The organism is Mycobacterium sp. 663a-19 (assembly GCF_035616495.1).
In the GTDB taxonomy this organism is placed as follows: domain Bacteria; phylum Actinomycetota; class Actinomycetes; order Mycobacteriales; family Mycobacteriaceae; genus Mycobacterium.
Genome location: NZ_JAPJAV010000001.1, coordinates 55,895 through 512,893, shown reverse-complemented (window position 1 = coordinate 512,893; position 456,999 = coordinate 55,895). Strand labels below are relative to the sequence as shown.

Annotated in this window: 457 protein-coding genes, 7 tRNA genes, 9 pseudogenes and 1 riboswitch (2 of these 474 only partly in view); of the genes and pseudogenes, 204 read left to right on the top strand and 269 right to left on the bottom strand. The window is 66.2% G+C overall.

Annotated features, from left to right (window positions below; translation table 11 throughout):
* The 10 genes from OQ968_RS02640 to OQ968_RS02595 all read right to left on the bottom strand — a co-directional run.
* Positions 1-4,884 carry the 5' portion of a helicase-related protein gene (locus tag OQ968_RS02640; protein ID WP_324674355.1) on the bottom strand. Its footprint begins 465 nt before the window's first position, so the window shows 4,884 of its 5,349 coding nt (coding positions 1-4,884); it begins with the start codon at positions 4,882-4,884; the stop codon falls past the left edge of the window.
* A gap of 146 nt (positions 4,885-5,030) precedes the next feature.
* Positions 5,031-5,825 (bottom strand): hypothetical protein, encoded by a 795-nt coding sequence (locus OQ968_RS02635; protein WP_324674353.1) that lies wholly within the window; start codon positions 5,823-5,825, stop codon positions 5,031-5,033.
* Positions 5,822-6,307: a hypothetical protein gene (locus tag OQ968_RS02630; protein WP_324674351.1), complete on the bottom strand. Its 486-nt coding sequence runs from the start codon at positions 6,305-6,307 to the stop codon at positions 5,822-5,824. The genes OQ968_RS02635 and OQ968_RS02630 overlap by 4 nt, the downstream gene beginning before the upstream one ends.
* A gap of 25 nt (positions 6,308-6,332) precedes the next feature.
* Positions 6,333-7,478, bottom strand: a complete 1,146-nt coding sequence (locus OQ968_RS02625; RefSeq protein WP_324675031.1) for a DUF1173 family protein — start codon at positions 7,476-7,478, stop codon at positions 6,333-6,335.
* A gap of 80 nt (positions 7,479-7,558) precedes the next feature.
* The gene (locus OQ968_RS02620; protein ID WP_324674349.1) at positions 7,559-8,035 is read right to left on the bottom strand and encodes a hypothetical protein; all 477 of its coding nucleotides are present in this window, start codon (positions 8,033-8,035) and stop codon (positions 7,559-7,561) included.
* Positions 8,036-8,068: 33 nt separating this feature from the next.
* Positions 8,069-9,079: an alpha/beta hydrolase gene (locus OQ968_RS02615; protein ID WP_324674347.1), complete on the bottom strand. Its 1,011-nt coding sequence runs from the start codon at positions 9,077-9,079 to the stop codon at positions 8,069-8,071.
* 117 nt (positions 9,080-9,196) lie between these two features.
* On the bottom strand, positions 9,197-9,667 hold the full coding sequence (locus OQ968_RS02610; protein ID WP_324674345.1) for a nucleic acid-binding protein: 471 nt from the start codon (positions 9,665-9,667) through the stop codon (positions 9,197-9,199).
* Positions 9,664-10,176: a hypothetical protein gene (locus OQ968_RS02605; protein WP_324674343.1), complete on the bottom strand. Its 513-nt coding sequence runs from the start codon at positions 10,174-10,176 to the stop codon at positions 9,664-9,666. The genes OQ968_RS02610 and OQ968_RS02605 overlap by 4 nt, the downstream gene beginning before the upstream one ends.
* The gene (locus OQ968_RS02600; RefSeq protein ID WP_324674341.1) at positions 10,173-10,523 is read right to left on the bottom strand and encodes a hypothetical protein; all 351 of its coding nucleotides are present in this window, start codon (positions 10,521-10,523) and stop codon (positions 10,173-10,175) included. The genes OQ968_RS02605 and OQ968_RS02600 overlap by 4 nt, the downstream gene beginning before the upstream one ends.
* Entirely contained in the window at positions 10,516-10,935 is a 420-nt protein-coding gene (locus OQ968_RS02595; protein WP_324674339.1) for a WhiB family transcriptional regulator, read from the bottom strand. The genes OQ968_RS02600 and OQ968_RS02595 overlap by 8 nt, the downstream gene beginning before the upstream one ends.
* A gap of 309 nt (positions 10,936-11,244) precedes the next feature.
* Between OQ968_RS02595 and OQ968_RS02590 the strand changes: the two genes are divergently transcribed.
* The gene (locus OQ968_RS02590) at positions 11,245-11,922 is read left to right on the top strand and encodes a helix-turn-helix transcriptional regulator (protein ID WP_324674337.1); all 678 of its coding nucleotides are present in this window, start codon (positions 11,245-11,247) and stop codon (positions 11,920-11,922) included.
* Here the strand turns inward: OQ968_RS02590 and OQ968_RS02585 are convergent.
* The 4 genes from OQ968_RS02585 to OQ968_RS02570 form a co-directional block, all read right to left on the bottom strand.
* Complete coding sequence (locus OQ968_RS02585; RefSeq protein WP_324674334.1) at positions 11,870-12,895, bottom strand: C40 family peptidase; 1,026 nt, start codon at positions 12,893-12,895, stop codon at positions 11,870-11,872. The genes OQ968_RS02590 and OQ968_RS02585 overlap by 53 nt on opposite strands.
* A gap of 58 nt (positions 12,896-12,953) precedes the next feature.
* Complete coding sequence (locus OQ968_RS02580; RefSeq protein ID WP_324674332.1) at positions 12,954-14,015, bottom strand: lytic transglycosylase; 1,062 nt, start codon at positions 14,013-14,015, stop codon at positions 12,954-12,956.
* 200 nt (positions 14,016-14,215) lie between these two features.
* Complete coding sequence (locus OQ968_RS02575; protein WP_324674330.1) at positions 14,216-14,650, bottom strand: type II toxin-antitoxin system VapC family toxin; 435 nt, start codon at positions 14,648-14,650, stop codon at positions 14,216-14,218.
* Positions 14,647-14,934, bottom strand: a complete 288-nt coding sequence (locus OQ968_RS02570; RefSeq protein ID WP_324675029.1) for a FitA-like ribbon-helix-helix domain-containing protein — start codon at positions 14,932-14,934, stop codon at positions 14,647-14,649. The genes OQ968_RS02575 and OQ968_RS02570 overlap by 4 nt, the downstream gene beginning before the upstream one ends.
* Before the next feature lie 359 nt (positions 14,935-15,293).
* On the opposite strand from OQ968_RS02570, the gene OQ968_RS02565 reads away from it, so the two are divergent.
* Entirely contained in the window at positions 15,294-15,704 is a 411-nt protein-coding gene (locus OQ968_RS02565; protein ID WP_324674328.1) for a hypothetical protein, read from the top strand.
* An 846-nt stretch (positions 15,705-16,550) separates the two neighbouring features.
* On the opposite strand, the gene OQ968_RS02560 is transcribed toward OQ968_RS02565, so the two are convergent.
* The 6 genes from OQ968_RS02560 to OQ968_RS02535 all read right to left on the bottom strand — a co-directional run bounded on the left by OQ968_RS02560 (position 16,551) and on the right by OQ968_RS02535 (position 22,958).
* On the bottom strand, positions 16,551-17,450 hold the full coding sequence (locus OQ968_RS02560; protein WP_324674326.1) for a class I SAM-dependent methyltransferase: 900 nt from the start codon (positions 17,448-17,450) through the stop codon (positions 16,551-16,553).
* Between the two features lie 247 nt (positions 17,451-17,697).
* Positions 17,698-18,882 (bottom strand): cytochrome P450, encoded by a 1,185-nt coding sequence (locus OQ968_RS02555; RefSeq protein ID WP_324674324.1) that lies wholly within the window; start codon positions 18,880-18,882, stop codon positions 17,698-17,700.
* Positions 18,883-19,008: 126 nt separating this feature from the next.
* The gene (locus OQ968_RS02550) at positions 19,009-19,299 is read right to left on the bottom strand and encodes a ferredoxin (RefSeq protein WP_324674322.1); all 291 of its coding nucleotides are present in this window, start codon (positions 19,297-19,299) and stop codon (positions 19,009-19,011) included.
* A 263-nt stretch (positions 19,300-19,562) separates the two neighbouring features.
* Complete coding sequence (locus OQ968_RS02545; RefSeq protein WP_324674320.1) at positions 19,563-20,381, bottom strand: fumarylacetoacetate hydrolase family protein; 819 nt, start codon at positions 20,379-20,381, stop codon at positions 19,563-19,565.
* A 3-nt stretch (positions 20,382-20,384) separates the two neighbouring features.
* A complete protein-coding gene (locus tag OQ968_RS02540) occupies positions 20,385-21,248 on the bottom strand; it encodes a VOC family protein (RefSeq protein ID WP_324675027.1) in 864 nt (287 codons plus the stop codon).
* Positions 21,249-21,332: 84 nt separating this feature from the next.
* Entirely contained in the window at positions 21,333-22,958 is a 1,626-nt protein-coding gene (locus OQ968_RS02535; RefSeq protein ID WP_324674318.1) for a bifunctional 3-(3-hydroxy-phenyl)propionate/3-hydroxycinnamic acid hydroxylase, read from the bottom strand.
* Between the two features lie 234 nt (positions 22,959-23,192).
* On the opposite strand from OQ968_RS02535, the gene OQ968_RS02530 reads away from it, so the two are divergent.
* Both OQ968_RS02530 and OQ968_RS02525 read left to right on the top strand, forming a co-directional pair.
* The gene (locus tag OQ968_RS02530) at positions 23,193-23,984 is read left to right on the top strand and encodes an IclR family transcriptional regulator (protein WP_324674316.1); all 792 of its coding nucleotides are present in this window, start codon (positions 23,193-23,195) and stop codon (positions 23,982-23,984) included.
* Positions 23,985-23,989: 5 nt separating this feature from the next.
* Positions 23,990-24,688, top strand: coding sequence for a class II aldolase/adducin family protein (locus OQ968_RS02525; protein ID WP_324674314.1), 699 nt, complete (start codon positions 23,990-23,992; stop codon positions 24,686-24,688).
* Between the two features lie 68 nt (positions 24,689-24,756).
* Here OQ968_RS02525 and OQ968_RS02520 read toward each other — a convergent pair whose 3' ends face one another.
* The 13 genes from OQ968_RS02520 to OQ968_RS02460 all read right to left on the bottom strand — a co-directional run bounded on the left by OQ968_RS02520 (position 24,757) and on the right by OQ968_RS02460 (position 38,226).
* Positions 24,757-26,133, bottom strand: coding sequence for an NADP-dependent succinic semialdehyde dehydrogenase (locus OQ968_RS02520; protein WP_324674312.1), 1,377 nt, complete (start codon positions 26,131-26,133; stop codon positions 24,757-24,759).
* Between the two features lie 61 nt (positions 26,134-26,194).
* Positions 26,195-26,677 (bottom strand): DUF732 domain-containing protein, encoded by a 483-nt coding sequence (locus OQ968_RS02515; RefSeq protein WP_324674310.1) that lies wholly within the window; start codon positions 26,675-26,677, stop codon positions 26,195-26,197.
* Positions 26,678-26,732: 55 nt separating this feature from the next.
* Positions 26,733-27,395, bottom strand: coding sequence for a CAP domain-containing protein (locus OQ968_RS02510; protein WP_324674308.1), 663 nt, complete (start codon positions 27,393-27,395; stop codon positions 26,733-26,735).
* Between the two features lie 295 nt (positions 27,396-27,690).
* Positions 27,691-28,119 carry a hypothetical protein gene (locus tag OQ968_RS24875; protein ID WP_420715821.1) on the bottom strand — a complete coding sequence of 143 codons (429 nt, stop codon included), beginning with the start codon at positions 28,117-28,119 and terminating at the stop codon, positions 27,691-27,693.
* Between the two features lie 239 nt (positions 28,120-28,358).
* Positions 28,359-28,985 carry a mammalian cell entry protein gene (locus tag OQ968_RS02500; RefSeq protein WP_324674304.1) on the bottom strand — a complete coding sequence of 209 codons (627 nt, stop codon included), beginning with the start codon at positions 28,983-28,985 and terminating at the stop codon, positions 28,359-28,361.
* Positions 28,949-30,412, bottom strand: coding sequence for an MlaD family protein (locus tag OQ968_RS02495; protein WP_324674302.1), 1,464 nt, complete (start codon positions 30,410-30,412; stop codon positions 28,949-28,951). Before OQ968_RS02495 ends, OQ968_RS02500 begins: the two co-directional genes overlap by 37 nt.
* A 1-nt stretch (position 30,413) precedes the next feature.
* Positions 30,414-31,547 (bottom strand): MCE family protein, encoded by a 1,134-nt coding sequence (locus OQ968_RS02490; protein ID WP_324674300.1) that lies wholly within the window; start codon positions 31,545-31,547, stop codon positions 30,414-30,416.
* A complete protein-coding gene (locus tag OQ968_RS02485) occupies positions 31,547-32,833 on the bottom strand; it encodes an MCE family protein (RefSeq protein WP_420715820.1) in 1,287 nt (428 codons plus the stop codon). The genes OQ968_RS02490 and OQ968_RS02485 overlap by 1 nt, the downstream gene beginning before the upstream one ends.
* Positions 32,834-32,874: 41 nt before the next feature.
* The gene (locus OQ968_RS02480; RefSeq protein ID WP_324674296.1) at positions 32,875-34,224 is read right to left on the bottom strand and encodes an MCE family protein; all 1,350 of its coding nucleotides are present in this window, start codon (positions 34,222-34,224) and stop codon (positions 32,875-32,877) included.
* Entirely contained in the window at positions 34,221-35,249 is a 1,029-nt protein-coding gene (locus OQ968_RS02475) for a virulence factor Mce family protein (protein WP_324674294.1), read from the bottom strand. The genes OQ968_RS02480 and OQ968_RS02475 overlap by 4 nt, the downstream gene beginning before the upstream one ends.
* 24 nt (positions 35,250-35,273) lie before the next feature.
* Positions 35,274-36,611 (bottom strand): MCE family protein, encoded by a 1,338-nt coding sequence (locus OQ968_RS02470; RefSeq protein WP_324674292.1) that lies wholly within the window; start codon positions 36,609-36,611, stop codon positions 35,274-35,276.
* Between the two features lie 2 nt (positions 36,612-36,613).
* Positions 36,614-37,462: an ABC transporter permease gene (locus tag OQ968_RS02465; protein ID WP_324674290.1), complete on the bottom strand. Its 849-nt coding sequence runs from the start codon at positions 37,460-37,462 to the stop codon at positions 36,614-36,616.
* Positions 37,459-38,226 (bottom strand): ABC transporter permease, encoded by a 768-nt coding sequence (locus OQ968_RS02460; protein WP_324674288.1) that lies wholly within the window; start codon positions 38,224-38,226, stop codon positions 37,459-37,461. Before OQ968_RS02460 ends, OQ968_RS02465 begins: the two co-directional genes overlap by 4 nt.
* Before the next feature lie 273 nt (positions 38,227-38,499).
* Here OQ968_RS02460 and OQ968_RS02455 point away from each other — a divergent pair, with 273 nt between their 5' ends.
* The 4 genes from OQ968_RS02455 (at position 38,500) to OQ968_RS02440 (ending at position 41,427) form a co-directional block, all read left to right on the top strand.
* Positions 38,500-39,270: a FadR/GntR family transcriptional regulator gene (locus OQ968_RS02455; RefSeq protein WP_324674286.1), complete on the top strand. Its 771-nt coding sequence runs from the start codon at positions 38,500-38,502 to the stop codon at positions 39,268-39,270.
* A 357-nt stretch (positions 39,271-39,627) separates the two neighbouring features.
* On the top strand, positions 39,628-39,999 hold the full coding sequence (locus OQ968_RS02450; RefSeq protein WP_324674284.1) for a nuclear transport factor 2 family protein: 372 nt from the start codon (positions 39,628-39,630) through the stop codon (positions 39,997-39,999).
* A gap of 526 nt (positions 40,000-40,525) precedes the next feature.
* A complete protein-coding gene (locus tag OQ968_RS02445) occupies positions 40,526-41,242 on the top strand; it encodes a cytochrome P450 (protein ID WP_324674282.1) in 717 nt (238 codons plus the stop codon).
* Positions 41,164-41,427: a ferredoxin gene (locus OQ968_RS02440; RefSeq protein ID WP_324674280.1), complete on the top strand. Its 264-nt coding sequence runs from the start codon at positions 41,164-41,166 to the stop codon at positions 41,425-41,427. The genes OQ968_RS02445 and OQ968_RS02440 overlap by 79 nt, the downstream gene beginning before the upstream one ends.
* 22 nt (positions 41,428-41,449) lie before the next feature.
* Here the strand turns inward: OQ968_RS02440 and OQ968_RS02435 are convergent, their stop codons facing one another.
* The 23 genes and pseudogenes from OQ968_RS02435 to OQ968_RS02325 all read right to left on the bottom strand — a co-directional run bounded on the left by OQ968_RS02435 (position 41,450) and on the right by OQ968_RS02325 (position 60,456).
* On the bottom strand, positions 41,450-42,370 hold the full coding sequence (locus tag OQ968_RS02435) for a VOC family protein (protein ID WP_324674278.1): 921 nt from the start codon (positions 42,368-42,370) through the stop codon (positions 41,450-41,452).
* A gap of 24 nt (positions 42,371-42,394) precedes the next feature.
* Positions 42,395-43,228: a fumarylacetoacetate hydrolase family protein gene (locus OQ968_RS02430; RefSeq protein ID WP_324674277.1), complete on the bottom strand. Its 834-nt coding sequence runs from the start codon at positions 43,226-43,228 to the stop codon at positions 42,395-42,397.
* 68 nt (positions 43,229-43,296) lie between these two features.
* Positions 43,297-44,511 (bottom strand): acyl-CoA dehydrogenase family protein, encoded by a 1,215-nt coding sequence (locus tag OQ968_RS02425; RefSeq protein ID WP_324674275.1) that lies wholly within the window; start codon positions 44,509-44,511, stop codon positions 43,297-43,299.
* A gap of 37 nt (positions 44,512-44,548) precedes the next feature.
* Positions 44,549-45,166: a flavin reductase family protein gene (locus OQ968_RS02420; RefSeq protein ID WP_324674273.1), complete on the bottom strand. Its 618-nt coding sequence runs from the start codon at positions 45,164-45,166 to the stop codon at positions 44,549-44,551.
* 190 nt (positions 45,167-45,356) lie between these two features.
* Complete coding sequence (locus OQ968_RS02415) at positions 45,357-45,773, bottom strand: MarR family winged helix-turn-helix transcriptional regulator (RefSeq protein WP_324674271.1); 417 nt, start codon at positions 45,771-45,773, stop codon at positions 45,357-45,359.
* 54 nt (positions 45,774-45,827) lie between these two features.
* Positions 45,828-46,292, bottom strand: coding sequence for a nuclear transport factor 2 family protein (locus OQ968_RS02410; RefSeq protein ID WP_324674269.1), 465 nt, complete (start codon positions 46,290-46,292; stop codon positions 45,828-45,830).
* A gap of 437 nt (positions 46,293-46,729) precedes the next feature.
* Positions 46,730-47,206 (bottom strand): hypothetical protein, encoded by a 477-nt coding sequence (locus tag OQ968_RS02405; RefSeq protein ID WP_324674267.1) that lies wholly within the window; start codon positions 47,204-47,206, stop codon positions 46,730-46,732.
* 113 nt (positions 47,207-47,319) lie between these two features.
* Positions 47,320-47,727: a hypothetical protein gene (locus OQ968_RS02400; protein WP_324674264.1), complete on the bottom strand. Its 408-nt coding sequence runs from the start codon at positions 47,725-47,727 to the stop codon at positions 47,320-47,322.
* An 18-nt stretch (positions 47,728-47,745) separates the two neighbouring features.
* Positions 47,746-48,180 (bottom strand): hypothetical protein, encoded by a 435-nt coding sequence (locus OQ968_RS02395; protein ID WP_324674263.1) that lies wholly within the window; start codon positions 48,178-48,180, stop codon positions 47,746-47,748.
* A 128-nt stretch (positions 48,181-48,308) separates the two neighbouring features.
* Positions 48,309-48,905, bottom strand: a complete 597-nt coding sequence (locus OQ968_RS02390; protein WP_420715807.1) for a hypothetical protein — start codon at positions 48,903-48,905, stop codon at positions 48,309-48,311.
* A gap of 117 nt (positions 48,906-49,022) precedes the next feature.
* Positions 49,023-49,655 carry a hypothetical protein gene (locus OQ968_RS02385; RefSeq protein WP_420715819.1) on the bottom strand — a complete coding sequence of 211 codons (633 nt, stop codon included), beginning with the start codon at positions 49,653-49,655 and terminating at the stop codon, positions 49,023-49,025.
* A gap of 329 nt (positions 49,656-49,984) precedes the next feature.
* Positions 49,985-50,932: pseudogene (locus OQ968_RS02380) on the bottom strand (MlaD family protein); the annotation flags it as partial.
* Positions 50,929-51,918: an MlaD family protein gene (locus OQ968_RS02375; protein WP_324675022.1), complete on the bottom strand. Its 990-nt coding sequence runs from the start codon at positions 51,916-51,918 to the stop codon at positions 50,929-50,931. The pseudogene OQ968_RS02380 and the gene OQ968_RS02375, both read right to left, overlap by 4 nt.
* Complete coding sequence (locus OQ968_RS02370) at positions 51,918-53,042, bottom strand: MlaD family protein (protein ID WP_324674257.1); 1,125 nt, start codon at positions 53,040-53,042, stop codon at positions 51,918-51,920. The genes OQ968_RS02375 and OQ968_RS02370 overlap by 1 nt, the downstream gene beginning before the upstream one ends.
* A complete protein-coding gene (locus tag OQ968_RS02365; RefSeq protein ID WP_324674255.1) occupies positions 53,012-53,971 on the bottom strand; it encodes an MlaD family protein in 960 nt (319 codons plus the stop codon). Before OQ968_RS02365 ends, OQ968_RS02370 begins: the two co-directional genes overlap by 31 nt.
* A complete protein-coding gene (locus OQ968_RS02360) occupies positions 53,968-54,969 on the bottom strand; it encodes an MlaD family protein (RefSeq protein WP_324674253.1) in 1,002 nt (333 codons plus the stop codon). Before OQ968_RS02360 ends, OQ968_RS02365 begins: the two co-directional genes overlap by 4 nt.
* The gene (locus tag OQ968_RS02355) at positions 54,966-55,946 is read right to left on the bottom strand and encodes a Mammalian cell entry related domain protein (RefSeq protein WP_324674251.1); all 981 of its coding nucleotides are present in this window, start codon (positions 55,944-55,946) and stop codon (positions 54,966-54,968) included. Before OQ968_RS02355 ends, OQ968_RS02360 begins: the two co-directional genes overlap by 4 nt.
* A 49-nt stretch (positions 55,947-55,995) precedes the next feature.
* Complete coding sequence (locus OQ968_RS02350) at positions 55,996-56,802, bottom strand: ABC transporter permease (protein ID WP_324675020.1); 807 nt, start codon at positions 56,800-56,802, stop codon at positions 55,996-55,998.
* A gap of 41 nt (positions 56,803-56,843) precedes the next feature.
* Complete coding sequence (locus OQ968_RS02345) at positions 56,844-57,761, bottom strand: ABC transporter permease (RefSeq protein WP_324674249.1); 918 nt, start codon at positions 57,759-57,761, stop codon at positions 56,844-56,846.
* Between the two features lie 179 nt (positions 57,762-57,940).
* Positions 57,941-58,390, bottom strand: a complete 450-nt coding sequence (locus OQ968_RS02340) for an anthrone oxygenase family protein (protein WP_324674247.1) — start codon at positions 58,388-58,390, stop codon at positions 57,941-57,943.
* Entirely contained in the window at positions 58,387-58,974 is a 588-nt protein-coding gene (locus OQ968_RS02335) for a pyridoxamine 5'-phosphate oxidase family protein (RefSeq protein ID WP_324674245.1), read from the bottom strand. Before OQ968_RS02335 ends, OQ968_RS02340 begins: the two co-directional genes overlap by 4 nt.
* Positions 58,961-59,590, bottom strand: a complete 630-nt coding sequence (locus OQ968_RS02330; protein WP_324674243.1) for a TetR/AcrR family transcriptional regulator — start codon at positions 59,588-59,590, stop codon at positions 58,961-58,963. Before OQ968_RS02330 ends, OQ968_RS02335 begins: the two co-directional genes overlap by 14 nt.
* A 107-nt stretch (positions 59,591-59,697) precedes the next feature.
* Positions 59,698-60,456: a FadR/GntR family transcriptional regulator gene (locus OQ968_RS02325; RefSeq protein WP_324674241.1), complete on the bottom strand. Its 759-nt coding sequence runs from the start codon at positions 60,454-60,456 to the stop codon at positions 59,698-59,700.
* Positions 60,457-60,537: 81 nt separating this feature from the next.
* Between OQ968_RS02325 and OQ968_RS02320 the strand changes: the two genes are divergently transcribed.
* The 13 genes from OQ968_RS02320 (at position 60,538) to OQ968_RS02260 (ending at position 70,514) form a co-directional block, all read left to right on the top strand.
* Positions 60,538-61,581, top strand: coding sequence for a hypothetical protein (locus OQ968_RS02320; protein WP_324674239.1), 1,044 nt, complete (start codon positions 60,538-60,540; stop codon positions 61,579-61,581).
* The gene (locus OQ968_RS02315) at positions 61,581-62,666 is read left to right on the top strand and encodes a cupin domain-containing protein (RefSeq protein WP_324674237.1); all 1,086 of its coding nucleotides are present in this window, start codon (positions 61,581-61,583) and stop codon (positions 62,664-62,666) included. The genes OQ968_RS02320 and OQ968_RS02315 overlap by 1 nt, the downstream gene beginning before the upstream one ends.
* Positions 62,663-63,562, top strand: coding sequence for a 4-hydroxy-tetrahydrodipicolinate synthase (dapA, locus tag OQ968_RS02310; protein ID WP_324674235.1), 900 nt, complete (start codon positions 62,663-62,665; stop codon positions 63,560-63,562). The genes OQ968_RS02315 and dapA overlap by 4 nt, the downstream gene beginning before the upstream one ends.
* Positions 63,563-63,592: 30 nt before the next feature.
* Entirely contained in the window at positions 63,593-64,345 is a 753-nt protein-coding gene (locus OQ968_RS02305; RefSeq protein WP_324674234.1) for a hypothetical protein, read from the top strand.
* A 17-nt stretch (positions 64,346-64,362) separates the two neighbouring features.
* Complete coding sequence (locus OQ968_RS02300; protein ID WP_324674232.1) at positions 64,363-64,911, top strand: hypothetical protein; 549 nt, start codon at positions 64,363-64,365, stop codon at positions 64,909-64,911.
* A 28-nt stretch (positions 64,912-64,939) separates the two neighbouring features.
* Complete coding sequence (locus OQ968_RS02295) at positions 64,940-65,221, top strand: hypothetical protein (RefSeq protein ID WP_324674230.1); 282 nt, start codon at positions 64,940-64,942, stop codon at positions 65,219-65,221.
* Complete coding sequence (locus OQ968_RS02290) at positions 65,218-66,237, top strand: hypothetical protein (RefSeq protein WP_324674228.1); 1,020 nt, start codon at positions 65,218-65,220, stop codon at positions 66,235-66,237. The genes OQ968_RS02295 and OQ968_RS02290 overlap by 4 nt, the downstream gene beginning before the upstream one ends.
* A 42-nt stretch (positions 66,238-66,279) precedes the next feature.
* Positions 66,280-67,029 carry a dienelactone hydrolase family protein gene (locus OQ968_RS02285; RefSeq protein ID WP_324674226.1) on the top strand — a complete coding sequence of 250 codons (750 nt, stop codon included), beginning with the start codon at positions 66,280-66,282 and terminating at the stop codon, positions 67,027-67,029.
* Positions 67,026-68,066 carry an NAD(P)/FAD-dependent oxidoreductase gene (locus OQ968_RS02280; protein ID WP_324674223.1) on the top strand — a complete coding sequence of 347 codons (1,041 nt, stop codon included), beginning with the start codon at positions 67,026-67,028 and terminating at the stop codon, positions 68,064-68,066. The genes OQ968_RS02285 and OQ968_RS02280 overlap by 4 nt, the downstream gene beginning before the upstream one ends.
* A gap of 4 nt (positions 68,067-68,070) precedes the next feature.
* Entirely contained in the window at positions 68,071-68,427 is a 357-nt protein-coding gene (locus OQ968_RS02275; RefSeq protein WP_324674221.1) for a ferredoxin family protein, read from the top strand.
* A complete protein-coding gene (locus OQ968_RS02270; RefSeq protein ID WP_324674219.1) occupies positions 68,424-69,032 on the top strand; it encodes a carboxymuconolactone decarboxylase family protein in 609 nt (202 codons plus the stop codon). Before OQ968_RS02275 ends, OQ968_RS02270 begins: the two co-directional genes overlap by 4 nt.
* Positions 69,033-69,126: 94 nt before the next feature.
* On the top strand, positions 69,127-69,873 hold the full coding sequence (locus OQ968_RS02265) for a CoA transferase subunit A (RefSeq protein ID WP_324674217.1): 747 nt from the start codon (positions 69,127-69,129) through the stop codon (positions 69,871-69,873).
* Positions 69,870-70,514: a CoA transferase subunit B gene (locus OQ968_RS02260; protein ID WP_324674215.1), complete on the top strand. Its 645-nt coding sequence runs from the start codon at positions 69,870-69,872 to the stop codon at positions 70,512-70,514. The genes OQ968_RS02265 and OQ968_RS02260 overlap by 4 nt, the downstream gene beginning before the upstream one ends.
* A gap of 80 nt (positions 70,515-70,594) precedes the next feature.
* On the opposite strand, the gene OQ968_RS02255 is transcribed toward OQ968_RS02260, so the two are convergent.
* The 8 genes from OQ968_RS02255 to OQ968_RS02220 all read right to left on the bottom strand — a co-directional run bounded on the left by OQ968_RS02255 (position 70,595) and on the right by OQ968_RS02220 (position 77,905).
* Positions 70,595-71,482 carry an SAM-dependent methyltransferase gene (locus tag OQ968_RS02255; RefSeq protein WP_324674213.1) on the bottom strand — a complete coding sequence of 296 codons (888 nt, stop codon included), beginning with the start codon at positions 71,480-71,482 and terminating at the stop codon, positions 70,595-70,597.
* A gap of 77 nt (positions 71,483-71,559) precedes the next feature.
* Positions 71,560-72,258 carry a maleylpyruvate isomerase family mycothiol-dependent enzyme gene (locus OQ968_RS02250; RefSeq protein WP_324674211.1) on the bottom strand — a complete coding sequence of 233 codons (699 nt, stop codon included), beginning with the start codon at positions 72,256-72,258 and terminating at the stop codon, positions 71,560-71,562.
* On the bottom strand, positions 72,248-73,087 hold the full coding sequence (locus OQ968_RS02245) for a fumarylacetoacetate hydrolase family protein (protein WP_324674209.1): 840 nt from the start codon (positions 73,085-73,087) through the stop codon (positions 72,248-72,250). The genes OQ968_RS02250 and OQ968_RS02245 overlap by 11 nt, the downstream gene beginning before the upstream one ends.
* Positions 73,084-74,142 carry a cupin domain-containing protein gene (locus OQ968_RS02240; RefSeq protein WP_324674207.1) on the bottom strand — a complete coding sequence of 353 codons (1,059 nt, stop codon included), beginning with the start codon at positions 74,140-74,142 and terminating at the stop codon, positions 73,084-73,086. The genes OQ968_RS02245 and OQ968_RS02240 overlap by 4 nt, the downstream gene beginning before the upstream one ends.
* Positions 74,139-74,831: a class II aldolase/adducin family protein gene (locus OQ968_RS02235; RefSeq protein ID WP_324674205.1), complete on the bottom strand. Its 693-nt coding sequence runs from the start codon at positions 74,829-74,831 to the stop codon at positions 74,139-74,141. Before OQ968_RS02235 ends, OQ968_RS02240 begins: the two co-directional genes overlap by 4 nt.
* Positions 74,832-74,838: 7 nt before the next feature.
* Entirely contained in the window at positions 74,839-76,017 is a 1,179-nt protein-coding gene (locus OQ968_RS02230) for an FAD-dependent monooxygenase (RefSeq protein ID WP_324674203.1), read from the bottom strand.
* Between the two features lie 2 nt (positions 76,018-76,019).
* On the bottom strand, positions 76,020-76,868 hold the full coding sequence (locus OQ968_RS02225; protein ID WP_324674201.1) for a fumarylacetoacetate hydrolase family protein: 849 nt from the start codon (positions 76,866-76,868) through the stop codon (positions 76,020-76,022).
* A gap of 14 nt (positions 76,869-76,882) precedes the next feature.
* Positions 76,883-77,905, bottom strand: coding sequence for a TAXI family TRAP transporter solute-binding subunit (locus tag OQ968_RS02220; protein WP_324674199.1), 1,023 nt, complete (start codon positions 77,903-77,905; stop codon positions 76,883-76,885).
* A gap of 166 nt (positions 77,906-78,071) precedes the next feature.
* Here OQ968_RS02220 and OQ968_RS02215 point away from each other — a divergent pair, with 166 nt between their 5' ends.
* From OQ968_RS02215 to OQ968_RS02195, 5 genes and pseudogenes are all read left to right on the top strand, one after another.
* Positions 78,072-78,848 (top strand): IclR family transcriptional regulator, encoded by a 777-nt coding sequence (locus OQ968_RS02215; RefSeq protein ID WP_324674197.1) that lies wholly within the window; start codon positions 78,072-78,074, stop codon positions 78,846-78,848.
* A 258-nt stretch (positions 78,849-79,106) separates the two neighbouring features.
* The gene (locus OQ968_RS02210) at positions 79,107-79,745 is read left to right on the top strand and encodes a hypothetical protein (protein WP_324674195.1); all 639 of its coding nucleotides are present in this window, start codon (positions 79,107-79,109) and stop codon (positions 79,743-79,745) included.
* A gap of 115 nt (positions 79,746-79,860) precedes the next feature.
* A pseudogene (locus OQ968_RS02205) lies at positions 79,861-80,079 on the top strand (MBL fold metallo-hydrolase); the annotation flags it as partial.
* Positions 80,080-80,092: 13 nt separating this feature from the next.
* Complete coding sequence (locus OQ968_RS02200) at positions 80,093-80,725, top strand: TetR/AcrR family transcriptional regulator (RefSeq protein WP_324674193.1); 633 nt, start codon at positions 80,093-80,095, stop codon at positions 80,723-80,725.
* A gap of 805 nt (positions 80,726-81,530) precedes the next feature.
* Positions 81,531-82,214: a class I SAM-dependent methyltransferase gene (locus OQ968_RS02195; protein ID WP_324674191.1), complete on the top strand. Its 684-nt coding sequence runs from the start codon at positions 81,531-81,533 to the stop codon at positions 82,212-82,214.
* Positions 82,215-82,350: 136 nt separating this feature from the next.
* Here OQ968_RS02195 and OQ968_RS02190 read toward each other — a convergent pair whose 3' ends face one another.
* The 3 genes from OQ968_RS02190 to OQ968_RS02180 form a co-directional block, all read right to left on the bottom strand.
* Positions 82,351-82,716 carry an antibiotic biosynthesis monooxygenase family protein gene (locus tag OQ968_RS02190; protein ID WP_324674189.1) on the bottom strand — a complete coding sequence of 122 codons (366 nt, stop codon included), beginning with the start codon at positions 82,714-82,716 and terminating at the stop codon, positions 82,351-82,353.
* 272 nt (positions 82,717-82,988) lie between these two features.
* Positions 82,989-83,417: an SRPBCC family protein gene (locus tag OQ968_RS02185; RefSeq protein ID WP_324674187.1), complete on the bottom strand. Its 429-nt coding sequence runs from the start codon at positions 83,415-83,417 to the stop codon at positions 82,989-82,991.
* Positions 83,418-83,856: 439 nt separating this feature from the next.
* Positions 83,857-84,741, bottom strand: coding sequence for a TetR family transcriptional regulator (locus tag OQ968_RS02180; protein ID WP_324674185.1), 885 nt, complete (start codon positions 84,739-84,741; stop codon positions 83,857-83,859).
* 663 nt (positions 84,742-85,404) lie between these two features.
* Here OQ968_RS02180 and OQ968_RS02175 point away from each other — a divergent pair.
* Both OQ968_RS02175 and OQ968_RS02170 read left to right on the top strand, forming a co-directional pair.
* On the top strand, positions 85,405-86,220 hold the full coding sequence (locus tag OQ968_RS02175; protein WP_324675018.1) for a hypothetical protein: 816 nt from the start codon (positions 85,405-85,407) through the stop codon (positions 86,218-86,220).
* Entirely contained in the window at positions 86,217-86,834 is a 618-nt protein-coding gene (locus OQ968_RS02170; RefSeq protein WP_324674183.1) for a twin-arginine translocation pathway signal, read from the top strand. The genes OQ968_RS02175 and OQ968_RS02170 overlap by 4 nt, the downstream gene beginning before the upstream one ends.
* A gap of 37 nt (positions 86,835-86,871) precedes the next feature.
* Here the strand turns inward: OQ968_RS02170 and OQ968_RS02165 are convergent, their stop codons facing one another.
* The 13 genes and pseudogenes from OQ968_RS02165 to OQ968_RS02105 all read right to left on the bottom strand — a co-directional run bounded on the left by OQ968_RS02165 (position 86,872) and on the right by OQ968_RS02105 (position 98,282).
* Positions 86,872-87,054 carry an AMP-binding enzyme gene (locus tag OQ968_RS02165; RefSeq protein ID WP_324675016.1) on the bottom strand — a complete coding sequence of 61 codons (183 nt, stop codon included), beginning with the start codon at positions 87,052-87,054 and terminating at the stop codon, positions 86,872-86,874.
* Between the two features lie 34 nt (positions 87,055-87,088).
* On the bottom strand, positions 87,089-87,550 hold the full coding sequence (locus tag OQ968_RS02160) for a hypothetical protein (protein WP_324674181.1): 462 nt from the start codon (positions 87,548-87,550) through the stop codon (positions 87,089-87,091).
* Positions 87,551-87,611: 61 nt separating this feature from the next.
* Positions 87,612-89,285, bottom strand: coding sequence for an MlaD family protein (locus tag OQ968_RS02155; protein ID WP_324674179.1), 1,674 nt, complete (start codon positions 89,283-89,285; stop codon positions 87,612-87,614).
* Complete coding sequence (locus OQ968_RS02150) at positions 89,285-90,682, bottom strand: MCE family protein (RefSeq protein ID WP_324674177.1); 1,398 nt, start codon at positions 90,680-90,682, stop codon at positions 89,285-89,287. Before OQ968_RS02150 ends, OQ968_RS02155 begins: the two co-directional genes overlap by 1 nt.
* Positions 90,679-92,115, bottom strand: coding sequence for an MCE family protein (locus tag OQ968_RS02145; protein ID WP_324674175.1), 1,437 nt, complete (start codon positions 92,113-92,115; stop codon positions 90,679-90,681). Before OQ968_RS02145 ends, OQ968_RS02150 begins: the two co-directional genes overlap by 4 nt.
* Complete coding sequence (locus OQ968_RS02140) at positions 92,112-93,227, bottom strand: MCE family protein (protein ID WP_324674173.1); 1,116 nt, start codon at positions 93,225-93,227, stop codon at positions 92,112-92,114. Before OQ968_RS02140 ends, OQ968_RS02145 begins: the two co-directional genes overlap by 4 nt.
* The gene (locus tag OQ968_RS02135; RefSeq protein WP_324674171.1) at positions 93,227-94,255 is read right to left on the bottom strand and encodes an MCE family protein; all 1,029 of its coding nucleotides are present in this window, start codon (positions 94,253-94,255) and stop codon (positions 93,227-93,229) included. Before OQ968_RS02135 ends, OQ968_RS02140 begins: the two co-directional genes overlap by 1 nt.
* Positions 94,252-95,448 carry an MCE family protein gene (locus OQ968_RS02130; RefSeq protein ID WP_324675014.1) on the bottom strand — a complete coding sequence of 399 codons (1,197 nt, stop codon included), beginning with the start codon at positions 95,446-95,448 and terminating at the stop codon, positions 94,252-94,254. Before OQ968_RS02130 ends, OQ968_RS02135 begins: the two co-directional genes overlap by 4 nt.
* Positions 95,449-95,542: 94 nt before the next feature.
* Positions 95,543-95,786: pseudogene (locus OQ968_RS02125) on the bottom strand (ABC transporter permease); the annotation flags it as partial.
* 14 nt (positions 95,787-95,800) lie between these two features.
* Complete coding sequence (locus OQ968_RS02120) at positions 95,801-96,568, bottom strand: MlaE family ABC transporter permease (protein ID WP_420715806.1); 768 nt, start codon at positions 96,566-96,568, stop codon at positions 95,801-95,803.
* Between the two features lie 34 nt (positions 96,569-96,602).
* Positions 96,603-97,148: pseudogene (locus OQ968_RS02115) on the bottom strand (thiolase C-terminal domain-containing protein); the annotation flags it as partial.
* 22 nt (positions 97,149-97,170) lie between these two features.
* Positions 97,171-97,513: pseudogene (locus OQ968_RS02110) on the bottom strand (CoA transferase); the annotation flags it as partial.
* A gap of 256 nt (positions 97,514-97,769) precedes the next feature.
* Positions 97,770-98,282, bottom strand: a complete 513-nt coding sequence (locus tag OQ968_RS02105; RefSeq protein WP_324674167.1) for a DoxX family protein — start codon at positions 98,280-98,282, stop codon at positions 97,770-97,772.
* A 404-nt stretch (positions 98,283-98,686) separates the two neighbouring features.
* On the opposite strand from OQ968_RS02105, the gene OQ968_RS02100 reads away from it, so the two are divergent.
* Positions 98,687-99,805 carry a M24 family metallopeptidase gene (locus OQ968_RS02100; RefSeq protein WP_324674165.1) on the top strand — a complete coding sequence of 373 codons (1,119 nt, stop codon included), beginning with the start codon at positions 98,687-98,689 and terminating at the stop codon, positions 99,803-99,805.
* Between the two features lie 75 nt (positions 99,806-99,880).
* Positions 99,881-100,552 carry a hypothetical protein gene (locus OQ968_RS02095; RefSeq protein ID WP_324674164.1) on the top strand — a complete coding sequence of 224 codons (672 nt, stop codon included), beginning with the start codon at positions 99,881-99,883 and terminating at the stop codon, positions 100,550-100,552.
* A 226-nt stretch (positions 100,553-100,778) separates the two neighbouring features.
* Here the strand turns inward: OQ968_RS02095 and OQ968_RS02090 are convergent, their stop codons facing one another.
* The 5 genes from OQ968_RS02090 to OQ968_RS02070 form a co-directional block, all read right to left on the bottom strand.
* Positions 100,779-101,516 (bottom strand): class I SAM-dependent methyltransferase, encoded by a 738-nt coding sequence (locus OQ968_RS02090; protein WP_324674162.1) that lies wholly within the window; start codon positions 101,514-101,516, stop codon positions 100,779-100,781.
* 116 nt (positions 101,517-101,632) lie between these two features.
* Complete coding sequence (locus OQ968_RS02085; RefSeq protein ID WP_324674160.1) at positions 101,633-102,271, bottom strand: JmjC domain-containing protein; 639 nt, start codon at positions 102,269-102,271, stop codon at positions 101,633-101,635.
* A gap of 34 nt (positions 102,272-102,305) precedes the next feature.
* The gene (locus OQ968_RS02080) at positions 102,306-103,364 is read right to left on the bottom strand and encodes an amidohydrolase family protein (protein ID WP_324674158.1); all 1,059 of its coding nucleotides are present in this window, start codon (positions 103,362-103,364) and stop codon (positions 102,306-102,308) included.
* A 15-nt stretch (positions 103,365-103,379) separates the two neighbouring features.
* Positions 103,380-104,471, bottom strand: coding sequence for a M24 family metallopeptidase (locus OQ968_RS02075; protein WP_324674155.1), 1,092 nt, complete (start codon positions 104,469-104,471; stop codon positions 103,380-103,382).
* Positions 104,472-104,523: 52 nt separating this feature from the next.
* Complete coding sequence (locus OQ968_RS02070; RefSeq protein ID WP_324674153.1) at positions 104,524-105,765, bottom strand: hypothetical protein; 1,242 nt, start codon at positions 105,763-105,765, stop codon at positions 104,524-104,526.
* Between the two features lie 1,048 nt (positions 105,766-106,813).
* Here OQ968_RS02070 and OQ968_RS02065 point away from each other — a divergent pair.
* Positions 106,814-106,881, top strand: a tRNA-Arg gene (locus OQ968_RS02065).
* Between the two features lie 95 nt (positions 106,882-106,976).
* Here OQ968_RS02065 and OQ968_RS02060 read toward each other — a convergent pair.
* Entirely contained in the window at positions 106,977-108,191 is a 1,215-nt protein-coding gene (locus tag OQ968_RS02060; RefSeq protein WP_324674151.1) for a cytochrome P450, read from the bottom strand.
* Between the two features lie 184 nt (positions 108,192-108,375).
* Between OQ968_RS02060 and OQ968_RS02055 the strand changes: the two genes are divergently transcribed.
* Positions 108,376-108,930 (top strand): helix-turn-helix domain-containing protein, encoded by a 555-nt coding sequence (locus OQ968_RS02055; RefSeq protein ID WP_324674149.1) that lies wholly within the window; start codon positions 108,376-108,378, stop codon positions 108,928-108,930.
* A gap of 28 nt (positions 108,931-108,958) precedes the next feature.
* Here OQ968_RS02055 and OQ968_RS24870 read toward each other — a convergent pair whose 3' ends face one another.
* The 3 genes from OQ968_RS24870 to fdxA form a co-directional block, all read right to left on the bottom strand.
* Positions 108,959-109,210, bottom strand: a complete 252-nt coding sequence (locus tag OQ968_RS24870) for a thiolase C-terminal domain-containing protein (protein ID WP_420715805.1) — start codon at positions 109,208-109,210, stop codon at positions 108,959-108,961.
* Between the two features lie 748 nt (positions 109,211-109,958).
* On the bottom strand, positions 109,959-110,633 hold the full coding sequence (locus OQ968_RS02045) for a helix-turn-helix transcriptional regulator (protein WP_324674147.1): 675 nt from the start codon (positions 110,631-110,633) through the stop codon (positions 109,959-109,961).
* On the bottom strand, positions 110,630-110,983 hold the full coding sequence (gene fdxA, locus OQ968_RS02040; protein WP_324674145.1) for a ferredoxin: 354 nt from the start codon (positions 110,981-110,983) through the stop codon (positions 110,630-110,632). The genes OQ968_RS02045 and fdxA overlap by 4 nt, the downstream gene beginning before the upstream one ends.
* A gap of 52 nt (positions 110,984-111,035) precedes the next feature.
* Here fdxA and OQ968_RS02035 point away from each other — a divergent pair, with 52 nt between their 5' ends.
* The 4 genes from OQ968_RS02035 (at position 111,036) to OQ968_RS02020 (ending at position 116,009) form a co-directional block, all read left to right on the top strand.
* The gene (locus tag OQ968_RS02035; protein WP_324674143.1) at positions 111,036-112,880 is read left to right on the top strand and encodes a molybdopterin-dependent oxidoreductase; all 1,845 of its coding nucleotides are present in this window, start codon (positions 111,036-111,038) and stop codon (positions 112,878-112,880) included.
* 125 nt (positions 112,881-113,005) lie between these two features.
* A complete protein-coding gene (locus tag OQ968_RS02030; RefSeq protein ID WP_324674142.1) occupies positions 113,006-113,374 on the top strand; it encodes a hypothetical protein in 369 nt (122 codons plus the stop codon).
* 108 nt (positions 113,375-113,482) lie between these two features.
* The gene (gene ctaD, locus OQ968_RS02025; protein WP_324674140.1) at positions 113,483-115,186 is read left to right on the top strand and encodes a cytochrome c oxidase subunit I; all 1,704 of its coding nucleotides are present in this window, start codon (positions 113,483-113,485) and stop codon (positions 115,184-115,186) included.
* 73 nt (positions 115,187-115,259) lie between these two features.
* Entirely contained in the window at positions 115,260-116,009 is a 750-nt protein-coding gene (locus OQ968_RS02020; protein ID WP_324674138.1) for a succinate dehydrogenase/fumarate reductase iron-sulfur subunit, read from the top strand.
* 30 nt (positions 116,010-116,039) lie between these two features.
* Here OQ968_RS02020 and OQ968_RS02015 read toward each other — a convergent pair whose 3' ends face one another.
* On the bottom strand, positions 116,040-116,780 hold the full coding sequence (locus OQ968_RS02015) for a helix-turn-helix transcriptional regulator (RefSeq protein WP_324674136.1): 741 nt from the start codon (positions 116,778-116,780) through the stop codon (positions 116,040-116,042).
* 156 nt (positions 116,781-116,936) lie between these two features.
* Here OQ968_RS02015 and OQ968_RS02010 point away from each other — a divergent pair, with 156 nt between their 5' ends.
* The 5 genes from OQ968_RS02010 to OQ968_RS01990 all read left to right on the top strand — a co-directional run bounded on the left by OQ968_RS02010 (position 116,937) and on the right by OQ968_RS01990 (position 124,056).
* Positions 116,937-117,917 carry an Acg family FMN-binding oxidoreductase gene (locus OQ968_RS02010; protein ID WP_324674134.1) on the top strand — a complete coding sequence of 327 codons (981 nt, stop codon included), beginning with the start codon at positions 116,937-116,939 and terminating at the stop codon, positions 117,915-117,917.
* Positions 117,918-118,029: 112 nt separating this feature from the next.
* Positions 118,030-120,837 (top strand): aconitate hydratase AcnA, encoded by a 2,808-nt coding sequence (acnA, locus tag OQ968_RS02005; protein ID WP_324674132.1) that lies wholly within the window; start codon positions 118,030-118,032, stop codon positions 120,835-120,837.
* 29 nt (positions 120,838-120,866) lie between these two features.
* Positions 120,867-121,193, top strand: a complete 327-nt coding sequence (locus tag OQ968_RS02000; protein WP_324674130.1) for a carboxymuconolactone decarboxylase family protein — start codon at positions 120,867-120,869, stop codon at positions 121,191-121,193.
* Positions 121,194-121,201: 8 nt separating this feature from the next.
* Positions 121,202-121,642: a VOC family protein gene (locus OQ968_RS01995; RefSeq protein WP_324674128.1), complete on the top strand. Its 441-nt coding sequence runs from the start codon at positions 121,202-121,204 to the stop codon at positions 121,640-121,642.
* A 35-nt stretch (positions 121,643-121,677) separates the two neighbouring features.
* On the top strand, positions 121,678-124,056 hold the full coding sequence (locus OQ968_RS01990; protein WP_324674127.1) for a glycoside hydrolase family 65 protein: 2,379 nt from the start codon (positions 121,678-121,680) through the stop codon (positions 124,054-124,056).
* Positions 124,057-124,091: 35 nt separating this feature from the next.
* On the opposite strand, the gene OQ968_RS01985 is transcribed toward OQ968_RS01990, so the two are convergent.
* Positions 124,092-125,072, bottom strand: a complete 981-nt coding sequence (locus tag OQ968_RS01985; RefSeq protein ID WP_324674125.1) for an Acg family FMN-binding oxidoreductase — start codon at positions 125,070-125,072, stop codon at positions 124,092-124,094.
* Positions 125,073-125,395: 323 nt separating this feature from the next.
* Between OQ968_RS01985 and OQ968_RS24865 the strand changes: the two are divergent.
* Positions 125,396-125,579: pseudogene (locus OQ968_RS24865) on the top strand (transaldolase family protein); the annotation flags it as partial.
* A gap of 106 nt (positions 125,580-125,685) precedes the next feature.
* On the opposite strand, the gene OQ968_RS01980 reads toward OQ968_RS24865, so the two are convergent.
* The 4 genes from OQ968_RS01980 to OQ968_RS01965 are packed head-to-tail and all read right to left on the bottom strand — an operon-like array spanning position 125,686 to position 129,586.
* Positions 125,686-126,924: a dihydrolipoamide acetyltransferase family protein gene (locus OQ968_RS01980; protein ID WP_324674123.1), complete on the bottom strand. Its 1,239-nt coding sequence runs from the start codon at positions 126,922-126,924 to the stop codon at positions 125,686-125,688.
* A gap of 11 nt (positions 126,925-126,935) precedes the next feature.
* Entirely contained in the window at positions 126,936-127,919 is a 984-nt protein-coding gene (locus tag OQ968_RS01975) for an alpha-ketoacid dehydrogenase subunit beta (RefSeq protein ID WP_324675012.1), read from the bottom strand.
* 5 nt (positions 127,920-127,924) lie between these two features.
* Positions 127,925-129,028 (bottom strand): pyruvate dehydrogenase (acetyl-transferring) E1 component subunit alpha, encoded by a 1,104-nt coding sequence (gene pdhA, locus OQ968_RS01970; protein WP_324674121.1) that lies wholly within the window; start codon positions 129,026-129,028, stop codon positions 127,925-127,927.
* Between the two features lie 51 nt (positions 129,029-129,079).
* Positions 129,080-129,586, bottom strand: coding sequence for a CBS domain-containing protein (locus tag OQ968_RS01965; RefSeq protein WP_324674119.1), 507 nt, complete (start codon positions 129,584-129,586; stop codon positions 129,080-129,082).
* A 218-nt stretch (positions 129,587-129,804) separates the two neighbouring features.
* Here OQ968_RS01965 and OQ968_RS01960 point away from each other — a divergent pair, with 218 nt between their 5' ends.
* Positions 129,805-130,272, top strand: a complete 468-nt coding sequence (locus tag OQ968_RS01960) for an OsmC family peroxiredoxin (RefSeq protein ID WP_324674117.1) — start codon at positions 129,805-129,807, stop codon at positions 130,270-130,272.
* A gap of 15 nt (positions 130,273-130,287) precedes the next feature.
* On the top strand, positions 130,288-130,761 hold the full coding sequence (locus OQ968_RS01955) for a hemerythrin domain-containing protein (RefSeq protein WP_324674115.1): 474 nt from the start codon (positions 130,288-130,290) through the stop codon (positions 130,759-130,761).
* A gap of 51 nt (positions 130,762-130,812) precedes the next feature.
* Here the strand turns inward: OQ968_RS01955 and OQ968_RS01950 are convergent, their stop codons facing one another.
* Positions 130,813-131,580, bottom strand: a complete 768-nt coding sequence (locus OQ968_RS01950; protein WP_324674113.1) for a DUF2249 domain-containing protein — start codon at positions 131,578-131,580, stop codon at positions 130,813-130,815.
* An 87-nt stretch (positions 131,581-131,667) separates the two neighbouring features.
* On the opposite strand from OQ968_RS01950, the gene OQ968_RS01945 reads away from it, so the two are divergent.
* Genes OQ968_RS01945 through OQ968_RS01935 form a run of 3 tightly spaced genes read left to right on the top strand, consistent with a single transcriptional unit; the run spans position 131,668 to position 136,020 of the window.
* Positions 131,668-132,372: a transcriptional regulator gene (locus OQ968_RS01945; protein ID WP_324674111.1), complete on the top strand. Its 705-nt coding sequence runs from the start codon at positions 131,668-131,670 to the stop codon at positions 132,370-132,372.
* A complete protein-coding gene (locus tag OQ968_RS01940) occupies positions 132,362-133,462 on the top strand; it encodes a hypothetical protein (protein ID WP_324674109.1) in 1,101 nt (366 codons plus the stop codon). Before OQ968_RS01945 ends, OQ968_RS01940 begins: the two co-directional genes overlap by 11 nt.
* Entirely contained in the window at positions 133,459-136,020 is a 2,562-nt protein-coding gene (locus OQ968_RS01935; protein ID WP_324674107.1) for a multicopper oxidase domain-containing protein, read from the top strand. Before OQ968_RS01940 ends, OQ968_RS01935 begins: the two co-directional genes overlap by 4 nt.
* Positions 136,021-136,087: 67 nt before the next feature.
* On the opposite strand, the gene OQ968_RS01930 is transcribed toward OQ968_RS01935, so the two are convergent.
* Positions 136,088-136,435 carry a cupin domain-containing protein gene (locus tag OQ968_RS01930; protein ID WP_324674104.1) on the bottom strand — a complete coding sequence of 116 codons (348 nt, stop codon included), beginning with the start codon at positions 136,433-136,435 and terminating at the stop codon, positions 136,088-136,090.
* A 381-nt stretch (positions 136,436-136,816) separates the two neighbouring features.
* On the opposite strand from OQ968_RS01930, the gene OQ968_RS01925 reads away from it, so the two are divergent.
* Entirely contained in the window at positions 136,817-137,806 is a 990-nt protein-coding gene (locus OQ968_RS01925; protein WP_324674102.1) for an Acg family FMN-binding oxidoreductase, read from the top strand.
* A 14-nt stretch (positions 137,807-137,820) separates the two neighbouring features.
* Positions 137,821-138,012 carry a ferredoxin gene (locus OQ968_RS01920; protein ID WP_324674100.1) on the top strand — a complete coding sequence of 64 codons (192 nt, stop codon included), beginning with the start codon at positions 137,821-137,823 and terminating at the stop codon, positions 138,010-138,012.
* A gap of 55 nt (positions 138,013-138,067) precedes the next feature.
* Here the strand turns inward: OQ968_RS01920 and OQ968_RS01915 are convergent, their stop codons facing one another.
* The 4 genes from OQ968_RS01915 to OQ968_RS01900 form a co-directional block, all read right to left on the bottom strand.
* A complete protein-coding gene (locus OQ968_RS01915) occupies positions 138,068-138,436 on the bottom strand; it encodes a VOC family protein (protein ID WP_324674098.1) in 369 nt (122 codons plus the stop codon).
* A 152-nt stretch (positions 138,437-138,588) separates the two neighbouring features.
* On the bottom strand, positions 138,589-139,017 hold the full coding sequence (locus OQ968_RS01910) for a DUF6188 family protein (RefSeq protein ID WP_324674096.1): 429 nt from the start codon (positions 139,015-139,017) through the stop codon (positions 138,589-138,591).
* A gap of 61 nt (positions 139,018-139,078) precedes the next feature.
* Positions 139,079-139,675 (bottom strand): DinB family protein, encoded by a 597-nt coding sequence (locus tag OQ968_RS01905; protein ID WP_324674094.1) that lies wholly within the window; start codon positions 139,673-139,675, stop codon positions 139,079-139,081.
* Positions 139,676-139,708: 33 nt separating this feature from the next.
* Positions 139,709-140,662 carry a dipeptidase gene (locus tag OQ968_RS01900; protein ID WP_324674092.1) on the bottom strand — a complete coding sequence of 318 codons (954 nt, stop codon included), beginning with the start codon at positions 140,660-140,662 and terminating at the stop codon, positions 139,709-139,711.
* 342 nt (positions 140,663-141,004) lie between these two features.
* On the opposite strand from OQ968_RS01900, the gene OQ968_RS01895 reads away from it, so the two are divergent.
* Genes OQ968_RS01895 through OQ968_RS01885 form a run of 3 tightly spaced genes read left to right on the top strand, consistent with a single transcriptional unit; the run spans position 141,005 to position 144,229 of the window.
* On the top strand, positions 141,005-142,231 hold the full coding sequence (locus OQ968_RS01895; RefSeq protein WP_324674090.1) for an acetyl-CoA acetyltransferase: 1,227 nt from the start codon (positions 141,005-141,007) through the stop codon (positions 142,229-142,231).
* 1 nt (position 142,232) lies between these two features.
* Positions 142,233-143,747, top strand: coding sequence for a carotenoid oxygenase family protein (locus tag OQ968_RS01890; RefSeq protein WP_324674087.1), 1,515 nt, complete (start codon positions 142,233-142,235; stop codon positions 143,745-143,747).
* A gap of 2 nt (positions 143,748-143,749) precedes the next feature.
* Positions 143,750-144,229: a VOC family protein gene (locus OQ968_RS01885; protein ID WP_324674085.1), complete on the top strand. Its 480-nt coding sequence runs from the start codon at positions 143,750-143,752 to the stop codon at positions 144,227-144,229.
* 4 nt (positions 144,230-144,233) lie between these two features.
* On the opposite strand, the gene OQ968_RS01880 is transcribed toward OQ968_RS01885, so the two are convergent.
* The 8 genes from OQ968_RS01880 to OQ968_RS01845 all read right to left on the bottom strand — a co-directional run bounded on the left by OQ968_RS01880 (position 144,234) and on the right by OQ968_RS01845 (position 152,133).
* Positions 144,234-144,668, bottom strand: coding sequence for a hypothetical protein (locus OQ968_RS01880; RefSeq protein WP_324674083.1), 435 nt, complete (start codon positions 144,666-144,668; stop codon positions 144,234-144,236).
* A 57-nt stretch (positions 144,669-144,725) separates the two neighbouring features.
* Positions 144,726-145,499, bottom strand: a complete 774-nt coding sequence (locus OQ968_RS01875) for a VOC family protein (RefSeq protein ID WP_324674081.1) — start codon at positions 145,497-145,499, stop codon at positions 144,726-144,728.
* A 76-nt stretch (positions 145,500-145,575) separates the two neighbouring features.
* Positions 145,576-146,022, bottom strand: a complete 447-nt coding sequence (locus tag OQ968_RS01870) for an SRPBCC family protein (RefSeq protein ID WP_324674079.1) — start codon at positions 146,020-146,022, stop codon at positions 145,576-145,578.
* A 4-nt stretch (positions 146,023-146,026) separates the two neighbouring features.
* A complete protein-coding gene (locus tag OQ968_RS01865) occupies positions 146,027-146,215 on the bottom strand; it encodes an antitoxin (RefSeq protein ID WP_324674077.1) in 189 nt (62 codons plus the stop codon).
* A 41-nt stretch (positions 146,216-146,256) separates the two neighbouring features.
* A complete protein-coding gene (locus OQ968_RS01860; protein WP_324674075.1) occupies positions 146,257-148,668 on the bottom strand; it encodes a cation-translocating P-type ATPase in 2,412 nt (803 codons plus the stop codon).
* Positions 148,665-150,248, bottom strand: coding sequence for a serine hydrolase (locus OQ968_RS01855; protein ID WP_324674073.1), 1,584 nt, complete (start codon positions 150,246-150,248; stop codon positions 148,665-148,667). The genes OQ968_RS01860 and OQ968_RS01855 overlap by 4 nt, the downstream gene beginning before the upstream one ends.
* A 32-nt stretch (positions 150,249-150,280) precedes the next feature.
* A complete protein-coding gene (locus tag OQ968_RS01850) occupies positions 150,281-151,396 on the bottom strand; it encodes an MBL fold metallo-hydrolase (protein WP_324674071.1) in 1,116 nt (371 codons plus the stop codon).
* Positions 151,397-151,401: 5 nt separating this feature from the next.
* The gene (locus tag OQ968_RS01845; RefSeq protein ID WP_324674069.1) at positions 151,402-152,133 is read right to left on the bottom strand and encodes an enoyl-CoA hydratase; all 732 of its coding nucleotides are present in this window, start codon (positions 152,131-152,133) and stop codon (positions 151,402-151,404) included.
* Between the two features lie 42 nt (positions 152,134-152,175).
* On the opposite strand from OQ968_RS01845, the gene OQ968_RS01840 reads away from it, so the two are divergent.
* From OQ968_RS01840 to OQ968_RS01820, 5 genes are all read left to right on the top strand, one after another.
* Positions 152,176-153,648 carry a carboxyl transferase domain-containing protein gene (locus tag OQ968_RS01840; protein ID WP_324674067.1) on the top strand — a complete coding sequence of 491 codons (1,473 nt, stop codon included), beginning with the start codon at positions 152,176-152,178 and terminating at the stop codon, positions 153,646-153,648.
* A gap of 186 nt (positions 153,649-153,834) precedes the next feature.
* Complete coding sequence (gene prrA / locus OQ968_RS01835; protein WP_139329770.1) at positions 153,835-154,545, top strand: two-component system response regulator PrrA; 711 nt, start codon at positions 153,835-153,837, stop codon at positions 154,543-154,545.
* Positions 154,546-154,563: 18 nt separating this feature from the next.
* Positions 154,564-155,904, top strand: a complete 1,341-nt coding sequence (locus OQ968_RS01830; RefSeq protein WP_324674063.1) for a HAMP domain-containing sensor histidine kinase — start codon at positions 154,564-154,566, stop codon at positions 155,902-155,904.
* A gap of 23 nt (positions 155,905-155,927) precedes the next feature.
* Positions 155,928-156,185, top strand: coding sequence for a DUF2630 family protein (locus tag OQ968_RS01825; RefSeq protein WP_324674061.1), 258 nt, complete (start codon positions 155,928-155,930; stop codon positions 156,183-156,185).
* Positions 156,186-156,199: 14 nt separating this feature from the next.
* Entirely contained in the window at positions 156,200-157,771 is a 1,572-nt protein-coding gene (locus OQ968_RS01820) for an NAD(P)/FAD-dependent oxidoreductase (protein ID WP_324674059.1), read from the top strand.
* On the opposite strand, the gene OQ968_RS01815 is transcribed toward OQ968_RS01820, so the two are convergent.
* Positions 157,772-159,067 (bottom strand): citrate synthase, encoded by a 1,296-nt coding sequence (locus OQ968_RS01815; RefSeq protein ID WP_324674057.1) that lies wholly within the window; start codon positions 159,065-159,067, stop codon positions 157,772-157,774.
* Between the two features lie 215 nt (positions 159,068-159,282).
* Positions 159,283-159,942, bottom strand: a complete 660-nt coding sequence (gene pdxH / locus OQ968_RS01810; RefSeq protein WP_324674055.1) for a pyridoxamine 5'-phosphate oxidase — start codon at positions 159,940-159,942, stop codon at positions 159,283-159,285.
* A 72-nt stretch (positions 159,943-160,014) separates the two neighbouring features.
* On the opposite strand from pdxH, the gene OQ968_RS01805 reads away from it, so the two are divergent.
* Positions 160,015-161,136: a citrate synthase 2 gene (locus OQ968_RS01805; RefSeq protein ID WP_324674053.1), complete on the top strand. Its 1,122-nt coding sequence runs from the start codon at positions 160,015-160,017 to the stop codon at positions 161,134-161,136.
* A 131-nt stretch (positions 161,137-161,267) separates the two neighbouring features.
* Entirely contained in the window at positions 161,268-161,726 is a 459-nt protein-coding gene (locus OQ968_RS01800; protein ID WP_324674052.1) for a VOC family protein, read from the top strand.
* On the opposite strand, the gene OQ968_RS01795 is transcribed toward OQ968_RS01800, so the two are convergent.
* Together OQ968_RS01795 and OQ968_RS01790 are read right to left on the bottom strand one after the other, a co-directional pair.
* Positions 161,723-163,414: an FAD-dependent oxidoreductase gene (locus OQ968_RS01795; RefSeq protein ID WP_324674050.1), complete on the bottom strand. Its 1,692-nt coding sequence runs from the start codon at positions 163,412-163,414 to the stop codon at positions 161,723-161,725. The two genes, OQ968_RS01800 and OQ968_RS01795, sit on opposite strands and share 4 nt — an antisense overlap.
* A gap of 16 nt (positions 163,415-163,430) precedes the next feature.
* Positions 163,431-164,456, bottom strand: coding sequence for a diiron oxygenase (locus OQ968_RS01790; RefSeq protein ID WP_324674048.1), 1,026 nt, complete (start codon positions 164,454-164,456; stop codon positions 163,431-163,433).
* A 200-nt stretch (positions 164,457-164,656) separates the two neighbouring features.
* On the opposite strand from OQ968_RS01790, the gene serC reads away from it, so the two are divergent.
* Positions 164,657-165,775, top strand: a complete 1,119-nt coding sequence (serC, locus tag OQ968_RS01785; protein ID WP_324674046.1) for a phosphoserine transaminase — start codon at positions 164,657-164,659, stop codon at positions 165,773-165,775.
* 135 nt (positions 165,776-165,910) lie between these two features.
* A complete protein-coding gene (gene sepH, locus OQ968_RS01780; protein WP_324674045.1) occupies positions 165,911-166,690 on the top strand; it encodes a septation protein SepH in 780 nt (259 codons plus the stop codon).
* Here sepH and OQ968_RS01775 read toward each other — a convergent pair whose 3' ends face one another.
* From OQ968_RS01775 to OQ968_RS01765, 3 genes are read right to left on the bottom strand one after another with little or no spacing between them, the layout of a single operon-like run.
* Positions 166,691-166,978, bottom strand: a complete 288-nt coding sequence (locus tag OQ968_RS01775; protein WP_324674043.1) for a DUF2537 domain-containing protein — start codon at positions 166,976-166,978, stop codon at positions 166,691-166,693.
* On the bottom strand, positions 166,975-167,793 hold the full coding sequence (locus tag OQ968_RS01770) for an RNA methyltransferase (RefSeq protein ID WP_324674041.1): 819 nt from the start codon (positions 167,791-167,793) through the stop codon (positions 166,975-166,977). Before OQ968_RS01770 ends, OQ968_RS01775 begins: the two co-directional genes overlap by 4 nt.
* Positions 167,790-168,221, bottom strand: coding sequence for a MarR family transcriptional regulator (locus OQ968_RS01765; protein ID WP_324674039.1), 432 nt, complete (start codon positions 168,219-168,221; stop codon positions 167,790-167,792). Before OQ968_RS01765 ends, OQ968_RS01770 begins: the two co-directional genes overlap by 4 nt.
* 101 nt (positions 168,222-168,322) lie before the next feature.
* Between OQ968_RS01765 and OQ968_RS01760 the strand changes: the two genes are divergently transcribed.
* Positions 168,323-168,643, top strand: coding sequence for a DUF2530 domain-containing protein (locus tag OQ968_RS01760; RefSeq protein ID WP_324674037.1), 321 nt, complete (start codon positions 168,323-168,325; stop codon positions 168,641-168,643).
* A 24-nt stretch (positions 168,644-168,667) separates the two neighbouring features.
* Complete coding sequence (locus OQ968_RS01755; RefSeq protein ID WP_324674035.1) at positions 168,668-169,123, top strand: SRPBCC family protein; 456 nt, start codon at positions 168,668-168,670, stop codon at positions 169,121-169,123.
* Here OQ968_RS01755 and OQ968_RS01750 read toward each other — a convergent pair.
* A complete protein-coding gene (locus tag OQ968_RS01750; RefSeq protein WP_324674033.1) occupies positions 169,120-169,977 on the bottom strand; it encodes a DUF3027 domain-containing protein in 858 nt (285 codons plus the stop codon). The genes OQ968_RS01755 and OQ968_RS01750 overlap by 4 nt on opposite strands.
* Positions 169,978-170,094: 117 nt before the next feature.
* Here OQ968_RS01750 and OQ968_RS01745 point away from each other — a divergent pair, with 117 nt between their 5' ends.
* Both OQ968_RS01745 and OQ968_RS01740 read left to right on the top strand, forming a co-directional pair.
* Positions 170,095-171,753, top strand: coding sequence for an MFS transporter (locus OQ968_RS01745; protein WP_324674031.1), 1,659 nt, complete (start codon positions 170,095-170,097; stop codon positions 171,751-171,753).
* Positions 171,750-172,238 (top strand): DUF2771 domain-containing protein, encoded by a 489-nt coding sequence (locus tag OQ968_RS01740; RefSeq protein ID WP_324674030.1) that lies wholly within the window; start codon positions 171,750-171,752, stop codon positions 172,236-172,238. The genes OQ968_RS01745 and OQ968_RS01740 overlap by 4 nt, the downstream gene beginning before the upstream one ends.
* Positions 172,239-172,252: 14 nt before the next feature.
* Here OQ968_RS01740 and OQ968_RS01735 read toward each other — a convergent pair whose 3' ends face one another.
* From OQ968_RS01735 to OQ968_RS01725, 3 genes are all read right to left on the bottom strand, one after another.
* Complete coding sequence (locus OQ968_RS01735; protein ID WP_324674028.1) at positions 172,253-173,257, bottom strand: glutathione S-transferase family protein; 1,005 nt, start codon at positions 173,255-173,257, stop codon at positions 172,253-172,255.
* 10 nt (positions 173,258-173,267) lie between these two features.
* Positions 173,268-175,220 (bottom strand): acyl-CoA dehydrogenase family protein, encoded by a 1,953-nt coding sequence (locus OQ968_RS01730; RefSeq protein ID WP_324674026.1) that lies wholly within the window; start codon positions 175,218-175,220, stop codon positions 173,268-173,270.
* Positions 175,221-175,353: 133 nt separating this feature from the next.
* On the bottom strand, positions 175,354-175,761 hold the full coding sequence (locus OQ968_RS01725) for a cold-shock protein (protein WP_324674024.1): 408 nt from the start codon (positions 175,759-175,761) through the stop codon (positions 175,354-175,356).
* Positions 175,762-175,927: 166 nt separating this feature from the next.
* Here OQ968_RS01725 and OQ968_RS01720 point away from each other — a divergent pair, with 166 nt between their 5' ends.
* The 4 genes from OQ968_RS01720 (at position 175,928) to OQ968_RS01705 (ending at position 178,936) form a co-directional block, all read left to right on the top strand.
* Positions 175,928-176,332, top strand: a complete 405-nt coding sequence (locus tag OQ968_RS01720; protein ID WP_324674023.1) for a YccF domain-containing protein — start codon at positions 175,928-175,930, stop codon at positions 176,330-176,332.
* Positions 176,329-177,411: a GTP 3',8-cyclase MoaA gene (gene moaA / locus OQ968_RS01715; RefSeq protein ID WP_324674021.1), complete on the top strand. Its 1,083-nt coding sequence runs from the start codon at positions 176,329-176,331 to the stop codon at positions 177,409-177,411. Before OQ968_RS01720 ends, moaA begins: the two co-directional genes overlap by 4 nt.
* A 1-nt stretch (position 177,412) precedes the next feature.
* Positions 177,413-177,700, top strand: coding sequence for a MoaD/ThiS family protein (locus OQ968_RS01710; RefSeq protein WP_324675010.1), 288 nt, complete (start codon positions 177,413-177,415; stop codon positions 177,698-177,700).
* A 205-nt stretch (positions 177,701-177,905) separates the two neighbouring features.
* Positions 177,906-178,116: riboswitch (cyclic di-AMP (ydaO/yuaA leader) on the top strand.
* Positions 178,117-178,126: 10 nt separating this feature from the next.
* Positions 178,127-178,936: a transglycosylase family protein gene (locus OQ968_RS01705; protein WP_324674019.1), complete on the top strand. Its 810-nt coding sequence runs from the start codon at positions 178,127-178,129 to the stop codon at positions 178,934-178,936.
* A 10-nt stretch (positions 178,937-178,946) separates the two neighbouring features.
* Here the strand turns inward: OQ968_RS01705 and OQ968_RS01700 are convergent, their stop codons facing one another.
* From OQ968_RS01700 to OQ968_RS01685, 4 genes are read right to left on the bottom strand one after another with little or no spacing between them, the layout of a single operon-like run.
* A complete protein-coding gene (locus OQ968_RS01700; protein WP_324674017.1) occupies positions 178,947-179,372 on the bottom strand; it encodes a molybdenum cofactor biosynthesis protein MoaE in 426 nt (141 codons plus the stop codon).
* Positions 179,369-179,851 carry a MogA/MoaB family molybdenum cofactor biosynthesis protein gene (locus tag OQ968_RS01695; RefSeq protein WP_324674015.1) on the bottom strand — a complete coding sequence of 161 codons (483 nt, stop codon included), beginning with the start codon at positions 179,849-179,851 and terminating at the stop codon, positions 179,369-179,371. The genes OQ968_RS01700 and OQ968_RS01695 overlap by 4 nt, the downstream gene beginning before the upstream one ends.
* Positions 179,851-180,363, bottom strand: coding sequence for a cyclic pyranopterin monophosphate synthase MoaC (moaC, locus tag OQ968_RS01690; RefSeq protein WP_324674013.1), 513 nt, complete (start codon positions 180,361-180,363; stop codon positions 179,851-179,853). The genes OQ968_RS01695 and moaC overlap by 1 nt, the downstream gene beginning before the upstream one ends.
* 8 nt (positions 180,364-180,371) lie before the next feature.
* Positions 180,372-180,572 (bottom strand): hypothetical protein, encoded by a 201-nt coding sequence (locus OQ968_RS01685; protein WP_324674011.1) that lies wholly within the window; start codon positions 180,570-180,572, stop codon positions 180,372-180,374.
* 105 nt (positions 180,573-180,677) lie between these two features.
* Here OQ968_RS01685 and OQ968_RS01680 point away from each other — a divergent pair, with 105 nt between their 5' ends.
* The gene (locus tag OQ968_RS01680; RefSeq protein WP_324674009.1) at positions 180,678-182,921 is read left to right on the top strand and encodes a helicase-associated domain-containing protein; all 2,244 of its coding nucleotides are present in this window, start codon (positions 180,678-180,680) and stop codon (positions 182,919-182,921) included.
* Between the two features lie 8 nt (positions 182,922-182,929).
* Positions 182,930-184,579, top strand: coding sequence for a DNA repair helicase XPB (locus OQ968_RS01675; protein WP_324674007.1), 1,650 nt, complete (start codon positions 182,930-182,932; stop codon positions 184,577-184,579).
* Here the strand turns inward: OQ968_RS01675 and OQ968_RS01670 are convergent.
* From OQ968_RS01670 to OQ968_RS01660, 3 genes are all read right to left on the bottom strand, one after another.
* A complete protein-coding gene (locus OQ968_RS01670; RefSeq protein WP_324674005.1) occupies positions 184,534-185,508 on the bottom strand; it encodes a type IV toxin-antitoxin system AbiEi family antitoxin domain-containing protein in 975 nt (324 codons plus the stop codon). The two genes, OQ968_RS01675 and OQ968_RS01670, sit on opposite strands and share 46 nt — an antisense overlap.
* A gap of 148 nt (positions 185,509-185,656) precedes the next feature.
* Complete coding sequence (locus tag OQ968_RS01665) at positions 185,657-186,802, bottom strand: thiolase family protein (RefSeq protein WP_324674003.1); 1,146 nt, start codon at positions 186,800-186,802, stop codon at positions 185,657-185,659.
* Between the two features lie 13 nt (positions 186,803-186,815).
* On the bottom strand, positions 186,816-187,229 hold the full coding sequence (locus tag OQ968_RS01660; protein ID WP_324674002.1) for a Zn-ribbon domain-containing OB-fold protein: 414 nt from the start codon (positions 187,227-187,229) through the stop codon (positions 186,816-186,818).
* Between the two features lie 301 nt (positions 187,230-187,530).
* Here OQ968_RS01660 and OQ968_RS01655 point away from each other — a divergent pair, with 301 nt between their 5' ends.
* On the top strand, positions 187,531-187,812 hold the full coding sequence (locus tag OQ968_RS01655; RefSeq protein WP_324674000.1) for a DUF1778 domain-containing protein: 282 nt from the start codon (positions 187,531-187,533) through the stop codon (positions 187,810-187,812).
* A gap of 104 nt (positions 187,813-187,916) precedes the next feature.
* On the opposite strand, the gene OQ968_RS01650 is transcribed toward OQ968_RS01655, so the two are convergent.
* Positions 187,917-188,360, bottom strand: coding sequence for a hypothetical protein (locus OQ968_RS01650; protein ID WP_324673998.1), 444 nt, complete (start codon positions 188,358-188,360; stop codon positions 187,917-187,919).
* A 98-nt stretch (positions 188,361-188,458) separates the two neighbouring features.
* Between OQ968_RS01650 and OQ968_RS01645 the strand changes: the two genes are divergently transcribed.
* Complete coding sequence (locus OQ968_RS01645; protein ID WP_324673996.1) at positions 188,459-188,647, top strand: hypothetical protein; 189 nt, start codon at positions 188,459-188,461, stop codon at positions 188,645-188,647.
* Between the two features lie 25 nt (positions 188,648-188,672).
* Positions 188,673-188,966 carry a putative quinol monooxygenase gene (locus tag OQ968_RS01640; protein WP_324673994.1) on the top strand — a complete coding sequence of 98 codons (294 nt, stop codon included), beginning with the start codon at positions 188,673-188,675 and terminating at the stop codon, positions 188,964-188,966.
* Here the strand turns inward: OQ968_RS01640 and OQ968_RS01635 are convergent.
* Positions 188,963-189,953 (bottom strand): annotated as a pseudogene (locus OQ968_RS01635) (LLM class F420-dependent oxidoreductase). The gene OQ968_RS01640 and the pseudogene OQ968_RS01635 sit on opposite strands and share 4 nt — an antisense overlap.
* A gap of 80 nt (positions 189,954-190,033) precedes the next feature.
* On the opposite strand from OQ968_RS01635, the gene OQ968_RS01630 reads away from it, so the two are divergent.
* The 3 genes from OQ968_RS01630 to OQ968_RS01620 are packed head-to-tail and all read left to right on the top strand — an operon-like array spanning position 190,034 to position 192,740.
* Positions 190,034-191,251: an FAD-dependent monooxygenase gene (locus OQ968_RS01630; RefSeq protein WP_324673992.1), complete on the top strand. Its 1,218-nt coding sequence runs from the start codon at positions 190,034-190,036 to the stop codon at positions 191,249-191,251.
* A gap of 3 nt (positions 191,252-191,254) precedes the next feature.
* Entirely contained in the window at positions 191,255-192,112 is an 858-nt protein-coding gene (locus OQ968_RS01625; protein WP_324673990.1) for an LLM class F420-dependent oxidoreductase, read from the top strand.
* Between the two features lie 25 nt (positions 192,113-192,137).
* A complete protein-coding gene (locus OQ968_RS01620; protein WP_324673988.1) occupies positions 192,138-192,740 on the top strand; it encodes a class I SAM-dependent methyltransferase in 603 nt (200 codons plus the stop codon).
* Positions 192,741-192,807: 67 nt separating this feature from the next.
* On the opposite strand, the gene OQ968_RS01615 is transcribed toward OQ968_RS01620, so the two are convergent.
* On the bottom strand, positions 192,808-194,952 hold the full coding sequence (locus tag OQ968_RS01615; RefSeq protein ID WP_324673986.1) for a 3-hydroxyacyl-CoA dehydrogenase NAD-binding domain-containing protein: 2,145 nt from the start codon (positions 194,950-194,952) through the stop codon (positions 192,808-192,810).
* A 4-nt stretch (positions 194,953-194,956) separates the two neighbouring features.
* Entirely contained in the window at positions 194,957-196,168 is a 1,212-nt protein-coding gene (locus OQ968_RS01610; protein WP_324673984.1) for an acetyl-CoA C-acetyltransferase, read from the bottom strand.
* Positions 196,169-196,378: 210 nt separating this feature from the next.
* On the opposite strand from OQ968_RS01610, the gene OQ968_RS01605 reads away from it, so the two are divergent.
* The gene (locus tag OQ968_RS01605) at positions 196,379-197,551 is read left to right on the top strand and encodes a pyridoxal phosphate-dependent aminotransferase (RefSeq protein WP_324673982.1); all 1,173 of its coding nucleotides are present in this window, start codon (positions 196,379-196,381) and stop codon (positions 197,549-197,551) included.
* Here the strand turns inward: OQ968_RS01605 and OQ968_RS01600 are convergent.
* From OQ968_RS01600 to OQ968_RS01585, 4 genes are read right to left on the bottom strand one after another with little or no spacing between them, the layout of a single operon-like run.
* Positions 197,520-197,972, bottom strand: a complete 453-nt coding sequence (locus tag OQ968_RS01600; protein WP_324673980.1) for an SRPBCC family protein — start codon at positions 197,970-197,972, stop codon at positions 197,520-197,522. The two genes, OQ968_RS01605 and OQ968_RS01600, sit on opposite strands and share 32 nt — an antisense overlap.
* Before the next feature lie 5 nt (positions 197,973-197,977).
* The gene (locus OQ968_RS01595; protein ID WP_324673978.1) at positions 197,978-198,433 is read right to left on the bottom strand and encodes an SRPBCC family protein; all 456 of its coding nucleotides are present in this window, start codon (positions 198,431-198,433) and stop codon (positions 197,978-197,980) included.
* 58 nt (positions 198,434-198,491) lie between these two features.
* Entirely contained in the window at positions 198,492-199,571 is a 1,080-nt protein-coding gene (locus OQ968_RS01590) for a CaiB/BaiF CoA-transferase family protein (protein ID WP_324673976.1), read from the bottom strand.
* Positions 199,568-200,014, bottom strand: a complete 447-nt coding sequence (locus OQ968_RS01585) for an SRPBCC family protein (RefSeq protein ID WP_324673974.1) — start codon at positions 200,012-200,014, stop codon at positions 199,568-199,570. The genes OQ968_RS01590 and OQ968_RS01585 overlap by 4 nt, the downstream gene beginning before the upstream one ends.
* A 35-nt stretch (positions 200,015-200,049) precedes the next feature.
* On the opposite strand from OQ968_RS01585, the gene OQ968_RS01580 reads away from it, so the two are divergent.
* Positions 200,050-201,747 carry an alpha-keto acid decarboxylase family protein gene (locus OQ968_RS01580; protein ID WP_420715804.1) on the top strand — a complete coding sequence of 566 codons (1,698 nt, stop codon included), beginning with the start codon at positions 200,050-200,052 and terminating at the stop codon, positions 201,745-201,747.
* A 6-nt stretch (positions 201,748-201,753) separates the two neighbouring features.
* On the opposite strand, the gene OQ968_RS01575 is transcribed toward OQ968_RS01580, so the two are convergent.
* The 5 genes from OQ968_RS01575 to OQ968_RS01555 form a co-directional block, all read right to left on the bottom strand.
* Positions 201,754-201,939 (bottom strand): (2Fe-2S)-binding protein, encoded by a 186-nt coding sequence (locus OQ968_RS01575; protein WP_324673970.1) that lies wholly within the window; start codon positions 201,937-201,939, stop codon positions 201,754-201,756.
* Positions 201,940-201,948: 9 nt separating this feature from the next.
* Positions 201,949-202,575 carry a fatty-acid--CoA ligase gene (locus tag OQ968_RS01570; protein WP_324673968.1) on the bottom strand — a complete coding sequence of 209 codons (627 nt, stop codon included), beginning with the start codon at positions 202,573-202,575 and terminating at the stop codon, positions 201,949-201,951.
* The gene (locus OQ968_RS01565; protein ID WP_324675008.1) at positions 202,572-203,975 is read right to left on the bottom strand and encodes a FadD3 family acyl-CoA ligase; all 1,404 of its coding nucleotides are present in this window, start codon (positions 203,973-203,975) and stop codon (positions 202,572-202,574) included. The genes OQ968_RS01570 and OQ968_RS01565 overlap by 4 nt, the downstream gene beginning before the upstream one ends.
* A 23-nt stretch (positions 203,976-203,998) precedes the next feature.
* Positions 203,999-205,189, bottom strand: coding sequence for an amidohydrolase family protein (locus OQ968_RS01560; protein WP_324673966.1), 1,191 nt, complete (start codon positions 205,187-205,189; stop codon positions 203,999-204,001).
* Between the two features lie 80 nt (positions 205,190-205,269).
* Positions 205,270-205,689: a lipoprotein LpqH gene (locus OQ968_RS01555; RefSeq protein WP_420715818.1), complete on the bottom strand. Its 420-nt coding sequence runs from the start codon at positions 205,687-205,689 to the stop codon at positions 205,270-205,272.
* 106 nt (positions 205,690-205,795) lie between these two features.
* Between OQ968_RS01555 and OQ968_RS01550 the strand changes: the two genes are divergently transcribed.
* Positions 205,796-206,542 (top strand): enoyl-CoA hydratase/isomerase family protein, encoded by a 747-nt coding sequence (locus tag OQ968_RS01550; RefSeq protein WP_324673962.1) that lies wholly within the window; start codon positions 205,796-205,798, stop codon positions 206,540-206,542.
* 35 nt (positions 206,543-206,577) lie between these two features.
* Positions 206,578-206,964: a hypothetical protein gene (locus OQ968_RS01545; protein WP_324675007.1), complete on the top strand. Its 387-nt coding sequence runs from the start codon at positions 206,578-206,580 to the stop codon at positions 206,962-206,964.
* Here OQ968_RS01545 and OQ968_RS01540 read toward each other — a convergent pair.
* A complete protein-coding gene (locus tag OQ968_RS01540; protein WP_324673960.1) occupies positions 206,880-207,581 on the bottom strand; it encodes a helix-turn-helix domain-containing protein in 702 nt (233 codons plus the stop codon). The two genes, OQ968_RS01545 and OQ968_RS01540, sit on opposite strands and share 85 nt — an antisense overlap.
* Positions 207,582-207,763: 182 nt before the next feature.
* Here OQ968_RS01540 and OQ968_RS01535 point away from each other — a divergent pair, with 182 nt between their 5' ends.
* Positions 207,764-209,059, top strand: coding sequence for a cytochrome P450 (locus tag OQ968_RS01535; protein WP_324673958.1), 1,296 nt, complete (start codon positions 207,764-207,766; stop codon positions 209,057-209,059).
* 114 nt (positions 209,060-209,173) lie between these two features.
* Here OQ968_RS01535 and OQ968_RS01530 read toward each other — a convergent pair whose 3' ends face one another.
* From OQ968_RS01530 to OQ968_RS01515, 4 genes are read right to left on the bottom strand one after another with little or no spacing between them, the layout of a single operon-like run.
* On the bottom strand, positions 209,174-209,455 hold the full coding sequence (locus OQ968_RS01530) for a cytochrome C oxidase subunit IV family protein (protein WP_324673956.1): 282 nt from the start codon (positions 209,453-209,455) through the stop codon (positions 209,174-209,176).
* 3 nt (positions 209,456-209,458) lie between these two features.
* Complete coding sequence (locus OQ968_RS01525) at positions 209,459-210,037, bottom strand: cytochrome c oxidase subunit 3 family protein (RefSeq protein WP_324673954.1); 579 nt, start codon at positions 210,035-210,037, stop codon at positions 209,459-209,461.
* Positions 210,034-210,810 (bottom strand): hypothetical protein, encoded by a 777-nt coding sequence (locus tag OQ968_RS01520; RefSeq protein ID WP_324673952.1) that lies wholly within the window; start codon positions 210,808-210,810, stop codon positions 210,034-210,036. The genes OQ968_RS01525 and OQ968_RS01520 overlap by 4 nt, the downstream gene beginning before the upstream one ends.
* Positions 210,807-211,583: a hypothetical protein gene (locus OQ968_RS01515; RefSeq protein ID WP_324673950.1), complete on the bottom strand. Its 777-nt coding sequence runs from the start codon at positions 211,581-211,583 to the stop codon at positions 210,807-210,809. Before OQ968_RS01515 ends, OQ968_RS01520 begins: the two co-directional genes overlap by 4 nt.
* Positions 211,584-211,682: 99 nt before the next feature.
* Between OQ968_RS01515 and OQ968_RS01510 the strand changes: the two genes are divergently transcribed.
* Positions 211,683-212,285 carry a helix-turn-helix domain-containing protein gene (locus OQ968_RS01510; RefSeq protein WP_324673948.1) on the top strand — a complete coding sequence of 201 codons (603 nt, stop codon included), beginning with the start codon at positions 211,683-211,685 and terminating at the stop codon, positions 212,283-212,285.
* 33 nt (positions 212,286-212,318) lie between these two features.
* Here OQ968_RS01510 and OQ968_RS01505 read toward each other — a convergent pair whose 3' ends face one another.
* The gene (locus OQ968_RS01505) at positions 212,319-212,738 is read right to left on the bottom strand and encodes a hypothetical protein (protein WP_324673946.1); all 420 of its coding nucleotides are present in this window, start codon (positions 212,736-212,738) and stop codon (positions 212,319-212,321) included.
* Positions 212,739-212,931: 193 nt separating this feature from the next.
* On the opposite strand from OQ968_RS01505, the gene OQ968_RS01500 reads away from it, so the two are divergent.
* From OQ968_RS01500 to OQ968_RS01490, 3 genes are all read left to right on the top strand, one after another.
* A complete protein-coding gene (locus OQ968_RS01500) occupies positions 212,932-213,654 on the top strand; it encodes a hypothetical protein (RefSeq protein ID WP_324673945.1) in 723 nt (240 codons plus the stop codon).
* Positions 213,651-214,265, top strand: coding sequence for a hypothetical protein (locus OQ968_RS01495; RefSeq protein ID WP_324673944.1), 615 nt, complete (start codon positions 213,651-213,653; stop codon positions 214,263-214,265). Before OQ968_RS01500 ends, OQ968_RS01495 begins: the two co-directional genes overlap by 4 nt.
* A gap of 134 nt (positions 214,266-214,399) precedes the next feature.
* Positions 214,400-214,921, top strand: a complete 522-nt coding sequence (locus OQ968_RS01490) for a hypothetical protein (protein WP_324675005.1) — start codon at positions 214,400-214,402, stop codon at positions 214,919-214,921.
* A 7-nt stretch (positions 214,922-214,928) separates the two neighbouring features.
* Here the strand turns inward: OQ968_RS01490 and OQ968_RS01485 are convergent, their stop codons facing one another.
* From OQ968_RS01485 to OQ968_RS01445, 9 genes are all read right to left on the bottom strand, one after another.
* The gene (locus OQ968_RS01485; RefSeq protein ID WP_324673942.1) at positions 214,929-216,674 is read right to left on the bottom strand and encodes an MlaD family protein; all 1,746 of its coding nucleotides are present in this window, start codon (positions 216,672-216,674) and stop codon (positions 214,929-214,931) included.
* Positions 216,675-217,904 (bottom strand): MCE family protein, encoded by a 1,230-nt coding sequence (locus OQ968_RS01480; RefSeq protein ID WP_324673940.1) that lies wholly within the window; start codon positions 217,902-217,904, stop codon positions 216,675-216,677.
* Positions 217,901-219,322 carry an MCE family protein gene (locus OQ968_RS01475; RefSeq protein ID WP_324673938.1) on the bottom strand — a complete coding sequence of 474 codons (1,422 nt, stop codon included), beginning with the start codon at positions 219,320-219,322 and terminating at the stop codon, positions 217,901-217,903. The genes OQ968_RS01480 and OQ968_RS01475 overlap by 4 nt, the downstream gene beginning before the upstream one ends.
* Positions 219,319-220,437 (bottom strand): MCE family protein, encoded by a 1,119-nt coding sequence (locus tag OQ968_RS01470; protein WP_324673936.1) that lies wholly within the window; start codon positions 220,435-220,437, stop codon positions 219,319-219,321. The genes OQ968_RS01475 and OQ968_RS01470 overlap by 4 nt, the downstream gene beginning before the upstream one ends.
* A complete protein-coding gene (locus OQ968_RS01465; protein ID WP_324673934.1) occupies positions 220,437-221,459 on the bottom strand; it encodes an MCE family protein in 1,023 nt (340 codons plus the stop codon). Before OQ968_RS01465 ends, OQ968_RS01470 begins: the two co-directional genes overlap by 1 nt.
* The gene (locus OQ968_RS01460; RefSeq protein WP_324675003.1) at positions 221,456-222,670 is read right to left on the bottom strand and encodes an MCE family protein; all 1,215 of its coding nucleotides are present in this window, start codon (positions 222,668-222,670) and stop codon (positions 221,456-221,458) included. Before OQ968_RS01460 ends, OQ968_RS01465 begins: the two co-directional genes overlap by 4 nt.
* Positions 222,671-222,753: 83 nt before the next feature.
* Positions 222,754-223,599 carry an ABC transporter permease gene (locus OQ968_RS01455; RefSeq protein WP_324673932.1) on the bottom strand — a complete coding sequence of 282 codons (846 nt, stop codon included), beginning with the start codon at positions 223,597-223,599 and terminating at the stop codon, positions 222,754-222,756.
* Positions 223,600-223,608: 9 nt separating this feature from the next.
* Entirely contained in the window at positions 223,609-224,427 is an 819-nt protein-coding gene (locus tag OQ968_RS01450; protein WP_324673930.1) for an ABC transporter permease, read from the bottom strand.
* Between the two features lie 386 nt (positions 224,428-224,813).
* Complete coding sequence (locus OQ968_RS01445) at positions 224,814-226,019, bottom strand: CoA transferase (protein ID WP_324673928.1); 1,206 nt, start codon at positions 226,017-226,019, stop codon at positions 224,814-224,816.
* Between the two features lie 317 nt (positions 226,020-226,336).
* Here OQ968_RS01445 and OQ968_RS01440 point away from each other — a divergent pair, with 317 nt between their 5' ends.
* The 4 genes from OQ968_RS01440 to OQ968_RS01425 are packed head-to-tail and all read left to right on the top strand — an operon-like array spanning position 226,337 to position 229,142.
* The gene (locus tag OQ968_RS01440) at positions 226,337-227,038 is read left to right on the top strand and encodes an SDR family NAD(P)-dependent oxidoreductase (RefSeq protein ID WP_324673926.1); all 702 of its coding nucleotides are present in this window, start codon (positions 226,337-226,339) and stop codon (positions 227,036-227,038) included.
* A gap of 27 nt (positions 227,039-227,065) precedes the next feature.
* Positions 227,066-227,263 carry a ferredoxin gene (locus OQ968_RS01435; RefSeq protein ID WP_324673924.1) on the top strand — a complete coding sequence of 66 codons (198 nt, stop codon included), beginning with the start codon at positions 227,066-227,068 and terminating at the stop codon, positions 227,261-227,263.
* Positions 227,264-227,276: 13 nt separating this feature from the next.
* Complete coding sequence (locus OQ968_RS01430; protein WP_324675001.1) at positions 227,277-228,641, top strand: cytochrome P450; 1,365 nt, start codon at positions 227,277-227,279, stop codon at positions 228,639-228,641.
* Between the two features lie 57 nt (positions 228,642-228,698).
* The gene (locus tag OQ968_RS01425; RefSeq protein ID WP_324673922.1) at positions 228,699-229,142 is read left to right on the top strand and encodes a hypothetical protein; all 444 of its coding nucleotides are present in this window, start codon (positions 228,699-228,701) and stop codon (positions 229,140-229,142) included.
* A 15-nt stretch (positions 229,143-229,157) separates the two neighbouring features.
* On the opposite strand, the gene OQ968_RS01420 is transcribed toward OQ968_RS01425, so the two are convergent.
* From OQ968_RS01420 to OQ968_RS01375, 10 genes are all read right to left on the bottom strand, one after another.
* A complete protein-coding gene (locus OQ968_RS01420; RefSeq protein WP_324673920.1) occupies positions 229,158-230,333 on the bottom strand; it encodes an acyl-CoA dehydrogenase family protein in 1,176 nt (391 codons plus the stop codon).
* Positions 230,317-231,315, bottom strand: a complete 999-nt coding sequence (locus OQ968_RS01415) for an acyl-CoA dehydrogenase family protein (protein WP_324674999.1) — start codon at positions 231,313-231,315, stop codon at positions 230,317-230,319. The genes OQ968_RS01420 and OQ968_RS01415 overlap by 17 nt, the downstream gene beginning before the upstream one ends.
* A gap of 178 nt (positions 231,316-231,493) precedes the next feature.
* Positions 231,494-232,144 carry a nitroreductase family protein gene (locus OQ968_RS01410; protein ID WP_324673918.1) on the bottom strand — a complete coding sequence of 217 codons (651 nt, stop codon included), beginning with the start codon at positions 232,142-232,144 and terminating at the stop codon, positions 231,494-231,496.
* A 10-nt stretch (positions 232,145-232,154) separates the two neighbouring features.
* Complete coding sequence (locus tag OQ968_RS01405) at positions 232,155-233,537, bottom strand: acyl-CoA reductase (RefSeq protein ID WP_324673916.1); 1,383 nt, start codon at positions 233,535-233,537, stop codon at positions 232,155-232,157.
* Complete coding sequence (locus OQ968_RS01400) at positions 233,534-234,880, bottom strand: hypothetical protein (protein WP_324673914.1); 1,347 nt, start codon at positions 234,878-234,880, stop codon at positions 233,534-233,536. Before OQ968_RS01400 ends, OQ968_RS01405 begins: the two co-directional genes overlap by 4 nt.
* Before the next feature lie 46 nt (positions 234,881-234,926).
* Complete coding sequence (locus OQ968_RS01395; RefSeq protein WP_324673912.1) at positions 234,927-235,367, bottom strand: hypothetical protein; 441 nt, start codon at positions 235,365-235,367, stop codon at positions 234,927-234,929.
* 10 nt (positions 235,368-235,377) lie between these two features.
* On the bottom strand, positions 235,378-236,076 hold the full coding sequence (locus tag OQ968_RS01390; RefSeq protein WP_324673910.1) for a hypothetical protein: 699 nt from the start codon (positions 236,074-236,076) through the stop codon (positions 235,378-235,380).
* Positions 236,077-236,356: 280 nt separating this feature from the next.
* Complete coding sequence (locus OQ968_RS01385) at positions 236,357-236,971, bottom strand: TetR/AcrR family transcriptional regulator (protein WP_324673908.1); 615 nt, start codon at positions 236,969-236,971, stop codon at positions 236,357-236,359.
* A gap of 47 nt (positions 236,972-237,018) precedes the next feature.
* On the bottom strand, positions 237,019-237,780 hold the full coding sequence (locus OQ968_RS01380) for an alpha/beta hydrolase (protein ID WP_324673907.1): 762 nt from the start codon (positions 237,778-237,780) through the stop codon (positions 237,019-237,021).
* Between the two features lie 21 nt (positions 237,781-237,801).
* Positions 237,802-238,428 carry a TetR/AcrR family transcriptional regulator gene (locus tag OQ968_RS01375; RefSeq protein WP_324673905.1) on the bottom strand — a complete coding sequence of 209 codons (627 nt, stop codon included), beginning with the start codon at positions 238,426-238,428 and terminating at the stop codon, positions 237,802-237,804.
* A 65-nt stretch (positions 238,429-238,493) separates the two neighbouring features.
* Between OQ968_RS01375 and OQ968_RS01370 the strand changes: the two genes are divergently transcribed.
* The 7 genes from OQ968_RS01370 (at position 238,494) to OQ968_RS01340 (ending at position 244,986) form a co-directional block, all read left to right on the top strand.
* A complete protein-coding gene (locus OQ968_RS01370; RefSeq protein ID WP_324673903.1) occupies positions 238,494-239,918 on the top strand; it encodes an aldehyde dehydrogenase family protein in 1,425 nt (474 codons plus the stop codon).
* A 20-nt stretch (positions 239,919-239,938) separates the two neighbouring features.
* Positions 239,939-240,319 (top strand): carboxymuconolactone decarboxylase family protein, encoded by a 381-nt coding sequence (locus OQ968_RS01365; RefSeq protein WP_324673901.1) that lies wholly within the window; start codon positions 239,939-239,941, stop codon positions 240,317-240,319.
* A gap of 8 nt (positions 240,320-240,327) precedes the next feature.
* Positions 240,328-241,230, top strand: a complete 903-nt coding sequence (locus OQ968_RS01360; protein WP_324673899.1) for an NAD(P)-dependent oxidoreductase — start codon at positions 240,328-240,330, stop codon at positions 241,228-241,230.
* A 199-nt stretch (positions 241,231-241,429) separates the two neighbouring features.
* Positions 241,430-242,521, top strand: a complete 1,092-nt coding sequence (locus OQ968_RS01355) for an amidohydrolase family protein (protein ID WP_324673898.1) — start codon at positions 241,430-241,432, stop codon at positions 242,519-242,521.
* A gap of 37 nt (positions 242,522-242,558) precedes the next feature.
* The gene (locus OQ968_RS01350; protein WP_324673896.1) at positions 242,559-243,704 is read left to right on the top strand and encodes an amidohydrolase family protein; all 1,146 of its coding nucleotides are present in this window, start codon (positions 242,559-242,561) and stop codon (positions 243,702-243,704) included.
* A gap of 1 nt (position 243,705) precedes the next feature.
* The gene (locus OQ968_RS01345; RefSeq protein ID WP_324673894.1) at positions 243,706-244,104 is read left to right on the top strand and encodes a Rieske (2Fe-2S) protein; all 399 of its coding nucleotides are present in this window, start codon (positions 243,706-243,708) and stop codon (positions 244,102-244,104) included.
* A gap of 15 nt (positions 244,105-244,119) precedes the next feature.
* Entirely contained in the window at positions 244,120-244,986 is an 867-nt protein-coding gene (locus OQ968_RS01340; RefSeq protein ID WP_324673892.1) for an alpha/beta hydrolase, read from the top strand.
* Between the two features lie 4 nt (positions 244,987-244,990).
* On the opposite strand, the gene OQ968_RS01335 is transcribed toward OQ968_RS01340, so the two are convergent.
* Positions 244,991-245,464, bottom strand: coding sequence for a hypothetical protein (locus OQ968_RS01335; RefSeq protein ID WP_324673890.1), 474 nt, complete (start codon positions 245,462-245,464; stop codon positions 244,991-244,993).
* 36 nt (positions 245,465-245,500) lie between these two features.
* On the opposite strand from OQ968_RS01335, the gene OQ968_RS01330 reads away from it, so the two are divergent.
* The 10 genes from OQ968_RS01330 to OQ968_RS01285 all read left to right on the top strand — a co-directional run bounded on the left by OQ968_RS01330 (position 245,501) and on the right by OQ968_RS01285 (position 267,312).
* The gene (locus tag OQ968_RS01330; protein ID WP_324673888.1) at positions 245,501-246,799 is read left to right on the top strand and encodes an NADH-ubiquinone oxidoreductase-F iron-sulfur binding region domain-containing protein; all 1,299 of its coding nucleotides are present in this window, start codon (positions 245,501-245,503) and stop codon (positions 246,797-246,799) included.
* The gene (locus OQ968_RS01325) at positions 246,796-247,095 is read left to right on the top strand and encodes a ferredoxin (RefSeq protein WP_324673887.1); all 300 of its coding nucleotides are present in this window, start codon (positions 246,796-246,798) and stop codon (positions 247,093-247,095) included. The genes OQ968_RS01330 and OQ968_RS01325 overlap by 4 nt, the downstream gene beginning before the upstream one ends.
* Before the next feature lie 67 nt (positions 247,096-247,162).
* A complete protein-coding gene (locus OQ968_RS01320) occupies positions 247,163-247,477 on the top strand; it encodes a hypothetical protein (protein WP_324673885.1) in 315 nt (104 codons plus the stop codon).
* A gap of 93 nt (positions 247,478-247,570) precedes the next feature.
* Positions 247,571-261,574, top strand: coding sequence for a BTAD domain-containing putative transcriptional regulator (locus OQ968_RS01315; RefSeq protein WP_324673883.1), 14,004 nt, complete (start codon positions 247,571-247,573; stop codon positions 261,572-261,574).
* A gap of 94 nt (positions 261,575-261,668) precedes the next feature.
* Positions 261,669-263,324 carry a thiolase C-terminal domain-containing protein gene (locus tag OQ968_RS01310; RefSeq protein ID WP_324673881.1) on the top strand — a complete coding sequence of 552 codons (1,656 nt, stop codon included), beginning with the start codon at positions 261,669-261,671 and terminating at the stop codon, positions 263,322-263,324.
* Positions 263,321-264,214 carry an alpha/beta hydrolase gene (locus tag OQ968_RS01305; RefSeq protein ID WP_324673879.1) on the top strand — a complete coding sequence of 298 codons (894 nt, stop codon included), beginning with the start codon at positions 263,321-263,323 and terminating at the stop codon, positions 264,212-264,214. Before OQ968_RS01310 ends, OQ968_RS01305 begins: the two co-directional genes overlap by 4 nt.
* Positions 264,211-265,023 carry an NAD(P)-dependent oxidoreductase gene (locus OQ968_RS01300; RefSeq protein WP_324673877.1) on the top strand — a complete coding sequence of 271 codons (813 nt, stop codon included), beginning with the start codon at positions 264,211-264,213 and terminating at the stop codon, positions 265,021-265,023. The genes OQ968_RS01305 and OQ968_RS01300 overlap by 4 nt, the downstream gene beginning before the upstream one ends.
* Entirely contained in the window at positions 265,020-265,781 is a 762-nt protein-coding gene (locus OQ968_RS01295) for an NAD(P)-dependent oxidoreductase (RefSeq protein ID WP_324673875.1), read from the top strand. The genes OQ968_RS01300 and OQ968_RS01295 overlap by 4 nt, the downstream gene beginning before the upstream one ends.
* A gap of 114 nt (positions 265,782-265,895) precedes the next feature.
* Positions 265,896-267,101, top strand: coding sequence for a cytochrome P450 (locus tag OQ968_RS01290; protein ID WP_324673873.1), 1,206 nt, complete (start codon positions 265,896-265,898; stop codon positions 267,099-267,101).
* Positions 267,102-267,111: 10 nt separating this feature from the next.
* The gene (locus OQ968_RS01285) at positions 267,112-267,312 is read left to right on the top strand and encodes a ferredoxin (RefSeq protein WP_324673871.1); all 201 of its coding nucleotides are present in this window, start codon (positions 267,112-267,114) and stop codon (positions 267,310-267,312) included.
* A gap of 109 nt (positions 267,313-267,421) precedes the next feature.
* Here the strand turns inward: OQ968_RS01285 and OQ968_RS01280 are convergent, their stop codons facing one another.
* From OQ968_RS01280 to OQ968_RS01240, 9 genes are all read right to left on the bottom strand, one after another.
* Positions 267,422-267,721: a DUF1330 domain-containing protein gene (locus OQ968_RS01280; protein WP_324673869.1), complete on the bottom strand. Its 300-nt coding sequence runs from the start codon at positions 267,719-267,721 to the stop codon at positions 267,422-267,424.
* A 23-nt stretch (positions 267,722-267,744) separates the two neighbouring features.
* The gene (locus OQ968_RS01275; RefSeq protein WP_324673867.1) at positions 267,745-267,936 is read right to left on the bottom strand and encodes a ferredoxin; all 192 of its coding nucleotides are present in this window, start codon (positions 267,934-267,936) and stop codon (positions 267,745-267,747) included.
* On the bottom strand, positions 267,933-269,186 hold the full coding sequence (locus OQ968_RS01270; protein ID WP_324674997.1) for a cytochrome P450: 1,254 nt from the start codon (positions 269,184-269,186) through the stop codon (positions 267,933-267,935). Before OQ968_RS01270 ends, OQ968_RS01275 begins: the two co-directional genes overlap by 4 nt.
* A 125-nt stretch (positions 269,187-269,311) precedes the next feature.
* Entirely contained in the window at positions 269,312-269,836 is a 525-nt protein-coding gene (locus OQ968_RS01265) for a hypothetical protein (protein WP_324673865.1), read from the bottom strand.
* Complete coding sequence (locus OQ968_RS01260; RefSeq protein WP_324673863.1) at positions 269,833-270,450, bottom strand: helix-turn-helix domain-containing protein; 618 nt, start codon at positions 270,448-270,450, stop codon at positions 269,833-269,835. Before OQ968_RS01260 ends, OQ968_RS01265 begins: the two co-directional genes overlap by 4 nt.
* A gap of 190 nt (positions 270,451-270,640) precedes the next feature.
* Positions 270,641-271,789 carry a thiolase family protein gene (locus OQ968_RS01255; RefSeq protein ID WP_324673861.1) on the bottom strand — a complete coding sequence of 383 codons (1,149 nt, stop codon included), beginning with the start codon at positions 271,787-271,789 and terminating at the stop codon, positions 270,641-270,643.
* On the bottom strand, positions 271,782-272,603 hold the full coding sequence (locus OQ968_RS01250; protein ID WP_324673859.1) for an enoyl-CoA hydratase/isomerase family protein: 822 nt from the start codon (positions 272,601-272,603) through the stop codon (positions 271,782-271,784). Before OQ968_RS01250 ends, OQ968_RS01255 begins: the two co-directional genes overlap by 8 nt.
* A 16-nt stretch (positions 272,604-272,619) precedes the next feature.
* A complete protein-coding gene (locus OQ968_RS01245) occupies positions 272,620-273,786 on the bottom strand; it encodes an acyl-CoA dehydrogenase family protein (protein WP_324673857.1) in 1,167 nt (388 codons plus the stop codon).
* 109 nt (positions 273,787-273,895) lie between these two features.
* Entirely contained in the window at positions 273,896-275,194 is a 1,299-nt protein-coding gene (locus tag OQ968_RS01240) for an amidohydrolase family protein (RefSeq protein WP_324673855.1), read from the bottom strand.
* Positions 275,195-275,556: 362 nt separating this feature from the next.
* Here OQ968_RS01240 and OQ968_RS01235 point away from each other — a divergent pair, with 362 nt between their 5' ends.
* From OQ968_RS01235 to OQ968_RS01200, 8 genes are read left to right on the top strand one after another with little or no spacing between them, the layout of a single operon-like run.
* Complete coding sequence (locus OQ968_RS01235; RefSeq protein ID WP_324674996.1) at positions 275,557-276,087, top strand: carboxymuconolactone decarboxylase family protein; 531 nt, start codon at positions 275,557-275,559, stop codon at positions 276,085-276,087.
* A 13-nt stretch (positions 276,088-276,100) separates the two neighbouring features.
* On the top strand, positions 276,101-277,378 hold the full coding sequence (locus OQ968_RS01230) for an aromatic ring-hydroxylating dioxygenase subunit alpha (protein WP_324673853.1): 1,278 nt from the start codon (positions 276,101-276,103) through the stop codon (positions 277,376-277,378).
* The gene (locus tag OQ968_RS01225; RefSeq protein WP_324673851.1) at positions 277,362-277,685 is read left to right on the top strand and encodes a hypothetical protein; all 324 of its coding nucleotides are present in this window, start codon (positions 277,362-277,364) and stop codon (positions 277,683-277,685) included. Before OQ968_RS01230 ends, OQ968_RS01225 begins: the two co-directional genes overlap by 17 nt.
* Positions 277,686-277,688: 3 nt before the next feature.
* Positions 277,689-278,909 carry an amidohydrolase family protein gene (locus tag OQ968_RS01220; RefSeq protein WP_324673849.1) on the top strand — a complete coding sequence of 407 codons (1,221 nt, stop codon included), beginning with the start codon at positions 277,689-277,691 and terminating at the stop codon, positions 278,907-278,909.
* Entirely contained in the window at positions 278,893-279,312 is a 420-nt protein-coding gene (locus tag OQ968_RS01215) for a nuclear transport factor 2 family protein (protein WP_324673847.1), read from the top strand. The genes OQ968_RS01220 and OQ968_RS01215 overlap by 17 nt, the downstream gene beginning before the upstream one ends.
* A complete protein-coding gene (locus OQ968_RS01210; RefSeq protein ID WP_324673845.1) occupies positions 279,309-280,400 on the top strand; it encodes an acyl-CoA dehydrogenase family protein in 1,092 nt (363 codons plus the stop codon). The genes OQ968_RS01215 and OQ968_RS01210 overlap by 4 nt, the downstream gene beginning before the upstream one ends.
* A gap of 24 nt (positions 280,401-280,424) precedes the next feature.
* Positions 280,425-281,180: an acyl-CoA dehydrogenase family protein gene (locus OQ968_RS01205; RefSeq protein WP_324674994.1), complete on the top strand. Its 756-nt coding sequence runs from the start codon at positions 280,425-280,427 to the stop codon at positions 281,178-281,180.
* Between the two features lie 46 nt (positions 281,181-281,226).
* Entirely contained in the window at positions 281,227-281,502 is a 276-nt protein-coding gene (locus OQ968_RS01200) for a DUF4190 domain-containing protein (RefSeq protein WP_324673843.1), read from the top strand.
* Positions 281,503-281,520: 18 nt separating this feature from the next.
* Here the strand turns inward: OQ968_RS01200 and OQ968_RS01195 are convergent, their stop codons facing one another.
* The gene (locus tag OQ968_RS01195) at positions 281,521-282,696 is read right to left on the bottom strand and encodes an acyl-CoA dehydrogenase family protein (RefSeq protein WP_324673841.1); all 1,176 of its coding nucleotides are present in this window, start codon (positions 282,694-282,696) and stop codon (positions 281,521-281,523) included.
* A gap of 221 nt (positions 282,697-282,917) precedes the next feature.
* Between OQ968_RS01195 and OQ968_RS01190 the strand changes: the two genes are divergently transcribed.
* From OQ968_RS01190 to OQ968_RS01175, 4 genes are all read left to right on the top strand, one after another.
* Positions 282,918-283,568, top strand: coding sequence for a TetR/AcrR family transcriptional regulator (locus tag OQ968_RS01190; protein WP_324673839.1), 651 nt, complete (start codon positions 282,918-282,920; stop codon positions 283,566-283,568).
* A 194-nt stretch (positions 283,569-283,762) separates the two neighbouring features.
* Positions 283,763-284,986 (top strand): cytochrome P450, encoded by a 1,224-nt coding sequence (locus OQ968_RS01185; RefSeq protein WP_324673837.1) that lies wholly within the window; start codon positions 283,763-283,765, stop codon positions 284,984-284,986.
* Positions 284,987-284,988: 2 nt separating this feature from the next.
* Positions 284,989-285,828, top strand: coding sequence for a mycofactocin-coupled SDR family oxidoreductase (locus tag OQ968_RS01180; protein ID WP_324673835.1), 840 nt, complete (start codon positions 284,989-284,991; stop codon positions 285,826-285,828).
* A 10-nt stretch (positions 285,829-285,838) separates the two neighbouring features.
* Positions 285,839-286,675: an SDR family NAD(P)-dependent oxidoreductase gene (locus OQ968_RS01175; RefSeq protein WP_324673832.1), complete on the top strand. Its 837-nt coding sequence runs from the start codon at positions 285,839-285,841 to the stop codon at positions 286,673-286,675.
* A 6-nt stretch (positions 286,676-286,681) separates the two neighbouring features.
* On the opposite strand, the gene OQ968_RS01170 is transcribed toward OQ968_RS01175, so the two are convergent.
* The 7 genes from OQ968_RS01170 to OQ968_RS01140 form a co-directional block, all read right to left on the bottom strand.
* A complete protein-coding gene (locus OQ968_RS01170) occupies positions 286,682-289,111 on the bottom strand; it encodes a CoA transferase (RefSeq protein ID WP_324673830.1) in 2,430 nt (809 codons plus the stop codon).
* A complete protein-coding gene (locus OQ968_RS01165; RefSeq protein ID WP_324673828.1) occupies positions 289,112-290,230 on the bottom strand; it encodes a M24 family metallopeptidase in 1,119 nt (372 codons plus the stop codon).
* On the bottom strand, positions 290,220-291,464 hold the full coding sequence (locus OQ968_RS01160; RefSeq protein ID WP_324673826.1) for a M24 family metallopeptidase: 1,245 nt from the start codon (positions 291,462-291,464) through the stop codon (positions 290,220-290,222). Before OQ968_RS01160 ends, OQ968_RS01165 begins: the two co-directional genes overlap by 11 nt.
* Entirely contained in the window at positions 291,464-292,525 is a 1,062-nt protein-coding gene (locus OQ968_RS01155) for an amidohydrolase family protein (RefSeq protein WP_324674992.1), read from the bottom strand. Before OQ968_RS01155 ends, OQ968_RS01160 begins: the two co-directional genes overlap by 1 nt.
* 139 nt (positions 292,526-292,664) lie before the next feature.
* On the bottom strand, positions 292,665-293,909 hold the full coding sequence (locus OQ968_RS01150) for a cytochrome P450 (RefSeq protein WP_324673824.1): 1,245 nt from the start codon (positions 293,907-293,909) through the stop codon (positions 292,665-292,667).
* Between the two features lies 1 nt (position 293,910).
* Complete coding sequence (locus tag OQ968_RS01145; RefSeq protein ID WP_324673822.1) at positions 293,911-294,105, bottom strand: ferredoxin; 195 nt, start codon at positions 294,103-294,105, stop codon at positions 293,911-293,913.
* A gap of 11 nt (positions 294,106-294,116) precedes the next feature.
* A complete protein-coding gene (locus OQ968_RS01140; protein ID WP_324673820.1) occupies positions 294,117-294,782 on the bottom strand; it encodes a helix-turn-helix domain-containing protein in 666 nt (221 codons plus the stop codon).
* 104 nt (positions 294,783-294,886) lie between these two features.
* Here OQ968_RS01140 and OQ968_RS01135 point away from each other — a divergent pair, with 104 nt between their 5' ends.
* A complete protein-coding gene (locus OQ968_RS01135) occupies positions 294,887-295,132 on the top strand; it encodes a hypothetical protein (protein WP_324673818.1) in 246 nt (81 codons plus the stop codon).
* 53 nt (positions 295,133-295,185) lie between these two features.
* On the opposite strand, the gene OQ968_RS01130 is transcribed toward OQ968_RS01135, so the two are convergent.
* Entirely contained in the window at positions 295,186-296,007 is an 822-nt protein-coding gene (locus OQ968_RS01130; protein ID WP_324673816.1) for an SDR family oxidoreductase, read from the bottom strand.
* Between the two features lie 141 nt (positions 296,008-296,148).
* Here OQ968_RS01130 and OQ968_RS01125 point away from each other — a divergent pair, with 141 nt between their 5' ends.
* The 4 genes from OQ968_RS01125 to OQ968_RS01110 all read left to right on the top strand — a co-directional run bounded on the left by OQ968_RS01125 (position 296,149) and on the right by OQ968_RS01110 (position 300,257).
* Positions 296,149-296,916: an SDR family oxidoreductase gene (locus tag OQ968_RS01125; RefSeq protein ID WP_324673814.1), complete on the top strand. Its 768-nt coding sequence runs from the start codon at positions 296,149-296,151 to the stop codon at positions 296,914-296,916.
* A 47-nt stretch (positions 296,917-296,963) separates the two neighbouring features.
* Positions 296,964-297,692 (top strand): SDR family NAD(P)-dependent oxidoreductase, encoded by a 729-nt coding sequence (locus tag OQ968_RS01120; RefSeq protein WP_324673812.1) that lies wholly within the window; start codon positions 296,964-296,966, stop codon positions 297,690-297,692.
* A gap of 7 nt (positions 297,693-297,699) precedes the next feature.
* Positions 297,700-298,566 carry an ABC transporter substrate-binding protein gene (locus OQ968_RS01115; protein ID WP_324673810.1) on the top strand — a complete coding sequence of 289 codons (867 nt, stop codon included), beginning with the start codon at positions 297,700-297,702 and terminating at the stop codon, positions 298,564-298,566.
* A gap of 89 nt (positions 298,567-298,655) precedes the next feature.
* Positions 298,656-300,257, top strand: coding sequence for a multicopper oxidase family protein (locus OQ968_RS01110; protein WP_324673808.1), 1,602 nt, complete (start codon positions 298,656-298,658; stop codon positions 300,255-300,257).
* Here the strand turns inward: OQ968_RS01110 and OQ968_RS01105 are convergent.
* The 8 genes from OQ968_RS01105 to OQ968_RS01070 are packed head-to-tail and all read right to left on the bottom strand — an operon-like array spanning position 300,245 to position 309,359.
* Complete coding sequence (locus OQ968_RS01105; RefSeq protein ID WP_324673806.1) at positions 300,245-301,072, bottom strand: alpha/beta fold hydrolase; 828 nt, start codon at positions 301,070-301,072, stop codon at positions 300,245-300,247. The genes OQ968_RS01110 and OQ968_RS01105 overlap by 13 nt on opposite strands.
* The gene (locus tag OQ968_RS01100) at positions 301,072-302,061 is read right to left on the bottom strand and encodes a cyclase family protein (protein WP_324673804.1); all 990 of its coding nucleotides are present in this window, start codon (positions 302,059-302,061) and stop codon (positions 301,072-301,074) included. Before OQ968_RS01100 ends, OQ968_RS01105 begins: the two co-directional genes overlap by 1 nt.
* Positions 302,049-302,879 carry a coniferyl-alcohol dehydrogenase gene (locus tag OQ968_RS01095; protein WP_324674990.1) on the bottom strand — a complete coding sequence of 277 codons (831 nt, stop codon included), beginning with the start codon at positions 302,877-302,879 and terminating at the stop codon, positions 302,049-302,051. Before OQ968_RS01095 ends, OQ968_RS01100 begins: the two co-directional genes overlap by 13 nt.
* Positions 302,880-302,899: 20 nt before the next feature.
* A complete protein-coding gene (locus OQ968_RS01090) occupies positions 302,900-304,207 on the bottom strand; it encodes an LLM class flavin-dependent oxidoreductase (protein WP_324673802.1) in 1,308 nt (435 codons plus the stop codon).
* Between the two features lie 2 nt (positions 304,208-304,209).
* A complete protein-coding gene (locus OQ968_RS01085; RefSeq protein WP_324673800.1) occupies positions 304,210-305,943 on the bottom strand; it encodes an FAD-binding protein in 1,734 nt (577 codons plus the stop codon).
* Positions 305,940-306,857, bottom strand: a complete 918-nt coding sequence (locus OQ968_RS01080) for a 3-carboxyethylcatechol 2,3-dioxygenase (RefSeq protein WP_324673798.1) — start codon at positions 306,855-306,857, stop codon at positions 305,940-305,942. The genes OQ968_RS01085 and OQ968_RS01080 overlap by 4 nt, the downstream gene beginning before the upstream one ends.
* A complete protein-coding gene (locus OQ968_RS01075) occupies positions 306,805-308,487 on the bottom strand; it encodes a bifunctional 3-(3-hydroxy-phenyl)propionate/3-hydroxycinnamic acid hydroxylase (protein ID WP_324673796.1) in 1,683 nt (560 codons plus the stop codon). The genes OQ968_RS01080 and OQ968_RS01075 overlap by 53 nt, the downstream gene beginning before the upstream one ends.
* Positions 308,487-309,359 (bottom strand): alpha/beta hydrolase, encoded by an 873-nt coding sequence (locus OQ968_RS01070; protein WP_324673794.1) that lies wholly within the window; start codon positions 309,357-309,359, stop codon positions 308,487-308,489. Before OQ968_RS01070 ends, OQ968_RS01075 begins: the two co-directional genes overlap by 1 nt.
* Positions 309,360-309,457: 98 nt before the next feature.
* Between OQ968_RS01070 and OQ968_RS01065 the strand changes: the two genes are divergently transcribed.
* Entirely contained in the window at positions 309,458-310,135 is a 678-nt protein-coding gene (locus OQ968_RS01065) for an IclR family transcriptional regulator (RefSeq protein ID WP_324673792.1), read from the top strand.
* 14 nt (positions 310,136-310,149) lie between these two features.
* On the top strand, positions 310,150-311,766 hold the full coding sequence (locus tag OQ968_RS01060; RefSeq protein WP_324673790.1) for an FAD-dependent oxidoreductase: 1,617 nt from the start codon (positions 310,150-310,152) through the stop codon (positions 311,764-311,766).
* Positions 311,767-311,859: 93 nt separating this feature from the next.
* On the opposite strand, the gene OQ968_RS01055 is transcribed toward OQ968_RS01060, so the two are convergent.
* The 4 genes from OQ968_RS01055 to OQ968_RS01040 form a co-directional block, all read right to left on the bottom strand.
* Positions 311,860-312,213: a nuclear transport factor 2 family protein gene (locus tag OQ968_RS01055; protein WP_324673788.1), complete on the bottom strand. Its 354-nt coding sequence runs from the start codon at positions 312,211-312,213 to the stop codon at positions 311,860-311,862.
* A gap of 140 nt (positions 312,214-312,353) precedes the next feature.
* Positions 312,354-312,827, bottom strand: coding sequence for a hypothetical protein (locus tag OQ968_RS01050; protein ID WP_324673786.1), 474 nt, complete (start codon positions 312,825-312,827; stop codon positions 312,354-312,356).
* A 19-nt stretch (positions 312,828-312,846) separates the two neighbouring features.
* Entirely contained in the window at positions 312,847-313,731 is an 885-nt protein-coding gene (gene meaB / locus OQ968_RS01045) for a methylmalonyl Co-A mutase-associated GTPase MeaB (protein ID WP_324673784.1), read from the bottom strand.
* A gap of 7 nt (positions 313,732-313,738) precedes the next feature.
* Positions 313,739-314,878, bottom strand: a complete 1,140-nt coding sequence (locus OQ968_RS01040; RefSeq protein WP_324673782.1) for a thiolase family protein — start codon at positions 314,876-314,878, stop codon at positions 313,739-313,741.
* A gap of 143 nt (positions 314,879-315,021) precedes the next feature.
* Between OQ968_RS01040 and OQ968_RS01035 the strand changes: the two genes are divergently transcribed.
* A complete protein-coding gene (locus tag OQ968_RS01035) occupies positions 315,022-315,882 on the top strand; it encodes a proline iminopeptidase-family hydrolase (protein WP_324673780.1) in 861 nt (286 codons plus the stop codon).
* Here the strand turns inward: OQ968_RS01035 and OQ968_RS01030 are convergent, their stop codons facing one another.
* From OQ968_RS01030 to OQ968_RS01015, 4 genes are read right to left on the bottom strand one after another with little or no spacing between them, the layout of a single operon-like run.
* Positions 315,883-316,650: an enoyl-CoA hydratase/isomerase family protein gene (locus OQ968_RS01030; protein ID WP_324673778.1), complete on the bottom strand. Its 768-nt coding sequence runs from the start codon at positions 316,648-316,650 to the stop codon at positions 315,883-315,885.
* Positions 316,651-317,739 carry an acyl-CoA dehydrogenase family protein gene (locus tag OQ968_RS01025; RefSeq protein WP_324673777.1) on the bottom strand — a complete coding sequence of 363 codons (1,089 nt, stop codon included), beginning with the start codon at positions 317,737-317,739 and terminating at the stop codon, positions 316,651-316,653. It lies immediately after the preceding gene.
* A complete protein-coding gene (locus OQ968_RS01020) occupies positions 317,726-318,631 on the bottom strand; it encodes an acyl-CoA dehydrogenase family protein (RefSeq protein WP_324673775.1) in 906 nt (301 codons plus the stop codon). Before OQ968_RS01020 ends, OQ968_RS01025 begins: the two co-directional genes overlap by 14 nt.
* Positions 318,609-320,012, bottom strand: coding sequence for a class I adenylate-forming enzyme family protein (locus tag OQ968_RS01015; protein ID WP_324673773.1), 1,404 nt, complete (start codon positions 320,010-320,012; stop codon positions 318,609-318,611). Before OQ968_RS01015 ends, OQ968_RS01020 begins: the two co-directional genes overlap by 23 nt.
* A 100-nt stretch (positions 320,013-320,112) precedes the next feature.
* Here OQ968_RS01015 and OQ968_RS01010 point away from each other — a divergent pair, with 100 nt between their 5' ends.
* The gene (locus OQ968_RS01010) at positions 320,113-320,448 is read left to right on the top strand and encodes a 2Fe-2S iron-sulfur cluster-binding protein (protein WP_324674988.1); all 336 of its coding nucleotides are present in this window, start codon (positions 320,113-320,115) and stop codon (positions 320,446-320,448) included.
* Between the two features lie 20 nt (positions 320,449-320,468).
* Positions 320,469-320,783, top strand: a complete 315-nt coding sequence (locus OQ968_RS01005; RefSeq protein WP_324673772.1) for a hypothetical protein — start codon at positions 320,469-320,471, stop codon at positions 320,781-320,783.
* A gap of 120 nt (positions 320,784-320,903) precedes the next feature.
* On the opposite strand, the gene OQ968_RS01000 is transcribed toward OQ968_RS01005, so the two are convergent.
* From OQ968_RS01000 to OQ968_RS00985, 4 genes are read right to left on the bottom strand one after another with little or no spacing between them, the layout of a single operon-like run.
* A complete protein-coding gene (locus tag OQ968_RS01000; RefSeq protein ID WP_420715803.1) occupies positions 320,904-321,938 on the bottom strand; it encodes a CaiB/BaiF CoA transferase family protein in 1,035 nt (344 codons plus the stop codon).
* The gene (locus OQ968_RS00995; RefSeq protein ID WP_324673770.1) at positions 321,935-322,891 is read right to left on the bottom strand and encodes an LLM class F420-dependent oxidoreductase; all 957 of its coding nucleotides are present in this window, start codon (positions 322,889-322,891) and stop codon (positions 321,935-321,937) included. Before OQ968_RS00995 ends, OQ968_RS01000 begins: the two co-directional genes overlap by 4 nt.
* The gene (locus OQ968_RS00990) at positions 322,876-323,307 is read right to left on the bottom strand and encodes a cobalamin-dependent protein (protein WP_324673768.1); all 432 of its coding nucleotides are present in this window, start codon (positions 323,305-323,307) and stop codon (positions 322,876-322,878) included. Before OQ968_RS00990 ends, OQ968_RS00995 begins: the two co-directional genes overlap by 16 nt.
* Entirely contained in the window at positions 323,308-324,885 is a 1,578-nt protein-coding gene (locus tag OQ968_RS00985; RefSeq protein ID WP_324673767.1) for a methylmalonyl-CoA mutase family protein, read from the bottom strand.
* Between the two features lie 150 nt (positions 324,886-325,035).
* Here OQ968_RS00985 and OQ968_RS00980 point away from each other — a divergent pair, with 150 nt between their 5' ends.
* A complete protein-coding gene (locus OQ968_RS00980) occupies positions 325,036-326,574 on the top strand; it encodes an amidase (protein ID WP_324673765.1) in 1,539 nt (512 codons plus the stop codon).
* 2 nt (positions 326,575-326,576) lie between these two features.
* Here OQ968_RS00980 and OQ968_RS00975 read toward each other — a convergent pair whose 3' ends face one another.
* The 5 genes from OQ968_RS00975 to OQ968_RS00955 all read right to left on the bottom strand — a co-directional run bounded on the left by OQ968_RS00975 (position 326,577) and on the right by OQ968_RS00955 (position 329,368).
* Entirely contained in the window at positions 326,577-327,389 is an 813-nt protein-coding gene (locus OQ968_RS00975) for a class I SAM-dependent methyltransferase (protein WP_324673763.1), read from the bottom strand.
* Between the two features lie 27 nt (positions 327,390-327,416).
* Complete coding sequence (locus OQ968_RS00970) at positions 327,417-328,088, bottom strand: M15 family metallopeptidase (RefSeq protein WP_420715817.1); 672 nt, start codon at positions 328,086-328,088, stop codon at positions 327,417-327,419.
* A 279-nt stretch (positions 328,089-328,367) separates the two neighbouring features.
* Positions 328,368-328,799: a type II toxin-antitoxin system VapC family toxin gene (locus OQ968_RS00965; RefSeq protein WP_324673760.1), complete on the bottom strand. Its 432-nt coding sequence runs from the start codon at positions 328,797-328,799 to the stop codon at positions 328,368-328,370.
* Positions 328,786-329,043 carry a ribbon-helix-helix domain-containing protein gene (locus OQ968_RS00960; RefSeq protein ID WP_324673759.1) on the bottom strand — a complete coding sequence of 86 codons (258 nt, stop codon included), beginning with the start codon at positions 329,041-329,043 and terminating at the stop codon, positions 328,786-328,788. The genes OQ968_RS00965 and OQ968_RS00960 overlap by 14 nt, the downstream gene beginning before the upstream one ends.
* A gap of 257 nt (positions 329,044-329,300) precedes the next feature.
* Positions 329,301-329,368: transfer RNA gene (locus OQ968_RS00955), tRNA-Phe, on the bottom strand.
* 302 nt (positions 329,369-329,670) lie between these two features.
* Between OQ968_RS00955 and OQ968_RS00950 the strand changes: the two genes are divergently transcribed.
* The gene (locus OQ968_RS00950; protein ID WP_224097131.1) at positions 329,671-331,044 is read left to right on the top strand and encodes a rolling circle replication-associated protein; all 1,374 of its coding nucleotides are present in this window, start codon (positions 329,671-329,673) and stop codon (positions 331,042-331,044) included.
* Between the two features lie 59 nt (positions 331,045-331,103).
* Positions 331,104-331,415: a hypothetical protein gene (locus tag OQ968_RS00945; RefSeq protein ID WP_131806047.1), complete on the top strand. Its 312-nt coding sequence runs from the start codon at positions 331,104-331,106 to the stop codon at positions 331,413-331,415.
* A 57-nt stretch (positions 331,416-331,472) separates the two neighbouring features.
* Here the strand turns inward: OQ968_RS00945 and OQ968_RS00940 are convergent, their stop codons facing one another.
* Entirely contained in the window at positions 331,473-332,054 is a 582-nt protein-coding gene (locus OQ968_RS00940; protein WP_014710943.1) for a TetR/AcrR family transcriptional regulator, read from the bottom strand.
* A gap of 83 nt (positions 332,055-332,137) precedes the next feature.
* On the opposite strand from OQ968_RS00940, the gene OQ968_RS00935 reads away from it, so the two are divergent.
* Positions 332,138-333,331, top strand: a complete 1,194-nt coding sequence (locus tag OQ968_RS00935; protein ID WP_014710942.1) for a cytochrome P450 — start codon at positions 332,138-332,140, stop codon at positions 333,329-333,331.
* Positions 333,332-333,389: 58 nt separating this feature from the next.
* On the opposite strand, the gene OQ968_RS00930 is transcribed toward OQ968_RS00935, so the two are convergent.
* Complete coding sequence (locus OQ968_RS00930) at positions 333,390-334,025, bottom strand: TetR/AcrR family transcriptional regulator (protein ID WP_014710941.1); 636 nt, start codon at positions 334,023-334,025, stop codon at positions 333,390-333,392.
* 796 nt (positions 334,026-334,821) lie between these two features.
* On the opposite strand from OQ968_RS00930, the gene OQ968_RS00925 reads away from it, so the two are divergent.
* The gene (locus tag OQ968_RS00925) at positions 334,822-337,908 is read left to right on the top strand and encodes an RND family transporter (protein WP_024636820.1); all 3,087 of its coding nucleotides are present in this window, start codon (positions 334,822-334,824) and stop codon (positions 337,906-337,908) included.
* The gene (locus OQ968_RS00920) at positions 337,905-338,801 is read left to right on the top strand and encodes an alpha/beta fold hydrolase (protein ID WP_014710939.1); all 897 of its coding nucleotides are present in this window, start codon (positions 337,905-337,907) and stop codon (positions 338,799-338,801) included. Before OQ968_RS00925 ends, OQ968_RS00920 begins: the two co-directional genes overlap by 4 nt.
* Before the next feature lie 28 nt (positions 338,802-338,829).
* Here OQ968_RS00920 and OQ968_RS00915 read toward each other — a convergent pair whose 3' ends face one another.
* Entirely contained in the window at positions 338,830-339,276 is a 447-nt protein-coding gene (locus OQ968_RS00915) for a DUF6188 family protein (protein WP_014710938.1), read from the bottom strand.
* A gap of 264 nt (positions 339,277-339,540) precedes the next feature.
* Between OQ968_RS00915 and OQ968_RS00910 the strand changes: the two genes are divergently transcribed.
* Positions 339,541-341,109, top strand: a complete 1,569-nt coding sequence (locus OQ968_RS00910) for a hypothetical protein (protein ID WP_224097130.1) — start codon at positions 339,541-339,543, stop codon at positions 341,107-341,109.
* A gap of 7 nt (positions 341,110-341,116) precedes the next feature.
* Here the strand turns inward: OQ968_RS00910 and OQ968_RS00905 are convergent, their stop codons facing one another.
* Positions 341,117-341,548 (bottom strand): NUDIX hydrolase, encoded by a 432-nt coding sequence (locus OQ968_RS00905; RefSeq protein ID WP_008263949.1) that lies wholly within the window; start codon positions 341,546-341,548, stop codon positions 341,117-341,119.
* A gap of 79 nt (positions 341,549-341,627) precedes the next feature.
* On the opposite strand from OQ968_RS00905, the gene OQ968_RS00900 reads away from it, so the two are divergent.
* From OQ968_RS00900 to OQ968_RS00880, 5 genes are all read left to right on the top strand, one after another.
* Entirely contained in the window at positions 341,628-342,422 is a 795-nt protein-coding gene (locus OQ968_RS00900; protein ID WP_020821582.1) for a GntR family transcriptional regulator, read from the top strand.
* Between the two features lie 99 nt (positions 342,423-342,521).
* A complete protein-coding gene (locus OQ968_RS00895; RefSeq protein ID WP_008263947.1) occupies positions 342,522-342,944 on the top strand; it encodes a hypothetical protein in 423 nt (140 codons plus the stop codon).
* On the top strand, positions 342,941-344,287 hold the full coding sequence (locus OQ968_RS00890; RefSeq protein ID WP_020821580.1) for a hypothetical protein: 1,347 nt from the start codon (positions 342,941-342,943) through the stop codon (positions 344,285-344,287). The genes OQ968_RS00895 and OQ968_RS00890 overlap by 4 nt, the downstream gene beginning before the upstream one ends.
* A gap of 10 nt (positions 344,288-344,297) precedes the next feature.
* Complete coding sequence (locus OQ968_RS00885) at positions 344,298-344,531, top strand: helix-turn-helix transcriptional regulator (protein ID WP_008263943.1); 234 nt, start codon at positions 344,298-344,300, stop codon at positions 344,529-344,531.
* Entirely contained in the window at positions 344,532-345,689 is a 1,158-nt protein-coding gene (locus OQ968_RS00880; RefSeq protein ID WP_008263933.1) for a tyrosine-type recombinase/integrase, read from the top strand.
* 32 nt (positions 345,690-345,721) lie between these two features.
* Here OQ968_RS00880 and OQ968_RS00875 read toward each other — a convergent pair.
* The 3 genes from OQ968_RS00875 to OQ968_RS00865 all read right to left on the bottom strand — a co-directional run bounded on the left by OQ968_RS00875 (position 345,722) and on the right by OQ968_RS00865 (position 346,006).
* Positions 345,722-345,798: transfer RNA gene (locus OQ968_RS00875), tRNA-Phe, on the bottom strand.
* 26 nt (positions 345,799-345,824) lie between these two features.
* A tRNA-Asp gene (locus tag OQ968_RS00870) sits at positions 345,825-345,901 on the bottom strand.
* A 31-nt stretch (positions 345,902-345,932) separates the two neighbouring features.
* Positions 345,933-346,006, bottom strand: a tRNA-Glu gene (locus OQ968_RS00865).
* Positions 346,007-346,153: 147 nt separating this feature from the next.
* Between OQ968_RS00865 and OQ968_RS00860 the strand changes: the two genes are divergently transcribed.
* A tRNA-Lys gene (locus OQ968_RS00860) sits at positions 346,154-346,226 on the top strand.
* Positions 346,227-346,327: 101 nt separating this feature from the next.
* A complete protein-coding gene (locus OQ968_RS00855; RefSeq protein ID WP_420715802.1) occupies positions 346,328-347,137 on the top strand; it encodes a TIGR04255 family protein in 810 nt (269 codons plus the stop codon).
* Here the strand turns inward: OQ968_RS00855 and OQ968_RS00850 are convergent.
* A complete protein-coding gene (locus OQ968_RS00850; protein ID WP_324673734.1) occupies positions 347,134-348,033 on the bottom strand; it encodes a class I SAM-dependent methyltransferase in 900 nt (299 codons plus the stop codon). The two genes, OQ968_RS00855 and OQ968_RS00850, sit on opposite strands and share 4 nt — an antisense overlap.
* Positions 348,034-348,118: 85 nt before the next feature.
* Here OQ968_RS00850 and OQ968_RS00845 point away from each other — a divergent pair, with 85 nt between their 5' ends.
* Together OQ968_RS00845 and OQ968_RS00840 are read left to right on the top strand one after the other, a co-directional pair.
* Positions 348,119-348,619 carry a nucleoside deaminase gene (locus tag OQ968_RS00845; RefSeq protein ID WP_324673732.1) on the top strand — a complete coding sequence of 167 codons (501 nt, stop codon included), beginning with the start codon at positions 348,119-348,121 and terminating at the stop codon, positions 348,617-348,619.
* Positions 348,620-348,684: 65 nt separating this feature from the next.
* Positions 348,685-349,062: a metalloregulator ArsR/SmtB family transcription factor gene (locus OQ968_RS00840; RefSeq protein WP_324673729.1), complete on the top strand. Its 378-nt coding sequence runs from the start codon at positions 348,685-348,687 to the stop codon at positions 349,060-349,062.
* Between the two features lie 43 nt (positions 349,063-349,105).
* Here the strand turns inward: OQ968_RS00840 and OQ968_RS00835 are convergent, their stop codons facing one another.
* Positions 349,106-350,140, bottom strand: a complete 1,035-nt coding sequence (locus tag OQ968_RS00835) for an oxygenase MpaB family protein (RefSeq protein WP_420715816.1) — start codon at positions 350,138-350,140, stop codon at positions 349,106-349,108.
* 67 nt (positions 350,141-350,207) lie between these two features.
* Here OQ968_RS00835 and OQ968_RS00830 point away from each other — a divergent pair, with 67 nt between their 5' ends.
* The 5 genes from OQ968_RS00830 (at position 350,208) to phoU (ending at position 356,031) form a co-directional block, all read left to right on the top strand.
* On the top strand, positions 350,208-350,822 hold the full coding sequence (locus OQ968_RS00830; RefSeq protein ID WP_324673727.1) for a TetR/AcrR family transcriptional regulator: 615 nt from the start codon (positions 350,208-350,210) through the stop codon (positions 350,820-350,822).
* A gap of 115 nt (positions 350,823-350,937) precedes the next feature.
* Complete coding sequence (locus tag OQ968_RS00825) at positions 350,938-351,960, top strand: acyl-ACP desaturase (protein WP_324673725.1); 1,023 nt, start codon at positions 350,938-350,940, stop codon at positions 351,958-351,960.
* A gap of 7 nt (positions 351,961-351,967) precedes the next feature.
* Positions 351,968-353,101 (top strand): tRNA dihydrouridine synthase DusB, encoded by a 1,134-nt coding sequence (gene dusB / locus OQ968_RS00820; protein WP_324673723.1) that lies wholly within the window; start codon positions 351,968-351,970, stop codon positions 353,099-353,101.
* Between the two features lie 169 nt (positions 353,102-353,270).
* Positions 353,271-355,283, top strand: a complete 2,013-nt coding sequence (locus tag OQ968_RS00815; protein ID WP_324673721.1) for an LCP family protein — start codon at positions 353,271-353,273, stop codon at positions 355,281-355,283.
* 58 nt (positions 355,284-355,341) lie between these two features.
* A complete protein-coding gene (gene phoU, locus OQ968_RS00810) occupies positions 355,342-356,031 on the top strand; it encodes a phosphate signaling complex protein PhoU (protein ID WP_324673719.1) in 690 nt (229 codons plus the stop codon).
* Here phoU and pstB read toward each other — a convergent pair.
* The 6 genes from pstB to OQ968_RS00780 form a co-directional block, all read right to left on the bottom strand.
* Positions 356,007-356,783, bottom strand: coding sequence for a phosphate ABC transporter ATP-binding protein PstB (gene pstB, locus OQ968_RS00805; protein WP_324673717.1), 777 nt, complete (start codon positions 356,781-356,783; stop codon positions 356,007-356,009). The genes phoU and pstB overlap by 25 nt on opposite strands.
* 13 nt (positions 356,784-356,796) lie before the next feature.
* Positions 356,797-357,711, bottom strand: coding sequence for a phosphate ABC transporter permease PstA (pstA, locus tag OQ968_RS00800; RefSeq protein WP_324673715.1), 915 nt, complete (start codon positions 357,709-357,711; stop codon positions 356,797-356,799).
* Entirely contained in the window at positions 357,708-358,745 is a 1,038-nt protein-coding gene (gene pstC / locus OQ968_RS00795; protein ID WP_420715801.1) for a phosphate ABC transporter permease subunit PstC, read from the bottom strand. Before pstC ends, pstA begins: the two co-directional genes overlap by 4 nt.
* Before the next feature lie 43 nt (positions 358,746-358,788).
* Positions 358,789-359,910, bottom strand: coding sequence for a phosphate ABC transporter substrate-binding protein PstS (gene pstS, locus OQ968_RS00790; protein WP_420715800.1), 1,122 nt, complete (start codon positions 359,908-359,910; stop codon positions 358,789-358,791).
* A gap of 107 nt (positions 359,911-360,017) precedes the next feature.
* Entirely contained in the window at positions 360,018-360,962 is a 945-nt protein-coding gene (gene mshD, locus OQ968_RS00785; protein WP_324673710.1) for a mycothiol synthase, read from the bottom strand.
* Complete coding sequence (locus tag OQ968_RS00780) at positions 360,959-361,744, bottom strand: response regulator transcription factor (protein WP_324674977.1); 786 nt, start codon at positions 361,742-361,744, stop codon at positions 360,959-360,961. The genes mshD and OQ968_RS00780 overlap by 4 nt, the downstream gene beginning before the upstream one ends.
* A gap of 196 nt (positions 361,745-361,940) precedes the next feature.
* Here OQ968_RS00780 and lmeA point away from each other — a divergent pair, with 196 nt between their 5' ends.
* The 9 genes from lmeA to OQ968_RS00735 all read left to right on the top strand — a co-directional run bounded on the left by lmeA (position 361,941) and on the right by OQ968_RS00735 (position 369,999).
* Positions 361,941-362,750 (top strand): mannan chain length control protein LmeA, encoded by an 810-nt coding sequence (gene lmeA, locus OQ968_RS00775; RefSeq protein ID WP_324674975.1) that lies wholly within the window; start codon positions 361,941-361,943, stop codon positions 362,748-362,750.
* 73 nt (positions 362,751-362,823) lie between these two features.
* Positions 362,824-363,246, top strand: a complete 423-nt coding sequence (locus tag OQ968_RS00765; protein WP_324673706.1) for a thioredoxin family protein — start codon at positions 362,824-362,826, stop codon at positions 363,244-363,246.
* 5 nt (positions 363,247-363,251) lie between these two features.
* Complete coding sequence (locus OQ968_RS24860; RefSeq protein ID WP_369805001.1) at positions 363,252-363,365, top strand: Ms5788A family Cys-rich leader peptide; 114 nt, start codon at positions 363,252-363,254, stop codon at positions 363,363-363,365.
* Positions 363,366-363,464: 99 nt separating this feature from the next.
* A complete protein-coding gene (locus OQ968_RS00760; RefSeq protein ID WP_324673704.1) occupies positions 363,465-363,944 on the top strand; it encodes a DUF4395 domain-containing protein in 480 nt (159 codons plus the stop codon).
* A gap of 31 nt (positions 363,945-363,975) precedes the next feature.
* Entirely contained in the window at positions 363,976-364,809 is an 834-nt protein-coding gene (locus OQ968_RS00755; protein WP_324673702.1) for a sulfurtransferase, read from the top strand.
* Position 364,810: 1 nt separating this feature from the next.
* Positions 364,811-365,113, top strand: a complete 303-nt coding sequence (locus tag OQ968_RS00750; RefSeq protein ID WP_324673700.1) for a DUF1416 domain-containing protein — start codon at positions 364,811-364,813, stop codon at positions 365,111-365,113.
* Between the two features lie 151 nt (positions 365,114-365,264).
* Entirely contained in the window at positions 365,265-365,936 is a 672-nt protein-coding gene (locus tag OQ968_RS00745; RefSeq protein WP_324673697.1) for an FABP family protein, read from the top strand.
* A 73-nt stretch (positions 365,937-366,009) separates the two neighbouring features.
* Entirely contained in the window at positions 366,010-368,370 is a 2,361-nt protein-coding gene (locus tag OQ968_RS00740; protein ID WP_324673695.1) for a hypothetical protein, read from the top strand.
* 111 nt (positions 368,371-368,481) lie between these two features.
* Positions 368,482-369,999, top strand: a complete 1,518-nt coding sequence (locus tag OQ968_RS00735; protein ID WP_324673694.1) for a sensor domain-containing protein — start codon at positions 368,482-368,484, stop codon at positions 369,997-369,999.
* A 447-nt stretch (positions 370,000-370,446) separates the two neighbouring features.
* On the opposite strand, the gene OQ968_RS00730 is transcribed toward OQ968_RS00735, so the two are convergent.
* Positions 370,447-371,310, bottom strand: coding sequence for an aminodeoxychorismate lyase (locus tag OQ968_RS00730; protein ID WP_324674973.1), 864 nt, complete (start codon positions 371,308-371,310; stop codon positions 370,447-370,449).
* A gap of 77 nt (positions 371,311-371,387) precedes the next feature.
* On the opposite strand from OQ968_RS00730, the gene OQ968_RS00725 reads away from it, so the two are divergent.
* Positions 371,388-372,485: a folate-binding protein YgfZ gene (locus OQ968_RS00725; protein WP_324673691.1), complete on the top strand. Its 1,098-nt coding sequence runs from the start codon at positions 371,388-371,390 to the stop codon at positions 372,483-372,485.
* A gap of 148 nt (positions 372,486-372,633) precedes the next feature.
* Entirely contained in the window at positions 372,634-372,828 is a 195-nt protein-coding gene (locus OQ968_RS00720) for a DUF3073 domain-containing protein (RefSeq protein WP_324673690.1), read from the top strand.
* Between the two features lie 20 nt (positions 372,829-372,848).
* On the opposite strand, the gene purM is transcribed toward OQ968_RS00720, so the two are convergent.
* From purM to OQ968_RS00685, 7 genes are all read right to left on the bottom strand, one after another.
* Positions 372,849-373,943, bottom strand: a complete 1,095-nt coding sequence (gene purM, locus OQ968_RS00715; protein WP_324673689.1) for a phosphoribosylformylglycinamidine cyclo-ligase — start codon at positions 373,941-373,943, stop codon at positions 372,849-372,851.
* Between the two features lie 48 nt (positions 373,944-373,991).
* The gene (gene purF / locus OQ968_RS00710; protein WP_324673687.1) at positions 373,992-375,527 is read right to left on the bottom strand and encodes an amidophosphoribosyltransferase; all 1,536 of its coding nucleotides are present in this window, start codon (positions 375,525-375,527) and stop codon (positions 373,992-373,994) included.
* A 138-nt stretch (positions 375,528-375,665) separates the two neighbouring features.
* Entirely contained in the window at positions 375,666-376,055 is a 390-nt protein-coding gene (locus tag OQ968_RS00705) for a sterol carrier family protein (protein WP_324673685.1), read from the bottom strand.
* A 31-nt stretch (positions 376,056-376,086) separates the two neighbouring features.
* Positions 376,087-376,710, bottom strand: a complete 624-nt coding sequence (locus OQ968_RS00700; RefSeq protein ID WP_324673683.1) for a type II CAAX endopeptidase family protein — start codon at positions 376,708-376,710, stop codon at positions 376,087-376,089.
* 39 nt (positions 376,711-376,749) lie between these two features.
* Entirely contained in the window at positions 376,750-379,062 is a 2,313-nt protein-coding gene (gene purL / locus OQ968_RS00695) for a phosphoribosylformylglycinamidine synthase subunit PurL (RefSeq protein ID WP_324673681.1), read from the bottom strand.
* A 70-nt stretch (positions 379,063-379,132) separates the two neighbouring features.
* Positions 379,133-379,480 (bottom strand): VOC family protein, encoded by a 348-nt coding sequence (locus tag OQ968_RS00690; protein WP_324673679.1) that lies wholly within the window; start codon positions 379,478-379,480, stop codon positions 379,133-379,135.
* A gap of 11 nt (positions 379,481-379,491) precedes the next feature.
* Complete coding sequence (locus tag OQ968_RS00685) at positions 379,492-380,748, bottom strand: M18 family aminopeptidase (protein WP_324673677.1); 1,257 nt, start codon at positions 380,746-380,748, stop codon at positions 379,492-379,494.
* A 10-nt stretch (positions 380,749-380,758) separates the two neighbouring features.
* Between OQ968_RS00685 and OQ968_RS00680 the strand changes: the two genes are divergently transcribed.
* Together OQ968_RS00680 and OQ968_RS00675 are read left to right on the top strand one after the other, a co-directional pair.
* Positions 380,759-381,826 carry a Dyp-type peroxidase gene (locus OQ968_RS00680; RefSeq protein WP_324673675.1) on the top strand — a complete coding sequence of 356 codons (1,068 nt, stop codon included), beginning with the start codon at positions 380,759-380,761 and terminating at the stop codon, positions 381,824-381,826.
* The gene (locus OQ968_RS00675; protein WP_324674971.1) at positions 381,826-382,623 is read left to right on the top strand and encodes a family 1 encapsulin nanocompartment shell protein; all 798 of its coding nucleotides are present in this window, start codon (positions 381,826-381,828) and stop codon (positions 382,621-382,623) included. The genes OQ968_RS00680 and OQ968_RS00675 overlap by 1 nt, the downstream gene beginning before the upstream one ends.
* Before the next feature lie 17 nt (positions 382,624-382,640).
* Here OQ968_RS00675 and OQ968_RS00670 read toward each other — a convergent pair whose 3' ends face one another.
* Positions 382,641-384,353, bottom strand: a complete 1,713-nt coding sequence (locus OQ968_RS00670) for an MOSC and FAD-binding oxidoreductase domain-containing protein (RefSeq protein WP_324674969.1) — start codon at positions 384,351-384,353, stop codon at positions 382,641-382,643.
* 221 nt (positions 384,354-384,574) lie between these two features.
* On the opposite strand from OQ968_RS00670, the gene OQ968_RS00665 reads away from it, so the two are divergent.
* Both OQ968_RS00665 and OQ968_RS00660 read left to right on the top strand, forming a co-directional pair.
* Positions 384,575-385,447 carry an alpha/beta fold hydrolase gene (locus OQ968_RS00665; RefSeq protein ID WP_324673672.1) on the top strand — a complete coding sequence of 291 codons (873 nt, stop codon included), beginning with the start codon at positions 384,575-384,577 and terminating at the stop codon, positions 385,445-385,447.
* Between the two features lie 76 nt (positions 385,448-385,523).
* On the top strand, positions 385,524-386,906 hold the full coding sequence (locus tag OQ968_RS00660) for a TetR/AcrR family transcriptional regulator (RefSeq protein ID WP_324673670.1): 1,383 nt from the start codon (positions 385,524-385,526) through the stop codon (positions 386,904-386,906).
* Positions 386,907-386,934: 28 nt separating this feature from the next.
* On the opposite strand, the gene OQ968_RS00655 is transcribed toward OQ968_RS00660, so the two are convergent.
* Positions 386,935-387,555: a TMEM175 family protein gene (locus tag OQ968_RS00655; protein ID WP_324673668.1), complete on the bottom strand. Its 621-nt coding sequence runs from the start codon at positions 387,553-387,555 to the stop codon at positions 386,935-386,937.
* Between the two features lie 168 nt (positions 387,556-387,723).
* On the opposite strand from OQ968_RS00655, the gene OQ968_RS00650 reads away from it, so the two are divergent.
* The 7 genes from OQ968_RS00650 to OQ968_RS00620 all read left to right on the top strand — a co-directional run bounded on the left by OQ968_RS00650 (position 387,724) and on the right by OQ968_RS00620 (position 392,808).
* A complete protein-coding gene (locus OQ968_RS00650) occupies positions 387,724-388,791 on the top strand; it encodes a zinc-binding dehydrogenase (RefSeq protein ID WP_324673666.1) in 1,068 nt (355 codons plus the stop codon).
* 47 nt (positions 388,792-388,838) lie between these two features.
* Positions 388,839-389,720, top strand: a complete 882-nt coding sequence (locus OQ968_RS00645) for a DUF427 domain-containing protein (RefSeq protein ID WP_324673664.1) — start codon at positions 388,839-388,841, stop codon at positions 389,718-389,720.
* Complete coding sequence (locus OQ968_RS00640; protein WP_324673662.1) at positions 389,717-390,148, top strand: VOC family protein; 432 nt, start codon at positions 389,717-389,719, stop codon at positions 390,146-390,148. The genes OQ968_RS00645 and OQ968_RS00640 overlap by 4 nt, the downstream gene beginning before the upstream one ends.
* A gap of 26 nt (positions 390,149-390,174) precedes the next feature.
* The gene (locus OQ968_RS00635; RefSeq protein ID WP_324673660.1) at positions 390,175-390,840 is read left to right on the top strand and encodes a haloacid dehalogenase type II; all 666 of its coding nucleotides are present in this window, start codon (positions 390,175-390,177) and stop codon (positions 390,838-390,840) included.
* A gap of 38 nt (positions 390,841-390,878) precedes the next feature.
* Complete coding sequence (locus OQ968_RS00630; RefSeq protein ID WP_324673658.1) at positions 390,879-391,346, top strand: cupin domain-containing protein; 468 nt, start codon at positions 390,879-390,881, stop codon at positions 391,344-391,346.
* A 68-nt stretch (positions 391,347-391,414) separates the two neighbouring features.
* Positions 391,415-392,239: a GntR family transcriptional regulator gene (locus tag OQ968_RS00625; protein ID WP_324673656.1), complete on the top strand. Its 825-nt coding sequence runs from the start codon at positions 391,415-391,417 to the stop codon at positions 392,237-392,239.
* Positions 392,240-392,343: 104 nt separating this feature from the next.
* Positions 392,344-392,808, top strand: a complete 465-nt coding sequence (locus tag OQ968_RS00620; protein WP_324673654.1) for a hypothetical protein — start codon at positions 392,344-392,346, stop codon at positions 392,806-392,808.
* Positions 392,809-392,839: 31 nt separating this feature from the next.
* Here the strand turns inward: OQ968_RS00620 and purQ are convergent, their stop codons facing one another.
* The 3 genes and pseudogenes from purQ to OQ968_RS00605 all read right to left on the bottom strand — a co-directional run bounded on the left by purQ (position 392,840) and on the right by OQ968_RS00605 (position 394,524).
* A complete protein-coding gene (gene purQ / locus OQ968_RS00615; RefSeq protein WP_324673652.1) occupies positions 392,840-393,514 on the bottom strand; it encodes a phosphoribosylformylglycinamidine synthase subunit PurQ in 675 nt (224 codons plus the stop codon).
* Positions 393,511-393,750 (bottom strand): phosphoribosylformylglycinamidine synthase subunit PurS, encoded by a 240-nt coding sequence (purS, locus tag OQ968_RS00610; RefSeq protein WP_324673650.1) that lies wholly within the window; start codon positions 393,748-393,750, stop codon positions 393,511-393,513. Before purS ends, purQ begins: the two co-directional genes overlap by 4 nt.
* A gap of 47 nt (positions 393,751-393,797) precedes the next feature.
* Positions 393,798-394,524, bottom strand: a pseudogene (locus OQ968_RS00605) (ATPase).
* Between OQ968_RS00605 and OQ968_RS00600 the strand changes: the two are divergent.
* Positions 394,501-395,139 carry an MBL fold metallo-hydrolase gene (locus tag OQ968_RS00600; protein WP_324673648.1) on the top strand — a complete coding sequence of 213 codons (639 nt, stop codon included), beginning with the start codon at positions 394,501-394,503 and terminating at the stop codon, positions 395,137-395,139. The pseudogene OQ968_RS00605 and the gene OQ968_RS00600 sit on opposite strands and share 24 nt — an antisense overlap.
* A gap of 70 nt (positions 395,140-395,209) precedes the next feature.
* On the opposite strand, the gene OQ968_RS00595 is transcribed toward OQ968_RS00600, so the two are convergent.
* Both OQ968_RS00595 and OQ968_RS00590 read right to left on the bottom strand, forming a co-directional pair.
* Positions 395,210-396,877 carry an FAD-binding dehydrogenase gene (locus OQ968_RS00595; protein ID WP_324673646.1) on the bottom strand — a complete coding sequence of 556 codons (1,668 nt, stop codon included), beginning with the start codon at positions 396,875-396,877 and terminating at the stop codon, positions 395,210-395,212.
* 50 nt (positions 396,878-396,927) lie between these two features.
* Positions 396,928-397,632 carry a DUF2334 domain-containing protein gene (locus tag OQ968_RS00590; protein WP_324673643.1) on the bottom strand — a complete coding sequence of 235 codons (705 nt, stop codon included), beginning with the start codon at positions 397,630-397,632 and terminating at the stop codon, positions 396,928-396,930.
* Positions 397,633-397,746: 114 nt separating this feature from the next.
* Here OQ968_RS00590 and OQ968_RS00585 point away from each other — a divergent pair, with 114 nt between their 5' ends.
* Positions 397,747-399,369 (top strand): DHA2 family efflux MFS transporter permease subunit, encoded by a 1,623-nt coding sequence (locus tag OQ968_RS00585; RefSeq protein WP_324673640.1) that lies wholly within the window; start codon positions 397,747-397,749, stop codon positions 399,367-399,369.
* A gap of 14 nt (positions 399,370-399,383) precedes the next feature.
* Positions 399,384-399,830 carry a DoxX family protein gene (locus tag OQ968_RS00580; RefSeq protein ID WP_324673637.1) on the top strand — a complete coding sequence of 149 codons (447 nt, stop codon included), beginning with the start codon at positions 399,384-399,386 and terminating at the stop codon, positions 399,828-399,830.
* Here OQ968_RS00580 and OQ968_RS00575 read toward each other — a convergent pair.
* Entirely contained in the window at positions 399,759-401,921 is a 2,163-nt protein-coding gene (locus OQ968_RS00575; protein WP_324673635.1) for a S9 family peptidase, read from the bottom strand. The genes OQ968_RS00580 and OQ968_RS00575 overlap by 72 nt on opposite strands.
* On the bottom strand, positions 401,918-402,823 hold the full coding sequence (locus OQ968_RS00570) for a phosphoribosylaminoimidazolesuccinocarboxamide synthase (protein WP_324673633.1): 906 nt from the start codon (positions 402,821-402,823) through the stop codon (positions 401,918-401,920). The genes OQ968_RS00575 and OQ968_RS00570 overlap by 4 nt, the downstream gene beginning before the upstream one ends.
* Before the next feature lie 63 nt (positions 402,824-402,886).
* Here OQ968_RS00570 and OQ968_RS00565 point away from each other — a divergent pair, with 63 nt between their 5' ends.
* Positions 402,887-403,507, top strand: a complete 621-nt coding sequence (locus OQ968_RS00565) for a hypothetical protein (protein ID WP_324673631.1) — start codon at positions 402,887-402,889, stop codon at positions 403,505-403,507.
* Here the strand turns inward: OQ968_RS00565 and OQ968_RS00560 are convergent.
* From OQ968_RS00560 to purB, 3 genes are read right to left on the bottom strand one after another with little or no spacing between them, the layout of a single operon-like run.
* Positions 403,504-404,478: a tellurite resistance/C4-dicarboxylate transporter family protein gene (locus OQ968_RS00560; protein ID WP_324673629.1), complete on the bottom strand. Its 975-nt coding sequence runs from the start codon at positions 404,476-404,478 to the stop codon at positions 403,504-403,506. The two genes, OQ968_RS00565 and OQ968_RS00560, sit on opposite strands and share 4 nt — an antisense overlap.
* A complete protein-coding gene (locus tag OQ968_RS00555; RefSeq protein ID WP_324673627.1) occupies positions 404,475-405,710 on the bottom strand; it encodes a cytochrome P450 in 1,236 nt (411 codons plus the stop codon). Before OQ968_RS00555 ends, OQ968_RS00560 begins: the two co-directional genes overlap by 4 nt.
* The gene (purB, locus tag OQ968_RS00550; protein ID WP_324673625.1) at positions 405,707-407,125 is read right to left on the bottom strand and encodes an adenylosuccinate lyase; all 1,419 of its coding nucleotides are present in this window, start codon (positions 407,123-407,125) and stop codon (positions 405,707-405,709) included. The genes OQ968_RS00555 and purB overlap by 4 nt, the downstream gene beginning before the upstream one ends.
* A gap of 103 nt (positions 407,126-407,228) precedes the next feature.
* Here purB and OQ968_RS00545 point away from each other — a divergent pair, with 103 nt between their 5' ends.
* Entirely contained in the window at positions 407,229-407,957 is a 729-nt protein-coding gene (locus OQ968_RS00545) for a DUF429 domain-containing protein (protein ID WP_324673622.1), read from the top strand.
* A 1-nt stretch (position 407,958) separates the two neighbouring features.
* Here the strand turns inward: OQ968_RS00545 and OQ968_RS00540 are convergent, their stop codons facing one another.
* Complete coding sequence (locus tag OQ968_RS00540) at positions 407,959-408,579, bottom strand: TetR/AcrR family transcriptional regulator (protein ID WP_324673620.1); 621 nt, start codon at positions 408,577-408,579, stop codon at positions 407,959-407,961.
* Between the two features lie 72 nt (positions 408,580-408,651).
* Between OQ968_RS00540 and OQ968_RS00535 the strand changes: the two genes are divergently transcribed.
* Positions 408,652-409,557: an alpha/beta hydrolase-fold protein gene (locus OQ968_RS00535; protein WP_324673618.1), complete on the top strand. Its 906-nt coding sequence runs from the start codon at positions 408,652-408,654 to the stop codon at positions 409,555-409,557.
* Between the two features lie 10 nt (positions 409,558-409,567).
* Positions 409,568-411,151 (top strand): gamma-glutamyltransferase family protein, encoded by a 1,584-nt coding sequence (locus OQ968_RS00530; RefSeq protein WP_324673616.1) that lies wholly within the window; start codon positions 409,568-409,570, stop codon positions 411,149-411,151.
* 6 nt (positions 411,152-411,157) lie between these two features.
* Here the strand turns inward: OQ968_RS00530 and purD are convergent, their stop codons facing one another.
* The 5 genes from purD to OQ968_RS00505 all read right to left on the bottom strand — a co-directional run bounded on the left by purD (position 411,158) and on the right by OQ968_RS00505 (position 416,118).
* Complete coding sequence (purD, locus tag OQ968_RS00525; RefSeq protein WP_324673614.1) at positions 411,158-412,426, bottom strand: phosphoribosylamine--glycine ligase; 1,269 nt, start codon at positions 412,424-412,426, stop codon at positions 411,158-411,160.
* Between the two features lie 167 nt (positions 412,427-412,593).
* Positions 412,594-413,031, bottom strand: a complete 438-nt coding sequence (locus OQ968_RS00520) for a carboxymuconolactone decarboxylase family protein (protein WP_324673612.1) — start codon at positions 413,029-413,031, stop codon at positions 412,594-412,596.
* Positions 413,031-413,888, bottom strand: a complete 858-nt coding sequence (locus OQ968_RS00515) for an NAD(P)-dependent oxidoreductase (protein ID WP_324673610.1) — start codon at positions 413,886-413,888, stop codon at positions 413,031-413,033. Before OQ968_RS00515 ends, OQ968_RS00520 begins: the two co-directional genes overlap by 1 nt.
* Positions 413,885-414,634, bottom strand: coding sequence for an SDR family oxidoreductase (locus OQ968_RS00510; RefSeq protein ID WP_324673608.1), 750 nt, complete (start codon positions 414,632-414,634; stop codon positions 413,885-413,887). The genes OQ968_RS00515 and OQ968_RS00510 overlap by 4 nt, the downstream gene beginning before the upstream one ends.
* A gap of 14 nt (positions 414,635-414,648) precedes the next feature.
* Positions 414,649-416,118: an aldehyde dehydrogenase gene (locus OQ968_RS00505; RefSeq protein WP_324673607.1), complete on the bottom strand. Its 1,470-nt coding sequence runs from the start codon at positions 416,116-416,118 to the stop codon at positions 414,649-414,651.
* Between the two features lie 208 nt (positions 416,119-416,326).
* Between OQ968_RS00505 and OQ968_RS00500 the strand changes: the two genes are divergently transcribed.
* From OQ968_RS00500 to OQ968_RS00455, 10 genes are all read left to right on the top strand, one after another.
* Positions 416,327-416,965 (top strand): TetR family transcriptional regulator, encoded by a 639-nt coding sequence (locus tag OQ968_RS00500; protein ID WP_420715799.1) that lies wholly within the window; start codon positions 416,327-416,329, stop codon positions 416,963-416,965.
* Positions 416,962-418,179 (top strand): cytochrome P450, encoded by a 1,218-nt coding sequence (locus OQ968_RS00495; RefSeq protein WP_324673605.1) that lies wholly within the window; start codon positions 416,962-416,964, stop codon positions 418,177-418,179. The genes OQ968_RS00500 and OQ968_RS00495 overlap by 4 nt, the downstream gene beginning before the upstream one ends.
* Positions 418,180-419,016, top strand: a complete 837-nt coding sequence (locus tag OQ968_RS00490; RefSeq protein WP_324673603.1) for an SDR family oxidoreductase — start codon at positions 418,180-418,182, stop codon at positions 419,014-419,016. It abuts the gene before it with no gap.
* A complete protein-coding gene (locus OQ968_RS00485) occupies positions 419,013-420,368 on the top strand; it encodes a cytochrome P450 (protein WP_324673601.1) in 1,356 nt (451 codons plus the stop codon). Before OQ968_RS00490 ends, OQ968_RS00485 begins: the two co-directional genes overlap by 4 nt.
* Before the next feature lie 2 nt (positions 420,369-420,370).
* Entirely contained in the window at positions 420,371-420,577 is a 207-nt protein-coding gene (locus OQ968_RS00480; protein ID WP_324673599.1) for a ferredoxin, read from the top strand.
* Positions 420,578-420,580: 3 nt separating this feature from the next.
* Positions 420,581-421,126 (top strand): nuclear transport factor 2 family protein, encoded by a 546-nt coding sequence (locus tag OQ968_RS00475; protein ID WP_324673597.1) that lies wholly within the window; start codon positions 420,581-420,583, stop codon positions 421,124-421,126.
* A gap of 139 nt (positions 421,127-421,265) precedes the next feature.
* Complete coding sequence (locus tag OQ968_RS00470; protein ID WP_324673595.1) at positions 421,266-422,393, top strand: NDMA-dependent alcohol dehydrogenase; 1,128 nt, start codon at positions 421,266-421,268, stop codon at positions 422,391-422,393.
* 17 nt (positions 422,394-422,410) lie between these two features.
* Entirely contained in the window at positions 422,411-424,411 is a 2,001-nt protein-coding gene (locus OQ968_RS00465) for an FAD-dependent oxidoreductase (RefSeq protein WP_324673593.1), read from the top strand.
* 17 nt (positions 424,412-424,428) lie between these two features.
* Positions 424,429-424,851, top strand: coding sequence for a ketosteroid isomerase family protein (locus OQ968_RS00460; protein WP_324673591.1), 423 nt, complete (start codon positions 424,429-424,431; stop codon positions 424,849-424,851).
* A gap of 49 nt (positions 424,852-424,900) precedes the next feature.
* Positions 424,901-425,305, top strand: coding sequence for an HIT family protein (locus tag OQ968_RS00455; protein WP_324673588.1), 405 nt, complete (start codon positions 424,901-424,903; stop codon positions 425,303-425,305).
* Between the two features lie 15 nt (positions 425,306-425,320).
* Here OQ968_RS00455 and OQ968_RS00450 read toward each other — a convergent pair whose 3' ends face one another.
* Both OQ968_RS00450 and phoP read right to left on the bottom strand, forming a co-directional pair.
* A complete protein-coding gene (locus OQ968_RS00450; protein WP_324673586.1) occupies positions 425,321-426,748 on the bottom strand; it encodes a HAMP domain-containing sensor histidine kinase in 1,428 nt (475 codons plus the stop codon).
* A 41-nt stretch (positions 426,749-426,789) separates the two neighbouring features.
* Positions 426,790-427,509: a two-component system response regulator PhoP gene (phoP, locus tag OQ968_RS00445; protein WP_324673584.1), complete on the bottom strand. Its 720-nt coding sequence runs from the start codon at positions 427,507-427,509 to the stop codon at positions 426,790-426,792.
* 159 nt (positions 427,510-427,668) lie between these two features.
* Here phoP and OQ968_RS00440 point away from each other — a divergent pair, with 159 nt between their 5' ends.
* Positions 427,669-428,391 carry a hypothetical protein gene (locus OQ968_RS00440; protein ID WP_324673582.1) on the top strand — a complete coding sequence of 241 codons (723 nt, stop codon included), beginning with the start codon at positions 427,669-427,671 and terminating at the stop codon, positions 428,389-428,391.
* 351 nt (positions 428,392-428,742) lie between these two features.
* Here OQ968_RS00440 and OQ968_RS00435 read toward each other — a convergent pair.
* Positions 428,743-428,818, bottom strand: a tRNA-Thr gene (locus OQ968_RS00435).
* 421 nt (positions 428,819-429,239) lie between these two features.
* Between OQ968_RS00435 and OQ968_RS00430 the strand changes: the two genes are divergently transcribed.
* The 6 genes from OQ968_RS00430 (at position 429,240) to OQ968_RS00405 (ending at position 434,760) form a co-directional block, all read left to right on the top strand.
* Complete coding sequence (locus OQ968_RS00430; RefSeq protein ID WP_324673580.1) at positions 429,240-429,809, top strand: DUF5994 family protein; 570 nt, start codon at positions 429,240-429,242, stop codon at positions 429,807-429,809.
* Between the two features lie 245 nt (positions 429,810-430,054).
* Positions 430,055-431,578, top strand: a complete 1,524-nt coding sequence (locus tag OQ968_RS00425) for a PucR family transcriptional regulator (protein ID WP_324674965.1) — start codon at positions 430,055-430,057, stop codon at positions 431,576-431,578.
* A gap of 144 nt (positions 431,579-431,722) precedes the next feature.
* The gene (locus OQ968_RS00420; RefSeq protein ID WP_324673578.1) at positions 431,723-432,352 is read left to right on the top strand and encodes a hypothetical protein; all 630 of its coding nucleotides are present in this window, start codon (positions 431,723-431,725) and stop codon (positions 432,350-432,352) included.
* Positions 432,353-432,559: 207 nt separating this feature from the next.
* A complete protein-coding gene (locus OQ968_RS00415; RefSeq protein ID WP_324673576.1) occupies positions 432,560-433,780 on the top strand; it encodes an FAD-dependent oxidoreductase in 1,221 nt (406 codons plus the stop codon).
* A gap of 105 nt (positions 433,781-433,885) precedes the next feature.
* Positions 433,886-434,296 (top strand): GreA/GreB family elongation factor, encoded by a 411-nt coding sequence (locus OQ968_RS00410; protein WP_324673575.1) that lies wholly within the window; start codon positions 433,886-433,888, stop codon positions 434,294-434,296.
* Complete coding sequence (locus OQ968_RS00405; RefSeq protein ID WP_324673573.1) at positions 434,293-434,760, top strand: GreA/GreB family elongation factor; 468 nt, start codon at positions 434,293-434,295, stop codon at positions 434,758-434,760. The genes OQ968_RS00410 and OQ968_RS00405 overlap by 4 nt, the downstream gene beginning before the upstream one ends.
* Positions 434,761-434,771: 11 nt before the next feature.
* Here OQ968_RS00405 and OQ968_RS00400 read toward each other — a convergent pair whose 3' ends face one another.
* The gene (locus OQ968_RS00400) at positions 434,772-435,545 is read right to left on the bottom strand and encodes a DUF732 domain-containing protein (RefSeq protein WP_324673571.1); all 774 of its coding nucleotides are present in this window, start codon (positions 435,543-435,545) and stop codon (positions 434,772-434,774) included.
* Positions 435,546-435,736: 191 nt separating this feature from the next.
* Between OQ968_RS00400 and OQ968_RS00395 the strand changes: the two genes are divergently transcribed.
* Both OQ968_RS00395 and OQ968_RS00390 read left to right on the top strand, forming a co-directional pair.
* Positions 435,737-437,236 carry an NAD(P)/FAD-dependent oxidoreductase gene (locus OQ968_RS00395; protein ID WP_324673569.1) on the top strand — a complete coding sequence of 500 codons (1,500 nt, stop codon included), beginning with the start codon at positions 435,737-435,739 and terminating at the stop codon, positions 437,234-437,236.
* 5 nt (positions 437,237-437,241) lie between these two features.
* Positions 437,242-437,508 (top strand): YdeI/OmpD-associated family protein, encoded by a 267-nt coding sequence (locus OQ968_RS00390; protein WP_324673567.1) that lies wholly within the window; start codon positions 437,242-437,244, stop codon positions 437,506-437,508.
* Between the two features lie 14 nt (positions 437,509-437,522).
* Here the strand turns inward: OQ968_RS00390 and OQ968_RS00385 are convergent, their stop codons facing one another.
* The 3 genes from OQ968_RS00385 to OQ968_RS00375 form a co-directional block, all read right to left on the bottom strand.
* Positions 437,523-438,302, bottom strand: coding sequence for an enoyl-CoA hydratase (locus OQ968_RS00385; RefSeq protein ID WP_324673565.1), 780 nt, complete (start codon positions 438,300-438,302; stop codon positions 437,523-437,525).
* A gap of 26 nt (positions 438,303-438,328) precedes the next feature.
* The gene (locus tag OQ968_RS00380; RefSeq protein ID WP_324673562.1) at positions 438,329-438,976 is read right to left on the bottom strand and encodes a S1 family peptidase; all 648 of its coding nucleotides are present in this window, start codon (positions 438,974-438,976) and stop codon (positions 438,329-438,331) included.
* A 72-nt stretch (positions 438,977-439,048) separates the two neighbouring features.
* Positions 439,049-439,708 (bottom strand): S1 family peptidase, encoded by a 660-nt coding sequence (locus OQ968_RS00375; protein WP_324673560.1) that lies wholly within the window; start codon positions 439,706-439,708, stop codon positions 439,049-439,051.
* 203 nt (positions 439,709-439,911) lie between these two features.
* Here OQ968_RS00375 and OQ968_RS00370 point away from each other — a divergent pair.
* A pseudogene (locus OQ968_RS00370) lies at positions 439,912-440,424 on the top strand (MFS transporter); the annotation flags it as partial.
* A gap of 72 nt (positions 440,425-440,496) precedes the next feature.
* Here the strand turns inward: OQ968_RS00370 and OQ968_RS00365 are convergent.
* The 3 genes from OQ968_RS00365 to OQ968_RS00355 are packed head-to-tail and all read right to left on the bottom strand — an operon-like array spanning position 440,497 to position 442,886.
* Positions 440,497-441,375 (bottom strand): alpha/beta hydrolase, encoded by an 879-nt coding sequence (locus OQ968_RS00365; protein ID WP_324673558.1) that lies wholly within the window; start codon positions 441,373-441,375, stop codon positions 440,497-440,499.
* Positions 441,376-441,432: 57 nt separating this feature from the next.
* Entirely contained in the window at positions 441,433-442,257 is an 825-nt protein-coding gene (locus OQ968_RS00360) for a hypothetical protein (protein ID WP_324673556.1), read from the bottom strand.
* Entirely contained in the window at positions 442,254-442,886 is a 633-nt protein-coding gene (locus OQ968_RS00355; protein WP_324673554.1) for a TetR/AcrR family transcriptional regulator, read from the bottom strand. The genes OQ968_RS00360 and OQ968_RS00355 overlap by 4 nt, the downstream gene beginning before the upstream one ends.
* A 103-nt stretch (positions 442,887-442,989) precedes the next feature.
* On the opposite strand from OQ968_RS00355, the gene OQ968_RS00350 reads away from it, so the two are divergent.
* Positions 442,990-443,259: a hypothetical protein gene (locus tag OQ968_RS00350; protein ID WP_324673552.1), complete on the top strand. Its 270-nt coding sequence runs from the start codon at positions 442,990-442,992 to the stop codon at positions 443,257-443,259.
* A gap of 296 nt (positions 443,260-443,555) precedes the next feature.
* On the top strand, positions 443,556-445,124 hold the full coding sequence (locus tag OQ968_RS00345) for an LCP family protein (RefSeq protein WP_324673550.1): 1,569 nt from the start codon (positions 443,556-443,558) through the stop codon (positions 445,122-445,124).
* Between the two features lie 113 nt (positions 445,125-445,237).
* Here the strand turns inward: OQ968_RS00345 and OQ968_RS00340 are convergent, their stop codons facing one another.
* Positions 445,238-446,029 (bottom strand): SDR family oxidoreductase, encoded by a 792-nt coding sequence (locus tag OQ968_RS00340; protein WP_324673549.1) that lies wholly within the window; start codon positions 446,027-446,029, stop codon positions 445,238-445,240.
* A 19-nt stretch (positions 446,030-446,048) separates the two neighbouring features.
* Here OQ968_RS00340 and OQ968_RS00335 point away from each other — a divergent pair, with 19 nt between their 5' ends.
* A complete protein-coding gene (locus tag OQ968_RS00335) occupies positions 446,049-446,927 on the top strand; it encodes an NAD(P)-dependent oxidoreductase (RefSeq protein WP_324673547.1) in 879 nt (292 codons plus the stop codon).
* Between the two features lie 6 nt (positions 446,928-446,933).
* On the opposite strand, the gene OQ968_RS00330 is transcribed toward OQ968_RS00335, so the two are convergent.
* From OQ968_RS00330 to OQ968_RS00305, 6 genes are read right to left on the bottom strand one after another with little or no spacing between them, the layout of a single operon-like run.
* The gene (locus OQ968_RS00330) at positions 446,934-447,743 is read right to left on the bottom strand and encodes an SDR family oxidoreductase (protein WP_324674963.1); all 810 of its coding nucleotides are present in this window, start codon (positions 447,741-447,743) and stop codon (positions 446,934-446,936) included.
* Positions 447,744-447,745: 2 nt separating this feature from the next.
* Positions 447,746-448,525: a glucose 1-dehydrogenase gene (locus OQ968_RS00325; protein ID WP_324673545.1), complete on the bottom strand. Its 780-nt coding sequence runs from the start codon at positions 448,523-448,525 to the stop codon at positions 447,746-447,748.
* 29 nt (positions 448,526-448,554) lie between these two features.
* On the bottom strand, positions 448,555-449,334 hold the full coding sequence (locus OQ968_RS00320; RefSeq protein WP_324673543.1) for a glucose 1-dehydrogenase: 780 nt from the start codon (positions 449,332-449,334) through the stop codon (positions 448,555-448,557).
* Between the two features lie 2 nt (positions 449,335-449,336).
* A complete protein-coding gene (locus OQ968_RS00315; RefSeq protein ID WP_324673541.1) occupies positions 449,337-450,137 on the bottom strand; it encodes an SDR family oxidoreductase in 801 nt (266 codons plus the stop codon).
* The gene (locus OQ968_RS00310; protein ID WP_324673539.1) at positions 450,134-451,114 is read right to left on the bottom strand and encodes an alpha/beta hydrolase; all 981 of its coding nucleotides are present in this window, start codon (positions 451,112-451,114) and stop codon (positions 450,134-450,136) included. Before OQ968_RS00310 ends, OQ968_RS00315 begins: the two co-directional genes overlap by 4 nt.
* Entirely contained in the window at positions 451,107-452,735 is a 1,629-nt protein-coding gene (locus OQ968_RS00305) for an acyl-CoA synthetase (RefSeq protein ID WP_324674961.1), read from the bottom strand. The genes OQ968_RS00310 and OQ968_RS00305 overlap by 8 nt, the downstream gene beginning before the upstream one ends.
* Before the next feature lie 145 nt (positions 452,736-452,880).
* On the opposite strand from OQ968_RS00305, the gene OQ968_RS00300 reads away from it, so the two are divergent.
* Positions 452,881-454,335 (top strand): wax ester/triacylglycerol synthase family O-acyltransferase, encoded by a 1,455-nt coding sequence (locus OQ968_RS00300; RefSeq protein ID WP_324673537.1) that lies wholly within the window; start codon positions 452,881-452,883, stop codon positions 454,333-454,335.
* Here the strand turns inward: OQ968_RS00300 and OQ968_RS00295 are convergent.
* A complete protein-coding gene (locus OQ968_RS00295; RefSeq protein WP_324673535.1) occupies positions 454,265-455,089 on the bottom strand; it encodes a hypothetical protein in 825 nt (274 codons plus the stop codon). The two genes, OQ968_RS00300 and OQ968_RS00295, sit on opposite strands and share 71 nt — an antisense overlap.
* A gap of 25 nt (positions 455,090-455,114) precedes the next feature.
* Positions 455,115-455,594 carry a WSD1 family O-acyltransferase gene (locus OQ968_RS00290; RefSeq protein WP_324674959.1) on the bottom strand — a complete coding sequence of 160 codons (480 nt, stop codon included), beginning with the start codon at positions 455,592-455,594 and terminating at the stop codon, positions 455,115-455,117.
* Between the two features lie 129 nt (positions 455,595-455,723).
* Here OQ968_RS00290 and OQ968_RS00285 point away from each other — a divergent pair, with 129 nt between their 5' ends.
* A protein-coding gene (locus tag OQ968_RS00285; protein ID WP_324673533.1) for an NAD(P)/FAD-dependent oxidoreductase crosses the window boundary here: on the top strand, positions 455,724-456,999 show its 5' portion. It continues 365 nt past the right edge of the window; 1,276 of the gene's 1,641 nt are visible here — the first part of the coding sequence; the start codon lies at positions 455,724-455,726; its stop codon lies beyond the right edge, outside the window.

Here is a 456,999-nt window from a genome sequence, read left to right as displayed (position 1 = left end):
TCCGGTGGACAGCAGTTCGAGGCCGTCGATGTCGGCGGTGCGCGACGGTACGGCCAGTCGTAGCAGGAGTTGGTCGTGGGTGAGGTCGCGTGCGGCGATGATCGCGACGTCGTGGATGGTGGCGCCGATGGGTTCGAATCGGCTTGCGCCGCGGTCTTTTCCTGCGGCGTAGGCGCGCCGGCAGGCTTCGGCGAGGGCTTGGGCGGCGGGGACTCGTTGAGTGTGGGTGGTGTCACCGATCGTCAGCCGCGGGGGGTTGTCGCTGGCGGCGTGGGTGGCGGCGGTCGCGGCGATGGGCGCGAGTTCGTCGATGTCGCGTTGCTTGTTGGGGATGGCGCGTTCGAGCACGCGGACCTGCCAGTCGCGGTTGCGCACCGATTGGGTGTGGGCGCGGTCGAGGGCGCTGAGGCGTTTGACGGTGTCGTCGAGTTCGACTTGGCGCAGGTAGCGGGGGTCGCCGGTGGCGATGGCCTTGGTTTCGGCGGCGGCGGCGCCGATGTCGCCGCCGGAAAGGTCTTCGATTTCGGTGTCGACGATTTCGTTGCGGTGCATCTGCTCGATGAACAGTGCTTTGGCTTGGACTTTTTGCCACATGACGGTGTCGTAGGAGCCCTCGGTGACGTAGTTGAAGATGTGGATGCCGTCGAGGTTTTGGTTGCCTTGGCGCAGGATGCGTCCTTCGCGTTGCTCGAGGTCGCAGGGTCGCCAGGGCACGTCGACGTGGTGGAGCGCGGCGGCGCGGGCCTGCACGTTGACGCCGGTGCCCATTTTCTCGGTGCTGCCCATCAGCACCGAGACTTCGCCCCTATTGCATTGGGCGAACAGCGATTTGAGTTCGTGAAGGTTTTTGGCGTCGTGGATGAACCGGATCGCGGTTTCAGGCATTCCGCGTTGGGTGAGTTCGTCTTTGACGGCTTGGTAGATGCTGAACTGGCCGGGGTTTTTCGACGGGGTGCCGCGGTCGCAGAACACGATTTGCAGGGCACCGGTGCCGGCGGGCTCTCGGGTGTCGGGGTGGATGTAGGCACGGTCGGTGTACTGGTGGTGTACGCGCATGATCTGTTCGGCGACGGCGGCAACGCGGCTGTGCGGGGGTGCGCTCAGGTGGGCAAGGCGCGGGTCGAGGGAGCTGTTGCGGCCATCGGTGCTGATTTTGAGCTGGTTGTCGCGCTGGGGTTGGCGGGCGTCGAGGTGGTCGAGGCGCCAGCCGAGGTCGGTGATGAAGTCGACGACCTCGATGTCGGGTTGCAAGCTGATGATTTGTCGTTGGCCGGTGTGCAGGGTGGGCAGCGCGACCGGGACCTGGTCGCGGGTGACGACGTCGGTGTAGATCGAGGATAGGGCGAGCAGTTCGGGCAGGTTGGTGAATTTTCCGACCCGGGTGACGGGGCGCAGTTTGGTTCCGGTGGCGTTGACTTCGATGGTCGTGGTGGTGGCGGTGAAGGCGGCGCCCCAGTCGCCGAGGTCGGCGACGCCGGCTTGGGCGAGCAGGTCGGGGCGCAGGTAGGTTTGCATGACCCACAGTTCGCCTAGGGAGTTGGCGATCGGTGTGCCGGTGGCGAAGGTGGCGACGCGTTCGACCACGCGGTGGGCGGGGATGCCTTTGGCGAGGGCTTCGTCGCGGCGGCGTTGGCGCAGCACGGTGAGTTTGAGGGCGAGGTCTTCGGCTCGTTGGGCGGCGTTGGGGCAGGACAGTTCTTCGATGTTGCAGGTGCGGCCGAGGTTTTTGTAGCTGTGGGCTTCATCGATCATCAGGTAGTCGCAGCCTGATTCTTCGAACCGCAGGCCGGTGTCTTTGGTGTTGGCGGCCAGCAGTTTTTCCAGTCGCGCTTGGGCGGTTTTGATCGCTAGCTCGATGCGTTTTTTGCTGCGGTCGGCTTCGGCGGTTCCGAGTTGTTGGCGCAGGGTGTCGAGTTGTTCTTCGATGTAGTCGACGCGGATGTCGGTGGAGACGTTGATCGCGGTGAACGCTGATTGCGGGATGACGACCAGATCCCAGTCGCTGGAGGCGGTTTGGGCGATGAAGCGGCGCCGTCCGTCTGCGGTTGTGGCCGCCGAGCCTAGGAGCACTTTGGCGGCGGGGTACCACTGTTTGGCTTCGCGGCCGACTTGTTCGGTGATCGAGTTGGGGACCACCAGCCAGGGTTGGCGCACCAGGCCCAGGCGGCGAAGTTCCATGGCTCCGGCGACTAGGCTGCCGGTTTTGCCGGCGCCGACGACGTGGTCGAGCAGCACGGTGGGTTCGGCGATGATTCGGGCGACGGCGTTGCGCTGGTAAAAATGCGGCGTGAAGTGGTCAGACATGCCGGGAAAGCGCATGTGGGTGCCGTCGTAGGCGGGGGCGCGCAGCGAGTTGAAGCGCCGGTTGTATTCGGCGACAAGGCTGTCGCGGCGGGTGTCGTCGGTCCAGAGCCAGCGGCTGAATTCCTCGCTGATCTTGGTCATTTTGGCTTGCGCGGCGAAGGTGGCTTGGGGGTTGAGGTTGCCGTCCTCGTCGTTGACCAGGGCGGCTTTGGAGTTGCAGGCGGCTTCGAGCAGGGAGATGGCGTCGCAGCCGCGCCGGTCGATCCCCCACTCGTCGCTCATGAGGCGGCTGTGGCGTTTGTAGTTGGGGATGTCGACGACCCAGCGTCCGGCGACGTGTTCGGCGGTGACTCCGGTTGCGCCGAAGGTGGTTTCGGCGAAGGCGGCGATGACTGTTGCCGGGATCCAGGGTGCGCCGGGGCGGACTTTGATGTCTTCGGCTTCTCGCTGGTCGGGCAGGACCTGTTGCAGGGCGTGGGCGTAGTCGCTGTAGATGGGGTTGGTGGCGGCGGCTTCGAGGGCGCGGGTGAGTTTGGCGCGCACGTTGCCCGACAGTGCGGTGACGGCGGGGAGCAGTTCGTCGGGGTCATCCAGGCTGGGATAGACCAGCCCGGCGATGAGCTCGCGGGCATCGGAGGCCGGAACTTCCAGCAGGGCTGCGATCAGGTCGATGTCGATGCGCTGGGCGCGGTCCAGGCACATCGCCAGGGCTTCTTCGGGGGTGTCGGCGGTGGTGCGGTCGGGTCGCGCGCTGAGCAGGTCGGTGGAGAAGATGGGCGCTTTGCGGGCCTGGCCGGTGTCGTCGTCGAAGATTTCCAGGGCGGCGACCAGCGCCCAGCCGGGATCGTGGCGCATGCCGCCGTCGAGGTGGCGGCGTTTCTTGTACGGTGCGGGCGCTTCCCAGGCGTCGGTGTCCCATTGGGCGGCCAGCTCGTCAGGAACTGGGCCGGTGTAGGGGCGGCCGGGGTTGCCTTCGCTTGCGCGCCAGGCGGTTTCGGCGGCGGCCAGGCGTTGATCGTGGCGTTCTTGGGTGACGTTGGGGTAGATCCAGGTGAAGCGGTTCAGCGGGCCGTAGCGGCTCACGTAGTTGTCGTAGAGGGTGTTGAGGTGTCCGCGTAGCTGGTCGCGTTCGGCGGGTGGGCGGCCGTCGCGTTGGGAGGTGATGAGGCTTTCGGCGACGTCGCGCAGGCCGATGAGTTCGCGGGTTTCGGCCAGCAGTGTTTTCGGGGTTTTGTGGGGTTGCCAGTCGTGGCCGGCCCAGTATTCGATGCCGCGGCTGGTCGGGTTGTAGCGCAGGGTGTAGAGCGGGGTGTCGTGGCCGCGGTCGGCGGCGGTGATCAGGCCGGGGTCGAACAGGTCGGCGGAGACGTCGGTGAGGTCGGTGGGTGTGGCGGTCAGGCCCAGTCCGCGCTGGATCGCCGAGTCGATCATCGGCGCGAGCCGGGCCGCGATCTGGGCGGCCAGCTCCGGTCCAGTGGCGCCGGCGATCAATAGTTGCTGGGAGCCGTGCAGGCCGCGGCCGAGCTGCGGTGCTCCGAGCACATTGTGCGGGTTGGCGGCGAAGTAGGAGTTGATGGTGAGCGCGGCCGCGTCGCCGGTGTCGGGGTCGAGGAGTTCAACCGGCTCGGTGTTGACCCAGTCGGGTAGTTCGTCGAGGGCCGGGGTGTGAGGGTCGCGGCGGCGCAGCACGAGCAGATCGGTGACAACCTCGGTTCCGGCGACGCGGGCAAAAGCTTTGGAGGGCAGACGGATGGCGCCGATGAGGTTAGCCTTCGTGGCAATATCACGTCGCGCGGACTGTTTGACCGAGTCCATGGTGTAGCGGCTGGTCAGCACGGCCACGTAGCCGCCCGGCGCGGTCAGGGCGAGGGCTTTGATGATGAAGTGGTTGTGGATGGAGTGCCGCGACCGGTTGTGGGCGGGGTCGGTCACCGCGTAGCGGCCGAAAGGGACGTTGCCAATCGCGGCGGTGAAGCTGTTCTCCGGGACGCGGGTGGTTTCGAAACCTTCGTGGCGGATCTGCGCTGAGGGGTAGAGCAGGGCGGCGATCGCGGCGGTAGTGGCGTCAGCCTCGACGCCGACCATGACGGCCTGCTCGGGTGCGTGGGAGATGAATGTTCCTGAGCCGCAGCCAGGTTCGAGCACGCGGCCTCCGCAAAATCCGGCCCGACCTAGTGCATCCCACACTGCTTCGGCGATCGCGGGGTCGGTGTAGTGGGCGTTGAGGATGGAGGCTTCGGCCTCACGGAATTGGTCTCGGCCCAAGATGGCGGCCAGCTTGGCGCGCTGGTCGGCGAAATCGATGTTGCGGGTGTCGAACACCTGGGGCACCGCGCCCCACCCGGACCAGGCGGCCAGGACTCGCTGCTCGGCGTGGGTGGCGGGGCGCTGCGAGTCGCGCAGTGTGTCCAGCAGCTCGAGTGCGGCGATGTTGGCGCGCACACGGGCTTTGGCGCCGGAGGGGACCAGGGTGTCGCGGCTGGCGGGGAAATCGGTAGGCGTGGCGAATTCTTCTGCAACGGTGGGTTTGCCGGGGGTGATTGCTGCGACGGCCGCGTGGTCGGCCGCGGGTGCGCGCACCGCGGGACGCTCGGGGGCCACGTGCGCGGTCGGTGGTGGGCTGGTCGGTGCTGGCGGCGCGACCGGGGGTAGTGGCGCCCCGCCAGGGTCGATGTTGCCGGGGTCGGTGGGTTGATCGAGTTGGTCGAACAGCGAGGGCTGGGCGGTTACCGTTCGGGTAGGCCGTCGCTGCGCAGGTCGGCGTAGATCATCTCCGCCAGCTCTGCGGTGAGCGGGTCGGCTTGGTCGCTCGGCGCCGGCAGGCCGTCCTCGGCCCGGGCCGACAGTAGATATCCGGCTTTGATCCGAAACACCGCCGAGAACGCCGGTTTCGGCCACAACATCGCGATCAGGTCCTCGGTGTCCTGGCTGGGGTCGTTGCGATACGCCGGATTCGTCCACCGCTGATCCCAGGGCACCTGGCTGCGATCGGGTGTCGGCTGATCCTCGCCCCACAGGCTGCTGGGCGGGTCCTCCTCGTCGGGGATCTGCTCGTAGAGGTCCTCGCTGAGCACGATCTCCATCGCCTGGCTGCGGGCGGTGTTCACCAGGCCCACCTTGGTCAAGTAATCGGGGTGTTGGCCGTGGCTGCGGGTCCACTCCCCCACCGCCTGGGCTTCCAACTCCGCGGCCAGCTCGGCTACCCGGTAACTGATCTTGTCCGCCTCGGCCTGGATGAACGCGTGCCGCTGCGCCGGGCTCCACTGGCTCGGCAGACCCAACTGCTGCTCGTACGTCTGTGTCACGATCTGCAGAATTTCTGGGCTCGTCACTACCACCGTCCCCGCCGACGACGTCGAACAGACCCGGTTGCTGCGGATCTGGCCGTTTGTTCCGTGCCATATTGTGCGCTCCGATCGGATGGTGGCGGGGTCTGGGTAGCCGTGGTTGGCCATGAAGGTGCGCAGCCGTAGCACGGCGAGTCGGTGGATCGCGGCGGCGCGGGCTTGGCGGCGCGTCACGGCGCGGCCTCGTGGTGTACGTGCGCATTGGAATTGACGATGTCGGCTCCCCCGCGACTCCAGTGCTCGCTCCACTGTCGAGCCCAGTGCGCCGGCGCGGTCGCTGGCGGCGTGTCGGGCGGGCTGAACTGCCAATACATCCGATACTCGGGCAGATCGGGTGGCGGTAATTGTGCGGCGACCCACGCCGCCAGCGACGCAGCAGACGTGGGCTCAGGAACGGTGACACCGAAGTTGTAAAGCCAGCCGTGCGGCGCGGCCGGGGCGGCGGCGACCAGACGGGCGGGGCGGTCGATGATCTCCCAGCGCCCATCGGGGTAACGCCACGCCTCGGTGCACACGAGGTGGATCGCCACGCCGAACTCGGGTGGATCGCCGTCCCCGCCCGGCGCGCTGTAGCCGCGCGCGGCGTACCCCAGGGCGCGAAGGGTCGCCGCGACGATGCCGGCATCCAGGCGCGGGTCATAACGGGTGGTGGGCATAGCGTCTTCGTGTAGGTGTGGTGTCTTAGGACATTGGTGACGGCAAATCCGGCATGACCTCGTCGGTACGCCAGTTCCATACCGGCAGTTCGGCTATCGAGGTATCGCCATCGGCTTCACCGGCAGGACGGTCGATGAAAGCGGCTATCGCCGGAGTGGTGTCGGTGAAAATCAGGGAGGCCATCGCTGTCGCGCTGCCGTTATACGACAACACTTTCCGGAATGAGCGCTCCTCGTCGATGGCGGTGCTCAGCAGGGTGCGGTCGGCGTCGCCGGTGAACGGTAGCCAGTTGCGATCGGTTGTCATCAGCGACAGTTGTTCGACGTTCGCATATCCGGCCCGCGAAACCGAGAAGGTGCAGATCGCTAGCAGCCGCACCTCGCCAGCGTCGGCCATCTGCCAGAGTTCGAATTCGGTGGCGAACCGCTTCGTGAGCTTACGGTACAGGTCTTGATCGAGGAACCAGGGGTGCCCCGGCTGGTGCCGCACTTGCATTTTGAATCCATGACTGGCTGGCTCGATCGCCTTGATCTCGCCAACCCCGATCATTAATTTCGTGGTCTTTCCTGGCTGACGTCGCGCCGCAGCCCATGCCTTAATCCGGCGCTGCTCGATGTCGGTCTTGCGGTCGGCCGAGAACGGTTCGGGCACAAATAAAGATGTGGCGAGTGGGTTCTTGCGAACGAGTTTGCCGTCCACGGCTGCCCGCAGATGCTGGTAGACGACCGCCCAGGGGCGGTGCCCGGCGAGACCCGCATGCCAACTAGTCAGTTCCGCCTCGTCCCACAGGTAGTGCAGCACAGCGCGAAGCGACAGTTTGTTGCCGTCAGTCTGAACGGTGTTTGACGGCGAATCGGACGGTTCAGGGGCAGCCCGATTTCCGGTCTTCGACAGTGAGAATCCCAGCCGCAGGGCCGTTGTGCCGTCGGCAGGGTTGTCGACGATTGACCGCTCAGCAACAGCTCCGTAACCCGAAAGCTCGCAGGGAGGTAGCCAGGAGCGACACCGATGGTCATGCGCGGCCGCGGTTCCGGGCATCCGTTTGACGATGAGGTCGTGTCCGGCGGCGGCGATGTACATCTCCACCCCTGGTGGCTGGCACAAGCACAGCGGCCGCAGCCGCGCAGCTTTCGCGCGACTAAGTACCTGTTGGGCCGCCGGGGCGTGCACATCGTCAACGAGGCTGCCGGCGACATCAAACGCGGTCGGTATCGCCGCGGATTCGGCGCGCGTCGAGGATGGTCGCCCGGTCACGGCCGCGCTCCGAGCGGCGCGCCCAGCGTCGCGCCGAAGCCTGCCGGCGGTGCTGTCCAGTGCTGCGGGTGCTGGATGTACTCCGGGCTGTCGACCGCGGCGAAGATCGGCTTCGCGAGAGCGTAGATGGTGACGGCACATAGGATTTCGACCAGGGCTGCTATCGCGAGAAGCCCGACCACGGACAGGATTTTGTCGGCCATGATGCGGCTGCCGGTGTTTGCGCGATCGGCAGCGAGGGCCGCTTTGCCGGCGGCGATTTCGGCGAGCCGCAGCGCGTTGAGCGCGGTCGCCGCACTTGCTGCCGATCTGTCGGCGCTTCCACGGGATCGGTCGGCCATCATGTCCGCGATGTCGGCGCTGTGGCGGGCATTGGCGGCAGGATCGTCGGTATAGCTGCCGATAGGGACGTGGCGGCTGGGCTGATCGCTATTGGTGGGGCGAGTTCGGGGGGTGTCGGTGGCGGTAGTCATGGTGTAGGGGGTCCTTTCTGGACGGGGTTGGGATCAGTTGGCCGCTGGGTGCGCGGCGGTCGGGACGGCAACCTGGTTGTGCGGCAACGGCAGTCGTCGACCGGTCACGGTTGGGCCGGGCTTGCTGGCGGCGATGACGTCGGTGATTGCTCGCAGGATGACGTCGGGAGCTTGTTGAGGCAGCATGTGGCCAGCGCCGGCGACGGTGATATGTCGCGCACCGGGTATCGCGGCAGCTAGGTCGCGGCTGTGCTCTGCGGGGGTGAGGGGATCGACGTCTCCGCTGAGGATCACTGTTAGTGCGCTGATGTTGGGAAGGTTCGGATAGAGGTCGTAGGTGCGCAGCGTGGGCAGAAATCCCAGGGCGGTGCGCGGCGGCGTGGTGGTCAGCGCAGTCAGGGCGACCGAGGCCAAGGTGGTGGAGGCGACGTGGTCTCCGAGGTGGGACAGCAGGGTGCAGATCGGCCTGGCGAGGGTGCACAGCAGCGTGCCGGGAGCGTGGGCGGCCCGGTGCACCAGGGTTGCGGTGCCGGGGCCGGCCAGTAGTCGGCCCAGACCGCGTTGGGTGAGTTTGCCTGCGGCGGTGGCGATCAGGACCAATCCGGTGGGCTCCACGGGGCGCTGGTTGCAGGGCTGGTCGAGGTAGGCCAGAGCGGTCATTCCGCCCATCGAATGGCCGACCAAGGTGAGCGGGCCGCGGACACGCAGGGCGCGCAGCACATCGGACAGGTCGGCGGCCAGGCGGGCGATGGTGTAACTGGGCGTGGGGGCGCAGGCTGAGCTGCCGTGGCCGCGGTGATCGTAGGTGATGATCCGTACCGCGGGTCCGTAGCGGTCGGTGAGCTGGTTGATGTGGTGTGTCCAGCTCGTGGAGTTCAGACACAGGCCGTGCAGGAACACGACGGTGTGTGGTGCGACGGGATCGCCGTGGTCGGTGCAGGCCAGTCGGGTGCCATCGCAGGCGAGCACGGTGAGATGTCGGTGCTCGCGGCGGATGGTGGTGTCGCGGCCAGTCAGTTCGCCGGCGAGGGTGACGGTGGTCATCGGCGCTCGCCCCGTGGCGCGGTGTGCGGGAGCGGTGCGGTGCTGATGTGGCGGTGTGTCCTCGGATTCGCCATGGTCAGCCTCCTTGGTGACGGCAGCGAGTGGTTTAGTGAGCGGTCACGCGCTGAGGGCTGGCCGTGTCTGGAGTTGGCGCGGGTAGGCGTTGGCCTCCAGCTGGATGTGCCAGTGCGTCAGTTCGCCGGCCAGCCGCAGGTTGTGGCCGTATTTGCCCAGTGCGCGCGGGTAGTCGCCAGCATCGACGTAGACCTGCATTACGGCCTGGCTGGGATCGGTGATGTGCGCGGTGGCTGATGGCACGGCGATCGCACTGGTGACGTAGGTGGCGGGATCGGGGTCGTAGGCCACGATGCTGACCCGTTCGCCGTGAAGGCGTTTTTCGACGTCGGAGATGCGCAGACCGCCCCATCCGATGCAGGCGCCGACCGGGTTGACTCCGGGGATGCGGGCTCGCACAGCGACTTTGGCGCGTCGGCCGGGATCGCGTGCAACGGCGACGATTTCGATGAGGTCGTCGGCGAGTTCGGGGACGCGGGCGTGTAGGGCCGCGCGAACAGGACAGGTCATCATGGCCGGTCCTTAAGTTCGGCGTGCTGATGGAGTCGCCGACGTGGCGGGGGTGGGGAGCCGTAGAGCTGCCAGGGCACAAAGCGGCGGGTGCCCACGGCGGTGGGGCACCAGAATCCCCATTGGCGGCGGCGCGCTCCGGTGATGACCAGGCTCCAGCAGCGTTGCGGGGTGCCGTGTCCGTCGGTGAAGAGGCGGATGCGGTGGCGGTGCTCGGCGCGTCGCATCGCGAGGCTGCCGGGCGTGCGCACTGTGGCTGCGGTGTCGGTGACTTCGAGGTAGCGCCCGGCGAGCAGGATGGAGACGAAGTCCCAGGGGTGGTCGTGCAGTGCGCCGGGGTCATCGGAGCGGCAGAAGTGGTGCAGGTAGATGTTGAGGTGCCGGTTGGGCGGGATCAGATGCCAGCGCTTGAGATAAGGGGCGTCGAGGTCGCCGATGACTTCGTGGGGCTGACCGCTCACCAGCGCAGGCAGCCACCGCGTGTGTAGGCGGGTACTGATGGTGGCGCTCATGGCCGACTCGTTTCGGCGGGTGCAGCCGCGCGGCTGCCGATAGGGCTGGGGGCGTGGAAAGCCGCTTCGAGCGCGGCGATTTCGCGGTCCGCGGGTGTCGGTGATGCTGTCCAGTTCAGCGAGCGGCCTTCGGCCCCGACTCGGGTGACCAGTCCCCCACGCTCCAAAGCGCACAGCGCGCGGTAGATCTGTTCGCGCAGCGGCGCCAAACGTTGCCGGGCGCCGCGCACGGGCACGTCGGGGGCTTGCGCGAGCAGCTGCGCGGTGCTCAGCGGGCCAGAGGCGCTGCGAAGTTGGGCGAGTAGGTCGTCGCGCAGGATGCTGGAGGCACGGGCGGGGTTAGGCACTGACCTTCTCCGTCGCTGATCGCTGCTGGGACGGGATGGTGTACTCGGCATCTGGCGTGCGGGCCCGCCGTTCGCGTTGGGTGGCCGCGAAATGCACTGCCTGGCGGATCCGTAGCGATCGCCGCCGCAGTTCGGCCGGTTGGTGCTGGTACCGCTTGATCACGTCGCGCAGGCGGTCATGGGCCGCCTCTAGGGCGGTGGGGTCAGCGCTACCCGGCAGATGGACACTGGCCCAGATGCCGTTCGTGGCGTCGAGGTCCAGAGCGCGCTGTGCGCAACTGGCGATGATCGGACAGTTGGTGCAAATCGCTTTGGATTCCCGCTGGATGCGCGGTGACTTGCTGAACCAGTTGTCGAAGTCCTCGTATTGGCATAGGCCCGTGTTGGCTCGTATCGGTCGAACGGTGTTCACTCCCGGTCCCTCAATCCTGTCTAAACCTGTGTAGCAACCGGTGGATGTTGTCTACTAAAGGTGTTTATAGCTGTTTATTTCGTGGGAAGCAACACGGTTGCGAACAAAAGTTTGGCAATGAGCTATCTCCGCAGCTAGATCACTCCTTGGAGATGACAGTCGGGGCGGTATGTCACGGCGGCGCGAACACTTAAGCGGTTATTCCTGCCTACTCCTGTGCCCTACTTTGTCTGGCCTGCCGATTGGGATTACGTGCCTGGCAGTGCATCGGTGTGGTCAACTTCTATAGTTGGACGTGCAGGTATTGACGTGTCGTCGGGCGACGACCGGGCACAGGCAAAGGACGCGGTGAGCACCCAAACTCCGAATCACGACAGCCCGTTGGAGCGGGTGGGCAGGGCTGTGGCGGACCGGCGCGTCGAACTTGGATTGGAGACCCAGCGTGACCTGGCCGACGCTGCGGGGGTGTCGCTCAACACGGCAGCGCTGCTAGAGCGCGGGAAGTCGTTTCCACACCGCACCAACCGCATCAAGTTTGAAGACGCGCTGCAATGGCCGCGGGGAACCCTTGACGCGGTGCGACGCGGCGGTAATGTGCCGGAGGCGGCCGCGCCCCCGCCGTCGCCACGGGCCGTCAACTCGGCGCCAGCCGCCGGCGCGACGCGCACGGACCTGATGGCGTTGACCATCGCCACAGCGGTGGCGGCGATCGCGGCGACGTGTACCGAGGTGTTGGTACGCGAGCGCAGTGAGCAGGCTCGCGAGACGTTGCGTCAGCTCGACGATCAACTCCTGCAACTGGAGTCGCTGATCACGGCGATCTTGCCGCACATGGTGGGAACCTCGTGGAACGAGACCATGTCCGCGGCTGTCCAGCTTCACGAGTACCGCGAGGTGATCCGCGAGGCTGCCCAGCAGGCGGACACCAGCGCGGCTAGGCGGTCGGTCGGCGGGCCTGGTACGAAGATGGCATCGGCGAAATCTTAACGGGTACACCGGATTGCTGGGCTTCGATGACTTGTGTCGGGCTGATCGCCAGCATGACGTGGCCTGCCTCGGGGAAGATCAAGTCCCCGGCTTCGACGTGACTGTGCGGTACCGCTGGCCCGTTGTGGATCTGGGTGTAGGTGTCGGGCCCCAGCGTGATTCCAGCCTGGGCGTAAGCCCAGTGCGTCAGCCCTGAGCAGTCGAACTGGTTGGGGCCCTTAGCTCCCCACACGTAAGGTTTGCCAAGCTTGGTGAGCGCGGCCTTAACGGCGATCTGGGCCAGGGGGCTGCCGCCGGTAATGCCGGCATCGTGGGCGTCGAGCATCTGGTTGGCGTGGTGGTGGTTGCCGGTGAGGCCGGTGAGGCTGTCGAGGCCGGGGATGGAAAACCCCGAGCCCAGTCCCCCACCCCCGCCGCCGAGGCCCATCGGCATACCGCCACCCATGACCCCGCCCATCGGATTGGCGGCAGCCGCCGGGTTGTAGCCCGCCGAACCGCGCTCGATCAGCGCGGCCAGCTCCATGTTGCGCTGCTCAGAGACCTTGAGCAGGTCTCTGGCGCGGTCAAGTTGGCCCTGCAAATGACGCACCAGCTCCTGCTTGCCCGCCGGCGTCCCGGTCGCCGGGGCGATCGCGGCGACACCCGACCGGGCATCACCGATCACGCCGTCCATGGCCCCTCCCCCGTCGGCGGCGGCCTGACCACTGCCGGTCACCGGCGGACCCGTGCCGTTATCGGCGCCGATCGTGGAATCTAGCGCCCACCGCTGACCACCAGCGGCGATCCCGTACCCTTCAGCGGCATTGCCCGACCAACTGGCCCCCGCTGCCCTGGCCGCCTGGCCCACCGCCTCACGACTCGTCGACAACGCCTGGGTCGACGACCATCTGCCATCAGCCGGTGCACGGCCAAACAGGCGACGAGCACCACCGAGCGCACGACCAGCCTCAGCCATCAGCTCATCGAGCGACATACCGCGCAGTATCACCGACCCCACCCCACCACCGCTATCACCACCGGCAACTACGCGTCTAATACGGAGCGGCCGGACGGGTGGGGTCGGCTTGCTGAATGTTGGCTGCGAGGTTCGATGCGTCGGCAGCCACGTGGTAGCGGCCGCGGGCGTAGTTGATGAATGCGCACGCCGCGGCCACATTGTCTTTGCGGTCATCGGCGGTTCCCGGCTCGTGGTAGGAGCGGAAGGTGGCCAGTTTGAACTGGTAGCTGCCCACGGCGGGATCGCCGTCGCTGTCGTTCTCCGCGCCGCTGTTGTAGGTGGATTCCCGCTTGGTCACCAGCATCATTCCCGCTTCCCAGCGGGCACGTGCGGCCGGATCGTGGATGCCTTTGATGTCCAGCGCGCGGTCAATCGCCGCGCGTTCACGCTCAGGCCCGGGTCCGCTCGGCTCGTTGGCGGCCAGGGTCAGGCCCTCGTCGTCGGCTCGTGGGTTGGCGTGGTGGTGGTTGCCGGTGAGGCCGGTGAGGCTGTCGAGGCCGGGGATGGAAAACCCCGAGCCCAGTCCCCCACCCCCGCCGCCGAGGCCCATCGGCATACCGCCACCCATGACCCCGCCCATCGGATTGGCGGCAGCCGCCGGGTTGTAGCCCGCCGAACCGCGCTCGATCAGCGCGGCCAGCTCCATGTTGCGCTGCTCAGAGACCTTGAGCAGGTCTCTGGCGCGGTCAAGTTGGCCCTGCAAATGACGCACCAGCTCCTGCTTGCCCGCCGGCGTCCCGGTCGCCGGGGCGATCGCGGCGACACCCGACCGGGCATCACCGATCACGCCGTCCATGGCCCCTCCCCCGTCGGCGGCGGCCTGACCACTGCCGGTCACCGGCGGACCCGTGCCGTTATCGGCGCCGATCGTGGAATCTAGCGCCCACCGCTGACCACCAGCGGCGATCCCGTACCCTTCAGCGGCATTGCCCGACCAACTGGCCCCCGCTGCCCTGGCCGCCTGGCCCACCGCCTCACGACTCGTCGACAACGCCTGGGTCGACGACCATCTGCCATCAGCCGGTGCACGGCCAAACAGGCGACGAGCACCACCGAGCGCACGACCAGCCTCAGCCATCAGCTCATCGAGCGACATACCGCGCAGTATCACCGACCCCACCCCACCACCGCTATCACCACCGGCAACTGGACGCGTTGAAAACTCTTTACGACCTGCTCTCCCGCTGTGCGACCTACCGGCCCAGAACGCGATGCCGCCGATTTGGGAACGCGCCGAGTGTCCAAGTGGGCCAATTGATGGTCAAGAATTCGCATGGTCTCAGCGTGCATTGCCAATCAAATCGCGACGAACCCAAGTTCTTCGGCGACCTTGCGTTGCGCTTCGTCGCGCGACGCGAAAGCCTGCGGCTCGCCGGGTTCGAGCAGTGGCGGAACAACCAGTGCGGCCACCGCCAGATGCCAGGCATCCATCGCGCGCAGTGCATGTCGGCGAACAAGTTCCAGAGAATGCTGCTCAACCTCGTCTTGGGGCGCTCCCAGTACGATCACCGGACCCGCGAGGTCTGCATCAAGCAGCGCGAGCAACCCCTTCTCATCGCCGCGGCCCGCGCGCGCGGCCCGGACAAGCGCGCCCGAGACTTCGATTCGTGTCCACGTTCCAGTGACGGTTGCAATGTCTGGGTCAGCCAGCAGCGCGGTGGCCTGTTGATGCCCGTCCTCGTCGACAAGGTAAGCCCGGGCGACAACAGAGGAGTCCAGGTACGCGATCACGTCCTGTCGCGCTCTTGCGCCAGCAAACGATCGAGTTGGTGTCCCAGGCCGCGGGTCGACTCGGTGATCCGCCGCCGCCGTGCGGGACTGACCGGGCGCACGTTCACGGTGCGCAGGGTGCCTGCGGCCGCCGCCGCGGCACGCAACTGCACACGCCGATCACCGCTGTCGGCATCGACCGCCGCGTCGAGGATTTCGGTAGCGACCGCGTTGAGGCTGCGCCCCTCGCGCGCGGCACGAGCGGACAGCCGGCGGTGGATCTCCTCGGGCACCCGGAGCAACATTTGCTTCACACAGCGATGCTATCATCGTATGCGCCGTGATAGCATGCGTGTCCGGCTCTTGCGCCCTCGCTTGGGAACTGACTGATGTGCGACGGTAATCAAGTACTTCCAGCCCTATGAATCATCTAACCGCATGGCCTTGGCTCGTTACCAAGCCCATAATGGAGCGGCCATCTGTGGTCGGTGCTTGGTCGGTGAATCTGCGACACGCCGTGGTTTCGGTTGGTGACGGATGGCGTTAAATTGCCAGCTCATAACGGCTTTCGGGGCCGCGACCGGGAGAGCTTGCAGGCTCTCCTAAAGCCGGTGTCGCAGGTTCGAATCCTGCCGGGGGCACTCACTGTTGATGCAGGTCAGCGGTGATTTTTGAGTGCCTGCCGATCGGCCCTGGCTTGTTCTGGTCGGTGCTGTGGTCGGTGATTCTTTGGCATCAGATGACGCACCGTGGCCGGCGATGGTCAATCGTGGGCCGCGGTGTCGAGTCGGGAAGCGATGCCGGACTGGTCTGTCGGGAACGAGCCGCGCAGTGGTTCAGCGTTGCCGCCGCTAATTCGCTCAATTTGACCGCCATTCGCGTTAAGCATTTGCTCGCGGCTGAATGCGGGCTGAAGTGGTCATCCGACGTGGGCGCCGGTCACAGCCAATGGATTTCATTGCGAACCCTTGGACAGCGCAGACGCGCGCAGAGTATGGGCATGCACGACGACTCGCTCGAGATCAAGACGTACTCGCTTTCCGAGGTCGCGAAGATGGTCTCCCTCCGGAGATGACGGATGGTGTGCGCTGGCTATCCCGTCGCTTGAACCGCGGCGAATTGTCCGGGTACCGCATCGGTCGCACCTGGCGCATGACGCACGAGGATGTTGAAGACTTGATCGAGCGGCACCGGAAGCATCCTTTGCCGCGGATTCCGCAGGAGCCGCGGACTGATGCCGTTTCTGGCTTGACGCCCACTTCTCGCCTACGGCTGACGCGAAGCGATAGTTGATCGATGGTCATAGCGTCGGCTGCGAGCCCGCTGGGTTATTGCTCCCGTTGAGTCGCCCCAGTGTCGTTGACGCCTGAGACGCCGACGTTGACCGCATGTTGATGTCTGCCGGGCAGGTAAAGACAAAACGCTTGCTTAGGGGGCCGTTTTCCCGTGGAGCTGCCGGGAATCGAACCCGCCACAAAATGGCTGCGACCTGGGAAGACGTGGAATATGACTACGCTAAACCACGCCAAATGACGCGAAATGACCTGCGGATACGCGGAAAGTGTTGATGGCATCAACAGCACGCCTCAATCGTCGTCGGTGCCGAAGACCATGCTCTCCTGCGACGCTCCGTACCTCATGCAGGGGACTAAACGGTGCGAGACAGAACGCAAGGCGATCGTTTAGGCACACGGAAAACAGCGGAGCTAAGGGGATTCGAACCCCAGCCTCGACCAGGCAAAATACCGGTTGACCTGCGGGTTCGCTCCGCCTCGTTCCGATTCAGTCCCGCTCGTTACCTGCGGTTATGTTTTCGGGTCTTGACGGCGTCAAGAGTCAACACCAACCGGTTCCGCCTATTTCACCCCGCGCGCTATCCATTGGTAGATCAGGTGCTCCGGATCGCTCGTTCGCCTCAGCATCAATCCAGCATCGCGATGCAATAGTGGTTCTCGGTGTAGGCATCATTGCGCGGCGGCACTGGCAATCCGTTGTCGGCCAACAACTGACTGGCCGATGTTCGAACTGTGCGCCAGCCACGCGTGTCCAAATAAGTCGCGACATCGTTGCGCTTGGTCTCGTAGCCCAGGTTGTCGATCTCGACGTCGAGACCGTGCTCGTACCATTTTTGCGTCGCATCCTGCAAGGTCTGCATGGTTTGCATGTTGCTCATGAAGATTTCGGCCACCAGGCGGCTGCCATCGGCGCTGAGCGCGGTGATGTTGTCAAGTAGGCGATCCTGGGCGTCTGGTGGCAAGAATGCTAGTAAGCCCTCGGCGATCCAAGCGGTGGGCCGGTCGGTGTCGAACCCGGCCTGCCGCAAGGCCGTTGGCCAATCACGTCGCAGATCAATCGACACCACCCGCAGGTTGGTTGTCGCAGTGGCGCCCAGCGCGTCCAACGTGACGCCCTTGAATTCGAGAACATGCGGTTGATCAATCTCGAACAGCGTCATGCCAACCGGCCAAGCCAGTCGGTATGCACGTGCATCGAGACCAGAGGCCAAGATCACCGCCTGGCGGACGCCCGCCGACACCGCGTCCGAGATGAACTTGTCGATGTGGCGGGTGCGCGCCGCCATCAGGTTGGTCATCCGCTGCATGCCCCAGGGATGTTCCGGGATGTCGACCTCAGCGGAGTGCAGTTCGCCGGCCGCCCAGCGGGTGAAGAACTCGATGCCAACCGCTCGCACCAACGGTTCGGCGAATCTGTCGTCGATAAGCTCAGCTTTGGTGGCGCGAGCCCTGCCCGCCGCCACCATGGTGGCGGTGGCCCCTACGCTGGTTGCCAGGTCCCAGGTGTCATTCTCGGTTCGTGCCATGCCTACCTTTCATTGCGGCGCCGATTCGCATGCGCCTGGCGGTGATTCGCCGCGGCTGACCGGCAGTCTGCGTCCCTGCGGTTTGGCATCGTCATGCCCGGATTTCGTCGCTGGTGAAGTCATTCTTTTCGACAAAATTCCGTACGCCGGCGCGCCACGCAATACGCCACGTGCAAATTTGTCTGGCGATGGTGACAGCGAGGCGCCAACGAATGAGGCGCCGGCACATCGACGAAAGGCATCGGGCTTATTGGGCCTTGATGACTTTGACGGGAAGGGACTCGAGGCCGCGCAGGACATTGTTGTAGTGGCGCACCGCGTCGCCGGCCTCGATGTCGCTCACGGTGTTGATAAGCGCACGAAGAATCGCTTCTCCCTCGATTCTTGCGAGCGCCTGCCCGGCGCATGCGTGCAGTCCATAGCCGAAGGCCAGCTGGTCGATGTTGTTGCGCCGGACGTCGAATCGGTCGGCCTGTTCCCACTTGCGCTCATCGCGGTTGGCGCACCCGAATAGCACAGCCAGTCGCGAGCCGGCGGGCACAGTGACATCGCCGACGGTCCACTCGTTGGTTGCCGTCCGACCGAACAGCTGGACCGGTGATTCGTAGCGCAAGACCTCCCGGAAAGCGCCGGGGATGAGCGCGGGCTCGGCACGCAGTTCCTCCCACTGGTCGCGGTGCTGCGCGAACAGCCAGATCATATGGCCGACTGCATGCACTGTCGTGTCGATACCTGCAGTCACATATGTCATGACGAGCCACGGCGCAGCATCGGCGGGTACCCACCCGGCGTCGACTGCCTCATAGACAGCTGCACCCATACTGTTCTCGGCCAGTGTCTCCTTGGTGGCATTGGCCATTACGTACTGGGCCAATTCGGCCAGCTTCGGGCCTGATTCGCGGGTACGGTCGTTGTCGGGTCCGAAACAGTTGAAGTTCGCGTCGACAAGCTCAAGCAGCCGTTCCCGACCCTGGCGTGGCAGTCCGATGAGGTCTGCCACCACCTCAAGCGGAAACGGCCTGGCGAGGTCACTTACCGCATCAAACGAACCCCGTTCGACCAGCGCGGCGACGACATCGGTTGCACGCGCGTCGATTTCGGGCTGAATTTCGCGCACTGCGCGCGGAGAAAGCCGCGATGCGAGCACGTCGCGCTGCTGGTCGTGCAGGGGCGGGTTAGACCGAATGATGCCGTCGCCGACGTAAGAGTTGAACTGCTCATTCAGAGCGATGTCGGCCGACGAGAACGACTGCCAATCAGCAAGGACGTGACGCGCCTCTGCGTAGCGCGTTACAGCCCATACATCGAATCGGTCCAGATACACCACCGGACCCGCGTCACGCAGCTGGCGATACAACGGATATGGATCGGCCATTACCTCTGCGCTGAACAGGTCAACGTCGGATCGCGGGATCGTGTCGGTTTGAGTCATCAGAGGGTCCTTCGGTCCGCCGTGGCTTCCACGGGTGGTGACGGTTGAATCAGGTTTCGAGCTGCAGTTTCCTGTGCAGGAGATCCAGCGCGGTACGCGGCTGACACGGGGTCGCATTGCCCGACATCATTTGTGCAGGAGAGGCGCGCGGTTTGGCATTTCAGGTGGCTCGTGCAGATCTTGGGAGCGGTGTGCCTCAGTCTCGCCGATCGTGTAGACAGACAATGCAGCGACCGGACAGCACTGCACCGCCGCATCGGCCAACGGCCTGTCCGCTGGCGGAATGTCGCCAAGGTCAAACACCGGCTCGGCGTCCTCGTTGAGCTGAATCAGTTTTGGGGCGACCTGCTCACACATACCGTGCCCCTCGCATTTCGACCTGTCGACACTCAACCTAAGTGGCCCTTGGTCATCCATTTGTCTCCTTGTTGAGGTCCAAACTCGGTTTCGGGGCCTTTGATCCGCTCACACGGGATGGCGTCAACCTAAAAATTAGTGATCTGTATGTCAAGAGCGATGTCCTGTAATACAGGACATCTACCGAATCGGCGTGTCACGTGTCCGTCGGGTCCGCCTCGCGACTCGACGAATCGGCAGCACTTTGCCATCAGCGCAATTGCCGCGATCGGCGGCGGGGGCAGGGTTAGCTTCTGCCGCACGCGATCCGCGCCGGGCCCGGCTCATCGTCGTACCGTGTTTGAGACTGCGCCAATCCCGTCGATCTCAACGGAGATCCGGTCGCCGTCATTGAGGAATACCTGAGGGTCGCGCCGATATCCCACTCCGCCGGGTGTCCCGGTAAGAATCAGGTCCCCCTCCTGCAAGGAGCTGAATGTGGAGATCGTGGCAATGAGCTCAGCCACATTGAAAATGAGTTGCGACAGATCCGATTCCTGCAGCTTCTCGCCGTTGAGGATGGTGCGGATGCCCGCTTGCTCGATGTCAATCTCGTCGGGCGTAAGCAAGTAGGGGCCGACGGGGGTGCAGGCATCCCAAACCTTTCCTTGCATCCACTGATGGGTCTTGTATTGAAAGTCGCGCATGGTGACGTCGTTTGCGACGGTATAACCCAGGACGTGGGCGAGCGCATCGGATCGCTGGATACGCCTGCCGGCGTGCCCTATCACGACCGCCATCTCGCCTTCGTAGTCAACCTGAGTCGATTCCTCCGGCAGGACGATGTCGTCGTGGGCGCCGATGAGGCTCGACGCGTATTTCGGAAATAGCACCGGGTAGCTTGGCAGTTCCCGTTTGGTTTCCAGAACGTGGTCGCGGTAGTTCAGCCCGACACAGAACACTTTGGTGGGGTTAGGAACCACGGGACGCAGCACGACGTCACTGACTGCCACAGTCGCCGATTCCTCACGGGCCGCATCGGCTAGAACCTCTCGTGTAGTCGTTGCTCCTATTTCGGTTATGCCGGTCAGCGGTACCAGTTGCGTGCCGCGAACCTCGCCAACCCGGCTTTGGCCATCGTGTATGTATGTCGCGTAAGCCATGACTCACCTCTCTTGACTAGTTTTTCGCCACTTGGGCAGTTGGCCACCCCATAGATTCACCGAGTGGGGTATTGGCTTCCATTGCCGCGCAACATAGGTGACGCGGTCGTCGTGGAACTTCTCCATCTCCGCCGATAGTTCCACGTGGGTGCCGGCAGGATCGTCGAAGAAAATAAAGAGATTGTTGCCGGGCCCGTGCCGGCCGGGCCCCCAGGTGACATCGACACCCTCATCGGTCAAGCGGTCGCACCAAGCCTTGAAGTCCTCCCACTCGGCGAGGTCATAGGAGTAATGATCGAGCACTCCGGCCCGGCCGACATTGACCACGGCCAGCGTGTGGTGGTCACGATTGCTGCGCAGCCAAGCGAATCGGCCGTCTTCGAGTTGGTCAGAGATCCGGAATCCGACTGTGTCGACAAAGAAGGCCACCATGGCGCCAACATCGGCAGTACCGAGAGTGATGTGCTGGTATTTAATGGGTCGTCGCCCCGTGTCGGCGCCGTGCTCGCCCTGACGTTCGACCGCATTGTGAAAGTGCACAGGTGTGCCCTCAGGGTCGGCCACCACGACGCCGATGGGGGATCTCAGCGCACTGTCGATATAGGCCGGCGGCAGGTCCTTGACGAGATGGCCTGCGGCGGTGAGCCTCTTGGCGATTCCCTCTACCCCATGGTCGTCTCGGACCTCGAACCCATAGTGGGTTAGCGCGGGTTCACCGGCAACTAGTTCAATGACGTGGTGACCGCTGCCCCAGCCCAGGCGTAGCCCACCACCCGGCAGATCCTTGTGCACCTCAAGCCCAAGGATCCGGCCATAGAATTCGGCCGTGGTCGCCACGTCAGGCACGGCGAATCCTATGTGGGACACCGCGGTACGGCGTAACAGCCCTCCAGCATCGTGTTCCTGTAGAACGACCCGGTCTGGCTTGTCCATGAGAAGCCCTTCTTGTTGCTAGATCGCGGCGGGAGCCGCGATCCTGTGAGCGCTCCAGCGCAAAAGCTGGGCGCTGATTTCCGGTGAGGCGGACGGCAGCCATGCGGCTGCGACGAATCTGTCGGGTCGCAAGAGGACGAACCTCCCGCTATAGCGGCCAAGTTCACGATGCAGCGCGCCGTCGACGTCGATTAGTACGCGATGAGCGGTGTGCGGCAGGGTATCTCGGGTGCTGACGACTGCGGTTGTGGCGTCGTATGCACTGACGATTGGTTCCAATTCAGTCCAATCGTCCCCAGAGATGTCGACGCCAAGAATCGCCCAGCCATTGCCCAGCGTGTCGTCTAGGCGGCCGAGCCGGTGCGCGGCGGAGTCGAAGGCCACCGGCTGGCCAATGGGTACGCCGACCAGTCCAGGCTGGTCACCGCTAATCACGAGTCCTTCCGTGTAGTGCTGTGGCGGCCGGTAGCGCATGTGTTCCAAATACTCACGGCCCTCGGAAGTACGCATGGCCATTCTGACGAGCGAGTCGCGGCGCCTCGCGAGACCTGTTGAAGTCGTCATCACAATCCGCCCAAGCTGTTCGGATAGCCGAACCGTGGCGGCGGCGTGGGGGCGCCGTTCCCGTTCGTAGCTATCGAGGACTGCTGGATCTAACCGGCCGTCGATCACGCCGGCAATTTTCCAGGCGAGGTTGGCAGCATCGCGGATACCGGAGTTCAGCCCCTGGCCTGCGAACGGCGGCATCATGTGCGCGGCGTCACCCAGCAGAAATGAGCGACCGATCATCCACTGATCGGCGACCAGAGCATTGAACCGGTAGTTGACCGCGCGCTCGACATGCTCGGGCTCAAGGGACCGGTACCTTGAGACCAAGCGGCGGATGAGATCGAACGACGGGACGGCCCCTGCCTCACCCTCCCCGTCGAAAAGCCGAAATTCGTAGCGACATCGACCATTCAGTCCCGGAACGATGACGTGCGGTCGATGGGGATCACCGTGGTGCATGGCGTAGCGCTCCGTGTGCGTGTCTCCGACGGTGTCGACAACTAGCCAAACCTCACTGTGAGAGCGCCCACTCATCGTCACGCCGTGCATCTGACGGATCGCTGATCTGCCTCCGTCACAGCCGAGTGCGTAGCTGGCATCAACATGCATGTCTCGAGCGTTGTGGGAGGCGTGCACCCGTACCCGATCCCCGGTTTGCTCGACGTCGGTAACTTCGGTGGCGAACCGCACGACGACCCTGGGCAAAGACCGCAAAGTCCCTACAAGAACTTTTTCAAGATCCGGCTGAGCGAACGGGTTTTTGAACGGATACCCGTATCGGAATGGCCAGGCGCCGCGGGCATGGAATAGCGGCACACCATTGCTGTCGTAATAGCGAGTGCCCGTGCCGGGCACCACGACGTCCAGGACGGATTCGACAATCCCAGCCTGTTGGAACACGAGCAGCGCCTCATCATCGATGCTGATGGCCTTTGGCTCGTCGCTGGTTGACTCGTTCTTCTCAAACACCGCAACGGCTAGCCCGCGCCGCGCCAGCAAAGCTGCGGCGGTCAGGCCAACCGGCCCGGCACCGCACACCGCGACGTCGACGGAATTGGCGGCGGGCGGCGCTCCGTCTCCTTCCGCTTCTGGCACTCAGGCAGCCTAACGCAGATCCTGTTACTCCGACACTTAGTCCTGTATATCAGGACAACATAAATCGCACTGGTGGGTGCCAGGGTTAGTTCAGCCGTATCTATCACCCTGTTAATTCCCGGTCGATTGGAAGTTCCCCGTGATGCGTCCGGGCGTGCGATGGGGTTGCCGCGTGCCGCATCGACCCTCAAGCGCGCGTGTTGTCCATGCTCTTTTTCAGGTACCCTGTCCTGCATGCCAGGATCCCCCGCCCGGGCCACTTCCGGTTATCGCGATCGAAACTCCACCGCCGATCGTGCACTGGATATCTTGCTTTTGTTCAATGACAAGAAGCTTGTATGGAGCGGGGCAGAGATTGCCGACCGGATCGGGGTTGCGCGCTCGACGGGATACCGATACATGCAAAGTCTTATCAACGCGGGTTTTGTCGAGAAGTCTGCAGGCGGCTTTCGGTTGGGTCCGCGCATTTTCGAGCTCGCCCGGCTGGCCCGGGCCGGAACAAGTCTGGGTGATATTGCAGTACCGGCAATGCGGTCACTCGTCTCCACCGTCGGCGAAACGGCATTGCTCACACGGCGTTCGGGTCGCTTCGTCGTGTGTTTAGAACTCGTCGAAGCCCCTCGCCCGGTGCGGCTGTCCTACGAACGCGGTCACGTCCTGCCGATCAACGCTGGCGCCGCCGCCGAGGTCCTCCTCGCATGGGCGCCCCCCGACGAGGTAGCAAGCGTGCTTAATGCTGCTCCCCTAGAACGATTTACTGCCAAAACCCTCACCGACCCCGGGCAGTTACAAGCACGTCTCGCACAGATTCGCAAAGACGGGGTGGCCATCTCTCAAGGCGAGCTGGACGAGGAGATCCTCGGCGTCGCCGCACCTGTACACAGCGCCCGAGGTGGCGTTGTCGCGGCTGTGAGTGTGGCCGCGCTAGCCTCCCGCGTACCGCGCAACGGACTAAAACCGGTCAAGCTGGCGGTGAAGTCAACTGCGGCAGCCATATCGGAACAACTATCCGTCGCCGACATCTGAGCCACATGAACGATCCTATTGAGATAGTGGTAGCCGCAAGTGCGGCCTTGGCGACCGCTGGGCTGAGCGACTTGGTGTGGGGGCACGCTTCGATTCGCGACCCCGAGGGCCGTGGTGTCTGGATGAAGGCTTCCGGCTGGGCATTCGAGGAAATCGACGCCCCGAAGGTCGTTCTCGTCGATTCCTCTGGCGGTGTGGTGACCGGGCAAGGCCGGCGACACCTTGAGTTTCCGATCCACACCGAGATCATGGCTGCCCGCGGCGACGTGGGCTGCGTCGTACATACCCATTCCGCTGCGGTAAATGCCTTTGCATCGCTCGGACGCGATCTACACCCGATATCGCATGACGGGGTGCCGTTCGCGTACCCCCAGATTCCTCGGTTCACCGAAACAGGCGCGCTGATCGCCACCCCAGAATTGGGGCGCTCGCTCGCCACAGCCCTAGGCGATGCCAGCGCCATTTTGATACCAAATCATGGCTCGGTCACCGTGGGTCCTGACGCCGCGACAGCGGTGATGTTGTCCGTTCTGTTGGAAAGCGCATGCCGCACCGAGCTATTGGCAGCGGCAGCCGGTGGGCCACGGCACTGGTCCGACGAAAGAGAAACACAATTCAAACGCGACCAGGCGTGGAACCACACTCAATTCGACGCAGGGTGGCAATATCTCGTCCGCCGGTCGAGCCGGACACGGCAACATTAGTTGCGCGGCGAATCTTCGGACTCGCCACGGTAATTGGCGGGCGATGCGGGAGCGTCGTCCAGGGCCGCTCACCCGACCCAGACGGTCTTGGCGTTGCAGAATTCGCGGATGCCGAGGCCGGCGAGTTCGCGGCCGTAGCCGGAGCGCTTGACGCCGCCGAACGGCAGCTCCGGGTAGGACACCGTCATGCCGTTGATGAAGACCTGGCCCGCCTCGATGCCGTCGATGAAGCGCTGTTGCTCGGCCTCGTCGTCGGTCCAGGCGTTGGACCCCAGCCCGAAGGTCGTGGCGTTGGCGATCTCGATGGCTTCCTCGACGCTTTCGACGCGGTAGATCGAGGCGACCGGGCCGAACACCTCCTCGGTGTAGAGCGCCATGTCCTTGGTGATGTCGGTGACCACCGTCGGCGGGTAGTACCAGCCCGGCTTGTCGAGACGCTCTCCGCCGCAACGGATCACCGCGCCGGCGGCGGCGGCATCGTCGACCTGCTTGGCGACCTCGTCGCGGCCCGACTCGGTGGCCAGCGGACCCACGTCGGTGCCCGGGTCGGTCGGGTCGCCGACCCGCAACGCGGCCATCCGCTCGACGAACTTGTCGACGAACGCGTCGTAGATGTCGGCGTGGGCAATGAACCGCTTGGCGGCGATGCATGACTGCCCGTTGTTCTGCACTCGGGCGGTGACCGCGGTCTTGACCGCCTCGTCCAGGTCGGCCGAGGGCATCACGATGAACGGGTCGCTGCCGCCGAGTTCGAGAACGGTGGGTTTGATCTCGTCGCCGGCGATGGCGCCGACGGACTGGCCGGCCGGTTCGCTGCCCGTGAGGGTGGCCGCCGCGACGCGGGGATCGCGCAGGATGGTCTCCACGGCGCTGGAGGGGACCAGCAGCGTCTGGAAGCAGCCCTCCGGGAAGCCGCCGCGCGCGATGACGTCGGCGAGATACAGCGCGCACTGCGGGACGTTCGAGGCGTGCTTGAGGATGCCGACGTTGCCGGCCATCAACGCCGGCGCGGCGAAGCGAACGGCCTGCCAGAGCGGGAAGTTCCACGGCATGATGGCCAGCACCACGCCGATCGGCTGGTAGCGGGTGTAGGCCTTTTTGGCGCGGACCTTCGACGCGTCTGCCGGCTCGTCGGCCAGCAGCCTCTCGGCGTTCTCGGCGTAGTAGCGAAAACCCTTGGCGCACTTGACCGCCTCGGCTTTCGCTGCGGCCAGCGTCTTGCCCATTTCCAGGGTCATCATCTCGGCGGTCTGATCGGCCTCCGCCTCCAGCAGGTCGGCGGTGGCATTGGCCCACTGCGCGCGCTGGGCGAAGGTGGTGGAGTGCCGGTAGTCGAGGAAACGCTCGTGGGCGCGCGCTATCGCGGCCTGGACTTCGTCGTCGGTCGCCGGGGTGAAACTCTGGACCGTCTCGCCGGTGGCCGGGTTGATCGTGGCGATGGGCACGTTGGCATCCTTCGGTTGCGATGGTTTGGGAAACGTCCGGTCAAGGGTCAGGAGAACGAAGCTACTCCGCCGGCGGTTGATAGTGCGCCGCCGAATTCCGCAATTGCCAGATCTCACCGGGACACAGCAGATTAACTGCATAGGAAACCAAGTAATTAGCTGCGAACTCGTCGTTAGGAGTCACGTCGCTCTTTACATCACTCATCACTTGCGCGTAGCTTTCACCCTGACCGACCTTGTCGCAGATTCTGTGGCCGTAGCCGAGCGCATCATTGTCTGGGAAGTTGTAATGCCGCCGCACGGCCACGTCATACAGGTACTCCACTTCCGGAGCGGGAGCAGCGTACGCGCGCGGTGCCGGCGTCTCCGCAGTTCCACCGAAGACGACAGCAGCGACGAGGAAGACGGCAAACGAGCCGCGACACTTTGACCGTTGACAACCCGTCGGCCCGTACAGGCGAATTGGTAACCGGCCTCGCGCGTGAGACCGCCCCAGGCCATGCCACAGCGGTTGGTCGCGCGCCGAGCAAATATTCAAGCTCATGTGATTCCCCTGGTGCGAATACGGTTGAGGGACTTGCCGAGCCGGCCGCGCTTGACTAGTTGGGCGGATACCCTGGCGGGGGGTATACGCCGCGGAGGATCCAGGCAAACCAATTGGTGCCGAACTGGAGTTCGTCACTGGCGTCGTAGTCGGGGCTGGGATCGGGCGGTATATCGGGCAACCCGGTAGGTGGGGCGGCGAGAACCGTGGTGTTTGGTGACTGCGTGGCAGCTCTTGGCGCCTGTTGGGGCTGGCCATACAGCGCTACGAGCACGGTGCGGTCAAGGCTGTTTTCGGACCAGACGCCCATTTGAGTGTTGGCGCAATTGGCCATGATGGCCTTGTAGGCCGGGTTGTAGTACCACTGGTTGATCACCTCCATGCCGCTGATGGCCAGAGCCGGATTGATGGCCACCGTTTCTGCCACCTGCCCCCGGAATCCTGCTGCTTCAGCTCGGTTTTCGGGCGTGGAGCCGTCTGAACCGATGTCACCGTCGAGGCTTCGGTTATTCATCAAGTCGTGGGCATGACGCTGCGCGGCGAGCTGAAGTTGAGGATTGATAGTGACATCGTTCGTGCAACCCGCTTGGTGCTGCACGGTATAGACATTGGCGACGACGCCGTCGTTGAGTCGCTTATTGTTCGGTATCAGCGTGTTGTTATCACCATCCGCATATGCGGTGGGCGCGCCCAGCAGGGCAGCGGTGACGGCAATCATTGCGAGCAGCTTGTAGGGCCCAATGCACAAGGGGTTCAACATGTTGGGAGTTCTCCTTCGCGATCAGGGCTCCGTTGGAGGGTCGTTAGTCCGCACGTTGCTCCACTGCACGTGGTACCGCGATCGGCCATAGCTGGGGCTTGGCCTAAAAAGCCATCGGTGCTGGCGAACACGCCGGTGGCACCGGCGAATTCGCAGCCTCGCCGACCGTCGACATTGCGCCGATGCACCTCAACATGTCCGAGGCCAACAACATTCGTATGAATGAATGTCGTTGGACAACAGTCGATGCCGATCAGATCGGGTCGAATGACGAGATCAACCATCGGCTGTTCACCTTGTCGAGTGTTACTCGCACCCGGGAGGCGGTGTTAGTGGGGGGTTCGTTGCCAACGGTGATGGTCTGGTTGATAAACATCAGCACGATCGCATGGTTTGGTGAAGCTGAGACCGATGCGGCCGCCGGCACACTGGCAGCTGCAGAGATCATCTTCTGCTTGCTGCCAGGTATTACCACGTCATGCGTCAGCGAACTGTAGGAGTCTTTGAGCGCTCCGGTCAATCGGTCTCGCGCCGCACCCAGGTCTTTGTCGACGCTGTCGGGTCGGTACGACAGCATCGCAACCGCACCGTCGCTTGCCGCCCGCACCGATTCGCCAGCAGCAAGACGGGCGTCGCGGGCCGACGAGTCATACCACTTCAAGTAGCCCGCACCCATTGCCATGATCAGTGCCAAACTTGGCAGGATTCCGTACGCAAATATCCGCCGCCATTGGATGCGTCTGCCGCGATCATGTTGATGCCCAGGCCCGTCAGCATTTTCTTCCGGCGCGCAGGCAGATTCCACGTCGGTAGTGCCTGATTGGCGGCTTTCGTCGCTGCGCACGGTTGCTTCTGTTTCGACGCGTGCGGCGTCCTCGATCTCTTCGTCTCGCCGTATCCGTCGGCGTAGTGCGGCGGGCGTCATGGCACGAACTCCACGTTTGAGATCTTGGCGCCGTCGTCGACTTTCTGTACAACGATTCTCATCCGCCAAGCCCGCGGTTGTGGCTCGGCGACTCCCCCGACTGAGGTGTTGACGGTTACCGCCACGAGGACCTGCGCAGTATTGCCCGCTTCGGATTCCACCGCAGCTTCTGTGATTACGCCTTGCGATTTGGACTGCGCCTGTTTGACGACGTCGATGAACGGCTGGGATCTTTTCGTGAAGTCATCGCGGAATGCCCCGGTCGCCGAATCGACGATACGCTGCACGTCGGCTTCGGCCTCGGTGTAGTTTATCGTGGTCAGATTCAGCGCCCCCTGGCGAGCAATCTGCAGAAAAAGGTTGCGCTGCAACTGGTCTTGATGTACCTGATAGGCGCGATAGCCTAACCAGCCAATCAGTCCGGCGAACATCACGACTATCGCCAGGGACACTCGCAGAGCACTCCCAGCAATCCGCGGCGGTGTGCCGATGTCATCCTCTGCGCGCCTGCCTAGTGGCTCATGACCATCGGATCCGTCCGTCTCATCGGGTGGATTGTCGCTCGTTGGTTCTGCTTCGGGTTCTTCTAGTTCCTGCTCGGCGGAATCAGCATCGACTGCCATGTTCGCTCCTTCGGTGCAGTTTGGGATAAATCGGACTGCGTGTAGACGCGCCCGTCCGGTCCTATATAGGTGCCCGTGGCGGGGTCATACTCGGCCGCCGCGATCGGCGGGACGGGGTTGACGGGCTGCGGCGGTCGTAGGGCGGGAGGTGTTCCAGGCGGCAGTTGGGGAACGTCTTGGCCGGACAGCGTAGCGTTCGGATCGCCCTTCCAGTAGTAGCCATCGTTGAGCGGCACATAGTGCTCGTCGCTCTCACACATTTTTACTGTGGGAGCCCGTTTGCCCGGAACGGTAAGGCATGGATAGTTGCGGGCGCCCCGCACATTGAACGGCGAGTCTTGCGGCACTCGGCAGTACAGGTCTCCCGGGGCTCGGTTCGGGTGATCCTCGAAGGTCGGCACCCGCTGCTGCTGAGGTGGCAGGAAACCGGTGTTGCACACCGGCGGAATGTTGAGGTTCAACTTGAAATCCAAGAACAGGCCCTTGTAATCCTGTTTGGTGTTTCGGTTGGCGACCATCATGCCCTGGACGTTGGCGACCGCTTGCGGGAAGAGCACTAGCAATTGTTCGAGCGCGGGTTGATAGGTGACGGCAACCTCTCCTAGGGAGACCAGATTCGCCAGCAACAGCGGCAGTGTGGGCTGCAGCCGCTGGAATAGCTGGCGTGCTTGGTCGGCGGCCGGTCCGCCGTTACGGAGCACCCCGGCGAAAGCGAGATTGCTGGAACGGAGCTGATCGGTAATGGTCGCCAAGTGTGCGGCCCACCCGTGAATTGCGTCTGCCGTATCGGATTGGGAATCCAACACCGGCGCGGACTGGTCGATGAGGCTCGTCAAGGGGTCAAGGTTCTTGTCGGCGTCGATGGCCAGCTGGGTAGAGCCAGTGACCAACCGTGTGAGTTCCGGCCCCAATCCGCCTATGGCGGTGTAACTTTCGTCGATCGCAGTCTTGAGGTTGTCTCGAGGTATCGCCGCCAGCCCGCGGTTGGTCGCGTCCAACAACGAATCGATATCCGGGGGTACGGAAGCCGCGCTTGCCGGTATCACATCGCCGTCCCTGAGCGGTGGGCCGTCGCCGTCGCGAGGTAGCAAGCTGACATACTGCTCACCCAGGGCACTCTGGCTGTGCACTTCGGCTCGAAGCCTCGAGGGGACCTTGATATCTGATCTGAGCGAAAGCACCGCCTTGACGCCGTTGTCGGTTAACTCCACGCTCTCGACATGACCGACCTCGGTGCCGCGATATGACACATTTGCGCTGGGGTATAGACCGGCCGCGCGGGGAAGATCCAGAGTGACCGTGTAGCGGCCGACACCGAAAAGCATTGCCGGGGCGTTGATGTAACGAAAGATCATCACCGCGCCCGCAGCAACTGCGATCACCGTGAAGAGGGCGATTTGGATCTTGATGCGTCGGTCCAGGTTCACATCACGGTCCTTGGTCTCGGTGATAGGGAACCACTAGCGGATTGCCGGCTGTCACTGGACTGGGTAGTTGACCGATGGTGCGGCCCCATTGCATTTCGAGTTCGGTGAGGTTGCCTTCCCACCGGGTGCCAGTGAAAATTGCTGTGTCGAGCCGGCTCAACGTTAGGTCGATGATCATGGTGATGTTGGCCGCATCGCCACGGAACACCTTGCTGATGTCCTCTTTTGGCCACGGGAAAGTAGGCAGCAGGCTCAGCGACCTGGTCAGCGCCGGCCCTGCGTTAGCCAACGACTCCAGCACCGGCGCGAGATCACGCAACTCCTGGACGAAGGCGGCTTTGGTTTTGATTGCCGAATCGGCGGCCAGTGCGCTGAACTTGCCGAGCCGGTCGAATGCCTCAAAAAGATTGTTTCTTTGATCCTTCAGTACTGCCAATGCATCTGGGATAGTCTGCAATCCCTTGTCGATGACGGGCTCTTGGTCGGCGAATTGGCTCGCCAGGTTGTTGATCCGGTCGGTGGCCGTGAGAATGTCATCCTTCTGTCGATTCAATTGGCCGACGAACTCATCGACTCGCCGAATCAGCGTGCGCAGGTCGTCTTCGCGACCGCCGAACGCAGTGCTGAACGCTTTCGTAATGTCTTGGACTTGGCCTAGCCCTCCCCCATTGAGGAACATCGAGGCCACCGACAAGGTTTGTTCGGTCGTTGGGTAGGCACCCGCGCGCGACAACGGGATCACTGAACCGTTCTGCAATTTTCCTTGCGGCCGCACATCCGTGGGTGGGGCTAGTTCAACGTGAACAGTGCCGAGAACACTGGTCTGACCCAATTTCACGGTGGCATTGGCTGGTAGATTGACATCACCATCGATCCTCATGGTGATCAACGCGTGCCAGCCCTGCCGCTCGATTTTGGTGACTGTGCCCACCGTGACATCGCCGACTCGGACCCGTGAATTAGGCTGAATGTTGGCAACATTCGGCATCTGGGCCTGCACTTGATACGAACCGGGTCCGTGGCCTTGCGTTCCCGGCAGTGGTATGGAGTTCACACCACGCCATCCGCACCCTGCCGTAGCGGCGGTCGCGAGGACCAGAAGCAATGTTGCGCCTGCACGGACGAGACCGTTCATCATTGGTTGCCTCCCGGAGGAACCATCAGGCCGGGTAAACCGTCAGCAGGATTCGTGGGCGCCGGTGTTCCAGCAGTCGGCGGTGTGCCATTGACAGCCTGCGGTGAATCGGTCGCCGGCTGAACCGCTGGCCCCGGCCCAGGCGAATCTGGCGGTTGGGTCGGTCGGTGGTCCGGCCGCAACCAGTCTTCGCTGTAGGTGATTTCGTTGGGCCTGGCTTGGGTAGAGACGAAGGGGTTGATTCCCAACGGCAGGAAGTTGTATTGCCGGTTCTTGATAATCGGCGCGAGGTATTGCACGCAGAGCTTGGCAGACTGCTCGTTGTTGAGCCGCGACGCCGCCTGAATTGCACCGCACAGGAACGAGATCGGGTTGGCGAAGTTGTTGATCGCAAGGATACCGGTGATCGATCCCTGCGCCGGGTCGTAGATGTTGACGAAGTTGCTCACTACGTTGGGAAGGGCGTGCAACGTCTGCTTGACATCATCGAGGCTGTCGGTGAGGGCTTTTGAGATGCTGGCCAGTTTGTCCGATGTGGTCCCGAGCGCTTCACGATTGTCGGCTACGAACCCTGTGACGTCATCGACGGCGGTGTTGAGGTCCGTGACCGCCTTGGCGACCTCGTCGGGATCGTTGGCCAGAAGGGAGGTCACCGCCGCCAAATTTGTATTGAGTTGGCGCATCAGGTCGGCGCTGTCGTGTAGAGCCGAGACGAGTGTCGAAAGATTCCTTACTGTTGTGAAGGTGTCGTTGCTGTGGTCACCGAACGCCGACACCGCTTGTGACAGTTTGACAATGGTGTCCCGGATTCGGGCGCCCTGGCCGCGCAGGTTGTCAGCTGTCGTGTTGATGAAGGCGCCCAGCGGGCTAACGCCGCCGGGTTGTGTCGGCTGTAGGCTTTCGGTCAGTTTCTCAAGCTGTTGACGTAGGTCATCGAATTCCACCGGAACCGCTGTACGGCTTTCGGGTATGACCGCACCGTCAGCGAGCCGAGGGCCCCCGGTGTAGGCGGGCGTGAGTTGGATCGCGCGGGAGGTGATCAGCTTCGGAGACAGGATTACTGCGTTGGCGTTGGCAGGGACCTCATATTTGCTATCTAGCCAGAAGCTGATCTTGGCACGCTGCGGTTGCGGCTCGATCTTGTCAATCTGACCAACCTTGACACCGAGGATGACCACATCGTCCCCAGCGAAGACACCGTTGCTGTTGTCGAAGTAAGCGACAACATGTGTTCGCCTGATCACGGGAAGCGACCACACGACGACGATTCCCCCCAGAAGAGCCATCGTAAGGGTAAGGGCCAGCACGATTCTCGTTGTACGGGAACTCACGGTTGCCCCTTGGGCGGCGGAGCCTCGTTGGGCGCTGGCACGTATACGGGCGACGGCGTGGGTTCGGGGGTAGATGCCAGTCCCGGCGGCGCGGGTGCCGGCGGACCGGGCGGCGGACCCCCGGGTGGAGGCGCGGGAGGTGGCTCCCGATACGGATAGCAGCCTGGGCCCGGTAACGGCACGCCGGCCGGGCCGCACGAGTGGTCGCCCGGGTTACCGGTAATGGCCTCCGGCAACGTCCGACGGGGTTCCCCGCCTTGGCCGGTGCGGGGGTACGGGACAGGTAACGGCGGCGTGCCCGGCTGCCCGGTCTGCGGATCGGTCCGCTGCGATGGCAACAAGACGTTCGGATCCAAGCCCAAATCAGAAAAGGCGGCGTCGACAAAGGGCTGCACGAATTGGCCGGGCAGCAAGTTGACGACGTAGGCCTTGAAGAACGGGCCTGAAGACACCGTTTCGCCCAGCGACAGCGAGTACGCGTTGAGCAATTTCAGGGACTTCTGGAGCCGCTCCTTGCGGTTGTCGACGATCGTGAGCACGCCGTTGAGCTTGTCCAGGGCCGAGCGCAGCTGCGAACGATTGTCGTTGACAAATCCCGACAGCTGCCTCGAAAGGGCCGAAATATTCCCCGAAATTTGGTCCAGCGCAGCACTTTGCGTCCGTAACTGTGCCAGTAGCGCGTTGGTATTGGCGATCAGCTGGACTACTTGATCGCTGCGTTTGGCCAACACCCCCGTGGCCTTGTTGGCGTTGGCAAGCAGGTTGCGTAGTTGAGAGTCACGCTCATCGAGCGTCTGGGCAAACCGGGTCACACCGTCGAGCGCGGCTTTTAGATCGGGCGGCGTGTCCTTGAACGTTTTCGCCAGGGTGCTCAGCGACTCGTCGAGCCGGTCGGTGTCTAGTCCTCGGACGGTCTGTGTCAGATCGCCGAGGGCGTCTGGTAGCTGGTAGGCGGGCGTGGTGCGGTTCATCGGAATGGGACCCGACAGGTGACCGTCGCCGCGTGGGGTGATTTCGAGCACTTTCGCGCCCAACAAACTCTTGGCCTTGATGGCCGCCTCCGTACGATCGCCAAGGCGGACATCCTTGTCCACATTGAACTTGACCAGCACACGTGGTCCGTCCAGCTCGACGCCGGTGACGGCGCCGACCTGAAATCCAGAGACCCATACGTGTGCACCTGGGCTGATCCCGCTTGATTCCGCGAAATAGGCTGAGTAGTCATCCTTTTGCGCGGTAAAGATCGGCAATTTGTCATATTCGAGCGCGCCCAGCACGATGGCGGCTGTCACAGCGATACCGACCACGCCGATGACGGTCCGGTTGCGCTCGGAAAATGACTTCATTTGGGCGTGCACCGCCCGGACGGCTGATTAGCTAGTCTGACATATACTGGTTGTCCGCCTTTGCCGTTGACTTTCAGGACCGCTTCGCAGAGATAGAAAGTGAAGAAGTCGCCGTACATTCCCTGTCTCGCCAGTGCCTGATACGCGTCTGGCAATGTGTTCAGCAGGTCGTCGAAGTAGTCGTGATCGGCCAGCACGATGTCGTTGGCCCGCTCTGATTGTGTGACAACGCTTTTGAACGGAGGACGGGCCTGAGAAAGCAGATCGGCGATCGAACCGGCCGCAGCGTTGCTATAAGCCAACGAGTTGGCGAGGTCGGTCTTGCCGGCGGCGAGCCGCTTGACGAGTTCAGCCAACGAAGTGAGCGCTTTGTCGAACTGCTGGCTTTGATTACCGAGCGATCCCAGGACGGTGTTGAGGTTGACGATGACTTGCCCGATCAGTTCGTCTCGGTTCGCCAATGTGCTTGTCAAGGCGGCTGTTTGGGCAAGGAAGGAGCCGATAGCTTCGCCCTGACCCTGGAACGCCTGAATCAGCTGCCCTGTCAGCGCATTGACTTGAAGCGGATCGAGTGCCCGAAACAGCGGACGAAAGCCACCGATTAGGGCATCCAAGTCCAGTGCCGGTTCGGTCTGACCTGTCGGGATAGTCTGGCCACGACTCAGCCGTTTGACTCCGCCGGCACCTTCTTGTAGTTCCATGTAGCGGTTGCCGATGACGTTGTCGTAGCGGATGACCGCCCTGGTTCCCTCGGTGAGCGTCACGGTGTTGTCTGCGGAGAACTCCACTGCGACGACGGTGTCAGGCCGTATCGAAATGTGTTTCACCTTGCCGACCTCTACGCCGGCGATCCGTACGAGGTCCCCTTGCTTGAGGCCACTCACATTGGTGAATTCGGCGTTGTAGGTGACCTCTGATTGAAACCGCAACTGCGCAAATATCATGAACAAGCCGAACGTGGCGAGCCCGCACACGATGACGAAGATGGCGAACCGCCATGTCGCCGCGCCCAGGTTATCTCTCACAGATCGGTTCCTTACTTTGTTGCATCACGGTGACGGCACAGGCTGCCCGGGTGGTGGTGGGTTGAGCGGCGCGTCGCTCGGCCCGGCAACTGGGGCCCCGTACGGAGGTGCGCCGGGGTATGGCACCGGCCCCGGTGCGGGGGGCCCGAAATACCGGATGCTTGGCGGTTCGGGTGTACCGCGTGTGACCGGAAAGAAGTTGGCCCATCCCGGGAAGCCGATACCGGGGTTGGGTCGCAGGTCTAGGCCGGTTCCCCAACCGGTGTTGGTAACCAGCTGCCGGACAGGGTAATTCGCTGCGACATCAGGTAGTGAACCGCATCCTGGTTTGCCACCAGGACCGCCCTTGGCCGCCACGATCGGCAAGTTGTCTGGGTACCGGTATGGGTCACCACCTAGAAGGAAAGCGTCATCGAGCAGGATGCTGCGGCCGTTCTGAGCTCCGGCCACGTTGTAGCCGCCGTTGTCGAGCCACCCCTTCGCACCCACAAGCAGACAGGTGTACTCGGGGTTGTATTTGAACAACAAATCCGTCGTCGGCTGCAGCACATTGACCGCCCGCACGAGATTGTCCCTATTGGGCGCGAGCAGGTCGATTCCTGCTTGCGACACGCCAATGACATTGAGCAGCAATATATCTAGGTCAGAGGCGTGGGCGGTGATCGTAGCGCTGGTGGTGGTGAAAGCCCTGACAATTTCTAATAGGTTTTGCGCCGCGCCCCCGTACGCGCGGCTGGCCTCCCCCAATGATTGCCAGTCGTGTTGCAACGTCGCCATCCGCGGATTGATCTCGCCTAGTACATGATTGCTGGCGGTGATGCTGTCGCCAATGCGTTCGCCGCGGCCCCGCACCGCGTCGGCGAATGCGGTTAGAACTGCATTTAGCTTTGGGGGGTCGATCTGATGGAGAACATTGACAAGATTCTCGAAGACGGTGTTGACCTCGGTAGTCACATTGCGCGACCGCAAGACAGCGCCGGCGGAAATATGTTGTCTGCTAGGGCTTTCGGGATAGACCAAGTCGACATATTTGGCGCCGAACAGTGTCGTGGCTCGGATTTGGGCATCGATGTTGGCGGGGATGTGCTTGATCTGATCCGGGAAGAGGTCGAGCTTGAGGCGGACGGGGTTTCCGCCTTCGATACCAGCGACTCGACCCACTTGCACGCCGCGCAGCTTGACTTTGGCGCCGGACTCCATAACCAGACCAGCGCGGTCCGACGTCAGTGTCACTGGTACGTACGTGTTCAGTGTGCCGGCGAATAGCGCCGAGCACAGCCACACAAAAGCCAGTACGACCGCGAAAAGGGCGGCTGTCCAGAACGCCGGGTGGACGCGAAAACGTTTAGCCTTGCCTGCCATCGCTACCCCGACAGGTTGAATCCGCCGGACTGCCCGTATATGGCCAGCGAGATGAAGACCGTCAAGACTCCCGATGCCACCAGCGATGTTCGGACCGCGCGGCCAACTGCTTCACCCACACCCGCCGGTCCACCCGAGGCGGTAAATCCGTAGTAGGTGTGCACGAGCATGATGACGACTGCCATCGATACGGCGAGCAGAAAAGACCACACCAAACTCATCGGGTAGAGGAACGTATTGAAGTAGTGGTCGTAGACGCCCGTGGATTGACCATAGATCATGGTGGTGCTGATTTTTGCCGACGCAAATGCCGCCAACACGGCCACGCAATACAGAGGGATCACCACGATTACTCCGGCTACCAATCGCGAGGAGGCCAGATACGCAATCGAGCGGATACCCATGACCTCCAATGCGTCGATCTCTTCGTTGATCCGCATCGCACCGAGTTGGGCCGTCGCGCCGGCGCCTATCGTCGCCGCGAGGGCGATACCCGAGGTCAACGGTGCGGCCAACCTGACATTGAAGTAGGCGGACGCGAATCCGGTCAACGCCTCCACTCCGATATCAGAGAATTGGTTGTAGCCGATCACCGAAGCCAGCGCCCCGGTCGTGATTGTTAGGAAGGCGACGATCACGGTGGTACCACCGACCACTGCTAATGCTCCGGTGCCAAGGCCCATCTGCGCGATCAGCCGCACCAGCTCGGGCCTGTAGCGCCCGAACACATCGCCAACAGAGCCGATGGTTCTCGCGTAGAACTGGGTCTGGATGCCGATTCTGGTCCATCCGGACGACCATCTGCGCACTGTCCGTGAGAGGTAGGGGAATGGCATCTGTGACACGGTCATAACGTGACCTTCACGCCGATGGCAGTGGTGATGATGTTGATCGCAAACAGGGCCATGAACGCGTACACCACAGTTTCGTTAACCGCGTTACCCACCCCGGCAGGCCCGCCGCCGACGGAAATGCCCTTGTAGCATGCGATTAATCCGGCCGCCATCCCGAACAGTCCAGCCTTGATCAACGCCAACACGACATCGGGAAATCTGGTGAGCACGGTCATCCCAGCCGCATAGGCGCCCGGTGTGACGTGCTGAATAAACACTGAAAAGAAGAACCCGCCCACCAAACCGACGGTGATCACTACCGATGACAACAGCACCGCGACGAGCGTTGCTGCCAGCACTCGGGGCACCACTAGTTTTTGTACCGGGTTGATCCCCATTACCCGCAATGCGTCCAGTTCTTCGCGGATGGTTCGCGCACCGAGATCGGCGCACATTGCCGTCGCGCCCGCACCCGCCACGACCAGCACTGTCACAATCGGTCCCACTTGGGTCACGGTCGCGAAAGCAGCGGTGGTGCCACAGAAGTCCGCGGCCCCGAATTCCAACAGCAAGATATTGAAGGTGAACACCACCAAGACGGTGTACGGAATGGCTAGCATCAGCGTCGGCAGCAACGACACTCGTGCTACGAACCAGGACTGCAGCAGGAACTCGCGCCATGCCAACGGTCTGCGCGGTATCAGCATCAGGGTGTCGAGCGCCATGGCAAAGAAGCCCCCGACGGCTGAGGCTGGCCTCGCTGCCGTTCCCCACGAGATCATCCCTGGCGGCCTCGTGAGCCGGCACCCGAGACGGCCGAATCCGGCCGGGAGGCGCGGCGCGCCCCTAGCTCAGCAGTCCGATTACTGCTGCTAGCCGGCATCAGCTGAACCACCCGCGACCCACCCTTCGAATTCACCATGCTCAATTCATCTGGTCAGAGTCTGAGGGTGACGTCAGTCACTTGTCAATAGATTCGGCCTAATCCAATATGCTGAATGCTGGGACCGCGCCCTACCATGTCAACCCGGCTTCAAGTGGAAAGATGAGCGGTGATGACAGTCGATCCACCGGCCTTACGCCGCGCCGATTGGGAACGGCGGCCAACCCGAGGTCAGACGAGACCAGAACAGGCCGCCGAGCGGCTGGCGGGACTGGCCATGTCGGCCCAACCAGGCGAACGACTGGGCACGAAAGATGAGTTGCGCGCCTCGTGTGGCGTGTCCGTGGGCACGTTCAACGAGGCCTTGCGAATGGTTCAGGCCCGCGAGCTCGTCACCGTCCGGTCAGGCCCGGGCGGCGGCCTGTTCGCCAGCCGCCAGTCGCCATTGGTGCGTCTGGGTAACGCAATGCTGTCCCTCGATGATGACGCCGCATCCGTCGCGGACGCGTTTCGGTTGCGACACGCACTCGATCCGCTGCTGGTCCAGGATGCGTTGGAGCATTCGTCGGCTCACGACGTCGCCGCACTGCGCGCAAAGTTGGACCAGATGAAGGTCGCTGCCGCTAGCGACGACACCACCGCATTCATTCGCGCCAACTGGGAGCTCCACATCAGGCTCGCCGAGATTAGCCCGAGCGCGTTGCTGCGCTCGTTTTATCTCCATCTGCTAGAAATCACCGACTCGCACTTGCTGGCTGCAGAGCACCTCGAAGACGAGTCGCTGTCCGACTACATCCATGACCGTTACGACCTGCACGTCGCCCTGGTCGATGCCATCGCCGAACACGATCCTCGCGCACTGGAATTGATCCAAGAGCACAACGCCAGTGGACCTTGGATTGGCGAAGGTTCTAGGACGACTGCCGTCACGATCGACCAGTGAGAGGCATCTCCGACGGGTCGCCTGCGCCGGCGCGCCGGACCTAAAATTCCTCCGCAAGCCGTTCTCAGCTCGACATGGATTGCCGTGGTTGCGGCGGTTTGGTAAGCGAGCAAAGTGGCCGATGCAGTGTGCGGTGTAATTCCGCAGAGGCTTGCACTGCTCCCGCCCACCTTGCTAGTCTCGGCCCGTGATCCGGGTCACTGTTCCGTATAATGCAACGCCCGGTGGTGGATGCCTGTGGTATGCCAGTGGACTAGACGGGCGGTTTGAACTCCTGGGCAGGGGGCGTGAATCCGTCAATAACGAACTGACGCTTTCTATTTCGGCATCCAGACCGATGGCGAGGAGAAGCTCCCGGTGACGACCACCGACCATCCGACCGAATTCAGCGCGGAACTGTTCGGGTACGCGGACTCATTCGACGTCGATGGATATCTCAGCATGATGTCCGATGACGTTCACCTCCGCTTCGGCAACGGCCCCGTGGCGAGCGGCAAAGACGCCGTCAGGGAGCAGCTCAGCCATTTGATGGGGGTACTCACCGGCATGCGACATCGTGTCATCAACGAATGGCGGATAGACGACACTGTCATTCACCAGCTCGAGGTGACTTATGTAAGACGGGACGGCAACGCAGTCACAATCCCGGCGGTCACGATCTACCGCTTGATCGGGAGGCTGATTAGCGAGTTTCACAATTACGCCGATCTCGCCCCACTATCGGCGTAGGTGTCCGCACGCCTCGAGGAATTGAGAAGGGAGACCGATGTGACGACCTCCACAGAGGATCAATTCTTCAACCCACTGAACCCGGGGCACCTTGTTCAGCCCGACGGATTGATGCACGCATCCCGCATCGGCTGTCCCGTAGGGAAAGTCTCTGACATCTTGTATACCGTCAATACAGACCTAGGCGTCCGCCAGGTGTTCGACGACACGCGAAACTTCTCGAACAGAGGCAACTTTTCCGTTGGCGCCGAGGACGTTCAGTGGCCGTTCATTGTGGCCACCCAGGCGGACCCCCCCCGCACACACGGCCTTGCGCGCGCGGCTACTGAAAGATTTCGCGCCCGCGCGACTCCGCAAGCTCACTCCGCAAGTCGAGTCAATCGTCGCGAATTGTATTAGCGCGCTTCCGGACTCGGGCTGCGTCGACCTGTACGCGGACTACGCGCACTTCATACCGGCACGAATCCTGTACGCCCTGATCGGCATACCAGAGCGATCATGGGACGACGTCCAACGGTGGTCTGACGTGCTCGTGGCAACGGTTCCTGAACCCACCCACGAACTGCCCGAATTCGCTTATCTCACAGAATATTTGGGCCAGCTGGTCGAAGATCGGCGCACGAGGCCCCATAGCCGTCAAGAAGACGTACTGGACAATCTGTGTTTCGCCAACCCAGGCGAGACCGATATGTCCATACCAGAGGTCATGACGCACATCCTTCAACTCGTGGTCGCCGCGACCGATACGACACGTGCACTTATCGCGAATTGCCTGTATCGGTTGCTCGAATGTAGGGAGCACTGGACGGCTGTAGTGTCCGACCGCGCACTGCTGTCGACCGCGATCGAAGAATCACTGAGAATGGACTCGCCGGCTCAATTCATGGTGCGCTCGGTCATCGAGGATGTGACGATCGATCGCTGCCCCGTCCCAGCTGGTAACAAGGTCTATCTCAACATCCAATCGGCGAACCACGACGAAAAGCGATGGGGCGAAGATTCACGCAGCTATCGTCTCGATCGGCCAAACGCGGCGAGTCATTTAGCGTTCGGGCGCGGCATCCACACGTGTATCGGTGCGCCGCTAGCGCGTATAGAGGCCCGGGTGGCCATCGGGGCATTGCTGGACCGCTATCCGGGCATGACCCTCGCCCCGCACGCTAAGTGGGTGAGATCCCCTGGGGCGTTGACAAGAAAAGTCCAGTCCGTTCCAGTTCTGCTGACCGCAGAGGAGACGGTGTGAGAATCGAAGTCGATCGAAATCGTTGCGAAGGCCATGGGATGTGCGAGGTCGTGGCGCCGGAGTACTTCGCGCTTGACGACGACGGAAACCTCACCGTTCTAGCGGAGGAAGTGTCAGGCTGCGACGAGGCTCACGTCCAGGATGCCGTCATAGTCTGTCCTGTGGCCGCGCTCCGACTCGCCTGAAACGTAACGCGTCAGCGGCCCTTCACGGCGCATGCGCGCCGATCATCAGCTCGCCCAGGTCTTCGGGAGCCAAGAACGACGCCGGTGGCGGGGGCCCCCAATTGAACAGGCCTCGCGCGCCCTCGAAGGTCTCCGGCGTCCACAGCTGGTCATCAACGATGCAGTCCAGGTCCGAGTAGTACTCACTGAAGTTGCCGGCCGGATCTTTGAGATACCAGAAGAAGTTCGAACCTGCGTGGTGTCGGCCGAGTCCCCACACATGGCGCGCCGGATCGGCCTGCAACATCGCAGTTGCGCCCCGGCCCACCTCGTCGATGTCATCAACCTGCCACGATGTGTGGTGCAAAAAACTAACCGGCGCTTGCAGAATCAGGACGTTGTGATGGTCGGTAGAGCAGCGGAGGAACGCCCCAACATCCTTGATTCGATCGCTGACCTTGAACCCAAGGCCGTCAACGAAGAAGCGCCGCGTCGCCTCCAAGTCGGTGGTTCCCAGTACGGCGTGGCCAAGCTTTCGCGGACGCACCGGCCCGTCGCGTAAGACACCCGGCGCTCGTCGGCCAAGGCGTCCGGCTCGCCCAGGGGCGTTTGGTACGGGCACCGGAGCCGGTAGTTGAACGATTCGGCCAGTGACACTCACGGTGACGCGGACGCCATTCACTGAGTCAACGGCGGTGAGCTGGCGAGGTTGTCGGTCGGCATGCACGCCGATTTTGTGCAGGTCGCCCACGATGCGCTCTATATCGTCCTCATCCTCTGCGCCAAGTTCCATTTCGATCAATCTGCGTGTCGGCGCATGGACGACTCGTAGCTGCCGACCGCCATCACGCGTGGTAAACCAACCATCCGCGAAGGGCTCAAGACCGAACTCGGCATAGTAGGCCCGGGTTTCGGCCACGTTGGGCACCCCAATCGTGACGGCGGTAAGCCGATGTAGGGCCATAGTGTTCTCCTGTTGGCGTGAGGGCTAGTGTGGCCGAACGGGGTCGGCAGCGACGAAATTCTGTCGCAGCTCGCCGATTCCGCTGACATAGCTGATCAATTCGTCGCCAGATGCCAGGTAGCGCGGCGGCGTCCGGCCGAGTCCTACCCCGGCGGGCGTGCCGGTGAACAGTACGTCTCCAGGCAGCAGCGGCAGCTTCTGTGACAATCTCGAGATCAAGGTCGGCACCGAAAACACGAGGTCGCTGGTGCGGCCTTTCTGCATCTGTTCGCCGTTGATGGCGCAACCCAGCTCAAGGTCATCCGGGTTGTCGAATTCATCAGGCGTCACCAGCCATGGCCCCGTCGGGCCGAATCCAGGCAGGGATTTACCCAAACTGAATTGAGGTGAGGGACCACTTGTTTGAGTAATGCGTTCCGAAAGATCTTGTCCAACAGTCACCCCCGCAACATGCTCCCACGCCTCATCAGCGGTGATGCGATGGGCCAAGCGGCCCATCACGACAACCAATTCGACCTCCCAGTCGGTATGACCGTCAGCGGGAAGTCCGACGGTGGTCACTGGGCCAGTAAGGCACGACGGCCACTTGGTAAACATCACCGTCGGTTCGTCCGGTACGTCAAAGTGCGATTCGGCAGCATGCGCTCGATAGTTCAAACCAATCGCGAAGACTTGCTTGGGAGCGGGCGCCGGCGCCCCCAGCTCACTTGTAGAGAACGGCTCTCCGCTGCCAGGGTCAGCCTCGCGAGCCCACGACAGGAAGTCGCCCCACTCGTCGTAGATTTGCTGCGGCGAGGTGTCAAAGCGACCATCGCTAGCTTGATGAACATCGAGCGCCCGCGTCCCGTCGGTGCTCACCAACGAGAGTCGGCCACGTAGATTTGCCACGCGCACGTGGAGTCCTTTCGATTATCAGATTGCTCGGTTCAAACCAACGGGGTGATAGTGTCCTCGACACCTAGCAGGGCCTTGCCGTATATCTCGTAGGACACCACGGGCGACACCACCGCGTGCCGCGCGGCGGTTGCCGAGTCACGCCATATCCGTTGCAACGGATTGACCTCTGCGAACGATCCGGCACCGTGTGCAGACAACAGGATTTCGATGGCACGAGTGATCGATTCTGCGACATAGCCGGTGTCGGAACGGACTCGAGCGCGCGTCAAGAAGTCCGGGTATTCACCCCGCGCGGCGGCCTCGTCGATGTCGCTGGCGGCGCGATAAGCATGCAGCTGGGCCGTGTCGATCAGCCGTGCCGCCTCAGCGATCTGCAATTGGAATGCGACCGAGTCCTGTTGGGCCTCATAGAAGGTGTAGGAGATGGGCTTCTTGGCAGCTTTGCTGGTCACATACTGCAGCGCCGCTCTGCCCATGCCCAACTGCGGACCCACGAGCACCAAGGCGATTACGGGGACGAAGGCGGACCGGTACAGCGCTTCGCTAGCGGTGTGTTCTGACGCGTATTCGCCACGAATGGCGTTGGGAACGCGAAGGATACGATGCTCGGGCACCATCACGTTCTCGGCGATTACGGCATTGCTGCCCGTGGACTTCATGCCCGCGACGTACCACATGTCCTCGAGCTGCAGTTCTGAGCGCGGGATCAACGCGAGCCCCTGGTCAATAACCTCACCCGATTCGTCGTTGATCGGAATGCCCAGTACCGACCAATCCGAATGCCATGATCCCGAGTTGTAGTACCACTTTCCGCTGACCATCCACCCGCCGTCAGTCTTGTGCGACTCCGCTGTAGGAGCTAATACTCCGGAGACCTTCGCATCGGGATTAGCACCAAACACTTCGTCCTGTGCCTGGGCACAAAATAGGCTCGTCATCCAGTTGCATACATTGATCAACGTGACGATCCATGCGGTTCCGCCATCGGCTTCGGCGACCGCGGCGGAAACGTCGAGAATCGTACGCATCGACGTCTGATATCCGCCATAGCGTTTCGGTATCGTCAGCCGGAAGAGGCCGGCCTCAGCTAGTGCGTCAATGCTCTCTTCGGCGACCCGACGGTCCTGCTCGCCGATCACGGCATTCTTCGACAAAAGGGGATGAAGTTCCTTGACTCGCGCAACCAGTTCGGCGGCGTCAGGCGTTGCGGTACCGCCACCAAGCGAAGACTGAACGGTTGTCATCTCGATTACTCCTCGTTGCAAGGCATCCATGCCGAATTCAGCGGGAACATGCGGCGATTTGATCGGTGATGGGTTTGCGAGGCCGCTGGTGGAACTGAGAATGGGTACCAAAGATGCGGTGCCCATAGATCAACGGCGGTTGCGTTGACGATGCAGCGTTGCGCACCAGCCCGATGAGCAGCACATGGTCACCTGCTTCCAGAGCCTGGTGAACATCACATGCAGCCCAGCCGACGGCGCCATCTAACCGAGGCAATCCATCTACCATCGACCAGTGCACCTTATGGAATCGGTCCACTCCCCTCCTGGCAAACACGACCGCGAGATCGTCTTGCGTGCGGCCGAGCACATTGACACCGAAGCGACGGCTATCGAGAATTCGTGCCAGCAGGGCGGAGCTGCGATCCAGCGCAATCGACACCAGCGGTGGTCTCAGTGACACCGATGCCAGCGAACTCACGGTCGCACCGTGCGGCCCGTCGTCGTCCGAGGTCGTCACGATGGCGACCGGCGCACACACTCCCGCCATCAAGTCGCGAAAGTGCTGATCCAGTACCACCGAGACCTTCCCACCCAATTCGCCATGCTGAATTGCTCCCTTGCAGTTTGCGAGCATGCCTAGCCTCGTGTCAATAGATTGACCGTTATTCATCATGCTGGATTTGCGACGCCGCGCCCGCGACCGTCAAAGGGGCACGTTGTCTGCTCGTCACGACCACTACCCTGCATCCAAGCCACCGGGGGACGCCGTTGACAATCATCGCCTCGCCGTCTGCCGCCTGTTCGGCCGGATGGTGAGTTCGGATCGCCCACTCTTGGCGGTGAGCCGTAACGGCCGCGACTGCTTACGAAGCCATCGCCCGGAGTAGCCGCTTGAATTCCCTGCGCTGGGCGGGAGCTAGTGGCGCCAGTAGTCGCTCGTCCGCGGCGCGCATGGCAACTTCGGCGCGCTTGAGCAGCGCCTTGCCTTTGCCAGTAAGGCGAGTCGGCATCGCTCGGCCCGACGGCACCGCGGCCGGCCGCGTCACGGCACCCATATCTTGCAGTCCATGTAGCACCAGGTTCATCGACTGGGGCGTCACATTGGTGATGCGCGCAAGCTCTGCGCTTGATTGCCCGGGTGATGCGGAGAGAATCCGCAGGCACACGATTTGTGGCAACCGTAGCCCGAGCGGGGCCAATTCAGCCGTCACCTGGGTTCGCAGCACCGACATCAGGCGATAGAGCAGGTAGCCCAACGCTTGATCATCATGCTTGCCCATATCAGGCATCTTGACACATATCAATCGGGTGTCGATGAAGCACTTGCGCGAGGTCTATGGAGTGAGGCCATGCAGGCCAAGCGGTATGGCGCCGCTGCGCCACACCACCGTCAGCGTGAGGTTCGTGAACCGCCATCCGTCATCAGTGCGGGCAGCGTGGATGTCAAGGATTCCGCCAACGATGAAATGCGCCTCCAAGGAAGCAGCGTCGCGGTTGCGGTCGCTAAACACATGCATGGCCGTAACGTTCGCCCGCAGCCATGCAGTGTCGCCATCAAAATCGACGATTGCGTCCGTCGTCACGTGGTGGGTTGCCTTGAAGTAATCGATGATCGTGCGGTGGGCCTCCAGGATCGCTTTTCGCCCGTGAGCCGTGCCCGTCGGATATTCCAGACGGGCATTGTCAGCGAATACCGATTCCACCCACACCTGGTCTGCGGTGCGATCGTCAACCCCCCGAAAGCACCGACTCAGCAGCTCCACGATCTCAGTGCGGTCGGCGATTATGTTGCGTGTCATGTACCCGGCTCCTCTGCCTGAACGGACGCCGTACCATACCGCGATCGTCTTTCAGGCCACGCAAACTCCCGGCACGGCGATCTTTGTGGGGCGCTGATGGTATCGGGATAGCGTGGCGAGAAGCTTTGGGCTCCATGGGATCTAAATGCTCGGACGAATGTCTGCGCATTCTCCCCACTGGGCGACATTGACGAAACGTGCGCCGCCTGGCCTTCCGTATACAACTGCTCGGACAGGCAAGCATCGGCCAAAATGAACGCAGCGTCATCCAGCCAGAGGTTCAAGAATTCTGCTTCGACGTTAGGCGGAACCGAGAACCGTTGATCAATACAACAGGGGATCGTGTCTGCAGCGTCAAGCTGCTCCAGGAACGTCATCGCCGGTCCAGCTCCACCAGTTTCACTAGCCCACTCCTCACAACGGTTGGCCCGCAACGATCAACCATTGAGGTAAGTGCCGTTGGGAGTGATGAGAAAACGAAACATTCCGCGGTAGCAGTAGGTGCTGCTGTCGGCCATTGTCGCGCAGGTCGTTTCGTTCCAGTTCAGATAGCTGCGGAACGGCAGAACCCGCTGGGCTTGCGCGTTGGGGAATCCGATCGCGATCGCTGAGTCGTGATGGACCCTGGTATCCCCGTTGAACCAGCCGATGTGGTCAGTTCCTGGCGGCGTGCCGGGAAGAGGACCGGCGCAGCCAAAGCTGCCCCGCAGCCAGATCCCACAGTTAAGACCACTGGGCGTCAGAAAATACACCCCGTAAAGACCGGGCAGGAAGTACTGGGCTGGGTCAAGACGGGTATAGGCCGTCAGGACGAGACTGTCCTTCGGATAGGGATTGGGTGCGATCGTCGCGTCAGTTGGATCTGCACGTGTATGGGGCGAGCAAGTCAGCGCCAGTGCGATCGTTGACATCATGGTGGCCAACCACCGATAGACCGAACGCCGCCTGGACACGCGGGGGCCCTCCCGCGTGGTCTCAAGAGCAGTTCCGCGGTGTTCATCACGAGCCGAATCTGACTTAGGCACAGTCACTCCCCGCCGGTCTGGGGGAAGTTTCGATGCGGTGTGCTGCCGTAGCATGTCGCATCACCAACATCGAGCGTGCTTTCGCACAGCAGCTTGCCTCGGAGGTAGATGCGTACCGTTACGTACTTATATGGCCAGCGGTAGGGCCGCCAGTCGGCGCGGATTTCAGCGCCATCTTTAGTCGGACTGACCGCGTTTGGCACATCAGCGGTGACTCGCCACGGCAGCGAAACCTGTTGTGACGCTTTGCGCTGAGACCTGTCGTTGTACTCGACGTTTGCCGCCGGCACGTTGAGCTGATCGGAAACAACCTCGTAAGTCACGCTGTCCTCGGCGTGCGCTGCCGGGGCGGACAGCACCGCGGCGATCCCACCGATCAGGGCCACCCCCACCACGTAGCTGCGTTTCATGTGCCTTGCGAGTCGCATCTAGGGCCCCGCCAAGACCACTGCGGACAAGAACCAACCGGCGATATTGCTATTCGGCAATGTGCTCGCCCCATACCACGTGTAGGAGCAGTCCGGGAGCTCCTTGTAGCCCGTGATCAAGATTGCCTTGATCGCGTCGGCCTCGGTTTGGCCGGCGCCTTGCAGCAACTTTGCCTTGCCGGCGTTGAGGCCGAGGTCTTTCAATATTGGAAGCGGGTCCGACACCGGAATGACGCGCGCGTTGTGATCGAGATAGGTGTCTGTCGATCGGGCGGCGATCGCAGCTGTCTGGTCGGCAAGCGGGTCGGGTCGTAGCGCTCCGCACGACGAACCCTGACGTGCCTGCACCACCGCATCCCTGAGATTGGCTGCGAAGTCCGCAGCCGCCGGAGAAGGCCGAAATACGCTTGCAGCGCTTAACACCGCGACAGCCATCGCCCTTGCGATGCAGTGTCGACGCCGATGTTTATCCCGTCGTCGCAGATCCTGCGCTTGGCATGCAGACGACAGTGAAGGCGTTTCGTGATGACGATTTGGGGGGTCTACACGCATCGCGGCAATCCTCAATCGCAGACGTGCGAACGGTGGATCTCGCTGGCCAACCTCTTCACCCGCAGGTAGGACGGGCCGGTAAACCAGTCGGGCTGATGGGCTTTGATGCCGTTGCTCACATTCGACAGCTCCTGCCACAAGCCGTAGAAGGCCTCCCCCTGATACAGGGGAAAATAGTTGTCGCCGGCGAAGTCTTGGCGTTGGGTGAGCGCTTGCGCACGGGGTCCGAGAAAGTTCACCGACTGATCTATGTTGCCGGTAACGATGTCAACCTGTTGCTGAATACCGTTCACGCTGTAGTCCCAGTCCGTCCCGTTGGGGCTGATCCGATTGAATTGAACGCGCTCAATCTGGTCATTAATGGTCTGATACTGAGCGGCGAACCACTGGCACATTTCGGCTTCTGCCCGGATGTCCGCAGGGGTGACCTGATTCCTGGTCTGGTCGTAAGGGAAGGGGAACTTCGGCGTCCAAGTTGTCGAGCGCACGACGATCGGGGGCAGCGGCCGGATAAGTTGATCATTACTGGGCGGGTCTGATGGCTCAGCGCGCAATTTCGGAGCGCTCGTCGCGATGCCCACGAGCGAAGCGGTCAGTGCGGCGGCCAAAACGGCTCCACGCCAGCACAACTGCCATGCCGCGTGCGCTCTACCAATGCCAACCCTTGACGTCCCAGCGACACTCCTGCCACGCATCCTGCACCTCATTCTCGGGACATTGCCGAACTATCGTTGACCGGTCAGCGCGCCAATTCCGCCGACGTCAGTGATCTGCCAGTTCTTATTGCTGTCAAGAGTGAGACTGTATGTGGCCGTGGACATTAAGGGATCTGGGGCCTGCATCGTCTTGGTTTGAACACTGACAAAGCAGTCGACGACATAGATGCCAGCCGTGTTCGAACGAACCTTGGCGATAAGTGGTCGCGCGCTGGAAGTCCACTGCAGCGGGATCAGGATCTGTTGCATCGATTCGGCCGCTTTACTCAGCTTGTCATTCAGCTCCGGGCTGGTGCCGGCCACGAGCTTGGTCTTCCATCCGTTGAGATCCTGGTAATTCATCGTCGCAGCGTTGACCGCGTAGTCGAGTGCCACCTTTTCGGCGTGCGCATAGTTGTCGGATCTGCGAGCCTGTGCATCGAGTTCGCGCCGGGCATCGACATACAACCAAACAAACGTGGCGAGCGCGCCCACCACAACCACAATCAGGCCGGTGTATACCAGGCTGCGAGCGCTGACTGAGATTGAGAAACGCCGTTGCGCGCCAATGCGTTTCGAGGCTTTCGGCTTCGTGGCGGCCGGCTCATCGGTGGCATCGCCGATGGCATCGGCGGCCTCATCCAGAGAAGAATCGGCGTCGATATTCTCCGGATCGTGCTCATGGTCAGCATCCGGCTTGGCCGCTTCAGGATCCGCTGATCCGCTGGTGGCCGACTTCAGTTCCACACCGTTGTTGTTATTGCTCACGCGTTGACCCTTTCTTGTTCGTCCACCGCCGCCCACACACGCGTCGCGCCTCGCTGCCATCAGCGGGCACCCTGAGTCGCCGGCCCGGGGGCCACCGCGGTTGGGGGTACATCGCCTGTCGGAGGCGCAGCAGACGGCAGCGGTGGATTGATTGCTGGCGTCGTGGGTCCGGGAGCGGCCGGAGTGGCGGGCACGCCCGCCGGCGGATTTTCAGCTGCGCGGGCATCGGGAATGGTGACGTGGAGGGTAACAGCGCCCTCTTCGGGGACAGAGGCCAACATATTGCGAAAGATCTGGGCGGTATCGAAGTTCATCAAGGCTCCGGATATGTCGTTCAGGTAAGGCAGCATCGACTGCATCAGGACCTTGATATCTCCACCGGAATGGTCGAGGAAATGCTCAAGCCGGCCGACCAAGTGCGAGAGGTTGTGCAGAGTCTGCGGTGCCCCGCGGTCATGCAGGACCACCGCCGCATCGTTCAGTGCTGCGAAATCGTTGCCCATCTTGGTGAGCCAAGGTGTGTTGAAGGCTAGTACTGGGCCGACCCATTGTGCGTTGCGCAACAGCACCTGGAAGTTGTCGAGAAGGTCGCGCCCCTTCCCATGCATGGTCGCTGCGGTGCTCCTCAGGAGCGTGGCTGCGCGCGACAAATTGGGCAGCACCGCGGTAGGACTCGGCAAGGCCGCATCGGCTTCACCGATAATGCGTTTCAGCGCCGCGGGGTCAAACTGGTTGAGTACCCGTACCACCGTTGTCGCCAAATCGGAGATCGATGGCGGCTGCGTTATCGCCTCGGCAGCAAACCGCTGGCCATCCTGAAGGATCGGCCCGCTTTCACTGCGCGGCAGGAATTCGATGTAAGCCTCACCAAGCGCAGATAAATTTTCCACCCGAACATCGCTGTCCACGGGGATTCTAAACCGGCTGTCTACATAGAAATTGACGGTCGCGGCCGAAAGTGAGGTGGAGATACTGGTGACTTCGCCAATCGGAACGCCCCGCAATTGCACACTCGATCCGACAACCAAGCCACTGATGTCGTGTACCTCCATGGACATGCGGGCGCGCTCTGATGGAGGCATCAAACTGACACCCATTGATGTGAAATACCCGACAGCGAACACAATCATGATCACAAATGCAGTAAACGATAATGCACCTTTGGCTATCATGGCATCGCACCCAAGATCCGCAACACGTCGTGCACGTTGCCTGATAATTCTCGACCATCGGGCGCGACGATGGATGTGATATTGATGGCCGGATATTTATCCTGGGGGAGATAGTAATCCGTAAATAGCTTTCGCCATTCGTGAATCTCACTTTCGAATGCCCATTTCGACCTTTGGACGGCTCCTGCGGCGTCTGCCATCGAATTCAGCAGCGGAACAATCCAAAATCCGCCCGAGTAGATGGTGCCGACGCTCGGGTAAGCCGTGCCGGTGTACTGGTACAGGTCATATGCGTGCTTCCAACCGTGCATGCCTTGCGTGGTGAACCACGTCTGCAAGTTGGGTATCCGGTTGTGCAGGGCTTGGGCCGTCTGAGCGGCGCCGTTCAGCAGAAGGTCGACGTTGTCGATGTTGTTGGACAGGTCGGAGATGTCGGTGGAAAACTGCGACGCAATTTTTCGGACGTCGGCTGGGGGTGGCGTTATCCGGTTGATGCCGATGATCGTGTTCTGGATTCTTTCCAGGGATCCGCTGCCGGCGAAATCGGCCAGGTGACTGATGGTGTCTTCAAGCTGCGGCGGCGACGTGGTTTGTGCCACGGGGAGCCGTGAGCCCGGTGGTAGCGGGGGCGCGGGCGTGCTCTCGGGTGGGCGGCTCAACGCAACGTAGATGTCGCCCAGCACGGTGGCCTGCTGCAGGCTGGCATGAATGGTGGAGGGAACAGACACGGCGGGGTCGATACGTGTCGTGACGTCCACGTGATTAGCTGCAATGGCCACGCCAGTTACGATTCCGACGGTGATCCCGTCCAGCGTCACTTTCGCGCGGGCCGGCAGATTGAGGACGTTGTCGAACTCCATCACCAGGGTGTAGCCACCTTGAAACGAATTGCCCGGCGCCGGAAGGGCGTTCACGTCGATCGACGCACATGACGAGACACCAACGACTGCTGCGATCGTGATCGCCAAGGATGTGACGCGGCGCATCATCGCTGGGCCGCCTGACTCAGCACGTACTGCAATAGCGCCACGTCCACCGCATACGGTTTTCCGCCCACGTCCGTGCAACTCCCGGGGCTCGCGGCGTTCAGCCTTGCGCAGGTGATCAGCCCGTCGACGGGGGTCGCGATGCGATACAACGGCGGCCGGTATCGGATCGTGAAGAACTGCTTGTCGTTGGCATGCCGTTCCAACCAGTTGATCAAAACGGGGAACGGCTTCATCAGACTCGCGAACAACGTGGAGTGTGCACCGAATTTCCGAAGCGCCCATTCCGCATCGTTCAGCACCGTCTGGATCTCGTCGCCGAGCTCAACTTCGATGTCAGAGGCCGCGCCCACCAGTGGGATCACGCCTTGAAAGACGGGAGTGGCCAGGGCCTTTTCAACGTCTTCGGTGGTTTTGTAGGTCGTGAGCATGCTGTACTTGAGCGGCCCGCTGATTTCCCTGAGCGTTGCCGTCAAGGTGGCTAGGTTAGTGATGATGGAACGTATATCGCTGACCGCACGATCGGGAGCATCGAGCACTGCTGACGATGTGGTCAGAAGCTGATTTAAGCCCGGCCCGTTACTGTGAAGCGCCCGGTCGAGGCCGGCGACAACGTCGCCAATATTCGTCGAGCCTTCAGGGTTGATCGCGTTCAGGAAGCTGGTCGCCGAACCGATGATGTCCGACAGACTCTTCGGAGTCGATGACCTCGAGAGTGGAATGCAGCCCTTGGTGAGCAGTTGCGGACCGGAGGTGTAGTTCCCGACGAGTTCCAACGCTCGATCGGCCAGTAGCGACGGCGATCTGGTTACCGCTCTGACGTCGGCCGGCAGCGGGCGGCTTTTGTCGACTTTGAAATCAATCCGGACGTCACGTAAAGCTGGGGTGATAGCGCTGACTTCGCCGATCTTGTAACCCATCTGGGTGACCGGATTGCCGACGTAGAGTCCAACGCTGTCGGGCATGATGGCGCAATAGGCGAGGTATTGCTCTTGCCGAAATGGCGTCCACGAGCCGCACATCAGCGCCGCCGCGGCAGCGCAGAGAAGTACTGCGCCCGCTCGGCGCACGCGATACGCTCGCGATGTCCTCGCTAGCATGCCGATCCCGGCATCGGTATGCACAGGTCGGTGGCTAACAGTTCCGGGCGGTCCTGTTGCACGTCAAGGATCCGCTCGAAGTGGTGCTGCAGGTCCCGCAAGCCCCGCACGACCACTCCGTTGTGGTCAATCCACAGCCGACCCTTCGCCAAAAAATTGCGCACCTTCTCGAGGAACTGCGCTCGATGCTTGTCATAAAAAAGACCTATTGGTTTGAGCGCGTCGATCGCGACCCCTATGCCCCAGAGGGCGCCGCCGAACCCTTTGCTGTAGAGTTCCAAGATCGACTGAATGATAGCGACCTTTTCGACGAGCGTTTTAAATTCGGTGCGAAATTCTGCCAATCGTTGAATATATTCATCGCTAAGATTCAAGATTGACGTGATTTGACCGCGTTGCCGGTCAATTGTCGACATAATGGCGTTGCCCGCATCAATTATCGCGGTTAAGGTATCGACATTATTGCCTTGCAGGCCGGTTTGTAATTGGTTGAGTGACTCGTTGAGGGGTCTCGCGCTAAGGTTGTCGGTAACCTTTGTCACATCATTGAGCGTGCGGACCAGGCTGTAAGGCATTGTCACCCGTTCCAGCGGAATAGTGCCGGCGCCCAATGGGGCCTCACCCAAGGAAATCAGGTTGACGTAGTAGCCGCCCACGACGGTAAGCATCCGGACCTCGATGGCGGATTTGTTCCCCACGAAGGCGCTGTTATCGACGCGTGCCCGCACCCGAACCCGATCGGCCTCGAGCGACACATCCTTGACCTTGCCCACCGGGATGCCCGCGATCCGCACCTGATCTCCCGGCACGACCGAAGCCGCATCGTCGGTGTAGAAGGTAACGGTCTTCTGACCGGGGGGGCTGACATAGAGCACGGCCGCCCCGATGGCCACCACGGTAGCGAGCGCCAGCGAGCCAGCGCCCCACGACGCCGGGTTGCGCAGAAGTTTCATCGGTTGCATAGCACCACCCGTTGCCCGTTCAGCAGGACGTCCATTGTCGTGGGCAGCTGTGCGCGACCTCGAGCGCAAGGCTGCGGTTCCCCCGCGGCGGCGGGCGGGGGGATGTTTTCCCACATGACCGGGATAAGTTTGAACGCGTCCAGGGTTCTGTCCAGGTTATTGAGTGCCGTATCTAGAGCCCTATCGATGTCGTCATCCGGCTTTAATCCCACGTTGGTTAGCAGGCGTAGAAGCGGCTCGACGAAATCAGGTCCGTAGAGTTGAGATTTGCGGAACTCGTCCAACACCGTTAGCGCGCTGTCGATGGGCGTGTTCAGTCCGTCGATGATCTGAGTCAGGTCGTGGGCATGGCCTGACATGACCTCGGCGACGTCGGCGAGATTGCGCATCAGGGTGGCCACGACCTGCTGGCGATCCGCCAGAAACTGGGTGAGCTTATGGATGCTTTCCAGCACTGGCGCAAAGCCGCTTCCATCACCGGACAAGAAGTTGGCGGCATTGGCGGCAAAGGCGTTGAGTTGCTCCGGGTTTAACGTGGCGAGCACGGGTTGCAGACCGTTGAATAGTCGCGTGACGTCAAAGGACGGTTGCGTCATCGCCGTTGGTACCGACGTCACCAGACTGGCCGGCACATATTCCTCTGCGGGGTTCAGCACATCGAGGTAGCGTGCGCCGGTAAGGGTTTGGTACTTGACCGCGATCCTGGTGTTGGACACTACCCCGTATTTCTTGTCGAGCGTGAAGTCCACGGACGCAACGCTTTGTCCTTGCTGTCGCTGCAGCGCCGTAGCAAGCACCCGTCCAGCCAGGACTCCGCGAACACGCACGTCGGCTCCATCATGAAGGCCGGATATGTCGGTGAATTTTGCAGTGTACGTGCGGGTTTGAACCTTGACGGGCTGTGAGATGCCGCTTAAGAGCAGAACTAGGAGGACGCCGGCGACTGCTGCGCTGATGGCCAGTCGCCACAGTGCTGCTTTGGCGCTCATTGCGGGCCTCCCATCGCGGCCAGTGGAGCGGCCACTCCGGGCAAGTTGTCCAGGACAATCTTTACCTGGAGGGCGCGTTGTTCACCGTTTCCGGCGAACAACTTCTGCAACCGGGTACGTAGCTGCACAAGGGTATTCGCGAAGTCGTCCGGCCTGAATAAGGCGGGTACGGGATCGGTCAGGGCCTTAACGCCGTCGATCGCAGGCAGCAAGTCATCAACGTAGTTGGACTCAAGTCGTCCGAAACCGCCGAAGAGCTCGGTCGAGCCGACGCGGTATGCCTCCTGAACGCCGGTGCGCCACTGTTCGTCGGTGTATCGGCGGGGTACGGCGGTGAAATCCTCCCCTGCACCGAGCAGCGCGTCGGTAAACGTCGGAAAGGCCACCGCGACCCCGGTCGTGTTGGTCAACAGGCGCGCGGTAGAGACGTTCTGGACGTCGGCGACCGCGTGCGTGGCGATGAGTACTGTCTCGATGAGCGGGTTGAGCGCATCGGTGTATCGCACGGCACGATCGATGACCGATATCAGCTGGGGGGTCAAGGCGCTGACCGACACCTCACCGAGGCGGGATAAGACGGCCTGAAGGGTCGCATTGGGCTGCGGCACTGTATTGATCCGAATGCCGTCGCGAAGTTGTCGTCCGCCCGATGCAGCGGCGACGGTGATGCCGGTGACGCCGAAATAATTGATGGGCCGGAACTCAATTTTCATGGTGTCGGTAAGTTCGGCGGTTGGGCCCTTCTGTAGGTCGCTGAGCACCCGCACACCGCCGCCGGGCAAGCTGCTGATGGATTTGACGACTCCCACTTGGACGCCATGCATGACGATGGCGGTCCCCTCACGCACGCCTTGGCCAACGTAAGGGGTGTCGATCGCGACCGAGATCCGATCGGTTTTTTGGGACGCCGAGGGATGCCACATGATGACGAAAGCAGCTGCGATAGCCGACAATACGACCACGGCGCCGGCGATCATCAACTTTCGTTCCTGCGACTCCTGCGAGCCCCTGAGCAACATGATCGCCCTACCCCCGGAACACGAACTGCGGCTGAAGACCCCAAAGGGCGACGGTGAGCGTGAAATCCAGCACCATGACGGTGACCAGGCTTGCGCGTACGGCGCGGCCCGAGGCCTTACCGACGCCGACCGGTCCGCCCGAGGTGAAATATCCGTAATAGCAATGGATTAACGTCACTGCGATGCAGAAGACCGTGGCCTTGATCACCGAGTAGGCAAGATCGGTCGGCGTGAGGAACATGGCCAGATAGTGGCCGTACGTCCCGCCCGGCTGCTTATACAGCGTCGTGATGAACACGTTCTGCACGAAAAATGCGGCGACCAGGGTGAGCAAATATCCCGGAATCACCACCAATAGCCCGCCGACAAGGCGTGTCCCGACTACGAATGGGATCGGCCGAAGTCCAAGTGCTTCAACGGCGTCGATCTCCTCAGAGATACGCATCGCCCCGATCTCGGCGGTCATTCGACAACCGGCCTGGGACGTGTAGGCGATACCGGCGACCAGCGGACCGATCTCGCGAACGGTGCCAACGCCACCGATGATGCCTGAGAGCGCGCCAAATCCGATGAGGTTCAAGATTGCGAAACCCTCGATCGCCACCGAGGCGCCCACGGCAATACCGAGCAGGATCAATACGCTGATCGTGCCGCCGTCCACGATTATCGAGCCTCGCCCCCAGGCCAGACTATTCATGGCCTGCAATGTTTGGCGGTAGTACCGGCGTAGGGTCAGTGGCAGGTACCACAACGTCTGGCCAATGAAGACGACCCACCGCCCGGCTTCCATCAGGGGTTGCCGGACTGGCCGCATTGACAGCAATCGCGTCGGGAACAACGCCGATGGAGTGGCCATTAGGCGACCACCGTCGGAAAGAACATCACTTCAAGCTGAGTTATCGCCAGGTTCGCGATCACGATGCAGATGACGTTGAGCACGACTGAGGAGCTCACCGCATCGGCGACACCGCGCGGGCCGCGCGTCGCTTCCATGCCCCGAAGCGAGGAAACGATCGCGACGATTGCGGCGAACACAACAGTCTTGGCCATGGCAAACCAGACATCTGTTTTTTGCGCGAATAGACCAAATGACTGCCAGAAGCTTCCGGGCGTCACGTCGCTGAGCGTCACCGCGAGAATGTACGAGGCCGTTGTGCCGGATACCAGGATGACGACAATCAGGATCGGCGCGATCGCCACCAACGCCAAGAATCGCGGGACCACGAGTCTGCGGACCGGGTTGATACCCATCACGCGGAGCGCGTCGAGCTCCTCGCGAATCGCCCGCGCACCGAAGTCGGAGGCGATAGCAGACGCCGCGGCTCCACCCATCAGCAATCCCGCGGTGATCGGCGCGCCCTGGCGCACAACGCCTGCGCCACTTGCTGCACCGAGAAGTGAGCTTGCGCCCACCTGATTGACCAGGCCCGAGGACACGACCGACACCATCGCACCGAACGGGATGGCCATCAGGACCGCCGGGATCGCCGTTACCGTGAGCAACAACCACGCTTGCACCAACAACTCGCCAACCGGCAGCCTCAACGTGAGGGTGTCAAGAACGGAATAGCGCAGCACGGCCACGGCCAGCGCCGCACCACGACCCACTGTGGCGAGCGATCGGGCCGGAATCGAACGGACCCGCGATGTCGCGGTGCCTACCCTGCCGAAGCGCCTGGCGGTTGGTCTGCGCGCACGCCCTGCTGTCACCGCGTCCAGGACGTCAGCGGCCGACTCCTCCTGCGAGGGCGTGTCGCTGAGACTGGTCGCCATCATGGGCCAGCTACGCAGGATCGACGACAAGCATGGATCTCGCCGATAGTCGAGCATCCCTCGACCCGACGCGGCCACCCACGGGAGACACCGAAATCATTTGCCGCAAGCGAGGTCTCGCCTCGCCTTTCGGCAAATGCGCTGGCGACGTTGCCATCCCGGGTGAACGCTTGCATGGTCTAGGCGATGGCAGCCGCAAGGCAGGCGAGGGCGGCGAGTGCCACGGCGGTGCGTGCCCAGTGGAAGTGGCGCCAACTCACCCGCAACTGGTCGACACCCTCGGGAGCTTGACCTTCGGACAGGCGACGGAATTTCGAATTCATTGGCTCGGCGACGGCAATCGAAGCGACCATGATGACACCTATGAGCGATACACCGATCCACGCCAGTGTCGACGCACGGCCCCCGGTGTTAAACGCAAACACCACTGCGCTGAGCGCTGCGATGGTTCCCAGGATGGGCATCAACGGATCGAGCCGATACAACGACCGACGAAAGTCGACGACATATTGGTCGACCGGCATTCGTCGCCACAGATTGAGTCGTTCCACGGCGACGAAGAAGATGCCGCCACTGAACAGCCCCGCGAACGAGACCATCAGCCAAGCACTTGCATGGGTGAGTGTCATGAGGTCGGGCTCCCGTCTCCATCGGCGGGCACGGCGGCTCGCAGTTTGGTTTCATAGGGCGAGAGCGACGCAACGTGTCTGCCGTCCGGCGTGAAGTTGACGATCTTGCGCCACAACAACCGCACCCGGTTGTCGTTCCACAGGGCCTCCACCGGATCGATCCTGATGAACGTCTGGTGATGGGCGGTTCCTTTGTCGAATGTGTCGTACAGCGATAAATCCTTCATCCACTCGAATTGCTCGCGGCTGACCTCGACCGCGCGCTGGATCTCCGCAGGATCGGTGACGAATGTGGCGAGACCCTCAACCTGAATCGCGCGCAGCTGTCCTCGGCCGTAAAAGCCGTCGGGTGGGATGGCCGCGATCGTGTAGCTGACTCTGCCGTCACGAGCGATGGCCTCGTGTTTGCGCGAGTAGGTGAACGTGTGCAGGTAGACGACGAGGCCGTCAGATGCGAAGTGCATCATCGAAACTGCCGGCGCACCAGTCGGGCCAACCACTGCAAGCGAGCCGATCTCTTCTGTGCGCAGCAGTTCGGCGATGTCATCTTCGACCTGCTCGAGATCGGGTTCAGTGATCGGCATTGCGGCGAGCCTCCATGTCGTGTGCTTTTAGTGCAGGGATCAGGGTGTTGTCGACGAAGTCGATCTGCCGGGCATCATCGAAGCCATCGGATTGAAGCAAGAAGCGCACCATCATCTGCCCGATCGCGGTTTCGAATAGGACGGTGGCCAACCCCGGATCACTCAGTTCCCCGCGACCGATGGCGCGCTGGATCACGTCACGGCAGTTACGCCTGCGTGGTTCGACCGCGGTAGCGCGTACCGCCGTCGCGATGGCCGGATCTTTCTGCGCCGCGGCGAGCAGACTGGCAAAGGCGCCCGGGTCCTCGACCGTAGCCACCTTGGCCAAGAGCGCAATTAGTGCTAACAGATCTTCTCTCAAGCTGGTTGCGCCTGACGGCAATTCGGGGTGACGTTCAGACGCCGAGATCAGGGCGGCACACACAAGCGAGGACTTATCCGTCCAGCGTCGGTAGATCGTTGCCTTGCTCGACCGGGCGCGTGCAGCAACCGCATCAATGCTCAGCTGGTCGTATCCCACCTCGCCGAGCAATTGCAACGTTGCGTCCAGTATCGCGGCCGCGCGGCTGGCGCCTCGACTTTGTGCAGCGGCCGCCGGGACTGTGTCTGACGTCATAGCGTACGATAGCGTATCGATAATGTTTCAAGACCACAACGCTTTTACGTAAAGTTATGGCGCAAAAGAGTACGTACTCGTATCGAGGTGGTGCCTATGGCCTGGCGTCAGTCGATGGTGGCGTTGTGTTGAGCAAGTGCATCCAGAGCCCCTGCCGGGTCTTGCACGACGATCGCGTCGACCAACCGGGCGTGCAGGTGGTAACGCTGCAAGAGCGACTCGGGCAATGGCTCTCCGGCGGCAGGCACGACCGCGAGCGTGTGGGCTTCGATAACGTCGAGCAGACCGACATAAATCGAGCTCAACATCGCATTCGGGCTCACCGCGGCGATCTGGGCGTGCAGGGCGCAATTGGCATGCAGGAAAGCGATGCCGTCGCCGGTTTCGGCGGCCGCAGCCATGTCAGCGAGTCGTGCCTTCAGCACGCCGATGTCGGCGGCATTCGCGTGCCATATGGCGTCCTCGATCAGCAACGCGTCGAGTGCCCGGCGGATGCGCACCGCGTCGGTGACCGACGTCCGGCGGGAGTCCAGTGCCAGCATGACGTTGCCGAGCCGCACCATTGGAGGGGGATCGCACGCGAACAACCCGCCCCCCGGGCCTGGCCGAACGGTAACGAGGCCGCGGGCTTGGAGCAGCCGAATCGCTTCGTTGAGCGTTCCGACGGACACACCACATTGAAGTCGCAGCTCTTCCTTGGTTCCGAGCCTTCCGCCAGGTCCGACCCGTTTGATGCTCGCCGCGATTGCTTGAGCAGCCAGTTCGGAGCGGGTGGTGGCCGGCCGCTTGCTGATCGCGGCGTCCCACTCGCTACGGCGCAGCGCGGGCGCTTCTACCTGGCCATACTCGCGTTCCTCTGCGCCCATCTGAACACCTCCGAAATTCAGCATGACGATTATGCCGAATCGGCTTGACATCATGTGTGACCGCCAGCACACTAATTCATCATGGTGAATAGCGGACCCGTATTGAGCCACGCCGGCACGGGGGGTGCCGCGCGGCTGCAGGAGCAGTCCGATGGCGGACCGCCACGTTGGATTGGCGAAGATGACGTCGCCACGTTGGTCTCATTGCCTGAGGCCATCAGCGCGACTCGCGACGCCTATCTGCGTGCCGCAGCAGGAGACATCGTGCCGATGCCCAAGACGTTCGCTTCCTGGGCTGGCGGCAGCATGCACGCCATTGGAGCGATGGCAATGTCGACGGGGCTCGCAGTATCAAAGACCTGGGCGCACACCGGGGGCGGAGCCACTCCCCTGTTGGCTGCGTGGGACGTGGACACCGGAAAGTTGGTTGCAATCATCCAGGCCTTCGCACTGGGCCAATTGCGGACCAGCGCTATCACGGGGACGGCCACATCGATCTTGGCTGCCGACCACGGTCACCGGCTGGCCGTGATTGGCTCAGGCAAGCAGGCCGAAGGTCAGATCGCAGCGGTGGCGGCGGTGCGCGAAATCCAGGACATCGCCATCTACAGCCCCACGGCCGAACACCGCACAACCTTCGCGCAGAAAATCTCCGAGCGCTCCGGGATCGCGGCGCGCGCAGCCAGTTCAGTCGCCGAGGCGGTGGATCAGGCCGACGTCATCGTTACGGTGACGCGGGCAACCGAACCATTCATCAACACATCGATGCTTGCCGATCGGGTCCACATCAACGCCGTTGGTGCGATCACCCCCGAACGCGCGGAACTCGAGCCCGCAGTCGTGGCGCAGGCCCGTCGCGTCGTTGCCGATGACGTGGCCGCCGCACGTCGGCTCTCACCTCGTGAGTTGTCGGCAACCACCGCCCCCCACGTGTTGTCGCTCGGCTTGGTACTCGCATCGAACGAGCGGCTAGAGGGCGACGGTCTGACGATCTTTAAAGCGTTAGGTACCGGCATATCTGACCTTGCAGTGGCCGAAGTGGTGTTCGAACGGGCCATCGCCGCCAATGTGGGCCGCAAGCTATCAGTTTCACCCCGGCACCAACCCAGATTATGGAGCAATTGATGTCTTTATTTGTCGACGTCAGCGACCGTCCCGCCCCCGCCAGCCTGGACTTCTGGGAACCAGTGCTAATCACAAAAGCGGAAATCGATGCCGAAGTCACCCGGCTGAGCAAGCAACCACGCCCCAGCAACGGCCGACGCGAGTCTCTAATCGTTCACCCGAAGGCCACTGCGCCTGGCAATGGTCTCGCGCCGGGCATCCGAGTCACGCTGGCCGTGCTGCTCCCCGGGGAAAGCACGGCGCCAATCCGTCACAACGCAACCCAGGTCTCGTTCTGCATCTCCGGTGAAGGAACGGCTGTGGTTGGTGACAAAAAATTCAGCTTCGGAGAGTTCGATGTGTGGAATCACCCCTCGTGGACCACATTTCGTCACATGAACGACACTGATAAACCGCAAGTGCGGCTAACCTACTCCAACGCCGCTCTCCTCGACCAACTTGGCGTGTACCTGGTGGAAGAGAATCCTCCGGAAGAAATCCCCCGCCCCTCCGACGAGCCAGCGCAGTCTGATGAGGGTAAAGAGAGTCCGTTTGGCGTCTTTCAGCTGACCGACGAGGGCGCATGGCTGATGCCCTACGAAAAGCTCATCAGTCCGCCAAACATCGAAAGCCCGGCGCTGCATTGGCCGTGGCAGCGGGTCAAGGACAACCTTGGCAAACTCTCAGCTTTGGGATCGGACTATCGGGGTCGGCGGCTGTATCTGCTCTACAACCCTGCGACTGGACGCACGAACGGCACCACCCCAAATTTCTTTGCCACCATCACGATACGTCCGCCCAAAATTGTTGACCGTCCGCACCGTCACGTATCCGCGGCGATCAACTATTACTTCCACGGCCGCGGTCATAGCCTGGTCAATGGCAAACGATACGACTGGGAGGCTGGCGACCTGATGCTATCGGCGCCGGGCTGGGCCGTGCATCACCACGCCAGCGGGCCCGACGAGCATGTCCACGAATTAACCATCCAAGACCAGCCATTCCACATCGCGCTGGAATCACTGCTGTGGCAGGAGGATTTGAAGCGGCAGGCGAGGCTGCTAGGCGTGCAGTCGGGTTTCGCGACGAACCGGTCCGCAGAATGATCACTCTCGCGCCCGAGGAGTTACGTGGGTCCTATCCACCGATTGTGACCCCGTTTAGCGATGGGCGCATCGACTTAGGGACCTACGAGAAACTGGTGGACTTCCAAATCCAGTCAGGCAGCCACGGGATCGTGGTGGCAGGCACCAGCGGCGAGCCGGCCCTTCTCACAGTTGCCGAGCGAAAGGAGTTGGCTGCCACGGCAATCGGGGCTGCCGACGGACGCTTGCCAGTTATGGTCGCAACGGGAGCCCCTTCTCTGGCGGAGACCATCGAACTGACCCGGCACGCCGAAGACATCGGTGCCGCTGCCGTTTTGGTAGTGACGCCGGCCTTCACACGCCCGCCACAGCGAGGACTCGTTGAGTTCTACGAAGTAGTGTGCCGTAACACCAGCAAGCCGGTACTGCTCTACCACATCCCCGTGCGTTCGGCCGTGTCTGTGACCGCGGACAGCATCGAGGCGATTGCTGAGCGCTGTGACAACTTCGTGGGTGCTAAACACGCGTCCACCGATTTGGCGTGGGTCACCGATGTGCTGCTGCGTTTGGGTCCCCAGTTTCGCATCTTCGTAGGACTCGAGGAAGTATCGCTGCCGATGCTGGCCGTCGGCGCCGCGGGGATGGTAAACGCGGTCGCCAACGTATTCCCCACCCCGGTCGCTGCGCTCTACCAAGCAGTCCACGACGACAAGCTCACAGAGGCGCGCCGACTGCATCAGTTGCTGTGGGAGCTCAATCGATCGGTGTTCTTCGATACCAACCCCATTCCAGTGAAGTACATGATGTGGCAGCGCGGACTTCTACCCACCAATGAAGAGCGACTGCCGATGTCGCCCGCCACACCCGAAGTCGAAAGGCGCTGCGACGCGGTCTTGGCCGCCGCGGCCGACCTCTAGCACGGAAACGATCACAGAAAGGAGATCGACATGACGCAGACCGTGACAGGAGCGGCATCGGCACCCGAAAGGACAAGGAGAATCCCTCCGCCGGCCGGCGGGCGGGAACCTTTGAAGGTCAATGTCTTCGACCTCATGACCGGAGCGGCATGCCAGCTGCTTCCCTTGTTCCCTTATCACGATGCCGGTGCCATTGTGCCCTGCGGCGCAATCATGACCGGGGACCCCGCCGACAGCGCATTCGGTCACTTCTTCCACTACAACACTGTCGAAGAAGTCGCGGTCACGTTTGGCGCCAACCAAGCCATGCTGCAGAGCGGCCAAATCTTTGTGACCCAGCAACTCCATGGCGTCAATTCGTTTCTGCGCAATTCTGCCGACCCCGAGGCATTCATCTTGATGACCATCACCCAGCACCAGGCCGAGGACGGCGATCAAGGTGAGGCGATCCTGTTTCGGTGTCAGAAGTGCTCCGAGCAGCTGGTGCGCTTCGACTACAACGCAACTCCCAAAGGTGTTGAGGGACATGACCCCAACCAGTGGGGCGGCAGTATCGATGACGAGGTGCAGATGTTTCCGACCATCTGGGGCAGCGATCGTGCGGCCGTCGCCTACGACGAGGAATCGGCACGTACCTGTCCCAAATGCGGGAACGTCAACCCGCCCCATCCACACCACAAGTGGGGTTGGAATCGCTACGTTGCGCAGGTCCGCACATCAGAATCGGCAAAACGCGCTTTGCGTGCCGTGGCAGCCGCTTCGCGCGAACCTGAGGCGGTGTGACCATGGACCGTCGTCGGATGCTGCACACATTCAAAACGGCCCAGGACATCGGCAACTACGAAGAAGTCCCGGTGCTGCCGGAGAAGGTGGACCCACAGCTGTATATGTCGCGAAATACGGTCCCCCAGCCGTTCTACCTCATCTGCGGCAAGGACACCGTAGTCGCACAGATGGCCGGCACCGCTGAAATATATTTGAAGGACTCCTCTGTCAATCGGTTTTCGATGTCCGTCGGAGACCACGTTTATGTACCGGCTGGCACACCACACCGCATCGTGCCATCAGAGGAGAGTGTTCAGCTGCGCTACAAGGCGCGCTCGGCCGGCCTAGAGGGTATTGCCTGGTATTGCCCTGGCTGCGACCGCGAACTGCACCGCTGCGAATGGGACACCGCCGAAACGATCTCGCAGGGAGTCTATTACGACGAATGCGTGGCATTCAATCAGGACGAGGCATTGCGGCACTGCAGCGGCTGCGGTGCCCAACACCCTCGTATCGACATGGAACCCTTCACGGCGTGGAAACCGCTCGCTGAGCAGTTGCGCGCAGAACTGCAAACCCAATAACTCTGACCATCTACCGAAGGACACAACCATGCCGCTCTATCTGACCACCCACCTGTCCCCCGGCCTCTCCGCCGACGAAATCGCCAACAACGCACCAGATGTCGCTGAGTCGAAATACGCTACCTTCCAAAATCTGTACGTCGACATGTACAGCGGTTTCCTTGTGTCGGTGTACCAAGCCGAAAAGCGCGAGGACCTCGAACGCGAATTCGAGCGAGTGGGCTTCCCATTCGAGGAGATCCACGAAATCCAGTTCGCGCTCGACGCCGCTGGCCTACAGGCAATGGTCGGAGGTATCCCGACTTCATGACGCAGGTTCAATCGGATAGCCAGCGCCATGGCGGGCCCGTGCTCGACCGCCGAATCACCTTGACGCTGCAGGGTGATTGGGGCCAGGCCAACCTGCATCGCATCTGCGGCTGGCTTGCTCAGGAAGTCGGTGATCGATGCGAGCCGGGTTCGGAGTTCCTGATCCGTTCTGGACGTGGCGGCGCCGATGCGATCCACGCTGTGCTCTCCGGGCAAGCGGATGTGGCACTCTTGACGCCTACGGTGGCTATGGGAATGGTCCCCGGTGCTGGACCACTGGCTGTTGACCGCTCGGACCGGTTGCGAGCATTAGGCACGTTGCCGCAGCGCGACCGCCTCGTCACCTGTGTGGACGCCGAGTTGGGCGTACGGTCGATGCAAGAGCTGGCCGGACGAATGTCCCAGCTACGCATCGCAACTAGCCCCGATGACGGGGTCAATCTGGTCGGTCTGGCCGCGCACCGCCAATTGCAGGCGATAGGAATCGAGGCTGCCGCCTTGGACGCCGCTGGCGGTTCCTGGCTGTATGACGAGCGACCATTTCCCGCGATCGCGGCCTTCCGCGACGGAGCCGCCAATGTGCTAGTTCACGAGGCGATTATGATGCCGGCCTGGCAGCGCATCACCGACCACCGACCGGTCGTATATCTCGACACACCCGCTGTTGTCCTCGACACCTTCAACGCGTGGCATTGGCCGTCGGCGGTTGTCCCACAAGGCTACTTGCCGAGCCTCGAACACGACCTGACCGCGCTCGAGTTCTCGGATTTTCTGCTGCTGTGCACCGATGCGCTGCCCGACGACATCGCCGCCTTGATCGCCTGGTGCATGGTCGCGACCCGCGAAGCGCTCGAAGTGCAATATCGCCACATTCCACCGGATCGCAGCCCGCTGAGCTACCCGCTCGACCCGCAGGCCATCGCGACAACGCCGATTGCGCTGCATCCCGCCGCAGCCAAGGCCTATGCCGCATTCACCGAGGACCAACGCCCCAACCAAGCCCTCATATGGGACTAAACCCAATCCATTACCGAGATTCAGGAAGGAACGCTTCGCCTCATGACTGCCGCTGCCGGCGAATTGACTGCCGACTGGTTGACGCTGACCACCGCCGACGGCCCTATGCGGCTCTACCGGGCCCGGCCCCGCGACGACGAAGCCGTAAAACCTTCGGCGGCAGTCGTCGTGTTACAGGAGGCCTTCGGGGTCAATGACCACATTCAGGACGTCACCCGGCGGCTCGCTGCTGAAGGATATCTCGCAGTGGCACCTGACCTTTTCCATCGCTCGGGAACCGAGACTGTGGACTACACCGACCGCGATACAGCAATGCGGCTCATCGGGGAACTGGGGGCTGCACCGCTCATCACCGACATCGACGCTGTACTAACGCATCTCGCGGATGTCGAAGGGATCGCCGCCGACAGGACGGCGGTCATCGGATTTTGCTTCGGCGGCCGGGCCGCGTTCACCGCTGCGACGAAGCTGCCGGTGGCGGCAACAGTAGTGTTCTACGGACCGGGCATCGCCAGCGGTCCTCACGCCCTGCTCGACCACACAGGCGGTATCAGCGGGCCGGTGCTGATGTTTGCAGGAGACGCTGACCCCACGATACCTCCGGAGGACCTCGCAGCTATCCAGGCGGCTGCCCAGCGCTATGCCGTTGACCTACGCCTGGTTGTTTTCACCGGCGCCGGACATGCCTTCCACTGTGATGCGCGGCCGGCCCAGTATGTGGCTGACGCCGCCCGAAAGGCCTGGCTCAACACCACCGAATTCCTGGCCGAGACCCTTCCAGCAAAGCCGTGAACAATCCCGGCCCACCCCCTGTTGACACCGACGTCCTCATCATCGGCGCTGGCCCTAGCGGCCTGTTCGCCTCGTACTATGCCGGGCTGCGGGGGCTTAGCGTGGCGTTGTTGGATTCACTGGCCCAACCCGGCGGCCAGCTCATGGCGCTGTACCCGGACAAACCAATCTATGACGTCGCCGGCCTCCCCGAGGTGATGGGCTCCGCGTTAGTAGCATCCTTGACTACGCAAGCCGAGCTTTCACGGCCCGCATGGCTCCTCGGCGAACAGTCCGTGGAAATGTTTGCAGTAGAGCATGATTCCAGCGAGCCAGAGGGTCGTCGGCGTCGGTTCAGGGTTGTCACGGACAACGGACGTCAGATCAGCGCCAGCGGCATAATCATCGCAGCCGGTATCGGTAGCTTCCAGAACCGCAAACTGAACTGCGCTGATGACTACCTGGAGCGTGGCGTCCACTACACACTGCGCAATGTCCCCTGCTATGTCGACGTCGATGTCGTAATCGTCGGTGGCGGTGACAGCGCGGTCGACTGGGCCAACATGCTTTGCCCGGTAGCCAGGTCTGTGACATTGATCCACCGCAGGCGCAATCTTACTGCACATCCGATGTCCGTGAAGCAACTTCAACAGAGCAGCGCCCGGGTGATTTTGGACAGCGAAGTGGTTGCCGCTCATGGTGATCAGTGGCTTGAAGCGATCACTGTACGTGCAGGCAGCTCGAGCGAAACGATCAAGACGCAAGCGTTGATTCCCGCCCTGGGTCACATCGCCAACCTAGGGCCGCTGCTGAAGTGGGGGCTGAAAATCGAAAGTCGACAAATTGTTGTCGATTCCACAATGGCCACCAACATCCGGGGAGTGTTCGCTGTCGGCGATGTCACCACATATCCCGGTAAGGTCCGCATCATGGCCGTTGGCTTCGGCGAGGCAGCGACCGCTGTGAACAACCTTGCAGCCCAACTTGATCCAGGACAACCAATCTTCCCCGGCCATTCGACCGAGTTGATGCGTCCGGCAGCGGCGAGAGAGGGGTGATCCTATGCCATACGTCATCGGTCCCGCCTGCATCGAAGAACTCAACGGATCATGCGTGGATTCCTGCCCAGTGGACTGCATCTATGAAGGTGACCGCCGACGGTACATCCACCCGCAGGAGTGCATTGAATGCGGCGCCTGCCTTCCGGTCTGTCCGGTGGATGCGATCACCAACGGTCCAGACGCCGCACCCGAGTGGATGGAAGACAACGCGCACTTCTTCGACGCGCCCCTTCCAGGCCGATCTGCGCCGCTCGGCTCACCGGGGGGTGCGTCTTCCGTCGGCAAAGTCGGCGCTGACACCGAACTGACCTCAACCACACCAGCACCAGCTAGCCCTGCCCAAGGAGGAAATGCATGACAAACACCAATTCTGCGTCGAAAACATCAGACGTCGATAGTGAAGAGCGGGATCTTGCCGGCGTCCCACTAATTGGAATAGATGAGTTGGATCCCGAAGTTAGGCAGCGACTTCAATCCAAGATTGATCGCCTCGGCTACCTTGGCACGTTCTTCCAGGTCACCGCCCATCAGCCGGAAGCGTTGGCCGCGTTCATCGACTACACCGATGCCACCAAACGTGCGCTTCCCGATGACCTCGCTGAGATCGTCGCTCTTACTGTCGCCACCGCAACCGGTAACGACTACGAGCGCCACCAGCACGAGCGGCTATCGGTGAAACTCGGCCTCGGTAAGGAGTGGGTCGCCGCTGTTGAGCTGCTCGATCCCGAACGTGCAGATCTCACACCACAGCAGCGGGCGGCCCAAAAGTGGGTGCTGGCAGTACTCAAAGACCATGGGCGCGGAACAAGCGCTGAATTGGACGGCCTTGTGCGAGGGCTAGGACCGAAAGGTGCTATCGCCATCGCGTTGATGTGCGGTCGCTATGTCGCTCACGCCACCATCGCCAATAGCTTCGGCATTCAAGCGCCAGTTCCATCGATTTTCGAAACCAGTCAGAGCTAAGACGCTCATTCGCGACCAACGGCAGGTGGGCCGGTATCGCGTCTCCGTCTAAGCGGCGCGGTCAGTGCTGGCGCGGCGAGGAGGCTTTGCGGCAATGGACAAGGTGGTCGCGAGTGCTGCCGAGGCAGTGGCGGACATCGCCGACGGGTCGTCGTTGGCGGTGGGGGGATTCGGGGTCTGCGGCATCCCTGAGGCGCTGATCGCCGCGCTGGTCGATAGCGGTGTCACCGATCTCGAGACGGTGTCGAACAATTGTGGCATCGACGGCGCTGGGCTGGGGTTGCTGTTGCAGCACAAGCGGATTCGCCGGACCACCGGGTCCTATGTGGGCGAAAACAAGGAGTTCGCCCGCCAATTCCTCTCCGGCGAGCTCGAAGTGGAACTCAACCCCCAGGGCACGCTCGCCGAGCGGCTGCGCGCCGGCGGCATGGGTATTCCGGCGTTCTACACACCGGCCGGGGTCGGCACTCAAATCGCCGACGGTGGGTTGCCCTGGCGCTACGACGCCTCCGGGGAGGTGGCGGTGGTGTCGCCGGCCAAGGAGACCCGCGAGTTCGACGGCGTCACCTACGTTCTCGAGCGCTCGATCCGCACCGATTTCGCCCTGGTGCACGCCTGGAAGGGGGATCGCCACGGCAACCTGGTCTACCGCGAGGCGGCGGCCAACTTCAACGCCGACTGCGCGGCGGCCGGACGGATCACCATCGCCCAGGTCGAAGACCTCGTCGAGCCAGGAGAAATCGACCCCGCCACGGTCCATACCCCGGGGGTGTTCGTGCAGCGGGTGGTGCACGTGCCCAATCCAACCAAGCTGATCGAGAAAGAGACGGTGCGGCCATGACGTGGAGCAGGGACGACATGGCCGCGCGCATCGCCGCGGAGTTTGAAGACGGCCAATACGTCAACCTGGGCATCGGGATGCCCACCTTGATCCCCAACCACATCCCCGAGGGTGTGCACGTGATCCTGCACTCGGAGAACGGGATTCTGGGTGTCGGCCCGTATCCCCGGCGCGAGCAGCTCGACCCCGACCTGATCAATGCGGGCAAGGAAACGGTCACCACACTTCCCGGGGCGGCATTCTTCTGCTCCTCAACGTCATTCGGGATCATCCGCGGCGGGCACCTCGACGTCGCGGTGCTGGGCGCCATGCAGGTCTCGGCCACCGGCGACCTGGCCAACTGGACGATCCCGGGAAAGATGATCAAGGGCATGGGTGGGGCGATGGACCTGGTGCACGGCGCCCGCAAGGTGATCGTGATGATGGAGCACGCCGCCAAGGACGGCAGCCCCAAGATCCTGGAGCGGTGCACGCTGCCGTTGACCGGGGTCGCCTGCGTGAATCGCATCGTCACCGAGCTTGCGGTCATCGACATCTGCGACGACGGACTGCACCTGATCGAGACCGCGCCCGACGTCTCGGTCGAGGAAGTCATCGCCAAGACCCAACCGCCCCTTACGATTCGAGCGTCCGCACAGTGACCTCCCTGACGGCTGCGCCGTCTTTCGCCGATGAGCACCGCAGGCTGGTCGCGGACTGCTGCGACCGTCGACTGCCCTGTTCAGCGAACGCGGATGGCGGTAAAGAATTTGGAGCGCATGAATCGGGCAAAGATCGACGGTAACCCCTGAAACGGTCGGCCGTAAGCACCGGCTTTATCCACAAGATCGACGTCTCTCACGTTCCAATCACGTTCAGCGAGCCACCGTTTGGTGTCCAGTCGCGGGTCGTCGTACCAGAGATCATAGACTGGACGCTGCGCCTTCAACTCGCTGATCGTCGCGATGCTTTGTGCGAATTCCCCCACCTCCCCAGGGTCTGGACCTAGTTCTGCGGCAATCCGGCTGCCATCTGACGAAAGCTTGTGCAGCCTCTCGAAAAGCGCATCCTGGGCGGCGCCAGGCAGATATGGGAGCAACCCTTCGAGTGCCCACGCGGTCGGTTGGTCGGGCTCGAAACCCGCCTTCGTAAGCGCACTGGGCCAGTCCTCTCTCAGGTCCGTTGCGACTGTGAGGCGCTGTGCTGTTGGAACCGCGCGTATTTGGTCAAGCACCTGCTGCTTGAACTCCAGCACTCGTGGCTGATCGACTTCGAACACCCTGGTGCCCGCCGCCCACGCCAATCGGTACCCGCGACTATCCAAGCCGGCTGCCAGGATCACCACCTGCCGTATCCCAGCCTCGATGGCCTCGACGAAGAACTCGTCGAAGAAGCGTGTACGCACGCCCACCCATTGGGCATTGAAGGCGGTAGCGCTTGTCATATCGGCGTTGTGAATTGCGGCGGCGAGGTTCGGCTCACCGGCGGCAGCCACAAAGTGAGCAGCATAGTCATCCTTGGCTAACGGGGGCTGCAGCTCGGAATCGAGAGCACGCGCTGCGCACACAGCCAACGCCGTGAACCCTACGCTGGTCACGATGTCCCAGGTGTCACCAGCGGAACGGGGCACCGCGGCCTCCTGTCTGACGATTGAATCGAGAGGCGAACCGTGCTCAGTAACTTGCTAGCTGCGGGATTGCATCGTGATCACAGCCAGGTCGGTAACGGGGGGAGGCCGCCGGGGCCGACTCGGAGGTCGCTGCCCTTCGACCGACCGGTGAGCCAGCCCAACAACTGCGTCGATGTCCCCTCGACGACAGGACCGCTGGCTGCAACAGCGAACGCGGAGTCCGTGGCCTCCAACGCGATCGACGGCCACTGAGGTTTTGCTTGCAGCATCGCTGCCACCTCGTTGAGGAGCTCGCCGACAAGGTCGCCAGGGATGGCGTCGAAGTCCGCACCGAGATCAACGTGGTGCACCACTACTTCGCGCAGGCGAAGCCACGAAATCTCCGACGCCGGAATCGATCTGCCTTGAGCGGTCCTCACTCCCTGCCGCCGATCATCCTGCGTCATAGATCGCAGTGCCGCATCGAATTTTCGCGCCGTCGAGACCACGTCGTCAACGATAATTGCGATGGATCTCAGCGCACCTCGGTTGATGTCGTCGTTTCGTTGTTCGGTCGAGGCATACATAGGTGTCTCGATTCCAGTCTTCGCCCATTGCAAAAGGTTGCACAGCGCATCGGCGTTTCGAGCGATATGGGTCAACAACTGGCCGAGCGACCAGTCAGGAAGTGCGCTCGGCTCCAAGGGGTCTCGTTCGCGGAGCAGTTCTACGGTGCGGAGTAGCCGCGCGGTCTCGCTGCCCAGCCATCTTTCAACCCTGGCATGATCAGGCGGCATGTATCTTCTCTTCCTGGCAGCGGTTATGGCACTCGCCCAGTCCTGTCACCGTCGTCGTGATCACCGCTCCAGCGGTCAGGTATCGCTTGGGGTCCCGGGCGTGTCCCACTCCCCCGGGCGTTCCGGTGGCGATGATGTCGCCGGGCCGCAGGGTCAGTACCCTTGACAGATACGCGATGAGTTCGGCGGGCCCAAATACCAGATCGTCAAGCTTTGCGGATTGAACTATCTCATCATCGAGGCGGGCCTCGATGCTCGCCGTCACAATGTCGAATTCGTCTGCGGTGACCAAATATGGGCCGATGGGAGTCGTAGACTCAAACGTCTTGCCCTGCAGCCATTCTACCGTGCGGTACTGCCAGTCTCGGGCGGTTATATCGTTCAGCACGCAATAGCCAGCTATTGCCGAATGCGCTTGTGCGACATCGCGATGACGCACGGATGTTCCAATCACCACAGCCAGTTCTGCTTCCCAGTCGACCGCATCTGACACACCGGGTAGCACGATGTCGTCGTAGGCGCCGATCAACGCACTGGGGAACTTTGCGAACAGTGTGGGATATTCCGGTATTTCGCGTCCCATTTCGAGGATGTGCGAGCGGTAGTTCAGACCGACGCAGATTATTTTTTCCGGATTTCTTATGACGGGCGCGTAGTCGAGGGTTGCCGCGTCATGCCGGATGCCTTCGGCGCGAGCTGCTATGTTGCGCCAGTCCGGCTCCAGAAGGAGCGCACCTACATCCGAATATCCCGTTTCGACGGCTTCGTCATCGTCGATGCGGACCGCCGCAGTGCCCACGGTAGAGGTACGGATTGTGGCCAGCTTCATGTGGTGGCCTTCCGGTTTAGGCGGAGTAATTCGAAGATTGGAGCATCACTCATCCGGAACAATGTCAGCTCCGCGTCGCCGACGAGCCGGAACGCGCACCAAGACGGCACCGCAAAGACATCTCCACGTTCGATGTCGCGACGCTGATCATCGAGGATGACCGAGCCCGTCCCGTCGAAGACCTGCCACACGCTGGATCCGGCTTCTCGGGTCGTCAGCGTAGTTGCGCCCGGTGCGATCCGGTGCATTTCGGTGCGGATTGTCGGAAGTGCATCCGCGCCTGTGGTGGGATTGGTGAACCGCACCGCCGCATGGCCCGCGCTCACCACTCCGTGATGCCCCGCTGCTTCCAATTCGAGCTGGGCGCGCAAAGCGGCGTCGGTGTGCTCCCAGCGGTAGGCAGCCAGTGGCGAAAATCCATGATCGCGGTCGCTGTCGGATACCGGGCGAAGAGCGGGGTGGCCCCAAAGGCGTTCCGATCGAGAGCGTTTCGGTGTGGTCCTGTCGTCCGGCTCGGCAGCGCCGAACTCGAAGAACTCCGCATCGATGTGAGCGGCGAACGGCACGTCGAGACCATCTAACCACGCCATCGGTTGGCTATTCGGATTGTGGTGAGCGTGAAATTGCCAACCTGCCGTGAGGAGTAGATCGCCGCGCCTCATCGCGACGGGATCACCATCGACAACGGTCCACACGCCTTCTCCCTCAAGGACAAAGCGAAACGCGTTCTGACTGTGGCGGTGTGATGGCGCCACTTCGCCGGGCGCCAGATACTGGATCGCGGCCCACAACGTAGGCGTCGCGTACGGCAACCCCCCTAATCCGGGATTCGCCATCGCGATGGCGCGGCGTTCGCCGCCCCGTCCGACCGGGATGAGTTCACCCGCCCGCTGTGCAAGCGAATACAACTCGTTCCAACGCCACAAGTGCGGCACCGCATTCGGTTTCGGCACCGTCGGCATCAGGTCTTCTCGTATGCTCCAGAGCGGAACTAGTCCGTTCGTGATGAAATCGTCGTAGAGTTGGGCCTCGTCTTCGGAGGTGACACTTGTCATCGGTTGTCTCCTTGACTCTTCCGGGTGAGATATCGGTAGCCGGTATCGAGTTGGCCTCGCCCCCAGCACTGCTCAAGTTTGAAAGCCGTCTCTCGCGGATCTGACCAGGTCGATGGGCCACCTGCCGACATCGCCATCAACTGGGTGCGGCAAGCTCGCTCCAGCAAGACCGCGTACATTACGGCGGTTGCGGCGTCCGGACCTACGGTGACTGCCCCATGGTTGGGCATCAAGATGGCTGCCGCACCACCCAAATGAGATGCCAGGGTCTGTCCAAGTTCTCGCGACGCGACCAGTGCACCCGTGGCGGTGAATCTGGGCAGGTCGTCTGCAAAAGGCACGCCGTCGTGGGAAATTGGCCTCAGTGTGGTGTCAAGCGATGCAAACGCGGTCAAAGACGGAGCGTGGGTATGCACCACACACTGCACATCCGGTCGAGCTGCCATGATCTCGGTGTGGATCGGATACTCGAGGTGGCGGGGCCCGTTGCCGGCCGCCACAGCACCGTCGGGGGTCACCAGTGCGACGCGCGCCGCATTGACTTCTTCAAATCCCCATCCGTTGGCCTTCATCCAGACGCCCCTGCCGTCTGGATCACGAATCGATGCGTGGCCCCACACCATGTCCGTCAAGCCGGCCGCTGCTAGTGCGCCGCTGGCGGCGACTACCTCTTCGATCGGGTCGTCCATTGCTCTCCTATCGGTCCGATGTCTGATAAAGCCAATCCAGATCCCGGTAGTGCTCGGCCGAGTCTCGCGCCAGCACACGGTTGCGCAGCGCTGGAATGATCGAATCCGTGGCGTGCCAGATGTCGCCCCACACACGGGCGAGCCGCTGGATCTGTGCAGTGCGAGGCAACCGATCATTCTGGTATGACGCGAAGGCTGCGACGACATCGTCACGGTGCGCGCTCATGTGCATCGCCAAGCTGTGCGCGTCTTCGATCGCCTGACAGGCACCCTGTGCCAGGTATTGCAGCATGGGGTGAGCCGCATCCCCGAGAAGGGTGACCCGCCCTAGCGTCCAATTGTCAATGGGCGCCCGGTCATACATCGGCCAGCGCCGTTCACGTTTGAGCAATGTGACGGATGAGCGGACGTGATCGCATGCGGTGCCGAAGTGCTGATCGAGTTCGTCGGGGGTACCCCACTCGATGCTGGAATCGAACCCCTGCCGGAATTGATCGCTGCGAAATACGGCGACTTGGTTGTAGAGTTCGCCGCCCCGTATCGGATACTGCACGAGGTGTTTGTGCGGGCCAATCCAGATAACCTCGATGTTGTCGTGCAGGGGCACTATCTCGTTTATGGGTACCGCGCCACGGTAGGCGACATATCCCGAGCAGACCGGATGGTCGTTGGAAAGCAGGGCCCGCGCCGTCGACCACAACCCGTCGGCCGCAACCACGGCGTCAGCGGTATAGGCCGTTCCATCAGTGAACCCTACACGCGCGCAGGTGCGTTCGTTGCAGATCCGGTCGACCTTCTTGTTCGCTTCCATGGTGATTCTGTGTTCAGCCCGACATGCCGAAACCAGGATGTCCAATAGATCACCGCGGTGCAGCACGTAGTAGAAATAGCCGTACCGAGAAGCAAATGAGTCTCCGAGATCGACGTTGGCAAGCTGCTCCGCGGTATCGATGTCAAAAAACATCAATGTCCTCGGCCTGACGGCACATCTGTCGATATCCGCAAGCAAGCCGAGTTTGTCGAGGACGCGTAAAGCGTTGGGCGCCAATTGTATTCCCGCGCCTATCTCAGTGAATTCGGATGCTTGCTCGACTACATGCACATCGAATCCAGCCTGCGCCAGACAAAGGGCCGCCGACATGCCACCGATTCCACCGCCGATGATGAGGCATTTCGCGTGTGTCATGGCTAGCGAGCCCTCACCGACATACTCAGATGACCGACGTCGTCTATCCACAGATCGATTCGGTCCCCTGACGCGATCGGGCCCACACCCTCCGGCGTCCCGGTCGCAATGAGATCTCCAGGCTGCAATGTCATTGCGCCGGTGTATAGTTCGATCAGTTGCGCGATGTCATAGATCAGGTGCCTTGTGGTCGACTTTTGGCGTTCTTCGCCGTTGACGCTGAGCCGAAAAGCGATGTCGGCGGGATCGGCGACCTCGTCGACCGTCACGATCGCGGGTCCGATCGGTGTGAACGTATCGAAGCTTTTCCGAAACGATCGATCCTCCGCGCCGCGGAGCGTTATATCCAGAAGCGGCACATAACCGAAGACATACTCGAATGCTCTTTCCCTGGGCACCCGCGACGCTGTGCGGCCAATCACTACCCCAACTTCACCCTCATGATCGACTCGTCGATCGCTGAAGGGAAGCTCGATCGCGCCGTCGGGCCCAACGATCGATGAACTGGCTTTCAGGAAACCGGCGTACGTTTCAATCGTCTGGACGTCGCTCCCACGGTAAACTCCTGCGTCACCGCCCATTTCGGCCTGATGTCGCACGTAGTTCACAGGGGCCGCGACTATTGTGCGCGGCCGCGGCTGCGGCGGGCGGATCACGACATCAGACAGCACGTGATCTGCCGGACCGTTCGCGGCACGCCGGATATCATCGGCTACGTCTCTCCACCTGGTTATGAGCTCGGTCATCCGGTCGGGCTTAGGCACCGACCCGACCAACGCCGTTATGTCGGCAATCCCGTTGTCTCGCACGCCGACGCCGATGCGGTGGTCGTCGAACACGTACAGTCGCACGATGCGTCCTCGGCTCAGCTCCACATCGCGGAGTCGGCGCTGGCACTGTCGCCGACGTCGCGGTAGGCGCGTTCGGCCGCGGGATGCAGTGGAACGGGGGTGTTTTGCATCTGTGAGGGCTGTATGGGAATCACGAGCGGTGACCGCTCGGGCGGTAGGTGCGCGTACTGGGCTTCCAAAGCCTGGCGGGTTCGGATCATGCACCATGTGACGAGATAAGCGATTTCGTCGTCGAGGTCTTCCCGACAAAGGATGACGAAGTCCGAAAAATCCACTGTGGGCAGGTCCTGATCCAAGCCCGGCAAATACCCCGCGGGTACAGTCGCGACCGGCCAGTCAAGTTCAGCCAATCCATCGAAAACCGTGCTGCCCCAATCGAGATAGCGAACGAGTCGACGATCTGCGATACGTTGCCAGCCGGGAGTCATTAGGGCTTCAGTGATCAGGACGTTGACTTCTCCGGCACCGAAGCTGCTCAACCCAGGGAACGGGCGTTCGTCGTAGGCGAATTGCGCGCCGGCGGCGGTCAATGCCTGAGCGTCGACACCCGCCAGCCGCAGCATGTAGTGGGCAACTACTCCGACAGGATTGATCCCGTCGTCGGGAGACGTTGCGATGGTCAGACGATCAGCGATCGACCCAAGTTCGCCAACACAGGCCACTGGCAGCGCGGCATCGACCGCAACGACCAATCGGTCACGGTGCCCGAGGACGCCCAGGGCCCGAAGTCCCGTGAGCGGACGACCACCAAACGGCCCTACCCCAGTGCACAGCGTTCGCACCGCCGCCGCGGGTGTCATGACGGCCACATCGGCCTCACCCGCGACGAGCGCGTCAGCCTGATCGCGGCCACCACGACCGTTCCATATGGCGAAGCGTGACCCAGCGCCGACACGGTCACCGACTTCCTGGCTCAACCAACCGCAAATTCGGGTGAAATTCGCCTGACCCCAGTCACCACGAAACGCCAACTCGATCTTTCGGTTGAGGTGGATCTCTCCTTGCTCTGTGGTCGAGAAATCGGCATGCAGGGTCATCAAGGCACCTATGTTTCATAGTATGGAACGCTGTTCCGTAGCGTGCCACTAGCGGCTGCTCTGCGCAAGAGCAGGTCGCACCCGGATGGTGTGGGATAGCGTGCAGACGTGGCCGTTTTACCCATGACGCTTACCGACCGCGTGCAACCGCCGACTGGACGACCCGGTGCCTGAAGAGTTGCCCGACGGGCGCCCACCGGGCTTGATCGGCGCCGTCGACAACGTCCTCCGATTGCTTGCGTTGTTCGACAAGCAAAAGCTAATCCGGGTCAATGAGGTCAGCCGCGACATGGGCCTCTCCAGATCCACGGTGCATCGAATGCTTTCGACGCTGAGTCACCATCGGTTCGTCGAACAGGATGAGTTATCGCGCGCATACCGACCCGGACCCGCACTCGTCGATATCGGGCTGGCGGTGGTGCGCAACATGGATTTGCGGATCATGGCGCACGGCGTACTCAATCAACTAGCCGAGGAGGCACAGGAGACCAGTCATCTCGCAGTGCTGCGCGGAACCGACGTTGTGTTTCTGGACAGCGTGGAAAGCTCTCGCGTCGTGCGTACCGGCAGTCGTATCGGTTGGATAATGCCAGCGCATGCGACGGCTGTGGGCAAGGCGATACTCGCCAAAATGTCCGACGCAGATGTTGAGATCCTCCTGCCCGACGAACAATTGCAAACTCTTACGGAGAGCACCGTGGCGACCCGCTCCGCGTTGCTGAAGCAACTTGCGGATGTCCGAAAGCGCGGCTACGCGATCAACAACGCAGAAAGCGAGAGCGAAGTTAGCGCGGTAGCTGCTGCAATCTGCGATGTCAACAAGCGCGTCCGCGGGGCGCTGGCGGTCACCGCGCCGAAAACCCGCGTGGACCGATCCTGGATCGCGGACACCGCCGCAGCCGTTGTACATGCGGCGGACGTTCTGGGGCGTCGTTTCGGCTGAATAGCTCGCCTCGCGTACGACCTGCGACGCCGGCCAACTGCGGCGACCCGACATCAAATCTGGGCCCCTAAAAGCGTGGCGCGTCCTAGCTCTTGCGCCGTTGTTGCGCGGCTTGCTAACGTTGCCGCGTGATATGGATCACTGTTCCGTATCATGCGACATCCTGCCCTACGCGACACTCCAATGGGGGTGGGACGTATGCGAGGCCGGCCGCAAGCCGCAACTCAATGAACGCTGCACCCGGTAAGGAGAAAGCTGATGCGCCAGCTGTTCAAGGAACGTCATGCCGAGCTGGACTGCTCCGCGGATCAGGCGTGGGAATATATGTCCGACTTGCGAAGGGCGATGACGCTGGACCAGTTCCATCTTGCAATCGACTGTGACTCCACAGACGCGCTCAACCCGAAGCCGGGCCTGATAGTGCCGATCTTGCACCAAATCCTTGGGTACGACCAAGTCCGACTAGGCCGCATCACAAAATTCAGCGACTACGAAATCGCCTGGGGCGAGAGCACTCCGCACGGCGAGTTCGATACCTTCCCACACAGCGAAGGATGGAAGATTGAGGCGATCGACTCCAAGAGCTGCCATGTGACCCTATGGATGAAAGGTCAGTGGAGGACTCCGGTCGGTTCGAGAATCCAAGACCATCTGTGGGACATCGTCATCGCACCGAACCTGGACCGTGACATCGCGGACTTAGGTGAGGCATGCGGCGCCAAGATGTCGCGCCCAGTCGAAGAACTCCCCCAGGAGGCCGGTGGACTGCTGTCGTTAGCGTTCGCCCAGGAGATTGACGGTGTGCCCGCACAAGAGTTCTTCGACCGAACTCCACCGCTCTACCCTGACAAGTCTGCGTTCACCGCGACATGGGAATGGGCGGACCAATCAAACTGAGCCCTGCACCATTAGTTCATCGATCAGCACCGGGGCTTTGATCCGGCGCATACGGTCGAACTCGGCGCGATGCGGCCCCAAATCCAACAACAAGATGTTGAAGGAGAACACCCACCCTGCCGGCCGCATGGTGTTCAGCGGCGACACCCTGTTCTCCCGCGGGCCCGGCGCGACCGGGCGCTCGTACTCCGACTTCCCGACGATCCTGCAGTCGATCTCCGAGCGACTCGGCAAGCTGCCCGGCGAGACCGTCGTGCACACCGGCCATGGCGACAGCACCACCGTCGGCGACGAGATCGTCCACCGCGAGGAACGGGTGGCCCGTGGCACCTGACCGTCGAACCTCTATGCCCCAGATGGCCGGCCGATCCCCAGATTCATCACCATGGTCACGACGAGAGGCAGAGTTGCTTGCGGTGACCTTGCAGCTCCTGCAGGAACACGGCTATGACCAATTAACCGTGGACGCCGTCGCTAGTGCCGCACGCGCTAGCAAGGCCACGGTTTACCGGCGGTGGCCCTCGAAAGCCGAACTGGTGTTGGCTGCATTCATCTACGGCACAAACCATTTCGCGGTACCGCCAGATACCGGCACCTTACGCGGTGACTTGCTGCGCGCAGCGGAGATGGTCTACCGGCAGGCCCGCAAGCACGCCAGCACGATCCAGGCGGTTCTAGTTGAGGTCTCGCGGCACGGCGCGCTAAACGACGCCCTGCAGCACCAATTCATCGATCAGCCCAAAGCATTGATCCACCACGTACTGCAGCAAGCCGTCGACCGGGGTGAGATCAATTCTGGCGCAATCAACGACGAACTCCGGGATTTATTGCCCGGGTACTTGGTCTTCCGATCCATAATCGCTCGCCGACCGCCCACCCGCCGCACGATACAAGCTCTCGTCGACGACGTCATCATTCCCGGCCTCACTCAATCCAACAGCCATCACCGAACCATCACGCGTCCGGCGACTGTCCCTTGAGCCGGAGCTACTAACCGATGACTGCGTACACCAATCGACCGATTGGTGTACACGAAATCATGTCAGTTGAAAATGTGGGAGCTCCGTATCAGCGGAGCGACGACACGCTTGAGCGAACTGCCTCGCATAGGCACTTTGCGAGCTGCGTCGACTGACCTACGCTTGTGCTGAGCCAAAGCCGACCCGAACCCGTGGGGCAGACCTGAAGAATCTCATCGCCGTGCCGGTCGTGGCAGGTGCAATGATCGCGGCACTGATCGCTCCTGCTGGTACCGCGTCGGCCTCTTGCGACGCCGCGGACTGCGTAGCGAACGTGGCGCGAAATGTCGTCGCGGATGCTCCCTGCGTTCCTCAACCGGTGTTCGAGTTTGGCCTGGACTCCAATTCCAGGACCTTCGTCTGCGCCAGGACGGGCACTTGGTTACCAGCCGGACCCCTGGTAGGCATGCGCGAAGTTGCGCTGCCGTGCGACGCGATCGACCAGTCGGCTCAGGACCCCAACGGGATCCCGTTGTTCTGCGCTTCGATTAATGGGAGCTTGCGGTGGGCGAACCGCGCCGATACACCGGGGCCGCCGCGGTGCAACGGCCCCGGATGTGTCTTCGGACGGATTTGAGTCGGGTTGGTCAGCGCATCAAACCCGCACCGCCGATGAGCAGCATTCAATAAGTCGTCCTTTGGCTGTTCGGTATTGCCTTGTGCGGCAACAATATCGATTCAAGTAGCCCAACGTCTGATCATCAGATCAGATCCATCCATATCAGGCATCTTGACATATGCCAATGAGATTGATAAGCCTGAGACTGTGAATGAAGTCATCGATTTCGATTCGCTTTACCGCCAAGAATCGACCGACACCGGACTGGGTATGCGTCCTTCGTGGAGCCTTGGGGAGCCACAACCCGCGCTAGCCGCGCTGATAGACCAAGGCAAATTCCACGGCGACGTACTCGACGTCGGCTGCGGGGAGGCCGCGATGTCGCTTTATCTCGCTGAACGGGGCTACACCACGGTCGGCCTGGACCTATCGCCCACCGCCATCGAGTTGGCCCGCCGCGAAGCCGGCAAACGCGGCCTGACCAACTCCAGCTTCGCGGTGGCGGACATCAGTTCGTTCACAGGCTACGACGCCCGATTCGGCACCATAGTCGACAGCACCCTGTTTCACTCCATCCCGGTCGAGGCGCGAGACGGATATCAACAATCGATAGTGCGCGCCGCCGCACCGGGCGCGTCGTATTTTGTGTTGGTCTTTGATAGGGCCGCGATCCCGGAGGGCCGCCCCCCGTGTGCGGTGACCGCCGAGGAGTTGCGCGAAATCACTTCAAAGTACTGGATTGTCGACGAGATCAAGCCTGCACGCATCCATGCCATTCTCCCGGATAACCCCGCGGACGTGCCGAACGAGGCTAAGTTCATCGGGATTCGGGACGAGCCCAACGGCCACAAGTCGGTGGCCGCGTGGCTGCTATCGGCACATCTGGGCTGACCATCGTTCTGGCTCATCCACCATGCTTCGAGGTGCGATCATCGACCCCTCGAAAGCACCGGCTGAGCAACTCAACGATCTCAGTGCGGTCCGTGATCATATTGCGGGACATGCAGTTCGCTCATCTGCGGCCGCTTCAGGCCACGCACACCCCTGGCACGGCGATCTTCGTGAAAATGTGCGGTGAAGCGCTGACCTGATCGGGATAGCGCAGGGCGAAGCTTTGAAATTCCGTCGACCAAAATGCTCGGGCGAAAATTTGCGTGTTCTCCCACAAGGCGATGTTGATGTAGCTATTGCTACCTGCCGTCCCCTTATGCAGCTGTGCAGATAGGCAGCCGTGCGCCAACATATACGCGGCATCCTCCTGCCAGAGGCTCAAGAACTCCGCTTCACACTCGGGCGGAACGGTGAACCGATTGATCAGCACTACCGGGCTTGTGTCAGCACTGCCAAGCTGTTCCATGAACGTCGTTGCCGTGTCCATCTCCACCATCTTCATTAGCTACTCCTCACAATCGTTGTCTGCTAGTTGCGCACCTTTATCGCGCAGTGAACATGGGATGTCGACCAAAAGTTCCTCACCGCGCCGTGTCCATCACCGGACAACGGACACCGGCCCGCTCAAGGAGCCCGCGTACAGCACAGCTGTCCGCCACGAAGGTCTCGCGGTAGCGCGCGGTTGGTGGGCTGTCCAGACAGCCACGACGCCGCCAAGACCGGTCGCCACGAGGACGCAGGATCGCTGGGCGGACGGGGCTACGACAGTCTGCTTCACGACGAAGCATCGAGCTCGAGCAGCCGCTTGAGCTCGGCGAGGCTGGCGTTGAGTTGCGGCGTGATCAACGGGCGCATGGGCGTTGTCATCATGCCGGCATCGAGCGCCGCGACGACCCGCGAACCCCCATCGACCTGTTCGACGTCATAGGTGCCTTTGATGGTGGCTGGCCCGCCGCGTGCGGTGAAGGCGAATCGCTTACGGGGCTCAACCGCGGTGAGCTCCACCGTGGTCGTCATCTCCTGCCCCATCATCTTCTGTGTTCGGCGGTACTGCGCACCGACCGTCGCAGGCGTGCCCGACACATGCGCGCATTCGGCGACTTGCTGATTCCACTGCGTCTCGTTCTCCAAGGAGACCAAATAGCCGAAGACGTCTTCGGGACTCCGCCTGATTTCCACTTCGCAACGAATCGGATTGGCCACTTTTATCTCCTCGAGGAATCTCTCAACCGGGACCGGCGCGCCGCAGCCGCGTCGTCACATCCACGCTCAACCCGAGCGCCTACGGCCGTGCAACGGCTGATCCGCTGATGCGTCGCCGCGTCGTCGACCTGCGCGCGGCCGCAACCCGGGAACGACAGACGATCACGGACACCGCGGTGAACAAGTTGATCGCCAACCTGAGCCGCTTGCCGTCGCGACCCGCAGGTAGCCCCCCGGCCGCGTCGCACCCGACGGCACGTGAAAGTGACCGAAACCGCTGACACCGACACGTTCTGAAGTGGGGACCACCCCACCCCTGCCTGACGTCAGCCCCAACGCTGTCTCCTTCGGTGAGTGGCCTGGCTCGCTGCCGTCCAATTAATCGCAGTGTTCACTACTATACGTCAATGCTGAACATGCTGTCGAGGCCGGTCGTGTTTTAAGAGGCGTCGAGCAGTGCGCCGCCGAACGCGGTGACGATGTCCTGAATCGAGGGCGGCTCGGACTCCAAAGGGGTTTCATTGCCGGGCCGCAGACTGTCGACGAGCAGCCGAGCATAGCGTCGCCGCAAATTCGGGCCGAGATCTCCCAGCACCCGAGCCACTCCGCCGGAACTCGCCAGCAGAAACGGAATGTCCTCCTTGGTGATGTCGTTTCGCACGACGCCGCCGCGCTGCGCGCGTTGCAGCAACTCCGCCCACGCGCCGATCAATTCCGCGTGTAGTTCGGCCGAAATTGCGGCCTCGATCAGCTGAACGAGCCCGCGATCTCGTGCCTGCATGGCGAGGATGTCCTCGAACGCCTGGATCAGGGGTTCGGCGATATCGTCATTGGCCAAGGCGCGCTTCACCAGATCTTCGACCGCCTTGACGCGCTCGCGACTGATGGCCTCAATGAGGTCTCGCTTGCTCGGAAAGTGCCGAAAAAGCGTCGCGACAGTGACATTGGCCCGCTCTGCGATCTCTGCCACGCTCACCTTGAGTCCCCGTTCAGCGAACAGTACTGACGCTGCTTCGAGTAAGCTCTCACGGTTGCGTCGGGCGTCGGCTCGCTCCGCGCGCGGTGTTCTGGGCTTCGGCTTCGCCGGCCGCCCGGCCCACTTGGCGGCCCGCTTAGGCGTCGAATTGAGATCATCGGGATCGATGTCCAACTCTCGGGCGATCGCGATCAGCAGCGCAGCCGACGGAGCGGCAAGGCCAGTCTCAATCTGGGATATGACGCTGGGCGAGCGTTCGACACGGCGTGCCAGCTCGCGCACAGACAGACCACGGCGCGTCCGCGCCGCACGCAACGCTTGGGCGACGACGCGATCACCCTTCGGCATGGCCGCAGTGTACAGCGCTCATGCATGCACAACGACCATCCGCGTCCTGTCGCTCTATCGGTCTCGCAGTTCGCCCGTAAGCCCCAGCGGGCAAACTGGATCACGTCCGGTACACCGCGAGCGAAGCAAGCAGATCCTCGACGCCGATCCGAGGCGGCTGCGGCTCGCTGAACGCGTCTTCAGCACACTCCTGAAGACGGGAAGCAACGCCAAAGCAGCCTACGAACATCGCTCGACAGTCGTGGTTCCTCACACGGCCAACGTCTCTCCGTCACCGCGGCGCTCAGGCCGCGAGGCGACTCACTGTTCAGCGCCGTGCGTGGCATGGAGGAGGACTCGTTGGCGCGCTATCACCAAACCGCTTGCGGCGGCGCTAGTTGCCGCCGAAGCCGAATGCGTGGTTGAGCGAATCCCAACCGGCCTCGCAGCGACCATGTGGTACATGAGAAACAATCGAAGCGTTCACTGCGGTAGAGTGGTCTTGGCGATGTGGTCCGTCAAGGCCCGCTCGTCTACCGCCTTAACCGACGCACCCTAGGAGGTGACCGTGCGGTCCGGAGTCGCCAGCAGCACGCCGACAGTCGCGGCCGCGAGGCCGTGATGGCGCGCAGCAACCGCAACGGCGCGCCGCCGCACACGGCTTCCCCCAGCAATAAAGGGCCCATGTCGACGAGAGACTCGGAAGACAAGCTCGGCGCTGCCGAGGCCACGGCCCTGGCCGAACTGGCGGATGCGGAGGCGGCTGAAGCCGAGGCGAAGGCTGCCGCGGCCCGCGCGCGCGCACGCGCGATCAAGCTGCGCCGACAGGCCGAGGATGCCGAGGCAGCCAAATCGGAGATGGCCGAGCCTGCGCCCGGGCGCACAGACGACACCGAGGCAAGTGACACCGCCACCGTCGAGGGGGCCGACGGGGGGGAACAGGATCGAGAGGGCGACGCCCAGGCGACGACACCGGCCCCAGCCATGCAGCGGCGCCGCTGGCTGCGCCTACATAAGTGGACCACCGTGCTCGCCGCGCTCGCAGTCGCCAGCAGCTGCGCATTCGGCGCTGTGATCGGCGTCATTGCGTGGCAACACCATAACGCCACCCAACAGCGGCAGCGGACGGCGGAGTTTGCCTCTGCCGCCCGGCAGACCGTCTTCAACCTGATGTCGCTTGATTTCCACAGGGCCAAGGAAGACGTGCAGCGGATCATCGACAGCTCCACCGGCGACTTCAAGAAGGACTTCGAAAGGCACGCCGACGATTTCGTCAAGGTGGCCCAGGAGTCGAAGGTTGTCACGACCGCCACCGTGACCGGCACTGCGGTGCAGTCGATTTCGGATAATCATGATTCAGGAGTCGTGCTCGTCGCGGCTCAAACCGAAGTCACCAACGCCGCGGGGGCCAAGAACGAGCAACGCAACTGGCGCCTCAGCGTCACCGTGACCCGTGACGGTGGCCTGCTCAAGATGTCGAAAGTCGAGTTCGTACCGTGACGCAAAACGAGAAGTCGGCCCCCGAACTCATCGACGAGGTCGACAAGCAAGCCGGCGACATCGGCGAGCACACGGGTGGCGACGAGAAGCCTGCTAGTCGGCTGGCAAATCCACGCTGGCTTCGCCTCCCGCGCCGAAAGCTCGTGGCGATACTGCTGGCGCTATTCTTCGTCGGTTCCGCCGGCGTTGCATCCTGGATGTACGTGTACCAGTACCGCCCGGACCAAGAAACCAACACCGCGGCATCCGACGCCGCTACCCGCGCTGCCAAGGACGGCACCGTCGCGCTACTGTCGTACGCGCAGGAAAGCATCGACAAGGACTTCGCGAACGCCAAGTCCCGTCTGACGGGTGAATTCCTTGACTACTACAGCAAATTCACGGCGCAGGTCGTTAGCCCTGCGGCGAAGCAGAAGGGCCTCAAGGCAACCGCCATCGTCGCCCAGGCCGCGGTGTCGGAGTTGCATCCCGATTCGGCTGTGGTCCTGCTGTTCGTGAATCAACAAACCACAAGCAAGGACCGGCCCGAGCCGTCGATCGCGGCAAGCAGCGTGCTGGTCACGCTGACGAAAGTCAATGGCAACTGGCTGATCTCGAAACTCGAACCGGTCTGATCAGCGCAAGCGAACTCTCATCAGCGTGCCGGTGGTTTCAGCGGCAATTGGTTGCGAACCTCGATAAACCGCGGCAGCTTGAACCCGTCGTCCGCTGGCGACTCCAGACGGTCAGCTCCTGTTCTGACACATCGGATGTCGTCACCACGAACGCCTTGCCGACCTGCCCCCGGCGCTCCTCGGGAATCCCGATCGCCGCGGACGCCCGAACGGCCTTCACATTCGGTTCACGCCGGTCTGAGTGGAGTTGACCATCAGCCAATTTTGATCAGCCTGAAGGGCATCTTGATGGCGAGCCATTGATTGACGCCGCAGGCGCCGCTCGGGCCGACTGTCTTAGTCCAGCCGACGAAGTTTGCGTCATTGGTCATATCCGGTGAGAACGCGTATGTTTGGTCCCCGGGGGCCGCGGTGCCGTCTCGGCAGGGCTCCCAGTTGTCGAGGTGGCGACGAACCTTCCATAGCCCGGACTGACAGGTGGCGTCCGCGCTCCATCCTTGACTGCTGGCGACGCGACCGGTGCAGTCGATGAAGTCGCTACAGGTGGAGCCGATGGTCCACGTGCTGGTGACGGTCTTTTCGTTGTGATACGTGTCGTTGGTCTGTGCCCACTGACCGTCGGCAATGGCGGTGTAGATCCCGTTGATCGGTGGGTCGCAGACGGTCGCGCCGGCCAGGGGCGCGGCGCCGCAGCCGAGGACTGTTGCGGCGGCCACCGATGTCGCGCCCGCGATTGCTCGAACTAAAGGCATCGTTTGCTCCTCACGAGGGGCTTCATCAGGCCGACGTGTGCGAGGTCAAGATCAGGTCTTCCCAGGTCCTGGGTGTCCCTGGGGCAACCAGATCCGACTGTTGATAGAGGTGGCCGTTCGGACCGACATAGCGCCCGGTGTGCGGGTCGTATTGCGCGACGGCGGCCGATGGGGTCGGTCCGGATCCGTTGGTGGTGAACGAACTTGGCGCTGCGGGCGGGACGCCGCTTCCCATTCCGGCGGGCGGCGCCGGAACACCTGACGGCGGGGGCGGCGCTGTGCGCCCGGCGTTATCCGGGCTGGGCGGCACTTCCGTCCCGGGCGGCGGATTTTCGACGCTACCCGATGGTCCCAGTGGCGGAGGCGCTCCCGGTCGCGGAGGCGCCCCGGGCGGCATCGGCGTCCCCTCTACCGGCCCAAAGGTCCGGTCAGGGAAGGTAATTCGGTCATCGGGTGGGATGCCCTGCGCGAGCAGATTCGGGTCCAACGGGTTAGGACCGAGTGCATGTTGCCGCATGGCCAGCGGCTCAAAGGGCTTGTCGCTGTCGCAGATCTCAACAGTCGGGGCGCGCTTTCCCGGGTGCCCCATACAGGGGTAGTTGCGGGTGCCGCGCACAGCGATAGGCGAATCCTGCGGCAGCTTGCAATACACGCCATCGGGCGTGTCGGCCTCGGAGGTGTCGGCCGGGGATCGCCACATGTTGGGCGGCAAGTAACCGACGGTACACGGCGGCACGTCTTCTGCCGCGACCTCGAAGTCACCGATGGGCATGCCGGTCGGGTTCCCAGCGGGGCTGCCCGACTGGGTGGCGGCGACGAACGGCGGGTACAGCACCAGGAGTTGCTGCAGTGACGCGTGGTAGGTGACGGCGACTTGGCCGACAGTCTTGAAGTTCGCGAGCAACACCGGCAGCGTCGGCTTGATCTGCTCGACGAGCCGCGACGCTTCATCGACGGCTCCGGGCCCGTTCTGCAACAGGGTGCGGAGCGGCGCGTCATTGGTCACCACCTGCCTGCTCACTGCGGCCAGGCTGCGCGCCCACGTCCGGATCGCGTCGGTGGTCTCGGCTTGTGAATCCAGCAGCGGCACAGTGTCATCGACCAGGGTCCGGCTTCGGTCGGCGATTCCGTTGAGGTCGTGGGAGACGGTGGCCGACGAGTCGACCAGCGAACTCAGGTCGTAGCCGGCCCCGTTGAAGCCCTTGAACAACTCATCGAGCAACACGCTGAGCTTGTCCTTGGGAATGCTGCGGGTCAACGCGCTGACCTGATCCAGCATCGGCCCGACCGCTTTCGGGATTGTGGCGTCGCGCATGGCGATCACCGACCCGTCGCGCAGATAGGGCGGCGAGTCGGTGCGCGGCAGCAACTCCACATACTGCTCACCCACCGCCGAGACACTGCGCACCTGCGCTTGCAGATCCGCGGGTATCTTCGGCGAAGTGCCCAGCGACAGCGTCGCTTTCGCGCCGGTGGGCGTCACCCCGACCGCGGTGACCCTGCCGACCTGCACCCCGCGATAGGTGACGTTGGAAAACCGGTACAGCCCACCGGCGGCGGGCAGCTCCAGCGTGACGGTAATCCTGCCGATGCCCAGCAGCGCGGGCACCTGCATGTAGGAAAGGACCATCGTCACCACACCGACGATCGATGCAATCGTGAAGATCACCAACTGGATTCGAATGAAACGCGTCAACATCAGGTGCCGCCCTCATCCCAGGGGCTGAGCGATAAGTCGAGCGGCGGGGCGGCGGGTGGCGGCTGCGATACGGGGGCATACAGACCCCCGGGCGCATACGAACCCCCGGGCCATGGCGGTGGCAGATTCACGACCGGTGGTGGTGGGGGGCCGGCCGGCGGCAGCGGCTGACCCGAGGGCGGCGGTGCCACCCCCTCGGGTTGCGGCGGCAGTGTCCCAGGCCACGGCGAGGATCCCAAGCCCCCGGATCCGGTTAGTGGCGGCGGCCCACTGCCTTCCGGCGGGATCGCTACCAGGCCGCCGAGCGGGTTCTTCGTATAGAACCAGTCGTAACCCGGGTCCCCCGACGCCGGCACCAGCTCGGCGCCGTCAACACCCCAGTGGGTGCCCAACAGTAGCTCTCGCCGCAGCCGGGTAACCGTGAGATCCATAACGATGAACAGGTTGAAGTAGTCGCCCCGCAGGCCCCGGTCGATGATGTTCTGCGTCCACGGGAACACGGTTGCCGCCGCCAGGGCGTCGTCTATGCCCGGCCCGATGTCGGCAAGCGCCCGGATGGTCGGCTCCAGGTTCTGCAGGTTTTTCACCAGGTCGGCCTGGGTGTCGTTGACTACCGCGGTCGCGGTGTCGGTGAATACCCTCAGCTTGTCCAATGCGGTGATCAGGCGCGGCTTCTCCTTGATCAGCACGTCCAGCGCCGGCGGTATCTTGTGCAGGGCCGCGGCGATGACCTCGTGCCGCGCACCGAGGGTGGCCGAGAGCCGGTTGAGTTGCTGGATGGACGCGATGAGGTTGTCGCGCTGCTGATCGAGCGTGCCCACCACCGTGTCTAGGCGACTGATCAGATCGCGCACCGCGTCTTGGTGCCCCGACAACGCGGCGCTGAAATTGTGGACGATATCTCCGATCTGCCCCAAGCCCCCGCCATTGATCACCGTCGACAGCGACGCCAGGGTCTGCTCGGTCGACGGATAGGTCGACGAGCGGTTCAACGCGATCGTGGCACCTGATTCGAGTCGGCCGACCGGCGGCTGGCCGGACGGCGGATCGAGCGCCAGGTGCATGGACCCCAGCAGGCTGGTCTGCCCGACGGTGGCCACCGCATTGGCCGCCACGACGATGCCTGGCGACACCGACACATCGACATCGGCATGCCAATCCCGCACCGTCATCTTGCCGACGCTGCCCACCACGACGTTGCCGATCATGACCGGCGAATTCGACTCCAGCGTGCCGACATTGGCGATCTCGACGTGAAAGATCTGAGCCGCCGGCCCGCGTCCCACGGCGCCCGGCAGCGGAAGCGAGTTCAACCCGTGAAACGCACATCCGGTGACGGTGAACATCGCGCAACCACCGGCGACCAGCAGCCGACGTGCCGAACCCGCGCCGATCATGATGGTGGTGTCCCCTCGGCGGGTAGCGCCGGCAGCAGCAAGCCCGGCAGGTCACCCGGCGGCACCACAAGCGGTGCGGTGGGGTTCGGCGCGCCCGGAAACCACGCCGGGGTTGGAAATGCCGGCATCGGCGGCTGTGTATACAAGCCGGGCGCCATGGGAGGCAGGCCCGCACCGGCCCACCCCAGCGGGGGCGGCACATCGCCGTTGCGCCCGGTGTACGCCGAGACCGCGGGCTGTTGCTCGGGCGGCCCCGGTGGCGGTCCCACGCCGCCGGGCGCCAGGTCCGGGTCGGTGTAGATCAGGTTGGTCGGGCTCGGCCCGAGAAACGGCTTGAAGGGAATTGGGCTGTAGTTGAAGTTGAACTGGCGCAACGCGGGACCGAGGTACTGCGAGCACAGCTTCCCGGTCTCGATCGCGGTGACGTTCTCGATAGCGCCGATCGAGCTGCAGAACAGCTGCACAGGATTGGAGAAGTTGCTCAACACAAACTGCCCGACGAGAGTTCCGGTGTTGGGGTTGTACGCACCAAGGGTGTTCGCGAGGCCATTCGGCGCAATGTGTAGAACCTGTTCGAGGTCTTTGCGGTGCTCGGCCAGGTTCTGGGTGACATCGGCCAACCGCGCAAGCTCGTCGCTGGTCTTGTCGCGGGTCTCTGCGATGAATCGCTGGACCTCCGTGACGGCGCTCGACACGTTCGTCAGCGCCGCGTCCAGGTCGGAGCGGCTGTCGTCGAGCACGCTGGTCAGCGTGGCGAAGCGGTCCTGGAATTGCACGACCTGGGTGCTGCTGTCGCGCAGCGCGGCGACGAAGGTTTGCAGGTTCTTGATGATGTCGACGATGTTGCCGCTGCCGTCGGCGAGGATCCGGCCCACCCCCGCCAGCTGAGCCAGCGTCTGGCGCAGCTTGTCGCCGTTGCCGTTCAGCGCGTCGGCGGCACTGTCGATGAACCGCGCGACCGAGGGGGTCGACACCTGGCTGCTGGGGCCCAATTCCGCAGCCACCCGGCTGAGTTGCTCTTTGACCTCGTCCCACTCGACGGGTACCGCCGTGCGTTGGATCGGGATCACCGCACCGTCACCCATCGTCGGGCCGCTCGACCGGTAGGTCGGGGTGAGCTGAACGTAGCGGGCCGCGAGGACATTCTGGGCGACGATCACGGCCTTGGCGTCGGCGGGGATGGGCACTGCGCGGTCGACGTTCATGGTCATCTTCGCCTGCGTGCCCTGCGGCCGAATCGAGACGATGCTGCCCACCTTGACCCCCGAAACCCGAACCTCGTCGCCGGGGTAGATCGCGGTCGCGGTGGTGAAGTACGCGGTGATCACCTTCGGCCGGAAAAATGCCTGACGGACGACTACCGCTGCGCCGCCGACGAGCAGCAGTGCCAAGACGATCGCCATCGCAGCAGCGAACCGGTTGCGCGACATCATGGCTGGCCCCCCGGACGGTCGAACCATGGACGGTCCCCGGGCTGCGGAATCCCGTTGACCGGGAACGGGAACTCCGCCCGCGGCCCGGCGTTATCCGGCGGTTGCCCGGCATTCGCGCCCCTGCGGAACCCGAATATGTAGTCGAGGAACGGCTGGGTGGTTTGCAGCTGTAGAAGATTGCCAACGAACACGCTGTAGAAGTTGCCGCTGGCCACGACGTCGCCGAGGGTGACCGCGAACTTCGCCAGACCGGGCAGCGCCTTGGTGATGTTGTCGCGGTTCTTCTCCAGCACCTCGGTCACCGAGTTCAGTTTGTCCAGCGTCGGGGCCAGCTTGGCTTCGTTGTCGTGCACCAACCCGGACACCTGCTTGGCCACCGCGGACGTGTTGGCCAGCAAATCGACGATCGCCTGGCGGCGCGCCACCAGCACTCCGAGGAGATCGTTGGCGTCGAGGACCAGGGCGTTGACCTGCTGGCTGCGCTCCGACAGGATCCCGGTGACATCGCTGACGCTCTTGAGCAGCTCGCCCAGCGTCTGGTTGCGGCCGTTAAGCGACCTCGACAACCGGGTCAGCTCGTCAAACGTCGGCCCCAACTGCGGTGCGATCGCATCGATGGTCTCCGACAGCTTGTCCAGCGATTGGTTGAGGGCGTCAGTGTCGGTGGCGGCGACGTTTGTCGTGAACTCGCTGACGGCCTCGCTCAGCGAGTACGGCGACGAGGTGCGCGAAACCGGGATCACATCCAACGAGTGCAGCCTGCCGCCTCCCGCTGACTCCAAGGTCAGCACCCGCCCACCCAGCGGCGTGCCGGTGCGGATGTGCGCAGTTGTGCCCGATCCGAGCACCACCTCGCTGTTGATCGTGAACGTCACCAGCGCATCGCCGTTGCGCAGCGACACGCCCGACACTGTGCCGACCTTTATGCCCAACACCGTCACGTCGTTGCCGGCCGTCAGGCCGCCGGCTTCGGAGAACAGGGCCTGGTAGCGCACCGCCGTCGCCAACGACATTATGCGCTGGTACTGCAGCGCGACGACGGTGACGAGCACCACCACAACCACGCCGATGAATCCGGCGTTAAAGAGCTTGGTTCCGCGGTACTTAAGCATCAGGGTTCCGCGCACCTCCCGCCTTCTTGCCGAAACCACGGGAATACCGCGGTGCGTCCCTGCAGGTCGGTGACGCGGAGGGTGATTCCGCACATGTAGAGGTTGAAAAAGCTGCCGTACGCGCCCGTCCGGATGAGTTTGCGGTAGTTCTCCGGCGCCTTCTGCAGTCCGGTGTCGAGGCGGTCCTTGTGCGCATCGAGCAAGGGTGCCAACCGACTCAGCTGCTCCACCGTGCCGGCCAGCGGCGGCCGGGCCCTGGTCAGCAGGTCGGTGAACGAGGCCGTTCCCCTGTCGAGGGATTCGATGGCGGCGTCGATCGGATCGCGGTCTTGCGCGAGCCCGGTGACAAACCGCTGCAAGCGGTCGAGGGTGCCGGAGAACTTGTCGCCGTCCTTGGCCAATGTGGCCACCACCGTGTTGAGGTTGTCGATGAGTTCTTGAACGGTTTGGTTGTTGTCGGCCAACGCCTTCGAGAACGACGACGTTTTCGCGAACAGCGACTCCAGGGTCGAGCCCTGGCCCTGCAGGATGTGCAGCAGCGATGCGGTCAGGGCATTGACGTCTTGCGGGTTCAGGCCCCGGATCACCGGTTTCAGCCCGCCCAGCAGCAGATCGAGGTCCAACGCGGGCGCGGTGCGGTCGGCCGGGATCTGCGCGCCGGCCGGCAGAATTCTCGTCGATCCGGGACCGTCGACCAGCTCCAGATAACGATCGCCCACCAGGTTGAGGTAGCGCACCTCGGCCTTGGTGCCGGTAGTGAGCACGATGTTGCGGTCGGCGTCGAACGTGACCAGCACCGTGTTGTTCGGGCGCAGCGAAACGCCGTTGACCGTGCCCACCCGGATGCCGGCGACCCGTACGCTGTCTCCACGCTTAAGGCGCGACACATCGGCGAAGACCGCCGTATACCCGTTCGTCGCACCGGTGCGGTACTGGCTGAAGATGAAGAACAGAAACGTGATCAGCACCGCCATCACGACCGCGAAGGTCGTGAACTTGACCAGCGTCGCGCGCCATGTGCCCGTCATCCAGGCATGCCGAACTGTTCGGTGTTGCGCGGCGGCCCGGCGATAGGCCCGAAAAGCGACTGCTTGAGGGCATCGGAGTTCAGCAGTATGCCCTGGTTTCCATACCTGGCCGGGTTCATGCCGACGTCGGCCACGACGTATGGCGCACGGGCCTCGAACGGCACGCGCGGAAGGTCGACGCATAACGGCCTGCCCTTGGCCGCCACCTTGGGCAGGTCCGTCGGGTACCGATAGCGCTCCATGCCGAGAGTGAAGCCCGCCAACAGCACGATCCCCGGGAATGCCAGCGGACTTTGGTAGGCCAACGGCAGGATTCCGGCGAGCCCGCAATACAGCGCCTGGTTGTACTGGTTGGTCAGATCGGTGCTCGGCACCAGCAGATGCAGCACATCGGTCAGCGGTTGGCGGTTCTCGCCTAGGACCTGATTGCCGATGTCGGCCAAACCGATCACGCTGACCAACAGCGCATCCAGGTTGTGTTGTTCGTCGACCAACGTCCCGCTGAGGCGGGTCGCGCTGTCAGCGGTGCTAATCAGGTCCGGGGCCGCGTCGGCATAGGCGCCGATCACACCGGGGGCCACCGCCAGCTCGTGGCTCAGGTTGGGAAGGCTCGGATCCAGCCGGGCGAGAATCGAATCGAGGTCAGACAGCGCCTGGCCGAACTTCTGGCCCCGCCCGTTCACGCTCTGCGCGAGCGCGCCCAGCGTTTCATTCAGCTTCGCCGGCTCGATCTTCGACAACACCGACGTCAGTTCCTCGAACAGCGTATTGGTCTCGACCGTGACGTGCTTGGCGTCCAGCACTTGGCCCGCGCGCAGGCGCTGCGGCGACGGGTTATCAGGGGCGGCCAACTGAACGAACTTGGCGCCGAACACCGTTGGCGCAGTGATGTCGACCAGCACGTTGGCCGGAATGAGGTGCAGCTGCGACGGATCCATCGCCAGGTGAAGGGCGGCCTGCCCGTTCGGCAGGTCCTCGATGGAGACAACCCTGCCCACCTGAACGCCGTGCAATTTGACCTTGGCGCCCGGGTTCATCACCAGACCGGCACGTTGCGACAAGACCGTGACCGGCACATCCGAAGTGAACCCGCCCCGAAACAGGTTGGCGCACACGGCGACAATCGCGACCACGAACAGAATCGTCACCAGACCCGCTAACGGACGCCAGAACGAGCGCGCACCGAAATGCACGCCGACAGACGCCGCGACCGGAGTCGCGCCGCTGCGGGTTTCGGACCGGTGTATCGGACCCGGTCCGAGGTGGTCTGTCACGACTCCCCTCTCAGCCGGCCGCCAGCGCCAAGAAGCCGACGATCACGAGTGATCCACCGATCATCGCCAATGCGCCTGCGCCCATGCTGATTTCGGTGACCCGCCGCGCAATCCCGCGCCGGTGGTGGGTAGCCGCGAACGGCGCTACCGCGAACGCCTTCGCACAAAATACGGTGTGGTTCACCGATGCGGCTTAACGTGCCGATCGGTCTTTCGACTTCGCGGAAGAATCGCGGATAGGCGGCGCCCTGTGTCATGGCAGTCCCCCGGGTCATTTGGTCGTCATCCGGATGCCGACCGCGGTGACCACCACATTGACGACGAACAGGCTCATGAACGCGTACACCACGGTCTCGTTGACGGCGTTGCCGACGGCCTTGGCGCCACCGCCGGCGATGATCAACCCGCGATAGCAGGCCACCAACCCGGCGACAAGGCCGAACAGCATCGCCTTGACGCAGGAAATGATCATCTCGGGTACACCGGTCAGCAGCGTGATGCCCGCGGCGAACGCACCGGGGTTGACGTCCTGAATGAACACCGAGAACACGTAGCCGCCGAGGATCCCAATGATGACGACCAGGGCGTTGAGCAGCAGCGCGACCAGACCGACCGCGAGCATCCGCGGGGTCACCAGTCGCTGGACAGGGTCGATGCCCAGCACCTCCATGGCGTCGATCTCTTCGCGAATGGTGCGCGACCCCAGATCGGCGCACATCGCGGTGGAGCCAGCCCCGGTCACGACCAGCACCGTGACCAGCGGGCCGACCTGTGTGACCGCGCCGAACGCCGCGGCCGCGCCGGACAGATCGGCGGCGCCGAGCTCACGAAATAGAATGTTGAGCGTGAAGCTGATCAGCACCGTAAATGGGATGGCCACCATCAGCGTCGTCACCAATGCGACCCGAGCGACGAACCAGCACTGTTCCACAAACTCCCGCCATTGAAACGGCCTGCGGAAGACAAACTTCACCGCGTCCGCCGACATCGCGAAAAACCCCCCGACGGCCTGAAACGGTCCCGAGGCGTATCGCCCCATCATGATTCCTGACGGCCACCGCCCCACCCGTCTACTAGGCATGGACCGCAGGTCCTTCGAGAATCGTTACCGCCGAAACCGCGATCGGGCCTCCGAGGTTTTGCGCCAAGCCGACACGGGCGGAGTCGATTTGGTTGACTGCCCGCTGCTCGAAAAGCTCCACGCACTGTGCGACTCCCGTCGCGCCGGATGGGTGAACCTCCGCCTTCAACCCGCCGTTCGGGTTGATCGGCAGCGCCCCGCCCACGCTGGTGACCTCGGCCTCGACGAGCTTGTAGTCCCCGAACCGCTCGGCGAATCCGGAATCCTCGCAGCTGATCAGCTCGATTCCGGTGAAGAAGTCGTGTACCTCGGCGACATCCGCATCCGACGGCGTTATTGCGTCCATCGCAAACGCCTGTTTGGCGTCGCGGACCGTGGCGGGGAACGTCGTCATGTCCGACTTGTGTTGACGCATCACCGAATCCAGCCCCAACCCAAAGCCCCGTATCCACGCCGGTTGGTTCGTGAACCGATCGACCGCGTCTTCGGTGGCGAGCAAAAGCACAGCGGCACCGTCGCTTTGGGTCGAAGCGGCGTAGGGCATCGGCTTCTCCGGCGGACTAGGCAGCCGCTCCCGCCGTTTTGAGCTCGATGATGCGGTGCCATTCCACTCCGAGTTCGGCAAGTATGTCCTCGGATTGCGTGGCGAACGTCGGCGCCGGTTTTTTCGGGCGCAGTCACATCAAACTGCACCGAATTGGCCAGCAGCTCGAGCTCACCCGCCCGCACGATGTAGTCGTCGGCGCGGATCTGGGCGTCGCCCACGGCCTGCAGCGTGTCCTGGACCGTGGCCCACGGCTCGGCGAGCGTCGCGAAGCGTTCGCTCCGCTCCGCCGGCCTGCGGGTGGCCATCACCCTGCGTAGAACCTCCACGGCCTCGGCTGGATTGACGGCGATCTGCTCGAACTTAAGGGCAACCTTGTTCTTTGATGTTTGCGAGAGTCGAGTCGTCGCGTAGCCCATCAACAACGCCCTTTCCGTGGCGCAGGGAAAAGCGTAGTGTGTACTACGGTAAAGGACTGATGACCGTATCGTCAACACGTTTGAAGGGTTCGCTCGCCCCGCGCTGAGATAGGGGAATAGCGGCACCAACTGGGTCTGGCCGAGATTGTGTGTGGCGAGGACGAACAGGTTCACCTTCAGCGGGCCGCGAGGCGACTCACTGTTCAGCACCGTGCGCAGCATGGAGGAGGACTCGTTGGCGCGCTATCACCAAACCGCTTGCGGCGGCGCTAGTTGCGGCCATGGCGAGGCCCCAGCCATTGCCGGCCGCACTGAAGCCGAATGCGTGGTCGAGCGAATACTTGCCAGGTCCGGTGAACGCGAGAGAAGCGGCGATCACGCCGTAGAGTAGCGCCAGTTCCGAACCCCCCCTGAGGTTCCAAAGTCCGTTGGGAGCGGTGGCAGCCGCGGCGACAATCATCGTCGCGACGACTACCGCGCTGCCCACCGGAGTGAAAAGCCCCACCGCCAAGAGGAGACCGCCGACGAGTTCACTTATCGCTGCGAACGCGGCCATGGCTTTGCCCGGACGGTGGCCCCAGGTCTCGAAGAGCTTCCCAGCCTGGTCGAGACCAGGTCCCTCGGGCCAGGCGAAGAGCTTCTGTGTGGCATGGCCGAACACGAGCAACAAGGCGACAGCCACTCGCAACAGAAGCAAACCTGTGTCCATCACACCAACCCTTCGAAGGATTAATCGAAGCGTTCACTACGCTAACCAGGTGGTTAGCGGTGGTCAAGCAGGCCGGCCATATCGCCTCGTCCGGTAGTGACGTGCATGACCATGGCACCGCTGCGGCGGTGCCGGCCTGCGCGACCTCCCTACAAAGCAGCGGGCGATTGACGCGAAGGGCGCGGACCCCTTATGGTAGGCGTAGTGAACACTCCGGTTAGTTTTCCCGCAGAACCGTCAATGCAGAGAAGCGTCGTGCCGCGTTCGATGCCAGCGTGGCGGGGACCGGTCGTAACTTGGAGGTTCCCACGATGACGGCATTTGGTCCTGGCGCTCCGATGCGGTCGCTTGGCGCGTTTTCGGACGCCGAGAAACAACGGCGATGGGCCGTTACCCGAACGCTCATGGACGATTCGGGCGTCGACTTGCTGATCGTGTTTCCAGCTTTTCTACCGGCCGACGCGATGTGGATTGCGGGCCAGCCTGGCGCGGTCTTGTTCCCGCGAGACGGGGAGCCGCGAATTCTGCTCGGCGGAGAAGATGCTGCGCTTGAAATCACGCGGCCACCGGGGTGGATTGGCGAACGTGAATTCGTCGGGTTTGCCAATGGCGTGTTATGGGGGGACGCGGTCGCTGCACAGCTCGCGAAGATGGGCCTTGCCGGTCGCACCATCGCAATCGCGGGGATGACCGGCGACGAATACCTGAACATGCACCAGCCTGAAGGGTACTTGAACTACACGACGATTCGCTCTGTGGTCGACGCGCTCCCCACTTCGTGCAAGGTGATCGACGGGACGCCCATCTTGTCGATGGCCCGATACGTGAAAAGTGCCGAGGAGATAGACCGGATCCAGGAATCGGTGCGTCTAGGTGAGACGGTGGCCGACCGCATTCGTCAGGAGCTACGGCCGGGCCGGGCCCAGGCGGAGGTGTTCGCCGCGGCGACACTTGCGACGATTAGCGAAGGCAAGCTGGCCAATTTCGGCTGGTGTCCGGGACGCTGGGGCGAACCGCGAACACGCATGGTTGGCCCACCTCCCGGCGTCGTCGAAGCCGGGCTCTACCTCGCCACGGAGATAGTCGTGCCGGTCGCCGGCTACGCCGGTCAAATCGCCCAGGCCTTCGTCGTCGGCGAGCCTAACGACGAAGCCAAACGATTATTTGAGATCAACCGAGCAGCGTTCGAAGCGGCTCGCAATGCGATGCGACCCGGGGCCACATGGGGCGAGGTGGTCGATGCCACAAGCGAGGCCGCCAGGGGCAGCGGCTGCTTTGTCGAGTTCATCTTGCACGGCTGCGGCACTGGGCCGCTGATCACGCCCTACAACAGCCACGAGAACGTCAAGGACGATGTCCTTGTGGAATCGACGACCTTTATCCTCAAGCCGTCCGCCGTCCCCGACGGGGTGGAGTGGTCGGCCAGGAGCTGGGACGTGTCATGGGGCGACATGGTTGTGGTGCGGCCCGACGGCGCGCAACGTCTCGGCACACGACCAGTCGAGTTGCTGGCGTGCCGCTGAGCGCACGGAGGAGCTGCTTGGCAGATGTTTCCGAAGTATCAATGCAGATGGCTACGGCCGGAAAGGCAGCGGAAAATGACTGAGCACCGGTTGAGTGCGCCGGACGGGCGCCGTACGCCCGTGAAGCGGAACGTGTTTGAAATGGCGCAAATCTCGAATTCTCAACTGTGTCCGATCTTTCCGTATCTCGGCGAAGGCGCAGTGGTGCCGGCGGTGGTGGTGTTCAAAGCCGGGTACCGGGGCGGCCCAGATTCCCCGCTCGGCGGCTTCCAGCACCTCAATTCGGTTGACGAGGTCATGATCAGCTTCTCGGGCTTCCCCGGCTTCTCAAGCGTGACCGGCCGGCTCCATCCCGTCTTCGACCCCATCATGGCAACCGGAGGCGACAATCCAGACGCGTCGATGGTTGCAACAGTTACCCAACGCCAACTTACCGGCGCCACACAGCACGAGGCCATCATCCTGCGCTGCGAAAAGTGCAACCACCTGCTGCTCAAGCACGAATTCGACGTGGTTCCCGCCGACGCCGACACTGGCCTAGGGCCAGCGCGGTTCGCGACCATCGTGGGCTCGGCAGAAGCGGTTCATCGCTATAACGCGGACGAATCGCTGCGAACCTGCAAGAAGTGCGAATTCGTGAATGAACCGTTCCCTGTTGAACGCTGGGGATGGGGAGCGTACGCGGCGCAGGCCGAAGCCGCCCATCTGGGTAAATCCGGACTCCACGAGTTGCTTAACGAGGCATAGGCGGCCCCTCGCCCGCGGCCCCGGGGCTAGGAGGCGCTGCCACCAGCTCGAACGGCTGCCTACCAGCCGTCGAGCAATCTCCTTGAGCCGACTCGGTCGAGGCGGCCGCTCGTGGGGGTCGATGCGTGAACATCACCCAGTCCATCCAGTCGGCCATTGAGAATTTGTGGTGCATCCATAGCCCAGCTCCGGACCCGAGAGGATCCGTCCGTGGTGTGGCGCGTGGTTAGTCTCGGCGAGTAGCGGCCACTGCCCATGCGGGCATATGCACCCGATGATTGTCGTCTAGCAGCGGCTCGATAACACGCAGTCGATCCTGCAGTTCCTTGAACCGCTGCGCCCTCTCCGTGCGGGACTCCATCATCGCAGTCATAAATGCCAGCGTTTCCGGGCCGAAGATGCCGACATAGGTCGAGGCACCGACATAGTCGACGCGCCACCCGGCCGCACCGAGCACCCGCTCGAAGTTGTCGGCCGGCACGCCTTCGAACTCGATACCGTTCACATTGTGTCGGCTGAACTCGAACATGAACAGCCGCGCACCGGGTTTAGTCGCTTTGTGCAAGGCCTCGATGTACTGCCCTTGAGCGTCCTCGTCATCAGTGAGCACGTGGTAGAAGGCGCTGTCAACCACGGTGTCAAACCGTGCTTCGAACCCGTCCAGTCTCGTGGCGTCGGCCACCTGAAAGTTCACCTGCACTCCGGCGCGTTCGGCGTTGCGTTTAGCTAGTTCAATCGCCGCCGGAGACCCGTCTATCCCGGTAGCGGAATAGCCGTGAGACGCGAAGTGAATCGCGTGATACCCCGGGCCAGTTCCGGGGTCGAGCACTTCGCCGCGGACGGCGCCAAACGCTACCAACTGCTGAACCACCGGCTGCGGGCCACCGATATCCCACGGAACAATCCGGTGAGCCGACTGGTCACCGTACAGCGCCTCAAATGTCGGATCGATATTGCTTGTCATGCGTCGCCCTCTAAACGGTTCGGTGAAGCTGTTTGCAGGCAAAAACGTGCACTCTCGTTGTCAGCGCTATCCGCCGAAGATGGAAGAAATGCAGCGACCATTAGGGCGCTGTGCGTTCACGAGCTTTGAGCCCAGGCGCCGGCCCCGCTAGAAGATCGAGCGGCGACCGTACCGGTGGCGTGGGGCCGCTGTTCGGCCGCCCCGGCTGCTGTGCGAATCAGCTCCGCGGTTTCTTGCCATCGGATACCGGTGAGATCCACGGGCTCGTGCACCGTCTCACAGTTGTCACACGTGCGAAGTGTCGCGTCGCTGTTGAAGACGGCGCACGCGGCTACGTACCCGTCCTGAACAAGTTGCTCCTCCGTCACATCGAACTCGATGCGGTGGACCTCGCTTGCGCAGTTGTCACAGAACCACGCGACACCTTCCACCGCCGGCTTCGCGGCTTTGAAGCGGACGTGAACCGATGGCTCCAGAATTTCGATCCGGTGCGGCGTCCGAGCCGGCACGTAGAGAAAGTCGCCGAGTTCAAGGACTTCCCACAGCACCGGTGACGACATCATTCGAACGCGACTCGTACCGGCCATCTGGATGAGCACCGTATCGTGGTCGCAGATGAGGAAGAAGGGCTGATCGCGATCATTGCGGCTTAGGTGCAGCTGCGGGTCGATCTCCGCCAGCAAAACGGGGTACTCGTCGTAGGCGCTAAGTTCGGCGGCGGCATCCAACAAACTCAGTTCGCTCCTACGCTCCATTGCTTTCTCCTCTGCTCATCGATCGGCTTGGCCATCACTTGGGGGTATCGGGCCTGGCAGTCATCACTGCAGGCTGGCTTGTCGCATCATGAACTGTTTGCACTCGTGTGCTGCCAATCCCGAGCACGGACTGCGCAGTGAGATCAAGGATCGCCCTTTTCTGACCCGCCGTGAGGTGTTCGCAGCCCTCGATATATCTGACCGCGTCGATGGGTTTGATGCGTGGTGTGTCACTTCCGAACACCAGGCGATCGGCCCCGAGGACATCGCTCGCGCACAACAGCAACAACCGTTCCTCAATGATGCTGGTGTCGTAGTACATCGACCGCAGACCATCGAGAGCACCGCCGACCTTCGCATACAGCTCGGGCGTGCTGCGCCTGAACCCATCGTCAAAACGCCTCGCCAACAAGGGGATCGATCCGCCCGTCGTCGCGACAACGAATCGCACCCTCGGATAGCGAGTCGTCACCGCGCGTACCACCAGGCGCAGCACCGCGACCGCGATCTCGGCCGCGCCACAGATCATCGGCGCCAACGCGAAGTCCTCCGAACCCACCGCACAACCGGGTATGACGCCCGGATGGAGGAACACGACCGTCTCGTAGCGGTCAAGCTCCGCCCACACCGGTGCAAAGCGTTCATCATCGAGAGCGTATCCGCCGGCAGAGCAACCCAACCCCACACCGGCGAAGGCGTCATCGCCGGCGCACACACGAATCTCCTCGAGGGTCTGATCGATGTGGGGCAGGGGCAAAGCAGCGAACGCGACAAACCGCTCCGAATACCGTGCGATGATCTCCCGGTATTCGTCGTTGACGATTCGAGCCGTGTCGGCGGCAGTGGCGGCGTCAGCCAAATAGGGTTGGAACGCACCGACACTGAGCACCGAGCGATCGATTCCTGCCTCCTCCATGTCGGCTATGCGGCTCGCAAGCGCTGCATCTGCCTCCGGCGCGCCTTGCACTGCTTGTGCCCCTAAAAGCAGCGGTCTGTAGGTCTTGAAGGCGGCCAATTCCTCGAAGGCACCGACGCGCTGCGCCGCTTCGACGAACCGTGACGGATAGAGGTGTGTATGAACATCAACGCGCAAGCCAAGGCCCCCCTATTATGCGCACTCTGGCAGGTCAGTCGGATGAGTCGTCAGTCGCTCAGCGCCGTGCTCGTGAATGAGGTAGGTGTCGGCTCTCATCAAAAAGTTGTACTGCTGATCCGCGACGACTGGATGGAAGATCAGCACCATACCGGCCTGCAACTTCAAGGACGTGCTGCCCACGCGAGGCTCCGCGAGCTCGACCCCGCACAGGTGTCCGATGTCCGATGACCTCATTTCGTGCCCGTGTTCACGCAAATCGGTGGCGATCGCCTGCGATACGCGGGCGAGATCGGCGCCAGGGACGAGCTGCGATTGGGCCGCAGCGCGGGCCTGTACACCAGCCTCAAACCCGGCTCGCATCGCCGGGTTAGCTGGTCCCATCGAGATCACGCTGGTGAGTTGTGAGAAGTATCCGCCGAATTGTGGCGAGACCTCGAGGATGAAGACGTCTCCGGATCTCAGCGTGTGGGTCGGAGGCAACCGGTCGAACTCCGCGTCGGGCAGCGGGATGACTAGGTTGAAGGATCCGTCGCATCCGCGCCGGCGCAGACTGTGTTCGATATCGGCGAGCACCTCGTGGGCGTGTCGGCCACCTCGAACGATGTCGTGCACCTGTGCCCAAGCCTCATCCGCGATGGCGCAGCTCTGCCGGACCAGCGCAATCTCCTCGGCGCTTTTGATCCAGCGCGCTTTCGTCAGTTCGGCGCTGATGTTGACGACGTCATCATGCGACAGGCGTTCCCTTAGGCCGTTGTACCAATGGTGGGGCACCCCTTCGGGACCTGCGATGCCGATGCGTTGAACGTTCTTCCTGCTCAGGCAATCGAGGAGTTCGATACCCGTCCCGATCGTGCGTGTCTCCGCCCAGCTCGTCTTGGAGGCGTAATAGGACATAACCCCGTCGGGGAGCGCGAGGATGTTGGTTCCGTCGCGGAAGATCACGAAGGCGGCACTGTCGATAGGCGGCGCGAACAAGGTCAGATACCGTAGATGCCCATTGGCCTGCGACGTTCCGTACACCAGGACCGCTTCCAGGTCGTGGGTATCCATGAGCTGTGTCAGCGCCGCCCACCGGCGGTCGCGTTCGGTCTGGCTCAGCAGCATGATCTGTGTTCCTCCTGTGCAAGGTCGCCAGGGTGCAGCAGCATGGGTACTCCTAGAAGAAGTGGCCGGGGTTGGTGATGCCCCCAACGCCGAGGAGCACCGTGCCGGCGACTTCTGTCACCCAATCGGAGTCGAGGGTGAAGTGACCCAGGATCATGTCGACGTCGCGCTTGTAGTGCTGGGTCAGATCGTTCGTCTTGTAAATGCTCGAGCCGGAACCTTCAATGACGGTGCAGACGGCGCTTCGGGCCGTCTGCGCGCAGTTGAGTAGCTCGAGTTTGAGAGCAACACGTTCCTGGTCGCTGAGCTGGCGGCCGGACGCGTCGGCTTGGATGATGGTATCCGTCGCGTGGTCGAGAAGTATGTCGGCGGTCTGAACTTCCCCCGCTGCCTTGCCAAACCGAGCTCGGCAGCTCGACATGTCGATTTGCGGTCCTGAAGCGAACGGCAGCCTACGCACTGCCAGGCGGTCCCGATAACCCTCAAGCACGGCCCGAGCCGCGCCCGCCAGCACGGACGGAAAGATCAGGCCGAATATATCGCGAAAGTCGTATCGGGTCAGCGGCTCAGCGTGCACCTCGGCTCCGGGATTGTCCGCAGAACCCCAGAGCTCGAAGTCGATGGTCATATCGGAGGGGACGAAGACATCCTCGACCGATACGTCGTTGCTCCCGGTGCCGCGCATACCTGCGGTGTGCCACGTGTCGTGAACCGTGACCTCGTCGCGCGGAAGGAGCAACCACATCGGGCGGCGCTGCTCCTCCGTCATCCCGGTGCAGGCGAACCAGTCCGAATGCATGATCGCTGACGAATACGGCCAACGGCCCGTTAGCCGATAACCGCCGCCGACACCTATCGCGCGTCCCGGCGGGTTGGCCACTGCCGCCGCCAAGGCGACAGGGCCATTGGCGAAGACAACCTCCTGGGCAGCCATGGGGAAGCGAGACAGCAGCCAGTGGTGGCTAATAAGGAACGACAGCGTCCAAGCGGCCGAAGGATCTCCCTCCGCCAGCGCCTTCGTTACTGCGACGAAGTCACGCAGGCTGCCGCCCTGACCGCCCCATCGCCTTGGCGATAACAGTTCGAACAGTCGGGCGCGTCGTGCGTCTTCGATCGTCTCGTCCGGCAGGCGACGGAGTCGTTCTGCGTCGGCCGCGCGGGCCCGGAGAGCAGGAATCAGTTGTCGTGCACTCTCTAAGGGGGCCTCGCTGGTCAGCGTGGGTAATTCCGACAAGCTAACTCCCAACGGGCCGCGCAGCGCCCGTTCCCGTTCGCCACTAACCGAAGTGTTCACTGCGAATCGTAGTCTCGCTGATTGCACCCCGTCAACCCCTGCGTGCAGCGGCGATGCCGACGGCGCTGCGGTGCGGGCACGACCCTCGACGGCGACTGCCGTGACGAGTGAGGGACATGCGTGAGGCCGTCGCACAGGTCCGCGGCCGGCTCGACCGTGGCCGAGGATCCGCTTCCCCCAGCGTCAACTATGCGCCACGGACCCTATGCCGACATGACCTGCGGCCAGATCAGCGCGGGCGGTGGAATTTAGCGGCTTCACTACGATCCTCCAGCCCGCGGGCTTGGAAGTACTTGCGGCTCTGGTTAGTGACAGAGAAATGAATGCTAAGGAGAGCGCAGCGGGACACGCAGCGGATCAACTCGTCCGAGCCGCCGGTCCCCGCCTATCGATGTTTGCCCACCTGGCGCCGTGGCCACGATGGACCAATTGACTTGGTCCAACGCTTGCGGCGTGCCCGAAACCCTACGAGATGCTTAACATTGAGGGTCCTCTGTGTTATGCCGTGCTGCGGAAGGTCAGTGCCTCACTCGACCATTTGCTCTCTGCCGCAATGGAATTTGTGATCTCGATAGCCGCTCCATAGCCCAAGTCGAGCTCAACCGTATACCGGAACTGACGTTGAGCTGGCCAAATGCCTATCTGGCCGGCTGGTACTGAGCCAGCGAGGCACTCGGATTTCACTACTAGGCAGAGGCGCATCGCGCCTCACGATGCCGACCTCAGCGGCCGCCCAAAATCTTGCAGCCGGTACCGACAGCGGTGCCGGTTAGGGCACTCCGCCCCCTCCGACCGGTCGAGAAATCAATCATGGGTAACTACTGGTATCCATCGGGGTGCGGCATGTCGGCGCCGCGTCCGAAAGGTGCTGCAAAAGCACAGCCCGGTTAATCGCCTCGCGGTCAGACCGGACCTCGCCACCGAGGAACTCCAGAACGGATGGCCATCGCCTTCCCATGGTCGGTCCTTGGTCGGTGAATTCGCGACACGCCGTGGTACGAGATGGCGACCGATGGCGTTAAATTGCCAGCTCATAACGGCTTTTGGGGCCGCGACCGGGAGAGGTTGCAGGCTCTCCTAAAGCCGGTGTCGCAGGTTCGAATCCTGCCGGGGGCACTGTGGGGCACTGTGGGCACTGTGCGCACTGTGCGCACTGTGCGCACTGTGCGCACTGTGCGCTCAAGGATAGCGGCGCCATCGGCTGAGGGCCGCTAACGGGCGGCCAACTCGAGGCGCTCCCGTCGCCGGACCAGGATGCTGGGCAACCATTCTCCGACGTCGATCGCGTCCACCCACGTGGTGCGCTCGAGCAGCATCCCCAACACGATTCGGGCCTCCAGGCGGGCCAAGGCGGCTCCCAGGCAGAAGTGCACTCCCCTACCGAAGGTCAGATGCCCCTTCCCGGTGCTGCGGTCGAGACGAAATTCGTTTGGCGACTCGAAATGCTCGGGATCGCGGTTGGCCGCTCCCCACAGCAGAAGCAGATGAGCATTCCCCGGCACCTCCACCCCGCCGAGTGTGGTGTCGCGCCACACATGGCGGTAGTGGCCACGGAACGGCGGCTCATAACGCAGCGATTCTTCGATGAAAGCGCTTAGTAATTCCGGACTTTCGCGGAGTCGCTGTTGGACTTCGGGGCGGTCAGTGAGAATCCATGCCGCGCTGCCCAACAGCGACGCGGTCGACTCGCCGGCGGCACTGAACAGCGTGAGCATGATGCCCATCGCCACGGCCTGGTCCACTTCGCCGCAGGCGTAGCGGGCGGCCATGTCCGGTATCAGCCCGGATTTGTCTGCGGTATCGGCCTTCTCGAAATGCTCCATGACGTACGCGGACAGTTCGAACGCGGCAGCCCCGGCCTCCGCGAGCTGCGCCTCGGTGACAACGCCGTCGAGCAGGGTGGTTGTGGCGTAACCCAGGCGGATCAGTTTGTCGACATCGGCATGGGGCAGGCCCAGCAATTTGGCGACCACCATCATCGGGAGCCGGTTCGCCATCGCACCCATCCACTCGATGCGCCCGTGGTGCAGGTTCTCCTCCCATAGGCGCTCGGCGGTGTGAGCGGCGAACTCCTCGATGATCCGCACCCTCCGTGCGGACAGATGCGGGAGCAAGATCTTGCGGTGCAGCGCGTGCGCCGGATCATCGGCAGTGGCCAGGGCGTGAGCGGGGCTTCCCGCCTCCATCATCGGGAACGCCGCGACGCTGCCGTCCTCGCGGAAAACCATTGTTGCCGTGAGGTTGGACGAGAAGTCCTCGACCCGAGTGACGGCGTCGATCAGCGCGTCCCAGCCACACACGGCATAGAAGTCGGAATCAGCGATGCGGTGCACCGGAGCCATGGCGCGCATCCGGTCATACATCGGATACGGATCCTGTAATGCCTCGGCACCGAAGAAATCGACCGGATCGCTCAAGACCGCCATAGACCCAGGCTGAATGTGACCATCGGCGCGGTCAATAGGGCGAGAAAAGGTTGATAAGCCCCACGTCGCGCCGTCAGCGCACCCGAAACCTCTTGCTTTCAGGACCAGCGCGTTAGCCTGAGAATAGTTGCTGATAATTCTCACCTTGAGGGAAGCGTCTGTTGGCTGTACCCGGAGGGGTTGCATGGCACAAACCGACTGGCTGGTGGGCCGGGATCGCCGCAGCGCAGCCGCCGAACGGATTTATGCGGCGGCCGCCGATCTCATCTCGCACGTCGGCTACGACGAATTCACCATCGAGAGCCTGGCCGAAACGGTCCACTGCTCACCGGCGACGATCTACCGGCACGCCGGCGGAAAGGCGGCCATCCGGGACGCGGTGGTTGGCCTCCAGGCATCCCGGATCGTCGATACGGTGCGCGAGGCCATCAAAGACCTGACCGGCCGCGAACGGGTGGTGACGGCCACCATCCTGGCTCTGCAACGCATGCGCACTGATCCATTGGCTCAGCTCATGCAGACGGCACCAGCGGTGCCGCGCAGCGAGTGGCTCACGAACTCGCCCGTTGTCAGCGCACTCGCGTATGAAATGCTCGGCCCGGACAACGCGAACCCACTTGCCGCCCAATGGCTTATCCGGGCGTTTCTGGCGCTGTGGTGCTGGCCGCTGAAGGACCCCGCCGACGAACGCGCCATCGTCGAACGCTTCCTCGGCCCGTCTTACCCCAACACCGTGTGAGCGCCGAATCACCGACCCGGCACGGCCATCACGCAGGACCCGCCGCCGCCCATCGCCTGCGCCAGCCGACGCGAGGATCGGCAACTTGCCGCGAATCCGCTTCTCCGCGAAGCTGACCCACCACCTCGGCGACCTGGGCCAGTCCGGTCGCACCGAACGCGTGACCGCGAGCAAGGCAGCCGCCGTCGGGTGTTGGTTGGCAGCCTGCCTTTGGATCCCAGGCCGCCTGTCTGGGCAAGCTCGGCCACCTCTCGACGTCGATAGGGTGGGGATTGGTCATCGATCGGGCTACGACACGCCCGATCAGCGCGGATATCCGCAGGTCCTGTTACACCAAGTCCCTGGACGCGGCTGGCCTCGATAGCGAAAGAAATGGAATCTCGGCCATGCCCGGCGTCCAACGCTGCCTCTGGCTATTCAAGCCTTTCCGGCCGAAAAGCTTGTCGGCAATCGCAATGACATAACAGTATGTAGATGGGGTAATGGACCTATAGGAGAAACCAATGGCCCCAGACGGTCTGAGCAGTCTCATGGGTGTGTGCGCCGCGTCGCTCGCTGTCGCACTGTCGCTTCCCGCAATTGCCTCCGCCGACCCTCCGTCCTGGAACGGCGAGTACGCGATCACGTTCATCGTTGGTCCAAAGGATGGGACTAGCGTGGCTGCGAGTCAGCCTGAGAGCCAGTACACCGATACCTATGGGTTCCGGTCGAGCTGTACGAGCGGAAAGTGCATCGCCACGATCATTAGCGGCCCTCCGCCGAGGAACCCGACGGTTCCGCAACCGGTTCAATTCACCTGGGATGGGTCGTCCTGGACACAAGTCAGCGATTTCCAATGGGACTGCATGATGCCCGATACCACGATCCAATGGAGTCCGGCCCGAGGCGAAACCCGCTACACACCTCAGCCAGACGGGTCGCTTTCCGGCACCATGCACACCGAGATCCTGAGCGGCCCATGCCAGGGCACGCTTGACATCAATATGACGGCCGTGCGCGTGTGAAAGCACGTTGGTACGGCCCGGTGTTCATGTGGTGGCTCGTTCCGGCCTGAGGTGGGCCAGACACAGATCCGGTTCGGCGAATGCGTCGAGTCGGTCCACGGCGAGCGATGCCTGCCAACTTTCCAGGGCTCCCTGCATGAGCCCCAGGTGGATCGGGCAGACGACATCGGTTCTGGCCTCGGCGATTTCGAGAAAAGGGCAGTGCCGCAGACCGACCCGTTGCTCCCCGCCGGATTCGCGGCGCTCCGGGGCGAACCCAAGTTCGTCGAGGACCCCGACGAGGTGGTCGACCGATTCCGCGGCACCCATCGCCATTCCTTGCGGCACCGGCGATTCCAGCCGCCGTCCCCACGCACGGCCCGCGGCGAGCGACGTGGCACCCGGATCCCGGCCGGCGGCGACAGTCATCGCGAGAATCTCGGCGAGCAGCCGATAACGGCGGGGTCCGCCGGCATCCATCTGGCGGATCGCCCGGAACAGCAACGGCGGGCGCCCCGGCCGTTTGCGGTGCGGCTCGACATGCTCGACGCGGCCGTGGTTGACCAACGTGTCCAGGTGGAAGCGCACGGTGTTGGGATGCACGCCCAGCACCTCGGCGATCGCGGTGATGCTCATCGGGCTGCGGGCCGCCACGAGTACCCGCAGCACATCGCGACGGCGACCGGACGGTTCGTCGGATGGCCTGCCGATAGCGCTCACGCTCCGTGAGAATCCTGCTTGGGCAGGCCGGCCACCAGCGGTGTGTCGACGCCGAGCGCGCCCATCTTGGTCGCGCCGCCCGGTGACCCCAGGGGCTCGTCGCGACCGGGCAGGGTTTCGAAGAAGAACGCTGCATTGTCCGCTAGATAGGGATGCAACTCTTCGGGCAAGTCGTCCTCGTAGTAGATCGCCTCGACGGGGCAGACCGGTTCGCACGCCCCGCAGTCCACGCATTCGTCGGGATGGATGTAGAGCGCCCGGCCGCCCTCGTAGATGCAGTCCACCGGGCACTCCTCCACGCAGGCCCGGTCCATTACGTCAACGCATGGCTTCCCGATCACATACGCCATGGCGTAAAGTTTACACAAGGAGGTTTGTACAAACTGGAAAAGCGTGAGCCGGATGCCTGACAGCGAACCCGACGTTCAGCAGTCCCAGGACGAAAACCGCGGCAACGCCGTGGCCACTGCTGCGCATGACGACGAAAAGCCCGAGCCAAACGACGATGCCCGCAACGGGCACCAGGCCGCGGGGTATCGCACGGAGCTGAACCTCGCCGAGAACATCGTCAACCCCGAGACCTGGGCCGGCGGGATGGAAGACACGCGTGCGATCGCGCCGCGACTGCGCGTCGGCCGCGACAAGTGGTTCAACCTGCTGTGGTTGATTCCGATTGGGTTCGCGCTGCTGGTCGCGGGAGTGGCAATCGGCAAAACCCTGTATAACATGCCGGCCGTACACGCGTTCATTCAGCAATATCCCGGCACCCATGTGCCTTCCGGGGCCAGCCCTGGCGTCCCCGCCTGGGTGAACTGGACACACTTTTTCAACCTGTTCCTGATGACGTTCATCATCCGCTCGGGGCTTCAAATCCTCGTCGACCATCCGCGGCTTTATTTCAGCCGCAACGCCACCCCGGGCAAGGACGAGTGGCTGCGCGTGGCTAAACCAGTGCCAGACGATCCGTTCTATACGGCCAAAGACGATTCGGTTGGGCTGCCCCGTCAGTTGGGATTGCCGGGGATTCGGCATTCTATTGGGCTGGCTCGGTGGTGGCACCTCGGAGTCGACGTCTTGTGGCTCCTCAACGGCGCGGTCTTCTACGCGCTGCTGTTCACCACCGGCCAGTGGCGCCACATCGTGCCGACCAGTTGGGAGGTCTTCCCCAACGCGGCATCCGTGGCAATCCAATACCTGTCCCTGAACTGGCCGACCGACCACACCTGGGTGGCCTACAACTCCCTGCAGCTGCTGTCCTACTTCACCACCGTCTTCATCGCCGCACCGCTGGCCGTCATCAGCGGGCTTGGCATGTCACCCGCGCTGTCGATGCGTCTCACTGTGATCAGTAAGCGGTTCAACATCCAGGCCGCACGCTCGCTGCATTTCCTGGTGATGGTGTATTTCCTGTTCTTCATCGTCGTCCACGTCACGATGGTCTTCACCACCAAGGCGGCGCGCAACCTCAACCACATGTTCGCCGCCCGCGACAACAACAGCTGGGTCGGTTTCGCGGTCTTCGCCGCGGCCATGGTGGTGGTGGCCGTCGGTTGGGTAGCCGCCACCCCGTTCACCTTTCGCCATCCCCGCGTGGTGCAACGGGTCGGGTATGCGCTCATCGGGCCGCTGCAGCGGCTGTTCGAGTACGCCAACCCGAAGCCGGGCGCGTTCACCGAAAAGGACATCTCGCCCTACTTCTGGCTCAACGGCACCTACCCGGAGACCGTCGAGTACAAGGAGCTGGAGAAGAACGACTTCGTGGATTGGCGGCTACGGGTCTACGGTCTGGTCGAGCACCCGACCGAGTTCTCGCTGACCGACCTGCACGACCTGCCGTACCACGAACAGATCACCCAGCATTTCTGCATCCAGGGCTGGTCGGGTGTCGCCAAGTGGGGTGGTGTGTCGATGCAGACGATCATGGACATCGTCAAACCGCTGCCCGAGGCCAAGTGGGCGGTGTTCTACTCGCTAGCTCCCGGCTCCGACGGCGGAATCTATTACGTGGCGCACCCGATCGAGCAGATGAGCCACCATCTGACCATGCTGGCCTACGACATGAACGGCGAACCGCTGAACTACGGCCACGGGGCGCCGCTGCGGCTGCGCAACGAATTGCAGCACGGCTTCCGGCATGTTAAGTGGCTCAAGGGGATTGAGTTCGTCGCGCACTACTCCGAGCTGGGTAGCGGTCACGGCGGCTACAACGAAGACCACGAATTCTTCGGGCGCCACCAAACCATCTGATGCCCGCCGAACGACGGCTACCCATGGGGCATAGGGACAGTCTTCCCAAAAGCGCACCGATGAGCTAGAGTTTACACAATTGCTATTGTAAAAACTCCACAAACCCCGGGGAGGTGCGCAACCCCATGGCCGACAACCAGCTCGACAAACTCACCGCCGCCCCGCTGCCCCGTATTCCGACGGAAACCAACGTGGATTCGGGCGTACCCGGAGTGGAGTGGAACCTGGACTCGAATGTGGTCGTGCTGGCACCCGACGGCGGAATCGATACGCACACCGGCGCGGACGTCGACGTCTTGATCCACGTGCTGTCCGGCAGCGGCCGGCTGATCACCGAGCAGGGCGCCATCGAACTTGCACCCGGCTCCTTCGCGTGGCTACCACGACGATCACAGCTGCAGTTCACCGCCGGTCCGAGCGGACTGCGCTATCTGACCGTTCAGCAAAAGCGTGAAATCCTGCCCGTCACACCCACCGCGCGCTACGCCGTCTGATGGCCAACATCGTGCTGCATCACACCTCCCGGAGACACCGCAGAAGGTTGATTCCGCGGTGCGGAGGTGGAAGGCGGCCGATCTAAAGCACCCGCAGTAGGAGGCTCGATGGCGACGGGAATGGCCCAGCGAGAATTGGTGGCGCACCGCCCCTTTCCCGCCCGGCTGGCGCCCAAGGGCAACCTGATCTACAAGCTGATAACGACGACCGACCACAAGCTGATCGGCGTCATGTACATGGTCGCCTGCTTCACGTTCTTCTTCATCGGCGGGTTGCTGGCGTTGCTGATGCGCGCCGAACTCGCCGCCCCCGGCTTGCAATTTCTATCGAACGAGCAGTACAACCAGCTGTTCACCATGCACGGCACGATCATGCTGCTGTTCTACGCCACACCGATCGTGTTTGGGTTCGCAAATCTGGTGTTGCCGCTGCAGATCGGGGCGCCCGACGTCGCGTTCCCCCGGCTCAACGCCCTGTCGTTTTGGTTGTTCGTATTCGGCGCGCTGATCGCCATCGCCGGGTTCATCACCCCGGGCGGGGCCGCCGATTTCGGATGGACCGCCTACGCGCCGCTGTCTGAGGCTGCGCACAGCCCGGGCGCGGGCGCTGACCTGTGGATAGTGGGTTTGATCGTCGGAGGTCTGGGCACCATCCTCGGCGGGGTCAACATGATCACCACGGTGGTCTGCATGCGCGCGCCGGGAATGACGATGTTCCGGATGCCGATCTTCACCTGGAACGTCTTGATTACCAGCATCATGGTGCTGATGGTCTTTCCGCTGCTGACCGCGGCGTTGTTCGGGCTGGCCGCCGACCGGCACCTGGGCGCCCACATCTACGACCCGGCCAACGGCGGGGCGATCCTGTGGCAGCACCTGTTCTGGTTCTTCGGCCACCCCGAGGTTTACATCGTCGCTTTGCCGTTCTTCGGCATCATCACCGAAGTCATCCCGGTGTTTTCCCGCAAACCGGTCTTCGGCTACACCACGATGGTCTACGCCACCATGACCATCGCCGGCCTGTCGACGGCCGTGTGGGCGCACCACATGTTCGCCACCGGAGCGGTTCTGCTGCCGTTCTTTTCGTTCATGAGCTATCTGATCGCGATCCCGACCGGGATCAAGTTTTTCAATTGGATCGGCACGATGTGGAAGGGTCAGTTGACCTTTGAGACGCCCATGCTGTTTTCGGTCGGCTTCGCGGTCACCTTCTTGATGGGTGGCCTCTCCGGTGTGCTGCTGGCCAGCCCGCCGCTGAACTTCCACGTCACCGACACCTATTTCGTGGTCGCGCACTTCCACTACGTACTGTTCGGCACCATCGTGTTCTCCACCTTTGCCGGGGTGTACTTCTGGTTCCCGAAGATGACCGGCCGGCTGCTGGACGAGCGGCTGGGCAAGCTGCACTTCTGGCTGACCCTGATCGGTTTTCACACAACCTTTTTGGTGCAGCACTGGCTGGGCAATAGGGGTATGCCTCGCCGGTATGCCGACTACCTGCCCACCGACGGCTTTCAGCTGCTAAACATTGTCTCCACCGTCGGGGCGATAATTCTGGGCGTGTCGATGCTGCCGTTCATCTGGAATGTGTTCAAGAGTTGGCGCTACGGCGAACCGGTCACCGTCGATGACCCATGGGGATTCGGCAACTCGCTGGAGTGGGCAACCAGTTGCCCGCCGCCGCGGCACAATTTCACCGAACTGCCCCGCATCCGCTCCGAGCGGCCCGCCTTCGAACTGCACTACCCACACATGGTCGAACGGATGCGTAACGAGCAGCATATCGGGCGTACCGTCCATGACAGATCTTGATGTGCTCCGCTGGCCAGCGATGCCGTGGGCAATCTGAGATGCATTGGCTAGCAGGCCAGAACGGAGACGCCAAATGACGTACACCGCGAGCATGCGGGTGTGGCGTGGCGACCGTGACGGCGGCGCGCTGCAGGACTTCACGGTTGAGGTCAACGAGGGCGAGGTGGTGCTCGACGTCATCCACCGGTTGCAGGCCACCCAAGTCCCGGATCTCGCGGTGCGATGGAACTGCAAGGCGGGCAAATGCGGATCCTGCTCGGCGGAGATCAACGGCTACCCGTTGCTGATGTGCATGACCCGGATGTCGACCTTCGCCGAGGACGAGGCCGTCAGCGTCACCCCGATGCGAACATTCCCGGTGATCCGCGATCTGGTCACCGATGTCTCGTTCAATTACGAGAAGGCGCGCGAGATTCCGTCCTTCACACCGCCGAAAGGGCTACAGCCGGGGGAATACCGGATGGCGCAAGTCGACGTCGAGCGCTCGCAGGAGTTCCGCAAGTGCATCGAATGCTTCCTGTGCCAAGACGTCTGCCACGTGATCCGCGACCACGAAGACAACAAGAAGGCCTACGCCGGACCACGCATCTTCATCCGCGTTGCCGAACTGGAGATGCATCCACTCGACACCGCGGATCGGCGAGACCTCGCCCAGGACCAGGCGGGCCTGGGCCTGTGCAACATCACCAAGTGCTGCACCGAGGTCTGCCCGGAACACATCAAGATCACCGACAACGCCATCATCCCGCTGAAGGAACGCGTTGCCGGCCGCAGGTACGACCCGGCAGTCTGGCTGGGGCGCAAGGTCTTCCGCCGGCGATGAGCCACGGGCGTGCCGTGCGGCGTATCCAGCTCAGTTATGCGCCTTCACCCTGACAAGGCATAGTTCGGGCTCGACGAAGGGCTCCAGCTCTGCCCGCATCACCGGCCGCGAATCACCCTCGGTCACTGCCGAATTGGCGAGGAGCCCTTGCAGCAGCCCCTGGTGCAGGGCGCACCCTACCTCTGGGTGGGCCCGAGCCAGTTCCCGGACCGGGCAGCTGTGCAAGCGAATGGTCCGCTGGTTGGCGGTCCTCGACATCGCGTCGGGGGCCAGCGCGGGACCGAAACCCATCCGGGCGAACACCGTCGCGACCGTCGCTACTTGCTCCTCAAGGGTCTCCCCCGCTCCCGCAGCGTTCGGAAAACGTTGCCCCTCAGCACCGTCGCCTCCCGCCTCGGCGGTGATCCGCTCGGCCCACCGTCGGCCGGCGGCCTCGGCGCGGCGGCGTCGCTTGGCGTTGGTGTCGCCGAGTTCCAGCGCCAGAATCTCGGCCAGGACCCGATAGTTCAGCCGCTCGCGCACGGCGAGGTAGCCGGTGCGCGGACGGCCGATGCCGGCCCGTGAGATCCGGGTGCGCTCGACGACCCCTTCGCTGCACAACGCGTCAAGGTGAAACCGCACCGTGGTCGTGTGCAGCCCCAGCCGCGTAGCGAGCTCGGCTGCATCGACCGGCTCGTCGTGCGCGCGCACCAGGTCGAGGACTCGTTGGCGCTGCCGGTTGCGGCCCGTGCGGCGCGGTCGTCCGCTCTGGTGCTCGGCTTGGTCGTCCACCCCAGGCGTCCTCTCGTCCGGTTGCCCTGCCTCTATTTAGAGGATATTATTCATTAATAATAGCACCGGACGCCAGAGCCGAATCGTAGCCGACGAGGGCGTGACCACATCGGCTCGCAAGAGGCCCGGGGCGGAAGAGAAGACCGGAGGCGGGCGGTGTTGGATACCAGTGTGGAAACCACGGTCATCGAGAATGCGGTCCGATTGGCGTGCCGAGCCCCATCGCTGCACAACACTCAACCGTGGCGGTGGGTGGCCGAGGCCGGCCGGTTAGACCTGTTTCTCGATTCGAGCCGTGTGCTGCGCGCGGATCGATCGATGCGGGAAGCCCATATCAGCTGTGGCGCGGCACTCGATCACCTGCGAGTGGCGATGGAGGCCGCGGGGTGGAGGGCCGATGTCGACCGATTCCCCGACCCGGAAACCCCCGAGCACCTGGCCACGACGGAGTTCACGCCTATCGACCGGGTGACCGACGACCACCGTCGCCGCGCCGACGCGATTCTGAAACGTCGCACCGATCGGCTTCCGTTCCTCGACCCGACCGACTGGGAAGCGTTCGAGCCGCTGCTACGCAGCAGGGTTGGCGCGGACACGGTGCGCCTGGACGTATTGCACGACGAGATTCGTTCCCGCCTTGCCGAAGCGGCCGAGCTCACCGAATCGCTGCGCCGGTACGACTCCGCGTATCATTCCGAACTCGATTGGTGGACAGGGTCTTTCGAGGTGTCGGAGGGAATTCCGTACAGTTCGCTGGTTTCGGCCGACGAGTCTGGCCGGGTAGGCGTCAATCGAGCATTTCCCCCTGTCCGCAACACGCAAAGGCGCACCGGGGTCGGACCCGATTACTCGAAGGTCCTGATGCTGTCCACCGAAGACGACAGCCGCGGCGACGCTTTACGGTGCGGCGAGGCCCTGTCGACCGTCCTGCTGGAATGCACGATGGCGGGCCTGTCTACCTGCCCGGTGACACACTTGACGGAGTTGTCGGTCAGCCGCGAACTCCTCGCGGCGCTCACGGATCACACCGATCTACCCCAGGTCCTGATCCGGGTCGGCAACGCACCCGCGCTGGAGGCGGTGCCACCGCCCACCCCGCGACGACCGCTTGCCGACGTGTTGCAACTGAAGAGTTGAGCGGGAATGCCACGATGCGTGCTCGACACCGGCATCGAAGGTTCCGCGTGGAGTGTGTGATCGTCAATCCACTTGTCTGACTATGCTTTACAACCGCTTCGAGGTGAATGTGATGACATCGGACAGCTTTGGAACCCTGGATCAGCTCAGCGTCGGCGACGAGAAGTACGTCATCCGCCGCCTGGCACGGATCGACGGTGCAGACCGGTTGCCCTACAGCTTGAAGGTGTTGCTGGAAAACCTGTTACGCAACGAGGACGGTCGGCTGGTCACCGCCGAACAGATCACCGCACTGGCGGCCTGGGATCCGGCGGCCGAGCATGGCCGGGAGGTGGCCTATACCCCGGCGCGGGTGCTGATGCAGGACTTCACCGGGGTGCCGTGTGTGGTGGATCTGGTCGCGATGCGCGATGCCATCACCGAACTCGGCGGTGACACCAAACGCATCAACCCGCTGTGCCCGACCGAGCTGGTGATCGACCACTCGGTGATCGCCGACGTCTTCGGCCGCCCGGATGCGTTCCGCATCAACGCCGAGCTGGAGTTCGAGCGCAACGCCGAGCGCTACCAATTGCTGCGTTGGGCGCAGCAGGCGTTCACGGATTTCAGCGTGGTGCCACCGGATACCGGGATCTGCCACCAGGTCAACCTGGAATACCTGTCCCGAGTGGTGTTCACCCGCGACAGCGCGGAAGGAACGCTGGCCTACCCGGACACGTTGGTGGGCACCGACTCGCATACCCCGATGGTCAACGGGCTGGGTGTGCTGGGCTGGGGCGTGGGCGGCATCGAAGCCGAGGCGGCCATGCTCGGCCAGCCGATGAGCATGCTGATCCCGCAGGTGCTGGGCCTGAAGCTGACCGGTGAGCTGCCGCCCGGCACCACGGCCACCGACCTGGTGCTAACGGTGGCCGAACTACTGCGCCGTACCGGTGTGGTCGGCAAGTTCGTCGACTTCTACGGACCCGGCGTGGCCAACGTGCCGCTGGCCAACCGGGCCACCATCGGCAACATGAGCCCCGAGTACGGGGCCACCTGCGCGATTTTCCCGATCGACGACGTGACCCTGGACTACCTGCGATTGACCGGTCGCCCCGGACACCAGATCCGGCTGGTGGAGGCCTACGCGAAGGAGCAGGGCCTGTGGCACGACCCCGACCACGAGCCGACGTTCTCGCAGACGATCGAACTCGACCTGAGCACGGTCGAGCCGTCGATCGCCGGACCCAAACGACCACAGGACCGCATCCCGTTGCACGTCGCTCCCCAGGCGATCGCCGCGTTGCTCTCAGGTCAGACATATACCGAGGCCGTGGAATTGGGTCTGGATGAGGCGTCCGCCGAGTCGTTCCCCGCGAGCGATCCCATCGCGGTCAGCAGCGACCACCCCGGCGACCGCCCGCACGCGCCGCAGACCAACGGCGACGGGACCAACTGGCCGCGCAACCCGGTCGAGATCAGCCTGCAGGGAGACCGGGTCAGCGTCGACAACGGGGACGTGGTGATCGCCGCGATCACCTCCTGCACCAATACCTCCAATCCGTCGGTGATGCTGGGCGCGGCACTGCTGGCGAAAAAGGCGGTGGAAAAGGGGCTGAACCGCAAGCCCTGGGTCAAGACCTCGCTGGCACCCGGCTCCCGGGTCGTCACCGATTACTACGAAAAGGCCGGACTGACACCGTATCTGGACAAACTCGGTTTCAACCTCGTGGGCTATGGATGCACCACCTGCATCGGCAACTCCGGACCACTGATTCCCGAGGTCAGCCAGGCGGTGACCGAAAACGACTTGACCGTCTGCTCGATGCTGTCGGGCAATCGCAATTTCGAGGGCCGCATCCACCCGGAGTGCAAGATGAATTTCCTGGCGTCACCACTGTTGGTCGTCGCCTACGCATTGGCGGGCACTCTGCACACCAACTTGCTGCGCGATCCGCTGGGCACCGGGAGCGACGGACAGCCGGTCTACCTGCGCGACATCTGGCCCACCACCGACGAGATCACCGAGGTGATCGCCGGCTCCGTGCGTTCCGAAATGTTCAGTAAGGACTACGCCGACGTGTATGCCGGCGACGAGCGCTGGCGCTCGCTGCCGGTTCCAGACACCGACACCTTCCAATGGGATCCAAACTCCAGCTATGTGCGCAAGCCGCCCTACTTCGACGGTATGGGCCGCGATCCGCAACCGGTCGCCGACATCACCGGTGCACGAGTGCTGGCCAAGCTCGGCGACTCGGTCACCACCGATCACATCAGCCCGGCCGGATCCATCAAGGCCGACTCACCCGCGGGAAAGTACTTGTCCGAGCACGGGATCGAGCGCAAGGATTTCAACTCCTATGGCTCACGGCGCGGCAACCACGAGGTGATGATCCGCGGCACGTTCGCCAACATCCGGCTGCGCAACCAGCTCGCCCCGGGCACCGAAGGCGGATGGACGCGCGACTTCACCCAGCCCGACGGCCCGGTGGCGACCATCTACGACGCATCGGTGAACTACGCCAAAGCCGGTACGCCCCTGGTCATCCTCGCCGGCAAGGAATACGGCTCCGGGTCGTCGCGCGACTGGGCGGCGAAGGGCACCGCCCTGCTCGGTGTGCACGCGGTGATCGCCGAGTCCTACGAACGGATCCACCGCTCCAACCTCATCGGGATGGGCGTGCTGCCGCTGCAGTTCCCCGAGGGGCAAAGCGCGGACTCACTGGGATTGACCGGCGAGGAGACCGTCGACATCACCGGCGTCGACGCACTCAACGACAGCATCCCGGACACCGTGCGCGTCAAAGCCGGCGGCGTCGAGTTCGACGCGGTCGTGCGCATCGACACGCCCGGCGAGGCCGACTACTACCGCCACGGCGGCATCATGCAATACGTCCTGAGGCAATTGCTCGCCGACAGCCCCGCCGCCACAACACCCTGACGACGGACCCCGCACAGGAAGGAGTAGCTATGGCCGAGGATATGTACCACCCCACCACCCCCGAGATCCACAAACTCCGCAAGGAACTCGTCCCGCACACCCACGACGCGTTTGAGGCGTTCAGCCGTGCGGTGTTCGCCGATGGTGCGCTGCCGGAGAAAACCAAACAACTCATCGCAGTCGCGGTCGCTCACACCACCCAATGTCCCTACTGCATCCGCGGCCACACCCGGCTCGCGCGCCGGAAGGGTAACAGCGACCAAGAGATCATGGAGGCCATCTGGGTCGCGGCCGAGATGCGCGCCGGCGGCGCCTACGCGCATGCCACGCTGGCCCTCGAAGAACTCGCCAAATAACCGGCGAAATGGACACCGAAAACCGCGAACCGGAGAGCGGGATTGCCGCGGAGGTTGCCTCATGCGTGCTCCGGGTGTCGAACTTGGAGCGGTCGCTGAAGTTTTACTGCGACGTGTTCTCCTGCCGTGTGCTCATCCGTGAGGCTGACATGGCTCTGCTGTTGGCACCCAACGGCTTTCAGCTCTATGTGCATGCAGACCGTGGATTCCGGCATCGCGACCCGGGCACGATCGGCGTCCAGTATCTGATGTGGGCCACCGACAGCGAGTCCGATCTGGAGCGGATCACGCAACGTCTGAAGGCTTGCGATGTTGCCGCCTATTCGTATACCCAGGGCGGGGTGAACTTCGTCGAGGGTTGTGACCCGGACGGGGAACGGGTGATCGTCGCCTATCCGAGCCCGCGGCAACTGCCGCGCGAAGTGATTGCGAAGCGCCTTCGCGGTTGAGCGGCTACCGACCTAGCGGATTGGACTAATCACCGATGATCACCCACCCCGCGTTCAGTTGCGAGCCCTGGTGCCTGCGTTTGACGGGGCTCAACGTAGAAGTACTGGCACAGACCGAATCGCTGTTCGCGCTGTCGAATGGGCACATCGGCTGGCGCGGCAACCTCGACGAGGGCGAGCCACACGGACTACCCGGCAGCTACCTCAACGGGGTTCACGAACGGCGGATCTTGCCGTACGTTGAGCCCGGCTACGGGTACCCGGAGTCCGGACAGGTGGTCGCCAATGTTACCAACGGCAAGCTGATTCGGCTGCTTGTCGATGACGAACCTTTCGATGTCACCTACGGCCGGGTGCACGCGCACGAGTGGCACCTGGACTTCCGCGACGGGGTCCTGCACCGGTACACCGACTGGGTGTCGCCAGCCGGTCGTGCGGTGCGGGTGTCCTCGACCCGGCTGGTGTCGCTGGTGCAGCGTTCGATCGCCGCGATCCGCTATCAGGTCGAGGCCGTCGACCGCCCGGTGCGGGTGGTGGTCCAATCCGAGTTGGTCGCCAACGAAGTGTTGCCCGCGCCGCCACCGGGTGATCCGAGGGCGGGACTGCCCAAGCTCCCGCCGCTGATCAGCGAGGAGCACGCGGCGCGGGGCACCCGGGTGGGGCTGGTTCATTCCACGGCGCGCAGCGAGCTGTGCATCGCCGCGGTGATGGATCACGTGGTCGACGGGCCTGCGACCACCTCGGTGGAGTCCGAAAGTTTCCCGCACCTGGGCCGGGTGACCATCACCGTAGAACTGCGGCCCGGGGAGCGGCTACGGCTGGACAAGTTCGTCGCCTACGGATGGTCGGGGAGTCGCTCGCGGCCCGCGGTATGGGACCAGGCCGATGCTGCGCTGGCCGGTGCAAAACAGACCAGCTGGGATGGCCTGCGCACAGCGCAGCGCGCCTTCCTCGACGAGTTCTGGGCATGCGCCGACGTCGAAGTCGACGGCGATCCCGAAATCCAGCACGCGGTGCGGTTCGCGCTGTTCCACATCGTGCAGGCCGCCGCTCGTGCGGAGGGCCGGGCGATTCCCGCCAAGGGACTCACCGGACCGGGCTATTTCGGACACAGCTTCTGGGACACCGAAGCCTACGTGTTGCCGGTGCTGACCCAAGTGTTTCCCGACGCCGCCGCGCACGCGCTGCGGTGGCGACACTCCATCCTGCCGCTGGCCATCGAACGCGCCGCCCAGCTCGGGCTGGCCGGTGCCGCGTTCCCGTGGCGCACGATCCACGGCGAAGAATGTTCCAGCTACTGGCCGGCGGGCACCGACGCGTTCCATATCAACGCGGCGATCGCCGACGCCGTCATCCGCTACTGCGACACCACTGGTGATGACGCGTTCGAAGGCGAGATCGGCGTCGAACTACTCACCGAAACCGCCCAACTGTGGCTGTCCCTCGGTCACTATGACATCGACGGCCGCTTCCGCATCGACGGCGTCACCGGCCCCGACGAATACAGCGCGGTCGCCGACAACAACGTCTACACCAACCTGATGGCGCAACAGAACCTGCGCGCCGCCGCCGACGCCGTCGCCCGCTACCCGGACCGCGCCCGCGCGCTCGGCGTCGACGAAGCGGAGACCGCCCGATGGCGAAAGGCCGCCGAAGCCATGTACATCCCCTACGACGAGGTGCTCGGTGTGCACCCGCAGGCCGACGGCTTCACCACCCACCAAATCTGGGATTTCGCCACCACTCCACCCGACCGGTATCCGCTGCTGCTGCACCACCCGTACTTTGATCTGTATCGCAAACAAGTGGTCAAGCAGGCCGACCTGGTCTTGGCCATGCACCGGCGTACCAACGCCTTCACCCCCGAACAGAAGGCCCGCAACTTCGCCTACTACGAACGGCTCACGGTCCGGGACTCCTCGCTGTCCGCCTGCACCCAGGCCGTTATCGCCGCCGAGGTCGGCCACACCGCGCTGGCCTACGACTACCTCGGCGAAGCCGCGCTGATGGACCTCGATGATCTCGAACACAACACCCGCGACGGGCTACACATGGCCGCGCTTGCCGGCAGCTGGATCGCCCTGATTGCCGGACTGGCCGGCATGCGAGACCAAGACGGTACCCTCAGGTTCGCCCCGCGCCTGCCGGACAGCCTGACCCGACTTGCCTTCACCTTCACCAAGCGGGCGCGGCGCCTCACCGTTGAGATCACGCCATCCAACGCCACCTATACCCTGCGCGCGGGTGATCCACTTCCCCTGGCGCATCACGGCGAGCCGATCACCGTGACCCTCGGTAATCCGATCACCCGGCCGATCCCGGGCCCGCCGGGGATGGTCGAGCAGCCGACGCAACCGCGTGGGCGGGCCCCGGCCCGGCGAAGACGCTCGAACCAAACTTCACAACAGCCTTAGCCCTAAATCACCGTTCGGGCGAACGCGGTCTCCGTTCAGCATTGCATGCGCAGGACGTCGTCGAGCGGTCGTCGTGGTGTGGGTGGCGGCATTTCTTCCATCGCGGGTGCCACGCCCACCCGGATGAAGACTTGGGGCATGGTGTCGTGTTCCAGGCACGCCTCTACCGTGTCACGCGTGATACGGACCTCGGTGATGTGAGTCACCGTGCAGGTGGCCAGGCCGGCCATCGTGCATTCGAGCAAGATCGCGGAGAGTGCTTCGCCGGATGCCAACGCGGCAGCACGACTGTCGTCGTCGGTGGATAGCAGCAAAATGGTCGAGTTGTCTTCTGGGACTTCGGTGCGCCTCTCGCGCTGGTGGGTCAGCGGGAATGCCCGCCCGATATCGACCCGGTCACTCTCCGCCGCCGAGACCAGCGAACTGTACGGAATACCCTCTGAGACCTCGAATGGTGCTGTCCACCAGCCTAGTTCGGTGTGATATCCGGAATCATAGAATCGCAGCGACTTGGCGATCTGGGATGCCTCCGCCAGACACGAACGCAGGTCATCGGGCATCACGTTCAGATGCACTGCATCGGTGTCGACGGCGTTGCGCAGCACGGGCTCCAACGATTTCCAGTGCATCGGCGCGATGAATGGCAGCCGGTCGGTGCGACGCAGCAGGATCGCGTCGGCGCGGCGGCGATGGTCCTCGGTGACAGACTCCATCGGGGTGAACCAAATCGACGCCAGATGATTCGGGTCGTTAGGATTCGGGAACCGGCCGATACGAGACCGCCACCCGGCCGCGGCCATTGCCACCCGAACATGGTCGAGTGCAGCGCCGCAACCGATCAGCGCTTCGCGCCCCGAGTGGTCCGAGAGCGTTACTCGGCTCGGATCGAGGAACAGTTGTAGTTGGCCGGCGTCGAAGACCCACCGCCACGGCTGGGCGTTGTACAGCGACGGGGCGCGACACGCCAACCGCACCGCATCCTGGATGATCTCAGTCGGCACCATTGTCGCAGGCATGTCGGCCTCCGCTCTCTACCTACCTTCAAGTGTTCTCCGAAATCGCAGCCGGCGGCAAGGCCATTGGTCCTCAACCCGGGCACCATGCGGCCCTGCCACCCGATCTCAGCCCGGCGCCCGAGGCTGGTCGCCGATGTGATGTCGCGGCGGCTGGACCGCGACAGCTTCGCGAGCCACATCCGCGCGGCGAAAGAGGCTAGGGCGTCCGGGCTTCGGTTGACCGTGCCCAGCATCAATCCGATGACGTGATTTCGCTGGCTTGTCGCCGGCGGGTGGGTAAACAATAAAGATCGGATCCACAATGGCAACAAAGGGGAGTCCGCATGGGTGGTCCATTGGATTCGCTCACCGAAGCTGGGGTTTCGATCTGGCTGGACGACCTGAGCCGAGAGCGGCTCAGGTCGGACGGGCTGGCCGACTTGGTCGGCCACCAGCATGTAAGCCGGGGTGACGACGAACCCCTCCATCTTCGCCAAGTGTTTTGACGACGAACTTCCTCAAGGCCATCGCGACGATCAAACGTGTGGAACCGGCTGGCGGTGACCACGCACCAGCAATTGTCCGACGCGCCTGGGGGTTCCTGGCCTTCGCGGTTGAGCGGCGCAAGGGATCCTCACACCAGGATTCGTAGCGGGTGTTCGAGCAGACTCACCAGGTCGCGTAGGAATACTGCCGCCGTGGCACCGTCGAGGACGCGGTGGTCGATGGACAGGGTGAGCTTCAATGTGGTTGCGGCGGTGAGTTGCCCCGCGCGGACGACGGCCTCTTCCTGGACGGCGCCGACGGCGAGGATCGCGGCCTCGGGCGGGTTGATGACGGCGGTGAAGTGGTCGATGCCGTACATCCCGAGGTTGCTGACCGTGAATGTGCTACCGGTCAATTCGTCGGGTGTGAGCTTGCCGGCCCGTGCTCGTTCGATGAGGGTATGCGCCTCGACGGCAAGTTCGGTGAGGTTCTTGCGGTCTGCGTCGCGAACAACGGCTACCAGTAGTCCGTTGTCGGTGGCGACGGCGCAACCGATGTTCACATGGCCATGACGGACGAGATGATCACCGCCCCACGAGGAATTGACGTCCGAGTGGGTACGTAGCGTCATGGCACACGCGCGGATCAAAAGATCGGTGACGCTGATTTTCGGCCCGGTATCGGAAAACTCCGCGTTGAGCTCGGCACGCAACTTCTGCAGCGCGCCGGCGTCAACCACCGAGGTGAGGTAGAAGTGCGGCGCCGCAGCACTTTCCGTCAGCCGCTGGGCCGCGATGCGGCGTATCGACGACAGCGGCACGAGCTCGTCGCCGTCGCCGCCAATCGCCGTCGGGGTCGCCGCCAGGGTCGAAGCGTCAGGTCGGGCAGCGGGCGGGCGCCGGCTGACGACGGCTTCGATGTCTTTGCGCACGATGCGTCCCCCGGGGCCCGTGCCGGTCACGCCGGCAAGGTCGATTCCGTGCTCACGCGCCAGGGTGCGTACGAGCGGAGTGGCGCGCACCGGTGCGGTGGGCGCCGGCGTCGGCGTGGGGATCGGCGCTGGCGCTGGCGTTGGCGTCGGCGCTGGCGCGGGAGCCGACACCTCCGGGGAGACCGCTTGCGCACCAACATGTTCGGTGACAGTGGCCGCTGCCCAGTCGTCGATGACGGCGATGGGCTGACCGATGGCTACGGTGCTGCCGGGGGCAGCGATGATTCGCGTCAGCACGCCGCTGTCGTAGGCCTCGAGCTCCATGGTGGCCTTGTCGGTCTCGATTTCGGCGAGGACGTCACCACGCTGAACCGTGTCACCTTCGTGCTTGAGCCATTGGCCGACAACACCTTCGGTCATGGTGTCCGACAATCGTGGCATCAGCACGTCTGGCATGACGGTCCCTCTCAGTAGGCGAACCGGCTGGCGTCGAGAACCTCGCCGATGACCTTGGTCAGGTCGGCGGCGTCGGGCAGGGCCGCCAGCTCGAGCGGCTTCGCATAGGGCAGAGGCACTTCGGCGCTCGCGACCCGCCGGATCGGGGCATCGAGATAGTCGAACGCACCTTCGGCGATCGTTGCCGCGATCTCGGCGCCGACCCCGTAGCTGAGCCAGTCGTCTTCGAGGATGACAGCCCTGCTGGTCTTGCGTACCGAGGCGCAGATCGTCTCGCGGTCCAGCGGCCGCAGGCTGCGCAGATCGACCACCTCGATGGACACGCCGTTGGCCTCGAACTGGCGGGCGACGTCCAAGGCGATCACCGTGGACCGCGAGTAGGCCACGACGGTGAGGTCGGTTCCCGGCTTGGCAATCGACGCCCGCCCGATCTGGCCGATCTGTTCGCCGTCGGGCACGTCGCCCTTGGTGTTGTACAGGGCCAGGTTCTCCAGGACCAGCACCGGGTCGTCGTCGCGAACGGCCGCGGTAAGCAGTGCTTTGGCATCCGCCGGGGTGGCGGGAGTGACAACTTTCATCCCGGGCACGTGCGCGTACCAGACCTCCAGGTTCTGTGAGTGCGTCGCGGCCAGTTGCTGTCCGCCGCCGCCCGGGGTGCGGATCACCACCGGCACCGACACCTGGCCCGCGAACATCGCGTGCATCTTGGCCGCGTGATTGACGATCTGGTCGACGGCCAACAGGCTGAAGTTGATCGTCATAATCTCCACGATCGGTCGCATGCCGAGCATTGCCGCACCGATCGCGGCACCGACGAATCCCCCCTCGCAGATCGGTGTGTCGATCACCCGGGTGGGCCCGAATTCCGCCAGCAGCCCGGCGGTGATCTTGTAGGAGCCCTCGAAGACGCCGATCTCCTCGCCGATCAGGAAAACCGACTCGTCGCGCAGGAGTTCGGCGCGCAGCGTGTCGTGCAGCGCCTGCCGATAGGTCATCACGGTCATGGCTGTTCCGCCGGACTGGGCACGACGGGATCACCCGGAAGTTGGTGTGGCGCATTGGCTACCGGGGTGGCATAGACGAAGTCGAACAGCTCGCCCGGGCTCGGGTCGGGGCTGGCGTCGGCGAACTCCACGGCGGCATCGACCTGCGCCTCGGCCTGTTCGTCGATGCCTCGAGCCGCCTGGTCGTCCAGGATGCCGGATTCGATCAGCCGGCGGCGAAAAGCCGGAACGGCGTCGAGCCTGCGCAGCCGCTCCGCCTCTTCGCGGGAGCGGTATTTGGCCGGATCCACCACCGAGTGGCCCCTAAGCCGCTGGCATACCGCCTCGATCAGACCGGGCTGACGCGCGGTCCGCGCGCGCGTCAAGGCGGCCCTGGCCGCATCACGCACCGCCAGAACGTCGTCGCCGTCGACCCGTTCGCCGGGGATCCGGTAGGAGCAGCCCCGCTTGTACAGGTCGGGTTCCGCCGCCGCCTTCTCCACCGGGGTTCCCATGCCCAAGCCGTTGTTGACGATCACGTACACGATCGGCAGGCGCCACAACCCGGCCAGGTTGAGCGCTTCGTGAAATGCCCCGATGTTGGTCGTGCCGTCGCCGAGCACGCACATCACGGCCTCCGCGTCGGGACCGGGATCTCCGCGGTAGGTGAGCGCGAGCGCCGCGCCGGTGGCCGGCGGGATCTGGCCGCCGACGATGCCGTATCCCCCGAGTAGGCGCAACTTGATGTCGAACAGGTGCATCGAGCCGCCGCGGCCGCCGGACACACCGGTGGTCTTACCGAAGAGCTCCGCCATGACTCGGCCGGGCTCGACACCGCGGGCAAGGGCGTACCCGTGATCGCGATAGGTCGTGTACAGGTAGTCGCGTCGCTCCAACGCCGCCATCAGCCCGACCACGGTGGCTTCCTCGCCCAGATTGAGATGGCAGTATCCGCCGATTTTGGCCCGCTGATACATCTCCGCCGCCCGCAATTCGAATGCCCGGATCAGCGCCATCTGCCGGTAGTAGTCACGGAGCATCTCCGCGGACTCATTGGCCGGAAATCCTTCGGAGACATCGGAACCGGTGTGCGGGTTCATCGGAGTCGGCTGGACCGTCATTGTCCTCCTGCTTCGCTGCTGACACCGCGGGGTTGTCGGTGCGACACCGACTTACGTGCCCGGTGGTTGCTCCTGCAGCACGAATTGCTCGCCGGTCGCATGACACCTCGGACACATACCGGGCGGGCGCTCGCCACGCGCCGGCTCGCCACAAACCTGACAGACCCACTCGGTGGCCATCGCGGCCACGAGGTCATGGCGGCTCACGATCCCGACCAGGCGGCCCTCCTGCACCACCGGAACCCGGCGAATGCGCCGGTCGATCAGGAGGTGCCGGATATCGTCGGCGGCGCTGTCGGCGGTCACGCTGAGCACCGCCGTCGTCATCAGGTCGCTCGCTACCGCACCGGTCTTGGACAACAGGTCATGCTCGCTGACGATTCCCAACAGCGCGCCGGCCTCGTTGACCACGGGTGCCGCGCTGATTCGGTGCCGGGTCAGGGTTTCGGCCACCCGTTGCGTCGAAGCGTCGGCCGGCACGGTGACCACCGGCGAGCTCATGATGTCGCCGGCCGTGACATGCGCCAGCGACGCCGCGGTGCCGTCCTGTGGATACACGTTCGCAGAGTACTCCGATTGTCGGCCTTCAAGTGATCGGCTGAAACGTTGTCGCCCATGCGCGCAATCACGCTGCGTCGGTTCATAAGTCCGCGTGCCGTCGCCCAGTTGGCATCACCCCTCGCTCTGGTCAGCGCCCGCAGCGATGGTCTAAAGTTTACACAAGTACCATTTGTAAAAACTAGTCCAGGGTGGATTGCAGTAAGGAGTCAGCGACCATGAGCATTGCCGAACGGGCCACGCAGACGATTTGGGAGGGCCCGCTGGAGTCGGGCACGGGCACGCTGTCGGCGAGCAGCAGCACCGCGCTGGATGGCCTACCGCTGACCTGGGCATCCCGGACCGAACAGCCGGCCGGCAAGACCAGTCCGGAGGAGTTGGCGGCGGCCGCGCATTCGTCCTGCTTCGCGATGGCGTTGGCCTTGAAGTTGGGCGAGAACCACACGCCGCCACAGCAACTCGACGTCAAGGCCACGGTGACCCTGGATGCGGTCGACGGTATCCCCACGATCACAACCTCGCGGCTGGAGGTGCGGGCGCAGGTGGCCGGGCTCACCGCCGATGCGTTCGCGGCCGTGGTGGACCAGGCCGCCGCGTTGTGTCCGGTGTCGCGATTGTTCGCCGGCGCCAAGATCAGTGTCGATGCGCAGCTCGACGAGACGCAGCCTGCTCGCGCTGCGGACTGACGAACGGAGCACACGATGCCCAGCCTGGCGCTGTCTGCCGCCCTGGAGCGGGAGCACCGCGAAATCGACAGTGGGATAGAGGCTTTCCTGGAAAAGCTCGACTGCGGCAGCCTGCAGCCCGAACCACTGACCGCAGCCCTGGAGGCACTGCGGCGGCACATCTACATCGAAGAGGTTTTCCTGTTCCCGCCGATCCGCGAGGCCGGGCTGGCGATGCCTATCTTCGTCATGATGCGCGAGCATGGCGAACTCTGGCGCACCATGGACACCCTCAAGGATCTGCTCGCGGACGGACGGGACGGCGGGCGGCTGCGCGATACCTGCCGCCGGCTGTTGGATCTGCTCGACCAGCACAACTCCAAAGAGGAGCCCGTCGTCTATCCGCATGCCGACGCCGACGTGCCACCACAGACCACCGCGGAGCTGACCCGCTTCATCGAGACCGGCCACACCCCCGGTGGATGGGTATGTCAACACGCGGGTGCATGACACCAGTGCCAACGAATTACGTTGGTACCAAAGGGATATCGAACTGTCGGCCTACAGCTTGGTCAACCGCAGGCGCCACGCCTCCGGCCCGCGCTCCTCGTAGTTGATCTCCAGCCGGCCCGAGGTGCGGTCGTTGAGTTGCTGCAACAGCGGAATCGGGTCGTGATGGGCCACCAGGACCAGGGCGCCGCCGGCCGGCACCGCGTCGAACGCGCCGAACACGGTGGCGTGCCGGATCGAGTGCGGCACCTCGCGGACGTCGAGCACGGGATCGTCGGTGTCGTGTTCGCCGCAGCCGCAGGTGTGCGCCGGCTCGGCACCGTCGGCGGGCAGGTGATCGCCGAGAAGTTCGTGCATGCCGTGAACCACGTCGGCGAGGGAGACCTCGGCATCCGCGGCCACGATCGGCAGGATTCGCTCGTTCTCATCCGTCAGGTGTGCGTCGAACACGACCCGCAGGGCGTGGCCGCACGCTGCGGCGCGCAGCGGCGGCTCGATGCGGATGCGCTCGACGAGTGAGCCGATGATGCGGTGCACCGCGACCATCGACTCGACCAGGGGCCGGGCGCGCTCGGCGCGGGTGGCGGCCGGGTACAGGCGCTCCTCCTCGGCGGCGGCGTGCGGCCGCAGCTGGTCGGTCAGGAAGACCAGGGCCGCGGCTCGGGCCGGCTCGAAGTCCGCACCGCGCTCGACCGCCCACAGCATCGCATCGGTGAGCACCGCAAGCCGCCCGGCGAGCTGCGCGTGATGGCTCTTGATGGCTTCGACGGCCTCGGCATCCGCGGCGCTCGACGCGACGATCACATCGTTGGCTGGCATGTTGCGTTCCTTCCGGCTGGCTCCGCTGGCGCGAATGTGACTCATTGCCCTATGTGTTTCACCCGATAATTTACTACAGTTATTTCCGTGAAAAAAGACCTGGCGGCGTTGGGCCCCGAACCGGCGCCGGTACTCGGGACACCGGTGGCGTTGTCCGGGCAGCGGCTGCGGGTGCTCGAGTACGTGCGCGCACACTCCCCGGTCCGGGTCGCCGACGCCGCCGCCGGTCTCGACCTGCACCCCAACACGGTCCGCGAGCATCTCGACGCGGTCGTCGGGCTCGGGCTCGTCGAACGCTCCACCGCGACCGCCCTTGGACGCGGACGTCCCGCCGCGCTCTATCGGGCGTCGGGCGCCGACCCCGCCGTCGCGGTCCGCGACTACGCGGGTCTGGCGACCGCGCTGGCCGGTCACCTGGCGCGCACCAGCGCCCGGCCGGAGCGCGACGCGCGGGCCGCCGGCATCGAGTGGGGGCGCGAACTCGTCGACGAGGGCGGCCCGGCCGGCGGTGATCCGCGGCAGTCCGTGCTCGCGGCGCTGACCCGCCTCGGCTTCGCGCCGGACGACGACGCGACGGATGCGCGCGGGGGCATCGCGCTGCGGCGCTGCCCCCTGCTCGACGCGGCCCGCCGCTACCCCACCATCGTCTGCCAGGTCCACCTCGGCATCGTCGAGGGAATGCTGGAGCGGCTCGGCGCCCCCAGCGAACCGGGGCTCGATCTCATTCCGTTCGCGGAACCCGGTGCCTGCCGGCTGTTCCTGCCCGATCCCGTTGTGCGACATGATGACTGACCGCCGAATCCCACCCCGGGCGCTGCTGCTGGTGCCCGGCGGGTTCGCGCTTTTGGCCGGGCTCGACGCCGCGCTGGTGCTGCTCGGCCTGCCCGCACCGATCAAGACGACCCGGCTCGCCGAGGTGCATGGCATCCTGCTGGTGCTCGGATTCGTCGGCACGGTGATCGCGCTGGAACGAGCCGTGGCCGCGCATCGGTGGTGGGCCTACCTGGGCCCGGCGTTCCTCGGCGCCGGGGCGGTGCTGCTGGTCAGCACAGCACCCCGGAACGTCGGCGGCGCGCTGCTGCTCGCCGGGTGCGCGACGCTGGTTGCGGTGTACGTGGCGCTGTGGCGACGGTCCGCCGACGTGGCGGTCCTGGTCCAGGTCGGCGGTGCGGTGCTGGCGACGGGCGCGGCGCTGTTGTGGCTGGGCGGTGTGCCGGTCCCCGACCTGCTGCCCTGGCTGTCGGGTTTCCTCATCCTCACGATCGTCGGGGAACGCCTCGAGCTCGCCCGCGTGGCGATGATCGGCACCCCGGCCGAGGCGCAGCTCACCCTCGTCGCGGTGGCGATGGTCGCGGGTACCGTCGCCGCGTTGTTGTGGCCGACGCCCGGGTACCCGTTGCTGGGCGCGACGCTGCTCGCGGCGGTCGTATGGCTGGCCCGGTTCGATGTGGCCCGCCGCACCGTGCGCGCGACGGGCCTGACCCGGTACATGGCCGTAGCCCTGCTCGCCGGTTACGTGTGGCTGCTGGTGCCGGCGCTGACCTGGTTGCTGGTCGGCCGAGTCCGCCCGGGTGATTCCGGCGGCGGCTACGACGCGGTGGTGCACGCCGTGATGCTGGGGTTCGTGCTGTCGATGATCATGGCGCACGCGCCCGTGATCCTGCCGGCCGTGTTGCGTCGCCCGCTGCCCTACACCTCGGCGATGTACGGCCCGGTGGCGCTCCTGCACGTGTCGCTGCTGCTGCGGCTGGCGGTCGGTGACGCGCGCGGCGTCCACTGGGCGCTGCAGGCGGGTGGTGTGCTGAACATCGTGGCGGTGCTCGGATTCGTTGCCGTCGCCGGCTATTCGGCGGCGCGGGCGGGCAGTCGGGTGCCGGCATGAACCGCTCGGGATGGCATCTGCGCGCAGGAGCGGTCGTATTCGCCTGGCTCGCCGCACTTTTCGTCGTGGCGGTCGCGCACCGGTTCGTCCCGCTGTCCGGCTGGCTGCTGGTCCATCTGCTGGGGCTGGGCGCGGCCGGCAACGCGATCCTGATCTGGAGTCGGCACTTCGCCGATGCGTTGCTGCGCCGGCCGCCGGATCCGGCACGAACGGCAGAGGTGTTGCGCATCGCGGCCTTCAACGCCGGTGCCGTCACGGTGGTCGCCGGCATGCTCGGCCGGTGGTGGCCGGTCGTGCTGACGGGCGGCGTTGTGGTCGGCGTCGCCGTCCTGGCACACGGGGCGACGCTGCTGCGGCAGCTGCGCACCGCATTACCCGCCCGCTTCGGCGTCACCGTGCGCTACTACGTCGCCGCGACGGCGTGCCTGGCGGTCGGCGCGGGACTCGGGGTGGCGATGGCGAATTCGGCGCTCCCCGGCGACATCCACGAGCGGTTCATCGTCGCGCACGCGGCGCTGAACGTCTTCGGCTGGGTGGGGCTCACGGTGGTGGGCACCCTGGTCACGCTGTGGCCGACCATGCTGCGCACCCGGATGGCCGCCGGGGTCGAGGTGGCCGCCCGCCGGGGCTTACCGGCGCTGCTGGCCGCCCTGGCCGTGGCCGCCGCCGGTGCGGTGGCGGGGTCGCCGCCGATCACCGGCGTGGGCGCCCTCGGCTACCTCGGCGCCGTCGGGTTCGTCCTGTGGCCGCACCTCGACGAGATCCGCCGCAAGCGGCCGCGCGACTTTGCGACCGTATCGGTGTTGGCCGGCGTGGCCTGGCTGATCGGGTCGCTGGCGTTCGTCGCCGTCGCGCTGGCGATTGCGCCGACCTGGCCGACGGCGGCCGCGGCGGCCGGCCACCTCACCGCGCCGGTGCTGGCCGGCTTCCTGGTGCAGGTGCTGCTCGGGTCACTGACCTACCTGGCCCCCGTCGTGCTGGGCGGGCGTGCCGCCACCCTGGCGGCCGGGGCCGAGCTCGAGCGGGGCGCGCCGTGGCGGCTCACCGTCGCCAACGCCGGGTTGCTGCTCTGTGTCCTTCCGACTCCCAGCCTGGTGCGGGTGGGCGCATCGATGCTGGTGCTGGCGTCCTACGCGGCCTTCCTGCCGCTGCTGGTTCGAGCGGTGTCGCGGGCACACCGCGATCGCGACACGGCATCGGCTCCGAACCCGCCGGCGCCGGGGCGACGGCTCGGCGCCGCGGCCGCCGGACTCGCAGCCGTCGTGCTGGCGGCCGCGGCCGGTGTGGCCGCCGACCCCGCGTCGGTCGGCATCGGCACCGCACCGCGGATGGCGGTGGCCGCCACGGGGCACACCACCGCGGCGTCGGTCCGCATCGAGGGCATGCGCTTCGTGCCCGACGCGGTCGAGGTCCCGGCCGGAGACCGGCTGCTGATCACCGTCGTCAACGGCGGCACCGACCAACACGACCTGGTGCTGTCCAACGGCACCCGCACGGGACGCATGGCCCCGGGTGAGAGGTCGGTCCTCGACGCCGGCGTCATCGGCTCCAGCCTCGACGGCTGGTGCGCGGTCGCCGGACACAGGCAGATGGGCATGACGTTTTCGGTCCGGGTGACCGGCGCACCGATGCCCACCATGCACCCGGGCCATCACGACCCCACGCACTCCGCGTCGGTCTCCGCCGCGGACATCGCGCGCAGCCTGGGCGCCGACCCCGGTCGGGGTTTCGCCGCGCGTGATGCCGCGCTGCCCCCGGCGACGGCCGATCACCGTGTGACACTGCCGGTGACCGAGATCGAGCGGGAGGTCTCCCCCGGAATCACCCAGCGGCTCTGGACATTCGGCGGTACCGCACCCGGGCCCACGTTGCGGGGCAAGGTCGGCGACGTCTTCGAGGTCACCCTGGTCAACGACGGCACCACCGGGCATTCGATCGACTTCCACGCCGGGGCGCTGGCCCCCGACGAGCCGATGCGAACCATCCAACCCGGCCAGCGCCTGGTGTACCGGTTCACCGCGACGCGGGCGGGTATCTGGCTGTACCACTGCTCGACGATGCCGATGTCACTGCACATCGCCAACGGCATGTTCGGGGCGGTGATCATCGACCCGCCGGACCTGCCGCGCGTCGACCGCGAGTACTTGATCGTCCAGTCCGAGATGTACCTGGGCGCGCCCGGCGGTGAGGCCGACGCGGACAAGGTCGCCGCGGACCGGCCCGACCTGGTGGTGTTCAACGGCTACGCCCGCCAGTACGACCACGCGCCGCTGGCCGCCCGGGTGGGCGAGCGGGTTCGCATCTGGGTGCTCGCCGCGGGACCGAACCGAGGCACCTCGTTCCACGTCGTCGGGGGACAGTTCGACACGGTGTGGTCCGAGGGCGACTACCGACTCCGGAATGGCGCGGGCGGCGCGCAGACGCTCGGATTGTTCGCGGCCCAAGGCGGATTCGTCGAGTTGACCTTCGGCCAGCCGGGTCGATACCCGTTCGTGTCACACGCGATGGTCGACGCCGAACGCGGCGCCCACGGCATCATCGAGGTGGCCGGGCGATAGCTTACTGCCGGGTCCGACGAGGCGGAAAGTCGCTACGCTGCAATTTATTACGGCGAGCCGCCGATGCTCACGCCGGCCCGTGCCGAACGTCCTTGGCGACGGTCAGCAGGACGACGGAATCTTCGATGGCGCGCAGACCGTGCCGGCTTGGTGGAATCACCAGGTGGTCGCCCGGAGCTCCGTTCCAGCTCGTTTCGGGAGCGGTCAGCTCCACGTGGCCCTGCAACACCTGCAACGTGGCCTCGCCGGGGCTGTCGTGGTCGGCGAGCGTTGTCCCGGCGGTCAACGCGACCAGCGTTTGCCGCAGGGTGTGCTGGTGCCCGCCGTACACCGTGTGTGCTGCACGGCCGCTGTCGGACCGGCGCGCCGCCGCGAGTTGCTGGCGTGCGGCGGCGGTAAGCGAGATCTTATCCATCCGGGTGACCCCTTCCCTGCTCAAAGCGTATGCCGCGGCGCGGCAACTCACTGCTGAAAGTACCGCAGGCAGCCAAATCGTCTGCCTGGCAGGGGCATACCTTCATTGCCACGGGCGTAGGCGGCGGCTTGCGCCCCTTACTGCTCGCCACCGGGCGCGCCACCGCGACTTCGATTCCGCGCGGCCAACTCATCGACATCGGCCACCGCGTCCTGGTCGGCGAGGATGCCGAAAATCCGGTTGCCCTATACCCTATTTAAAGGATATTATTCATTAATAATAGCGGTGACGCAAGGAGCTTGGCAGCCGCCCGCCGCGAATGAGTGGGTGACGCTCCGGCTCTGAGAACCGCTGGGACAGAAGGAAAGTCGGAGGTGGGCCATGATTACCCTGCTTCCCGATGCCGAGACACTCCGCGCGGTCCTCGCGCTGGCTACCAGGGCACCGTCGATCAACAACACACAGCCGTGGCTGTGGCGGGTGGGCCGCAACAGCCTGCACCTGTACTCGAACCCGGGCATGCGGCTGCCCAACACCGACCCGGATGGCCGGGATCTGATGTTGAGTTGCGGTGCAACGCTTAACCATTGCGTCATCGCTTTGGCGGCGACGGGTTGGCGCGCCGAGGTTCATCGCTTATCCGATGCTGCCGACCCCAGTCACCTCGCGGCGATCGAGGTGTGCCCACGCGCCCCCGATCCCGAAGACATCGCCCTCGCCGCGGCAATAGAGCGGCGCCGAACCGATCGGCGAATCTACAGTGCGCGGCCGGTTCCGGCGAACGACATCGCCCAGATGGGCGCTCTGGCCGCCCGGATGGGGGTGATGTTGCGCCGGGTCGACGCCATGGACGAGCTGAACAAGATCGTCAAGCAGGCCGCCCGGGAGCACGCGACCAACCCTGACTATCTTGCCGAGGTCACCATGTGGAGCGGTCGATACGGGTCACGCGCCGGTGTGCCGGCCCGCAACGTCCCGGAGCACGACTGCAATGCGCCGATACCCGGGCGCATCTTCGCGGGGCCAGGCCTGGCGCAGCCGCCGGGCGCCGCGGTCGCCGACGACAAGGCGGTCATCGTGGTGCTGGGCACCGAGGCCGACGACCGTCTGGATCAGCTGCGTGCCGGCGAGGCCGCCAGCGCGATCCTGCTGGCCGCGACCGCGAAGGGGCTCGCGACATGCCCGATCACCGAACCCCTGGAGATCCCGAAAACCCGGGACGCCCTCCGGTCCAATGTGTTCGGCACAGACGGATACCCTCAGATGCTGCTGCGGTTGGGCTGGGCACCGGCCAACGCGGACCCGTTGCCGCCAACCCCGCGACGCAGGCTTTCCCGCGCCGTGGAGTGGCCGAGCGAAGCTGAAGGCTGAGCAAAGGAGGAGTCATGCGCGTGGTGGTGGACCGTGATCGCTGTGAGGGCAATGCCTACTGCGTGAGAATCGCGCCGGAGGTGTTCGAACTCGACGACGACGAGTACGCCGTAGTCACAACCGACCCCGTCCCGGTCGACCAGGAGGCGCTCGTCCTGCAGGCCATCATCGACTGCCCCCGAGCGGCGCTGTCCCGCAAAGACTAAGGGTTGACCACCGCCCCCACCCGACCCGTGATCGACCGGCGGGAGAGGCCGGCAATCATCGCAACTTCTGCGCGAATTCGATGACGTTGCCGTCGGGGTCGGCAATGTGGAGCGTCCTCTCATGCCACGGCCGGTCGATCGGTCCGCTGAGGATCTCGACGCCGAGTTCTCCCAACCGCCCCGCTTCCGCGTCGACGTCTTCGATCAGGAACCCGATCTCGCCGCACGGCGCGTTGCCGCCCTCGCGGCCGATCAGCTCGGGAAGCTTCGACCGTTCGAAAAGCGAGAACTTGGTGTTCGCCATCTCGAACTCGACGTAGCCGTCGCCCTCGATCCGCACCTCGAGCCCGATCACGTCGCGGTAGAACGCCACCGACCGTCCGAGCGATTCGACATATTGGATGACGTAGTCCACGCGACGCATGACATTCGGCTTCCCGCACGGAACTCCGCTAAAACATTGGCGGCGGGGAACGGAGTCCCGGCCAACGTGGTAATTGAGAAGGATTGCGCCGCAGAACGTTTCATGGCTAACCCGGCGCTTAGTCGCGAGGCGTCGGGACGGCCGCCGCTATCTCACTCGTCACCGTCGGTTTCGGCCACATCGAGGCGTACCACCCGCAATTTGCCGTGCGCCAGACAGGCCGCGTATCCGTGGTATTTGCCATACAGCTCCCACGATGTGGTGTTGTCGGCCGGAGGCACGTCGATCTTGTGACCGTCGGAGAACTCGAGGTGGAGATCCCCGGTGTCGTACCAGACTGCGGCTGTGCATTTTGTGCCGGAGAAGTCGAAGAGCGGACGCACCTGGTAGGCCGGTTCTTTCGGAACGATCGTGACGACTTCCACGGGCGAGGTTGCGATGGCCGGGAGGGTCAGACGAATCGGTGCCGTGATGACGAGCTCGTTGTAATCCTCGAAATTCAGCACCAATCCGTCGCGGAACATGATCCGCTGTACCGCACAGCCCTCAAGCCACCGCTCGATCATTTTCTGTTCGGTCATACATTCCACTGTGGCCCTAATTTGTCACATGTTCAAGCAAAGGTATTGCCGTCGGAGTGGGTTATTTCGGCCGCGACCTGTGCATATTCGCTTCGACCGCGGCAGCGGCGGCGCGAATGTCGGCGAGGTGGTGCACACCTTCGTGCATGGCCTGGCGGACCAGCCAACGCGCGCTGCGCCGCTCGCCGGGTAACCGGGTGACGATGCGGTCCCAGTCCTGAGGATCAACGCGGCCGATCTCCTCACCGAAGCCGGCGGCGTTCGCGGCGAGCTCGTCGAGGATGGGCACGACGTCGCGCTCGTTGTAGCGGAATCGGCGCGCCCGCAGGTCATTGAACATCGGTTCCAGCGCGGGCCGGTCCTCGGTGCGAGCGCGGTGCAGCCGGATCGTGAAGCTCGCATATACGTCGCGCAAGTGGCAGACGTATTCGGTGACCGACCACACTTGCGGGCTGGGCCGCTCGCGGCGGGAGTTTTCGGGAACGGCAAACACCGCGTCGCGAACCGCCGTTGGTATCCCGCGGATTACCCCTGCGGCGTGTTCGACCGAAAGTTCGGAATAGTCCAGCGCGCAGCGGGCACACACGAAATCCTCGGCGGCCAACGGCGGCAACGCCGACCGGGCGCCGCCGCTGGCGGGGGCGGTGAAATCCGACATGGTCACCATCGTCCCGGCGCGAGGTCAACCAATTCAGTTACGCCACGCGCACCCGGCCACCCGACGGAAATTTCCGCCCAGCACGGCTCGGATGTCGGCGCCGCTCCACCCCCGGCGACGCAGGTGTTCGTCGAGCCGCAGGAAGGTTTCCGGCGGCATCCACTGAATCGGTCCCCACCTCGTGTAGCTGGCGTCGAACAACTGCGGGTTGCGCGCGAGTTCCCCATTGAAATCGGCGAAATCGAACGAGAAGTCGGTGCTCACCCCGACGTGGTCGATGCCGACCAGCTCGACGGCGTATTCGAGGTGTCGCGTCATCGCCTCGAGCGTCGGGGTGTTGGGCCCCAGGAAGATGCCGACGCCGGTGATCCCGACAACGCCGCCCGTGGCCGCGCATGCGCGGGCCTGCTCGTCGGTGATGTTGCGCGGGTGCTCCCAAACCGCGCGCATGCACGAGTGGCTGTAGACGACCGGGCCGCTCGACGCATCGCACATGTCGAGTCCGGTGCGGATGCTGCAGTGCGATCCGTCCGGCACCATGCCGACGCTGTTCATCTCGGAAACGAGCGAACGCCCCCACGCGGTCAACCCGTCATCGGCGGCGTCCAGACATCCGCTGCCGGCGCGGTTGGCGTGGTTGTAGGTGGACAGCAGCGTGCGCACCCCGAGGCGCGCCAAATCGGCCAGGTTGTCGAGATCGCCGTCGAGCGGAGCGCAATCCTCGAGGTCGAACACGACGGCGATGCGACCGGCGTCGGCAATGGCCTCGATATCCTCGACGCTGCCCGCCAACTCCAGGTCGGGGTGCGCGTCGACCGCACCGCGATAGTGCCGAAGCAGCGCGGTCGTGTCGGCAAGGCTGTGCGGCGCATACCCTGCGTTGACCGACACGAGTGCGCCTCCGGCGCGCCGGTATCGGCTCAGCAAGTCGACGTCGGCGTCGGTCTGCAACGGCAAGCAGGTGTGCTGATCCCACAGCATCGTCATCGAGACCCATATTGCACCAGTCGCTGTACCCGTAATGAGTTGCGGCCCAGCCTGCTTCCGCGCGACACGCCCGGCCGACGAACCCGACACGTCGCTGAGCAGTGGAAAGCCCGCATTCCGGCAGCCGAGCACGGCCGCGCGGCGGGGCCACCGGCCGGGTGGTGATGTTTGCCGCTCGCCGCGGGTGGTAATGCCCACGACGGGTGTGCGCGTCGGCCGGCCAACGCGCGCACCTAGGTCCCGTCGGTTCAGCCCGAGAGCCGACGGGTCCGCCTTTTTCGCGCTACTGCACGTGTGTCGGATAGGCCTGAACGCGTGCGATTCAGGAGTAGCGTGCGGCTTATGCATGACTCGGCACGCGTGTGGATCCTCGGCGGCTACCAGAGCGATTTCGCCCGCAACCTGTCCAAGGAGAACCGCGACTTCGCCGCCCTGACTGCCGAGGTCGTCGAGGGCACGCTCGCGTCGGCCGAATTGGACGCCGCCGACATCGGGGTGGTCCATGTCGGGAATGCGTTCGGCGAGATGTTCGCCAACCAGGGCCACCTCGGAGCGATGCCGGCCACGGTCTGCGACGGCCTCTGGGACGTGCCGGCCACGCGGCACGAAGCCGCGTGCGCGTCCGGCAGCGTGGCGGCGTTGGCGGCGATGTCCGATCTGCGGTCGGGCGCCTACGACACCGCGCTCGTGGTGGGGCTCGAGCTGGAGAAAACCGTGCCCGGCGACACCGCCGCACAGCACCTGGGCGCCGCGGCGTGGACCGGACACGAGGGAGCCGACGCGCGCTATCTGTGGCCGTCGATGTTCGCGCAGATCGCCGACGAATACGACCGGCGCTACGGGCTGGACGACGCGCATCTGCGAGCCATCGCCCAGCTCAACTTCGCCAACGCCCGCCGCAACCCCAACGCCCAGACCCGCGGCTGGACGGTCCCCGACCCCATCACCGACGACGACACGACCAACCCGATCACCGAGGGCCGGCTGCGACGGTTCGACTGCAGCCAAATGACCGACGGCGGCGCGGGATTGGTCCTCGCGAACGACGCCTACATGCGCGATCATCCGGACGCGCGCCCGATCGGTCGCATCGACGGCTGGGGACACCGCACCGTCGGGCTGGGTCTGCGGCAAAAGCTGGACCGCGCCGCCGACGATCCTTACGTGCTACCGCACGTGCGGGCCGCGGTGCTCGACGCGCTGCGCCGCGCGCGGGTGACCCTCGACGACCTCGACGGGATCGAGGTGCACGACTGCTTCACCCCCAGCGAGTACCTGGCCATCGACCACATCGGGCTGACCGGTCCGGGCGAATCGTGGAAGGCCGTCGAAAACGGCGAGATCGAGATCGGCGGCCGGCTGCCGGTCAACCCGAGCGGGGGCCTGATCGGCGGGGGACACCCGGTCGGGGCGTCCGGCGTGCGGATGCTGCTGGACGCGGCAAGGCAGGTCAGCGGCGCGGCCGGCGAGTATCAGGTCGAGGACGCGAAAACCTTTGGCACCCTGAACTTCGGCGGCAGCACCGCCACCACGGTCAGTTTCGTCGTCAGCACAACCAAGGGCTCGTGACATGGATGTTGAGATCGTCGGCAAGTTCCTGTCCACGCTGCCCGAAGACGACGACCACCCCTACCGCACCGGACCGTGGCGGCCCCAGACCACCGAGTGGGACGCCGACGGCCTGGACCCCGTGCAGGGCGAAATCCCGCGCGACCTGGACGGCGTCTACCTCCGCAACACCGAGAACCCGCTGCACCCGGCGTTGAAGACCTACCACCCGTTCGACGGTGACGGCATGCTGCACGTGGTCGGGTTCTGCGACGGAAAAGTCTTCTACCGCAACCGCTTTGTGCGCACCGACGGGTTCCTTGCCGGGAACGAGGCGGGCGGGCCGCTGTGGCCGGGGCTGGCCGAGCCGGTGCAGTTGACCAAGCGGGAAGACGGCTGGGGCGCGCGCACCCGTATGAAGGACGCGTCGAGCACCGACGTGATCGTGCACCGCGGTGTCGCGCTGACCAGCTTCTACCAGTGCGGCGACCTCTACCGGATCGACCCGTATTCGGCCAACACCCTCGGCAAGGAAACCTGGAACGGGCGCTTCCCGGTCGACTGGGGCGTGTCCGCGCACCCGAAGGTCGACACCAAGACGGGCGAGCTGTTGTTCTTCAACTACAGCAAGCAGGAGCCCTACATGCGCTACGGCGTCGTCGACCAGGCCAACGAATTGGCCCACTACGTCGACATCCCGCTGCCCGGCCCGCGGCTGCCGCACGACATGGCGTTCACCGAAAACTACGCGATCCTCAACGATTTCCCGCTGTTCTGGGATCCGAGGCTGCTCGAACACGACGTGCACCTGCCGCGCTTCTACCCCGACGTTCCGTCGCGCTTCGCGGTGATCCCGCGCCGCGGCTCCACCGACGACATCCGATGGTTCGAGGCCGAGCCGACGTTCGTGCTGCACTTCACCAACGCCTACGAGGACGGCGACGAGATCGTGCTCGACGGGTTCTTCGAGGGCGACCCGCAACCGATCGACACCGGCGGAACCAAGTGGGAGAAGCTCTTTCGCTTCCTTGCGCTGGATCGGCTGCAGGCCCGGCTGCACCGCTGGCGCCTCAACCTGGTCACCGGCGAGGTCAAGGAGGAGCAACTGAGCGAGTCCATCACCGAATTCGGCACCATCAACCCCGGTTACGCAGCCGCCCCGTACCGCTACACCTACGCGGCCACCGGAAAACCGGGCTGGTTCCTGTTCGACGGGCTGGTCAAACACGATCTGCTCACGGGAAGCCAGGAGGGATTCTCCTTCGGCGACGGCGTCTACGGGAGCGAGACCGCGATGGCGCCACGGGTGGGCGCGACAAGCGAGGACGACGGCTACCTGGTCACCCTGACCACGGACATGAACGCCGACGCCTCGTATTGCCTCGTCTTCGACGCGGCGCGGGTCGGCGACGGCCCGGTGTGCAAACTTCAACTGCCGGAACGTATTTCCAGCGGTACGCATTCAACGTGGGCGCCCGGTGAGCAGTTGCGGCGCTGGGACACCGCGAAGTCGGCGGCGAGCGCGATCGGGCTGTGACGATGTACCCCGGATCCCGCCGCACGACGCACTGGCCCGAACAGTTGGCGTCGATCGGCGCCATCCGCTTCGCCCGCCGCTCGTCGAACTTCGAAGAGACTGTGCGGTTTTACCGCGAGCTGGTGGGGCTGCCGCTCTACGAGACGTTCGAGGCCAGCTACGGCAGCAACGGCGCGATCTTCGGCCTGCCCAGCTGGAACCTGACCCTGGAAATCGTCGAGTCGACCGACCCCGTCGCGGTGGATCCGCACGAGCAGCTGTGCCTGTACTTCCCGGACGAACAGGCGCAACAGGCGGCCATCGCGCGCCTGCGCGCGGCCGCGATACAGCCCGTCGAGCAGCACCCGTACTGGGCGGCGACGGGCGCGGTGACCTATCGCGACCCCGATGGCCGCGAGGTGGTGTTCGCGCCCTTCGTGTTCGGCGTCAACGAGCCCGACGACAGCTCCGGTTCGGGCCGGCACGAGTTCCCGCCCGCCTGAGAATTCAGCGGCGCAGCCGGCGGGAAGTCAGCGCGGCGATCACCGCGGAAAGCGAGCAGAGCACCGCGCCGACGGCGCCCGCCGCACCCACGTACAGCCCGTATTCGGCCGAGACGGGCGGGTTGACGTTGAGCTTGTAGTACCACACCGTCAGCGCCACGATGAGCAGCGAAATGAGCAGCGCGGCAATCGAAGCCGCCCTGACGGACAGGCCGCGGCCCACCATCGCCCCGGCGACCACCAGCGTCGAGGACAGCAGCACGATGAGCTGGCCGGCCCCAAACCCCCGCGGGAGCTCCAGGTTGCCGTGCGTACCGCCGATGGCGTTGGCCCAGCCGCCGCCGTTGACCGCGGTCGTCAGCCAGGGCAACCAGGCGCTGACCGAAACCACCAGGGCGCACGACGCCACCAGCCAACCGGGGCGCAGGTGGCGAGTCACGGTTTCGACAGTAATAGCGCCCCGGACCGGTCGTCACTCGCCACGCGGCGCGCGACGCTAGCTCTGCAGCGAGGACAGGTTGAAGACGACGCCCGTCGGGTCGGTCGCCGCGGCCAGCCGACCGTACGGCGTGTCCTCGGCATCCCGCACCACGGCACCGCCGTTGTCGGCGATCACCCGCAGCGTCTTGTCGACGTCCTCGGACCCGAAGAAGATCGTCCAATTCGACGGCACGCCCTCGGGGAGGCAGCCGCTGCCGTCCATCACGCCGAGCAGTTGCCGGTCGCCGAACCACGCTGTGGTGTAACGGAATTCGTCGGTGTCGGAAACCTGTTCGGTCCGCCACCCGAACACGTCGCGGTAGAAGTCGACGGCGGCGCGGTGATCGCGCGTGGTCAGCTGATGCCACACCGGGGAGCCGACCTCGCCGATCACCTCGAAGCCACGGTGCTCCAACGGCTGCCACAACCCGAAGAACGCGCCCGACGGGTCCGTCGCCACGCCCATGTGGCCCTTGGCCGGGACCTCGTGGGGTCCCATGCACAGCGTGCCGCCCGCGGCGGTTATCGCGGAGACGGTCGCATTGATGTCGGCGGTGTGAAAGTAGGTGGCCCAGTTGTCCGGCGACCCGAACTCCGGCCGGTTGGCCATCAGGCCGGCGACGGGATGGCCGTCCTTGGCGGCGTTGATGTACCCGCCGTACTCGGGTCCGGCCGACTCGTACGTCCAGCCGAACACCGTGCCGTAGAAGTCCTGGGCGCGGTCGACGTCCGACGTCGTCAGATCGATCCAGCAGGGAGCGCCCAGCGGGGCGCCGTCACGGATGGGCACGATGACCTCCTCAAGTGTGGTACTCCTGGCCCCGCGATCGGGGTTCACACGTATCGACCGGTGCCGAGCCGGAAACTCATCGGCCCGCGGGCCCGGTGAAGACGGTGACGAAGTTCCGCAGCGATTCGCGGATGTCGCTGCGCAGCGCGGCGGCGACGATCATGCCGATCGGTCCGAACAGCGCCGGGCCGCCGAGGTGCACGTCGAAGCTGACGACGGACCCGTCGTCCTTGGGCGCGACCTTGGCCAGCAGCTTGACCTTCACCCCGCCGACGCCGTCGCCGTTGAGGGTCATGCCTTCCGGCGGCTTGTAGCGCACAACCGTCCACCGGATCCGGTTGTACATGCCCTTGACCTCGACGATCGACTCGACGACGGTGCCCTTGCCGATGTCGTCGGGCAACGTGCTGCGCCACACCCGGTGGATGGTCAGCCATTCCCTGTACCGGGAGAGATCGGAGGCGTGGTTCCAGGCCTGTTCGGGCGCCAGGGGTACGTCGATCGATCCGGAGAGTTTTGCCATGCGCTCAGTTCTGTTGGTCGCCCTTGGCGGCCGAGTCGGCGGCCTTCTTGGCCTCCTCCTGCACCTTGTGGATGGTGTCGGAGTACTTGCCCTGCGTCTTCTCGTCGACGAACTCGCCGGCCTTGTCGATCGCCGTCCCCACCTTGTCGGCGTTCTGCGACAGCAGATCCTTCGCCTTGTCCAGGAATCCCATGCGCCGTCCTTCCCCACTGACCCCGAAGATTCCCGGAAATTCTACTTGGCCGCTCCGACCGGCCGACCCCACAACTGCGGTTGCACGCCGAGGATCCGGGCCCTGATCCACCACATCGCCTCGATCGCGGCGGCGCCCACCACCCCGATGCCCAGGGCGGCCGACGTCACCGCCACATTCGACGGGTCGAGCAGAAACTTCTCCCGCGCCAGCGGGATGCTGAAGATGACCACGTACGCAAGCCCGGACGCGATCACCAGCGCCACCCGCCACCACTGGTAGGGACGCGCCGCCACCGCCAGCACCCACAGCGCGGTCACCAGCAACGTGATCAGCGCCGCGGTCGAGGCCTGGTCTTGTTGCTGGAACGTGGCGTGGCGACCGTGGTAGGCGACCAGATACGAGGCAAAGGTCGCCACGCCGACGATGAGCCCGGACGGCAGCGCCGCCGTCAACACCCGCCGCACGAAGCCGGGGTGTGCGCGCTCGTTGTTCGGCGCCAGCGACAGGATGAACGACGGGATTCCGATGGTGAACCACGCCGCGATGGTGACGTGGATCGGCTGAAACGGGTACAGCAGCGGGTCGGCCTTCAACGGACCGGAAAACAGGCATTCGATCCCCACGAACAGCGCCAGCAGCACCGAGTACACCGTCTTGGTCAAGAACAGGTTGGCCACGCGCTCGATGTTGCCGATCACGCGACGGCCCTCGCCCACGACGTACGGAAGTGTCGCGAATCGGTTGTCCAGCAGCACAATCTGGGCCACCGCCCGCGACGCCGGGCTGCCGGCGCCCATCGCGACACCGATATCGGCGTCCTTGAGAGCCAGCACGTCGTTCACGCCGTCACCGGTCATCGCCACCGTGTGACCGCGCGATTGCAGGGCGTGCACGATGGCGCGTTTCTGGTCGGGCCGGACCCGGCCGAATGTGGTGCAGGACTCCAGCACGTCGGCCAACTCGCCCGTCTCCGTCGGCAGCCGACGCGCGTCCATCGTGTCGCCGTGCAACCCGAGCTTGCCGGCGACCGCCCCCACCGACACCGCATTGTCGCCGGAGATGACCTTGACCGAAACACCTTCCACGGCAAAGTAATCCAGCGTATCGCGGGCGTCTGGCCGCACCCTCTGCTCGAGCACCACCAGCGCGGCCGGGCTGACGCGTCCCGGCGCATCGGGGTGATCCACGGCGACCTCCGCGGAGCCCAGCAGGAGCACCCGCAGCCCCTGCGCGCCGATCTCTTCGGCGCGCTCCGCGGCTGCCGACGCCGGGTCGAGCAGCACATCGGGTGCGCCGATCACCCAGCTGCCGTGGTCGCGATAGGACACGCCACTCCACTTGGTGGCCGACTTGAACGGCGCGGTGGCGGTGACGATCCAGCCGGGCGGCTGATCGTAGGCCTCGGCGATCGCCTGCATGCTCGCATTGGGGCGCGCGTCGGCGGCGGCCAGCGCCGCCAGCACGTCGGCGACGGATTGTGCTGTGGGGACTAACTGTTCGACGTCGGAGACCCGCATGCCGTTCTCGGTCAGGGTGCCGGTCTTGTCCGCGCACACGACGTCGACGCGGGCCAGGCCCTCGATCGCGGGCAGCTCCTGCACCAGGCATCGGCGTTGACCGAGCCGGACGACGCCGACGGCGAAGGCCACCGACGTCAGCAGGACAAGCCCTTCGGGGACCATCGGCACCAGCGCGCCCACCGTGCGCAGCACGGACTCCCGCCACCCGGCTTTGGTGGTGAAGAACTGGGTGTAGACGGTGAGCAGCCCGGCTGGCACCAACAGGTAGGTGATGAACTGCAGGATCCGGTTGATGCCGTTGCGCAGTTCGGATTTCACCAGGGTGAACTTGCTGGCCTCCTCGGCGAGCTTGGCGGCATACGCGTCCGGGCCCACCTTGGTGGCGCGGTAGGCCCCGGTGCCGGCGACGACGAAACTGCCCGACATCACCGCGTCGCCGACCTCCTTGTCGATCGGGTCCGCCTCACCGGTCAGCAACGATTCGTCGACCTCCAGGTTGTCCCGCTCGATGATCTGGCCGTCGACGACGATCTGATCCCCGGGCCCGAGCTCGATGACGTCGTCGAGCACCACCTCGCCGGGCGGCAGCGGCTGCGTCCCGGATTGCCTGCGCACCAATGGCTTTGCCTGCCCGATGATCGCCAACTCGTCCAGCGTCTGTTTGGCCCGGATCTCCTGGACCATGCCGATGACGCTGTTGGCAATGATGAGCAGGCCGAACAGCCCGTTGATCACCGAGCCCGTCGTCAGCACGATTACCAGCAGCACGCCCAGGATCGCGTTGATGCGGGTGAAAACGTTGGCCCGAACGATGTCGGCGATGCTGCGCGTGGCGCGTTGCGGCACGGCGTTGCTCTTGCCCTCGGCGGCCCGCTGTGCCACCTCGGCATCGGTCAGGCCGTCGGTCACCGATGAGCTCGTCGGGTTCATCGGGTGAAGCTCCCCAGCTTGTCCTTGTCGTAATACTCGAGGCTCAGCGTGTTTCCGGCGAACACGGCCTTGGAAACCGTTCCGGGCGGGGCGTTTTCGTTCGTCAGCGAGAAGGTGAAGGTGTCGCCGTCCCAGTGGTTGAGGGTGAACGTCTGGTTCTTGGGCCCCAGCGCCAGCCGCAGCACGCCGTCATGTTCGGTCACGACGGCCGGGCCCCAGTAGTCGTTGGCGTACGTTCCGACGTAGTCGCCCAGCGGTCTGGCCGGCGCCGGGTTGGCCGGGGGCGGCTTGCCGGCCAGCGAACCCTCGGGGTTGTTGATCGGGGCGATCGCCTTCCGGTACGCGGCCGCCCAGTCCTCGCGAACCTCCCCGTACTGCACCAGGTCCAGGAACTGCGCGGTCAGCGTCTCCGGCGCGCCGAAGGGCGCGGCGTTGGTCAGGGCGATGATGGCGAGGTCCTCGGACGGCATCACCACGAAGTTGGTCGACTCGCCCGTGGTGAAGGCGCCGGAATGGCTGTAGGTCGTGCGGCCCGACGAGTTAACCGACACCGCGAACCCGTGGCCGTAGAAGCTGGCCCGCGCGTTGGGCGTCGCCGGAGGCCGCGAAACGGCCTGCGGGGTAACGGCGGGCAGCAGGGCCTCCGGCGAGGTGATCCGCCGGCCGTCGTAGGTCCCGTTGGCCAGCACCATCGCCAGCCACCGGGCCATGTCGTTGACCGACGAGCTCACCCCGGCGGCCGGAGACTGGGGATCGGGGTCGCGCTGAAAGCGCGGCTCCCATTTGTCGCCGACCTTGACGTGGTTGACGGCGCGGTTGGGCCGGGCCAGGAAATCGGCGAACCGCGAACTCGTCGACGCCATCCCCAGCGGGCGGTACAGCACCTCGTCGGACAGGTCCTCCCACGATTTGCCGGCGGCGGCCGCCACCGCCTCGGCCGCGGCGGTCAGGCCGAAGTTGGTGTAGGCGTAGCTGATTCGAAAGGGCGCCAGCGGCATGTACCGCAGCCGCTCGAGCGTCTGGCGCCGGTCGTAGTCCATGTCCTCGAGCGGGTCGCCGGCGTGGTCGGGCAGCCCGGAGCGGTGCGAGTACAGGTCGGCGACGGTCACGTGGCTGCTGACATACGGATCGGACAGCGCGAACCACGGCAGCTTGGATGCGACGGGCGTGTCCCAGGCGATGACGTTGTCGGTCACCTCGTGCGCCACCACCGTCGCACCGACGGATTTGGAGATCGACGCCAGCTGGAAGACGGTGTCGGCGTCGACCGTGTTGTCCCGGCCGTCGCCCCTGCGCGCGTCCTTGACGCCGAACCCCTTGGCGTACACCGTCTTTCCGCCGTGGACGATGGCCACGGCCATGCCCGGGACGCCGGTGCTTTTCATCAGCTCGTGCACCAGGCCGTCGACCTTGGAAATCGCGTAGTCGATGCGGCCCGCGGGAATCCGTATGCCGGACACCTCATCGGGATTCGCGTCGGGCAATGCGGATGGCGGGCTCGACACCGGTTGACCGGACCCGCATCCCGTCAGCGCCAGCAAGGCCGCCACGAAAGCGGCCGCTGCCGCGCGTTTCGTCATGGCCGCAAACTTTAGCCGCAGCACCTACCCGCTCAGAGCCGCCACCACGGGTTGAACCTGACGGGACCGGACGGATCGATGCGTTGCCCGGGCGCGGGCACGGCCACCTTGACCTCGGCGGGTTCGGCCGCCGCGAGCAGGCGTTCTATCGGCTCGGCCCACGGATGGGGGGCCAGCCGAAACGTTCCCCAGTGGATCGGCACCAGGAGACCCGAGCCGGAGACCGTGACGTCCAGGTGCGCCCGGACGGCCTCCTCGGGGTTCATGTGGATGTCCGGCCAGGCCGAGTTGTAGGCGCCGATCGGCATCAGGGTCAGGTCGAACGGTCCGTGGTCGGCACCGATCTGCGCGAAGCTCTTGGTGTAGCCGGTGTCGCCGCCGAAGTAGGCGCGATGGCTCGGGCCGATGATCCCCCACGACGCCCACAGCGTGGTGTTGCGATCCGTGAAGCGCCCCGAAAAGTGGCGCGCCGGCATGCAAATCAGGGTGAGTTCGTCGACGTTGCGGCTCTCGTGCCAGTCGAGTTCGACGATGCGGTGCTCGGGGATGCCCCACGAGCGCAGGTGCGCGCCCACGCCGAGGGGCACGAAGAACGGGGCCCGCTGCGTGTGGGCCAGCGCCATGACGGTGTCGATGTCGAGGTGGTCGTAGTGGTCGTGGCTGATGACGACGGCGTCGAGGGCGGGCAGCGCCTCGAGCGCCACCGGCGGCGGATGCAGCCGCTGCGGGCCGACCACGTCGGAGGGGGAGCACCGGTCGCTCCACACCGGATCGGTGAGCACCCGGTAGCCGTCGATCTCCAGCAGCGCGGTGGAGTGGCCGAGCCAGCTGACCGCGAGCCGGCCCGGCTCACCCTCGAAGAGTCCCGGCGCGCCCAACGGGATCGGCGCGGTCGGGCGGCTCTTGCCGCGTCCGCCGACGAACTCCCACGCGATCATCGCGAGCTGCTCGCGGTCCATGTTGAAGGTGGCCGGGTCGATGTTGACGAAGGCGCCGTCGCGGTAGTTCGGTGAACGCTGCGCCACGGCGTGGATCGAGGCCGGGTGGGCGCCCAGCGCCGCCGGTGCGCCGTGCAGCGCGCGCAACGCCCAACCGCCGGCGGCCAGTGTGACGGTGCCGGCGGCCAGTCGTAGCGCGGCGCGCACCATGCCGGTCAGGCTCCCTGGAACTTCGGCGGTCGCTTCTCCAGGCGGGCGACCTGGGCTTCGATGACGTCCTGACTCGCCCAGGCCTTGTCGAAGAGCTCCTTGTGCTCCGGCCACGCCTCCTCGATGGCGCCGTCGTCGTTGAGCACCCGCTTCGCGTGCTGAATCGCCAAGGGGGCCAGGCCGGCGATCTCGGCGGCCCAGGCCTGGGCGTCCTCGAGGGACCCGATGCGGTTGGCCATCCCGGTCAGCAGCGCCGTCTCGGCGGTCAGCTTCTCCGCGGCCAGCAGCATCGCGCGGGCCCGGCCGTGGCCGACGAGCGACGCCAGCCGGCGGATGCTCCAGTTGTCAAGGGCCAGCCCGTATTTCGACGTCGGGAATTGGAAGAACGCGTCCGGCGCGACGACCCGCAGGTCGCACTGCATGGCCAGCTGCAGGCCGGCGCCGATGGCGGGCCCGTTGATGGCGCCGATCACCGGGATCGTGGCGGCGTCCAGCACCTTGTGCAGCTCGATGAGCCGGTCGGGATAGTCGGCGGCGAACGCGTCCCCGCTCAGGTCCGCGCCGGCGCAGAACGCGGTGCCCTGGCCCGTCAGCACGATCGCGCGGGTGGACCCGTCGCCCGCCTTCAAAACCGCCTCCCGCAGCTCCTCGACGAGCTGGGAGTTCAGGGCGTTGCGACGCTCGGGGCGCCGCAGCTCGATCGTCATGACGGCTTCGGCCTGGGTGACACCGATCATGGGGCCAAGCCTATCTAGCCGTCTTCTATATAGCCTCGTCGCGTGAGTCGTATCACGACCGGCCAACTGCGCGACGCGGTGCTGGACCGGGGCTCCTTCGTCAGCTGGGACGCCGAGCCGCTGGCCGTGCCGGCGACCGAGTCCTACGCGCGGGAACTCGCCGACGCGCGCGGCGCCACCGGCGTGGACGAGTCGGTGCTGACCGGCGAGGGGCGCATCCACGGTCGCCGGATCGCGGTGGTGGTCTGCGAGTTCGGGTTCCTGGCCGGCTCGATCGGGGTGGCGGCCGCCGAACGGATCACCGCGGCGGTGGAGCGGGCCACCGCCGAGCGGCTGCCGCTGCTGGCGTCGCCGAGCTCCGGCGGCACCCGCATGCAGGAGGGCACGGTCGCGTTTCTGCAGATGGTGAAGATCGCCGCCGCCGTCCGGCTGCACAAGCGGGCCCGGCTGCCCTACCTGGTCTACCTGCGCAACCCGACCACCGGCGGGGTCTTCGCGTCGTGGGGCTCGCTGGGCCACGTCACCGTCGCCGAGCCGGGCGCCCTGATCGGCTTCCTCGGGCCCCGCGTGTACCGGCTGCTCTACGGCGAGCCGTTCCCGGACGGGATTCAGACCGCGGAGAACCTGCAGCGGCACGGGGTGATCGACGGCGTCGTCGCGCTGGACGGGCTGCGACGCATGGTCGATCGCGCCCTGACGGTGATCGCCGACGCCCCCGAGCCGCCCGTTTCGCCGCGACCGGCCGAGCCGATACCCAACGTGCCGGCGTGGGACTCGGTGGTGGCGTCGCGACGACCGGACCGCCCGGGCGTCGGACACCTGCTGCGGCATGGAACCACCCACCGGGTGCTGCTGTCGGGGACCGGTCAGGGCGAGGCGGCGACCACGCTGCTGGCACTGGCCCGCTTCACCGGTCAGCCCGCGGTGGTGCTCGGCCAGCAGCGGGTCACCGGCGGGCTGGTCGGGCCCGCCTCGCTGCGCGAGGCCCGGCGCGGCATGGCGCTGGCCGCCGAGCTGCGCCTGCCGCTGGTGTTGGTGATCGACACCGCCGGCCCGGCGCTGTCGGCCGACGCCGAGGAGGGCGGGCTGGCCGGCCAGGTCGCCCAGTGCCTGGCCGAGCTGGTGACGCTGGACACCCCGACGGTGTCGGTGCTGCTGGGACAGGGCAGCGGCGGGCCGGCGCTGGCGATGGTGCCCGCCGACCGGGTGCTGGCCGCCCTGCACGGCTGGCTGGCGCCGCTGCCGCCGGAGGGAGCCAGCGCCATCGTCTTCCGCGACACCGAGCACGCCGCCGAACTTGCTGCGGCCCAAGGCATTCGGTCGGCCGACCTGCTGCGGTCCGGCATCGTCGACGTCGTCGTGCCGGAGCGCCCGGACGCCGCCGACGAGCCGGTGGAGTTCTCCCAACGGCTGTCGCGAGCCATCGCCGCCGAGTTGCACGCGCTGCGCGGAACGCCCGACGACGAGCGCCTGGCCGCGCGATTGCGGCGGTATCGGCGCATCGGATTGCCCTGAGCCGCCATACGGCTACCGCGACACTTACACCACGCACACGACACGCCGCCGAACGTGACAGTGGCTTAAGTCTCGGGTTCGCGGCCACGCTGCGCGCCGCCTGAGCCCGCCCGCCCGGGGCGACTCGGCGAGAAGAGGGCGCCGACCCGGTCGGCCTCCCGCAGCCGAGGCCAACAATCCGGCAAAATGGGCGACATGGACACTGGAGTCACCTCACCTCGGGTCTTGGTCGTTGACGACGACTCCGACGTGCTCGCCTCGCTGGAACGGGGGCTGCGCCTGTCCGGATTCGAGGTGTCGACCGCGGTCGACGGGGCCGAGGCGTTGCGCAGCGCCACCGAGACCCGGCCCGACGCGATCGTCCTCGACATCAACATGCCCGTGCTGGACGGCGTCAGCGTCGTCACGGCGCTGCGCGCCATGGACAACGACGTCCCGGTCTGCGTGCTCTCCGCGCGCAGCTCGGTCGACGACCGGGTGGCCGGCCTGGAGGCCGGCGCCGACGATTACCTGGTCAAACCCTTCGTGCTGGCCGAGCTGGTCGCCCGGGTGAAGGCGCTGCTGCGCCGCCGCGGCGCCACCGCGACGTCGTCGTCGGAAACCATCACGGTCGGGCCGCTGGAGGTCGACATCCCCGGCCGGCGGGCCCGGGTCAACGGCGTCGACGTCGACCTGACCAAGCGGGAGTTCGACCTGCTGGCGGTCCTGGCCGAGCACAAGACCGCGGTGCTGTCGCGCGCGCAGCTGCTGGAGCTGGTGTGGGGGTATGACTTCGCGGCCGACACCAACGTCGTCGACGTGTTCATCGGCTACCTGCGGCGCAAGCTGGAGGCCAACGGCGGCCCCCGGCTGCTGCACACGGTTCGAGGGGTCGGGTTCGTGCTGCGCATGCAGTAACCGGATCGAAGCAAGGCCATGAACGTCCTGTCGCGGATCTTCGCTCGTACGCCGTCGCTGCGGACGCGGGTGGTGGTCGCGACGGCCATCGGCGCGGCGATACCGGTGCTGATCGTCGGCGCCGTGGTGTGGGTCGGCATCACCAACGACCGCAAGGAACGGCTGGACCGTCGTCTCGACGAGGCCGCGGGTTTCGCGATCCCGTTCCTGCCGCGCGGCCTCGCCGAAATCCCGCGCTCCCCCAACGACCACGACGCCATCATGACGATTCGCCGCGGCACTCAGATCAAGTCGAATTCCGATGTCACGCTGCCCCGGCTCGATGTCGACTACGCCGACACCTACGTCAACGGGGTGCGCTACCGGGTGCGGACGGTGGAGATTCCGGGGCCGGAGCCGACGTCGCTCGCCGTCGGCGCCACCTACGACACCACCCTCGCCGAGACCAACAACCTGCACCGTCGGGTGATGCTGATCTGCGGGTTCGCCATCGTCGCGGCGGCGGTGTTCGCGTGGCTGCTGGCCGCGTTCGCGGTGCGCCCGTTCAAGCAGCTCGCCCAGCAGACCCGGTCGATCGACGCGGGGGACGAGGCGCCGCGGGTCGAAGTGCACGGCGCCACCGAGGCCATCGAGATCGCCGAGGCGATGCGGGGGATGCTGCAGCGCATCTGGAACGAGCAGAACCGGACCAAGGAGGCGCTCGCCTCGGCGCGCGACTTCTCGGCGGTGACGGCCCACGAGCTGCGCAGCCCGCTGACCGCGATGCGCACCAACCTCGAGGTGCTGTCGACCCTGGACCTGCCCGACGACCAGCGCAAGGAGGTGCTCAACGACGTCATCCGCACCCAGTCGCGGATCGAGGCGACGCTGAGCGCGCTGGAGCGGTTGGCGCAGGGCGAGCTGTCAACGTCCGACGACCACGTGCCCGTCGACATCACCGACCTGCTGGACCGCGCCGCCCACGACGCCACCCGGATCTACCCCGACCTCGACGTCTCGCTGGTGCCGTCGCCGACCTGCATCATCGTGGGGCTGCCGGCGGGCCTGCGCCTCGCGGTCGACAACGCGATCGCCAACGCCGTCAAGCACGGCGGCGCCACCAAGGTCCAACTGTCGGCGGTCAGCTCGCGGGCCGGGGTGGAGATCGCCGTCGACGACAACGGCAGTGGGGTGCCCGACAGCGAGCGCCAGGTGGTGTTCGAGCGCTTTTCCCGCGGGTCGACGGCCTCGCATTCGGGGTCGGGCCTGGGCCTGGCGCTGGTCGCCCAGCAGGCGCACCTGCACGGCGGGACGGCGTCGCTGGAAGACAGCCCGCTGGGCGGCGCGCGGCTGGTGCTGCGCCTGCCCGGCCCGAGTTAGCCGTGCTCGGGCAGACTGGGGCGATGGCGAACAACCCGACCGACAGCGACGCCCTGACGCACATCCGCGACCTGGTCGCCGAGGAGAAGGAGCTGAGGTCGCAGCTGCAGCACCGTGACATCTCCCAGTCCGAGGAGCACGAACGCCTGCGCCAGGTGGAGATCGAACTCGACCAGTGCTGGGACCTGCTGCGGCAGCGCCGGGCGCTGCGCGAGACCGGCGGCGACCCGCGGGAGGCGGCCGTGCGTCCGCCCGGCCAGGTTGAGGGGTATCTGGGCTAGGACCACACCCGGACATGGCGGGCAACCGCGCCCGAGATTGCGATGTCGTCGTGGTCGGCGGCGGCCACAATGGCCTGGTCGCGGCGGGCTACCTGGCCCGGGCGGGCCTGCGGGTGCGGGTGCTGGAGCGGCTGGGGCACATCGGCGGGGCCGCGGTGTCGGCGCAGGCCTTCGACGGCGTCGACGTCCGCGTTTCGCGCTACTCGTACCTGGTCAGCCTGCTGCCCCCACGCATCGCCGACGACCTGGGCGCGTCCGTGCGCCTGGCCCGGCGGCGCTTTTCGTCCTACACGCCCGACCCCGCCGACGATGGCCGCAGCGGGCTGCTGATCGGGCCGCCGAGCACGTTCGCGGCCGTGGGCGCCGCCGGCGACGAGGCAGGTTTCGCGGCTTTCTACCGGCGCTGCCGGCTGCTGACCCAACGGCTGTGGCCGACGCTGCTCGAGCCGCTGCGCACCCGCGAGCAGGCGCGCCGGCATGTGCTGGCCGGCGGTGATCCCGACGCGGCGGCCGCGTGGCGCGCCATCGTCGATGAGCCGATCGGGCACACCATCGCCGACGCGGTGCGCACCGACCTGGTTCGCGGCGTGATCGCCACCGACGCGCTGATCGGCACCTTCGCCCGCCTCGACGAGCCCACGCTGACCCAGAACGTCTGCTTCCTGTATCACGTGCTCGGCGGCGGCACCGGTGACTGGGACGTGCCCGTCGGCGGGATGGGCTCGGTGACCGCGGCCCTGGCCGCCGCGGCCGTCGGCCACGGCGCCGAAATCACCACCGGCGCAGACGTTTACGCCGTCGAGCCGAGCGGGCGCGTGCGCTACCGCAGCGGCGGCCACGAGCATGCGATCCGGAGCGGGTACGTGTTGGCCAGCGTCACGCCGACGGTGTTGGCCGGCCTGCTCGCCGAGGAGCCGGCGCCGACGGCGCAGGGCGCGCAGGTGAAGGTGAACATGGTGCTGCGCCGGCTGCCGCGCCTGCGCGACAACGGCGTCACGGCCGAACAGGCGTTCGCCGGGACCTTTCACGTGAACGAGACGTGGACCCAACTGGATTCGGCGTATTCGCGGGCGGCCGCGGGGCGGTTCCCGGACCCGTTGCCGTGCGAGGCCTACTGCCATTCGCTGGCCGACCCCAGCATCCTGTCGCCCTCGCTGCGTGAGTCGGGCGCCCACACGATGACGGTGTTCGGCCTGCACACGCCGCACTCGCTGCTCGACGGTGCCGACCCCGACGCCGCGCGCGATCGGCTGACCGACCTGGTGCTCGCGTCGCTGAATTCCGTTCTGGCCGAACCGATTCAGGACGTGCTGATGCACGACGCGCACGGGCGGCCGTGCATCGAGACGACGACCACCGCGGATCTGCAACGCACGCTGGCGATGACGGCGGGCAACATCTTCCACGGCGCGCTGTCCTGGCCGTTCGCGGAGGACGACGACGCGCTCGACACCCCCGCGCGCCGATGGGGAGTCGCGACCGCCCACGAGCGGATCATGCTGTGCGGATCGGGCGCCCGCCGCGGCGGCGCGGTGTCGGGCATCGCCGGCCACAACGCCGCGATGGCGGTGCTGGCTTCGGTGTGACTACCGCTGGTCGATCGCGGCGTAGTCGCGCGCCGTGTGCCCGGTGTAGATCTGGCGCGGCCGGCCGATCTTGCTGTCGCCCTCGTCGTGCATCTCGCGCCAGTGCGCGATCCAGCCCGGCAGGCGGCCCAACGCGAACAGCACGGTGAACATCCGGGTGGGGAAGCCGAGCGCCCGGTAGATCAGGCCGGTGTAGAAGTCGACGTTGGGGTAGAGCTTGCGCTCGACGAAGTAGTCGTCGGTGAGCGCCTTCTCCTCGAGCTCCTTGGCGATGCTCAGCAGGTCGTCGTCGCCACCGAGCTTCGACAGGATCTTGTCGGCCTGCTCCTTGACGATCCGGGCCCGCGGATCGTAATTCTTGTAAACCCGGTGGCCGAAGCCCATCAGCTTGACCCCGGCCTCGCGGTTCTTCACCTTGCGGACGAATTCGCCTACGTCGTCGCCGCTCTCGCGGATCTCCTCCAGCATCTCGAGCACCGCCTGGTTGGCGCCGCCGTGCAGCGGGCCCCACAGCGCGTTGATGCCGCCGGAGATCGAAGTGAACAGGTTGGCCCGCGACGAGCCGACCAGGCGAACGGTCGACGTCGAACAGTTCTGTTCGTGGTCGGCGTGCAGGATGAACAACATGTCCAGGGCCCGCACGATCTCGGGATCGGCCTGATACGGCTCGGCCGGCAACCCGAAGGTCATCCACAGGAAGTTCTCCACCAGCGACAGCGAATTGTCCGGGTAGAGGAACGGCTGCCCCACCGACTTCTTGTAGGCGTACGCGGCGATGGTCGGCAGCTTGGCCAGCAGCCGGATCGTGGACAGCTCCACCTGCCCGTTGTCCATCGGGTCCAGCGAGTCCGGATAGTAGGAGCTCAACGCGTTCACCACGCTGGACAACACCGGCATCGGGTGGGCGTTGGGCGGGAAACCGTCGAAGAACCGCTTGAGGTCCTCGTGCAGCATGGTGTGCCTCTGGATCCTGGTGGTGAACTCGGCCAGCTGGTCCTTGTCCGGCAGCTCGCCGTAGATCAGCAGATAGCTGACCTCTATGAACGTCGACTTCTCGGCGAGCTGCTCGATCGGGTAGCCGCGGTAGCGCAGGATCCCGGCGTCGCCGTCGATGTAGGTGATGGAGCTCTTGCAGGAGGCGGTGTTGACGAAGCCGTTGTCGAAGGTGGTGTGGCCGGTCTTGGACAACAGCGAGCCCAGCGCGATGCCGTCAGCTCCCTCGGTGGCGCGCACGATCTCCAGGTCGATCTCGCCCCCCGGGTACTTGAGAGTTGCGGTGTCGTCGGTGTCGGCCACGAGAACCCCTTTGCGCTCCGGCTGGTATGGCTGCCCTGACTAGGTGCTTACAGCTGAAGGTAGTCGTTATCGCGACGGACCGCCTGCCCGGGGTCGCCTCCGCTGATCGTGCCGGTTTCCGTCGCCGAATACCGCGAATTGACTCTGCGCTGACGGCGCGGGCTAGTCGCACTTCTTCGCCATGAACGCAGAGTCAACCGGGTCGACGGCCGCGCTCAGGGCTGCAGGCGTTCGACCCGTCCGCCGACGACCCGGATCCGGTTGTGCAGCCGGTTCTCCCGGCCCTGCCAGAACTCGACGACCTCGGCCGCGATCAGGTATCCGCCCCAGCCCGGCGGCACCGGGATGCGCACCTCGCCGGCGAAGCGCGCGGTCACCTCGGCCAGCTGGTCGAGCAGCGCGGCGCGCGACGCGATCGGCTGGGACTGGTGTGACGCCCACGCGCCCAGCTGCGAGCCGCGCGGCCGCTTGGACCAATAGTCCTCGGTGACCCGCGGATCCACTTTGGTCACCGCGCCGCGGACGTGCACCTGCCGTCCCAACAGATACCAGGGGAAGGTCGCCGACGCGTACGGCGTCGCCGCCAGCTCGACGCCCTTGGCCGAGTCATAGTTGGTGAAAAACGTGATCCCGGTCTCGTCCACGCCCTTGCACAACACCGACCGGCTCATCGGTTTACCCTCCGCGACGGTCGCGAGCACCATGGCGTTGGGCTCGGAGACCCCGAAGCGTTCGGCATCGTCAATCCACTTGCGCAACAACGCAAGCCACCCGTCGTCGAGCCAGTCGGCGTCGAGGTCGGGGCCGCCGTCGCGCTCGACGGACCCGTACTCGACCCGCATCCGTCGCAGGTGTTCGTCGTCCGGTCCGGCCATCGCGCCAACGCTACTAGCAGGGCGCTACCGGCCGGTAGCATCGGCGCGAAAGTGAGGTGCAAGAATTTGCCTATGACTGTGGTCCCGGAAGATTTCGTCCCTGGCCTCAACGGCGTGGTCGCCTTCACCACCGAGATCGCCGAGCCGGACAAAGACGGCGGCGCGCTGCGCTATCGCGGCGTCGATATCGAGGATCTGGTGAACCAGCGGGTCACGTTCGGTGAGGTGTGGGCATTGCTGGTGGACGGCGAGTTCGGCCACGGGCTGCCGCCGGCCGAGCCGTTTCCGCTGCCGATCCACACCGGCGACGTCCGCGTCGACGTGCAGGCGGGCCTCGCGATGCTGGCGCCCATCTGGGGGTACAAGCCGCTGCTGGACGTCGACGACGCCACCGCCCGCGCGCAGCTGGCCCGGGCGTCGGTGATGGCGCTCTCCTATGTGGCGCAGTCGGCGCGCGGCATCTACCAGCCCGCGGTTCCACAGCGTGTCATCGACGAATGCTCCACGGTTACAGCACGTTTCATGACGCGCTGGCAGGGCGAGCCCGATCCCCGGCACATCGAGGCCATCGATGCCTACTGGGTGTCGGCGGCCGAGCACGGCATGAACGCCTCGACGTTCACCGCGCGGGTGATCGCCTCGACGGGTGCCGACGTGGCGGCGGCGCTGTCCGGCGCGATCGGGGCGATGAGCGGGCCGCTGCACGGCGGTGCGCCGGCCCGGGTGCTGCCGATGCTCGAGGAGGTCGAGCGCACCGGCGACGCCCGCGGCCTGGTCAAGGGAATCCTGGACCGCGGCGAGAAGCTGATGGGCTTCGGGCACCGGGTCTACCGCGCCGAGGACCCCAGGGCCCGAGTGCTGCGGTCCGCGTCGGAACGACTGGGCGCGCCGCGCTACGAGGTGGCGGTCGCGCTCGAGCAGGCGGCGCTGGCCGAGCTGCGCGAGCGGCGTCCGGACCACCCGATCGAGACCAATGTCGAGTTCTGGGCCGCGGTGATCCTGGACTTCGCCCAGGTGCCGGCCCACATGATGCCGGCGATGTTCACCTGCGGCCGCACCGCGGGATGGTGCGCGCACATCCTCGAGCAGAAGCGGCTGGGCAAGCTGGTTCGCCCGTCGGCGATCTATGTGGGGCCGGGGCCGCGCAGCCCGGAGTCCGTCAAGGGCTGGGACCGGGCCCTCACCACCGCCTGAGTCGCGCCGGAAAAAGTTGTCGGTGCCGCGCGATTGAATGGCGCCGCCGCGGTGAATTCTCGTCGCGGCCGGAGTCAGTATCCGTGAGCAGGCCCGGGACTGGCCCGGACACCCACAACTAAGGAGACAACATGGCGATCAATGTCGAACCCGCAGTTTCCCCGCACCTCGTCGTCGATGACGCCGCCGCGGCGATCGATTTCTATGTCAAGGCCTTTGGCGCCGAGGAGCTGGGGCGGGTGCCCCGCCCCGACGGCAAGCTGGTGCACGCCGCGCTGCGCATCAACGGCTCCCTGGTGATGCTCAACGACGACTTCCCCGAGTTCCGCGGTGGCCAGTCGATGACCCCGAAGTCGCTGGGCGGCACCCCGGTCACCATCCACCTGACGGTCACCAACGTCGACGCCAAGTTCCAGCGGGCGCTGGACGCCGGCGCAACCGTGGTGATGCCGTTGGACGACCAGTTCTGGGGCGACCGCTACGGCATGGTCGAAGACCCGTTCGGCCACCACTGGTCGCTGGGACAGCCGGTGCGCGAGGTCAGCCCCGAGGAGATCGCGGCGGCGATGTCCGGGCAGGGCGCCGGTTAGCCGAACAGCCGCGCCAGCAGCCGGCGTCGAACGGGCGCCGGTGGCGCGGTCGCCGCGACCGCCAGCATGTCGGAGATGTCGGTGAACTTGTTGCGGGGCCGGCCGCCGTCGCCGCCGCGCGCGATCTCGGCGGCGTCGATGGCGCGCCACCCCGCGGAGTCGACGGCGTCGGGCTGACGGGCGCGCACGAGCCGGTCCAGCGCCTCGGGCCCGGCCGCCGGATCGGTCAACCGGCCCGCGTTGAAGTCGGCGACCAGGGCGTGGACGGTTTGCAGGGAGCAGGACTTGTTGGTGCCGATGAAGCCGGTCGGCCCGCGCTTGATCCATCCCGCGACGTATGCGCCGGGCACCGGTTCACCGGAGCCGGGGTCGACGACGCGGCCGTCCTGGTTCGGCACCACCGCGCCGGACTCGTCGAACGGAAGATCGCGAATCGGCTTGCCGCGGTAGCCAATCGACGTGAGCACCAGGCCCGCGTCGAGCCGGCGCACCTCGTCGGTGCCGGTGACCGAGAACTCGACGCCGGTGACGCGCCGATCGCCCAGCACCCGCCGCGGCGTGAGCTGGTAGGCCAGCCGGATCCGCGGGCGGCCGGTTGACGGCGGCGCCGAAGCGTCGCCGAGCTTGCTCAGGATCTCCAGCTTGGTCCTGGTCGACGCGTCCGGGGCGGACGCGAGATCGCTTGCCACCAGCCGATGGTCGCCGGGATCGAGCACGACGTCGGACGCGCCGGTCAGTCCGATCAGTTCGGGCAACGTGAACGCCGAATGGGCCGGTCCACGCCGGGCGGCGATCACCACCTCGCACACCGCGGAGCCGCGCAGCGCCGCGAGCGCGTGGTCGGAGATGTCGGTCCGGGCCAGTTCGTCGGGGTCGGCGGTGAGCACGCGGGCCACGTCGAGGGCGACGTTGCCGTTGCCGATGATCACCACCCGCTCGTGGCCGAGATCGACTGGCAGATCGGCGAAGTCGGGATGGCCGTTGATCCACGCGACCAGTTCGGTGGCGGTCCCGGTGCCCGGCAGGCCGATGCCTTCGATGTCCAGGCGGCGGTCGTCGGGCGCGCCGACCGCGTACAGCACGGCGTGGTGGTGGGCCAGCAGCTCGGAGTGGGTGAGATGCTTGCCGATCTCGACGTTGAGATAGAAGCGGAAGTGGCGATGACCGGCGACCCGGTCGAACAGCCGGGTCACCTTCTTGGTGTTCTGGTGATCGGGCGCCACCCCGGCGCGCACCAGCCCATAGGGCGTGGGCAGTTTCTCAAAGACGTTGACGCGCACGCCATGTTGGGTGAGCAGTTCGTCGGCGGCATACATCGCCGCGGGCCCGGAACCGACGATGGCGACGGTCAGCGGACGACGGCGGGCGCGCACCTCGGGGGCCGGGATCACCGGCGCCAGCTTGGAGGTCGGCGGCAGCTTCTCGCCGGCGGGCCGTTCGGGGTAGAACGACGCGTTGATTTCGACGAACGGCAGCTGCTTTGGCTCCAGCCGGGTGTCGGGCGCGATTGCGCCGACCGGACAGGCGCTCACGCACGCACCGCAGTCCACGCAGGCCACCGGATCGATGTAGAGCATCTCCGACGTCGCGAAGCCCGGCTCGTCCGGCGTCGGGTGAATGCAGTTCACCGGGCACGCGAAAACACAGGACCCGTCATTGCAGCACGACTGGGTAATAACGTGCGGCATAGAAACTCGAGAAGACCTAGGCCGCCGGCACCGCGGCGAGGTGCTGGCGTTGCGGTTCGCTGCGGTAGCGCGACGGCTTGCCGTTGATCTTGCACAGGCGCCACATGAGCCGCGCGGAGCGGGTTTCCATCAGCCCCGTGTCGTAGGCCAGCATCCGGACGTCGCCAAACATGTCGCTGAGCCATTTCCGCGACTCCGGGGAGCGGAAGAACAGCTCCTTCTTGACCTCACGCGGGATGTCGAACTCCCGCCAGAACGACTTGGGCGGCACCACGATTGCGCGGCACAACATCTTCATGGTCAGCGGCAAGTACAGCGAGACCCAGAACCGCTGCCGTTTGGTCAACTGCGGCAACCGCTTTCGCAGGAACTCGTGCGCGAAGGAGATGTGGCGGGCTTCCTCGGCGACGTGGATGGCCATCACCCGTTCCATGATCGGGTGTAGCGACTTGCCTTCGCGCAGAACGTTTTTCTGCGTGTGGTCGATCGGCTCTTCGCCGGCCAGCACGCCGATGAAGAACGCGACCGGCAGCGGGCCGGCGACCAGCGGGACGAGCGGCGAGATCCAACGCAGCATCCGCGGCATCCCCGGAACGTCGGCGCCGACCCGGTTCACCATCTCCTGGAACATCATCGTGTGGTTGCACTCTTCGACCGACTCGTGCAGGCAGTACCGGTATTCCGGCGAACCGTTGGGCACCCAGAACGTGTAGTTCATCAGCCCGCGGATCAGGATGGACTCGAAGTGCAGTCCCACCTTGGCCACGTTGGCCTGGCGCCACATGCCGATCTTGATCTGCCGCTCCTCGGGCTGGGCCTGGTACCAGGGATGCCGGCCCAGCGGGTCGGTCTTCGGCAGAATCCACCGGGGGTCATTCTCGGTGACCGCGAATTCCGGTGAGTCCCAATCGATGTCGGTGTACGGGTTGAAGTTCCGCCGCACCGACCCCTCGGACAGCGTGGCAAGCATGTTGACGTAGTCGACGTCGTCGCGCACTTCCATGTTGCGGCGCCAGCGCCGGACCATTCGCGTCCTGGCCATATCCAAGCCCTCCCCAACGAGGTTTACATTTGGACGTGCAATGTCTAGACAGTACCGCGGGTACCGGGAATATTCCAGACCCCGTCAACCACTGTGGGCTGACCAGTAGTCAGCCGAACCGTGTGGCCTGGCTCACACCGCGACGTGGCGGCCAGGGCCGCCGGGGCACCGGGTCGGCGTCGCTCACTACGCTGACTGGCATGGCTGACCAGCTCCAGATCCCCGAAAATCTCAAACCCCGCGACGGCCGCTTCGGGTGCGGCCCGTCGAAGGTGCGGCCCGAGCAATTGCAGGCGCTGAGCACCACCTTGGCGCCGTTGTTCGGCACCTCGCACCGCCAGGCGCCGGTCAGGAACCTGGTGGGCCGGGTCCGGTCCGGGGTGGCCGAGCTGTTCTCCGTGCCGGACGGCTACCAGGTCATCCTGGGCAATGGCGGCGCGACGGCGTTCTGGGACGCCGCGGCCTTCGGGCTGATCGACAAGCGCTCGCTGCACCTGTCGTTCGGCGAGTTCAGCTCGAAGTTCGCCTCCTGCGTCGCCAAGAACCCGTTCGTCGGCGACCCCGTCATCATCAAGGCCGACGCCGGCAGCGCTCCGGAGCCGCAGAGCGACCCGTCGGTCGACGTGATCGGGTGGGCGCACAACGAGACGTCGACCGGGGTCGCGGTGCCGGTGCGACGGCCGGCCGGCTCCGCTGATGCACTGATCCTGATCGACGCCACCTCCGGCGCCGGTGGCCTGCCGGTCGACATCAACGACGTCGACGCCTATTACTTCTCGCCGCAGAAGAACTTCGCCAGCGACGGCGGCCTCTGGCTGGCCGTCATGAGCCCGGCCGCGCTGGCCCGCGTCGAGTCCATCGCGGCGTCGGGTCGCTGGGTGCCCGATTTCCTGTCGCTGCCGATCGCGATCGAGAACAGCCTGAAGGACCAGACCTACAACACGCCGGCCATCGGCACCCTGGCGCTGATGGCCGAACAGCTCGACTGGCTGCTGGGCAACGGCGGGCTGGACTGGGCGGTCAAGCGCACGGCGGACTCGTCGCAGCGACTGTACTCCTGGGCGCAGGAGCGGCCGTACACCACGCCGTTCGTCGCCGACCCGGGGCTGCGTTCCCAGGTGGTGGGCACCATCGACTTCGCCGACGACGTGGACGCCGCGGCCGTCGCCAAGGTGCTGCGGGCCAACGGCATCGTCGACACCGAGCCGTACCGCAAACTCGGTCGCAACCAGTTGCGGGTCGCGATGTTCCCGGCGGTCGACCCCGACGACGTCAGCGCCCTCACCCGGTGCGTCGACTGGGTGGTCGAACGCCTTTAAACCCGGCGGTTGACCCGCCGGCAATCGCCGCGCCACCGCCCAGCGTGTCAGCACACGTGATGGGCGTCGGCTGGACTAGAGTGCGCACGTGACGGGTCCGTCGCTGACCTGCACGGAGCCTGCGAGGAGAACACCATGCGGGAACTCAAATTGGTTGGGCTCGATGCCGACAGCAAATACCTCATCTGCGAGAGTGATGACCCCGCGGAGCAGTTCAAGCTGGCGGCCGACGACCGGTTGCGGGCTGCGTTGAAGGGCGAGCCGGCGCAGCCGGAGCAACCGCATCTCGAGATCGACGTCACCAACATGCTGAGCCCCAAAGAAATTCAGGCCAAGATCCGCGGGGGCGCATCCGTCGAGCAGGTGGCCGCGGCGTCGGGTTCGGACGTCTCGCGGGTCCGCCGGTTCGCCAACCCGGTGTTGCTGGAGCGGTTCCGGGTGGCGGAGCTGGCAACCGCGGCACATCCGATGCTCCCCGATGGGCCCGCGGTGCTCACCCTGCTGGAGACCGTCAGCGCCGCGCTGGTGAAGCGCGGGCTCGAACACGACAAGCTCAGCTGGGACGCCTGGCGCAGCGAAGACAACCGCTGGACCGTGCAGCTGGCGTGGAAGGCCGGCCGATCCGACAACAACGCGCATTTCTGCTTCACGCCCGGGGCCCACGGCGGAACGGTCACCGCCCTCGACGACGCGGCCAGCGAACTGATCGACCCGAACTTCGAACGCCCGCTGCGACCGCTCGCCCCGGTGGCGCACGTCGACTTCGACGAGCCGGTGAAGCCGCCGGTCAGCACGCCGGTGCAGCCGGCCGCCGCCAGCCCCAAGGAGCAGCCGGTGCACACCCGGCGCGGCAAGCCCGTCATCCCGGCCTGGGAGGACGTGCTGCTCGGGGTCCGCTCGGGCGGTCAGCGCTAGCTACGAAACCGCCAGCGCGAGCAGCGTCAACCACGCGCCCGTCACGCCCACCCCTGCGCCCAGCACGAACCAGCGCAGCACCGGGGTTCGCCGCCATCCCCACAGCGTGGGTGCCAGTCCTCCGGCGGCGACGAGGTTGAGCCCGACGGCCAGCAGCGGATGCACGCGGACGAGCCCGAGGCTGAGCACCACGATCGCGGCCGCGATCACCGCCGCAACGAACGCGGCCACCGTCAAACCCGTTGCCCAGGGCACAGACTGGGAGCGCTGGCCGCGCTCGTCGCTCACCGGCCGAGCCTAACCCGCTCGTAGAACGCCAGGGCGGCCGCGGTCGCGACGTTGAGCGAGTCGGTGCCCCGCGACATCGGGATGCGAACCCGCACATCGCTGCGCCGCAGCGCGGCCGGCGTCAACCCCGGGCCCTCGGCGCCGACCAGGACCGCGATGCGGTCATCGCGCACCGCCGCCATCGCGTCGGCCAGCGCGCACGCCTGGCCGTGCGGGGTCATGGCCAGCAGCCGAAATCCGCGTTCCTTCAGCGTCATCAGGTCGGCGGGCCAGTCGGTCGCCCGCGCGTACGGCACCAGCAGCGCGTGTCCCATGGACACCCGAACGGCGCGACGGTAGAGCGGGTCGGCGCAGCCGCTGCCGAACACCACCGCGTCCACGCCCAGCCCCGCCGCGTTACGAAAGATCGAGCCCAGGTTCTCGTGGTCGTTGACGCCCTCGAGCACCGCGACCGTGCGGGCGCCGTCGACGACGTCTGCCACGCTCGGCTCGGGCACCCTGCGCGCGGCCGCCAGCACGCCACGATTGAGGTGGAAGCCGACCACCCGGGCCATGACGTCGGCGGAGGTTCGGTAGAACGGGGCGTTGGCACCGGCTAGGTCCTCTTTGAGCGCGGCCAGCCTGCGGTCGGTGCCGAGGAGCGCGTGCGGGGTGAACCGCGACGCCAGCATGCGCTGCACCACCAGCACGCCCTCGGCGATCACCAACGCCTTCCCGGTCGGCAGATCCGGGCGACGGTCGACGCTGTTCAGGTCGCGGAAATCGTCGAGTCGCGGATCGTCGGGATCATCGACGTCCTGGACGTCGAGGCTCACGGGCTTTCGTCGACCAGGGCCAGCATCAGGTCGGCGGCCTCGCGCAGGGTGGCGCGCTTTTCGCTGTCCAGCGTCGCCAGCCGCTCCGCCAGCCACTCCTGGCGGGCGCGCCGGGCCGCCTTGACCAGTTCGGCGCCGGCCTCCGACACCGAGACCAGCACCTGCCGGCCGTCGACGGGGTGCGGGGTGCGGTCGACGAAGCCCTCGTCGGCCAGCGAGGCGATCACCCGGGTCATCGACGGCGGCCGGACCCGTTCGCGGATCGCCAGCGCGCCGGGCGTCATCGCGCCCTCGTTGGCCAGGGTGGTCAGCGCCGAAAGCTGCGACAGCGACACGGGCGACGACGGGTTCCGGAAGCGCAGCTGGCGGGCCAGCCGCATGACGGCCAGCGACAAGTCACTGGCCAGCCGCGCATCGCTGTCAGGCATGGCGCGAGGTTACATCGGAAGCCGAGAAACTAGGAACAATCGGCGCAACCTGTGCCGGACCGGACGGTTCGGACGCGGGACCGCAAGCTATGTTGATCGGGATGTCTGTCGGACCTGGCGAAAGCGAACCCGGCTCAAGCGGGTCAGGCGAAAGCGCGGCCGGCGACAGCCCCGAGGCGCCGCCGCTGCCGCCGGTGCTGCTCGAGGTTTGGCCCGTCGTCGTCATCGGCTTCCTGGGCTGGCTGGCCGCCGCGGCGGCCGCCTTTCTCGTGCCCGCGCTGCAGGGCTGGCGACCGGTGACCCTGGCCGGACTGGGCACCGGGTTGCTCGGCACCAGCATCTTCGTGTGGCAGCTCACCGCGGTTCGCCGCGGCGCGCGTGGCGCGCAATCCGGACTCGAAAACTACCTCAACCACAACTAGTTTCGAACCCGATCGGGAGGTGCAATGATAGCCCCGCTGCTGCAAGCCCAAGTCGACATCGACGCACCGGCCGCCAAAGTCTGGGAGTTGATCTCCGACTTTCGCCGGATGCCCGAATGGAGCCCGCAGTGCCGCCGGATGCAGGCCTTCGGTCCGCTGCGCCCGGGGACCCGCACCCTCAACCTCAACCGCCGCAACCGCTTGTTCTGGATCACCACGTGCACCCTCGTCGAGGTGGTGCCGGAGAAGAAGCTGGCGTTCCGGGTCAACACCAACCGCACCATCTGGAGCTACGAGCTCGAGCCGATCGGCCAGGGCACCCGGTTGATCGAGAGCCGGCACGCCGAAAACGGTGTCACCGCGTTCTCGAACCTCTCGGTCAAGGCCCTCTTCGGCGGAACCTCGAATTTCGAACGCGAATTGGTCGAGGGCATGAACGCCTCGCTGGCAAACATCAAGGCCGCCGCCGAGAAGGGCTAATCGGACTCCGGCTCCGGGGGCTCCGGTGGCTCGGGCTCCGGGGGCTCGGGCTCCTCGGCCGCCGGCTCCGGTGGCGCCGGCGGCTCCGTGACGTCGAGCACGCCGTCGTCGTACGGCTCGTACATCGGCGAGCCGGTGCCCGCGGGAGCCGGGGTGTCAGAGTGCGCGCCGCAGCCGTAGTGCTTGTCGACGACGTGCCCGTCGGCGGAGAGCTCGTTGCCGCATACCCCGAACATCGCGCCTAGCGATCCCGCCAGCGGCAGGTAGAAACCACAGTCGCGGCACACCCGTTTGGTGGAGCGAGCCATCGGCGAATCGGGGCCGTGGTCACCGGTGTGCCATCGCTCGGCGGCGGCGGCGCGGCCCCAGGGGCTCATCACCCAGCGCCGCCCCAGCCCGACTTCGGCGGCGATCTCGTCGACCTGCGGGTCACCGCTGGCGGTGTAGCCGGGGACCAGCCGCGGGTCGTCGGCCGCCGGGGCCAGCAGGTCGCCGGGGCTCAGATCGCCCGGGCGCACCCGCTGTTCCCAGGGCACCCATTCGGGCGCCAGCAGCGCCGTCGGGCCGGGGATCAGCACGATTTCGCTGATGGTCGCGTGGTCGGCGCCCGGATAGGCCGCGACGACGGCGGCCCACTGCCATCCCTGATAGCCGGGCAGATGGGCGAGGAATCGGTGCGTGGCGGCAGTGGGATCCTCGTAGCTGACGCCAAGGTAGTCCCCGACCGCCTCCGGGCCGGCGAACTCCTCGACGGCCGCCCGGGCCGCGTCGACCGCACCCGTGAGCACCGCCGCCACCTCTGCCGGCCACTCGGCCTCGGTTGCTACGGCGGATTCCCCGATGGATCCGGTCACGCCATCCCCTCTCTGCGCTGCGTCTCCAATAGTAGGTTGGCGAGCCACGCCCGGTTGCCCGCCGGCATAGGACAGAATTGATTTGTGTCTGGACGGCGGCGTGATCATCCGGGCCGCGTGGCCTCCCAGCCGGGCCGCCGGACCCGCAACGAATCGGTCAACCAGCACCCCGGCATGGCCAACTACCCGGCCGACGACCCCCATCACCGGCGGGCGCGCCGTTCGCCGACGGTGCCCAGCGCCAACCGCTATCTCCCGCCGCTGGGCCACCAGCCGGAACCGGACCGCCCCAGCGCGCCGCCGCGCGGTCCCGGCTCCGGCGAGCGGATCACGGTCACGCGCGCGGCGGCCCAGCGCAGCCGCGAGATGGGCTCCCGCATGTATTGGATGGTCCAGCGGGCCGCCACCGCCGACGGCGCCGACAAGTCCGGCCTGACCGCGCTGACGTGGCCGGTGGTGGCGAACTTCGCGGTCGACTCGGCGATGGCCGTCGCGTTGGCCAACACCCTGTTCTTCGCCGCGGCCGCCGGGGAGAGCAAGTCGAAAGTGGCGCTGTACCTGTTGATCACCATCGCGCCGTTCGCGGTGATCGCGCCGCTGATCGGCCCGGCGCTGGACCGGTTGCAGCACGGCCGTCGCGTCGCGCTGGCCCTGTCTTTCGCGCTCCGCACGGCGCTGGCGGTGGTGCTGATCATGAACTACGACGGCGCCACCGGCAGCTTCCCGTCGATGGTGCTGTATCCGTGCGCCCTGGCCATGATGGTGTTCTCGAAATCGTTTTCCGTGCTGCGCAGCGCGGTGACGCCCAGGGTGATGCCGCCGAGCATCGACCTGGTGCGGGTCAACTCCAGGCTCACCGTGTTCGGCCTGCTGGGCGGCACCATCGCTGGCGGCGCCATCGCGGGCGGCGTCGAGTTCGTCTGCACCCACCTGTTCCAATTGCCCGGGGCATTGTTCGTGGTCGTGGCCGTCACGGTGGCCGGCGCCCTGCTGTCGATGCGGATTCCGCGCTGGGTCGAGGTGACCGCGGGCGAGGTCCCGGCCACCCTGAGCTATCACAACGACAGCGACCCGCTGCGGCGACGCTGGCCGGAGGAGGTCAGAAGGGTCGGTGATACGCTGCGACAACCGTTGGGCCGCAACATCATCACGTCGCTGTGGGGCAATTGCACCATCAAGGTGATGGTCGGCTTCCTGTTCTTGTATCCGGCGTTTGTCGCCAAGGCGCACCAGGCCAGCGGTTGGGTCCAGGTGGGCATGCTCGGCATGATCGGCGCCGCCGCCGCGATCGGGAACTTCGCGGGCAACTTCACCAGCGCACGGCTGCGACTGGGCAGGCCGGCCGTGCTGGTGGTGCGCTGCACGGTCGCGGTGTGCGCCGTGGCCCTGGCCGCCGCGGTGGCCGGCACACTGCCGATGGCCGTGATCGCCACCCTGGTCACCTCCGGGTGCAGCGCGATCGCGAAGGCATCCCTTGACGCATCGTTGCAACACGACCTGCCCGAGGAATCGCGGGCATCGGGATTCGGACGTTCGGAGTCGACGCTGCAGCTGGCCTGGGTGCTCGGCGGCGCGCTCGGCGTCATGGTGTACACCGAATTGTGGGTCGGCTTCACCGCGGTCAGTGCCCTGCTCATCCTCGGCCTGGCACAGACCATCGTCAGCTTCCGCGGCAACTCGCTGATTCCCGGCCTCGGGGGCAACCGGCCCGTCATGGTCGAGCAGGAGAGCATGCATCGACACCACGGCAGGCGGCCGGCGGCGGTGCCGGAGTGAAACGTGGTGTGGCCGTGGGGCTTACGGCCCTGGTGGCGCTGCTGGCCGTGGGCGCCGGGCTCGGAACGTGGCTGCTGGTGCGCAAACCCGGACCCCACCGACCGGAGATCAGCGCGTACTCACACGGGCACCTGACCCGGGTGGGGCCGTACCAGTACTGCAACGTGCTCAACCTCGACGACTGCCAGTCACCGCAAATACAGGGCGAGCTACGGGTCAGCGAACGCTATCCGGTGCAACTCTCGGTGCCCGAAGCCATCTCCCGCGCGCCGTGGCGGCTGCTGCAGGTGTACGAGGATCCCGTCAACACCGCCACCACCATGTTTCGCCCGGGCACCCGACTCGCGGTCACCATCCCGACGGTCGACCCGCACCGCGGGCGGTTGACCGGGATCGTGGTGCAGTTGCTGACGTTGGTGGTCGATCAATCCGGTGAGCTGCGCGACGCCCCGCACGCGGAATGGTCGGTGCGACTGGTTTACTGAGCGCGCGCCATCGGTTACGCGCCGTGACCGGCTGGCACCCGCTCGGCCTCCAGCGGCGGACCCGGCGGCGTTCCGTCCCCGAAAGGCCTGCCTCCCAACGCCTCCCGACCGTGCGGGCTCAGCCAGCCGGACAGGTCCGGGCCCTTCGGCACGATCCCGGTGGGGTTGATGTCGGCGTGCACGATGTAGTAGTGCTGCTTGATCTGGACGAAATCGACGGTATCGCCGAACCCGGGCGTCTGGAACAGGTCGCGCGCGTACGCCCACAACACCGGCATCTCGGACAGCTTGCTGCGATTGCACTTGAAATGCCCGTGGTAGACGGGATCGAAGCGGGCCAGCGTGGTGAACAGCCGCACGTCCGCCTCGGTGATGGTGTCCCCCACCAGGTATCGCCGCCCGGCCAGCCGCTCGCTCACCCAGTCCAGCGCGGTGAACAACCGGTCGTAGGCGGCGTCGTATGGCTCTTGTGACCCAGCAAATCCGCACCGGTATACACCGTTGTTGATCTCGCTGTAGACCCGCTTGTTCACCTCATCGATCTCGACCCGGAGGCGCTCGGGGTAGAGCCGCGGCGCGCCCTCGCGGTGGTAAGCGGTCCACTCCGTGGAGAAGTCCAGCGTCATCTGCGCAAAATCGTTGGTCACCACCGCGCCGGTGGGAACGTCGACGAGTGCCGGGACAGTGATTCCCTTCGGGTAGTCGGGGAAGCGCTTGAAGTAGGCATCCTGCAGCCGCGGGATCTTCAGCACTGGATCGACGCCCCCCGGGTCAAGATCGAAAGTCCAACTGCGCTCGTCGTGGGTGGGACCGCAAAAGCCAATCGAGAGAACGCTTTCCAGGCCCAGCAGCCGCCGGACGATGATCGCGCGGTTGGCCCACGGGCAGGCGCGGGCAACCACGAGGCGATACCGCCCCGGCTCGACGGGATAGCCATCGCGTCCGTCGGCGGTGACGCGGGTGGTGATGTAGTTGGTGTCGCGGGTAAATGCACCCGACCCGGCGACGTAGGTGGCCACGGCGAAAGTCCTACAGGTTCGCCTCCGTCGGCGCGGACACCGTCAGGAACCGGCGAGCCAGGTTGGGCTCGGTGGACTCGCCCGGTTCCCAGTGCGCGATCCACGGTCCCGTGCCCTCCGACTGGTCGATGATCCCTTCTTCCAGCCAGGTGTAACGGCCCTCCATGAGGTCATGGGTCAGCCGAACGTCGGTGCTGTCGGTGTTGGCCCATAGCGCGGCGAACAGGGCCTCGACGCGCAGCGTCGCCTGCTGGCAGAACGCCTCGGCCAGCTCGTAAGCCTGTTGGCCGACAACGGGATCGGTGGCCCGCTGACCCTCGGCGCGCACGCACGCCGCGGACATCGCGAACAGCTCGGCGCCGATGTCGACGATGCGCCCCAGGAACCCCTGCCGCTGCTCGAGTTTGGCCTGCCAGCGGGCCATCCCGTAGAAGGTGTTGCGGGCCAGCTTGCGGGTGGAGCGTTCGACGAACCGCAGGTGCGACGCCAGCGGGCCGAACTCGCTGTATGCCCCCGGTCGCTGGCCTTCGCCAAAGACCAACTGCGGCAACCACTTCGCGTAGAACCCGCTCGCGCCGGCCGCCGCCGCGGCCTTCTGCTTCAGGCTCGCGTCGGCCTTGGCCAGGTCGCCGGCCGCATTCAGGTGGGCGTCGACCGCCTCGCGGGCGATGAGCAGCCGCATGATCTCGCTGGATCCCTCGAAGATGCGGTTGATCCGCAGGTCCCGCACCAGCTGCTCGACCGGCACCGCGCGCTCACCGCGCGCGGCCAACGACTCCGCGGTCTCATAGCCCCGCCCGCCCCGGATCTGCAAAACCTCGTCGCCGATGGCGCAGGCCATCTCGCTGGCCCACAATTTGGCCAGCGCCGCCTCGATGCGGATGTCGTTGCGGCCCTCGTCGGCCATCTGCGAAGACAGCTCGAGCACCGCCTCGAGCGCGTAGTTGGTGGCGGCGATGAACGAGATCTTGCTGGCCACCGCTTCGTGTTTGGCCAGCGGCTTGCCCCACTGCACGCGCTCCCCGGACCATTCGCGGGCGACCTTCAGCGCCCACTTGGCCGACCCCGTCGCGCTCGCGGGCAGCGACAGCCGGCCGGCGTTGAGCGTGGTCAACGCGATCTTGAGCCCGTCGCCCTCGCGGCCGATCAGGTTTTCGCTGGGCACCCGGACCCGGTGCAGCCGGGTCACGCCGTTCTCGATGCCGCGCAGCCCCATGAACTTGTTGCGCCGCTCCACGGTGATCCCGGGGGAATCCGCCTCGACCACGAACGCGCTGATTCCGCCGCGATGCCCCTCGCTCTTGGGCACCCGGGCCATCACCACCAGCAGTTCGGCGACCAGGCCGTTGGTGGTCCACAGCTTCACGCCCTCGAGTTCGTACGCCTTCCCGTCGTCGACCGGTGTGGCCGTCGAGGCCAGGCGCGCCGGGTCCGAACCCACATCCGGCTCGGTGAGCAGGAACGCCGATATCGCCCCGGCGGCGCACCGCGGCAAGAACTTCCGCTTCTGTTCGTCGGTCCCGGCGAGCTTGAGCGGCTCGGGTACCCCGATCGACTGATGGGCCGACAGCAGCGCGCCGAGACTGGGATGGACGCTCGAAACCATCATCAGCGCGCGGTTGTAGGCGACCTGCGACATGCCCAGCCCGCCGTATTCGCTCGGAATTTTCATGCCGAAGCAGCCCAGTTCGGCCAGGCCCTTCACGTACTCGTCGGGAATCTGCGCGTCGCGCTCGACGACGCTGCCGTCGACGGTGTCCAGAAACTCCCGCAGCTTGTCGAGGAACGCGCGAATGCGTTGCTCGTCGGCGTCGGACGGTTTGGGAAATGGGTGGATGAGCTCCAGCGGAAAACGGCCGAGGAACAATTCCTTGGCGAACGACGGCTTATCCCAACCACTTTCGCGGGATTCCTCGGCGAGGGCTCTCGCTTGCTCCTCGGTAACCTGCGCTTGCTGTGCCATCGCCGCCTCCTCGCTAGCAACCCACATCGAGGCGTGAGTACCCGCTGTTGGCCCGAATACCACGACCTACGGAAGTCGAAGTTACCACCGGGTAGCTTCGGGGCGCACCGGCAGGTTCTGGTTCACCGCCCGGTCAGGCGTCGAGCTCCCGGGCCACCGCCCTGACCACCTCGGAGACCCGGCGGGCCGTCTTGCGGTCCGGGTAGCGCCCCTTGCGCAACTCCGGCTGCACGGCACTCTCCAGCAGCGTGATCATGTCCTCGACCATGCCGTGCAGCTCGTCGGGGCTGTGCTTGTGTTCGGCCGGCCCCTGAGGGCGCGGGCGGGAAAGCGTGGGCGGCGGGTCGATCAGCTTGAGGCTCAACGCTTGCGGACCGCGCCGCCCCGACGCCACGCCGAATTCCACCCGCTGCCCCGTCTTGAGCCCGTCGACACCGGCGGGCAGCGCCGACGCGCGGACGTACACGTCCTCGCCGTCCTCCTGCGACAGGAAGCCAAACCCCTTGTCGGCGTCGTACCACTTAACCTTGCCGGTCGGCACTGGTCTCACCTGCTTGTCTGACGGATAACTAGGATGGGCGACACAAGAAGCGTCCCGCCTGTGCAGGACGCGATTGTGGATTCAGATCCTACTCGGACGGCCGCCCCGCGAGCACCCCCGATTACGGGTTGCTCGGTAGGCTGGGAGGACCGCTGGAGGGGGAGATATGCGCCTGATCCTGAACATTATCTGGCTTGTATTCGGTGGCCTCTGGATGGCCGCCGGGTATCTGCTGGCGGCGCTCCTCAGCTTCCTGCTCATCATCACCATCCCCTTCGGCTTCGCGTCGCTGCGCATCGCGTCCTACGCGTTGTGGCCGTTCGGCCGGACGATTGTCGAAAAGCCGACCGCCGGGACGGGCGCGCTCATCGGAAACGTGATCTGGATACTGCTGTTCGGGTGGTGGCTGGCGCTCGGCCATCTGACGAGCGCGGTGGCCATGGCGATCACGATCATCGGCATTCCGCTGGCGCTGGCCAACCTCAAGTTGATCCCGGTGTCGCTGCTGCCGCTGGGTAAGGAAATCGTTCCGGTCAACTCACCGACCCAATTCGGAGAGGTGCCCGCATGACCCTGACCGCCCTCGGCCTGCCGACGATGCCCGGCGCGGCCTCGACGCGCGAACGCGCCGGCGAGGCACCGACCGACGGCCCGTTGCTGGACACCTACGGCAGGGCCGCCACCGACCTGCGGGTGTCGCTGACCGACCGGTGCAACCTGCGTTGCAATTACTGCATGCCCGCGGAGGGCCTGGACTGGCTGCCCGGCGAGCAATTGCTGCGCCCCGACGAGCTGGCCCGGCTGATGCACATCGCGGTGACCAGGCTCGGCATCACCAGCGTGCGGTTCACCGGCGGTGAGCCGCTGCTGGCCCGCCACCTCGAGGAGGTGGTCGCCGCCGCGGCGCGCCTGCGGCCCCGCCCGGAGATCTCGCTGACCACCAACGCGGTCGGGTTGGCGCGCCGCGCCGCCGCCCTGGCCGAGGCCGGGCTGGACCGCATCAACATCTCCCTGGACAGCGTGGACCGCGCCCGCTTCGCGGCCATCACCCGCCGCGACCGGCTCGGTGACGTGCTGGACGGCCTGGCCGCGGCCAAGGCGGCGGGCCTGACGCCGGTGAAGGTGAACGCCGTGCTCGATCCCGCCACCGGGCGGGAGGACGTCGTCGAGCTGTTGCGGTTCTGCCTCGAGCACGACTACCAATTGCGGGTCATCGAGCAGATGCCGCTCGATGCCGGGCACCAGTGGCGCCGCGAGGCCGCGCTGACCGCCGACGACGTGCTGGCGGCGCTGCGCCCGCACTTCCGGCTGCGCCCGGACCCGGCGCCGCGCGGTTCGGCCCCGGCCGAGCTCTGGCTGGTGGACACGGGCCCGAGCACGCCGGCCGGAAAGTTCGGTGTCATCGCGTCGGTGTCACACGCCTTCTGCTCGACGTGCGATCGCACCCGCCTGACCGCCGACGGCCAGATCCGCAGCTGCCTGTTCGCAGCCGAGGAGACGGACCTGCGCGGCCTGCTGCGCGGCGGCGCGAGCGACGACGAGATCGAGGCGGCCTGGCGCACCGCGATGTGGGGCAAGCCCGCCGGGCACGGCATCAACGACCCCAACTTCGTGCAGCCGGACCGGCCGATGAGCTCGATCGGTGGCTGAGGTGGCCGAGGTGGCTGCGGCGGCCGTCGAACCGGACGGAATCCAGGTCACGGTTCGCTACTTCGCCGCCGCGCGCGCCGCCGCCGGAACCGAATCGGAGTCGGTGATACTGCGCCCCGGGACCACGGTGGCCGATTTGGTTGAAAGGCTCGCGGCCCCGGGTACCCGCCTGGCAACGGTGCTGAGTCGATGCTCGTATCTGTGCGACGGAATCGCCGTTCGCGACGAGACCAAGGCGTTGCGATCGGGTGACACGATCGACGTGCTGCCGCCATTCGCCGGAGGCTGACGGTGTGAGATGCGTCACGTAACGGATTGATAACGGCGCGGACACGCTCCGATCTCGGCCGCTCTGACCTGCGTAATCGGGCCGCGTTCCTGGCGCTTTTCCGGACGACGGTGAGAGAAACGCCCGGTTTGGCCAGACGTGACGGGACCAACAGAACCCGCTAGCGTCTCTCGAGGTTCGCCAAGTCACCGGTGGCGTTCCTCCCTCCCTATCCGCGCCAAGCTCCATCCGATAGGAGGGGGATCCGTTAATTGGATGGAGGCGGGGGACCCACCGGTCCACCGTGATCGGACCGGGGCCGCGTGCGGCTCCTTGGGGTGAAGCCGGCGTCGTTCTCGGCAGGACGACATCGGCCGGGTGGCCTCTCCAACCCGAACCCGACAGCTGACCTCGCAGGCGTGCATCAGAGAGGAAATTTCGGCGCGCATGAGTGGACGGCACCGTAAGCCCACTACCTCAAACATCAGCGTCGCCAAGATCGCCTTCACCGGGGCGGTACTTGGTGGCGGCAGCATTGCCCTCGCCGGCCAAGCGGCCGCGGCCACCGACGGCGAATGGGATCAAGTAGCCCGTTGCGAGTCCGGCGGCAACTGGGGCATCAACACCGGCAACGGCTACCACGGCGGCGTGCAATTCACCTCGGCCACGTGGTCCTCGCACGGCGGCGGCGAGTACGCCCCGTCGGCCGAACTGGCCACCAGGGAACAGCAGATCGCGGTCGCCGAGCGGGTGCTGGCCACCCAGGGTCGCGGCGCCTGGCCCGTGTGCGGCGGACCGCTGTCGGGCCCGACCCCCCGCGAGGTCCCCGCACCGGCACCGGCCGGCCTGGACCTGCCGTGGCTCAATGGCGGACCGCTGGCCCCGCCGCCACCGCCGGAAGCTCCCGCACCAGACGCTCCTCCGCCGCCGCCTCCCCCGGCGCCGGCCGAGCCGCCCGCTCCGGTCGTGCTGGCCTCGTCGAACCAGCCGGCGCCCCCCGCGGAGGTGCCACCCGCGCCCCCCGCGGACCTGGCACCGCCTGCGCCTCCCGCCGACGCTGTGCCCCCGGCGCCTCCCGCCGATGCGCTGCCCCCGGCGCCCCCGGCGGACGCCGTACCGCCCGCACCCCCGGCGCCCGACGCCCCGAAGCAGGTGTCGCAGGTCGGCTACACGCAGCAGCTGTGGGACGCGATCCAGGGCCAGGACATCCACGGCAACGACGCCCTGGACGCGATTGCCCAGCCGTTCGGCACCTAGGCGTTAGGCGTTAGGCCGAGCCCACCCACTCGTCGGTTCCGTCGTCGAAGAACTGGTGCTTCCACACCGGTATTCGCGCCTTGATGGTGTCGACGAGATGGGCGCAAGTGGCAAACGCGGCCTGCCGATTGTCTGCGGCGACGGCCGCCACCAGTGCGGCCTCGCCGATGTGCAGCGCGCCGATCCGGTGGCTGGCCGCAATGGCGCGCACGCCGCTGGCCTGCTCGGCGACCTCCGCGACAACGTCGGCGATGACCTGTGCGGCCGACGGATGCGCGGAATACTCCAGCCGCACGACCCGGCGTCCGCCGTCGTGGTCGCGGATCATGCCGACGAATCCGACGATGGCCCCGGCGGACTGATGGCCCACCAACTCCTCGTGCTCGGCCAGGTAGATGGGTTGCTCGGTCAGCGCGGCGCGCAGGACGAGCGTCATCGCTCGTGGTCTTTGCCGGCGAGCTGGTCGAGCGCGTGGTCGAGCACATCGGCGAGCACGCCGAGGCCGTCACGCACCCCGCCGGGCGAACCGGGCAGGTTGACCACCAGGGTTTGGCCGACCACACCGCATACACCGCGCGAGAGCACCGACGTCGGCACCTTCGGCAGCCCGGAGCGTCGGATCGCGTCGGCCAGGCCCGGGATCATGTAATCCAGCACGGCCGCGGTCTGGTCCGCGGTGCTGTCGCTGGGCGAGATGCCGGTACCACCCGAGGTGATGATGAGGTCGACGCCGTCGTCGACCGCCGCGCGCAGGGCCTCACCCACCCGCTTCCCGTCGGCGACCACCTCCGGCTCGACGGGCGAAAACCCATGCTCCCCAAGCCATTCGGCGATGATCGGTCCGCAGCGATCGTCGTACACGCCGGTCGAGGCCCGCGTCGAGGCGATGATCACTCGTGCCGATCGCGCGGCCATCAGCGTGCCCAGTTTCCGCTTTTGCCGCCCTCTTTGCGGAGCACCCGGATGTCATCGATGCGCGCGGACGGGTCGACCGCCTTGATCATGTCGTAGAGCGTAAGCCCGGCGACGCTGACGGCGGTCAGCGCCTCCATCTCCACACCCGTGCGGTCGGTGCTGCGCACCGTCGCGGTGATCTCGATGTCGGACTCGCCGACGGTGAAATCGACATCGACACCGGTGAGCGCGAGCTGATGGCACAGCGGGACCAGGTCGCTGGTGCGCTTTGCTGCCAGGATGCCCGCCACCCGCGCGGTAGCCAGCGCATCGCCCTTGGGAAGGCCGCCGGTCGAGATCAGCGATACCACTTGCGCCGTGGTTCGCAGGGCACCCGCGGCGACGGCGGTGCGCTTGGTGGCGCCCTTCTCGGTGACATCGACCATGTGCGCCGCCCCGCGCTCATCCAGATGCGACAGCGAACCCGAGCGGGACTCCCCGGTTGCCCTGGATGCCCTGGATGCCCGAGCCATCCTGGGACCTACCGGTTGACGACCGTTACCGGGTGAACGTATGGCAGGTCGTCGGAGGGCAGCGGGAACGTCAGGTCGCCGAAGGGGGACAACGCGCCCGTCCGATCCGTCGCCAGTTCGCTCACCGCATGGTCGTCCGGGTCCGTCGTCGGCCAGCCGTTGTCGACGTACCGGGTTTTGCCCGCCTGGTCCTCAGCAATGTCAGCCACGGGGTCCATTCTGACAGGTGCCGCCCGATGCTAGGCCGCGCGTGCCGAATTCCGGCGTCCTCGCCGTGACCTCGGGCCGCGCGCGCTGCTTTACGCTGGTCAGCAATGACCGACAACACCCCGGACATCCCGCTGGGGTCCTGGCTGGCCGACTTGCCCGACGAGCGGCTGATCCGGCTGCTGGAACTGCGGCCGGACCTTGCCCAGCCGCCGCCCGGCAGCATCGCGGCGCTGGCGGCGCGCGCCGTGGCCCGGCAGTCGGTCAAGGCCGCCACGGACGAGCTCGACTTCCTGCGGCTGGCCGCGCTCGACGCCCTGCTGGTGCTGCAGGCCGACACCGCGCCGGTGCCGACCGCGAAGCTGCTGGCGCTGATCGGCGACCGCGCGCCCGAGGCCGACGTGCTGCGCGCGCTGGACGATCTCAGGCAGCGCGCGCTGGTCTGGGGCGAGTCCGCGGTCCGGGTGGCCGCGGACGCCGGCACCGCGTTGCCGTGGCAGCCGGGGCAGGTCACCCTCGAGGACACGTCGCGCACCCGCGAGCAGATCGCCGAGCTCATCGACGGGCTCGACAAGGCGGAGCTCGACGTGCTGCACAAACTGCTCGAGGGGTCCCCGATGGGGCGCACCCGAGACGCCGCGCCCGGCGCCCCGGCGGATCGACCGGTGCCGCAGCTGCTGGCGAAGGGGCTGCTGCGACGGATCGATGCCGAGACGGTGATCCTGCCCCGCCACGTCGGGCAGGTGCTGCGCGGCGAACAACCGGGCCCCATGCAACTGACGCAACCCGACCCGGTGGTGTCCACCACCACACCCCAGGACGCCGACGCGGCGGCGGCCGGAGCCATCATCGACCTGCTGCGCGAACTCGACGTGCTGCTCGAAAGCCTCGGCGCCACACCGGTTCCCGAGCTGCGCAGCGGCGGACTGGGAGTACGGGAGGTCAAACGGCTGGCCAAGACGACCGGCGTCGACGAGTCGCGGCTGGGGCTGATCCTGGAGGTCGCGGCCGCGGCCGGGTTGATCGCGAGCGGGATGCCCGATCCGGACCCGGCCAGCGGCGACGGGCCGTATTGGGCGCCCACGGTGGCCGCCGACCGGTTCGCCGCGTTGTCGACCGCCGAGCGCTGGCACCTGCTGGCCATCACCTGGCTTGACCTGCCCGGGCGTCCGGCCCTGATCGGCACCCGCGGCCCGGACGGCAAACCCTATGGCGCCCTTACGGATTCGCTGTACTCGACGGCCGCCCCGCTGGATCGCCGGCTGCTGCTGGGCATGCTCTCCGAGCTGCCCCACGGTGCCGGCGTGGACGCGGCGTCGGCGTCGGCGGCGTTGATCTGGCGCCGGCCGCGCTGGGCGAGGCGGCTGCAGCCCGGGCCGATAGCGGACTTGCTGACCGAGGGCCACGCGCTGGGCCTGGTGGGTCGCGGGGCGATCAGCACCCCCGGTCGTGCGCTGCTCGACGAGCCCGACGTCGCCATCGACGCGATGACGCGGGCGCTGCCCAAACCGATCGACCACTTTTTCGTGCAGGCCGACCTGACCGTCGTCGTGCCGGGGCCGCTGCAGCGCGATCTCGCCGAGGATCTGGCCGCGGTCGCCACCGTGGAATCGGCCGGCGCGGCGATGGTGTACCGCATCAGCGAGCAGTCGATCCGGCATGCGCTCGACATCGGCAAGACCCGCGACTGGATGCACGCGTTTTTCGCCGGTCACTCGAAAACCTCGGTGCCGCAAGGGCTCACATACCTCATCGACGACGTCGCGCGCCGGCACGGGCAACTCCGGATCGGGATGGCCGCGTCGTTCGTGCGCTGCGAGGACCCGGCCCTGCTCGCCCAGGCGGTGGCGGCCGCCGCGGACCTGCAGCTGCGTGCCCTGGCCCCGACGGTGGCCGTGTCGCCCGCGCCGATCGCCGAGGTGCTCGTCGCGCTGCGGGCCGCGGGCTTCGCCCCGGCGGCCGAGGACTCCTCGGGTGCCATCGTCGACGTGCGGCCTCGCGGCGCCCGGGTGCCCGCCCCCCAGCAGCGTCGCCCCTACCGCCCACCGCCGCGGCCCAGCGCCGAGACGCTGAACGCGGTCGTCTCGGTGCTGCGTAAGGTGACCGCGGCGCCGTTCGGGAATGTTCGCGTCGACCCCGCGGTCACCATGTCGCTGTTGCAGCGCGCGGCCAGGGATCAGGACACGTTGGTGATCGGCTACCTCGACGCCGCGGGCGTGGCCACCCAGCGGGTGGTGTCTCCGATCACGGTAAGGGGCGGGCAGCTGGTGGCGTTCGACTCGGCGTCCGGGCGGCTGCGGGACTTCGCCGTCCACCGCATCACGTCGGTGGTGTCGGCCGAGTCCGGATAATGGATCAAATGACCGACGGACCGTTGATCGTGCAGTCCGACAAGACGGTGCTGCTCGAGGTGGACCACGAGCTGGCCGGCGCCGCACGCGCCGCCATCGCGCCGTTCGCCGAGCTGGAACGCGCGCCCGAGCACGTGCACACCTACCGCATCACACCGTTGGCGCTGTGGAACGCCCGCGCGGCCGGCCACGACGCCGAACAGGTCGTCGACGCGCTGGTCAGCTTCTCCCGCTACGCGGTGCCGCAGCCGCTGCTGGTCGACATCGTCGACACCATGGCCCGCTACGGCCGCCTGCAGTTGGTCAAGAATCCGGCCCATGGCCTCACGCTGGTCAGCCTGGACCGTGCGGTGCTCGAGGAAGTGCTGCGCAACAAGAAGATCGCGCCGATGCTCGGCGCCCGCATCGATGACGACACCGTCGTCGTCCACGCCAGCGAGCGTGGCCGGGTCAAGCAGATGCTGCTCAAGATCGGTTGGCCCGCAGAGGATCTCGCCGGCTACGTCGACGGCGAGGCGCACCCGATCAGCCTGCAGCAGGACGGCTGGCACCTGCGTGACTACCAGCAGATGGCCGCGGACTCGTTCTGGTCCGGCGGCTCGGGGGTGGTGGTGCTTCCCTGCGGCGCCGGCAAGACGCTGGTCGGCGCGGCCGCGATGGCGAAGGCCGGCGCGACGACGCTCATCCTGGTCACCAACATCGTCGCCGCCCGGCAATGGAAGCGTGAGCTGGTCGCGCGCACCTCGCTGACCGAGGACGAGATCGGCGAATACTCCGGGGAACGCAAGGAAATCCGGCCCGTCACCATCTCGACCTACCAGATGATCACCCGCCGCACCAAGGGCGAGTACCGGCATCTGGAGCTCTTCGACAGCCGCGACTGGGGGCTGATCATCTACGACGAGGTGCACCTGTTGCCGGCGCCGGTGTTCCGGATGACCGCCGATCTGCAGTCCAAGCGGCGGCTGGGCCTGACGGCCACGTTGATCCGCGAGGACGGCCGCGAGGGCGACGTGTTCTCCCTGATCGGGCCGAAGCGCTACGACGCGCCGTGGAAGGACATCGAGGCGCAGGGCTGGATCGCGCCGGCGGAGTGCGTCGAGGTCCGGGTGACCATGACCGACAACGAACGAATGATGTACGCGACCGCCGAGCCCGAGGAGCGGTACCGGCTGTGCTCGACGGTGCACACCAAAATCGCTGTGGTGAAGTCGATTCTGGAGAAACACCCCGACGAGCAGACCCTGGTGATCGGCGCCTACCTCGATCAGCTCGACGAGCTGGGCGCCGAGCTGAATGCCCCGGTGATCCAGGGGTCCACCCGAACCAGGGAGCGCGAGGAGCTGTTCGACGCCTTCCGCCGCGGCGAGGTGCCCACGCTGGTGGTGTCGAAGGTTGCCAACTTCTCCATCGACCTGCCGGAAGCCTCTGTGGCGGTGCAGGTTTCGGGGACCTTCGGCTCACGCCAGGAGGAGGCCCAGCGGCTGGGCCGACTGTTGCGGCCCAAGCACGACGGCGGTGGCGCCATCTTCTATTCGGTGGTGGCCCGCGACAGCCTGGACGCCGAGTACGCCGCACACCGGCAGCGCTTCTTGGCCGAGCAGGGGTATGGCTACATCATCCGCGACGCCGACGACCTGCTCGGCCCGGCCATTTGACCGCGAGCAGACGTAAAAGCCCCCGAAAACCCATGGTTTCGGGGGCTTTTGCGTCTGCTCGCGCCACTCAACAGGTGGGTATTGATACGGTCTACCAGACCAACTGGGTCGTGCCGTATGTCGTCGACAGTCATCGGAATGCTGGTCCAGCCGCATTCCTGAAGTCGGGCAGTTTTCTGCCTGTCATGCAGCAGGGCCTTTGGACCCAGGTGCCACTCGATGCTGTCATATTCGGCGGCAAGCATCGCATCCGGCCAGGCAAAGTCGACGCGCCAGACCTTTCCGTAGTTGTCAACAATGCTGTATTGCAGCTCGGGCATGGGCAGCCGGTGGTCGATGAACACCAGCCGCGCCTCGCTCTCCATCGGCGACTCGGCGAGGCCGTTGGCGTAGCCGATCAATTCCCGAACGTTGACGACGCCTCGGCGGCCCCTGTGTTCGCGGATCGTCGCCTGCAATTCGCCTGTCGTACAAGCGCCGAGGTGCAGGGCGGCATCGAGAGCCGCCAAGGCGCGCGGTCGCCGCAGCGTCCTTGCGACTTCTATGGCCGTCCATGCGGGTGCCGTCGCAAGGCGTCCTTCAACGCGCCGCAGTGGGGCGCCGATTCGTTGATGCACCATGAGACTCGAGGACGGGCGCATCCGGACGCCTGGGTCGAGGATGTGCACTCGTGATGTGGCCTCGGTGTCGAAGCCGTACAACGCCGCGGCGGTGCCCATGCAGGCCACAATCGGTTGACCGGCCAAAAGATCCAGCCCGCCCAGCTTGCCCAACAGGTCCGGCCGACGTACTCCGTAGACCCCATGGCAAACCCGAATTAGTCTGCCCGCCTTGATGAATCCGGCGAGCTGTTTGCGGGTGATCACGGTCAGCAGTTCAGCGGTGGTCGCCAGCCCTCCCCTCGACGCCAGCACCCGTTCGATGTCCATAGCCGGCAACCATGCTGTGGGGGGCAGCGTAGCGGTAGTCAGCTACGTCCGACCTGGGGACAGACGCTCGGCCGTGCACGGCCGAGCAGACGTAAAAGCCCCCGAAAACCCATGGTTTCGGGGGCTTTTACGTCTGCTCGCGAGGGAACTAGAGCGACAGGATGGTCGCCGACGCGGTGCCGGGCGCGCCGTACACCTGAGCCAGCCCGACGCGCGGGTTGCCGGGCACCTGCCGCTCGCCCGCCTCGCCACGCAGCTGGCGCACCAGCTCGTGCATCTGCCGCAGGCCCGACGCGCCGATCGGCTCGCCGTTGGCGATCAGCCCGCCGTCGGTGTTGACGGGCATCGAGCCGTGGATCTCGGTGGCCCCGTCGGCCACCAGCTTCTCTTGCTCGCCGTCGGCGCACAGGCCCGTCTCGGCCATGTGGATCACCTCGGCGCCGGCATCGGTGTCCTGCAGCTGCGCGACGTCGACGTCCTCGGGCCCGATGCCGGCCGCCTCGTAGGCGGCCTTGGCCGCATACACCGTCGGCGAGGAGTCCTCGTCGAGCGGCGCCGAAGTGGCGTGCACCTCGTAGGCGCCGTAGCGGCGGGTGCGGATCTCGCAGGCCCGCACATACACCGGCTTGTCGGTGAACTTGTGCGCCATGTCGGCGCGGCACATGATCACCGCGGCGGCGCCCTCGTCGGGCGCGCAGAACATGTACTGCGTCAACGGGTAGTTCAGCACCGTCGAGTTGAGGATCTCCTCCTCGGGAATCGCCTTGCGGCGGAACGCATTCGGGTTCAACGCGCCGTTGCGGAAGTTCTTGGCGGCCACCTTGGCCAGCGTGGACTGGGAGATATGGTGGTCGTGGATGTACTTGTTGGCCTTCATGCCGAAGAACTTGGTGGTGACGAACTGCCCGTTCTGCGCATACCACTGCGGCAGCGCCAGTTTCGCGGGGTCGTCGGTGAACGCGCCGCGCGGGTGCTTGTCCAAGCCGATGGCGATGCCGAGGTCGTACTTGCCCAGCCGAATGGTGTCGGCGGTCTGCTGAATGGCGCTGGCCGCCGTCGCGCAGGCGTTGAACACGTTGGTGAACGTGATGCCGGTCAGCCCGACGAGCCGGGTCACCGCGTCCGGGTTGGACACCTCGTGGCTGCCGCCGAAGCCGAACTGGATGTCTTTCCACTCGACACCGGCGTCGGTCAGCGCGGATTTGATGGCCTCGGCGCCCATCTCCATTGCGGTCTTCTCGAACCTGCCGAAGGGATGCAGGCCAACGCCGATGATGGCCACATCGTTAGTCATCGCGATGTCCTCCTTAGACCGGCTGGAAGGCGAACGTCATGACTTCGTTGCCGTCGGCATCGGTGGTCAACGGCACCATGGTGAGTTCGACGTCTTGGCCGAACTGCAGTTTCGCCGGGTCGTTTTCGGTCAGCCGGCCCTCGACCCGGATGACGTCGCCGAGCTGCACCAGGCCCACGCCGAACGGGACGAAATCCTCGCCGGTCGGCCCGGCGTAGGGGGCTCCGGGCGGGAAACCCTGGGTCGTCCACGCCACCAGGGTTCCGCGGCGCGGCAACAACAACTCGGTCATCTCGCCGCCGCTGCAGCGCGGGCACCACTGCTGCACGGGAAAGGTGGTGGCACCGCAGCCGCTGCATCGGCTGCCGATTAGGTGCGGGCTCTCGTCGGGCCAGGTGGAGATGTCGGGGGCGAGTGCCTTCTGCATCCGAGGGATCCTCCTGTGATCATTCGCAGTCCGCCAACAGAATAATGCGCTCACTGAAAGGTACAACAGCATTGCCTAAAAGTGGAAATTGCATTCTCATTGCCGTGACCTCCGGCGACCAATAGGCGACCCCGTTGCGGGCCTTCGAAAATAGTCAGTTTCGTTCGGTCGCCAAGACGACCCGACAAGCCCCACTGTTCAGCCGGGAATTGGTCGCGTGAGTCCAGCGCACCGTACGGGCGATTATTCGCCACGAGTGGGCGGTGGCCGTACACTGGACGTACGCTCTAGGAGGTGAGCCGTGGATACCAAGTTTCGCCGCAGGAATCGGCGTATGGACTTGCGCACAACGGCAGAAGAGCGCGAGTTGATTGACCGCGCCGTGAGCGTCAGCGGAACCGATCTGACTGACTTCGTCATCACTCACGCAGCCGAAGCGGCTCGTCGAATACTCGCCGACCGAGACCAGTTCCACCTTGATCCCACCGCTCTTAAACAGTGGGACGACGTCAACGCGCGACGCGCGCGCGACCTGCCAGGGCTGCGCCGGCTGATGCAACGGCCCTCGCCGTTCAGCGATTGAGGACATACCGGCCACCTGAACTGCTCGCCGACCATCACGACCTGACTCGATTCCGGTGTCGCTCAGCGGAGCAGACCCAATGGCTACGCCGGTACGCTCGGCAGTCAGCTGCGACCGGCACCACGCGAGTCTTCGGCGTCACGGAGCACCGCAGCCGCCGCGTCGTTGCTTACTACGCCTGGTGCATGGCCCAGCTCCACGCGGAGGCGCTTCCCAGCCGGGCGCGCAAGGGCGCCGGCCGCTATCCCCAACCGGTGGCACTGCTGGCTCGACTCGGCGTGGACATCGAGCATGAGCGCGCGGGACTGGGAGTCGGACTGCTCCAAGACGTCTTCGCTCGGCTCACCGCACTCTCTGATGACATTGGCTGTCGAGGCCTGCTCGTGCATGCCGAATCCACCGAGGCCCGCGGGTTCTACATTCATCTCGTACCCGAGTTCGAGCCCAGTCCCACCGACGACCTTCACCTCATGTTGCTCATGAAAGACATACGCCGCACCCTTCGGGCCGATCGGCCTGAAACATAAATCACCGTCGGCGAATCGCAAGTTCCTTGCTGCTCAGGCAAACCCGAGCCCGATGTACTGGGCAGTTTTTCGATGACGCAGTCGGTGCGGGTCGACGGTCCCAGGGAGTGCGCCGCGGCGTGGACGCCATCAAGTCCGAGCTCGCGGCCCAGCTCAAGGTGACCCGCGGTGTGAACGTAGACGTTAAGACGCTGGTCAGCGACGGCAGAACCATCATGGTGGAACTGATATCGCCCGCGCCATCGCTTTCGCAGATCATGTGGTGGTCTCCACACGGTGCTGGTGTGACTCGTGGGGCTATCTTGTAATCGACGCCGCAACGAGGAGATGACTATGCCGGTCACCGTGATACTCGAACTCAAATTCAAGCCCGAATCGGTAGCCGCGGCGCGCGACGTCATGGGCCGGGCGCTGCGCGACACCCGCGCGTTCGACGGGAACCTCAAGACCGACGTGCTCGTCGACGAGGACGACGAAGCGCACTGGCTCGTCTATGAGCTCTGGGACTCGGTCCAGCACGACGAGGCCTACCGCAGGTTTCGCGCCGGCGAAGGAAAACTGACCGAACTGCCGCCGCTGCTGGCGGTGCCGCCGGTCAAGACGCGCTACGTCACCACCGACGTCTAGCCGAGCGCGGGGATCACTTCGCGTTCGAACAGCTCGATGCCCGAACGGTCGTATGCGGCCTCGGGGAAGTAGCAGATCGCGTACTCGCACCCGAGGTCGCGGACCTTCGCGATCCGTTCGATCACCTGCTCCGGTGTGCCGGTCGCCGAATCCGGGCCGGCGCCACCGGCGATCATCGCGTCCGCCACCGACTCGGGCACGTAGTCGACCATGCGGTCGCGCACCCGCTGCAGCCGGTCTTTGACGTCGGCATCCGACGTCCCGACGAGCGCGGTGAAGTTGGCCGAGCGCACGATGGCGTCGAAGTCGGTGCCCACCTCGCGGCAATGCTGCGCCAGCACCTCCGACTTGTGGGCGAACGCCGCGGGCTCGGGTGTGAAGTTGGTGTACTGCGCGTATTTCGCGGCGATGCGCAACGTCACCTTCTCACCGCCACCGGCGATCCCACAGTGGAATTCCATTGGTCTGCAATGGCTTCGGGGCCACGATCGCACCATCGACCTGGTAGTGCTTGCCATCGAAGCTGACCTTGCCGTCGCGCCAAGCATCGCGCATGATTTGCACGCCTTCGTCCAGCCGGCCCAACCGGACACCGGCCGACGGAAAGCCGTAACCGTAAGCGCGCCATTCGTGTTCGTACCAGCCGCCGCCGATGCCCATCTGGATCCGGCCGCCGGAGATCATGTCGGCGGTCGCCGCCACCTTGGCCAGATAGACCGGGTTGCGGTAGCTCATCGCCGTGCACATCTGGCCGAGCTTGATCCGCGACGTGGTCGCCGCGTAGGCCGCCATCAGCGTCCACGCCTCGTGGGTGGCTTCGCCCGTTGGCAACGGCACGGTGTGGAAGTGGTCGTACACCCACAGCGAGTCCCACCCGCTGCCGTCGGCGTAGGTGGCCAGGTCGCGCATCACCGCCCAGTGCTTTTCGGGCTCGATGCCGACCAGATCCATTCGCCAGCCTTGCGGAATGAAGAGACCGAAGCGCATAGCAAGGGACTCTAACCCTCTGGCGCGCACCGGGCACGCGCGCAACGGCTAGCCTGACTCGAGAGCGAGGGAGGCTCGTCGTGCGGATTCTGATCTCCGGGGCTAGCATCTCGGGTCCGGTGCTGGCGTACTGGCTCACCCGGTACGGGTTCGAAGCCACCATCGTCGAGCGCGCACCCGCGTTGCGGAAGAGCGGGGGTCACGCCGTCGACCTGTTCCGGCCGGCCATGGAGATCTCGGAAACGATGGGCGTGCTGCCGAGAATCGAGGCGCTGGCCACCGGGACCGACGAGCTCACGATGCATCGCGCGGGCAAACGCCCGATCCGCATCGATCTGACCAAGATCGTGGGCGCCGCATCGGACCGTCACGTCGAGATCATGCGCGACGATCTCAGCGAGGCGTACTACGACGCCGGCCGCGACCGGGTCGAGTACCTGTTCGGCGACTCGATCACCGCCATCTCCCCCGACGGCGAGGTGACGTTCGAACGCGCGGCGCCACGCAGGTACGACGTCGTGGTCGGCGCCGACGGGCTGCACTCGAACGTGCGGCGGCTGGTCTTCGGCGAGGACGCCGGAAAGACGCAGTTCCTCGGCGGATACCTGGCGGTGTTGTCGGCGCCGAAAACGCTTGCGCGCGAGAAAGAGATGGTCGTCCACGTTGGCGCCGGCCGGCTCGCCGGAATCTACACCGCGCAACCACTGGACGATGCGCGCATATTGTTCATGTTCCGCAGTAGAGAGGAACTCGAGTATCACTACCGAGATTCCCTGCGGCAAAAGGAATTACTCCGCGCGGCATTCGTCGGGATGCATGCGACGGTGGACGGCTGGCTCGACGAGCTCGACCGGACGCGGACGTTCTACTTCGACTCGATCACCCAGTTGCAGCTGGATACGTGGTCGCGCGGGCGGGTCACGCTGGTCGGCGACGCCGGCTACTGCCCGGGGCCAGCGGTCGGCGGCAGCACCAGCATCGCCGTCCTGGGCGCCTACGTGCTGGCCGGCGAACTGGCGCAGGCGAACGGAGACCACGCGCGGGCCTTCGCGGCATACGAACGGGAGATGACGGATGCGGTGCGACGGAGCCGCGCGTTCGCGCGCACCGTGGCCAAGAGCCTGATACCAACCTCCGCGGCCGGGGTGTGGGCGTTGACCCGCGGCGTCCAACTGGTCTCGCTGCTGCCCGCCGGGCTCACCATGCCACTCGCACGATTGAACACCAAGGGCGTGCGGCTCTACGACTCGATGCAGTACAAAGACTACGGTGCGGCGGGCGTTCGAGAGGAAAGGTGACTGATGGAGCTTACCGGTGTCGGTGTATGGAGCAGCCAACTACGCTACGGCGACCCGGCCGAATCCGCCGACGCAGCAGCGGAATTGGACGAGCTGGGCTTTACGGCGCTGTGGATTCCCGACGTGGGCGGGCCGGTGTTCGACGCGGTGGGTCGCCTGCTCGCCGCGACCAAACGCGCGGTGATCGCGACCGGAATCCTGAACCTGTGGATGCACTCGCCCGGGGACGTCGCCGAATCCTATGCCGCGCTGACCGCCGAGCACGGCGACCGCTTCCTGCTGGGGATCGGCGTCAGCCACGCGCCGCTGATCGACGCCGACCGGCCGGGGCGCTACCGCAAGCCGCTGGCGGCGACGGCGTCGTTCCTGGACGGGCTGGATGCCGCGCCGCGACCGGTGCCCGCGGCAGCGCGGGTGCTCGCCGCGCTCGGCCCGAAGATGCTGGCGTTGTCCGCGGCGCGGGCCCGCGGTGCGCACCCCTACCTCGTCACTCCCGGCCACACCGCTTCTGCCCGTGCGACTTTGGGTGAGGGTCCGTTGCTGCTGCCGGAGCAGACCGTGATCCTGACCGAGAGCGCCGACGAGGCGCGCCGCATCGGGACCGACTGGCTCCGTGCGTACTTGGCACTGCCGAACTACGCCAACAACCTGCTGCGCAGCGGGTTTTCCGAAGACGACCTGGCACAAGTCAGCGATCGGCTCTTCGACGCGATCATCGCGTGGGGCGACGAAGAGGCCACCATGCGCAGGGTCGCCGAGCATCGCGAGGCCGGCGCCGACCACGTCTGCGTCCAGGTCCTGACGGCCGACCCCACCGAATTCCCGCGCGAGCAATGGCGCCGGATCGCCGCGGCCTGTTAGCCCCGGGTAGGCATACGGTTGAGGTATGGCTTCCAAGCACACCCTGTTTCGAATCTTCTACCGCATCGGCTTCACGCCGTGGGACGGTCATCCGATCGCGCAGAGCCTGCGGGATCTGGTCGAGGGAACCACTGACGCGCCCGCGCTGCCCGCGGGGTCGGCGCTGGAACTCGGTTGCGGCACCGGAGACACCTCGATCTACCTCGCGCAACACGGATGGCGCGTCACGGCGGTGGACTTCGTCGCGAAGGCGCTCGACAAGGCGCGCGCCAAGGCTGGCGCCGCCGGCGCTTCGGTCGACTTCGTCCAAGCCGACGTCACGCAGCTGAGCCAGGAGGGCATCGGCCCGGGCTTCGGCTTGATCGTGGACAACGGCTGCCTGCACAACATGAGCGACGCCGATCGCGGCGCCTACGTCCGCGAGGTCAGCGCCGTGGCCGCGCCCGACGCGCGGCTGTTGGTCGTCGCGTTCCTTCCCGGTGGAAGGTTCGGCGTGCGGGGGGTCGACCCCGCCGAGATGGAACGGCGATTCACCCCGTCCTGGACGCCGTTGTCCGCCGGCCAGGAGCGCGAGCTGGACCACGAGCAGACGCCGACGCGCTACTACCTCTTTCAGCGCCGCGCCTAACGGGCGAGCAGACGCAAAAAGCCCCCGAAACGCGCGGTTTCGGGGGCTTTTGCGTCTGCTCGCGAGCCTACGTCAAAGACGCGGGCGGCAGGAAGCGGTCGCCGTACTTGGCGGCCAACTCGCGGGCCCGGGCGACGAAGGCGTCCTTGCCCGTACCCGCCGGGCCGGAGTAGCCGACGATGAACTGCGCGCTGCCGCCGGTCCACGGCGGGAAGCCGATGCCCATGATCGAGCCGATGTTGGCGTCGGCCGTCGACGTCAGCACGCCCTCGTCGAGGCACTTCTGCGTTTCCAGCGCCTCGGCGAACAGCATCCGGTCGATCATGTCCTGCAGCGGCGGCCGCGACGAACCGGACTTGAACGTCTCCCGCAGCCCGGGCCACAGCCGGGTGCGTTTGCCGTCGACGTATTCGTAGAACCCGGCGCCCTTCAATCGCGAAGGCCGGCCGATCTCGATCATCTTCTGGACGACGGCCTCGGCCGGGTGCGGCTCGTAGGTGCCGCCGGCGTCCTCGACACCCTTGCGGGTGGCGACGGCGATCTTGTGCATCAGCTCCAGGTTGAGCTCGTCGGAGAGCTGCAGCGGCGGCGCCGGGTATCCGGCCTGCGAACCGGCCTGCTCGATGCTGGCCGGCTCCACACCCTCGCCGAGCATCGCCAGCGCCTCGTTGACGAAGGTGCCGATGACGCGGGAGGTGAAGAAGCCGCGGCTGTCGTTGACGACGATCGGGGTCTTGCCGATGGCCAGGGTGTAGTCGAACACTCGGGCCAGCGCCTCGTCGGATGTCTTCTCGCCCTTGATGATTTCGACCAGCGGCATCTTGTCCACCGGCGAGAAGAAGTGGATTCCGATGAAGTCCTCCTGCCGCTTGACGCCGGTCGCCAGGCCGGTGATCGGCAGGGTGGAGGTGTTGGACCCCAGCAGCGCGTTGGGCTCGACGATGTCCTCGATTTCCTGGAACACCTTGTGCTTGAGTTCCTGGTTCTCGAAGACTGCCTCGATCACGAAGTCGACGCCCTTGAAGTCGGCGGCGTCGGCGGTCGGGGTGATGCGGTCCAGCAGCGCCTTGGACTTCTCCTCGGTGGTGCGGCCCCGCTCCAGCGCCTTGGCCTCCAGCTTCTCGGAGTAGCCCTTGCCCTTGGCGGCGGCTTCCACGCTCACGTCCTTGAGCACCACGTCGAAGCCGGCCTTGGCCGACACATAGGCGATGCCGGCGCCCATCATTCCGGCGCCCAGCACACCGATCTTCTTGATGGGCGTCTTACCGATGCCCTCCGGGCGCGAGCCGCCGGAGTTGATGTGCTGCAGGTCGAAGAAGAAAGCCTGGATCATGTTCTTGGCGACCTGGCCGGTGACCAGCGATGCGAAGTAACGGCTTTCGATGCGCGTGGCGGTGTCGAAGTCGACCTGGGCGCCCTCCACCGCGGCGGCCAGGATGGCGCGCGGCGCGGGCATCGGCGCACCCTTGAGCTGCCTACGCAGATTCGACGGGAACGACGGCAGGATGGCGGCCAGCGCCGGCGACGCCGGGGTGCCGCCGGGCATCTTGTAACCCTTTTTGTCCCAGGGCTGTTCGTGCGCATCCGGGTTGGCCTTGATCCACGCCTTGGCGGCGGGCACCAGCTCCTCGACCGTCGGCAGCAGCTCGTCGATCAGGCCGATCTCCTTGGCCTTGGCCGGCTTGAACCGCGTGCCCTGCGCGAGGATGTTCACGAACGCGTTCTGGATGCCGAACATCCGCACCGTCCGGGTCACCCCGCCGCCGCCGGGCAGCAGGCCCAAAGTCGCCTCGGGCAGGCCGATCTGGCTGCCCTTGACGTCGGCGGCAATGCGGTGATGACAGGCCAGCGCGATCTCAAGCCCACCGCCGAGCGCCGCGCCGTTGATGGCGGCGACGACGGGCTTGCCCAGCGTCTCCAGCGTGCGCAGCTGACGCTTGACGGTTTCGACGGTGTCGAACACGTCGCCGGCGTCCTCGGGCCTCGCCTGGATCATCGTCTTGACGTCACCGCCGGCGAAGAAGGTCTTCTTCGCGCTGGTGATCACGACGCCGGTGATCGAATCCTTCTCGGCGACAAGGCGATCCACGGCCTTGCCCATCGACTCGATGTAGGAGTCGTTCATCACGTTTGCCGACCCGGACGGGTCGTCCATGGTCAGCGTGACGATGCCGTCGGCGTCTTTGTCCCACTGAATGGTGTTGTCTGCCATGCGCTTAAACCCTCTCGATGATCGTCGCGACGCCCATGCCGCCGCCGATGCACAGCGTGATGAGCGCGCGCCGGGCGTTGCGGCGCTCCAGTTCGTCGACCATGGTGCCCAGGATCATCGCGCCGGTGGCGCCCAGCGGGTGCCCCATCGCGATGGCACCGCCGTTGACGTTGAGCTTCTCGTCGGGGATGTTCAGGTCCTTCTGGAACTTCAGCACCACCGAGGCGAACGCCTCGTTGAGCTCGAACAGGTCGATGTCGTCGATGGTCAACCCGGCGCGGTCCAGCACCTTGCGGGTGGCCGGCGTCGGTCCGGTCAACATGATGGTCGGCTCGGCCCCGGTGGTGGCGGTGGCGACGATGCGGGCCCGCGGGGTCAGGCCCTGCGACCGGCCGGCCGCCTCGGAGCCGACGAGCACCAGCGCGGCGCCGTCGACGATGCCGGAGCTGTTGCCGCCGGTGTGCACGTGGTCGATCCGCTCGACCCAGTGGTACTTCTGCAGCGCCACGTCGTCGAAGCCGCCCAGCGCCGCGAGGCCCTCGAAGGCGGGCTTCAACTTGGCCAGACCCTCCATGGTGGTGTCGGGCCGCATGTGCTCGTCGTGGTCGAGGATCAGCAGCCCGTTCTGGTCGCGGACCGGAACGATGGACTTCGCGAAGTAGCCGCCCGACCACGCCTCGGCGGCCTTCTGCTGGCTGCGCAACGCGTAGGCGTCGACGTCCTCACGGGAGAAGCCCTCGATGGTGGCGATCAGGTCGGCGCCGATGCCCTGCGGCACGAAGCCGACGTCGTAGTTGGTGGCGGGGTCGAGCGCCATGGCGCCGCCGTCGGAGCCCATCGGCACCCGACTCATCGACTCCACGCCGCCGGCCAGCACCAGGTCGTCCCAGCCGGACCGCACCTTTTGCGCGGCGGTGTTCACCGCCTCCAGGCCCGACGCGCAGAACCGGTTGAGCTGCACGCCGCCGACGGTGTCGGGCATCCCGGCGGCCAGCACCGCGGCCCGGGCGATGTCGGCGCCCTGGTCTCCGACCGGCGACACGACGCCCAGCACGACGTCGCTGATCAGGTTCTCGTCGAGGTCGGGGAACCGCCTGCGCAGCTCGTCGATCAGGCCGACGACCAGGCTGAGCGGCTTGACCTCGTTCAACGATCCGTTCTTCTGCTTACCGCGCGGGGTGCGGATGGCCTCGTAGACAAAGGCTTCTTCGGACATGTCGGCTTCCTCTTCACAAATGGGGGTTCGGATCCGTACCAGCACCCTAACAGGGTCGCCCGGCCAACCTGTTGGTTGGGAGGTCATCCCCACAGAGGCGAGGTCGCGCCGAGCGTGAAGCTGTTGCGATTTCCGCGGCGGATTTCGCAACCACTTCACGCTCGACGTCACCGCACCGCCACGCTGCTGAGCGCCTTAAGCTCGAACGCCATGACGGTGTCGCGACTGCGGCCATACGCGACCACGGTGTTCGCCGAGATGTCGGCGCTGGCCGCGCGGATCGGCGCGGTGAACCTCGGTCAGGGTTTCCCCGACGAGGACGGACCCCCGGCAATGCTGAAGGCCGCGCAGGACGCCATCGCCGACGGCGCCAACCAGTACCCGCCGGGCATCGGCATCGCGCCGCTGCGCCAAGCCATCGCCGCCCACCGCAAGCGGCATTTCGGCATCGACTACGACGCCGACACCGAGGTGCTGGTGACCGTCGGCGCCACCGAGGCCATCGCGGCGGCGGTGCTCGGGCTGGTCGAGCCGGGCTCCGACGTGCTGCTGATCGAGCCCTTCTACGACTCCTACTCGCCGGTGGTGGCGATGGCGGGCGCGCACCGGCTGGCCGTGCCGCTGGTCCCCGACGGCCGCGGCTTCGCGCTGGACACCGACGCGCTGCGGCGGGCGGTGACGCCCCGGACCCGCGCACTGATCATCAACTCGCCGCACAACCCGACCGGCGCAGTGCTGAGCGAGGCCGAGCTGGCGGCGGTCGCCGAGATCGCGGTGGCGGCCGACCTTTTGGTGATCACCGACGAGGTCTACGAGCACCTGGTCTACGACGGCCGCCGCCACCTACCCCTGGCCGGGTTCGACGGCATGGCCGAGCGCACCATCACCATCTCCAGCGCCGCCAAGATGTTCAACTGCACCGGCTGGAAGATCGGATGGGCTTGTGGCCCAGCCGAACTCATCGCCGGGGTGCGTGCCGCCAAACAATATCTGAGCTACGTCGGCGGTGCGCCGTTCCAGCCCGCGGTGGCCCTGGCGCTGGACACCGAAGACGCCTGGGTGGCCGCGGTTCGCAGCTCGTTGCAGGCCAGGCGCGACCGGCTGGCGGCGGGCCTGAGCGAGATCGGCTTCGCGGTCCACGACAGCGGCGGCAGTTACTTCCTGTGCGCCGATCCGCGACCGCTCGGCTACGATGACAGCACCGCGTTCTGCGCGGCGCTGCCCGAAAGGGTCGGGGTGGCCGCCATTCCCATGTCGGCGTTCTGCGATCCGGCGGCGCCCCACGCGGACCTGTGGAATCACCTGGTGCGCTTCACCTTCTGCAAGCGCGACGACACCCTCGACGAGGCGATCAAACGGCTGGCCGCCCTCCGCCGTCCATAACTCGCTTCCGAAGCCCCTCCAGCGCGGCATGCAGGATCTTCTTGCGGGCCCGGTTGATCAAGAACTCGGGCAGCGGGGCGGACGGTTCGACGGTGATGCCGAACCGCACGCGGGTCTTGTCGTCGCCCTCGCGGGTCAGGTTGTACTCGCCGTGCTGGCCGTGTTGGTGGATGGTCTTCTTGGCGTCCCACACCATCCAGTCCGGGCCCCAGTGGTACTCGAGGAATTGCGTGTCGACGATGCCCATCACCCGGATCGTGACCTTCACGTGGTGTGGTCGCCCGTCGGGATGGGTGTCGATGACTTCGGCCTTCTTGTGCACCGCGGACCAGGACGGCACGGTGTCCATGTCGGCGAGCGCGTCGATGATGACCTCCGGGCTCGCGTCGATGACAATTTCGGACGACGCTTGTACGGCCATCGCAACTACGTCGGCGCGCTCGAATCCCGGCCGCCGGTGACCAGATCGGTCAGCCCCTTCACCGAGGCGTTGAGGACGTTTTCGGCCGCCCGCCGGACGACGAAACCCGGAATGGGACCCGCGGGTTCGACGGTGATGTCGAAACGCACCCGCGTCTGGTCGAGGCCCTCGGGCTTGATGTTGTACTCGACGTGCTGGCCGTGCTGCTGGGCGGTCCCCTTGGCGTCATAGACCACCCAGTCGGGGCCCCAGTGATACTCCAGGATCTCCTTGTCGACGAGTCCCAGAATTTTGATGACGGCCTTGACGTGGCGGGGCTGGCCGTCGGGATAACGGTCGATCACCTCGACCTGTTTGTGCAGTGGCGACCACGCTGACAGGACGCCGACGTCTCTCAGCGCCTCCATGACCACTTCCGGCGGCGCGTCGACGACAAATTCCCGTGATGCTTTTACGGCCACTGAAGATCAACCTATCAACACCGCCGCCGGATGGGCAGTGTTCGGCGTAAATACTTAGCTACCAGCCGATTTCGGCGATGGGCGTGGTGGTCGGCGGCGGCGGGCCGACGGGCCCGGCCGGCGTTCGGGAAAACCGCGGCGCGGGCGCGGCCTGTTCGACGCCGTGGGCGGTGATCACCGTCGACCGCGCGCGCAAATGGTCGTTGGCCGCGGCTTCGCTCCACGTCAACACGGGTGTGACGCACGCGTCGGTGCCGGCGAAGACCCGGGCCCACTCGTCGCGCGTGCGGCTGGCGAACCGTTGCGCGAAGATGTCGCGCATCCGTGGGTATGACCCGATGTCGAGCTGACCGGGCACCTCGTCGGGCGATAGCCCGAGCCCGTTCAGCAATGCCGCGAAGAACTGCGGCTCGATGGCCCCGACGGCCATGTACCTGCCGTCGGCCGTCTCGTAACAGCGGTAGAACGGGGCACCGCCGTCGAGCAGGAAAGATTCGCGCTGGTCGCGCAGCGCGCCGGTGGACTTCATCGTCCACATCATCTGGGCCAGGACGCTGACGCCGTCGACCATCGCCGCGTCGACGACCTGGCCCTTGCCCGAACGTTCCCGTTCGTACAGCGCGATCGCGATGCCCAGCAGCACCAGCATCGAGCCGCCGCCGAAGTCGGCGACCAGGTTCAGCGGCGGCATCGGCGGCCGGTCGGCGTAGCCCAGCGCCGACAGAGCGCCGGTCTGCGACAGGTAGTTGATGTCGTGGCCGGCGGTCGGGGCCAGCGGTCCGTCCTGTCCCCAGCCGGTGATGCGCGCGAAGATCAGGCGCGGGTTGACCGCCGCGCAGTCGTCGGGCCCGATGCCCAATCGTTCGCAGGTGCCGGGCCGAAAGCAGTCCAGCAGCACGTCGGCCTTCGCGGCCAGCTGCAGCAGCGTCGCCGGGTGCGCCTTGACGTCGAGGTCGACGATCCGCTTCCCGCGGTGCAGCAGGTCGCGGTCCTCGGCCGGCATCGTCAGCCCGCCGGGACGCCGGACCCGCACCACGTCGGCGCCCAGGTCGGCGAGCACCATCCCCGCGTGCGGTCCCGGTCCGATGCCGCCGAGCTCGATGACCTTGACCCCGGCCAACGGCCCCTGGTCGCTCACCGCGATTTCTTGACCGCGAGCACCCGTTTGCGCAGCTCTTGGGTGGCGGCATCCATCGTCCCCTTGACCGCGCGCTTGAGCACGAAGCCGGGCAGCGGGACGTTCGGGTCGACGCTGACCTCGAACTTGACCAGCGTCTGGTCGTCGCCCTTGGGGACCAGGATGTACTTGCCGTCCTGCGACTTCTGCTGGGCGGAACTGACCAGCGTCCAGCTCACCTCGTTGCCGCTCCAGGTGTAGGCCACCACCTGTTCGTCGGTGATGCCCGCCGTCTTGACCTTCATCTTCACCTGACTGGGCCGGCCGCCACCGCCGGTCTCGAGCACTTCCGCGCTCTGGTGAGGTCCCGACCATTCGGGCATCGCTTCGAAATCGGCGATGACGTCGAGAATCTCCTCCGGGCTGGCTTCGATGACGATCTCGCGGGATTCTTTGATGGCCATGGCCCGCACCATAGCGAAGCGGCGTCGGGCCGGAGGTGGTTTCGGCCGAGCGTACCGTCGACCTCGTGAGCGTCTACACCGTCGGTGACTACCTCCTCGATCGCCTGGCCGAGCTCGGCGTCTCCGAGATCTTCGGCGTTCCCGGCGACTACAACCTGGAATTCCTCGACCACATCGTCGCCCATCGGGCCATTCGATGGGTGGGCAGCGCCAACGAGCTCAACGCCGGCTACGCCGCAGACGGGTACGGACGGCTGCGCGGAATGTCCGCTCTGGTAACGACTTTCGGCGTGGGTGAGCTCTCGGCGGCCAACGCGATCGCGGGCAGCTACGCCGAGCACGTGCCCGTCGTGCACATCGTCGGCGGTCCCTCCAAGGACGCCCAGGGCACCAGGCGGGCGCTGCATCATTCGTTCGGTGACGGCGACTTCGAGCACTTCTTCCGGATCAGCCGGGAAATCACCTGCGCCCAAGCCAATCTCATGCCGGCCACGGCGTGCAGGGAGATCGACCGCGTGCTGTCCGAGGTGCGTGAGCACAAGCTGCCCGGATACATCCTGCTGTCCACCGACGTGGCCCGCTTCCCCACCGAGCCGCCCGAGGCCCCGCTGCCCCGCTACTCCGGTGGCACCAGCTCGCGCGCGCTGGCGCTGTTCGTCGAGGCCGCGACCGAACTCATCGGCGACCGGCAGCTCACCGTGCTCGCCGACCTGCTCGTCCACCGGCTGCAGGCGGTCAAGGAGCTGGAGACGCTGCTGGCCGCCGACGTCGTGCCGCACGCCACGCTGATGTGGGGAAAGAGCCTGCTCGACGAGAGCTCGCCCAACTTCCTGGGGATCTACGCGGGCGCGGCCAGCGCCGAATGGGTGCGCACCGCGATCGAGCAGGCGCCTGTGCTGGTGACGGCCGGGGTGGTGTTCACCGACATGGTCAGCGGCTTCTTCAGCCAGCGCATCGACCCGACCCGGACCATCGACGTCGGGCAGTACCAGAGCACCGTGGCCGGCGAGGTCTTCGCCCCGCTGGAAATGGGCGCCGCGCTGGAGGCGCTGGCCAACATCCTGGTCCGCCGCGGCATCACCTCACCGCCGGTGGTGTCGCCGGCCGCCGCGCCCCTGCCGCCACCGCCGCCCCGCGATCAACCGCTGACCCAGAAGATGGTGTGGGACCGCCTCTGCGTGGCGCTCACCCCGGGCAACGTGGTCCTCGCCGATCAGGGCACGTCGTTCTACGGCATGGCGGATCACCGGCTGCCGCAGGGCGTCACCTTCATCGGTCAACCCCTTTGGGGCTCAATCGGTTACACGCTGCCCGCGGCCCTCGGGGCGGCGGTGGCGCATCCGGACCGCAGGACGGTGTTGCTCATCGGCGACGGGGCCGCGCAGCTGACGATCCAGGAGCTCGGCACCTTCTCCCGCGAGGGGCTGTCCCCGGTCATCGTGGTGGTCAACAACGACGGTTACACCGTCGAGCGGGCCATTCACGGCGAGACGGCGCCCTACAACGACATCGTCCCCTGGAAGTGGACCGATGTCCCCGCCGCGCTGGGCGCGGCCAACCACCTGGCGTTCCGGGCGCAGACCTACGGCGAGCTCGACGACGCGTTCACCGCCGCCGCCCAGCATCGGGACCGCATGGTGTTCGTCGAGGTGGTCCTGCCGCGCCTCGAGATCCCGCCCCTGCTGAGCCAGCTCGTCGGGCCGATGTCGGCGGACGGCACCCGGCGCCGCTGAGCAAGCCTAGACCTGCCTCGCCGTTCGGCCCGCCGTCGACGATCGCAGTATCGCCTGCACGGTCCGCCGGCAGCGCCCGCAGTCGGCGCCCGCCCCGCACGCCTGGGCGACGTCCTTGGTCGTCGACGCCCCCGCCTCGACCGCCTCGCCCACCGTCTGGCTGGTGACCCCGTTGCACAGGCACACGAACATCGGCCGGGCTCAGTCCGCCCCGATGCGCATCATGTCGAAGAACCGGCCGACGAACAGCGGCGGATAGGCGCCGACGCCCGCGCCCGAGAGCCATTGTGCGGCGGCGTCCGGATGGTCGATCCACTCCCGCGCGCCGTCCTCGTCGGGAAACTCCTGCAGGATCAGGACCTCGTGGTCGTCGTCGAAAGCCTGGAACACCCAGGTCTTTCGGATGCCGGCCGCGGTGAATCTGTCCATCGCCGAGCGCACGCCGGCGGTCAGCGTCGACACGTCGTCGACGGAGGCGATCGCGGCTACGACGACGCCGGGGGCGTCGGGCGTCGGCGGTGACGCGGGAAGGAAACGATCGATGATCTCGCCGGCGAAGACGGCGGGAATGTCTTCGACGCCGGCGGCATCGAACCAATCGAAGAAGACCCGCGAGCGCAGCAGCTCCACGATGGGCTCGCGGCTGTGCACCCCGATCATCACCAGCACGCGGCCGTAGTCGTGGGTGGACGTGTACACCAGCACGTGGTGTGCGCCGATGTCGGCGAGCGCCTCCTTGTTGCGCTCGAGCAGCGGCCATACCCGGGTCGGATCAGGGACCCGATAGTCCGACGCGATCACCATCGAATGAATGTCGCCGTCACTCAACGGAGTTGGTCCTTCATCACTTTCCCGGTGGCATTGAGCGGTAACTCGTCGAGAAACTCGATGAATCTCGGCGCTTTGAATCCCGCCATCCGCTCTCGGCACCATACCAGCAGTTCATCTTCGGACACTTTAGTTTTGGCGACGATGAAGGCCTTGCCCACCTGGCCCAGTCGATCGTCGGGAACCCCGATCACGGCGGCCTGCGCCACCGCCGGGTGCTCGAGCAGAAATCCCTCGATCTCGGCCGGGTAGGCGTTGAACCCGCCCACGATGAACATGTCCTTCTTGCGGCCCACCACGCGCAGGCGGCCGGTGTCGTCGAAGTTGCCGAGGTCCCCGGTGTGCAGCCAGCCGTCGTCGTCGATCGCCTGGGCCGTCCCAGTGGGATCGTTCAGGTAGCCCTGCATGACGCCGTAGCCGCGGACCAGCACCTCCCCGTCGTCGGCGATGCGCACCTCGACCCCGTCGCAGGGCAGGCCGGCAGTGGTGGCCACCTGCTCGAACGAATCGCCGGGCCGGGACAGGGTGACGTTGCCGGCCTCGGTGAGCCCGTAGCCGGTCATCAGCGTCTGGAAGGGCAGTTCGTCGTGTATACGGCGAACCAGTTCGACGGGGATGTCGGCGGCGCCGGTGACGCCGGCCCGCAGCGTCGACAGCTTGGCCTTGTCGCGAACCGTCAGCAGCGAGTGGTACAGCGTCGGCGGGCCGGGCAGCATCGTAATACCTTCCCGCGCAATGAGTTCCACCACCGTGTCGACGTCGAAGACCGCGACCGGCAGCATCGTCGCGCCGCGCAGGAACGACGTGATCAGGCCCGCTTTCAGGCCGAACGTGTGGAAGTACGGGTTGATCTGCAGGTAGCGGTCGCCCTCGCGCAGGTCGGCGAGCGTCGCCCATTCGTCGTACATTCGCAGCGTCTGCCGATGGTTCATCATCGCGCCCTTGGGGCGGCCGGTCGTACCGGAGGTGAAGATGACGTCGGCGATGTCGGTGCCGCTGACCGCGCGCTCGAACGGCCTACCGCCGGAAAGGAAGTCGGATTTTAGGTCGATGACGGGGACGCCGGCGGGCGCGGTGTAGTCGCGCCCCAGGAATCCCTTCTGCACCAGGACGGCCTTCGCCCCGCTGCGGCCGATGATGTCGCCCGCCTCGTCGTCCTTGAACCGCGTGTTGACCGGCACGAGCACACCGCCGGCGGTGAGCAGCCCGAAGGCCGCGATGATCCACTCGGCCGAATTGGGCGCCCAGATCGCGACGCGCTCGCCCTTGGCGACGCCGAGATCGGCGAAAGCGCCCGCGGCGCAACGTATTCGCTGGACAGCCTCGGCGAACGTCAAGCGCAGCGGACCGTCGACAACCGCCTCCGCGTCGCCGAAGCGGTCCGCCGCGCTCAAGACCATCTCGGGGATGGTCTTCCAGGGTGTCACACCGTGACGAGCCGACCGAGGTTGCCGCCCATGATCTTCGCCTGGTCCTCGACGGGCAGGTGCGACAGCGCGTTGACGTAGAACGTCGGCTCCGCCAGCCCCTCCGGATGCGGCCAGTCCGAGCCGTACAGGACCCGATCCACACCAACGAGGCTGACCAGGTCGTCGATCCCGTCCTCGAAGAACGGGCTGACGTGGATGCGGTTCTTGACCATCTCGACGGGGTCGCTGGGGAAAACCTCCGGGGCCTTCCGGAAGACCTCGGCCAGGCCGTCCAGCAGCGGCGTCATCCACTTCGAGCCGGCCTCGACGATCGCGACCTTCAGCTTGGGGTGGCGGTAGAGCGCGCCGTGAATCACCCACGACCCCACCGCGTCCTGGATCGGCCGCCACTCGTTGAGGATGCCCATCGCATTGGTCTGGAACGGCAGCATCTCCTGTTCGGCGCCGTCCCACTCGGAGGTGTACCGGGAGTAGCCACTGTCGCTGGAGTGCATGCCGACCAGCACGTCGTACTCGACGACGCGCTCCCAGAACGGGTCGAACTCGGGCACCGCGAACGACCGCGGCCCACGGAAGCCGGGGACGGGAGCCGGGCGGATCAGGATGCAGCGAGCGCCGCGCTTGACCGCCCACTCCAGCTCCTCGATCGCCTTCTCGACGATCGGCAGGGTGATGACCGGGGTGGTGAAGATGCGGTTCTGGTAGTTGAAGCCCCACACCTCATCCAGCCACTGGTTCAGCGCATGGATCAGGACGTGGACGGCGACCGGGTCGTCGCGCAGCCGCTCCTCGAGCAGGCTGGCCAGCGTCGGGAACATCAGGGTGCGGTCCAGGCCCAGCTCGTTCATCTTCTCCAGGCGCGGCCCGGGCTCGAAGAACGCCGGGATCGCGCGCATCGGCTCACCGAACAGCTCGCGCTTGGTCTTGCCTTCGGGGTTGCCGAACTTGAAGTACTCCTCCCAGGCGCCAGGCCGCGCGACGACCTCGAAGGTCGGGTTGGGGATGTAGTTGCTGATATGTCCCCGGATCGCGATCTTGGTCCGCCCGTTGACCTGCACGTACTGGACGAAGTCCTTGTACTCCTTGGGCAGGAACTTGGTCAGCGCCTCCGGCGGCTCGTAGAGATGATTGTCCGCGTCAAAGATCGGAAACGGGACGTCTTCCCGATGCGACAACTGGCCCATGAAATCCTCCTTCGCAATTTGTGAGAATACTATTCTCTACAGATGCCCAACCGCAACGTGCGCCGGCGCGCTGCGGGACTTCAGCAGGTGACGACGATTTTGAAGGTCGCGGTCGCCGGTTCGTTCGGCTTGTCGGCCTTGTAGCCGTTGGCCGTGCCGGTGATCGTGAACTTGCCGCCGCTCAGGCTGCTGTTGGCGTCACCCTCGCCGCCTTGTGAGTACATGCCGGTGAAGCCGCTCAAATTGCGGATGTGCACCGACTTGACCGCCACGGGCTCCGCGCGTTCGTCGACGGAGACCGTGGCCCCGGAAAAATTGCCGCCGATGTCGATCGTGCGGAACCACTCCACCTGGGTGCACTTGACGATCTGGAATTTCGCGTCGTTGCCGTTGACGGTCACCGATGCCGTGCCGCCGGCCGGGGTCTGCGTCCTCGGGGTGCAGGCCCCGAGGACGGCGACGGAGAGCGCCACAGCCACCGCGGTGATCCGGTTGAGCATGGGGCACCTCCGGCCTCGTCGACGAAGTTCTGGGCCTGCAACGATGATGTTATTCTCCCAAGAAGAGAACGCCAATATCGGCTTTTCGGCCAAGGAGCAACGACGCATGGTGGATCTGGAGATCGACGATGGGTTGGCGGTGCTCACCATCGATCGCCCGCACGCGCGCAACGCGATCGCGCTGGACACCATGGAGCAACTGGAAAAGGCGCTCGACGCGGCCGCGGGCGCTCGGGCCCTGGTGATCAAGGGCTCCGGCGATCGGGCCTTCGTGTCCGGCGGCGACCTCAAGGAGCTGAGCACGCTGCGGACCGAGGAGGACGCCGCGGCGATGGCGAAGCGGATGCGGTCGATCTGCGATCACCTCGCCGGTTTCCCGGCCCCGGTGATCGCCGCGCTGAACGGTCACGCCTTCGGCGGCGGTGCGGAAGTTGCTGTCGCCGCGGACATTCGGGTGGCGGCCGACGACATCAAGATCGGCTTCAATCAAGTGGAGCTGGAAATCATGCCGGCCTGGGGCGGCGCCGAGCGACTGGCCACCCTCGTCGGGAAGGGCAGGGCACTGCTGCTGGCGGGCACCGGCACCACGCTCACCGCGGCCGAGGCCGAGCGGATTGGCTTGGTGGACCTGGTGTTCCCGCGCTCGTCGTTCGACGAGGGCTGGCGATCGGTCGCCAGCTCGTTGGCCCGCCACCCGGCGACCGAGATAAAGCGGGTAATCAGCGGAGTTTCGCCGGACGAGGCGATAGCATCCTTTGCACGACTCTGGGTCGCCGACGCGCACTGGCGGGCCGCAGAGCGAGTAATGAACCGCAGCACCAGTCCGCGCCCGGGAGGCGGAGGAGCGACATGACCATCGCATACAGGTTGCTGGGCGCGGGCTCGGCGATGTTGGTCGCAGTGACGGGTTTATCGCTGAGCACCGGATCCGCACACGCCGACGACCCGGTGATGCATCACGTCAAATACACCATCAGCGTGCAGAATCCGATCTACGCCAACATCTATTACATCGATCACGAACCGGCGATGTTCTCCGACTACAGCCACAACCCCTACTCATTTACGCCGAACGTCAAGACCGACATCGCCCCGGACAAGCCGTGGAGCTACGAACTAGATTTGGCGAAACCCGAATACTGGGCCATGGTCGTGGTCAACACCGGCACCGAGCCCGGCACGCCGCAGTTTCATTGCGACTTGTCGGTGGACGGAACCGTCGTGGTGTCCAAGGACGGGCCCAGGGGCGTGCTCTGCTCGACCCGCAACTGGTGAACCACCCAGGCCGGCGGTATGCCCTCGATCGGCTGCGGCTCGCCCTCCAGGCGGCGCAGGTAACTCTCGACGAGCTCCAGGGTTTCGGCGTGACCGCCGGAAATGCCAACCGCCTTCTCCAGCACCAGAAACCGCGACAGGCTGGTCATCAGCACCGTCCAGACCACCGGGGGCATCTCCTCACTGGAGACGCCATAGCGCTGCAGCGCGGACGTCACCGCCTTGCGTTGCTCATCCCGGAAACGCTCCGCGTAGTAAGCGATTTCGGCGCGCAGCTCCTTTCGGTGATTCGCCAGCGCCATGAATTCCATGGAAATCCGGGTGAACGCGGGATCGGTGCCGAACCTCCACAGCGCCCACAACGGCTGAGGCGATTGCAGCGCGCGCGCCTGCACTTGAAGGCCCTCTTCGGCGCGCCGGCGGAAGACCTCGAGGAACAGCTCCTCCATCGTGCGGAAGTAGTAGTGCACCAGCTGGGGTTTGAGGCCCGCCTTGCTCGCCAGCCGGCGCGACGTGACCGCGGCGTAGCCCTCCTCGATCATCAGCTGCTCGGCCGCGTCGAGCAGCAGGCCGCGATTCTTCGCGTCCGGCGCCCCGATCCGGCGGGCCGATGTCATGCCGTTACCCCGTATTCTCTGCGCTTCCGTGCCGACCACACGGATCGTATCGTGGCGCGGCGTCGTGACCTTGACCCTGACATTACCGCCATGCTAAGCAGGTGCTCAGCACATTCTCGATATCGAAACCGGGCGGCAGCACGACTTGCCACCGAACACGCAGCCCAGGGGGACGCAATCCGATGAGCGACTTCGCTTCGATCGACTTCTTCACCGATCAGTCACTGGTCCCCGATCCGCACCCGTACTTCGACTACCTGCGCAGCCAAAACCCGGTGCTGCGCCTGCCGCATCACGGGGTCGTCGCCATCACCGGCTACGAGGAGGCCACCGAGGTCTACAAGGACCCCGACACGTTCTCGAACATCGTCGCGCTCGGCGGGCCCTTCCCCCCGCTGCCCTTCCAACCCGAGGGCGACGACATCAGCGCGCAGATCGACGAGCACCGCAGCTACTTCCCGATGTACGAGCACATGGTCACTATGGACCCGCCCGAGCACACCCGGGCCCGATCGGTACTGAGCAAGCTGCTGACCCCGAGCCGGCTGAAGCAGAACGAGGAGTTCATGTGGCGCCTCGCCGACCGCCAGCTCGACGAGTTCCTGCACAACGGCGAGTGCGAGTTCATCTCCGAATACTCAAAGCCGTTCGCCACGTTGGTGATCGCCGACCTGCTCGGCGTCCCGGAGGACGACCACAAGGAGTTCCGCACCGTCCTGGGCGCCGACCGGCCCGAGGCGCGGGTGGGTGCCCTGGACCACGAGTCGGTCGGCATCAACCCGCTGGAGTGGCTCGACGACAAGTTCTGCTCCTACATCGAGGATCGGCGACGCGAACCGCGCAACGACGTGCTGACCTCGCTGGCCAATGCGAAGTATCCGGACGGATCGACGCCGCCGGTCATCGAGGTGGTCCGCTCGGCCACGTTCCTTTTCGCCGCGGGGCAGGAGACCACCGCCAAGCTGCTCAGCGGCGCGTTGCAGGTGATCGGCGATCGGCCGGACATCCAGCAGCGGCTGCGCGACGACCGCAGCCTGATTCCGAATTTCATCGAGGAATCGCTGCGCATGGAAAGCCCCGTGAAGAGCGACTCGCGGCTGGCCCGCAGGGCCGCCCGGATCGGCGGCGTCGACATACCCGCGGGCACCGTCGTAATGGTGCTGCCGGGCGCCGCGAATCGCGATCCGCGCCGGTTCGAAAACCCGCACGAGTTCGATCTCAACCGCAAGAACGTCCGCGAACACATGGCCTTCGCCCGAGGCGTTCACTCGTGCCCCGGTGGGCCGCTCGCCCGAGTGGAGGGACGTGTCTCGATCGAGCGCATCCTGGATCGGATGTCGCACATCGAGATTGACGAGGCCCACCACGGGCCGAGCGCCCACCGCCGCTACACCTACGAGCCGACGTATATCTTGCGCGGCCTGAGCCAACTGCACCTGACGTTCACGACCGCCGATTCGGTGGCAGCTGCGAGCTGAGCGTTCTCGCGGGTTGCAATCAGGTCTCTTCGAGATCGACGGTGGCGCGAAAAAGAGCGAGTAACTTGCACGCCAGCGTCAATCTCGGTGTCCAAGACGTCTCCCAAGCCGGAACTACCCCACCTGCATGCCGATGAAGTAGCAGGCGAGCATGCTTGCCGCGATGAGCACGACCCAGGCGTCGGTCAGGCGGCACAGCAGGACCGGGGCCTGGCGGACTTCCATGAATTCCCGAAAGATGATGCGCACCTTGATGACTGCGATCACGATCACGGCTGACGTGACCGCGGCGCTGGCGGTGTTCGCGCGATCGGCGCGGTCGATCCACAGATACGCCAGGGTGAGCGAGGCCAGCACCACCCAAACGATCAGCAGCCTCTTGTTGAATTTGACCACCGATCACCTCACCACGTAGAGCATCGCAAAGATGAGCACCCAGAGGAAGTCGACGGTGTGCCAATAGGTGGCGCATGTTTCGACAAGTTCCTGGGATCGCCGTGCGGGACTTCGCAGTTGATAGACCACGACGCCCAGGACGACGAAGCCGATCAGCAGGTGCACGAAGTGGATTCCGGTGAGGAAGAAGTAGTAGGTGAAGAAGTCGTTGCTGTCGAATCCATTTCCCATGCGGACCAACCGGGCCCACTCGAACACCTTGAAAAGCAGGAAGATTGCGGCGAATGCGGCCGTGATGTAGACGTCCCTGAGCGCCGCCCGGTAGGCGCCGGCGCGCGATGACTGCACACACCGCGCTACTGACCAGGAGCTCAGCAGTAACACCAGCGTATTGAAAACCCCGATGCGTAGGTCCAGCTGCGCCTGCGAGTGCAGGAAGAGCTCGGGGCTTCGGGCGCGATAGAACAGGTAGAAGCCGAAATATCCGGTGAAGACCAGCGTTTCGAACAACACGAACGCCCACATGTCCGGCTGCCCGGGCACGAACCTGGCCGGCTTGTCCTTCCTGGCGAGGTCCGTCATTGCGTTGCCACCGCCTTGCGCGCGAGGTCGGGCAGGGGCCCGGTGCCGAAGTCTTCGCGGCGGATCATCCGAAACAGCATCACGATGAAAGTGACTTGGTAGACGCCGAACACGACCATGTCCAGCCACCACGCGATCTGGCCGTTCCATGCCAGCACGCCGCGCTGGAAGATCCAGCAGGGCGCCACCACGACCTCGGTGAGCGCGTTGCACAGGTTCAGATAGCCGAACCACTTGGGGAACACCCGATTCTTGTCGAGCAGAATCGCGAGCATCCAGATCAGCGAGCCGATCAGGAACACTCCCATGGTTCCGTCGAAAGACAAGAAGGCGAAGTCGTAGAGCCAGCCGATCGCCTTCGGGTCGCGCTCGGGCCGCAACGTCCCGACGATCAGCGCGACACAGAGCAGCAGCAGGCCCGGAAGCGCGCTGAGCGAGTAGATGAGCAGATACGAGTACCCGAAGGCACGGCTGACCGACATGCGCCGCATCGAATACGCGATGAGGGCGTTGTTTATCGCCGTCATGCCGGTGATGGCGAAAATGACACCCAGGCCAATCGGTATCCCGAGGTGACGTTCATGGAACCAGTGGACCTGCGTCGCGAGGTCCCAGGTGGGTTGCGGCGGGGGCTGGACTTGCGCCACCACGAAAATCATCGCAAAGAAGACGTTGTAGAAGACGATCATCACCGCCCAAGCCAGCCACAGCTCGCGCTTGGGGCCGCGCCACAGCTGCCAGGCGATCCGCTGCGGCAGTGGCCCTGCACTCATGCGTCGACCAGTTGTTCTCTGGGACCGGCGTTCTCGGCGCGCTCCCGGTAAATGGCTTGGCCCAGAACCACGCCCATCACGATGATCCAGACGGCAATGGCAATGTTTTTCACCCAGAACGTCAAGAAGCCGTCCCACGCCAGCGGCCCGGTCAATGACACGCCGACGAAGGCGGCGGGCACCAGAGCGGCCGCCACCAGAAGGTTGAAGTGAGCCACCCAACGGCCGAATATCGGATGCGGCTGATCGTCGAAATAGATTGCCAGGGCGAGGATCACGCTTTGCCCGATCAGAAACGGAACCACGATGGTGAACGTGATCCAGCCGAAATCGTTGAGCAGCTGTGTCAGCTCCGGGCTTCTCTCGGGACGGAAGGCGGCCAGCAGCCAGCAGACGTTGGCGACGAGAAACAGGGTGGGACCGCCGGCCACGCAACCCAGCATCGCGTAGGAGAAGATCGGCGTGCGATGCGCCATCCTGCGGATCTGCAGCACGACCAGAACCAGCACCGGGACCAGGCAGACGCCGAACCAATTGAAGACGATCATGCTGTAGCGGATCTGTGGCAGGCGCGCCGGATCGCGATAGAACGCGGCCACCTGGTCGGCCGACATGCTGGGTGACATCGGCGGATTGAATGCCGGAAACAGGAAGAAGGCGGCGATCCAGATGATCACCGTCGCCGGCAACGTCCACAGCAGAATCAGCTCACCATCGGTCCGCCGTCGGGCAACGCGGCCTGCCGCCGCATCGCCCCCGCCGACGTCGGACATCGGTACTCCTCCCCACGCGGTCGCCTGCCTACACGACTAGTCAGCGAAACTAGCCGATCGGCTAGCCTCGGTCAATAGCCGATCGGCTAGTCTCGTTCTGTGAGAGCAGCACGACAGCCGGACACCGACGGCGAGCTGAGGATCGTCCAGCACAGCCCGGCCCGCACGCGGGTACTCGATGCCGCGCTGGACCTGATCGCCGAGCACGGTGCCAGCGGTACATCGCTGCAGATGATCGCCGACGCCGTGGGGATCACGAAAGCTGCTGTCTACCACCAATTCCGGACCAAAGACCAGATCGTGCTCGCGGTTTCTGAGCGCGAATTCAGTCGACTGCTCCCGGCACTCGAGGAAGCGGAAGCGCACGGCGACGGGCCGGAGGCGCGCGACGCGCTGTTGGTTCGCATGGTCGAGATGGCGGTTCGCGATCGCCAGTTGGTCCGGACGCTGCAGTTCGATCCCGTGGTGGTTCGACTGCTGGCCGAGCACGAACCGCTGCGACGTTTCATGGACCGCGTGTATCGAGTGCTGCTGGGCAACGCCGGTCTGGATGGACGGATCGAGGCGGCCATGTTCTCGGGCGCGATCAGCAGTGCGGTCATGCACCCCCTGGTCGCCGATATCGACGACGAGACGCTGATCGATAGGCTTACCGAACTCAGCCGGCGCCTACTCGGTCTGCATCTGGAAGCACACGACTGACCGACGTGTCATCCGGCCGAACGATGCGTGCGGCTAGGTGTCGGCGCGGATCCAGCTCAAAATGCCGTCGTGGGCATAACAGATCAGGAACAGACCGTCGGGCGCCTGCGCGACGTAGTTCTGGTAGTTCTGGCAATTGGCGCCTTCGTCCTTGACCCCCGCCATCGGCGGTGACCGGAACCATCGCGGCTGGTATCTCCGCGGTGAGCCGCAGAACATCAGCCGTCCGGGTTGCGCGGCGGGGGGAACGTTGCTGTCGTCGACACCGAAGACGTAGTAGGTGGTGTTGTCACACGGCGCTCCCAGGACCTGATGCGGCATGATGCCCGGGGTGCAGGCGGGGTAGTCGCAGACGGTCGGCCCGGCGAAAGATGGCGGCGCCGCCAGCACGCCGGCGCCGATTAACGCGGCAAACAGGGCCACGATTGATCGCACGCAAATACTGTGCCACATCCGGAAAGATCCGGAAAGAAAATTCTCCTCCTCGGAGAAGGTCGCCTGGGCCAGGCCGGTCGTCCGTTCCGGCCGCCCCCGAACACCCCTCGGCCTGGTGCCCGACGAGCGAGCATTTCCGCATGTAAGAGCCTCGGAGGGAGCCACCCGATGCCGGCGTTGAGCCCAGGCCGAAGTGATAAGCTGCTTCTCCGTGCAAGATCCGGATGGGCCCGACGCCGACCGTTGTGACGAGCCGGCGGACGTGGACGCCGAAGACGAAGTTGCCGCGGCGGAAGCGCGCGCCGAGGCGGCTCGGGCCCGCCTCGCGAGGCTGCGCGAGGCTGCCCAAGATGCCGAGCGGCGCTCCGCGAAGTCGACCCGGAGACGGATCCGGTTGCCGCGGCGTCCCCGGCGACTGCGGCGTCCCACGCGCCCGCGGTGGCTCCGACGTCCGGGGCGGAAAGCAATAGCCGCCGGCGTCGGCGTCGTGCTCGCCTCCGTTTCCCTCGCGGCGAGCGGCTACATGGTGTGGCAGCACCGCACCACCGTGCACAAGCAACAGATCACCGCCGAGTTCGCCGCCGCGGCCCGGCAGGGGGTCACGGCGCTTCTGTCGATCGACGCCAACCATGTCAGGGACGACTTCCAGCGCATGATCGACGACTCCACGGGCGACTTCAAGGCCCAGCTGTCGGCGTTGTCAGGCCTGCGGGCCAAGCAGGCGGAGGAATCGAAGGTGACCAGCAAGGGCACCGTGGAAGCCGTCGCCGTCGAGTCGCTCAGCGATGATTCGGCGGTCGTGCTTGTCGCGGCGAAATCCGATGTCACCAACCCGGACAACACGAAACGGCCAACGGTCCCGCTGCGGATCAGCGTTGGCCTCAAGCGCGACGGCGGTCAGCCCAAGATGTCGAAAGTCGACTTCCTGCAATGACTGTCGAGCCTGGCTCGTCGCTGGACGACATCGAGACCACAGCGTCCGACATTGAGTCGCCCCCCGGCTCCGCGGGATCGGCTCGCACCGGTGGGCCCGCCACGATCGGGCGCTGGATCCGCCGGTGCAGGGCGAGGTGGCGTTGGATAGTCGCGACGATGCTGGTCGTTACCGCGGTGGGCGTCGCCGCCGGTTTGTACTTCAATCTGTACCGGCCGGATCAGCGGGTCGGCGACGCGGTGGCCCACCGGGCGATCCAGGCGGCGTCGGAAGGTTCCGTGGCGGTGCTGTCGTACTCTCCCGACAACCTGGACCGCGACTTTTCCAAGGCGAAGTCATATCTCACCGGTGATTTTCTCGCCTACTACACCAAGTTCACCGAACAGATCGCGGCGATGGCACAGCAGAAGCAGGTCACGCAGACGGCCCAGGTGGTTCGGGCCGCCGTCTCGGAGTTACACCCGGATTCCGCCGTCGTGCTGGTGTTCATCAACCAGACCGCCAAAAGCAAGGAGAAGCCGGAACCGCAGACAACCGCGAACACCGCCCGGGTGACGTTGACGAAAGTCAATGGTGCCTGGCTGATCTCGATGTTGGATCCGCTGTCGTGACCGCTGCCATTTCTGGTCCGATCGGCATTTTGTCGGAGCCGAACCGGTGTTAATCTCATTGCACGAAAAGCCGCAAGCAATGTCGAAAACCGCATAACAATGTCGGTTAATTGAAGCGGGTGGAGGAGCGCCTGATGCGTTCAGTTCGAACACTCACTACCGCAACGCTGGTGGCCGCCACCGTATTCGGCGGTTTGGGCACGGCATCCACAGCCCGGGCGACAACAAAGGAAGAAGTGGCCGTCAACGGCACATTCCGCGCCACCTCCATCGGCGATTGGGCCCAGAGGAACGATCAGTACTACGGCGAGCCGACGGTCGTCCAGACATGGACCATCAGCTCGACGTGCGAAACGTTTCAGGAATGCCACGGCACGGTGACGAGCGACCAGGGATGGAGTGCGCCCCTATATATGAATGACGGGGAGATGTGGAAGGTCAAACGCGAGGTCCGGGACTGGGAGCGGTGCGAGGACGGCACCGCCTACACCGGACAGCAGACTTTCTTTTTCTATCCCGTGAACGACTACGGCGGATATCAGCTGGGGTCGCCGACGATGGCCGGAAAGGACAAGACGGTCGGCCCGAGCGGTGCCTGTGGGCAAAATCAGTGGCTCGATATCACGATGCCGTTGCGCCTGGACAAGATAGGCTGACTCGGCCTCAGGTGGGAAGCATGTCCTGCCACGTCTTGTGGGACTTCGGGGCAACGAGATCCGACTGCTGGTACAACTTCCCGTCCGGACCGACATAACGACCGGTGCGCGAATCGTACTTCGCCACCGCGACCGTCGGCGCGGGCTTAGATGCGTTGGCCCCGAATGAACTTGGCGCGGCCTGCGGCCCTTCGCCGCCGGCCGGGTCGGGTAGTGCGGCATCGGGAGGAGGCGGCGGTGCGGGCGCGGCGGGTGGCGGGGGAAGTTCCCCGGGTGACGGGACGTCGAGCGGCGCTATGGGCGGGAGGTCAGCCGACATTCTCGACATGGGCGCCAGCGGGGGTGGTCCCGACGACGGCACCGGCGGGACGGCCGCTCCAATCGTGCCCGGCGGTGGATTTTCTCCGCGCGGCCCGGGCGGCGTGCCGCGCGGCACCGCCCCCGGCGGCAACGGCGTTCCCTCGAGCGGGCCAAAGAGCCTGTCGTTGACGGTAACCCGGTCATCCACCGGCACGCCCTGGGCGATCAGGTTCGGATCCAGGGGGTAGGGACCGAGAACGTGCTGCTTCATCGCCAAAGGCATGTATGGCTTGTCGCTCTTGCAAATCTCGACGGTGGGCGCACGTTTTCCGGGCTTGTCCATGCAGGGATAGTTGCGGGCACCGCGAACCCCGATCGGTGAATCCTGCGGGAGTTTGCAATACAACCCGTCCGGCGTGTCGATGTCGGTGAGGTCGTCCGGGGATCGCCATGTGTTGGGTGGCATGAAGCCGACCGTGCAAATCGGCGGATCGTCGATCGTGAGCGCGAAGTCGCCTTGGGCCGTGCCCTCGGGATGGTTCTCCGCCTGGGCGGCCTGCTCGATCGCAACCGCCGACGGCAGCAACACCAGCAGCTGCTCCAGCGACGGGTGGTAGGTGACGCCGATCTGCCCGATGGTGGTCAGGTTGGCGAGCAACACCGGCAGCGTCGGCTTGACTTGTTCGAGAAGCCGGGAAGCTTCGTTCGCCGCCTCCGGACCGTTTTGCAAGATGGTGCGGAAGTGGGAATCGTTGTTCACCAACGCATCCGAAATTCCGGCGAGGCTACGTGCCCACGTTCTGATCGAATCGGTGGTGCGTGCCTGCGTATCCAACAGCGGCCCGGTGTCTTCGGTTAGGGCCCGGGTGCGATCGACGACGCCGTTGGCGTCGCGCGACACCGTCGTCGTGGAGTCGAACAGCGACCCCAGGTCGTAACCGGAACCGTTGAAGCCCTGGAACGACTCGTCGAGCAACTGGCCGAGTTTGGTCTTCGGAATGCTTTGCACCAAGGCATTGACCTGGTCGAGCATCGGCCCGACCGCCTGCGGAATCTTCGTGTCGCGCGCGGCGATCACCGAACCGTCGTGCAGGTAGGGCGGCGAATCGGTTTTGGGTCGCAAGTCCACATACTGTTCACCAACCGCGGAGACACTGAGCACCTCCGCCGTCAGGTCCGCGGGGACCTTCGGTGAAGTGCTAAGCGACAGCGTCGCTTTCGCGCCGGTCGGCGTCAAACCGACGGACGTGACCTTCCCGAGCTGAACCCCACGATAGGTCACGTTGGAAAACCGGTACAGGCCGCCGGTGGCCGGCAGCTCCAGCGTCACGGTCATGCGGCCGATCCCCAGCAGCGTCGGCGCTTGGATGTAGAACAGGACCATCGCGATCACGCCGATGATCCCGACGATCGTGAAGATCGCCAGCTGGATCCGAACGAAGCGCGACAACATCTATCCGCCGCCTTCCGTCGGTGCCGGTGCCTGTGCAGCAGGCGGAGGTCCGGGCAACGGTGCCGCACCCGGCGGAGGCCCGGGCAGCGGAGGCAGGGCCGCCGGGTCGACCCACGGTGGCCGCACGGGATCGTGCAGCGGATCGTGGGTGTACTGCAGGTAATACGGGTCCCCGGGCGCCGGTACCAACGGCTGGTCCAGCTGGCCCCAGTGAGTCCCCAACATCAGTCCGCGCTTGAGGCGTGGAATCGACAGGTCCAGATCGACGTGCAGATTGAAGTAGTCGCCTCGGACGGCTCGGTCGACGAAGTTCTGCGTGAACGGGAACACGAACGCCGCCGCGAGCGCCGTGCCCAATTCGGGTCCGACGTCGGCGAGCCCACGGAGGGTCGGCTCCAGGTTCTTGAGATCCTTGACCAGGTCGGCCTGGGAGTCGTTGATCAGCCGGGTGGCGGTGTTACTGAAGACGCGAAGTTTGTCCAGGGCGGCGGTCAGCCGTGGGCGCTCCTTGATCAGCACATCGAGCGCGGGCGGTACCTTCTGCAGCGCCCGGGTGAGAACGTCGCGCTGGTCGGCGAATGTGCCGGCAAGCCGGTTCAGCGCATGGATGGAGTCAACAATGTTGTCCCGCTGGTCGTTCAGTGTTCCGACGAACGTGTCGAGTCGGGTGATCAGATCACGCACGGCACCCTCCCGCGCGGACAAGGCGACGGAGAAATTGTGGACGATCTCGCCGATCTGTCCCAGCCCCCCGCCATTGACGACCGCGCCCAGCGACGAGAGCGTCTGCTCGGTCGAGGGGTAGGCCGACGACCGGCTGAGCGGGATGGTGGCGCCCGGCTGCAGCCGTCCGGTTCCCTGCTGGCCGAGCGGCGTATTGAGCTCCACATGCATCGACCCCAGCAGGCTGGTCTGGCCGACGGTGGCCACCACGTTGGCCGGGACGACGACATCGCGCTTTACCGAGATCTCGACGTCGGCGTGCCAGCCCTGCACTCTCATCGTGCCGACGCTGCCGACTACGACGTCGTCGATCATCACCGGCGAATTCGACTCCATCGTACCGACATTCGGGAGTTCGACGTGGTAGATGTTGGCCCCCGGCCCGCGTCCGACCGCGCCGGGCAGCGGCAGTGAATTCAGGCCGTGGAATGCGCATCCCGTCACCGTCAACATCACGCAGGAGCCGACGGCGAACACCCGTCGCAGGGCCGCTACCCGGGCGATCATTGTTGGGGCCCTTCGCCAGGCAGCAGCATGCCCGACACGCTCGGCGCCGGTGGTGGTGCCATCGGTGTCGACGGCGGGGGCGGCAGCGGCATCGCCGCACCCGGTATCCGCGCCGGCGGAACCGCCCCCGGCGGTCCCACCGGATCACCGGGCAGACCGGTATAGGCGGATACCGCGGGCGGGATCTCGGGCGGTCCCGGTTTCGGCCCCTCGCCGCCGGGTGCCAGGCGCGGTTCGGTGTAGAGGATCTTGGAGGGGTCTATCGACTTCTGCAGGAATATGTTGATGGGAATCGGCAGGCTGTTGAAGTTGAGCACCCGCAACCCGGGACCGAGGAACAGCGAACACAGCTTGCCCGATTCAACAGCGGTGACGTTCTCGATGGCGCCGAGCGCCGTGCACCCGGGCACGGGCAGCGGAACCATCAAACCCGAAAACGTGGAATTCGCGAAGTTCATGATCCCGAACCCACCCACGATGGTTCCGGTGTCGGCGTTGTAGTCGTTGAAGAAGTTGCCCAGGGCGTTCGGCGAGGTGTGCAAGATATTTTCCAGAGCCGTGTGCTGATCGACCAGGGTCTGCGTGACGTCGGCCAACCGGGCGATCTGCTCGCTGGTCTGGTTGCGCGTCCCGGCGATGAAGCGCTGCACCTCGCCGACCGCCGTCGACAGGTCGGTCAGGGCCGCGTCCAGGTCGGACTTGCTGTCGTTGACCACGCTGGTGAGCGTGGCCAGGCGATTGTTGAACTGCACGATCTGCACGTTGCTGTCGCGCAGCGCGCCGACGAAGGTCTGCAGGTTTTTGATGATGTCGACTATGTTGCCGCTGCCGTTGGCGAGGATGCGGCCCACCCCCGACAGTTGACCGAGTGTCTGCCGCAACTTGTCGCCGTTGCCGTTCAGCGCATCGGCGGCGCTGTCGATGAACCGGCCCACCGACGTGCCCGATACACCGCTCTTGGGTCCCAAATCCGTTGCCAGCCGCATCAACTGGGTTTTGACCTCGTCCCACTCGACCGGTACTGCGGTCCGCTCGACCGGGATAACTGCCCCATCGCGCATGACCGGGCCACTATCGCGATAGGCCGGCGAGAGCTGGACGTAGCGGGCGGCCACCAGATTCTGGGCGACGATGACGGCCTTCGCGTCCGCCGGAATGGGCACGCCGTGGTCGACCTTGAGGGTCATCTTGGCGTGTGTGCCCTGCGGCTCAATGGATTTGATGTCGCCGACTTTGACACCCGAGACCCGCACCTCGTCACCGGGGTAGATCGCGGTGGCGGTGGTGAAATATGCCGTAATCGTCTGTGGGCCGAACACCGTAGCACGGACGAGCACGACGGCGCCGGCAACGATGAGCCCGACCAGGACAACGGCCGCCGCGACCGTCAACCTGCCGCGAGGGATCCGCGAGATCACTGTGATCCTCCGATCCTGCCGCCCAAGGTGCAGGCGGGGCACACCGGAATACCGTTGTACGGCCAGGGAGTCAGTGACCGAGGCACCGGTGAAGGATAGCCAGGACCCTTGGACGTATCGAACGTGCGGAATCCCCAGAGGTAGTCGATGATCGGTTGGAAGAGTTGCGGGGCAAGGAAGTTCGGGACGAACGCCTGATAGGCGTACATGCTGGAGATGCCCTCACCGACCGTGATCTCGAACTTGGCAAGGCCCGGCAGCGCCTTGCTGATGTTGTCGCGGTTCTTTTCCAGCATCGCGGTCACCGAATTCAGCCTCTCCAGCGTCGGTGCCAACTTGCTTTCGTTCTCGTGCACCAATGCCGTCAGCTGCTTGGCCACCGCCGACGTGTTGGCCAGCAGGTCCACGATCTCTTGTCGCCGCTCCACCAGCACTTCGAGCAGGGTGTCGGAGTTGAGGATGAGTTTGTTGACCTGCTGGCTGCGTTCGGAGAGCACCCCGGTGACGTCGCCGGCACTCTTGAACAGCTCGCCCAGGTTCTTGTTGCGGCTGTTGAGGGTTCGTGACAACCGGGTGAGCGCGTCGAAGGCCGGCCCCATTTGAGGTGCGATCTGGTCGAGCGTGGCCGACAGCGTGTCCAACGACTGATTCAGTGCCGTGGTGTTCGTTCCGGCGGTATCCGTCGTGAAGTCGCTGACCGCTTCCGTCAGCGAGTAGGGCGAAGACGTGCGCGAGACGGGGATGAGAGCCATTGGATGCATCGTGCCGCTGCCGGCGGACTCCAACGTCAGCGTCCGCTCGCCCAGCAGGGTGCCGGTGCGGATGTGTGCGGAAGTCTCCGACCCGAGCAGGATGTTGCCCTTCATCGCAAACGTCACCAGAGCATCGCCGTGGCGCAGCTTCACATCCGACACCGTGCCGACCTTCATCCCCGACACGATCACGGGGTTGCCGGTCGCAAGGCCACCGGCTTCGGAGAACAGCGCCTGATACCTGACCATCGTCGCCCACGAGATGAACCGGTCGGGTGCCAACCCCACCAGAATGACCATCACGATCAAGACCGCGCCGATGAATCCGGCCTTGATGAGCCCCACTCCGCGATACTTGAGCATTAGGGTTCCGTGCACCTTCCAGCTTCAGATCGGAATATGGGGGCTTTCACCGTCTTGCCCTGAAGATCCGTGCCGCGGATCTCCAACATGCAGAGGTAGTACGGGATGGTGGAGCCGTTCGCGCCGAGCCGAACCAGCTTGCGGTAGTTCTTCGGCGCCTTTCCGATTGCCGCGTCGAGGCGGTCCTTGTCGTCGTCGAGTATCGGCGCCAGCCGACTCAACTGATCTATCGTGCCCGACAGCGGCGGCCGGGCGCTGCTCAGCAGATCCGCCAGCGAGGCGGTTCCGTTGTCCAGGGCGTCGATCGCGGACCCGATGGTGTCGCGGTCGTTCGAGAGCCCGGTGACAAGCCGCTCGAGGCGATCGATCGCGGCCGAAAAGTTACCGCCCTCCTTGTCGATGTACGCCACCACCGTGTTGAGGTTGTCGATCAGTTGCTGGACGGTTTGATCGTTGTCGGCCAAGGTATTCGAAAACGATGTCGCCTTGGTGAACAGCGAGTCGAGAGTCCCGCCCTGACCCTGGAAGACCTGCAGCAGTCCTGCGGTCAGCGCGTTCACATCGCGCGCATTCAGGCCCTGGGTAACGGGTTTCAGTCCGCCGAGCAGCAGATCGAGGTCGAGCGCCGGCGCGGTGCGATCGACGGGAATCTGACCGCCGGCCGGCAGACGCCTGGTCGGGCCCGGACCATCGACGAGCTCGAGGTAGCGATCGCCCACCAGGTTGAGGTAGCGGACCGCCGCCCTGGTGCCCTCGGTGAGGACGATGTTGCGGTCGGCGTCGAACTTCACCACGACCTTCTTGTCCGGCCGCAGCGCAACGCTGTTTACCGTGCCGACCCGGACTCCGGCTACCCGCACCGACTGCCCCGGCTTGAGACGCGACACGTCGTTGAACACCGCCGAATACCCGGTCGTCGCACCCGTCCGGTACTGGCCGAAGATGAAGAACAGGAAGGCGGTCAGCATCGCCATCACGACCGCAAAGATCGCGAATTTGATCAGCGTGGCGCGTGTCCTCATCCGGGCATCCCGACCTGAACGGAGTTGCGTGGCGGACCGGCGATCGGGCCGTACAACAGCTGCTTGAGCAGATCGGAGTTGATCAGCAGCTGTGGGTTTCCGTACCCCACCGGGTCGGCCCCGATATCCGCAATCAGCTGCTTGGGATTCGAGTTGAACGGGATCCTCGGCAGACCCATGCACTGGGGGCCACCCGTCGCCGCAACCTTGGGCAGGTTCGTCGGATACCGGTAACGTTCGCCGCCCCACGTGAGGCTCGCGGATATGTTGATGCTCGGTTCCGACAACGGCGAACCGTGCCCGATGGTGATCAGCCCACCGAACGCACAGGTGAACACCTCGTGGTACTCGTTGGTCAGATCGGTGGTCGGCACCAGCAGATGGAACACATTCGTCAGCGGTTGGCGGTTTGTCGACAAGACGTTGTTGCCGATGTCGGCCAAGCCGATCGCGCTGATCAGCAACGCATCCAGGTTGTGTTGCTCATCGACAAGCGTCTTGCTGATCGTGGTCGCGTTGGCCGCGGTCTTCACCAGGTCCGGTGCCGCGTCGGCATAGGCGTTGGACACCGTTGGCAGGACGGCAAGGTCGTGCCTGAACGCGGGAAGGCTCGGCTCCAGCCTGGCCAGGAACGAATCCAAGTCGGAGAGCGATTGGCCCAGCTGTGGGCCCCGCCCGCTGAACGCTTGTGCCAGCGCACCCAGTGACTCGTTGAGCTTCGGCGGGTCGATGTGTTCCAGCACCGAAACCAGTTGCTGGAACACCGTGTTGACTTCGACCATGACGTGCTGACCCTGCAGCGTCTGGCCACTGTGTAGCCGCTGCGCCGAGGGTTGCTCGGGCGGTACCAGCTCGACGGACTTCGCGCCGAACACCGTCGACGACGCGATGTTGACGAGCACGTTGCTCGGAATGAAGTGCAGCTGCGACGGGTCCATCGCCAGGTGAATGGCCGCCTGGCCGTTGGGCAGCGATTCGATCGAGGCGACCTTGCCCACCTGCACGCCGCGCATCTTCACCTTGGCGTCCGGGTTCATGACCAGCCCGGCGCGTTGCGAGATCACGGTCACCGGCACGCTTGGGGTGAAGCTGCCCTGAAACAGGCCCACCGCCAGAACGAAGATCCCGACGACCAGCGCGACGGTGGCCAGGCCGGCCAGGGGCCGCGCGTACGAACGGGCGCCGAAGTGCTGCCCCGGCGCGGCGCCGATCGGCGTTGCGGCACTGGTGGTTTCAGACCGGTGGATGGGGCCCGGCCCGAGGTTTCCCGTCACTTTTCTGTTCCCATCCTCTCCTACCCGGATAGGTTGAAGTTGCCGTTGCTGCCGTAAATGGAAAGCGAGACCAGCAGCGTTACCGATACCACGACGATCAGCGAGGTGCGCACCGCGTTACCCGTCGCGTTGCCGACACCGGATGGCCCGCCGGTAGCGAAATACCCGTAGTAGGTGTGTATCAGCAAGATGGTCAGCGCCATCAACACGGCCTGTAGGAACGACCACAACAGGTCGATCGGGTTCAGGAACGTGTCGAAGTAGTGATGGTACAAACCCTGCGACTGCCCGAAGAGGAACGTCGTGGTGAACTGGCTGGCGACGAACGACAGGATGACGGCGATGCTGTACAGCGGCGTGATCGCGAGCATTCCGGCCAGGATCCTGGTGCTCACCAGGTACGAAATCGGCCGAATGGCCATGCTTTCCAGCGCGTCGATCTCCTCGTTGATCCGCATGGCGCCCAGCTGGGCGGTCACCCCGGCGCCGAAGGTCGCCGCCAGACCGATCCCGGCGACCACCGGTGCCGAGATACGCACGTTGATGAACGCGGCAAGAAAGCCGGTCAGCGCCTCGATACCGATATTGCCCAGCGAGCTGTAGCCCTGAACGGCCAGCGTGCCGCCCGCCGCCAGGGTCAGGAACCCGACGATCACAACGGTTCCGCCGATCATCGCCAAAGTGCCTGCGCCCATGCTGATCTCGGCGATCAGTCGAATGACTTCGCGGCGGTAATGCACCGCCGCAAACGGTATGCCGGCGAGCGATTTCCCGTAGAACAGGGTGTGGTCGCCGATCCGCCCCAGCGCGCCGACCGGCTTTTCGAGTTGATGGCTCAACCGTGGATATACAGCTCTCAGCGCCACCGCAGCCCCCTACTTCACCGTCATCTTGATGCCGATCGCGGTGACGACCACGTTGACGACGAACAGGGACATGAACGCATATACCACGGTTTCGTTCACCGCGTTGCCGACGGCCTTGGCGCCGCCGCCGGTGATGATCAGGCCGCGATAGCAGGCGACCAGTCCGGCGATGAGGCCGAAAAGCGCTGCCTTGACACAGGAAATGATCACCTCGGGCACCCCGGTGAGCAAGGTGATACCCGCGGCGAACGCGCCGGGGTTGACGTCTTGCACGAACACCGAAAACGTGTAGCCGCCCAAAATGCCGATGATGCAGACCAGGCTGTTCAACAACAGCGCGACCAGACCCGACGCCAACATCCGCGGCGTAACCAACCGCTGCACCGGGTTGATGCCCAGCACCTCCATCGCGTCGATCTCCTCGCGGATGGTTCGCGACCCCAGGTCCGCGCATATCGCGGTGGCGCCGGCACCGGCAACGATCAGCACGGTGACCAGCGGGCCGACCTGGGTGACCGCCCCGAACGCGGCACCGGCGCCGGACAGGTCCGCGGCACCGAGTTCGCGCAACAGGATGTTGAGCGTAAAGCTGATCAGCACGGTGAACGGGATTGCCACCAGCAACGTGGGGGCCAGCGCGACGCGCGCGATGAACCATGACTGTTCCAGGAACTCGCGCGCCTGGAACGGCCGGCGGAACGCGAACTTGACCGCGTCCGCGGACATCGCGAAGAGACCCCCAACCGCCTGCATGGGCCCGGAGAGATTCCTGGTCAGTCTCAGCTGGGGCAGTCCCGGTGACCACCGGTCGTCGCGGCTAACCGACATCGGCCTCAGATCCTTCCGAAGTTATGAGACCGGCAGTCTTGTTCTTGCGCAACGGCTCCGGTAAGTTCAGCTGAACCGGGGGTTCGGGGTCCACGCCACCGACGGCGAAATGCCCAGCGGGCAGCCACATTCCGGCGTTCGTCTCCGGCGTGACAGCCGCTACCACCCTCACGCCAGTCCTCCGTTTCGTTGCGTGAGTCGGCGCTCCAAGACAAGGCGGGCCGAACGAGACCACTTGTCTTGCAGCGTCCGGAGATTATGACTCATGCCGCGTCCAGGTGGAATGGAAAACGCATAACCGTTATCGGACGGCCCGGACCCTCCGCGCTCGCGCATGAGCGGGTCGACAGCCGCGACCTTCGGCTCAAACATTGGCAGCTCCGGTATCAGGTGACGGCGCCGGCCGTCTTGAGTTCGATGATGCGGTCCCAGTCGAGGCCGATCTCCATCAAGATCTCGTCGGTCTGCTCGGCGAATCCGGGCGCCGGGCCGGTCTTCGGCGCGGTGACATCGAACTGAACCGGGTTGGCGACCAGTTCGAGTTCACCTGCGCGCACTACGTACTCGTTCGCACGGATCTGCGCGTCGTCGGCCGCCTGCAGGGTGTCCTGCACGGGCGCCCACGGCCCCGCGAGCGTAGCAAAGCGTTCGCTCCATTCGGCGAGGGTGCGAGTCGCGATGGCCTTGGTCAAGATCTCGACCGCGTCGGGTGTGTTCGCGGCGATCTTCTCGACGGTGGCGAAGCGCGGATCGTCGGCCAGTTCCGGCTTGTCGATATGCCGGCACACGTCGGCCCAGAACTTGGTGGGCTGCATCATCACGAAGGATATGTAGCGGCCGTCGGACGTTGTATACAGCCCCACCAACGGGTTATTCGGCGCCCCGTGCACGCCGGGCGGCGGCGATTCCATTCGCTGGCCCAGGTGCCTTGTCAACGCCACCGTATGTCCCAGCGACCAAAAGCCGCTGCCCAGCAGCGACACGTCCACGACGGACGCTTCCCCGGTGCGCTCGCGCTTGAGCAACGCCGCCGCGATGCCGCCGGCGAGGTTGGTGCCTGAGATGGTGTCGCCGTACGCCGGCCCGGGCGGCGCGATCATGCCGGGCATCCCCGCCGGGGTGATGGTGGCGGCGGTCCCGGCCCGGCACCAGAACGCGGTCATGTCGTAGCCGCCCTTGGTCGCCTCTTCGCCGCGCGGACCGAGCGCGCTTCCGCGCGCGTAGATGATCGACGGGTTCACCGCCCGGATGTCGTCGACGTCGATGCCGAACTTCTGCCGGGCGCCGGGCAGGAAGCTGGTCAGGAACACGTCGGATCGGCGCGCCAGCTCGTAGAGCACCTCCTTGCCCTCGGGCACCGACATGTCCAGTCCGATGCTGCGCTTGCCGCGGTTGGCGTGCTCGATATTGGGGTTCGGGTCGCCTTCCACGCGCAACATGCCGGTCTGCCGAAGCCCGCGCTGCGGATCGCCGGTCACCGCGTGCTCGACCTTGACCACGTCGGCGCCCCACTCCGCCAGCACGGCACCCGCCGATGGGACGAACCCGTACATGGCGACTTCCAGCACGCGGATGCCCTCCATTGGCCTCATGCCGGTGTCCCCGTGTCGCGGCCGTCCTGCGCTGGCATTCGACTCCCTGGTGTGGTTACGGTCACGAAAATTTCATTCTCTTCCCCGGCGAATCTTACATTCGAGTCTCGAGAATTCAAGAAAGTCTCAGGAATGAGATCGGCCTGCTGACCAGCAACGTAATCGATGCTGTGTTGCCGCGCTAGGACTCTCAGCGCTGGCCGACTGCGGTTTTCTGGGTATGTTGCACGCCGCTTCGGCGCGAGAGTAAGGTTCTCATAATTGTAAGGGAGATTCTTTGTGACTGAGACGGCCCAGTTCGCGGCAGAGGCCTCGTCGTGAAGACCGCGGTGGTCACCGGTGGCGGATCCGGCATCGGCCTCGCGGTCGCGCATCGACTCCGTGCCGACGGCCTCGACGTCGCCACCATCGACCTCAGGTCGTCCGACGCCGACCTGTCCTTCACCGCCGACGTGACGGACCGCTCGCAGGTGGACGCCGCGCTGTCGGCGATACGCGCCCGGCTCGGGCCGGTGACTGTTCTGGTCAACGCCGCGGGCCTGGACGGGTTCAAGCGGTTCAACAACATCACGTTCGAGGACTGGCAGCGCGTGATCGACGTCAACCTCAACGGCGTGTTCCACACGATCCAGGCCGTGCTGCCGGACATGGTGGAGGCCGGGTGGGGGCGGATCGTCAACATCTCGTCGTCGAGCACGCAGTCGGGCGCTGCCTACATGAGTCATTACGTGGCGGCCAAATCCGCGGTCAACGGACTCACCAAGTCGTTGGCGCTCGAGTACGGGCCGAGCGGCATCACGGTCAACGCCGTGCCCCCCGGTTTCATCGACACCCCGATGCTGCGCAGCGCGGAGAAGCAGGGTTACCTCGGCGACATCGAGGAGACCATCGCCCGGACCCCGGTGCGCCGGATGGGCAAGCCGGAAGACATCGCGGCGGCGTGTGCCTTCCTGGTGTCGGAGGAAGCCGGCTACATCACCGGTCAGATATTGGGCGTCAACGGCGGTCGCAACACCTGAACGCACCCGATCCCTGAAGGAGACACCGTGAAGGTCTGGGTTGATCCCGAACGCTGCCAGGGCCACACCCTGTGCTCGATGATCGCTCCGGATTCGTTCCAGCTCAGCGACATCGACGGAACTTCGTCGGCGATCGACGAAGAGGTGCCGACAGAACATCAGGACAGCGTCCGCGAGGCCGCGCGGTCCTGTCCCGAGCAGGCCATCATCATCACCGATGAATGAGGGAGACAGCGCATTGAGTGTCGACGACGTAGTCAGCGACAGCGATCGTGAAGCGCACCGGTATCACTTCGACCGGCACACCGCCGAGTACCGCACGCGGTTCAACGCGATCACCCAGGAGATGCACGCCAAGTGCCCCATTGCGTGGAGTGATACCTACGGCGGCCATTGGGTGGCGGCGGGCAGCCATGAGGTGTTCGAGCTCGCCCGCTGCCCCGCGGTGTCCAACGATCACGATGTCAACAACGAGAGGCGTGGCTACAAGGGCATTTCCATCCCGACGGCCAGCCGCATCAACGGCGTGCGCGGCGGCATCCTGGAGATGGACGACCCCGAGCACCGGATCTACCGAAACGTGCTCAACCCTTATCTGTCGCCGGCGGCGGTCAAGCGCTGGGAGCCGTTCGTCAACGACGTGACGCGCGCCTGCCTCGACGAGAAGATCGAGGAAGGCAGCATCGACTTCGTCGACGACTTGGCCAACGTCGTGCCCGCCGTTCTGACGCTGGCACTCATGGGCATTCCGCTGAAGAACTGGAAGATGTACAGCGAGCCGACGCACGCGGCGATCTACACACCCGAGCACTCCCCGGACATTCAGCGCGTCACGGAGATGCACCGGCAGATGGGGCTCGACCTGGTCAACAACATGATCGAGATCCGCGAACATCCGCGACCCGGAATCGTGAACGCTCTGCTCGAGATGCGCATCGACGGCGAGCCCGCCCCCGATCTGGAAATTCTGGGCAATCTTGGATTGGTCATCGGTGGTGGCTTCGACACCACGACGGCCCTGACCGCCCACTCGCTGGAATGGCTTTCGCAGCACCCCGACCAACGCGAGCTGCTCAGCAAGGAACGCGACACCCTGCTCGACCCGGCGACCGAGGAATTCCTGCGCTACTTCACCCCGGCACCCGGCGATGGCAGGACCTTCTCCGACGATGTCGAACTCGACGGCACCCACTTCAGGGAGGGTGAGCGGTTATGGATTTCCTGGGCGATGGCCAACCGCGACCCGTCGGTGTTCCACGACCCGGACGAGATCATCCTCGACCGTAAAGGCAACCGGCACTTCAGCTTTGGACTCGGCGTGCACCGGTGCATCGGATCCAACGTGGCGCGCACCGTGTTCAAATCCATGCTCACCGCGGTTCTCGACCGGATGCCCGACTACCGGTGCGACCCCGAAGGCACCGTCCACTACGAGACCATCGGTGTCATCCAGGGCATGCGGAATCTGCCCGCCACCTTCACCCCCGGCCGCAGGATCGGTGCCGGCCTGGACGAGACGCTGGACAAACTGCAACGCATCTGCGACGAGCAAGAGCTCGCCCGACCGATTACCGAACGCAAGGAAGCCGCAGTAATCGACTGAGCCACTTCCTGGTCGGCGTGGCTACGAGTTATATTCAGGCCGATCGCGTGCGCGGAGATGGGAGACGCATCCGTGAAGAGGTTCGCAATATGCGTTGCGCTGATCATGGCCGCGGTGACGTTCGCCCCGACGGCCCACGCGGACATGCAGATCGGCAACTACCGGGTGGTCACTGACCGCGATCCCGGCCACGTCTGGATTTGGGCGATTCGGCCGTGCGTTTCTCGCGAACCGGGATGTCGCACCGTCCAAGGGGTGCCGCAACCCAACGGGCAAGCGGCGCCCTGGAAGGCGGACGCTTACCTGTCCAACGGCCGCTACACCATGACCGTCGACGTGCCCGACGGCGTGCGCTGCGTGGTCCAGTTCTTTCCCTCGCATGATGTCTATTCGTGGGATCCGGTCTCACTGGGCGGTGAGTTGGTCTCGACCTATGACGCGGGTTGCGGCGGCGGCCCCGGGGGCACCAGCACGTACCCCTTCTCGCTGGTGCGGTGGTAGCTAGGGCGAACTTGTCTAGGCGCGTGGCAGCCCGAGCACACGCTGCGCGATGATGTTGCGCTGGATCTCCGATGTGCCCCCGGCGATGGTGCCGGAAAAGCTTCGCGCATAACGCTCGAACCAGCTGGCGAAGTAGTGGTCGAGGTTCATCGGCGCGTACGGTCCGGTCTGCCCCGGGTGGACGAGCCCGTCGGCGCCGGTGCTGTGCAGGGCATGTTCGAAGCCGCGTAGTTCGGCTTCGGATCCGAGCAACTTGAGCACGGATATCGCGGCCACGTCGTCTTCGCCGCGGGCCGCGCGGGCCAGGGCCACCGAACCCAGCAGGCGCAGCGCCTGTTTGTCCATGATCGTCGTGGCGTACTGATCGCGCTCCAGCTCGGTGGCGGGACGCCAATCGGCGAGCAGGTTTTCCATGCGATCCGCGAAACCCAGCCACATCATCGTGCGTTCGTGCCCGAGTGATCCGTTGGCCACCCGCCAGCCCTGATCAAGCTCGCCGACCAGGTTCTCGGCCGGCACCCGCACGTCGGTGAAGAACACCTCGTTGAAATCGAGGTCGTCGACGCCGCAGATCGACGGGAACGGCCGGCGCACGATGCCCGGGGTGTCGGTAGGGATTATCAGCGCGCTGATTCCCTTGTGCTTCGGGGCATCCGGATTGGTACGCACGAATGTCAACAAAATGTCGGCGTCGTGCGCCCCCGAGGTCCACACCTTCTGCCCGTTGACCACGAAGTGGTCGCCGTCGAGCACCGCGCGGGTGCGCAGCGATGCCAGATCGGAGCCGGCGCTCGGCTCGCTCATCCCGAGCGACGCGGTGATCTCGGCGCGCAGGATCGGCACCGCCCACCGCTGCTTCTGTTCGTCGCTGCCGAACGTCAACAGCGATGCCGCAACGATATTCACGCCCTGCGGGTTGAGGCTGTGGTAGATCCGCCGGCGGCACAGTTCCTCGAGGTGAACGAATTGCTGGACGACGGTCGCGTTGCGCCCGCCGAATTCGGGGGGCTGGCCGGGCAGCAGCCAACCGTTGTCGAACAGCAACCGCTGCCAACGGCGCGCCCATTGCGGCATGTGCGAAACCGAACGCGGGCGCTCCAGGGTTTCGCTTGCGGGAGGCAGGTTTTCGTCGATGAACGCCGCGAACTCCGCCCGGAACGCCTCGACGTCGGGATCAAAAGTCAGCTGCACGGTATTCCTCTGCGATTCGCGCGCGATGCTCCGCCGCGCCGCCGAGCATGAGCTCACCCGCCTTGGCCCGCTTGAGCGCGAACTGCAGATCGTTCTCCCAGGTGAACCCCATCGCGCCGTGCAGTTGCAGGCCGTGCCGGAATACCAGCGCTTGGCACTCCCCCGCCGATGCCTTGGCCATGGCGGCCGCCAACCGGCGGCGGGGATCGTCGGCCGAGATCGTCAACGCGGCGAAGTAGGCCAGCGCCCGGGCGCGTTCCACCGCGACGTGCATGTCGGCGCACTTGTGCTGGACGGCCTGGAACGAGCCGATCGGCACGCCGAATTGCTGCCGGCTTTTGACGTGCTCGAGGACAAGGTCGAGGATGCGCTGGCAGGCGCCGACGATGTGGATCGCCATGCCCGTCAGCGCAATGTGGTGGGCGCGCTTGGAGTCGACGGTCAGCCGGTCGCTGTCGGGCACCCGAACCCCGGCGAAGGACAGGTCGGCGACATGCAGCACGGGGTCGAAAACCGTAGAGCGCCGGGCGGATACCCGATTGGCCGGCACGAGGAACACCCCCGCGTCGGTCACCACCGCCAACCGGTCGACGCGATCGCCGTCGAGGACGTGGCGCGCCGTGCCGTCCAGCACCCAGCCCTCGGCGTCGCGGTGCGCCGACACCCCGTTGTGCACGGCGGTACCCGACTCGTGCGGGTCGAACCGATCCGCGGCCAACGGCGCGAACTGACTCATCGTCGCCAAGAAGGGCGTGGGATCGGTCGCGCGGCCCAACTCCTCGAGGACGATCGCGAGCTCAACCGTGCCGGCCGGATCGTTCAGCTCGGTCCAGCCCTGGTCCACGTACGACTTCCACAGCGGGCTGGGGTCCACGCCCTGCTCGGCCACGCTGCGCACCAGCGACGGCGGACACTGCTTGCCGACGACGTCGCGCACCGTGTCCTGCCACAGCCGCTGATCAGCATCGAACTCCAACAGCATCCGGGCCGCCTCCTGTCGTCGCCATCGCGAGAATAGCATTCTCTGTTCCGAAAGTAATAATCTCGAAAATGGCGTATGACGTGACGCGACCGCCTTTGGACAGCGAGATCGACGCCAGCGTGCACGTCACTCGCACTTCTTCGCGCCAGCGTCGATCTCGGCGAAAAGTCAGTGAGGGCTAGGGCACCGCGGCGATCAGGTCGCCGGCCGGCTCCCCCCAGCGGTCGAGGTTCACGAACTCGACGAGCGGGCGGCGGCGAACCGGCCCGTGCTTGCCCTTCGGCCACCCCACCACGATGTGGCCGGCGATCATCCAGTCCGCGGGCACGCCGACGGCTTCGCGCAGCAGTTGCTCGCCGCCGTACGAGGCCCAGCTGGTCATGCATGCCCCCAGTCCCTGGGCGCGGGCGGCGAGCAGAAAGTTCTGCATGGCGGGAAAGATCGAACCGCCCAGCAGGAGTTCGGACGCGGTCGGATAGTGCTGCTGCGCGAACAGGACCGAGGTGAATTCGCCCGCCCGGTCGTGCAATTCGTAGGTCGCGCGGTAGGTGCGGGCGCGGCGGCTGTCGTCGTCGTCGGCGGGCCGGGTCATTCCGTACACCGGCTCGATCACCTCCAGCGCGTGCGCCGCGGCCTTGGCGACGACGGCCCGCCGCTCGGGCGATCGCAGCACGACGAAGCGCCAGCCCTGCGCGTTGGCACCGGAGGGCGCCCACCTGGCCGCTTCGAGGCACCGGGCCAGGGTGACGTCGTCGACCGGCTCGTCGGTGAACCGCCGGATGGTCCTGGCGGTCGACATCACTTCCCAGATGTCGCTGCTTGCTCCCATGGCTGACAACCTATGCGATGTCGTCGTCGCCCATCCAATGGACGAATCGCTGCAACGGATACATGGCATCGTGCGGGCTGCCGAGGACGTGAGCGTTCGCAGTTCCCAAGCGGCACAGGCGTTGAGCCCCGGCGCTGGCCAGCCGGTCTCGTAGTTGTGCCTTGCGCTCGTACGGGTAGACGCCGATGGTTTGGGTGGCGACGTTGACGTAGCGGACCGCGTCGTCGAGCGAATCGACCATGACTACGTTCGAGGTCTTGTTGGTGGGCTGGAACTCCACCGGCCGGTCCGACAGGATCACCAGGCCTCGGCCATCGAAACCGCCCCATACGTTCACGTCGCCCATCGCCTCCATCACCTGGATTTCCTCGCGGCGCTCCGTCGACAGTGGCGGGCCGCCGGCCGACGCGAACTCACGGTCGGCGCCCAGGCGCTCCGCAAGCTCGGCGCAGAACGATTCCACCTGGGGCCGTTGGCCTTCCACGAAGGCGTAGCGGCTGGCCAGGCAGGCCTCCTGGTTGAACACCGTCGTGTCGGCGGCCAGCAGCTCGGCCACCTCGGCGACGCGGTCCTCGGAGTCGAAGGCCTCGCGGCCGATCATCGAGATCGAGGATTTCGGGTCGAACGAGATCAGCTGGATGCCGGGTCCCAGGTACTGGATCACGTTGTTGATCGCATCGCCGCCGCCCCAGGCGACGATCTTGTCGAAGTACTGCGGCCGGTACAGGGTGCGCTCGACCGCGGTGTCCCCGCCCTGCCAGTAGACCGCCGACATCGACCGCACCACAGGATGTTTCGGATCGATTTCTGCCATGGTGCGAAGCACCGCGACCGTGGTGAACGGGTCACTCGAGGGCATCTTGAACAGGTTGACCGCCTTGACCAGCGCGCCCTGCGCGATCGACGACACACATCCCGAGGGGGCGTTGCCCGCCAACATGTGCACCATCCGCGGAGGGAAGGCCCGGATCGCCCCCTTGTTGCCGCAGATGTCGACGCGCTCGACCCACCCGTCGAGCGCCTCACGGTTGGCAAAGTTCGAATCGACGATGCTTTCCAGAAGCGGCCTGGTGAGGAAGTAGGGGGCCTGGCGGTAGAGATTCTCCACGACGCGCCGCGGCAAGGGATTGGTGGCCGCGATCAGTTCGAGGCACTGCTGAAGGTGCGGGTTGCGATCCAAATGCAGGCGTTCACCGGTTTCGACCAGGAAGTCGATGATCTCGGCCAGCTTGACGTCGAGCAGCGGCGGCAGCCGCGACCGCGGCAACACGAGGGAATCGAGATCGATTGCGGGAGTGATGAAATCGGCACCCAGATCGCGGGATCTGTGGCGGACGGCGTCCCCCTCCACGACCGCGCCTTGCACGAAATGGGGCGCCGGCAACGCGGTCATGCGATTCCCCGCACGTAGGCGTCGATGCTGCCCGCGCAGGTGATCTTGTCGCCTCCCGGCAGGTCGGCGTAGCGGGTGATGTCGCGGCCCACGGTCGGACCCCGGTGTCCGCATGGGCACCTCGCAAAGCCGACACGGACCCGGTCCCCGCTGATCACCCCACCCCAGCGGCCTTCGATCGAAGCGTCGAAAAAGGCTGCGCGGGCCTCGATCTCACCATCAGCGGGGTCCAGCAATTTCTCGCCGGAGGCATCCAGCGGCAGCAGGATCACCCACGGCGAGATGTGGTACCGCTGGGCGCGGCACAGCGGGAACGTCGCGTTGATCTCGCGCATGCTGTACGCGTGGTACAGCCGCTCCTCGGCGACATTGAACGTCTCCAGTACGTATTCGCGGTAATTCTCCGGCAGCGCGGCGCCTTTGAGTCCGCCCGCGACCATCATCGCGTTGTTGGGGTTGAAATCGTCGCCGCCGTGGCCCTTGGCGCGGATGCCTTCGGCGATCTGGTACAGGGTGGCGAACATGCCGGTCGCCAGCAGCGGCAGGTCGCGCGCGTCGATCACCGCATCGATCGCCTTGTTGGCCGAGGCGTCCATGTCACTCGCGCGCTGAGTGGCGATGCGTTCGAACTCCGCGATCTCATTGGGGCGTGCGGTGCCATCGGCCAGCTTGCGCCGCAACGTGATCATGTCCACCATCGACCCGACCGTGATCGGCTCGCCGTCGCCGAACTGGTAGGGCGGGTATCGCGACGAGAAGCAATCGACCATGGCCTGGCGGATGGCGTCCTCGCGCGGGGCGGCGAATTGCGGGCCCAGGCCCAGGAATTTTCGGTCCTCCCCACGCGTGAGGCCGGTCGCCCACAACAGCGCCTCGATGTTGATCCGCGCCGAGAGCTCGATGTCGCCCTCGGTGCAGGACAGCATGGCCGGCTTCCCGCCGGTCCCGCTGGAACACGACAGGTAATGGCCGACGGTCTCCAGCTGCTTGATCCAGTCATCGAGGGTCTGCACCCCGTCGGTGTCGAGGCCGTCGACAGCCCGGGTGGACACGGTGGCCAGCCACCTGCCCATGCGATCCCACTGCCGCTCGTTGAGCCAGCCCTCCGCGTACGTCTTGTAGGTGGTGTGGGCGAAGAGCAGCGGCACCAGGTCGGTGGGCCGCTTGATTCCTGTCACCCCGCCCGATTCCGCCCGGTTGGCCAGCAGCGGGATGGAGCCGAGTTGGCTCTGCAGCCGTTCGTTGGCCGCTGCCAGCTGCACGGGCAGCAGCTCGGCGGGTGCGATGTCAAAGCACTCCTTGGCCCCGACCAACTCCACCAGCTGCCCAGTCGCAGATGTCATCCCTAGCTCCTCGCGTCGGCCCTTAGTAAGTAAACATCACCGTATATTAATGCGGCGCGTTGTGCTCTGCCTGCTGCCGAGCAATCCGCTGATCGTGGATTCTGACCAGCTCGCGGAAGCCGAGCCGCGGGTACTCCGGTACCGGCTGAATACCCCATCGATCCTTGGCCGTGGCGATACCCGCCCCCTCGGGTGCGCCGTTGATCGGCGGGCCGGGGAACGGGTAGGGGTACTGGCATTCCAACGACTCGTTGTTGTAGCGCACCTTCATCAGCTCGCTACAGATGTCGCGGAAGCTCAGGGTCGGGTAGCCGTACCAGACTGCCAGGAACGGCAGGGTGAACGCGCCCTCGAGGACAAGACCGACCAGGCACACCATGATGCCGCGCCGCAGCCACTTGTGCAGCCGCGCATACTCTTTGGTGGTACCCAGGGGCAGATCCGTGGCTTCACCCGGCAACTTCTCGTCGGTGGATGATGCGCTCATTGGATTCTCCTTAGTCCGAGAAGATTTCGCGATTGACGGTGTGCAGGTACGGGATCGCGAGGAATGGGGTGATGTACATGATGTCGTAGATCCACCACCCCAGGACCGGGAAAACCACGCCGGCATAACGGACGTCGGCGTACACGGTCATGTTCATCACGTAGCCGACCCAGATCACCACGCCGAACCAACAGGTCACCAGCAGCCACTGGTAGCCCCATCGCTTCATCTGCAAGAAGGCGATGGCTGCGGCGATCCGCATCGGAAACACGGTAAGGATGAGCGCAACTTCCCAGCCCTTCTCCCCCGGAGCGCTCGCCCCACCGATCCAGAGCTGGTTGTAATGCCAGAAGTATCCGGCGTCAAAAGCGTTGCCCCATGCCGTGTACAGGACCCGGTAGATCAGGGTGTGGTTGGCGACCATGTCGAGGATCCAGCCCTGCAGATTGAGTCCGGCATCGAGGATGACCAGGTAGCCGATCAGGGTGACCATGATCGGCCGCACCGACAGGCCCGATTTCAGTGCCCGTCGAAGCAACGCCAATCCGTACAGGAACAAGGGCAGGCCGAAGATGCCGGGCACGTTGGCCCCCATCAGCAATGTCCCGGCGATGAGCCACTTGTCGGCGCGACGCTGCGCCAGGCGGCTCTGCTCGAGTTGGTCGTCGAGTGAGATGCCGGAAATCCGGTTGGTCAGCGGCAGATTCACGTTTTGCTCCTACCAGTCCCGGGTTGCCCACATCGACAGTTGGATGCCGAACATGAGCAGCAGGTAGCCGTAAATGAAGATCTGAAAGACGATCAGCGCCCGCCTTCGTTGCCGCTCTCTCTCGTTCACGGTTGGCCTCTCGATCAGAAGGTGCCGATGCCGCGCATCACGTAGTACCAAAAGCCGACCAGCACGGCGGCCCCGCCCCATCCGATGCCAAGGCGCACCAATTCCTGCCACACGGTTGAATCTCCAATCGTTCGATCGACACCCGGTCGGTTTACCGAGCCTCCAGGCCGCGGCGCGTGCTCGCGACAAACTCACCGATCACGCGACTGCGTGCGGGCTTGGAGTCGTGGTGGGTGACGAGCAGCGCGTAGATCCCCAGCAAGAAGAAGAGCGCGCTGTTTTCGGGGCTGGCGTCCGGATGGGTCACGCCCTGCAGCTGCGCCCGCGCGATCTCCTGCGCAAGGAGCGCTACGAGTGGATGGTCCGTCGGCTTACCGAATCCGGGCGGGCGCGTCTGTGAAAAATGCAGTGCCAGAACGTCTCTGAACAGCCTGGTGCCGAGCCGTGACTCTGCCGCCACGACTAGGCGTACCACCTCCGACATGGTCGACCAGAGGTCGGGCTCCGAGGCCACGAAGCGGGTTAAGTCACCGGCGAGCCGGGTGACCAGGTTGCGCTCGACCTCCTCGAGAACGTGTTCTTTGGTGGGGAAGTGAAAGTAGAAGGTTCCGCGTGCGATGCCGGCCGCCGAGATGATGGCGCCGATATCGGCATCCGCCATGCCCGATCTCTTGAACTCCGCCATCGCCGCGTCGTACACGCGCTGGCGCGTCTCGAGCCGCTGCGCTTCGCGTCCCCGTGGGCTTTCGTTCGCCTGTGCCCTCATCACCTGACATGGTGACGCTCATCACTGACAAATGTCAATGACAAATTTCAACGAGTGGTGTCAGATCCTCGGGCGCGCAACCGGCAACGTTCGACCAGGATGGCGGCCAGGCGTCCGGGCTGCGAGAACATCACGTCATGGCAGGCGTCGATGCAGATCATGGTGTCGACGCCGCCGAGTGATCTGATCGCGTACAGCTGCTGACGCACCGACAGTGCCCGGTCGGCCAGCGTCATGATCCACGTCCGCGGAACGTCGGCGGGCAGGTCGCTGCGGTCGGCTGGCTCAAAAATCACGTTCGGGGATTCCATGCACAGGCGCGACAGCGTCAGCCTGCGCTGCTGCCGCGTCATGCCGTTGCAGAATGCGTATCGCGCCAGGACCGCGGGCATCGGGAACGACTTTCGTTCGACCCGGCCGGCCGATCTCGCCAACGGAGCCAACGGTCCGCGCAGCGTGTCCACCACCGACGTTCCCTGCGGCGGGACGAACGCCGTCAGCAGGATCATCTCGCGCACCCGCGTCGCCCCGAGTTTCGCGATGATGCCCGGGACGGTGAGCCCGGCCATCGAGTGCCCGACCACCACAACGTCGCCCAGCCCAGCGTCCTCGATGTCGGCGACCGCGGAGTTCACCCAGTCGTCGATGGTGACGGTGTCCAAATTCGCCGGCTTGCCGCCACGGCCGGGCAGATCAACCGCGAGGACGCGCAATTCGGGTGCGCGCCGGGTCAATTCGGCGACGGTGAGATCCCAGCAATCGGCGGCGTGCGCGCCGCCGTGCACCAGTACAAGATCTGGCCACGCCATCGCGGGAGACCGGGTGGCGGGTCAGTCGCGGGGCTGGACGCCGCGAAGGAACAGGTTGACGGCGTGCTGCAAGTGGCGTTCCTCCTCGTCGGCACTGCGATAGATGCCGCAGTCGGCCAGTCGCGCGGGCAGATGCTCGATCATGCCAATGAAGTGGCCCGCGGCTAACTCGAGGTCCTCGACCTCGACGCTCCCGTTCTCCTGGTGGCGCCGCAGCAGGTCCATGACCTGGCGGTGGCGCGCCGACCATGTCATCGAGTGCGCACTGATCGCGAACTCGGGAAAACGCGCCGACTCGTTCATCGCGATGCGGGTCAACCGCACGATGTCCGGGTCGATTGCGCGCGCGAGCCCGGCGCGCCCCAGCGCGATCAGGGAGGCGCGCAGATCGCCCTCATCGATGTCGTCGGCTTCGCGCTCGGTCTTGCGGGTGAGCGCCCAGGGAATGACGTCGACGAACACCGCGCGCTTATCCGGATAGCGGGCATAGAGCGTGCGCCGCGTGATGCCGGCCGCCCTGGCGATCGCTTCCATGGTGGTGCCGTCGTAGCCATACTTGACGAACGTCGCCACCGCGGCCTTGCGCAACTTCTGGTGCAGCTTCTTGGCTTCGGCCTGAGTCGGCCGCCCCCGTCGAGTCGTCACCATCGACAGAAATATACAGTACCGTATAGATACTCGTTGAATGCGACGCACGACAGTCAGGTGCCACCGTGACCATCACACAGTCGTTCATCGACGGCGAATCGGTGGCCTCGGCGGACGTCTACGACAACGTCGACCCGGCCACCGGTAGGCCCCTCGGGCAGGTGGCGCGCGCGGGCGGCGACGAAGTCGGCCGCGCCGTCGCCGCGGCGCGAGCGGCATCGCAGCGATGGCAGGGCACACCCCCGGCGGACCGGGCGACGCTGCTGACGCGGATCGCCGATCTGATCGACGACGATCACGATCGGTTGGCCCGCATCGAAAGCGAGGACACCGGAAAGCCGTTGAGCCAGGCCCGCGCCGACGCCACCGTCGCCGCGCGCTACTTTCGTTTCTACGGCCACGCCATCGACACCTATCGCGGCGAAACCATCCCGCTGTCAACGGATCTGCACGCTTATACCCGACGCGAAGCCTTCGGCGTCACCGGTCACATCGTCGCCTGGAACTACCCGATGCAATTGCTGGCCCGCGCGGTGGCCCCGGCCATCGCGGTCGGCAACTGTGCCGTCGTGAAACCGGCCGATGAAACTCCGCGCACCGCAGTGGAATTGGCCCGACTCGCGGTTCGGGCCGGTTTGCCCCATGGCGTCTTCAACGTGGTCACCGGGCTGGGCGCCGAAGCCGGCGCCGCCCTGACCGCGCATCCCGACGTCGACCACCTGAGCTTTGTCGGATCGAGCGAGATCGGTTCGGTGGTGGCCCACGCCGCCGCCGACCGGGTGGCGCCCACGACGTTGGAATTGGGCGGAAAGTCACCGCAGATCGTTTTCCCCGACGCACATCTGGGGCGCGCCGCCGAGGCGATCGTGAAGGCGATCCTGCAGAACGCGGGCCAAACATGCTCGGCCGGCTCCCGGCTGCTCGTGCACGATTCGATCCACGACACGTTGGTGGACATGGTCTGCGGCTTGATGGGGCGCGCAACGATCGGGCCCGGCACCGAGGACCGCGACCTCGGACCGCTGATCTCGCGCAAGCAACAGCGGCGCGTGCAATCGATGATCAATGCCAACGCCAAGGGCGAAATCCTTTGCGGCGGCGGCCCGCCGGAGGACATCCGGCTGGCCGACGGAGCCTACTTCGCGCCCACCGTGATCGACGACGTCGATCCCGCATCGCCCATCGCCCAGGAGGAGGTCTTTGGTCCCGTTCTCACCATCAACAGATTCTGCGGCGAAGACGACGCGATCACACTGGCCAACGGCACGCAGTATGGGCTGATCGGCGCGGTATGGACCACCGACCTCTCGCGCGCGCACCGGCTCGCGGCCCGGATCCGGGCGGGACAGGTCTGCGTCAACACCTACGGCGCCGGCGGGGGCGTGGAATTGCCGTTCGGGGGTTTCAAGAAGTCGGGGTACGGCCGCGAGAAGGGCTACGAAGCGCTCGACACGTTCACCACCACCAAGACGGTCGTGGTGCGCCTGTGATGAGGTAAAGGAGAACATCGTTGGATCCCGACACCTACCAGCGTGGGCTGGAAATACGCTCCGCAGTGCTGGGCGAGGAGCACGTCAACCGGGCACTGGCCGAGGCCGATGAATTCACCCGGCCGATGCAGGACCTCCTCACCGAATACTGCTGGGGAGCGGTGTGGGGCCGCGAGGGCCTCGCGCGCAAGACGCGCAGCATGCTCAACCTGGCGATGACCTCGGTGCTCAACCGGCCCCACGAATTGCGCACCCACATCAAGGCGGCGCTCACCAACGGCGTCAGCCGTGACGAGATCCGCGAGGTATTCCTCCAGGTCGCGATCTACGCCGGCGTTCCCGCGGCGGTCGACAGCTTCCGCACGGCCGGCGAGGTCTTCGCCGAGCTGGACAAGGACTAGCGCGAAACATGGAAATCGGGTTTATCGGGTTGGGCCACATGGGCTTTCCCATGGCACGCCGGCTCCTCGGCGATGGTCACGACGTCATCGCCTTCGACACCCGTGACGAGGCGCTCGAACGCGTCGTCGCGCTCGGGGCGCAACCCGCGGCGTCGGTCAAAGACGTCGCCGACCGCGCCGAGACGGTGCTGGCCAGCCTCCCCTCGCCCGCCGCGTCGTTGGAGGTGGCGACCGGCGCGGCGGGAGTGATCGAGGGCTCGCGGGTCAAGCGCTACGTCGACCTGTCGACCGTCGGGAGCCAAACGGCCGCGCGAATCCACGACCGATTGGCCGAACGGAACATCGTGGCGATCGACAGCCCGGTCAGCGGCGGGGTCAGCGGGGCCGAAAAGGGGGTGCTCGCCGTCATGGTGTCCGGCCCGCGCAGCGAATTCGATGCCATACGAACGGCACTCGAGGCGATCGGCCGGCCGTTCTACATTGGCGACAAGCCGGGCTCGGCGCAGACGATGAAGCTCGTCAACAACATCCTCGCGGCCAACGTCTTGGCCGCAACGGCGGAAGTCGTCGTGATGGGCGTCAAGGCCGGCCTCGACCCCGGCGTGATGATCGAGGTGCTCAACGCGGGCTCGGGCGCGACGAGCGCGAGTCGTGACAAGTTTCCTCGCGCGATCCTGCCACGAACCTTCGACTACGGGTTTGCCACCGGGCTGATGGTCAAGGATGTGCGGCTCTACCTCGACGAGGCCAAGTCACTGGGCGTGCCGACCGACGTTGCCGAGACGATCGGGCGGCTCTGGGAGACGGCCGCGCAGGATCAAGGCCCCGATTCCGATTTCACGACGGTGATCAAGCCGTTGGAGAAGGCCGCCGGCGTCGTCGTGGGCGGTCCGGGCCAGCCCTCGGGCTAAAACGCCAACCGCGGAGAATGGTATTATCCGCATTGAAGAACGCGACTAGCCCATTGGACACCAATACCACCCACCACCAGCGACGATGTTTAACCGAAACGCTTACCGGAAATGCATTGATTGGCGCCGGATCAGAATGTTAGGTTGTCTATCATATGACTGATTCCGACCCTCTTTGGCGACCGGAAGGGTGGCTTCCGTGATCGAGCACGCCGACGGAACACGCACGCCGGTGATCGACGCGAGCGTGCACATCTTCTTCCCGTCCAACAAGGACCTGCGCTCGTTCCTGCGTGAGCCGTTCAAGAGCCGCGGTTTTCCCGACTACGAGATGGACTGGTACGGGGCACCCGGTGGGGAGTACGCGCCGAACACCAAGGGGCCGGACCGGCAGTACCCGGGGTCGGATCCGGAATTCGTTGCCAACGAACTGTTTTCGAAGCGCGGGGTCGACGTGGCCGTCCTGCATCCGATGGGCCGCGGCATCATGCCGGACCGGCACCTCGGCAGCGCGCTGCATGCCGCCCACAACGAGATGATGGTGTCGCGCTGGCTGGAGTCCGGCGAGTTCGGCGAGAAGTTCCGCGGCACCATCCGGGTCAACCCCGACGACATCGCCGGCGCGGTGCGCGAGATCGAGAAATGGCGTGCGCACCCGCGCGTCGTCCAGATCGGTGTCCCGCTGCAGTCGCGCGAGCTCTACGGCAAACCGCAGTTCTGGCCGCTGTGGGAAGCCGCCGCCGACGCGAACCTTCCGGTGGCGGTGCACATCGAGACGGGCGAGGGCATCGGGTTTCCCCCCACACCGTCCGGGCACACCCTGACCTACGAGCAGTACGTCGGCTTCATGGCGCTGAACTACGTGTATCACCTGATGAACATGATCGCCGAGGGCGTGTTCGAGCGCTTCGGAAGCCTCAAATTCGTCTGGGCCGACGGCGCCGCGGACTTCCTGACGCCGTTCATCTGGCGGATGGACACCTTCGGCCGGCCGCACCTGGAACAGACCCCCTGGGCGCCGCGGATTCCCAGCGACTACCTCCCCGGGCACGTCTATTTCGTCCAGGGCAGCCTCGACGGCCCGGGCGACGCCGAGTTCGCCGGCGAGTGGTTCGGCTTCACCGGCAAGGAAGACATGGTGATGTTCGGCTCCAGCTATCCGCACTGGCAGTGCGGCGACGTCACGAAGCTGCCCAAAGCGCTGTCGGCCGAACAGCGCGAGAAGCTGTGCTGGCGCAACGCGGCCGACCTGTACGGGATCGACATTTCTGTCGACCTGGCCGCGGGCTAGTCGCAGAATAGAAGCGAGGGAGACCTAGGAGTTCGAAATGACCCTGACCCATACGCAGGAACGTGTTCCCGCCGCCGAGCGCATAGCCGTCCGGTGCGTCGACTCGGATGTCCACCCCGTGCCCAAGCGGGGCGAGATCACCCAGTACATTCCCGAGCCCTGGCGCAGCAAGTTCTTCCGTGACCATCGAATCGGCGAGCTGATCTACTACGACGCGCCTGACTACGCGCACAGCTTCGCGATGCGCACCGACACCTTCCCGCCCGACGGCGAGTTCCCGGGCAGCGACCCGGACATGGCGTTTCGCCAGCTGATCATGGAGGCCGGGTCCGACATCGCGATCCTGGAGCCCGGCGGCCGCACCCCGCGCCTGGCCGAAGCGCACCAGGCCTACTCGACGGCGCTGAATCACTGGCAGGCCAATCACTGGCTGGACAGCCACAACAACTGGCACCAGCGCTGGCGCGGTTCGATCTGCGCGGCGGTCGAGGATCCCGAGGGCGCGGCCCGAGAGATCGAGACGTGGGCCGGGCACCCCTACATGGCGCAGGTTTTGATCAAAGCCGAGCCGCGGCCCTCATGGGGCCACCCCAGGTACAACCCGATCTGGGAGGCCGCCACCAAGCACGACATCACGGTGAGCTGCCACCTGTCGCGCAGCAACTACGAGATGCTGCCCACCCCGCCGGTGGGTTACCCCAGCTACAACCACGACTTCATGGTGACCTACTCGCTGCTGGCCGCCAACCAGGTGATGAGCCTGATCTTCGACGGCGTCTTCGACCGGTTCCCGACGCTGCGGATCGTGTTCGTCGAGCACGCGTTCACCTGGATCCTGCCGCTGATGTGGCGCATGGACGCGATCTACGAAGCGCGCAAGTCGCGGGTGGAGATCAAGCGCAAGCCGTCGGAGTACGTCAAAGACCACATCAAGTTCACCACGCAGCCGCTGGACTACCCGGAGGACAAGACCGAGTTGACCCGCGCGATGGAGTGGATGGAGTGCGACAAGATCTTGCTGTACTCCTCGGACTATCCGCACTGGACGTTCGACGACCCGCGCTGGCTGGTCAAGCACCTTCCCAAGGCGGCGCGGGAAGCGGTGATGTACAAGAACGGCATCGCCACCTATCACCTGCCGGAGACGGTGCCGGTCCTCGAGGGCCAAGTCCGGGTGCTCTGAGTTGGCCGAAGAAACCAAGCGGCCCGAACCCCGCCTCGCCCAGGGCCGCGAGCACGTTGTCGCGACAGTAGACGAGATCCCGCCCGGTACGCACAAGCTGGTGCCGATCGGACGCCACGGCGTGGGCGTCTACAACGTCAACGGAACGTTCTACGCGATCGCGAACTACTGCCCGCACCAGGGCGGACCGCTGTGCTCGGGCCGTCCGCGCGGTCGCACCATCGTCGACGAGACCGCCCCCGGCGACGCTGTCATGGTGCGAGACCTGGAATACATCTACTGTCCCTGGCACCAATGGGGTTTCGAGCTGGCGACCGGCACCACCGCGGTCAAGCCGGAGTGGAGCATCCGCACCTATCCGGTGCGCGTCGTCGGCAACGACGTTCTGGTGACGGCCTAACTACAGGAGAGTCGTGTGGCTTCGATCGAGGTGAACGGTGGGAACGTCGTCTACGAAATCCTCGGAGACTCGGGCGATCTCATTGTCCTGACGCCGGGCGGCAGGTTCAGCAAGGAAATCCCCGGCCTGCGCCCACTCGCCGAGGCGCTGGTCGCGGGCGGCTATCGGGTGTTGCTGTGGGACCGGCCGAATTGCGGTGCGTCCGATGTGCAGTTCTACGGGCAAAGCGAGTCGCACATGCGCGCCGAGACCCTGCACGGCCTGCTGGGTGCGCTCGGCGTCCAGCGGTGCATCATCGCCGGAGGCTCCGGCGGGGCAAGGGATTCCATGCTGACGACGATGCTCTACCCCGAGCTCGTGGAGAAGCTGGTGGTGTGGAACATCGTCGGCGGTATCTACGGCACGTTCGTGCTGGGGTCCTTCTACATCGTCCCGAGCATTCTGGCCGCACGCGGAACCGGGATGGAGGGCGTGATCAAAGTTTCCGAGTGGCGCGACCGCATCGAGGAGAACCCGGCCAACAAGCAACGCTTCCTCGACTTCGACAAGGACGAGTTCCTCAAGGTGATGCTGCGCTGGCTCAACGCGTTCGTGTCCAAGCCGGGACAGACCATTCCGGGTGTCGAGGACGAGATGTTCGACCGAATCCAGGTGCCCACGTTGATCATTCGTGGCGGCGAGAACGACTGGGATCATCCCAAACGGACGTCGCTGGAAGTCAGCTGCCTGATCAAGGGCTCCAAGCTGATCGATCCGCCCTGGCCGGAGGACGCATGGGAGCGCGCTTCCGAAGATCGCGCAGCCGACAGGGTGCAGCACTTCAACATGTTCGACACCTGGGTGCAGGCCGCCCCGGCGATTCTCGAATTCTTGGGGTCCTGACGTGTTATTTGGTGCGAATGTGAACCTCACAGTTGAGCGACGCCTCGAGGGCCGTGTGGATCCGGCTCTCCGGAATGTGCTCGAGGTCGTCCTCACGCAGCGTCACGTAGACGATGTCGAACCCGTCGTCGCCGGGCGTCCGCTCGATGTCGCCGGTGAGCCCGAACCCGGACAGCACACCGTGAGCGTCGTCGTCGGTGCCCCGGCTGATGAAGGTGACCACACCCGGTGCCGGACTGGTGCCGAAAGCCTTGGCGCACAAGGCAATAGCAGTGCTCTTGGCCGAATCTCCATCTTCGGCCGCCACCAGCAATTCGACTTCGCGACGACGCGCGGGCATGGCGGCGAGATCGTTCTCGACGACGTCGACACCGGCCGCGCCGGCGAGTTCGAGGAGCGCTGCCATGCCGTCTCGTAATTGCTCCGGCGTGAGCACGCTTCCCGGGTCGACGTTCACGCGCACCACCGCAGTCCGCATGTGCGCAAGCCTAACCAAGACGATGGCGGGCCGGCCGTGAACACCGCTCAATCCGCAAGCATCACCACCGCCAGCGCGCCCGGCTGCCAACGCCGATTGCTCGGTGAACAACCCGGCCGCGAGGACTTCGCCGCCTACCGCGATCTCGGCGGCTACCACCCGCTGGCCGACGGCGATGCTTTGCTGGGCGAGGTCGAGTCCAGCGGGCTGGTCGGCCGCGGCGGCGCGGCCTTTCCGCTGGCGGTGAAGTTGCGCACGGTGCGCGACAACGGACGCGCGGCGGGCGGCGCCGTCGTCGTCGCCAATGGTGAAGAGGGAGAACCGGCTTCGGTCAAGGACCGATGGCTGCTGCGCCACCGCCCGCACATGGTGTTGGACGGATTACGATTGGCCGCGGCGATCGTCGCCGCCGACCGCGCCTACGTGTACGTGTCGGACCCGGAATCGGCGCACAGCGTCGAAGCCGCTTTGGGCGAAGTCGACCCCGGGGCGTTCGGTGTTCCCGTCGACCTGATCACGGTGCAGCCCGGCTACGTGGCCGGCGAGGAGACCGCGGCGGTTCGCGTGCTCAACGGCGGCCCGGCCAAGCCGACGGACAAGCCCCCGCGCCCATTCGAGTCGGGCGTGGGCGGGCGGCCCACCCTGGTGAGCAACGTCGAGACCCTGGCCAACCTGCCGTATCTGCAGCGCCACGGGTCGGCGAGCTTCCGCTCGCAGGGCACCCCGCTGTCGTCGGGCACCTTCCTGGCCACCATCACCGGCGCCGGCCGGCCTCCGGTCCTCTACGAGCTTCCCCACGGCCTGCCGTTCACCGAACTGCTTGCGCTGCACGGTGTTTCGCCCGAGAACGTGCGGGGCGCGCTGTTGGGCGGCTATTTCGCCGGCTTCCTCAACCGCGACGTGCTGGAGACGACACTGGACCACGAGACGATGCGACGGTTCGGCAGCGGCCTGGGCTGCGGTGCGATCTCGGTGATCACCGACGATTGCCCGGTGGCGGTTGCGGCGTCGGTGCTGGCGTACTTCGATCGCGAAAACGCCGGGCAGTGCGGGTCGTGTTTCAACGGCACGGCCGCGATGGCCGCGGTCGGCGGGGCGTTGCGCGACGGCGCCGCGACAACCGAAGACGTCGACCGATTGCGCCGCTGGTCGGTGGTGCTGCGCGGGCGCGGGGCCTGCGCGACGCTGGACGCCGCCACCAATGTGGCCGCCAGCCTGCTCGGCCAGTTCCCCGACGATGTGGCGCGGCATCTCGAGGGCGGTTGCCCGGACTGCGGTGACCGCCCGTTCCGCTTCGATCGCCCCTACGAGGCCGAGGCTGCGAGGCAAGCATGAAAATCCGCCTGGACCGCACGGTGTGCGACGGCTTCGGCATCTGCGCCAAGCACGCGCCCCGCTACTTCTCGCTGGACGACTGGGGCTACGCGTCGCTCATCGGGGATGGCACCGTGGCCGAGGCGGACCGCCACGAGGTCATCCGCGCCCTGCTCGACTGCCCGGTGCACGCGATCACCGAGATCGGCGACCGCACACCGACCGTCACCCACCCGTTCCACAGCGAGTCGGACGAGGATCCCGCCGCGCACGTCAACACCGAGTCGAACGAAGCCCAATGGGGATTCACGCGGTGACTTAGGGGCATCCAAGGCCTAGGCTGAAGCGAACCAAGGTCTGGATGGTCCATCCGGGAGGCCCGCCATGTGGTGGTTCGGTCGTCTGGCCGCCGTTGTCGCGGCCCTGTTCGTGTCGATGGCGGCAGCGGTCGCGGTCCCGGGTACCAGCTCGGCGGCATGCGCGCCCAACATGTCGTTCAATCAGATGACCAACGAGTGCAAACTGCCGCCGCCGCCACCGGCCTGGTACACACCCCCACCGCCCTATGCGCCCGCCTATGCGCCACAGGACGTGCCCCCGCCCCCGCCACGGCCGGCGTGGTCACCGGATGCCCCGATGTGGAGCAACCGCTACCACCAATGGGGTGTCTACGTGGGCGGCACCTGGGTGCCGCTCTGACCGTTCACCAGCAGGTCCGGGGCGGCTTTACTCGATCTTGACCATGCATTGAATCGCCCCACCGACGATGGCAATGTGAGTACGCTTCCATGGGTGGAACTGGGGGTTTTGGGCCCTCTCCAGGTCCGGCAGGGCGGGGTGCCCGTCGCTGTGCCGGGCGCCAAGCCGCGCGCCATCCTCACGATGCTCGGGTTGCACGGCGGCTCCGTCGTGTCCGCCGACACCCTCGTCGAGTTGCTCTGGGGCGAGGATCCGCCGCGCACCGCCGCCAAGGCCCTGCAGACCCACATCTCGTCGCTGCGTCGCGTCCTGGGTGACGGGTTTGTCCTGACGGCGGGCGCGGGCTGGACCCTCGCCGAGAGCGACGTCGATGCCCTGCGCTACAAGGCGGCCGCCCGGTTGGGGCGCGACGCCGCCGCCGCCGGCGACACCAGCCAGGCGGTGGCCCGCTTCGAGGAGGCGCTTGCGCTGTGGCGCGGGATTCCCGAACTGCCCGACGGCCGGCGCGGGACGTCCGAGAAGACGCGGTGGATCGAGGGCCACGCCGCGCTCGTGGAGGATCGGGCCGACGCGCTGCTGGCCACCGGTCGCGCCGCGGAGATCATCGGCGAGCTCGAGGCCGCGGTGGCCGAGGCGCCGCTGCGCGAGAGGCGTTGGGGCCAACTGATGCTCGCCCTGTACCGGGCCGGCAGGCAGGGTGAGGCCCTCGGCGCGTACCAGCGGGCCCGGTCGCTGCTCGCCGACGAACTGGGGGTCGACCCGGGACCCGACCTTCGCCGGCTCGAGGCAGCGATCGTCGCACAGGACACCGCGCTGGAAATCCCTGCGGCACAACAGCCTTCGGTGATGACGCGCGCCGTGACCTTCCTGCTGACCGACATCGAGGGGTCGACGGCCGCCTGGGAGGCCGACGCCGGCGCCATGGCGGTGGCGCTGGCACGACACGACGAGCTCGTCGAACAGGTCGTCACGTCGCGCGGAGGACGGTTGATCAAGACACGCGGCGAGGGCGACGCCACGTTCTCGGTCTTCGAGCGACCGTCGGCGGCCGCGGCCGCGGCAATAGAGCTGCAAGAGGCCATCTTTCACGAGCCGTGGGCGCTGGCCGAGCCGATGCGGGTCCGGGTGGCGTTGCACACCGGGGAGGCCGAGCTTCGCGACGGCGACTACTTCGGCCGGGCGGTCAACCGCGCCGCGCGCCTGCGGTCGCTGGCGGTGGGCGGCCAGATCCTGTGCTCGGGCGCGACCGCCGAGCTCGTCATCGACTCACTGCCCGATGACGTGCTGCTTGCCGATCTGGGCATGCGCGAACTGCGCAACCTCGCGCGCCCGGAACACGTCTTCGAGCTCCGGCTGGAAACGGCCGACGACCATGCGCAGGCGGACGTCTCGACCGATGAGCCCGTGCAGCGTCCGAGCCTGCCCGCCGTGCTGGCCGGCCCCGGGCCGTTCGTCGGGCGCGGGCGCGAACTCGAACGGCTCTTTTCCGCGTGGCAGCGCGCGCTCGCCGGTGGCACCAACGCGGTGCTGATCGCCGGCGAACCCGGCGTCGGCAAGACGCGCCTGGCCGGCGAATTCTCGCGGCAGGCCTATGACCAAGGCGCCCTCGTGATTTACGGCCGTTGCGACGAGGACCTCGGGGCACCGTACCAGCCGTTCGCGGAGGCGCTGCGTTCGCTGGTGCCGTGCATGGGTAGCAGCGCGCTTCGGGGGCTGCGCGGCGTGGAGGCGCTGCTCCCACTGGTTCCCGGGCTCTCCGATGCCCTGCCCGATATCGCGATGCCGACACGCGCCGACCCGGACACCGAACGCTACGCGCTCTTCGACGCCGTCGTCGCGCTGCTCGGAATCGCCTCAGCCGGAACGCCCGTCGTGCTGATCCTCGACGACCTGCACTGGGCGGCCAAACCCACGCTGCTGCTACTGCGGCACCTGCTGCGTTTCGGCGAGCACGCCCGAGTGCAGATCGTCGGCACGTATCGCAGCACCGACCTCGACCGCTCCCATCCCCTGGCGGCGATGCTGGCCGACCTGCACCGCGACGGCACCGCCGACCGGCTGCAGCTCGGCGGGCTCGACGAGGACGACGTCACGGCGTATGTCGCCGAGGCCGGCTACAACGACGAGGAGCTGGCCCGGGCGCTGGCGGCGGTGACCGGTGGCAACCCGTTCTTCCTGATCGAGGCCCTGCGGCATGTGGACGAAAGCGGCGGCCGGTGGGACCAGAGCACGCTGCCGCAGGGGGTGCGCGAGGCCGTGAGCCGACGCCTATCGCGGCTTCCCGCGGAGACCAACAAGGCCCTTGCCGCGGCCGCGGTCGTCGGCAGCCGGTTCGCGTTGGAGCTGGTCGAGCGCGTGGTCGGCGACGACCTGGTCGACGCGTTCGACGAGGCGTGCAAGGCCGGCATCGTGATCGAGGAGCCCGGCGGCCGCTATCGGTTCAACCACGCGATTGTCCGGCAGTCGCTGCTCGCCGAGCTGCCGTCCGTGCGGCGGATGCGGCTGCATCAGCGCATCGCCGCGACGCTGGAGAGCGAGGCCGGCGACGACGACGAGCTTCTGGCCGAGCTGGCTCACCACTACTTCGAATGTGCGTGGGCGGGCAACGCCGCCAAGGCCGTCGAGTACTGCCGGCGCGCGGCGGATCAGGCGATGACTCGCCTCGCCTATGAGGGTGCGGCCGACCTCTACGATCGGGCGCTGCACGCGTTGGAGGAGATTGACGAGGAGCTGCCCGACCGCGACGACCAGGTCGCCGAGCTGCTGATCGCGCGTTGCGAGGCGCTGCTGGCCGCGGGCGACGTGGCTTCGGCGGCCGGTGCGGTCTCTCAATTGCAGGGCGCGACAATCGATTCGGCGCGCCTGGCGGCGTGGGCGACATGCTTTGACGGCCAGCTGTCGATGCTGAGCCATCCGGAACGACTGGACGAGGTCGAGGCCGCGGTGGGCGCGGCGGCTTCCAAACTGGCCGAACTGAACGACGCGGCAGGAGAAGCCAAGGCGCACACCGTCCGTGCCGGCTGTCTCGCCCGCCTCGGGCGGATCGGCGACTGCGAGATCGCCCTCGACGACGCCCTGACGGCGGCGCGGCGCGCGCGTGAACACCGCCGGGTGAACGCAGTGTTGGCGAACGCGCCGCTCGCGGCGCTGTGGGGACCCAACCCGGTGCCGCGCGCGGGCGGCCGGTGCCTTGACGTGGTGCGGCTGCTGCGAATCACGACCGATTCGCCCGCGGTCGAGGCGACGTCGACGCGATGCCAGGCCGTGCTGGAGGCATTCCGCGGCCGGGCCGCGGCGGCGCGCCGCATGATCGACTCGGCCAGGCGCACGGTGACCGAACTCGGTCTGCGCCATGCGTTTTTGGAGGTCGAGCAGTTCGCGGGCATCGTCGAGCTCGTCCTCGGCGATCCGGCTGCCGCAGAGCCACATCTTCGTAAGGCCTACAACGGCTTTCGTCGCATGAGACTCGACGCCGACACCGCCGAGACCGCAGCGCTGCTGGGTCGCGCGTGTCTGGTGCTCGGTCGCGAAGCCGAGGCCGACGAATTGTGCACGGAGAGTGAGCGTCTCGCCGGTCACGCGCTGAAGGCGTCGATCGCCTGGCGTACGCTTCGGGCGCAGCTTTTGGCGCGTCGTGGTGATCACGCCGAGGCCCGGCGGGCGGCCGAGGAGGCTGTCAGCGTGGCCGGGCACACCGACCTGTTGGTGGATCACGGCGACGCGTGCCACACCCTGGCAACGGTTTTGGGTGCCGCCGGCGATGCCGCGGGAGCGCGAGCCGCCGCCGGCCGGGCGGTCGACCTGTACGAGCGGAAGGGCGCCGCGGCACTTGCCGAGAGGGCGCGTCGAGCTCTCGGTGAGCGCGCCGTTCCGCCCACCGCCCCGGCGCCACCCGAAAAGCCAGTTGTCGATCTCGACAATGCATGCGTACGAGTGACCGAACGCGTCTTAGCTGCCATTCATAGCGAGGCCTGGGACGCGCTCGAGGAGCTGTATGCACCTGAGGGCCTCGTCGAGAGTCGTCGGAAGATCGTCGGTTTCACAACCGACCTGCCACCGGCGGACTGGGCACATCTAAGCAGGCGCTCTGTCGAGACGGGCGACGTACGGTTCAACCAAGTCGTTATCGCCGTGCGTGGCGAGCACCTGGCTCTCGCTCACTTGGTGGTGGGCAGCAACGACGTGAGCCCTGGGGCGCCACGAGACGAATTTCTCTCGCTGAACGGCATCGACGAGTCGGGTCGAATCGCGCAGCAGGTGTGGTTCGACGTCGAAGACATGGATGCCGCGATCGCCGAACTCGACGCCGCGTACGCCCGGTTCGAGGCGGAGCACCCGCCCGCGCGACGGCTAGAGAGCGCCGCGACGCGGGTATACGAGCGCCTGCACGCATATTTCAAAGCCCGCGACTGGGACGCAATAGCCAAGCTTCTCACCGACGACTATTGCGGCGACGATCGTCGTTCGGTTGTAGGCGTCGGGATCCGACGCGGCCCGGATGCTGCGATCGAAGACTATCGGTCGGCCGCCGATATCGAAGTCACGGACGCGGGCTCAGAGGCCATCGCGATCCGTGGGGCGCGCCTCGCCCTCACTCGTGCCCGCTACTCGCGCAGCACCCTGGAATCGGAGACATTCCGCGTCGATTTCCTACAGATAGTCGAGATTGACGCGGACGAGCGCATCAAGGCGCTCATCGCGTTCGACCTCGAAGATTTCGACGCCGCCATCGCCGAGCTCGACGCACGCTATCTCGCCGGCGAAGCCGCCTCGCACGCGCGAACGTGGTCGGTCGTCGCGGGTGGCTACGCCGGGGTCAACCGGCACGAGCTGCCCCCGACGACGCCGGACTTCGTAAGCGTCGACCATCGCCGAGGGGCAAAGTTCGCGCCTGGCGACCTGCTCGAATATCTCCGAGCCGCATGGGACCTCCACGAAGACATCACTCTCTATATCGAGGCCGTGCATCGGCTGACGGATCTCGGTGCGGTCGTCACTCAAACGGCGTATGGGACCTCGCGCGACGGTTTCGACGCCGAATGGCGAGAAGTCGCCCTGTTTACGGCTGATGGCGACATGTTCAACCACTGCGAGCTTTTCGACGAGTCCGACCTCGATGCCGCTATCGCGAAGTTCGATCAGCTCAGCCGACCGGCACGGCGGCTAGAGAACGCTGCGAGCCGCGCGGACCAGCGCCTCATGGCGTGCGTCGCAGCCCGCGACTGGGACGCGATGGCTGAGCTCTTAACCGACACTTATTACATCGACGATCGTCGTCGCGCAGTGAACGTCGGGCTCCGACAAGGTCGCGATCTGGCAATTGCGGGCGTGCAGGCGCTCACCGACCTCGGGCTCACGATCAGATCGTCAGACGTGATCGCGACACGCGGAAAACGCCTCGTTCTCAGCCGTACCCTATGGCAGTCGTTAGACCCCGATCAACCGTCCGAGACGTTCCACACCGAGGTACTCAACCTCGTCGAAATCGATCCTGACGAGCGCATCGCGGCGCGGGTCTGGTTCGACGCCAACGACTTCGGCACTGCCTCAGCGGAACTCGACGCCCGCTACCTTGCCGGCGAAGCGGCCGCTTACGCGCACACGTGGTCGGTAATCACGCAGGCCTACGACGCGCTCAACCGACGCGAGATGCCGCCGACGACGCCAGATTGGGTCAACATCGACCACCGGCATGCGGCGTCGTTTGCGCCGGGTGCATTGCCCGCATTACTAGCCGAGTGGCAACTCGCATCGGACGTGAGCAGCTCCATCGAGGTGGTGCACCGGCTGGACGACCTTGGAGCTGTCGTCAGCTCCGTGTCGCATGAAACCTCACAAGAGGGCTTCAAAGCCGAGTGGCGGAGTATCGCGGTCATCACGGTCGACCGCGATCTGGTCGACCGGTTGGAGGTCTTCGAGGAGGCGGACCTCGACGCCGCGATCGCCAGGTTCGAGGAACTGCACCCACAGCCGCGGGGACTGGAAAACACGGCCAGCCAAACGTACGAACGCTTCCGAAGTTACTTTGCCGCCCGCGACTGGGACGGCATGGCGAAACTACTGACTGCCGATACAACTGTCGACGACCACCGACGGGTGGTGAGCGCCGAGATCCGACGCGGCCGGGACGTCGAAATCGCGAACATGCGGGCCTTTGCCGACCTTGGGACCACGAGGAGTACGGCGACGGTCATCGCGACTCGAGGTGAACGCCTAGTCCTCTGCCGGACCTGCATCCGGGGTGAAGACCAGCAACCCGGGGGATTCCACATCGAGATGCTCGTCATCGTCGAAACCTCCGCCAACAAACGGATCCTGGCGCGCGTCGCATACGATCCAGACGACATCGACGCCGCGTTCGAAGAACTGAATGCTCGCTACATCGCCGGCGAAGCCGCAGCGCACTCGCACACGTGGGCGGTCGTAGCGGGCGCCCTCGCCGCGATCAACAGACATGAAATACCCGAGCTGACGCCCGACTGTGTCAATATCGACCACCGGCGCGGAGCGACGTTCGCGAGCGGCGACATGACCGCCTACGTCCACGCCGTGTTTGACGACGCGCCGGACTTCACGTCCTACATCACGGTCGTGCATCGCCTGAGCGACCTCGGAGCCGTCGTCACCATGACATCGCACGGCACCTCGCGACAGGGCTTCCAGGCCGAATGGCGCGAGATCGGGCTTCTCACGTTCGACGGCAATCGGCTCAACCGTTTCGAACTGTTCGACGAGACCGACCTCGATGCCGCTCTCACCCGCTTCGATGAACTGCACCCGCAGGTGCGGCGACTGGAAAACACGGCTAGCCAAATCAGCGACCGCTTCCTGGCGCATTTCGCGGCGCGTGACTGGGACGCGATGGCCGAGATGACGGCCGACGTCTTTTCGAGTGACGATCGCCGTCGCGTGGTGGGCGCGGGACTCCAACTAGGTCGTGACGTCGATATCGCCAATATGCGGGCGTGGGCTGGTGTCGGGATCAAGAACATGACGTCAGACGTCATCGCGATCCGTGGGAAGCGCCTCGTGCTGAGTCGTACCCGGTTCTGGGGTCCCGAGCAACGGCCCGACGCCTTCCACAGCGAGGTGCTCGGCGTCATCGAGATCGATGCGGAAAGCCGGATCGTGGCCCGAGTCGTGTTCGACGCCAACGACATCGACGCCGCATTCGAGGAGATCGACGCGCGCTACCTCTCCGGCGAAGCGACCGCCCACGCGCACACGTGGTCGCTGCTCACGGCGGCCGACGCCGCGCTCAATCGCTATGAGATCCCGGCGCACACTCAGGACTGGGTCAATATCGATCACAGGCGGGCGACAGCATTCGCGCCGGGTGACCTGATCGCATACCTGCGTGCCGGTTGGGATTTCGCGCAAGACATGAAGAATCGCATCCTCGCCGTGCATCGGATGACCGACCTGGGATCAGTCGTCACCCACTTGGCGCATGGCACATCGAAAGACGGATCCGAGCTCGAGTGGCGGGAGATCGCCCTTCTCACGTTCGAAGGCGATCTGATCAGCCGGAGCGAGCTATTCGACGAGGCGGATCTTGACAAAGCGATCGCCTGCTTCGAGGAGCTGAATCGGCCTGAACCCCATCTAGAAAACGCGACAAGCCGACTGGTTGGACAGTTCCTGGCGCATTTTGCGGCCCGTGACTGGGACGCCATGGCGGAACTACTCGCCGACGACATTTCCTCAGATGATCGCCGTCGAGTCTTGAACGCCGGGACGCGACACGGCCGCGATGCCGAGATGGCGAATTGGCATGCCACCGGCGACGTCTGGATGAGCGACGTCAGGGCAACCGTGATCGCGACCCGCGGAGCGCACCTCGCATTGTTTCGTTTCGCTTTCGCGAGCCAGGAGCAGGAGCCCGAGGCATTCCAGGCTGCCGCGCTCGGCGTCGTGGAGACCAACGACGACAATCAAGCCACGGCGTCCATCGTGTTCGATGTCGATGACATCGACGCCGCTTTCGAGGAACTCGACGCCCGCTACGTCGCCGGCGAGGCCGCCGCCTATTCGCAGTCATGGTCGGTCATAACAAGGAGTTACACCGCATTCAACCGGCATGAATTTTCCGCACCCGACTGGGTGAACATCGATCACCGACGTGCGAGAGCATTCGCGCCCGGTGAATTGACCGCATACATGCATGCCACCTGGGACCTCGCACCCAACGTCAGCATCTACGTCGAGGCCGTGCATCGGCTGAGCAACCTCGGTGCTGTCGTCACCCATGTGGTGCGCGGAACTTCGCGAGAGGGCTTCGACGCCGAATGGCGGGAGGTCCTCCTGCTCACGGTCGAGGGCGACGTGTTCAACCGCTGTGAGGTATTTGACGAGGCGGACATCGAGGCCGCGATCGCCCGTTTCGAGAAGCTGCACCAACCGGTGCCGCGACTGAAAAATGCGGCAAGCCAAGTGGCCGAGCGCTTCCTGGCGCACTTGGTGGCTGGCGGCTGGGATGCCATAGCGGAGACGTTCACTGCTGACTTTTGCCAGGACGATCGCCGCCGAGTGGTGGGCGCTGGACTCCGACGTGGTCGAGATGCCGAGATCGCGGACTTGCGGGCAATCGCAGACCTGACGATCACGAACATAACGTCGACGGTCATAGCGACCCGCGGGGAGCGCCTCGTCCTCATGCGAGTCTGCTTCTCGTTCCGCGACCAAGGGCCCGAGGCGCTTCTCGGAGAGCTGCTGGCCATCTGCGAGATCAACGCCGACGAACGGATTGTCGCGGACGTCTCGTTCGACCTCGACGACATCGACGCAGCCTTCGAAGAGCTCGATGCCCGCTACCTCGCCGGCGAAGCAGCCGCCCACGCTCAAGCGTGGTCGGTGATCGCGCGGGGCTATTCCGCGGTCAATCAGCACGAACTTCCTGGCATGACACCGGATTCGGTTTACATCGACCATCGAGGGGTGTTGACGACCGAGACGGAGGATCTGACCGCCTATCTTCCCGCCGTGTGGGATCTCACGCCGGACATCAGCGCCTATGTCGAGACGGTGCATCGGCTGAGTGACCTAGGAGCGGTCGTCACCCATGCCGCACATGGAACCTCGCTAGAGGGATTCGCCGCGGAGTGGCGGGCAATCGTCATGGCCATAGTCGAAGGCGACGTCTACGGACGCGTCGAGGTCTTCGATGAGGCAGACCTCGACGCCGCCCTGGCCCGCTTCGAGGAACTGCAACCACAGGCACGGAGACTGGAGAACGCGGCAAGCCGAGTATTCGAACGCTTCGTGACGCGCTTCGCTGCCCGCGACTGGGACGCCCTGAGTGTGATGCTGGCCGATGACGTTTTCAATGACGATCGCCGGCGAGTGGTCAACGCGGGGGCGCGACTCGGTCGAGATGCCACGATCGCAAGCATGCAAGCATCAGCCGCCCTCGGTGTCTCGACAATCACGTCAACCATCGTCGCGACCCGTGGGGAGCGCCTCGCTCTCAGCCGTGACAGCTTCTCAGTCCGAGACCAGTCATCCGAGACGGTGGTTGCCGAGGTGCTCGGCATCGTTGAGATCGACGCTGACGAACGGATATTGGCCCGCCTCGCGCTCGACCTCGACGACATCAACGCGGCGTTCGCAGAGCTCGATGCCCGCTACCTGGCCGGCGAAGCGGCCGACCACTCACACGCCTGGTCTGTCGTTGCCCGAAGCTACGGCGCATTTAACCGGCGCGAAGACTTTCCGACGACGGCGGACTGGGTGAACATCGACCACCGGCAAGGAGGTGCTTTCGCGCCCGGTGACATAACCGCAGCCATCCATGCGCTGTGGGACCTCATGCCGAACACCAGTTGCCACATCGAGGCTGTGCACCGGCTGACCAACCTCGGAGCCGTCGTAACCAGCACGACGCGCGGGACCTCGCAAGAGGGTTTCGACGCCGAGTGGCGTCAGATCGACATTGTGATTGTCGAAGGCGAGCTCGTCAGCCGTTGCGAGGTCTTCGACGAGGCAGACCTCGACGCTGCGCTCGCCCGCTTTGAAGAACTGCGCCCGGCGGCACCGCGGTTGGAAAACGCGGCTAGCCAAGTGGATGCGCGCCTCCATGCCTACTTCGCCGCCCGCGACTGGGATGCGATGGCCGAGGCTATGACACAGGACTTCGTCTATGACGATCGACGTCGTGTGGCGAGCGCCGGTCTCCGTCGGGGCCGAGACGCCGAGTTGGTAAACATACGAGCGCTCGTCGACCTCGGAGCAACTGTGACGTCGACCGTCATGGCGACCCGAGGGGAGCGCCTCGTTCTGACGCATTCCCGCTTCTCGGGTCCGGATCAACGGCCCGAGGCATTCCACAACGTGATGCTCTCCGTGGTGGAGATCGACGCTGACGAACGGGTCGTGGCACGAGTCATCTTTGACGTCAACGATATCGACGCCGCCTTCGAAGAGCTCGATGCTCGGTACATCGCCGGAGAAGCGGCGCCGCATGCGCAAACGTGGTCGGCCATCCTGCGGGCGTGCGCCGCGCTGAATAGACGCGAAATCTTCGCGACGACTGCAGATTTTGTCGACATCGACCATCGGTCAGTTGCGGCGATTGGGTCTGGTGACCTGAAGGCATACATGCGTGCGGCGTTAAACGATGGCCAGTACAACGTCTACATCGAGGCTGTGCATCGGCTGAGCGACCTCGGAGCGGTCGTTACCCTTGTGTCGACCGGGACCTCGCAAGAGGGTTTCGACGGCGAGTGGCGCATGGCGGACATCTTTGCGGTCGAGGGTGACCTGATCAGCCGCTGCGAAATCTTCGACGAGGCAGACCTCGACGCCGCGCTCGCCCGCTTTGAGGAACTGCACACGGAGACGCGCCGGCTGGAGAACGCGGCAAGCCGGGTGCATGACCGGTACTTTGCATACTTCCGGGACCGCAACTGGGCGGCGATAGCCGAGGTCCTGAGCGACGACAGCTTCGTCGACGATCGCCGTCGCGTGACAAGTTCCGGGTTCTGGGACGGTCGCGATGGCGTGATCACAACCCTGCGAGCGCTCGCCGACGGGGCGCCCATACCGCTGAGCGTCATCGCGACCCGCGGGGAGCGCCTCGCCCTCACTCACATCTGTTCTCCGAACCGAAATCTGCAATACGGAGAGTTCAGCAGCGAGATGCTCATCATCGCCGAGATCGACACCAGCGAACGGATTGCGGCGCAGCTCGCGTTCGACCTCGACGACATCGACGCTGCCCTCGCGGAGCTCGATGCCCGCTACCTCGCCGGCGAAGCCGCCGCCCACGCGCGCGCGTGGTCGCTGATTGCCGACGGCCACGCGCAATTCAATCGACAAGAACTTCCGGCGACGACTGCGGATCCGGTTTACATCGACCATCGACCGGTCGTGTCGATCGAACGGGGTGATCTGGCTTCAGCTGTGCGTGCCGTGTGGGACGTCACTCCGACCGCCAGAGTCTACGTCGAGGCGGTGCATCGACTGGACGAACTCGGGGCCGTCGCCACCCAAGTGGTGAAAGGAACCTCGCAAGAGGGCTTTGACGCTGAATGGCGAACGATCACCGTTTTCACGTTCGAAGGCGACTTGCTAAGCCACTACGAGGTCTTCGACGAAGCAGACCTCGACGCCGCGCTCGCCCGATTCGAGGAACTGCAACCGCGGGCGCCACGGCTGGAAAACGCGGCAGGCCGAATACTCGAGCGATACCAAGCGTGTTTCTCGGCCCCAGACTGGCCCGCCATGGCAGAGCTCCTGGCCGACGACATTGTCGTGGACGATCGCCGACGTGTCGTGAACGCAGGAGTTCGTCGTGGTCGAGATGTGCACATCGCGGACCTGCGAACCGCGGTAGAGGTCGGCGCAAAGACCATATCGTTGAGCGTCATTGCGACCCGCGGAGAGCGCCTTGCCCTCGCCCATGCCCGCGCCTTCAACCGCGACATGCCCGGAGAGGTCGGAGCCGAGTGGCTCGGCGTCACTGCGATCGACGCCGACGAGCGGTTCGTCGCGATGGTCATATTCGACCTTGACGACATTGACGCCGCGTACGAAGAGCTTGATGCTCGCTACCTCACCGGCGAAGCGGCACCATTCGCACGCGTGTGGCAAATCGCTTTGGACACGCTGGGCGAGGCCAACCGTCATGAGCCGGGGCCAATGCTGAACGGATTTGCATACACGGACCATCGACGAGTTCCGTTCGCGCCGGGAGATTTCAGGCGGGCGGTCGAGGAGTTGTGGGCTCTCGTGCCCGACGCCCGCTACCGGATCACAACGGTGCATGCGCTCGATGCCCACGGCCTAGTCGCCAGCTTCGTGATCGAAGGAACCGACGAGTACGAAAACGAATTACAGTGGCCTCGCCTGCTTTTACTCAATCCCGACGAACCGCGGATGGAGGTGTACGAAGAGGATGACGTCGATGCCGCGCTTGCCCGATTCGCCGAACTACATCCGCAGGCGCCGCGGCTGGAAAATGCGGCAACGCAAGTGGCCGAACGCCTTCGCGCGAACTTCGCGGCCCGCGACTGGACCGCACGGGCGGAACTACTGACCGACGACTGCTCCATCGACGATCGCCGTCGGGTCGTGAACGCCGGAAACCTACACGGCCGAAACGCCGACATCGCGAACATGCGTGCCATCGCCGACCTCGGAGTCGCAAATATTGCATTGACGACTATTGCGACCCGCGGCGAGCGCCTTGCCCTCAGTCGTGCCCGCATGTCGGGCCGAGACCAGCGGCCCGGAGCCTTCTACACCGAAACTCTCACCATCCTCGAGATCGACACGAACAACCGGGCCGCGACGCAGGTCGTGTTCGACCCCGACGACATCGACGCTGCCTTCGAAGAACTCGAAGCTCGGTATCTTGCGGGGGAAGCTGCGGCCCATGCGCGAACATGGTCGGTCATCACGGGGGCGTACGCCGCGGTCAACCGACACGAACTGCCGCCGACGACGCCAGACTGGTGCAACGTCGATCATCGCCGAGGGGGCCGAGCGTTCGCGCCAGGGGATCTGGAGGCTTACCTTCACGTCACCTGGGATCTCATCGCGCCGGACGTCAATGCCTACGTTGAGAAGGTGCACCGGTTGAACGACCTAGGTGCGGTCGTCACGCGGGTGATCAAGGGGGCCTCGCGGGAGGGTTTCGACGCCGAGTGGCGGGAGGTTGGCCTTTCGACCGTGGATAGCGATCGGATTAACCGGTCCGAGTTATTCGATGAGGCAGACCTGGACGCCGCGCTTGCGAGGTTCGACGAGCTGGATCGGCACACGCCTTCACTCGAGAACGCTGCAACGCGAGCCCGCGCGCGCACTGCCGAGGCAATCAATCGCCGCGACGTGAACGGCGTTCTGGCGGCAGCCACTTCCGACTCGCGATATCAGGATCGGCGGAAGGGGCTGCGTGATGAACGCACGGTCACGCCGGAAGTTGTGCGCGCGGTTTTCGAGGCACCTACAGCATGGAAGTTAGAGGTAGCGCCCCTTGCGATCAGGGGATCCCGCCTCGCGCTGACCCGAGATGCGTACCGCGACACCGATGATGTCGACCGACCTATCACCGCCGAGCACTTGATGCTCACGGAAGTGAACCCCGATGGCCTCGTGTGCAATTCGGTGTTGTTTGATCCCGACGACATCAACGGCGCGTTCGCTGAACTCACCGCCCGATGGATCGCATCTGGGGAAGTCGAGCATTCGCAAGTCATCGAGGCGATGTGTCGGCTGACCGAGGCCACCAACCGTCACGACTGGGATGCGTTCGCCGCACTCAGCGCAGGCGCTACTTACGTCAACCACCGACAGCTGTCCAGCCCCGGCGTGGAAACCATCGGCGATCACATGCCATCGATCCAGATGATGGCGTCGCTCGTACCTGATTTTTGGGTCGAACAAGCCGAGGTCCTCACGCAGTCGGCGATGGGCGTCGTCAACCACGCGGTCTTGCGGGGCACGTCAACCGATGGCGTTGCGGTCGCGATTCCACTTGTCCTGCTGATGATCTTCGACGCCGAGCGCGTGACGCGTTACGAGACCTTCGACGCAGACCAACGCGACCTAGCCCTGGCCCGGTTCGAGGAACTCAACGTCGAACCCCAGCCGCAATGACCGTCGCCTAGATCGCGCCTGCCCTGCAGTGATAACGTAATTCTCCGATTCGCATAACGGGCCTACCGCCCGCCGTCGGACTCCCGGAGGTGACGTGTCAGCAGCACCGGGTCGTCCGCTGCCCCTGGTCACGCCGGAGAATGAATTCTTCTGGACCTCGGGCGCCGACGGCACGCTACGGCTGCAGGAATGTAGGGCCTGCCGATCGCTGATCCATCCGCCGGCGCCGGTGTGCCGCTACTGCCGATCCCAAGACATCGGTGTGCGGGCGGTCTCCGGCACGGCGACGCTGGCCGGGTTCACCATCAACCATCGGTTCAGCCTGCCCGGACTCCCGGCGCCGTACGTCGTCGCGCAGGTGGCAATCGCGGAGGATCCGCGGGTCCGGCTGACCACCAACGTCGTGGAGTGCGATCCCGATCAGCTGGAACTCGGTCAACAAGTGGAGGTGGTCTTCGAGCAAGTCGAGGACGTCTGGCTGCCGCTGTTTCGGCCCATCGCAAACACCGAACTCGCTCCCCTGCCGGTCGACGAGATCGCGCCCGAACGCTTCGCCGAACACGTCCGGCCCATGCTGACCGCGGAGAAGTTCGAGGACAAGGTCGCGCTCACCGGGATCGGCATGTCGCCCATCGGGCGTCGGCTGATGGTGCCGCCGCTGTCGCTCACGGTTCAGGCCTGCGAGGCGGCCATCGCCGACGCCGGCCTGACGCTCGACGACATCGACGGACTGTCGACCTACCCCGGCGCGATCAACGTCGGCGGCTTCGGGGAGGGTGGCGTCACCGCCCTGGAGGCCGCGCTGGGAATCCGGCCGACCTGGCACAACGGCGCCATGGAGACGTTTGGCCCCGGCGGTTCGGTGATCGCCGCAATGCTCGCTGTCGCAGGCGGTTTGGCCCGGCACGTGCTGTGCTTCCGGACGCTGTGGGAAGCCACCCACGGTGAGCTGATGAAGCAGGGCAAGATCGCCCCGTCCATGGGCCGGATGGCGGGCTGGCAGATGCCTTTCGGCGCCACCTCGGCGGCGCACACCCTGGCGATGAACGCGCAGCGGCACTTTCACCGTTACGGCACAACGAAAGAGACGCTGGGCTGGATCGCGCTGAATCAGCGCGCCAACGCCGAACTAAACCCGTCCGCCATCTATCGCACCCCGATGACGATGGACGACTACCTGAACGCGCGGCCCATCACCACGCCGTTCGGCCTCTACGACTGCGACGTGCCGTGCGACGGCTCGATCGCCGTGATCGTCTCCGCCGTCGACGCCGCCCGCGACCTGGCCAAGGCGCCCGTGCTGGTGGAGGCGGTGGGCACCCAGATCATCGAGCGAATCGATTGGGATCAAAGCACTTTGACGCACGAGCCGCAGGTGCTGGGTCAGGCGGCGCACGTGTGGACGCGAACGTCGCTGCGGCCCAATGATGTCGATGTCGCCGAGCTGTACGACGGGTTCACGATGAACTGCCTGTCCTGGATCGAGGCGCTGGGCTTCTGCGGCATCGGCGAGGCCAGGGAATTCCTGGACGGCGGCAAGAACATCGCCCGCGACGGCCTGCTGCCGCTCAACACCCACGGCGGGCAACTGTCGCACGGCCGCACCCACGGCATGGGTCTGCTGCATGAGGCCGTCACCCAGTTGCGCGGCGAGGCCGGCGACCGTCAGGTCGTCGGCGCACGCGTCGGCGTGGTCAGCAGCGGTGGCCTGACCCCCAGCGGCGTGCTCCTGCTCCGGGCGGACGAATGAGCGCGCCGGCGCCCCGCCCGAGGGTGGTGATCGTCGACGGCGTGCCCATGTCGGCGTTGGTCGCCGAAGCCACCCAGGGCCCCAAGGCCGTCATCGTGGCCATCCACGGCGGCGGCACCACCGCGATGTACTTCGACTGCCCGGGCCACCCGTCTTTTTCCTTGCTGCGAACGGGCGCGGCGGCCGGGTTCACCGTGGTGGCGCTCGACCGGCCCGGGTACGGCAGCTCCGCTCCCTATCCCGAGGCGGTGGCCCAGCCGCAACAGCGGGTCGACCTTGCCTACGGCGCGGTGGATCGCATCCTCGGGCAACAACAGCGCGGCGCCGGCGTTTTCGTCATGGGCCATTCGGGCGGGTGCGAATTGGCGATGCGCATGGCCGCCGACGACCGCGGCGCCGATCTGCTCGGCATCGAATTGGCCGGCACCGGACGGCACTGGCACCCCGCGGCCCGGGAGCTGCTCAAGTCGGCGACCCGGCAAAGCCGACCGGCCGGCATGCGCGAGCTGTTGTGGCACCCGGAGCGGCTGTATCCGCCCGAGGTGTTGTCCGGCGCCACGGTCTATCCGGGCGCCCCGCCATATGAGGACCTCATGGTGTCCAACTGGGCCCGCCAGGACTTCCCGGCCCTTGCGCCCGCGGTGCGCGTTCCGGTGCATTTCAGCATCGCCGAGCACGAGAAGGTTTGGCAGACCGACGATTCGGCGCTGACCGAAATCAGCGACATGTTCTCCGGCGCCCCACGGTTCGCCGTCCACCGCCAGCCCGACGCGGGGCACAACATCAGCCTCGGCTACACCGCGCCGGACTACCATGCGGCGGTCCTTTCGTTCGCGGACGAATGTGTCGTGGCACGTGAAAACCCGACTGCCACTGAGGAGGCCGGGTGAAAGTCGGATTCATCGGGCTGGGCAGCCAGGGCGGACCCATGGCGCGACGGATCGTCGAAAGCGGTTACCCCACAACGCTGTGGGCGCGCAGGCCCGCGTCACTCGAGGCCTTCGCCGACACGCCCGCGAAGTTCGCGGAGTCGCCGGCCGAACTCGCCGCGGACAGCGACCTGGTCTGCCTGTGCGTCGTCGGTGACTCCGACATCGAGGAAATCACCGACGGGCAGGGCTTGCTGGCGGCGATGAAGCCCGGCAGTATCATCGCGGTGCACAGCACGGTGCATCCGGACACCTGCCGAAACCTCGCCAAAACTGCTGCTGCCCACGGTGTCTCGGTGGTCGATGCGCCCGTCAGCGGCGGCGGCGGCGCGGCGTCGGAAGGACGCCTGCTGGTGATGGCCGGCGGCGACGCCGACGTCGTCGAGCGCTGCCGCCCGGTCTTCGAGACCTATGCCGATCCCGTCGTCCACCTCGGCGAGCTGGGCACCGGGCAAACCACCAAGCTGCTCAACAACCTGCTGTTCACCGCCAACCTGGGAACGGCGGCCGCCATCCTGTCACTCGCGCAACAACTCGGCGTCTCCCCGGACCGCTTCACCGAAGTCGTCTCCCGCGGCAGCGGAAACAGCTTCGCGCTCAACGCCCTTGGCGGGGTCGGCGGCCTGGACAGGCTCGCGCCCCTGGCGGGGGCGCTGCTGCAAAAGGATGCCCGGCTGGTCGCCGAACTCGCCGATCGGGCAGCGGCCCACCCCGGTGCCGTGCTCGATGCGGCCGACGCCGCTCTGGTGTCGATGGGGCACCCGCGGTGAGAATCGGGTTCATCGGCGCGGGACGGATGGGCCGTCCCATGGTGGCTCGCCTCGTCGAGGCCGGCCACGACGTCAGCGCTCTCGGTTCCACCGCTGTGACCGAAGTCGCCGAGGAGGCCAAGCAAGCCGACGTCGTGATCGTCTGCGTGTTCTCCGACGAGCAGGTGCGGCGGGTCTGCCTGGACGGCGCGCTGCTGCAGGCCATGCGGCCCCGTTCTGCGCTGGTGGTGCACACCACGGCCAGCCCGACGACGATGCGGGCCATCGCCGCCCGCGCCGGCGACGTCGAGGTCGTGGATGCTCCAGTCAGCGGCGGCCCGCACGACATCGCGGCCGGCGCGATCACCCTGTTCGTCGGCGGCTCCGACGACGCCGTAGCCCGACTGCGACCGGTGTTGGGCTGCTACGGAGGCCCCATCCTGCACGTCGGGCCGTGCGGCGCCGGCCAGAAGGTCAAGCTGGTCAACAACGCCCTGTTCGCGGGCCACATCGGGCTGCTCGCGGAGTCGATCCGGCTGGGCGAGCGGCTCGGCCTGCCCGAATCGACCCTGCTCACAGCGCTGCCGCGCGGCAGCGCGGGCAGCCGGGTGCTGGACATCGTCGGCGCGCGCGGCTCGATCGCGTCGTTCATCGAGGTAACCGCCGAATTCGTCGGCAAGGACGTCGACGTCGTGCGCAACATGGCCGAGGAACTCGGCACCGAGCTCGGCGCGCTGGACGCCGCCATCAAGGCCATCGATGTCGCGGGAAAGATCTGAAATGACTGCATGTTGGCCTTTTCGGCGCGCCACGAAAGCGCTACCGTTGACATTACAGTCGGGCGTTCCACTGTAACGATTCCAGCCCCCAACCCTCACCGCTGAGGAGATGCAGTGACAAAACCGAAAGTCGTCTTCGACCCGTTCTCCGAGGAGTTCTTCAACAACCCCTTCGAGATCTACCGGCGAATGCGCGAGGACGCGCCGCTGTATTACGACGAGAAGGAGGACTTCTACGCCCTGACCCGTCACGAGGACGTGGCCGCCGCGTTCAAGGACTTCGAGACCTACTCCTCGGCGCGCGGTTGCGACCTGGCGATGGTGCGCAAGGGCCTTCCCCCCGAGCAGAAGTCGATCATCTTCATGGACCCGCCCGAGCACCGGCACATGCGCAGCCTGCTCAACAAGGCGTTCACCCCACGAGCCATCCAATCGCAGCGGGACACGGTCATCGAGGTGATCGAGAAGTACCTGAGCGCGGTCGATCCCGACAACTTCGACGTCGTCCAGGACTTCTCCGGGCCATTCCCCGTCGAGGTGATCACCACGATGATGGGCGTGCCGGAGGAGTACCGCCAGCAGGTCCGGCACTGGATCGACGCCAGCCTGCACCGCGAACCGGGCCAGATCGAGGTCAGCGAGGCCGGCATGCAGGCCAATATCGACACCGCGATGTACTACTTCACCCTGGTGCAGGAGCGCCGCGAAACCCCGCAGGAAGACTTCATCACCAGGCTGATCGACGCCGAGATCCCCGGCGAGGACGGTCAGCCGCGCAAGCTCGACGACATCGAAATCACCGGCTTTGCAACCCTTTTGGGTGGCGCGGGCGCCGAGACCGTGACCAAGTTGCTCGGCAACGCCGCGGTCATCTTCGCCCGCCACCCCGACCAGTGGCAGAAGCTGCTCGACGACCGCTCCAAGATCCCCGGCGCGGTCGAAGAGCTGTTGCGCTACGAGGGCCCGGTCCAGTACAACGTGCGCTACACGTTGAAAGAGGCGCACGTCAGTGGTGGCGTGATCCCCGCCGGCAAGCCGGTGTTCCTCATCGGCGCGGCGGCCAACCGCGACCCGGAGGCATTCACCGACGCCGAGACTTTCGACATCGAGCGCGACCAAACCGAGGCGCAGCACCTCGGTCTCGGCTACGGGATTCACAGCTGCCTGGGCGCGGCGTTGGCCCGCATGGAAAGCAGGATCGCGCTGGAGAGGCTGCTCGATTTCATGCCCCGCTACGAGGTGAACTGGGACGGCCTGCAGCGCGTCCACATGCAGAACGTCGCGGGGTGGCAGAACGTACCCGTCAAGGTGATCCGGTAGGGGGATTGCGATGACGAAGAAAATCGAAGTCGACTGGGGCCTTTGCGAAAGCAACGGCGTCTGCATGGGCATCAACCCCGAGGTCTTTCACCTCGGCGACGACGACATGCTGACCGTGCTGCAGGAAGAGGTCACCCCGGAGATCGAATCGGACGTGCGCGAGGCGGTCCGCCAATGCCCGCGTCAGGCGATCTCCATCGTGGAAGGCTAGCCGGGACGTGTCTGGCAAAGTGGGCTAGGACGTCGTCGAACGTGCAGCTGCTGCGAATTTTTTGCCCGGTTTTCGCAACGGCTTCACTCTCGACGAAAGCTGTCGAGGACTAGCCACCCAACCCGGCGAGGATGACCGCGTTGCAGTCGGCGGCCGCTTGGCGCAGTTTCGCCGCCTTCTGGTAGGCCTCGGACTCGTACCACGCGCGGGCCGCGTCGACCGATTCGAACTCGAGCACGACGGTCTGGTCGCCGTGCCAGGTGCCCTCGAGGACCTTGGGGGCGGTGTCCACCGCGAGGACTTTGACACCACGCATCGCCGCCCCCGCGGCCTTCCCGTAGGCCTTCATGCCTTCGAGATCCTTGATGGCCTCGGTGAGAATGACATATCCTTTTGGCCCTGTCGCCACCCGAATCTCCTTACCTGCGTGGGTTATTGGGTCTTGCTGATCGCCTGCTCCGGGCAGCACTCGATGGCCTCTTCGGTGACGGCCTCGAATTCGGTTGGGACGTCGGACTCTATCGCCTCCGCGTAGCCGTCGTCGGTCAGGCTGAACACCTCCGGGCACAGCGTCGTGCACACGCCGTGACCGCGACAGCGCTGGTCGTCGACCGTGACTTTCATGCCGGGGTGAACTCCAGGTGCAGCTCGGTCAGCCCGCGCAGGATGTACGTCGGAACATATTGGTAGCGGCGGTCATTCGCGGGGCCGTGGACGCTTTCGTCGATCCTGATGTCCGACGTCCGGTCGAGCAGCCGCTCGAGCGCCACCCGGGTTTCGGCTCGCGCCAGCGGCGCGCCGGGGCAGCTGTGGATGCCGCGCCCGAACGAGATGTGCTGGCGGGCGTTCTTGCGGGCGGGATCGAACGTGGCGGGGTCGTCGAACCGGCGCGGATCCCGGTTGGCGGCCGCCTGCACCACCATCACGGTGGTGCCCGCGGGCAGGTCGACGCCACCGACGTTGACGGGCACCCGGTTCATCCGGAAGTCGCCCTTGACCGGGCTCTCGTGCCGCAGCGACTCCTCGATGAAGTTGGGGATCAGGCTGCGGTCCCTGCGCAGCTGTTCCTGGATGTCGGGTCGTTCGCCGATGGTCTGCAACGCCGCGCCGAGCAGCCGCACGGTGGTCTCCTGGCCCGCGGAGAACACGTTGCTGGCGACGCGGGCCACGTCTTCGACCTCGGGTATCGAGCCGTCGGGGTAGGTGGCGGTGGCCAGGCCGGTCAGCACGTCGTCGCGGGGCTCGCGCCGGCGGTCCCGGACGTAGTCGGAGAACAGGCCGTAGAGGAATTCCAGCGGGCTGTGCGCCAGCGCTTCCTTGCCGGTGCCGCCGATGCCGCCGCCGGAGTGCTGGCGGATGCCCTTGACGAACTTGTCGCGATCTTCCATGGGCACGCCCAGCAGGTCGGCGATGACCAGCAGGGTGAAGGGACCCGCGAAGCCCTTGATCCATTCCCCGCGGCCGGGCGCCAGGAACGTGTCGAGCGCCTGATCGGCGAGCGCCCACATGGCGTCCTCGTTCTCCTTGAGGCGCTTCGGGGTGATCAGCCGCATCAGCAGGGAGCGGTGGTTGGTGTGGGTCGGCGGGTCAAGCGTGGGCAGCTGGTCGCTGAACGGAAGCTCGTCGCGGTGCTGCTCGATCAGCTCGGTCACGTCGTCACCCTCGAGCGGAACCGGAAAGCCGGGGAACGGTCCCGTCACCGAGATGCACGACGAGAAAGTCTCGGCGTCGTTGAGCACCGCGCAGGCCTCGTCCCAGCCGGTCACCATGGTGACCCCGTGGTGAGCTTCGCGGGTCACCGGGCATTGCTGCCGGAGAGCCTCGTAGTAGGGGTACGGGTTCTCGACGAGCCGGGCATCGCGGAAAAAATCCATCTCGGTGAAGTCGTTCACCTTCAAGCTCCGTTCGAATCTCGACTAGTGAGAATGATCCTCTCAGAGATGAGTATTAGATTTCCACACGGCCCGTTCGCCGTCAAACGACGACGGTGGCGCAGCGGTCAGCCGGCGGGAACGAGGTCGGCGGCGACCGACGGGCAGCTCAGCAACCCGCTCCGGAACCTTTCGGTGTGACCCACCGGGCCCTCCGGCACCGCCGCGGCGGCCAGCGCCCTCCCCTTGAAAATCTGGGCGGCCATGCTCAGCCGGTGCTGCACCAGGCCGACGCTGTCATTCAGCTCGGCGGGCCAGGTCTCGCCCCACAGCGTCACCTCGGTGACGCCATGATCGAGGGCCTGCAACACGCCCTGGCGCACGCGTGAGTCGCATCCGAAGAGGTCCGCCGCGGCGGCCAGGGCCTGGGGCCGGGGGCGGGTGTCCACCGAGGCCAGCGCGTCTTCGAGGTCGAGCACCCCGACGCCGAGGATCTGCAGCGGCCGGTCGTCTCGACGGTCGGCCAGGTCGGCCAGGTCGGCCAGGAGCACGGACACGTCCCATCCCGCCATCGCCCTGTCGAAGAGCCACCCGCCGGCGAATCGCACCACGTCGACGACGTCGGCGGCGACGACGTCGAGCCGGTATCTCAAGTCTTCGCCGGGGGCGCCTTGGGCGGCGTGAAGTCCCGCGCCAATGTCTCGGCGTACTCCTTGAACACCTCGGACAGCGGTATCGACGGATCGAGCAACCATATCGTTTCCATTCCGTGGACGAAGGCGAGAATTTCTACCGCCTTGATGTCGGGGTCTATGTCGGTGCGGTACCGCCCGTCCGCCTGACCGAGCCGGATGAGCTCGGCGACGATGTCGATCGCTTCCCGCTGCCTGGCCAGCATGCGATCGTGCAGCGGGGCGTCGGGAAGGATGCTCTCGGCCAGCAGCACGGTGAACGTGCCCAGCATCTCCGGCGCGCGGTTGAACCGCTCGGCGACGCGGGCGATCTCGACGAGCAGGTCCCCCGCCCGGTCGGCGTGGGAGTCGTCATCGAGGTCACGCGCGTCCAGCACCGCGTGCAGCAGCTGCTCCTTGGATTCGAAGTGATGCAGCAGGCCCGCGGGGGTGACCCCGGCTTCGCCGGCGATCTGGGCGAGTGTCGTGTTGCGCCAGCCGTTGCGGGTGAGCAGACGCTGCGCCACGTCGAGGATCCGCTGCTTGCGGTCCTCGCCCTTGGCGAGAAGCGTGTCGTATCGCCGTGCGTCGGGCACCGGGCTCCTTCGACTTCGGCCGATTGGCGGTCTGAACCAACCTACTGAACAGACATTAGGTTGGTTTGGCCCCCGTGACAAGGGCCTCGGGCGGACGACGGCGTACTAGGTCACCGCGAGATCGGCGTTAGCGTGCAGGCCACTCGAACTTTTCCGCGCCCGCGTCGATCTCGACGAGAACTCGACCGCGCTATTTCACCAGCTCGACCAGGGTGGCGTTGGCCGTGCCGCCGCCCTCGCACATGGTTTGCAGCCCGAACCGAATGCCGTGGTCGCGCATGTGGTGGACCATGCGCGTCATCAGCACGGCTCCGGAAGCGCCCAGCGGGTGGCCGAGCGCGATGGCGCCGCCCAGCGGATTGACCACGCGCGGATCGGCGCCGGTCTCGGCCAGCCACGCCAGCGGCACGGGAGCGAAGGCCTCGTTGACCTCGAAAGCGCCCACCTCGTCCAGCGCGACGCCGGCCTTCTTCAGCACCTTTTCGGTCGCCGGGATGGGGCCGGTGAGCATCAGCACCGGGTCGGCTCCGGTGACCGCGCCGGCGCGGTAGCGGACCAGCGGCGTCAGGCCCAGGTTGATCGCCATCTCGGAAGTGGTCACCAGCAGCGCCGCCGCGCCGTCGGAGATCTGGGAGGAATTGCCCGCATGGATGACGCCGTCGTCGACGAACGCGGGCTTGAGCGCGGCCAGTTTGTCGACGCTGGTCCCCCGCCGCACCCCCTCGTCGTCGACGACGACGTCGCCCTCGTCGGTGAAGACCGGAACGATCTGCGCGGTGAAGGCCCCGGCGTCCTGGGCCGCGGCGGCCCGCTCGTGGGATTGGACGGAGTATTCGTCGAGCTGGCCGCGGGAGAAGCCCCACTTCTTGGCGATCATCTCCGCCGACAGGCCCTGGTTGAAGGAGAAGTCGTCATAGCGGGCAAGGACTTTCGGGCCATACGGCATCCCGCTGGCCCTGGCCGCCCCGAGCGGAACGCGGCTCATCACCTCCACGCCGCCGGCGACGACGACGTCCTGCTGGCCGGACATGACCGCATGCACCGCGAAGTCCAGCGCCTGCTGGCTGGAACCGCACGCCCGGTTGACCGTGGTCCCGGGGATGCTCTCGGGCCAGCCGGCTGCCAGCACCGCGTAGCGCCCGATGTTGCTGGACTGGTCGCCGACCTGGGATACGCATCCCCAGATCACGTCGTCGATGATCTCGGGACCGATGCCGGCACGTTCCAGCAGTTCGTCCAAGACCACGGCGGACAGGTCGGCGGCGTGCATGCCGGACAGCCCGCCGTTGCGCTTCCCGACCGCGGTGCGTACCGCCTCGACGATGACCGTCTCACGCATGTTCACTCCGATCCTGCTCAGATTTCGACAGCGCCCACCGACCAGTAAACGACGGCTCTTGTCGCTCCGCGAACGCGGCATAGGCGGCCGCGGCGTCCGTCGTCGCGAAGTTGACGGCCTGCGCGCGGGCCTCGCTGGCCAGCGCGTCACGCAGGGTGCGGTCGGCGCCCTCGTTGAGCAGGGCCTTGGTCTGGGCGAGCGCGATCGGCGGGCCGGCCGCCAACCGCCCGGCGAGGTCGGTGACGAAGGCGTCGATCTCGGCGGCCGGCACCACCCAGGTCACCAAACCCATGGCGTGCGCCTCCGCGGCGTCGATGGTTTCGGCGAGCAGCGCGAGCCGCTTGGCCTGTTGCAGGCCAACGAGTTTCGGCAACAGCCAGGAGCCGCCGAGGTCGATGGACAGTCCTCGCCTGGAAAAGATCTGGCAGAAAGTCGATTCCGGCGTGGCGACCACCAGATCGCACCCCAGCGCCAGGTTCCATCCGGCGCCGACCGCCACGCCGGTGACTTTGGCGACCGTCGGGATCGGAAGCTCGTGCAGCGCAAGCGCCACGTCCGTGAGGCGCTGCAGTTTGTCTTTCGGATGGACGTCGTCGCGCACGGAGATGTCGGCGCCGGAGCAAAAGCTCCCGCCGGCGCCGGTGATGACCAGGGCGCGCACGCCGCGGTCGCGGCCGGCACCATCGAGGGCGCGTCGCAAGGCGATCCACAGCTCCGGGGTGATCGCGTTCTTGCGATGCGGGCGGTTGAGGGTCAGCGTGCGCACCCCGTCGCGGTCCTCCGACAGCAGCACGGGGTCGTCGGTTGCGGTCATGGGCCGTGGGCGTTCGTCAGTAGCTTCTGGGAAGTTTCAGCGTGTGGGCGCCCAGGAAGTTGAGGATCATCTCCTGGCTGATCGGCGCGATCTTCATCAGCCGGGCCTCCCGGAAGTAGCGCGCCACGTGGTACTCCTCCGAGTAGCCCATGCCGCCGTGGGTTTGCAATGCCCGGTCCGCGGCGGTGAAGCCGGCGTCGGCACACAGGTATTTGGCGGTATTCGCTTCGCGCCCACAGGGTTTGCCGTTGTCGTACAGCCAGGTGGCCTTGCGCAGCATCAGCTCGGCGGCGTCCAGTCGGGCCAGCGAGTCCGCCAGCGGGAACTGGATGCCCTGGTTCATGCCGATCAGCCGGCCGAAGACCTCGCGTTCGTTGGCGTACTTCACCGCCTTTTCGAGGGCGACGCGGCCGATGCCGAGCGCCTCGGCCGCGATCAGCATCCGTTCCGGGTTGAGGCCGTCGAGGATGTACTGAAATCCCTTGCCCTCCTCGCCGATTCGATCCTCGACCGGGACTTCGAGGTTGTCGATGAACAGCTCGTTGGAACTCACGGCGTTGCGGCCCATCTTGCGGATCGGGCGGATGTCGACCTTGCTGCGGTCGAGGTCGGTGAGGAAGAGCGTCATCCCGTCGGTCTTCTTGGCGACTTCGTCGTAGCTCTGGGTGCGGGTCAGCAGCAGGATCTTGTCGGACTCCATCGCCTTGGAGATCCACACCTTGCGGCCGTTGACGATGTAGCGATCGCCGTCGCGTTTGGCGAACGTGGTGATGCGCGAGGTATCAAGCCCCGCACCGGGTTCGGTGACCCCGAAGCAGACGTGCACCTCGCCGGTCGCGACGGAAGGCAAGGTGCGGGCTTTGAGCTCCTCGGAGCCGTGCACCACCACCGGCTGCATGCCGAAGATCGACAGGTGGATCGAGCTGGCCGCGTTCATGCCGCCGCCGGACTTGGCCACTTCCTCGAGAAGCAGTGTGGCCTCGGTGATTCCGAGGCCGTGACCGCCGTATTCGGTCGGAATCGTCATGCCCAGCCAGCCGCCGTCGGCGATGGCCCGGTAGAACTCGGTCGGGAACTCGTGCGCGAGGTCTCTTTCCATCCAGTAGTGGTCGTCGAACTTGCGGGCAAGCTCGGCCACCGACCGGCGGATCAGCTCCTGGTCATCGGTCAGCTCGAAATTCATTCCACCGCCGGGCACGAGCGGTGCCTCCTTTCAGCGCGAGCAGACGCAAAAGCACCCGACACGCCGACGAATTGGGTACTTTTGCGTCTGCTCGTCGACTTGGGCGCGCTCAGTCCTTGTTGCCGGTGAGCTCTTTGGCGTTAGCGGCGAAGTCCGCGAACGACGAACCCGCCCTGGTCTCCGTGTGGTGGCTCGACGAGCGAATGGAAACGTCGTGCCCCTCGGCCGCCTTGCGCAGCGCGCCCACCGAGGCCTGCTCCGGAGTGATGTGGGTGAACGGGTCGAACGAGTACCACCGCATCGCGTTCTCGTGGGTGATCTTCTTGATCTCGTCGTCCGGAACGTTGTTGATGGACAGCACGTCCCACAACTCCTCCGGCGCGCCCGGCCACATCGAGTCGCTGTGCGGGTAGTCGGCCTCCCAGCAAATGTTCTCGATGCCGATCATGTTGCGCAGCGCGACGCCGACCTTGTCGCTGATGAAGCAGGTCAGGAAGTGCTCGCGGAACACCTCGGACGGCAGCTTGCCGCCGAAGTTCTGGTGCGTCCACGTCGAGTGCATCTCGAAGGTGCGGTCGGCGCGCTCCAGGAAGTAGGGGATCCAGCCGGTGCCGCCCTCCGACAGCGCGATCTTGAGGTCCGGGTATTCCTTGATCGGCCTCGACCACAGCAGGTCGGCGGCGGCCTGAACGATGTTCATCGGCTGCAGCGTGATCATCACGTCCATCGGCGCGTCGGGCGCGGTGATGGCCAGCCGGCCCGAGGATCCGATGTGGATGTTCATCACGGTGTTGGTGTCGCACAACGCTTTCCAAAGCGGATTCCAGTACGAGTCGTGGAAGCTGGGGTAACCCATCGCGGCCGGGTTCTCCGTGAACGTCAGGGCGTGCACACCCTTCTTCGACACCCGTCGCACCTCTTTGGCGCACTCTTCGGCATCCCAGATCACGGGTATGGCCATCGGGATGAACCGCGCGGGATACGCCCCGCACCACTCGTCGATGTGCCAGTCGTTGTAGGCCTGCACCAGGGCTATCGAGAACTCCGGGTCCTCGGTGGCGAACAGGCGACCGGCGAAGCCCGGGAAGGACGGGAAGCAGATCGACGCCAGGATGCCCCCGGCGTTCATGTCCTTGATCCGCTCGTCGACGTTGTAGCAACCCGGCCGGATCTCGTCGAGACCCGTCGGCTCGATCCCGTACTCCTCCTTGGGCCGGCCGGCGACCGCGTTGAGCGCCACGTTCGGAATCACCGTGTCGCGGAACTTCCACATGTCCGAGCCGTCGGGGTTGTGCACCAGCCGGGGGGCGTCGTCGAGGTATTTCGACGACAGATGGTTCTTGAACATGTCAGGCGGCTCGACGGTGTGGTCGTCCACGCTGATCAGGATCATGTCTTCCTTGTTCATGGCCGTTCCCTCTCGATCGAATCCATCGGACGCGCTGCTCCCGGGCACGGCGAACCGCCGCTGAGCGCCAAGACCACTATTTTGAAAACTATCTTCTCGCGAAGTGAGAATCAACATCTATCGGCGCCCGCAGCGAACGGCGGCGCCGTGACCAGCCACGAAACAAAAACCCGGATTGCCCGCCGTCGCGACGCGACGGACGCGCTCGGCCGAAGGGTGGGCGGCAACCGCCGGACCGCGGGCGCCGGCGTCGTCGGCCGGTCCCGATCCGTGCGCGCGGGCATTGACCAGCCGACCGAATCATGCAAGTCTGTTAGTTGGAAATGAGAATATGATTCTCTTTGACCGAGAGGACACTGCCGATGCGCGTGCAGCCGCTGCCGGCTGATCAGTGGGACGAGGCTGTCCAGCGGTCGCTTTCCGGCATGCTGCCCCCGGAAAGGTGCAACCCGCAGGACGCCGGCACGCTCATGTCGACGCTCGCACGGCACCCGAAACTGGCCCGCGCATTCTTGCGGTTCGGCGGCTACCTACTACTCGACTCCTCCCTGCCCGCGCGCATCCGCGAGCAGGCGATCCTGCGTGTGGCCCATCGCCGCGGGTGCGAGTACGAATGGTCACACCACGTGGACATCGCGAAGAAGGCGGGCATGTCCGAGGCCGAGATCGCCACCGCCCAAACCGGCGAGACGAACGACGAGTTCGACCGCGCCGTCTTCGCGGCCGTCGACGAGCTCGACGAGAAGTCCAACATCTCGGATCAGACGTGGACCGCGCTTTGCGAACGGCTCGACGAACGCCAGCGCATGGACTTGGTCTTCACCATCGGCGGCTACATCGCACTCGCGATGGCCATCAACACTTTTGGCGTACAGCTCGAGAAGGGTCACTAAGAAAGGTAGAGCATTGCCTCACTTTCCGAAACCAGCCGCAGGAAGCTGGACAGAAAACTATCCCGAACTGGGCACCGCGCCCGTCGATTACACCGACTCGATCGACCAGGCATTCTTCGAAGCCGAGCGCGACGCGGTCTTCAAGCGCATGTGGCTCAACGTCGGAAGAGTCAACCGGCTGCCGCGCACCGGCAGCTACTTCACCAGGGAACTGCCGTCGGTGGGCCCCGGCACGTCGGTGATCATCGTCAAGACCAAGGACGGGTCCGTCAAGGCGTATCACAACGTGTGCCGCCACCGCGGAAACAAGCTGGTGTGGAACGACTTTCCCAACGAGGAGACCTCCGGCACCTGCCGGCAATTCACCTGCAAATACCACGCCTGGCGCTACAGCCTGGACGGTGAGCTGACCTTCATCCAGCAGGAGGACGAGTTCTTCGACGTCGACAAGAGCCAGTACGGACTGGCGCCGGTGCGCTGCGAGGTGTGGGAAGGCTTCATCTTCGTCAACTTCGACAACAACGCGGCGCCACTGGTCGACTATCTCGGACCGCTGGCCAAAAGCATCGAGGGCTACCCCTTCGGCGAGATGACCGAAACCTACTCGTACAGGGCCGAGGTCGGCAGCAACTGGAAGCTGTTCATCGACGCGTTCGTCGAGTTCTACCACGCGCCGATCCTGCATCAGGGGCAATACACCAAGGAAGAAGCCGCCAAGATCCAAAAGTTCGGCTACGAGGCGCTGCACTACGAGGTGGCCAGCCCACACAGCCTGCAGTCGACCTGGGGCGGTCAGGCGCCTCCGGAGGACATGTCCATGGTCAAGCCCATGGACCAGGTGCTCCGCAGCGGGCTGTTCGGCCCGTGGGACAAGCCGGAGATCATCGAGAACCTCGAGCTGCCCCCGGGCATCAACGTGAAGCGGGTGCCGCAGTGGGGCATCGACTCCTGGCATTTCTACCCGAACTTCATGCTGCTGATCTGGGAGCCGGGCTGGTTCCTGACCTACCACTACTGGCCCACCGCCGTCGACAAGCACATCTTCGAGTGCACGCTGTATTTCGTTCCGCCGCGCAACGCGCGGGAGCGGTTGGCCCAGGAGTTGGCCGCGGTCACGTTCAAGGAATACGCGCTGCAGGACGCCAACACGCTGGAAGCGACCCAAACGATGATCGGCACCCGGGCCGTCAAGGAGTTCCTGCTGTGCGATCAGGAGGTCCTGATTCGCCATCTGCACAAGGTGACCAAGGACTATGTGAAGGAGTACGCCAACAATGGCGCTGCCGTCTGAATTCGCCGACCTGGAACCGTTTTTGGATTGGGACCTGGCCACCGAGCCGGAGCGCTACGCCAAGCGACTGGCCTCCACCATGCCCGAGATGCAGGCGTTCTACGACGCGGCATTTCCCCGCCTCAACGACGCCATCGCCTACTGCGACCAGTTCCCGCTGGACGATCTGCCCGAGGACGCGCGTACGCTGATGCACCTCATGCAGTCCCTGGTCATGGTGTCGTTCCCGATAGAGGCCTGGAAGCAGCCTCGAGTGCCCGACAGCGGCGCGGCGTGGGTGGAGCTGATCCGGGAACCGGTGATCTGACAGGTGTTGACGCTCAAGGCCGCCGGGCTGCTCGACGTCGACGCCGGCGAAATCCTGCGGCCCGGCATCCTGCGGATCGACGGCGACCGCATCGAAGGCGTCGGCGGCGACACCGAGGGCGAGCTGATCGACCTCGGCGACCAGATCCTGCTGCCCGGGCTGATGGACATGGAGGTCAACCTCCTGATGGGGGGCCGCGGCGAGAAGCCCGGGCTGTCACAGGTCCAGGACGATCCGCCGACGCGGGTGCTCCGGGCGATCGGCAACGCCCGCCGCACGCTGCGGGCGGGGTTCACCACCGTGCGCAACCTCGGGCTGTTCGTCAAGACCGGCGGCTACCTGCTGGATGTCGCGCTGGGCAAGGCAATTGACGCGGGCTGGGTCGAGGGCCCGCGGGTGGTCCCGGCCGGCCACGCCATCACGCCGACCGGCGGGCATCTTGACCCGACGATGTTCGCCGCTTTCGCGCCGCACGTGCTGGACCTGACGGTCGAGGAGGGCATCGCCAACGGGATCGACGAGATCCGCAAGGCGGTGCGCTACCAGATCAAGCACGGCGCCGAGCTGATCAAGGTGTGCTGCTCGGGTGGGGTGATGTCGCTGACGGGACCGCCTGGCGCGCAGCACTACTCGGACGAGGAACTGCGCGCGATCGTCGACGAGGCACACCGGCGCGGGCTGCGGGTGGCCGCGCACACGCACGGCGCCGAGGCCGTCAAGCACGCGGTGGCCGCCGGCATCGACTGCATCGAGCACGGCTTCCTGATCGACGACGACGCCATCGCCGCCCTGGTCGAACACGGCACGTTCCTGGTGAGCACCCGCCGCCTGGCGGACGGCGATGCCATGGACGTCTCGCACGCCCCGCCCGAGCTGCAGGCCAAGGCCGCCGAGATGTTCCCGAAGGCGCGGACCTCGATATTGGCCGCGCACGAGGCGGGCGTGAAGATAGCGGTGGGCACCGACGCTCCCGCAATCCCGCACGGCCGCAACGCCGATGAGCTTGTCACCCTTGTCAATTGGGGGCTGCCGCCGTTGGCGGTGCTGCGCTCGGCGACGGTGACCGCGGCCGAGCTGATCAACTCGACCGACCGCGGCCGGCTCGCGCCGGGCCAGCTCGCCGATATCATCGCGGTACCGGGAAACCCGTTGGAAGACATAACCGTTACCCAGCACGTCAGCTTTGTCATGAAAGGCGGCAAGGTCTATGCCAAGCAGGACTGACGACCTGGTCGAGATCCAGCAGCTGCTCGCCCGCTACGCGGTCACCATCACCCAGCAGGACATCGACGGCCTCATCGGCGTCTTCACGCCCGACGGAACCTACAGCGCGTTCGGCGACACGTACTCGTTGGACAGGTTCCCCGAACTGGTGGCCGCCGCGCCAAAGGGCCTGTTTCTCACCGGAACTGCGCTAGTCGACATCGACGGCGACTCGGCCAGCGGGACCCAACCGCTGTGCTTCATCGAGCATGCCACCCACGACATGCGCATCGGCTACTACCGCGACACCTACTCCCGCACCGCCGACGGATGGCGGCTCAAGACCCGGGCCATGACGTTCATCCGCCGCAGCGGGGTGCACGACTCCGGACGCCCGCACGCCGTGGGCCGCCCAACCCCGTGAATGTCGAGGAGTTCCGGTCGGGTCTGCGCGCGTGGCTCGATGACAACGACCTGACCCCCCGCCCAGACCACTCGCTGCAGGGCCACATGCGGCAGTTCGCCCGCGTCAGCCGGGCCCTGTATGACGCCGATTGGATGCGCTACGGCTGGCCGGTCGAAGTCGGCGGGTTGGGCGGGCCCGCAGTGCTGCGCGCGATCGTGGGCGAAGAGGTGGTCGGCCGCCGGCTCGCCGAACCCGGACCGTACTCGATGCTCGAAGTGCTCGCGCCCACCATGATCGATTACGCCCCAAAGAAACTCGCCGCCGAGATGGTTCCGCGGCTGCTCAGCGGCCGCGAGCATTGGAGTCAGGGGTTTTCCGAGCCGGGCTCCGGCAGCGACCTGGCCTCGCTGACCACCCGCGCCACACCCCGTGGGGATGACTGGATTGTCAACGGGCAGAAGGTCTGGACCAGTTTCGCGCAGTTCTCGACACGGTGCGTCCTGCTCACCCGCACCGCCCCCGGCCGTGACGGGATCACCGCGTTCTTCGTCGACCTGGACACCCCGGGCATCACCATCCGGCCGCTGCGCACGATGCACGGCGTCGACGAGTTCTGCGAGGTCTACTACGACGACGTGGTGATCCCGTCGAGCCGGATGCTCGGCCGACCCGGAGACGGCTGGCGCCTGGCGATGGACCTGCTCCCCTATGAACGCTCCACCTGCTTCTGGCAGCGCATCGCCTACCTCTACTCGCGGTTCGACGAGCTCATCACCGAGACGGCGCAGGACGCCGACGAATCCGCCTTGGGCGCGGCCTATCTCGCGTTGCACACGCTGCGCTGCCGGTCCCGCGCCACCCAGCACCGGTTCGCCGACGGCGGGCGGCTCGGGCCGGAAACCTCGATCGACAAGGTGCTGCTGGCCACCGCGGAACAACGGCTGTACGACACCGTCCGCGACCTGCTCCCCGGGACGCTGGAGCTCGACGACACGCCGTGGCGCTCGGAATACCTGTACTCGCGCGCCGCCACGATCTACGGGGGCACTGCGGAGATTCAGCGCAACATCATCGCCCGCCGGCTGCTCGACCTCGGGAAGGAGTGAGCTGTGGATCCCGAGGCACTGCGCATGCTGGCCGACTCGCTGCGCACCGCCATGACGACCGCAAGCGGTTCGAAGCTCGACGCGGCGCTGGCCGAACTCGGCTGGCTCGACATGCTCAACGAAATCCCCGACATTGCAATCCCTTTGGTGTTCCGGCTGCTCGGTGAGACGGGCGCGCACGCCGCCGTCCTCAACGATGTCACAGGCAGCGTGCCGCTGCCGTTCGCCGGCGGACGCTGGGTGATGTGGGAGCGCGACGGCGGTCCCGGCACCGCGCTCGACGACGAGCTGCCGCTGCGCCCGGTGTCACGGGAAGAGCCGTTGCCGCCGGCCGCGCTGGCCGCCGGGCGACGCGCCCTGGGGTGGTGGCTGGTGGGCACCAGCCGAACGATGCTCGCAATGGCGCGCCAGCATGCCCTGGATCGTGTTCAGTTCGGCCGGCACATCAGCTCGTTCCAGGCGATCCGCCACCGGCTCGCCGAGACGCTCGTCGCGATCGAGGGCGCCGAGGCCACCCTGCACACCGCGGAAACCGACGACCCCGACGGCCTGGCCAGCCTGCTGGCCAAGGCCGCGGCCGGCCAGGCGGCGCTTTGTGCCGCGCGCCACTGCCAGCAGGTGCTCGCTGGCATCGGGTTCACCGCCGAACACCCCCTGCACCGCCACGTCAAACGCGCGCTGGTGCTGGACGGGCTGCTCGGCAGCGCGCGAGAACTGACCCATGAGGCGGGAAAGGCGCTGCGGTCCAAGGGGTATGCGCCGCGGCTGGCGGAGCTGTAGGCGGCGAAGGTCACGCCCGCTGCCGGGCCGCCTAGAATCGGCGAACATGGGTCGCCCCGCCGCGCCGCGAAACCAGGTCGGCGTCGCATCTGTCATCCTGGGCGCGGCGGCGCTCAGCACCTGCTGGCTGCTGATCGGAGTGCCGCTCGGCATTGCCGCGGTGCTGACCGGTGACGTCGCGCGGCGGCGGGTGCAGCGCGGCGAGGCGAACAACCCCCGCGCCGCAATCGCCGGCATCGTGTTGGGGGCGGCGGCGATCGTCGCCGGGCTCGTCGCCATCGGCTACTACGCCTGGATGGACGCCCGACCACCCGGCCGCTGAATTGGCCGCTCGCGCAGGCTAATTGCGCGGCAGGTCGAGTATGCGTTCGGCGATGATGTTCCGCTGGATCTCTGACGTCCCGCCGGCGATGGTCGCGGCGAAGGTGCGCGCGTAGCGGTCGAACCAGCTGCCGTAGTGGCTGTCCAGGTTCAGCGGCGCGAACGGCGCGGTGACCGCGTGCAGTACGAGCGCGTCCGGTCCCTGCGCATTCAGCGCGTCCTCGCAGGCGCGTTGCATTGCCTCCGAACCGAGAAGCTTCAGCACCGACTGGGCGGGCACGTCCTCATCCCCGCGGGCGGCCTTCGCCAACGCCGCGGACCCCATCAGCCGCAGCGCGTAGCAGTCCATGACCAGGGTTGCGTACAGGTCGCGCTGCAGCGGACCCGACGGACCGGAGTCGACGGTCAGCGCGTGCAGCATCGCGGCGTAGTCCAGCCACAACATGGCGCGCTCGTGACCGAGCGAACCGGTCGCCACCCGCCAGCCCGCGTTGAGCTCCCCCACCAAGTTCTCGGTCGGCACGCGCACGTCGGTGAAGAACACCTCGTTGAAGTCGACGTCTTCGCCGTCGGACACTGACGCGAACGGACGGCGCACCACGCCGGGTGTGTCGGTCGGAATGAGTAATGCGCTGATGCCCTTGTGTTTTGGTGCCTCGGGGTCCGTGCGGACGAACGTCAACAGCACGTCGGCGTCGTGGGCGCCCGACGTCCACACCTTCTGCCCGTTGACCACAAAGTGGTCGCCGTCGAGTACCGCCCGCGTTCTCAGCGACGCCAGATCCGAGCCCGCGCCGGGTTCGCTCATGCCTAGCGACGCGGTGATCTCGGCGCGCAGAATCGGCACCGCCCATTGTTGCTTTTGCGCCGGCGTGCCGAACGTCAACAGCGATGCCGCGATGATGCCGACGCCCTGCGGGTTGAAACTTTGGTAGATCCGCCGCCGCGACAACTCCTCGAGGTACACGTATTGCTGCAACAGCGTCGCATTTCGTCCGCCGAACTCCGGCGGGTTGCCCGGCAGCAACCACCCGCTGTCGAACAGCAACCGTTGCCATCGGCGGGCCCACTCCGGAATGTGCGAACTGGACCGCGGCCGTTCGCATGCGTCGGCCTCCGGAGGCAGACGGGCGTCCAGGAAGGCCACGAATTCAGCGCGAAACGCCTCGACGTCGGCGTCGAAAGTCAGCTGCACGGCGCTCCTTGACCGGGGGTAGATCACGGTTTCCGCTGACGGCGCAGTTCGCTCTTGCGATTCCGCTTCCATACACGCGTGTAAGAGAATAGTATTCTCGTCGTTAGAAAGTTACAATCTCAGACACGTCGTCCGTGAGGGGGTCGAGCGCACCGATGTCACGGCGTTCTCCGGTAGAGTCCAATCATGTTCTCCCCTCGCGGCAATCCCCTGAGCCGGTCGTGACCAGCCCGAGCGAAGAGCCGGCCTGGAAACAGCGCGCCGTCGAGCGGTCGATCAAGACGGCCAAGCTGCGGGCCGCGCAGCGGGTGCAGCGCTTCCTGGACGCGGCGCAGGCCATCATCATCGAAAAGGGCAGCACCGACTTCACCGTCCAGGAGGTCGTCGACCGCTCCCGGCAGTCGCTGCGCAGCTTCTACCTGCAGTTTGACGGCAAACACGAGCTGCTGCTCGCCCTGTTCGAGGACGCGCTGAGCCGCTCGGCGGATCAGATCCGGGCCGCCACGGAAAGCCACAGCGATCCCCTCGAGCGGCTCAAGGTCGCCGTCGAGTTGCTCTATGAGGCCTCGCGTCCGGATCCCACGGCCAAGCGGCCGCTGTTCACCGACTTTGCGCCGCGATTGCTGGTCACACACCCGGCCGAGGTCAAAGTCGCGCACGCCCCCCTGTTGGCATTGCTGACCGAACTCATGGAGGCAGCCAGCGAGGCGGGCAAGTTGCGCGCGGAGATCAACCCGAAGCGGGTCGCCGCGATGACGATGCAGACGGTCATGTTCATCGCCCAGTCCAGCGGGGGCTCCGACGATGCGACGATCCATCCCATCACCGCCGACGAGGTGTGGGACTTCTGCTCTCGCGGATTCGTCCGCTAGCGCGAGCGTGAGCAACTATCGCACGCGACTTGCCCGGTGAGAATCAGATTCTCTAATATCTAGAACTACAAATAGCCAAAACGGATTCGTCGTTGACACTGCTTGGTGGCGACGACAGGGTTCTCAGGCGACACGATGGCGCTCCCCTGGGGGACGGGGCGAACGCGGTTTCGGCGAGAGGCGATTGATCACCCGTGACAGTCAGCGCGGCCAGCGATGTGTACTTCGATCCGTACGACGTGGAACTCAACGCCGACCCGTATCCGATGTTTCGGCGGCTGCGCGAGGAAGTTCCGCTGTACTACAACGAGCAGCACGACTTCTATGCGCTGAGCCGTTTCGCCGACGTCGATGACGCGCTGGTCGATTTCCAGACCTTCAGTTCGGCCAAGGGCGCCATCCTCGAGCTGATCAAGGCGAACATCGAGATCCCTTCGGGGGTACTGCTGTTCGAGGATCCGCCGATCCACGACATCCACCGCAAGCTGCTGTCCCGGATGTTCACGCCGCGCAAGATCAACGAGCTGGAATCCAAGATCCGCGAATTCTGCGCGCACAGTTTGGATCCGCTGGTCGGCACCGACCGGTTCGACTTCGTCGCCGACCTCGGCGCGCAGATGCCGATGCGGGTGATCGGGATGCTGCTCGGTGTGCCCGAGGAGTTCCAGGAAGCCGCGCGCGATCGCGCCAATGCCAACCTGCGCACCGAAGCCGGCAAGCCCATGGACGCCACGGCCGAAAACATGATGAACGGCGAGTTTTTCGGGCAATTCATCGACTGGCGCGCCGAGCATCCGTCCGACGACATCATGACCGAACTGCTGCACGTCGAGTTCGAGGACGAGACCGGCACCGTGCGCCGACTCCGTCGCGACGAGCTGCTCACCTATGTCAGCGTGGTGTCCGGCGCCGGCAACGAAACGACCACCCGGCTCATCGGGTGGACCGGGAAGGTGCTGGCCGAACATCCCGACCAGCGGCGCGCGCTGGTCGCCGACCGGTCATTGATTCCCGCGGCCATCGAGGAGTTGCTGCGCTACGAGCCGCCGGCGCCACACGTGGCCAGGTACGTCACCCGCGACGTCGAGTACTACGGCCAGCGCGTGCCGGAGGGCAGCGTCATGATGATGCTCATCGGCGCGGCCAACCGTGATCATCGCCAATTCCCGCCGGACGGAGACGTTTTCGACATCCGCCGCGAACCGCGCCAGCATCTGACGTTCAGCGTCGGCACCCATTACTGCCTAGGCTCGGCGCTGGCCCGCCTCGAGGGCCGGATCGCGCTCGAGGAGATCCTGAAGCGTTTTCCGGAGTGGGATGTCGACCTCTCCGAGTGCAAGCTGTCCCCGACTTCCACGGTGCGGGGATGGGAGACAATGCCGGCCGTTCTCCACCGAGCGATCAACGAAACGAGGTAGCCATGACTGGACGTGTTGAGGGCAAGGTCGCTTTCATCACCGGGGCGGCGCGCGGTCAGGGCCGCAGCCACGCGGTGCGGTTGGCGGAAGAGGGCGCCGACATCATCGCCGTCGACGTCTGTAAGCCGATCGTGCAGAACACCACCATCCCGGCGTCGACGCCCGAGGACCTGGCCGAGACCGCCGATCTGGTCAAGGGCCTCAACCGCAGGATCTTCACCGCGGAAGTCGACGTGCGCGATTACGACGCGCTGAAAGCCGCGGTGGACAGCGGGGTGGAGCAGCTGGGCCGGCTGGACATCATCGTGGCCAACGCGGGAATCGGCAACGGCGGCGACACGCTGGACAAGACCTCCGAATACGACTGGCAGGAAATGATCGACGTGAACCTGTCGAGCGTGTGGAAGTCGGTGAAAGCCGGTGTGCCGCACATGATCGCGGGCGGCAAGGGCGGCTCGATCATCTTGACCAGCTCGGTGGGCGGGCTGAAGGCCTACCCCCACTGCGGCAGCTACGTCGCCGCCAAGCACGGCGTGGTGGGCATCATGCGGTCGTTCGCTGTTGAGTTGGGGCAGCACATGATTCGCGTCAACACCGTCAACCCCACGCACGTCAGCACACCGATGATCATGAACGAGGGGACCTGGAAGCTGTTCCGGCCGGACCTGGAGAACCCCGGCCCCGACGACATGGCCCCGATCTGCCAGATGTTCCACACGCTGCCCATCCCGTGGGTGGACCCCATCGACATCAGCAACGCGGTGCTGTTCCTCGCCTCGGACGAATCCCGGTACATCACGGGTGTCACCCTGCCGGTCGACGCGGGTAGCTGCCTGAAATAGGGTTCCGTCCATGGACGGATTCGAGGGACGCGGGGCGGTCGTCACCGGCGGTGCGAGTGGTATCGGATTGGCCACCGCCACCGAGTTCGCCCGACGCGGCGCCCGCGTGGTGCTGGCCGACGTCGACAAGCCCACGCTGGAACAGGCCGTTTCCCGGCTGCGCGGCGACGGATTCGAGGCGCACGGCGTGCTGTGCGACGTGCGGTATCTCGACGAGATGGTCCACCTCGCCGGCGAGGCCTTCCGCCTGCTGGGCCAGGTCGACGTCGTCTTCAGCAACGCCGGCATCGTGGTGGCCGGTCCGCTGGCGCAGATGACGCACGACGACTGGCGCTGGGTGATCGACATCGATCTGTGGGGCTCGATCCACGCCGTCGAGGCGTTCCTGCCGCGGCTGCTCGAGCAGGGCAAGGGCGGCCACGTCGCCTTCACCGCGTCCTTCGCCGGCCTGGTGCCCAACGCCGGCCTCGGCGCGTACGGCGTCGCCAAGTACGGCGTGGTCGGCCTGGCCGAGACGCTGGCCCGCGAGGTTCGCGACGCCGGCATTGGTGTCTCGGTGCTGTGCCCGATGGTCGTCGAAACCAAGCTGGTCTCCAACTCCGAGCGGATCCGCGGCGCGGACTACGGGCTTTCGTCGGCGCCCGACGTGACGGGCTCGCTCGGGCCGCTCCCCGCGCAGGACGACACCCTGGGCGTCGAGGACGTCGCCCGCCTGACGGCCGACGCGATACTGGCCAACCGGCTGTATGTCCTTCCGCACGAGGCGGCTCGCGCGTCGGTTCGCCGCAGGTTCGAGCGCATCGACCGCACGTTCGACGAGCAGGCCGCCGAGGGCTGGCGTCACTAACGACCGTTAGGTCGGCGCCGTGCCGATGATGCCGTCGGATTCCAGCTCCGCGATCTCCGACGGCGTCAGGCCCAGCTCGGTCAGCAACTCGCGGTTGTGCTGCCCGAGCAGCGGCGCGGGATTCGCGTGGAACGCGGCGGGCCCGCCGGAGAACCGCATCGGCACGGTGCTGAGCCTGGCCCGACCGTTCACCGGGTGATCGACCTCTTCGAAGAAGCCCCGAAACGCCAGCTGGTCCAGCTCGGTTTGGCGGTGGGGCTGCATCACCTTGGCCACCGGCACACCGGCATCCCACAGCGTTGCGACGATGTCGTCGCGGCCGCGGTGCTCGCACCACGCGGCGAGCCGCTGGTCGATCAGATCGTGGTGTGCGCGCCGCCCGGCTTCCGTCGCCAGCTCGGGATCGGTTGCCCAGGAGGGTGATCCGAGCGCACCACACAGCCTTTGCCACTGCTCGTCGCTCGACACCGCTATGGCGACCCAGCTGTCGAGCCGGCCGAACTCGTCGACATCCGCGGCGCGGTACAGGTTCTGCGGCGCCGCGGTGGGCCCCCGATTGCCCGCCCGCTGCAGCAGCGCCCCGTACGCGGTGTGCTCGATGACCTGTTCGGCCGTAACGCTGAGTGCTGCGTCGACCATGGCGGCCTCGACGAGCACGCCCTCCCCGGTGCGGCGGCGGTGTTCGAGCGCCAGCAGCAGGCCGTTGAGCGCATGCACACCCGCGTTTGGGTCGCCGATCGAATACGGCTCGTAGGGCGGGCGGTCGGGATAGCCGGTCAGCCAACTCAGCCCGGAGGCCGACTCGATGGCATAGGCGAACGCGGGATTGTCGCGCCACGGGCCGTCGAGCCCGAACCCGGGCATCCGCAACATGACCGCGTCGGGCCGAACGGCTTGAACCGCAGCGAAATCCAGCCCGATCTGATCCAGCACCCGCGGCGTGAAGTTCTCCACGATCACGTCACACGTCGCGATGAGCCGGCGCAACACCTCTTGCCCGCGCGGGCCTTGCAAGTCGAGGGTCAGGCCCTCCTTGTTGGTGTTCAGCGCCGCGTAGATCGGCGACTTCTCCCACCACTGGTCCTCGGTGACCGGCACGCCGGCGATCAGCCGGGTACCGTCGGGCCGGCGCGCGGATTCCACGTGCACCACGTCGGCGCCGAGCATGGCCAGAAAGTGGGTGCAGCAAGGACCCGCCCAGAACGTGGTCATGTCCAGCACCCTAATACCGTTGAACGGCAGCTGGTTTGAGCGCGACAGACCTGTCGGCGCGGGGCGCGGCCGCACACCCGCGGCCCGGTAATGCGCGGTGTGCTCGCCCAGTCGCGGTGCGGGGCCGGGCGGGCGAAGCCGCGCGGGCCGCATCCGGTAGGGATGGCCCGGCTGCCGGAAGCCGTCGCGGGGATTGCGCACGAACGAGCCGCGCTCGACGAAGTGGTCCAGCGACGTGATGTTGGCGCCGTTGGCCACCGGCGCATTGGGAATCCGGAATGCCGTTGCGAGCTCACGGATCTCGTCGACCGTGTTGGCCTCGACCCATTTGTAGATGTCCTCGGCATGGATGTTGGCCTGCTCGGTGATGGTCAGCGGCGATCGCTCGTCGATCCATTCCGGGTGGCCCACCATCGCGCACAGGTCGAACCACTGCTGCGCGGTGCCGCAGCCGAGGTCGACCAGGCCGTCCTTCGCCTGGGCCACGCCAGGCACCGTGAGGCGGCGCGCGTCCCGCCAAGGACGGCCGAGCATTTCGAAGTAGGTGACCGGGTAATAGGTCAGGCACAGGATTTGGGTCTCCAGCATCGACAGGTCGATGAGTTCCCCGTGTCCTCCCGAGCCGCGGCCGAACCGCGCCGCCAGGATCGCGGCGCTCGCGTAGGCGCCGGCCATGTATTCCCCGACCTGCCCGCCGATGTACACCGGTGCCCGCTCCGGCAATCCGCGGCCGAGCCCGACGATCCCACCCGACCATGCCTGCAACGTGAATTCGGTTGCGGCCCGGTCCCGCCAGGGGCCGTCCAGCCCGAACGGGGTGATCGAGGCGACGATCAGGTGGGGGTGCGCCCGGTGCAGCGCCGCGGGCGTGAAGTCCTGGCGCTCGGCCAGTTCGGAACCCCCGGACCAGACCGCCGCGTCGGCCGCGGCCAGCAGCCGGTGGACCATCGCGACATCGCCCTCGGCTTCGGGGTCGGCGACGACGCTGTGCTTGGATCCGGCCAAAAAGCTGAACAACGCCCCGTCGTCCCCCGCCTGGATTGCGGCACCGGAGGCCGACCAGCGCCGCAGCGGATCACCCTGCGGCGGCTCGACTTTGACGATGGTGGCACCGCCGTCGGCGAGCAACTTGGTGCAATAGGCGCCCGCGATTCCGGTGGACAGGTCGACCACCGTGTAACCGGCCAGCGGCGGCGCCTGCGGCTCAGGCGAGGGTTGCCGCACTCATGCCTGCCACGACGGACTGCGGGTGAGCACCTCGGGACCGTCGGCGGTGATCAGGACCGCCTCGCGTCCGAAGACCGCGCCGACTCCCGCTTCCCAGACGTAGCCCGTCACGGCCAGCACCATGCCCGGCTCCAGGCGCTCGTCCGCTGCGGTTTCGGGCAGGTGCTGGGAGACGACGGGCGGGTCGAAGCCCATGCCCAGGCCGCGGGCCACCGGCATCGGCGGCGCCGGCTCGCCCGCGGCCCGGTAGGCGGCCAGCAGTTCGCCGGCCGCGGCCCCCGGCTGGCACGCCGCTAACAGCTTGTCCCACAGGGTGTTCCAGCGCTGATACAGCGCTGGGGCGCCCGGGACCGTCCCAACGGGCCAGGTCCGCCCCACCTCACCGATGTAACCGCCGGCCAGCACCCCGGCCGAAAGGGCGACCAGGTCCCCGTCCGCGATGCGGCCGTCACCGTTTACCCGTCGCCAGGGGTGCTCACGCGAGGTCACCCACGCGACATCCTGATTCGACGGTGTGCTCACCCCGCCGGCCGCCACGGCCTCCAGCAGCACGCCGGCCAGCATCTGCTCGCTGACCCCCGGCCGCAGCTCGGAAACCGCGGCGGCCAGGCCCGCCTCCGCCACCGCGATCGCGTCGCGAAGGGCGGCCACCTCCTCGGCCGTCTTGACGCGCCGGGCGGCGCGCATGGCGAGTTCCCCGTCGACCAGCTCGGCGTTCGGAAAGGCGGTCGGCAGCAGCTGCGCGAAAGCCGGTGAGAGCGCATCGGTTCCGACCCGCCGGGCCGCGGCCGCACCGTCGATGCGCTGCAGCGCCGCCATCGTGTTGACCGGATTCCACGAGATGCCGTACAGGTTCTCGTGCGGGATGTCGTCGGGCACGCCCTCGTCCCAGGTGCTGAGCAGGTGAACGGCGCCCGTTTCGCGCACCAGCACGCAGGTCGGGCCGAACGGCCGGGTGCCGGCCACCCACAGCTGCGGCGTGCCGGAGACGTAGCGGACGTTGGCCTGGCGGCCGAGGACCAGGACGTCGAGATCGTCTTCGGCCATCTGGTCCAGCGCGCGCTGCCGTCGCCCCAGGCGCAGCGCCCGAGCGTCGGGCAGGACTTCAGTGGCCATAGGGGTCATAGGGGTAGTCGGTCAACCGGATCCAGCCTCCCTCGGTGATCACCAAGACCTCTTCGCTGCGATAGCCGCCGGTGCCGTCCTCCCACACCACCGGCTCGAGGACCAGCACCATCCCGGGCTGCAGGACGAACTTCTCGTCGAACTCCTGGCCGAGATCGGTTCCGATCATCGGCATTTCGGCGGCGTTGACACCGATGCCGTGGCCGAGGTAGAAGTGCGGCAGCCAGGGCTTGCTGCCGCCGTTGGCCTCGGTCGCGGCCCTGCCCAGGTCGGCGGCGGTGACCCCGGCGCGGGCGACGCCCAGCACGGCGGTCATGATGTCGAACCAGCGGTTGAACTGCGCCTGCTGCCGCGGCGAGGGATCGCGCCCGACGATCCAGGTGCGCCCGAAGTCCGAGCAGTAGCCGTGGTAGGTGATGCTGACGTCGGTCCACAGCACGTCGCCCTCGGCGAGTTCGCGCTCGGTGGAAAGCAGCGGCAACGCCAGGTCACCGTGCGTGGTCCACACGCCTTCGGCCTTGCTCGGCGGCATCACCTGCCAGATCGGTTCGAGCATGCTGGCCGTGGCGCCCAGCTCGAAGGCCCGGCGCAAAAAGCTTGCGGACAGGTCGATCTGGCGGATCCCGGGCGCCAGGCGCTTGTGGACCTCCACCATCGCCTCGTCGGTGATTCGGATGGCGGTGCGCATGCAGGACAGCTCGTCGGGCGTCTTGATCGCTTTGGCAGCCCCGACGATGGCCGCAGCGTCGGCCGGAGGACCGCTGGGAAACAACAGCTTTCCCGCCCGGGACATGGCGCCGGTGCATTCATCGACGGCGACGGCGGCCCCGGCCGGGATCAAGTCGGCCAGCACACGCGCGAAATTCCGTATGCCCTCGTCGAATTCGAGGTAGACGGGCCCGTGCAGGTGATCGGCGGGCAGGTCGGATTCCTGCGCTGCGCCCTCGCGGAACGGCTGGAACAGGTGCGGCCACTCGTCGTCGGCCAGCACCACGGCCACCGGTCGCTCGACGTAGGACAGCCCGGCGTCGCCCAGCGGCCAGCTGATCCCGGTGGCGTACACCACGGCGTTGTTGCCCAGCAGGATCATCGCGTCGGCGCCGCGTTCGGCCATCGCCGACCGGAGCCGGGCCCCGGTCTCGCGACGCATCCGGGCGAGGTCGGGGGTCTCGGGAATCACCAGGCCGATATCGGTGCCGGCGTCCGCCTGCGCGAATGTTGTCATTACAGCCCAAGGAAATTCGTGATGTTTCCGCTGACGATCCGCGCCGCGTCGGCCGGCCCGACCGCATCGACGACGGCCGCCAGCGACTTCTCCGAATAGCCGTAAGTGCTCTCGTTGTGCGGATAGTCGCTGGACCACATCACCTTGTCCACGCCGATCCTGTCGATCAGCTGCAGGCCCAGCGGGTCGACCATGAAGGAGGCGCTCATGTGGTTGTCCCAGTAGTGGCGTACGTCGTGCTCCAGCGGCCGATTGAACATGTGCTGATAGGACGCCACCAGGTGCTCGGCGTCCTGCAGCGCCCACGGCACCCAGGAGATGCCGCCCTCGAACCAGCCGATCCGCAGCCGCGGGTGCCGGTCGAGGATGCCACCGAAGATGTACTTGGAGAACGTCTCCCGGAACCCGTCGATGTTGATCATCATCCCGACGACCACGCTGTTGAACTCGCAGGGGCTCTTCGGTGGCGTCTCGCCGATGTGGTGGGAGAGCGGCAGGCCGGAGGCCTCGATCTCGTCCCAGACCGCGCTCATCGACGTGCTGGCGTAGTCGATCGGGTTGCCGTCGTCGTCCTTGCCCGGGTTCAGCGGCATCAGGAAGGTCGTGAGCCCCAACGATTTCAGCTCGTCCAGCGTTCGCCGCGTGCCCTGTGGGTCCCACCAGTTGATCAGCCCGGCGCCGTAGAAATGGCCGGCCGAGCGCTCCTGCAGCTCGGCGATGTATTCGTTGTAGATGCGGAAGGCGAGTTCGCGCAGCTTCTTGTCCGGGTAGTGGAAGAGCGCCAGCACCGCGTTGGGGAACGCCAGCTCCTTGTCGACGCCGTCGTCGTGCAACTCCTGGATCCGGGCCTCGATGTTGGTGCTCGCGGCGCCGGGCAGGTCGTCGTACTGCATCAGCACCGCGCTGAAGTCGCCCGGCAGGAACGACTGTCCCTTGCGCCCGACCTGGTAGGCGCCGTCCTCGTACCAGATCCGCGGCGCCTTCTCCTTGAGGTCCTCAGGGAAGCGTTCGTAGAAGATGTCGGCGGCCAGGGAAATGTGGTTGTCGGCGGAAAAGACCACGGTCCCTTCGGGCAGACCCACGTTGGCGCCGCCGGCGTGCCCGCGGCGATCCTTAGGTGCGCCAAAGCCTTCGGGCGGGTAGAGCGAAATGGTGCCTGATTGAGTCGTCATCGTTGACCCTCCATTCGGATCGGCTGGGCTACCATGTCACCGGCAATTCGTACACGCCGTAGGCGAGCCGGTCGTGCTTGAACGGGATGTCCTCGATGTCGACCGCCAGCGCCAGCGTCGGGACGCGACGGAACAGCGTGCGGTAGACGATTTGCAGCTCCGCGCGGGCAAGCTGCTGGCCCACGCACTGATGTCGGCCGTAACCGAACGCCACATTGCGGTCGGCACCCGCGCGGTGCAGATACAGCCGGTCCGGCTCGGGGAAGACGCTTGAATCCCAGTTGGCCGGTGCCAGGTCGATGATGATGCCTTCCCCGGCACGAATGACCTCTCCCGCGATGGGGATATCTTCGAGCGCGACGCGGCGCTGACCGTTCTGGATGATGCTGAGGTAGCGCAGCAGCTCCTCGACGGAGCTTGCGATCACCTTCGGGTCTTCGGCGTCGCGAATGACGGCCAGCTGCTCCGGATTCTGCAGCAGCGCAAGCACACCCAGGCCGATCATGTTCGAGGTGGTCTCGTGCCCGGCGATCAGCAATCCGGTGCCCAGTTGCGCGGCCTCCTTGACGCTGAGCTCGCCGGCCTTGACCCGTTCGGCAAGGTCGGACACGGCGTCCTCGGCCGGGTTTTCCATCTTGGCCTCGACCAGCCGGGCCAGGTACTTGTGCAGGCTAATCGCGCCCTTGACGGTGTCCTCGCCGGTCGCATAGCGCGCCAGCCCGACGTTGGCGTGATGCTGGAACATGTCGGCGTCCTCGTAGGGCACCCCGAGCAGCTGGCTGATCACCAGCGACGGCACGGGCAACGCCAGCGCGGTGACGATGTCGGCGGGCTGCGGGCCGGCCAGCATCGCGTCGATGTGGTCGTCGGTGATCTGCTGGATGGTCGGGCGCAGACCTTCCACCCGCTTGAACGTGAACGGCTTGGACAGCATCCGCCGGAACCGGGTGTGCTCCTCGCCGTCGGAGGTGAAGACCGATCGCGGGCGCTTGTGCACCGTGGACAACATGCCCGCGTTCCAGTGCGGGAATCCGGGCACCCGGTCGTCGACGCTGACCCGGGAATCCGAAAACAGCTCGCGCACTTCCTCGTAGCCCGTGATGAGCCACGGTGTGCTGCCGTCCCAGATCCGGACCCGCGACAGCGGCTTGCTCGCCGCCAGCGCCATGACGTCCGGGGGCGGGGCGAAGGGGCAGCTCGCCCGCCTGGCCATCGGGTACTCCGGAATCTCGGCGGTGGCTTGGTTTTCGGTGCCTGTCAGCGTGTCCGACATTTCATTCCTCGACGTGGATGGCCTGCGCGGGGCAGGCGGCGGCGGCCTTGCGTGCGCCCTCGGCCTGCTCGGCAGACGGGTGCTCGGTGAGTAGGACGACAACGCCGTCCTCGTCGCGCTGGTCGAAAACCTCCGGCGCGTTCATGACACAGTTGCCCGAGGATGCGCAAATGCTTTGGTCGACAGTCACTTTCATCGCGACGCTTTTCATTCGTTCGGCGTGACGGGCGCCAGCCACAGCCCCACGATTGCGTCGATGAGGCCGGATGCCGCGCCCCGCCAGGAGGTTTGGTGCATGGTCGAACCGGCCGCCAGCGCGCGTTCCCGGTCGGCGCAGGTGTGCATCAGCAGGTTGCGGGCCATGATGTTGCGTTCGAACCGCACCTCGGCCGGCAGGTTGGGCAGGCAGCTGTTGATGCCGTCGACAACCTGAACCAGTGACGGTGAGCTGAGCGCACCCTTGACGATGATGTTGTAGTAGGCCGGATCGGTCATCGCCTGGGCCGCGAAGCGCGCGTACCAGGTGGGATTACCCAGGTCCGCCAGATGGTCGGTGAGCGGGCGCACCAGGCAGGCCACCCAGTCCCGCATGTCCGCCGGCCCGCCGGAGTCCAGCAGCTCGGCCACCATTTGTTCGCGAAGCTGTTCGACGGGGCCGCGGTGCTTCTGCTCGATGGCGCGCACCAGGTCGGCCTTAGTGCCGAAGTGATAGCCCACCGCCGCGTTGTTGCCCTGCCCGGCGGCCTCGCTGACCTGGCGATTCGACACGGCGAACATGCCGTGCTCGGCGTACAGCCGCTCGGCCGCCGCCAGGATCGCCTCCTGGGTGGAGCTGGCCCGCTCTGTGCGAACGGCCCTGCCTGCCGTGGTCATTGCACCAGTCAACCGCCTCCGCCGTTTTAAGTCAAGCGCTTGATTTAACACGGCCGCATCGAAACGCGCATCGGTTCATGGATCTGCGCATGCGAACATGCAATATGCCTAAGACGATCCAGATCCGCGGCATCGACGACGCGGTGTACGCCGCGTTGGTGCGCCGCGCCGGGTATGAAGGGACCACCGTTCCCGAGTTGCTGCGCAGGACGGCCGCCCGGTTGGCCGCGCGGCCGCCGGTCGCGCAGTGGCTGGCCCGCACCGGCCGGCGGCCGTCGGCGGTATCCACTCCTGAGGTGTTGGCGACATTGGACGAGTGGCGAGGCGAGTGGCCAGATGCTGATCGTTGACGCGTCGTGGCAGCAGATGTCGACCGTCCGAAGCAGGTAACCTGCAAAGCTTTTCAATCAGACTTGCCTGAGTCGCTCCGGCGGCGGATCGGCTTGCCGGCGACCGTTCCGCCGTCCACCGGCAGCACGGTCCCGGTGACGTAGCGCGACCGGTCGGTGGCGAAATACAACGCCGCCTCGGCGATGTCGTCGGGGGTGCCCTCGCGTTTCAGCGGGCGGTCCTCCCGCATCGTCTGGCGAATCTGCGCCTCGAACCGCGCGAGCTGCTCGGGATCCACGTCCAGCGCCGACTTCGACACAATCGGCGTGGGAATGTTGCCCGGCGCGATCGCGTTGACCCGAATCTCATAGTGCGCCAACTCGATTGCCGCGGACTTGGTGAACTGGATGACCGCGGCTTTGGATGCGCGATAGGTCATCACGCCGCCGCCGGCCTGGATTCCGCCGATCGAGGTCATGTTGATGATGGATCCCCCGCCGTGGGCGGCCATGTGGCGGGCCGCATCTCGGGTTCCGGCCATCACGCCCAGCAGATTGACCGCCATGACGCGGTGGAAATCGGCCAGGTCGTCGTCGAGGAATCGGCGGTGCATGGCGCTCGGCACTCCGGCGTTGTTGACCATGACGTGCAGGCCGCCGAACTTCTCGACGGTGGCAGCCACCAGCGCCCCGACCTGCTCGGGATCGGAGACGTCGGTGCGGCGAAACAGGGCGTCGGCGCCCAGCTCGCGCGCCAGGGCTTCGCCCCCGTCCTCTTCGACGTCGGCGATGACGACGCGCGCGCCCTCGGCGACGAATCGCTCGACCGTGGCCCGGCCGAGGCCGGACGCACCGCCGGTGACGATGGCGACTTTGCCCGCCAGTTCGTTGACCACGCGACGAGTTAATCGGCATTGGCTATGTTAAGTCAAGCAGTTGATTTAAGATCGCGGACGCTCTTGCGGGGTTCCGGTCGCCGGGAATGAGCGCAATGATGAGAGGGCCAATTCATCGGCTATCTCGGGGAGGGCTCCATCATGAAGGTGTTGGTCATCGGCGGCAGCGGACTGATCGGATCGCAGGTCGTCGCCAACCTGACCGAGCTGGGACACGAGGCGATCCCGGCCTCACCGCGCTCGGGTGTCAACAGCGTCACCGGCGAAGGACTCGCCGAAGCGGTGGCGGGAGTGCACACGGTGGTGGACGTGTCCAACTCGCCCTCCTTCGACGACGAACCCGTGATGCAGTTTTTCACGACGTCGACCAGAAACCTTCTCGCCGCGGAACGGAACGCCGGCGTGCAGCACCACGTTGCGCTCTCGATCGTGGGTGCCGACCGTGCCCCGGACAGCGGCTACATGCGTGCCAAGGTTGCCCAGGAGAAGCTGATCGAGGAATCCGGCTCCCCTTATTCGATCGTGCGCGCGACTCAGTTCTTCGAATTCGTCGACGCCATAGCCGATTCCGCGACCGACGGCAACACGGTCCTCCTGCCGGACGGGGCGTTCCAGCCCATCGCCGCCAAGGACGTCGCCACGGCCGTCACCGGCGCGACGATCAGCAATCCGACCAACGGCTTCACCAATATCGCCGGCCCCGAAAAACTCGGCATGGACGACTTCATCCGGACCGCGCTCGCCGCTTCCGGCGATCCGCGCCAGGTGGTGGGCGACCCCACGGCCCGCTACTTCGGTACCAGGCTGGACGAGCACACCATCGTTCCCCTCGATAGCGAGAACCTGACGATCTACCCCACCCGTTACAGCGACTGGAAGGCCTCCCGGACTCTCAGCGGTGCGCAGTAGGCGTCCGTCAGCCTGACGTGGAGTCAACACCGATGCCTCGGGTCGCAATGATCACTGGAGCCAGCCGTGGCATCGGCGCGGCGACCGCGCGGGTTCTTGCCGAATGCGGGTTTCGGGTGGTGGTCAACCACCGCGCCAGCGGCGCGCAGGCGGAGGAGGTGGTCTCCGGCATCACTTCGGCCGGCGGCGATGCCGTCGCGATACAGGCCGATGTCACCGCTTCCGGTGATGTCTCCGCCATGACCGACGAAATCACGCAGCGCTGGGGCGGGGTGGACGTCTTGGTGCACAACGCCTTGATACCTTTCGCCGTCACCTCATTCGCCGAGCTCACTTGGGAACAGCTCGGCGGCAAGGTGAACGCGGAGCTGCACGCTGCATATATGCTGACGAAAGCCGTTGTGCCGGATATGATTTCCCGCGGTTATGGCCGATTGATTTATCTCACTACCGGGCTGTCCCGGCGTCCCCGCGATGGAATGATCGCGCTGGGCACGGCGAAGGCTGCCTTGGACCAGTTCGTTCGATTCATCGCACTCGAGCTGGCGCCGCACGGGATAACCGCCAACCTCGTCGCACCGGCCACCGTGAGTGGAACAACGGTGACCGGGCAACTCACGTCGGAGCGGATGCGTCAGCTCGCAGAGAGTGCACCGATGGGACGGCTGGTAACGCCGGACGAGGTGGCCCACACGATAGCGTTCTTGGCAAGTGAGGACTCTGGTTTCACCACCGGACACTATCTGCCGGTCAACGGCGGCCTCGCGATGGACTGAACGCGCCATGCACACGATCGACCTGGCCTATGTCGGGCGCGGTATTCACGAAGAGCTGGTCGCTTATGTTGCCGACCAGGAGGGCTACTTCGAAGCTGAAGGTGTACACGTCGCCGTCAGGGACGGAATCGGCTGGGACACAGAGCGTCTGCGCTCCTGTGCGACGATCGGTCTCGGCCGGGCCCTGTTATCGCGCTTGACCGATGGCATCGAATGGACGGTGCTGAGCGTGAATACCCATCGTCCACTGTTCTGGTTTCTCGGCGGCACCGGGGTGACATCCATGGCGGACCTTCGGGGACGGCGGCTGGCGGTACACGCAGCGCACACAGCCCCTGGATGCTTCGCACGGATCGTGTTACGCCGGCACGGTCTTGACCCCGACCGCGACCTCGAGTGTGTGGCGCGGTCCCCGGGTGACTACCAAATGGATCTGCGGAAGCTCCGAGATAACTCGATTGACGCGGCCTATGTCGGCAGCACCCTGGCACCCGAACAGGTCGCCGACGAGGAAGGCTTTCACGTGCTGGCCTGGGTGGGAGACCACTTCCAGATTCCCACTGTCGGAGTAGCGGTGGATGCGGCCAGTATCGAGACCGACAGCTCGGCGTTGCAAGCGGTAGTGCGGGCCAACCGGCGCGCCCTGCAGACGATTGCCGAGAGACCCGAGTTGGCCATCGATTACATTGCGTCGTTTCTGAACCGGCTGACGCGCGATGAGGCGCAACGCCACTACCAGAACTACATTGGTCCATACTTCACCTCCGATGGCCGGGTGGACCTCGACATCGCCCGTCAGGCGGTCGACGCGGTCGCGGCCGAACTAGGCGTCGCCTCGACGCCTGCTGAGCAGATCTACCAGCGCGCCCGATAACAACGCATCCGAATAGTTGCGTTCCGGCTGCCACCCGAGCACGGTAAAAGGGCGCCGGGGACGGTTTGACCGACAACAAGGAGCGATCGATGCCCGAACTGCCCACGAGCGGGGTCCCCTTCGAGACGACGCAGCTCACCAGGCGCGGCTTCATTGCCGCCGGGATCGCCGGCGGCCTGACACTGGCCGCCTGCGGCCAATCGAAGCCTCATGCAACGGGCAGCGCCGCTCAAATGGCCGCCGCCATCGCCGCGGCCGAGGCGGCCCGCCCGCACAGCGGGCGCACCGTCACCGCGAGCCTGGCCCCGCAGCCGGCGCAGATCGACTTGGGCGGACCCGTCGTCCATACACTGGCCTACGGCAATTCCATTCCCGGACCGCTGATCCGGGCCCGCATCGGTGACGAGCTGGTCGTCACGGTCTCGAACCGGCTCGACCACCCGACATCGGTGCACTGGCACGGGATTGCCCTGTGCAACGACATGGACGGGGCCGCACCCGCGACCCCCAACATCGCTGCGGGCCAAGACTTTACCTACCGGTTCTCCGTCCCGACGCCGGGTACCTATTGGGCCCATCCGCACACCGGGCTGGACGCCGACATGGGGCTTTACCTGCCGGTCATCGTCGACGATCCAACCGAAAGCAACTACGACGCCGAATGGATTGTCGTGCTTGACGATTGGACCGACGGCGTCGGAAAGTCCCCGCAACAGCTCTACAACGAACTCACGAGCCCGAACAACCCACCCAAGTCCAGTGCGCCCACCACGACAGAGACGACCTCGACAACACCTACAACTTCGACCTCCGAAACGACCTCGACTTCGGCCCCGGCGACTTCGACGACCGAGGCGCCACCGGCCGGCGTCGGCAGGAGCGACCTGCTTGGCGGCGACTCGGGCGACATCGCCTACCCGTACTATCTGATCAATGGCCGAATTCCCGCGGCCCCGGTCACTTTCAGCGCCAAGCCGGGGCAGCGAATCCGGATCCGCTTCATCAACACCGGCTCCGACACCGCCTTCCGCGTCGCGCTGGCCGGCCACTCGATGACGGTCACCCACACCGACGGTTACCCCGTGGTGCCCAGGCAGGTCGACGCCCTGCTGATCGGCATGGCCGAACGCTACGACGTCATCGTGACCGCCGCCGACGGCGTCTTCCCTCTGGTCGCGCTCGCGGAGGGCAAGGGCGCCCTGGCGCGCGCGTTCCTCTCCACTGGAGCCGGCAGCCAATCCGACCCGGGATTTCAACCGGCCGAACTGACAAAGCGCGTGGGCACCATCGACATGTTCACCGCCACCACACCCGCCAACCTCGGTCGCCCGGAACCCGGCCTGGACCTTCCGGTCACATTGGGCGGCAACATGATCCAGTACAACTGGACGATCAACGGCGAGCCCTACAGCAAGACGGATCCCCTGCAGATCCGAGAGGGCCAGCGGCCCACCATCACGTTCGACAACACGACCGCGATGTATCACCCAATACATCTACATGGGCACACCTTCCAGCTGATCAAGGCCGACGGCAGCCCCGGCGCGCGCAAAGACACGGTGATCGTCCTGCCGAAGCAGAAGGTTCTCGCCGTTCTGGTCGCCGACAACCCCGGATCGTGGATGCTGCACTGCCACAACACCTACCATCAAGAGGCCGGGATGCAGACCCGCCTGGACTATGTTTTCTGACCTACCGTCGCCAGGAAGTCCAGCAGCAACTCGTTGACCGCCGCCGGCTGTTCGATCTGCGGGCAGTGACCCGCGTTGCCGATCACCGCCGAGCGGGCGCCGTCGATCTGCTTGGCGATCTGAGCCGCCCAGCCGGGCGGAAGGAGCTTGTCGTCTCCCCCCTCGACCACCAGCGTCGGCACATCGATGCGCTCGTAGGCCCGCGCCGCCGGCGGAGTCGGGGACGGCGCGGCGCCCGGGCGACGAAACCGGGCGGCGGCCACGGCCTCCCAGGCCCCGGGCGCGGTGCTCGACTCGTGGCGGCGGCGCACATAGTCGTCGTCGGCCGGATAGCCCGGGTCGTGGAACAGCGCCTCGACGATGCGCCGCATCGCCGGCACGGTCGCGTCGTACTGCTGTAGCGCCTCGAAGTGTCGGTTCTGCTGGATTTCCCCACCCCCGCAGATGATCACCAGGCTGCGGATCGGCAGCAGCGGCGCATCCGACGTGGCGTCGGTGAGCAGGTTGATGGCACCCATCGAGTTGCCGACGAAGTGCGCCGAGTCGATGCCGAGCGCCTCGCAGAAGCGCGCCACGTGTCGGATCCGCATGCCGCGGCCGTCGACGAAGTCGATTACCTTCGCCGACTGCCCGAACCCCAGCTGGTCGAGGGCCAACACGCGATAGCGATCAGCCAGCGCGGCGATGTTGCGTTCCCAGCCGAGCTCGGCGCTGGCGCCGAACTCGCCGCCGTGCAGCAGCACCACCGGGTCGCCGGCGCCGGCTTCGAGGTAGCTGGTGGCCAGCCCGTCGACCAGCGTGGTCTTGCGGTGCATCACTTGATCGCGATCGGATTCACCGGCGACCCGACGGCGCCGACAACCCTCAAAGGTGGTGCGGTGAGCTGGAATTCGTACACGCCGTCGGCAGCGCAGTCATCGGCCAGCGCGGTGAGGTCCCAGTACTCGCCGAACATCAGCCCCATGTCGCGCAGGCACAGTAAATGCAGCGGCAGGAAGACCCCGTCGACGCCGGACACCAGGTCCTCGACCTGCAGGTTGTCGGCGGCGACCGCGGCGACCTCATGGTCGTGCAGCCACGAGGCGCATCGCCAGTCCAACCCGGAGTAGCCCTCCATCTTGTTGCCGGTCTGCAGAAACCTTGTCCACCAACCGGTTCGGATCAGCACGATGTCGCCGCGCCCGATCGTCACCCCTTGGGCGCGAACCACGTCGTCGAGTTCCTCCGGTGTGATCGGGTTGCCGGGTTCGAGGAAGACCTCCGCGCCGCGGTGGCGAACCAGGTCCAGCAGCACCCCGCGCGAGGTGATGCCCTTGCCGTCGACCTTGTCGATGCCGCAGTGGTAGGCGCCCATGCTGGTCACCGACCCCGCCGGGAAACCGTTGTAGAGCTTGTCGTCGTAGTAGACGTGGGACAACGCATCCCACTGGGTGGCGGCCTGCAGCGGCATGATGATCATGTCGTCGTTGAAGCGGAACGGGTTTTCCGCCATGTATTGACTCAGCTGCTGCGCCAACGGGTTACGCGCCCACCCGGGCCCGTACCTGGCCAGTGTGTTCACATCGCCGCCGTCGATCGTCATGACGTGCACCGGGTTGTGGCGGAACTCGAAGGCGCCCTGCGGTCCCGACGCCCCGAAGTCCACCCCGAGCGGAAATACCTTGCCGTGCCGGACCAGGCTGGCGGCTTGAGCAACCTTGTCCGGCGTGATGAAGTTCAGCGTGCCCAGCTCGTCGTCGCTTCCCCATCGCCCCCAGTTGGAGACGTCGCGGGCGACCTGTCGGAATTCGGTCACGCTGGCCACGGGGCCCTTCCCTCCTCGAGTTCACGGGCGATCGCAGCGCCGACGTTTCCGCCGTCGACCCAGACGACTTGGCCCGAGATGTAGCTGGCTGCACGGCTATTCAGGAACAGCAGAACCGACGCCTGTTCGGCGGCGCCGGCGACGCGCCTCAACGGCTTGGGGATGTCGTCGAGAAAACCCTGCCCGTACGCGGTCCGCAGCTGGTCGAGGATCGGCGTCTCGGTGACCCCGGGGCCGGTGCAGTTGATGCGGATGCCCCGCGCGCCCAGCGGTGTGGCGCTTCGCATGGTGTAGAGGATGACCGCCTCCTTGGACAGTTGGTAGCCGCCGCCGGTCAGCTCGTCGGGGTGATCGTGGCACCAGTCGATGCCCTCTTGCATCGTCGCGGTATTCAGCAGCGGCGCCACGTCGCGCAGGTGTTCCCGGTATCCGGCCGCCGCCAGGGAGGACACGCTCACGATGGCCGACCCCTCGGCCATCCGGGGAATCAGTGCCTCGGTGAAATGCCGCAGGCCGAGGAAGTTGATCGCGACGACTAGCGGCGGATCGCCGACCCCCGAAGAGACACCGGCGACGTTGAACAGCGCGTCGACCCGCCCGCCGATGGACGCCGCGGCGCGATCGATCGATCCCGGGTCGGCGAGGTCGACCTCGTGAAAGTCGTTGATTTCGAAGGCCGGCCGGTGTTTGTCCAGACCGACGACGTCGGCGCCGAGGTCGGTGAGCTGGCGCACCACGTGTTCGCCGATGCCCGACGCACAACCGGTCACGACCGCGCGCCGGCCGTCGTAGCGCCAGAGCTCGTCGATCTGACTCAACACTCAACCCGCTTCCGGCATCACTTGCCCTGCTCCTGCTCCTTGGCGCGCCGCGCCGCCTGGACACGCCCCTCGTTGATCTCCGCCATGGCTTCGGGGATCTCGCTGGCGGTGAACTTACCGCCGCGCCCGGTCGGCAGGCCACCGAAGGAGTAGTTTTCGTCGAATTGCGGTGCCGTCGATTCGGGGCGCCGCGCCTCCACCTTCTCGATGACGGGTGCCAACCGCGCGGCCTTGTCGGCCACCGCCTTTTCGTGACGTTCGATGAACTCGGGCAGCACCTCTTTGCCCATCAACTCGATCGATTCCATGGTGCCCTCGTGGCTGCGCGGGTTGAGCAGCAGGATGATCTCATCGACGCCGCTGTCTTCGTAGCCGCGCAGAAACTCGCGGACGGTGGCCGGAGAGCCGATCGCGCCGCGTCCGGGGCCGTACGCCAGCGTCGGGTCCTTCTCGACCTCTTCGAGGTAGCGCTTCCACACTCCGGTCCGCCCGGGGGTGTGAATGCCGGTCATGTAGTAGTGCATGATGCCGAACGAGAAGAAGCCGCCGCCCTGCCCGAGCCGTTTGAGCGCCTCATCGTCGGTCTTGGCGACCATCATCGACAGGTCGCCGCCGATCGCGAGGATGTTCGGGTTGATCTGCGGGGTGATCGGGACACCGTTCTCCTCGAACTCCTTGTAATAGCCGTTGACCCGCTCGGTCAGCGGGCCGGGGCCCGTGTACGCGAAACTCAAAGCACCGATGGCTTTTTGGGCCGCCATCTGCACGCTGGCCGGCCGGGTGCAGGCCACCCAGACCGGGGGGTGCGGCTTTTGCATCGGCTTGGGAATGACGTTGCGGGCGGGCATCTGGATGTGCTCGCCCTTGAACCCCGCGAAGGGTTCCTCGATCATGCATCGGATAGCGACCTCGAGGGCCTCTTCCCATTGGGCGCGCTTGTCGGCGGGGTCGATGTTGAATCCGCCGAGCTCACCGACCGAGGAGGATTCCCCGGTGCCGAATTCGACGCGCCCGTTGGAGAGCAGGTCCAGGGTGGCGATGCGCTCGGCCACCCGGGCCGGGTGATTCACCGCGGGCGGAAGGTGCATGATCCCGAACCCCAGCCGGATGTTCTTGGTCCGCTGGCTGGCCGCGGCCAGGAATATCTCCGGCGCGGTGGAGTGGCAGTACTCCTCGAGGAAGTGGTGCTCGGTGAGCCAGACCGTCGAGAACCCGGCCTTGTCGGCGGCCTCGACCTCGTCGAGGCATTCCTGCAGCAGGACGCGTTCGTCGTCGGGCTGCCACGGGCGGGGCAGGGCGAACTCGTAGAACAGCGAGATTTTCATCGTTACCTCCTATGAGAATTAACGGTTCGGGTGGCTGGTTGGGCGGCAAGGTGTTTGGCCGCGACGAAGCCGAAGGTCATCGCCGGGCCGATCGTCGCCCCGGCGCCGGCATAGCTGCGGCCCATCACCGGCGCGGCGGTGTTTCCGACCGCGTAGAGTCCCCGCACGACGGTGTCGTCGGACCGCAGCACCCGCGCGTATTCGTCGGTGCGCAGGCCGCCCGACGTCCCGAGGTCGCCGAGCACGATTCGGAACGCGTAGTACGGCGGACCCGTCAGCGGGTACAGATTCGGGTTGGGCAACGTCGGGTCGCCGTAGTAGTTGTCGTAGACGCTGTCCCCGCGGTTGAAGTCGTCGTCGTGCCCCTTGCGGGCGAGTTCGTTGAAACGCGTTGCCGTTTCTATGAGTTGGCGCGCCGGCACGCCGATCTTGGTCGCCATCTCGTCCCAGCTCATCGCCGCCTTGACCACGCCGGATTCCAGCCAGGCCGGCGGGACCTTGCGCCCCGTGGGCACCGGCGCCCCTGGGATTTTGGGCAGCGGCAGGTGGCCGCCGATGACATAGCGGTTCCAGGACCTGTGGTCGGTGATGAGCCAGCACGGGATGTGGGTGACACCGGATTTTTGGCCGTCGATCATGGCGTGGCCGAAGTCCATGTACGGCGCCGCCTCGTTGATGAAGCGCTGGCCTTCGCCGTTGACGATGAACTGCGCGGGCATCATCCGTTCGTTGAGCATGAATTGCATGCGGCGGTCGGGCCATTGGATCGCCGGGAACCACCACGCCTCGTCGAGGAGATCGGTTGCCGCACCTACTTTTTGGCCGGCGCGGATGCCGTCGCCGATGGACGCGGGGTTGCCGAAGCTCCAGTCCTGGTCCACGACGGGTAGCTGTTCTTTGCGCCAGGCAAGGTCGTGATCGAAGCCCCCGGAAGCCAGGATGACGCCCCGGTGGGCGCCGATCCGCTGCTTGACGCCGTGTCGCTGCAGCACCACTCCGGTCACCGATCCGTCGGCATCGGTGAGCAGCTCGACCATCGGCGAGTCCAGCCACAGCGGGATGCCGCGCTCCCGCATCGCCAGCCACAGCCGCGCCGCCAGTGACTGTCCGATCGCCGCCATCCGCTCGTCGAACACCCTCGCCCTGACCATGCGCCAGATCAACTTCAGCAGGACCCCTTTGCCGGCCCACGACTGCCTGATCCGATAGAAGGTCCGAAGCTCCTTGGGGCCCAGCCAGATTCCCTTGGGCGCGAGCGCCAGCGGCTTGAGCAGCTTGTCCTCGTCGGGCCCCAATTCGCGCAGGTCGATGGGCGGAACGTTGATCGTGCTGCCGAGTTCGGAGCCGCCGGGCAACTCCGGGTAGTAGTCGGCATAGCCGGGCTTCCAGACGAACTCAAGCCATCCGGACAGCTGTTCGAGGAACTCCAGCATCCGGGGCGCCGACTCGACGTACTGCCGGATGCGCGCCTCGCTGACCAGGCCGTCGGTGATCCTGCGCAGGTATTCGACGACGGCTTCGGGGTCGGGCACGTAGCCCTCCCTGCGCTGTGCGGGCGCGCCGGGCACCCAGATGCCACCGCCGGACAGGGCGGTGGAACCGCCGAAGTGGGACGACTTTTCCACCACCAGCGTGTCCAGCCCGCAGGCGTGCGCGGTGAGGGCGGCGGTCATGCCGCCACCACCGGATCCGACGATCAGCACGTCGACAACGTGATCGAAGCCCCCGTCGGTCATTGCGGCGTCGCCGTCCTGATGGCGAAGCCGGCGATCAGCTCGGCGGCCGGCTTGTAGTAGCGCATCACGGTCTGGTACGGCCCCGCCGATTCCAGGGCGGCGAAAGCCGCCACCCACGTTCTGATTTCATGCGCCGACCCGCCGCCCTCGTGCACCACGAACGAGTTCGACCACTGATCGAGGTCGTCCAGCCGCCCCGCGTCGATGATCTCGAGGAAGCGATGATCCCACGCCGGGTTGAGCGGCTGCAGGTCGCTTTCGCCCGCGGCGAAGTTCTTGGCCGCGTCGATCACGGTCGCCTGCCGGTCCTGCCGCTGCTCGGGCGTCATCGGCCGGCCGTGCACGATCCGTTCCAGGACCGCCGGGGGTGCGGTCGCCAGTGTCGGCACCGGAGGGCTGTGCGAGAGCCCGCCGGATCCGATCACCAGGACCCGCTTGTCCAGTGTCGCCAGATAGGCGCCGACGGCGGCACCGAGCGCGCGGCAGCGATGCAGCGGCCCCAACGGCACCGCGATCGCGTTGACAAAGACCGGTATCGTCGGCCGCGCGGTGGCGTCACCGAAGAGCCGCTCCAGCGGTTGGACGGTGCCGTGGTCGACGTCCATGCTGGCCGAGACGGCGACGTCGACGCCCGCGGCGAGCACGGTCTTCGCGCATTCGGTTGCCAGCTCCTCGGGCACATTCAGGGGACCGGCGTGGGTGCCGTAATCGCCAACACCGTTGGCGCTCAGGCCGATACAGAACGGCGGCATCACCTTGTAGAAGAACCCGTTGTAGTGATCGGGTGAGAAGATGACCACGAGCTCGGGGTCGTAATCTTCGACGAACGCGCGCGCCCGCGCGATCGCGCCCTCGACGTCGTCAAGCAGGTCCCGCGACGGCCCCGGAAGATTCAGGAGCGGACTGTGGGACATACAGCACAGAGCCAGAGCCACTTCGGCGATCACCCCCTCCCGGGGCGAGCGCGAGGGCATCGAAGAGGGCTTTGCTCAGCTCGGGCGCGCGCTGGGCGATGCAGGCGCCCGCGACGCACCGATCGGGCCGCAGGAACACCACCGATTCCGGGTGCGTGTCGAACCAGGATTTGACGTCGCCGGATGGGTCGCCGACGACCACGACATCGGGGTCGTCGTGCCCGGTCCAGTGCAGCTGAGTCGAGGGCCGCAGCGCAATGAACCTCGCTCCCATGGCTTTCCACGCCGCGAACGACTTTTCGCCGAGGATCTCGCGCGGGTTGTTGTTCCAGCACAGCACCGCGAACCAATTTCCCAGCACGTCGTCCAGCAGGATGTTGTGCTGGCTACGGGTATCCACGCGGGGCTGGGTGAACAGGGTGCCGACCGGCGATTCGGCCCGGCGCGGCGCGTTGTGTACAACCGCGCCCTGCTCGTAACGCGGCATCGGCTTGAACCGCATCTCCAGCACATATCGCTTGAGCGAGGGCACAATTGACGCGGATCGCACGAGCAGGTCTCGCGCCGTCGCCACCCGCCGGTTCGTCGGCGAGATCACGCGACCGACCATGGTGGAAAGGTCGATCATCGCCCGCGCGTGCTTGCGGCGCTCGACGTCGTAGGTGTCGAGCAACGCGTCGGCGGCCTGGCCGTTGACCACCGCCGCGAGCTTCCAGCCGAGGTTGGCCGCGTCCCGGATGCCGCTGTTGTAGCCCTGCCCCTGCCACACCGGCATCAGATGCGCGGCGTCGCCGGCCAGCAATAGCCGGCCCCTGCGGAATGCGCCGGCGATCCGGGAATGGTGGGTGTAGACGCGCCGCCGGATCACGTCGACCCGGTCGGGGTGCGGCACCATGCGCGCCAGCATCCGGGTCAGGAAGGCCGGGTCCTCGGCCTGCTCGTCGGACTCGTCGGCGTGAATCATGAACTCGAAGCGGCGAATTCCGTGCGCGATCGAGATCGAGGCGTACGGGCGTTCGGGGTCGGCGCCGACCTCGCTGTTCGGGTGCCCCAGCGGGTCGTTGGCGATGTCGACGACCAGCCAGCGGGTCGGCGACGTCGTTCCGTCGAAGGAGACGTCCATCATTCGCCGGGTCATGCTGCGGCCGCCGTCGCACCCGACGACGTAACGCGCCCGCACGGTCGAGGTGTCGCCGTCGCCGCCGAGCTCCACGGTCACCCCGTCGTCGTCTTGCGCGCAGGCCACCATCGGGCGGGCCCACCACACCTCGACATGCTCGAATCTGTCCAGGCCGACGAGCAATTCGGCGTCGACGAGCGGCTGCACGAAGCCGTTGCGTTTGGGCCAGCCGAAACGCGCGTCGGGCGGGGCCATTTCGGCAAGCACCCGGCGCTTGGCGTCGACGAAACGCAGAATCTGGTTAGGCACGGTGTGCGGCAGGACGCGGTCGACCAGGCCTATCGACTGGAACGTGCGCAGAGCCTCGTCGTCCAGCCCCACCCCGCGCGGGTAGTCGATGAGCGTGTCCCGCTCCTCGACCAAGAGCGTGCTGACTCCCTGCAGGCCAAGGATATTGGCTAACGTCAACCCGACCGGCCCGGCGCCGACGACCACAACGTCGACCTCCATCAGCGCCCCAGCAGGAAGTCGAGGTGCAGGCGGTTGAAGGTCTTGGCGTCCTCGTACTGGGGCCAGTGGCCACAGCCGGGCATCACCTCGAAGCGCGCATCGGGGATCATCGACGCGATGCGGCGCCCTTCGGTCACGTCGGCGGTCGGGTCGTCGCTGGTCCACAACACCAACGTCGGCGCGGTGATCGACCCGTATTCCGCGGGGCCGAGTATGTTGCGCGCCCGAATCTCGGTGTCTTGCAATGCCATGATGTCGCGCATCGCCGCGACGAATCCCGGTTGGCGATAGATCCGCTGGCGGCTGGCGACCAGGTCGTCGTAATCCTTGGACTTGTCGGCCATCAACCATTTGATGCGGGCCTGGACTGTCTCCCACGTCGGATCCTCGGCGGCGGCCATGGACAACGTGATGATCCGTTGCATCACAGCGGGATCGGCCTGGGAGCCACCGGCGGTGTTGAGGACCAGCCGGTCGACCACGTCCGGATGGTCGACGGCGGCACGAGCGGCCACCCAGCCGCCCAGCGACTCGCCGCTGATGCTGGCGCGATCGACGCCGATGGTGCGCAGCACGGCCATCAGGTGCTCGACGTAGTGGTGGACTTCCAGCGGGTGGCCCGGCTTGTCGGTGTATCCGTGCCCGAGCATGTCGATCGCCCAGGTCCAGAAATACTCGGCGTGCGCCGCCAGGTTGCGGACGTAGGCCTCCGCGTGCCCCCCGGAGCCGTGCAGCAGCAGCAGCACCGGCTGGCCGGGATCGCCGGCACGCAGGTAGCGGGTGCGGATTCCGCCGGCCCCTCCGGCCATGAGGTAACCCTGCGAAAACGCGACGCCCTGGAGATCGCTCCATATGCTCTCGAACTCCGCCACGGTTCCTCTCCGCCGGTAGCCTTGCATTGTGCTAATATCGCACATTGATGTGCGTTATATATTAGAGCTTCGCTCTCGCATGGAGGTCTGTCAAGGCTGTGACGGGTTCTGGCACCGGCTCGCAAACCCTGGCCAGGGGCCTGACGGCGCTGCAGATGGTGGCCGATTCCCCGGCCGGGCTCACCGTGCAGCAGCTCGCCGACCAGGTCGGAGTGCACCGCACCATCGCGTATCGCCTGCTTTCGACGCTTACCCAATTCCGGTTGGTGGCCAAGGGAGAGGACGGGCGGTACCGGCCGGCCGCCGGCCTGGCGGTGCTCGGCGCGTCCTTCGACCGCAACGTGCGCCAACTGAGTCTGCCGGCGCTGCGCGCGCTGGCCGACGATCTCGGCACCACGGTGTCGTTGCTCGTCGCCGAGGGTGACCAGCAGGTGGCGGTCGCGGTGATCGTGCCGAGCCATGTGGCCTACCAGCTGTCCTTCCACGAGGGCAGCCGATATCCGTTGGACCGCGGCGCGGCCGGGATCGCCTTGCTCGCGAGCATGCCCCCGCGCCCCGGCGAACGGGATCTGGTCGCCCGCACTCGGCAGCGCGGCTGGGTGACGACGTACGCGGAGATCGAGCCCAACACCTACGGCCTCGCGGTGCCGGTCCACCGCCAAACGCCGTCCCCGCCAACGTGTATCAACCTCATTTCCCATCGTGAGGATGTGGTGATGCGAGGTAAGGATGCGGTCATCAGGGCCGCCAAGCAATTGTCCGAGCTACTGAGCTGAAGGGATATCAGTCCATGCCTTGGGACTCCGAAGTCGATGTCGTCGTGCTCGGCAGCGGCGGAGCCGGACTCACCGCCGCGCTGTCTGCGGCCGCCGCCGGCGCATCCGTCGCCGTCTTCGAGAAGGCACCGACCGTCGGCGGGACCACCGCGGTGTCGGGCGGCATCGTGTGGATCCCGGCCCATAACCGTTCTCCCGACGGGGAATTGACGATAGCGGACGCGTTGCGCTATCTGCGCGCGCAGTCCCTTGGCTCGATGGACGACGTTCTGGTCGAGACGTTCGTGCGCACCGGCCCGGCGATGCTCGACTTCGTCGAGGCGCACAGCGGTCTGCGCTTCGAGATCGCCACCGGCTTTCCCGATTACCAGCCGGAGCTGCCGGGAGGACAACCTACGGGCGGCCGATCGCTCAGCGCGGTCCCGTTCGATCTCGCGCAATTGGGCGAATGGGCCACCCGGATCACGTTGTTTCCCGCCGATTGGTCCAACGTCGGCTTCGATGCCGAGACGCGGGCCCGGTTGCACGCGGCCATCGACGAGCGGACCAGCCATCTGTGCGTGGCCGGCACCGCGCTGATCGCGGGGCTGCTGAAGGGGCTGCTGGATGCCGGGGTGACACCGCAGGTGAACGCGCGCGCCGAGCAACTCGTGGGCGAGGGCGGGGAGGTCACCGGGGTTCGGGTGGCCCTGCCGGGACGCAGCGTGAGCGTGCGTGCCCGCCGCGGCGTCGTCCTGGGCACTGGCGGCTTCGAGTGGGATCCCGTTCTGGCACAGGCATTTTTACGCGGACCGATGCACGGGGCGGTCTCCCCGCCGAACAACACCGGGGACGGGTTGCGCATGGCGATGGCTGTCGGCGCGGAGCTGGGCAACATGGGCGAGGCGTGGTGGGTGCCGATCGTGCAAATCCCCGGCGACACCATCGACGGCAAGCCGCGCAGCCGCAGCGTGCGCCTGGAGCGCACCCGGCCGAGGAGCATCATCGTCAACGCGGCCGGCCGCCGGTTCGTCAACGAGGCATGCGATTACAACTCGATGGCCGGCGCCTTCCACTACCTCGACCCCCGCGGCGGATACGTGAACGACCGCGGCTGGATCGTCTTCGACTCGGTGCACCTGCAGCGCTACGGATTCCTGGGTGTTGCTCCCGGACAACCGGTTCCGGACTGGTTCTGCGAGTCGGCCGACCTCGCCGAGCTGGCCACCAAGACGGGCATCGACGCCGACGGCCTCACCCGCACGGTCCGGGAATGGAACCAGCACGTGGCCGCGGGCGCCGATCCCGACTTCGGCCGCGGATCGAGCGCATACGACGGCTACTGGGGCGACGACAGCGCCACCACGCTGGCCGGCAAGACGCTGGGCCCGATCGACACCGCGCCCTACTACGCGGTGCCGGTATGCATCGGCGCGATGGGCACCAAGGGCGGACCGCGCACCGACCCGGACGGCCGCGTGCTGCACGTCAACGGCGAGCCGATCACCGGATTGTTCGCCGCGGGCAACGCGATGGCCGGCGCGACCGGCCGGGCGTACGGCGGTGCAGGCGGAACCCTCGGCCCGGCAATGGTTTTTGGTTACCGGGCCGGACATGCGGCCGCCACTGGCAAGTCCGTCGACCTCCAATAGCTGTGTCTTGCGCCTTGCCTTCGCCGAACGTGAAACCGTTGCGAAGGATCTGGCCAATTTTCGCAACAGTTTCACGTTCGGCGCCGCGGGAGGCTAGCCTACGAGATACGTACCGTGGCCTTCGATCACAAGGTCGCCGCTGAACCGCAAGACTTCGCAGACCAGCGCATCCTCTTGGTTGCGGTACACGATGGCGATGGTGTCGATTCCCTGATAGACGCCTTCGATGTCGAAGCGGAGGTTGGGAGTCTGCTGCAACGCCTGGGTCCAGTAGCGACGCAGCGCAGCCTTGCCGTGCACAATCCCCGCCGTGTCCGGCAAGAGCTTGGCCGCAACCGGTGAAGTGAACACCACGTCGTTGTGAAAGTGCTCAAGGACCGACTCCACGTCGTGGGCATTCCATGCTTCTGCCCACTGCTGACTAAAGGCGACGGCGTCAAGGCTCACGGTGGACACGCTAGTAGCCAACGCGGCCGGCGGTCCAAGCATTTTCGGACGCAGTGCCTCCGCCTTGCGCCGAACGTGAAGCTGTTGCGAAGGATCTGGCCAGTTTTCGCAGTGAGTTCACTTTCGGCGCGGTGGACGAATTAACTTGCGTACGCGGGGCCTTCGGGCAACATGTGCCGACGCACGAGTTTGCGCCAACGCCGATGCCGGTAGCGATAGATCCCCTTCGCGAGCGCCGCGACGAAGGGAGTCGCGGCTCCGGCATCGATGTCGACGGTGTCGCTGTAGCGACTCGAACGCTCGTCGATCGGTTCGACGTGCAGCGTGTGGTTCCACGCCTTGAGGAGGCCGCCGTGCTCGTGGGTGCGTACCGTCTTGCGGTCCTGGTCCACCTCGACGATTTCGATCGTGTGCCGGTAGGCCGGTATCAGATGGAAGGCGAACAGCCATCCCGTGCCGCGCTCGCCCAGGCGCAGATTCTCCGAGCGTCCCGACAATGCCGGAAAGCCAAGCAGGCCCTTGCACACATAGAGAAAGGTGACCGGTGACAGCATCGCCGACCACACCCGGTCGGCGTCGGTCGGCAGGATCGTTTCGATGTGGACGGTTCGCACCACTACTCCTTCGGCAGCTTCAATCCTGTTGATCCGTCGGGGACAGCAGTCGTTCGGCCGCCGTGTACGGATCGTCGCGCCCGTCGACCACCGCCTCGGCGAGGCGATCGAGATCCGGCCGGGTGCGCAGCCGCGTTTGCGCCAACGACAGGATCTGCGCTCGGGCGCGGGCCAGCCGGCGCTCGCGGCTGTCGCTGCGGTGATGGTCGTCGATGACGGCCACCAGTTCCGAAATCCCTTCCCCGCGAGCGGCGACGAGGCTGACGATCGGGGCCTTGGTCTCAGCCCGCAGGTCCCGTATGGTCTGTTCGGCGCCGTCGCGGTCGGCCTTGTTGACCACCACGATGTCGGCGACCTCCAACACGCCCGCCTTGGCGGCCTGCACGGCGTCGCCCGCTCCGGGATTCAGGATGACGATGGTCGGGTCGGCCACGGCGGCGATCTCGATCTCCGACTGCCCCACCCCCACCGTCTCGAGCATGACCACGTCGTAACCGATCGCCCCCAGCAGGCGGATGGCCGCCGGAACGGCGGCGGCCAGGCCCCCGAGATGGCCACGCGTCGCCACCGAGCGGATCAATACGTCGGAGTCGTTGATATGCGCGGCCATTCGAATTCGATCTCCGAGCAGCGCACCGCCACTGAACGGCGACGACGGGTCCACGGCCAGCACGGCCACGCGGCGGCCGCGCTCACGGTAGGCGCCGACCAGGGCCGCGATCGTCGTCGACTTACCCGCGCCCGGCGGTCCGGTGATGCCGATGACGGGGCCCGCGAACGCCGGCGCGGACCCGATGTTTGCCAGCACCTCGTCGCGGCGCTCGCCCTCGACCAGACTGAGTAGCCGACCCGCCGCCCGCGGAGACCCGTTGCGGGCTCCGGTGATCAGGTCGGCGATGGTCATTGGGGCATTATGGAGCAGCGACCTCGATGACCGTCGCGGAGCCCATCCCGCCGCCCGCACACATGGCCGCAACCCCGATTCCGCCGCCGCGGCGGCGCAATTCGTGCACCAGGGTGACCAGCATCCTGGCTCCGGTCGCCGCCACCGGGTGCCCCAGCGAACAGCCGCTGCCGCTGACGTTGACCTTGTCCGGGTCGAGATCGAGGATCTTGACGGTGGCCACGCACATCGCGGCGAATGCCTCGTTGATTTCGAACAGGTCCACATCAGAGATCGAAAGCCCCGCACGCCCTAGGGCTTTCGGGATCGCCTCGACCGGCGCCAAGCCGGTGATCGCCGGGTCGACGCCGACGGACGCCCAGGACCGCACCGTGGCGAGCGCGGCTAACCCGAGCCGGTCGCTGGCGATGGTCAACGCCGCGGCACCGTCGTTGGCGCCGCAGGCGTTGCCGGCGGTGATCGAAAAGCCCTCGATCTCCGGATGCAGGGGCTTGAGCGCGGCCAACTTCTCCATGCTGGTGTCCCGACGGGGATGCTCGTCGACCGAAAACAATCCATGCGGCGTCTCGATCGGCACGATCTCCTCTTTGAAGCGGCCCTCATCGATCGCGGCGATGGCGTTGCGGTGCGACCGCAGCGCCCACGCGTCCATCTCCTCGCGGCTCACGCCCGCCTTGACCGCGGCGTTCCACCCCACGGTGATCGACATGTCGAGGTTGGGCGCGTCGGGACGGTCCGGGTGCGTCGGCGGGAACCAGTCGACCCACTCGCCGTCCAGTTGCATGCGTGAGCGCGGCGACGTCGACGCCGAGTTCACACCCCCGGCGATGACGAGCTGATCCATCCCGGCCCGCACGCTTGCCGCCGCGCTCTGCACCGCCGCCTGCCCGGCCGCGCAGTGCCGGTTGTTGGCCAAACCGGGCACCTGCGGCAGGCCCGCCGTGATGGCCGCGTGGCGGGCCAGCACCCCGCCGCCGTAGAGGCCCTCGCCCAGGATCACGTCGTCGACCTGCGCGGTGTCCAGCGTCGCGGCGGCCTCGGAGACGACGTGATTCGCGAGGTCAAATGCGCTGGTGTCGCGCAGCGTTCCCTTTCGGGCGGTGCCGATCGGGGTGCGCAGGGCGGACACGATGACGGCTTCAGGCACGGTTCTCTCCAGTTCAGCGAGCGCGTTGCGGGGCCCGGAAGCCAATCCGCACATTCATGAGAACACTATTCTCTCATTTTGAGAGTCAGAGTTGCAAGGAGCGGTGCGAGGCGGCAAGCGTGTGGATTTGCGATGGTAGGTGCATGACTCAGGGGCGTATCGCGGTCCCGGGCGGGAACGTCTGGTTCAACCGCGTCGGCGGCGGGGCCGGTCTCCCGCTGCTCGTGGTTCACGGCGGGCCGGGTTTACCGCACAACTACTTGCGGGCGCTGGAACGCTTGGCCGACGAGCGCGAGGTCATCTTCTGGGACCAACTCGGCTGCGGGAACTCCGAATCCCCTTCCGACCCAGAGCTTTGGACGATGGAACGCTCGGTGGCCGAAATGGACGCCGTGGTCCGAGCCTTGGGGCTGAACCGCTTTCACGTCTTCGGCAACTCGTGGGGCGGGATGCTCGCGCAACAATATGTGCTAGACGTGACGTCGGGAGCCGTCAGCCTCACCATCTCGAACAGCATCGCGTCCATACCGCAATTCGCACAGATGGTCGCCCGGTTGAAGTCCGAGCTGGACCCGGCGACCCAATCCGCCATCGACCGTCACGAGGCCGCCGGCACCACGCACGCGGCCGACTATCAGGCGGCGATCAGGACGTGGAACGAAACCTATCTGTGCCGGGTCCGTCCCTGGCCCAGAGAACTCGAGGAAGCGTTCCGGAACATGGGAGCCGAGGTCTTCGAAACGATGTTCGGGCCCAGCGACTTTCACATCGTCGGGACCATCCGCAGCTGGGACGTGTTCGACCGGCTATCAGAAATCGCCTTGCCGACGTTGGTGCTTGCGGGCAGGTTCGACGAGTGCGTGCCCGAACACGCGTGGGAAATCCACCGGCGCATAGCGGGTTCGCAATTCGAGTTGTTCGAGTCGAGCGCCCACATGCCGTTCATCGAGGAGCCGGACCGGTTCGATCAGGTGATGCGCGAGTTCCTGCGCCCGCATGACTGATCAGTTCTTGCCCGCCGCCAGCTTGGTGACGATCGACCGGAAGTCCTCGGTTACGAACGACTGGCTTTCGGCCGACAGCGCATAGTCCAGGCTGGCCAGGACCGCCCGCTCCAGATGGATGTTGAGCACCCGCTTGGTGCTTTCCACGGCTTGCTGGGGTAGCTCGAGAATCTTTTTGGCGCAAGCAATTGCCTCCGCGACCGGGTCGGCTACCACGTGGTTGGCCAGGCCGAGTTCGACGGCGCGCTGCGCGCCGATCCGGGTGCCGGTCAGCGCGTACTCCTTGGCCAGCAGCAGGCTGATGTGCAGCGGCCAGGTCAGCGGTCCCCCGTCGGCGGCCACCAAACCCACCTGCACGTGCGGGTCGGCGAGGTAGGCGTCTTCGGCGATGTAGACGATGTCGCTCAGCGCGACCAGGCTGCAGCCCAGCCCGACGGCCGGGCCATTCACCGCGGCCACCACCGGAATTCGGCACCGCGCCATGCCCAGCACGATCTCGCGGCCGTCCCGGATGGTCTTGGCGCGCAGATCGGCGTCGGCCGACAGTTCCTTGAGATACGAGAAATCGCCGCCGGCCGAAAACGCTCTGCCGGCCCCGGTGATCACCGCGGCGCGGGCCGTGTGGTCGTCGGTCAGCCGCTGCCACAGCCGCGCGAGCCCTACGTGCAGGTCGTCGTTGACGGAGTTGAGCGAGTCGGGCCGGTTCAGCGTGATGATGCGCAGTGCACCGTCGGCACGGACGTCGATTTCGGCTGGCATGTGGTACATTCAGACTCCCAATCCCAGGATTCGCGAAGCGATGATGTTCTTCTGTATCTGTGATGTCCCGCCCATGACGCTCTGCGCACGACTGTACAAATAGGCGCTGAGCAGATCGGGATCGCGGGTGCCCGTGACGGCCAGCGCGGCGTGCCCCACGGATTGTTCGACCCAGGTCATCAGCAGCTTGTCGAGCGAGCCCTCGGGCCCGTGCGACACCCCGTCCAGTTGTTCGGATAGTCGCCGCCGGACGTGATGCGTCAGCATCTCCGACCCGACGGCCGCCCACGCCAGCTCGTCGGGCACCGGGCCGTCGTTGCGCGCCAACAACTCTCGGACGAGCTTGCCGTATCTGGCCGCGTAGCCCAGCGTGGATGGCTCGCGCTCGTGCCCGACGACGGTCATGGCGACCGCCCAGCCGTCACCGGGAGCGCCGACCATCCGATCCGCCGGCACGGCTGCGCCGTCGAAGAACACCTGGCCGAATTCGTTGGTGACCCCGTTCATCATGCGCAGCGGGCGCTGTTGCACGCCAGGCTGTTTCATCGCGATCACGAACGCCGAAATGCCGCGGTGGCGTTTGGCCTCCGGGTCGGTGCGGGCCAGCAGCAAACACCAGTCCGCGACGTCGGAGTAGCTGGTCCAGATCTTGTGCCCGTGCACCACGTAGTTGTCGCCGTCACGGGTGGCGGTGGTGGTCAGCGAGGCCAGATCCGATCCGGCTCCCGGCTCGCTGAAACCCTGACACCAGCGCTCGGTGCCGCTGATGATGCCGGGCAGGAAGCGCTTGCGCAGCTCGTCGCTGCCGTGCCTGCCGATGCCGTGTACCAGATAGCCGACGCTGGGGCGCGGCGGGGCACCGGCGCGCACCAGCTCCTCGTCGACGATGACGTCGTACACCGGCGGCAGGTCCTGCCCGCCCCAGTCGCGGGGCCAGGACAGGCCGAAGAAGCCACCCTCGTAGAGGGCGCGATGCCAGTCGGCCATGCGCACCCAATACTCGTCACCGGAGCCGGCAAACTCCTTGGCGTGCACGGAAAGCCACGATCGCAGCCGCTCCCGGAAAGCGGCCTCCTGGTCTGAGTCACGAAAGTCCAAGGTCGATCTCCTTCAGCGTTACCGGCCACAGCTCGGTCGATGTCAACGCGCGCCGCAGGTAGACGTGCACCACGCACTCCCAGGTATTGCCGATGCCGCCATGCACCTGCACGGCAGTCTCGCAGACGGTTCGGGTGGCGCGCGCGCAATAGACCTTTGCGACCTGAGCGGCTCGAATGGCTTCGGCGGGCGTCAGCTCGTCTACCGCCCACGCGGCATGGCGCAACACGCTCACCGAACCTTCAATCAGGGCAAGGCTTTCGGCCAACAAATGGGCGATGGCCTGGTAGGAGCCGATCTGCTTGCCGTACTGCTCGCGGATCTTCGCGTAGTCGACCGCGACGGCATGGGCGCCCCGGGCGATTCCGACCAGGTCCGCCGTCGTGGTGACCAGCGCCAGCGCGCGCCACCGCGCGGCGACGTCGGCGGATACCTCACCGAGCGTCACCGGCGACCCCGCCGTGCTCGCCTCGGCGCGGGTCAAGTCGGCTCCGGTCCGGACATCACCGACATCGGCCGCGAGGATCGTAGTGTTAGAGAGCGAGAGGGCGCGCTGAGCGCCCCGGGCGTCGATCACCCGGTCGTCCACTGCGACGGTCAAGCCCTCGCTCTCGGCACCGAGGTACCGCGCCAGATCGTCGGCCAGCATCGGTCCGAGGAACGGTGCGTCGACGAGTCGGCGGCCGAATTCCTCGGCGACGATGGCAACTTCGACGCCGGATGCCCCGTCGGATCGCAACTCTCGCCAGCCGGTCATCTCAATCTGCTTGTCCAACCGCGTGATTCGACTCTGGTCATCGAGATCCTGCACCGCCCCGGGGCCCAGGTCGTCGGCCAGCTTGGCGGCGGCGTCACGCAGTTGCCGCTGTTCAGCTGTCAGACGTACATCCATAGCGCTCCTTCAGCACTCGCCGCAGCACCTTGCCCGAGGGCAGGCGAGGGATATCGGGCACGAACACGATCCGGCTCAGGTGTTTGTAGGACGCTAGCCTCTCGTCCACGCTGGCGATGAGGTCGGCGGCATCAACCGGTGCGCGCGCCGCCACCGCGGCGACGATCGCTTCGCCGTTGATCCCGTCGGGAACCCCGAACACCGCGCAATCCTCGACGGCGGGATGGCCGTGCAGCACCGTCTCGATCTCGGCCGGCGCGACCTGAAAGCCGCGCACCTTGATCATCTCCTTGAGACGATCGGTGATCCGCAGCCAGCCGTCGGCGTCGAGCCAGCCGACGTCCCCGGTCCGGTACCAGCCGTCGCACATCGCCTCGCCGGTCGCCTCGTCCGGCAGATAGCCGGCCATCAGCGACATCGATCGCGCGTGGATCTCGCCGACCTCGCCCGCGCCCACCGGCTGGCCGGTCTCCAGCGAGACCACCCGCAGGTCGACACCCGGCACGGGGCGCCCGACCGCGTCGAGGCGGGCCCCGTCGAGCGGATTGCACGCGATGACGGGCAGCTCCGTGGTCCCGTACGCGGGCACCCACCCGACGCCGGTCCGCCGGGTCACGGCCTCGGCGACGTTGGCGCTGACCGGCGTCGCGCCCCACATGATGAAGCGCAGCGAGGACAGGTCGTAGGACTCGAGGCCGGGATGCGAGGCGATGGCCAGCGCGATGGGGGCGACCGCCATTTCGATTGTGATGCGGTCGCTTTCGATGTGGCGCAGGATCTGATCGATGTCGAAGCGGCGATGCAACCGCATCCACGCGCGAATCTGCAGGGCCGTGAGGATGTTGAGCAGGCCCAGGATGTGTGAGGGCGGCGTCGCGATCTGGATGCGGTCGTCCCGGGTCAGCCGCAGCGCGTCGCGCCACTGCTGCATCGCCACGCCCAACGACGCGTGGGTGTGCCGGACGGCCTTCGGCAGGCCGGTGGTGCCGGAGCTGAAGACGAGGACCGCGTCGCCCTTCGGCGGCACCGAACACGACGTCGGCTCCGCGGCGGCGACGGGTTCGTCGAGGTGCAACATCGGCATCAAACCGGCCAGCACGGGATGGTCCCCGACGGCGTGGGCCGGACCGGTCAGCGCCAGCGCATGGTCGACCTCGTGGCGCTTCCACGCCGGGCTGATCAGCACCGCCACCGCGCCCAGCCGCCAGATCGCGAGCAGGGCGGCGACGAATTCCGGCCGGTTGGACGCCATCAGCGCAACTCGCTCACCTGCAGCGACGTTGATCCGATCCAGGGTTCGGGCCAGCCCGGCGGCCAGCGCATCGAGCTGCGGCAGGGTGAATCGCCGTTCCTCGAACACGAGCGCGGGCGGCTCGGTCACGTCCCGTCCTTCCAGCAGTCTGGCGTGAGAAGATGCTATCGCCTAGCGAGAATAGTATTCTCTATACTGAAGAACGCAAGTACGGAAGGGGGCGGTCATGGTGGCGGTCACCCGGACCATCGAGGAGACCCGACGGGTGACAGATCCGGTAAACGGCGCCGAGGCCGGCACGGTGACGATCCACCTCGATCGTAAGAAGGTGTCGGTCCCGCTGGTGCCCGGCGAGACGTTGTTGGAAACCGCGCGACGGGCCGGCCTGGAGCCGCCGTTCAGCTGCGAGGCCGGCAACTGCGGCACCTGCATGGCCAGGCTCGAGGAGGGCCACGTGACCATGCGCGTGAACGACGCCCTCGACGAAGACGAGGTGGCCGAGGGCTACATTCTGACGTGCCAGGGCGTGCCCGACTCGGATTCGATCACGGTGCGCTACGAGTAGTCACAGGAGAGGCGGCGACGATGGCCAAGGGAATCATGCTCGTGGAGAGTGTGCCCAGTTCGCCCGATCGCGAGCAGGAGTACAACACCTGGTACGACGAAGTTCACATACCCGAGCTGCTGACGCTCGACGGAATCGTCGCGGCGCGCCGGCTGCGTCCGGTCGACGGGCAGGGTCCGTATGTCGCCATCTACGAGCTCGAGGGCGACGACCTGCAGGCCATCTTGGACAACATGATCGCCAACGCCGGCCAGCTGCACATGTCCGACGCCCTGCAGCTGGATCCGGCGCCGATCCCGCGACTGCTCGAGGTGACAACCGAGCAGCGCGGCTAGGGTGTGAGCTGGTGGCTTCGAGCGTGAGCTCACGGCTTCGAAAGTGAACTGGCGGCGGCATTTTCGACGATTTCGACGCCCTGGATGCACGCTCGAAGCCCGGTGTTCACAGTCGAACGGTCAGCCGTCGCTCAGCTCCGGCGGCGGACGGTATTCGGGCTGATAGCCGGAGACGTTGATCGGACTGCCGACAAGACGGAAATCGCCCGCCGTCACAACCGCTTCCGGTGTCGCCTTCAACGCCTCGGGCAGCGTCCTTACGGCCGCCGCGGGAACGCCGAGCGGACGCAGCCGTCGTTCCCAGCCGGCCGCGCTGTCGGTCGCCAGCATCGCCGTGACGACGGCAAGCACCTCGTCGCGGCGGGCCACCCGCTCCGCCATGGTCTCGAAACCGCCGATGCCCGCCTCGGCGGCAAAGGACTTCCAGAAGCCGTCGTGCGTGATGAACAGCGCCAGGTATCCGTCGGCGGTCGGAAACAGCTGAGCCGGCACGTAATACGAGTGCGCGCCGTGCGGCCGCCGCTGCGGCTCGACACCGTCGTTGAGGTAGGCGGAGGCGTGATAGTTCAGCTGCGACAGCATCACGTCGCGCAGCGACACATCCACCTGTCCGCCGGTACCGGAGATGATCTTGGCCAAAAGCCCCAACGCCGCGCACATTCCGGTGGAGTTGTCGGCCGACGAGTACCCCGGCAGCGTCGGCGGGCCGTCCGGGTCGCCGGTCAGCGCGGCGGTGCCGACGCCCGCCTGCACCACGTAGTCGAACGCCGGGTCGTCGCCGCCGTGCAGGCCGAAGCCGGTGATCGCCACGCAGACGATCCGCTCGTTGTGCCGCCGCAACGCGTCATAGGTGAGGCCCAGCCGGCGGATCGCCGACGGTTTCAGGTTCACCAGCAGCGCGTGGGATTGCGACACCAGGTCGCCCAGGTGTTGCTGTCCGCTTTGCGAATTCAGGTCCAGACAGATGCTGGACTTGTTGCGGTTCAGGCTGGCGAAGTAGCTGGGGCCGACGCCGCGGGAGATCTCGCCGCCGCGGGGCTCGATCTTGGTGACGTCGGCGCCGAGATCGGCGAGCAGCATGGTGGCGTACGGGCCGGCCAGCATGGTGCCGACCTCGAGGATCCGTATCCCCGCCAGCGGTCCGCCGCCCGTCACCGCAACTCCGTCGCGAGCGCGGCGATCATCTCACGGGTTCGACGCTTGGAGGCGACGAGCTCGTCCCGGTTGTCGCCGATGGGCAGCAGCCGCACCGACAGATCGGTCACGCCGGCGTCGGCGAATCGTCGCATCCGGGCCAGGATCTCCCCCTCGTCGCCGGCCGCACATAGATCGCCGACATCGCGGGCATCGCCGCGTTCGAGCAGGCGCTGGTAGTTGGGCGACACCTCCGCCTCCCCCAGGATGCGGTTGGCCCGCTCCTTGGCCTCGTCGACTTGTGCAGGCGCACACAGGCATACCGGGATACCCGCGACGATCCGCGGCGCGGGGCGCCCCGCATCCGCGGCGGCTTTGGTGATCTTCGGCGCGATGTGATCACCGATCGCGCGCTCGTCGGCCATCCACAACACGGTACCGTCGGCGAGTTCACCGGCAAGCTGCAGCATCACCGGCCCCAGCGCGGCGACCAGCACCGGCATCGGGGTGTCGGCACCGATCGCCAGCGGATTGTGCACCGTGAACGAATCGTTCTCGACGTCAACCGCTCCCGGGCCGGCGATGGCGGCGTTGAGCACCTGCAGGTAGTCGCGGGTGTAGGCGGCCGGCCTGTCATAGGGCAGGCCGAGCATGTCCCGGACGATCCAGTGGTGCGAGGGCCCGACGCCCAGCGCCAACCGTCCACCGGTCACCGCATGCGTCGAGAGCGCTTGGCGCGCAAGGGCGATCGGATGCTGGGCCTGCAGGGGCACCACCGCGGTACCGAGCTCGATACGCGAGCTGTGCGCGGCCATCAGCGACACCATGGTCAGGCAGTCGAAGTCGTCGGGCACCTGCGGCATCCACGCGGTGTCCAGACCCGCGGATTCGGCCCATTCGATATCGGAGGCCAGCTTGTGCACCTTGCGAGCCATATCGCCGCGCTCGGCGCCGATCATCACTCCGATGCGCACGTTTCCTCTGTTTCTGTCATTGGTTCGGGATCGCCGGTCAGCGCGCGGATCTCGCGCACCAGCGTGTCGAGCGGTGTCCCGGTGGGGAATACCGCGGCGGCACCGGCCGATAGCAGCTTGGGCACGTCGGCGTGCGGGATGGTTCCGCCGACGACGACGGCGATGTCGGCGGCGTCGGCCGCGCGCAGCGCCTCGATGGTGCGCGTGGTCAGCGTCAGGTGAGCACCCGACAGGATGCTCAAGCCCACCACGGCGACGTCTTCCTGGACCGCGATCGACGCGATGTCTTCGATGCGCTGCCGGATACCGGTGTAGATGACCTCGAAGCCGGCGTCGCGCAGGGTGCGGGCGACGATCTTGGCGCCCCTGTCGTGCCCGTCGAGGCCGGGCTTGGCCACCAGAACCCGAACGGCCATCTAAAACACCACCGGTTGCTGGAATTCGCCCCACACCGCTTTGAGCGCGGAAACCATCTCACCGACGGTGCAGTAGGCGTTGGCGCAGTCGATCAGCTTGTGCATCAGGTTATCGGTTCCCTCGGCGGCGCGCGAAAGCGCGTCCAGGCTGGACTTCACTGCGGCCGAATCCCTTTCAGCCTTCACCTTCGAGAGGCGCTTGAGTTGCAGATCACGCCCCTCGGCGTCGAGCTCGTAGGTGTCGACATCGTGGTGCGGCTCTTCGGTCACGAACCGGTTGACCCCGACGACGGGGCGGGTGCCGGCCTCGACGTCCTGGTGCATCCGGAAGGCTTCGTCGGCGATCAGGCCCTGCAGGTAGCCGTCCTCGATCGCGGAGACCATGCCGCCGTGCCGCTCGAGGTCGTCCATGATCTCGATGATGCGGGCCTCGGTGGAGTCGGTGAGGGCTTCGACGAAGTAGGAGCCGCCGAGCGGATCGGCGACGCTGGCCACGCCGCTTTCGTAGGCCAGGATCTGCTGGGTGCGCAGCGCCAGCGTGGTGGATTCCTCGGTGGGCAACGCGAACGGCTCGTCCCAGGCCGCGGTGAACATCGACTGGACGCCACCGAGCACCGCCGCCATCGCCTCGTAGGCCACGCGCACCACGTTGTTGTGCGCCTGCGGCGCATACAGCGATGCCCCGCCGCACACGCAGCCGAAGCGGAACATCGACGCCTTGTCCGTCGTCGCACCGTAGCGTTCCCGCACGATTGTCGCCCAACGTCGCCGCCCCGCACGATATTTGGCGATCTCTTCGAAGAAGTCGCCGTGGGTATAGAAGAAGAACGAGATCTGCGGCGCGAACTGATCGATGGTCATCCGGCCGCGTTCCACCACGGTGTCGCAATAGGTGACGCCGTCGGCCAGGGTGAACGCCATCTCCTGAACGGCGTTGGCCCCGGCGTCGCGGAAATGCGCCCCGGCGACCGAGATGGCGTTGAACCTCGGGACCTCGGCGGCGCAGAACTCGATGGTGTCGGCGATCAGCCGCAGGGACGGCTCCGGCGGCCAGATCCAGGTCCCGCGCGACGCGTACTCCTTGAGGATGTCGTTCTGGATGGTCCCGGTGAGCTTCGCCCGCGGTATGCCTTTCCGCTCGGCCGCCGCGACGTAGAACGCCAGCAGGATCGCCGCGGTGCCGTTGATCGTCATGCTCGTGCTGATCTTGTCCAGCGGGATGCCGTCGAACAGGATCTCGGCGTCGGCCAGCGAGTCCACGGCGACACCGACCCGCCCGACCTCCTCGCCGAACTCGGGGTCGTCGGAGTCGTAGCCGCACTGGGTGGGCAGGTCGAGCGCGACCGACAGTCCCGTGCCCCCTTGTTCGAGGAGGTATCGGTACCGCCGATTGGATTCCTCGGGGGTGCCGAAGCCGGAGTACTGCCGGAACGTCCACAACTTACCCCGGTACCCGGACGCGAAGTTGCCGCGCGTGAAGGGAAACTCTCCGGGCGGTGGAGGTTCCGCGCCTATATCCGCCGGCCCGTACACGGGGCGCAGCGGGATGCCCGATGGGGTCTGCGGCGCGTTATCCATCGATGAATAACGTACTTGCAAAAAAAGAGAATGCCAATACCACGGTGCTGACCTGGGTAAATGGACGTACGTGCGGCGGGTTGTCGCCGAGGATTGCTGGGTGCCCTCTAAGCTGCTGGGCGCGAGGGCCGAAACGACGCGGAGGTCGACATGACGGTTTCCCGGCCATCGGCGGCGGACATCGACGCCGCGGCCGACCACTTCGGCTTCCACCTCGATGCGGGCGCTCGCCGGGAGTACCTGGCGGTGGTAGACCACATGCTGAGGTCCTACGACGCCGTCGACGAGCTGTACGACAAGTTCGCGCGCCCGCGGGCCCCCGAACGCACCTACCGGCTCCCGGAGCCCCCCGACAACCCCCTCGGCGCCTGGTACGTCACCGCCGAGATCGCCTCCGGCGCCGACGGGCCGCTGGCGGGCAGGACGGTGGCGATCAAGGACAACATCGCGGTCGCCGGCATCCCGATGATGAACGGGTCACGCGCGGTGGAGGGTTTCGTCCCCAGCCGCGACGCGACCGTCGTCGAGCGGCTGCTTGCCGCCGGGGCGACCATCGCGGGCAAGAGCGTCTGCGAGGACCTGTGCGCCTCGGGGTCCAGCTTCACCTCCGCCTCCGGCCCGGTGCGCAACCCGTGGGACACCGCCCGGGAAACCGGCGGGTCGTCCAGTGGCAGCGCCGCGCTCGTCGCCGCCGGCGCGGTCGACCTGGCCCTCGGCGGCGACCAGGGCGGGTCGATCCGGATCCCGGCGGCGCTGTGCGGGGTCGTCGGGCACAAGCCGACCCACGGGCTGGTGCCCTACACGGGCGCGTTCCCGATCGAGCGGACCATCGATCACCTCGGTCCGCTGACGCGCACGGTCGCCGACGCCGCGCTTGTGCTCACGGTGCTCGGCGGGCCCGACGGCCACGACCCGCGCCAGGGCGTGGAGGCGGCCACGGTGGACTACGGCGCCGCGCTGACGGGTGACGTGGCCGGGCTGCGGGTGGGCATTGTCACCGAGGGCTTCGGGCAGCCCGGCTCGATGCCGGAGGTGGACGACCTGGTGCGGACGGCCGCGCAGCGATTCACCGAGATCGGTTGCGCCGTCGGCGAAATCAGCGTGCCCTGGCACCGCCACGCCATCGACGTCTTCACCGTCATCTTCACCGACGGCACCACCTACCAGATGCTGGACGGCAACGCGTACGGCCTCGGCGCGGACGGCCTCTACGACCCGGAACTCATGGCGCACTTCGCAAAACGACGCATCGCGACGGCCGATCAGTGCGCCAACACGGTCAAGGCGACGGCGCTTTGCGGGCACTACGGCCTGAGAACGCTTGCCGGCGTGTCCTATGCGAAGGCACGCAATCTGCTGCCGCGGGTGCGCGCCGCCTACGATGTGGCGCTCGACCGATACGACGTGCTGGCGATGCCCACCGTGCCCGGCACGGCCGACACGCTGCCCACGGGCAACCCGCAGGACGTCGCGCTGCTCGATCGCGCCCTGGGCAAGGCGTTCAACACCGCGCCCATCGACATCACGGGACACCCCGCGATCTCGGTGCCCGCCGGCCTGGTCGACGGCCTACCCGCCGGAATGATGCTCGTGGGCAAGCGATTCGACGACGCGACCGTGCTGAGGATGGCCGACGCGTTCGAATCCCTCTGCGAGGGTTTCCCCCTCGCACCTAACGCGACCCCGTAAGGCTATGCCCGGCACAGTATTTCGCCGTGCGGGATCGCCAGCCAGCCGTCCGGGGCCGTCGCCCAGGCCCGCCACGCCGTCGAGATCTTGTCGAGCTGCCCGGCAGTCGCGAGGCCCAGCCGCAACAGGTCGCGCGCCAGGTCGGAGTGCAGGATCCGGTCGGCCCACATCCCGCCCCACCAGTCGCGGGTCTCGGCCGTCGCGTAGCACCATAGGCTGCCCGTCGGCGTGACGTCGTCGAATCCCGCCTCGAGGGCCCACGACAACAGCCGCCGGCCCGCATCCGGTTCGCCGCCGTTGGCGCGAGCAGCCCGCCCGTAGAGGTCGCGCCAAAGATCCAGTTCCGGCAGCAGCGGAAACCAGATGAATCCGGCGTAGTCGGCATCGCGGGCCGCCACCGTTCCGCCCGGGCGACACACCCGGCGCGCCTCGCGCAGCGCGGCTACCGGATCGGCGACGTGCTGCAGCACCTGGTGAGCGTGAACGACATCGAATGTGTCGTCGGCAAAGTCGAGGTTGTGCATGTCGGCGGTGGCGAACGAGACGTTGGACAGGCCGCGCCGCTCGACCTCGGCGCGCGCGACGTCGAGGACGCCGGCGGATTGGTCGACGGCCATCACGCGGCCGGGCGCGACACGGGCGGCGAGGTCCGCGGTGATCGTCCCGGGCCCGCAGCCGATGTCGAGCACCGATGATCCCGGCATCAGGTGGGGCAGCAGGTAGGCCGCGGAGTCCTCCGCCGTGCGGCGCTGATGGCCGCGCAGCACCGATTCGTGATGCCCGTGCGTGTAGGTGGCCGGACGCCCGTCGCTCATGGTGTCGAAGCCTACTGGCGGTGATCGCTAGTCGACCGGGACGTTGAGGATCGGGCGGTCGGCGCCGGCGCCGAGACCGTCGAAATGCCACCACTCCCCGGAGTACGGGGTCAAACCGCCATACTTCATGGCGTCCCGCAGCCGCGCCCGGTTCGCCTGGGCGTCGGCGCTTACCCCCTGGGTGGCGAAAGCCGTTGCGCGCGGGGAGAAGTCGTCGAAGTCGGTGCCCATGTCGGCCAGGCACAACCCGTCGGCTTGCCGCTCGGGCGGGCACTGCTGTTGCACGCTGGTGAAGGTCACGTCGACCGAGCGCCCCGACTCGTGGCTGTGCGCATACGGGCCCGGACGGGCGACCCAGGCCGGGTTGGGGACCACGTTGAACATCCTGACCTGAACGTCGTGGGGCCGGTAACAGTCCCAGAACACCATCAGGTGGCCCTGGGGGCGCAGCGCGGTGGCGGCCGTCGCGAGGCCCGAGGCCATGGATTGGTGCACGAGGCATCGGGCGTCGGACGGATACAACTGGGTGTGGGTGAAGTTGTTCGTGGTCGCATAGCGCAGGTCGATCACGGCATCGGGAACCACGGTCCGAACGTCGACGAATCCGGCCGCACGCGCCGCGTCGCTGACCGGCGGCACGTTGGGGTCGGCCTGCGCGGCCGCGGCACCCGAAACCGCGACCAGACCCGCCGCGGACACGAACAGACTGAACCGCCGCAAGCGACACATTCGACCATTGTCCCGGTTGGCTACTTCCGGATCGCATCAGCCACACCGATCACTGCGAAACTTCCGCTGAGTGCTTCTGCAAAGCGCCCGGCGACCTGGCATTGCGCCCACTGCCGCCTCCGTCCGCTGAACGCCTGACATCCGCGGGGTAGGGAGTGCTGGATTTCGCTGCGCCCCAAGTGCTTTGCGTGCGCCGCGCGGCGCGCCGGCAGGTACACGATTCCGCTACACTGGCCCGGTCCACTACTGCTAGAGATCGAGTGGGTGGCTCCACCGGAGACGTTGGAAGCGGGCGAATCCGCGGTCGGCACTGATCCAGGTCGCGTTGTTCTCAAGCGCATAGGCGGCGAGATAGGCGTCGGTGATGTCGTTGCCGCGCGCGTCGATGTCTCCCGCAAGCCGGCGAAACAGCGGCCAATGGCGCTCGCCGGGGCGAAGCTGTACGGCGGCAGGGGCCGTTAGCAGCGCGTCGATGGCCTGCCATACCTCCGGCGAGCTGGTCGGCTTGTTGAAAATCCGACGGGCGGTCATTACTCGCGCGAAGCCGCTGAGGACGGCGTCGGGCAGGCCAAGCGGTTCATCCTCGTTGGCGAGCCGCTCCAGTAACGGCCGGTACTTCGCATGCTCAGGAAGGTCCGCCCGGTGCGCATAGACGAGGACATTCACGTCAACGCAGAGCATCGAACGGCACGCCCTCGTCCATCGCCTCCGCGATCGCAGCGTTAGAGGTGAGATCCACGCCGGGGCGAAGTCCTCCCGCTCCCGTCGGCCGGACCGTGTACCTACGCCCGGACGCGCGGTCCGCCGGGTTGAGGCCGCGTCGGACTGCGTCCTCGAGGACGGCGGCCACGGTCCGTCCCGAGCGGGCGGCCCTCGCCTTCACCTCGCGGTACAGGTCGTCGTCGATGCGGATCGTCGTCCTCATGTTGGCATCTTAGCATCAGTGCCTGATGTTAAGATGTGTCGAGGAGGCATCAACACCTGAACCGAGCACGCAAGGTCAGCGCAAGTAATTAAGTAGTAGTCCTGCGGGGTTCCGCGGCGGCCGAATGCGCTCAGGGCACAACCGTTGGACGGCGTACGAGACTAGGTAGTTCCCAAGCCCTTCGGTGCCGGCGTTTTCCGCACGCGTCGATGCGCGACCGCCTGGCGCGCGAGGGAATCGGCGGAGGTCCGTGATCGTGGTGGCCAGGGGCGGGATCGAACCGCCGACCTTCCGCTTTTCAGGTGGATGGAACGGCCGCTGGCCTGCGGTTTAATGACTCCCATACGTCAAATACGCCGCGCTGAGCGCGTCTGACGCAGGCTGCTCGTCCGGCGATCGGACACAGACCGGACACGGTGACAGCACTCCCGACAAGGGACCCTTCATCGCCCGTCACTCAGTGATGCGCGCTGGGGGCTCCCGGGGAGCAGGTACCCGATGCCCGGCATCACGAGGTCGAGCGCGCATTCAACGAGCTCGATTGCGGAGCGACTCACCCTTCGGCCGGACACAACCCGAACGGCCAGCCGGAACACGGACGGAGCGGCGGACGCCGGTAGACCGCGAGTGCCCGAGGCCGGCAAGGCCGCAGGGCGCGAGAGCGGTAGCGGTCGGTCGGACGGCGGGAGCGGCGTAGACCGTGTTCCGGCTGGGACCAACGGGCTTGTTATATGCGCCAAAAGTGTCCGCGACACCGTCGACGGCATTGTTGATGCGGAACTGTCGGCCTCGGATGCCTTGGGGCTGCGGTTCCCGAGGCCCAACATGGTGGCCTCGGCAGCGGCGCTGTTCGAACCGGCCGAACCATGGGCGCATGGACGGGACCGGCTGGATGTCGAACCTGAGTGCGGGCGATTCCGGATCACGATCGGCCCGGGCGTCGTCCGTCTCGGCTGGACCAATCCCGTTCGCGCGGAGAAGGCATCTGAGCGGACCGTGGGCCAGCACATGCAGGACGTAGCGGGCGAGGTAGACCGCATAAAGGCCGGTCGTGATGTGCCTGACCCGTCGGGCCGTGCGATCACCGAATGGTCCCGCAAGTCGCGTGCGGCGATGTGCCGCACCTTCGCCGAGCTGGACTACACGCCGATGGTGGAAAGCGGACGGGTACCCGCGATGGTCACGCTGACCTACCCCGGCGACTGGGAATCGGTCGCACCCGATGGAGCCAGCGTAAAGCGACATATGATGCTGTGGCGCAAACGATTTCAGCGCGAATGGGGTGAACCAGCGCGCTACATCTGGAAGATGGAATTTCAACGCCGCGGCGCACCACACATTCACCTATGGATGGCTCCCCCGTATACCGTCGGTCGATCAGGCCGTAGGTTCAGCGAATGGTTGTCGCAGGAATGGGCGGAAGTCGTCGCCCATCCCGACCCTGAACAACGCACACGCCACTTGCGCGCCGGTACGGCTATCGACAGCCTCAACGGATTGCGTGCTTGCGACCCCAAACGCTTGGCGATCTACTTCACGAAGCACTCATCACCGAATAGATTGGGCGACAAGGAATACCAGCACATCGTTCCGGAGGCCTGGCGGCGGCCGGGCCGCGGACCGGGTCGCTTTTGGGGGGTCCACGGGTTGGAACGAGCAACCGCAGTCGTTGAGATCGCCCAGGACGCATACCTGACGGCCCGAAGGATCATCCGTCGGTGGTCTCGCTCACAGGCCATTCATAGCGATTGCACCCACTGCTTCCCCACCGCACTCGTTCCGCGAATGACCCGCGTCGCAGTTCAACGAACAAACTCCAAGACTGGCAAAGTACGCCACCGCAACGTCTGTCGGAGGCGACTTCTCTGCCGCCAAGGCGGCTTCGCGGGTGGCTACGCCCTTGTGAACGACGGACCAGCGTTCGCATCCCAGCTCGCGGCAGCGTTATCGGCGGATCGGGCGAAGGCGGTGCGCGACGAACAACTCGCGGGCCGTAAGTGATCTAACGCAATTCACCTCTGACCGTCGCATTGCAGCAACCGGCTACATACGCTTAGCACGTGACCATCGAACTGTCGCCGCGCCTGCCGGATGGTGAGCGGCCGAGGAATCATCAGGAATTGGCCGCTGAGCAGATGGACCTGGACAACGTGATCAACGAGCTACTCCTGCGGCTGGAGGATCATAAATATCGTTGGGAGCTTTATGAATTCGGACTTTCCGACACTGAAGAGCGACGTCAGGTGCACACAGTCATTGAGCAGCTGCGGCTGGCGGTGCATACGGGTGGGCCAGCCGTACTTCATCCGCTGCGTCACGCGCTGTCTGTAGCTCACTCCGACGACCCCGCGTCGCCTGGATGCTCCGGATAGTCCGAGTCGCGGGCCATGCTCAGCTGCGCACTACCGTCCACGCGGTGCGGGGGACGGCTAGCGCGGTCGTAAACCGACAAAAACGAGGTCGTGAATTGTTCTGGCAATTCGATCTTCGTCGAGCGCATCGTCAAGCACTAGGTAGGTCAGTGCGCTGGTCGTGACGGCACCGAATAGCGCGATCGCGGCAACTGCTGGGTTGTCGAGGGTCACGAGTGAGCCGTCGCCGGCGCCAGCGCGAAGTAACGTCTCGACGGGTGCGAAGTATGCGGCGCTGATCATGTCGGCGATGACGGGCATGCGGGCGGCGCGGCCCAGTTCCCCGATGAGAGCGCGGCAGACGGCGGGTCTCTGTGCCATCACGCGCAGCTGGGCACTGATGACTGCGTGCAGGCGCTGAGCGGCGGAGCCTTCTGCCTCCACGACTGCGGCGACCTCGTGCGCGACTTGCTGTAGGACGTCTTCGAGGAGGAAGGCGAGTATTTCCTCTTTGCCGGCGAAGTAGTAGTAAAGGGTGGCCTTGGCGATGCCGGTGGTGGCGGCGACGTCTTCGATCTTGGTGTCGTTGAGCCCGCGGTCTGCGAAAAGTGCCGCCGCCGGCGGCAGGCGGTCGGCAATTTTTCGCGGAACCTCGCGCATTGACGCTCCTCTCGGTTGGACTTACAGTCTAAACTACTGGATTAGACAGCCGTATAATTAGATTCACAGCGGTAGGAGCTCAGATGACGACGGTGCAACTTCGCTACGACCCGTTCGATGCGACGATTCAGGACGATCTCTACCCCATCTACCGGCAGCTGCGCGACAAAGCCCCGCTGTATCGCGCAGCCGATTCCAACACGTGGGTTTTCAGTCGCCACGAAGATGTCGTCAGCGCGCTGCTTGACCATCACACCTACTCATCCGTGGACGGCATATTTCCAACTCCACCGGGCTCAGATTTCCACGCATCGTTCTTGCCCATGATGATTTTGATGGATCCCCCGCGACACGATCAGCTGCGCGCGTTGGTAAGCAAGGCGTTCACCCCGCGGCGCATCGCGGCGTTAAGTAGTGGGATTGAGGACCTGGCGGAGGATTTATCAGATTGCCTTGACCGGGGCGCAGGGTCGGTTGACTTTGCCGCCGACTTTGCCGCCGTCCTGCCGGCCATGGTGATCGCTGATTTGCTCGGCATTCCTCGCGAGGACCGCGCACAGTTTCGGCAGTGGTCAACCACGATGGTCCAGTCCAATCCGGCGCGCGGTGAGATGGGCGAGGGGCTGGCCGCGGCTGCGGCCGTCTATGCCTACTTCACCGACTTCCTCGCCGAGCGTCGACGCGAACCGCGCGGCGACTTGATGTCGGCCTTGGTGTCCGCCGAGATCGACGGAAAGCGTCTTACTGACGAGGACCTCCTTGGCTTTTGCCTGTTGCTGCTCATCGCAGGCCATGAGACCACCTCGAACCTGCTCAGCAACGCCGCAGTAGTGCTTGCGAGCGATCCCGACATTCGCCGACGACTAGTCGCCGATGACAACTTGCTTGGTCCCGCAGTTGAGGAGCTCCTCCGGTATGACTCACCGGTGCAAGGACTTTCACGAACTCTGACCCGCGACGTCACGCTGCATGGCGTCACGATGTCCGTCGGTGATTCAGTGCTGCTGTTGTTCGGCTCGGCTAACCGTGACGAACGAGTGTTTGCTGATCCCGACGTGTTCGATATCGGGCGCAAACCCGAACATCAAGTGGCGTTCGGCCGAGGTATCCACTTCTGTCTCGGTGCGTCATTAGCGCGGATGGAGGCCCGGATAGCGTTGCGCGCCCTGCTGGCCCGAGTGCCCAACTGGGAAGTCGACCTAGAGAACGCGCAGCGCCTGCGGTCGGGCCTCATCCGGGGCTATATGTCTTTGCCTATCTCGTGGTCGGCAAATTAGCCGAACTGCGCGTCAGGCAGAGCGGCTGGGGCGGCGCCATTCCCGCGGAGCGGGATCACTACGATGCGGGCTCGTCGACCTTGCGGCGGTGCGCGGCGAGGAAGTCATCGACGATGCGCTCACAGTCTTGACGATCGATGGCACGCAGCCCGGTGAGGCGCGCGAAGGCGACCGGCCCCACGAGTTGGCACAGGATCAGCTCGGGGTCGAATTCATCGAGGTCGGCGCAGGCTTCGGGGCTTTGCAAAAGTAGATCGAACGGCTGGCGATACTGCTCGATGATCCGGGTCCGCAGCGCGTGCCGATCGTAGGTCTCCTGAGTGCTGTTTGATGTTGGGCCAAGCGCGACCCAAGCCAGTGTGGTGACGTGCAGCGGCGCCTCCTGGAACAGCGTGGCCTGTCGGCTCAACAGTTCGATGAGTTGGTCGCGCAACGATCCCGTCGCCGGCGGAAGGTGAACCTGCGGCAGCAGCCGTTCAAATGTGGCGGCCAGTAGTTGAGTGGAGCTGCTGAAGTGGCGATAGAGGGTCGTGCGCGCAACTTTAGAGGCCTTGGTGACCGCGTCTATGGTGACGGCTTCAATCCCGCCGGCGCTGAGGAGTTTGGTGGCTGCATCTAATAGCCGGGTCCGGGAGCGCACCAGGCGCGGATCGACATCGTCGTCGACCGGCATGTCAAAACCGTCGCGCTCCATATGGTCACCGTAAACCCTACGCATACCTGGCCCGCACCGAATCGCATCTGCATTGGCGATTGATCCAGCCACTACCCAACTAACGCTACTGTTGGTAGCATAGCGCTACCAATAGTACAGTTATTCGTAGGGGTTTGTGCGTAGTAGGGGGATTCGTGATCAGGCAACGGCTCGAACAACCCGTGGTCCAAAAGGCCACCAATGCACGGCTGGCATGTCGGTTCATGAGGCCATCCCACGAACCCTCCCAACTTGTGCGGCAGGGACTCGCACACGCCGAGGATGGCGTTCTGCGATGAATGCGCTGCTTGCGCTAACCAGGACCCAAGTGTGGATGAGTGCGGCTCGCGGTTTCAGGCTCAGCGGCCGCACCATTACCAGTGACATCCACCGAACGCCGCCGGACCAAGACCGCGTTCGTCCTCGGCATTACCCGCCTCGCTACTGCTCATACCTGGACGACAATTTGATGAACCGGGAAATGTACAACCACGTGCACGACGATCCCACCAGGCTAACTTCCCGGCTGGCTTTTCGTCTGCGGCGTTCATGAACCTTTCAGAATTTCGGCGACGGTGCGTCGTCACGGTCAATCAACCTGCGCGCCGAGGGGCACGTCGCGCCAGGCGCGAAATGCTGGTCCGTCGCCTGCGGGGTGCTCTCGGGCCAATCCAGGTGAGTAGTGCGGTAGCGGTCGACGGGTGCACGCCTGTCGCGGTTTCGGCGACGAAGCGAAAGGGTACTAGCGGTACTGTTCCGACACCGTTAGTTTCTTTTGGGATAACGGAGGTGGGGGATGGCGGACAACGGGTGGGTTTCCTCGGGGGTGGCGACGCTGAGTCGCCCAGTTCGGGAGCAACTTCGCAAGGTCGCGGCGGGCGAGGGCGCATACAGTGATCGACTAGCTCGCCTGGCGGGGTTCAGCATCCGACATAAGGTGCTGGTCATCGGGGCGTGGGTGGTGACCGCCGGCGTCCTGGCGATGCTGTTCCCCCAGCTGGAAACCGTTGTGAAACAGCAGTCGGTGAATCTGGTCCCCCCTGATGCTCCATCGCTGCAGACGGTTGACCGGATGGGCACGGCATTCGGCGAGCAGGGGTCCAAGACCACCGTCTTTGTTGCATTCGAGGACCCGACGGGCCTGACTGCGCCGGTGCGTCAGCGCTACAAAACGATGGTTTCGCGGTTGCGTGCCGACTCCCAGCACGTGCGACTGGTTCAGGATCTGTTAGCCGACCCCGTTACTGCGGGTCAGGCGATGAGCCAGGATGGCAAGGCGTGGTATGTGCCGGTCGGGGTAGCTGGCACGCTCGGCGATCCTAGAGCGGCGGAATCCGTTCGGGCGGTGCGCGCTATTGTCGCCGAGTCGTTTAGCGGTACGTCCACGATCGTTCGTGTAACCGGACCTCCCGCGACATTCAGCGATCTAATCGATTCGGCTGAGCAGGATTTGATTGGCATCTCCATCGTGACAGCCGGTCTGATCGCGGTGATTTTGCTGGTCATCTATCGGTCACTAGTTACCGCGTTGCTGCCATTGCTCGTGATCGGTGTGAGCCTGGCGGTCGGGCGCGGGGTGCTCTCGGCGCTGGGCGAATCAGGAATGCCGGTGTCGCAATTCACGATTGCGTTCATGACTGCCATCTTGTTGGGTGCCGGCACCGATTATTCCGTGTTTCTGATCAGCCGGTATCACGAGCAGCGCCGCCAGATGATTTCGGCTGACCTGGCTGTGATTAACGCAACCGCCACCATCGGGCGGGTGATCATGGCTTCCGCCGCGACTGTGGCGTTTGCGTTTCTATCCTTGGTCTTTGCGAAGCTGAGCGTATTTAGCGCATTAGGCCCGGCGTGCGCGATCGCTGTCTTTGTCGGAGTCGCAGCTACAGTAACGTTGTTTCCTCCGGTATTGGCGCTTGCCGCGAAACATGGCATTGGCGAACCCAAAGCTGACCGCACGCGCCGATACTGGAACTGGATCGCCGTGGCCGTGGTCCGCCGACCCGCCCCACTGCTGGCCGCCAGCCTGGCACTTGTATTAGGCCTCGCGGCTGTCGCGCTGACTATGCACATCAGCTACGACGATCGGCAAGGACAGCCGGCGACGACCACCAGCAATGAGGGCTATCGCTTGCTGGATAGGCATTTCCGCAAAGATATCGTCATCACACAGTTCATGGTCGTCGAATCACCCACAGATATGCGCACCAGTAAAGGCCTAGCCGACCTAGATGAAATGGCGTCTCGAGTGTCGCAATTGCCGGGCGTCACCAAGGTTTCCGGTGTCACTCGGCCCACCGGTGCACGCCTCGATCAGGCACAGCTCTCGTGGCAAAACGGCCAGATCGGCAACAAGATGGCCGGCGCGGTCGCCAAGGGAGACGCCCATAAGGACGACCTGGCCAAACTCACCAGTGGCGCCGACCAACTCGCCGGCGGCCTGGCGCAACTTGACACCACCCTGCGCACGGCATTGACACCGCTGACCGCGGTCCTTACCCAAGCCCAGTCCAGCGGATCGCAATTTCAACACTTTCGCCCTCTGCTGCAGCAACTTTCGGCTACCACACCAACCATCGATCAAGCGATCCGAACCGGGCCGGGACTGCGTCAAGAAGCTCAACAAGCCCAAAACGCGATCGCCACGATCGATCCGCTGGTTGGTGCGCTCAACACCTCCCCGTGGTGTGCCACCACACCCGAGTGTGCCCAGATCCGCGATCAGGTGCAGATTCTGGTGACCTTGCGCGATGGCGGCTTTTTCAGCCAGCTCGCCAACCTGGGCGACATGTACCAGCCGGGCAGCGACAATGCGGCGGGCACCGTAGCAGATCTGCAGAGCACGGTCACCTCGCTGAACAAGGCTTTCGGAGCACTCGGCGATCCCGCCGACATGGCCGGCAATATCCGCCGCCTCCAAAACGGCATCAGCCAGCTCGCGTCGGGTGCACAAGCCCTGGCCACCGGCGTGCACACCCTTGCCGACAGCAACATCGAAATGTTGTCCGGCATGAGTCAGGTCGCCACCCAATTACAAAATTCCGCGCGGTCCAGCGCCGGTTCGGACAACGCCAGCGGCTTTTACCTGCCCGCCAACACCTTCGAGAATCGCCAGTTCGCCGATGTGGCAAAACATTTTATGTCGGCCGATGGCAAGACCGCCCGCTTCGCGATCGAATCGAGCTACAACCCCTACAGCAGCCAAGCGATGGATCTCGCTCAGAAAATCACCGAAGTTGCCGGGGCCGCACGCCCGAACACCTCCCTGGCCAACGCCACGATATCGATGGCCGGTTTCCCCGCCGTCAACTCCGATATTCAGCGCCTGCTGTCGGCCGACTTTCATCTGCTGGCGATCGCCACGCTCGTCATCGTCGGAGTGATCCTTGTCCTTCTCCTGCGTGCCTTGCTGGCCCCGCTCTACCTCCTCGGTACGGTCGTACTCAACTATGGCGCGGCACTGGGCATTGGGACGCTCGTCTTCCAATACGGCCTGGGTAAGGAAATCGCCTGGCCCGTACCGCTTGTGGCGTTCATCATCCTGGTCGCCGTCGGCGCCGACTACAACATGCTGCTGATCTCGCGGTTACGCGAAGAATCCGCTCACAACATTCGCGTCGGCGTGCTACGCACGGTCGCAAACACCGGTTCAGTCATCACCTCAGCCGGGCTCATCTTCGCCGCGAGTATGTTCGGCCTGATGGTCGGCTCTGTCGGAATCATGATCCAAGTCGGATTCATCGTCGGCTGCGGCCTACTACTCGACACCTTCGTCGTTCGCACCCTCACGGTGCCCGCGATCGCTACGCTCCTGCGCGAGGCCAGCTGGTGGCCGCAACGGAAATCCTCGACTCACAACGGCCGACCACACCGGACCACATGACAATTGGCCGAGAGCGCATCCGCACCAGCGACGGGATCACTCTCGTGGCCGATTGCTACCGGCACGCCGCGACTCACCCCGTCGTGTTGCTGCTCCATGGCGGCGGCCAGAACCGTCACGCGTGGGCCACCACCGCCCGTCGACTCTATTCCCACGGCTACACCGTCGTCGCCTACGACACACGAGGTCACGGCGACAGCGACTGGGACCCGAGCGGACAATATGACATCGAACGGTTTGTGTCCGATCTGATCTCGGTACGAGGACACGTCAGCGCCGACAGTCCCCCCGCCGTCGTCGGCGCGTCGCTGGGTGGGCTGATCATCCTCGCTACCCATCTGCTGGCCCCACCCGACCTCTGGGCAGCCGTTGTCCTGGTCGACATCACCCCGCGAATGGAATTTCATGGGGCCCGTCGCATCCTGTCATTCATGGCCGGACACCCCGACGGATTCGGCACGCTCAATGATGCCGCCGATGTCATCGCCGAATACAACCCACGCCGCGCGCGACCCGAAAATCTCGACGGCCTGCACAAGGTTCTGCGCCAACGTAGCGATGGCCGATGGATCTGGCGCTGGGACCCGGCCTTCATCAGCTCCAACTTCGATGTCCTCCAAGGCAATCTCATGACGGGCAGCGAGGAGTTCGACGCCATCAGCGGATTCCTCGCCGAAGGAGCACGTCGAATCACGGCCCCAACGCTGTTGGTACGCGGGGCACTTTCAGACGTAGTCTCCCAGGAAACCGTCAGCGAATTCCGCCAGCTCGTCAGGCACGCCGAAACGACGGACGTCACCGGCACCGGTCACATGGTTGCCGGCGACAACAACGACGCGTTCACCGCCGCGGTTACCGACTTCCTCGACCGCGCCATGAGGACCCTGACATAAGCATCCAGCGAGTCTTCAGCCACCCGGGCTACTGATGTGCCATGGCTTTGGGTTGTGTTGCGTCTGAGTCATTCTCGTCGACAGGAAGGTCGTGCCGAATCGCTCGGACGCGACCTCGCGGCAGACACGCCACGTATCCGTGACACTTGCCATAGAGTTCCCACGAGGTCGCCGCTACATCCGGGTCGACGTCGATGCGGTGGCCGGGGGAGAAACAGAGATGTAAGGCCCCGTCGTCGTCGCACCAGGCGCGCGTGCAGATCGCTCCGGCAAGGTCCAACAGTGGCCGCTCCTCGGGCGAAAGGTTGATGGGGTCGATCAACACTTCATCCGACGGCCAGGCTCCTGCCGGCGGGAGGGTCAGTCGCAGCGGTCGGGAAATCACCAATTCGTTGTAACCGTCGAGGTCGAGTATGAGCCCTTCGTGCAGCGAGACTCGCTGAACGGTGCATTGCTCAATCCATTGCGTGTGCATAACCGCCCCCTTCGACGCGTCGGTGAGTCCCATCTATGCTACCGATAGTAGCGCAACGATACTATTAGTATTCCTATGCGCTATCGCGGGCGTTCCATGCATCAAGAATGCGCTGCAAACCTCGATCAATGCGCTCGCGCGCCTCCCCTGCCGTGCGGCTCTGGTGTGGCTGCGGTCGGTTGACCTGCCGTATGCATGCAGTCGTCGGAATGCGAACACTACGGACCGATCTGAGTTGTCATCCCCAAGTGCGACCATCCCAATATGGCGATCACCATCCCATCCGGCCGGCCCAACTGGCGCTTCATGCGCTACGTTCGGCCGCCGACGAGAGACTCGAAGTTGGAGCCTCTGTACCCATTGAGGCCGGCAACGCGCCCGGTGCGGCTGGGCATTGATGTCGGGACCATCGCGGAGCCGCCGGAGGAGGGCTACATCACCGGGTTCCTGACGCGCGACGAGATCGAGGTGCACCTATTGATCCCGGCGGCAACGGAAGCTCCGAGCGGGTGGACCGAGTTGCTCGATGAACCGCCTTGCCACACCGTCAATTTCACGAACGTAGCTGACGCAGGCAAGTTCTGCGACGCGGCCGAGTTCTCCGTCAGCACCGCTCGTGGCGAGAGCTACCGTGCCTGGTCCAAGGCTCGGTTCTTCGCCGCGTACCAGCAGCTCGATGAGCACGATGCGCCGGACGGCCTCCCCCCGTTGACGCTCGATCAGCGACATCGTGCAGCTGCCTATGCTGCCGCCGCCGGGGCTGTTGGCATCGATGCCATCGTCACCACCGCCCCCACTGCGGGACGAACAGATGTCGCCGACAACGATGTGGTCGTCAGCGTGACACCCGACGCGGCTGTACCACTCATCGGTCACTACTTGCGGGTGACTAGCAATCCGGTTGTGACGGTCGAGCGCGGCATGTTGGTGGGTGGCGGAAGCTGGGAGACGACGGAGTCGACTGCGACCATCGTCAATCTTTACGACTGGGGCACGGTCAGCGGATTGCCATACTTCGATGCCGCTTCAATGTTTGCGGCTGCCGCTAAAGGTGGACCTGAGGCCGCAGAGGCATTCACGTCGGTTCGCATCCGCCTGAGACGTGCAGCGCGCGCGTTCGACGATCTGCTGGCCGCGCTGTCGAACCCGCTGGACGGGAAGCGGAACGAAGATGTTGCCGAGGCTACCGCTGAAGCTTTTGACCGTGAATTACTCTATCTTGCAGCAGTTTTCGATATTTTCGGGCGTGCTTACCAAGCGATGGTCGACCCGTCAGTTGATCGGAAAAAGGCTCGGGGATCACTCGACTCGCGGACCTTCATCGACAAGGAAGTGCGAACGCAGTACGACCAGTCACTTTTGGGTGACGTGACGCGCCTGCGGGTGTATGCGTGGCTCTGCAAGCAGTTGAGGAATCACATCCACGATGGCGTTCTTGCCGTCGACACCCACCCTGGCCGCAGCTACGGCAACACGATGAACGTGGCGCTGAATCTCAGTGTGATTCCCGAGTTAGCCCTCGGTGCCGACAATGAGATGACTCAGCACCACTACGACGCGCTGGGAGTGTGGCAGACCGAACCTGTTTCGCCCTTTACCGGTTCGTCAATGGTGGCCGACCTTGCGACAACCGGTTTCACCCTCATCCGAGCGGCGCTCGAGTACATCGAAGCGTTCACGAAACTTATCGTCCGGAACAAACCGGCGAATGCGCCGTCGTCTAGTGCGTTCCTGGGATGCGTGCAGGCTCGTCCGGGCGAGGTCGAGCCAGCGCCCCCAAAGCGAGCAGTGTTCTATCAAGCACTGTTCGGATTACATCCGGACAGCGTGTAGTGGACCCCTAGCAGCCCGACACGAGGTTGACGCCGTCATGGACCCGCGAATGAGTTTCTTCGTCGAACGCGTCCAGTACACGCACCGCGAATGCAGGATTCATCGCTGACTGAACTTCCTCCCTTGTCATCCAACGAACCTCGCGGGCTTCCGCAGTGGGGTGAGTGTCCCCATCGGCCGGATGGCAGCGGTAGACCAGAGCGACAATCCCATGGGTCAGGTTCTTGTAAACGCCGGTGAGACGTTCTACCTTCACCGTCAATCCGGTTTCCTCAAGGACTTCGCGCCGAACACCGTCCTCAAAAGATTCGCCTAGTTCGAGTACACCACCAGGGGCTTCCCAGTGGCCGTTGTCGTCCCGCCTGATCACGAGAACGCGATCATCGTCACGCACTACGATGCCGGCGACACTGACCGAGTGCTTAGGCGAGGTTGCCATTTCTGGGGTCCTCCTTGTTCGATGCCGGCAGAAGAGACACGGGTTGACTGGCTTCCTAGACTAGTCGTCTAGACATGTGATGGAAGGCCAGCGGGTGCTGCAACTTGGACAAATCGACAGAGCCGATGACAAGCCGCCATATCGGCAGATCGCGGGCATGTTGCGAGAAGCGATCCGTTCCAACCGGCTAGCTCCCGGGGAACGACTGCCGTCTGAGACGGAACTTATCGAGCATTTCGGTGTGGCACGCATGACGGTAAGACAAGCTGTGCAGGAGCTTCGTTCCGAGGGACTGGTCGTCTCGCAGCATGGCCGCGGGGTGTTTATTCGCCCGACGCCCCCCATCCGCCGGCTCGCGTCGGATCGATTCGCGCGACAGCATCGCGCGGCAGGCAAGGCGGCGTTTACCGTCGAGGCCGAGAAATCGGGTTACTCGCCGCAAGTCGACAATATTGCGGTGAGCCGCGAGAAGCCGAATTCGTTTGTAGCGGAACGACTTCGATTATCACCGGACGATGACATCGTCGTGCGATCGCGCCGCTACCTGGCGAATGGCCGACCGGTTGAAACGGCGGTCTCCTTCATCCCGGCTGCTTTCGCCGAAGGCACGAGGATCGAGCAGGTGGACACTGGGCCCGGGGGCATCTACGCCCGACTGGAAGAGAATGGCCACGTACTCGGTCACTTCACCGAGGAGGTCGCAGCCCGAATGCCCACTCCCGAAGAACGGCGGCAACTGGAACTCGAACCAGGCGTTCCCGTATTGACAGTGCTGCGAACCGCATATGACGCGAATGACGTGGCGGTTGAGGTCTGCGACACGGTGAAAGTTGCTTCCGCCTACCTGCTCGAATACGAGTTCCCGGCCCGCTGAGCCCAAAGTCTTCGATCAACTGGGCGTCGACCGTTGCACTCCTCTAGACGACTATGTAACCTCAACTTGTCTAGAGCAGTTCTCATGAAAGGTCGACAAATGTCTGTGCCGAAATGGCTCAAGGTGTCACACCAGCAGGTTTTCCCACGCAAAGCGTTTGTGGTGTCCGACGTGACGGCGGTGATCGATTACGAGCGGTCGACGAAGGACAACAAGGTCCAGGCGACTGATCGAGAATCAGGCGCTCCGTTGTGGCAGGTCGAAGTCCTCGACGGCGACCCGACAGCTAGTAAGCGAGCGCGCACTCTCACCGTCAAGTTCGCAACGCCCAAGCAGCCTGTGTGCCCACCGAACACTGCCGGAATGCCCTTCACACCAGTGATTTTCGAGGAACTATACATATTGCCGTACGTAGACCGTTCGAGCGAATCCGGCCGCATCGCGTGGTCGTTTCGGGCCTCGGGTATGACTGCGGACACCGGCAAGGCGGGGTCCTCAGCGGGAGACCGGGTGTCAGCATGAGTCCGTACGACCCCGTAGTACCTAGCGATCCGTATTCGATTCCAGATCCCGACGCCGGCATCGACTTCTTTGACCTCACGCACCTGCTGGCGGTCGGCGCCATGTGGCTCATTGCGGTGATCGGCGTGGTCGCCGTTTCGCTCGTCGTTTGGAGAGTGCGTTCCCCCGCCACATTTGGGCGTTATGTTGCAACACCAGCATGTCGGGCCCGATGGCTGATCTGGGCATCGATCTCCTGGCCACGGGTTGCCAAGGCCTGCGGGTTGTCGACTCCCGAGCACGTCACACGCACGGACGCACAGGGCAAGAGCAGGACGAGGACAGTTTGGACTCATCCTCGCCTTCTCGGGGTGAGCATGTTCGGCGACTGCCTACGGATGACAGTCCGAACACGGACCGGCCAGACGGTGGACGACCTCGAAAACGCGGTCCCCGCAATTCGTGACGCTGTCGGGGCGCATTCCGCCCGCTCGACACTGATCGGCCCCGGCACGGTTCGCGTGGAATTCGTTATGAAACAATGCCTTTCAGAGGCAGAGACCGCTGCATTCCCAACCAGCGTCGAGCCGACGGGCGTCGAGGTCGGCCGGCGTGAGAATGGGTCGGCATGGACTCTGCGCGTCGCCGGCCTGCACACCCTCACTGTTGGGTGCTCGGGTGCGGGCAAGGGCTCCGTTTTTTGGGGCATTGCAGGCGGATTAGGCCCAGCCATCAAGGCGGGAACCGTGCGGCTGTTCGCCGTGGATCTCAAGTACGGGATCGAAGTGTCAGTCGGGTCTGCACTATTCAGCGGCATTGCGACGACCGAGGCCAACGCCGCGAGACTGCTGACCAACTTGGAGGAGCTACTAGACAGCCGCGGTCGCAGGATGGCCGGCCGAGCGCGTTCGCACACACCGAGCACCGCCGAACCGCTCGTCGTGCTGCTCATCGATGAATTCGCGGGCTTGACCGCATACATGACGGACGCGGCACTGAGGAAGCAAGTTGCGGGCTCACTCTCACGCATCCTGACAAAGGGTAGGGCTGTAGGCATCGTGGTCGCCGCATTCATGCAGGACCCTCGCAAGGAGATTCTGCCCATGCGCGGGTTGTTCACCCAAACCGTCGCACTGCGGCTGCGCTCACGCGACGAAGTCGCCATGGTCTTGGGTGACGGCCTCGCCGACGCCGCCCCCGCGCATCGGATCAACCCAAATGAGCCTGGTACCGGATACGTCATCGCCGAAGACGGGTCAACGATGCGAGTACGCGCCGACTTCTGGCCCGATTCGCTAATCCGTTCTGTCGCACAAGAATACGGGCCTACAAGCTCAAGTCGCGCTGGTTCAGCAGAGAACTGAGGACATCGGCATGACAACCCTCGGCATCAAAACCAGCGCCACCGCGACAGCGACCTTTCCAGAGCTTCTAACAGCGGAGCAGGTGGCCGAGCTGCTTGGCGTGTCCGCTGCGACGGTGAGTCGATGGGGCGCATTGCGCGAACACGGCGCAGACGTGGGACCGCCCTGCTACACGCTATCTGATCGCGTAAGACGTTGGGACGCAGCTGAAGTCCGCGCATGGCTTCGTAAGGTGCGTCGCTAAGTGGCCGGATCGGTCCCGCGCGGTATCCGAAAGCGGATCAATTCGGCCGGTCTGCCGCGCTATCAAGTGCGCTACCTGGTGCGTGATTCAGACTCCCCGTCGGGATGGGCTGAGACGTCGTCGACGTTCGCCACCTTGCGAGAAGCGCGGGCATTCAAGGCCGACCGGGATGGCGAAGCGGCGATCGGCGCCAGACGCTTCGACCCCCGACTTGGCCGGGCCAAACTCGCCGCTGTCTGGACGCAATACAGCGCGTTGAAACGCCCCGCAGTGTCGCCCAAGACCTGGAGCGGCTACACCCAGCATTGGGAACTACGCATCAGTCCGCGTTTCGGCCACGTCCCGGTTGATGAAATCAGCCGAAAGGATATACAGCAATTCATCGATTCCATGACCGTCGGTCCCTGGGCCAAACTCGCCACGCTGCGGCTGCTGCGGTCGATTCTCGACATGGCGCGCGAGGACGGTCGAATCCACAGCAACCCGGCTGACGGGGTGTCATCCGGGCGGATACCCACCCGAGAACGCCACCGCTATCTGACCGCCACCGAAGTCGCCGCCCTGGCAGCCGCATGCGGCGACCACGGCGACGTGGTGATCATCCTCGCCTTCACCGGCCTGCGCTGGTCCGAACTCGTCGGCCTGCGGGTCGGCGACATCGACCTAACTGCGCGTCGGCTCTATGTCCGCCAGGCCGCGCCAGAAGTGGAAGGCCGGATCATCGTCGGGCCGCCAAAAACTCGCGCCGCCGCCCGAACCGTCCCACTCCCCCAAATCGTCATCGACGCGCTCAAACCAAGGATCGATAATCGCGCGCCCACAGAACATGCAATCACCTCGCCAAATGGCGGGTTCCTCAGATCAAACAACTGGCGCCGGCATACCGACTGGAACGAAGCCCTAAAGAAAACCGGACTGGTGCCGCTGACGATTCACGACCTGCGCCACACCTACGCCAGCCTGGCCCGGGCCTCCGGCGCCGACCTCCGCTACGTCCAGAAGACGATGGGGCACTCGACGCCGACCGTCACCGCGAACATCTACAGCGACCTCTATTCAGACGAACTCGACCACGTAGCCACGAATCTCGACCGGCTTCAGGACGTCGCCAAAAACCGGGCGAACGGACAGGAACCGGACACACCGAACCATCCATAGAGTGCCATCACCGCGTCCGTGCAGCTCAAGACTGGTGGCCAGGGGCGGGATCGAACCGCCGACCTTCCGCTTTTCAGGCGGACGCTCATACCGACTGAGCTACCTGGCCGGAAGGCAGCTAGTGCCTCGCCGCGCTGGCGACCCTGACGGGACTCGAACCCGCGACCTCCGCCGTGACAGGGCGGCGCGCTAACCAACTGCGCCACAGGGCCTTGCTGCTGCTCCGCGTCACCGCGTCGCACGTACCCCCTACGGGATTCGAACCCGCGTTACCGCCTTGAAAGGGCGGCGTCCTAGGCCGTCTAGACGAAGGGGGCCAGAACCGAATCTCTCCGGGGGCACTCGCAACGCAGTTACCGTTGGGAGCCACGCCAGCTTAGGTTACCGCGGGCAGAATCCTCAAACGAGCGCCGTTCGAGCGCCATTCGAGCGCCGGTTCGAACCCAGTATCCTGATTCTTCGCGGCCCCTATAGCTCAGTTGGTAGAGCTACGGACTTTTAATCCGCAGGTCCTAGGTTCGAGTCCTAGTGGGGGCACCGAAAGCCGCGTGACCTGAGGAAATCAGGCACCGGCGGCGCTCGAAGAGCCCGTCCGGGCACCCGACGCGGCCGGGGTGTAGCCGACGACCCGCTTGGCTATGCTTCGCAGGATGAGCGGCGATGCGGCCTACCCAAACGCCCCCGTAGCCCTGGTAACCATGGAAATCCGTCACCCCGCAACGGATTCCCTGACCGAATCGTCGAGCAAAGAGCTGAGAAATCTGCTCTTCGAATACCTGCCGATCGAACGTCAGGCCCAGGACATGGCGTGGGCGATGGGCGCCGGTGGAAGCCCGACACCCACCGCGGAGCGGTTCGCCCGTTTCGTCAACCGCGACAACACGCTCGCCGCCTCGATGAAGACCCAGGCGTTGGTCGTCGAGACCACCGCCTACACCAGCTTCGAGTCGCTGGTCGACGTCACGATGCGGGTCATGGACGCCCGCTCCCAGGTGTCGTCGATCGTGGGCGTGGAGCGCATCGGCCTGCGCTATGTCCTCGAGGTCCGGGTCCCGGTGGGCGCGGACGGCCGCATCGAGTGGGCCAACTGGATCGCCGAGCCGCTGCTGGGGCCCCAGCACGTCGCTCCCGGCGGCCTGACGTTGACCGAGTGGCAGGGCGCCGCCGTCTACCGCGAAGCGCAACCGGGCAAGTCGATCATCGTGCGCTACGGGCCGGGCCTGGGTCAGGCGCTTGACCCGAATTACCACTTGCGCCGGACGATACCGGTGCAGCCCGGGCCGTTTTTCCTGTTGGATGTCGACAGCTTTTGGACGCCGGTCGGCTCGATACCCGAGTACAACCGGGACGCGGTGCTGGGCACCTTTCAGGACCTCTACGAACCGGCCCGGGCCGTGTTTCAGGAGATGCTCGTCGGGCGCCCGCAGGACGACCTGCTCCGCTCCTAAGGGCTGAGTTCCGCGCTTGTGTACGTCACGTCGGCGAACGCCGCGGCGACGTCGTCGTCGGGATAGGTGAAGCCGTTGGCCGCGTGCAGCTCCCTGACCGTCCGGGTCGAGGTCTGCCACCCGCGCCGGTTCAGGTGGTTGATGATGTGGCTGCGCTGGCCGTGATAGACGAGCTCGTTGAAGTCGATTTCGAACCCGAGCTCACTCATCCTGTCATGGTGGGCGCGCCACCGCTCGTCGGCGAAAACGGCTGTGTCAGGCACGAATTCGAATGCGAGCCGACTGCCGGGAGCGCTCAGCGCGGTGATGTTGTCGAACAGCGCGTCCTGGGCGTCATCCGGCAGGTACAACAGCAATCCCTCGGCGCTCCAGGCCGCGGGCGCCTGCGGGTCGAATCCCGCCGCCTGCAGCGCGGCGGCCCAGTCGTCGCGCAAATCGACGGCGACGGTGCGCCGCTCGGCGGTCGGCTCGGCGCCGAGATCGCCCAGCGTCAGGGTCTTGAACTCGATCACCTCTGGCATGTCGACCTCGTAGACGACGGTGCCCGCCGGCCAGGGCAGCCGGTAGGCGCGCGCGTCGAGGCCCGCCGCCAGGATCACCGCCTGCCCGACGCCGCCTCGCGCCGCGTCCAGAAAGAACCGGTCGTAGAACCTGGTGCGGCAGGCCATTCCCCGGGCCATTCGTTGCGGATCGAATTCGGTATCCCCGCCGACCGGGATCTGGCCGTTCACCAACCGGACGTAGACGTCGATGCCGACCGCCCGCACCAACGGCGCCGCGTACGGGTCGTCGATGTACTTCGCGTCGGAAGACAGCGCCCGCTGGGCGGCGACCATGGTCGCCGTCGCCCCGACGCTCGTCGCGAGGTCCCAACGATCGCTATCGGTGCGCGTCATGCATTCCCTCATCCCGAAGCTCAAACAATATAGACAGTCTAGTTAACACGATGCTTCCGGCCCGTCCGGGACTACCCTGCGAGCTGTGACCGACTTCGCGCAGCGAACGATCGACCTGGCCCGCCGCAACGTCGCCGAGGGCGGTCGTCCGTTCGCGACGGTGATCGTCAACGACGGCCGCGTTCTCGCCGAGAGCGCCAACCAGGCGGCCCAGACCAACGACCCGACCGCCCACGCGGAAATCCTGGCCATCCGGGAGGCGTGCACGAAGCTGGGCACCGAGCACCTGGTCGACGCCACCATCTACGTGCTGGCTCACCCGTGCCCGATGTGCCTGGGCTCCCTGTACTACTGCTCGCCCAAGCAAGTGGTCTTCCTGACCACCCGCGAGTCCTACGAGCCGTACTACCTCGATGACCGCAAGTACTTCGAGGTCTCGTCGTTTTACGACGAGTTCGCCAAGAGCTGGGACCGGCGGCGCCTGCCGATGCGCTACGAACCCCGGGACGCCGCGGTGGATGTCTACCGGTTGTGGAACGAGCGCAACGGCGGCCAGGCCACGTCCACCGTCGTCCCGCGGGGCTGAGCCGCGCTGAGCCGGCATTGAACTGGCATTGACAGCGCCGCCGGCCCTTTCGCTATTGTCTGCGTATGCATGCAGGTAATGGTGAAGATCGGTTGCCGGACGACCAGGCCGGCCTGGTGGTCGAGGTCTTCCGGATGCTGGCCGACGCCACCCGCGTGCAGGTGCTCTGGTCGCTGACGCATCGCGAGATGTCGGTCAACGAACTCGCCGCGCACGTGGGCAAGCCGGCGCCGTCGGTCTCCCAGCACCTCGCGAAGCTGCGGATGGCACGTCTGGTGCGCACCCGTCGCGAGGGCACCACCATCTTCTACAGCCTGGAGAACGACCACATCCGCCAGCTCGTCATCGATGCCGTCTTCAACGCCGAGCACGCCGGTCCCGGGGTTCCGCGCCATCACCGCGGTGACGGTGACCTGAAGGCGGTCGGCGCGAAAGGCCGGTAACCACAACACATTCCACGCGCACGGATTGCTCGCAAACGTAAGCTCAGGAGACCGCCGGGCAGTAGTGCTTCGGGTCGTCGCGCTCGTCAACCGGCGGCAGGTTACGCGCGGGCGTCTGCACCAACGGTGCGTCGGACGGGATTCTGCCCGCGGCGCGGTCCCAGCCGGCGCGGGCCCGCGGGTGCTTTCGGAATCGACGGGGCACGACGGCGAAAGCCAGGCGGACGAGGTCGCCGAAGCGGCGGTGCAGCCATTCGTCGCGGCGTGACCAGCGGTGGCCCATCAGCTCGCGCACCGGCGGATCGTATAGGCCGACGGTGAGCCACACGAAGAACGGCGCCAGCAATTTGCGTTGCGCGGTCCACAACCAATCCGGAACCCATTGGGCGAACGGCGGTTTGGGCAGCTCGGTCAGGTCGAGCACGGCGCGCGCCGCCTCGTTGTTCTCCAAAACGTTGCGGCACATGTGGTCCCAGTAGGCCTGGAATTCCTCCCAGGAGTCCGGCACCGGGCGCATGCTCATGCCGTACATCCGGTACCAGTCGACGTGCTCGTCGAACAGCTGACGCTTCTGCGCCTCGGTCAAGCCGCCGCAAAACCGTTCGGCCACATGGATGGTGCCGACGAAGAAGGTGGCGTGCGCCCAGTAGAAGACGTCGGGGTTCAGGGCGTGGTAGCGGCGACCCTGTTCGTCGACTCCCTTGATGTCGATGTGGTAGTCGCGGACCTCGCCGCCGGTGACCGGCGCGCGTTCGCCGTCGAAAACGACGCCGCCGATCGGGTACAGCGAGCGCAGCAGCCGGGGCCAGCGCTCCCGGAAGAAGGTCGAGTGATCGATCACCGCCGCGCCCAGTTGCGCGTGCATGTTCTGCATCGATCCCGCCCAGGGGCCCTGCAGCATGCCGCGCCAGTCCCCGAAGTACCGCCAGGTCAGGGAGTCGGGCCCGAGCGGCGTCGGCGGCGCGTCGTAGCCGAGCGGCGACACCGGGCAGCCTGCGGCCACGCCGCCCTGCGTGCTCGGGCCGCTAATGGCTGCGGCGCTGGTCAGCGGGCAGGCTGCGGACGTATGTTGAGTCACTGTCACGGATTCCCCGGTATCGGTAATTCTGACTACATGCGTTGTCAGTTTTCAGCTTAGGAGGCATGTGCAGTCCGGTCAACGCCGGGGCCGCTGGACCGGCGTCCCCCTCGAGAGTCGCCTCGCCCTCCGCCGCGACAACCTCATCGACGCCGGCGTGCAGTTGCTGGGCAGTGACCGTGGGCCCGCGCTGACCGTCCGGGCGGTGTGCCGCAAGGCCGCGCTGACGGAACGCTACTTCTACGAAAGCTTTTCCGACCGTGACGAATTCGTGCGCGCCGTCTACGACGACGTGTGCACCCGGGCAATGAACGCCCTCACTTCGGCGAAGACACCCCGCGAAGCCGTCGAGCAATTCGTCGAGCTGATGGTCGACGACCCGGTGCGCGGCCGGGTGCTGCTGCTGGCGCCGGCGGTGGAGCCGATACTGACCCGGTCCGGCGCGGAGTGGATGCCCAATTTCATCGAGCTGTTGCAGCGCAAGCTGTCGCGAATCGGCGATCCCGTGCTGCAGAAAATGATTGCGACGAGCCTGGTCGGCGGCCTGTCGAGCCTGTTCACCGCCTACCTCAACGGTCAGCTCGGGGCCAGCCGCAAGGAATTCATCGACTACTGCGTCAACTTGCTGTTCAACACCGCGGCCCCCTACGTTCGCTCGCCTGAGCTGCGGCAATCCGAGTGACGGTTTTCTTCCGGGGCGGCTCGGGAAACCGGCGACGTGCGGCGAGGGAACTTGTTGCTACTGGGGTACACAGATATATTGGTGCAACCATCAGACACAGATAACTGGAGGACCTATGTCAGCGGAGCTGACAAACCTACAGCTGTTGCAGGAACTTGAACCGGTCGTCGAGAAGTACCTGAACCGGCACGAAAGCATGCACAAGAACTGGAACCCGCACGACTACATCCCGTGGTCGGACGGCAAGAACTTCTACGCGCTGGGCGGGCAGGATTGGGAACCCGGGCAGTCCAAACTGTCGGACGTCGCCCAGGTGGCGATGGTGCAGAACCTGATGACCGAGGACAACCTGCCCTCGTATCACCGCGAGATCGCAATGAACTTCGGCCTGGACGGCGCCTGGGGCCAGTGGGTCAACCGCTGGACCGCCGAGGAGAACCGGCACGGGATCGCGCTGCGCGACTACCTGGTGGTGACCCGCGCGGTCGACCCTTACGAGTTGGAAAAGTTGCGCATCGAGGTGGTGAACCGCGGCTTCAGCCCGGGCCAGAACCACCAGGTTCGCGAGGACCTGTTCGCCGAGAGCCTGTTCGACTCGATCACGTACGTCACGTTCCAGGAGTTGGCCACCCGGATCTCGCACCGCAACACCGGTAGAGCCTGCAACGAGACGATCGCCGACCAGATGTTGGCCAAGATCTCGGCCGACGAGAACCTGCACATGATCTTCTACCGCGATGTCACCGAGGCCGGCTTTGCGATCGCGCCCAACCAGGCGATGAAGTCGCTGCACAAGGTGCTGCGCAACTTCCAGATGCCCGGCTACCAGGTGCCCGAATTCCGGCGCAAGGCCGTAATGATCGCCGTCGGCGGCGTGTACGACCCGCGCATCCACCTCGACGAGGTCGTCATGCCGGTGCTCAAGAAGTGGCGCATCTTCGAGCGCGACGACTTCACCGGTGAGGCCGCCGCCCTGCGCGACGACCTCGCCCTGCTGATCAAGGAGCTCGAGACCACCTGCGACAAGTTCGAGATCTCCAAGCGGCGGCAGCTCGAGCGGGAGGAACGCACGGGCAAGAAGACCACCGCGTTCGAGTTGCACCAGACGGCGGGCACGCTGACGATGAGCCGCCGCTAATCCGGCCTTGCGCATAGGTCCGATCACCCTCGCCAGCCCGGTGGTGCTGGCGCCGATGGCGGGCGTGACCAACGTCGCGTTCCGCACGCTGTGCCGTGAACTGGAGCAGTCGAAGGTCGGCACCGTCAGCGGGCTGTACGTCTGCGAGATGGTGACCGCGCGTGCGCTCGTCGAGCGCCATCCGGTCACCATGCACATGACGACGTTCTCCCCGGACGAGTCGCCGCGCTCGCTGCAGCTGTACGCCGTCGACCCGGCCACCACCTACGCGGCCGCCAAGATGATCGCCGACGAGGGCCTGGCCGACCACATCGACATGAACTTCGGCTGCCCGGTGCCCAAGGTGACCAAGCGCGGCGGGGGCGCGGCGCTGCCGTTCAAGCGGCGGCTGTTCGGCCAGATCGTCGCCGCGGCGGTGCGCGCCACCGAGGGCACCGAGATCCCGGTGACCGTGAAGTTCCGCATCGGCATCGACGACGACCACCACACCCACCTGGACGCCGGCCGCATCGCCGAAGCCGAGGGCGCCGCGGCGGTGGCGCTGCACGCCCGCACGGCGGCGCAGCGCTACTCGGGCAGCGCCGACTGGGAGCAGATCGCCCTGCTCAAGGAGCAGGTGACGACGATTCCGCTGCTGGGCAACGGCGACATCTACGACGCCAGCGACGCGCTGGCAATGATGGCCAGCACCGGATGCGACGGCGTCGTCATCGGCCGCGGCTGCCTGGGCCGGCCCTGGCTGTTCGCCGAGTTGTCGGCCGCGTTCACCGGCAGCCCACCGCCCACCCCGCCCACACTGGGCGAGGTCGCCGACATCGTGCGGCGCCACGGCGAGCTGCTGGCCGCGCATTTCGGCGAGGACAAGGGCATGCGCGACATCCGCAAGCACATCGCCTGGTACCTGCACGGTTTCCCCGCGGGCTCCGAGCTGCGCCGCGCGCTGGCCATGGTCGCCACGCTCGACGAGCTCGACCGCCTGCTGGACCGGCTCGACGGCGCCGTTCCGTTCCCGGACGCGGCGACGGGACCTCGCGGCCGGCAGGGCTCGCCCGCCCGGGTGGCGCTGCCCGACGGTTGGCTGAGCGACCCCGACGACTGCACCGTACCGGCCGGGGCGGACGTCATGCACTCCGGCGGCTGAGCCGACGCGGTCTCGGCATCGCGTCCGGCGCGATAACTCAGTACGATGTGGGCCTTGTTGCATTGCGCTCGGCGGCGGATCGGTTCACCCCGCCGCCCGGGGCCCGCGTTGGACGCACGCACACGGACACCGTGGGTGTCCGCATCAGAGATTCGGAGGCCGGTAGACATTGGGTGACGGCGAGTACGACGCCGCTCTTGGCTATCGGCGCGCGGGCGGCAACGGCGCGCGCCCGTCGCTCCGGGCCGCGCCGTGGGAGCGGTTCTACGAGCCGGAGCGCAACGACGCCGCCCACCGATGGCAGGTCGAGCCGTCGCTCATCGAGCCGCCCGTCGAGCACGACGCCGGTGACGACGGCGCGCCGGCCGGATGTCACACCGCCGGTGGGATCAGCGTCGCCGACCTGATCGCCAAGGTCGGCGCCCCGCCCGCCGGCCGGCCCCGCCACCATCACCTGGCCCCCGAGCCCGCCCCCGAGCCGGACCCGCCCGTCGTCCCCATCGCCTTGCAGGAAACCGAGGTCATCGACACCCCGGCCTACTTGCTCGCCTCGGACCCCGCGCCGCCCGACCCCGACGACGCCGTCGACGAAGCGCCGGCGCCCAAGTCACGCCGGCGGCCGCTGCTGCTCGCCGGGCGCTCGCTGACGGCGATGTTCGCGGTGCTCTCGCTGGTGCTGACGGGCGGGGCATGGCAGTGGAGCACGTCGAAGAACAGCCGCCTCAACACCATCAGCGCGCTAGACCCGGACTCGAGCGACATCCGCGACCCCGGCGGGCAGTACGGCGACGAAAACTTCCTGATCGTCGGGGTCGACTCGCGCGCCGGGGACAACGCCAACATGGGCGCCGGCGACACCGAGGACGCCGACGGCGCCCGGTCGGACACGGTGATGCTGGTCAACATCCCGGCGAACCGCAAACGCGTCGTGGCGGTGTCGTTCCCCCGCGACCTGGCGATCACCCCGATGCAGTGCGAGGCCTGGAATCCGAGCACCGGCAAGTACGGACCCCTCTACGACCCGAAGACCAAGACGTGGGGTCCGCGGATGATCTACACGGAGACCAAGCTGAACTCGGCGTTCGCCTTCGGCGGGCCGAAGTGCCTGGTGAAGGAGATCCAGAAGCTGTCCGGGCTGAACATCAACCGCTTCATCGCCGTCGACTTCGCCGGGTTCGCGAAGATGGTCGATGCGCTGGGCGGTGTCGAGGTCTGCTCCAGCACGCCGCTGCACGACTACGAACTGGGCACGGTCCTGGAACACAGCGGACGTCAAATGCTCGACGGCCCAACCGCATTGAACTACGTGCGGGCCCGGCAGGTCACCACCGAGACCAACGGTGACTACGGTCGGATCAAGCGGCAGCAGTTGTTCCTGTCGTCGCTGCTGCGTTCGTTGATCTCCGAGGCCACGTTGCTCGATCCCAACAAGCTCAACAACGTCGTCAACCTGATCATCGGCGACACGTACGTCGACAACGTCAAGACCAAGGACCTGGTCCAGCTCGGTCAATCGTTGCAGGGCATGGCCGCCGGCCACATGACCTTCGTCACCGTGCCGACCGGCGTGACCGACCAGAACGGCGACGAGCCGCCGCGGATGGCCGACATGCGGGCGCTCTTCGACGCGATCATCAACGACGACCCGCTGCCGGAGGAAAACGACCAGAACGCAAAGAATTTGGGGACGTCCCCGACCTCGGGGCCAACGACGGCGCCCACCACCAAGAAGACGCCGCCCCCCAGCGCGGCTCCGGAGGCGCAACACCAGCAGGTCACCACGACCTCGCCGCAAGACGTCACCGTGCGGGTGTCCAACGCGACCGCGCGGAGCGGTCTCGCCGCGACCGCCACCAGCCAGCTGAAGCGGGACGGCTTCAACGTGATGACGCCGGACGACTACCCGAGTTCGGTGAACACGACGACGGTGCTGTTCTCGCCCGGCAACGAGCAAGCCGCGGCGACGGTGGCGTCGTCGTTGGCCAACGCGAGGGTGCAGCGGGTGTCCGGTTACGGGCAGGTCGTTCAAGTGGTGCTGGGCCCGGACTTCAACTCGGTGAGCAGCCCGGCGCCCAGCGGCTCGCCGATCAGCATGCAAATAGAACGCGGCTCCGGCAGCTCGCCCACCAAGCTGCCCGAGGACCTTGCGGTGACCAACGCCGCCGACACCACCTGCGAATAACCGGTTCTCGCGGTCGGTCGACCGCCTTTTTGGGACTCGAGAACGTACGCTTGGGGACATGCGCACCGCCTACCACGAGCAGCTCGCGGAATTGTCCGAGCGCCTCGGCGAGATGTGCGGGCTGGCCGGGGCCGCCATGGAGCGGGCGACGCAGGCCCTGCTGCAGGCCGACCTGGTGCTGGCCGAACAGGTGATCTCCGACCACGAAAAGATCGCCCGGCTGAGCGCGCAGGCCGAGGAGAGCGCCTTCGTGCTGCTGGCTTTGCAGGCGCCGGTCGCCGGCGATCTCCGGTCCATCGTGAGCGCCATCCAGATGGTGGCCGACATCGACCGGATGGGCGCGCTGGCCCTGCACGTCGCCAAGATCACCCGCCGGCGCCACCCTCAGCACGCGCTGCCCGAGGAGGTCAACGGTTATTTCGCCGAGATGGGCAGGGTCGCAGTCGAATTGGGTAACAGCGCCCAAGAGGTGGTGTTGTCCCGCGACCCGGAGAAGGCCGCCCGGATCCGCGAGGAAGACGACGCGATGGACGACCTGCACCGGCACCTGTTCTCGGTGTTGATGGACCGCGAATGGAAGTACGGGGTGGCGGCCGCCGTCGACGTGACGTTGCTGGGCCGGTTCTACGAGCGCTTCGCCGACCACGCGGTGGAGGTGGCCAGACGTGTCATCTTTCAGGCGACCGGCAGATTCCCGGAGGACGACGCGGCGCCCGCCCCGCGTCAGCCGAAGCGGCCGGAGATGTAGTCCTCGGTCGCCTTCTGAGTCGGGTTGGAGAAGATTTTCTCGGTGTCGTCGATCTCGATGAGCCGGCCGGGCTTTCCCACGGCTTCGAGGTTGAAAAACGCCGTCTGATCGCTCACCCGGGCGGCCTGCTGCATGTTGTGCGTGACGATGACGATCGTGTAGTCCTGCTTCAGTTCGCTGATCAGGTCCTCGATGGCCATCGTCGAGATCGGGTCCAGCGAGGAGCACGGCTCGTCCATCAGCAACACGTCAGGCTGGACGGCGATGGCCCGCGCGATGCACAACCGCTGCTGCTGGCCCCCGGACAACCCGCCGCCCGGCCTGTCCATCCGATCCTTGACCTCATCCCACAGGTTCGCACCGCGCAGCGAATATTCGGCGGTGTCGTCGAGCAGCTTGCGGTTGCGCACGCCCTGCAGCTTCAGGCCGGCCACCACGTTGTCGCGAATTGACATGGCGGGGAACGGGTTTGGCCGCTGGAACACCATCCCGATCGCGCGACGGACGCCCACCGGGTCGATGTTGGGCGCGTAGATGTTCTCGTCGTCGAGCAGCACGCTGCCCTCGACCCGGGCGCCCGGTATCACCTCGTGCATCCGGTTGAGCGTGCGCAGCACGGTCGTCTTGCCGCAGCCGGACGGGCCGATGAAGGCCGTCACGCTGCGGGGCAGGATCGACAATGACACATCCGCGACCGCGTGGAACGTCCCGTAGTAGATATTGACGTCCTTCAGGTCCAAGCGCTTGGCCACCGACTACTCCTGCCTACGCCTTCTTGGGGGCGAAGATCTTCGCGACCGCCCTGGCCGCGACATTGATAACCGCGATCATCAGAATCAGGGTAAGCGCCGCACCCCACAACCGCGCCGTGGTAACCGGGTTGACGCCCGCGCCGGCCGATGTCTGGTGGTAGATCATGCCCGGCAGCGACCCCATGAACCCGCTGAAGATGTTGAAGTTCATCGCCTGCGCGTAGCCGACCAGGACCAGCAGCGGCGCCGTCTCACCCATCACCCTCGCCACGGCGAGCAGGATTCCCGTCAAGATGCCCGACATCCCGGTCGGAATCACCACCCGGGCAATGGTTTTCCACTTCGGGACGCCGAGCGCGTAACTGGCCTCGCGCAGGTCGACCGGGACGGTCCGCAGCATCTCCTCGGTTGCCCGCACGATCACCGGGAGCATCAACAGGACCAGCGCCAACGACACCGCGAATTCCGAACGCGGAAAGCCCAGCGTCGCCACCCACAGCGCGTAGATGAACAGCGCGGCCACGATCGAGGGCACCCCGGCGAGGATGTCCACCATGAACGAGGCCAACCTGCCCAGCGGGGCGCCGCCGCCATACTCCACCAGGTAGATCGCGAGCATGATGCCGATCGGGATGGAGATGATCGCGCACACCAGTCCCTGCAGCACGGTGCCGACGATCGCGTGGTAGGCACCGCCGCCGGCCGCGAACGCCGTCATGCCCGCTTGTGAATGCCACCACCACACGATCGACGTGATCGCCTTGTACCCCTTGACGGTCACCGAGCCCAGCACCCACAGCAACGGCATCAGCGCAATCACCACCGACACCGACACCAGCACGGCAGCAACGATGTTCGCGACCCGGCGGCGCCGGCTCACCACCGAGATCGTCCTCGGTTTCAGGGGGCGGTCCAGCATCGAGGTCACGGATGCAACCCCGCGGTTCTGGTCCCGGTGAGGGCGCCGCGCGCCACGGCGTCGACCACGAAGGTGAGCAGAAAGAGCACCAGCCCCGCGGCGACGTAGGCGCCGGCCCGGTATTGGTCGTTGAACTCCGACGCGGCCGCCGCGATCTTGGTCGCGAGGGTCGAACCGCCGTCGAACAGCGACCAGCCGAACGCTTTTTGGGTGCCGCGCAACAGGATCAGCAGCGCGACCGTCTCACCCATGGCACGCCCGAGACCCAGCATGGCGGCGCTGACGTAGCCGGACCGCCCGAACGGCAGCACGGTGGTCTTGACCACCTCCCACCGGGTGGCGCCGAGCGCCAGCGCGGCCTCGATCTGATCGCGCGGCGTCTGGGCGAACACCTCGCGGGTGACCGCGGCGATGATCGGCAGGATCATCACCGCCAGCACGATCCCGCCGGTGAAGATGGTGCCGCCGCCGGCCACGGATGCGTTCCCGGTGGCGAACAGGAAGCACCAGCCCAGGGTGCGGTTGAGCCACGTCGCGATGGGTCGCAAATGCGGCGCCAGCACGTGTAACCCCCAGGCGCCGTAGATGATCGAGGGCACCGCGGCCAGCAGGTCCACGGTGTAGGCCAGAACCACGGCAACCCGCCGCGGCGCGTACTGGGTGAGACAGGTGGCGACGCCGAGGGCGACCGGCATGGCCAGGACCAACGCGAACAGCGACACGGCCACGGTCACCTGCAGCAGGTCCAGGATTCCGAAGTGCATCGCCGAGGTGTCGGTGGTGACCCAGTTGCCGCCGTAGCCGAAAAAGTTCTCCCGGTTGCGCTGCAAGGCGGGTATCGCGCGCAACAGCAGGAAGCCGCCGATCGCGACGATGAGGACGACGATCAGGACGCCGGAACTCTGCGCCAGCCGGCGAAATATCTGGTCCCCCAGGCGTGGTCGGTGGACTCCCCACGGGCTGATGGGGATGATCGGCGCCGCCCGGGAGGGCGCAGCGACGACCGCCCCCGAACCCGCGTCGGCCGGGTTCGGCGTTGTCACGGTGATCCCGTCACTTGCTCTCACGCTCCCCTATGCCCGGCGGCTACTGCAGCGCGTTGACCGCGTTGACCAATCGCTCCTTGACCTTATCGGGCAGCGGAACATACCCGGCCGCCGAAAGTCCGGCCTGACCGTTGTTGGCGGCCACCGTGATGAACGACTTGATCGCCCGGGAGGTGTCCGCGTCGTAGCCCTTGGAGCACACGATTTCGTAGGTGGCCAGCACCAGCGGGTAGGCCCGCGGTTCCTTGGTGTCGTACATCGGGTTCAGGTCCAGCACCAGGTCGTTGCCGTCGGCCACGAAGCGGGCGGAGTTGACGGCGTTGCTCGCGGTGTCGGTGCGCAGCGGCACCACGCCATTGCCGGTGTCGATCTGGGCGTAGGGCAGGCGGGCCTGGTCGGCGAAGCCCTTCTCGACGTATCCGATGCCGCCCGGTGTGGCCAGCACCGCCTGGATCACGCCTCCGGACTTCGTGGCCCCCTCGCCGACACCGCCCTGGAACTCGGTGCCGACCCCCTTGGTCCAGGTCTGCGGCGCGGCGGCCGTGAGGTATTTCTGCAGGTTGTCGGTGGTGCCCGACGAGTCCGACCGGTAGATCGGCGTGATCTTGGTGTCCGGCAGGGCGACGCCCGGATTGAGCGCCGCGAGGATCGGGTCGTTCCAGGCCGTGATCCTGCCGCTGAAGATCCTCGCCAGCGCGTCGCTGCTGAGGACCAGCCCCTGGATGCCCGGCAGGTGATAGACCAGCGCAACCGGCCCGAACACCAGCGGCAGGTCCCACGCCGGGTTTCCGCCGCAGCGCTTGGCGGCCGGGCCGAGCTGGTCGGCGACCAGCGGAGAGTCCGCGCCGGCGAAGTCGACGTGCCCGGCGATGAACTGCTCCCGGCCGGCGCCCGAACCGGTCGGGTTGTAGGCCACGCTCTTGCCCGGGCAGTACTGACCCCATGCCTGGTTGAACAAAGCCATCGCATTCTGTTGAGCGGTCGACCCCTCCGCCGTCAGCAGGTTCTTCCCGGCGCAGGCGGCGGCGCCGGCCGGCCCCGAGCCGGCGGTCGTCGACGCGGCGCGGTTGTTGTCGCTGCCGCAACCGGTCAGGGCCACCGCACCGACCACCGTCGTCAACGCCGCGGCCCCCAGCCTCCTGCCAACCCTGTCGCGGCTCACCGATCTCGCTTTCTCACGCATCGCGGCGCACGCGGCGCCGCCGGGCCATCCCCAAGGGGAGGTTGCCAAGTCACCGCGAAAGTATGCGTCGGCGCCGGTGTTTCCGTTCAGGCGGGGCGCGCTGCGTAGGCGGTGTCGACGCTGTAGGTGGTGAAACCCGCACGCTCGTAGGTCCGCATTGCCGCGACGTTGTCCGACTCCACGTACAGCATCACCGTCGGTTCGGCCGAGCCGGCGAGCCGCCGCGCCAGCGATTCGATGCCGACGGCCGTCAACAGCTGGCCCAGGCCGCGGCCCTGCGCCGAGGGGTCGACGCCCAGCACGTAGACCTCGCCCAGGCCCGGCCGGTCGAGGTGCACCTTGGTCCAGTGGAAGCCCAGCAGCCTGCCCGCCTGCTCGCTCGCGGGGTCGGCGAACGCCAGGAACAGGCCCGTCGGGTCGAACCACGGTTCGCGGCGCCGCTCCGCCAGGTCGGCCTCGGTCCACCCGCCCTGCTCGGGATGGTCGGCGAACGCGGCGTTGTTGACGCGCAGCAGCTCGGCATCATCGCCTGGGCCCGCGTAGGTGCGCACCGAGACGCCCGGCACCGGGACCGCGGCCTCGGGGACGCCGCGCAGCGGGCGGCGCATCTGGACCAGTTCGCGGACCGGCACCAGACCCAGCGCCGACGCGGTGGCCCGCGCAGGCTCGAGGGTGCCGTGCGCCCAGAACTGGTTGCGCCCCCCGGTCTTGGCCAGCGCCGCGCGCGCCAGCTCGGCGCCGATGCCGCGTCGGCGGGCCCGCGGATGGACCACCAGCTCGGCCATCCCGGCGCCGCCGTCGCGCGGCGGGCTGAGATTGAGGTAGCCGAGGATCGTGGGCCCCGGCGGATTTTCGGAGCCGGTGACCAGCAGATGGTCGGTGCGACCCTGGGCGAGCTCCCGCAGCACCTGCTCGCCCACGGGCGCCACCCCATCGAATTCGGTTGCCGCAGTGATGAGTTCGCGCACGCCCCGTTGCTCGTCGGCGCTCAGCGCCGAGCGCCAGTCGGGCTTGGAATCCGACGACGTCACTGACTGCGTAACGGATCGACCAGCGGGTCCTGCAGGCCGTCGGTGTCGGGTTCGGCTTTTTCGGTGTCGGCCTCTTCGCTGGGCTCGGGCTCGGCCACCGACGCCCGGCCGCGGGCCGGCCGGACGGCCTTGTACCCCACGTTGCGCACGGTGCCGATCAGCGCTTCGTACTCGGGGCCGAGTTTGGCCCGCAGTCGCCGCACGTGCACGTCGACGGTGCGGGTGCCGCCGAAGAAGTCGTACCCCCACACCTCGTGCAGCAGCTGAGCCCGGGTGAAGACCCGGCCGGCGTGCTGGGCCAGGTACTTCAGCAGCTCGAACTCCTTATATGTGAGGTCCAGCGGGCGACCGCGCAGGCGCGCGGTGTAGGTGCCCTCGTCGATCACCAGCTCGCCGAGGCTCACCTTGCCGGCGCTTTCCTGATCGGCCAGCCCGCCGCGGCGGCCGACCACCAACCGCAGCCGGGCGTCGACCTCGGCGGGCCCGGTGCTGGGCAGCAGGATCTCGTCCAAACCCCAGTCGGAGCTGACCGCCACCAGGCCGCCTTCGCTGACGACCGCCAGGACCGGGACCGACCGGCCCGCCGTGCTCAACAGGCGGCACAGGCCGCGCGCCGAGGACAGGTCTGTGCGCGCGTCGACGAGCACGGCGTCCGCGGTTCCGGCCTCCAGCAACGAAGACGGCTCGGGCGGCGCGGTCCGGACGGAGTGCGGCAGCAGCGACAACGACGGCAGAACCGGGTCGGGGTGCAGCTCCGAGGTCAGCAGTAAAAGCTCCAACAGGCCCCTCCAGCTCGTGGGAAAGGCATCTCCCAAATCGACAACGCAATGCGGCGTTAGCGGCCAGGTCATCTAACGATAACTTGCCACCTGGTAGTTCGCCCGGTGACGAAGCCCTTCGGCGCGGAGTGTGACCAACCGCTCTGCCAGGGGTGCGGGCGCCCGCCGTGCGGCGGGCCGACGATGGACAGGCCACAATATCCGGATGCGCAGGGTGCTGATCGGCGTGATCGCGGCGGCGGCGACGGCCGTGATCGCCATCGGGGCCGTCGGCGTCGACTACGGAGCCAGCATCTACGCCGAATACCGGCTGTCGTCCAACGTGCGCAGGGCGGCGGATCTGGGGTCGGACCCGTTCGTCGCCATCCTCGCCTTCCCGTTCCTGCCGCAGGCGATGCGCGATCGCTACACCCAGGTGGAGATCAAGGCCAACGCCGTCGACCACGCGATGGTCGGCAAGGCCACCCTCGAGGCCACGATGTACTCGGTCGACCTGACCCATGCGTCCTGGCTGATCAGGCCGGACGCGGACCTTCGGGTCGGCCGGCTGGAGAGCCGCATCATCATCGACTCGACGCACCTGGGCCGGTACATGGGCATCAGCGACCTGATGGTCGAGGCGCCGCCCAAGGAAACCAACACCGCCACCGGCGGCGTCACCGCGTCGGGCATCTCCGACAGCCACGGCCTGGTGTTCACCGGCACGCCGCATTCGGCCGGCTTCGAGCACCGGGTCAGCGTCTCGGTCGACCTGTCCATCGCCCCCGACGACCAGGCGACGCTGGTGATGACCCCGACCGGCGTGCTGACCGGGCCGGACACCGCCAATCAGGCCGTTCCCGACGACAAGCGGGACGCGGTGCTGCACGCCTTCAGCACCCGGCTGCCCAACCAGCGGCTGCCGTTCGCGGTCGCGCCCACCAGCGAGGGAGCCCGCGGCTCCGACGTCATCATCGAAGGGGTTGCCCGGGGAGTAACGATCAGGCTGGACGGGTTCAAGCAATCATGACGCGCGCCGACGACGATGCAGAGCGTAGCGATGAGGTGGGGGCACCTCCCGCTTGCGGGGGAGAGTGGCGCACATGACGACCGTCGTTGTCGCCGCCGTCGCGGCCGTCCTGGTGGCAACCCTCGCGGGATGGTTGCTCACCCGGCGCACCGGAACCCTCCGCGAAGTCGATTCCGGGTCGAACCCGCTCGCCCCCGCGGACGCCGCCGACCTCGGGCTTTCCCGCGCCGGCCCGACCGTCGTGCATTTCAGCGCGCCGTGGTGCGGGCCGTGTGATCGCGTCCGCCGGGTGGTCGGCCAGGTCTGTGACGACCTGGGCGACGTCGCCCACGTCGAGGTCGACCTGGACGCCAATCCGCAGGCCGCGCGCCGATTTTCGGTGCTGTCGCTGCCCACCACGTTGATCTTCGACGTCGACGGGCGGCAGCGGTACCGGGCCTCGGGGGTGCCCACGGCCGCCGACCTGCGGTCGGCGCTGGAACCGCTGTTGGCTTGAGCACTATGTCATTGGGTAAGCTTGCCGACGTGTCAGCCCGCCTCGAGCCCATGCTCACCAAGCGTCGCGCAGTCGATCTGTGCCGCATCGCGGGTTGTTGCTGTTGCTGTAGCTGCTGAGTAGCCGCGCCCTTCCGCGTAGCTCTCGGAGCAGCCCGGAGCCCCACCGTGGCATGCCTCCCATCGTTTCCGTGCAATAGGCGTACCTAGGAGTCGTTCGTGTCAAGCAGCAACACCAGCACCCGGCCGGACCGCGTCGACGTGCGCGGGCCCAGGTTCACCGCCTGGGTCACGACCGCGGTCCTGGTCGTCACGCTCGTCGTCTCGGCGGTCAGCCCGGTGGCCGCCGCGGTCCTGCTGGGCCTGCAGGCGGTGGTCTTCGCCGTCGGCGCCGTGGGCGGGCCTCGCCGTCATCCCTATGGGCGCGTGTTCGCCGCCGTGGTGGCGCCCCGGCTGGGACCGGTCACCGAGCGCGAACCGGTGCCGCCGCTGAAGTTCGCCCAGTTGGTGGGCCTGGTGTTCGCGGTCGCCGGGGCCGCCGGATTCGCCGGTGGCGCAACGCTGCTGGGCGTCGTCGCCACCGCCGCCGCTTTGGTGGCCGCCTTCCTGAACGCGGCCTTCGGCATCTGCCTGGGCTGCCAGCTCTACCCGCTCGTCGCGCGCCTGCGGCCGACCGACCGTCGCGCGCAACCCGTCTGACCACGAGAAGAAAACCGAAAGGATCCCCACCATGGCACGCTCCGACGTCCTGGTCTCCGCTGACTGGGCCGAGAGCAATCTCGACGCCCCGAACGTCGTCTTCGTCGAGGTCGACGAGGACACCAGCGCTTACGACGGCGGCCACATCCCCGGCGCGATCAAGCTGGATTGGCGCACCGACTTGCAGGACCCCGTCAAGCGCGACTTCGTCGACGCCCAGCAGTTCTCCAAGCTGCTCTCCGACCGCGGCATCTCCAACGACGACACCGTGATCCTCTACGGCGGCAACAACAATTGGTTCGCCGCCTACGCGTACTGGTACTTCAAGCTGTACGGGCACGACAAGGTCAAGCTGCTCGACGGCGGCCGCAAGAAGTGGGAGCTGGACCGGCGCCCGCTGTCCAGCGACCCCGTCAGCAGGCCGGAGACCTCCTACACGGCGGCGCCGCCGGACAACAGCATCCGAGCGTTCCGCGACGAGGTCATCGCGGCGATCAACAACAAGAACCTCGTCGACGTGCGCTCCCCCGACGAATTCTCCGGCAAGATCCTCGCGCCGGCGCACCTGCCGCAGGAGCAGAGCCAGCGCCCCGGCCACATCCCCGGCGCGATCAACGTCCCGTGGAGCAAGGCCGCCAACGAGGACGGCACCTTCAAGTCCGACGAGGAGCTGGCCAAGATCTACGCCGACGCCGGCCTGGACGGCACCAAAGAAACCATCGCGTACTGCCGAATCGGGGAACGCTCGTCGCACACCTGGTTCGTTCTGCAGGAATTACTCGGGCATCGGAATGTGAAGAACTACGACGGCAGTTGGACGGAATACGGCTCCCTGGTGGGTGCCCCGATCGAGTTGGGAAGCTGATATGTGCTCTGGACCGAAGCAAGGACTGGCGTTGCCCGCCAGCGTCGACCTGGAGAAGGAAACGGTGATCACCGGCCGCGTCGTGGACCGCGACGGCCAGGCCGTGGGTGGCGCGTTCGTCCGCCTGCTGGATTCGTCGGACGAGTTCACCGCCGAGGTGGTCGCGTCGGCCACGGGCGACTTCCGGTTCTTCGCCGCCCCGGGTTCGTGGACGGTGCGCGCGTTGTCGGCGGTCGGCAACGGCGATGCCGTGGTGCGACCGTCCGGCGCGGGCATCCACGAGGTGGACGTCAAGGTCGCCTGACCGAGCGGCCCGACCGGGACGCCCCCGCCCACCGCGGGACGAATAGACTTGTCCCCGTGGTGCTCTTCTTCGAGATCATCCTGGTCGCGATGACCGTGCTCATCTCATGGTTCGCGCTGTACACGCTCTACCGGCTCATCACTGACGAGTCGTGACCCGCGCCGGCGACGATCCCGACGGACTGCCCGGTCCCGCGGGTTCCGGCGATCGGGCCGTGGCCGCCGCCGCCGAACGCGCGAAGGTGACCGCAGCCCGCAACATCCCCGCCTTCGACGACTTGCCCGTCCCCGCCGACACGGCCAACCTGCGCGAGGGCGCCAACCTCCACGACGCTCTGTTGGCGCTGCTGCCCCTGGTCGGCGTGTGGCGCGGCGAAGGCGAGGGCCACGCGGCCGACGGCGACTACCGTTTCGGTCAGCAGATCGTGGTCTCCCACGACGGCGGGGACTACCTGAATTGGGAAGCGCGCTCCTGGCGGCTCGACGATGCCGGCAACTATCAGCAACCCGGCCTGCGCGAGACCGGGTTCTGGCGCTTCGTCAACGATCCCGACGATCCCAGCGAGTCCCAGGCCATCGAGTTGCTGCTGGCCCACTCGGCCGGCTACGTCGAACTGTTCTACGGACGCCCGCGCACCCAATCGTCGTGGGAGCTGGTGACCGATGCGCTGGCCCGCAGCCGGTCCGGCGTGCTGGTCGGCGGCGCCAAGCGCCTCTACGGCATCGTCGAGGGCGGCGACCTGGCCTACGTGGAGGAACGGGTGGACGCCGACGGCGGCCTGGTGCCGCACCTGTCGGCGCGCCTTTCACGGTTCGCCGGATAGGCCCGCGACCGGCCCTTCTGCGTGTACTGTTCGACCTCCGGGCGGCCGATATTCCGCGGGAGGAGGTCGGTGGATGCGTCGCACCAGGACACCCTCGCCCGTAGTGCGCTGGGCCGTGATCGGAGCCGGCCTGCTGCTCATCGCCTACCTGGCCGTGCTGGCGGTGCAGCCGTCCATCATCGACGCGATGCCGCCGTGGCTGGGCTGGTTCGGCCGACCGGGATCGATGCCAACGCTCGCCGTCGTGGTGGCCGTGCTGATCGCGGCGGGTGTGCTGATCTTCCGGTCCAACCCCAGTCACCGGTTGGTGGGCGTTTCGTTCACCGTCATCGCCGTCCTGATAGCCATGAGCGCGGTCCTGGGCCTCGCCTCGTACTGGGGATGCCACGACGCCAATCACCCGGCGTTCTTCACCCCGCTGATGGCGACGGCGCAGTTGGTCAAGGGCAGCACCAGCGATTTTTCCGTGGGCGGGCGCACCTGCCCGAACCCGACCCCGGTCGGCCTGGAATTGGCGCGGATCGTGGCCTTGGTGGCGATCTTCACCGGCTTGGGTGGCGTCGTCGTCGGCGTCTTCCGGTCCCAGGTGGACCGGCTCCGCGCGAACCTCGCCGACTCCGTCACCGCCATCGTCGGTATCGACGCCGATACCCAATCGATGATCAGCGGGGTCGCCCGGACGCTGGACCGGCGCAGCACATTGGTCGTTCTCACCGGCGCCGCCGACGACCGCGTGCAGCGAGCCCGCAGGCAGGGCGCCCGGGTGGTGCTGGTGGACTTCAACAATCCGGCCACCCTGGTGTCACTTCGGTTGTGGCGCCGCCTGAATCGGCTCTACCTGATGGCGCCCGACCCGGCCATCAACCTGTTGTGGCTGGACCTGATCGGACGCCGGCTCTCCGAGGTCGCCCACAAACAGCGGTTGCCCCTCATCGTGCGCATGGACGACCCGTGGCTGGCCCAGGCGTGGCGCGCCCAGCAGTTCGGCGGATCGGACACCCGCTGGGCGGCCGACGTTGTCGGCAAGTACGAGGTGACCGCGCGCAGGCTCCTCGACGGCATCATCGCGACGGGGCGAACCACGCGTGTATTCGTTTGCGGCACTTCGCAATTGACTCTCGCGTTGTGCGCGGACCTGACCCAGCGCGCCCTGGAACGTGACTTCTACGCCCCGCCCGGCGCGGTGCCGCTGCCCGCGCTGAGCCTGGTCGCAGGGGATGCCGAGGAGTACCTGCGCGATCACGAGTTCTACCGCCGGCAGGCCGGATTCGCCTCGGAGGGGCCGGCCATCGAGGCGGTGGCGGAGGCGCCGACGGTGCCGACCATGTTGAGGCTGATCGGTGATGTCGACCCCGCAGCCAGCGCGGTGATTTTCGTCGACGCTCATGCCGGGACAACCGCCGCCAGGCTGGCCGCCCGCTTCCCCGACATGCCCATCTACGCCTCGGACCTCAACACGAGCATCAGCGACGACTCGATCCGGGTCGTCGGCCGGCTGCAGTCCTACTCGCTCGTGCTGGACACGCAGGAGGGCCAGGTCCAGGACGCGTGGGAGCGTGCGGCGAGGCTGATCCACGAGCGCTACGTCTCGACGATCGACCCGGAAGGCCCGCGGTCGCCTGCCGCGATGCCGTGGGCCGAACTCAACGAGTTCTACCGCGGCTCCAACCGGCGCCAGGTGCGCAACGCCCTGTGGATGGTCGAACAGATCGCGGGACATACCTGGAACACCTGGGGCAGCCCGCCCGCGCAGCTGTCCGGAAGCGAGATGGCGGGATTGCCGCCGTTGGAACAGCTTGCGCTGATGGGCTTCGACCGTTGCGCGGCGCTGAACATGGCCCGGGCGGAGCATGAGGACTGGTGCCGCTACTACCGCCGCAACGGCTGGAAATACGGTGTGCCCCGGGATGATTCGCGCAAGATCCACAACAAGCTGGTCGACTGGTCGGTGGTCGAAAGCGAGCCGGATCTGCTCAACGCCGCGGTCCGGAGTTTGGCGGGCACCCTGTGGAGCCTGCGCCAGCTGGGCTTCCGGTCGCGTCCGCTGTGGCAATCCTTCACCCGCGTGGGAACGGTCGCCGCCGAACAACGAAGCGCCCCATGGACATGGACGTCGGATTCGGGGCACACAATGCGCGCCGACGCCGGCGACTGGGCGGTCACCGAAGACGGCAAGGTGTGGTCGGTGCGCGACGACATCTTCCGGGACAGCTACGAGCCGGCGGGCGACGGGCGCTGGCGCAGAACGGGGCGGGTGCAGGCCCGCCCCGCGCGCCCGGGCGAGGTGGTCAGCACGCTGGAGGGCCCGACGACCGCGGCGGACGGCGACTGGGTCGTCCGCGGATCCAGCGGCGAGCAGTGGCCCGTCCCCGGTGTCGAGTTCGCCCGCCGCTACGCCGCATTCCATCCAGCCGAGGAAGTGCAACAGCCCTGACGATTGGCCATCCCAGGCGGGCCAACACTGATACGGTATCGGCGCATGTGCAACCGTCGCGTGCGGGCGTCCGCGCAATTCGCGCGCTGTCCTTCACCTTAGGAGACTGCGATGGCTCTGTTTATCAGCTACTCGAGCCAGGATCGGTCGACGGTCGACGCCCTGACGACCGCCCTTCGCCGGGCCCAGCAACAGGTTTGGTTCGACCAAGAGCTCGGTGGCGGCGACTCGTGGTGGGCCAAGATCCTGGAGCAGATCCGCGCCTGCGACGTGTTCGTCGTCGCCCTGTCCAGTAACTGGTTGCAGTCCAAGCCCAGTCAGTCCGAGTTGCGCTACGCGCAGACGCTGAATCGGCCGATCCTGCCCGTGCGGATCGGCGACATCGGCAGCATGCGCGTGAATCCCCTGGCGGCGTTGCAGATTATCGACTACCGCAACCCGACCGTCGACGCCGGCATCCAGTTGGTCACCGCCATCCATTCGCTCACCGCCAAGCCCCAGCCGTTGCCCGACCCGCTACCCGAGGAGCCGCCGGTGCCGTTCGGCTACATAACGCGTTTGGGCAACGTGCTCGCCGAGAAGGAGCTCAGCCCGCAGCAGCAGTTGCAGCTGTTGGTCGAACTCAGGTCCGGACTCGACGAGGACGGCGATGACCCCAGTGCCCGCAGCGACATCGCCCAACTCCTTCGAATGATGCGCCTGCGACACGATGTCACCTACCGCACCCGAAACGACATCGACAACGTGCTGGCGACGATCGAGGCGGGTGAACCGGATTCGTCGCGCCCGTCGGCAACACCGGCCGCCAACGCGCAAACTGCGCCGACGGCCTCGGCGGGCACCGGCGCCCAGCCCGCCGCTGCGACGACCGTTGGTGGTGGCGCGGGCAAGGATGGGGCATCCAACAGGCGGTTGATCATCATCGGCGGCGCCGCATTGGCCGTGATCGTCGCGATCGTGGCTGTTGTTCTGATGACCCAGTCGGGCGCGAAGAAGAAGCCGGCCAGCGCGCGTGCGACGGCGTCGGCGGCGCCCGCGGCGGAGGTGCCGGGGCAGGCGGCGCCGGTGCAGGCAGCGCCCGCGCCGGAGGCGACCCAGCGCCTGGTCTCGATCCTGCTGAGCGGGGACCAGCTCAAGCAAATCATGGGGGGCGCGCCTTTGACGGGCATCGGCCCGACCACGCAACTGCGTCCGGACTGGGCCCTGTCAGACCCGGCCTGCCTGGGCCCGTTCGATGCCATATTTCACTCGGTGTATGACGGCAGCGGCTATACCGGGGTGTACGGCGAGGAGTTCAACCCGCAAGGCGCCGACCGGATCTTCGAAGCCGCAGTGAGCTTTCCGACCCCCGATCAAGCCCGGGCGTTCGTGAAGTCGCAAGCGGAATATTGGAGGGGGTGCAACGGCAAGACCGTGACAGTCGGCGAGCAAGTTCAGTGGACGTTCGAGAACCCCACCGGCGATTCCCCCCGGATTACGCAGCTGCGCACGAAAGTGGGCGGCAAGTCGACCTGCCAGCGCGTGCTGAGCGCGGTGTCCGACGTGGTCCTCGACGTCCGGGCGTGCGCTCCGAACATCGCGGATCAAGGGGGTCAGATCGCCGACGCGATGGCCGCCAACGTCAAGTGACCGCGGGCACCGCGGAAGTCACCCACAGACTTGGCCCATCTGTCCGTCGAGCGGGCTCGCCCCCTCGCAATCGCCCAGTCGGTATTTGCGCATCGGGTTCACCGCACAGGAATTCGTCGGTGCCTGCCTGGCATCGGTGATACCGGCACAAGCACCCGCAGGGTCGGCGTGGGCCGGTGGAATGCACAGGGGTGCCAGTGCTATCGCCGCTGCCGCCGATGCGCCAATTAGTGCCCTCTTCATCCACTCTTCCTTTTTCCGAAGTGCGTGATACGGGCGGTGCTCCGTTGATTCTGGCGGCGAAAAGATACCCGCGTGTTACCCGGTGATTGCTTGCCTGTTGCGCTGGATCTAGTTCCGGTTAACCGGATTGGGCGTGGCGCGAAACCGCGTCTAACCGGCCATCTTTCGTGCCGCCGCGGCTATGGCTAGGGCTAGGGCTAGGGCTCAACGATCGCTGACGATGGCGACGTCGACCAGTTCCGCGAATTCCGCTGCCATCGGCGATCGAGGCAGCGGCCGGCCGTCGAGCGTGTGCACCCGGGCGGCCAGCGTCATGCTCGAGACCAGCCAGATCCCTTGCGCGGCAAGCAGATCCGCGACCCGGAGTGCCCGGTAGTCGCAGTCGTAGCCCTTGGCCCGGGCGACCTCGAACAGGGCCTGCTGGGTGGTGCCGCGCAGGATCGGATACCACGGCGGCGGCGTCAGCAGGCACGGATCACCCTCGTCGGAGGCTGTCGCGATCACCACCGTCGAGCGGGGGCCCTCCAGGATGTAGCCGTCCGAGCTCACGAAGATCACGTCACCGGCGCCCTGCCGGGCGGCGTGGCGCAGCGCGGCCATGTTGACCGCGTACGACAGTGTCTTGGCCCCCGCCAGCAGCCACGGCATCGCGTCGGCGCCGCTGGCGGGCAATCCGCGGTCCAGCGTGACCGCCGACAATCCGTCGCGCCGAACCGCGGCGACCCTGTCCGGGACGGGGTTGACCATCACGTAGGCGGTGGGTGGCGAGCCGCCCTCGCGGCCCCGGCTGTAGATGAGTCGCAGCGCGCCCTCCTCGGCGGTGTCCGCGGCCCACCGCCGCGTCGCCACGTCGATCGCGCGCCGCCAGCTCGCGAGGTCCGGCTCGGGCAGGTCCATGTACTTGGCGGATTGGGTGAGCCGCTGCAGATGGGATTCGACCAGGCACGCCGCGCCGTCGCGGACCAGCAGCGTCTCGAAGATGCCGTCGCCGCGGACCGCGGCGAGGTCGTCGGCGTGCAACAGCGGCGCCCCCGGCGGATGTATCTGCCCATCCAGCGTGACGATCACACCCATTCCCGCCATGGACGGTAAGCCTAGCCGCGAGCGCGAAACTGGCAGCACGCCCCGATCCGTAGAGTTGACGTGTGCATCCTGCAGTCCCCGCACCCGACACCGGACCCGACGCCGGCGCCATCTGGCACTACGGCGATCCGCTGGGTGAGCAGCGGGCGGCCGAAACCGATGCGGTGGTCGTGGACCGCTCGCATCGCGCGGTGCTCGCGCTGACCGGCGGCGACCGGCAGGCCTGGCTGCACAGCATTTCGACCCAGCACGTCAGCGAACTGCCCGAGGGCGCCAGCACCGAGAACCTCAGCCTCGACGGCCAGGGCCGCGTCGAGGACCACTGGATCCAGAGCGAGCTGGGCGGCACCACCTACCTCGACACCGAACCGTGGCGGGGTGAGCCGCTGCTGAGCTACCTGCGCAAGATGGTGTTCTGGTCCGACGTCGCGCCCGCCGCCGCCGACATGGCGGTGCTGTCGCTGCTGGGGCCGCGGCTGGCTGACCGCGCGGTGCTCGACGCGCTGGGCCTCGACGCGCTGCCCGCCGAGCTGACCGCAGTTCCGGTGGCAGGTGGCGGCTTCGTGCGGCGGATGCCCGCCGCCACCGCCGGCGACATCGAGCTGGACCTGCTGGTGCCGCGCGGCGAGTCGGCGGACTGGAAGGACCGGTTGGCGCGGGCGGGCGTGCGACCGGCCGGGGTGTGGGCCTACGAGGCACACCGGGTCGCGGCCCGGCGTCCCCGGCTCGGCGTCGACACCGACGAGCGCACCATCCCCCACGAGGTGGGCTGGATCGGCGGTCCGGGCGCCGGCGCGGTCCATCTGGACAAGGGATGCTATCGCGGGCAGGAGACCGTCGCGCGAGTCCACAACCTCGGCAAACCCCCGCGGATGCTGGTGCTGCTGCACCTCGACGGTTCGGTTGAGCGCCCCGCGACGGGTGACCCCGTGGTGGCCGGCGGCCGCACCGTCGGACGGCTGGGAACCGTGGTCGACCACGTCGACCTCGGGCCGGTGGCGCTGGCGCTGCTCAAGCGTGGGCTGCCCGCCGACACCGAGCTGGCGACCGGCGACCAGGCGGCGGTCGCCGCGGTCATCGACCCCGACTCGCTGCCGTCGGCCGACCAGATCGGTGCGGGCCGGCTGGCCGTTGAACGGTTGCGGGGCGGTACGCGATGATGGGAAATGTGGTCCGCCACGGCGGGCAGGGGGCACCGACGCCCAACCGTGCGGCACGGTAAACTGTCGGCAGGACAATAACGACACCAAGAGATCGGAGCCGCCTACATCGTTAGGCCGCTCCGTTATTGCGCGAGGGGGTTCCCCCATGGGCCGCGGCCGGGCTAAGGCAAAGCAGACCAAGGTTGCTCGAGAACTTAAGTACAGCTCCCCGCAGACCGACTTCGAGAGGCTCCAGCGCGAGCTGTCCGGGACCGGCGCCGACGATTCCGACGAGCTGGACGGCTCGGACGATCTAGCCGCGGATGATGCCTGGGCCCGCGAGGACGACTGGCGTCGTTAGACCCTTCACCCGTTAGCCCCCTAAAACCTGGGGTGTTGCCCGACCAACCGTGCCCGCGGGGCCGCTTTCCCGCCCTTGCAGACCGTCCCCAGCACCCAGCAGTCCAAATGCCGCGCGGTCAATATGGCCAGGGCGCGGTCGGTGTCCTCGGGCGCCACGACGGCGATCATGCCGACGCCCATGTTGAACGTCTTTTCCATCTCCTCGCGCGAAACCCGGCCGCGCTGCGCGATCATCGCGAACACCGGCGCGGGCGTCCAGGTGCCCCGGTCGATCTCGGCGGTCAGGCCGTGCGGGATGACCCGCTGCAGGTTGCCGGCCAGCCCGCCGCCGGTGACGTGGCAGAACGTCCGGACGTGGGTTTCGGCGGTCAGGGCCAGGCAGTCCTTGGCGTAGATCCGGGTCGGCTCCAGCAGCTCCTCGCCGAGGGTGCGGCCGAACTCCTCTACATAGCCGGCCAGGTTCATCCGGTCGATCTCGAGTAGTACCGAGCGGGCCAGCGAGTATCCGTTGGAATGCAGCCCGGACGAGCCCAGCGCGATGACGACGTCGCCCGGTTTGACGCGATCGGGCCCCAGCACGTCGTCGGCCTCGACGATGCCCACGCCGGTGGCCGAGATGTCGTAGTGGTCGGGCTCCATCAGGCCGGGGTGTTCCGCGGTCTCGCCGCCCAGCAGCGCGCAGCCGGCCCGCACGCATCCCTCGGCGATGCCGCTGACGATCGCGCTCAGCCGTTCCGGCACGGTCCGGCCGACCGCGATGTAGTCCTGCAGGAAGAGCGGTTCGGCGCCGCAGACCACGAGGTCGTCGACCACCATCGCCACCAGGTCCAGGCCCACGGTGTCGTGTTTGTCCATCGCCTGGGCGACGGCCAGCTTGGTGCCCACCCCGTCGGTGGAGGCCGCCAGCACCGGTTCCCGGTAGCCGCCGCGCAGCGCGAACAGTCCCGCGAATCCGCCCAGCCCGCCGCGCACCTCGGGCCTGGTGGCCTTCGTGGCCAGCGGCTTGAACAGTTCGACGGCGCGATCACCGGCTTCGATGTCCACCCCGGCCGACGCGTAGGTGATGCCCTGGCTGCCCGGGTTGCGTCCGGGGCTTTTTCCGGGATCCGTCATCGCGATAAAGGCTACCGGGCGGCGGTCACCGCCGGTATCGAACTGCGGTCAGTGCGCGATCGGCACTTCCGGTACGTCACCGGGTGCGAGATCGTCGAGCCCGGATCCGCGCGCGGCGTTGGCGAGCATGTGCTCGATGACGTTCTTGCCGAGCGCGGTTTCGCTGGGCAGCTCGATCGGATACTTGCCGTCGAAGCAGGCGGTGCACAGCCGCGAGGCCGGCTGGTCCGAAGCCGCGATCATGCCCCGCAGCGAGATGTAGCCCAGCGTGTCGGCCCCGATGGCGTGCCGCACCGCCTCGAGCATTTCTTCCTCGTCCTCGACGGCGTTGGCGATCAGCTCCGCCGGTGACGGGAAGTCGATGCCGTAGAAGCACGGCCACTTCACCGGAGGTGAGGCGATGCGCACGTGCACCTCGACGGCCCCGGCCTCGCGCAACATCCGCAGCAACGCGCGCTGGGTGTTGCCGCGGACGATCGAGTCGTCGACGACGATGAGCCGCTTGCCCCGGATCACCTCCCGCAGCGGGTTGAGCTTGAGCCGAATGCCGAGCTGGCGGATGGTCTGCGACGGCTGGATGAAGGTGCGCCCGACGTAGGCGTTCTTCATCAGGCCCTGCCCGTAGGGGACGCCGGACTCCTGCGCGTACCCCACCGCCGCGGGGGTGCCCGACTCCGGCACGCCGATCACCAGGTCGGCGTCGACCGGGCATTCGCGGGCCAGCCGGCGACCGATCTCCACCCGGGCGGCGTGCACGGATCGACCGGCGATCGTGCTGTCCGGCCGCGCCAGGTAGACGTACTCGAAGACGCAGCCCTTGGGCGTGGGGTTGGCGAAACGCGTGGACCGCACCCCGTCGGCGTCGATGGCCAGCAGTTCACCCGGCTCGATGTCGCGCACGAACGACGCGCCGACGATGTCGAGCGCGGCGGTTTCGGAGGCCACCACCCAGCCGCGATCCAGCCGCCCGAGCGAAAGCGGGCGCACCCCGTGCGGGTCGCGGCAGGCGTACAGCGTGTTCTCGTCCATGAACGTCAGGCAGAACGCCCCACGCACCGTCGGCAACAGCTCCAGCGCCGCCTGCTCGAGGGTGGCGTCGGCGGCGCCGTGGGCCAGCAGCGCGCCCAGTATGTCGGAGTCCGTGGTCGCCGGGGCGGGGCAACGCTTGGCGATCAACCCCGCGTCGCGGGCACGGGCGGCAAGCTCGGCGGTGTTGACCAGATTTCCGTTGTGGCCCAACGCAACTCCGGTGCCCGCCGCGGTGTTGCGGAACACCGGCTGGGCGTTTTCCCACGTGGTGTCGCCGGTGGTGGAGTAGCGGCAGTGCCCGATGGCGACGTGGCCCTGCATCGCCCCCAGCGTCTGCTCGTCGAAGACCTGGCTGACCAGGCCGAGGTCTTTGAAGACCAACACCTGGGAGCCGTCGGCGACGGCGATGCCCGCGGCCTCCTGGCCGCGGTGCTGCAACGCGTACAAGCCGTAATAGGTGAGTTTGGCGACTTCTTCGCCGGGGGCCCAGACCCCGAATACGCCACACTCTTCACGCGGTGAGTTCAGGTCCTGCTGGGGTTCCTGGACGGTCACGGGTCGGCGGCTCCCTGGGGAACGGGTGGTGACGTAACGGAGTCTACGGCCACCGCGGGCCCGGCGCCGAATCCGACGGGCGTGTTGAGCGCCGAAAATCCCTCCCGTTTAGCCTTAACCTGCAGTTCAGGGTTATATTCAGCCGACGGTGACCAGAGGCAGCCAGTGGCCGATCTCACCCGCCCGGGAGCCCGATAGCGTCAGGTCACCGGCGCTTTTCGCGTCCGCCAGCGACAGCATCCCGGTGGCCAGCAGCAGCCAGGTCCGCGGATCGGTCTCCACCACGTTGGGCGGCGTGCCGCGGGTGTGCGTCGGCCCGGAGACACACTGCACCGCGGCGAACGGCGGAATCCGGACCTCGACGGCGGCGCCGGGTGCCGCGGCGGCCAGCGTGCGGGCAGTGAGGCGCACCGCGCTCGCCAGGGCGTCGCGGTCGGGCTCCGGACGGGTCTCGTCGCGCAACCAGTCGGCGACGGCGAGCACCGCCAGTCGGGTCTTGACCGGATCGGCCTTCTGACGGGCGGCCATACCCCAGGGTCGCAGACGACCGCCTCCCGGCTCAGCGAGGCCGCCGCTGCACGGTCAGCACCGCCGCCGCGCCGGCCTCGTTGATGGCCAGGTGTACCAGCATCGGGGCGGCCAGGCTGCGGCAGCGGTCGGCCAGCCAACCGAACAGCCAGCCGGCGATCCCGGTGGCCAGCACGGTGGCCGCGACCGGCTCGCCGACCGCGCGCGCGTCCGCGACGTGGGAGAGCCCAAAAGCCGTGGCCTGCAACAGCCTTGCGCCGGATTTGCCGAAGGCGCGCGAACCGGCCGTGGCAAGCGCCCCGCGGAAGGCGGCCTCCTCGGACCACACGGTGCCGATGGGTATCCGCAACAACAGCCAGCCCGGCGCGGGCACCGGAATATCGCGGGCGGCCATCGACAGCCGCACCGGCGGCAGCGGGGTCGTCGCGGCGATGGCCGCCACCGCGGCCGCGCCGGCGGCCGACCCCAGCCGCAGGCCCGCCCACAGCCGCGGCGGACCCAGGCCCAGCGGCGCGCGGGTGGCAAGCACTAGCAGGCCACCAATGCCGGCCTGCAGCACCACCCGCCACGCGCCCGGCAGCCGCGGGCTGACGAAGCTCCAGCCGATCAGGGCGGCGGCTAGGGAGAGCGGCTTTGCGGTTGCCTCTGCGTTCATGGCGAAGAAGTGCGAGTAGCCCGCGCCATCAGCGCAGAGTCAATTCGAGAAGAGTCGCGGCAGCACCGACTCTGAGGTATCCCGCAGTTCGGCCAGCGAGACCGTGAACAGGCCCTGCACCTCCACAGCTTCCGAGCGCTGATCGACGACGCCGATGCGCGCGGCGGGCAGCCCCCGCACCTCGCACATGGAACGGAACCGGCTCTCCTCGGTGCGGGGCACCGCCACCAGCGCGCGGCCGGCCGACTCGGAAAACAAGATCACGAACGGATCGCTGCCCTCGGGAAGCACTATGCGGCAACCGGTTTCACCGGCCAGCGCCGATTCGACGACGGCCTGCGCCAGCCCGCCCTCGGACAGGTCGTGCGCGGCGGACACCAGCCCGTCCCGTGACGCCGAGGACAGCACCTCGGCCAGCAGCTTCTCGCGAGCCAGGTCGACCGCGGGTGGCCGCCCGCCCAGATGGTCGGCGGCGACCTGCGCCCAGACGGAACCGTCGAACTCGTCGCGCGTCTCGCCCAGCAGCAACAGCGTCTCGCCCGGCTCGGTGCCCAGTGCGACGGGGAGACGTCGACTCACGTCGTCCAGGACACCCAGTACGCCCACCACCGGTGTCGGCAGGATCGCCGCCGAGCCGGTCTGGTTGTAGAAGCTGACATTGCCGCCGGTCACCGGAATCCCCAGGGCCGCACAGCCATCGGCCAGGCCGCGCACCGCCTCCGCGAATTGCCACATCACGCCGGGGTCCTCGGGCGAGCCGAAGTTGAGGCAGTTGGTCACGGCGACCGGGGTGGCACCGGTGACGGCGACGTTGCGGTACGCCTCGGCCAGCGCCAGCTGGGCGCCGAGGTAGGGATCCAGCAGCGTGTAGCGCCCCGAGGCGTCGGTCGACACCGCGATGCCGCGGCCGGTCGACTCGTCGATGCGCAGCACCCCACCGTCGGCGTGCTCTGCCAGCACGGTGTTGCCGCGCACGTACCGGTCGTACTGCTCGGTGATGAACGCCCGGCTGCACAGGTGCGGGCTGCCAAGCAGCGCAAGCAAAGTCGCGCGCAACTCGTCACCGGTGGCCGGGCGAGGCAGCCGGCTCGAGGTGTCCGCGTTCAGGGCGTCCTGTGATTCGGGGCAGGCAACCGGCCGCTGGTACACCGGGCCCTCGTGGGCCACGGTGCGCGGTGGCACGTCGACCACCGTCTCGCCGTGCCAGGTGATCTGCAGCCGGTCGCCGTCGGTGACCTCGCCGATGACGGTGGCCAGCACCTCCCATTTGCGGCACACCGCGAGGAAGGCCTCCACGTTCTCCGGCGCGACCACCGCGCACATCCGCTCCTGCGACTCACTGGAAAGAATCTCGGCGGGCGTCATATTCGCGGCCCGCAGTGGGACGTCGTCCAATTCGACGCGCATGCCGCCGTCGCCAGCCGAGGCGAGTTCCGATGTGGCACAGGATAATCCGGCCCCGCCGAGGTCTTGGATGCCGATCACCAGGCCCGCCGCATACAGCTCGAGGCAGCACTCGATGAGCACCTTCTCGGTGAAGGGGTCGCCGACCTGCACCGAGGGCAGCTTCTTACGGCCCGGGCCCTCGCCCTCGTCGCCGCCGAAGGTTTCCGACGCCAGCACGGACACGCCGCCGATGCCGTCGAGCCCGGTGCGCGCGCCGAACAGGATGATCTTGTTGCCGGCGCCGGACGCGAACGCCAGGTGCAGATCCTCTTTGCGCAGCGCCCCGACGCACAGCGCGTTCACCAGCGGATTGCCCGCGTACGAGGCGTCGAACACGGTCTCGCCGCCGATGTTGGGCAGGCCCAACGAGTTCCCGTACCCCCCGATGCCGCGAACCACGCCGTCGAGCACGCGGCGGGTGTCCGGGGCGTCGGCCGCGCCGAACCGGAGCTGGTCCATCACCGCGACGGGCCGCGCACCCATGGCCATGATGTCGCGGACGATCCCGCCGACGCCGGTGGCGGCGCCCTGGTAGGGCTCGACGTACGACGGGTGGTTGTGCGACTCCACCTTGAACGTGACCGCCCAGCCGTCGCCGATGTCGACCACCCCGGCGTTCTCGCCGATCCCGGCCAGCATGCCGGCGCGCATCTCGTCGGTGGTGGTCTCGCCGAAGTAGCGCAGGTGGACCTTGGAGGACTTGTACGAGCAGTGTTCACTCCACATCACCGAGTACATCGCCAACTCGGTGTCGGTGGGCCTGCGTCCCAGGATCTCGCGTATCCGCTGGTACTCGTCGTCCTTGAGGCCGAGCTCGCGAAACGGTTGCGGCTGATCGGGAGTGGCCGCGGCGTGCTCCACGGTGTCGACCGCGTGGGTGCGCTCGCTCGTCCCGGACACAGTCACGCAGACAGTCTAGGGTGGCTCCGCTCGAGCCGTCCTGACGCCGGGCACGTCCGATGGCCCGCGGCCGACGCTATTGCCCGACGACGCAGAAGACGTTGCCCTCCGGGTCGCCCAACACCACCCAGCGGAAGTTGTCGCCGAAGCTGTGCCGGCCGACCTCGCTGGCCCCGGCCGCCGTCAGCCGCGCCACCTCGGCGTCGACGTCGGCGGCGCCGAAGTCGAGGTGCACCCGGTTTTTCCCGGGCGTGGGGTCGGGCACCTTCTGGAATCCGAGCCGGGGTCCTGCCGGCAGGGTCACCGCGGTGAACTCGTCGGCGAGCAGCTCCTGGGTCGTGCCACCGAACTGCTCGGCCCACCAGCCGGCCAGCCCGGCGGGATCGCTGCAGTCGAAGGTGATCATCTCCACGTTGAGCGCCATACCGCCAGACCCTATGCCGTCGGCGACAAAAACGCTTGCAGGGCCGCCGAATAGGCGGCCACGTCGCGGGCTCCCATCAACTCGCGCGCCGAGTGCATGGCAAGCTGCGGAGCGCCTACGTCGACGGTAGGGATGCCGGTCCTGGCCGAGGCCAGCGGCCCGATCGTCGACCCGCACGGCAGGTCGGCCCGGTGCTCGTAGCGCTGCAACCCGACGCCGGCCCGCCGGCAGGCCAGCGCGAACGCCGCGGCGGTGCGTCCATCGGTGGCGTAGCGCAGATTGGGGTGCACCTTGAGCACCGGCCCGCCGTTGACCTCGATCGGATGACCGGGCTCGTGCCGCTCCGGATAGTTGGGGTGGGTGGCGTGCGCCATGTCCGCCGAAGCCAGCAACGAAACCGGCAGGCGGCGCAAATAGTCTTCCCGGCCGCCGCCGGCCGCCAACACGATCCGTTCCAGGACGGTGCCGAGCAGGTCGGACTGCGCACCGTGATCGGAGGACGACCCCACCTCCTCGTGGTCGAAGAGCACCAACACCGGCACGGCGCCGCGCGGCTCCGCCGCCACCAACGCCTCCACGCCGGCATAGCAACTCGCCTGGTTGTCCAGCCGCGGCGCGCTGACCAGGCCGGCATCGGCGCCGATCACCGCGGACGGCGTCAGATCGTGCGTCATCAGGTCGGCCGACAGCACGTCGGCCGGCGCCACCCCGGCGCGCTCGGCGACGTAGTCGACGAAGGACGCGGCGTCGCCGGCAGCCCACACCGCGTTGAGGTGTCGTTGCGGGTCCAGCGTGAGGGTCTTGCGGTCCTCGGCCAGGTGGATGGCGAGCTGCGGCACCCGCAGGATCGGGTCGTCTATCCGCACCAGGCGGTGCGTGGCGCGGTCGCCGTCGCGGACCGACAACCGCCCGCTGATGCCCAAATCCCGATCCAGCCAGGAGTTGAGCCACGCTCCCCCGTAGGGCTCCAGCGCCAACACCCGCCAGCCGGCCACCGCCCGGTCGGGATGCTGCTTGACCCGTAGGTTCGGGCTGTCGGTGTGCGCGCCGACGATCCGAAACGCCCCCACCGGGCCGACGGAATTCCACGCCACCAGCGAGCCGGCCCGGACGATGAAGTAGTGGCCGGATTGTTCGGGCCAGCGGTCGGCCTCGCTCAGTTCGGTGTATCCGGCGTCGACCAGTCGCGCGGCCACCGTGGCGCAAACATGAAACGGCGATGGAGACGCGTCGATGAAATCGCAGAGGCCTGCGGCGGTGGCCGACATGTTCACCATCATGGCTGTCGGCGAAGGCGGAGTTGACGCTAGGGTCGCCCATGTGCCTCCGGTTCAGCCGCAGCCCATCCTCGCGCCGTTGACGCCCGCCGCAATCTTCCTCGTGGTCACCATCGACGACGGCGGCGAGGCGACGGTGCACGACGCGCTGCCGGACCTGTCGGGGCTGGTGCGTGCCATCGGCTTCCGCGATCCCACCAAGCGGTTGTCGGTGGTCACCTCGATCGGTTCCGACGCATGGGACCGGTTGTTCGGCGGGCCTCGGCCCGCCGAGTTGCATGCCTTCGTCGAGCTGACCGGGCCGCGACACGTGGCGCCGGCCACGCCCGGCGATCTGCTGTTCCACATTCGGGCCGAGGCGATGGACGTGTGTTTCGAGCTGGCCGGCAACATCCTCAAGTCGATGGCGGGTGCGGTCACCGTGGTCGACGAGGTCCACGGCTTCCGGTTCTTCGACAACCGCGATCTGCTCGGCTTCGTCGACGGCACCGAAAACCCCGATGGCCCAATCGCTGTCAGTGCCACCGCCATCGGCGACGAGGACCCCGACTTCGCCGGCTCCTGCTACGTCCACGTGCAGAAGTACCTGCACGACATGTCGTCGTGGAATTCGCTGCCGGTCCCCGAGCAGGAGCGGGTGATCGGCCGAACCAAGTTGGAAGACATCGAACTCGATGACGAGGACAAGCCGCCGAACTCACACATCGCGCTGAACGTGATCGAGGACGACGACGGCAGCGAGCTGAAGATCGTGCGGCACAACATGCCGTTCGGCGAGCTGGGCAAGGACGAGTACGGCACCTACTTCATCGGCTACTCGCGCACGCCCGAGGTCACCGAGCGGATGCTGCGCAACATGTTCCTCGGCGATCCGCCCGGCAACACCGACCGCATCCTGGATTTCTCCACCGCGGTCACCGGCGGGCTGTTCTTCTCCCCCACAGTGGATTTCCTCGACGACCCACCACCCCTGCCCGCCCCGCCGGTGGCACGGTCCGCCACGCCCTCCTACGCCCCCGCCTCCAACGGCTCACTCTCGATCGGCAGCCTGAAAGGAATCAGCCAATGATGAACAACCTCTACCGAGACCTGGCGCCGGTCACCGAAGCCGCCTGGGAAGAAATCGAATTGGAGGCGACGCGAACCTTCAAGCGGCACATCGCCGGGCGCCGGGTGGTCGACGTCAGTGAGCCCGGCGGACCCGTCACCGCGGCGGTCAGCACCGGCCGGCTGATCGACGTCGAGGCGCCCGGCGACGGCGTCGTCGCTCATCTACGGGCCAGCAAACCCCTTGTCCGGCTGCGTGTTCCGTTCACGCTGTCGCGTTCCGAGATCGACGACGTCGAGCGCGGTTCCAAGGACTCCGACTGGGATCCGGTCAAGGCCGCCGCCAAGAGGCTGGCGTTCGTCGAGGACCGCACCGTCTTCGAGGGCTACGCCGCCGCGTCGATCGAGGGCATCCGCAGCGCCAGCTCCAACAAGGCGCTGACGCTGCCCGAGGACCCCCGCGACATGCCCGACGCCATCTCCCAGGCGTTGACCGAACTGCGGCTGGCCGGTGTCGACGGACCCTATTCGGTGCTGCTGAGCGCCGACGTCTACACCAAGGTCAGCGAGACCACCGAACACGGGTATCCGATCCGCGAGCACCTGAACCGGTTGGTGGACGGCGACATCATCTGGGCGCCGGCCATTGACGGCGCTTTCGTGCTGACCACCCGGGGCGGCGACTTCGACCTGCAGCTGGGCACCGACGTCGCGATCGGATACAGCAGCCACGACGCCGACACCGTGCAGCTCTATCTGCAGGAGACCCTGACGTTCCTCTGCTACACCTCGGAGGCGTCGGTCGCGCTCGGCCCGTAGACAGGAAGCCTTCGTGGCTAAAGGTCGAGGACGAGGTCGCTTTCGGGAGCCGCCGAGCAGATGAGCACCGTGCCCTGGCCGGGCAGCTCCAGCGGCGCCTGCACGTAGGTTGTCGTCCCGGCGACCACTCCGGTCTCACACACATGGCAGACGCCACTTCGGCACGAGAATCGGCTGGGCACGTCGCAGGCCTCGGCCAGGTCCAGAATATTGGCGTAATCGGCGGACCAGTTGACGGTGAGCCCGCTTCGGGAGAAGGTGATTGACGGTCCGGTCCCTGGTTGTCCGGCAGGCAGATGCGGGGGCTTACGCGGGGCCCCGTCGACGATGCCGGGATTGATGGGCGGTAGGGCACCGAACAATTCGCTGTGAATCTGCGAGAGGGTGAAACCGGCCGCGGCGAGCGCATCGTTCATGTCGGACATGAATTGCGTTGGACCGCATAGGTACACCGCCGCATCGGCCGGCAGTCCAACCGCCGCGATTGTCGCCGGGTCCGGGTGCCCCTGCGTCTGCGTATAGAACACCCGTTGCCGGGCGTGCGGCAAGGACTCGATGAGCGTTGTGACTTCTGTTGCAAAAACCTGGGTTTCGCGACTTCGTGTTGTGTGTAGCCACCAGATGTCGCGTGTACTTCGGCCGGCCGACAGCGCATGCAACATTGCCAGAACAGGAGTGATACCGATTCCGGCTGAAATCAGGACCACCGGATTGCTTCCCTCGGTCAGATAGAAGTTGCCGCGTGGCGCGGCGGCCTCGACGACGGATCCGGTTTTGACGTGGGCGTGCAGCCAGCGGCTCACCAAGCCGTGGTCTTCGCGCTTGACGCTGATGCGGTATTCCCCCGCGGCGGGGTCACCCGAGAGGGAGTAGCTGCGCATCGGCGTGGGCTCGGCGGCCCCGGGGATTCGTAGGGTCAGGTACTGGCCCGGAAGCGGCCGTGGCAGCGAACTGTGATCGTCGGCTTGCAGGCGGATCGATATCACCTGTGCGCTTTCCCGGGTTATCGCGCTGACTCGCAGCGGACGAAATCCCTTCCACCCCGGCTCGGTCCCGACGGGCGGTGCTGTCTCGGTCGCTGCGCTGTCGTGCGCTTGCAGCATGTCGCGGAATGACTGCTGCCAGCCGGGGCTGAGCGCGGGTACGTCGACGATCCCGCGCAGCTGTTCGATTTTGCGGTTCGGCAGATACAACAGCGCGTCGACGTCGGCGACGCTGAGTTCGTGACGGCCCCGCCGGACGCGCACGATGTCATCACCGGCACGCACCCGCCCCTCGGCGATGACCCGGAAGTAGAAGCCCGGGCGATGCTGTGATACAAGCAAATTGGGCATTTCGGGTTCGTCGAGGCGCAGGCCGATGCGGAAACAGGTGACACGCGGCTGCGTCACCTCGAACTCTGCCTCACCGATTCGATAGCGGTCACCGATGCACACTTCGTCGTCGGACAGTCCGGTGATGGTGAAATTCTCGCCGAAGTGACCGGGCAGCAGATCTTGGCGATTCAGATATGTCTTCCAGAAGTCATACGACTCCGTCTGGTACACCATGACGGCGCGTTGTTCGCCGCCGTGGCCCGCCAAGTCGCCCTGCGCGTCGCCGTCGATGTTGGTGCGACGCACCATGACGGGTCCTTCGACCGGGGTCTTCCATATTCCGGTGTATACGGTCTTACCCCGCCACCGCACGTTCTTGGGCATGCCCACGTTGACGGAGACAAGCCTGCCCACTTTTGCCTCCTCCCGCTCAGCGACGTGCGGAGCTGCGGATTGGGATGACTGACCCAGAATATTCCCAGCCGATCGACCGGTCAACGTCTACGGAGACTATTGCGGTCCGTACGTTTCATGCATACTGGGATGCACATCCCAAAATAGCAGCGGCGCCGGCGGATGACAGCGCCGCGATCGTGGCGCCGAAAACCTCGACCCCACGGCACAGGAGGTGTCGCATGCCAGCTGTTCATCACCGATACACCACCGTCGCCGGCCATCGGCTGTTCTTCCGCGAAGCCGGCGACGCAGGTGCGCCAGTGCTGGTCCTGTTGCACGGATTTCCGACGAGTTCCTACATGTACCGGAACCTGATTCCGGCGGTCGCTGACCGCTACCACGTGATCGCACCCGACCACCTGGGCTTTGGGCTCTCGGACGCGCCCGGCGTCGAGGAGTTCGACTACACCTTCGATGCGCTCACCGACCTGACCGCGGGCCTGCTGCAGAACTTGGGCATCGACCGCTACGCGATGTATGTGCAGGACTACGGCGCCCCCATCGGTTGGCGACTGGCGCTTCGCGAGCCGTCCGCGATTACGGCGATCATCAGCCAAAATGGCAACGCCTACGACGCCGGGTTCGTCGAGAATTTCTGGAAGGTCGTGCAGGCCTATCAAGATGAACGCACAGCCGATACCGAGGTGGCCGTACGGCAGTTTCTCACCCTGGACGCGACCCGGTGGCAGTACCTCACCGGCGTCGCCGACGAGACGCTGGTCGACCCGGAGTCCTGGTATCACGACTATGCGCTGATATCTCGGCCCGGCAACGACCTCGTGCAACTGAAACTCCTGCGGGACTATGCCACCAACGCGCCGCTTTACCCTCGCGTACACGAATACTTCCGCGCCAACCGCGTACCACTGCTGGCAGTATGGGGTCGCGGTGACGAAATCTTCGGCCCGGCCGGCGCCGAGGCATTCGCCGACGACCTTCCCGATGCCGAAATCCATCTGATCGACGGCGGGCATTTCCTGCTGGAGTCCGCACTGGACGAAGTCGTCGAGCTGATCCGAAACTTCCTCGCACGGGTGCAGGTGCCGACCTGACGGGCGTGCGGACGGCACACCCAGCAATGGGCTGGATATCCCATAATTGGAGATGTTCAGAAGTTAGCCTGACGCGATGGGCCATCCCGATGTTCAGGACGAACAACGGTTGACCGCCAAGGGGCGCGCCACCCGCGACAGGATCGTGCAGGCCGCCGCCGAGCTGATTGTCACCCAGGGGCTGTCGGCCTTGAACATGGAAAACGTGCGTAGGGCTGCGTCGGTCAGCGGTTCTCAGCTTGCTCACTACTTTGAGGACAAAAAAGCGCTGCTCCGTGCTGTCATCAGGCGCCAGGTCGGTGTGGTTCTGGACTTTCATCGCCAGCCCCGGCTCGGTGACCTGGACTCGTTCGACGACTTCGAACGGTGGATTGATCTCAACATGCGTTACCTACGACGCATCGGAACCTCCGGCGGCACACCCACTTACCACGCCCTTGCCGCGCAGCTGACGAAGTCCGACGATGCGACTCGTGCGACGTTGGCGGCAGGCTACTGGCAGTGGATCGAGTCGCTCGAATCAGCCATCCAGCGAATGAAAGACCGCCGCGTTCTCGATGCGAATGCCGATCCGCGGCAAATCGGGTTGGCCATCGTCGGCGCCCACCAGGGCGGCGGAACCCTTGCGTTTACCTATCGGGCGGAGTGGCCACACGCCGATGCCACGCGATTCGCCGTCAACTATCTGCGGATGTTCGCCACCGACCCCGATGAGCGAGCCCCGCGTCCAGCGCGACGTCCCCGTGGTCGGCGCCGCACGACATTGGCCCCAGTGATGCCCAGGCACGCTATGAACCGCGAGGGCACACCGCGATTCACCCGCAAGGGGCTGGAGACGCGGCGGCGCATCGTCGACGCCGCCGCCCGCCTCATGTTCGAGCGGGGCGTTGGCAACACCAGCATCGACGACGTGCGTAACACCGCAGGGGTCGGCGGATCACAGATCTCGCACTATTTCCGCGACAAACGGGACCTTACCCGGCAGGTGATCGCCGCGCGACGCGGCGAGGTGATTGCGTTTCACACGCAACCTCGGCTCGGCGCGCTCGACAGGTTCGAGGCGCTGCAAGTGTGGGCCGACGCCTGCGTGGCCGACATCGATACCGTTTACCGACGGGGCGGGTGCGTCTACGGCTCGCTGGCCGGCGAGCTGATCGACGCCGACGACGAAATTCGCGACGAGCTCGCCGACGGGTACGACCTGTGGCTCGACCTATTCCAGAACGGCCTGACGGCGATGCGGCGCCGCGGCGACCTGCGTTCTGACGCCGACCCACGACACCTTGCTGTGTCGCTGGTCATCGCGCACCAGGGTGGCGCCATGCTCACACATGCGACCGGCGATGCGGAACCGCTGCGGGCAGCCGTCGGCGCCGCCGTCGACTACGTGCGCTCGTTCGCGGCTGCAGCCCCTCGTAAAAGGCGATCGACCTCGGCGCGGGGCACACCCAAACCATGATCGGCCGATCGATGATGTCCGGCGGACATCAGCGCCCTTCCCCCGCAGCGCTTTTCGGTGTGGGAATGTCCGGCCGTAGGTAGCCGACGAGACATAGACAAATCAGGGCCATCCCCACCACCGGCCATCTGAGCGCGATCACCGCCGCCGCGGTGAAGACACCGATCGTGATGACCGATCTCATCCGCAGCATCCGCCGCATGAGCTGCGATACGTCCTCGTGGGCGGGCCGATCGACGGCCTCCCAACAGAGTGCGACGTAGGTGACATTGACGAGGACGAAGACGCCTGCATACAGGGCCACCGGCGCCGCGGCGAGCCTGCTATCGGCGATCCACGCGGTGGTGAACGGAATGAGCGACACCGAGAAGAGATGCGCGAAGTTCGACCACACCAGCCGTGGCGTCGCCGCCTCCGCATAGTTGAACAGGTGATGGTGATTGACCCACACAATCGCGATGAACAGATAACTCACCACGTAGCTCAGACCGGTGGGCCAAAGCGGCAACAAGGCACTGAAGCTATGGGCGGATGGCGGCCTCAGCTCGAGGACCAGGATCGTGATGAGGACCGCGAACACGCCGTCGGAAAACTGCCTGACCCGTTCCGGGCTGGTTTGTCGCGCAGCCACCGCTTCCTCCCGCCTCATTCGCGGCCGTTACCTCGTCCGCCCTGGACAAATCTGGGTGGGTCCACCCATAATATTGGGTTATTCGACCCATTATGATCCATCCGTCGATGGTAATCTAACTGCCGCGGTGCGGCTCTCGCGACCCAATATCCGAAGCCGGACTAACGATTTGGAAATGAGACAGCTATGGCCACCAGCGCCGTCACAGCATCGCAAAATGCACCGGCCGCACTGCCTACGGCGCCCGCGGTAGTACGCGAACAGCCTGGCGGCGAAGGCATGCGCGCGATCATCCTGAACGGATTTGGCGGGCTCGACAGACTGGTCTACACAGACATCCCCAAGCCGCGGCCCAGGGACGGCGATGTCGTGATCAAGGTGCAAGGATTCGGTATCAACCACGCCGAGATGCACATGCGCAGGGGGGAATGGGCGGAAGCCGCGGAAGTCAGCGGCATCGAATGCGTCGGCATCGTCGACTCGTGCCCAGGAGGGGAATTTCCGGTCGGCGCAAAGGTGGCGGCGCTGATGGGCGGCCTGGGGCGAACCATCAACGGCAGCTACGCCGAATACACCCGTGTACGCGCCGCGAATGTCGCCCTCATCGAATCCGACCTGACCTGGTCAGATTTGGCGGCCATACCCGAAACCTATGCGACCGCTTGGACATGTCTGTTTCGCAACCTCAACCTCGCAGCCGGACACACCCTCGTGGTGCGCGGTGCAACATCGTCGTTCGGCCAGGCGGCGCTCAAGATGGCGGTCGCCGCTGGGGCGCGTGTCGTCGCCACCACGCGCAACTCCAAGCGCGTGCCCATGCTGGAGAACTTGGGCGCTTCGCGCGTGGAGTTGGAGCGGCCCGACCTGGCGGCTCATATCGCCGAATCAAAGCAGATCGACGCCGTCCTCGATCTTGTGGGCAATAGCACCATCCTCGACTCCCTCGACATGCTGCGCCGCGGCGGCGCGGCCTGCTTGGCGGGCTGGCTGGGCGGACTCGACCCCATCGGGGATTTCAATCCGCTGCTGCGCATGGCCAGTGGGGTGAACCTGAACTTCTTCGGCAGCTTTGTTTTCGGGACTCCCGGATTCCCGCTTTCGGACGTGCCCCTGCAGGACATCGCACGGCAGGTGGCTGACGGGAAGCTCGACGCGAAGCCATCGCGCGTCTTTTCGTTCGATCAAATTCACGAAGCGCACCGAGTCATGGAGGCGGGAGAAGCCGGCGGAAAAATGGTCGTTGTCATGGACTGACGCAGGCCGAAGCTTTTGGGGATTTTCGCATCAGGGAGGACATGACAATGGGTTTGGCATGGCAACAGGGTCCGCTGGCCACCGGTTCGATCGGGCACTTTCTCACCGAGCAGCCGTTGCCGGCGCGGCTGCTCTACGCGGAGCCGTTGCGCCGCCGCATGCGGGTGCTCTTCGCCGACACATGGGTCGCCGACAGCGAGGACGTCGTCTTGCTCCACGAGCCGGGACGTTACCCGGTGGCTTACTTCCCGCTCGGCGATGTCGTACCGGACATCCTGGTCACCGAGGACCGGGTCACTCAACACCAGGACCTCGGCGAAACACAGTGGTTCACCGTGAGAGTTGCGGGTCGAGAGGTTAACCACGGCGCCTGGCAACACACTGGCTTGCCGCGGCACGCGGGCGTTCTCGGCGCGCGACTCGCATTCGCCTGGCGGGCCATGGACGCCTTCTACGAAGAGAGGGAACGTATCGTCGGGCACGCCGCCGACGCCTATCACCGCATCGACATCCGCTCTACGTCACGGCATCTCGTCGTCCAAGACGGTGAGCAGATGATCGCCGATACGAAGCACCCGCTGGCCCTGTATGAATCGGGTTTTGCACCCCGCTGGTACGTTCCGCGCGAAAATATCGACGAATCGGCCCTCAAACTCATTGATACACAAACGTTTTGCCCATACAAAGGGATATGCTCCTACTACGACATCGGCACCCATAAGCGCGCCGCGTGGTCCTACATCAATGCCTGGCCCGAAGTGGGCCGGGTAACCAATCTGGTGTCATTCGAGCCCGACAAGGTCGACGTCTATCTCGACGGTAAGCAGCTACAGCTCGAGCCCGGCCAAACCGTCATCCCCCACGGTGTGGACCGAGGACTCGATACCGACGAGGTGCTCGGGAAAACCCCCACCGGAGTCATCCGATGAAGGCGCCGTTGGAGGTCGTCATCCTGCCCGTATCGGATCCTGATCGATCGCTGCGCTTCTACCGCGACCAGGTCGGCTTCGATCTCGACGTCGACTACTCACCCGCGCCCGGCTTCCGGGTCGTTCAGCTGACGCCCCAGGGATCCGGCACCTCCATCCAGTTCGGAGCCGGCCTGACCGACGCGCCTCCAGGTTCGGTGCAGGGCCTGTATCTGGTGGTCTCCGACATCGAGGAATACCGCTCGGAACTGGCGGATCGCGGGGTGGCCGTCAGCGACATCCGCCACAAGGACACCGAGGGCGGCTGGCGAGGGGGATTTCTGCCGGGCCTTGATCCCGATCGAGCTGATTACGCCAGCTTTGCCGATTTCCACGACCCCGATGGCAATGCGTGGGTGCTGCAAGAGCGCAACTACGAGCCGACGTGAATTCCGAGCACCCACCGTCTGTACTCGTGTTCGACGTGAACGAGACGCTGGTCGATATCGACGCCCTGGCACCGCTTTTCACGGACCTGTTCGGCAATCGGCGGGTGCTTCGCGAATGGTTTGCACAGCTCGTCATGTATTCGATGACCGCGACGTTGGCGGAGAACTACGTGAACTTCTCCTCGCTCGCCCAAGGTGTGCTGCGCATGCTGGGTGACATCTACGAGATAGATGTCACAGACGGCCACTTGGCACGCCTGAGGACCGGACTGCTCACGATGCCGGCCCACCCGGACGCGGCCGAAGGCCTTGCCGTGTTGCGCAACAACGGTTTTCGCCTGGTTACCCTGACCAATTCGCCACCGAACCCGTACGGACCGACCGCGCTGCAGAATTCAGGGCTGGCGAGGTTCTTCGAACTACAGTTGAGCGTGGATGCCTGCCGTGCCTTCAAACCGTCGCCGACGGTGTATCGATACGTATGCGAAACGCTCGGCGTTGCACCCGCCGATTGCATGATGGTGGCCGCGCACGTGTGGGATATCCTCGGGGCCCAGAACGTCGGCTTCAGCGGCGCCCTCATCGCCCGGCCGGGCAATCCGCCGCTGCCCGTCGACGGCCTGGCGCAACCGGACCTCGTCGCAACCGACGTGCGCCAGCTCGCCGGGCAGCTCATCACCGGGCGACGCTGAACCCCGGGCGTCGTGGCGCGCGACAGACAGGAGCGATGATGGCGACATCGGACGGGTTCCACCCCGACTTCGATGAGACGGCGACGACACCCGCGCGCGACCGGGTCCATCACGTCAGGGCGTCGGAGATCAGCTCCGACACCGCGCAGTCGGAGGGGCTGCGGCGCTTCGCGGCGCTGTCCGGCAAGTCGGTCGGTGCGGAGAAGCTGTGGATGGGCGAGACGCACGCGTTGCCCCGAGCCGTGTCGTCCAACCACCATCACGGCGAATCGGAGACCGCGATCTATGTGCGAAGCGGCAATCCGGAGTTCGTGTTCCACGACGGCACGCAGGAGGTGCGCATCGCAGCCGCGCCCGGCGACTATGTCTTCATCCCGCCCTACCTGCCGCACCGGGAGGAAAACCCCGACCCGAGCACACCGGCGGAGGTCGTGATCGCGCGCAGCACCCAGGAGGCCATCGTCGTCAACCTGACCGCGCTGTACCCACTGAAAGACGCTCGGTAGCAAACGATTTCGGTGAGCTCGGCCCAGGAAGCTTGATCCGCCGGGCATAAGACGTTTTAATACGTCTCATGGCCGGCAGGGCGTTGGATCTCGACGGCACCGACCTGCGAATAAGGCGCGGCAGCGTGCCCGCGAGCACCCAGCTCGCCGAGGAGCTCAAGGCGCAGATCGTTCAGCAGCGCCTGCCCCGCGGGGGGCGGCTGCCCAGCGAACGGGAGTTGATCGAACGCTCGGGCCTGAGCCGGGTGACCGTGCGCGCCGCGGTGGGGATCCTCGAGCGCCAGGGCTGGCTGGTTCGCCGACAGGGGCTGGGCACGTTCGTCGCGAACCCGGTGCGGCAGGAACTGGGCTCCGGCGTGCGCACGATCACCGAGGTCCTGGCCAGCTCCGGCATCACCCCGCAGGTGGATGTGCTGTCGCATCGCGTGGGTGAGGCGCCGCAACGGGTGGCCGAGACGCTGGGCCTGTCCAAGGTGCTGTGCATCAACCGGCGTTTCCGCGATGGGGACCGGCCGCTGGCCTTGATGACGGCCTACCTTCCGCTCGGGCTGGGCAAGGCCGTCGAGCCGCTGACGTCCAAGGCGCCGGGCGCGCAGATCAGGTACGCGATGGAATCCACCTACACCATGTGGGAGCGGGCGGGGGTCCACATCGCCCGCGCCACCCACGAGATCCACGCGGCCGGCGCCTCCCTGGAGGTCGCCGCCGCGCTGGACCTGCCGAAGGGCTCGCCGGTGCTGGTCCTCGAGCGCACCAGCTACACCGACGCGGACAAACCCGTCGAGGTGGTGGAGTTCCACTATCGCCCCGAGCGATACCGGTTCTCCGTCACGCTGCCCCGGACGATGCCCGAGCCCGGCGCCGGAATCGTCGAGATTCGCGATCGCAGCTGAACGATTCCCGCGCCGGCTCACTCAGCGAATTCTCAACAGATTCTTGGCTGCCGGCTGGCTCGGCTCAAAGGATCCGCAAAGTCACCGGCCTCAGCATTGATCCCATGACGAGTGAGCCGCTCTGCGCAAGCCTGATCGAGCGCTACCTGTGCACGCGCGGCAGCCGGTACTTCCGCGGCGCGCACGACGGCGAATACTTCTACGTCGCCAACACCCGTCCGCGCCGGCTTCACGTTCACCTCGAGATCGCGCCCGGGCATCACGACGTGTTGCTCATTCGGGTCGCCCCCGCCTGCTTCTTCCCCGCCGCCGACCGCCCGTGGCTGACGCATCTCGCCGACGCGTGGAATCGGCGGGACCGCGAGGTCACCGCGATCGTGCACGCGTCGTCCGATCCCCAGCGCATCGGTGTCGTCGCGCGCCGCTCGCAATGGATCCGGGGCGACGTCGCCTTCGAGGACTTCGCCACTTTCGTCGACCGGACCGTCGGGGCCGCGATCGAATTCTTCGGCGGGTTGGCCCCGGTCGTCGAGCAGCCGTCGCAGCCGTTGGTGTTGGACGCCGGCTGAGCGAATTGCGCGACGCCGCAGGCGTTTCCGCTCAGGCCACCAGAACGGCGTCCAGCGCCGAGTAGAACAGGCCCAGCCCGTCGTCGGACGGACCGGTCAGCGCCTCGATGGCATGCTCGGGATGCGGCATCAGCCCGACGACGCGGCCGTTGGCCGAGCTGATGCCGGCGATGTCGTGCAGCGAGCCGTTGACGTTGTCGTGGTAGCGGAACACCACCCGGCCCTCGCCCTCCAGCTCATCGAGCACATCGGCGGGCGCCACGTAGCGGCCCTCGCCGGACTTCAGCGGCACCAGCAGGTCGGCGCCGGGCTCGAAACGTGAGGTCCACGCCGTCGCGGTCGATGCCACCCGCAGCCAGACGTCGCGACAGATGAAGTGCAGGCCCGCGTTGCGGGTCAGGGCGCCGGGCAGCAGGCCCGCCTCGCAGAGGACCTGAAAACCGTTGCAGATTCCCAACACCGGCATGCCGCGCTGCGCGGCGGCGACCACTTCCGTCATCACGGGAGCGAACCTGGCGATGGCGCCCGCCCGCAGGTAGTCGCCGTAGGAAAAGCCGCCGGGCACCACCACCGCGTCGACTCCCTTGAGGTCGGCGTCGCCATGCCACAGGCTGACCGCCTCGGCGCCGACCCGGCGCACGGCCCGCGCGGCGTCCACGTCGTCGAGCGTCCCGGGAAAGGTGATGACGCCGATTCGTGCGGTCACAGCGCTTCCCGGCTGATCGTCCAGTCCTCGATGACGGTGTTCGCCAACAGTGATTCCGCGATCTCGGCAAGCTCCGAATCGTCGACGGTGTCGTCGACTTCGAGCTCAAACCTCTTGCCCTGCCGGATATTTGAGACCCCGGTGTGGCCGAGTCGGCCCAGCGCGCCGACGATGGCCTGACCCTGGGGGTCGAGAATCTCCGCTTTGGGCATCACGTGCACGAACACCCGGGCCACCGGCGCTCCTCCTGTAGATCTCGCTCGGCGCTCACTCTACCGGCGGCTCACGGGCACGATGCGATGTAGGCCTCGCACAACGGCGCGGTCATGGCGTCCAGCACCGGATCGTCCGCCATCGAGGGCCAGGGTACCTGCGGCGGACCCGACGACCACAGCGTGAGCTCGGTGATCGTGCTGCTCGCGACGTGCGCGACCAGGTAGGTGTGCATGACGACCGGTCCGCTGACGACGGCCGCCATCCGGTTGGGCTGGTCGGTGGTGATCGACGGCGACTGCTGCGGCGCCCCCTGCTGGCAGCCGCGCAGCGCGGCGACGGCACGACCGAACACCGAGGCCGCCGCGGCGCCGCCGCGGGAGGTGTCACCGCGCCAGTGCAGGATCTGCGCCTGCAGCTGCCACTGGTCGTCCGGGTGGGCGACGGTCGCCCGGGCCGCGACCGCCCAATCGCGCGGGTCCTGCGGCACCGTCGGCGCCGCGCAGAGCTCCTCGAACCGGAACCGCGGCCCGCTGCCGGTCACCTGCACCGCCAGGCCGGCCAGCGCCGGCCAGTTGTACACCGAGTTCAGCGGCACGGAGCGCTTCTGGATCCATGCGGTGTCGGGGATCTGGTCACACACCGGCGGGCAGGTCTGCGGCTCCGCGTGCCCGGGTACCACGACGACGAGGGCCACCGCGAGGCCGCCGGCGACCAGCATCGTCGCCAGGATCACCCGCATCGGCATCACCCCTCAGGGCACAATCGTAAACATGGAACTGACGCATTTCGGCCATTCCTGCCTACTCGCCGAGTTCGATGACGCGCGTGTGCTGTTTGACCCCGGTACGTTCGCGCACGGTTTCGAGGGGATTACCGGCCTGTCCGCCATCCTCGTCACCCACCAGCACCCCGACCACATCGATATCACCCGGCTGCCGTCGCTGCTCGAGGGCAACCCCGACGCCCCGCTGTACGCCGATCCGCAGACCACCGCGCAGCTCGGCGAGCCGTGCCGGGCGGTGCACGTCGGCGACGAGCTGCACATCGGTGGGCTGACCGTTCGCGCCGTCGGCGGGCGACACGCCGTCATCCACCCGGAAATCCCCGTGGTGGAAAACATTTCGTATCTCGTCGGCGACGGGGACCACCGCGCGAGGTTCATGCATCCCGGTGACGCGTTGTTCGTGCCCGACGAGCCGGTGGACGTCCTGGCGACTCCGGCGGCCGCGCCGTGGATGAAGATCGCCGAGGCCGTCGACTACCTGCGTGCGGTCGCACCCGCCCGCGCGGTACCCATTCACCAGGGGATCATCACTCCCGACGCGCGGGGCATCTACTACGGCCGCCTCAGCGAGATGACCAGCACCGAATTCCAGGTGCTGCCCGAGGAAAGCGCGGTCACCTTTTAAGCGCGAGCAGACGCAAAAGTACCCGACACGCCGAGCGAAAAGGGGATTTTGCGTCTGCTCGCGACACAAGCTAGGTGATTTCGTCGGCGGCGGAGCGACCGGCGGCCCGGCCGGAGAATATGCAGCCGCCCAGGAACGTGCCCTCCAGGGCCCGGTAGCCGTGCATGCCGCCACCGCCGAACCCGGCGACCTCGCCGGCGGCGTACAGCCCGGGCAGCGGAGTGCCGTCGGCCTTCAGCACCCGTGCGGCCAGGTCGGTCTCGATGCCGCCCAACGTCTTTCGGGTCAGGATGTGCAGCTTGACCGCGATCAGCGGCCCGGCTTTCGGATCGGTCAACCGGTGCGGCGCCGCCACCCGGCCCAGGCGGTCGCCCAGGTACGTGCGCGCAGCGCGGATCGCGGTGATCTGCCCGTCCTTGCTGAACTTGTTGGCCACCTCGCGGTCGCGGGCGGTGACCTCGGATTCCACCGTCGCGTAATCCAGTGGGACCACGTCGGGCAGCTTGTTCATGCCGGTCACCAACTCGCGCAACGAGTTTGCGCTGACGAAATCCACGCCCCGGTCGACGAAGGCCTGCACCGGCCCCGGCGCGCCGAAGCTGATCCGGTTGCGCAGCAGCTGCGTCACGCTCTGCCCGGTCAGGTCCGGGTTCTGCTCCTGACCGGACAGCGCGAATTCCTTCTCAATGATCTTGGCGTTCAAGATGAACCAGGTGTAGTCGTACCCGGATTTCGTGATGTGCTCCAGCGTGCCCAGGGTGTCGAAGCCGGGAAACAGCGGAACCGGCAGCCGATTTCCGGCCGCGTCCAGCCACAGTGACGACGGCCCGGGAATGATCCGGATGCCGTGCAGCGGCCAGATCGGGGCGTAGTTGGTGATGCCCTCGGTGTAGTGCCACATCCGGTCGGGGTTGATCACCCGCGCGCCGGCCCGCTGCGAGATGCCGATCATCCTGCCGTCCACGTGGGCGGGGACCCCGCTCAGCAGTTGCTCGGGGACGCGGCCCATCCGCGTGGGCCAGTTCTTGCGCACCAGGTCGTGATTGCCCCCGATGCCGCCGCTGGTCACGATCACCGCCGAGGCGCGGAACTCGAATTGCCCCACCGGCTTTCGCGACGACGGCACACCGCGAGGTTCGGCCGACGGCTCCAGCACCGTGCCGCGCACACCCGTCGCCGCGCCGCCCTCGACGATCAGCTCGTCAACCTGGTGGCGGTGCGCGAAGCGCACGGTCGAGCGGTCCCGCAGCCGGCGCGCGAAGATCTCGACCAGGGCGGGCCCGGTGCCCCACGTGATGTGAAAGCGGGGCACCGAATTACCGTGCCCCTGCGCGCTGTAGCCGCCGCGCTCGGCCCAGCCCACCAGCGGAAAGATCTTCAGGCCCCGCTCGCGCAGCCAGCCGCGCTTCTCCCCGGCCGCGAAATCGACGTAGGCATGCGCCCACTGGCGCGGCCAGTAGTCTTCGGGACGGTCGAACGCCGCGGTCCCCAGCCAGTCCTGCAGCGCGAGTTCGTGGCTGTCGCGGATGCCCACGCGCCGCTGCTCGGGGCTGTCGACGAAAAACAGGCCGCCGAACGACCAGAAGGCCTGCCCGCCCAGGTTGGCGCTGTTCTCCTGCTCGACGATCAGCACCCGCAGGCCGCGATCCACCAGCTCGCACGCGGCGACCAGGCCCGCCAGACCCGCCCCGACCACGATGGCGTCCGCCGCGAAACCGTCAGCTGAAGAGTCGCCCATGTGGCAACAGGGTAGTGGCCTACGCCCGGCGATCAGTCAGACGGCTTGGGTCATGCGGCGTCGACGACGGCCCTGTGGGGCCGCCACTGGTACACCGTGGGGGTGCAGCCGTGCATCGAAGCCAGGTCGACGGCGTCCAGCACGGCCTGCAGCGGGCCCGGTTTGCGCAATTGGCGGCCGGATATCGCGATGCGCACGATGCCGCCGCGACGGGCGATCCGGTCGGCGGACAGCACGACCATGCGGCACCACCACGGCTCGGCCAGGAAGCCCTCGCCGATGCCGAGCACGCGGGCGCGAACGGTGCTGTGGCGGACCAGGTCGGTGATCCCGTGCAGGTCGGCGAGCAGTCGAAAACCGTTGCGGGGCAACGCCTTGACGACGCCCGGCGACACCACCCAGCCCGGGGCCGCGAACAGCCGGGTGCGCAGTCCCAGATGCTCGAGCACCCGGTCGGCGGCGGTCAGCCGGAGGTTGGCCTCGTGCGCCCGCAGGATGGCGAACTCGCCGCGCCGCTTCTTGGTGGCCGGGTCGTCGTAGCCGTGCAGCACGATGGCGTCGCCGCCGGCGCGCCGCGCCGTCAGCCATTCGACCGTGCGCGGGTCGCGGTCCAGCCGGTGGTCGCCGGACAGCCGCGGGGCCACCAGCAACGACACCGGCACCCTGCGCGCGTCCATTTGCGCGCAGAACGCCTCGACGTCGCCCAGGGTGGGCTCCCCGATCCCCGAGACCGAGACGATCAGTTTTCCAGACACGCTTGCAGTTTGCCGACCTCAGGTGTCGGGACGGTGAAGGACACGCGGACGGCAGGCGTATTTCGATTCGCGCGGGCCCAGCAAACGCCCATCGGCGCCGGAGATCGATTCGATATGCTAAGCAACGCCATGGACAAGGCCCGTTCCGCGGCGGCCGACGCCCCGCCGCCCACCGCCCCCACCCGGCACGACGCCGGTGTGCACGGTTATCCCGACAAGCTGGACGCCGGGCTGTTGCGGATCTCCGGCGTGTGCATCCTGGCCACGGTGATGGCGATCCTGGACATCACCGTCGTCAGCGTCGCGCAGCGCACCTTCATCGACCAATTCGGTTCGTCGCAAGCCGTCGTCGGCTGGACGATGACCGGCTACACCCTCGCGTTGGCGACGGTGATTCCGGTGACGGGTTGGGCGGCCGACCGGTTCGGCACCAAACGGCTCTTCATGGGTTCCGTGCTGGCGTTCGCGCTGGGCTCGCTGCTGTGCGCGGTGGCGTCGAACATCTTGCAGCTCATCGTGTTTCGAATGGTGCAGGGCATCGGGGGCGGGATGCTGATGCCGCTGAGCTTCATGATCTTGACCCGCGAGGCGGGGCCACCGCGGCTCGGCCGCCTCATGTCGATCCTGAGCATCCCCATGTTGCTCGCCCCCATCGGCGGGCCAATCCTGGGCGGCTGGCTCATCGACACCTCCAGCTGGCGGTGGATCTTCCTGATCAACCTGCCGATCGGGCTGGTCACCATCGCCCTTGCGGCCATTGTGTTCCCACGTGATCACCCGGCGCGCTCGGAGACCTTCGACGTCGTCGGCGTGCTGCTGCTCTCCCCCGGCCTGGCGACGTTCCTGTTCGCGGTCTCGTCCATCCCGCGCTGCGGGACGGTGGCAGATCGCCGCGTGTTGATACCGGCGGCCATCGGCCTGGTGTTGATCGCCGGCTTCGTGGCGCACGCTTGGCGCCGGGCGGATCACCCGCTCATCGATCTGCGGCTGTTCCAGAACAAGGTGCTCACGCACGCCAATGTGACGATGCTGGTGTTCGCCACCGCGTTTTTCGGCGCCGGCCTGCTGCTCCCGAGCTACTTCCAGCAAGTGCTGCACCAGACGCCGATGCAGGCCGGCGTGCACATGATCCCGCAGGGCCTCGGCGCCATGCTGACCATGCGGCTGACCGGGCCGCTGGTGGACAGGCAGGGGCCGGGCAAGGTCGTGCTGGTCGGCATCGCGCTGATCACCGCCGGGCTGGGCGCCTTCGCCTACGGCGTGGCAAGACAGGCGGATTACCTGCCCACACTTTTGGCCGGGTTGGCGATCATGGGCCTGGGCATGGGCTGCACCATGATGCCGCTCTCGGTCGCGTCGGTGCAGGCGCTGGCGCCCCACCAGATCGCCCGGGGCACAACGCTGATGAGCGTCAGCCATCAGGTGGGCGGCTCGATGGGAACCGCGCTGATGTCGATGATCCTGACCAACCAGTTCAACCGAAGCGAGAACATCTCCGCGGCAAACAAACTCGCGTCGCTACAGCAGAAGGCCGCCGCCACCGGGATGCCGGTGGATCAAGCCGCGATACCCCGGCAGGCACTTGCCCCCGGCTTCGCCGGCAGCGTGCTGCATGACCTGTCGCACGCCTATACGGTCGTGTTCGTCATCGCGGTCGTCCTGGTGGTGTCCACCGTCATCCCCGCGGTGTTCCTGCCGAAGCAACCGGCGATCCAAACGGCCGGCGACGGTGTCTAGATTGGACGGTTGAGATGGCTCCGTTGATCACGCTGCTCGTGGGCACCATCGCAGCTCGCTGCATCGGCTGGCTCGGCGTCGGCTACGTCAACGGCTGGACGGCGGCGCTGGCCGTCGGATTGGCGGCGATGTTCCTGCTCACCGGGTTCGCCCACTTCGCGCCGCAGCTGCGCCGCGACCTCATCGCGATCGTGCCGCCCCGCCTGCCCGCACCCGGCTACCTGGTCACCATCACCGGCCTGCTCGAGCTGCTGGGCGCAGTGGGGTTGTTGCTGCCCGTGACGCGAGTGGCGGCGGCCGTGTGCCTGCTGCTGCTGATGCTGGCCATGTTTCCTGCCAACGTGTATGCCGCCCGGATGCCCGATCCGCCCAAGTCGATGACGACGCGGCTAGGGCTGCGCACCGCCATCGAGGTCGTCTTCCTGGCCGCGGCAGTAGCGGTCGCCGTCGGCAGCGGCTAGCAGCCAGGCGTATTGGAACGCGGTCTCCTCCCACGCCCGGTAGCGACCGCTGACGCCGCCGTGGCCCGCCGCCATCTGGGTCTTGAGCAGTACCGGGTTGCCGTTGGCGTTCGCGTGCCGCAACGCCGCGACCCACTTGGCCGGCTCGACGTAGTAGACCCTGGTGTCGTTCAGCGACGTCATGGCCAGGATGGCGGGGTAGCGCTTGCTCTCGACGTTCTCGTAAGGCGAATACGACTTCATGTAGGAGTAGACTTCGCTGTCGCTCAACGGGTTTCCCCATTCGTCCCATTCGGTGACGGTCAACGGCAGCGAGGGGTCCAGGATGGTGGTGAGCGGGTCGACGAAGGGGACCTGTGCGAGGATCCCGGCGAACAGATCCGGGGCCAGGTTCGCCACCGCGCCCACCAGCAGACCACCCGCGCTGCCGCCCAGCGCCACCAGCTGTCGCGGCCGGGTCAGGCCCGAGTCCACCAAATGCCTTGCCACCGCGATGAAGTCGGTGAAGGTGTTCTTCTTCTCCAGCAGCTTGCCGTGCTCGTACCAGAGCCGGCCCATCTCGCCGCCGCCGCGGACGTGCGCGATGACGAACGCCATGCCCCGGTCCAGCAGCGACAGCCGCGCGATGGAAAAGCTCGGGTCGGTGCAGATCTCGTAGGCTCCGTAGCCGTAAAGAACTGTGGGCGCCGGGAACTCGAGGCCGGCGCGGTGCACGATCGACACCGGGATCATGGCGCCGTCGTCGGCGCGCACCCAGTCGCGGCGCTCCACGTAGTCGGCGGGTCGGTAGTCGCCGAGCACGGGCTGCTCACGCAGCAGGACCCGCTCACCGGTGGCCAGGTCGAGGTCGTAGATGCGCGTGGGAATGACGAGTGACCCGGCCCTGATCCGCAGCTTGGGCGACTTCCAATTCGGATTGCCCGCCAGACCGGACGACATCAGCTCGGACTCGAACGAGATCTCTTCGGGCTCACCGTAATCCCCGTCGGAGCCGATGGGCCAGAGCTGGATTCGCGGCAACGCCTCGCGCCGGTAGCTGACCACCAGGTGATCCGCGAAGGCGTCCATGCCGTCGAGCCGCACATCGTCGCGGTGCGGGATCAGGGTGCGCTGTTGCGCCGGATCGCTGACCGGCGCCTCGGTGAGCGTGAAGTTCACCGCGCCGTCGTTGTGCAGGATCAGGAATCGGTCCTGACCCCCGACCACCGCGTGCTCCACCGAATACTCGACGCCGTCGCGCCGGGGGAGCACCACCGTGAACTGCGCGCCGGGGTCGGCGGCGTCCGCGTAGCGGACCTCGGAGGTGATCGACGAACCGGACGCGATGAATACGTAGGCTTCGCTGCGGGTGAGCCCGACCCCGAGCCAGAAGCGTTCGTCGGCTTCGTGATACACCAGCTCCGACGGCTCGCCGGTGCCGAGCCGGTACCGCCACACCTTGTCGGGTCGGTGGGCGGCGTCCAGGGTCGTGTAGTAGACGGTTCGGTTGTCGGCGGCCCAGGTGACGCCGGCGCCGACGTCGGCGATCTCGTCGGGAAGCATCTCGCCGGTGCGTAAGTCTTTGAACCGCAGCGTGTAGCGTTCGTCGCCGATCGTGTCGACGGAGTAGGCGAGCAGGTTGCCGTCCAGGCTGACCATGGCGGCGCCCAGCGCGAAGAAGTCGTGTCCCTCCGCCTCGACGTTCGAGTCGAGCAAAATCTGCTCGCCTGGGATCTCGGTGTCCTCGTCCAGCTGCGGCGGGGTCCAGTCGTCGGGATCGGCCACCGCACAACGGCATTGCACACGGTATTGCTTGCCTTCGAAGGTGCGGGCGTAGTACCACCAGTCGCCCTGACGGGTCGGCACCGAGAGGTCGGTCTCCTTGGTGCGGGCCTTGATCTCGTTGAAAATCTGCTGCCGCAACGGTTCGAGGTGCGCCGTCACCTGGTCGACGTAGTCGTTTTCGGCCTCGAGGTAGGCGATGACCTCGGGGTCTGTTTTCTCACGCAGCCACTCGTAGGGGTCGACGAACACGTCCCCGTGGTGCTCCCGCCGGGTCTCCACCCGCTTGGCGACCGGGGGTGAAAGCGACTGGGCAACCGACTTCGTCATGCGCCCGGCCCGATCCAGTCGTCGAAGCTCATGCCGGAGATCCGTTCGTAGGCATTGATGTAACGGTCACGGGTGGCGTCGATGATGTCCTCCGGCAGCGGTGGCGGCGGTTGCGAGCCGTGCCGGTCCCAGCCGGACTCGGGGCTGGTGAGCCAGTTGCGGACGAACTGCTTGTCGAAACTCGTCTGCACCACGCCCGGCCGGTAATCCGCGGCCGGCCAATACCGCGAGGAGTCGGGCGTGAATATCTCGTCGGCCAGCACCAGGTTGCCGTCGCGGTCGGTGCCGAACTCGAACTTGGTGTCCGCGATGATGATTCCCTTCGTCAGGGCGTGATCGGCGGCCTGGACGTAGATCCGCAACGTGCGGTCGCGCAGCTGGTTGGCGCGCACCGCGCCCACCATCTCGATCACCCGGGCGAACGGGATGTTCTCGTCGTGGTCGCCCAGCGCCGCTTTCGTCGCCGGGGTGAACAGCGGCGCGGTGAACTTGCTGGCCTCGACCAGACCCGGCGGCAGCGGGATGCCGCACACCTTCCCCGTCGCCTGGTAGTCGAGCAACCCCGAGCCGGTCAGGTAACCGCGGGCCACGCATTCCACCGGGAGCATCTCGAGCTCCCGCACCACCAGGGCGCGGCCGAGCACCTCGTCGGGGATGCGCGGGTCGTCCGGCGGGCCGGCCAGGTGGTTGGGGGCTCCGTCAAGCTCCGAGACGAGGCCGAAGAAGAACACGCTCATCGCGGTCAGGATGCGGCCCTTGTCCGGGATCGTGCTGTCCAGCACGTAGTCGAAGGCGGAGATGCGGTCGGTCGCGACCAGCAGCAGGTGCTCGTCGTCGACGCGGTAGAGCTCACGGACCTTGCCGCTGGCCAGATGGCGGTAGTCGGACAGTGCGGGGCGCATCGGGTCAGCGTATCGGGCGCCGCACGGCGGGCCCCGTCCCGGGAGCTGTGCTGGTATTTAGTTATGACATCCCGGTTGTTGCCCTATTCCACCAGGCCCGCCCGGCTGCTGGCCCAACTGTTCAGCGACGTCGCGGTCGCCGTGTGGACGGCGATCTGGCTGCTCGTCGGCGTGGCCGTCTACGACGCGATATCGACGATCGCCGAGGCCGGGCGGCAGGTCGAAAGCGGCGCGCACGGCATCGCGGGCAACCTGGCCTCGGCCGGCCATGGCGCGCAGCACATTCCGCTGGTGGGCGACGCGGTCAGCAAGCCGCTCACCGCCGCCAGCCAGGCCGCCCTGGACATCGCGGGCGCCGGAAACGACCTGGCCACCACGGCCAGCTGGCTCGCGGTGCTGCTCGCCATGGCGGTCGTCGCGCTCCCGATCCTGGTGGCGGTCGTGCCGTGGCTTTTCCTGCGGCTGCGCTTCTTCCGGCGCAAGCGGACGGTGACCGCGCTGGCCGCCACCCCGGCCGGCGAGCAACTGCTGGCGCTGCGGGCCCTGACCAACCGGCCGCCGCGCAAGCTGACCGCCATCGGTCCGGACCCGGTCGGCGGGTGGCGCCGCGAGGACCCGGTCACCATCCGGGCGCTGGCCGCGCTCGAACTGCGGTCGGCCGGGATCACGCTGCGCGCGGGCTAGCGGCCGCGCACCGCCAGCAGCAGCCCGGCGACGACGACAATCAGCCACGCCGCCAACGCGTCCCAGAAAAAGACCAGCGACACGGTGACCAGCGACCGCTGCCCGATCGCGGCCGCCATGGTGTAGCTGGCCGCCGAGTACATGCCCAGCGGAAAGACGAACGCCCACCACACGCCGGCGAAGCGCAGCATTTCGGGGCGGCGGCTGATCCGGTGCAGCCCGAAGTAGATCAGCGGCGGAATCCACAGCGTGGCGGCCACCCAGGTCACCACCGTGACGACGAGCACCGGCCCGGCCAGCCAGCCGGGGGCCTGGCCGTGGATGCCGTCGCCGGCCAGTGTCGCAATGGCCAAGCCGCCCATCAGGATCCACGTGTCCGGTTCGAACCCGTCGCGGTCCTGTCGCTGGGCGATGCTGCGCCACACGATCAGCCAGGTCATCAGGCCGTAGATGCACAGCGCGGCCACCCATACCGGCACGGCCACCGCCAGCCACCAGTGCCCGGACGCGAGCCGGGCCGCCTTGGCGGCCACGATCGCCAGACCCGAGGTGCCCACGCTGGCCAGCTCCCACGCGCCGTGCGCCCGGTCCCGCAACCCCGGCCACGTGTGCGCCGACATGTTGCGCGCGCCGAGCACGATCAGCGCCAGCCACGACACCAGCGCCACCACACCCAGCGCGTGCGCCATTACCGGCCGCGACGTCAGCCGGCTGTCCAGCACCGCACACGCGGCGACGAACGTGAACAACCGCAGCGTGACGTCGGGATCCTTCAGGTCCCAGTGGGTGAACCGCCGCGTGACGATCACCAGGGCGACGAGAACCAGCAGGCCCAGGGACGCGAGAACACCCATCGCGTCGCTGATTCGGCGGTAGTGGTGATCGGCCGCGGCGACGGACAGGATTCCCGTCGCCATCACCGCGGCGAACACATCGGGTGACGGCTCGACATCGGCGAGCCGGAATATCACTGTCCCGCAGCCAGTTCCACGACGAGATGACGGATTCCGGTATGCCGGTTGCTGCGCGTCCACTCGACCGGCTTCACCACGCGCACGACGGAAAACCGCGACAGCAGTTCCTCGTACAGCACCCGCAGTTCCAGCCGGGCCAGGTTCGCGCCCAGGCAATAGTGCACACCCTGGCCGAAGCCCAGGTGCGGGTTCGGTTTTCGGGCGATGTCGAATTCGTCGGCGCGGTCGAATACCTTGGGGTCGCGGTTGGCCGAGCCCTCCCAGATCTGCACCTTCTGCCCCGCCTCGATCGTGTGCCCGCCGAGCGTGACATCGCGCGTGGCGGTGCGCCGCTTCGACGGCGACGGTGACGTCCAGCGGACCATCTCTTCCACCGCCGTCAGCAGCATGCCGAGATCGGCGCGCAGCGCGCGCAATTGCTCCGGATGCTCGGCCAGCGCCAGCAGCCCACCGGCGACCGCGTTGCGCGTGGTCTCCGCCCCGGCGCTGAACAGCAGGCTGAAGAACAGGTACAACTCGATGTCCGACAGGGCCGGCGCCTCCGCGTCGTCGAGCGTCGCGTTGGCGACGACCGACAGCATGTCGTCGGTCGGCTCGGCCCGCTTGGCGGCGATCAACTGCTGGCCGTATTCGTACATCCGCGAGCCGGCCTCTTCGACCGACAGCTGCGAAAGGGACGCTTTGCGCGAGCCGCCGAAGTCGAACTGCGGCTCGATGGCCTCGAAGAGCCAATGCCGTTCGGACTCCGGCACTCCCAGCAGGATGCAGATCATCTGCATCGGCAGTTCGGCGGCGATGTCGACCAGGAAGTCGACGGGTTCGCCGGGCACCACCGCGTCCAGCAGTCGGCGCGCCCGGGCCCGCAGGTCGTCCTCCACCAGGCCGATCATCCGGGGCGTCAGCCCGGAGCTGACGAGCCGCCTGATTTGCGAATGCCGCGGGTCGTCCATCATGTTGAGCACCTGGCCCGCGATGGCCAGGTCCTGCAGCAGCGTCCCGCCGTACGGCCGGTCGCCGCCGGTGACCGAGGAGTAGGTCACCGGATCACGCAGCACCTCAAGCGTTTCCGCGTGGGTGGCGACCGACCAGAAGCCCTCGCCGTCGGGGGTGTTGTCGGTCGGCGGGTGCCAGTACACCGGCGCCTCTCGCCGGTGGATGGCGAACAGCTCGTGCGGAAACCCGTTGGCGAAGTTGTCCAGATCGGTGAAGTCGATGCCGGCGAGAGTCACAGGATCGCGCCCGGGGTGTACTTGGCCGCGTCGGGGTAGCGGCCCACCAGGGTGTCCACCATCGCGACGACGTCGTCGACCTGGTCGCCGGCCGCACCGGTGAACGCCTTCTTGTCGGCCAGCGCGGCGTCCAGCGCGGCGCGGTCCAGCGGCAGCCGCTCGTCGGCGGCCAGCCGGTCCAGCAGGTCGGGCTCGGCGCCGCGTTCCCGCATCGCCAGCGCCGTCGCCACGGCGTGTTCGCGAATCACGTGGTGTGCCGCCTCGCGCCCCATGCCGGCGCGCACCGCCGCCATCAACACTTTCGTGGTGGCCAAAAACGGTAAATAACGGTCTAATTCGCGCTGGATCACCGCCGGGTAGGCGCCGAACTCGTCGAGCACCGTCAAGAACGTCTCGATCTGCCCGTCGATGGCAAAGAAGCTGTCCGGCAAGGCAACTCGGCGCACCACCGAGCAGAACACGTCGCCCTCATTCCACTGCGCACCCGCCAGTTCCGCCGCCATCGACGCGTAGCCGCGCAGCACCACTTGCAGGCCGTTGACCCGCTCGCAACTGCGGGTGTTCATCTTGTGCGGCATCGCCGACGACCCCACCTGCCCCGGCGCGAACCCCTCGGTGACCAGTTCGTGCCCCGCCATCAACCGGATGGTGTGGGCCATCGACGACGGTCCGGCGCCGAGTTGCACCAGCGCGGAGATCACGTCGTGGTCCAGCGAACGCGGATACACCTGCCCCACGCTGGTCAAAACCGTTGCGAAGCCCAAGAAGTCGGCGACGCGGCCCTCGAGTTCGGCGAGCTTGGCGGCGTCGCCGTCGAGCAGGTCGAGCATGTCCTGCGCGGTGCCCATCGGGCCCTTGATCCCGCGCAGCGGGTAGCGGTCGATCAACTCCCCCAGCCTGGTCAGCGCGATCAGCGTCTCCTGCGCGGCCGAGGCGAACCGCTTGCCCAGCGTGGTGGCCTGCGCGGCGACGTTGTGGCTGCGGCCGGCCATCACCAGGTCGCGGTACGTGACCGCCCGTTCCGCGAGCCGCGCCACCACCGCCACCCCGTGCGCGAAAACCAATTCCAGCGACCGCCGCACCTGCAGCTGCTCCACGTTCTCGGTCAGATCGCGACTCGTCATCCCCTTGTGCACATGCTCGTGACCGGCCAGCGCGTTGAATTCCTCGATGCGGGCCTTCACATCGTGGCGCAGCACCTTCTCGCGGGCCGCGATCGACGACAGGTCCACGTCGCTGACCACCCGTTCGTAGTCGGCGATCGCCTCCGCGGGCACCGGCACGCCCAGTTCCGCCTGTGCGCGCAGCACCGCGAGCCACAGCTGCCGCTCCGCGACGACCTTGGCCTCCGGCGACCAGATGGCGACCATCTCGGCGCTGGCATACCGCGCGGCCAGCACGTTCGGAATGCTCACAAAGGAACAGCTTACGGTTCGTCCAACACCGCGAGACTGCGACTGGCGACGCATTCGCCGAGTAACGGTGTCGGTAGTTGCAGTTTCGCGGCAGTCTGGGCTGATGTACTTCGTCGGCGTCGACCTCGCCTGGGCGGGTCGCAACCCGACCGGCGTCGCCGTCGTCGACTCCGGCGGTGATCTGATGAGCGTCGGCGCGGTCCGCGACGACGACGAGATCCTGGCGGCGTTGCGACCTTATGTGCGTGGCGATTGCGTGGTCGCCTTCGATGCGCCGCTGGTGGTGACCAACCCGACGGGCCAGCGTCCCGCCGAGACCGCGCTCAACCGCGACTTCCGCAGGTTCCAGGCGGGTGCCCACCCCTGCAACACCGGAAAGCCCGAATTCGCCGACGGCCCGCGCGGCGGCCGGCTGGCTGCGGCGCTGGGCCTCGATCTGGATCCGCGGTCGTCGGCTGCGCGGCGCGCCATCGAGGTCTATCCGCACGCCGCGACGGTCGCGCTGTTCCGGTTGGAGCGGACGCTGAAATACAAGGCGAAGCCCGGCCGCAGCGTGGACCGGCTCAAGTCCGAGCTGTTGCTGCTGATGGACGGCGTCGAGAAGCTCGCGCGGGCCGCTGTCCCGCTGCGCGTTGCCGCCCACGACGGCTGGGCCGCGCTGCGCCGGGCCGTCGCCGCCGCGCAACGCAAGAGCGAGCTGCGCCGCGCCGAGGACCCCATCGACGCCGTCGTCTGCGCCTACGTGGCGTTGTACGCGGAGCGCCGCCCGGCCGATGTCACGCTCTACGGGGACTTCGCCACCGGGTACATCGTGACGCCGTCGCTGCCCTAGCTCAGATAGGCACGTGCCGTTGATCGATCGGCGCCAGCACCTCGATCAGTTCGACCACCGTCTGCTCCACGGCCCTGCGGGGATCGCGACCCTCGACCAACGCGGAAACCACCGAACCGTCGACGGCGCACAGCAGCGTGCGGACCAGTTCGATGTGCACCGAGCGGCCGCATCGCTCGATGGCCTCGGTGACGGCCTCGGCACGCTGACGCAGGTTGCGGCGCATGGTCTCACGCAACGCGGGCAGCCGGGTGCAGGCGATCAGCCGCTCGTACCGCGAGATCAGTTGCTCCGCAAGTCCCGGACTGGACACGTCCTCCACGAGCAACTCGGCCAGCACCTCCGCCGTGGTCTCGGGCCCGCGCCGCCGCCGGGACAACGAGTTCACCCTGGCCCGCAACTGCGCCACCTCGATCATGCCGATGTGTTCGACCGCGCGGGCGATCAAATCGTCGAGGGACGAGAAGTAGTAGGTGGTGGACGCCAACGGCAGGCCGGCGCGCTGAGCGACCGCTCGGTGCCGCACCGCTTCGAACCCGCCTTCGGCTAGCAGCTCGGCGGCCGCACTGACGAGCGCGTACCGCCGGCGTTCCCCTTTCGGGGTCACTGCTGCTGCTGTCACGACTAGCTATGGTGCCAGTAAAAGTGGTACTGCGATGCCATTTTGGCCAAACGCCCATGGCATGATGGCCCAATGCCCGACTTGAGCCGCCGCGCAGTGCTCGGTCTCGGTGTCAGCGTGGCCGCCGGCGCGGCCGGTGTTTACGGGCTCGACATCCTGTTCCAGCCGCGCACATCTCACGCCGCACCCGAGGCGACGGCCGGCACCCGGGTCCCGTTGGCGCCCGCGCCCGCACCCGCGCCGCTCGAGCCGCCGCCGGCCGAGGCCGCGCCGACGATGACGACGGGTTCGTTCGTGTCGGCGGCGCGCGGCGGGATCCCGACCAATTGGGCGATCGCGCGCCCGCCGGGGCAAACCAAGGCGTTGCGGCCCGTGATCGCGCTGCACGGCAAGGGCAGCGACGCGTCCAGCGTGATGGCCGGCGGCGTCGAGCAGGGTCTGGCCCAGGCCGTCAACGCCGGGCTGCCGCCGTTCGCGGTGGTCGCCGTCGACGGTGGCGGTGGCTATTGGCACAAGAGGGCATCCGGCGAAGACTCCGGCGCAATGGTGCTCGACGAGCTGGTCCCGATGCTGGACTCGCAACGCCTGGACACGTCGCGGGTGGCGTTCCTGGGCTGGTCGATGGGCGGCTACGGCGCCCTGCTGCTGGGCGGGCGGCTGGGTCCCGCACGCACCGCGGCGATCTGCGCGGTGAGCCCGGCGCTGTGGCTGTCCCCCGGCGCGGCCGCGCCCGGCGCGTTCGACGGCGCCGACGACTTCGCCGCGAACTCGGTGTTCGGAATGTCTGCGCTGGCGTCGATCCCGATCCGGGTGGATTGCGGCGACAGCGATCCGTTCTACGCGGCGACCAAGCAGTTCATCGCGCAACTGCCCAACCCACCCGCGGGCGGCTTCTCCCCCGGCGGGCACAACCCGGGGTTCTGGAGCTCGCAGTTGCCGGCCGAGCTGACGTGGATGGCGCCGCTGCTGACGGCCTAGGGTTTTGGTCGTGAGCGCACCGTTCGGCTGGGACTTGCCCTACGCCTGGCCGCGCAAGCCCGTCCTGGCGGCCAACGTTGTATGCACGTCGCAACCGCTCGCCGCGCAGGCCGGCCTGCGAATGCTCGCCGAGGGCGGCAGCGCGGTGGACGCCGCCGTCGCCGCGGCCATCACCCTGACCATCGTGGAGCCGGTGTCCAACGGCATCGGCTCGGACGCCTTCGCGATCGTCTGGGACGGCACGCGACTGCACGGGCTGAACGCGTCGGGCCGCTCACCCGCGGCCTGGACGCCAGAGTACTTCGGCGGCAACGCCGTTCCCGCGCTCGGCTGGAATTCGGTGACCGTGCCCGGAGCCGTATCGGCGTGGGCCGAGCTGCACGCCAAGTTCGGAAGGCTGCCGTTCGAGCGACTCTTCGACCCGGCGATCTCCTACGGCCGCGACGGCTTTTTGGTGTCGCCGACCGTCGCCGAGCAATGGGCGGCGCAGGTTCCGCTCTTCCAGGGGCAGCCCGGCTTCGCCGAGGCGTTCCTGCCCGGCGGGCGGGCGCCGAAACCCGGTGAGCTGTTCAGGTTTCCCGACCACGCGGCGACGCTCGAGAGGATCGCCGCCACCCGCGGCGAGGCGTTCTACCGTGGCGAACTGGCGGACAAGCTGGCATCGCACGCGGCGGCCAACGGCGGCGCCATGCGCGCCGACGACCTCGCCGCCCACCGCGCCGACTGGGTCGGCACCATCGACACCACCTACCGCGGATACACCGTCCACGAGATACCGCCCAACGGGCAGGGCGTCGTCGCCCTGATCGCGCTGGGAATCCTGGAGCAGTTCGAGATGTCCTCGCTGCCAGCCGATTCCGCCGATAGCGTGCACCTGCAGATCGAAGCGGTCAAGCTGGCCTTCGCCGACGCGCAGGCCTATGTCGCCGACGCGGGCCACATGCCGTTCCCCGCGGATCGCCTGCTGGACAAGGATTACCTGCGGCAGCGCGCCGCGCTCATCGATCGCGACCGGGCCAGGCCCGCGGCCGCCGGCAGCCCGGCGGGAGGCACCGTGTATCTGACCGCCGCCGACGCCGCGGGGATGATGGTGTCGATGATCCAGTCGAACTACATGGGGTTCGGCTCCGGGGTGGTGGTGCCGGGCACCGGGATCTCGCTGCAGAACCGGGGCGCGGATTTCGCTGTGGCCCAAGGGCATCCGAACCGCATCGGCCCGGGCAAGCGACCCTATCACACGATCATCCCGGGCTTCGTCACCAGGGACGGCCAACCCGTGATGAGCTTCGGGGTGATGGGCGGCACCATGCAGCCACAGGGCCATGTGCAGGTGATGGTGCGCATCGCCGACCACGGCCAGAACCCGCAGGCGGCGTGTGACGGCCCGCGGTTCCGTTGGGTGCACGGGACGCAGGTCAGCTGCGAACAAGGTTTCCCACCGTCGACGCTGGACGAGCTGCGGCGCCGCGGGCACGATCTGGTCGCCGTGGACGACTACAACCAGTTCGGGAACTGCCAGGCGATTTGGCGGCTGGACGGCGGGTACCTCGCGGTGAGCGACCCGCGCCGCGACGGGCAGGCCACAGGTTTCTGAGGCGTTCTAGACGCTGACCCTGCCCTCCGCGGCCGCCAGCCCGATGTCGCTGCGAAAATGGCTGCCCGGCAAGCGAATCGAGCCGAGGATCTCGTAGGCCCGGGCGCGCGCCGCGGCCAGGTCGGCGCCGGTGCCCACCACCGACAGCACCCGGCCACCCCTCGAGACGATCGCGCCGTCGTCGCGTCGGGTTGTCCCGGCATGCAGCACGCCGTCGGCCTCGGAGCCGACGACGACGTCGCCGACCCGGGGCCGCCCGGGATAGTTTTCGGCCGCCAGCACCACCGTCACCGCGGCACCGTCGCGCCAGCGCAGCTCGCCGAAGTCGGCCAGGGCGCCGCTGCCCGCCGCGTGCAGCAGCTGGCCCAGCGGCGAATCCAACAGGGCCAGCACGGCCTGAGTCTCCGGATCGCCGAAGCGGCAATTGAATTCGACGACCGCCGGCCCCTTCGCGGTGATGGCCAGCCCGACATAGAGCAATCCGCAAAACGGGCTGCCGCGCTTGACCAGTTCGGCGGCGACGGGTTCGACGATGTCGCTGACCACCTCCCGGTACACGCCGTCGGGAAGCCACGGCAGCGGCGCGTAGGCGCCCATGCCGCCGGTGTTGGGTCCGGTGTCGCCCTCGCCCACCCGCTTGAAGTCCTGCGCCGGCAGCATCGGCACCACCGTCGCGCCGTCGACGACGCAGAACAGCGACACCTCGGGGCCGTCCAGATAGGACTCCAGTAGCACCGGATGACCGGCCTCGAGCAGCCCGGCCGCGTGTGCGCGCGCGACGTCGCGGTCCGGCGTCACCACCACGCCCTTGCCGGCGGCCAGGTGGTCATCTTTCACCACCCAGTTCGGGTCGCCCGCCGGCGGCCCGAACCTGTCCAGGGCCGCATCCAAAAGGGCTGGGCTGTCGACGATTTCGCTGGCGGCGGTGCGCACACCGGCTGCCGCCATGACCTCTTTGGCAAACGCCTTGGAGCCTTCGATGCGGGCGGCGTCCTTGCCGGGGCCGAAACAGACGATGCCGGCCTCCCGGACGGCGTCGGCCACCCCCAGCACCAGCGGCACCTCGGGACCGATGACCACCAGGTCGGCCCGCACCTCGCGGGCCAGGGCGACGACGTCCTCGCCGGAGGTGATGTCGACGTCGTGCTGCTCGGCCAGCCGCGCGGTGCCGGCGTTGCCGGGGGCGATGGCCAGCCCGGTGACCTGCGGGTCCCGCCCCAGCGCGAGCAGCAGGGCATGTTCACGGGCACCGGAGCCGATCACCAGGACGCGCACGAAACGTCACTCTATCGGGCGGGCTGATCTCGTCGCGCCGAGAGTGAAACTGTGGTGAATCCGCCGCCCGAAAATCGCAACAGCTTCACTTTCGGCGAGGTGGCGCTGGCTCGGCGAGGTGGCGTTGGCTCGGCGAGGTGGCGTTGGCTCGGCGAGGTGGCGTCGGCTCAGTCGCGCGGTTTGCCCCTGTGCATGTTGACGGCCGCGTCGACGTTGGCCTTCTTGTCCTCCCCGGAGCCCTTCGCCGCGGCCTTCTTGCGCTTTGCCACGACGGTGTCGACCGCGCCGTTGAACGCCGAACCCAGTGGGAACCCGAGATAGTGGGTGAGGAAGACGGCCATCTCCTTCAGCTCGATCTCGGTGAGTTCCCCATTGAGCAGTGCGGCGTTGATCTGGATCTCGGCCAGGTCGCGATTTCCGATGGCGGTCACGGCGGTCAGCGTCATGATGCGCTTCTCGCGCATCGACAATCCCGGCCGGTTCCAGATGGTGCCGAAGAGGTGGTCGACGGTCAGGTCGAAGTAGGCGTCGCCCTCGACGTTAGGCATCTCCCAGCCGTAGACCTCGTTCATCTTCTCGAGGCCCTTGCGGCGCAGCTCGTCCATTACGTCTCTTCCTGTTTGTGCGGCACGCCCAGGTTCGGCGCCAGCCGCTCCAGCGCTAGCTTAGCCAGCGGCAGGTCGACGGAAACGTTCTCGGCCAATCCCAGTGCCAAGCCCAAATCCTTTTCGCCGAGATCCCGAGCGTGCATGAAACCCTCATACAAGAAATGGCCGGGTTCAAGATCTTTCGTGTCGTCGCGGTACATGATCGACCCGGGGCCGCCGCTTAGCTGATCGGTGTGGCGCACCACGTTGCCGAGGTCCTGCAAGTTCAGTCCGCTGGCCTCGGCCAGCTTCCACGCCTCTCCCACCGCTGCGTACGCAGTGAAGGTGAGCATGTTGCGTGCGAGCTTCATCCGGGTACCCGCCCCGGGTGGACCAGCGTGGACAACCAACTCCGCCCAATGCGAGAACGGCTCTTTGACCCGGGCAAAGACTTCGTCGCTGGCACCCACCATCGTTGCCAATTGACCGAAGCGTGCTGCCCGGGTGCCGCCGCTGACCGGTGCGTCAATCACGTGGATATCCCGGGGTTCAAACTCGCGCGCGAGTTCCTCCGCGGTCGTGTCGCTGATCGTCGAGTGAACCGCAATGATGGTGCCGGGCTTGACATGAGATGCGAGTTGACCAACGACCTCACGCACCTGGGCATCGTTGAGCACAGTGACGCTGATGATGTCGGCGACGGCGACGTCAGCGACGCTGTCAGCCAGGCTGGCCCCTTTTTCGGCCAACGGTGTCATGGCCTCGGTTCGGATGTCGTAAACCGTGATCCCCCCGGGCCATTCGGCCATCTTTTTGGCCATCGGCGTGCCCATGTTGCCCAGGCCGATGTAGCCGAGCTTCACGTCTTTGCTCATGATCGAATTATCTGTCCGCCGTCAACATTGAAGATCTGCCCGGTGATCCACGAGGCCTCGTCGGACAGCAGGAACAGGCACATGCCGACCAGGTCGTCGGGAGTTCCCATGCGCGACAACGGAAGCCCCTTGACTATGTCGTCCACCATCTCCTTGGGCGTGGTGGTCCGGTTCGCCTCGGTGTCGATGGGACCGGGCGCGATCGCGTTGATCCGGATTTTGCGGCCGCCCAGCTCTCGCGAGAGCTGCTGGGTCAGGCCGTTGATGCCGACCTTGGCCAGGCCGTAGTAGTTCGCGTACAGCCACGCGGCGGTGGACGACTGGTTGACGATCGCGCCCCCGCCGCGCTTGGACATCTTCTTGTACACCGCGCGAGTGCACCACAGCGCGCCATCGAGGTTGACGCTCATGAACTTCTTGTAGTACTCGGGGTCGATGGTCAGCAGGAAGTCCAGCTTCATGCCCCCGAAGATCGCCGCGTTGTTGACGAGGTAGTCGATCCCACCGAACTCGGCCAGCGTGCGATCGGCCATCGCCTTGGCCGAGTCCGGATCTGACACGTCGACCGGCACGGCCAGCGCCGTGCCGCCGTCGGCGGTGATCTGCTTGGCCACTCCCTCGGCCGCATCCGCGTTGATATCGGCCACGACAACCGCCGCGCCCTCGCGGGCCAGCGCCTCGGCGTAGGCCTGGCCGATGCCGCCGCCCGATCCGGTGACGACGGCGACCTTGTTTTCAAATCGCATGGTTGCAAGCTCCTCTAGTTGACCGCTGTCGCAATGGTTTTGGTCTCCAGGTACTCCTCGAAACCGGCCAAGCCCATCTCGCGACCGTTTCCGGACTGCTTGTAGCCGCCGAACGGCGCATCGGCGGAGTACCACACGCCGCCGTTGACGTTGATCGTGCCCGCCCGGACCCGCGCGGCAACCCGCGCCGCCCTGTCGGGATCGGCTCCGAACACGGTGCCCGACAAGCCGTATGGCGAGTCGTTGGCGATGCGCACGGCATCGTTGTCGCCGTCGTGCGGGATCACCGTCAGGACGGGGCCGAAGATCTCCTCGCGCGCGCAGCGGGCGTCGTTGCCCAGCCCGGCGATCAGGGTGGGCTCGATGAAGAAACCGACGTCGCGGTCGGCCGGCCTGCCCCCGCCGCACGCGAACGTTCCGCCCTCGGCGATCGCCGAGTCGAGATAGCCCTGCACCCGATCGCGCTGCCTGGCCGAAATCAGTGGCCCGCAAACGGTTCCGGGGTCGGTGGGGTCGCCGGGCTTGATGCCGGCCATCGTCGCGGCCGCGATCGACACGGCCTCGTCGTAGCGCGCCCGCGGCACCACCAGCCGGGTGGTGATCGCGCAGCCCTGGCCGGCGTGCATGCATACGGAGAACCCCGCCACGCCGGCCGCAGCGCCCAGGTCGGCATCGTCGAGCACGACGAACGCCGACTTGCCGCCCAGCTCGAGGAAGACCTTCTTGATGGTCGCGGCGCCGTCGGCCATCACGCTGCGCCCGGTGGCCGTCGACCCGGTGAACGAAATCATGTCCACCCGAGGGTCTTTGGCCAACAATGCGCCGACACCGTGATCGCTGGAGGTGACGATGTTGATCACCCCGGGCGGGAAATCGGTGTGCTCGGCGATGAGTTCCCCCAGCACGGCGGCGCACCAGGGTGTGTCGGGGGCGGGCTTGAGGACGACGGTGTTCCCCGCGGCCAGCGCGGGCCCGATCTTGGCGAGGTTGATCTGGTGCGGAAAATTCCACGGGGTGATGGCGCCGACGACGCCGATGGCCTCGCGGGCGATGGTGCGCCGGGTGGGGATGCCCATCGGCGACGCCTCGCCGAGATCCAGGTTGTAGACGTAGGATTCGGCGGTGTCAGCGGCGAACGCCAGGTCGTTGACCGGGACTTCGAGCTGAGCGATGCCGGTGAGCATCCGCGGCGCGCCGACTTCGGCGATCGTCAGCTCCCGCAGTTCTTCGAGGTGCTGCTGCATCGCCTCGCGCAGCTGCCGAACGCAGCGCACCCGTAGCTCGGTGTTGCGGGACCAGTCCGTCTCGTCGAAGGCGCGGCGCGCTGCGTCGATGGCGCGGCCCATGTCGTCGGCGTCGGCGTCGGCGGCGACGCCGAGCACCTCCTCGGTTGCCGGATTGATCGTCGGGAAGGTGCCCGCATTTCCCGTCGACATCTTGCCGTCGATGAAAAGGGCACTAACGCCGTCGGCCAACAGGGCCATCTCCCGCTCCCGTCGATTTCAAGGGAAATTCCACAACGCCTGAGTAGACAGTTGTCCGATATCGTCTCACCGCACCATAGCCGCCGGGCCGCCGTCGCTGCAAGGCCCGATCTCGCAAGCGCCCCGCCGACACGAAATAAAGGCTCATTACCAGGCTATTCGGCAATCATCCTTGCCTGACGCGCTCCCCATCCGGTAGCTTGGACAGGTGTCCAGCGATGCCCTGGTGACGATCACGTCCCAAGCCGAGCACCAGACCGGTCAGGCGCCGCGCAACCGGCGCCAGGAGGAGACCTTCCGCAAGGTGCTCGCCGCCGGCATCGAGACCCTGCGCGAGAAGTCCTATGCCGACCTGACGGTGCGCGCGGTGGCCGCCCGCGCCAAGGTGGCCCCGGCCACCGCCTACACCTACTTCTCATCGAAGAACCACCTGATCGCCGAGGTGTACCTCGACCTGGTCCGCCAGGTCCCCTACTTCACCGACGTCAACGAGCCCATGCCCGCGCGGGTGGACAAGGCGCTGCGGCACCTGGCCCTGGTCGTCGCCGACGAGCCGGAGGTCAGCGCGGCCTGCACGACGGCATTGCTCGGCGGCGGTGCCGATCCGGCCGTCAGCGCCGCGCGCGACCGCATCGGCGCGGAGATCCACCGTCGCATCTCGACCGCGATCGGCCCGGGCGCCAACCCCACCACCGTGTCCGCGCTCGAGATGGCTTTCTTCGGCGCGCTGGTGCAGGCGGGCAGCGGCGAATTCACCTATCACGAGATCGCCGACAGACTGACCTATGTGGTGCGCCTCATCCTGGCCGGGGCCGGCGAGACGAGCCAGGAGTCGACCACCACATGACGGTGCACGTTGGAGACCACGAATTGGTCCTCGATCCCTACGATTACGACTTCCACGAGGATCCCTACCCGTATTACAAGCGGCTGCGCGACGAGGCCCCGCTGTACCGCAACGAGAAGCTGAAGTTCTGGGCGTTGTCGCGGCATCAGGATGTGCTGCAAGGCTTTCGGAACAGCACGACGCTGTCCAACCGCGACGGCGTGTCGCTGGACCCGGTGTCCCGCGGACCACACGCGTCGAAGACGATGTCGTTCCTAGCGATGGACGACCCCGCCCACCTGCGCTTGCGCACGCTGGTGTCGAAAGGCTTCACCCCGCGCCGGATCCGGGAGCTCGAGCCGCGGGTCACCCAGCTGGCCGTGCAGCACCTCGACGCGATGCTGGAGAAGGCCGGCTCCGAAACCGTGGACTATGTAGCGGAATTCGCCGGCAAGCTGCCGATGGACGTGATCTCCGAGCTGATGGGCGTGCCGCTGGCAGACCGCGACCGCATCCGCGCGATGGCCGACGGCGTGATGCATCGCGAGGACGGCGTCAACGACGTGCCGGCCTCGGCGATCGAGGCGTCGATCAACCTGATCGTCTACTACCAGGACATGATCGCCGAGCGCCGCAAGAAGCCGACCGAGGACCTGACGTCGGCGCTGCTGACCGCCGAGATCGACGGCGACCGGCTCACCGACCAGGAGATTCTCGGCTTCATGTTCCTGATGGTGATCGCCGGCAACGAGACCACCACCAAACTCCTTGCCAACGCCGCGTTTTGGGGTCACAAGAATCCCGATCAGCTGGCCCCGGTCTACGCCGACCTGTCCCGGGTTCCGCTGTGGGTGGAGGAGACCCTGCGCTACGACACGTCAAGCCAGATCCTGGCCCGCACCGTGTCGGGCGAGCTCACCCTCTACGACACCACCCTGCCCGAGGGAGACGTCCTGTTGCTGCTGCCCGGGTCGGGCAATCGCGACGAGCGGGTGTTCGACAACCCCGACGACTACGCCATCGGGCGCGACATAGGGCCCAGGCTCCTGAGTTTCGGCAGCGGCGCGCACTTCTGCCTAGGCGCGCACCTGGCCCGGATGGAGGCCCGGGTGGCGCTGACCGAATTGTTCAAGCGAATCCGCGGATATCAGGTCGACGAGGCCAACGCCGTCCGCGTCCACTCCAGCAATGTCCGCGGATTCGCTCACCTTCCGATCACGGTGGAGGTCGCCTGAATGCCCCGCTTCGAACCACATCCGGCGCGCCGGCCCACGATCGTCGCCGGCGCCTCGTCGGGCATCGGGGCCGCCACCGCCACCGAGCTTGCCGCCCACGGCTTTCCGGTGGCCCTGGGGGCGCGGCGCGTCGAGAAGTGCGAAGAGATCGCCGAGAAGATCCGCGCCGACGGCGGCGAGGCGATCGCGCTGCCGCTCGACGTCACCGACCCCGAATCGGTCAAGGGATTCGTCCATCAGGCGACCGAGCAGCTCGGTGACATCGAGGTCCTCGTCACCGGCGCCGGCGACACGTACTTCGGGCGGCTGCACGAAATCGACACCGAGACTTTCGAATCGCAGATCCAGATCCATCTCATCGGGGCGAACCGGTTGGCCACCGCGGTGCTGCCCGGCATGGTCGAGCGCCGGCGCGGCGACCTCATCTTCGTCGGCTCCGACGTCGCGCTGCGCCAGCGCCCGCACATGGGCGCCTACGGCGCCGCCAAGGCGGCGCTGGTGGCGATGGTCACCAACCTGCAGATGGAGCTCGAGGGCACCGGGGTGCGAGCCTCGATCGTGCACCCCGGTCCCACGAAGACGGGGATGGGCTGGAGCCTGCCCGCCGAGGCGATCGGGCCGGCCCTGGAGGACTGGGCGAAATGGGGCCAGGCGCGCCACGACTACTTCCTGCGGGCGTCCGATCTGGCCCGGGCGATCACGTTCGTCGCCGAGACGCCCCGGGGCGGCTTCGTGGTGAACATGGAACTGCAGCCCGAGGCGCCGCTGGCCGCGATGAAGGAGCGCCAGCAACTGAAACTGGATGAAAAGGCTCACAAAGAAGGTCTGGACACATGACAACCGCCATCGTGCCGCGGGTTTCCGGCGGCGAGGACGAACACGGTCATCTCGAGGAATTCCGCACCGATCCGATCGGCCTGATGCAGCGCACCCGCGACGAGTGCGGGGACGTCGGCGAATTCCAGCTGGCGGACAAGCGCGTCATCCTGCTGTCCGGCGCGAACGCCAACGAGTTCTTCTTCCGTTCCGCCGACGAGGATCTCGACCAGGCCGAGGCGTACCCGTTCATGACGCCGATCTTCGGCAAGGGCGTCGTGTTCGACGCCAGCCCGGAACGGCGCAAGGAGATGCTGCACAACTCGGCGCTGCGCGGCGAGCAGATGAAAGGCCACGCGGCCACCATCGAGGGCGAAGTCAAGAAGATGATCGCCGGCTGGGGCGACGAGGGCGAGATCGAGCTGCTGGATTTCTTCGCCGAGTTGACCATCTATACCTCGACGGCGTGCCTGATCGGGCTGAAGTTCCGCGAGCAACTCGACCACCGGTTCGCGGAGTACTACCACGACCTGGAGCGCGGCACCGACCCGCTGTGCTACGTCGACCCGTACCTGCCGATCGAGAGCTTCCGGCGCCGCGACGAGGCCCGCGTCAAGCTCGTCGGGCTGGTGCAGGAGATCATGAACCAGCGGATCGCCAACCCGCCCAAGGGAAAAGGCGACCGCGACATGCTCGACGTGCTGGTGTCGATCAAGGACGAGGAGGGCAATCCGCGGTTCTCCGCCGACGAGGTCACCGGAATGTTCATCTCGCTGATGTTCGCCGGGCACCACACCAGCTCGGGCACGTCGGCGTGGACGCTGATCGAGCTGATCCGCCACCCCGAGGTCTACGCCGAGGTGCGCGCCGAGCTGGAGGAGCTGTACGCCGACGGCCAGGAGGTGAGTTTCCATGCGCTGCGCCAGATTCCGAAGCTGGACAACGTGGTCAAGGAGACCCTGCGGCTGCACCCGCCGCTGATCATCCTGATGCGGGTCGCCAAGGGCGATTTCGAGGTCGAGGGCTTCCCGATCCGCAACGGCGACTACGTCGCCGCGTCCCCGGCGATCTCGAACCGGATTCCCGAGGACTTTCCCGACCCGGACGGCTTCCACCCGGACCGGTACAACAAACCCGAGCAGGCCGACCTCGCCAACCGGTGGACCTGGATTCCGTTCGGCGCGGGCCGGCACCGTTGCGTCGGCGCCGCGTTCGCAACCATGCAGATCAAGGCCATCTTCTCGGTTCTGTTGCGCGAGTACGAGTTCGAGATGGCACAGCCGCCGGAAAGCTATCGCAACGACCACTCCAAGATGGTGGTGCAGCTGGCCCGGCCCGCCAAGGTGCGCTACCGCCGCCTGCACAGGGAGTGACGATGGGTTACCGAGTCGAAGCGGACTTGGACCTGTGCCAGGGCCACGCGATGTGCGAACTGGAGGCGCCCGACTACTTCCGGGTGCCCAAGCGGGGCAAGGTCGAGGTGCTCGACGCCGAGCCGCCCGAGGAGGCCCGCGAGGAAGTCGAGCGGGCCGTCGAAATGTGCCCAACCCGAGCACTATTCATCAAAGAGAAAGAAGATTAGGACATGGCGTCATTCCAACGCGAGGAACTCGACGACTGGGTGCAGTCCTGGCTGCAGGCCAACAAGGACTGCGAGCGGGCAGGCGACTGGAAACCGCTGGCAGAGTTCTACGCTCCCGACGCCACCTATGGCTGGAACATCGGGCCCAAGGAGGACGTGATGTGCGTCGGGATCGACGAGATCCGCGACATCGCGCTCGGCTTGGAGATGGAGGGCCTGGAGAATTGGCAGTACCCGTATCAGAAGGTGCTCATCGACGACCGGCAGGGTGAGATCGTCGGTTTCTGGAAGCAGGTCGTCGTGGACGGCGACGGCGCCCAGCAGGAGATCTACGGCATCGGCGGCAGCTGGTTTCGGCTCAACGGGGACAAGCTCATCGAGTGGCAGCGCGACTTCTTCGACTTCGGTCACGTCTCGGCGCTGTACATGAAGCTGATGAAGGAGGGCAAGCTGTCGGCCGGCATGCAGAAGCGGATCGAGCGCGGCCTGGCCGGTGAGAGGCTGCCGGGCTACTACCCGCTCGGCGAGGCGCCGGTCCCGATCTGGTGAGCGGACCAACCAAGCATTTGATTTGTCGCACGCGCTATGCTGACGCGACAGGAGTGCCCTGTGGCACCCGTCACCACCGCTGCCAGGCAAGATGGGTCGGGCAGTCTCAATTCAAAGGCGAAATGGGGTCAGGTCCAACGTGAAGACAAAAGGCGCACTGATCTGGGAATTCAACCAGCCGTGGTCCATCGAGGAGATCGAGATCGGCGACCCGAAGGCGCACGAGGTCAAGATCCAGATGGAAGCGGCGGGCATGTGCCACTCCGACCATCACCTGGTCACCGGCGGCATCCCGATGGCGGGCTTCCCGGTGCTCGGCGGGCACGAGGGCGCGGGCATCGTCACCGAGGTCGGGCCGGGTGTGGAAGACCTTGCGCCGGGCGACCACGTGGTTCTTTCGTTCATCCCGTCGTGCGGGCAGTGTCCGACCTGTCAGGCCGGCATGCGCAACCTGTGTGACCTGGGGGGCGGGCTGCTCGCCGGGGCCGCGGTGTCCGACGGCACCTTCCGCATCCAGGCGCGCGGCCAAAACGTCTATCCCATGACGCTGCTGGGCACGTTCTCGCCGTACATGGTCGTGCACCGCAGCTCGGTGGTGAAGATCGACCCGTCGGTGCCCTTCGAGGTGGCCGCGCTGGTGGGTTGCGGCGTCACCACCGGCTACGGCTCGGCGGTCCGCACCGCCGACATCCGCCCGGGCCAAGACGTCGCGATCGTCGGCGTGGGCGGCGTCGGCATGGCGGCGCTGCAGGGTGCGGTGAGCGCCGGCGCCCGCTACATCTTCGCGATCGACCCGGTGGAGTGGAAGCGCGACCAGGCGCTGAAGTTCGGCGCCACCCACGTCTACCCCGACATCGACGCCGCGCTGGCCGGCATGGCCGAGGTCACCTACGGCCTGATGGCCCACAAGGTGATCGTGACCGTCGGTGAGCTGCATGGCGCCGACATCGACAGCTACCTGAACATCACCGCCAAGGGCGGCACGTGCGTGGCGACCGCCATCGGCAGCCTGCTGGACACCAACGTGACGCTCAACCTGGCGATGCTGACCCTGATGCAGAAGAACCTGCAGGGCACCATCTTCGGCGGCGGGAACCCGCAATACGACATTCCGCAACTGCTGTCGATGTACAAGGCCGGCAAGCTCAACCTGGACGACATGATCACTCGCCAGTACCGGCTCGAGCAGATCAACGACGGCTACCAGGACATGCTGGACGGCAAGAACATTCGCGGCGTGATCCGCTACACGGACGCCGACAGGTAAGCACCCGTCGGCCGCCGGTGAGCGCCGGCTTTCCGCATCTGTTGGCGCCGGGGCGAATCGGCGCGATGACGCTGCGCAACCGGGTGGTGATGTCTCCCATGGAGACGATGTACGGCACCCCGGACGGGCTGCCGTCGCAGCGCACCCGCGACTACTTCGCCGCGCGCGCCGCGGGTGGCGTCGGGCTGATCACGTTGGGCGCCACCGGCGTCGACAATCGCCACCCCGAGACACCCGGCGGCCTGCACCTGGCCACCGACGACGCGGTCGGCGCGCACCGGGCGCTGGTCGAGGTGGTGCACGAGCACGGCGCCAAGATCCAGCCCCAGATCGTGCACGCGGGGCCCGACGGCCTGGGTCCGGAGCTGTTCGGCGTCCCGTCGTTGGGGCCGTCGGTGATCCCGTCGTATCTCACCGGCCGCCCGTCGACGGAGATCACCCGAGTGCAGCTGACCGAGGTGTTCGACCTGTTCAGGGCCGCGGTGCGGCGCGCCGCCGAGGCCGGCTACGACGGCATCGAGCTGCACGCCGCGCACGGCTACATGTTGCTGGGGTCTTTCCTTGCCCCGCAACGCAATCGGCGCACGGATGACTATCGCGGCGACTCCGCGCGCGGCCGAATCCGGGTGGTGCTGGACGCGCTGGCGGCCATTCGCTCCGAGGTCGGCGACGCCCTGCCCATCACGTTGCGGATCTCCGGCTACGAACGGGTGGCCGGAGGGCGACCGATTTACGAAACCGCCCGGGTGGCACCCGAACTCGTGGCCGCCGGCGTGGACGCGTTTCACGTCAGCGGCGGCGTGATCGACCGGCTCGTCACCGGGATGGTCAACGGCGCCGATGACGGCGACGAAGTCAACGTGGGCGCCGCCGCCGCGGTCAAGCAGGCCGTCGACGTGCCGGTGATCGCCGTGGGCCGGATCCACGACCCGGCCCGGGCCGAACAAATCCTGGCCGACGGGCGGGCGGATTTCATCGCGATGGGGCGCCCGCTGCTGGCCGACCCCGACCTGCCCCGCAAGCTGCTGTCCGGGCAGGCGCACCGGATTCGCAAGTGCATCTCGTGCGAAAACTGCATCGACGCAATGGAACTCCGCTTCTCCGTCGACTGCGCCGTCAATCCCCGCACCGGAAGGGAGCGCGAATTGGCGGGGCCCCGCACCGGCCGCGCCAAGCGCGTGGCGGTGATCGGGGGCGGACCCGCCGGGCTGGAGGCCGCCCGCGTGGCCGCCGAGCGCGGGCACCGCGTCAGGCTCTTCGAGCGCGGCGGCCAGCTGGGCGGCGCGCTGCGCTGGGCGTCGGTGCTGCATCCGGAGAACCAGCCGTTCCTACGCTATCTGCTCGACGAGATCAGGTCGAGCGACGCGAAAGTGTCGCTGCACCATCATGTTTCGGTGGACGACGTCGTCGCGCAAGCGCCGGACGCGGTGATCGTGGCCACCGGCGGCCACGTCGCCGTGCCGGCGATTCCGGGCGCCGACCTGCCGCACGTGCACACGGGCCCCGGGCTGCGTCGACTACTCGGCGGCCGGCGGCAACGACTGATGCCGCCCGCCGCGTTTCGGCTGGCCACCCGGGCGTGGATGCCGGTCGGCCGGCGCGTCGCCGTCATCGGCGGCGACCTGGTGGCGCTGGAACTGGCCGAGTTTCTGGCGGCCCGGGGCCGGCTGGTGTCCATACTCGAGCCCGGCAGGGACATCGCCCCCGAGGTGGGCAACAAGCGCAAGACCGAACACATCGACCGCCTGGACCGGCTCGGCGTCACCGTGCACGTCCGGGCGGCCGTCGAACGAATCACTACCGGCGCCGTGGTGTTCACGCCCGTCGGCGGCACGCGGCGCCAACTTCCCGCCGACAGCGTCGTCATCGCCGGAACGGTCGAGCCCGACACCGCGTTGTTCGACGCCGTCGTCACCGCCATGCCAGGCGCCGAGGTGCACGCCGCCGGCGACTGCAGCGGCCTGGGCCTCATCCGCAAGGCAACCGAGGAGGGCGCGCGCGCCGCGTGCGCCATTTGAGAAGACAGGAGAAAGAAATGACCCAAACATCCGAAGTCTCCCCGGCGCTGACCGCGTCGCAATCGTCGTGGCGGTGCGTGCAGGCCCACGACCGGGACGGCTGGCTGGCGCTGATGGCCGACGACGTCGTCATCGAGGACCCGATCGGCAAGTCGGTGACCAACCCCGACGGCGAGGGCGTGAAGGGCAAGGAAGCCGTCGGCGCCTTCTACGACAACAACATCGCGGCCAACCGGCTGACGATCACCTGCGAGGAGACGTTCCCGTCGAGCTCGCCGCACGAGATCGCTCATATCCTGGTGCTGCACAGCAGGTTTGAGGGCGGCGTCACCAGCGAGGTGCGCGGGGTGTTCACCTACAAGGTCAACGACGCGGGGCTGATCACCAACATGCGCGGGTACTGGAACCTCGACGGCATGAAGTTCGGCAAGGAGGAGTGACGGGCGACCACGCCCCGGGCCCGACGGAGCGCGCACCTATGCTGGCCCCATGGCGTCGATCTTCACCAAGATCATCAACCGTGAACTGCCCGGCCGCTTCGTGTACGAGGACGACAACGTCGTCGCGTTCCTGACGATCGAGCCGATGACACAGGGCCACACCCTGGTGGTGCCGCGCGAGGAGATCGATCAGTGGCAGGACGTCGACAACGCGGTGTTCTCGCGCGTCATGGGGGTGAGCCAGCTGATCGGCAAGGCGGTGTGCAAGGCTTTCCGGACCGAGCGCGCCGGGGTGATCATCGCGGGGCTGGAGGTGCCGCACCTGCACGTCCACGTGTTCCCCACCCGCAGCCTGAGCGACTTCGGCTTTGCCAACGTGGATCGCAACCCGTCACCGCAATCCCTCGACCAGGCGCAGGCCAGGATCAAGGCCGCGCTGGCGCAGCTGGCGTAACGGCTCAAACGCGGCTCAGACGCGCGAGGGCACGTCGCTGATGCGTGGCAGCGTGACGCGGAAGCAGCAGCCCTCCCCGGGCGCGGTCGTCACGGTGACATCGCCTCCGTGCGCGTGCACCAGCGAGTCGACGATGGACAGGCCCAGCCCGGTGCCGCCGCTGGCCCGCGCGCGTGACGAGTCGGTGCGATAGAACCGCTCGAACACCCGCGACGCATCCTGCTTGCTCATCCCCGGACCCTTGTCGGCCACCTCGAGCACCACGTCGTCGCCCTCCGTGCCGACCCGGACGACGACGTCGGCGCTGTCCGGGGTGTGCTGCAGGGCATTCGCGAGCAGGTTGCTCAGCACCTGCCGGATGCGGGGTTCGTCGCCGCGCACCTCCGGGACGCCGGGCCCGTCGAAGACCTCCATGGTGATGCTGCGGGTGGGGTCGATCGCCTGCGCGTCGTGCACGGCGTCGCTGGCCAGCGCCAGCAGGTCCACGTGATGTTGCTCCAGCGGTCGTTGCACGTCCAGCCGCGCCAGCAGCAGCAGGTCGTCCACCAGCAAGCCCATCCGGCTGGCCTCGCTCTCGATCCGCGACAGCAGCATGGACACGTCGCGCGCGGCGCCCTGGCGATACAGCTCGGCGAAACCGCGAATGGTGGTCAGCGGCGTGCGCAGTTCGTGGCTGGCGTCGGTGATGAACCGTCGCATACGTTCCTCCGAGCCGCGGGCCTTCTCGGCCGAGGACTCCGAGGACGCCAGCGCCTGCTGAATCTGGCTGAGCATTTCGTTGAGCGCCAACGAGAGTCGGCCCAGCTCGGTTCGGGGATCCCGTTCGGGGACCCGCAGATCGCGCTGGCCGCCCGCGATCGCGGCGGCGGTTCGCTCGACCTCATACAGCGGGCGCAGGCTGCGGTGCACCACGACGAAGCTGGCGATGCCGACCACGATCAGCACCGCCACCCCGATGCCGATCTGCAACCAAACCAGCGATCGAACGGTGTGCTGCAGGTCGGACAGATCGATCGCGACGGTGGTCAGGCCATGCGGCCCGCGCACCGACACCGCGCGCCACTGGATGTCGGAGCCGTTGACCGAGGGCAACGTCGTCGGGTTGGGACCCACATCGTTGTTGGGCGGAAGCGCCGGTTCGGAGTTGCGGTCGTTGATGGCCGTGAACGGGGTGCCGTCGGTGCCGACGCCGCGCACGTAGAACTTCGACGGCGGCCGGCCCGGGTCGGGGCCCTCGTACGGGGGCCCGGACTGCCGCCGCGGCGCCTGCGCCCAGCCGCGGGACGCGTCGAGCAGCGTCTGGTCGATCCGGCTGATCAGGCTGTGCCGCAGGATCGAGGTGACCGCGATCCCCGAGGCCACCAGGCCGCAGGTCACCAACAGCAGGGTGGCCGCGACCAGGCCCACCCGGAGGGGTATTCCGCGTTTGGGTTTGGTGGCCATCTCTGTATTCTTCGCTACCGCCGGTCCGTTTGACGGGCTGCTCAGCGCGGCTCCCGCAGCACGTAGCCCACCCCGCGCAGGGTGTGCAGCAGCCGCTTCTCCCCGGTGTCGATCTTGCGGCGCAGGTACGACACGTAGGACTCGACGACGTTGACGTCGCCCCCGAAGTCGTAGCGCCAGACGTGGTCGAGGATCTTCGGCTTGCTCAACACCGTGCCCGCGTTGATCACGAAGTAGCGAAGCAGGGTGAATTCGGTGGGCGACAGCGACACCGGCTCGCCGGCCTTCCACACCTCGTGGGTTTCTTCGTCGAGTTCGATATCGGCGAACGTCAGGCGGGCGCTGCGCGGTTCCGCGCCGCCCTTGCCGGCGCGACGCAGGATGACGCGCAGCCGCGCGACGACCTCCTCCAGGCTGAACGGCTTCGTCACGTAGTCGTCGCCGCCCAGCGTCAGGCCCGCGATCTTGTCCTGCAGGGAATCGCGGGCCGTCAGGAACAACGCTGGGGCGTCGATGCCGTCGGCGCGCAGCCGGCGCAGCACCCCGAAGCCGTCCATGCCGGGCATCATCACGTCGAGGATCACCGCGTCCGGGCGGGCGTCGCGGGCGCGGTCCAGGGCCTGGGCGCCGTTGGTGGCCGTGTGCACCTCGAATCCCTGGAACTTCAGGCTCACCGAGAGCAGTTCGACGATGTTGGCCTCGTCGTCGACAACGAGGACGCGAGCCTCCGGTTTGGTTTCGGTTGGGCTGGCCGCCGTCATGAGGTCACTTCCGTCCCTTGCTTGAACGTTGCCTTCGCAATCATTGTGTAGTTCCTGAAAGCTCGTTGCCAACAGTCTGCTAGTAGTCTGCCAGGAATCATCGCATCAGCTTGGACCCGTCGCAGTTCATGGGTGTGCGTCTACCAATAGACTCGGGGGATGAATCTCGCCAGAAGCATCGTCTCGCTTGCGACCGCTCCCGCGCGAGTCGGCCTGGCCACCGCCGAGGCGAGCCTGAATGTCGCATCCGCGGCGGTCGGCGTGGCGAAGCGAGCGGTCTCCGACGTCAGTGGCGACGACGGGACGAACGCGGTGACGTCCATGCTGGGGATCGACGACGCGATCATTCGCGCCAATCGGCTCGCCAGGCTGCTCGACGAGGATGCTCCGCTGGGACGGGCCGTGGCGCCCGACGGGCCGATGGATCGGCTGCTGCGCCCGGGCGGGGTGGTCGACCTGCTGACGTCGGACGGCGGCCTGCTCGACCGGCTCACCGCGGAGGGCGGCGGGCTGCACCGCGCGCTGCAGCCGGGCGGGCTGGCCGATCAGCTGCTCGCCGAGGACGGCCTGATCGATCGGCTGCTGTCCGAGGATGGGCTGGCCGAGCGGCTGCTCGCCGAGGGCGGGTTGATCGACAAGCTGACCGCCCGGCACGGGCCGCTGGAGCAGCTGGCCGATGTCGCCGACACCCTGGCTCGGCTGGCGCCCGGGATGGAGGCCCTGGCGCCGACGATCGAGACGCTGCAGGATGCGGTGATGTCGCTGACGATGGTGGTCAATCCCTTGAGCAACATCGCCGACCGCATCCCGCTGCCCGGCCGCCGGCCCCGCTCGTCGTCGCGGTCGGTGCGCTCGCCGCGCGTCGTCGACAGCGACGAGTGACCGGTTAGGCTTGGACCCGGCTTTTGCCGGCCTCCTTAGCTCACTGGTAGAGCACTCGCCTTGGTAAGCGAGCGGGCCGAACGTTAGTTGGATGCTCAGGCCTCGATTCCGCAGATTGCACGACGACCGCCCTGCTGCTCATAGAGGTATTCCCGGACGTAGTGGCCTTGGTAGGACGTGCGACCGCAGACTCTGGTGTCGAGCCAGGCCTCCAAGAGCAAGCCGCGGCGGCGTGACTGTTGGCATGCATTGGTGCACAACACCTTTAGCCGACGCCCTTCGAAATCGACTCCGCACCCGAGACAGGTCATCGACACTGAAATGACGCTACCCCTGAGTACCCGACAGGAATGGAGCCGCGTGAGAGACTCGAACTCTCGACATCCGCTTTACAAGAGCGACGCTCTACCAACTGAGCTAACGCGGCCGGTTCCGGCTCGATGAGCCAGGACGATTCTACGACGGGATCTTGCCGTCGGAACTGCATGCCGACTTGTGCCGGCGCAGGCGCGAGCCAGCGCGGTCGTGCGGCCATGTCGGGCGGAAGTTCGCGGAAGGAGCGCCTTGATCATGCGAGCGGCCGTCAGTTCAATCCTGACAGGGGGCTCAACGCTCACTTTTTGCCGCGGTGCCGCATGTGCCGTCGCGACGAGCCGTGCCGGAGCGCGTGCGTTTCGCGATGTGGTGCAGCGACAAAAACGGACACTCGGGTTGTCGCGTTACGGCAAGCCCGTCATCGGAATCCATACCACCATGGCGCTCGTACACCGGGGTTCACCCGCGGAGGCGGGCGATGAAGCCTTGTGCCAAAACATCGCGTCAAACGCCAGGAAGGCAGGAACTAGCACATGTCAGCGACCACTGAACACATCGGCGCCGCATTGGCGCACCGATCGGCATTCGGAACCTTGCGATTGCGGTTTAAATCCGCACACCGGACCTGCGGTTTTGTCCAGGGAGCCTGGTGGCCACAATCGACGCGGCTTTCCGCCGAACTCCCGTCACTGCTCGCGGCACTGTCACTACGGTTCGGTGTGATTGATCGGGTGCGCTATCACCAAAGCGATTGGTCGTCAGCACCATCGAGCCTCAAACATCTGGGCGGCGATGTGATCCTCGACGCCAGCCAGGACTCGCCCAACGTGATAACGGTGTTCGGTAAGAAGTTCGGGAAACTCGACCTTCTGGTGGTACCCCCATACACCCGTCCCAGCGAGGCGTACACGGCGATGGCAACCGCGGTCAGCGTCGACGATGCGTCCACCCCCGACCAACTACTGGGAATCAACGAGCACAGCGCAAAGAATCGCGACCACGCCCGTATGGCGCTGCAGCGATGGGAATCTGACGGAGGAGCCCTGCCTGCTCTCGCGCCAGCGCGACCACAGATACACGGGAGAACCAACCAGAGCCGATGAGGCCACCGCACGGCGAGCGTTCCGCAGATCAGTCTGGTCCGCGCGTCCCGGGCACCCTCTAGTCAGCCACCTCGCGCGCACCGTTTGCGCTAGCAGTTGCAAGCGCGGCGGACATGCGGCCCCTATGCCGGCCGGCATAGCTCCAGCCACCATCGCCGCTGCCCATTCGTGACGATACGGTCTTCGTGCAGGCATGATTACAACGGAATCTGCCTCTCGTGTCTCCGCGTCGTTGGGAGCGGCTGGTGATCACTTTGGACCGCTTGATCAACGTGCTGGGCGGTTACGGGGTCCGGTTGCGGTGGTCGTCGGTGCCGCGGTCGACCGAACTGCGCAGCGTGGTGATCCACGAGGCCACCGCGGACGGCGTCGGGGTCGGCGATGTATTGCTGGCCGTCGGTGCGGGTTCGCTCAGCGAAGCGGTGCGCTGGGCGCGATCGGCACGAGCGGTGGTCGTACTGGCGCGCGACGATGACGAGCCGATCACTTTTGACGAGGACGCCGGGGTCGGCGCGGTGATGCTCGTCGACGAGACGATGTCGTGGAGCGAGGTGGCCGCGGTTGTCTACGGGTTGGTGCTGGAGGGTCGCGAGACCGAATCCGGCCGCGGCCCGACCGATCTGTTCGCGCTCGCCGACAGCCTGGCGGACGCAATCGGCAGCGCCGTCGTCATTCACGATCGGCTGTTGCGGGTGCTCGCGTATTCGAGACTGCAGGAACCTGCCGACGCGGCGCGGGTGCAGACCATCCTGGAACGCCAGACGCCCGAGCGGCTGCGCGAATTGTTCGATGCCCGAGGGGTATTCGCGCATCTGGCGGTCTCCGACGAGCCGTTTTTCGTCGAGGGGGACGCCGAGCACGAGTTGACCGGACGCATGGTGGTGGCGGTGCGCTCCGGCGGAGAACTCATGGGGTCGGTATGGGTGGCATGCTCGGCGCCGCTGGACGAAGCGGCGCGCGGCGCCCTGGCCGACGGTGCGCACACGGTTGCCCTGCATCTGCTGCGGTCGCGAGCCAGCGCGGACCTGGAGCGCCAGGTCGAATCGGAACTGGTGATCCGGTTGCTGGAGGGCACCGCCGACGCCTCCACCGTTGCGAGCCGGCTGGGTTTGGCGCACAACGGTTTACGGGTCATCGCCTTGCAGGCGTTCATTGGCGCCGAACGCGATGCGGCGCTGCTGTTGGCATTCGAGCGCGCCACCACCGGGTTCGGCTGGTCGCGGCCGGGCCGCAGCGCCCTGGCCGGCAATACCGTCTACACCCTGCTTCCCGGCGAGGACGCGGCGACGGCGCGGCGCTGGGTGGCCGGCCTGAAAGCGGCGCTGCCCGAACAGGTGATCGTGATCGCGGGGGTCAGCGGCGTGGCGGACGTGGCGGATCTCGTCGCGGCGCGCCAGGAGGCCGACGAGTGCCTGGCGCTGCACGAGGTATCACCCGCGGCGGCGCCCCCGGCTTACGACGAGTCGTGGGACGACATCCTGCTGCAACGATTGCGCGCCGCGGCGCAGTCGGGCCGGGCGCCCACCCGCGGACCGGTCGTCGAGCTGGGCCGGCATGACCGCGCCAACGGAACCGACTACGTGGCCACGCTGCGGGCATGGCTGGAGGCCCAGGGCGATCCGGTGGAGGCCGGTGAACGCCTGGGAGTGCACGAAAACACCGTGCGCTACCGGCTGCGCAAGATGGCCGAGATCACCAACCTGCCACTGGATGACGCCAGGAAGCGGCTGGCGATGATGATCGAACTTGCGGCGACCGACACCGACTGACCAACAACGCTGTCGAGATCCGACAAAGCACGGCGGCGCCATTGTCCGGCTTCGGCAAGGCCCGCGGCCGCCCGCCACGTCATCATCGGAAGTGTCAAGCTACGGCCACCAACCCGGGCCGGCCCGTCGAGTAGGAAACATCCGATGATCACCCCGCGTCACGACGATCGACGGCGCGGCGCCCGCGCGCGGGATGACCACGCCGCGATGGAGACCTTCACCGTGCCGTTGCCGCGGCGACTGTTGGTGCGCCTGTTCGGTCTCAACCCGCTGATACGCCCCAGCGACCGGCTGGAGGCGCTGATCTTGGTGCTGGCCGTCGCGCTGTCATTGGTGACAGTGCCCATCGCGGCCGCCGTGGGCACCTCGGTCCATGATTCCCGCAGAAGCGTCTACGCCGAACAGGCCCAGACCCGCCGGCCGGTGACCGCGACGGTCATCGGGGACAGTCACCCCCGCCGAAACCTCGAGAGCCCTACCGTGACGGTGCCCGCGCGATGGTTCGCCGCCGGGACGGAGCACACCGGCGACGTCGTCGCGCCGCTGGGAGTCAAAGTCGGTGAGGAGATCGAGATTTGGGTCGACCAGGAGGGCGCCGCCGTCGGGAAACCGGAAAGAACCGCCGTCGACGAGGCGGTCGCGTTTGCGATGGCGATCTGGTGGACGGTGAGCCTGTCGGCTGTGGCATTGTTCGGCGGCGCCCGCATCGCCCTCGACCGACGCCGCGCTGCCAACTGGCAACGCGACTTCGACCGCCTCGTCGGAAAAGAGTGAAATAGGCTGCGCCCCATCCTCGATCAATCCCCGCATGAGCGTCTGTGGGGATTGGCCTTTGCCGTGCGAGCGCGCGCCCGCGCAACGGCGTTGTCGGGCCTGGACAATCGACCGCCGCGGCATTGTCCGTTTCGGGCAAACACTGCGGCGCCCGCGCACACCATCATGGAATTACCAAGCCAGAGTTGAGTTTCGGAGGTATGTGTGATGGGTGACGTCGAGCGCATCGACGGCGGTCCGCGGTCGGTGATCGTCGTCGGTGCCGGCATCGTCGGATTGTCGACGGCGTGGTTCCTGCAGGAGCGTGGAGTCGATGTCACGGTGGTCGACCGCACCGGCATCGCCGCCGGTGCGTCATGGGGCAACGCCGGGTGGATTGCCCCGGCGCTGACGATTCCGCTCTTCTCCCCCGGCGCGGATCTGGCGACCCTGATCATGCAGCTGGCGCCCGCCTACCGGCGATCGTCGTGGCAGCGGGCGTTGCGGGCCAACGCGGCGCTCAACGAGGACAGCATCGAGGCGTTCGACGTGCTCATCGCCAACGGGATCGATGCGCCGGTGACGGACGCGCCGATCACCGCGGTCTTCGGCAGCGCCTACGGGGCGCAGCGGATGCTGGACAGGCTACGCGAACTCGAAAACGCCGGCCAGCCAATGTATGTCACCGCATTGTCCGGCGCGGCGCTGCGCGAGCAGGTACCCCTGGCATCCCCGGCGGCGACCGCCGGCCTGAACGTCAACGGCCAGCGCTTCGTCGACCCTCGGCGATTCGTGGAGGCGCTGGGTCGCTCGGTGATGGCCCGCGGCGGGACCGTCCTCCGACGCGACATCGATGACGTCTTCAGTTCGGGCGACGGCGCTACGGTCTACCCGCGCTGGGGAAACCCGGTGACCGCCGACGCCGTGGTGATCGCCACCGGTGCGCGGTTGCCGCGGCTGGCGGGCCGCTGGCTGAGCATCCCGGTGCAGTCCGGTAGCGGCTACTCGTTCACCGTGCCCGTCGACCGCCCCATACCGGGCCCCATCTATCTGCCGGACGTAGGGGCGGCGTGCACGCCCTACAAAGGGGCGCTGCGGGTTTCGGGCACCCTGGAATTCGACGACACGCGCGAACCGCGCGCACGGCAACGAGTAGAGGCCATCGCCGCCGCGGCCAGCTCCCTACTGGACGGCGCGGTTTGGGCCGCGCGCAGCAACCTGTGGGTTGGTGCATGCGCGGTCGCACCCGACGGCCGGCCAGTGATCGGTGAGCTGGCGGAGGGCATCTACGTGGCCGGCGCGCACGGCATGTGGGGATTGACGCAGGGCCCCGTGACGGGTCGGCTGCTGGCCGAGCAGATCACGACCGGCAAGCAACCCCATGCCCTGGCCGAGTTCGATCCGCTGCACAGAGCGCGCCACCACACCTCCCGATCGGCGCGGGTCTGAACCGCGGAAAAGCTCGCCTCGAGGGCATGCGAGTCGTCGGGGACGGTTGCCATGCATCGGCCCGTCCCTGACGACACCCCTTATCACCAGGAAAGGACCACCACGATGACCAGCTGCACACCAGTCTGGATGACACGACAGGACTACCGCCGATTACAGAAGGAACTCGCCGCGCTGCGGCCCCGGCGCAGACCCACGCCACGGCAGGAACACGTCCGCGAGCTCGAGGGTGAGCGGGTCGCCGAACCGGGCATGGTGCTGACCATCCGCTACGACGCCAGCGGTGAAACGGAGACGTTTCTGCTCGGCAGGCAGGGCGCCGAAGACGCCGACATCAAGGTCTACTCGATGGCATCGCCGCTGGGCCGATCCATCGCCGGCGCGCGCCCCGGCGAGCAGCGGATCTACGCGATCCCCAATGACGCGGGCCGGCTCGTGACCCTGCTGAAGGCCGTGCCCTATCGAGGCCACACGGCCCCGGGCCACGGACGCGTGAGGCAAGGGAAACGATCATGACCAGCACGGAACCCGCGTGGATGTCACCGCAAGCCTATGAGCGGCTGCAGCGGGAACTGGCCACGCTGCGGGAGTTGTGTGACGCCAACGCCGTTGGCGACGCTGCCGACGAAAACCTTGCCGCGGTCCATTGGGCGTGGCAGCTCCGGATCCAGCGGATTCACGACCTGTTGCTCAACGCCGTCGTCGGCGAGGACCCGCCCGACGACGGGATCGCCGAACCCGGCATGGTGTTGACCATCCGCTACGACGACACGGGCGACGTGGAAACCTTCCTGCTGGGCGTGCGTGGCGCCGAATACGGCGACATCGAGGTCTATTCGGTCCAATCCCCGCTGGGCGCCGCCATTGCGGGCGCCCGTCCGGGCGAACGGCGTACCTACACGCTGCCCAGCGGTGTCGCCCTCACCGTCACGCTCCTGAAAGCCGTCCCGTACGGCGTTCACCTGGCCGACGTCAGCTGACGCACAGACCCTTACGGTTGGCCCGGGATGGGCGGCAGGCCATCTCGGACGTCGCGCAGATCACCACTGATGCCCTGCAGATCACGTTCGATGGCTTGCACACCGGAGAGAGCGTCTTGGAGTGACTGCTGCGCCTGGCCGGGGCCCGCAAGTTCGTACTGAGGGCAGTACGAAACGACTGCGCCCGTGGCGAACTCGGCGCTTTGATTGGCATCCCATATCGACGATCGCTGCACGAAGCTGACGGCCTCCGCGAAGTCGGGTTGGTGCGCCAGGAAGTCGCAGACCGCGTGCCCCTGGGCCATCACGTATTCCTGGCTGGGAACCGGTACGCCTTCGCGCCTCAACGCGGCGACGAACGCCATGTCGACAACGTCGATCCGCGGGGCGGCAATTTTGGGCGCAACCGGTTTGGGCGGCGCGGCCGACGGCGCGACTTCCGCCGGCTGCGCCTCCTGCGCCTGCTGCGCCGCGGAGTCCGATTTGTGGACCGCGAAAATCGTGACCAACACAGCGACGACGGCCACCAGCGATAGCGGCAACGCCGCGAGGGGGCCAAAACGACGCAGCGCACTCCGTCGGTAAGGCGTGACGGGTCGGTAAGGCGTGACGGGTCCGTGAGGCGTGATGGGCTCGGTTTCGGGCGCCTCTGGGCGGTGGCCCAGGCGCTCGTCGAGCAGTTCGTCGAAGCGTCGAGACGACGGCTGACCGCCCTGCTCGCGGACCAGTCGGCGCGCAGCGGCGAGTTTCCGCAATTCTGAGTCGATCGTCTCGCGATCGCGCATGTCAATCAGTCTGAGCGTGCCGAGACCTTGTCACAAGTCCCGGTGAACGCGGATCTGTTTTCCCTGGCCAATGCCGCGTGCCGAGCCGCCCGGTAGTCCCGAGGGGCCCCCTTGCCCGCTTTCGCGACCTTGTCGGGCCAGGTGGGCACGCATAGGGTTGGGCCATCCATTGATCGGAAGGCGTCGTGGGGATGGTCGACGGCACGCGGCAACGACGTGATCCGCGCATCGCGATTGTGGGTGCCGGCATGGCGGGCATCGCCGTCGCGCACGCCTTCCGGGAGGCCGGCTTCACGAACTTCACCATCCTGGAGAAGGGCTCCGACGTCGGCGGGGTGTGGCATTGGAACCGCTATCCCGGCCTGCGCTGCGACGTCCCCTCGTACACTTACCAATTCGCGTTCGCGCCCAAACCCGACTGGAAGCACGTCTGGGCGACCGGGGACGAGATACAGCGGTATCACCACGATCTCGTCAAACGCCTCGGGCTCGAACAACACCTGCGGTTGCGCTGTGAGGTCAGCTCCGCGGTGTTCACCGGCAACCGATGGCGTATTAACACAACCGGCGGTGACGAGATCAAGGCCGACTTCCTCGTCGCCGCCACCGGCGTGCTGCACCACCCGTTCATGCCCGACATTCCGGGACTGGACTCGTTCGGCGGGCCGGTGGTGCACACCGCTCGCTGGACCGATATCGAGACGGCGGGCAAGCGACTGGCGGTGATCGGGACCGGATCCACTGGGGTGCAGGTCTTTTCCGCGCTGCAACCCGAGGCTGGGCACATCACGCATTTCTGCCGCACGCCACAGTGGGTGATGTGGGTGCCGATGGCGCTGCGGCAACCACGCGTCGTCAGCCGGCTGCTGAAGGCACTGCCGGGACTCGAACGGACCGTGGAACTGGGGCAGCGCGGCGGTTCCGACTTCCTGGTCGACCTGGTCACCCGGCCGACGTGGCGGCGACGCCTGGCCCAGCAGTATGGGCGGGTGTGTCTGCGAATGCTGGTGCGAGACAACGCCCTTCGGGCTAGGCTCACTCCCGACTACGAACCGTTCTGCAAACGACAGGTGATCTCCGGCAACTACTACCGCGCGATCGGCAAGCCGAACGCGAGCCTGGTCACCGAGCCCATCGCCGAGGTCACTCCGACCGGCATACGCACAACCGACGGCGCCCACCACGATCTCGACGCCATCGTGCTGGCCACCGGCTTCCAGGCCCACAACTACATGCGGCCAATGAGCCTGCGCGGTCGCGACGGCCTGTCCATCGACGACGCGTGGGCGAAAGGTCCTCGCGCCTGGGCGATGACCGCGATCCCCGGATTCCCCAACCTCTTCACCGTTCTCGGCCCCAACTCCCCGAGCGGATCGATGTCGCTGCAATACGTCGCCGAACTGACCGCCCGCTACATCGTGGAATGGCTGCGGCGATTCAGCGAGGGCGAGATCACCACAATCGAGGTCACCGAGGAAGCCACCAATCGCTTCAACGCCGATGTCGCCGCGGCGATGGGGCCGACCGTGTGGAACACCGGGTGCAACTCGTGGTATTTCGCCGACGACAACCACATCGACCTGTGGCCGTTCGACCGCCGGCGGCTCCAAGCCATGCTCGGCCGGCCCCACGACGAGGACTACATCCTCACGAGGTCGGAACCTGCGGGGACATCCACACGGGTACGCTAGCCGCCGTGAGCAGCCAGCAAGTTCCCGGCGGGGTGGTTCACAAACTGCCTGCGGACCTGCGCCGGGCGCTGATCTCCAACTCCACGGCGTTGAAAGCCTGGAAGGACATCACGCCGTTGGCGCGCAACGAGTTCATCTGCTGGGTCGAGGACGCCAAGCAGGAGAAGACCCGAGAGCGGCGCATTCGCCGAACCCAGGAGGAGTTGGAGGAAGGCCAGCGCCGACCCTGTTGCTGGCCGGGGTGCAAGCATCGCGAGCGCACCGGCAGGTAGGCGCCCGGGCCGACCTACTTCTTGTCGCGCTTGCGTGCCAGGAACCGCTGCATGTGCTCCTGCGGCTCTCCGGTCAGAAAGGCCAGGCCGAACTGTTCGATGCTGTCCTCGATCGCCCCGTGAACCGTCATGTCGAACCACCGGTTGAGCATGTGCTTTTGTTGACGCACCGCGTTCGGGCCGAATCCCGTTAGCCTCGTGGCGAGTTCGGCGATGCGCGCGTCGAGTTGGTCGGGGCTGGTGACCTCGTGCACCAATCCCCAGACGGCGGCCGTGTCGGCGTCGATCGTTTCGCCCGTCAGCAGCAGCCAGGCCGCGTGCGAGGCCCCGATCAGCTTCGGCATCAACGCCGAATGGATGACGGACGGGATTCCGACCGCCACTTCGGGCATGCCGAATTTAGCTCCTGACTCCGCGATCCGCAGGTCGCAGGACATTGCGATCTCCAGGCCGCCGCCGAGGCACCAGCCCGCGAGCCGGGCGATGACCGGGACCGGGCATTCGCGGATCGCTTCACACAGGTCGGCGAGCCGGCGGATGAACGCCTCGCCGCTGGACCGGTCCAGGGTGACCATCTCGTTGATGTCGGCTCCGCCGATGAACGCTCGCTCCCCCATGCCGCGCAGCACCACGACGCGCACACCGCTGTCCTGGATGACGGAACGGAACGCCTCGGTCAGGTCCGCGATCGCGCCGCTGCCCACGATGTTCAGCGCTTTCGAGTTGACCAACTCGATGGTGACCAACCCGCCGTCACGAACGACCTTGACGAATCGCCGCTCCGTCGTGCTCATGGGCGCTGGATTCTACCGACCGGGGTTCAGGGGAGGACTCGCAAACCCCACCGGCCGAGCAGCGGATTCACCAGCGCGAAGTAGGTCGTGTTGTCGTCGCCCTCCGGGGAAGACATCAGCAGGCCGACCGCGCTGACGGTGCCGTCGTCGTTTTTCACGAAGCCGGGACTGCCGCTGTCGCCACTGAGGCTGTACACGCTGGCTTCGAGCACATCGCCCTCGATATCCGTGACGGCGCCGCAGGTCTCACCGGTGACGGCCCCGACCTTGCAGAACGGCATGCCCACCTTGATTTGCGACGGGCTCAACACGTCCCGCACCCGATACCTGCCGCCGACGTCACCCGCGGGCGCACCGACGCTCGGGTCGAGGAGGATGATCGCGGCGTCCCTCTTGTCGCCTTCGTGCTCGCTGGCCGAGATTCTTCCCAGCGGCACGTCGTCCGCGTAGGTCCACACCGATCCGTCGTGCGCGTCGCAGTGCCCGCTCGTCATGAGGAAGTAGCTGCCGTCATTGCCTTGTGCTGCGAAACCCGCCGTGCAGGAACTATTTTCGTCCTCAACCCGGATGCCTGGCGTCACGGCCGGATTCGACCGGGCGGGACTCGCCAACACCGTCGCCGAAAGTGCCATGACACCGGCCCAAGCAAGTCCCCGCAACCACCGTTCAGCCACGCCGCCCTCCTTCGGTTCTGCCGTTGCGAACACTGAAGATGATCGCATCTGCGGACGCGCGGCACGCCGTTTTCAGGGCAGGATGTGCAGGCCCCACTTGGCCAGCAGCGGATGCACGAGCGTGAAATACGTCGTGTAATCGTCGCCGTCGGGCGAGGACATCAAGATTCCGACCGCGCTGACGGTGCCGTCCGCGTTTTTCACGAAACCGGGACTGCCACTGTCGCCGTTGAGGCTGTACACGCTCGCCTCGATCACGTCGCCGTTCTTAGCCTTGACGGTGCCGCAGGTCTCACCGGTGATCGCACCGATCTTGCAGAACGGCATGCCCACCTGAATATGGGAGAGGCTCAACACATCCCGGACCGGATACCTGCCGCCGACATCGCCCGCGGGCGCCCCGACGCTCGGGTCCAGGCGGATGATCGCGGCGTCCTTCGTGTCGCCCACCTTTTCGCTGGCGGTGATCATTCCGAGCGGGCGGTCCTCCCCGTACGTCCACACCGAGCCGTCGTGCGGATCGCAGTGCCCGCTGGTGAGCAGGTAGTAGCTGCCGTCGCTGCCCTGAGCCGCGAAAGCCGCTGTGCACCCACCGCTTCCGTCGACGACGTGCATGCCCGGCGTCGGGCGCGACACCAGATCCGGATCCGCCAGTGCCGAACCCGCGAACGCCGTCGTGGCCATGCTCATCGCACCGGCCAGCCCCAACCACCGCAACCACCGCATGGTCACGCCCACCCTCCTCCTCGTCCGCAGCATGTTAGCAGCGAGTACCGCCTCCCGCCCGGCAAGAGCAGTGGGCCGCGCGTTCCAAGGATCCCGCAAGGATTTCCCAAGCGCGGGGGCAGACCGTTGACCCGACACCACGGCTTCAGCGAACGGAGGTGCGGATGCCCACCGGAATCAGCGGAACGACGGCGGCTCCCAGGCTCTGGATGATCACGGTGGCGTGCACGCTGCTGCCGGTGCTGGTCGGCCTGAACGCCACCGTCGTCGACGCGGCGCAGCGGACATTCGCCGACCGATTCGCCTCGACGCAGGCCGCCGCCGCGTGGACCGTGACGGGCTACATCCTGGCGGTGGCGGCGGCGATCCCGCTCACCGGCTGGGCCGCCGGCCGGATGAGCACCAAGACGCTGGTCCTCGGTTCGGTGCTGGCGTTTTCGTGGGCATCGTTGCTCTGCGTGCAGGCCCCGAATATCGCTGTGCTGGCGGCGTTTCGGGCGCTGCAAGGGTTCAGCGGCGGAATGCTGATCCCGCTGCAGCTGACCGTCCTGGCCCGCGCCGCCGGGCCGCAAAGACTGACCCGCGCGCTGACCGTCAGCGTGGTTCCCGTCGTGCTGGGCGCCGCCTGCGGACCCATCCTCGGCGGCTGGTTGATCGACTCGTTCGGCTGGAAGTCGGTCTTCCTGATCAACCTGCCGATCGGAGTGCTCGCGTTGATGGTCGCGGGATTCGTTCTCCCCGAAGATGTTCCGACCACGCCGGCCGGCGCCGCGCTGACGGACGGTACGAGCGCGTCAGCCCGCCCGGTCGACGCGCCGGGTGAGGAAATCCAGGACGGCCCCGGCGAAAACGTCGTTGCGGTCCCCGGCAACCATGTGTCCCGCACCGCGCACATCGGTGAACTCGACCTGCGGGAAACGCTCGAGGAATGCGTCGGCGCTGTCCTGGCTGACGAGGTCGCTCATCTGCCCCCGGATCAAAAGCATCGGCACACCGTCCCGCAGGATCGCGTCGACGGCCGCGTGCATGCGGTCGACGTCGGTGACCTCGAACGGCGGAAACGGCGCGGTGCCGCTGATGAACTGCGGATCCCAATGCCAATACCAGCGGTCGCCCCGGCGGCGCAGGTTGGCGGTCAGGCCATCCAGATCGGTCGGCCGGGGCCGATGCGGGTTGTACTCCGCGATCGCGTCGGCAACTTCTTCCAGTGAGGCGAACCCGGACTCCACCCGATCGGCCATGAAGTTATGGATCCGCGTCGCCCCGGACTGCTCCATGTTCGGCACGATGTCGACCAGGACCACGGCGCTGGCGATGCCCGGGGCAAGCTCGCCGGCGAGCAGCATCGAGGTGAACCCGCCCAGCGACGCGCCGACCAGCACCGGTTGGGGCGGCAGGTTGCCCAGCACTTCCTGGACGTCGGCGGCGAAGCTGACGACGCGATAGTCGCCGTCGCTGGACCAGTCGGACTCTCCGTGACCGCGCAGGTCGATCGTGACGGCTTGCCACCCGCGCCTGGCGACGGCGGCGGCCGCCCGGGCCCAGGAGCGGCGCGTCTGCCCACCGCCGTGCAGGAAAACCACGGCCCGCGCGTGCGGGTCGCCCAGGCGGTCCGCGACGATCCGGACGCCGCCGGGCCCGTGGGTCGAGAACTGCTGGGGTGCGGTCGCCATCAGAAGATGGTAAAGCGCCGTCGACCGCGTCCCCGGGCGTGCCCGGTTCGCTTCGGGTCAGGGGCGCGCGGCAAGGAACGTCTCGTTCGACAGACCAGCGGTGAGCCCCTCGACGTCGAACGGCCGATCGAGCCGGGCGCGAAGCTTTTCGGGATCGGTGAGCAGGCTGATCTCGGCGGTCTGGCGGGCGAACAACCGACCGAAACGCGGGTAGAGCCAACGCATGATCGCTCGCTCCGGAGCCGTGCAACGCGCCGCGCAATAGCCGACGTGGCCGACCTCGTCGGTGAGGATCTCGCTGTAGAGCCGCTCGATGCGGGCGGCCACGTCTGGTTCGTCGGCGAACAACTCGACCCCCACGCGGCGCAGCTCGTCGAACATGATGCAGCCGGCCATTTCCGCCGCACCCACGAACGCGAACCCGAGCCGCTCGGGAAGGAAGACGTTGATCTTGACGAACTGGCGCATCACCAGCGGCGGCACCACCACCTGGAACGGCAGGCCGAACATGTCGAGCACGTATGCGAGCAACCGGGTGTGGTAATGCTCCTCGAGCGCGAGATACACCCGTTCGGGCCGCTCGTCGTCACCACCGATGCGGCCGTAGGTGTCGCCCAGATCCACTCCGAACCGCTCGGCCTGGTTGAGCTTCGCGGTGGCCAAGAGAAACAGCGTCTGCGGGTCGACGCCCGGCTCGGGCCGGCGGCGGCGCAGGTTGCGCACGAACACCTGCCGATCGATGTGACGGGTCGAGCGGACCGGGTCGGCCTCCAGCCCGGAGAAGAACTCCTCGCGGCTGGCGAGACGGCGGTGCAGCAGGTCGGCGTCGCCATCGCGTCGTGTCAGGTAGTCGCGGTAGCCCTCGATACCCAAGCCGTTCATCGTGCCTCCATTCCGCGAACAATCGTCGTCACATACCGATCCAGCAGAGCGTTTCGGTCCGGGGAGGCAACAGCGCCGGTTGCCAGCAACGCGAACAGACCCGTCAGGAAGATCACCGCGAGTTCACCCGCGTCGGCGTCCGGGGCCACCCCGCCCGCGGTCTGCGCTGCGCGGATCGCGGCGATGACGAAGTCCGCCAGCGGGTGCTCGGCCAACTCGTCCTCGACGGGCCGCGTCGCGGAGAAGTGCAGCCCGAGCATGTCCCTGAAGACCACCGGGCCCAGCCGCAGCTCCGCGGCGACCACCTGGCGGACCAGCAGCGCCAGCACCGACGTCAGGTCACCCGGCTCGGTTGCGCCGCCGTCGAGCGTCGCCACGATCTTGAGCTCCTCGGCGCGCTCCAACTCGACCAGCACATGTTCCTTGGTCGGGAAGTGGAAATAGAACGTGCCCCGCGCCACCCCGGCCGCGGCCGCGATCGACGCGACGTCCGCACCGGCCAACCCGCGCCGGCCGATCTCCGCCACCGCGGCGTCGAACACACGCGCTCGGGTCTGAAGCCGCTGGGCCTCCCGCACCCCCACGGCCGGCGCACCATCCTGCGTGCTCGGGGTCGTCGTCACGGGCATGCCCGATACCCTACAAATTCCACTGGCACCCGTCAATGACGACCGTCAACGAATTTGCTGAACCTCCGCCGGAACCACTGAGCGGGGCGCTTACACTCCCGTGGTGCATCCTGTGCGGGTGGCGCATGGACTCAACAAAATCCCGGTTGTGGTGGGGATTGTCGTTGCGCTGCTGATCGCCGTGCTCGCGTTTCCGGTCAAGCAACGATGCGGTGCGCCCGGCTACTCATGCGCGACGGCGTTGGATCCGCAGGGCTACGTTCATTACTACTACGAGGTCGAACCGCTCGGCGTATACCTCGCCGAGATCGTCACGGGCTCGGATATTCGCCTCTCCTACACGTCCGGCGAGGATCTGGTAAAGGTCCGATAGCGGGGGCCGAGATATCGGCTCGGTGACGAGTTGGTGCCAATCCAGGCTCCTTGCCGAGGCGCATCACCGCCCTAGCCGTGCGCATCTTAGCCAAACGCGCTGGTAGCGGGAAGATCGCGGCCGCCGATTTCGCCCGGCACGGCGCGTGAGCCTGCCCACAGTGGCCATTTCGGGGCCTCCTCGATTGGGGGCTACACAGCAAGCTAACGCATACTTGACCTCATGCTTTTGGCGACATCACGGCAAACCGCAGTTGCGGTGCCGCGTGGTGCGCCGGTAAAGGGTCGAGGTTTGTGATGGCACGCTCGGGCGGCGCCCATCACCGCCACCGAGCCGTCCGTCAGCCGTCACCGATCCGCAAGGGGCTGACGCGCAGCTTCATGGCGCTTGTCTCGGTGGCGGCCATCCTGATGACCGGGGCGGGCTACTACGTGGCTCACGGGGCGCTGGGCGGCATCACCGTCTCGGACGCCCTGAGCCCCGACGACCCGCGATCCAGCGGCGACAACATGAACATCCTGCTGATCGGCCTGGACTCCCGAAAGGACCAGGACGGCAACGACCTGCCGTCGTCGATCTTGAGGCAGCTGCACGCGGGCGATTCCGACGACGGCGGCTACAACACCAACACGCTGATACTCGTGCACGTCGGGGCCGACAACAAGGTGGTCGCCTTCTCGATCCCCCGCGACGACTGGGTGCCCTTCAACGGTGTTCCCGGCTACAACCACATCAAGATCAAAGAGGCTTACGGGCTGACCAAGCAGTACGTGGCGCAGAAGCTCGCCAATCAGGGAGCGAGCAGCCAGCGCGAACTCGAGACCAAGGGCCGCGAGGCCGGGCGGGCGGCGACGTTGCGCGCGGTGCGCAATCTGACCGGGGTTCCGATCGACTACTTCGCCGAGGTCAACCTGGCCGGTTTCTACGACCTGGCGCAGACATTGGGCGGCGTGAACGTGTGCCTGAACCACGCCGTGTACGACTCGTATTCCGGCGCCGACTTCCCGGCCGGGCCCCAGCGGCTGGATGCCTCACAGGCGCTGGCCTTCGTCCGGCAGCGGCACGGCCTGGAAAACGGAGACCTGGACCGCACCCACCGCCAGCAGGCGTTCATCTCGTCGGTCATGCGGGAGCTGCAGGATTCGGGCACCTTCACCAACCTCGACAAGCTCAAGGGCCTGATGGCGGTGGCGCGCAAGGACGTCGTGCTGTCGACGGGTTGGGACGAGGACCTGTTCCGCCGCATGGGTGAGCTCGCGGGCGGCGGCCCCAATGGAAACCAGGTCGAGTTCCGGACGCTGCCCGTGGTGCGCTACGACAACATCGACGGCCAGGACGTCAACATCATCGACCCGGCCGCGATCAAGGCCGAAATAGCGGCGGCCATCGGCGCGACGCCCGAGACCACGACGCCTGCCACGACGGCGTCCAAGCCCAGTCCCAATACGGTCGTCGACGTCGTCAACGCCGGCAGCATGAGCGGACTGGCCAGCGAGGTGTCCCACGCGCTGAAGAAGCGCGGCTACACCGCGGGCCAGGTCCGCGACCGCCAATCCGGCGACCCGACGGCCAGCGCGATCCAGTACGGCGCGGGCGCCGAAACCGACGCGCACAACCTGGCCACGCTGCTCGGCCTCGACGCCCCCAAACAACCGGATCCCACCGTGCAGCCCGGTCACATCCAGGTGACCGTGGACACCAGTTTCTCGATGCCGTCGGCCGACGACACCAGCACCACCGACGAGACCACCACCACCACGACGACCACGAAGACCAGTCGCTACGGCTACGGCGCCACCAGCACCTACCCCACGCCCGATCAGGGCAAGCCCATCGGCGGCGGCGGGGTGCCCTGCGTCAACTAACCGTCGGGCGTGCGTGCCGCATTTGCCGAGCGTCCGCAAAATGCCGGCTTGCACGGTGTGTCGGCGTACATATGAGCACGCTCGCGCGTCTAGAAAGCGGCCGTTCAGGCCAGCTAGGCGTGCGTGCCGCCGTCGATGCGGATCTCGGTGCCGGTGATCCAGGCGCCGTCCTCGGACACCAGCATGGCGATGACTCCGGCGATCGCGCTGGGATCGGCCATCCCGGCGCCGCTGGATTCGACGGTCGTGGGCAGGATCGGCATCAGCCGGGGGAACAGCGACCAGTCGGCGTCTTGGGGAATGTAGCCCCCGGTCGCGTCGGTGATTCCGGACTTGATGCTGCCGGGCGCCACGCACGCCGCGCGCAGGCCCTGCTTGGCGTATTCGAGCGCCAGCGAATGGGTGAAGGCCTGGATTCCGCCCTTGCTCGCCGCGTAGGCCGCCATGTAGGGATGCGCGAAGGAGGCCGACGTGGAGCTGAAGTTCACGATCGCGCTGCGTGAATTCGCCAGCAGCGCCGGAAGCGCCTCGCGGACCACCAGGAACGTTCCGGTCAGGTTGACGCCGACGATCCGATTCCACAGTTCGAGGCTGGTCTCGTGCGTGTGCGCGGCGCGCAGGATGCCGGCCGCGTTGACGAGCGAATCCAGCCCGCCGAGGGTCTCGACGGCCCGGCGCACCCCGTCGATCACCGAGTCCTCGCTGCCGACGTCCATCGGCATCGTGGTGAGGCGCCCGGCGGTCGCGGCCTCGTCGGCCCGCGCCCGGGTCTGGCCCAGGCCGTCGGCCGCGATATCGGTGGCCACCACGGCGGCACCCTCGTCCAACAACCGCAGCGTGGCGGCCTGGCCGATCCCCGACGCCGCGCCCGTCACCAGAATCCGGTTGCCCTCGAGTCGCTTCATAGAAGGCAGAGTGTATGGGATGGACATCGGATTCATCGGCCTGGGAAGCATGGGCGGCGGCATGGCCGCCAACCTGCTCAGGGCGGGCCACCCGATCACCGTCTACAACCGTTCGCCCGGCAAGGCGGACGCGCTGGTCCGCCAGGGCGCGACCGCGGCACGCGACGTGGCCGAAGCCTGCGCCGGCGAGGTGGTGTTCACCATGCTGTCCGACGACGACGCCGTCGAGCAGGTCGCGTTCGGCGCGCATGGCGTGCTGGCGTCGCTAGCTCCTGGCGCCACCCACGTCTCGTCGAGCACCATCAGCGTCGCGCTGTCGGAGCGGCTGGCGGCCGCGCACGCCGAAGCCGGTCAACGATACGCCGCGGCGCCGGTGTTCGGTCGACCCGAAGCCGCCTCTGCCGCAAAGCTTTTCGTGATCGCCGCGGGCCCCCCGCAGGTCCTCGAGCCGTTGGTTCCGCTGTTCGACGCGATCGGTCAACGGACGTTCGTGGTGTCCGACCAGCCGCACGCCGCCAACCTGGTCAAGCTGAGCGGCAACTTCCTGCTCGCGTCGGCCATAGAGACCGTCAGCGAGGCCGTCGCGCTGGTCGCCAAGTCCGGCGTGGACCGCCAACAGTACGTCGACATCCTCACCTCGACGCTGTTCACCGCGCCGGCCTATCAGACCTACGGCGGGCTGATCGCGCGTGGGGAATTCGAGCCGGCCGGGTTCGCGGCGACCCTCGGCCTCAAGGACGTGCGGCTGGTGCTCGCCGCCGCCGAGCGGCTGCGGGTGCCGCTGCCGGTGGCCAGCGTGCTGCGCGACCGGTTGCTCACGCTGGTGGCAACCGGCGGCGGGCAGCTGGACTGGTCGGCGCTGGCTACACTCGCCGACCGGGACGCCGGATTGGCCTGAGCTCCGTTACGCGTGCGCGCCCCCGTCGATGCGAATCTCCGTCCCGGTGACGAATGCCCCATCCTCGGAGACCAGCATGGCGACCACCCCCGCCACTGCGGACACGTCTCCCAGCGGCGACCCGGTGGTGGACTCGTGGACCGTCGGAAGCACCGGCGACAGCTTGGCGAACAGCGACCAATCGGCATCGGCGGGAACGTATCCCGCCGTGGCGTCGGTGATGCCGGTCTTGATGCCGCCGGGCGCCACACAGACCGCGCGCAGGCCCTGGCGGCCGTACTCGAGGGCCAGCGCGTGCGTGAACGATTGGATCGCGCCCTTACTCGCCGCGTAGGCGGACATGTATGGGTGCGCGAACGCGGCCGAGGTGGAACTGAAGTTCACGATCGCGCTACCCGGGTTCGTCAGGAGGGCCGGCAGCGTCTCACGCACCACCAGGAAAGTGCCGGTGAGGTTGACCCGCAAGACCTGATTCCACAACTCGAGGCTGGTCTGATGGGTGTGCGACGCGCGCAGGATGCCGGCCGCGTTGACGACGGAGTCGAGCCCGCCCAGGGTGGTAACGGCGGATCGAACGCCGTCGATCACCGACCGCTCCTCGCCGATGTCCATCTCGACCGTGGTCAGCCGCGCCCCCGCCCCGGCCTCCTCGGCCTGCGCACGCGTCTTCTCCAACCCCTCCGCGGAAATGTCGGCGGCCACCACCGACGCACCCTCCCGCAGCAGCCGCAGCGCGCCGGCCTGCCCGATCCCCGACGCGGCACCGGTCACGAGAATCTTGCGACCGTCCAGCCGCGCGCAATCCGCATTCCCCATTGTCATTGGCCCGTCACGTATTTCACGGTGGGGCCGCTGGTCCAGCCTCCGTCGACGGCCAGCTCGGCGCCGGTGACGTAGGCGGCCTCGTCGGACAGCAGGAAGCCGACCGCGCCGGCGATCTCCTCGGGGACGCCGACGCGCCCCATCGGTGTGTTAGGGTAGTTGCCCTCGCCGGTCTGGATGCCCACCTGCGCCGTCATGGGCGTGTAGACCATGCCCGGATGGACCGAATTGACGCGGATGCGATCGGTTCCGAGTTCCACCGCCGCAACCTTGGACAGGCCGCGCACACCCCACTTGGAGGCGCCGTAGCTGCCGGTCAGGGCCAGCCCCATCAGCCCGGCCGCCGACGAGATGTTGACGATCGAGCCGCTGCCCGCCGCCCGCATGGCGGGGATCACGGCCTGCATGCCGTTGAAGACTCCGACCAGATTCACCTCGAGGACGGTCCGGAAATGATCGACGGGCTCGTGCTCGACGAACGTTGCGCCCGCGGATATTCCGGCGTTGTTGACCAGGCCGGTCAGCGTCCCGAATTCGGCCAGGGTGAATTCCACCGCCGACGCCCATTGTGCGGGGTCGGTGACGTCGAGGTGCGTGTACCTCGCGGCGTCGCCGAGTTCGGCGGCCAACTGCTTGCCTTCGTCGTCGAGCAGATCGGCGATGACGACCTTGCCGCCGCGGTCGACGATGAGGCGTGCCATGGCCGCCCCGAGCCCCCGGGAGCCGCCCGTGACGATGGCGACCTTTCCCGCCAGCTGGTCCGAGTTCGCTGTCATGCCAACAACCTTCCTTGAGTACGTGCCCCTCAGTTCCGTGGGGGCACAATGGGGATGCGCCCCGCGCTGGCGCCGCCATCGACGGCGATGTCGGCGCCGGTGACATACGAGGACCCATCGGATGCGAGGAAGGCGGCGACGGAGGCGACCTCCTCGGGTACGCCGACGCGGTTGAGCGGCGCCCCGGGGTGTCCACCCGGTCCGCGGCGGACGTCGAGGTGCCCGATCATCGGGGTGTCGATCATCCCGGGATATATCGTGTTCACCCGAATCCCGCACGGGCCGAGCTCGATTGAGGCCACCTTGGTCAGGCCGCGCAGCCCCCACTTGGATGACCCGTAGGCCGCGTAGCCGGCCAGTCCCTGCAGCCCCGACTGCGACGAGACGTTGACGATCGAACCGCCGCCGGCCGCCTTCATCGGCTCAACGACGGCCTTGATCCCCAGGAAGGGGCCGAGCAGGTTGACCCGCAGCTGGCGCTCGAAATCGTCGAGGTGCTGATCCATGATCGGTTTCGGGATGCAGATGGCGGCGTTGTTCACCAGCACGTCGAGGCGCCCGAACTCGTTGCAGGCCAACGCAACCACGTCCGCCCACCCGTCGGGGCTGGCGACGTCGTGGCGGACGAAGCGGGCCGCGGCGCCGATGGACGCCGCGACCTCGCGCCCCTCGCTCTCGAGCACGTCGGTGACGACGACCCGGGCGCCCAGCGACGCGAACAACCGGGCTTCGGCGGCTCCTTGACCGCGGGCGCCCCCGGTGATGATCGCGACCTTGCCGGACAGATCCGCCAGTCGGTTTTCGGCCATGCTCAATCCACCGTCTTCACGTCGAGACCGGCGATCAGGATCTCGCTCAACCGCCGCGGCAGCTCGGTCATCGCCGCCGTCGGCGCCAGCTGCCGCGGCAGGGTGACGTACTTGCGTTCATGCTCGATCGCGTCGGCGATCGCGTCGGCGACCACGCCGGGCTCCAGCGCTTCGCGTGGCGCCATGTGCCAGCGTTCGAAACGTTCGATGACGCGACGGGTCGGCCCGAAACCGCGAATATTGTCGATCATGTCGGTCTTCACGGCCCCGATCTGAACCAGGGTCGTCCCGACCGGCGTGCCGCGCAGTTCCTGGCGCAGTCCATGGGTGAACTGGCTCAAGCCGGCCTTTGAGGTGCCGTACAGGGTGACGCCGGGGGTGACGCTCAGGGCCCCCTGCGACGACACGTTGACGATGTGCCCGCGGCCGCGCGCCACCATCCGCGGCATCAACTGACGGCAGAGCTCCATCGGCGCGGCGAGGTTGACCTGCAACAGATCCCGCACCTGCTGCGCGGTCGCGTCCGGGAACAGGCCGACGTGGTCCAGCCCGGCGTTGTTGACCAGCCCGTCGACCGGACCGTCGGCCTCGACCCGATCGATCAACGCCTCGACGGTGGCGTGATCGGTGAGGTCGGTCGGGTAGGCCTTGCCGTCGAGCTCCTTGGCGAGCAGCTCGAGAGCCTCCCCGTTGCGCGCGACCAGCGCGACCTCGGCTCCGCGTGCGGTCAGCACCTCGGCGATGCTGCGGCCCAGCCCGCGGCTGGCGCCGGTGACCAGCACCCGAGTGTTGTTCAGCTTCACGGCAATTCCCTCTCTTTGTCGGTGTTCAACGCCTCTCGCAACACCGCGCACACGTCGGCGTTGGCCTGTTCGGACAGCAGGATGTCGTCGGGCAGGTTGAAGAACCCGTGAAACATGCCGGGGTAGCGCCGTACCGTGGCCGGAACCCCGGCCGCGCGGAGCCGCTCGGCGAACTCCTCGCCGTCGTCGCACAGCGGGTCGAACTCGCCCGTGACGACGTGCGCCGGCGGCAATCCGGTGAGATCACCGAGAATCGGCGATGCGTACGGGCTGTGCTGATCGCCGTCGGGACCGAGATATTGCTGGGTGAACCACCGTTGATGGTCCAGCGTCAGCACACCGCGCGACGCCGGATCGCGCACCACCTTGGGTTTGCGGCGCTGATCGACCACGGGATAGACGAGCAACTGGAACGCGATCGGGGGGCCGCCGCGATCGCGGGAGATCATGCAGACCACGGTCGCGAGGTTGCCGCCGGCGCTGTCCCCGGCGAGCACGAGTCGACCGGTGTCGCCGCCGAGTTCACCGCCGTGCTTTGCGACCCACTGCGTCGCGGCCCAGGCGTCCTCCACCGCCGCCGGATAAGGGTTCTCCGGAGCCAAGCGGTAGTCCACCGAGACGACGATCGCGCCGACGCCGTTGGCCAGCCGCCGACAGCACGCATCGTGAGAGTCGAGGTCGCACAACACGAATCCGCCGCCGTGCAGGTAGACGAGCAGCGGGGTCCCGGCGCCCGACGGGTCCGGCGCGATCGGATGGTAGATGCGGACCGGTATCTCGCCGGCGCCCTCCGCCCCGGGTACGGTGCGGTCCTTCACCCGCGCGACGGGGACGTGCCGCCGCGGTTTGCGGCTGGCCTTCAGGCTGGCGCGCACCTCGGCCGCAACGGCGGTGCCGTCGCGCATCGAGGCGAATGCCTCCGACATGCGCTGCGCGACTTCACGTTTCGCAACCTCGGCCTCGTCGAGCTCAGCCATCGGAACTCACCCGCTGGAGCCGGCTGCGCACCACCTTGCCGGTGGCGTTGCGCGGCAGGGCGTCGATGAACTCGACCTCGCGCGGCACCTTGTACCGGGCCAGGTTGGCGCGCACGTGGTCCTTGACCGCCTCGGCATCGAGCACGGAGCCGTCGGCGAGCACCACGAACGCCTTGAGGCGCTGACCGAATTCGGCATCGGCCACCCCGATCACCGCGGCCTCGTCCACGTCGGGGTGGCCGCAGATCAGGTTCTCGACCTCGAGCGGGTAGACGTTCTCGCCGCCGCTGATGATCATGTCGTCGTCCCTGCCGTCGACGTAGAGCCGGCCCGTCTCATCCAGGTGGCCGACGTCGCCGCTGCTGAGCAACCCGTCGATCACTTCCTTCTTCCGCCCGTCGGTGTAGCCGCCGAAGCTCACCGTGCTGCCGGCGAAGATCCGGCCGATCGTTCCGGGCGTCGTGATCGGCGTGCCGTTGTCGTCATAAAGCGCGATCCGGCACCCGACCGGGGCCTTGCCCACCGTGGCCGGGTTGTGCGCGAGGTCGTCGGGCTTCGCGACGCTGATGACGGCCAATTCGGTTGAGCCGTATTGGTTGTAGAGCACGGGACCGAACCGCTCCAGGGTGCGTGTCACCAGGTCCGGTGCCATCGCCGAGCCGGAGACGTAGACGATGCGCAGCGATGAGGTGTCGTAGGCGTCCAGCACCTCGGCCGGCAGCGCGAGGATGCGTTGCAGCATCGTCGGAACCAGCACGACGACGTCGCACCGGTACTCGGCGATCGCCTTCAGGGTCGCCTCCGGATCGAAGCGCCGTCGCAGCACCAGCCGGTTGCCCAGGGCCAGCGACAGCACCGCCTGCCCCAGGCCGGTGCCGTGGAAGATCGGCGCCCCCAGCAGGCACACCTGGTCGCGCCGGCGCGGCACTCGGTCCAGCAGTTGCGCGGAGAACAACGGGGATGTCTTCCCGCGCGGTGCGCCCTTCGGGGTGCCGGAGGTTCCGCTGGTGAGCAGGGTCAGGCCGCCCGGCTTCGCCGGCGCCCGCACCGGCGCGCCCGACGTCGTCCGGATCAGTTGCTCGATCGCGTCCGTCGCGGGGGTCGGCCCCGGATCGGAGACGAATCTGGGCACGGACGGATCGATCGCGTCGAGCAGGTCGGTGAACTCGTGATCGTGCACGAGAACCGAAACGCCTTCGCGGCGAGCAACATCGGCCAGCTGCGGCTTGGCGAACCCGGTGTTCAGCAGCAACAGCTGGGCCCCAACCTTGTTGGCCGCGGCGAGCACCGTGATGATGCCGCGGTGGTCTCGGCACAGCGCGGCGACCACCGTCCCCGGGCCGATACCGAGCTCCGACCAGGCCCGCGACAACGCGTTCACCCGTTGGTTCAGCTCGTCGAAAGTCACGTCGCCCGCGTCGTCCGTGATGGCCACGGCCGTGCCGCACCGCCGCGCGGCGCTCTCGACGAGGCCGGCAAACGGACCGTACTTCTTGGCGGCACGAAAAGCCCGCGCGCCCTCCACGGGGCCACCGGACAGGCCGGCCTCGCGCAGCACCCGAAGGCTGTGCATGGTTTCGGCCATGCCGTCGATCTTGTGGCGCAGTTTCGCGCGGCGCATGGCCAGATTCGTCACGAACGGTACGGTATTCGGCCGCCCGTGTCCCGCCGACGCCAAATCCCATTGATCGGGAGACGGCGCCGTTTACCTGCGCCGCGAGGCGTTCAATATCTCCCGACAGCACACGGATTGGCGAGGTGGCCCGATGCGACGTCTCAACAGTGTCGACAACATGTTTCTCAAGCAGGAGAACGACACTCAGCCGCAGCACACGATCAAGGCCGTGGTGCTCGATCCCGCCGCGGCGCTCCAGCCGCTCACCTTCGACGCCGTCCGCGCGGCGGTGCCCGCCCTGGTGGCCAAGGTCGAGCCGTTGCGCTGGCAACTGCTGCGGCCGCGGCTGGGCGGTCGGCCGTGGTGGATCGAGCGTCCCCGTGTCGACCTCGACTACCACGTCAAGTACGCCAAAGCCGAGGCGCCCGGCGGCGACCGTGAGCTGGCCGCGCGGATCAGCGAGATCGTCTCGGTCGGGCTCGACCGCGGCCGCCCCGCCTGGCAGTTGTGGTATGTCGACGGGCTGGCGGACGGCCGCATCGCCCTGGTCTTGAAGCTTCACCACGCGCTGGCCGACGGCCTGGCGTCGGTGCGGCTGCTCGAGTCCATCTTCAGCGCGGACCCGGACGAACCGCTGCCCGCGGCCGAACGGGCAGTGGTCGACGAGGAACGGCCCGGCACCGCAAGCTGGCTCCGGCTGGTCGCCGCCAACGAGGGTGCGGCGCTACTTCGATTTCCCCGGGTGTTGATGCGCTCGGCCCGCACGATCGGGACCGGCCGCCGGCGCCGCAAGGCCGGCCGGCCCGGTTTCGCCGAGGCGTTCGCGGCGCCCGGCACCCGCTTCAACGAGCCCTTCACCGTCGAGCGTCAATTCACCTATGTCTCATGCGATTTGGACACGATCAAGGAGATCAAGACCGCATTCGACGTGACCCTCAACGACGTCTTTCTCGCCGCGTGCAGCGGCGCCATCCGCTCCTATCTGGACCGCCACGGCGAGCTGCCCGACGAATCGCTGACCACCGTTGTCCCGGTGGCGATTCGCCCACCCGGCGAGGAAGTGGACTGGGGCAATCAGGTGACCATCTGGAGCGTCTCGCTGGCCACCGATGTGGCCGATCCCGTCGAACGGCTCGAGCGCATCGCCGCCAACACCCGCGCGGCCCGGGACGTGCACGCCGAACGCGACCTCTGGCTGTTCGCGGACTGGATGGACTACTGGCCGTTGTTCTGGTTCTACGGCCGCGGGTTGCCGCTTCTGGGTGCCCGGACGCGCCGGCGGCCCACCTACAGCATGACGGTCTCGAACGTCCCGGGACCGAAGAGGCGGCTGTACTTCGGCGGGGCGCCGATCGAGAAGATCATTTCGGTTGGTCCGATCATCTACCCGTACGGACTGAACGTGACGGGCTGGACCTATCTCGACGACATGGTCATCGGGATGCAGGCCTCGAAGGAGCGGGTGCCCGATATCGGGGAACTCGCCGAGGCCATACCCGAGGCGCTCGCGGAGCTCGCCGCGCTGGCGCGCGCTCTCACTCCGACCTCCTGCGCAACGACGGCCACGCCAGATCCAGCGCTCCCGTCCGCTGGCTCAGGTAGCTGATGATTTCCTCTAAATTCTTCAGCGGCAACTCGATTCGCCACTCCGGGAGCAGTCCGGAGAGCTGCAGTGAATCTTCGCCGAAGGCGACGCCGGTGACCAGCAGCCCGCGCGGCAAGTCGGGCAGCCGAACCGGGTAGCCGGGAACCCGTCGCGACAACGCCCAGCGCTTGCGCCGGGCGACCAGCGCGCGCGGCGTCAACCACAACGCCGATCCGACGGGTTGAACGTCGACCTCGAGGCTGCCCAGGGTGGGGCGCCGCGCCCAGTGCAGGGCGGCCGTTCCGTCCGCGCGCAGCTCACCGCGCAACCGCGGCGCCACGCTGCGCAGGACGGTGTCGACGGCGTCCGGCGGAAGCGCCAATGACAACTCGACGGGCGCGGCCACCAGCCAGGGCGGCACGCCCGGACGGATGTGCACGTTGCGCAGGACGGCGGTGGCGCGCTCGAACCGGTGGTCGCCAAACCGCATGTCGCGCGCCGCCAACCGGATCTCGCCGAGCTGACCGACGGCCAACCCGCGCGGGTCCAGCGGCGAATCGAATTCGGTGATGACCAGTGTGACATCTTGGTCGCCGACCCGGGCCCGGATCTCCCTGCCGACCAGGAGCCGCTGCAGCGTCGTGAACACCGAACGGTAGGGCACCACGGCGCCGACACCGACCGAGGGCAACCCGGTCGACGACCACATGGAGGTCAGCATGTCGAGCGCGCGGAAGGGATCCTCCCAGCCCAATCGGGGCACCCTGGGCGACATCGGAGCCCGCCGACCCCCTTCCCTGCTACTCACCGGTGGAGCGCGCGCGTGCCCGCCTTCGGGTGGGGCGCGCGGCGGCCACCAGTTCATCCAACTCCGCCGCGGCCCCGGACATCAATTCCCACGCGTCGTCGACCAGTGCCGGATCCACCTGGACGCCGACGTCGACGAACTCCCCGTAGCTGAAGACGGTGACGTTCATCCCCATGCCCATGGTCAACGGGCCGACCGTGAAGATGTGCTCGATCCGCGCGCCGGCCAGATAGAGGTGCGACCGCGGGCCCGGCACATTGGACACAATCAGGTTGGTGCTCAACGGCAAACGCTGCTCGAGCTTCCCGGCCCGATACGAGCGGAACAGCAGGCTCAACAGGAACGCCGGGGCAATGTCGGTGATGCCGACCGTTTGCTTCTTCACCATCGCCTCGGCCAGCTCCTTCGCGCTGTTCATGCTCGCGTGAATCGCGGCCAACCTGGCGACCGGATCCTCGATGTCGGTGGCCAGCGGCCTCCTGCACGGCGCGCTGTGTTCGCGCGAGCGATGATCCGCTCAGCGGGAGGACGGCTGTCGCCGCCCCCGGCGGGGTCGTAGCGTCACCGGCGGAGATCGTTGTCGACCAGAAGGGCAGCCGACGTGGACGCCACGGCATCACCGACCGCGACCGACGCGCCGTCGACCGCGGACGTCGTCGTCGTCGGCGCCGGTTTCGCCGGGCTCTACGCGCTGCACCGGTTCCGCAGCGACGGCCTGGCCGTGCGGGTGTTCGAGTCGGCCGACGACGTGGGCGGCGTCTGGTACTGGAATCGCTACCCGGGCGCGCGGTGTGACGTCGAAAGCGTGGACTACTCGTACTCTTTCGACGACGACCTGCAGCAGGAATGGGAATGGAGCGAGAAGTACGCGACCCAGCCCGAAATCCTGAGCTACCTGCGCCACGTCGCGGATCGTTTCGACCTGCGCCGCGACATCACGTTCGGCACCCGGGTGACCGACGTCGTGCTGGACGAGACCACCATGCGCTGGGAGGTCCGCACCGACGCGGGCGACCGGGTGTCGGCGCGGTTCGTCGTGCTCGGCGTGGGCCCGCTGTCCAATGCCAACATCCCGGCGATCGAGGGCTTGGACTCGTTCGCGGGCGCGGTCTACCACACCGGCCGCTGGCCGCACGAGGCCGTCGACTTCACCGGTAAGCGGGTCGGCGTGATCGGAACGGGATCCTCGGGGATTCAGGCGATTCCGTGCATCGCGCGGCAGGCCGAGCGGTTGCATGTCTTCCAGCGCACGGCCAACTACAGCGTGCCCGCGGGCAACGTCCCGCTCGACGACGAGACCGTGCGTGAGCAGAAGGCGACCTATGCCGAACGGCGCCGGCTGTCGATGCTCAGCGGCGGCGGTTCACCCCACACGCCGCACCCGACGTCCGCGCTGGAGGTGTCCGACGACGAGCGGCGGGCCGCCTACGAGAAGCGTTGGCGGCTGGGCGGTGTGCTGTACTCCAAGACGTTTCCGGACCAGATGTCGAGCATCGAGGCCAACGACACCGCGCGCCTGTTCTGGGAGGAGAAGGTCCGCGCGGTGATCGACGACCCGACCGTCGCCGAGCTGTTGATTCCGAAGGACCACCCGATCGGCACGAAACGGATCTGCACCGACGACAACTACTACCAGACCTTCAACCTTCCCCATGTGAACCTGGTCGACATCAGGGCCACCCCGATCCAGCGGATCGACGCCGGGGGCATCCACACGTCCGACGCCTATTATCGGCTGGACGCGCTGGTGCTCGCCACCGGATTCAACGCGATGACCGGATCGGTGCAGAAGATGAGCATCGTCGGCCGCGACGGCCGGACGCTGAACGAGGCCTGGGCGGCGGGTCCGGTGACCTATCTCGGCCTGGGCGTCCCCG

Coding starts and splice junctions, on each gene's coding strand:
- OQ968_RS01235 (WP_324674996.1), top strand. CDS start 275,557: ATGCGCGTGCAGCCGCTGCCGGCTGATCAGTGGGACGAGGCTGTCCAG.
- OQ968_RS01890 (WP_324674087.1), top strand. CDS start 142,233: ATGGATGTTGAGATCGTCGGCAAGTTCCTGTCCACGCTGCCCGAAGAC.
- phoP (WP_324673584.1), bottom strand. CDS start 427,509: ATGACGGCGGCCAGCCCAACCGAAACCAAACCGGAGGCTCGCGTCCTC.
- OQ968_RS00335 (WP_324673547.1), top strand. CDS start 446,049: ATGGACATCGGATTCATCGGCCTGGGAAGCATGGGCGGCGGCATGGCC.
- OQ968_RS02630 (WP_324674351.1), bottom strand. CDS start 6,307: ATGCCCACCACCCGTTATGACCCGCGCCTGGATGCCGGCATCGTCGCG.
- OQ968_RS02145 (WP_324674175.1), bottom strand. CDS start 92,115: ATGATGTCGCGCAACCGGTTCGCTGCTGCGATGGCGATCGTCTTGGCA.
- OQ968_RS00505 (WP_324673607.1), bottom strand. CDS start 416,118: ATGGCCCTGTTGGCCGACGGCGTTAGTGCCCTTTTCATCGACGGCAAG.
- OQ968_RS02270 (WP_324674219.1), top strand. CDS start 68,424: ATGACAAACACCAATTCTGCGTCGAAAACATCAGACGTCGATAGTGAA.
- OQ968_RS00535 (WP_324673618.1), top strand. CDS start 408,652: ATGCCCGACTTGAGCCGCCGCGCAGTGCTCGGTCTCGGTGTCAGCGTG.
- OQ968_RS01060 (WP_324673790.1), top strand. CDS start 310,150: ATGCCTTGGGACTCCGAAGTCGATGTCGTCGTGCTCGGCAGCGGCGGA.
- OQ968_RS01090 (WP_324673802.1), bottom strand. CDS start 304,207: ATGAAAATCTCGCTGTTCTACGAGTTCGCCCTGCCCCGCCCGTGGCAG.
- OQ968_RS02075 (WP_324674155.1), bottom strand. CDS start 104,471: ATGCTGCTGAGCCAGACCGAACGCGACCGCCGGTGGGCGGCGCTGACA.
- OQ968_RS01550 (WP_324673962.1), top strand. CDS start 205,796: ATGGTGGATCTGGAGATCGACGATGGGTTGGCGGTGCTCACCATCGAT.
- OQ968_RS02190 (WP_324674189.1), bottom strand. CDS start 82,716: ATGAAGATGGTGGAGATGGACACGGCAACGACGTTCATGGAACAGCTT.
- OQ968_RS01610 (WP_324673984.1), bottom strand. CDS start 196,168: ATGTCCGAAGAAGCCTTTGTCTACGAGGCCATCCGCACCCCGCGCGGT.
- OQ968_RS00345 (WP_324673550.1), top strand. CDS start 443,556: ATGGCACGCTCGGGCGGCGCCCATCACCGCCACCGAGCCGTCCGTCAG.
- OQ968_RS00295 (WP_324673535.1), bottom strand. CDS start 455,089: ATGTCGCCCAGGGTGCCCCGATTGGGCTGGGAGGATCCCTTCCGCGCG.
- fdxA (WP_324674145.1), bottom strand. CDS start 110,983: ATGGCGTATGTGATCGGGAAGCCATGCGTTGACGTAATGGACCGGGCC.
- OQ968_RS02220 (WP_324674199.1), bottom strand. CDS start 77,905: ATGACCCTGCATGCCGATTTCTCGACCACAGAGCAAGGAGAGATCCAC.
- OQ968_RS24860 (WP_369805001.1), top strand. CDS start 363,252: ATGTCATTGGGTAAGCTTGCCGACGTGTCAGCCCGCCTCGAGCCCATG.
- OQ968_RS01900 (WP_324674092.1), bottom strand. CDS start 140,662: ATGACGATGCTGTGGGATCAGCACACCTGCTTGCCGTTGCAGACCGAC.
- OQ968_RS01175 (WP_324673832.1), top strand. CDS start 285,839: ATGGACGGATTCGAGGGACGCGGGGCGGTCGTCACCGGCGGTGCGAGT.
- OQ968_RS02140 (WP_324674173.1), bottom strand. CDS start 93,227: ATGCTTAAGTACCGCGGAACCAAGCTCTTTAACGCCGGATTCATCGGC.
- OQ968_RS02455 (WP_324674286.1), top strand. CDS start 38,500: ATGACAGTCGATCCACCGGCCTTACGCCGCGCCGATTGGGAACGGCGG.
- prrA (WP_139329770.1), top strand. CDS start 153,835: ATGGGCGACATGGACACTGGAGTCACCTCACCTCGGGTCTTGGTCGTT.
- OQ968_RS02235 (WP_324674205.1), bottom strand. CDS start 74,831: ATGGACGACCCGATCGAAGAGGTAGTCGCCGCCAGCGGCGCACTAGCA.
- OQ968_RS01350 (WP_324673896.1), top strand. CDS start 242,559: ATGACCCTGACCCATACGCAGGAACGTGTTCCCGCCGCCGAGCGCATA.
- OQ968_RS02240 (WP_324674207.1), bottom strand. CDS start 74,142: ATGACAAGTGTCACCTCCGAAGACGAGGCCCAACTCTACGACGATTTC.
- OQ968_RS01870 (WP_324674079.1), bottom strand. CDS start 146,022: ATGGCAAAACTCTCCGGATCGATCGACGTACCCCTGGCGCCCGAACAG.
- OQ968_RS01885 (WP_324674085.1), top strand. CDS start 143,750: ATGTACCCCGGATCCCGCCGCACGACGCACTGGCCCGAACAGTTGGCG.
- OQ968_RS01805 (WP_324674053.1), top strand. CDS start 160,015: ATGACTGTGGTCCCGGAAGATTTCGTCCCTGGCCTCAACGGCGTGGTC.
- OQ968_RS01830 (WP_324674063.1), top strand. CDS start 154,564: ATGAACGTCCTGTCGCGGATCTTCGCTCGTACGCCGTCGCTGCGGACG.
- OQ968_RS01625 (WP_324673990.1), top strand. CDS start 191,255: ATGGAGCTTACCGGTGTCGGTGTATGGAGCAGCCAACTACGCTACGGC.
- OQ968_RS00965 (WP_324673760.1), bottom strand. CDS start 328,799: ATGCTCTGCGTTGACGTGAATGTCCTCGTCTATGCGCACCGGGCGGAC.
- OQ968_RS00655 (WP_324673668.1), bottom strand. CDS start 387,555: ATGAGGCGGGAGGAAGCGGTGGCTGCGCGACAAACCAGCCCGGAACGG.
- OQ968_RS01975 (WP_324675012.1), bottom strand. CDS start 127,919: ATGACCTATCGGCAGGCGCTGCACGACACGCTGCGCGCCGAACTCCTG.
- OQ968_RS00430 (WP_324673580.1), top strand. CDS start 429,240: ATGTCAGCGACCACTGAACACATCGGCGCCGCATTGGCGCACCGATCG.
- OQ968_RS00300 (WP_324673537.1), top strand. CDS start 452,881: ATGCGACGTCTCAACAGTGTCGACAACATGTTTCTCAAGCAGGAGAAC.
- OQ968_RS01415 (WP_324674999.1), bottom strand. CDS start 231,315: ATGCTGTTGGAGTTCGATGCTGATCAGCGGCTGTGGCAGGACACGGTG.
- OQ968_RS02610 (WP_324674345.1), bottom strand. CDS start 9,667: ATGATGACCTGTCCTGTTCGCGCGGCCCTACACGCCCGCGTCCCCGAA.
- OQ968_RS02245 (WP_324674209.1), bottom strand. CDS start 73,087: ATGAAGCTGGCCACAATCCGTACCTCTACCGTGGGCACTGCGGCGGTC.
- OQ968_RS00600 (WP_324673648.1), top strand. CDS start 394,501: ATGGAACTGACGCATTTCGGCCATTCCTGCCTACTCGCCGAGTTCGAT.
- OQ968_RS02030 (WP_324674142.1), top strand. CDS start 113,006: ATGGCCGACAACCAGCTCGACAAACTCACCGCCGCCCCGCTGCCCCGT.
- OQ968_RS00990 (WP_324673768.1), bottom strand. CDS start 323,307: ATGGCCGTTCGGGTTCTGGTGGCCAAGCCCGGCCTCGACGGGCACGAC.
- OQ968_RS00400 (WP_324673571.1), bottom strand. CDS start 435,545: ATGCGCGATCGCGAGACGATCGACTCAGAATTGCGGAAACTCGCCGCT.
- OQ968_RS01305 (WP_324673879.1), top strand. CDS start 263,321: ATGAGCGCGCCGGCGCCCCGCCCGAGGGTGGTGATCGTCGACGGCGTG.
- OQ968_RS00480 (WP_324673599.1), top strand. CDS start 420,371: ATGGGTTACCGAGTCGAAGCGGACTTGGACCTGTGCCAGGGCCACGCG.
- OQ968_RS01125 (WP_324673814.1), top strand. CDS start 296,149: ATGAAGGTGTTGGTCATCGGCGGCAGCGGACTGATCGGATCGCAGGTC.
- OQ968_RS01400 (WP_324673914.1), bottom strand. CDS start 234,880: ATGACATCTGCGACTGGGCAGCTGGTGGAGTTGGTCGGGGCCAAGGAG.
- OQ968_RS00310 (WP_324673539.1), bottom strand. CDS start 451,114: ATGGCTGAGCTCGACGAGGCCGAGGTTGCGAAACGTGAAGTCGCGCAG.
- OQ968_RS02530 (WP_324674316.1), top strand. CDS start 23,193: ATGCCAGGATCCCCCGCCCGGGCCACTTCCGGTTATCGCGATCGAAAC.
- OQ968_RS02410 (WP_324674269.1), bottom strand. CDS start 46,292: ATGACACGCAACATAATCGCCGACCGCACTGAGATCGTGGAGCTGCTG.
- OQ968_RS00510 (WP_324673608.1), bottom strand. CDS start 414,634: ATGCGATTTGAAAACAAGGTCGCCGTCGTCACCGGATCGGGCGGCGGC.
- OQ968_RS01585 (WP_324673974.1), bottom strand. CDS start 200,014: ATGGCCATCAAAGAATCCCGCGAGATCGTCATCGAAGCCAGCCCGGAG.
- OQ968_RS02000 (WP_324674130.1), top strand. CDS start 120,867: ATGGCCGAGGATATGTACCACCCCACCACCCCCGAGATCCACAAACTC.
- OQ968_RS01465 (WP_324673934.1), bottom strand. CDS start 221,459: ATGAGGACACGCGCCACGCTGATCAAATTCGCGATCTTTGCGGTCGTG.
- OQ968_RS01980 (WP_324674123.1), bottom strand. CDS start 126,924: ATGCCAGACGTGCTGATGCCACGATTGTCGGACACCATGACCGAAGGT.
- OQ968_RS01495 (WP_324673944.1), top strand. CDS start 213,651: ATGACTGTCGAGCCTGGCTCGTCGCTGGACGACATCGAGACCACAGCG.
- OQ968_RS01605 (WP_324673982.1), top strand. CDS start 196,379: ATGACGGTGTCGCGACTGCGGCCATACGCGACCACGGTGTTCGCCGAG.
- OQ968_RS01990 (WP_324674127.1), top strand. CDS start 121,678: ATGATCACCCACCCCGCGTTCAGTTGCGAGCCCTGGTGCCTGCGTTTG.
- OQ968_RS00485 (WP_324673601.1), top strand. CDS start 419,013: ATGACAACCGCCATCGTGCCGCGGGTTTCCGGCGGCGAGGACGAACAC.
- pdxH (WP_324674055.1), bottom strand. CDS start 159,942: ATGGCCGGACCGGACGACGAACACCTGCGACGGATGCGGGTCGAGTAC.
- OQ968_RS01240 (WP_324673855.1), bottom strand. CDS start 275,194: ATGAACAAGGAAGACATGATCCTGATCAGCGTGGACGACCACACCGTC.
- OQ968_RS02335 (WP_324674245.1), bottom strand. CDS start 58,974: ATGCCGATCACTGAACCCGATCTCGAGCAGGTCGAAGATGACATCGCC.
- OQ968_RS02135 (WP_324674171.1), bottom strand. CDS start 94,255: ATGACGGGCACATGGCGCGCGACGCTGGTCAAGTTCACGACCTTCGCG.
- OQ968_RS00405 (WP_324673573.1), top strand. CDS start 434,293: ATGACCAGCACGGAACCCGCGTGGATGTCACCGCAAGCCTATGAGCGG.
- OQ968_RS02105 (WP_324674167.1), bottom strand. CDS start 98,282: ATGGACACAGGTTTGCTTCTGTTGCGAGTGGCTGTCGCCTTGTTGCTC.
- OQ968_RS02510 (WP_324674308.1), bottom strand. CDS start 27,395: ATGATTGCCGTCACCGCTGCCCTGCTGGGCGCGCCCACCGCATATGCG.
- OQ968_RS00570 (WP_324673633.1), bottom strand. CDS start 402,823: ATGCGCCCCGCACTGTCCGACTACCGCCATCTGGCCAGCGGCAAGGTC.
- OQ968_RS02060 (WP_324674151.1), bottom strand. CDS start 108,191: ATGGCGGTCTTGAGCGATCCGGTCGATTTCTTCGGTGCCGAGGCATTA.
- OQ968_RS01215 (WP_324673847.1), top strand. CDS start 278,893: ATGCCAAGCAGGACTGACGACCTGGTCGAGATCCAGCAGCTGCTCGCC.
- OQ968_RS00330 (WP_324674963.1), bottom strand. CDS start 447,743: ATGGGGAATGCGGATTGCGCGCGGCTGGACGGTCGCAAGATTCTCGTG.
- OQ968_RS01705 (WP_324674019.1), top strand. CDS start 178,127: ATGAGTGGACGGCACCGTAAGCCCACTACCTCAAACATCAGCGTCGCC.
- OQ968_RS00625 (WP_324673656.1), top strand. CDS start 391,415: ATGGCCGGCAGGGCGTTGGATCTCGACGGCACCGACCTGCGAATAAGG.
- OQ968_RS01020 (WP_324673775.1), bottom strand. CDS start 318,631: ATGGATGTACGTCTGACAGCTGAACAGCGGCAACTGCGTGACGCCGCC.
- OQ968_RS01085 (WP_324673800.1), bottom strand. CDS start 305,943: ATGACCGACGGGGGCTTCGATCACGTTGTCGACGTGCTGATCGTCGGA.
- OQ968_RS01930 (WP_324674104.1), bottom strand. CDS start 136,435: ATGGATAAGATCTCGCTTACCGCCGCCGCACGCCAGCAACTCGCGGCG.
- OQ968_RS01535 (WP_324673958.1), top strand. CDS start 207,764: ATGAGCGACTTCGCTTCGATCGACTTCTTCACCGATCAGTCACTGGTC.
- OQ968_RS02360 (WP_324674253.1), bottom strand. CDS start 54,969: ATGAGCGCCAAAGCAGCACTGTGGCGACTGGCCATCAGCGCAGCAGTC.
- OQ968_RS01600 (WP_324673980.1), bottom strand. CDS start 197,972: ATGGCCGTACAAGCGTCGTCCGAAATTGTCATCGACGCGAGCCCGGAG.
- serC (WP_324674046.1), top strand. CDS start 164,657: ATGGCTGACCAGCTCCAGATCCCCGAAAATCTCAAACCCCGCGACGGC.
- OQ968_RS00645 (WP_324673664.1), top strand. CDS start 388,839: ATGGGTTTGGCATGGCAACAGGGTCCGCTGGCCACCGGTTCGATCGGG.
- OQ968_RS01985 (WP_324674125.1), bottom strand. CDS start 125,072: ATGCCTGCGACAATGGTGCCGACTGAGATCATCCAGGATGCGGTGCGG.
- OQ968_RS01150 (WP_324673824.1), bottom strand. CDS start 293,909: ATGTCGGACACGCTGACAGGCACCGAAAACCAAGCCACCGCCGAGATT.
- OQ968_RS02120 (WP_420715806.1), bottom strand. CDS start 96,568: ATGGGGCGATACGCCTCGGGACCGTTTCAGGCCGTCGGGGGGTTTTTC.
- OQ968_RS00355 (WP_324673554.1), bottom strand. CDS start 442,886: ATGCCCGTGACGACGACCCCGAGCACGCAGGATGGTGCGCCGGCCGTG.
- OQ968_RS02085 (WP_324674160.1), bottom strand. CDS start 102,271: ATGGAGCGTAGGAGCGAACTGAGTTTGTTGGATGCCGCCGCCGAACTT.
- OQ968_RS01615 (WP_324673986.1), bottom strand. CDS start 194,952: ATGGCAGACAACACCATTCAGTGGGACAAAGACGCCGACGGCATCGTC.
- OQ968_RS02490 (WP_324674300.1), bottom strand. CDS start 31,547: ATGAACGGTCTCGTCCGTGCAGGCGCAACATTGCTTCTGGTCCTCGCG.
- OQ968_RS01335 (WP_324673890.1), bottom strand. CDS start 245,464: ATGCGGACTGCGGTGGTGCGCGTGAACGTCGACCCGGGAAGCGTGCTC.
- OQ968_RS02290 (WP_324674228.1), top strand. CDS start 65,218: ATGACGCAGGTTCAATCGGATAGCCAGCGCCATGGCGGGCCCGTGCTC.
- OQ968_RS00630 (WP_324673658.1), top strand. CDS start 390,879: ATGGCGACATCGGACGGGTTCCACCCCGACTTCGATGAGACGGCGACG.
- OQ968_RS00450 (WP_324673586.1), bottom strand. CDS start 426,748: ATGGCCACCAAACCCAAACGCGGAATACCCCTCCGGGTGGGCCTGGTC.
- OQ968_RS02620 (WP_324674349.1), bottom strand. CDS start 8,035: ATGACTACCGCCACCGACACCCCCCGAACTCGCCCCACCAATAGCGAT.
- OQ968_RS02365 (WP_324674255.1), bottom strand. CDS start 53,971: ATGAAACTTCTGCGCAACCCGGCGTCGTGGGGCGCTGGCTCGCTGGCG.
- phoU (WP_324673719.1), top strand. CDS start 355,342: ATGCGCACCGCCTACCACGAGCAGCTCGCGGAATTGTCCGAGCGCCTC.
- OQ968_RS01425 (WP_324673922.1), top strand. CDS start 228,699: ATGGGAGACGCATCCGTGAAGAGGTTCGCAATATGCGTTGCGCTGATC.
- OQ968_RS01490 (WP_324675005.1), top strand. CDS start 214,400: ATGCGTTCAGTTCGAACACTCACTACCGCAACGCTGGTGGCCGCCACC.
- OQ968_RS01380 (WP_324673907.1), bottom strand. CDS start 237,780: ATGGCGTGGCCAGATCTTGTACTGGTGCACGGCGGCGCGCACGCCGCC.
- OQ968_RS00735 (WP_324673694.1), top strand. CDS start 368,482: ATGGCTCTGTTTATCAGCTACTCGAGCCAGGATCGGTCGACGGTCGAC.
- OQ968_RS01515 (WP_324673950.1), bottom strand. CDS start 211,583: ATGTCCGACGTCGGCGGGGGCGATGCGGCGGCAGGCCGCGTTGCCCGA.
- OQ968_RS02035 (WP_324674143.1), top strand. CDS start 111,036: ATGCCTGACAGCGAACCCGACGTTCAGCAGTCCCAGGACGAAAACCGC.
- OQ968_RS02210 (WP_324674195.1), top strand. CDS start 79,107: ATGCGCCAGCTGTTCAAGGAACGTCATGCCGAGCTGGACTGCTCCGCG.
- meaB (WP_324673784.1), bottom strand. CDS start 313,731: ATGACCATCGCCGACCTGATCACCGGAGCCCGCAACGGGTCTCCGCGG.
- OQ968_RS01955 (WP_324674115.1), top strand. CDS start 130,288: ATGCCCAGCCTGGCGCTGTCTGCCGCCCTGGAGCGGGAGCACCGCGAA.
- sepH (WP_324674045.1), top strand. CDS start 165,911: ATGCGGGAACTCAAATTGGTTGGGCTCGATGCCGACAGCAAATACCTC.
- OQ968_RS01790 (WP_324674048.1), bottom strand. CDS start 164,456: ATGGCCAGGACGCGAATGGTCCGGCGCTGGCGCCGCAACATGGAAGTG.
- OQ968_RS01520 (WP_324673952.1), bottom strand. CDS start 210,810: ATGAGTGCAGGGCCACTGCCGCAGCGGATCGCCTGGCAGCTGTGGCGC.
- OQ968_RS01145 (WP_324673822.1), bottom strand. CDS start 294,105: ATGAAAGTGACTGTCGACCAAAGCATTTGCGCATCCTCGGGCAACTGT.
- OQ968_RS01525 (WP_324673954.1), bottom strand. CDS start 210,037: ATGACGGACCTCGCCAGGAAGGACAAGCCGGCCAGGTTCGTGCCCGGG.
- OQ968_RS24875 (WP_420715821.1), bottom strand. CDS start 28,119: ATGGCAATGGGTGCGGGCTACTTGAAGTGGTATGACTCGTCGGCCCGC.
- OQ968_RS02585 (WP_324674334.1), bottom strand. CDS start 12,895: ATGTCGCTCGATGAGCTGATGGCTGAGGCTGGTCGTGCGCTCGGTGGT.
- OQ968_RS02580 (WP_324674332.1), bottom strand. CDS start 14,015: ATGTCGCTCGATGAGCTGATGGCTGAGGCTGGTCGTGCGCTCGGTGGT.
- OQ968_RS01320 (WP_324673885.1), top strand. CDS start 247,163: ATGTGGTGGTTCGGTCGTCTGGCCGCCGTTGTCGCGGCCCTGTTCGTG.
- OQ968_RS01325 (WP_324673887.1), top strand. CDS start 246,796: ATGAAAATCCGCCTGGACCGCACGGTGTGCGACGGCTTCGGCATCTGC.
- OQ968_RS02400 (WP_324674264.1), bottom strand. CDS start 47,727: ATGAAACGCAGCTACGTGGTGGGGGTGGCCCTGATCGGTGGGATCGCC.
- OQ968_RS01225 (WP_324673851.1), top strand. CDS start 277,362: ATGGCGCTGCCGTCTGAATTCGCCGACCTGGAACCGTTTTTGGATTGG.
- OQ968_RS00620 (WP_324673654.1), top strand. CDS start 392,344: ATGACGAGTGAGCCGCTCTGCGCAAGCCTGATCGAGCGCTACCTGTGC.
- OQ968_RS02345 (WP_324674249.1), bottom strand. CDS start 57,761: ATGGCGACCAGTCTCAGCGACACGCCCTCGCAGGAGGAGTCGGCCGCT.
- OQ968_RS02275 (WP_324674221.1), top strand. CDS start 68,071: ATGCCATACGTCATCGGTCCCGCCTGCATCGAAGAACTCAACGGATCA.
- OQ968_RS02435 (WP_324674278.1), bottom strand. CDS start 42,370: ATGGCCCTACATCGGCTTACCGCCGTCACGATTGGGGTGCCCAACGTG.
- OQ968_RS00740 (WP_324673695.1), top strand. CDS start 366,010: ATGCGTCGCACCAGGACACCCTCGCCCGTAGTGCGCTGGGCCGTGATC.
- OQ968_RS01115 (WP_324673810.1), top strand. CDS start 297,700: ATGCACACGATCGACCTGGCCTATGTCGGGCGCGGTATTCACGAAGAG.
- OQ968_RS02305 (WP_324674234.1), top strand. CDS start 63,593: ATGACGCAGACCGTGACAGGAGCGGCATCGGCACCCGAAAGGACAAGG.
- OQ968_RS00850 (WP_324673734.1), bottom strand. CDS start 348,033: ATGACGCGCACCGATAGCGATCGTTGGGACCTCGCGACGAGCGTCGGG.
- OQ968_RS02545 (WP_324674320.1), bottom strand. CDS start 20,381: ATGGCTTACGCGACATACATACACGATGGCCAAAGCCGGGTTGGCGAG.
- OQ968_RS01675 (WP_324674007.1), top strand. CDS start 182,930: ATGACCGACGGACCGTTGATCGTGCAGTCCGACAAGACGGTGCTGCTC.
- OQ968_RS02485 (WP_420715820.1), bottom strand. CDS start 32,833: ATGGCTCTTCTGGGGGGAATCGTCGTCGTGTGGTCGCTTCCCGTGATC.
- OQ968_RS02375 (WP_324675022.1), bottom strand. CDS start 51,918: ATGCGCCGCGTCACATCCTTGGCGATCACGATCGCAGCAGTCGTTGGT.
- OQ968_RS00930 (WP_014710941.1), bottom strand. CDS start 334,025: ATGGAGCGCGACGGTTTTGACATGCCGGTCGACGACGATGTCGATCCG.
- OQ968_RS00410 (WP_324673575.1), top strand. CDS start 433,886: ATGACCAGCTGCACACCAGTCTGGATGACACGACAGGACTACCGCCGA.
- OQ968_RS00890 (WP_020821580.1), top strand. CDS start 342,941: ATGAGTCCGTACGACCCCGTAGTACCTAGCGATCCGTATTCGATTCCA.
- OQ968_RS02470 (WP_324674292.1), bottom strand. CDS start 36,611: ATGGCAGGCAAGGCTAAACGTTTTCGCGTCCACCCGGCGTTCTGGACA.
- OQ968_RS01660 (WP_324674002.1), bottom strand. CDS start 187,229: ATGCAGAAGGCACTCGCCCCCGACATCTCCACCTGGCCCGACGAGAGC.
- OQ968_RS02500 (WP_324674304.1), bottom strand. CDS start 28,985: ATGGCAGTCGATGCTGATTCCGCCGAGCAGGAACTAGAAGAACCCGAA.
- OQ968_RS00720 (WP_324673690.1), top strand. CDS start 372,634: ATGGGCCGCGGCCGGGCTAAGGCAAAGCAGACCAAGGTTGCTCGAGAA.
- OQ968_RS02295 (WP_324674230.1), top strand. CDS start 64,940: ATGCCGCTCTATCTGACCACCCACCTGTCCCCCGGCCTCTCCGCCGAC.
- OQ968_RS01695 (WP_324674015.1), bottom strand. CDS start 179,851: ATGGCCGCGCGATCGGCACGAGTGATCATCGCCTCGACGCGGGCCTCG.
- OQ968_RS01960 (WP_324674117.1), top strand. CDS start 129,805: ATGAGCATTGCCGAACGGGCCACGCAGACGATTTGGGAGGGCCCGCTG.
- OQ968_RS01920 (WP_324674100.1), top strand. CDS start 137,821: ATGCGCGTGGTGGTGGACCGTGATCGCTGTGAGGGCAATGCCTACTGC.
- OQ968_RS01395 (WP_324673912.1), bottom strand. CDS start 235,367: ATGAGCGCATCATCCACCGACGAGAAGTTGCCGGGTGAAGCCACGGAT.
- OQ968_RS02460 (WP_324674288.1), bottom strand. CDS start 38,226: ATGATCTCGTGGGGAACGGCAGCGAGGCCAGCCTCAGCCGTCGGGGGC.
- OQ968_RS02525 (WP_324674314.1), top strand. CDS start 23,990: ATGAACGATCCTATTGAGATAGTGGTAGCCGCAAGTGCGGCCTTGGCG.
- OQ968_RS01075 (WP_324673796.1), bottom strand. CDS start 308,487: ATGGAGGTCGACGTTGTGGTCGTCGGCGCCGGGCCGGTCGGGTTGACG.
- OQ968_RS02020 (WP_324674138.1), top strand. CDS start 115,260: ATGACGTACACCGCGAGCATGCGGGTGTGGCGTGGCGACCGTGACGGC.
- OQ968_RS01005 (WP_324673772.1), top strand. CDS start 320,469: ATGGCCAAGGGAATCATGCTCGTGGAGAGTGTGCCCAGTTCGCCCGAT.
- OQ968_RS01850 (WP_324674071.1), bottom strand. CDS start 151,396: ATGGTGCGCGCCGCGCTACGACTGGCCGCCGGCACCGTCACACTGGCC.
- OQ968_RS02555 (WP_324674324.1), bottom strand. CDS start 18,882: ATGACTCAAACCGACACGATCCCGCGATCCGACGTTGACCTGTTCAGC.
- OQ968_RS01950 (WP_324674113.1), bottom strand. CDS start 131,580: ATGCCAGCCAACGATGTGATCGTCGCGTCGAGCGCCGCGGATGCCGAG.
- OQ968_RS01575 (WP_324673970.1), bottom strand. CDS start 201,939: ATGTTCGTGTGCCTGTGCAACGGGGTCACCAGCCAGACGGTGGGCGAG.
- OQ968_RS02550 (WP_324674322.1), bottom strand. CDS start 19,299: ATGGATGACCAAGGGCCACTTAGGTTGAGTGTCGACAGGTCGAAATGC.
- OQ968_RS01270 (WP_324674997.1), bottom strand. CDS start 269,186: ATGGATTTTTTCCGCGATGCCCGGCTCGTCGAGAACCCGTACCCCTAC.
- OQ968_RS01030 (WP_324673778.1), bottom strand. CDS start 316,650: ATGTACCACATGCCAGCCGAAATCGACGTCCGTGCCGACGGTGCACTG.
- OQ968_RS02175 (WP_324675018.1), top strand. CDS start 85,405: ATGTCGACGAGAGACTCGGAAGACAAGCTCGGCGCTGCCGAGGCCACG.
- OQ968_RS01680 (WP_324674009.1), top strand. CDS start 180,678: ATGACCGACAACACCCCGGACATCCCGCTGGGGTCCTGGCTGGCCGAC.
- OQ968_RS01245 (WP_324673857.1), bottom strand. CDS start 273,786: ATGAATTTCGAGCTGACCGATGACCAGGAGCTGATCCGCCGGTCGGTG.
- OQ968_RS00420 (WP_324673578.1), top strand. CDS start 431,723: ATGATCACCCCGCGTCACGACGATCGACGGCGCGGCGCCCGCGCGCGG.
- OQ968_RS00925 (WP_024636820.1), top strand. CDS start 334,822: ATGGCGGACAACGGGTGGGTTTCCTCGGGGGTGGCGACGCTGAGTCGC.
- OQ968_RS00905 (WP_008263949.1), bottom strand. CDS start 341,548: ATGGCAACCTCGCCTAAGCACTCGGTCAGTGTCGCCGGCATCGTAGTG.
- OQ968_RS00340 (WP_324673549.1), bottom strand. CDS start 446,029: ATGAAGCGACTCGAGGGCAACCGGATTCTGGTGACGGGCGCGGCGTCG.
- OQ968_RS02300 (WP_324674232.1), top strand. CDS start 64,363: ATGCTGCACACATTCAAAACGGCCCAGGACATCGGCAACTACGAAGAA.
- OQ968_RS00385 (WP_324673565.1), bottom strand. CDS start 438,302: ATGAGCACGACGGAGCGGCGATTCGTCAAGGTCGTTCGTGACGGCGGG.
- OQ968_RS00660 (WP_324673670.1), top strand. CDS start 385,524: ATGGGCCATCCCGATGTTCAGGACGAACAACGGTTGACCGCCAAGGGG.
- OQ968_RS01540 (WP_324673960.1), bottom strand. CDS start 207,581: ATGACATCGGCCCGCCGGATCGGGGCGCCGGACGCGAAGAATCGCGGC.
- OQ968_RS00685 (WP_324673677.1), bottom strand. CDS start 380,748: ATGTCGGCCACCGCCGCAGGCCTCTGCGATTTCATCGACGCGTCTCCA.
- OQ968_RS00460 (WP_324673591.1), top strand. CDS start 424,429: ATGACCCAAACATCCGAAGTCTCCCCGGCGCTGACCGCGTCGCAATCG.
- OQ968_RS01760 (WP_324674037.1), top strand. CDS start 168,323: ATGTCTGTCGGACCTGGCGAAAGCGAACCCGGCTCAAGCGGGTCAGGC.
- OQ968_RS01825 (WP_324674061.1), top strand. CDS start 155,928: ATGGCGAACAACCCGACCGACAGCGACGCCCTGACGCACATCCGCGAC.
- OQ968_RS01795 (WP_324674050.1), bottom strand. CDS start 163,414: ATGCCGCACGTTATTACCCAGTCGTGCTGCAATGACGGGTCCTGTGTT.
- OQ968_RS00705 (WP_324673685.1), bottom strand. CDS start 376,055: ATGGCCGCCCGTCAGAAGGCCGATCCGGTCAAGACCCGACTGGCGGTG.
- OQ968_RS01640 (WP_324673994.1), top strand. CDS start 188,673: ATGCCGGTCACCGTGATACTCGAACTCAAATTCAAGCCCGAATCGGTA.
- OQ968_RS00520 (WP_324673612.1), bottom strand. CDS start 413,031: ATGGACGAGCTGCGCCGCAAGGGCCTCGAGAAGATGAACGAGGTCTAC.
- OQ968_RS01375 (WP_324673905.1), bottom strand. CDS start 238,428: ATGGTGACGACTCGACGGGGGCGGCCGACTCAGGCCGAAGCCAAGAAG.
- OQ968_RS00475 (WP_324673597.1), top strand. CDS start 420,581: ATGGCGTCATTCCAACGCGAGGAACTCGACGACTGGGTGCAGTCCTGG.
- OQ968_RS01905 (WP_324674094.1), bottom strand. CDS start 139,675: ATGTCGGATTTCACCGCCCCCGCCAGCGGCGGCGCCCGGTCGGCGTTG.
- OQ968_RS01360 (WP_324673899.1), top strand. CDS start 240,328: ATGGAAATCGGGTTTATCGGGTTGGGCCACATGGGCTTTCCCATGGCA.
- OQ968_RS00910 (WP_224097130.1), top strand. CDS start 339,541: ATGGCGATCACCATCCCATCCGGCCGGCCCAACTGGCGCTTCATGCGC.
- OQ968_RS02570 (WP_324675029.1), bottom strand. CDS start 14,934: ATGTTGCTCCGGGTGCCCGAGGAGATCCACCGCCGGCTGTCCGCTCGT.
- OQ968_RS02180 (WP_324674185.1), bottom strand. CDS start 84,741: ATGCCGAAGGGTGATCGCGTCGTCGCCCAAGCGTTGCGTGCGGCGCGG.
- OQ968_RS01860 (WP_324674075.1), bottom strand. CDS start 148,668: ATGAACCCGACGAGCTCATCGGTGACCGACGGCCTGACCGATGCCGAG.
- purM (WP_324673689.1), bottom strand. CDS start 373,943: ATGACGGATCCCGGAAAAAGCCCCGGACGCAACCCGGGCAGCCAGGGC.
- OQ968_RS00675 (WP_324674971.1), top strand. CDS start 381,826: ATGAACAACCTCTACCGAGACCTGGCGCCGGTCACCGAAGCCGCCTGG.
- OQ968_RS01940 (WP_324674109.1), top strand. CDS start 132,362: ATGATGACTGACCGCCGAATCCCACCCCGGGCGCTGCTGCTGGTGCCC.
- moaA (WP_324674021.1), top strand. CDS start 176,329: ATGACCCTGACCGCCCTCGGCCTGCCGACGATGCCCGGCGCGGCCTCG.
- pdhA (WP_324674121.1), bottom strand. CDS start 129,028: ATGACGGTCCAGCCGACTCCGATGAACCCGCACACCGGTTCCGATGTC.
- OQ968_RS00365 (WP_324673558.1), bottom strand. CDS start 441,375: ATGGCGACCGCACCCCAGCAGTTCTCGACCCACGGGCCCGGCGGCGTC.
- OQ968_RS01820 (WP_324674059.1), top strand. CDS start 156,200: ATGGCGGGCAACCGCGCCCGAGATTGCGATGTCGTCGTGGTCGGCGGC.
- OQ968_RS00920 (WP_014710939.1), top strand. CDS start 337,905: ATGACAATTGGCCGAGAGCGCATCCGCACCAGCGACGGGATCACTCTC.
- OQ968_RS01080 (WP_324673798.1), bottom strand. CDS start 306,857: ATGTCCCACAGTCCGCTCCTGAATCTTCCGGGGCCGTCGCGGGACCTG.
- OQ968_RS01250 (WP_324673859.1), bottom strand. CDS start 272,603: ATGACCGCAACCGACGACCCCGTGCTGCTGTCGGAGGACCGCGACGGG.
- OQ968_RS01560 (WP_324673966.1), bottom strand. CDS start 205,189: ATGGGCCAGTTGTCGCATCGGGAAGACGTCCCGTTTCCGATCTTTGAC.
- OQ968_RS02515 (WP_324674310.1), bottom strand. CDS start 26,677: ATGAGCTTGAATATTTGCTCGGCGCGCGACCAACCGCTGTGGCATGGC.
- OQ968_RS00665 (WP_324673672.1), top strand. CDS start 384,575: ATGCCAGCTGTTCATCACCGATACACCACCGTCGCCGGCCATCGGCTG.
- OQ968_RS01480 (WP_324673940.1), bottom strand. CDS start 217,904: ATGATCGCCCGGGTAGCGGCCCTGCGACGGGTGTTCGCCGTCGGCTCC.
- OQ968_RS02395 (WP_324674263.1), bottom strand. CDS start 48,180: ATGGCTGTCGCGGTGTTAAGCGCTGCAAGCGTATTTCGGCCTTCTCCG.
- OQ968_RS00690 (WP_324673679.1), bottom strand. CDS start 379,480: ATGGCGCTCAACGTGGAGATGATCACCTTCGACTGCAGCGATCCCGCC.
- OQ968_RS01105 (WP_324673806.1), bottom strand. CDS start 301,072: ATGCACCGCAAGACCACGCTGGTCGACGGGCTGGCCACCAGCTACCTC.
- OQ968_RS00395 (WP_324673569.1), top strand. CDS start 435,737: ATGGTCGACGGCACGCGGCAACGACGTGATCCGCGCATCGCGATTGTG.
- OQ968_RS02330 (WP_324674243.1), bottom strand. CDS start 59,590: ATGACGTCAGACACAGTCCCGGCGGCCGCTGCACAAAGTCGAGGCGCC.
- OQ968_RS01765 (WP_324674039.1), bottom strand. CDS start 168,221: ATGCCTGACAGCGATGCGCGGCTGGCCAGTGACTTGTCGCTGGCCGTC.
- OQ968_RS00640 (WP_324673662.1), top strand. CDS start 389,717: ATGAAGGCGCCGTTGGAGGTCGTCATCCTGCCCGTATCGGATCCTGAT.
- OQ968_RS00765 (WP_324673706.1), top strand. CDS start 362,824: ATGACGACCGTCGTTGTCGCCGCCGTCGCGGCCGTCCTGGTGGCAACC.
- OQ968_RS01720 (WP_324674023.1), top strand. CDS start 175,928: ATGCGCCTGATCCTGAACATTATCTGGCTTGTATTCGGTGGCCTCTGG.
- OQ968_RS02100 (WP_324674165.1), top strand. CDS start 98,687: ATGGACGATTCGGGCGTCGACTTGCTGATCGTGTTTCCAGCTTTTCTA.
- OQ968_RS01895 (WP_324674090.1), top strand. CDS start 141,005: ATGCATGACTCGGCACGCGTGTGGATCCTCGGCGGCTACCAGAGCGAT.
- OQ968_RS00840 (WP_324673729.1), top strand. CDS start 348,685: ATGCATGCAGGTAATGGTGAAGATCGGTTGCCGGACGACCAGGCCGGC.
- OQ968_RS00305 (WP_324674961.1), bottom strand. CDS start 452,735: ATGCGCCGCGCGAAACTGCGCCACAAGATCGACGGCATGGCCGAAACC.
- OQ968_RS01915 (WP_324674098.1), bottom strand. CDS start 138,436: ATGCGTCGCGTGGACTACGTCATCCAATATGTCGAATCGCTCGGACGG.
- OQ968_RS01165 (WP_324673828.1), bottom strand. CDS start 290,230: ATGGCCACTGAAGTCCTGCCCGACGCTCGGGCGCTGCGCCTGGGGCGA.
- OQ968_RS01470 (WP_324673936.1), bottom strand. CDS start 220,437: ATGCTCAAGTATCGCGGAGTGGGGCTCATCAAGGCCGGATTCATCGGC.
- OQ968_RS02260 (WP_324674215.1), top strand. CDS start 69,870: ATGACGTGGAGCAGGGACGACATGGCCGCGCGCATCGCCGCGGAGTTT.
- OQ968_RS01665 (WP_324674003.1), bottom strand. CDS start 186,802: ATGACTAACGATGTGGCCATCATCGGCGTTGGCCTGCATCCCTTCGGC.
- OQ968_RS00650 (WP_324673666.1), top strand. CDS start 387,724: ATGGCCACCAGCGCCGTCACAGCATCGCAAAATGCACCGGCCGCACTG.
- OQ968_RS02425 (WP_324674275.1), bottom strand. CDS start 44,511: ATGACAACCGTTCAGTCTTCGCTTGGTGGCGGTACCGCAACGCCTGAC.
- OQ968_RS02560 (WP_324674326.1), bottom strand. CDS start 17,450: ATGGCACGAACCGAGAATGACACCTGGGACCTGGCAACCAGCGTAGGG.
- OQ968_RS01385 (WP_324673908.1), bottom strand. CDS start 236,971: ATGAGGGCACAGGCGAACGAAAGCCCACGGGGACGCGAAGCGCAGCGG.
- OQ968_RS01450 (WP_324673930.1), bottom strand. CDS start 224,427: ATGTCGGTTAGCCGCGACGACCGGTGGTCACCGGGACTGCCCCAGCTG.
- OQ968_RS01865 (WP_324674077.1), bottom strand. CDS start 146,215: ATGGGATTCCTGGACAAGGCGAAGGATCTGCTGTCGCAGAACGCCGAC.
- OQ968_RS02340 (WP_324674247.1), bottom strand. CDS start 58,390: ATGACACTCACCCATGCAAGTGCTTGGCTGATGGTCTCGTTCGCGGGG.
- OQ968_RS00855 (WP_420715802.1), top strand. CDS start 346,328: ATGCTTCGCAGGATGAGCGGCGATGCGGCCTACCCAAACGCCCCCGTA.
- OQ968_RS01160 (WP_324673826.1), bottom strand. CDS start 291,464: ATGACAACATTCGCGCAGGCGGACGCCGGCACCGATATCGGCCTGGTG.
- OQ968_RS01205 (WP_324674994.1), top strand. CDS start 280,425: ATGCTGGCCGACTCGCTGCGCACCGCCATGACGACCGCAAGCGGTTCG.
- OQ968_RS02355 (WP_324674251.1), bottom strand. CDS start 55,946: ATGATCGCCGGCGCCGTGGTCGTATTGTCGGCTATCGCAGCTGCTTTC.
- OQ968_RS01555 (WP_420715818.1), bottom strand. CDS start 205,689: ATGCTCAACCGGATCACCGCGGTGGCTGTGGCGCTCTCCGTCGCCGTC.
- OQ968_RS00700 (WP_324673683.1), bottom strand. CDS start 376,710: ATGAACGCAGAGGCAACCGCAAAGCCGCTCTCCCTAGCCGCCGCCCTG.
- OQ968_RS00895 (WP_008263947.1), top strand. CDS start 342,522: ATGTCTGTGCCGAAATGGCTCAAGGTGTCACACCAGCAGGTTTTCCCA.
- OQ968_RS00900 (WP_020821582.1), top strand. CDS start 341,628: ATGGAAGGCCAGCGGGTGCTGCAACTTGGACAAATCGACAGAGCCGAT.
- OQ968_RS02230 (WP_324674203.1), bottom strand. CDS start 76,017: ATGACACACGCGAAATGCCTCATCATCGGCGGTGGAATCGGTGGCATG.
- OQ968_RS00985 (WP_324673767.1), bottom strand. CDS start 324,885: ATGGATAACGCGCCGCAGACCCCATCGGGCATCCCGCTGCGCCCCGTG.
- OQ968_RS02420 (WP_324674273.1), bottom strand. CDS start 45,166: ATGATGAATAACGGTCAATCTATTGACACGAGGCTAGGCATGCTCGCA.
- OQ968_RS01505 (WP_324673946.1), bottom strand. CDS start 212,738: ATGTGGCACAGTATTTGCGTGCGATCAATCGTGGCCCTGTTTGCCGCG.
- OQ968_RS02350 (WP_324675020.1), bottom strand. CDS start 56,802: ATGCGGCCAGTCCGGCAACCCCTGATGGAAGCCGGGCGGTGGGTCGTC.
- OQ968_RS00490 (WP_324673603.1), top strand. CDS start 418,180: ATGCCCCGCTTCGAACCACATCCGGCGCGCCGGCCCACGATCGTCGCC.
- OQ968_RS00360 (WP_324673556.1), bottom strand. CDS start 442,257: ATGAACGGCTTGGGTATCGAGGGCTACCGCGACTACCTGACACGACGC.
- OQ968_RS02090 (WP_324674162.1), bottom strand. CDS start 101,516: ATGACAAGCAATATCGATCCGACATTTGAGGCGCTGTACGGTGACCAG.
- OQ968_RS01110 (WP_324673808.1), top strand. CDS start 298,656: ATGCCCGAACTGCCCACGAGCGGGGTCCCCTTCGAGACGACGCAGCTC.
- OQ968_RS00750 (WP_324673700.1), top strand. CDS start 364,811: ATGTGCTCTGGACCGAAGCAAGGACTGGCGTTGCCCGCCAGCGTCGAC.
- OQ968_RS01200 (WP_324673843.1), top strand. CDS start 281,227: ATGGGTCGCCCCGCCGCGCCGCGAAACCAGGTCGGCGTCGCATCTGTC.
- OQ968_RS00885 (WP_008263943.1), top strand. CDS start 344,298: ATGACAACCCTCGGCATCAAAACCAGCGCCACCGCGACAGCGACCTTT.
- OQ968_RS00595 (WP_324673646.1), bottom strand. CDS start 396,877: ATGGGCGACTCTTCAGCTGACGGTTTCGCGGCGGACGCCATCGTGGTC.
- OQ968_RS01445 (WP_324673928.1), bottom strand. CDS start 226,019: ATGAGGCCAATGGAGGGCATCCGCGTGCTGGAAGTCGCCATGTACGGG.
- OQ968_RS02405 (WP_324674267.1), bottom strand. CDS start 47,206: ATGATGTCAACGATCGCACTGGCGCTGACTTGCTCGCCCCATACACGT.
- OQ968_RS01485 (WP_324673942.1), bottom strand. CDS start 216,674: ATGTTGTCGCGCTTCGTTCGGATCCAGCTGGCGATCTTCACGATCGTC.
- OQ968_RS24870 (WP_420715805.1), bottom strand. CDS start 109,210: ATGACCAATCCCCACCCTATCGACGTCGAGAGGTGGCCGAGCTTGCCC.
- OQ968_RS00980 (WP_324673765.1), top strand. CDS start 325,036: ATGACGGTTTCCCGGCCATCGGCGGCGGACATCGACGCCGCGGCCGAC.
- OQ968_RS02200 (WP_324674193.1), top strand. CDS start 80,093: ATGCCCCAGATGGCCGGCCGATCCCCAGATTCATCACCATGGTCACGA.
- OQ968_RS01545 (WP_324675007.1), top strand. CDS start 206,578: ATGTTGGTCGCAGTGACGGGTTTATCGCTGAGCACCGGATCCGCACAC.
- OQ968_RS01620 (WP_324673988.1), top strand. CDS start 192,138: ATGGCTTCCAAGCACACCCTGTTTCGAATCTTCTACCGCATCGGCTTC.
- OQ968_RS00440 (WP_324673582.1), top strand. CDS start 427,669: ATGAATCTCGCCAGAAGCATCGTCTCGCTTGCGACCGCTCCCGCGCGA.
- OQ968_RS02250 (WP_324674211.1), bottom strand. CDS start 72,258: ATGCCGCCTGATCATGCCAGGGTTGAAAGATGGCTGGGCAGCGAGACC.
- OQ968_RS02615 (WP_324674347.1), bottom strand. CDS start 9,079: ATGACCACCGTCACCCTCGCCGGCGAACTGACTGGCCGCGACACCACC.
- OQ968_RS02465 (WP_324674290.1), bottom strand. CDS start 37,462: ATGACCGTGTCACAGATGCCATTCCCCTACCTCTCACGGACAGTGCGC.
- OQ968_RS00515 (WP_324673610.1), bottom strand. CDS start 413,888: ATGAGCAAAGACGTGAAGCTCGGCTACATCGGCCTGGGCAACATGGGC.
- OQ968_RS00545 (WP_324673622.1), top strand. CDS start 407,229: ATGTACTTCGTCGGCGTCGACCTCGCCTGGGCGGGTCGCAACCCGACC.
- OQ968_RS02315 (WP_324674237.1), top strand. CDS start 61,581: ATGTCTTTATTTGTCGACGTCAGCGACCGTCCCGCCCCCGCCAGCCTG.
- OQ968_RS02320 (WP_324674239.1), top strand. CDS start 60,538: ATGGTGAATAGCGGACCCGTATTGAGCCACGCCGGCACGGGGGGTGCC.
- OQ968_RS00935 (WP_014710942.1), top strand. CDS start 332,138: ATGACGACGGTGCAACTTCGCTACGACCCGTTCGATGCGACGATTCAG.
- OQ968_RS01755 (WP_324674035.1), top strand. CDS start 168,668: ATGATAGCCCCGCTGCTGCAAGCCCAAGTCGACATCGACGCACCGGCC.
- OQ968_RS01845 (WP_324674069.1), bottom strand. CDS start 152,133: ATGATCGGTGTCACCCAGGCCGAAGCCGTCATGACGATCGAGCTGCGG.
- OQ968_RS01275 (WP_324673867.1), bottom strand. CDS start 267,936: ATGAAAGTCACGGTCGACGACCAGCGCTGTCGCGGTCACGGCGTGTGC.
- OQ968_RS02605 (WP_324674343.1), bottom strand. CDS start 10,176: ATGAGCGCCACCATCAGTACCCGCCTACACACGCGGTGGCTGCCTGCG.
- OQ968_RS01035 (WP_324673780.1), top strand. CDS start 315,022: ATGACTCAGGGGCGTATCGCGGTCCCGGGCGGGAACGTCTGGTTCAAC.
- OQ968_RS01730 (WP_324674026.1), bottom strand. CDS start 175,220: ATGGCACAGCAAGCGCAGGTTACCGAGGAGCAAGCGAGAGCCCTCGCC.
- OQ968_RS00960 (WP_324673759.1), bottom strand. CDS start 329,043: ATGAGGACGACGATCCGCATCGACGACGACCTGTACCGCGAGGTGAAG.
- OQ968_RS00915 (WP_014710938.1), bottom strand. CDS start 339,276: ATGCACACGCAATGGATTGAGCAATGCACCGTTCAGCGAGTCTCGCTG.
- OQ968_RS00320 (WP_324673543.1), bottom strand. CDS start 449,334: ATGGCCGAAAACCGACTGGCGGATCTGTCCGGCAAGGTCGCGATCATC.
- OQ968_RS00325 (WP_324673545.1), bottom strand. CDS start 448,525: ATGACAGCGAACTCGGACCAGCTGGCGGGAAAGGTCGCCATCGTCACG.
- OQ968_RS02415 (WP_324674271.1), bottom strand. CDS start 45,773: ATGGGCAAGCATGATGATCAAGCGTTGGGCTACCTGCTCTATCGCCTG.
- OQ968_RS01255 (WP_324673861.1), bottom strand. CDS start 271,789: ATGCGTGAGACGGTCATCGTCGAGGCGGTACGCACCGCGGTCGGGAAG.
- dapA (WP_324674235.1), top strand. CDS start 62,663: ATGATCACTCTCGCGCCCGAGGAGTTACGTGGGTCCTATCCACCGATT.
- OQ968_RS00755 (WP_324673702.1), top strand. CDS start 363,976: ATGGCACGCTCCGACGTCCTGGTCTCCGCTGACTGGGCCGAGAGCAAT.
- OQ968_RS01670 (WP_324674005.1), bottom strand. CDS start 185,508: ATGGACATCGAACGGGTGCTGGCGTCGAGGGGAGGGCTGGCGACCACC.
- OQ968_RS02480 (WP_324674296.1), bottom strand. CDS start 34,224: ATGAAGTCATTTTCCGAGCGCAACCGGACCGTCATCGGCGTGGTCGGT.
- OQ968_RS00495 (WP_324673605.1), top strand. CDS start 416,962: ATGACGGTGCACGTTGGAGACCACGAATTGGTCCTCGATCCCTACGAT.
- OQ968_RS02155 (WP_324674179.1), bottom strand. CDS start 89,285: ATGTTGACGCGTTTCATTCGAATCCAGTTGGTGATCTTCACGATTGCA.
- OQ968_RS00940 (WP_014710943.1), bottom strand. CDS start 332,054: ATGCGCGAGGTTCCGCGAAAAATTGCCGACCGCCTGCCGCCGGCGGCG.
- OQ968_RS00580 (WP_324673637.1), top strand. CDS start 399,384: ATGGCTCCGTTGATCACGCTGCTCGTGGGCACCATCGCAGCTCGCTGC.
- OQ968_RS01410 (WP_324673918.1), bottom strand. CDS start 232,144: ATGGGAGCAAGCAGCGACATCTGGGAAGTGATGTCGACCGCCAGGACC.
- OQ968_RS01405 (WP_324673916.1), bottom strand. CDS start 233,537: ATGACCGCGTTGCCGGCGCCCCATTTCGTGCAAGGCGCGGTCGTGGAG.
- OQ968_RS02265 (WP_324674217.1), top strand. CDS start 69,127: ATGGACAAGGTGGTCGCGAGTGCTGCCGAGGCAGTGGCGGACATCGCC.
- OQ968_RS02285 (WP_324674226.1), top strand. CDS start 66,280: ATGACTGCCGCTGCCGGCGAATTGACTGCCGACTGGTTGACGCTGACC.
- OQ968_RS00680 (WP_324673675.1), top strand. CDS start 380,759: ATGGCTGTCGGCGAAGGCGGAGTTGACGCTAGGGTCGCCCATGTGCCT.
- OQ968_RS01140 (WP_324673820.1), bottom strand. CDS start 294,782: ATGACCACGGCAGGCAGGGCCGTTCGCACAGAGCGGGCCAGCTCCACC.
- OQ968_RS01855 (WP_324674073.1), bottom strand. CDS start 150,248: ATGACGAAACGCGCGGCAGCGGCCGCTTTCGTGGCGGCCTTGCTGGCG.
- OQ968_RS01935 (WP_324674107.1), top strand. CDS start 133,459: ATGAACCGCTCGGGATGGCATCTGCGCGCAGGAGCGGTCGTATTCGCC.
- OQ968_RS00455 (WP_324673588.1), top strand. CDS start 424,901: ATGGCGTCGATCTTCACCAAGATCATCAACCGTGAACTGCCCGGCCGC.
- OQ968_RS00575 (WP_324673635.1), bottom strand. CDS start 401,921: ATGACGAAGTCGGTTGCCCAGTCGCTTTCACCCCCGGTCGCCAAGCGG.
- OQ968_RS01180 (WP_324673835.1), top strand. CDS start 284,989: ATGACTGGACGTGTTGAGGGCAAGGTCGCTTTCATCACCGGGGCGGCG.
- OQ968_RS01925 (WP_324674102.1), top strand. CDS start 136,817: ATGATTACCCTGCTTCCCGATGCCGAGACACTCCGCGCGGTCCTCGCG.
- OQ968_RS00565 (WP_324673631.1), top strand. CDS start 402,887: ATGACATCCCGGTTGTTGCCCTATTCCACCAGGCCCGCCCGGCTGCTG.
- acnA (WP_324674132.1), top strand. CDS start 118,030: ATGACATCGGACAGCTTTGGAACCCTGGATCAGCTCAGCGTCGGCGAC.
- OQ968_RS02095 (WP_324674164.1), top strand. CDS start 99,881: ATGACTGAGCACCGGTTGAGTGCGCCGGACGGGCGCCGTACGCCCGTG.
- OQ968_RS02325 (WP_324674241.1), bottom strand. CDS start 60,456: ATGGGCGCAGAGGAACGCGAGTATGGCCAGGTAGAAGCGCCCGCGCTG.
- OQ968_RS01285 (WP_324673871.1), top strand. CDS start 267,112: ATGACGAAGAAAATCGAAGTCGACTGGGGCCTTTGCGAAAGCAACGGC.
- ctaD (WP_324674140.1), top strand. CDS start 113,483: ATGGCGACGGGAATGGCCCAGCGAGAATTGGTGGCGCACCGCCCCTTT.
- OQ968_RS01700 (WP_324674017.1), bottom strand. CDS start 179,372: ATGACGCTCGTCCTGCGCGCCGCGCTGACCGAGCAACCCATCTACCTG.
- OQ968_RS01995 (WP_324674128.1), top strand. CDS start 121,202: ATGGACACCGAAAACCGCGAACCGGAGAGCGGGATTGCCGCGGAGGTT.
- OQ968_RS02055 (WP_324674149.1), top strand. CDS start 108,376: ATGGCACAAACCGACTGGCTGGTGGGCCGGGATCGCCGCAGCGCAGCC.
- OQ968_RS01565 (WP_324675008.1), bottom strand. CDS start 203,975: ATGGTCTTGAGCGCGGCGGACCGCTTCGGCGACGCGGAGGCGGTTGTC.
- OQ968_RS02150 (WP_324674177.1), bottom strand. CDS start 90,682: ATGATCGGCGCGGGTTCGGCACGTCGGCTGCTGGTCGCCGGTGGTTGC.
- OQ968_RS00585 (WP_324673640.1), top strand. CDS start 397,747: ATGCTAAGCAACGCCATGGACAAGGCCCGTTCCGCGGCGGCCGACGCC.
- OQ968_RS00975 (WP_324673763.1), bottom strand. CDS start 327,389: ATGAGCGACGGGCGTCCGGCCACCTACACGCACGGGCATCACGAATCG.
- OQ968_RS01120 (WP_324673812.1), top strand. CDS start 296,964: ATGATCACTGGAGCCAGCCGTGGCATCGGCGCGGCGACCGCGCGGGTT.
- moaC (WP_324674013.1), bottom strand. CDS start 180,363: ATGGCTCGGGCATCCAGGGCATCCAGGGCAACCGGGGAGTCCCGCTCG.
- OQ968_RS01800 (WP_324674052.1), top strand. CDS start 161,268: ATGGCGATCAATGTCGAACCCGCAGTTTCCCCGCACCTCGTCGTCGAT.
- OQ968_RS01910 (WP_324674096.1), bottom strand. CDS start 139,017: ATGACCGAACAGAAAATGATCGAGCGGTGGCTTGAGGGCTGTGCGGTA.
- OQ968_RS00825 (WP_324673725.1), top strand. CDS start 350,938: ATGTCAGCGGAGCTGACAAACCTACAGCTGTTGCAGGAACTTGAACCG.
- OQ968_RS00415 (WP_324673576.1), top strand. CDS start 432,560: ATGGGTGACGTCGAGCGCATCGACGGCGGTCCGCGGTCGGTGATCGTC.
- OQ968_RS01135 (WP_324673818.1), top strand. CDS start 294,887: ATGCCTAAGACGATCCAGATCCGCGGCATCGACGACGCGGTGTACGCC.